The organism is Burkholderia sp. IT-111MI5, from assembly GCF_949752865.1.
Lineage (GTDB): Bacteria > Pseudomonadota > Gammaproteobacteria > Burkholderiales > Burkholderiaceae > Burkholderia > Burkholderia pyrrocinia_C.
Map to the genome: position 1 here is coordinate 1 of NZ_CATKIF010000072.1, position 328,175 is coordinate 328,175.

Here is a 328,175-nt window from a genome sequence, read left to right on the forward strand (position 1 = left end):
AGAAACGCCACGGACTTTCATCCGTGGCGTTTTTGTTTGCCGGGTACCGTCTGCGCGACGGCGCCCGCCGCGATCGCCAGGCCGGCGTGAAGGAGCCCGCAGCGGGTTGTGAATTATCGATCTGCCATATCGTTTCAGGTTTGCTGGAGAGGGTGCGGCTTCACGCACGTGGGCTTCAGGTGCGCGAAGCCGCACACCGCCGCGCGAACGCGATGAAGCAGGTCGAACCGATTCCGGGAAGTTGGCACCGCGCATCGAACCAACGATGTTCGATATCGAAAGCAAGCGATTTCATAAGGACGTGCTCGTTGCCGTGGGCGTCGTTTCCCGGGTCGATCGCGATCGCATCGTCGACGTCTGTCTTAAATGCAGGATTACCGATTATTTTATTTTCCGGAGAAAACGCGCATACGAACAGCGGCAGTGCTGACTCAGGATTTGCAGGACGCGTTCAGCGCGGCCTCGTCGGCGGACAGCATTTCGGGCACGCATTCGCGCAGGAAATCGACGAACGTGCGAATCTTCGCGTCGAGATACTGACGCGACGCGTACAGCGTGTAGACCGTCAGCTTCTGCAACCGGTATTCGGGCAGCACGCGCACCAGCGCACCGCTCGCGAGCGCGGGCAGTGCGGACGACATCGGCAACGAGCCGATCCCGAGGCCGGCGCGCAGTGCGGCACCCAGCGCATCGGCGATGTTTACCTGGAAATCGGGCAACGGCAAGTCGAACGTCTCGTGACCGTCCGGGCCGTCGAGATGCCAGCGATCGCGCGGGAACACCGAAGTGACCATCTGCAGGCACGCATGCCCTTCGAGCTCGCGCACCGTGCGCGGCGTGCCGCGCTCCTTCAGATACGCGGGCGACGCGCACAGCACGCTGTGTACGTCGCCGAGCCGCTGCGACACGAGCCCCGAATCGGGCAGCTCCGTCGTGCTCAACTGCAGCGACACGTCGTAGCCTTCGTCGATGATGTCGGGCACGTGCTGCGACAGCGTCAGCTCGACCGCGACCGACGGATAGCGCTGCCGGTAGCGCACGACCGCGGGCACCACATACGCCTGGCCGAAACTCGTCGTCGCGTGAACGTGCAGCCGTCCGGACGGCTTCGCCTGTGCGTCTGCCGCCTCGGCTTCCGCTTCGTCGATATAACCGAGGATGCGCTGGCAACGATCGAGATAGCGCTGCCCGGCGTCGGTCAGCGCGATGCGGCGCGTGCTGCGGTTGAGCAGACGCGTGCGCAGATGCGTTTCGAGCTGCGCGACCGAACGCGATGCGTATGCCGTCGTGATGTCCAGGCGCTGGGCCGCGCTCGTGAAGCTGCCCTCCTCCGCGACCCGGACGAAAATGCGCATCATCTGTAACGTGTCCATCGGCCTGTCCCCGGGATTGAGATCACGGCGCGCCGCCGCGCGGCCGTGATGCCGGCGGCTCCGGCGCGGGCCGGTCTGGCGCGAAGTGTGCGGAACAGTACAGCAGCGCTGCAGGCGTGTCCAGTTCGCCGTATGCGGCGTGATCCGGACGCCGAACCGTATCGCGGAGCCGCCCTTCGCGCCGCGTCCGGGCCGGGCGTGTACGCGATCGAACACGCCGGCACGCAAACTACATCGGGTCGGCAAAAACTACCCGGCAACCACGATGCCGATCCGCGATTTACGCCATCGACGGCACGTTACGCGGCGGCCGCCGCATCGAACGGATTACGCAACACGATCGTGTCGTCGCGCTCCGCACCGGTCGTGATCATCGATACCGTCGCGCCCGCGACCGCTTCGATGCGCGCGATGAAATCCTGCGCTGCGCGCGGCAGCGCCGTACGCTCGCGCACGCCCTTCACGGTGCCATGCCAGCCGTCGAATCGTTCGTAGACCGGCTTCGCGCGCGACTGCGCATCGAGGCTCGCAGGCAGATGGTCGACCCGCGCGCCGTCGAGTTCGTAGCCGACGCACAGCTCGATCGACTCGAAGCCGTCGAGCACGTCGAGCTTGGTGAGCGCCAGCGAATCGATGCCCGAGATCCTGACCGCCTGGCGCAACTGCGCGGCATCGAGCCATCCGCAGCGCCGCGGCCGGCCGGTGTTGACGCCGAATTCCTGCCCGCGTGCGCGCAGCGCTTCTCCCGTTGCGTCGATCAGCTCGGTGAGGAACGGGCCGCCGCCGACACGCGTCGCATACGCCTTGGTCACGCCCAGCACGTGGCCGAGCTTCGACGCGCCGAGGCCCGTGCCGGCCGCTGCCGCCGATGCGACGGTGCCCGACGACGTCACGAATGGATACGTGCCCCAGTCGATGTCCAGCATCACGGCCTGCGAACCCTCGAACAGGATGCGTTCGCCGCGATCGGTCGCGTCGTTGAGGTCGGCCCAGACGGGGCGCACGAACGGCAGGATCTTCGGCGCGAGATCGACGAGCGTCGCCAGCATCGCGTCGCGCGAACACTCGTCGAGTCCCAGGCCACGGAACCACGCGTTGTGATGGTCGACGAGCACGTCGAGCTTGTCGGCGAGCCGGCCGGGTTCCGCGAGATCGCCGATGCGCAGCCCGCGACGCCCGACCTTGTCCTCGTAGGCCGGCCCGATCCCGCGCAGCGTGGTACCGATCGGTTCGCGGCGCAGGCGCTCCTGTGCCTGGTCGATCGCGCGGTGAATCGGCAGCACCAGCGCCGCGTTCTCGGCGATCGACAGGTTGTCCGGCGTCACCGACAGCCCGAGCTCGGCCATCCGCGCGATCTCGGCGAGCAGCGCTTCCGGATCGAGCGCCACGCCGTTGCCGATCACGCCGCGCTTGCCGCGCACGATGCCGCTCGGCAGCAGCGCAAGCTTGTACGTCTTGCCGCCGACGACCAGCGTATGGCCCGCGTTGTGGCCGCCGTTGTAGCGTGCGACGAGGTCGGCCTGAGCCGCCAGCCAGTCCACGACGCGCCCCTTGCCCTCGTCGCCCCATTGGGCACCCACGACCACCACGTTCGGCATGCTCCGTACTCCATGTGAGAAATTCAGACACTCGTTCGGCCGAGCCGGCCGTTTGTGTGCCATATTGGCGGAGCTGGATCGCCCGATCAAACGATTAAACCTGAACTATCGCGTGAGTAAATTTCACGTGAAACGATGCAATGGCCCGACGTCTTCCTCCGTTGAATTCGCTACGCGCGTTCGAAGCGGCCGCCCGACTCGGCAGCTTCACGCTTGCCGCCGACGAGCTGTGCGTGACGCACGGCGCGATCAGCCGGCACGTGCAGCAACTGGAGGCGTGGCTCGGACGACCGCTATTCGAACGCCACAACCGGCGGGTCGAACTGACCGATGCCGGCCGCGCGTATCTCGCCGAGGTCGGTGCGTCGTTCGACCGGATCGCGCTCGCCACCGCGCAGCACTTCGGCCACGCGCAGCAGCGCGTGCTGCGCGTCAGCGCACCCGCGACGTTTTCGTTGCGCTGGCTCGTGCCGAAGCTGTCGTCGTTCCAGGTCGCCCATCCGACGATCGAGGTACGGCTGTCGACGTCGAACGAGCCGATCGAGAAACTGCGCGACAAGGTCGACCTGATCGTTCGAGGCGGCCCGCAGGCCATCGACGGTTACGTCGCGGAGGAATTCCTGTCCGAAGTCCGGCTGCCGGTGTGTGCGCCGAAGCTGCTGGAAGGCCGGCCGTTGCTTACGCCCGCCGATCTCGCCGGCTTCACGCTGCTGCACGCGGCGACCTATCCCGGCATGTGGCCCGAATGGCTCGCGGCGGCCGGACATCCGAATCTCGTGCCGCGACATTCGCTCACGCTCGAGCATTTCTACCTGACGCTGCAAGGCGCACTCGACGGACTCGGCGTCGCGATGGGGCCGATCGCGCTCGTCGCGGACGACATCGCCGAAGGCCGGCTCGTGCAGCCGTTCAGCGAACCGGCGCTGCCGCCGTGGCGCTACTTCACATACGTGGCATCCGCGCGCGCGGACGACGATGCGGTGCGTGCATTCAAGGACTGGCTGAAGGTGACGGGGAACGCAGCCGCATCGGACGCGGAGCACTGACCGTATCGACCATACCGGTCTTGCCCGCCATTCAATGCAGGATTCCGAATCAAATGGTGCGAACGTGCAGATCGGGTTTGCCGTCGTTCATGACGGGCATCCTGCTTTTGACGAGCATCGCGTGACCGCGATGCTCGCGGCAAGCCGCGGATCGTACCTTGGCTTGCTACCGAACGGCGCTTACTGGCTTGCGCCGGCGGCCTTCTTCTCCGCGTTCTGCAGGTTCTGCGGATAGTTCGGGTCGTTTGCCGCCGGCTTGTAACCGGCGTCTTCGAGTTTCTTCAGCTCGGCGTTGTTTTTCGCGCGCGCAGCCTTGCGCTCCGCTTTGCGTTGAGCCCTGGCCGCCTTGCGTGCCTGGCTCTTCGCCGCCTTGGCGTCCTGTGCAGCAGGCGCGCTGGCGGGATCGGTCTGGGCAAATGCAGGAACTGCCGAGCCGAACAGGAACGCGGCTGCGGTAGCAGCCAGCGTGAGTTTTCTGATCTGGATTCGCATCGCTGAACTCTCTTTTCTGATGATTATCACGGTTGGAAAGACCATCGAGATACCGCCCCTGTCCTGATCGGTCGTCATGTCGCGATCGGGACCTGTGCATCATAACCGCGTCGTGAAAAATGTGGCGCCAACGTGCAAACGGAGTTGGGGATACACGTATGGGAGAACACGTGGACGTTGCTCTACCGTCGCGCGGAAGAGGCAGGGACGGTACATTGCGTTTCGGCGCGCGTGAAGATCGCGCGGTCGAGGCAGCGGAAACGTCGGACGTACAGCACGCTTCGGTGATGAAGATCGATCACATGACGTGATGCGAGGCTGCGATTCCGATGACATTCGTATCGTCGTGTCTAGCTCGCATGCCGATTGCTGTTTCATAGGTGGTGTTGGCAGCACGCTCATGCTTGCCGTGATCTGCATCACACGAAGCGCAATCACCGCAATAGTTGTCGATCTGTGTGCAATGTTGCCGCTCGACGCGGCTCCAGCGACGAGTTCTCCCATAAACGACCACGATTCGGTTCGTCCGGTGATCGATGCGATCGTCTCGTGTTACCGCACCGGAAGGCGATGTGCATGGCTACCTTGGCCGGTGAAACTCATCGTCGTCTGGTGTGTATAGCGAAATGGGTAGACGCTCGGCGTAGGGTGAAGACGTTGACCAGCTCGCCCTCACGAATGCGCGAGGGTGAGCCGCACAAGCATTGCGATACTCCGTCAGGCACACGTTGCGCGTCGTGTTGAGCTGCGACAACACTGGTCAGTCGGCCCGATTCTGCTCATGAACACTTCAGGAAACGCGCGCGGGCCACAGATTTTTCATTCGACGACTTTGGCCGTCGAGTATCCCGTGCGGATGCCGCGGATACACAGCTTGCATATACCTGTGGGGCACGTCGCCGGTGAGCTTTTCCGGGATCAGGAAGTTTCTGACGGTGAGAATGTTCGGGATCGTCGTCCGAATTCGATTGCGGTGAGCTTCTTCAGCGGGCGCATCTTCACGTTGGCTCGTCACTCTCACGAGATCGGCCCAGGAGCTGGCGGCCTGTGCGGCTTGGGGGCGGGGAGGTGACTCTTGCTTCCGGGAGGCTGTGTTGGCCTCTCGTTGCCATCCTAGGGCACAGCGTTACTCTTCGGTCGATCCAAAGGTAGAAAGTTGCGGGACCTCGGGGCGGGGAAGCAAACCGCGTCTATTTCCTCCGTGCACGGTCCACAGGCTAAATGTGACGAGAAGCGTCGATAGACGACCGGCAAAAAACTTGTCCACAGACCGGGACGCATGAGTACAAAAAACCATTCGCGTGCCGTCCAGGATGATTTCGAACTGCTGTGGGTGAAACTGACGATGTCCGTGCGTTCGGTCGCTGATCCGATTTGCCCGTCGATCACAGGAGTGCGGGTCGTCGCGGCTCTGGCTTTTTCGGTCCCATAGATGGGAACCTGAATGCGGAAACCGATGATTTCTGCCCGATTTCCTCCCATAGGTTTCTACTTTTAAGTGTTGTGAGTGGGCACTCACCTCTCCGGGAAGCCTTGTTGGGCTTGAGGCCTTGCTGCATCAAGGCCTCAGACTCTGTCCAGCAGGCCCGAATCGAAGCAGCGGGATGCTTAACGGACCACAGACGGATCCCATGGGTAGCGGTTTATGGGGCTTGTCTTTCTGTGGCAGCACACGTGTGTTTACATCTTTGGTAAACCACGTTTACTTCTTTAACTACTTTTAGACGGCTCACAGCCTTATTCCACAAGGGTTTGACCGGTGTTCGGTACCCATTTATGGGAGGACAGGTGGAAGGGTCTGGGGTTTCAGGTCTGTGGATTTGGGGTTTTGGGTACCGCGTTGTGGGGAATCGGGGCTGTGGATATGGGGCAAGCGTACCCGGTTATGGGAAATCAGCCTGAAATCGAGTTGGGTAGTCGTCTATGGGAACGCTGGCAGGTAGCCTTTTATGGGGGCCTTTTTTTGATCCGTAAGTGCTTGCTCGCACAGCGATTTTTTTCGGGTAGCCGTTTATGGTACCTCTCGATGGTAACCATTTATGGGTGGTCAATCGGGCCGGTCGAGCGTGTTTCACCGAGACCCCTCTGCTGGCTGCTCCCATAGACAGGATCGATGTCGCGGACAGGTAACCTTTTATGGGATAACCAAATGGTTGCCATTTATGGGTGCTATTTCTTCCTTCGAGGTTGAAAGTAATGCCATCGTCCATGGCGAAGGCTGCCGACAGGTAGCCTTTCATGGGAGACGATGAAGGTAGCAAGTTATGGGAGAAAAACGGCCGCGTGTTGCAAGGCACCACGAATCCGGTCGTCGATCGCGATTCCGCTCGTTTGCCCCCATGGATGGGTACCTTCCCTGGGGCAAATCTCGTGCCGGGTTTCTGTAGCCGGACCCGAAAGGTAGCTTCTTTTGGGAGTTTTTTTGGCCTAAAGGTAGATGGATATGGGGCCCCGCGCAGATCGCATCATCACGAATTTCCCTTTTGCATCTGAAGGTTAGCCGTGATACTGCAAGTGATGCTGGAGCGAGGGCGTTGCTCTGCGGCGTGAGAAGGTATAAAGTCCGCTCTCAACAAGGTCACCTTATCCGGACATCACGATGCCGCGCAAGCCCGCAAGCAAAGGCTCAGACAAACAGGTTTCACTGTTTCAGACACCCGAGCCTCCCGACTTGCTGCGCAAGGCGGTTCAGGCGATTCATATCGCGCCCAAGTCGGGAAAGATCGGTCTGCAGCAGCGCAAGATGTTCAGCTCGCTGATCAAGAACGCGCTTCGGCAGGAGGCGTTCGAGCCAGGCCGGACGAGCTTCTCGATCTCGATCGCCTCGCTTTCGCACGAGAGCGGGTTGAACAGCAACAACACGAAGTACGTGAAGGACACGGTCAACTCGCTGATCAGTACCGTCGTCAACTGGGACTACCTGGCCGCGGACCGTTCGACGGTCTGGAAAGCGTCGGGCCTGCTCGCGGGCGCGGAGCTCGAGCAATCGGTGCTGAAGTACAGCTTCTCCGACCAGATTCGCAGCGAGCTGCTCAATCCGGAAATCTACGCGCTGATCGATATGCGGATCGCCCGCGAATTCCGGCGCTCGCACTCGCTCGCGCTGTGGGAAAACACGGTGCGCTACGAAGGGATCGGCATCACCGCGAAGATTCCGCTGCCGAAATTCCGCGACCTCATTCTTGGCCAGGACAAGGCGTCGCAGTCGTACAAGGAATACAAGCTGTTCAAGAGCAAGGTCCTGGTGCCGTGCATTCAGGAGGTGAACGAAGTATCGGATCACACGCTCGAGCTGATCGAACACAAGTCCGGCCGCAGCGTGGAGGCCGTTCAGTTCAAGGTGACGCGCAAGCAGAGTGCCGATACGGTCGAAGACGGCGACGTCAAGAACGAAGCGCTGGTCGAGGAGGTCGCGAAGTTCGGCATTCCGCGTTCGGAAGCCCGCCGGCTGATCACGCAATATGGCGTGCAGCGCATCAAGGCGGCGATCGCCTATACGCTCAATCGGACTACGAAGAAGAACGCGGCGCCGGTCGACAACGTAGCCGCGTATTTCCGCAAGGCGCTGACGCACGGCTACACGCTGGCCGACGGGCAGGGAACCGAAGCGGCCGCACCGGCGAAGGAATCCGCGCAGAGCAAGCAGGAGCAGATTCGCGACAAATATCTGGCGGCGAAGGTCGAGGAAGCCGGCGCGTATTTCCGCGAGCTGGAGATCGACGACCAGACCAAGCTGATCGATCGCTACAACGAGACGGTGGCGGGCTCGAAGGATCTCACGCTGTCGCCGAAGAAGAAGGCGAGCAAGCTCGCGCAGACCAGCTTTTTCCGATGGCTGGCGCTGGATACCTGGGGCGAACCGACCTCGGACGACCTGCTGGAATTCCTGCTCAAAAGCAGTCTCGCAAGCAACTGAACAAGGCCTCGCAACCGGGTGGGCGTCGTGCGCCGGACTTCATCGTCCGGTTTCGCGGCGCAACGCGGATGCGAGGCCTTTTGCTTTGGCGCGTTACTTTTGCATGGCGGCTGCCAGCTCGGCGACGTAGGCGTCGATGACGGTCTTGAGCCTGTCGGCGAGCGCTTCCTGGTGGGACGTGTCGACGCCCTTGAGCTGCAGGTCCAGACGCCCGTCCGGGTAGGTCTTCAACTGGCCGATTGCTTGCGATTCGAGCGCGAAGTCGTGACGAACGCTGTAGCGCGTGCGTCCCGCTTTCTTGTTGTCGTCACTCTGCGCACGCAGGAAATTCTCGAGATCGCGGACCGATTTCTTCCGGTCGATCACGGCCGTGAGCAGCCGGTCGGCCGTCGGTTCGCCCAGGCGCTCGAAGATCAGCTTCAGGAAGTACGCTGCCTGCAGGCCGACCACGTCGTTCGCGCTGGCCATCCGCTCCAGCAGCGTGTTGGGCAGTGCGTTGAGCGACAGCGTCTTGCTGATCGATGCCTTGTCCTTGCCGATCTTCTCCGCGAGCGTGTTCTGGTCCTGAAAGACCTTCTCGTCGAGGAGACGCTTCCATGCGACCGCATCGTCGAAGATCGTCTGGCGTTCGTGATCGTGGTTCGCCCGATACGCGATCGTATAGAGCTGCTCGGGCGTGTGGTCCGTGCGGAACGTGGCGTTGATGGTTTCATCGCCGTTGATGCTCGTCGCGCGCAGCCGGCGTTGCCCGTCGATCACGACGAGCTTGCCGGGAAACTCCGGGAGCCGCGTGACCTTGATCGGCTCGATCTGCCCTTCCCGTTTCAACGTCAGTGCGAGCTCGTGCAGGCTCGACTCCGAATAGAACACGCGCGGGTTGAACGGGTTCGGGATGCAGTCCTTGACCAGCACCTTCTGCGGCGCGCCAAGATCCGGTGTGCCGGCGGGTGCGGCCGCGGCCGGGGTCACGGCGGCGGGCGTCGCGTCGACGACGTTCGGTGCAGCCGGTGGCTCGGGCAAGCGGGTTTCCAGTGCAGCGTTTTCCTGCGCGAGCCCGCGCAACAGGCCGGCCGCGAGATGCAGGTTGCCGGTCGGCTTCTTGTCTTTCGATGTGTCCTTAGCCATGGGCGGCTCCGGTAGCGCGCGTCGACGCGATGTATTGGGCCATTTCCGTGACCAGCCTTTCGATTTCCGCGCGGGCTTCCTTCAGCCCCTTCAGGTACCGATTGTGATGATGGATCGTGGTGCCGAGTGCGAACGTCTGACGATAGACCTCGCGTTGCGCGATCTGGCTGTCGAGCAAATGCTCCCCTATTTCTTCAGCCCTTAGAATTTTTAAAATTTCTTCACGCATTTTAGTTTTTCCATTAACACTATTCAGCATTAATGCGGAAGAAAGATTCGGGTTGCGAACGGCTCGCATCGACTCGATCATGCGAATCATCGCGACGGTGCTGTACAGGTCCGCCGGCGATGGTGACAGCGGCACGAGGCAGAAGTCGGCGACTTCGAGCACGGACGCGATGCGCGGATCTTCGAGGTTGCCCGGACAGTCGACGACGATCACGTCGAAGTTTGCGTCCTGCTTCTTGATCTCGCCGCCGATGCCGCGACCAGCGGGGGCCAGCGAAAGGACCGTCATCGGCAAAGTGTTCTCACCGCTCGTCACCCACCGAACGGAAGTGCCTTGAGGGTCGGCATCGATCAACGCGACCTTGTTGCCACCGGCCTCGAACGCAGCCGCGATGTTGACGGAGATGGTTGTCTTTCCAGTACCACCTTTTTGATTACTGACGGCGATCTTGAAAGCCATTAAATTCCTCCAAGGAGTTTTGCGTAATATATTCAGTTGTTATCGAAATGTCCAGAAAAGTGTTCGGCTTGATGCATGTCTTGGAGATCGTTGTTGTTGTCACGTGACAAGTAGGTCAAACGGTTAACGAACCAATCGTGAATGGTGATCAAGTAAAAATAAAATTGTCGATTACGGTCACGAAGAATGCACAAAGGGTTGAAGAAAATTCGACTGTCATTGGCGTCGGCGATGAAGCTCGACCGCAGAGACTTGTGGGATGGCAATGCCTTCGGTGCTAACAGAATCCCTCGTGAATTTGATCGGCCGGTTCACGGATGTCGTCGAGGGGCGTAGTTGTCACGTGACAAGTCGCCAGGAATTGGTCGCGGCCGATGTTGCATGTCGACAGAAGAGCTTGATTCGATCGGGATGTGGATTTCGGTTATGTCAATCAACGCTCGATAGTAAGCGTAAGCCAGTGGCTGGTTCGATTGCTTGCCTGGGGGAGTTGTCACGTGACAAGCAACTAGGCGGTAACGCAGCGGCGTTGCTAATTTCTCGATAACAGTAACGATCGATCAAATTTAGATGCATTAAGCGGATCAAAGCGGATCGAATTTTTAGGTAGTTTCTGTCGCTGCGTTCAGTTGGTATGTGTTCTGTCCGAGAAGTTGTCACGTGACAACAAAGGCAGCCCGGGCATCATAGAAAACGGCAGGACGGCAGGACGGCAGGACGGCAGGACGGCAGGACGGCAGGACGGCAGGACGGCAGGACGGCAGGACGGCAGGACGGCAGGACGGCAGGACGGCAGGACGGCAGGACGGCAGGACGGCAGGACGGTCGTCGGAGGCAAGTGTCTTCGCCGATGATTGAGGCGGCATTTGTCCCGACCGTCAGGACCGACGGCGGCGATGCCCGACATTCTCGTGGTGGCTGAATGCCCTGATCGCTTGGTGAGTCGCCCTCAAGGGCAGGTGATTACTAGTGCGCCATGATGCGACCCTATTTAATAGCATGACCATCGCCTACGTGGTACGTGCATGGTCCGGCAGGGGAGGGGTGCGAGGTTTCCCTGTATCTTCTAGCGCTACAACCGGCGCAACGCCTTATCCCGCATTCCATATCTGTTAGCAGCCGTGACAACGGATGGCACAGGAATGAAGGCGGATCCCCATGCCAAAGGCCGCCTACCGGGACAACCAAGTCGAATCGTGAAACATTCTCAAAAAATGGGGCGTTGCCGGAAATCCTTATCCAGCAATGGCTTGCGCCATATTCTTCATGTTGTTTCACGCAAAATACACGCGATCTACCTTGGAATTAGGGGTGCATGAATTTTTCATGCGCAACTGACGTCATCCAGGAGTTGGGCAGTGAATTGTGTGGTGATTGATACGTAATTGGTGATTTTCAATACATCTCGCGCCGAGCGTTATCGTAGACAACGTCCAGTGGGTGTTGGTCCGGTGTGTGGCGATCGCTCGTCGAGTCATTGATCTGATGTCCCGCGCGCTAACATTCAACGCGAGTTGTCACGTGACAACGCTTTTCACCGATCGCGCGGTGCTACAAAGGATTGTGGAATTCTTGGAGCCGACCAACGGCTCATCGGCCTTTGCAAATCGGTTGAACAGCCAGGTCGCATCTATTCTTCTGCGGGCTCATATCGGTGAGCTGGTGGAAGTAATGATGGAAGATTGAGCCGCCTATCTAAACTTGCGTGCGAACCCATCGACTCGTCACGACCTGTCGAGCAGAAGGCGGTTGAACTGGTCGATATAAGGTCAGCGCACTCGAACTCCCCGATTCTTGCCCAGAACGACGCGGCCGAGGCCGTGGGCAATCATGCAGCCTATCGGGTGTGTAGGCGCTTTCCTTCGATGGAAACGTAGATTCGAAAAGGCAGTAGCTAGGCACTCAACGGTTTCAGCTGAATTTGCAGATGAGATCTGCCGGCGTTTGCCAAAGCCCTCTGGTTGGTCAACCGGTGCCCCGTATTGTTGAGTGAAGCTACCGGCCGGCGCCGGGTGCATCATTCCCGAATCAGATGATCGGACTGGAAGACAAGCCGCCAACGGACAGCTGCCCCGAAAACGCCATGGCAGGAAACGCGGCACCGCCGCGCTTCCGCACGAAGACGCAACGACAGGAGAACCTATTTCGTCGCTTGCGACGCGCAAAATTGCCACCTGCGCGATTTCGTTGCCGCCGGCGCGTTCGCGTGCTCGTCTACCGTGCGCCACCACCGCTCGCAGCGATGCGGCTCGTCGAGATCGAGGCGCTCACCCATCCTGGGCGTGGACAACTCGATGCCACGCACGATCGACAACGCCGTTACTCGCTCGAACGGCTCGTGCCAGCGATGCATCGCGAGATCGAACGTACCGTTGTGGATCGGGATCAGACAGCGTCCGCGCAAATCGATATGCGCCTGAACGGTTTCTTCCGGCTGCATGTGCACATACGGCCATTGCGCATCGTATGCGCCTGTTTCGATCAGCGTCACGTCGAACGGCCCGAGGCGCTCGCCGATCGTACGGAAACCGTCGAAGTAGCCCGTGTCGCCGCTGAAAAACATGCGCAGGTTGTCGTCGACGATGACCCACGACGCCCATAGCGTGCTGTTGCCGTCGAACAGACTGCGCCCCGAGAAGTGCTGCGCGGGTGTTGCGGTCAGCGTCAGGCCGGCCACGTCGACGCTCTGCCACCAGTCGAGCTGACGGACCTTCTTCGCGTCGATGCCCCATTCGATCAGGCGGTCGCCGACGCCCAGCGTTGTCACGAACACGCCGGTGGTGGCAGCGAGTGCGAGCACCGTGTCGCGGTCGAGGTGATCGTAGTGATCGTGCGACAGGATCACGCCGCGCAGCGGCGGAAGATCTTCGAGCGCTATCGGCGGCGCATGGAAGCGCTTGGGGCCAACACTCCGAAACGGCGATGCACGCTCGGCAAACACGGGATCGGTCAGCCAGAATTCGCCACGCAACTTGAGCAGCAGCGTCGAATGGCCAAGCCGGTACAGGCTGCGATCCGGTGCCGCGTCGAGCTGTGCACGGGTCAGCAAATCGACTGGCAGCGCGCCAGCCGGCACGGTATTGCGCGGCTTGTTGACCAGCATGTTCCATGCGATCCCGAGCGTCTTGCCGATACCTTCGGCAGGACGCGGCGCGACATTGCTGAAGCGCTCGCCATTGTGCTGCGGCGAACCGCCGGACAGCGCGCGGCCGCGCCTGGCGGCTGCAAAACCCAGAATGCGGTGAATCAAAACAAGAGGCGATGCCATGTCGGTTGGTCCGAGGATAAAAGTACACTGAGCAGTGTAGTTTATTTTCGGGGTAAGTAAACTGCCCGGTGTAAAATTTCCGTATGGATACCAGCACTCTCCCTCAACGCCTGACCGATCGAAAGCGTGCGGCCATTATCGACGCGGCGATCGAGGAATTTCTCGCTGCAGGCTACGATGCAACCAGCATGGATCGCATCGCTGCGCGCGCGGACGTGTCGAAGCGTACGGTCTACAACCACTTTCCCGGCAAGGAAACGTTGTTCGCCGCGATCCTGCACAAGCTGTGGGATGCGACCCAAACCGGCAGCTCACCGACTTATCGCACCGACGTGCCGCTGCGCGAGCAACTGCTCGCGTTGCTGGACCGCAAATTGCGCTTGCTGAACGACGATGCGTTTCTCGCACTTGCGCGCGTCGCGATCGGCGCGGCCATTCATTCGCCGGAGCGTGCGCGCGACATGGTCGAACGTCTCGGCGAGCGCGAGGAAGACCTGACAGTCTGGGTGCGTGCGGCAGCGGTGGCCGGGCGCCTTTCGATCACCGATCCGGTGTTTGCCGCGCATCAGTTGCATGGTGTCGTGAAGGCATTTGCATTCTGGCCGCAGGTGACGATGGGCCAGCCGCCGCTCACGGCGCCGGAGCAACAGAAAGTCGCGGAATCGGCCGCCGACATGTTTCTCGCGTACTACGCGCGTCCGGACGACGGCGACGCATTACGCGTCGCGCCGAATTGACCGCACATCAGGAAGATCATGCGCGAATCGAGGTCGATGTCATGTACGCGACCGATGCACGCTTGACATCGCTGAGCCGGCAAACCCGCTGATCCGCAAGAGCGAACACACAACCGCCCCCACACACGTGATGACTGGCCGTTCAACGGAAACCGGCGATACCCCGACCCACCTGAAGCCCGACGCGAGCGACTACGAATGAAGACGCTGTTGATCGTCTATCACACGATGACCGGAGGCACGCAACAGATGGCCGAAGCGGCGGCCGACGCGGCGCGGGAGCAACCCGGTGTCGACGTCAGGCTGCAGCGCGCGGACGCGACGAGCGCAGACGACGTGCTGGCCGCCGACGCATACCTGTTTGCGACGCCCGAGAATCTTGCGTCGATGTCCGGGCTGATGAAGGACTTTTTCGATCGCTGCTACTACGCGGCGCTCGATCGCGTGAACGGCCGTCCATACGCGGCAATGATTTGCGCGGGAAGCGACGGACAGAACGCGCTGCGCCAGATCGACCGGATCGCGACCGGATGGCGATTGAAGAACGTGGCGCCCGGCCTGATCGTCTGTACTCACGCGCAGACGCCTGAGCGCATCCTCGCGCCGAAGACGATCGACGCCGATGATCGTGCGCGCTGCGCCGAACTCGGCGCGGGCCTTGCCGCCGGACTCGCGCTGGGCGTCTTCTGATTTCGGACCGGCAGCATTGGCGCTGGTCCGCGCAGACAACGCACGCATCCATGTGCGTCACCGATCCTGCAGACGCCGAACCGGCCGAATGCCGGGACCTTAGCTTCCTTTTGCCGTCGGCACCGGCCGGTGGTATTCGGGCCAAAGACGTTTCACGAGATCGCGCGACGCGCCATACGCATGGCAACTGTCGATCTTGAGCGGCTTGCCTTCGCGGTCGCGGGCGTCGAGCGACGACCGCCGCACACCGACCATCGTTTGATAGGCCGTGGTTGCGATCGGGCCGAGCAATTCCTTCAGATGCGTGCACGTATCGCAGGACGGCAGACGCTTGCGGATCTCGCTGTTCCAGCCGGCACCGATGCTCAATCCGACGAGCGCCTGCAGCGAGTCGCCGCCGCCCGGGCACTGTGCATACGGATGCGACCGGATGAACGTGGATACGGCGCGGACGACCATGTCGGCGTCGAAGACCAGCGTCACGCCGAGGTCGTGGATCGGCGACAGCGCAGCGACCGTCCGCGTGCCGCCCGGTGGCGTGAAATCGCGGGTCTTGCGGTCCGCAAGGCAGGCCGTCACTTCGAACAGGCCGTCGCTGCGCCGATAGCCGCGCATGTCGATCTGCCGATGGTGAATCTCCTCGCGCGTGATGCCGTCGTGCGGGATGTCGTGTGGGAGAACCATGTATCCGCTCCGCTTCGTACAACCGGTTCTTTAGCAGGCAAGAGGGATGCCGCCGACCGGGGGCGCCGCAAAACGGGCCGAGGTACGTTGCCGACGACGTTGACCCGGCCATACTACGCATTTTCCGGCATCTTCGTACGCCACGCGATCGATGCGGACGCAACGAGTCGTGCATGGGTCCGGTGCAATCGATGGGCATATCGGGATGTCACGACAGGCTGTGTCGATCCATCGCCAAGTACGTCCCGTTGCCTCGGTCGCCGATTCGGATGCAGCCGTCGGCACCGTCCGCGATCCGCAATCGTCTCCGTGGCCGGCGATGCGCTCGCGCAGCACGATCGTTTTCGGCTCCGCAATGCGCAACACCACGCGTCGGGCGTCGATCAGCCGCCACCGGGCCGACCGTGCCACACGAGACTGGCCCGATTTCCGATGGGGGCCGTGAACGACGTGACTTCCGGAAACGTATCCATATAATGCGCAACACGGCCGCGCGGACGCATTTTCCGCCCCCCGGATCGGGCAAATGCAGACCGGCGAGTCAGCCAGCCGTCGCGCGTACCGGTATACTTCCCTCCTGCCTTGTCCGGCATCGTGGCCGGGTGCCTGAAAACAGAGTGGCGTGCGCGATGCGGCCCCGTAGTGTTCCGCATCGGCGGCAGACGGGTCGCACGCGTGGCGGCGAAGCTTTTTTGCGCCGCGCGGAATGGCCGCACGAACCACACCTTATATTCCTGGTGGATTGAATTTATGGGTTTTGAACAACTTGCCGAATTGCGGGCGCAGCTCGCAGCGAAGGCCAAGCAGGAGCGCAACGCGAAGCGACCTGCAGCGCCGACGGACGCCGGCGCGAAGCCGAAGTCCGGCGACCAGCCGGCCCGCGGGGCCAAACCGGGTGCTGGCGCCAAAGCGCAGCACCGCGCGAAGCCCGCTTCGGCGAAGCCGTCGGCGCCGGTCGATCCGGTCATCGTCGCGATCGGCAAACTGCAGCGGAAGTTTCCGCGCGCGTTCCCGAAGAATCCGGCCCCCAAAGTACCGCTCAAGGTCGGCATCTGGGACGACCTCGCACGCGAGGCCCAGGCCGTGGGCCTCAACGAAGCCGAACTGCGTGAAGCGATGTCGACGTGGTGCCGCGGCAACCGCTACTGGTCGTGCCTTGTCGAAGACGCGGTGCGGGTCGATCTGCAGGGCAACGAAGCAGGGCGCGTGACGCATGACGACGCCGCGCGGGCGCGTCGGCTGAAGGCACGCCGTCCCGGCAAGGGTGCGGCGCAATCGTCCAAGGGCGCGCAGCAGCAGCCGAAGGCCGAGCAGCAGGCCGAGGCCGCAGCACCAGCGCCGGAACCGGCGAACGCGGAAGCGCAGACCGACGCCGCGCCGCAGATCGAGCAGCAAACGGCCGGAAACGAGTAACGCGCGCTGCGCCGCCGTCGACTGCACGGCGCACCCGCATGCTCTCCGCATGCGGCGAATCACACGACAGACTGACCTGCCTCGAAAGGGGCAGGTCAGGACTGCCTCCACCGGCGGTTGACCCGCCGGCACTCTCCCTGCGACATCAGACCGGCAACGCAACCGGACGAACGGATTCCGTCAATCGGCGCTGCATCTGCGATGCTTCGACTTTGAAGTTTGCGCATGGATAGTACGCATGCCTGATTGCGATGGCGCTTCAATCAGATAATTCGGTTTCCTAAAATAGTGATATCGGGATCGTCGATCGGCATGTGAACGACCCCGCCCGGCCATCGTGACATGATGACGAGCGATAATCCCGGCTGGATCGTGATGCCACGCGCAGGTTGTTCGGCGCGATGCGGCTTGCATTTCGAAAGGTGCGGGAGGCTTGCACCGACACGAACCGACCCGAAGCCACGGCCACCGTTTTTTAACGTCAATTCAACCGGATCATGAACCCGAGACATTCCGCGATTCTCGTCGCGCTCGCCGCGGCCGCGCTGTTCGGCGCCGCGACACCACTCGCCAAGGCGCTGATCGGCGCAATGTCGCCGTTCATGGTCGCCGGCCTGTTCTATCTCGGCAGCGGCGTCGGGCTCGGCATCGGGATCCTGCTGCGCGGGTTGCGTAACCGCCGCGCACCGGCCGCGGATGCCGCGCCGCTGCAGCGCGCCGACCTGCCGTGGCTGGCCGGCGCGATCGCGGCGGGCGGCGTGGCCGGCCCGGCGTTGCTGATGCTCGGGCTGTCGAGCACGCCGGCTGCGACGAGCGCGCTGCTGCTCAATCTCGAAGGCGTGCTGACGGCCGTCATCGCGTGGGTCGTGTTTCGCGAGAACGTGGATGTGCAGGTGTTCCTCGGAATGGTCGCGATCGTCGCGGGCGGCGCGCTGCTGTCGTGGATACCGGGCCGTGCCGGCGTGCCGGTCGGCGCGCTGCTGATCGTCGGCGCATGCCTGTGCTGGGCGATCGACAACAACCTGACCCGCAAGGTCGCCGCGAACGACGCGATGGTCATCGCGTGCGTGAAAGGGCTGATCGCCGGGCCCGTGAACATCGGCATCGCGCTGGCGACCGGTGCAACGCTGCCCGCCGTGCCGGTCACGGCCGCCGCGATGCTGACGGGGCTCGGCGGCTACGGGATCAGCCTCGTGCTGTTCGTCGTCGCGCTGCGTCATCTCGGCAGCGCGCGTACGGGTGCGTATTTTTCAATCGCGCCGCTGTTCGGCGTGGTGCTGTCGCTGCTGATCTGGCCCGCGCTGCCGCCCGCGACGTTCTGGATCGCCGCCGCGCTGATGGCACTCGGCATCTGGCTGCATGTGCGCGAACGGCACGAACACACGCATGCGCACGAGCGGCTCGAGCATACGCACCGGCATCGGCACGACGAACATCACCAGCATACGCACGACTTTCCGTACGATGGCAACGAACCGCACACGCATCCGCATGTGCATCTGCCGATCACGCATAGTCACGCGCATTTCCCGGACATTCATCACCGGCATCGGCATTGACTGCGTCGTAAGCGGTGAACGGCCACGACGCATGCGATGCGCATCGCAAGGTGACCGTTTATGGGGCGTGCGTCGAATCGTGCGCCCGTGCATTTCCATTGCCGCTCGATCGCGGCAGCGACAGTGGGTGCGAGCCTAGTCTTCCGTCTGGATCAACCGGATCAGCGAACCGTCCGGATCGATCAGTGCGCCGACCGTGCCGCCCCACGCTTCGCGTGCCGGCCGGTGCGCTCGCGGCCAGCCGGTCCTTTGCTCCGGAATGCCGGCTGCGAGCATGTCGTCGAAGAAGGCGCCGACATCCACGAGCCGGAAACAGCAACTGAACCAGCTCGCGGCCGGATCGAGTTCGGGGTGCGGAAAGAATTCCAGCAACAGGTCGCCGCGTTTGAGGATCATCCAGCCGTCATCGCGCCACGTTTCGACGAACCCAGTTTTTCGTAGAAGCGGGACGTGGTTTCGAAATCGCGCGACGGCAGGTTGGGGCTGGCAATGTCGGTCAAGGCGGTTTCTCCGGTTGGCGATGCGACGAAACGCGCGGGCAGCGCAGCCGCCGCGGCGGCTATTGCGCGCGAGGAAAGCAGAAGCCGAAATCTTCGCAGCCCGGGCATCCGGGGGCGGGCCTCGGTGGTATGCCGAGCGATGCAGCCACTTCCTGCGCGAGGAATTTTTTCCAGCGCAGGTGAGTGACGTTGCGCGCGGCGAGCGCGGGGAAATAGCGATCGAGCATCGCCGATACCGCATCGCGTCCGTCGAGCCCGAGGTCGCGCCACAGATGGTCGGGGCGCAGGCACGCATGCGCGATGATCGACGCGAGGCAGTCGGCGTCGTCGCGGGTCGCGGCGGGGTTCGCGTCGTCCATCAGCCGCGCGTGCAGCGTCGTGACGAATGCCGCGTGGGCGAATGGCAGCAGCGCCATCGCAGCCGTCGACACGAGTGCGGCGGCATCGGCGGAAGGCAGGCGCGGAAACCGGCGGGCAAGCAGGCCAACCCACTGCGCATGCGACAGGCCGAGCAGCGCGAGTTCGTTGCGCCGTGCGCGTGCCGCAACGAGGGCGCCGAACAGGCGTGTGTCGGGCGTGTCGATGTTGGCCGCCGCGAGCAGCAGCGCCTGCAACGCCCGTTCATGAGAGGACGGTTCGGTGCGATCGTGTGCGGCGGTCATCGTGCGCACCCGCGTGACGGCCGGGCGACACGACCCGCGCGAATGCGCGGCGCAAACCGGATCACGATCGCGGCGCTCGTCACGCGTCACTCGACGCCGACGATCACGCTCGATGCCTTGAAGATCGCAGCCGCGACCGTGCCGCTCGCGAGGCCGAGACGATCGACGCTGTCGTTGGTCACGATCGCGACGATTTCGGCGCCGCCCGCGGCCTGGATCACGACTTCCGAATTGACCGCGCCCTTCGCGACCGACGATACGGTGCCCGCGACGCAGTTGCGGGCCGACACCTTGCTGCTGTCGACGTCGACCATCACGATGACCGACGATGCCTTGACGAGCGCGAACGCCTGCGTGCCGGCCGCGAGGCCCAGCGAAGCCGCGCTGCCGTGAGTGATCACGGCGACGATGTCGAGGCCGTCCTGCGTGCGGAGCGTGATTTCGTCGTTGACGGCACCGGGCTTGACGGCGCTGATCCGGCCGGCGAAATGGTTGCGGGCGCTGGTTCGCATGATGACTCTCCGAGGGGATGCCGCTGCCGGAGCGGCAGCGGAAGATGAATGGAAGTGCATCGGGCAGTTTACCGTCAACGCGGGCGTCCCGTCGTTCTCCGGATGCTATGGCGCGAATCAGGAAAACCCGTTTGCGCAAGGCGTTTCACGAAGCCGACGCCATATACCGAGGCCTATGACGCTTGGGCCATTACTCGTTCGCGGCGGGGGGCGACGCGGCAGGGGCGGCACGCGCGGTGGCGGGCCGGGCATCCCGTGCGGTCGCCGCGTTGTCGCTGTCCCATCCGCCGCCAAGCGCGAGGAACAGCCGCACCTGATCGGCGGCGACCTGCCCTTCGGCCGCCGCGACCTGCGCCTGCACGCTCGTCAGCGTGCGCGTCGCGTCGAGGTCGGAGAGGAACGACTCGCGGCCGGCCGCGTAGAGACGATGGGTTTCGTCGGCGGAATTGCGCGCCGATTCGTAGGCCGTGCGCAGTGCATCGGTGCGTTGCACGTTGGCGGCATAGGTCGCGAGGCTCGACTGCGTTTCGCGCAGCGCGTTCAGCACGACACCGTCGAAGTGCGCGAGCGCGCCGCCCGTCGCAGCCTCGGCTTCGCGTACACGCGCACGCTGGCCGTTGACGGGAAATGACCAGCTGATCAGTGGTCCGAACGACCAGCGATTGGTCGTGGACGAAAACAGGTCGGCGGCGAGGCCGACCGAGCCGGCCGACGCGCCGATGCTGACCGACGGGTACAGCGCGGCGGTTGCCACGCCGATTCGCGCGGTTGCAGCGGCAAGCTGCCGCTCGGCTTCGCGAACGTCGGGGCGGCGGCGCAGCAGCGCGGCGCCGTCGCCGATCGGAATCGGCTGGCGCAGCTTGGGCAGGCGTTTGCATTCGGCGACGGCCTTCGGCAGGTCGGCCGGCGAGCGCGCGAGCAGCGCGGCGAGCTGGTATTGCGCGACCTTGCGGCGGCCTTCGAAGCGCGGGATATCGGCGGCGAGCGTGCGCACCTGCGTCACGCCGCGCGTCACGTCGGTCTGGTTGCCGCGTCCGGCATCGCGCAACCGCTGCGACAGCGCGACGCGCTGCTTTTGCAGCGCGAGCGACTGCTTCGCGATCGCCAGCTCGTCGCCGGCCGAGCACGATTCGACGTACGCCCGCACGACGTCGGCGACGACCGTGATGCGCGCCAGGTCACCGGCCGCCCTGACGGCTTCGCTGTCCGCGCGCGCGGCTTCGACGCCGCGCCGCAGCTTGCCGAACAGGTCGATCTCGTACGACACGTTGAAACCGACCGCGCCTTCGTTGACGACCGGCAGCTTGTTTTCGAGCAGGTACTGTTCAGCCGATTCCTGTGCGCGTTGCACGGCCGCCTCCGCACCGCCCGAGAATCCGCCCTGTTCGTTCGCGACTTCCAGCGCCGCGCGCGAGCGCGCGAGGTTGGCAGCGGCGACGCGCAGGTCGGTGTTCGACTTCAGCGCGCTGCGCACGAGCTCGTCGAGCACGGGATCGTCGTATAGCTGCCACCAGTTACCGGGCACCGCATCACGCGATACGAGCATGCCGTTCGCGTCGTCGAGCGCATGGTTCGCCAGCGGCGCATTCACGTACGCCTGCTGCGGCAGCTTGTAATCGGGGCCGACGGACTTGCACGCGCCGAGTGCGAGCGCGAGCGGCGCGAGTGCCGCCGCGAGGCGCAGACCGTGCCGTTTCATCGCGATGCTCCCGCCGTGCTCGCGGCCGCACCGGAAGCCGCCGATACCGGCGCGACTGCCGACGTCGCGCTGGCGGCTGCCGGCTTCGCGTTGTCGCGGCGGCGCGTGTCGGCTTCGCGCATCGAAACCGTCGCGGTGCGGCCCGCGATCATCCGGAAGTCGTCGGGCACCTCGTCGAGCACGACGCGCACCGGCACGCGCTGCGCCAGCCGCACCCAGCTGAATGCCGGGTTCACGTTCGGCAGCAGGTTCGCACCCTGCGTGCGGTCGCGGTCCTCGATCGCAGCGACGATGCTCTGCACGTGGCCGCGCAGCGCATGCGGCTCGCCCATCACGACGATGTCGACCGGCTGGCCGATATGAATGCCGCGCAGCTTGGTTTCCTCGAAGTAGCCGTCGACGCGGAACGAATTGCGGTCGACGACCGACAGTACCGCGCGGCCGGCCGGCACGTATTCGCCGACGCGCGGCGCGCGGTCGTTCAGGTAGCCGTCGACGGGGCTCACGATCGTCGTGCGCTGCAGGTTCAGTTTCGCGGTGTCGAGCGACACCTGCGCATCGGCGACGGCGGCCTCGCCCTGTTCGACGCGCGTGCGGCTTTCCTCGACCTGCTCGCTCGCGACGAGGTTGCCGAGCTGCAGGTTGCGCGCGTATTCGCGCTTTGCCTGTGCGAGCGTCGCGCGGCGCTGCGCGAGCGTCGCTTCGGCGAGCCGCTCCGCGAGCGTGTAGCGGGCCTGGTCGATCACGAACAGCACCTGGCCGCGTTTGACCTCCTGGTTGTCGGCGACCTGTACCGACGTGATGAGGCCCGACACGTCCGGCGCGACCTGGATCACGTCGGCGCGCACGTGCCCGTCGCGCGTCCACGGCGAGAACATGTAGTAGTTGATGATCCGCCACAGCACGAGGCCGGCCACGACGACGACGATCAGGGTGAGCAGGATTTGCCCTGCCGAGAGCCAGGATTTTTTCACGTTAGGTAGCCGCGAGATGGTGGGAAACGATCACGACGGCGGCAAACACGAACACGTAGATGCCGAGGTCGAAGATCGAACGGTGCCAGACGAGGCGGTAGAAGCCGACGCGCTCGAGCACCGCGCGCACGACGATGTTGATCAGGTAGGCGATCAGCATCAGCACGAGCGGAGCCGGCACGAATACGCCGAAGATGTCGATTTCGCCGATCATGGTCGCGCTCGGAAAGACAGGTTGGAAAGCCGGATCATGCGCGTGCTCCGCCCGGTGCCTGCGGCGCTTGTGCGGCCGCGGCCGGATACAGCGACAGGCGCAGGCCGACGAGCGCGTGCAGCGTGTCGCGCAGCCGGCGGTGCGTGGCGGGCGTGGCCGGCGCCGTGCCGCCGTCGGCCGGTGCGGTGCCCGGCAGGTTACGGCCGGCCACGCGGTGCAGCGCATCGTCGATCGACGCGAGCAGCGCCGGCGGCGCGGGCTGGCGCGCGTTCGCGGCCGCGCAGCGCGCGTAGTGGTCGGTGACGCCGGCCAGCACGCGATCGATCGCGTCGGGCACGTCGCCCGACAGCCGGCGGCGCGAGCGGCGCAGGTCGAGCGCGTTCAGCGCGATGCGCAGGTCGCGGAAGCTTTCGATCGACGGGTGGCGGTGGTCGTCGGATGCGCCGAGACGCGGCAGCAGTTGCGTGACGCGATCGAGCATCCGCGATGCGTGGTTGCGCTGGTCGTCGAGCGGCTGTGTCGATGCGGAGCGCACGACGTCCTCCCAGCCCGAGCGCAGCAGGCGCCGCACCGCGAGTTCCGCGCCGAACGGCCGCGTCGCGCGTGTCCAAAGATACGCAAACAACAGCCCGGCAACGCCGGCGAGATTGCTGTTCAGGAACACGAAGAAGTCGGCTTCGTAGGCGCTCTGGATGCTGATGAAGGTGGCCGTATTCACCGCGACGAGCATCGTCACCATATTGAACTGCGGGCGCGGCAGCAGCGTGCCGATCAGGATGAACGGGCCCGCGAACATCAGCACGAGCATCGCGAAGTCGTGCACGTGCGGCAGCACGACGAACAGGTACAGGCCCGCGAACACGACGCTCGCGGCCGTCGACAGGAAAAACTTGAACACCAGCGGCGCGGGTTCGTCGAGCGCGGCGAAGAAGCTGCACGACACGGCCACGAGCGTGACGGCGGCCGCGCCGTCGTGCCAGCCGGACGAGATCCACAGCCAGCATGCGAACACGATCGCGAGCACGACGGTCAGCGTGGAGAACAGCATCATCCCGCGATCGAAGAAGCGCTCGGTGCCGCCGAGCCGCCAGTGCCGGTAGCGCGGCTGCCAGATGCCCGACTCGTTCGCGATCAGCGCGCGCAGCGAGCGGCAGTCCTGCCAGATGTCGATGACCTGGCGCAGCCGCCACAGCGCATTCGACAGCAGCGCGCCGTCCCAGCTCGTCAGCGCGCTGTCGGCGGGCTGCAGCGCGGCGATGCGCTCGCGCAGATCATCCGCGACCGGATCGTGGGCCATGTCGCCGTCGGTGCCGGATTTCACGGCCGGCAGCGGTGCGTCGAACCACTTCGCGGCGTCGGCCAGCAGCGCATCGAGCGCGGGTGGGCGCACGTGCAGGTCGCGCATCAGCGCGATCAGCGGATCGGCGAGCGACGACATCAGCGGCAAGAACAACTGCATCCGGCCCGCGAGCGCCTGCGCCCGCGCGAGGATGCTCGGATGCGCATGGTCGTAACCCAACTGGCTCAGCAGGAATTCGAGGCCGGTGATCGTCGTCGCGAGGCGCTGCCGGCACGCGGACAGCGCCTTGCCGGCGATATGCCCGGACAGCGTCTCGCGACCGTAGAACGCGGCGTCCTTGAACCATGCGTCGGTGCGCTCGATCAGCGTCGGCGCGAGCCGGTTCGGAAACACGGCGCTGCCGACCACGCTCGCGCACACGATGCCGAGCACGATTTCCTCGGTGCGCGCGATCGCGACGTCGAATACCGTGGACGGATCGGTCACGGTCGGCAGCGCGATCAACGGCATCGTATAACCGGCGAGCATGAACACGTAGCTGCGTGCGGTGCGGTCGGAGATCGCGAGGTAGAGCAGCGTGCCGCACCACGTCGCGACGATGATGCTGAACAGGATCGGCGTTTCGACGAACGGCGGCACGAAGAAGATCGCGGCGGCCGCGCCGAGCGCGGTGCCGAGCGCGCGATACAGCGCCTTCGAGCGCGTCGCGCCGACGAACGGGTTCGACACGATGTAGACGCTCGCCATCGCCCAGTACGGGCGCGGCAACTGGAAATACAGGCCAAGGTACAGCGCCAGCATCGACGCGGCGAACGTCTTGCCCGAGAACAGCCAGTCGCGAAGGCTCGGATAGGTCATGACGCGGAGTCGGCGGCGTGGGGCGGGTGCGGCGCGGGCTGCGCCGCGTCGGACGCGTTGAAGGCGTTCAGCACGCGCAGCGTCGTTTCGAGATCGGCGCGCGTGACGCCCTTGAGCACCTGTGCGCGCAGCACGCGCAGGTCTTCCTCCATCTTCGCGGTGACCGCGCGGCCGGCGGCCGTCAGCGAGATCGTTTTCGCGCGGCGGTCGTGCGGATCCTCGTCACGGCGCGCGAGGCCGGCCGCGCACAGCTGGTCGAGCAGGCGCACGAGCGACGGCCCTTCGATGCCGACGTGTTCGGCGAGCGTGCCCTGCCGTACGCTTTCGCCGAGGCGGCCGGCGATCAACAGCGGCGTCGCGCAGGCTTCGGACACGTTGTACGCGTTCAGCACGCCGTCGCTGGTACGGCGCCACTTGCGCGCGGACAGCACGAGCAGGCTGCTGACGGCGAGGCGGAGGTCGTGCAGATTGGTCATGGGCGAGATGATAGGGCAAAAACATTCGATAGCAAACTATCGGTTTGTTGTCACCCGCGTGTCATGTCGCATCAGGATGGCTGGCTGACGATGCAGGCTACTGCGACCGTTGCATAGCGCACGCTCTGCGTTCCCTCCATTCATCGGCGACGCTGTTGCCCGGGCGGACGAGATAGCGCACGGTGAGCCCGGGCGCGTTTGCGCTTACCGCACGTGCGGCTGCAACGCGCGCACCCAGTACGACACCGCAACGGCCCCCCCATCCGGCGTGCCGATCGCGCGCTCGCCGAGATAGCTCGCACGCCCCGCGCGCGGCGTCATGCGCGCCGTTTGCTGCGCACCGTGTTCGGCGGCCTCGACGGCCGCCGTCCAGGCGCTCGCGGGATCGCGATCGCCGTCGAGCGCGTGGTCGAATGCATCGGCGGCCGGCACCAGCGCATCGAGCATCGTCCGGTCGCCGGCGTGCGCGCCGCCGAGTTCGCTGATCGAATCCACCGCACCGCGGAACGCCGCGGCCCAGTCGCGCGCCGACGGCTCCGCGATATCGGCCAGCCGGCGCGACGCGCGCAGCAGCGCGGTCGCATAGAACGGTCCTGAACTGCCGGCAATGGCACGGCGCAACGCGGCGCCGAGCGCCGCGAGCGCACCGGCCGGCGTGCCGTACACGGCTTCGGGCAATTCGAGAATCGCCTGTGCGGCACGCAGCATGCTCGCGCCGAGATCGCCGTCGCCGGCCGCCGCATCGAGGTCGGTCAGCGTCTGCTCGTGATCGATCAGCGTCTGCGCGACCGCGTGCAGCGCCGGCTGCAGGCGCGCGGCCCACGCGCGGCCGGCCGCATCGAGCGGCGGCAGCGGCGCGTCGTGCGAGTCGGCCGCGGCCACGCGGATGTGCGCATTCACGGCGCCGCCGCCCGGCCATGCACGCGCCTGCGTCGGCGCGTCGAGCAGCGCCGCGCGTTCTTCGTTCAGCCGCAGCACCGAGATCGAGCAGCCGGGCATGTTCAGCGCCGACAGGAACGTGCCGGCCCACGCGCGCGCGACGACGATACCGCGCCGGCTCAGGTTGTCGTACGCGGCGCGAAGCACGATCGCGAGTTCCATGTCCGGCGTCGCGCCGAGACCGTTGACGAACAGCGCGACGCGCTCGCCGCCGTCGAGCACGAGATCGGCGACGATGCTCGACAGCAGCGTGTCGACCAGCGCGTCCGCGGGCATTGGCGCGCGGCGTTCGACGCCTTTCTCGCCGTGGATGCCGAGGCCGAGCTCGATCTCGTGATCGGCGAGGCTGAAGCCCGATTTGTCGGCGCCCGGGATCGTGCAGCCGTCGAGCGCGACGCCCATCGTGCCGAGCTCGGCCGCCGCTTCGCGCGCGATTCCCGCGACGCGGGCGAGCGGCAGCCCGCGCGCGGCGGCCGCGCCGGCGAGCTTGTGGATCAGCACGGTGCCGGCGATCCCGCGCCGCTGGCCGCGCTCGACACGGCTGCGCAGCGATACGTCGTCGGCGACGATGACGATCTCGACCGGAATGCCTTCCGCCCGCGCGAGCTCGGCGGCGAGCCCGAAATTGAGCCGGTCGCCCGTGTAGTTCTTCACGATCAGCAGCGCGCCGTTCGGGCCGGCGCTCGCGCGGATCGCGGCAAGCACGGCGTCGGTGGACGGCGACGTGAACACTTCGCCGCACACGGCCGCGCTCAGCATCCCTTCGCCGACGTAGCCGCCATGCGCGGGCTCGTGGCCGCTGCCGCCGCCGGAGAGGATCGCGACGGGCCGTTGCGCCGGCTCGGGCAGCGGCTGGCGGACGAGCACGAGCTCGTCGCCGAGGATCGCGAGATGCGGCGACTGCCGCGCGATGCCTTCCAGCATTTCTCGCACGACATCGGACGGGCGGTTCACAAGCTTCTTCATGGCGACGGTTCCTGACGGGTGAACGGGGCTCGGTCGGGCACGCGCGGGCGCCGGACGGCTTTCGTGCAGCGGATGATCGTGCGGGTGCCCTGTCGCAGGCAGGGTCGGCATCGCCGACCGGATGCGGCAACGGGCGCGCGCTTCGCGCCACGATACATCAGGTCGGGACGTCGCTGCACGGATCGCGGGCGCGATCGTGCCGTGCCGGGGCGAGCGATGGTCCGCCCGGGGGATGCTGCTACTTCGCCGCCGCGATCTCCTTCGCGCGAATCAGCCGCGCGCGCAGCACGTTGCGGCTGATGCCGAGCAGCCGCGCCGCCTGGATCTGGTTGCGGTGGCTGAACTCGAACGCGACGCGCATCACGGTGTCCTCGATGCGTTCGAACAGGTTGCCGTGCCCGTCGTCGAACAGGTCGCGCAGCGCGCGTTCGAGCGCGTCCTGCGCGGCGGCGGACGCATCCGGCGCGCGCGCGGCGGCCGCCGGCATGCACGGCGATGCAATGTGCAGGTCGGTGTCCTGCAGCGAATCGTGACGGCTTACGAGCAGCGCATGATGGATCACGTTCTCCAGTTCGCGGATATTGCCGGGCCAGCCGTGCGCCTCGAGCCTGCGCTCGGCGCGCGGATCGATGCTGCGCGGCCCGTAGCCGAGGCGGCTGCGGTAGTCGTCGAAGAAGTGGCGCGCGAGCGGCAGGATGTCGCCCGGTCGCTCGCGCAGCGTCGGCACCGCGAGCTGCACGACGTTGAGCCGGTAGAACAGGTCGCCGCGAAAATGCCCGGTCGCGACCGCCTGCTGCAGGTCGACGTTGGTTGCGGCGACCACGCGCACGTCGATCGGCATGCTCGTGCGCGAACCGAGCCGCACGACCTCGCGCTCCTGCAGCACGCGCAGCAGCTTGACCTGCATCGACAGCGGCAGGTCGCCGATCTCGTCGAGAAACAGCGTGCCGCCGTTCGCGGCTTCGAACCAGCCCGGTTTCGCGCTGAACGCGCCCGTAAACGCCCCTTTCTCGTGGCCGAACAGTTCGCTCTCGACCAGCGTTTCGGAGAACGCGCCGCAGTTCACGGCGACGAACGGCCCGTTGTTGCGGCGGCTGAGGCTGTGCACGTGGCGCGCGATCAGTTCCTTGCCGGTGCCCGTCTCGCCGACGATCAGCACGTTCGCGTCGCTCGGTGCGACGAGGCGAATCCGCTCGAGCAGCGCGACCGAACGCGGATCGACGAACACCTGCGCGCGGGCGCGGATCGACGTCGCGAGCGCAGGCCGGTCGGGCAGCGTGAGGACGGGCGCGAGGCGTTCGGCTGTTTGCCGGGCATCAGACGGGCCCGGCTCGTCGCGGGACGGCGTGACGACGCGCAGGTCGGCTGCGCGAGGCGATACGGAAAGGGATGTCATGGCTGTGTAGGCATCGGGTCGCTGCGCGGATCGGTCAGGTTCGCGATGAACGTTGCTGACCGGGTGCTGCGTGATCAGCAGAGTGTTCAACGTTTTGCGCAACGCGGGAAACATCGATTTCTGATAACCAATGCCGGATTGCTGCGCTGGACGCAGTTGCGTAACGCGATGTCGCCCGGTTAAGCGAAATGCGGCGTGCGGACGTTGATAAAGCATCGGTTTCGACACTGTCGCAGCGATGTGCCGCGTTGCGGCGACACACGATCGCTGCGAACGGGTGCCGCGTGCGTTCCGGATTCCACGCCGAAGCGGAAAGGCGCCTTCGGCAACCGCCGCTGCTGCTGATCAGGCAGCAGCCAATCAGCACGGCTGTCTCTCACAGTTCATCTCGCTGCGGAATATGGTTGTGATGCGATGGCTGGCCAGCTTATCAACATGCGGCGATCGGCGAATACGCCGCGACAGGCTGTCGATTGCGACGCATTTCGTCATGCAGACGATCGTTTTTCATGGCGATCGCAGCATTGGCACGCTCCTTGCGGAACCATGACGTGACGGGTGCGTTGGCGCCCGACTCGACAATGGGAATGCAACCAATGAGCAATGCGATCAATGTGGTCGCGATATCGGGCGGCCTGCAACGGCCGTCGCGCACGCTGGCGCTGACCGACGCGATCGTCGCGGCGCTTGGCGCCGCGCTGCCGATCGATACGCGGCTGATCGAACTCGGCGAGATCGGTGGCCGGCTGGCCGGTGCACTGACGCGCGCGCAGGTGCCGGCCGACCTCGAAGCGCTGATCCGCGCGATCGAGACGGCCGACGCGCTCGTCGTCGCGAGCCCCGTGTATCGCGCGTCGTACACGGGCCTCTTCAAGCACCTGTTCGACCTCGTGCGTCACGACGCGCTCGTCGATGTGCCCGTGCTGCTCGCCGCCACCGGCGGCAGCGAGCGCCATGCGCTCGTGATCGATCATCAATTGCGGCCGCTGTTCAGTTTCTTCCAGGCGCGCACGCTGCCGATCGGCGTGTACGCATCCGAAAGCGATTTCGACCGATACGAAATCGCGAACCCGGCGCTGCGCGCGCGCATCGCGCTCGCCGTCGATCGCGCGGTGCCGCAACTGCGCCCGCATGCGCTTTCCGCCGCGGCCGCGTAAGCCGCTTCCGTTTTCCCTTCGACCAGGACACCTTCATGAGCCTTACCGACCCTTCCGCCGACGGCGTCAAATTCGCGTACTGGGTGCCGAACGTCAGCGGCGGCCTCGTCGTCAGCACGATCGAGCAGCGCACCGACTGGAGCCTCGAATACAACCAGCAGCTCGCCCGCACGGCCGAAGCGGCCGGCTTCGACTACGCGCTGAGCCAGATCCGCTTCACGGCCGGCTACGGAGCCGAATACCAGCACGAGTCGGTGTCGTTCAGCCAGGCGCTGCTGCATGCGACGACGAAGCTCAAGGTGCTCGCCGCGATCCTGCCGGGGCCGTGGCATCCGGCGGTGGTTGCGAAGCAGCTCGCGACGATCGATCACATCTCGAACGGACGCATCGCGATCAACGTCGTGAGCGGCTGGTTCAAGGGCGAATTCACCGCGATCGGCGAACCGTGGCTCGAGCACGACGAACGCTATCGGCGCTCGAAGGAATTCATCCAGGCGCTGAAGGGCATCTGGACGCAGGACAACTTCACGTTCAAGGGCGATTTCTACCGCTTCAACGACTACACGCTGAGCCCGAAACCCGTGCAGAAACCGCATCCGGAGATCTTCCAGGGCGGCAGCTCGCGCGCGGCGCGCGACAACGCGGCGAGCGTGTCCGACTGGTATTTCACGAACGGCAATACGCCGGAGAACCTGAAGGCGCAGATCGACGACATCCGCGCGAAGGCAGCCGCGAACAACCATCGCGTTCGCATCGGCGTCAACGCGTTCGTGATCGCGCGCGATACCGAGGAAGAGGCGCGGGCCGTGCTCGACGACATCGTCCGGCACGCGCACGTCGAGGCCGTGCATGCGTTCGGCGATGCGGTGAAAGAGGCCGGCAAGGCGTCGCCGGAAGGCGAAGGCAACTGGGCGAAATCCACGTTCGAGGATCTCGTGCAGTACAACGACGGCTTCCGCACGAACCTGATCGGCACGCCGCAGCAGATTGCCGAACGGATCGTCGCGCTGAAGGCGATCGGCGTCGATCTCGTGCTGGCCGGATTCCTGCATTTCATCGAGGAAGTCGAGTACTTCGGCCAGCGCGTGCTGCCGCTCGTGCGCGAACTCGAGGCGCAGCGGCAGGCAGTCGCCGCGTGACGGATGCCGGCCGGCGCGCGGCTCGCGATTGCGTGAGCCCGCGCCGCGCCGGCGCGGCACTCACGCCACGCCCGCCATCTTCGATGCATCGACAACCATCTGCACGCCGAGGCTGCCGAGGATGAGGCCCATTGCCCAGCGCTGCGCGAGCAGCAGCGTCGGGCGCCCGTGCAGGAATTTCGCGATGCTGCTCGAACAGATCGCCACCAGCCCGTTTGCCGACGCGAACGCGGCGATCAGCAGTGAACCGAGAAACAGCGACTGGCCGAACACGCTGCCTTGCCGGTAGTCGATGAACTGCGGCAGCAGCGACACGAACAGCATCGCGAGCTTCGGATTCAGCACGCTGGTCGTCGCGCCCATCGCCAGCAGCCGCAGCGGCTGCTCGTTCGGCAGCGCCCGCACCTCGAACGGCGAACGCCCGCCGGGCCTGACCGCCTGCCATGCGAGGTACAGCAGGTAGGCCGCACCGACCGCACCCAGCACGCTGCCCGCATAAGGCACGCTCATGAACAGCGTCGTGATGCCGAACGCCGCGCCGAACATGTAGAACAGGTAGCCGATCATCACGCCGGCCAGCGAAATGAGCCCGGCCGCGCGCCCTTGTGCGATCGAGCGCGACATCACGTAGACCATGTTCGGCCCCGGCGTGACCGCGAGCATGCCGCCGATGACGAGAAATCCGTAAAGCGATCCGGACGTATGCATGTTTTCCGCTTCCTGCAACGAGTGCTGACGGGATTCATTGTCCGACCGTGGAGGCGAACAGTAAAACGGGATAAACTGAATCGATTGATCAGATTTTCTGAATAAAATGAAAAAGCTCGACCTCGATGTGCTGGCGATGGTGGTGGCTGTCGCGGAATCCGGATCGTTCGCGCACGGCGCGCAGGCCGTGCATCGTTCGCCGTCGGCGGTGAGCATGCAGATCAAGGCGCTGGAAGACGCGCTCGGCAAGCCGCTTTTCATCCGCGACACGCGCAACGTGACGGCTACCGACGACGGCAGGACGCTCGCCGAATACGGCCGCCGGATGCTGGCGATGCGCGACGAGGCGTGGGCATCTGTCGTGCGCCCGGAGATCCGCGGCCGCGTGACGATCGGCGTGCCCGACGACTACATTTCGTCGCTGCTGCCGCAGGTGCTCGGCAAATTCGCGGCGATGCACCCGCGCGTGGAAGTGCGCGTGATCGGCCAGCCGAGCAGCGCGCTCGTGCCGATGCTGAAGGACAACACGGTGGACCTCGCTTGCCTCACGCGGATCAAGGGCGTGACCGGCGAGCTGATCCGGCTCGAGCCGCTCGTGTGGGTCGGGTCGCCGAAACGCAACGTATGGGAGGAGCGGCCGCTGCCGGTGGCCTTCTTCACGCACGGCGGCAGCATGGCGCGCGATCACGCGGTCAAGGCGCTGAACCGGCGGAAGATCCCGTACCGGATGTCGTACGAAAGCCCGAGCCACCTGGGCCTTCTCAGCATGGTGGAGGCCGGGCTCGCGGTCGCGCCGCTGGCGCGCTGCTGCATTCCCGATCATCTCGTGCAGCTGTCGGAAAGCCACGGGCTGCCGCCGCTGGGCGAACTCGAGGTCGTGCTCGCGCGCAGCGCGCAGTCCGCGCGCCCGCCGTGCGACTACCTGGCCGAGCAGATTCTCGGCGAATGGCGCGCGTGACCGGTGATCGTCGGATCGCGGCGTTTCAACACGATTTCAGCAACCATTCGCGGAACGCGACGAGCGAAGGCAGCGTCTCGGTCCCCGGCGGATAGACGAGGTAGTAGCTGCGCTGGCTGGTGATCGCGTCGCCGATCGACACGAGCTCGTTGCGGCTCAACTCGTCTTCCACCAGCACCTTCGGCACCAGCCCGATTCCCATCCCGGCCCGCACGGCCTGGATCAGGTGCGACGTCAGTTCGAAGCTCGGGCCGACGCGCATCTGGCGATGATCGAGCCGATAGTGCGAGAACCACTCGGCCCACGCCTGCTGGTTGCTCGTCACGCCCAGCAGCGTCTGTTTCGCGGCCCAGGCCGGCGAGCGCGCGCCGGCCTTGCGGCTGCCCGCATCGGGGCTCGCGATCGCAATCAGGAACTCGTTGTACAGCCGATGCGCGTGCAGGCCGGGCCAGTCGTCCGCGCCGACGGTGATGGCCGCGTCGAGGTCGTCGTTGAGGAAATCGATCGCGCCGATCCGCGAATGAAGATGCACGGTCACGCCCGGATGCTCGGCGTAGAAGCCATGCAGGTGCGGCAGCAGCCATTTCGAGCCGAACGTCGGCAACGTCGCGAGCCGCAGCGTGCCGGCGCCTGCCTGGTGGGACATCGCCTGCAGCGTCGCGCCGCGGATGCGCCCCAGTGCGCCGCTCAGCTCGACGAAGTAGCGGCGCCCGACTTCGGTCAGCTTCACGGAGCGGCCCTCGCGCCGGAACAGCGGCACGCCGAGCTGATCCTCGAGCGTCTGGACCTGCCGGCTGATCGCGCTCTGGCTCAGCGACAGTTCCTCGGCTGCGCGCGTGTAGCTTTCGTGCCGCGCGGCTGCCTCGAACACGAGCAGCAGCGACATCGACGGGGTGAGGCGACGGTAATTCATGAGTTTTATGCAATATTCGCCGGGCGAGAATTCGTTTGTTTCTCGCGGAATTTACAAAGATACTGGAATTCCCGGTTGCATGGAAACTTGCTCAAAACTCATGTTTCGAAGCACGCGAGCACACCGGTTCACTCACCTTGCGCCTTTACCCCATGTCGATCGCCCCGTTGCCCCGTCCCGCCAGCCCGCCCGCGAACGCGTACCGTGACTTTCTCGCCGCGCTGCAGGCCGCCGGGTTCGCCGGGGAAATCCGCGCGGACCATGCGAACCGGACGGTGCAGGCCACCGACAACTCGATCTACCAGCGCCTGCCGCAAGCGGTGATCTGTCCAGCGCATGCGGACGACGTCCGGCTGGTGGCCCGGCTGCTCGCGGAACCCGCGCACCGCGACGTCGCGGTGGCCGCGCGCGGCGGCGGCACGGGCACCAACGGGCAGTCGCTGACCGACGGCGTGGTCGTCGACCTGTCGCGCAACATGAACCGGATCCTCGAAATCGACGTCGAGCAGCGCTGGGTGCGCGTGCAGGCGGGCGTCGTCAAGGATCAGCTCAATGCGGCGCTGAAGCCGCACGGGCTGTTTTTCGCGCCGGAGCTGTCGACGTCGAATCGCGCGACCGTCGGCGGGATGATCAACACCGACGCGAGCGGGCAGGGTAGCTGCACGTACGGCAAGACGCGCGACCACGTGCTCGAGCTGGACTTCGTGCTGATGGGCGGCGAGCAACTGCACAGCGACGCACTCGCTGACGACGAGCTGGAGCGCCGCTGTGCGCGGCAGGACCGCGTCGGCAAGGTCTACCGCACCGCGCGGCGCATCAGCGACGACAAGGCGGCGCTGATCGAAGCGAAGTTTCCGAAGCTCAATCGCTGCCTGACCGGCTATGACCTCGCGCACCTGCGCGAACCCGATGGCCGCTTCAACCTGAACAGCGTGCTGTGCGGCGCCGAAGGCTCGCTCGGCTTCGTCGTCGAGGCGAAGCTCAACGTGTTGCCGATCCCGAAGTATGCGGTGCTGGTCAACGTGCGCTACGCGGGCTTCATGGACGCGTTGCGCGATGCGCGCGCGCTGATCGAGCACCAGCCGCTGTCGATCGAGACGGTCGATTCGAAAGTGCTGATGCTCGCGATGAAGGACTTCGTGTGGAGCAGCGTGGCCGAATATTTTCCTCAGGACGACCAGCGGCCGACGCTCGGCATCAACCTGATCGAATTCAGCGGCGACGACGCGGACGACGTCGATGCGCGCGTGCGTGCGTTCGTCGACCACCTGCGCACCGATACGAGCGTGGAGCGCCTCGGCCATACGCTCGCGGCAGGCGACGATGCGGTTAAGCGCGTATATGCGATGCGCAAGCGCGCGGTCGGCCTGCTCGGCAACGTGCAGGGCGAGGCGCGTCCGCAGCCGTTCGTCGAGGACACCGCGGTGCCGCCCGAAAACCTCGCCGCGTATATCGCCGAATTCCGCGCGCTGCTCGACGGCCAAGGGTTGCAGTACGGAATGTTCGGCCATGTCGACGCGGGCGTGCTGCACGTGCGTCCGGCGCTCGACATGAAGGATCCGCGGCAGGCCGCGCTGGTGCGGCCCGTGTCGGATGCGGTGGCCGAGCTCACGCAGCGTCACGGCGGCCTGCTGTGGGGCGAGCACGGCAAGGGCGTGCGCTCCGAATATGCGCCGGCGTTTTTCGGCGAGCTGTATCCGTCGCTGCAGCAACTGAAGGCCGCGTTCGATCCGCACAACCAGTTCAACCCGGGCAAGATCGCGACGCCGCCGGAGAACACGATGCGGCTGCTGAAGATCGACGAAGTGCCGACGCGCGGCGACCACGACCGGCAGATCGACGAGCGCGTATGGCAGAGCTACGGCACCGCGATGCACTGCAACGGCAACGGCGCGTGCTACAACTTCGATCCGGACGACGCGATGTGCCCGTCGTGGAAGGCGACGCGCGAACGCGTGCATTCGCCGAAGGGGCGCGCGTCGCTGATGCGCGAATGGTTGCGCCTGCAAGGGCAGGCCGGTGTCGACGTCGTCGCGGCGGCGCGCGCGCGGCAGCCGTTCCTGCGCGGCGTTGCCGCCCGCTGGCGCAACAGCCGCGCCGCGCGCAGCGGCGCGGCCGACTTCTCGCACGAGGTGTACGACGCGATGGCCGGGTGCCTCGCCTGCAAGTCGTGTGCGGGACAGTGCCCGGTCAAGGTCAACGTGCCCGAATTCCGTTCGCGCTTTCTCGAGCTGTATCACCGTCGTTATCAGCGGCCGCTGCGCGACTACCTGATCGGCTCGCTCGAATTCACGATGCCGTGGATGGCGCGGGTGCCCGCGCTGTACAACGGGCTGATGCGTGCGGGGTGGGTGCGCACGCTGCTGGAGCGGCAGGTCGGCATGGTCGACAGCCCGCTGCTGAGCCGCTTCGATCTCGCGGCCGTGATCCGGCAATGGCGCGTGAAGCCGGCCGACCCGCACGCGCTCGCGGCGTTGAGCGATGCGCAGCGCGCGCGCAGCGTCGTCATCGTGCAGGACACGTTCACGCGTTATTTCGATACCGAGCAACTGGCGACGCTGATCGAGCTGGCGGCGCGCGTGGGTTTTCAGGTGTGGCTCGCGCCGCTCGCGCCGAACGGCAAGGCGCTGCATGTGCAGGGCTTTCTGCGGGCGTTCGAGAAGGCGGCGATCCGCAATGCCGCGCAGCTTGCGTCGCTCGCGCAGTCGGGCGTCGCGCTGGTCGGCCTCGATCCGGCGATGACGCTCACGTATCGGCAGGAATACCTGAAGGTGACGGGGCTCACCGATGTGCCGAAGGTCGCGCTGCCGCAGGAATGGCTGCTGCAGGCGCTGCCGGAAGCGGGCGCGGGCGGCGTGTCCGGTGCATACCGGCTGCTGCCGCACTGTACCGAGAAGACCAATGCGCCCGACAGCGGCAAGCAATGGGCGCAGGTATTCGCGCGGCGCGGCCTGCGTTTGCAGGTTCAGGCGACCGGGTGCTGCGGGATGTCCGGTACGTATGGGCACGAGGCGCGCAACCTGCAGACGTCGAAGACGATCTATTCGCAGTCGTGGGCCGCGCACGTCGATGCGCCGGAGGACCAAGGCGAAGCGCTGGCGACCGGGTATTCGTGCCGCAGCCAGGTGAAACGCATGTCGTCGACGCGGTTGCGTCATCCGTTGCAGGCGCTGCTCGATCACGTTCGTGCGTCGGGGTGACGATCGGGCGGCGCGCGCTGCGCTGCCCGTGTGACGGCATCGCGCATCGCGCGGCAATCTCAGTGCCGCCATCGACGCATGCGAAAGGGTCAGTCAGGAATCGGCTTTCGCGGTTTTCCGCGCACGCGGCTTGTCGGCCGCGGGAAACGCGCCGACGCCGCGCGGCCGTTTCGGTTCGATCCGCATTTGCCGGATCACGCGCCGGAAGTCGATCTCGTGCGCGGCCAGCGCGCCGATCAGCTTCGCGATGACCGCGAGGTGGGAGGGCACCGTGCCCTTGCTCGAATAGTTCGTGATCGAGCTTTCGTTCATCCGGATCAGACGCGCGAACTCGCGCGACGTCAGCTGCGCTTTTCTCAACTCCTGCTGAAATTCGGTATACGCCATTGCACACATGTTGCTTCGTCTCCGTGATTCAGAAATCGGCCCGCGCGGCGCCGGCGCCGACGGGTGGCGTTCCCGTCGTGCCGGCGCCAACGCGGCTTACATCTTGACCTGGTCGAGGAAGGTCTTCTTGCCGGTCTTGTAGCCGTAGATCGAGATGATCCCGTGCGTCAGGTCGCCCTTCGCGTCGAACGTCGTCGTGCCGATCACGCCGTCGTATTTCGTCGCCGGCATCGCCGCGAGGATCTTCGCCGGGTCCGTCGAGTTCGCGCGCTTCATCGCGTCGACGGCGATGTAGACCGCGTCGTACGCGAACGGCGCATCGAACTTGATGCCCTGGTTGAAGCGCTTCTCGTACTTGGCGACGAACGCAGCACCGCCCGGCATCTTCTCGAGCGCCGCGCCGGCTTGCGAGCACAGCACGTTGTCGGCTGCCGGGCCGGCCAGCTCGGCCAGCGAGTCGGTGCACACGCCGTCGCCGGACAGGATCTTCGCGCGCAGGCCGAGCTGCTTCGCCTGCTTCGCGAGCGGGCCGCCGGTGGCGTCCATGCCGCCGTACATGATCGCGTCGGGATTCTCGCCCTTGATCTTCGTGAGAATCGCGCGGAAGTCGACCGCCTTGTCGTTGGTCGCATCGTGCGACAGCACCTTCAGGCCAAGCGCCTTCGCCTTCTTCTCGAACTCGTTCGCGAGGCCCTGGCCGTAAGCGGTCGAATCGTCGATCACCGCCACGCTCTTCACGCCCTTCGACTGCGCGTAGCTCGCGAGCGCCGGACCCTGCTGCGCGTCGGTCGCGACGACGCGGTAGGTCGTCTTGAAGCCTTGCTGCGTGTAGGTCGGGTTCGTGGCCGACGGCGAGATCTGCACGATGCCCGCATCGCTGTAGATCTTCGAGGCCGGGATCGACGTGCCCGAGTTCAGGTGGCCGATGACGGCGACGACCTTGTCGTCGACGAGCTTCTGTGCGACCTGCGTCGCCTGCCGCGGGTCGGCCGCGTCATCCTGCGCGTCGAGCTGCAGCGTGACCTTCTTGCCGCCGATCATCAGCCCCTTCGCATTGATTTCCTCGACCGCGAGGCGCGCGCCGTTCTCGTTGTCCTTGCCGAGGTGCGAAATGCCGCCCGTCGTCGGTTCGACGCTGCCGATCTTCACGACCTGGTCGGCCATCGCGGTCGACGCTGCCGCGAACGCAGCGGCGGCCAGTGCAACGGTGATCAGGGGTTTGCAGCGCATGCCGACAATGCTTCGTTCCATCTGCCATCTCCGAATTGAATGTCTTTCTTGGACGTCTCGACCGGCCGGCTGCGGGCCGGGGCGATCGGACGAGTCTCCATACCCATCATGGGCTTCAGTTGCATCGCACCCGGCCGTGCGACGGGCCGCCCGGGCGAGCGGGCTGACTATCGGCCGGCGCGATGCAATTCGTATGAATATATCCGAAGCCGATTTTGCGCGCTGCAGCGAATCCCATGACGGGGCTGGCACGGCACGGTTCGGCGCCCGGATTTCGCGGATTCCGGATGCCGGAAATCGTGCGCCGTGGCGGGCCAGGCTGCGATTCGCTGTCGATGGCCTTACGGCCGCATCCATTATTCGGCCGGTTGCGGGGGCGAAGCCATGGACACTGATGGGCGGTCAGTCGGGAACTGTTCGGTCGATTTGTCTGCACAGTTTGGCCACTCGCAAGCGCGCAGCCGGGTTCTTGGAAATGCTTCATCGAGCGCGATATCTCTCACATGCAACTAACGGTCAAGTCCGGCGGCATCGACGAATTGGCGCAAGTCGACAGCCCGTACAATGCAATCGGCTTTGCACATGCCGGGGCTTGCCTGGACCGGCCGCTTCCAGACTGTCGGGCAGGTAATGCCATCCGATGCAACCGCGATCCTACGAACGTCCGCGCAATGCGACGAAGACCACGCCTGCAATCGCCAGCAGGCCGCCGCATAGCGTTTCGATGCCCGGCCGCTCGCCCGTCAGCATCATCGACAGGGCTGTCGCCACCGCTGGCGTAAGATAGAGAAAGTTGGCGGCGCGCGCCGCACCGAAGTAGCCGAGTGCGAAGGTCCAGGTCGCGTAACCGAGTGCCGCGGGAAATACCCCGAGGATCAATACCGCCAGCGTCGTGTCGTGCGACGCACCGCCGAGCGAGGCGAGCGCGCCGGGCAACCAGGGCGTGAGCAGCAGCGCACCGGCCAGCAGCGTGTACGCGGCACAGGGCAGCGCGCCGTACACGGGAATCAGCCGCCGTTGCAACACGAAGTAGCTGGCCGAACACAGCGCTGCGCCGAGAATCAGCGTGCTCCCCGAGCCGAGGACAAGCCCGCCCGGTTGACCATGCGCAATCACGCCAATACCGGCAAGACTGACCAGCGAACCGAGCCACCCCCGGAGATTGAATCGTTCGCCGAGAAACACGGCGGCAAGCAGCGCCGTGAAGATCGGCAGCGTGTTCACGATGAAACTCGCCGCGCCGGCCGACACGGTTTGCTCGCCGGTATTGAGCAGTGCGTTATAGAGCGCGATGCCGAGGAAACCGCAGGCCAGGAAACGCAACGCATCGCGTTTCGCGGGCCTCGGAGGCCGCCGCCACGCAAGCCACGCGATCACGAGCAACGCGGCGGTGGCAAAGCGCGCCGCCGCGAGTTGCAGTGGCGCCAGGCCGTGCAGGCCGATCCGGATGAACGGGAATGCGGAGGCCCACGACACGATCGTGAAAGCGACCGCGCCTGCCGCGACCAGCGGTTGTCGCGCGCCGCGCGACGACGGTGAGGAAAGGGTATTCATGCGGCAATGGTGCGATGTTGCGAGATGTTAAGCTAGCGCACAGATCAACATCCGGATATGACCATGGCTCACAGCTCGGTGCGGCGGCGAGCCGACAGTCCGGCGCGTGCGCGTCAGGTTGCGGATGCGCTGCCGGTTGCAGCGCCGGCGCCTGGCCCGCGGCCGCCGCTTGCCAGCCTGGAGACCGTGTGCACGGTGGCGCGTCAGGGTTCGTTCCTGGCGGCCGCCGACGTTTCCGGCGTGACGCACGGCGCGATCAGCCGGCGGGTGGCCGCCGTGGAAAACTGGCTGGGCATGGCGCTGTTCGAACGTCATGCACGCGGTGTGCGCCTGACGCCGGACGGGCAGCGCTTCGTCGGCCGGATCGAACAGGCGTTCGCGATCATCGACAGCGCGGCCGACCAGTGGCGCTCGCCGCGTACGCCGCGACTGGTCCGGATGAGCGTGGTGCCGGCATTTGCGCAGCTCTGGCTGTTCGAGCGGCAGCATGCGCTCGAGAGCGAGGCTCCCGCGCTGCGCATCGAACTCGGCATCGAGCTTCGCAACGTGGATATCGCCGGCGGCGAAGCGGATCTGTCGATCCGGTATGGGCGCGGCAACTGGCGTCAGCTCGAAACCCGCGCGTTCATGCCGGAGCGGCTTTATCCGGTCGCGCATCCGCGGCTCGCCGCGCAACTGGCGAAGGCGCGCCGCCGGCACGGCGACGCCGCGCTGCTCGAGATGCCGCTGCTGCACGATTCCGACGTGACCGGATGGCGCACCTGGTTCGACTCGCTCGGCATTCCGTTCAAGCCGCGTGCGCAGGATCGCCGCTTCGAGGATTACAACCTGGTGCTGGCGGCAGCCGAAGCCGGGCTCGGCGTGGCGCTGGCGCGGACGCCGCTCGCGGACGCGTATCTGAAGCGCAGCGAGCTCGTCCGGGTGAACCGCCACGAGGTCGATTCGCTGCTCACGTACCACTTCGTGCATGCGAAGGGGGAGAATCGGCCGGAGGTGCTCGCGTTGATGGAGCGGATGCGGGCGGCGTTGGCGCAGCAGGGTTAGGTGGTGGAGGCGTGGGGGCCTGCTTCGGCGGCGCGCTCGGGGCCTGTGCCTGTATACATGAAGATGGGCCGCGGGATCGTCGACATGCGACCGCGGAAAACGAAGAGGTTGGAGAGATGAACGCAAATCGAGAAATTTTGCAGCCGTACGGATGCACGGGAGGTACACGATGAACAGACCAGACAAGTCGTCGAAAGCGCGTGCGGCGCTCGATCAGTTGTTCTCGGGCATTGCGCCCGCGGACGCGAAGAGTGCGTCACGCCCGGGCAATCCGTTCGAAGCGGCGGGAGACGAGGTGTCCGTCGACGCCGACGGCCGCGTTGAAGTGACGCTATCGACCAGAATCCAGTTGCGCGGCTATCCGGGTGCGGACGCGTTCATGAAGCGCATGGCCGAAGCGTGGGGCCTCGAGTGGGGAACGTACGACAGCGTTCAGGCCATCGCGAAGCTGCCTGCCGGATGGCGATCGCGCCGGCTTCCGGAAGTCACGCAGATCGTCGACGGACACGATGTGCTGCGCGCGGAGAGCAGCCTGCAGGGCGGCGAGATGTCGTATCTGAAAGTGAACCCGCGGTACTACATCGACGCACGCAAGGGGTTCGGCTGGGGAAAGTCGTCGAAGGCGTCCGACGATCCGGATCTCGACGGCCCCGACTGGAACTGCTTCGTGATCGATCGGGAAAAGTCCATCGAAGTGCACGAATTGACGACCTCGTCGTTGAAAGCCGACATGGACAATGCCCGTGCGACATTGCTGAAATGGCTTGACGAACACTATCCCAAACATCGCGATCCGTTTGCGTACTGGACGGACTGCGAAGGGGCATCCTGATTTTTGCGTGGCCGCCCGGTTCGGTATCGCGGGCACACGCTGCCCGACCGGAATCGGAGCGGACGGGGCGCACGCCGCTTCGATGCATCGGCCGGTCGCGATGGGGACGCCAATTGAAACAAACCAGTCCAGTGCCGATTCTCTGCGCAGCGTTTGGCGCGGCTGTCGGGTCGACCGTCATCGAGCTGCTGCTCTGGTCGATCGCCGGCGATGACGCCATGCGGAACCTGTTTCGCGACGCGCGCCTGACGGCAGCCATCGTGATGGGGCGCGGCGTGCTCGACACGTCCGCCGGCTTCGATCCGATGGTCATGGGTGTCGCGACACTCGTGCACGCCGCTCTGTCGCTTGCCTATGCGGCCGTGCTGGCGAAGGTGGTCCGGAACATGTCGCTCGGGTCCGCGCTTCTCGCAGGCGGCGCGTTCGGGCTCATCCTGTATGGCGTCAACCTGCACGCCTTCACGGCGATCTTCCCGTGGTTCATCCCGGTTCGCGGCGCGATCACGCTGGTGGCCCATCTGGTATTCGGGGTCACGGCAGCGGCCACCTATCACGTCGTCAAACGCCCGGTTTGACGCTGGCCGCGGCAACGATTGCCGACGGCGCCCGCTTCCGTCATTCGCATCCCGACCCCTGGAATAACCGGGCGTGCTGCTTCGTTTAGCCGTCAGGAGACCCGATAGAAGCGGTGGCCCGTTACCGCCGCGCGATGAATCTTGCGCAAGCAATCCAGCGTGCCGGGCGCCGCCCGTGACGCCGGCGGTCAAATGGTCGGGGGCAACAATGCAGGAGCCGATCGTGGGCAACATGTTTCGATTCGGGATAGGCATCGTCTGTCTTGGCCTTTCCGCGCCCGTCCTTGCGCAAATGGATGACGAATTACCGGACTACGGCACAAACTGCCGCGCGGTCGTCGCGCAAGCGGACATCGACGGTACGGAGCAGCAAATCGTGGGGCGTGCGTGTCTGCAAAGCGATGGCACATGGCAGATCGTGCAAAGTGCCGACGGCAGCGTGCTGTGGTACCCGGCGGCGGCCTATCCGTATGCCGACCCGTGGTATTGGGGGCCGCCGCTTTTCATCGGCGCGGGCGTGAGCTTCGTCTTCGTCGATCGTTTCCACCATTTCCACCACTTCGATCACTTCAATCGGATGGATCATCGCCACTTCGGCGTGCCGATGGGTGCAGGCTTTCACCGCGGCCCGTTCCTCGGTGGCGGCGGGCATGGGTTCGGCGGCATGCATCGGTTCGGCGGCATGAGCGGGGCTGGCGGAATGCGACGCCATTAGGCCAGCATTTCGACGCAAGGCAACCGCGTTGCCCGGTTCTGACGATAAGTTAAGCTGAACGTTTTTAACGGGAACGCGGACAGTGTAAAAAACGGCGCAGGCGCGCACCATGCGTGCGCGCCTGCCTGGCTGTCGCGATGCGACGTCGCGATCAGAACTTGTGGCGAATCCCGACGATTGCGAGTTCCTGCGTATCGGTGCCGGAGTTCACGCCGTACGAGCCGACCGACGCGGCGGCCTTCACAGTCGCGCCGCTCGCGTTGAGCGTGTTGCCGCTTGCCTTCTGATAGCCGAACAGCGCGTACAGGTCGGTGCGTTTCGACAGCGCGTAATCCGCGCCGAGGTTCACCTGGTTGTAGTGCGCGGAAGCCGGGCCCGTCAGCGACGTGTAGTTGTAGCCGACGCCCGCGCGCAGCGCCGGCGAGAACTGCCAGTTGAAGAACGCCGAGCCGTTGTTGAACTTCGCGTTCTGGCTGAACGCCGACAGCGTGTCCGCGCCGTACTGCGTGTTCGAATACGCGAGGCCGAAGGTCGCCGGCCCGGCCACGTACTGGCCGGCCACGCGCACGATCTGGATCGACTTCGCGCTCGAGAAGCCTTGGTTGATCACGGTATTGAACAGCGTGTCCGAGCTGCTCGACCACGTGCGCACGCCATTGGCGACCGTCGAGCCGCCGTTCGCATAGAAATAGCCTGCGCCGAGCGACAGCGGGCCGTTCGCATAGCTCGCGCCGAAGCTGTACGTGCGGCCGTTACCGGTGGCGCCCGCAACGCCGCCGAAGCCGTACAGCGCCGCGAACTGGAAGCCCGAGATCAGCGGGCTCGTGTATTTCACCGAGTTGCTGACGCGCAGGCTGTTGTCGTAGTTGTCGAGGTCGCCCGGCGTCGAGAATACGCCGCCGAAGTAGTTGTCCTGCGTGAGGCCCTGCACGAGATCGACGACCGGATCGTACTGGCGGCCGAGCGTCACGGTGCCGTATGTGCTGCTCGCGAGGCCGACGACGGCCTTGCGGCCGAATTCGCGCTGGCCCTGGCCGAGCGCGCCGGTGCCGATGTTGAAGCCGTTCTCGAGCTGGAACAGCGCGGACAGCCCGCTGCCGAGATCCTCGATGCCGCGCAGCCCCCAGCGGCTGCCCGACAGGTTGCCGCTGCTGAACTTGACGAGGCTCGACGCGTTGCCGCCGCTCGCGTTCTGCGCGTTGTGCACGTAGGCGATGCCCGCGTCGGCGATGCCGTACAGCGTGACGCTGCTTTGCGCATGCGCGCCGGCGGCGCAGAGCGCGGCCGGCAGCGCGAGCAGTGCGAATGAGCGGATTCGTTTCATGGTTGGATTCCCCCGTTGGTCGATGTGTCTGACGAGTCGGTGAACGATACGGACAGCGCATCGTCAAGGGAACCAACAAATTTTCGAATCGTTATGAGGCGGCGCGACGGCGTCGCGATCGGTCGGCGCGTCGCTCGGTGTATCGTCGTATCGTTGTGTTGGCAACCGATTCGGCAGGGACACGCCGTTTCAGGTGTCCGCGCTGTTGGGCACGACGCCTGAAGTTTCGACACGGCGCCTACTGCTCCGCGCCCTCCGCCTCCGCCGTCTCCCCGAGGAACCCGCCGCTCTGGTGCGCCCACAGCGCCGCGTAGATGCCGCCCGCCTGCAGCAGTTGCTGGTGCGTACCTTCCTCGACGATGCGCCCTTCGTCGAGCACGATCAGCCGGTCCATCGCCGCGATCGTCGACAGCCGGTGCGCGATCGCGATCACCGTCTTGCCGCTCATCAGGGTATCGAGGCTGCGCTGGATCGCGACTTCGACTTCGGAATCGAGCGCGCTGGTCGCTTCGTCGAGCACCAGGATCGGTGCGTCCTTGAGCATCACGCGCGCGATCGCGACGCGCTGCCGTTGGCCACCCGACAGCTTCACGCCGCGCTCGCCGACCTCGACGTCGTAGCCGCTGCGCCCGTGGCGGTCGCGCAGCCGGTCGATGAACTCGGACGCCTCCGCGCGCACGGCCGCGTCCTGCATCTCGCGCTCGGTTGCATCGGGGCGACCGTACAGCAGGTTCTCGCGCATCGTCCGGTGCAGCAGCGACGTATCCTGCGTGACCATCCCGATCGCGCTGCGCAGGCTGTCCTGCGTCACGTGCGCGATGTCCTGCCCGTCGATCCGGATCGTGCCGCCGCCCACGTCGTAGAAACGCAGCAGCAGGTTCACGAGCGTCGACTTGCCGGCGCCCGAGCGGCCGATCAGGCCGATCCGCTCGCCCGGCCGGATCGTCAGGTTCAGCCCGTCGAACACCGCGCGGTCGTTGTCCTCGTGCGCGAACTGCACGTTGTCGAACACGATCCCGCCACGCAGCACCACGAGCGGCTTCGCATCGGGCGCGTCGACCACGCTGCGCACCTTCGTCAGCGTGTTGATGCCGTCCTGGATCGTGCCGACGTTCTCGAACAGCTCGGTCATCTCCCACATGATCCAGTGCGAATAGCTCGACAGGCGCAGCGCCATCGCGATCACGGCCGCGACGACGCCCGCGCTCGCTTCGCCATGCATCCACAGATACAACGCGAGGCCGGTCGAGCCGACCAGCAGCAGCGTCGACAGCAGGTGGTTGACGATCTCGAACGCGCTGACGAGCCGCATCTGCGCGTCGCCGGTCGCCTTGAACGCCTCCATCGCACGGCGTGCGTGGTCGGCTTCCCGCCGCGTATGCGAGAACAGCTTCACGGTCGTGATGTTCGAATACGCGTCGGTGATGCGGCCCGTCATCAGCGCGCGCGCGTCGGCCTGCCGGCTGCCGACGGCGCCGAGGCGCGGCACGAAAAACGCGCACGCCAAGCCGTAGCCGAGCGCCCACAGTGCGAGCGGAATCATCAGCCGCCAGTCGAAGCTCGCCGCGAGCGCGAGGATGCCGATCAGGTACGCGGCGACGCCGATCACGACGTCGACCGACATGAACAGCGCATCGCGCACGGCGAGCGCAGTCTGCATGATCTTGGTCGTCACGCGGCCGGCGAATTCGTTCGCATAGAACGACAGGCTCTGGTCGAGCATCAGCCGGTGGAACAGCCAGCGCAGCCGCATCGGGAAGTTGATCGCGAGCACCTGGTGCTTGACCATCGTATGCAGCGCGATCAGCAGCGCGCTGCCGACGAGGATCGCCGCGAAACCGGCAAGCGTGCCGAAGTGACGGCCGCCGAATTCCGCCGGCGTCGCCGCCGACGACAGCCAGTCGACCACGCGCCCCATCATCGCGAACAGCGCGGCTTCGTACGCGGCCAGCGCGGCCGACGTCAGCGCGATCAGCAGAATCCAGCTGCGTGCGCCTTTCGTACACGCCCAGACGAACGAGAAGAATCCCTTCGGCGGCGTGACGGGATCTTCGAGCGGGAAAGTCGGCAGGCGCCGTTCAAACCACGAGTACATCGACTGTTCTCCTTATACGGTCCGACGAAGCGGGCGGGCCGGTGATGCATGTGCCGGGCGCGACGCGATGTCGGGGCGCTGGCGCGCACATCCGACCGACGATTGCGTCGTGGTCGCTTCGCCTGGCTGCGAGTGTCGCATCGATTCGATCGGGCTGCAGGCCGGTTGTAAGCAGCCGCGGCCGTGCGGGGCGGCGTGTGCCCGTGCTTCCGGTTTTTCGAGGCTTTTCATGCCGCCCCCAAAAAAAAGCCCTTGACTGTCTATCTATGAGTAGATAAAGTTCGATCCATGGAAACGAAACCGACCGTCCGCGAACAGATTCTCGACCACGCGATCACGCTGATGATGCTGCGCGGTTACAACGGCTTCAGCTATCGAGACCTGTCCGACCTGGTGGGCGTGAAGACGTCGAGCATCCACTACTACTTCCCGTCGAAGGACGACCTCGTGCTGGAAGCGGTAGCGGCGTATAGCGACGAAGTCCTCGCGGCCATGCGGGCGATCGATCCGGCGTTGCCGGCTGACGTGAAGCTGAGCCTGTACACGAAGCTGTTCGGCCGGACGCTCGGCGACGGCAACCAGATCTGCCTGTGCGGGATGCTCGCGGCCGACATCGAATCGTTGCCGGAGAACGTGCGGCAGGCCGTGCAGGCATTCTTCAAGGCCAACGAGAACTGGCTGGCGGAATTGCTGGCGCAGGGCGCGAAGGAACGCACGCTGCAGTTCAGCGGCAAGCCCGAAACGGCGGCGCGCGCATTGTACGCGGCGTTCCAGGGCAGCGTGCTGGCCAGCCGGCTGTTTCACACACGGGCGCGTCTCGAGGATGTCGAGGCCGTCTGGAAAACCCGGTCCTGACGGACGGGGCAAGCGGTCAGGCGGTTCGCCGCCTTTTGTTGCGGTTTGTGGTCTATCTGTTGGTAGATAGATGATCGGAGCAGGTGGATCGACCGCCTGCATTTTTTAGGGATGTTTATCTATCTATGAGTAGATAAATAAACGTAACGTCGGCGGCAAGGCTTTCGGCGTGCGGTCCCGGGTTGGAAGGCTGTTTCACTCACTGATTGAAAAGGAGTCTGTCATGTCGATCGAAAAAGTGCTGTACCGCGCCCATGCAAAAGCCACCGGCGGCCGCGACGGCCGTGCCACGGTGCCCGAAAGCGGCCTGGACCTGAAGCTGACCACGCCGCGCGAACTCGGCGGCGCGGGCGGCGCAGGCGCGAACCCCGAGCAACTGTTCGCGGCCGGCTATAGCGCGTGCTTCATCGGCGCGATGAAGTTCGTCGCGGCCCGCGACAAGATCGCGATTCCCGCGGATGCCGCCATCGAAGGCAGCGTCGGCATCGGCGCGATCCCGAACGGCTTCGGCATCGAAGTCGAAATGAAGATCTCGCTGCCCGGCCTCGATCGCGACACCGCGCAAACATTGATCGACCGTGCACACATCGTCTGCCCGTACTCGAACGCGACGCGCGGCAACATCGACGTCACGTTGACGCTCGTCTGATCGCACGTACTACGAACCATTGATCGCCATTCACCGGTTAAGCCAAGGAGTTTCGTCATGAAGATCGTCAAGCCGCTGCTGATCGCCGCCGCCGTTGCAGCCGCGTTGTCCACCGCGTCCACCGCATTCGCCGCCGGCGCCGAAGCCGTCCGGCCCGATGCGGCGACGAGCGGGTTCCTCGCCGCGCTGAACGGCCAGAAGGGCCCCGGCCTCGAAACGTTGGGCCCCGCGAAAGCGCGCCAGGTGCTGGTCGACGCGCAGAACGGCGCGAAGGTCGACCTGTCGGGCATCGACGTGTCGAACCGCACGATCGAGCAGGACGGCTTGTCGGTGCCGATCACGATCGTTCGCCCGCAAGGCGCGACGGGCACGCTGCCGGTATTCATGTTCTTCCACGGCGGCGGCTGGATTCTCGGCGACTTCCCGACGCATGAACGCCTCGTGCGCGATCTCGTCATGCAGTCGGGCGCCGTCGCGGTGTTCGTGAATTACACGCCGTCGCCGGAAGCGCATTACCCGGTCGCGATCAACCAGGCGTATGCGGCGACGAAGTGGGTAGCCGCGCATGGTGCGGAGATCGGCGTCGACGGCAGCCGCCTCGCGGTGGTCGGCAACAGCGTCGGCGGGAACACGGCGGCCGTGGTGTCGCTGATGGCGAAGGACAAGGGCGGCCCCGCGATCCGCTTCCAGGGCCTGATGTGGCCCGTCACGGACCACAACTTCAACACGGGCTCGTATAACGCGTATCAGCAGGGCCACTTCCTGACGCGGCCGATGATGAAGTGGTTCTGGGATGCCTATACGAAGAACGAAGCGCAACGCAACGAGATCTACGCGTCGCCGCTGCGTGCGAGCACCGCGCAGTTGAAGGGCCTGCCGCCCGCGTTGATCCAGGTCGCGCAGTTCGACGTGCTGCGCGACGAAGGCGAAGCGTACGGCCGCAAGCTCGACGCGGCCGGTGTCGACGCGACGACCACGCGCTACGACGGCACGATCCATGATTTCGGTCTGCTGAACGCGCTGGCTGCGGATGCACCGACGAAGGCCGCGACGAAGGCGCTGGCGAATGAAATCGCGACGCGGCTGAAGTAACGCGGCGGGTGGCATTCGAATTCGAAAGAATGCATTCGAATGCGAACGACGAAGCGGCGGGCTCATGCCCGCCGTTTTTTGCTTGGGCGGACGACGGGCGCGGTGAAAGGCGCCACCACTCGCGTCCGGACCGTCGCGCTATCGCTCCTTCGTCTCGCCCGGTTCCGCCTGATCTCTTGATCCGACCGGATTGAAACGACCGAAGCGCGATCGTGCGATTGCGCCGTCGCGACCGCTCGCAGGCATTGTTGGTACGATCGCGCATATCGTTCACGCCGGCGCCGCAAGCCGCCGGCCCGGCGGCCGCGCGGACTCGCGGCCACCTTCTGGAGAAGCGGTTCATGCTGCAGGCGTTCGCGGTCTTGCTGGTCTTTCAGTGTCTAGGGGAAGGCGTGTCCTATCTGTTCGCCCTGCCGGTGCCGGGCCCGGTGATCGGCATGCTGCTGCTGTTCGGCTTCGTGATGCTGCGTCCGCAGGTGGCCGACGCGATCGAGCCGACCGCGCTCGAGCTGCTGCGCCACCTGTCGCTGCTGTTCGTGCCGGCCGGCGTCGGCATCATGGTGTCGGCCGACCGCGTGCGCGGCGATGCGGTGGCGGTCGTCGTCGCGCTGGCGGTGAGCACCACGCTCGCGATCGCCGTGACGGCGCTCGTCACGCGAGCGCTGCTGCGGCGCCAGCGCCGCGCGGACGGCACCGCGGAGCGCACGCAATGACGGCGTTCCCGAAACTCGGCGCGATCTGGGTCTATCTCGCGGCGACCCCGCTGCTGGGCCTGACCATCACGTTGATCGCCTATCTGTTCGCGCAGGCTGTTTATGCACGGGCGCGCTTCAACCCGCTCGCGAACCCCGTGCTGATCGCGGTCGCGCTGATCGTCGTGCTGCTGACGATCACGCATACGCCGTATCCGACCTATTTCGAAGGCGCGCAGTTCGTCCATTTCCTGCTCGGCCCGGCGACGGTCGCGCTTGCGCTGCCGCTGTACCGGCAGTGGTCGAAGCTGCGGCGCAGCGCGCTGCCGCTGCTCGTCGGCCTGCTCGCGGGCTCGCTGACCGCGATCGTGTCGGCGGTCGGCATCGCCGCGCTGTTCGGCGCATCGCACCAGACGATCGCGTCGCTCGCGCCGAAATCGGCGACGACGCCGATCGCGATGGCCGTCGCCGCGGAGATCGGCGGCATTCCGTCGCTGACCGCCGTGCTCGTGATCTCGACCGGGATCTTCGGTGCCGTGTGCGCACGCGGAATCCTCAACGCGCTGCGGATCGACGAGCCGGCCGTGCGCGGCTTCGCGCTCGGCGTCGCGTCGCACGGGATCGGCACCGCGCGCGCGTTCCAGGTCAGCGAGGAGGCCGGCGCGTTCGCCGGGCTCGGGATGGGGCTGAACGGTGTGCTGACTGCCTTCGTCGTGCCGATCCTGCTGCCGGTGCTGTCGCGCTGGGTCTGAACGCAGGGTGCCCCGGGTTATCGGTTTCCCTGACGGGCGCGGACGGCATGCCGACCCGACGGCGTGCCCGGCGCCCATGTATCGCTGTCGTTATCAGGAGAATTCAGGAACGCACGCGGACATTTGCGCAGCGATCGGCTAACGTTGCATCGGCGCCGTTGTCGCAAGCCGTCGCGTGCGCGCTGATATTCGACCCACACCCAACAATCGACAAGGAGATCCGGCCATGAAGAAGTCTCGCGTGGTTTCAGTGGCAGCAGCAGTAACGGCGTCGTTCGGTCTGCTGTTGACCGCCGCGCCGGCGGCATACGCGCAGGATCCGGCGTCCGCGCCGACGCAGAAGCAGCTCGACAAGGCGCAGAAGAAGGCGGCGCGCAAGGCGGCACGGGCACGCCACGCGTCGGACCTGAAGGCGATCGGCACCGGCAGCGGCTACCGGCTGACCAACGACCAGAGCAATTATCCGCAGAACGCCGTGCAGAAGGCGCCCGCGATGAAGGCGGCGCCCGCCGCGCCGGCTTCTGGGCAGTAACGGCCGGCAAACACGCACGAACGGACGGCGCCGGGTTGCCCCGGCGCCGTCCGTTCGTGTGCGGTTTTCCGGGATTGTCGGACCGTGTGCGGCCGGCGGATTCCCGGATGGCGCGACGCGTTACGACGCGAGCTTGCTCGCGAGTTCCGCGACGTGCTTGCCCTGGTAGCGCGCGATTTCGAGTTCGTTCGCGCTCGGCTGGCGGCTGCCGTCCGCACCTGCGAGCGTCGTCGCGCCATACGGCGTGCCGCCGGTGATTTCGTTCATGTTGACGAGCCCGCTGCATGCGTACGGCACGCCGACGATCACCATCCCCTGGTGCAGCAGCGTGGTGTGGAACGACGTGATCGTCGTTTCCTGGCCGCCGTGCTGCGTGCCGGTCGACGCGAACACGCTGCCGATCTTGCCGACGAGCGCGCCCTTCATCCACAGGCCGCCGGTCTGGTCGAGGAACGTGCGCATCTGGCCGGCCATGTTGCCGAAGCGGGTCGGCGTGCCGAAGATGATCGCGTCGTAATCGGCGAGTTCGTCCACCGTGGCGACCGGTGCGGCCTGGTCGACCTTCACGCCGATCGCCCTGGCCTGGTCGACGGGGATCGTTTCCGGCACGCGCTTGAGCGCGACCTCGACGCCGGGCACCGATTTCGCGCCTTCCGCGACGTGTTGCGCCATCGTTTCGACGTGCCCGTAGGACGAATAGTAAAGAACGAGTACCTTGGCCATGTTGCGAATCTCCGATTAAAAGGGCCCCGCGTTCAGCGGGGCCCGGTTTCCCGAACGGGCGTTATGCCCACTCGGCCGTCACTTCGACCGGGCGCAGGTCGAACACCAGCACTTCGGCATCGTTGCCGTCGGCGAGCGTCAGCGCCTGTTCGCCGCGGATGCGTGCGCCGTCGCCTTCGCCGAGCGTCACGCCGTTGACCGTCACGCTGCCGCGTGCAACGTGCACGTAAGCGAAGCGGTCCGGTGCCAGTTCCAGCGTCGCGCGCTCATCGCCGTCGAACAGGCCCGCGTAGATCCGCGTGTCCTGCCGGATCTTCAGCGAACCGGCGTCGCCGTTCGGCGACACGACCAGCGTGAGCTTGCCGCGCTTGTCCTCGGCCGCGACATTCGTCTGCTGATAACGCGGCTCGGCACCCTTTTCGGCGGGCCCGACCCAGATCTGCAGGAAGTGGACCCCGGCGTCCGGCGAGTGATTGAACTCGCTGTGGCGCACGCCCGTGCCCGCGCTCATCAACTGCACGTCGCCCGGCACGATCACCGACCCGGTGCCCATCGAGTCCTTGTGTTCCAGCGCGCCGTCGAGCACGTACGACAGGATTTCCATGTCGCGGTGCGGGTGCGTGCCGAAGCCGCGGCCCGGCGCGACGCGGTCGTCGTTGATCACGAGCAGGTCGGAGAAGCCGACCTGCTTCGGATCGTAGTAATTCGCGAACGAAAACGTATGACGGGAGCTGAGCCAGCCATGCTCCGCACGGCCACGTTGGTTTGCTGCACGGATTTCGATCATGATTCTTGTCCTTGAAGTCGCCGGACCTCGGAAGTGGGTCCGGCCGTTCGTTGAGATGAATCTTAGGTCAATCGATTTGACAAATAAATGGCTGTGGCGATAATGACTGTCGCTATGGAGTGGACAATATGGAACTCAACGATCTGAGGATCTTCGTCGCGACGGTCGATGCGGGCAGCTTCACGGCGGCGGCCGACCAGCTGATGCTGTCCAAGCAGTTCGTCAGCCGGCGCACGATGGCGCTGGAGGCGTCGCTCGGCGTGCGGCTTCTGCATCGCAACACGCGCAATCTCGCGGTGACCGAATCGGGGCAGGAGTTTTATGCGCGCGCGCAGCGGATCCTCGCGGAGATCGCCGACGCCGAGCAGGCGATGTCGGTGCGCAGCACCGAGCTGCACGGGTCACTGAAGATCAGCGCGCCGCTGTCGTTCGGGATCACGCACGTGTCGCCGCTGATCGCCGAATTCCTGTCCGCGCACCCGGCCGTGCGGTTGAACCTCGACCTGACCGACCGTCGCGTCGACCTGATCGGCGAGGGCTTCGATCTCGTGCTGCGGATCGGCTCGCTCGAGGATTCGACGCTGATCGCGCGCCCGCTCGGCGCGTGGCGGATGATCGCTTGCGCGAGCCCGGCCTATCTGAAGCGGCAGGGCACGCCCGAGACGCCGGCCAATCTCGCCGGCCACACGTGCCTGCTGTACGGGCGCGAGCGGCGCGTCGGCTGGGAATTCCGCGTCGACGGCGCGGCGCGCACGTTCGACGTGCAGGGGCCGCTCGTCGCGAACAACGGCGAAGTCGTGCGCGACGCGGCGATCGCGGGGCTCGGCATCGCGCTGCTGCCGCACTTCATCGTCGGCGCGGCGCTCGACAGCGGCGCGCTCGTGCCGGTGCTCGACGCATATGCGCCGCCGCCGATCACGCTCAATGCGGTGTTTCCGCAGCATCGCGAAGGGTTCGTCACGCTGCGCACGTTCATCGGGTTTCTCGCGGAGCGGCTCGGGGAGGCGGTGCCGGCGGCGAAGGGCGGGGCGGGCAGGCGGCGGTAGCGGGCGGCGTGCGGTGAATGGGGGAGTATTCTCCGCATAATTTGCGGAGAATACTGAGCCATGCGGCGAATCGATGGGATAATCTCCGCATCATGAGCGGAGATTACACCTTCATCTGGGAGTTGGCCGACTGGCCTGCGTGGCGCTTCGACCTCCCGGCACTTGCCACGTCACTCGCCGACGTCAGCCGTGCGCAAGGCATGCTGGCCGGGCGACTGGCGGATGTCGGCCTGGCGCTTCGCGACGAGGCGAGCCTGGTCGCGCTGACGGAGGACGTCGTCAAGACCAGCGCCATCGAGGGAGAAAACCTGAACGTCGCATCGGTCCGGTCGTCGATTGCGCGCCGGCTCGGGGTCGATATCGGTGCGCTTGCGCCGGTCGATCGCCACGTCGAGGGCGTGGTCGACATGGTGCTGGACGCGACGACCCATTCGGCGGCACCGGTCACCGAAAGCCGTTTGTTCGGATGGCATGCAGCCCTTTTCCCGACCGGCTATTCGGGGATGTCGCGGATCACGGTCGGCGCATGGCGTACGGATGCAAGCGGCCCGATGCAGGTGGTGTCCGGGCCGATCGGCCGGCAACGCGTGCATTTCGAAGCACCGCCGGCCACGCGCCTGACCAGCGAGGTCGCGCGCTTTCTCGCCTGGTTCAATGCCGCGCCGGTCGAGCCCTTGCTGATCCGGGCCGGCCTGGCCCATCTGTGGTTCGTCACGCTCCATCCGTTCGACGACGGCAACGGCCGTATCGCGCGAGCGCTCGGGGATCTCGTCCTCGCGCGCGCCGATCGGAGTCCGCAGCGCTTCTATAGCCTGTCGGCGCAAATCCAGCGTGAGCGTAACGCGTATTACGACGTGCTGGAGCGGACGCAGCGCGGTTCGCTCGATGTCACGGAATGGCTCGCGTGGTTCTTGAATGCACTCGGCAGGGCCATCGATCACGCGCACACGACGCTCGACGCGGTCCTGGTCAAGGCGCGCTTCTGGCAGCGATGTGCGGGCTTCGCGATGAACGAGCGTCAGGTCAAGGTCATGAATCGCCTGCTCGACGGCTTCGAAGGGAAGTTGACGACCACCAAGTGGGCGGCTCTCGCAAAGTGTTCGCAAGATACGGCGCTGCGCGACATCACGGAACTCGTCGAGCACGGTGTGCTGCGTCGCTCGTCGTCCGGCGGGCGGAGCACGAGTTACGAGGTTGTGCCGTTCGATGCCTAGCGTGGCGGCGTCGGCGCGGTAACTGCCGTTGATCGCTTAAGGCGAGCGGAGCGAGATGGTCACGATGCACGCGTCGGTCAGTCCGGATCAGGCCGCTGCGGTCACACCTACAAAAATCACATCGACCGTGATCGCGATGGAGAATAGCACTCCCAAGCAATGCCGGATACCCGGCATCCGCTTTCCCGGCAGGTGGGAAATAGATTCCTTTTTCCGCTCTGTGTAACCGCGAGCAGCGAATATACACTCGCCCGAAAGCGGGATATGGATATCAGCGACGACGGCAGCATGGCGACGTGGAGACGCGCAGACGTCACCCATTCGGGGTGACGTTGCCTCTCCAGCTTTCTCAAGCATTTTCCGGAAAGCGTCGCTGGAACGTACGATCCGACTACCGTATCTGGCAGATTAAATTCATATCCGATGTAATTCGGATTACTACGTTATTTGATTGGCGGAATGAAATTCTTCGACGTATTCCGGGTCGAGGGAGCGACTTGCTTGACGGAAGTAGACGAAAGTGATTTGCCGACGAGCAATGGAAACCAATTGCTCGCCAGATAAAAAGAGAAGTCCATATACAGGAGCGGAGACATGATGAAAAAGGTGTTGTTCGGGATAACGGCGGTGACGGCGGCGGTTTCAGCCAGCGCGCAGAGCAGCGTGACGCTCTATGGCATTGTCGACAATGGGCTTCAATACGAGACCGGGCAGCCGAAGGGGCATGTCTTCGGAGCGCAAAGCGGCGGGTGGGCGCAATCGCGATTCGGTCTCACGGGCGCGGAGGATCTCGGCGGCGGCACCCAGGCCATCTTCCAGCTGGAGTCGCGTCTGAATACGCAAAACGGCAGCCTGGCAAACGGTAGTTTCTTCGAAGGGCAGGCAACGGTCGGCCTGAAAAGCAATACCTGGGGGCAGCTGAAGCTGGGCAACATGGGCTCGGCGGAGATCAGCCAGTATTCCGGTGACGTCGATCCGCAGCAGACGAAGAAGTACGCGATCGGGACCCTGGTACGCGGCCGGATCTTTTCGCAGGCGGGCAACGGCATCGAATATCTGTCGCCGAAGATCGCCGGCTTCGTCCTCCAGGCGCAATACGATCTGACGAATTCACCGAAATGGAATGCCGGCAATCCCGGCAGCGCGCCCGGGCAGCTCGGCACTTCGACGGGCCTCGGCAGCGCGCAGGGGCGCACCGATGGCATCAAGCTGTCGTACCAGAACGGTGGGCTTTTCTGGCAGGCGACGTATGACGAAGTCCGCGACCAGAATGGAAAGTTCAGTAACGTGTATCTCGCGTCGCGCTCGATACTCACGGGCGCAACGTATGCGTTCGGGCCGGTCGTCGCGTATGTCGGATATCAGCACCTGAGCGCACCCGATGCGTCGAACGCAGGGTATTTCGGCAGCGCCGCACCGACCGCGCTGCCGGCCGGCACGTCGCTGCCCACCGCAGTCAACCATGAATGGATCGGCGCGATCTGGCAGAGCACGCCGGCGCTGGCTATTACCGGGGCGGTCTATCACGCCAACGCGAATCGGGGTAATGGCAATGCGACGCTGTTTACGCTGGGCGCGAACTATTCGTTGTCCAAACGTACACTCCTTTACACGGAGCTGGGCTACGTTCGCAACAGTTCGACGTCGAACCTCGGTCTCGATAGCGGGCTGTATGGCGCCAATTCCAATTTCGATCCGGCCAGCGCCAGCGCTTCCGCGACGAATCCGGATTACGGAAAAAGCCAGTTTGGCGTGATTGCGGGCATCGCTACGCGGTTTTAACGCGACGAGCGGCGACCCGGCCGCTCGAATGCCTGATTACTCGAGGGGCATTCGTGCGGCTAACCGCGAAAGCGAGCGGCGACGTGTTCGGGCACGTTCTCCGGTGTGATGACGACGACCGATGACGTATGCGAAATCGCCGATGCGGGCAGCATCTTGTGAAAACTCATCACGTGCTGACACGCCGCGCGCATGTCCTGTCGAAGGTCGTGGTAAAGGATGGCGTGAATCCTGCCTTCTCGCAGCAGTTCGATGTTGTCGCAGTCGAGGTCGTGGCCGATGAAGCACTTCGGTGTTTTTCCCAGTGCATCCAGGGCTCGCAGGATGGCGCGATTGCCGCCGCCCATCGAATAGACGGCGGCGATGTTGTCCTCGCGGCCGAGTGCCTGACTGACCAGCTTTTCAGTCGGGCCGTCGAGCCCATGCCCTCCGCTCGCATCAATGAGCGAAACGTGCGGGTGCCGGGTGCGCAATGCGCGTCGGAAGCTGATTTCGCGCTCCTCTTCGCCCCTGAAGCGTTCGTCGCTCATGGTGATGAGCACGTTGGCGGGCCGCTCGGGCAGCCATTGCGTGAGCAGGTAGGCGGCGGTCGCTCCCGCGACCCGATTGTCGAGGCCTGTATAAGCGATTCGATCGGAGAGCGGGATGTCGGTGAATGTCGTGACGACGGGAATGCCGGCGCGTTTGAGTTCGCCGATGGCGTTTGCGATCTCGGGCACGTCGCGCGCTTTCAGGAAAACCCCGTGGCTGCCGTGGTGGGCAATCGAACGAAGCGCATCGACGACCTCCCGCGTCTGCATCGTCTCCTGCATGAAATACCGCGGGCGGAATATCGCGGGTTGCAGAGTGGGCAGTTCCGCTTCCAGCGCGTCCTTGATTTCGGCCGCGAATCGGTTCGGTGCCTCAACGACCACGTCGACGCTGAGCTTTCTTCCGGCCGCGACCGAATAGAGCGCCTGTTTTTCCAGCTCCTTGATCGCTTGCTCCACACGTTTTCGCGTGTGCTCGCGCACGTTGCCGCGGTTGTTGACTACGCGATCGACCGTCGCGACGCCAACGCCCGCCTGAAGGGCGATCTCCTTGATCAGAAAACGGTGGGCCACGGCGTGCGTCTCCCGAATGATGTTTTTTTGATGGGACGATGATAGCTCAATCCGGCGCAGACCACCGTGGTCACGATGCCGTGCTCCCCGAGTATTCCGGTGCGTGCGCGGCTTCGCTTCTATTCATTCCGTCGAAAAACGGTGGGCCAGTAACCTCACGCAAGCTAGCCATGACGACGGCACAGCCAGTGTCGGGAAATCCCCACGTCTGATGTATTTTTGATGGATTTATGAAGTGATGTTGATGCGTGAGCTGTCGTATTCTTTCCACGCATGAAGGGTAGTGGCGTTCGTCCGGCGGTTGCATGTGGCACGCGGCACCGTCCGAGACATGCGAATCACCGGGATGAAACAGGGCGATGGATCAGTTCAAGGAAGTACAGCTGTTCGTGGAAGTGGCGGAGACCGGAAGCATCAGCCGGGCCGCCGAGGCGGTCGACCTGTCCATCTCCGCGGCGAGTCGCTACCTGATTTCGCTGGAGAGCCGTCTTGGCGTGCAACTCGTGCGCCGGACTACCCGAAATCTCTTTCTGACCGAGGCGGGCGCGGAGTTCCATCGGCGCTGCAAATCGATCCTTGCCGACCTCGGAGAGGCCGAGCTGGTCGTCAAGGATGCAACGGCGCGCCCGAGCGGGGTGCTCAAGGTGACGGCCTCGCTGTCGTTCTGCATGTTGCACATCGCGCCCATGCTGCCGGAATTTACCGCGCGCTATCCGGATATCACCGTTGATGTCGTGGCAGCCAATCGCTATTACGACATCATCGAAAACGGCATCGATGTCGCTGTCCGGACGAAGGTGCTGGAGGCCGACAGCAACATCACCGTGCGCCGGCTCGCGTCGACACGGCGCGTGCTTGCCGCCGCGCCGGGCTACCTGGCGGCGCATGGCACGCCGGGATTTCCCGCTGAGCTCGGCAAGCACAAGCTGCTCAACTACGGGCTCGCGGACAACCCGCGCGACCTCGCGTTCCAGCGCGACGGCGAATGCGTTCTCGTCAAGGTCAAGCCGTTGCTCGAATCGAACGACGGTCAGATCTTGAGAGTCGCCGCGCTCGACGGCATGGGCATCCTGGTTCAGCCCAAGTACATCGTCTACGACGACATCAAGGCCGGGCGGCTCATCCCCGTGCTGGACGAGTGGGACTTGCCGCGGCTCACGATGAATGTCGCGTTCCAGACGCGCTCGCACATGCCCGTGAAGGTTCGTCTGTTCATCGACGCGCTCGTCGAACGATTTCGCAGGAACGATTTCGAGCGGCTCTGGACCGAGTGATGGCGCATGCCATCGTGCAGGTCCCGAGCCGCGCGCAACTTTCCCGCGGTCAGGGAAATAGATTCCCTTTTTGGCTCTGTTTTGCCGGCAGGAGCAAATATAGACTGCCTTCAAAGCTGTACAAGACATTGAAGGAGACGCTTCATGCAACAGGTTGCATCCTCTGATTCGCCATCCCGTTCGCCGTATTTCGACGAGGAACATTCCGCCGACGTGGTGAACGCCCGCATGGGCGAACCGGCCGATCCGCGCCTCAAGCACGTGATGTCGGTGCTGGTCAGGCATCTTCACGCGGCCGTGAAGGAAATCGAGCCCACGCACGAAGAGTGGTTTGCAGCCATTCGCTTTCTGACCGAGACCGGCCAGATGTGCAACAAATGGCGACAGGAGACCATCCTGCTGTCGGACATTCTCGGTGTCTCGATGCTGGTCGACGCGATCAATCATCGCCGCCCGAATGGCGCGACGCCGAATACCATTCTCGGCCCGTTCTATGTCGCGAATGCGCCGGCGTACGAGAACGGCGCGAACATCTGCCTCGACGGCAAGGGCGAACCGCTCGTCGTGTCCGGACGCGTGACGAACATCGCGGGCGAGCCGGTTCCGGGCGCGAAGCTCGAAGTCTGGCAGACGAACGACGACGGCTTCTACGATGTGCAGCAGAAAGGCATCCAGCCCGATTCGAACCTGCGCGGCGTCTTCACGTCGGATCGCGACGGCGCTTATGCGTTCAGGTCGGTCAAGCCACGCCACTATCCGATTCCGTCCGACGGCCCTGTGGGCAAGCTGCTCGGTGCGATGGGGCGGCATCCGAACCGCGCCGCGCATTTGCACTTCATCGTGACCGCGCCCGGCTACGAGCCGGTGATCACGCACATCTTCACGCCCGACTGCCCGTATCTGCCGGAAGACGCCGTATTCGGCGTCAAGCGCGAACTGATCGCCGACTTTCGGAAGATCGACGACCGTGACGCCGCGCAAAAGGCCGGCCTCGACGCGCCGTTCTGGTCGGTGACGTGGGATTTCACGCTGGCGCCCGCCGGCGAGCGCCTGCCGCGCCACCCGTAATCGCACGGCGCGCACGGAAGCGCGCCGCTGAAAACACGCAACCATCCGATCCATTGGACTCCTGAGCATGAGCACGAAACGCAAAGAACTTCTGGCCGCCTACTGGACGCTTGCCGGCGATGTCTACCCCGGCGCCGCGACCGAAATCAGTCCGTATTCGTTGCGCGATCGCGCGGAGGCGGCGTCGCGCGCCGGCTGGCGCGGCGTGGGCCTCATCCTCGACGATCTGGAGCACAGCGTCGGGCAGTACGGGCTTTCGGGCGTGAAGAGGATTCTCGAGGATACGGGGATGAAGTACTTCGAGCTTGAAATCCTGATGGACTGGTATCTCGATGGAGAGCCGCGTGCGAGATCGGACCGCTTCCGCCACCGCGCGATCGAACTGGGCGCCGAACTGGGCATGCGTAACCTGAAGATCGGCGCGAGTCCTTTCGATGAAAGTCCGGCCGACTTCCCGCACATGACCGATGCGTTCGCGAAGCTCTGCGAGGACGTGGCTGCGGTCGGCGCAACGGTCGCGATCGAGTTCATGCCGTTTTCCGTGATCCGGAACATCGGCGATGCGCTGAAGATTGCGCAAGAGGCCAACCAGCCCAATGGCGGCCTGATGGTCGATCACTGGCACGTTGCCCGTTTCGGCAGCCCCTACAGCGAAGTCGCCAGTATTCCGGCGCGCTTTATCAAGGGCGTAGAGCTGGATGATGTCGGCGCGCAAATCCGGGGCACGCTGCTGGACGATTCGACGTTCAACCGCCAGCTGTGCGGCGAAGGGGCGGCCGATTGCCGCGCATTCGTCGATGCACTCGAGCAGGCGGGCTGCGACCTGCCGTATTACGGGGTCGAACTGATCTCGGAGCCGTTCCGCAAGCTGCCGCTCGCGCAGATGGCCCAACGCGCGTACGAAACGACCATCGCTCAGTTTTCCACGCCGGCCGACGCCGCGGCCTGACGTCCGGCACGCACTCGTGGCAAGCCTCGTGTCCAACACTTGAACCTGATTTTCTCCGGAGACAGAAATGATTCGAATCGCCGTACTCGGCGCCGGCCGCATCGGTCGCATCCATGCCGCCAATGCAGCCTCCATCCCGAACGCGAAGCTCGTCGTGGTCGCAGACCCGGTCGCCGCCGCAGGCGATTCGCTCGCCGAACGCCTGGGTTGCGAGGCGTCGACCGACTGCATGGCCGTGCTCCAGCGCGGCGATATCGACGCGGTGGTCATCGGCACCCCGACGGACACCCACATCTCGTTCATGCTGGAAGCCGTGGCGCGCGGCAAGGCCGTGCTCTGCGAAAAGCCCATCGATCTCGACATGGAGAAATCGCTCGCCGCGGCGCGCGAAGTCGAGCGTCTGAACGGGCGCGTGATGCTCGCCTTCAACCGCCGCTTCGACCCGACGTCCCAGGCGTTTCGTGCGGCGATCGACGCGGGCGACGTCGGCGAGGTTCGGCAGGTCATCATCTCGAGCCGCGATCCGGGCATGCCGCCGCGCGACTACGTGGAGCATTCGGGCGGCATTTTCCGCGACATGGTGATCCACGATCTCGACATGGCCCGCTGGCTCCTCGGCGAGGAGCCGGTCGAGGTGATGGCGATCGCGAGTCGTCTCGTGGATTCGTCGCTGTCGGAACTGGGCGACTTCGACACGGTCATGGTGCAGCTGCGCACCGCGTCCGGCAAGCAATGTCACATCAACTGCTGCCGCGAGGCCGTCTACGGCTACGACCAGCGCATGGAGGTATCGGGTTCCAAGGGCATGCTGCTGCAGGAGAACCTGCGCCCGTCGACCATCCGTCGATGGAGCAAGGAAGCGACTGACGTACGCGAACCGCTGCTCAACTTCTTTCTGGAGCGTTACGTCGACGCCTACAAGGGCGAACTGCAGGCTTTCGTCGACGCCTTGCACAACAACACGGCGCTGCCGACTTCGGTCGATGACGGCCTCAAGGCGCTGCGCCTCGCGGAGTGCGCGCTCGAGTCCGCGACGTCCGGCAAGGCCGTCACGGTCTAACCATTGATCGGGAGGAAACACGTCATGGTGCGAAAGATGGGTCCTGGAGAAACGGTTGGCGTTGCATGCCTCGGCATCACGCACCCGCACACGTCGGGGCGGGTCAAGGCGATCCGGCGCCGAACCGACGCAAGGATGCTCGGCGCGTGGGACACCGGCCCGCTGCTCACGCCGTTCGTCGATGCACTGGGGCTGGAAGCCCGCTCGAAAGAGGACATCCTCGCCGACGAGAACGTGCACGTGGTCCTTGTGCACTCGAAAAGCGACAGGATGGCGGATCTGACGATCGAGGCGCTCGAAGCCGGCAAGGCCGTGCTGTGCGAAAAGCCGGCGGGCCGCAGCTCCGAGGATGCGAAGCGGATCATGCAGGCCGTCGAGCGCACGGGAGGCCTCGTTCAGGTCGGTTACTGCTGGCGTTTCGCGCCGTCAGTGGACGCAATGCAGGCAGCGCTGAAGAGCGGGCGCCTCGGCAAGGTGGTACAGGTGCGCGCGCACGGCGGCTGCTCGCACGACGAAGCCGGGACGGCGCACATGACCCAGCCGGGCGATATCGGCGGCGCCGTGTTCGTGATCGGATGCCATCTGGTGGACCGCATTCTGCTTCACTTCGGCACGCCGCGGTCGGTCAATGCGCGCATCACGAAGTTCCTGGGCTTCCACGGCGACGAGTCGCGCGAAGACGCGGCGGGCGCGGTTCTCAATTACGAAGACAAGATCGTGACCATCGACTTCATGTCGTGGGACGTGTTGCCGTGGACGGAGAGCTGGGACATCACGGCCTACGGGACGGAAGGCATCATGTCGTCGCGATCGCTGCCGGCGAGCTACAAGATCTACGACGCCGGCAAGGGCGATTATCCGGAGGGCTGGACCGAGTGGCAGGAAACGAGCTTCCCGGAAATCTGGGCAACGAAGAAGACCGAGTACTCGCCGGACATCGCTGAAATCGGCAACCCGGTTTACTTCGACCGCGAATCGAACGCGTTCTTCGACGCGCTGCGCAACCGCACGCCGTCGGTCGTGCCGGCTACCCAGGCATACAACATCAGCCGCGTGATCGAGGCCATGTTCGCGTCGTCGAAAAAAGCGGGCGCCGAGGTCTTCATCGAGTAGGCGGGAACCGGCCTCGCACCGAGGCCGGATCATCGGATCACCCGATCTTCAAATAAATAGCAGTCCATATCAGGAGACAGAAATGAACATCGTCAAGCGCCTCGCGATTGCAGCGGGCATCAGCATCGGACTGGCCGCCATGTCGGCTTCGTCGTTCGCACAGGACAAGGGTGTCATCGGCATCTCGTTGCCGGACAAGACCGAGTCGCGGTGGCTCACCGACGGCAAGAGCATGGTCGATGCGCTGAAGGCGAAGGGCTATGCGGCCGATCTGCAGTATGCAAACTACGATGTCCCGACGCAGGTGAACCAGGTCGAGAACATGCTCGCCAAGGGCGTGAAGGCGCTGATCATCGCACCGATCGACGGCAAGACTTTTTCCGATGCGCTCGCGTACGCGCAGAAAAAACACATCAAGGTCATTTCATACGACCGCCTGATCAGCCAGACGAAGGACGTCGACTACTACGCCACGTTCGACAACTATGGCGTGGGCGTGCTGCAGGCGCAGAGCATCGTCGCCGCGTGGCAGAAGAAGGGTGGCAAGACACCGTTCAACATCGAGGTCTTCGGCGGCTCCTCGGACGACAACAACGCGCACATGGTCTACGCGGGCGGCATGTCGGTGCTCAAGCCCTACATCGACAGCGGCAAGTTCGTGATTCGCAGCAAGCAGGCCGCATTCGAGAAGATCGCGACCCGCAACTGGGATGGCGCGACGGCCCAGTCGCGCATGGACAACCTGTTGAGCGCGTTCTACGGCAAGGACCGTCTCGATGCGGTCTGGACACCGAACGACGCAATCGCCATTGGGGTGATTTCGTCGCTCAAGGGGGTGGGCTATGGCTCCGCGCAAGCGCCGATGCCGGTGGTGACGGGGCAGGACGCGGACATCCAGAACATCAAGGCGATCCTCCGAGGGGATCAGGCGACGACGGTGTTCAAGGATACGCGCAAGCTCGCGAGCGTCACGGCCGCGATGGTCGACGACGCGCTCGCCGGCAAGACGGTCGCGGTGAACGACACGAAGAGCTACAACAACGGCGCGAAGATCGTGCCGACGTATCTGGTGAAACCCGTTCTCGTGGACAAGGACAACGTTCAGGCGATGCTCGTCAACAGCGGCTATTACACGCAGGCGCAACTCAAGTAACCGCAGCGCGGTCGCGCGAGACGCAACCCGGCGTGCGAGAAACGAGGAGGATGAAGATGGACACCATTCTGGAGATGAACGGCATCCAGAAGGCATTCGGCCAGGTCAAGGCCCTGAATAACGTCAACCTGCGAGTCGGAAGGGGCGAGATTCATGCCATCTGCGGGGAGAACGGTGCCGGAAAATCGACGCTGATGAAGATTCTGAGCGGTGTCTACGCGCACGGGTCTTACGCCGGCACGGTCGTGTATGACGGCGAGGAGCGCAGGTTTTCGGATATCACCGACAGCGAGGCGGTGGGCATCATCATCATCCATCAGGAGCTCGCTCTGGTGCCCATGCTGTCGATCACCGAGAACATTTTCCTGGGCAACGAGCAGTCGCGCAGAGGCGTCATCGACTGGCACGGCTCGCGTGCGCGCGCGAAGGCGTTGCTTCAGAAGGTCGGTCTCGGCGATTCGCCGGATACGCCCGTCGGCACGCTGGGCATCGGCAAGCAGCAGCTGGTGGAAATTGCGAAGGCGTTGTCGAAGGAAGTGCGGTTACTGATTCTGGACGAGCCCACGGCCAGCCTGAACGAAAAGGATAGCGAAACGTTGCTCGATTTGCTGCTGGACCTGAAGCGGCGCGGGGTGACGTCCATCATCATCTCGCACAAGCTCAACGAAATCTCGCGTGTCGCCGACAGCATTACGGTGATCCGCGACGGTTCGACCGTCGACGAACTGGATTGCCGCGCGGAAAGCGTGAGCGAGGATCGCATCATCAAGGCGATGGTCGGCCGCGAAATGTCCGATCGGTATCCGAAGCGGGTTCCGAACATCGGCGACGTCATCTTCGAGGTCAAGGACTGGCGTGTCCGGCATCCCACGCAGCGGGATCGTGCGGTCATCAAGGGTGTCGACCTGGTGGCACGTGCCGGAGAAATCGTCGGCATCGCCGGCCTGATGGGATCGGGGCGCACCGAGCTGGCGATGAGCATATTCGGCGGCGCGTACGGCCAGGACATCAGCGGCTCGGTGCTGATCCATGGAAAGCCGGTCGATGTGTCGTCCGTGCGTAAAGCCATCGATGCCGGGCTTGCTTATGTCACCGAGGATAGAAAGGGCAACGGCCTGCTTCTGGACGACGATATCCGGACGAACATCTCGCTGGCCAATCTCGCGGGCGTGTCGAAATACGGCATCGTGAATGAACACGAGGAAGCCAGCGTTGCGTCGGACTTTCTGGCAAAGCTGCGCATCCGGGCGCAGGGTGTATCGCACGTCGTCGGCAACCTGTCGGGTGGCAATCAGCAGAAGGTCGTGTTGAGCAAGTGGCTGTTCTCCGGGCCGGACGTGCTCATTCTCGACGAGCCGACCCGTGGCATCGACGTGGGTGCGAAGTACGAGATCTACAGCATCATCAATCAAGCGGTTGCGGCGGGCAAGTGCGTCGTGATGATTTCCTCGGAGATGCCGGAGCTTCTTGGCATGTGCGACCGCGTCTATGTGATGAACGAAGGCCGGTTCGTCGGCGAGTTCACATCGGAAGAAGTCTCGCAGGAGAAGATCATGCGGGCAATCATGCGAAATGGAGGCATCTGAAATGCGCAAGGCTCTCTCGCCAACGGCTCCGCAAGAAGGCGAAGTCAGGAACAGCGACATCATGAGCGCGATCAAGCGTGGTTTGAGCGAATACGGTTTGCTGTTCTCGCTCATCGTGATCATGGTCTTCTTCCAGGTCGCGACCGGCGGCGTGCTCATGCAGCCGCTGAACCTGACGAATCTCGTGCTGCAGAACAGCTACATCGTCATCATGGCGCTCGGGATGCTGATGGTGATCGTTGCCGGTCACATCGACCTGTCGGTCGGCTCGACGGCAGGCCTCGTGGGCGCGCTTGCGGCCGTGCTGATGGTGCAGTTCAACGTCAACTACGTGCTGGCCACCGTCGTTTGCATTGCGACGGGCGCGCTCATCGGCGCGGTGCAGGGGTACTGGATTGCGTTCTGGCGGATGCCGTCGTTCATCGTCACGCTGGCCGGCATGCTGGTGTTTCGCGGGCTGACCAATCTGGTCCTGCAGGGCCAGTCGATCGGCCCGTTCCCCGACGCCTTCGCGGCGGTGAGTTCGGGTTTCATCCCCGACGTGTTCCGCGGCGAGGATCTTCATGTCACGTCGATCGTGCTCGGCGTCCTGGTGGGCGCGGCGTTCTTCGCGATCGAACTTCGCCATCGCGCGAGCGCGGCGAAGTACGGCATGGGCAACGGTTCATTCCCGATGATGGTCGCGAAGAACGCCGTGCTGACCGGATTGATCGTCTACTTCTGCTACCTCCTCGCGTCGTATCGGGGTTTGCCGACGGTGCTGGTCATCATGGGTGTGCTGATCGGGGTGTACACGTTCGTGATGAACCGTACGACGATCGGCCGTCGGGTCTACGCGGTCGGCGGTAACGCGAAAGCAGCACGGCTTTCCGGGGTCAGCGTGCCCGCGGTGAGTTTTCTCACGTTCGTCAACATGGGTGTGCTCGCCGCGCTGGCGGGAATCATCTTTGCGGCCCGGCTCAACAGCGGCACGCCCAAGGCGGGGACCGGATTCGAGCTCGACGTCATCGCCGCGTGCTTTATCGGCGGCGCATCGGCATCTGGCGGGGTGGGCAAGGTAGTGGGTGCCGTGGTCGGCGCATTCATCATGGGTGTGATGAACAACGGCATGTCCATCATGGGCATCGGTGTCGACTATCAGCAGGTCATCAAGGGTGTCGTGTTGCTCGCGGCCGTGTTCGTCGACGTGTACAACAAGAACAAGGCCTGATACACGCGGCGCCGATCGAGGGGAACCGGGAGGACTCGGTCCGTGTGAGTGATTTCACGCGAGCGAGCAATGCGACAGGCGTCATGATCCGGGTCCCCGACAGCGGCGACTCCGGGAAACGTGTCGCCGGTCTGAGAACAAGCATCAGTGACGGAAGCGACATGATCAAGCACATCGTGATGTGGGACGTTCGAGGCGAGACGCCCGAACAAAAGAGGGAAACTGCGCAATTCGTCAAAACGGCATTCGAGAGCCTCGAAGGAAAGATTCCCGGTCTGACGAAACTGGAAGTGGGTATGGACTTCAGCAAGGTCGACTATGCGTGCGACGTCGTGCTGTATACCGAGTTCGAGAGCGTCGAGCATCTCGCAGCATACGCTTCCCACCCCGAACATCTGAGAGTCAAGCAGGTGCTTGGCGACTGCCGGATTTCGCGGCATCAGGTCGACTACGTCTGATGTCTCCATCGGTCTGATACATAGCGAAAGGGCTTTTCATGTACGACTTTACGTATACGACGCATGCGTCGCGCGTGATTTTTGGCGCCGGCAGCATGAATCTGGTCCAGCAGGAGGTCGAGAGGCTGGGTGCGCGCCGCGCGATCGTTCTGTGTACGCCGCAGCAGAAAGCGCAGGCAGAATCGGTCGCCGCGTTGCTCGGGCCGGCGAGCGCGGGTGTGTTCGATGGCGCGCAGATGCATGTGCCCATCGAGAATGCCCGTCGCGCCCGCGCATACGCGAAGGAAGTCGGCGCCGACTGCGCGATCGCCATCGGCGGTGGATCGACGATCGGGCTCGGCAAGGCGATTGCGCTCGAGTCGTCGTTGCCCATCATCGCGATTCCGACCACCTATGCCGGTTCGGAGATGACGCCCATCTTCGGCATTACCGAGGACGGCTTGAAAAGGACCGGGCGCGACGCGAACGTGCTGCCCAGAACGGTGCTTTACGATCCGGAGCTATCGGTCGGGTTGCCCGCGCAGCTATCGTTTGTCAGCGGCTTGAACGCAATCGCGCATGCGGCGGAAGGGCTGTATGCGAAAGACGGCAATCCTGTCATGGCGTTGATGGCGGAAGAGGGTATCCGTTCGCTCGCAAAGGGGCTGCGGGGCATCAAGAAGCAGAACCGAGACATGGAGGCGCGCAGCGACGCGCTTTACGGTGCCTGGCTGTGCGGCATGGTGCTCGGGACGGTCGGCATGGCGCTGCACCACAAGCTGTGTCACACGCTGGGCGGCACGTTCAACCTCCCGCACGCCGAGACGCATGCGATCGTCCTGCCGCACGCGCTGGCGTACAACAGCCCGGTGGCGGAAGATGCGATGGCACGTATCGCGCGGGCACTCGATGCGCAGAGCGCCCCGGACGGGCTCTATGAACTGAATCGGGAACTGGGCGTGCCGGGCGGCCTGGGCGAAATCGGTATGCGCGAGCAGGACCTCGACCGCGCTTGCGAGGTGGCAATGTCCAACCCGTATTGGAACCCGCGCCCCGTTGAGGCAGTGCCGCTTCGCGATCTCCTTCAACGGGCGTGGGCGGGGAGCCGGCCACGTGCATGAAGTCGTTCGGAGTGCGGGTTGCAGGCTTCAGCCGTTTCAGGAACAGGTCGCCGCGCGGCGCGTCTGGTTCTCGTCGACGGAGGACGAAGGGGTGATGTGATTGCCTTCATCGGGATCATCGATACCGCTGCGGAAGCCGCATTGCGCGACGGCATCGTGCAACGCAGCGCGGCCACCGGGACGGTTGCACCGACATCGAACGTCGATTGATCGGCGTCGCGCATTCGGGTTACGCTTCGGCGGGCGACGGCATGCGTCGCATGTCGGGCCGGGCGTTTTTACCTTGAATGTCGCGTGCAGGTAGCTTCTACAGGCGCGCGACCCAGCGACGATCCAAGCCGATGACCATCCAGAACCGATCGAACGCGCGCGGGCAAACCGCGACTCCCGCAGGTGATGCGCGGTACATGCGCCTGCGATCCATCGCGGCGGCCGCGCTGCTGACGCTGTTGCCGATCGCCGCGCATGCGGCCGGCTTCGACTGTGCGAAGGCCGCTTCGCCGACCGAGAAGACGATCTGCGCCGACACTGCGCTGTCGAAGCTCGACGGCGACCTGGCGGCTGCGTGGAAGAAGGCACTCGCGAAAGGTGGCGATACGGCCGCGCTGAAGGCCGCGCAGTTGAAGTGGCTCAAGCAGCGCGACCAGTGCGGCAACGATGCACCGTGCCTCGGCGACCGCTATCGCGAACGGCTCGCGAGCCTGAACGGTACGCCGCTTGCCGCCGACCGCTGGCAGCAGACGTGGTACCTGACGAGCGACAACCCGTCGTTCGGCGGCGTGCTGACGTTGACCGGCACTGCACCTCGGCTGCATTTCGAATTGAGCGCCAACAACGGCGCGAATACCGGCGGGCTCGACGGCGACATCGTGCTGCACGGCGACAGCGGCACCTACCGCAAGGACAAATGCCGGCTCGATTTCGACCGGAAGGGCGGACGCATCCGCGTCACGCAACAGGGTGGGGATTTCGATTGCGGCGCCGGCGCGGGCGTCGTCTACGCGGGCGACTACGTGACCGCATCGCAGTTCCTGGCCAAGCCGCAGGCCGACCTGCTGAGCCTCAAGGTCGTGACCGACGCGACGCAGAACGCGACCGCGCACAAGCTGCTTGGCGCCGACTACCCGACGCTCGTCGACATGGTCAATTACAGCGCCGACGAAAAGGATCTCGACGGACTCAACGCGCGCGTGAAGTCGTACTGGGTGCGCGGCATCGCGACGACGAACGCGGCGATCGTGATGAGCCGCGGCACCGATCTGTGGATCGGGCTGCTCGTGTTCGATGCGCAGAACAAGGTCCGGATGCGCTATTACTCGAACGCGCAGGCGTGGAAGAAAACCGTGCCGAAGACCATCCAGGCGTGGCACGACACTCTCGACAAGACGCTGCCGATCGACGTGATGCAGTGAGCGCGCGGGGCGGCCGGAGCCGCTCGACGCGTCTTCATTCTTTGCGCGATGCGCTCGCCTGCGCCTGCTTCGGCGGCGCGGCCGATTCCCGTATCCGCAACTCCGGCATGACGGCTCGACCGGGCCCCGTTGCGCCGTTCTCGAGCGCGTCGAGCAACGCATGCGCGGCCTGCCGCCCGATCGCATCGGTGTCGACCCACATCGTCGTCAGCGGCGGCCGGATCTCGCGCGCGAGCGCGATGTCGTCGAACCCGGTGATCGACAATTGCGCGGGCACGTCGATGCCGAGCGCCTGCGCCTCGAGCAACGCGCCGAGCGCGAGCGCATCGTTGCCGCAAATCACGGCCGTCGGCCGCGTCGCCGCGTCGCTGTCGGCAATCGCGCGCAGGCTCGCCCGCCCGAACGCGATCGTGGCCGCGCCTTCGTGCTGATGCACGGGGCGCACCGCGAGCCCGTGCGCGGCAAGCGTGTCGTGAATGCCGCGCAGGCGAGCCTGCACACGGTCGTTGTCGGCCGACGGCTGCATGATGATCGCGAAATCGCGGTGGCCGAGGTCGAGCAGGTGCGTGGTGAGCCGCGCGAACGCCGCGCGGTTGTCGAAGCCGATGCAGCAGTGCGGGCTGTCGTCGCGATACGCGTACGTGACGACGTACGGCACGCCGTGCATCGCAAGCAGTTCGAACAATTCCGGCGGATACGCTTCACCGACCAGCGATACGGCTTCGACGCCGCGCGACAGCATCGCGCGCACCTGCGCCAGCGCCTGCGCGGGATCGTAGTTCGAGCAGCCGAGAAACAGCGTGATGCCGTGCTCGGCCATGACGGTCTGCATGCCCGCGACCTGCGACGCGAACACCTGGTCGTCGAGCGTCGGAATGATCGCGCCGGTGATGTGGGTGCGCGTGGACGCGAGCGCGCGGCCGGCCGCATTCGGAATCCAGTTCAGTGCGCGCGCCGCGTCGCGCACGCGCTGTTGCACGTCGGCCGACACCTTGCCGGGATCGTTGTAGACGCGCGAGACGGTCGCGGTCGACACGCCGGCCAGCTTCGCGACGTCACCGAGCACCGAGCGGCCGCTGCCGCGTCGCGCCCGCGTCGCGCCGCCGCGGGACGGGGGCGTGCTCATCGGCCGTCTCCCGGCGTGGCGGTGTTGCCGACGCCGCGCGCTGTCAAAAGCGTCATTGTTTACCCTCGATTCATGGTGGTCCCGCTTGCATCCCGATTCGATCTTGTGAGAATGTAAGCGCTATCTTGATGCTGTTCCGTATTATGTCAGACCCATACTTCATCCGCATTGCGGAATTTTCATCGACGACGGCCTTCCCGGCCGTTTTGTCCACCTCAAATGTAAGCGGTTACATCGAGAAATGAACAGCGCCCGTTCACCGCATATCGCTGTCGTCGGCAGCGTGAACATCGACCTCGTCACGCGTGCGCCGCGCCTGCCGGTGCCGGGCGAGACGCTGCTCGGCACTGAATTCCAGACCATTCACGGCGGCAAGGGGGCGAACCAGGCGGTTGCGGCCGCGCGCCTGGGTGCGTCGGTTGCGATGATCGGCTGCGTCGGCGACGACGCGTTCGGTGCGCGCCTGCACGGCGCGCTCGCGGCTGAACGGATCGACGTGACGCACCTGCATCGTATCGGCGGCACGTCGACCGGCGTTGCCGCGATCACGGTTGACGACGGCGGCGCGAACAGCATCGTCGTCGTGCCCGGCGCGAATGCGTGCCTCGATGCCGGCCGGATCGACGCGGCGCGCGAAACGATCGCCGGGGCGGCGCTGCTCGTATGCCAGCTCGAAGTGCCGATCGCGACGGTGGCGCACGCGATTGCCTGTGCAAGCGCGCACCACACGCCGGTGCTGCTCAATCCCGCGCCTGCGCAGCCGCTGTTCGACGCGTTGCTGGCGCGAGTCGACTACCTCGTCGTCAACGAAACCGAAGCCGAGTCGCTGACCGGCATCGCCGTCGGCGACGATGCGTCGGCCGTGCGCGCCGCCGATGCGCTGTGCGCGAAGGGCGTCGGCAACGTGCTGGTCACGCTCGGCGCGCGCGGCGTGTGCTGGCGCGGCAGCGCAGGGAACGGCCGCCATCGTGCGATGTCGGTGACGGCCGTCGATACGACCGCGGCCGGCGACACGTTCGTCGGCGGGTTCGCGGCCGCCCGCGCAGACGGCGCTTCGATGGACGACGCGATCGGCTTCGGTCAGCGTGCGGCCGCGATCAGCGTCACGCGTTACGGCGCGCAGACCTCGATCCCGACGCGCGAAGAAGTGACACGTATGGATACCTGAATTCCGCAAGCGACGGAATGGCCGGAACCGGCCGATACCCGAGACATGGAGACAAACGTAATGAGCGAAAACCAGACTGTTCCGCACGCGCCGCCGCGTATCCGGCGCGGGCAACGCATCGCGCTCGCGCTGTTGATGGCGAGCGGGATCGTCAATTATCTCGATCGAGGCACGCTGGCTGTCGCGAGCTCGGCGATCCGGGGCGATCTCGGCTTGTCGCTCTCGCAGATGGGGCTGCTGCTGTCGGCGTTCTCGTGGAGCTATGCGCTGTGCCAGTTTCCGGTCGGCGGGCTCGTCGACCGCATCGGTCCGCGCCGGCTGCTCGGCATCGGGCTGATCGTCTGGTCGATCGCACAGGCGGCCGGCGGCATCGTGTCCACCTTCGGCTGGTTCATCGTCGCGCGCATCGTGCTCGGCATCGGCGAGGCGCCGCAGTTCCCGTCGGCCGCGCGGGTGGTGAGCAACTGGTTCCCGCTGCGTGCGCGCGGCACGCCGACCGGGATCTTCAACGCCGCGTCGCCGCTCGGCACCGCGCTCGCGCCGTTGCTGCTGTCGATCCTCGTCGCATCGTTCGACTGGCGCTGGGCGTTCATTGCGACGGGCGCAGCGGGTCTCGTCGTCGCCGTCGTCTGGTTTGCGCTGTACCGCGATCCGGTGCGCGCGCAACTGACTGCGGAGGAGCGCGGTTATCTCGATGCCGATGCGCAAAGCGTCGTCGCGGCGCCGAAGCTGACCTTCGCCGAATGGCGCAGCCTGTTCTCGCACGGCACGACCTGGGGGATGCTGATCGGCTTTTTCGGTTCCGTGTACCTGAACTGGGTGTACCTGACCTGGCTGCCCGGGTACTTGACGATGGAGCGGCACATGAGCCTGATCCGCACCGGGTTTGCCGCGTCGGTGCCGTTCCTGTGCGGGTTCGTCGGCTCGCTGGTCGCCGGCTGGCTGTCGGACGTGGTTACGCGCCGCAGCCGTTCGCCGGTCGTGAGCCGGCGCAATGCGGTGGTGGTCGCGATGCTCGGGATGGTCGCGTTCACGATTCCGGCCGCGCTCGTGCAGAGCAATGCGGTTGCGCTCGCATGCATTTCGGTCGTGATATTTCTTGCCAACGCGGCGTCGGCCTCTTCGTGGGCGCTCGCGACGGCGGCCGCGCCGCCGAGCCGTGTCGCGTCACTCGGCGCGATCCAGAATTTCGGCGGTTTCATCGGCGGCGCGCTCGCGCCGATCCTGACGGGCATCATTGCGCAGAAGTGGTCGTTCGTGCCCGCGCTGCTGACCGCCGCAGCGATCGCGTTCGCCGGTGCGATGGCTTACCTGCTGCTGGTGCGCAAGCCGATTCCCGAGCAGGCGGCGAATGCCGCGCACGGACCGTTGCCGGCCTGAGCACGCAGCTTGTACACGCATTCACTGAAGGAAGGAGAAACAGATGCAACACCAGCAGCAAGCGAACGTGACCATCGAGGGGATCGTACCGGTGATGCTGACGCCGTTCGACGATGCCGGCGCGATCGACTACGCGGGGCTCGAGCGGCTCATCGAATGGTATCTGGCGCACGGCGCGGATGCGTTGTTCGCGGTCGCGCAATCGAGCGAGATGCAGTTCCTGAGTCTTGCCGAACGTGCGGAACTGGCGCGCTTCGTGGTCGAGCGGGTGGCCGGGCGCGTGCCCGTCGTCGCATCGGGGCACATCAGCGACGATCTCGACGCACAGGTCGCCGAGTTGTGCGCGGCGGCCGAATCGGGTGCGCAGGGCGTCGTGCTCGTGACCAACCGGCTCGATCCGCAGCGCAAGGGCAGCGCCGCGCTGCTCGACCATCTGCACAGGCTGCTCGCGCGACTGCCGTCGGATCTGCCGCTCGGCCTGTATGAGTGTCCGGCGCCTTACCGGCGGCTTCTTTCGGATGACGAACTGCGCGCGTGCATCGACACGGGCCGGTTCGTGATGCTCAAGGACGTGAGCTGCGACCTCGAGACGGTGAAGCGGCGGGTCGCGCTCGCCGCGGGATCGCCGCTGAAGATCCTGAACGCGAACGCCGCGATTGCGTGGGACGCGATGAAGGCGGGGTCCGCGGGCTTCAACGGCGTGTTCACCAACTTCCATCCGGATCTCTACCGATGGTTGCGCACGCAAGGAGACGCGAACCCGGCGCTGGCCGACGAACTGTCGACGTTCCTGGTCGTGTCGGCGGTGTCGGAAGCGCTGGGCTATCCGGCGATGGCGAAGATCTACCATCAGCGGATCGGCACCTTCGGGTCGATCAAATGCCGCGCGATCGATTACGACGTGCGCGAACGATTCTGGGCGCTCGATGCGGTACTCGACAAGATCGTGGCCGGTACCGAGCATTTCCGCCGGCGGATCGCCGCGCAATAGCGAATACGGCGCGCCGTGTGGAGCAGGCGGCGCGCGACGGGATGGCGTGCCGCGCAGTCGGCCGCTTTTGCACGCGTGCATCGAGACACGCTCGACAGCGCCGCATGCTTGCCGCAAGAAAAGTCGGCGTCTCGCGATGCATTGCGAATGCGTCGCGCCGTGCAGTGCTGACGGCGTACCTGCAACGTCCCGGATGGTATGTACCCGGCGCGCGTCCGTGTCGGGCGCGCAACGTAACCAAACCATCTGGATTCCCGAATACATCGGTGGCGGCAATGCCGCCTGCCGCGACCACACCCCCACGGTAGCCGGCCGGGACGGGCACGATGCCCGTTGTCACGAACGGCGGCCCACCGCAGACACGCCGTCCGGCCTTCATCCACCGCATCACAAAATCGAACCGCCCGCGCTCCACGAGCGCGGCGCCGACGCGCGTCCGACTACCGCGCTGCGTACTGCGCTTTGGTGGCGTCCGGTGACCTGTCCGGCATGCTCCGTCACCGCACGACAAAAGCATACAAATCTGCTCAATCCGTCTATCGGTTCTTGTAATGGTTCGTAATATTATGCCTCGGAGCGTTTTTTACCGATGAACCGTTGAATCCGTATTCGTTTCCGATGCAACCAGTGACGACGACTAGCCAGCCACCGATCCTGGCGGCGCCGGTGGATGCCATGCTGCATGCCGTGATCGACGAGGTCGTTCATCGGAGCGTATCGGAAGCGACGACGCGCAGCGGCTACATGCGGTGCGCCGACTACGCGATCGTCGGCGCGCAGGTGCTGACGCTGCTGACCGGCAAGGCTTACCGGCCGTTCGCGGGCGGCGAAGTGATGGATTTCGGCGGCGGCAACCTGTACGCGCTGTGCACGACGCGCGAGCGGCGCCGCACCGCGCGGCATCTGTCGCACCTCGCGCGGTATCACTGCTGGATCGAAGCGCGCCACGACGATGTCGGCGGTCGCGTGCGCAAGGAGATCGTCGACTTCACGCTGCGCCACGACGAGACCGTCGCGAACACTCTGGGGATGCCGTTCGCCCGCGCGTACCAGGCGTATTTCTGGGGCTGGGAGGACGAGCACGCGGTGCCGGCGGAGTTGCACGATCATCCCGTATTCGCGAAGCAGGGCCCGGTCTGGCGCTGGGCCGAGCGCGAATGCACGACGCTGCTGCGCGCATACGAGCGCGAACGGCCAGGCTATTTCGGGCGTCAGGTGTCGCGTGCAATCGATTTGTTCGCCGACCGCGTCGAGGGGCTCGGCTGACGGCTCGACCCGCTCGAACCATTGCGCGGGAACCGCCGAAGCGGTCACCGCGAAGCCCGGCCGTTCATCTTTTCGCCAGCGTGCCGCTGCTGTTTGCGCCGCCGAACAAACGCGTCAGGTACTGCGAGTTCGAGTTCATCCTGGCCATCAGCGTGTTGAGTGCCGTGAACTGCGCCTGGTACTGCCTGGTCAATTGCGCGGCGTAGTCGGACAGATCGGACTGCTGCTGCGTGATGCGCTTCAGATCGGCATTCAGTGCGGTCGTGCGCACGTCGATCATTCCGTTCTTCTTCGTAAATTGCGTGATCTGCTCGGTCAGGCGCGTGCCGATCCCGTGCGTCGGGTTGAACAGGCGCGCGACCGCCGTCGGGTTGGCGGACAGCGTGTCGCCGAGCTTCGCGCTGTCGACGCTCAGCGTGCCGTCCCGCTCGAGCTTGATGCCGATCGACAGCAGGTTCGCTTGCCCGCCGCCTTTCCCGGTGCCGCCGCTGTCGACGCCGCGCGCGACGCTCGATGCGAGCGAATTGCGGATCGTGTTCAACGTCGAATCGCCGATCAGCGCGCCTTGTGCGCTCGCGCCTTCCGTGTAGCTCGTCAGCGCGCCCATCGTCTTGACGACCGTGTTGTACAGGCTCACGAAATTCGTGATCGTCGCCGCTTGCGATTTCGTGTCGGTGCTGACCGTCAGCGTCTGCGTATCGGTCTCGCTGACCGCGGCTGCCGACAGGTTCAGCGTGATGCCCGTCAGCACACCCGACACCGCGTTGCTCGCGCTGGTCGACGCGATCCCGTTGATCGTGAACTTCGCATCCTGTGCCACCGCGCTTTGCCGCCACGCGGCCGCGCCGTTCGCCGATTCGATCTTCGACGCGCCGCCGGCCGTGTCGGCCGTCGACGTGACGCCGAGGCTCGACAGCCCGTTGTCGTTGGCCACGTTGCCGACCGCGACGCTGATCGCGTTCGCCGCGCCCGTCTTCGACGATGCGAGCACGAGGTGCGCGCCGTCGGTGCCGTTGATGACCGTCGCGCTGATCCCCGGGTTGTTCGACGCCGCGTTGATCGCGGCCGCGATGCCCGACAGCGTGTTGTTCGTGCTGCCGACCTCGACCTTGAACGACTGGCTGCCGAGCGACAGCGTCAGCGTGCCGGTGCCGAGTGCCTTGGTCCCGTTGAAACCCGCCGACGACAGCGCCTGCGCAGTCGCGATCTGCGTGACGCCGATCGTGTAGGTGCCGGCGACCGCACCCGCACCCGCCGTCGCGGTCAGGCCCTTGCCGCTCGCGACGGCGTTGAACGTCGACTGCAGCCCGCCGTTCGTCAGCGATGTCAGGCCCGCCTGGAGCGCGCCCAGCGCCGACGACAGTGCGCCGAATGCGGAAATCCGCGTGCTGCCGGTCGCTTGCGACGCGGCAAGCGTCGCGGCACGGCCGGCCGTCTTCGCGTTCACCAGCGTCTTGACCAGCGTGCCGACGTCCATCGACGGATTGCCGGTCGAGCCGTTGATGATCGATTGCGCCGCCTGTTGCATCAGGCTGTTCGCGTTCGCGCTGTTATTCACGGGCGTGTTCGTTGGCATGGGTGGGCTCCGGTTGAAAGGCGATCCTGCGACGAACGGCTGTCGAGTCCGCTCGCTATGATCCGGGCGGCCTCGTCGCGATTCGCCTGCATGCTGCCTCCCGCGCGACGCATTCCGGGGTTCACGGGAGGCGTCGGGGAAACGTAAGAACGAATCGGTGGGCCATCGTATATTTAAATCGGCGTTAATTCGTAATTTTTTGTAATGTTTGTTGGGGAAATTGTGGGTGGGCAGATGGATGTGAGATGGTGAATTGCGATTTTTTATCGCAAGCGCATGATTTAAATTGTATTTATTGGGGGATTTTTGTTGGAGTTAAAAACTTTCTGAAAGCGTGAATGTTTGATGAGGAGTTTTTCGTCCATGCCGCTAAACGTCAGGCGGAGCGGCTGCGTGGAGCAGGCGCCATGCTTGGTCGGTATCGAGCCGCAAACTTGTCAGGTAGGCGATATCACGCTACATGGGATATCGGGCCACGCGTACGTGAAACGTTTCCGGTTACCAATTTGCATTCCAGATCCGTGTGTCTTTGATCGAAAAAAGATCACTGGCTGACTGTAAAGACGATCGAATTGCGAAGCAGAATCAATGGCGAATGAACCACGCATAGAACGTGTCGCCGAATAACTGTTGAGACGAATTGTTGTGACCGGCATGTGTCAATTGGCGCCAACAATATCAATTGAATAAGGCGGCCAGGAAGAAGAGGAACAGTTCTCCTGATCTGGAAACACGAGAACGGAGCGATTTGCACGGGGCCGAAAATCGTTTGCGCTGCCCGTCATCCGCTGTGTAACGGCCTTGTTGCGTTCGATTGTCTACTTAAGTGAGACAGCGAATCGCTTTATGGGGGATTGATGATTCCTGATGAGACAGTAGACTGCACCCGTGCTTCGCCAGAACCGATCCGGAGCGCGCCAGAAACGGCGCAACCGGACGGATTCTTCGGCGGCGGGCCGTCCGGTCCGCTGTCCGATCGTGTGAGGAGTGGTCCGTTGCCGACCTGGCGTGCCGATTCGGCGCGCATCGGCGCCGGATGCATCAAACCGTCAATTCAAGGGTGATTGCTATGCGTTACGTTTCGCTGGAGTCGAAGAAGGACGAGCTGCTGCTGGCGGCTCGCGTGCTGTTGATGATCCTGTTCGTGCTGTTCGGCTGGCAGAAGCTGAACGGCTTCTCGGGCACGGTCGCGTACATGGCGTCGACGGGGAACCCGGCGCCGGAACTGGCGGCCGTGATCGCGGTGGCGGTCGAACTGGCCGGCGGCCTGCTGATCGCGATCGGCTTCTATACGCGTCCGCTCGCGCTGGTGTTCGCCGCCTATACGCTCGCGACCGCGCTGATCGGCCATCGCTACTGGGCGCTGCAGGGCATGGACCAGTACATGGCGATGATCAACTTCTACAAGAACGTCAGCATCATCGGCGGGTTGCTGTTGCTCGCGCTGACCGGGCCGGGACGGTATTCGCTCGACCGGAAGTAAAGCGGCGCGAAGTTTCAGTGCAGTGTGGCAGGCCCGGCGCGCGGAAGTGTGCCGGGCTTTGTCTTTCGGGTGGCGGGCGAATCGCCGATGGCTCCGGAGTAGCGTGCGCCGGGTGGCGATTCCGCATAGTACGGTTCGAGGGTCGTTTGTCGTTTGTCGTTGATCGGTTGCGCGCCTTTTCCGCTATCCTCCGGACGACCGCAGCGCGAACGCCGAACGCGACCTCGCGCCTCCCCACGTCACCCGAATCGCCGCCTATGCCAAGCCCAACTTCGTCGACCGAACTCCCGACCATCCTCGTCATCGGCGCCTCCGGCCTGCTCGGCCGCGCGGTTGCCGCGTCGCTGGCCCGCGAATCGTCGCTGACGCTGCTCGCGACCATCCGGAACCCGCAAAGCACAGGCGCAAAACTTCTCGCGCTGCCCCCGGAAAACGTCGCCCGACTCGACGCGCTCGACCAGCCGGCCCTCGAACACCTCTTCGAAACCAGCAAACCGGCCGCCGTCATCCTCTGCGCAGCCGAACGCCGTCCCGACGTGTGCGAACGCGACCCGGCCGCCGCGCGCGCCATCAACGTCACCGCGCCGGCCCGCATCGGCGCGCTCGCCGCGCGATATGGCGCATGGACGCTGGGCATCTCCACCGACTACGTATTCGACGGCAAGGCGGCCCCGTACCGTGAAGACGCCACGCCGAACCCGCTGAACATCTACGGCCGCACGAAGCTGGAAGGCGAAGCTGCGCTCCTCGCCGCATCGCCGCTGTCGTGCGTGCTGCGCCTGCCGTTGCTTTACGGCCCGGTCGCCGACTGGAGCGAATCGGCCGTCACGAGCCTCGTCCCCGCGATCGTCGCTTCCGCGCGCCCGGGTGCCGACGCGGTCGGCATGGATGCATGGGCGATCCGCTATCCGACCTACACGCCGGACGTCGCGCAAGTCATCCGCGACCTGACGCTGCGTCATCTCGCGGGCGCGTCCATCACGGGTATCCGTCATTGGTCGGGCGAGGAGCCGATGACGAAGTACGACATCGCGCAGCGGATCGCGGCAGCGCTCGGCATCGACGCATCGCTCGCGCCGATCGAGCAGCCGACCGATGCGACGCCGCGTCCGTATGACTGCCATCTGGACGCGTCGCGCGTGCGCGAACTCGGGATCGATTACGCGACGCCGTTCGATACCGCGTTGCGCACGGTGCTGCGCGATGCGCCGCAGGTGCCGTAGGATCGGGCGCCATCCGCGGCCTGCGGCGCACGCCCGACGCTGGCCTGCCGATTCGCCGCAAGTGCGAATCGCAAACACCGCGCGGCATCTCCCCGCGCACCCAGGCGCCAAGCCATGCAACTGAAATGGCTCGAAGATTTCGTCGAAGTCGCGCGCGCGGCTGCGGCGCGGGTCTGCCCGCCGGGTTTGACATCCCGTCGTCCCGGCCTTTAAAGTCCCGACGCGGGGCGGTGGGTCAAGCACACGCCCGGAACAGGCAGCCGATGTTCCAGGACTACGGGGCTACCCCGTGGATGAGATCGACACCCCGATGCGTCGCAAGGGGATCCGTTGCGCGTCGCGCAACGCAGCCCCTCGCAGTACCGGTCACGTTGACTCATCGTCCCGCCCATCTCTGGCTATGCACTCATTCCTGCGCGAAACCGTCCGCGTGATTGCCGAAGCGATGCTGGCCGGTTCGCCCGAACGCGGCGGCATCGTTGCGCGGATGGCGGCCGTGCTCGGCGATGCGCCGCCGTGGGCGCACGAAACCGCGGATGCCGCGCTCGCGCGCTTCGGCTCGAACTGGGCCGACGCCGACATCGATGCGCTTGCGGCGGACCTGGCCGATGCGCCCGGGTTCGTGCGCGCGTGGTACGGCGACGACCGGCCGGCAGTGATCCGCGTCGTGCGTCGGCCGCCGGTCCAGCAGCCGTTGCCGGCACCGCTTGCCGGCTGCGACGTGCCGCAATGGGCGACGCCCGGCGATCTCGCCGGCTGGCTCGGCGTGAGCGTGCCGGAACTCGACTGGCTGTCCGACCACTGGCGCGTCGACGCACGCGGCGGCACGACGCCGCTGCATCACTACACGTACGCTGCGATCGACAAGCGCAGCGGCGGGTGCCGCGTGGTCGAGATCCCGAAGGGACGGCTGCGCGAAGCGCAGCGCCGCATCCTGCACGGGCTGCTCGATCGCATTGCGCCGCACGGCGCGGTACACGGCTTTCGCAAGGGTCACGGGATCGTGTCGTTTGCGGCGCCGCATGCGGATCGCGACGTCGTCGTCCGCTTCGATCTCGCGGATTTCTTCGTGTCGGTGCGCGCCGCGCGGGTCCATGCGCTGTTCGTCGCGCTCGGGTATCCGGCCGAAGTCGCGCGCACGCTCACCGGGCTGTGCACCAACCGTGTGCCGTCGGCGCGGCTGCTCGCGCCGGACCTGCGCGAGCGGCTCGACTGGATCGCCCGGCAACGCTACCGCAACCGGCACCTGCCGCAGGGCGCGCCGACGTCGCCGGCGCTGGCGAACCTGGGCGCATTCCGGTTCGACATGCGGCTCGCCGCGCTCGCGCGTTCGCTCGATGCGACCTATACGCGCTATGCCGACGATCTCGCGTTTTCGGGCGGCGGCGCGCTCGCGCGCGAAGTCGAGCGGCTGCAGGTCAGGGTTGCCGCGATCGCGCTCGAGGAGGGCTTCGCGCTGCAACTGCGCAAGACCCGCGTAATGCGGCGCGGCACGCGGCAGCAGCTGGCCGGCGTGGTCGTCAATCGTCATCCGAATCTGGCGCGCGATGAGTTCGATCTCCTGAAGGCCATCCTGACCAACTGCATCCGGCGCGGACCGGCGTCGCAGAATCGCGACGCACACCCGGATTTCCGCGCGCATCTCGCCGGACGCGTCGCGCATGCGGCCGCGCTGAACGCGGCGCGCGGCGCGAAGCTGCGCGCGCTGTTCGACCGGATCGCGTGGGATGCTGACGGCGTCGGCCGGTAAGGCGTCCTGGCAGGCATCGGCTTCGGCCGGCAAACGGCACGTCGGGCACGTCGTTCAGGCTCCGGCCCGCAACTCGTGCAACACGACGACGCGCACTGCTATCATTCGCGCCATGCCGCGCCGGTGTCAGGTGCGGCGCATGACCTGCCGCAGCCGTTCGCCGTGCATTCGTACGCGGCGTGCCGCGCGCTGCCGGCCCGACCCGATCTGTTTTTGACGTGCGACGTCGTTTCGTGCGCGTCGCGCAAACCATGCCGGCTCGGCCAAACGATTCGCATATGTGACAGCACCGATCGGCGGAACTTCGTGGTAGGTTCGGCCATCGGAGTTTTTTGCAAAAACATGCCCAAAGAGGATGAATACATGACCCAGGCTCTGCAGGAACTCGAAGCACAACTTCGGGACCTGAACATCAAGCTGTCGGACGCAAAGCAGAAGGAGAAGCAGGCCGCGCTCGCGGCCTTCAAGGAACAGGTCGAGCTTCTGGGAATCACGCAGCAGGAAGTGCTGAGCGCGCTCGGCTACATCGTCCAGCGAAAACGCAAGGCGCCTGCCAAGTACTACGATCCGACGACCGGCCGCTCGTGGTCGGGCCGCGGCCCGCGGCCGAAATGGCTCGAAGGCAAGGATCTCGACACGCTCGTCGTCGATCGCGAGGCCAAGACCTGGTGGCCCGGGGACGATCAGGGCTGAAGCCCGCCGCGGCGCCGTCCGGTTCGCGCGCGCGGGCCGGCCGGCACCACCCGGCCAGCACAATGTCTTTCGTTCGGTGTCCGGCCTGATCGCGACATCGCCGGCCTTGCCGCCGACACCGGATCGCCGTTTTCCCGTTCATTGCCCGCCGATTCCCGCTCTCCGTCCCGGAAAGCGGGCGCGCGGCGCATCCTGACTCGTCGCCGACCATGCGGGCATGACGGACGGGAGCGGAGGGCGACGCGCGCCCGCATCGCCGCGCATCGGCACGTTCGCCGGCCCGTCATGCGCGGGCACAGGCCTTAGAATGTCGCCGGACTTTCGTGGCAGGACACCATGGCAGCAAACATCAAATCCCCGGCGCTCGACGGCTCGTCGGCCCCGCGCCCGGAGCAGGTCGGCCCCTACGCGTGGAAGGCGCTGGCCGGATCGGCGATCGGCTATGCGATGGACGGCTTCGACCTGCTGATCCTCGGCTTCATGCTGCCCGCGATCACGGCGGCGCTGCACCTGACGCCCGGGCAGGGCGGCGCGCTGGTCACGTGGACGCTGATCGGCGCGGTCGCGGGCGGCATCGTGTTCGGCGCGCTGAGCGACCGCTACGGGCGCGTGCGCGTGCTGACCTGGACGATCCTGCTGTTCGCGGTCTTTACCGGCCTGTGCGCGTTCGCGCGCGGCTTCTCGGATCTGCTCGTCTACCGCACCATCGCGGGCATCGGGCTGGGCGGCGAGTTCGGGATCGGCATGGCGCTCGCGGCCGAAGCATGGCCGGCGAGCAAGCGTGCCCGCGTGTCGTGCTACGTCGCGCTCGGCTGGCAGGCCGGCGTGCTGCTGGCCGCGCTGCTGACGCCGTTCCTGCTGCTCCACATCGGCTGGCGCGGCATGTTCGTGGTCGGCGTGCTGCCCGCGCTGCTCGCGTGGGTCATGCGCAACAAGCTGCACGAGCCGGAAGCGTTCGTGCAGCGCGCGGCGCAGCCGAAGGCCAACGCGTTCCGCATGCTTGTCGCCGACGGCCGCACCGCGCGCACGAGCGTCGGCATCGCGATCCTGTGTTCGGTCCAGAATTTCGGCTACTACGGGATCATGATCTGGCTGCCGACCTTCCTGTCGAAGCAGATGGGCTTCTCGCTGACGAAATCGGGGCTGTGGACGGCGGCAACCGTCATCGGGATGATGATCGGCGTCTGGGTGTTCGGGCAACTGGCCGACCGGATCGGGCGCAAGCCGACGTTCCTGCTGTACCAGCTCGGCGCGGTCGCGACGGTCATCGCGTATGCGCGGCTGTCGGACCCGACGGCGATGCTGTGGGCCGGCGCGCTGATGGGGATGTTCGTCAACGGGATGGTCGGCGGCTACGGGGCGCTGATGTCCGAAGGCTATCCGACGGCCGCGCGCGCGACCGCGCAGAACGTGCTGTGGAATATCGGCCGCGCGGTCGGCGGCTTCGGGCCGGTCGCGGTCGGCGCACTGGCCGCGCACTACTCGTTCCAGACGGCCATCGCGTTGCTCGCCGGCCTCTATGTGCTCGACATGGTCGCGACGCTGTTCCTGATCCCCGAGCTCAAGGGCGTCGAGCTCGAATGAGCGCGGCGGGTGTGGGCCCGCTTGCGGTCGGAACCCGATGCGATCGCACCCATCGCAACGACATCACCGGAAACCACGATGCAACCAAAGAATAAAACGATCGGCGTGATGGGCTCGGGCAAGGACCCGTGGCTCGCGTTTTCGGAACCGCTCGGCGCGTGGCTCGCGCAGGCCGGCTTCAACCTGCTGACGGGCGGCGGGCAGGGCGTGATGCTGGCGGTCGCGCGCGCGTTCGCCGGCGTGCCGGGGCGGGCCGGGCGATCGATCGGCATCCTGCCGACGCAGGCCGATCCGCTCGCGGGCTTCGTGCCGCTCGACGGTTATCCGCATCCGTTCGTCGACATCCCGATCCTCACGCCGCTGCCGCGCCGCGAGCCAGGCGCCGATCCGCGGACGATCAACCGCAACTACGTGAACGTGCTGAGCAGCGACCTGATCGTCGCGCTGCCGGGCGGGCACGGCACGGCCGAGGAGATTTCGCTCGCGCGGCGCTGGGGCAAGCCGCTCGTCTGCTTCGGGCCGGATGGCGCGTTTCGGGAGCTGGCTGCCGGTGCCGCATGCACGTCGTCGCTCGACGACGTGATCCGCTTCGTGGAAGACGCGTTTGCGCCGGAGCAGGCGCAGGTGGCGCACGCGCTGCGATAGTTCACGCGTTCGGCTTCGACGGCTTGCGACCTGCCCGCCGCGCGGCGACGAACCGGGCGCGAACGTGTCTGCGTGACCCTGCGTGGCCTCTACGCGACCCGAATCCCGAGATTCTCGATCAGCATCGCCGCCTGCTCATAGGAGACGGTCGCGCCGCGAAGGACGCCGGACGCGAGCAGTTTGGGCGTACCGCTGAGATCCACGTCGCGCAGGTCGGCACCATCAAACTTCACATCGTTCAGATGCGCGTTGCGCAGGCTGCCGCCTTCGAAAACGGCGTCGCGAAAGTCCGCACCGGCGAGATCGGCGTCCGAGAAGTCGAGTGCCACGAGGCGGGTCTTCCGGAATGAAAAGCGCCGCAGGTTTGCGCCGACCAGCAACGTATTCTCGAATTCGAGGCCGAGCGACTTGCATTCCTCGAAATCGGCCCCGGTCAGCCGGCATTCCTTGAAGCGGGCCGAGCTGAGCTTGCTGCGTCGCCAGCTCGTATTGTTGAGATCGCATGACTGGAACACGGCGTCCTCGAGATCCGACGATGCAAAGCTGGCCTGGCGGGCCCGGCACCGGATCCACACTGTCTGCGCCAGCGTGGCACCGACGAACGACGTTTCCGCGAGCGTGCATCGCTCGAATCGCGCGCCTCGCAAATCCAGGCGCGACAGGTCCGCGCCCTCGAGGTCGCAGTCCTCCAGATGGAGGGGGGCCGGCGAGCCTTCGACGAGATGCAGCAATTCGGCGCGATCCAGCGTGCGGCCGGTGATGGAGACTCCGCGGTTTGTCAGGTGATCCATGGTCATGTGAAGTGTTCGGGGCAAACAGTATCCGGATTTCGCGGTATCGCACGTTCGGTATCGCGCACCGCGAAATGTTGGTGCGCCGGGCGACGCCGTCGATCGACAGGCTGTCGATCCCGGTTGAACCTCAGCAACCGGCCGGCCCCGGCCGGCTGAAACGCTGCTCGACCACCTCGGTTCCCCATTGCGTGCCCGCGGACTCGCCGGTCAGCGTAAAGCCGAACGACTCGTACAGATGGCGCGCGGAATCGAGGCCCTTGAACGTCCACAGGCAGGTTTCGCGAAACCGCTGCTCGTCGACGAAGCGCATGGCTTGCGTCATCAGCTGGCGCCCGATGCCCGATCCGCGCAACGCGTCGTTCACGATGAACCATCGCAGATGCGCGACGCCGGTCGCCGGGTTGCCGTCGATCGCGAGCGACGCGAGTGTCCGCCCGTCCTCCTGGCAGAGCCAGAGCGCCTTGCCGTCGGCCGGCAGCGCGCCCGCGAACTCGGCAAGTTCGGTCGCCACGCGCTTTTCGAAAAAGGCGCCGAATCCCCAGTGCTCCGAATAGAAGCGCGCGTGCAGGCTCGCGATGTCGCCGATGCAGCCCGGCTGGTAGCCTTCGCGGATCTGCGGCGTGTCGGGTGCCGCGGCGGGCGACTTGGCGGCGTTGTCTTGCGCGAGCGCATCGGCGTACAGCGCGAGCGAGCGCAGCAGCGTCTGCTGGTCGGCCGGAACCATGCGGCGCAGCGCATTCGACACCTGGTCCGTCGCGAACTGGTCGATTCTTTTCCGGAGCTTTTTTCCTTCGGCGGTGAGGGTCAGCTCGGTCGCGCGCGCGTCCTCGCTCGACACGCGCCGCTCCACGATACCGGCGGCTTCGAGCCGCGCGAGTTGCCGGCTCGTGTTCGATTTGTCCAGGCGCAGGATGTTGCCGAGATCCCGGGCGTTGATGCCGGGCGCCATCCCGATCTCGAGGATCGCGTGAACGGCCGAAGGCGCCCAGTCGCTGTCGGCCAGCGTCGCGCGCATGAAGCCGAGCTCGCGAACCAGTTTGCGGGAGAAGTCGCGAAGCTCGAGGATGGTCGCTTCGCGAGGCTTGGCGGGAGCGTCGATGAGATCCATGGTCTGCCTGAAAAGGTTGCGTGTCGCAATCGATAATAGTTGCGGATCGCAACTTGATCAAGGTGGATTTTCGGTGAAGCGGTGGCCCGTTCGGTCGCCGTCGGGGGAGCGGCGTTGAAGTCGATCAAGGGGCCCGAACAAGCTGGCCGTTTGGGGTCGTGAATGGTATCGGCGCAGATGGCGGAGTGTCGTGACGTGGATGCATACTCGATGCATTTGGTCGACCTGCGGGCAGGGGGGCGACCGATCGTCGATCCGGTTGCGCAGCCGCGGGCCATCAACCGGACGGGATGCATCGTTGTCGATCCAGGTCCACGGACCACGGAGATCACCATGAACAAGCTGTTGCCGATGACGATTGCGTTGCTTGCCGGATCCGGCATCGGCGCCGGAACGCTCCACGCTGCCGGCAGCATGGATGCGCCGCCCTGCAGCGCGGCGCATGCGGCGGACCAGGGCGGGAACGCCGCGATGCCGGGCACGTCGGTCCGCAGCTTTTCGACCGCCGGTTGCTCGGGCGCGGTGCTGCAGGGCGAACGGGCCACCGCGACGGTCGACGGTGACCGGGTCGAACTGCGGGACGGCATCGTCTATGTGAACGGCCGGTCGTACGGCGCCGTCACTCCCGCGCAGACGGTCGAATACGAGGCCGCGCACGACAGGCGCATATTGAAGGTCGACGGGAAAGTCCGCACGCCGCAGCGCTGAGCACCGATTCCGGCTGTCGCCAACCGCGACGCGTCACGTCGTCTTCGGATAGCTGACTTCCATTCCCGCGTGCACGTCCTGCTGGATGCCGTACTGCGCGAACGGATCGCGCAGCCCGTTCCGCGACAGAGCGTCCATCCCCGCAATCGCCTGTTCCAGCGCATCCGGCGCCGGCCCCTTCAACACGCCGGCGGGCGGCATACCGCGCTTATTCGACCAGCGTCAGCCGGCCGTCGCTGAGCCGCACTTCGCGCCCGACCCACGCCGCGTCGACGCGCGGCAGCACGGCCGACGGCTTGCGCAGCTCGCGCAGCAGCGTCGCGCCGTGCGACAGCCGGCCGCCCATGCGCGCGATCACGGCGCGCGCGGCCTGGTACTGCGCGTGCCGGCCGGGGTCGAGCGTGTCTTCCAGCAGGATGTCGTGGCCGAGCACGCCCTGCGTGTGGCCGGGATAGATCATGAAGCCGGTCGCCTCGTCGGTGCCTTCGCTGCCGTCCTGCCAGAAGCTGCCGTTGCGTTCGCGGCGCTCGGGATGAGGCGCGAACCACGCGTCGCGATCGGCGGCCGGCATCGCATGATGCAGGCGGAAGAACACGCGCATCAGGTTGTCGCGATACCACTCGCGCACCTGCAGATACCAGCCGCGCATGCCCGGCGCGCCGAGCGTATGGAGCACGCGAACCGGCAGCGGCCAGTCGGGAAACGCCTGCAACGGCAGGTCGATGGCCGCCGGCCGCGCGGTGCCCGGATCGGTTTCCCACGGCAAGCGGTGCGGGCTGTCGTCGAGCTGGCCGTACACGGTCGGCGGGCGCCCCCACAGTGCGCCGCCGCTGCTGGCGAGCGATGCCGCGATGCACAGGTTGCCCTGCACGACGAACACGTAGAAGCGCGTGAACCAGTCGGCCAGTTGCCGGCCGTCGGCGCGCTGCTCGACGAGCGTCGCGAGTTCCCGGTCGAAGCGCCGCAAGCCGTGCTCGAGCGTCGGCAGGTGCGTGCGCGCGACGCGCAGCATGCGCCAGAACACCGGCAGCGATCGCAGCAGGCGCAGCGGTCGCCAGCGCAGCGGCGGCGTCGCGCCGCCGATCTCGCCGCTGTAGTTGCCGGCCGATACGCCCCAGTCGGCGAGGCGCGCCAGGAACAGGTCGTTGTTGATGTACGACGCGCCGCCATAGAGTGCGGTGAACGGTTCGTTGTCCCGCAGCACGCGTGCATCCCAGCGCGCCATGATGGCCGGGATGCTGCCGGCCGCGCGGCGTTGCGCATACTCGACCAGCCGGCTCGGCTGCGGCGGCAGGATCTCGGCGATGTTGGCCGAGGTCAGGTGCCGGTGCCAGCCGTAGCTGCTGATCGGGCGGTACTGCAGCAGCCACAGTTGCGTGCCGTCCCACGCCCATTCGACGTCGCCCGGAACGTAATGGAACGCGCGCAGCACGCGTTGCAGGAAGGTCCACAGTTGCGTCGCGGTCAACCCGTGCGCGGTCGGGAACGTGCCGCTCTGCCAAGGCTCGCCGAGCCGCGACAGGATCGCGCGCTGCGGGCTCGCCTGCCCGTCGGCGAGCGTTTCGAGGTGGCCCTGCACCCATTCGACTTCGACCGCGAGATGACGCACGAACGCGATGCCGGACAGCACGGGCGTGACGAAGCGCTGCACGACCGCTTCCTCGAGCCCGCCGTCGAGCAGCTCGGCCACGCGTGCGGCCGCCCGCGACGCCGGCACGCGCAGGAACGTCGTGTGCCGGCCGGCGTTGGCCGCATCGGCCTGGTCTTCGCCGTGACTCGACGAGCGGATCGCCCACTCGGCATCGGGCTGGCTCGCGAGAAAGCCGGGCAGGCGCGGGTCGTCGGCGCGGGTGAGCGACAGCGCGGGCGGCACCGGCAGCCCGGCCATCGCGGCCAGCGCCAGGCGTCCGCCTTTCGTGTGCGCGACGAAGCCCGCGTCGCCCGCTTCGAGCCACTGCGCGAAGGTTGCCGGCGCATCGATCCACGGATAGTGTCCCCAGCCGGCTTGCAGCGTGACGGTGAGGTCGGCGCGCGCGAGGATGGCCGACCACGCGGCGGCCTGGCGCACGCCGAGCACGTTGTCCTGGTCGCCCCACACGAGTTCGATGCGATCGGTGATCCATTCGAGCAGCGGCAGCGCGGTATCGGCGCGCACGAGATCCCAATGCGGCAGGAACGCGCGGCAGCGCGCATAACCGGCGCCCATGCGGCGGTACTGCGCAGGTGTCCAGGTCTGGTTCGAGAACTTGCGTGCGAACAGCGTCGGGTAGTGCGAGAGCAGCCAGTGGATCGCTTTGCGCAGCGGCTTCGGCGCCATCAGTTTCGGCAAACGCCGTTCCCACAGGAACGCACCGACGGGCGCGAGCAGCACGCTGCGGCTGAAGTGGCCGGGGTGCCGCTGCAACGCGTGCAGCACCAGCAGTGCATTCACGCCGACCGCCATGATCGCGTGGCCCGGTTCGGTCGCGTCCAGCAGCGCTTGCGCGTAGGCGGCGAGGTCTTCGCACGGCGGCGCGGGATTGTCGCCGAAGCCCGGCAGTTCCAGCGGCACGGGTTGGTAGCGGCGGAAGTGGGGCAGCGCATCGTCCCACCAGTCGGCCGCGCTGCCGTTGCCGGCGAGGAGGTACAGGATCGGTTTGCTCATGGTGGCTTCGTCGGTCGACGATCGTCGCGGTTGCGCTCGCCCGATTACGCGGCGGCGTCAGCGGATGCCAAGGGCCTCTTTCGCATTGCGTCGATGCGAGCGGAATCGGAGCGTGGCCGCGTTCGGATTGATTATTGCGGGCATTCTACGCGAGTCGATTCTTTGCGATTTTCATTCCGGGGTTCGGATTTTTCGGTGCGCGATCGATACGCGTTACCCGGTTGTCGATTGACCGGCATGTCGAGCACGATTCCATTCAGGCGCGGGTCATGGATTTACGTGCGCAAAGAATCCCGATGCCGGCAATGAAGCCGTAACCGGTGCTGCTCACGCGTCGACGTCCGACTCGGCGCGCGGCGTCTTGCCCGTCCAGCGCCGGTACGCATGACGGAAGCTGCGCGGCTCGCTGTAGCCGAGACGTTCCGCGATCGCCGCGACCGTCAGCGTGTGGTCGTCGAGCATTCGCACCGCTTCGTCGTGACGCACTTCGTCGAGCAGCGACTGAAACGTGATGCCGTCCTTGTCGAGCCGCCTGCGCAGCGTGCGTTCGGTCAGGTGCAGCGCATCCGCGAGCGACGTCATCGACTTGAAGCGCGACAGGTCGCGCGCCATCAGCTCCTTCGCGCGATCGGCGAAGCGCGTGCCGACCGACGCGGCCCACTGACGTTCGAGCGCTTCGCACTGGTAGTGCAGCGCGTTGAAGCTGACTTCGTTCGCGAGGCGCGGCGTTTCCGTGCCGTTCACGGACGTGAACACGAGACGGTTGTCGCCCGCATTGAACGCGACCTTGCAGCCGAAGTGGCGCGCATAGTCGGCCGCGTTGCGCGGCGTGCGGCGCGCGAGCTGCAACTGCTCGGGCCAGACCGGCTTGCCGACGAGATCGGACACGATCAGGCGCAGGCTGGACAGGCACATGTCGACCTGAAACACCTCGAGATCGGGCTCGCCGTTGTAGCGGCCGATCGTCACGCTCATGCCGTCCGCGTGCGCATCGATACGCACATCGAAATACAGCCCCATGAACAGCGGAAACTGGCTCATGCAGCGGAACGCCTGCATCACGGAGCCGCTGATCAGCATCGCGTAGCCGGCGAGGCCGAGCGTCGACACGTGCAGCCGCGCGCCGATCGACAGCCCGATCGACGGCACGCCGCTGCAGCGCAGCAGGTTGCGGAAACAGCGCTGCTCCTGGCCGCGATTCACGTGCAGGTTCGGCGACGCGACTTCGTCCGCGCCGAGCCCGGTGCCTTCGAGCAGCGCGGCGCCGTCGATGCGCCGCACGCGGCACTCGTCCAGCGCGACCGCGATCGCGTGGACGGTGGCGGGAATGTCTTCCTGGCGTCCGGCCGGACGCGCGAGGCCGAGCGACGAACGCAGGCTGCGCTCGGCCCTGCTCTGGTTTCGATGGAAGCGGCTGTCCATGGTGCGGATGCGGCGACGGGATCGCGTAGAACATAGCCGGAATGTCCGCAAAATGCCAGTGCGGCACAGCACCATTCATGACTGGCCGGCGCGACGCGCGGCGATGTGTCCGCAAATATCCCTCGATTACGTCCGCTTTTCTCATTCGTCGTCGATTTTTTGGCGCACCACACTCGTTTCCGAATCGTGCAATGCACGCGTTGCCGACGAAACGGGTGTTGACGTCATGAACGAAATCCACGTGAGGACAGCATGAACAACGACAGGCCAGGTCGATCCGCATCGGTCGCTTCGGCGAACGACTCGGAGCCGCACGCGCATCGATGCGACGCAACCGGACGACGCAACGCGCATCCGCTCGGACTGTTCACGCTGGTGATCTTCGGCCTCGCGTACATGCTGCCGATGACGGTGTTCACGACCTACGGGATCGTCACGAGCGAGACGAACGGGCATCTGACGGCCGCGTATGCGGTTACGCTGGTCGCGATGCTGTTCACCGCACGCAGCTACGGCCACATGGCGCGGCTGATGCCGAGCGCCGGGTCGGCCTATACGTTCGCGAGCCGCAACTTCGGCACGTCGGCCGGTTTCATGGTCGGCTGGGCGCTGCTGATGGACTACCTGTTCATCCCGATGATCAGCTACCTCGCGATCGGCATCTACATGAAGCAGCTATTCCCGGCCGTGCCGGCCAGCGTGTGGATCGTCGCGAGCATCGCGCTGGTCACCGGGCTGAACATCGTCGGCATCCGGCTCGTCAATCGCGTGAACCTGATCCTGATCGCGAGCCAGCTCGTGTTCATCGCGATCTTCGTCGTCGCATCGGCGCGGGTTGCGAGCGGCGAAGGGCTGTCGATGGCCGTCGCGTTGCCGTCGTCGGGCGATGCGCGTGCGATCTTCGCCGGGTCCGCGATCCTGTGCCTGTCGTTCCTCGGCTTCGATGCGGTCACCACGCTGTCCGAGGAAACGCGCGAGCCGCGCCGCACGGTCCCGCGCGCGATCCTGCTCTGCACACTGGCGAGCGGCCTGCTGTTCATGCTGATCGCTTACATCGGGCAAGTGGTGTTTCCCGACTGGCACGCGTTCAAGGATCTCGATTCGGCCAGCCTCGAACTGATGCGGCGCATCGGCGGCGGCACGCTGTCGGCGCTGTTCGTCGCGGTGTATGTGGCCGGCTGCTTCGCAAGCGCGATGGCCGGGCAGGCGAGCGTGACGCGCGTGCTGTTCGCGATGGGCCGCGACCGGGTGCTGCCCGAGCGCGTGTTCGGCCACCTGCATGCCCGGCTGCACACGCCGGTGCGCGCGACGCTCGCGGTCGGCGTCGTGTCGCTGTCCGCGCTGTTCGTCACGCTCGATCTCGCGTCGACGATGATCAGCTTCGGCGCGCTCGTCGCATTCGCGATCGTGAACCTGTGCGTGATGCGCAGCTATCTGTGCCGGCCCGAGCACCGCCATGCCGCGGGCTGGATCGCGTTCGGCGCGATGCCGGCGATCGGCTTTGCGATGAACGTGTGGCTCTGGGCGGGACTGTCGCGCCAGACGTTCTACGTCGGCATCGGCTGGCTCGTGCTCGGGCTCTGCCAGCTCGTGTGGCTGACGCGCGGCTTCACGCGCCCGGCGCCGACGCTGTCGATGAATTAACGACCGGTCGCTCAATGCCGGTTTTGAAACCCTGAAGGAGGAACGACCCATGAACGCCGTTGACGTCAATCTCGATGCGGACCTGCAGGCGCTCGGCAAGCGCCACCTGCTGATGCACTTCACGCATGCCGATGCGTATCGCGACAACGCGCTGACCGTGTTCGACCGCGGCGAAGGCTGCTGGCTCGTCGACCGCAACGGCAAGCGCTACTTCGATGCGCTGGCCGGGCTGTACTGCGTGCAGGTCGGCTACAGCCACGGCGCGGAGATCGGCGACGCGATCCGCGAGCAGATGGTGCGGCTGCCGTTCGCCACCAACTGGGGTTATGGCCACGAACCGGCGATCCGTCTCGCGCACAAGCTCGCGGCGCTCGCGCCGGACGGCCTGAACCGCGTGTTCTTCACGTCGAGCGGGTCGGAGTCGAACGAATCGGCGATCAAGCTGGTGCGCCAGTATCACCAGTCGCGCGGCGAGCCGCAGCGGCGCAAGTTCATCGCGCGGCGCGTCGCGTATCACGGCACGTCGTTCGGTGCGCTGGCACTGAACGGGATGACGAACTTCCGCAAGCATTTCGAGCCGCTGATGTCGGGCGTGCGGCATGTGGGCAACACGAAGCGCTACGGCCGTCCGGCGGGCGAGACGGAAGCGCAGTTCACGCGCCACCTGCTCGACGAGATCGAATCGCTGATCGTGCAGGAGGGACCCGACACGGTCGCCGCGATCGTCGTCGAGCCGCTGCAGAACGCGGGCGGCAGCCTGACGCCGCCGGCCGGCTACGCGACCGGGCTGCGCGACATCTGCGACCGGCACGGCGTGCTGCTCGTCGCGGATGAAGTGATCTGCGGGTTCGGGCGGCTCGGCGAATATTTCGGGTCGGCGCGCTACGGGCTGAAGCCGGACATCATCACGTTCGCGAAAGGCATCGCGTCGGGCTACGTGCCGCTCGGCGGCGTGATCGCGAGCGACGCGGTCGTCGACACCGTGCTCGACGGGCCGCAGCAGATGTTCCTGCACGGCGCGACGTACGGCGGCCATCCGGTCGCATGCACGGCCGCGCTCGCGAACCTCGCGATCATGGAGCGCGAAGGTGTACTTGCAAACGTCCGCGACAACGAAGCGGTGTTCCGCCGGACGCTCGACGGGCTGCTCGAACTGCCGTGCATCGGCGACGTGCGCGGCGACGGCTACCACTACTCGCTCGAACTCGTGACCGACAAGGTCGCGCGCCGCTGGTCGGCCGGCATCAGCGCGCAGGCGTTCGTGTCGACGCTGCTCGCGCCCGCGATCTTCGACGCGGGGCTGCTGTGCCGTGCGGGCGTCGATCATGAAGGCACGCCGATCCTGCAGTTCTCGCCGCCGCTCGTGATGTCGCGCGACGAGATCGTGTGGTTCGTCGCGCAAATCCGCGACATCCTCGTCGACACCTGTGCGCGTGCGATGCGCTGATCCGACATCCTCATAACAGGAGCATTCGATGCGAACGTCACAACAGTCCTATATCGGCGGCCAGTGGCTCGATCCGGCCGATGCACGGTCGATCGACGTGATCGACCCGGCCACCGCGCGGCCGTATGCGCAGCTCAGGATCGGCGGCGCGGCCGATGTCGACCGCGCGGTCGGTGCGGCGAGGCAGGCCTTCGACGCGTACTCGCGCTGGTCCGTGGACGAGCGCGTCGCGCTGCTGCAGCGCATGCTCGAGATCTATCGGCGCCGCTACGAAGAGGTCGCGCAAACGATCAGCCAGGAGATGGGCGCGCCGATCGCGTTCGCGCGCGCGATGCAGGCCGCGGTCGGCACCGCGCACCTCGAACAGACGATCCGCGCGCTGCAGTCGTTCCGCTTCAGCACGCAGACCGATTCGCTGCTGGTGTCGCACGAGCCGATCGGCGTGTGCGCGCTGATCACGCCGTGGAACTGGCCGATCAACCAGATCGTGTGCAAGGTCGCGCCGGCGCTCGCGGCCGGCTGCACGATGGTGCTCAAGCCGAGCGAGATCGCACCGTTCAGCGCGATCCTGTTTGCCGAAATCTTGCACGAAGCCGGCGTGCCGCCCGGCGTGTTCAACCTCGTGCACGGCTACGGGCATGAAGCGGGCGATGCGCTGTCGCGCCACCCGGATGTCGACATGGTGTCGTTCACGGGCTCGACGCGCGCGGGCGTCGAGGTCGCGAAGGCGGCCGCCGATACCGTGAAGCGCGTGCACCAGGAGCTCGGCAGCAAGAGCCCGAACCTGATCCTGCCCGACGCCGATATCGACGATGCGGTCACACGCGGCGTGCGCAGCTGCTTCAGCAACAGCGGCCAGTCGTGCAACGCGCCGACGCGCATGCTCGTGCATGCGGATCACCTGGCGCTGGCCGAGCAGGCCGCGCGCCGCGAGGCGGAACGCACCGTCGTCGGCGATCCGCGTGCGCCGGAGACGGGCATCGGGCCGGTGGTCAGCCGCACGCAGTTCGACCGCATCCAGCACTTCATCCGGCTCGGGATCGAAGAGGGCGCGACGCTCGTCGCCGGCGGCCCGGGGCGGCCGGACGGGCTCGGCGACGGCTTCTACGTGCGGCCGACGGTGTTCTCGAACGTCACGCCGGGCATGACGATTGCGAACGAGGAAATCTTCGGGCCGGTGCTGTCGATCGTGACCTACCGGACCGAGGACGAGGCCGTCGCGCTCGCGAACGATTCGGTGTACGGGCTCGCGGCCTACGTGCAGTCGAAGGATCTCGAACGCGCGCGCCGGATCGCGGCACGGCTGCGGGTCGGCAACGTCCACATCAACTATCCGGCGTGGAACCCGGCCGCGCCGTTCGGCGGCTACAAGCGCTCGGGCAACGGGCGCGAGTATGCGGAGTTCGGCCTCGTCGAGTATCTGGAGACGAAGGGCACGACGGGGTACACGGAAGGCGGCGCGCGATAAAGACGGCGTTTGCCGACGCTCAGCCCTCTTCGGGATCCGTTGCGGCCGCATCGGATCCCGCTACGTGAGCGGCGGCACGCCTGCGGATCTCGGAGTCGAGGATCAGACGCCCGCGCAGCTTGCCTTTCATCCGCTTCACATGCTTGGGCGCCTCGGTCATGTGCTCGACCATCAGCGCACGGACGCGCTCGGCATCGCGCTCGCGTGCGGCCTGCAGGATCGCCTTGTGGATCGATACGTTCGCTTCGCCGAAGCGCTTGTGTTCGACGAGTGGCGTATCGTTCCGGAACTCGATCAACTGCCGGATCATCTCGTTGATCAGCTCGCAGCTGAATCGCAGGAACGGGTTCGGGTTCGCGGCCGCGAGGATGTCGTGGAACGTCGTGTCCTCCTGTCGCTGGCGCAGCATGTGGCCGCGGTCGTGCACGCCCGACGCGCCGTCGCAACACGCGATGTTCGACTCCAGCGCCGCGAAGTCGCGCTCGCTCAGGTGCGGCACGGCGCCCGCCGCCAGCTCGGGTTCGAGCAGCTTTCGCACCGTATAGATGTCGTCGATCGTCACGTCCTTGAAGAACAGGTAGTTCTGCAGGAGCTGCAGCGTGCGGTCGAGCGGCACCTCGACGACCATCCCGCCGCCCGACGGCCCCGTCGTGACCTTGATGAGCCCCTGCACCTCGAGCGACTTCAGCGCCTCGCGGATCGTGCTCTTGCTCACTGCATAGAGCTGCTGCAGCTCGGCTTCGCGCGGCAGGCGGTCGCCCGGCTTCAGGTCCTTCTCGGTGATCAGCCGCTTGATCTCCTCGGCGACCAGGTCGGCCCGCTTCGGCTGCTTGATTTCGACCGCGAGGCCCGCCCTGGCTCGGTCCATGACCATCTTCACGACTCCTTTGTCTGACTGCGCGCCGCGTCATCGTCGACGATCCGTTCCGGCGCAGGGTACGGAATTTTGCCTGATTGACACCAATTTTGATCAACTCTAGCATCAGGTTCATTCTATTTATCATGATAAATAGGATCAACCGGCGGCGCGCATCCTGCAGGGCGTGGGCACGGTTTGGCAGTCGGTCGCATCGCGTGTGTCCCCCTTTATCAGGAGCGTCAACTTGAATCGCCGAGAACTGTTGAAACTGGCCGCACTGTCGGCCGTGCCGGGTGCGCTCGGCAGCATGTCGTTCCGTGCCGCGTTCGCGCAGGGTGCGACCATCCAGCTTGCATGCCCGGTGCCGATGTCGGGGCCGTTCGCCGCCAACGGCAAGTACGCCGATCTCGGCATGCAGCTCGCCGTCAAGCAATACGGCAAGGTGCTCGGCGCGCCGCTTGCCTATACGGCGCTCGACACCGAGGGCAAGCCCGCGACCGCCGTGCGGCGCGTGCAGGAGATCGCGCAGCAGAAGGGCGTGCGCTTCTTCGCGGGCGGCATCCTGTCGTCCGAATCGCTGGCGATGGGCAAGGAAGTCCAGAAGGCGGACGGCGTGTTCATCACCACGGCCGGCGCGGACGAAATCACCGGCAAGGATTGCAACGCCGCGACGTTCCGCTGGTCGGTGCCGACCTTCGGCGCGATCGAGCAGACGGTGCGCCCGTTGATCCAGATGCTGCCGAAGGCGAAGCGCTGGTACACGATCACGCCGCAATACGTGTTCGGCGACGGCCTGCTGTCGGCCGCGAAAGCGATCTTCAAGGAGAAGGGCATCGAGCATGTCGGCAACAGCTACCACTCGCTCGCCGAGAAGGAGTTCAGCGGCTACCTGACGAACGCGGCGGCCGCGCAGCCGGACGTGCTGCTGATCCTGAACTTCGGCTCGCAGTCGTCGGACACGCTGCGCCAGGCCGTCAGCTTCGGGATGAAGCGCAACTGCACGATCCTCCTCGCGTGGGCATCGGGCCTCGAGCAGTTCGAGGCGCTCGGTCCCGACATCTGCGACGGCGTGTATTTCGGCGCGCAGTACTGGCACGGCATCGATTCGCCGCTGAACCGCGACCTGGTGAAGCGCACGAACGCCGTGTTCAAGGCGAACCCGAACTACAGCCTCGCGGGTTCGTACATCTGCTCGAAGATCCTGCTCGACGCGATGGTGAAGGCCGGCAGCGCCGATCCGAAGAAGGTCGTCGCGGCGATGGAAGGCATGAAGTACGACGGCCTCACGGGCCCGGAGGAAATCCGCAAGGCCGACCACCAGGTGCTGAAGAACTACTACCTGCTGAAGGGCAAGCCGAAGGGCCGGATGAAGAGCGCGGACGACTATGCCGACATCGTCAGCTCGGGCCAGTCGTTCCTGCCGGTCGACAAGACGGGCTGCAAGCTCGCGTGACGCCGTGCATGCGTTCGCGGCCGTCGTGCGCCGCGGACGTCCGTTACCTTCCTTTCCGACACGGAAGCCATGAACGTCTATCTGCTGCAGATCGTCAACGGCATCGGCGTGGGCATGCTGTATTTCCTGCTCGCCGTCGGCCTGTCGATCGTGTTCGGCCTGCTGCGCTTCGTGAATTTCGCTCACGGCGCGTTCTACCTGCTCGGTGCGTATCTCTGCTACCAGGCGCTGCAATGGTCGGCGAATTTCTGGGTTGCGCTCGCGGTCGTGCCGCTCGTCGTCGGTGCGTTCGCATGGGGCGTCGAAAAACTCGTGCTGCGTCATGTGTACGCGCAGCAGCATGAATTCCACATCCTGGCGACGGTCGGGCTCGCGCTCGTGCTGCAGGAGTGCGCGATCCTCGCATGGGGCCCGCTCGGCGACAACGTGCCGCCGCCCGACGCGCTGAACGGCGTCGTGATCTGGGGCGGCTTCGTCTACCCGAAATACCGGCTGTTCGTGATCGCGTTCACGGCCGTGCTCGCCGCCTTGCTGTGGTGGGTGCTCGAAGGCACGCGGCTCGGCAGCACGGTGCGCGCGGGCAGCGAATCGACGGAGATGGTCTCGCTGCTCGGCATCAACGTGACGCGTGTGTTCAGCCTCGTGTTCGCGCTCGGCGCGGCGACGGCGGCACTCGCGGGCGTGCTCGCCGCGCCGATCCGCGGCGTCGATCCGTTCATGGGCATCGAGGCGCTCGGCGTTGCGTTCGTCGTGGTCGTCGTCGGCGGGATGGGGAATTTTCTCGGCGCGCTCGTCGGCGGGCTGCTGGTCGGCATCGTGCAGAGCCTGATGAGCACGCTGTGGCCGGAAGGCGCGCGATTGATGATCTACGTCGCGATGGCGGCCGTGCTGCTGCTGCGTCCGAACGGATTGCTGGGGAGGGCTGCATGATCGAATCGTCGAAACCGCTGCCGCCGGGGGCGGCGGCCTCGCAACGCGCGCAGCCGTGGCGCGGCGTGCTGCAGCGGCCGGAAGGCTGGCTTGCGGTGGCCGTCGTGTGCGTGCTGCCGGTCGTGCTGAGTTCGGGCTCGCTCGCCACCGAAGTGCTGGTGTTCGCGCTCGCCGCGCTCGGCTGCAACCTGCTGCTCGGCTATACGGGGCTGTTGTCGTTCGGGCAGGGCATCTTCTTCGGGCTCGGCAGCTACGCGGCGGGGCTCGTGCTGACGCGCGGCGTCGCGTCGGTGAGCGTCGCGCTGCTGTCGGCCGCCGCGCTCGGCGCCGTCGCGGCCGCGCTCGTCGGCTGGTTCTCGATCCGGCAGCGCGGCACCTATTTCGTGATGCTGACGCTCGCGTTCGGGCAGCTGTTCTACTTTCTCGCCTATACGACGCCGGACGTCACGGGCGGCGACAACGGGCTGCTCGACATCCCGCGCCCCGCGCTCGCCGCGTTCGGGCATCCGTTCGTTTCGCTCGATTCGCCGTGGCGCTACTACGGCTTCGTCGCGGTGCTGTTCGTCGCGGTGTTCTGGCTGCTGCTGCGTGTGTCGCGCTCGGTGTTCGGCCGTACGCTGCTCGCGATCCGCGACAACGAGGCGCGTGCGGCGGCGGCCGGCTACGACGTGAAGCGCTTCAAGCTCGCGGCGTTCGTGATCTCGGGCGCGGTCACGGGCCTCGCGGGTGCGCTGCACGCGTTGATGACGGGCATCGCGCCGCTGTCGAACATCGACTATCACACGAGCGAGATGATCCTCGTGATGACGGTGATCGGCGGCACGGGCAACCTGTTCGCGTCGGTGCTCGGCGCGGCGTTCTACGTGCTGTTCGCGGACTGGCTGTCGACGCTGTGGCCGCGCTGGCTGCTGCTGCTCGGCCTCGTGCTGATCGCGGTCAGCCTGTTCATGCAGCGCGGCTTGTGGGGGCTGGGCGAACGCGTCGCGGCGAAGCTGCGGCGCACCGAAGGCACGGCGGCTGATGCCAGGGAGCAGCAATGAGCGAAGCGATTCTCGAGGCGCGCGGCGTCGTCAAGCGCTACGGCAAGTTCACGGCGCTGGGCGGCGTCGACCTGCGGATCATGCCGCGCACCGTGCATTCGGTGATCGGCCCGAACGGTGCGGGCAAGACGACGCTGTTCCATACGCTGACGGGCACGCTGCCGATCACGTCGGGCTCGATCCTGTTCGACGGTCACGACGTGTCGCGCGAACCCGATCACAAGCGCGTGCGGCGCGGCATCGCACGCTCGTTCCAGGTGACGAGCCTGTTTCCGAACCTGAGCGTGCGCGAGAACCTGCGGGTTGCCGCACAGGGCGTCGAATCGCGGCGCGCGCTGAATCCGTGGACGCCGCCGCGCGGTGCGCTCGCGCACGGCGGCATCGTCGACGACGTGCTCGAGCGGCTCGGCCTGCAGCGCTTCGCCGACACGGCGGCCGGCGTGCTGTCGCACGGCCAGCAGCGCCGGCTCGAGGTCGGGATGGCGCTGGCGGCACGGCCGCGCGCGATCTTTCTCGACGAGCCGACGTCGGGCATGGGGATCGACGATCTCGACGACATGAAGGCGCTGATCCGCGGCCTGCGCGACGACTACACGGTCGTGCTGATCGAACACAACATGGGAATCGTGATGGACATCTCGGACACGATCACGGTGATGCAGCAGGGCCGCGTGCTGGTCGAAGGCAAACCCGACGCGATTCGCGGCGACGAGCGCGTGCGCAGTGCGTATCTCGGCAACATGATCACGGGAGGCCGCGCATGATGCTCGACGTGAAGGAGGTCCATGCGTGCTACGGCAAGAGCCACGTGCTGCAGGGCATTACGCTGAACGTGAACGAAGGCGAGACGGTGACGCTGCTCGGCCGCAACGGCGCGGGCAAGTCGACGACGCTCAAGACGATCGCGGGCGTCGTCGCGCCGACCGGCGGCACGCTGACGTTCGCGGGCCAACCGATCGCCGGGCAGCCCGCGCACCGGATCGCCGCGCGCGGCCTGTGCTTCGTGCCCGAGCATCGCGGGATTTTCCGGCTGCTGTCGGTCGAGGAAAACCTGCGGCTCGGCGCGCGCCGCGATTCGCCGTGGCAGCTCGACGACATCTACCGGATCTTTCCGCGCCTGAAGGAGCGCCGCGGCAACGGCGGCGCGCAGCTGTCGGGCGGCGAGCAGCAGATGCTCGCGATCGGCCGCGCGCTGATGAACCACCCGCGGCTGCTGATGCTCGACGAGCCGGTCGAGGGGCTCGCACCGGTGATCGTCGAGGAGATCGTCGAGCAGTTGAAGCGGATCAAGGCGGCCGGCGTCGCGATCCTGCTCGTCGAACAGAACCTCGAAGTGTGCACGCAGCTTGCGGACCGCCACTTCGTGATCGAACAGGGCGTGATCGTCTACGAAGGCAGCAACGCGGCGTTCGCCGCCGATCACGAGGTGAAGGACCGTTATCTGGGCGTCGGCGTCGCGTAAGCGCCGTGCCTTTTCATTGCGAGGAATTCCATCGATGCAAGTTCAGGATTCGACACCGGGCGTCGCGGCGTCCGGCTTGCGCGTCGACGGCGCGCGGCTGTGGGACAGCCTGATGCGTCTCGCGCGGATCGGCGCGACCGACAAAGGGGGCGTGTGCCGACTCGCGCTCACCGAACTCGATCGCGACGCGCGCAACCTGTTCGTCGCATGGGCGAAGGAAACCGGCTGCACGGTGCGGGTCGACGCGATCGGCAACATCTTCGCGCGGCGTGCGGGCGAACGCGACGACCTGCCGCCGGTGACGACGGGCAGCCATATCGACACGCAGCCGACCGGCGGCAAGTTCGACGGCAACTACGGCGTGCTCGCGGGCCTCGAGGTGCTGCGCACGCTCGACGATGCGGGCGTGCGCACGCGTGCGCCGCTCGAGGTCGCCGTCTGGACCAACGAGGAAGGCTCGCGCTTCGTGCCCGTGATGATGGGCTCCGGCGTATTCGCGGGCGCGTTCACGCTCGACCATGCGCTCGCGCAGTGCGATCGCGACGGCGTGTCGGTGCGCGATGCGCTCGTCGCGATCGGTTATGCGGGCGATGTGGACGATGCGGACGATGGGCGCCACGCGCATCCGGTCGGCGCGTATTTCGAAGCGCATATCGAGCAGGGGCCGGTGCTGGAGGCGCACGACACGACGATCGGCGTGGTCGAGGGCGCGCTCGGGCAGCGCTGGTATGACGTGACCGTGCACGGGATGGAGGCGCACGCCGGCCCGACGCCGATGGAGCTGCGGCGCGACGCGCTGCTGGTCGCGGCCGATCTCGTGCGCGCGGTGAACGGCATCGCGCGCGCGCATCCGCCTCACGGACGCGGCACGGTCGGCTGGGTCGACGTGTACCCGAATTCGCGCAACGTGATTCCTGGCCGCGTGACGCTGACCGTCGACCTGCGCGCGGCCGACGATGCGACGCTCGCGGCGATGGATGCGGCACTGCGCGCGACGTGCGCCGACCTGGGCGCATCGGCCGGCATGCGGATCGACGTCGAGCAGGTCGTGTACTTTCCGCCGCAGCCGTTCGACGCGACGCTGGTCGAGCGGGTTCGGGCCGGCGCGAGCGCGCTCGGGCTGTCGTCGATGAACGTGATCAGCGGCGCGGGCCACGACGCCGTGTATCTCGCACGCGTCGCCCCGACCGCGATGATCTTCGTGCCGTGCAAGGACGGGATCAGCCACAACGAGATCGAGGACGCCGATCCCGCGCATCTGGAAGCCGGCTGCAACGTGCTGCTGCAGGCGATGCTGGGCGCTGCCGGGATCGTGGAAGGTGACGCGCGATGAAGATCCTGATCGCCCGGATGAACCACGAGACCAACACGTTCTCGCCGGTGCCGACGCCGCTCGCCGCGTTCGGCCGCAACGGCCCCGACTGGGGCGACGACGCGTATCGCGCGAACCACGGGATGCGTACCGCGATGGCCGCGTTCATCGATGCGGCCGCGCGTGAAGGCGCTGAAATCGTGACGCCGGTGTCGGCGGCCGCGAACCCGAGCGGGCCGGTTGCGGCCGATGCGTATGCGGCGATCTGCGACGCGATCGTCGCGGCCGCGCCCGGCTGCGATGCGGTGATGCTCGACCTGCACGGCGCGATGGTCGCCGAGCAGAGCGCGGACGGCGAGGGCGACCTGCTCGCGCGCGTGCGCGCGGCGCTGCCCGACGCGCCGATCGCGGTCGCGCTCGACCTGCACGCGAACGTCACGCAGAAAATGATCGACCACGCGGACGTGATCGTCAGTTTCAAGACCTATCCGCATGTCGACATGTATGAGACGGGCGAGCACGCGGCGCGCGTGCTGCTCGACCGGCTTCATGGTCGCGCACGGCCGGTGCTTGCGTGGCGGCAACCGCCGCTGATGACGTCGACGCTGCGCAGCGCGAGCGCCGAAGGCGCGATGCGGCGCGCGGTGGAGGCCGCGCGCGCGGCCGAGGCCGAGGTCGGCGGCGTGCTCGCCGTGTCGGTGCTTTCGGGTTTCTCGCTCGCGGATATTCCCGCGCCTTGCATCAGCGTCGTCGTGGTCGGCGACGGTGACCGCGCGGCGGCCGATGCCGTCGCCGAACGTATCGCGCGGCAGATCTGGGACGCACGCGACGAATTCGTCTACCGCAGCGCGCCGCTCGCGGAATCGGTCGCGCAGGCCGCGGCGCTCGCGCGCGGCGCGGACCGCCCGGTGCTGATGCTCGATCACGGTGACAACTGCATGTCGGGCGGCCCGTGCGACACGATGGACCTGCTCGAAGAAGCGCTCGCGCAGGGGCTCGACGGCATCGTCAGCGGGCCGCTGTGCGACCCGCAAGCCGTCGCGGCACTGATCGATGCGGGTGTCGGCGCGACCGTCACGGTGCCGGTCGGCAACCGGCTGCCGTCGCACGGCGGCGTGCGGCGCGAGCCGTTTCGCGCGACCGGCGTCGTGCGCGCGATTACCGACGGCGAATACGTGATCACGGGGCCGACCTACACGGGCCAGCGCGCATACATGGGCCGCACGGCCGTGCTCGACATCGGCGCGGCGACGCTCGTCGTCACCGAGCGCACGCAGGAGCCGTGGGATCTCGGCGTGTTCGAGAGCGTCGGCGTCGACCCGCGCCGTGCGCGCTTCCTGCTGCTGAAATCGCGGATGTATTGCCGGCCGGTGTTCGTGCCGATCGCGGCTGCGCTGGTCGAATGCGACAGCCGCGGCGTGACGGGCTCGGACTACGGGCTGTTTCGCTACGAGCGGCTTGCGCGGCCCGTGTATCCGCTCGACAACGTCGATCGGTGGGGGCCGGGCGCGTCACCGGCGGCCTGACGGAGCGGGGCGCGAGACGCCGGATTTGCATGCTTTCGGGCATCATGCGATGGCAGCGGCCCGTCGAGCAGCAGGGTCGTGCAATCCATTGCGTCCGCAACCGATCCGGAGAATCGACCGCCATGCATTCGAATCCTTTCCGCCTGCGCAGCGCGCGCCTGCTCGCCGCGCTGACCCTCGCCACGACGGCCGTCGCCGTGCACGCCGCCGACTGGATCGTGTCCGGCAACGATGGCAAGTACCAGCGCGTCGAGGGCCGCGACACTTTCCTTGCGTCGCCGCCCGCCGACACGCTGACGCTGCTCGATGCCAGCACGTTCCCGCCGAAAGTCGCATTGCAGGTCGACGTCGAGAACGGCATCCAGGGGCCGCCGCAGGCCGTCGCGATCACGCCCGACGCGAAGCTCGCGCTCGTCGGTGCGCCGACGCGCTACGACGCGGCCGCGAAGCAGCTCGTGTTCGACACGTTCCTGCAGGTCGTGAATCTCGACGCGGCACCGCCCGCAATCACGCGCATCGAGCTCGGCACGCATCCGCAAGGGATCGCGATCGACCGGTCGGGCCGGCTCGCACTTGTCGCCAATGTCGACGGCAGCGTATCGATCCTGCGCATCGACGGCACGCACGTGATGCTCGACGGCAACCTGAAGATCGGCAAGAAGCGACTCGCGGGGATCAGCTTCACGCACGACGGCAAGCATGCGCTCGTGTCGCTGCGCGACGAGCAGGGCGTCGCGGTGCTGAACGTCGACGACGGCAAGGTGACCGACAGCGGCGCGCGTCTGAGCACGGGCGTCGCGCCTTACACGATCGACGTGTCGAGCGACAACCGCTGGGCGGTCGTCAGCAACGTCGGGCTCGCGGGGCTGCCAGGCTATACGGGCACGCTCGCGGGCGACGCCGATACGGTCGCGCTGATCGACGTGTCGCGCGTGCCGTTCCGGACGGTCCAGTACCTGACGGTGCCGTCGCTGCCGGAAGGCGTCGCGATTTCGCCGAACGGGAAATGGATCGCCGTGCAGGCGATGGACGGCTCGAACCTGACGCCCGACAATCCGGGCCGCCGCAAGCTCGGCAAGGTGCTGCTGTTCGAGATCCGCGACGGGCAGGCCGTGCAGACCAGCGAGTTGCCCGGCGGCGAAGCCGCGCAGGGCATCGTGTTTACCGCCGACAGTCGGCACGTGATCGTGCAGTTCAATGTCGAACGACAACTGGCGCTTTACGCGGTGGAAGGCGGCAAGCTGCGCGATACGGGCAAGCGTATCGCCTCGACCGGCGGGCCGTCTTCGTTGAGGACGTTGCCGCGCTGACGCGCGGGGCGCCTGTCGATGCGCGACCTGCTTCGACGTCGCTGCAACGCAGCAAGCGGCGGGTCGCACGATCGAAGACGACGTGCAGCTCCGGGGTGAACGAGCCGAATTCAAGCCCGTGATGTTGCGCGAGCAGCGTGCGCGCCGTCGTCGCGATGCGCGTTACGGCCGCAGCAGATCGAACCCGCCGAATACGACGACACCGCTGAGCGCAATCATCGCAACGGAATGCTGGCCGAAGTAGAGAATCGCGGCGGCAAGCCACGTCGTGATGCAGAAGGCGCCGATGCGGGCCATCGTGTGTTCCTCGAATGCGTAATGAAGTGAGTGCCGCACGGCGTTCGCCGCTCGACCGGCGAGCGGTGCACGAAGGCGGACGAAGAGGGCGACCCGCGAAGCCGCGACGGCGGCGCGGCACGCGCACGTGCCGCGCCCGGAAGGGCGGGAGTCGAACCCGGCGGCGTTGCGCGACCGTGCCCGCAGGCCGTCGACGCGCGGATCCGCCCGGCAAAGCGGCAATTTTACCAGCGTCGTTTTGCTGCCAATCTGGCCCTTTCGCGACTTGAGTGCTGCGATCTATCGAAGAATCCGTCCGACCCCGATGCTCAAGTTTCGTATGACGAATGCCGTAAACGAGTCGGAAGGCATTTCATGCCACCCCGTCACGATTTGTTTACCGACATACGGACCGACACGATGCAGATCGATTTTTCCACGACCGCGCGATCCCCGCTGGCGGACGGCAGCGTTACAGCAAACAGCCCGGGTGCATCGGCCGCGACGTCATCCGCCGACGGCTCAACGGATACCGCTGGCACCACCGGCACCACGAGCACCACCGGCGCGAGCGGCACGAAGGGGTCGACCGGCGGCACCGGCGAAACGCTCGGCGCATCGGGCGCGTCGTCGGAAAGCCCGGCAGTCAGCCAGTTGAAGGCGCTGATCGAGCGGTTGCAGAAGCAGCTCGCGACGCTCGAGCGGCAGATGGCGAGCGCGGCCCAGCGCGCGAAGGACGACCCGGCCGCGGCGGTCGAACAGCAGTCGCTGAGCGCGGAAGCCAGCGCGATCTCGGCGGCATTGGCGACGGCGATCTCGCAGCTCGCGGCGGCGATCGAGAAGTCGGGCGGCTCGTCGGCGGGCGGGCTGGTGTCGACGCAGGCCTGACGGTTTCCGGCTGCGCGCGGCCGTCAATGCCGCGTCGGCCGCGCGCATTACAATCGCAAGCTCGTCTCCCTCGAAAGGACGGCAGAACGATGCATGCGGAACTCGACGACGACGAACTCGTCCGCTTCGACGCGCACGGCGGCACGCCGCTGCCGGCGGCCGATGCCGAAGGATGGATCGAACACGACGGCGCGCGCATCTGGCACGCGTCGTTCGGACACGGCCCGCCGGTCGTGCTGCTGCACGGCGGCCTCGGCCACGGCGGCAACTGGGGCAACCAGGTGCCGGCGCTGCTCGCGGCCGGCTACCGCGCGATCCTGATCGACAGCCGCGGCCACGGCCGCAGCACGCGCGACGACCAACCGTATTCCTATGAACGCATGGCGTCGGACGGGCTTGCGGTCCTGGACGCGCTGCACGTCGACCGCGCGCGCTTCGTCGGCTGGAGCGACGGCGCATGCACCGCGCTCGTGCTGGCGGCCCGCGCGCCGGAGCGCGCGGCTGGCGTGTTCTTCTTCGCGTGCAACATGGACCCGGGCGGCACGAAGGAAATGGTGCCGAGCCCGCTGATCGACCGCTGCTTCGCGCGGCACCGGAAGGACTACGCGCAACTGTCCGCAACGCCGGACCAGTTCGACGCATTCGTTTCGGCCGTCAGCGAAATGATGCGTACGCAACCGAATTACAGCACGCAGGATCTCGCGTCGATCGCGGTGCCGGTGACGATCGTGCAGGGCGAGCACGACGAATTCATCCGGCCCGAGCATGCGGCGTATCTGGCGCGCACGATTCCGGGCGCGACGCTGACGATCCTGCCCGGCGTGAGCCACTTCGCGCCGCTGCAGCGGCCCGCACGATTCAACGCGGCGATGCTGGCCTTCCTCGACCGGCTGCCGGGCTGACCGCTCGTACGGCCCGCGCGCGCCGTCGATGGGCGCGCGCGTTGGTCGCCCGTGCTCAGACCATCGCGTTGTCGTTGCCGGGAATCTCGTGCGCCTTGATCTGCTTGCGGTGCAGCTTGTACAGCAGCTTGCCGAGCATCCCGTCCTCGTGACGCAGGCGCGTGATGTTGCGCACGTATTCGTCGTCCGGCGCGATCGCCTGGGCGCCCATGATCCAGCGCACGCTTTCGCGATAGTTGTAGAGCGACTTGTCGCGGCTGTCGGCCAGGATCGACGACAGCGCGGCCATTGCCGCCGGATGGCCGCCTTCCGCATGGCGGCGCAGTTCGTCGACGTAACGATGGCGCGACGGGAGATCGTCGACGTCGGCGATGAACATCAGCATCGTCTCGAGGCCCTCGGTATGCCCCATCTCGTGCGCCATGCGCGCGGCCTCGACGGCTTCGACCTGCATGCGCGCGCGTTCGGCTTCGTCCTTGCTGGCGCCCGCGATGTGATAGTACGCAAACCCGAGCTTGTACGCGGCCATGTTGCCGCCGTCGTCGACCGACTCGCGGAAGTAATGGGCGGCGCGGTACAGATCCTGCGCGACGTGCATGCCGTCTTCGTAGAAGCAGCCGAGCAGGTAGCCGCACGAATCGCCGCCCGCTTCATAGCCGAGCTCGCACAGCGCGACCGCATCGGCGGGCCGACGGCCTTCGTCGCGCATCGCCGACGCGAGCTGGTTCCATGCGAGCGAGCCCGGCTCGTTCACGCGCGCGGCTTCGAGCCACGCATCGCCGCGTGCGTCGTCCTGCGCGAAGCCGAACGTGCCGGTGCGATGGGCGTAGCCGCGCAGGATCATCGCCGACGTGCATGCGCGCGCATCCGATGCGCGCTCGATCGCGCCGGTCAGCCAGGTGCCCTGCGGATCGAGGTCGAGCGCGAGCCGTACGCCCATTGCCATCGCGTGGTTGTCGTCGATCGGCTGATCGCGCTCGGCTTCCTGCAGGCGCGCGTAAGCCTGCTCGTATTCGCTGCGCATGAAATGACTGTGCGCGAGCCAGTGCAGCGTTTCCCAGCGGTGATACGGATGCAGCGCGGCCTTGGCGCGCGCGAGCGTCGCGGCCATTGCGCGGCGTGCATCGTCGTCGTCGTCATTCGAATCGAGCGTATTGCCGATATGGTCGTCGCGCCAGATCTCGTGGCGCAGCCGGTCCTTCTCGACCGCGTCGAGGTGCGCGCACGCGTCGGAATCGACGAACGCGCGGACGTGGTCGTGCGAGCCGCCCCAGCGCGGCTGCATGTACCAGATGAAGGTGCGCATCGAGAAAAACTGGTGCGGGTGAATGTGCAGCGTCGCTTCCATCCAGTACCACTTGCCCTTGCGCAGCTTCCTGCCCTGGACGGGGCCGGGCAGCGTTTCCGGAAATTCCGCCGGGCAGGCGACGGGTACGTCGGGGTTCAGCCCCGAACGCGCGAGCATGCCCTGCAGTTCGGCGCGCGTGGCCTCGTCGTGGGCGCCGACGTTCAGGTGCAGCTCGGTCACGGGCCAGCGGCGCTGTTGCACGAGCTGCGTGAGCCACTCGGGTTCGTCGAACGACGACACGCTCGTGAAGATCACCTTCGGCGCGCTCCACATCGTCGGCGCGAGCACGAGCGCGCGCAGCGCGGCGACGATCGTCAACGTTGCGCACGCATGCGCGCAGATCCAGCCGGTTTCGGTCACCGTCCCGGCCCAGCCGGAGCCGCGATACTCGTACGCCCAGTGGTGCCAGTAATGCGCTTCGCACAGCCACGCGTGCGCGGATTGCGGGTTCGCGGCCTGCCAGGCGCGCAGGCGCGCGAGGCCTTCGGCGCCGGCTTCGATGCACGGCTGCAGGTCGGCCGGCAGCGCGTCGACGTACAGCGTCTCGGCCGTGCGGTCGGCGAAGCTGGCGGCGAGCGCGGCGTCGAGCTGCGTGTCGAGCGCGGCAAACTCGCCCGCGCGCAGCAGCGCGTCGACGTCGCAGATGAACCATCGGGACTTCGCGGGCGGAATCAGGGCGGCGGGAGCGGAGGACATGTCGGTGTCGGCGGTCATGACGAAACGGGTTGGGGATCGAAGATGCGGTAGCGCTTCCACGGCAGCGAAAGCCAGTTTCCGGACGGATTGCGCAGGTGCTCGCGCACTTCCTGCGTGGCGCGCGACGACGCGGGGCCGTCCTGGCCGCTGCCGCGCAACCAGTGCTGGCGCGCCCGCGCATACGCGAGCCCGAAGTCTTCCCAGCTGTCGAAGCTGTCCTGCGCGCGCTGCGCATTGAGCAGCAGCACCACCCACGCCTGCGGTTCGGACGCCCAGCCGAGCAGCGCGATGCAGCGCACGAGAAACGCGGTGCGCGCGCAATCGAACGCCAGCGCGTCGCGCACGCGCCCGACGGCCGCAAGCTGTTCGTAGAAGCCTTCGTGCGAGCGGCCGACGCCGCGTATCCAGCCCGCGAGGATCGGCGGAACGCGCTGCACGATCTGCCACTCGGGCAGGTCGGCCGGCAGGTCGAGTTCGCGCCGCAACTGGCGGGCGAGCTGTTCGCGCTGCGTGTCGGGCAGCGCGTACACGAGGTCGTCGCAATCGCAGCGCAGCCCGTTGCGGATCAGCAGGATGTCGGCGAGCGCGAGCGACCAGCGGCGGCGATTCGGCGGCGCCTGGTCGGCGAGCGTGCGGGCGAGCGAAACCGCGGCGGTCTGCCGGACCGGCACCGCGCGGTCGGTGCCCGCGGCCTGGTCGGCGTCGACTTCGCGCACCATCCGCGCGGCGATCCGCAACGAACGCCACACGTACCACACGAGCCACAGCGCGGCTGCACCGATCAGCAGTTTCAGCATGACGGGCTCCTGGCAGCCGTCGCTGGCAGCGCGAACGCCGCGCACAGCTCGGGATCGATCGGAATGCCCTCGATCGAGAAGGCGGCCGCGGCCCGAGGTGTATCCGGTTCGCGCGCGGCCGGCAGCGCATCGTCCGGCAACGCGTGGCGCGCGGCCGCCGCGACGGCCGGATCGATTTGCCGGAGCTGGCCGAGCGCGTACGGCGCGTTGCGCAGCAGCAGCCATTGCAGCACGGCCGGCGGCTGCGCGAAATGCTCGATCAGGTGGAAGTTCTCGCTCATCACGCTCAGCAGATGGTCGGGCGAGCGCACGTCGGTGACGAAGGTCCATTCGCCGGTGGCCGCGCCCGGCGTGTCCGGCTCGAACACGAGGCCCATGCCCTCGCAATCCGGATGACGCTCGCCGCGCGGCGCGAGCGTGCGCAGGAACTGGCGCACGTCGTCCGCGTAGCGGCGCACCGGATGGCGGTTCTGCTTGCCCTTGATCTGGTCGACGCGCAGGCCGTCGCCGGTCACCGACAGGCTGATCGTCACGTGCGGCTGGTTGCCCGCGCCGCGCAGCGTGAACAGGCGCAGCCGGCCGTCCTGTGCGGCTTGTGCGTACTGCTCGCCGTATCCGCCGCGCAGCCGGCGGCGATCCGCGAACTGGCCGAGACAGTGCTGCATGCAGTACGACTCGTAAGCCAGCTCCTCGCGCAGTGCCGCATGATCGCGGGCGAATTCGAAGACGATCCCGTTCGGCGTGCGCAGCACCTCGCGCAGCGCGAGGCCGCTGCTCGGCACCCAGCCCTTGTCGCGGCGCGCCTGCATCCGCTGGTGTTCGCGCTCCCACATGTCGAGCGCCATCGCGCACGTGATGCGCTGCAGTTTCTGCGCGAGCCGCGTGCCGGCGCGCGAGCGCAGGAATTCGACCAGCACGCGCTCGCGGTCGATCAGCAGCATGTGCTCGGGATCGATGAAGTAGAGCGGCTTCGGCTCGGCCGCCGCGCCGATGGCGCCGCCGGATGCCGGTTGCGCGCGGAACCGGCGCACGAGCCAGTCGGGCGCCGGCCGGTCGGCGCCGGCGAGCGCGCGGTAATCGGCGAGCGAATCGAGCGGCTGGGCCTGCTCGAACGCGCCGACGACCCAGCGGAAGAAATGGTTGCCGAGCCACGCGCGGATGTCGGCCGGATCGCCGCGCTCGGCGCTGCGGCGCGCGATGGCCGCCTTGATGTCGGGCGCGTTGACGACATCGCGCGGCCGATAGGCGGACGCGACGACGGTTTCGGTCACGGGGTCACTCTCCGGTCAGGCAGGGCGTCCGCGGGCGGCACCCTGGAGGTTTTTGGCTTGTGTGCTGGAGGGCATGCGGGCGCGATACGCGGCGGTATCGCGGGTGCCCGATGCAGGTCGGTCGACGCGTGAAGATCACGCGGCCGCGCAGCGGCCAACGACGCGGGAGCGGGCGATCGAGGAATGGCGATTCATGGTTTCTCTCAGGATGGATTTTATTTTTTGCTGCCGCGAGTTTACTGCGATCCGCGCGGGCGAATCAATCGCGCGGCGCGCCGGCGGTTGCCGATCTGACAAGACTTATCTCTTTTTCATCGATTTTCGATGCAGCGCCATTCGGCCGCCGGGTTGAATGCTGTTAAAACCGACAGGTTTTTACGGCAAGCCGGCGAACGGCTCGCGATTGCCGTGTTGCAATCCGACGCTCCACGTATCTCATAAGTTTTTCTTTAGGCTCGCGCAACATATCGTCGATTGTTCGCGGCCGGCCGGTAATGGATAGTCCTGCTTCGACAGGCCGGCCGCCGTGATTTCCGCGCGGCGCGGCCGAATCTGTTGTCCATGCAACCATCCGATATCGAAGGAACCGCAACCATGCGATTCAACGCGACACGCTTCGCCGCGACCCTGTTGGTCGCCGCGTGCGCCACCGCCGTGGCCGGCCGCGCGGCCGCATTCACGCAGAACGACATCCACGCAACCGTTACCCGCCACGTCGCGCCGCTGATGAAGCAGTACGCCATTCCCGGCATGGCGATCGGCATCGTCGCCGACGGCAAGCCCTACGTGTTCGACTACGGCGTGATGTCGACGCAAACCGGCAAGCCCGTCACCGGCGACACGCTGTTCGAGATCGGCTCCGTCAGCAAGACGCTGACTGCGACGCTCGCGTCCGACGCGCAGGAGGGCGGCGAGCTGTCGCTGTCGGACCCGGCGGCCAAGTACCTGCCCGCGATGCAGGGCAAGCCGTTCGGCGGCGTGACGTTGCTCGAGCTCGGTACGCACACGCCCGGCGGCATGCCGCTGCAGGTGCCCGACAGCATCCGCGACGATGCCGGCTTGATCCGCTATCTCGACGCGTGGCGGCCTGCGTATGCGCGGGGCACGCGCCGCACGTATTCGAACGTCGCGATCGGGATGCTCGGGTGGCTCACCGCGAAGGCGATGAACCGCGATTTCTCGGTGCTGATGGAGCAGCGGCTCTTTCCCGCGCTCGGGATGACGCACACGTATATCAACGTGCCCGATGCGCGCACGGCCGACTATGCGCAGGGCTACACGCAGGACGGCAAGCCGATCCGGATGACGGGCGGCATGCTGTGGCAGCCGGCGTACGGCGTCCGGACCACGGCGGCCGACCTGCTGCGTTTCGTGCAGGCGAACATGGGGCTGGTCGAAACGGCGCCGCGGCTGCAGCGCGCGATCGAGCGCACGCACACCGGCTATTTCCGCGCGGGGCCGCTGACGCAGGATCTGATCTGGGAGCAGTATCCGTATCCGGTCGCGCTGCCGACGCTGCTCGAAGGCAACGCGCCGAAGATGCTGTTCGATGCGACGCCGGCCAGCGCGATCAAGCCGCCGCTCGCGCCGAACCCGGACACATGGATCAACAAGACGGGCTCGACCAACGGCTTCAGCACGTATGTCGCGTTCGTCCCCGCGAAGCGGATCGCGATCGTGATGCTCGCGAACCGCAGCTTCCCGATCGAGGATCGCGTGAAGACGGCATACCGGATTCTCGGGTCGCTCGGCGACGGCCGGTAACGCTTCCAGCGACGGACGAAGCGCCGCCGCTTACTCGGGCGGTTGCTCGTCGTACGCGATGAAGATCTTGCGCGTGCGTTCGACGACTTCCCACGTGCCGCGAAAACCCGGCGGAATCACGAAACGATGGCCGGCACGCAGGGTCTTCCTGTTGCCCTCCAGGTCGGTGATCACGGACGTGCCTGCCAGGATCTCGCAGTATTCCGCTTCGGTGTAGGCGACATGCCAGCAACCCGGCGTGCTTTCCCAGATGCCGGTCGAGAAACGGCCGCACGGGCTCGCGAAGCCGGGCGTGAGCGTTTGCAGCGGATCGCCCGAAATCAGCTTCTCGGGCGACACGCGGTACTGCGTCGGCTCGCCGCTCGGGGTGAGTGCGTCGGTAATGGATGAAACGTCGATCATGATCGGCATGCTTCGTCGAGTTGGGTGGAGTGGAGCGCGCCGGCGCGGCGTCGCTCAGGCGACTGCCGTGTCGGTTGTTTCCACTGCCATCGTACCGCGCACGGTCGAGCCCGGCGATGACGCAGCGCCCGCAAGCCGCCGATAACGCGCAAGCGCCCACAGCGGGAAGTACGCGGTATAGCCGTGATACTTCAGATAGAAGATGCGCGGAAAGCCCGGCGCATTGTGCGAGCGGTGCCACCAGAAACCGTCGTCCTGCTGCACCGACAGCAGATACGCGATGCCGCGCTTCACCGAATCGGATTCGCAGTCGCCGAACGCCATCTGCGCGAGCAGCGCCCACGCGGTGCAGTTCGACGTGCTCTCGCCGGAATTGGTGCCGGCGAGCTTCGGGTCGATGTAGCTGTCGTTCGTCTCGCCCCAGCCGCCGTCCGCGTGCTGCCGTGCGCGCAGCCAGTCGAGCGCGCGGGCGATGTACGGCTGCGACTTGTCCTCGCCGGCGAGCGCGAGGCCGGCCAGCACGCTTCACGTGCCGTACAGGTAGTTCGTGCCCCAGCGGCCCCACCAGCTGCCGTCGGGCTGCTGCGTGCGCTTCACGTAGTCGATGCAGCGCGCGAGCGCCGCACGGTCGTCCGCGCGTTTCGTCACGCCGAAGCACAGCAGCACGCGGCCCGACACGTCTTCGGTCGGCGGATCGAGCAGCGCGCCGTGATCGGCGAACGGGATCGCGTTCAGGTACATGCGGTCGCAGTCGGCGTCGAAGGCCGCGAAGCCGCCGTTGCGCGATTGCAGCCCCCGCATCCAGTCGAGCGCGCGCACGACGCGCGGCGCATACGGGTTCGTGCCGTCCGCGTTGCGATGCGTGCGGCCGCGGCGATCGAGCATCGCGGTGACGAGCGCGCTGTCGTCGATGTCGGGGTAGTACGGGTTCGCGTACTGGAAGGCCCATCCGCCCGGCTCCGTATCGGCCGGCGCGTTCTCGATCCAGTCGCCGTGCAGGTCGTTTACCTGGCACCCGGCCAGCCAGTCGTACGCGCGCGCGATACGTTCGTCGAGTTCGCGCAGCGCGCCGGCCGGCTCGCCGCCTTCCGGCACTGCCACGCCGCGCGCCTGCTCGAGCGCCATCGTGCTCCATGCGGTGTCCCACACCGGCGACAGGCACGGCTGGCAATACACGCTGCCGTCGGGCCGCGTGACCAGCAGCTTTTCCAGCGCGTTTTCGCAATCGCGCCGCAGCGGATGATCGTCCGGGTAGCCGAGTACTTCCATCATCTGGTAGCTGTACACGATCGGCGGGAAGATGCCGCCGAGCCCGTCCTCGCCGTTCATGCGTTCCGCGCACCACGCTTCCGCGTGGCGGATCGCGCGCCGGCGCAGGCGCTTCGGCATCAGCGGCTCGAGATGGCGGACCGTGCGGTCGAGCGCGAGGAACAGCTTGCGCATGCCGCGCGCGGGCGGGAAGTAGTGACGCTCCTGGTCCGGCGGCGTGACGAACAGCTCGCGGATCGAAACGTTGCGCGGATTGCGGGCGCGCGCCTTCAGCGAGCACAGCACGAGCAGCGGCACCATCGTCGTACGCGCCCAGTACGCGACCTTGTACATCGAGATCGGTACCCACTTCGGGAACAGCACGAATTCGATCGGCATGAACGGCGCCGCGCGCCACGGCACCTGGCCGAACGTCGCGAGCAGGATGCGCGTGAACACGTTCGAGCGCGCCGCGCCGCCGAGCTTCAGGATCGCGTCGCGCGCGCGGACCATGTGCGGCGCGTGTTCGCTGTCGCCGGCCGCCTTCAGCGCGAAATATGCCTTCACGCTGCACGACACGTCCGGTGCACCGTCGACGTACAGATCCCATCCGCCATGCGTGTCGAGCCGCTGGTTCGCGCGCAGGTAGCGCGCCATCTTCTGCTGGCGGACGTCGTCGATCCTGTCCATGAAATGCATCATCAGGATGTATTCCGCGGTGATCGTCGCGTCGGATTCGAGTTCGAAGCACCAGCTGCCGTCGGGCTGCTGAAGACGCACGAGCGCGTCGCGTCCACGGGCGATGGCGGTGTCGAGCGCGGACCAGGGGGATGGGGCGGGTTTGTTCATGCGGCGGATCATACCATCCAGCCGGAATGTTTATATCGAGACCCTCGGGTGCTAACATCCGCACCATGAAAAAACGCCTTGAACCCGCGCCACACGATGTGTCCGCGCCTGTCGAACCGGCTGGAACGGCCGCTGCACGGGCATTCGAAGGATCATCTACTCCGGTGGCTGCCGCCGCTGCCGGCGTGCGGCGGAAAAAAGCGCCGGATCAGGTGCGCGCGCAATTGCTGGCGGCCGCATCCGAGATTGCGACGCATCACGGCGTGGCTGCATTGACGCTCGATGCGGTGGCCGAGCGTGCCGGCGTGACGAAAGGCGCGCTGCAATATCACTTCGCGAACAAGCAGGGGCTGCTGGATGCGCTGTTCGGGCAGGCGACCGAGCGGTTCGCCGCGCAAATGGCCGCGCGGACGGCGGCGGATCCCGGCGGCGACGGCGCGGCGGCGCGGGCTTATCTGCACGCGGTGCTCGACGCGGCCAATCCGGCGGCGAGTACCGACGTGCTGCGCGTGCTGGTCGCGTCGATGATTACCGAGCAGGAGACGCGCGCGCGATGGTCGGTGCCGATGCGGGAATGGACGCGGCCCGATCCCGTGCCGCTGGAGCGGGCGGCGACGCTGATGATCTGCCGGCTTGCGGCCGACGGGCTGTGGATTTCGGAATTGCTCGACAGCGTCGAGGTATCGGCCGAGTTGCGTTCGGAGATCGTCCGGCAACTGGATGCGATGAGCAAGGGGGTGTTTCCGAAGGAGAGTGGTGGGGCGGCGTGACGCGGACGCGTTGGAAGAATGGTGTGGTCGCGTTGTCGCGCGGCCTTGGCCTCAAACCCGCTTGCTCGCCTTTATCCGGGCGAGATTCTGTCGATCGACGACTATGTTCGATGTGCAACGCGCATCAAGAATGTGATCGCCGATCACGTCCGCGCCGTGTTGCAGGCCGGCGTCTCGGTGGTTCTCGATCTCCCGTTCAATACCGTCGCTGCGCGCGCATGGGGGCGCGCCGTTTCGCAGGCCGCCGGCGCTTCGCTCCGGCCGCCGCCGCGCAACTTCAAGCGTGCGCGAGAGACCAGACAAAATATGCGCCAAGTTGCAGGCGGCCTTCGTTAGAATCGGCTTTCATCGAGAAAAAAACGAATTTGCATCGGTGCAGCGGTACCCCGTCACGGATACGGCTCGCCCCGACGCCATTGTTCATCTTGTATCGGAGACGACCATGCCAGGCTTACTTCCCGATGTCGACCGCGACGGGCTCCTCGAATATTCCGTGGTCTATACCGACCGATCGATCAATCATATGTCGCAGCTCTTCCAGGGCGTCATGCACGACATTTCCGCTTCGCTGAAAAAGGTCTACAACGCGAAGTCGGTCGTCGTCGTCCCGGGCAGCGGCACGTTCGGCATGGAAGCCGTCGCCCGGCAGTTCGCGACGAACAAGAAGTGTGTGGTCATCCGCAACGGCTGGTTCAGTTTCCGCTGGTCGCAGATCTTCGACATGGGCAGCATTCCGTCCGAAACGACGGTGCTGAAGGCGCGCCCGGTCGAACAGGGAAGGCAGGCTGCCTATGCACCGGCCCCGATCGACGAAGTGGTCGCCGCGATCAGGGAGCACAAGCCGGATCTGGTCTTTGCGCCGCATGTCGAAACCGCATCCGGGATGATGTTGCCCGATACGTATTTGCGCGCGGTATCCGACGCCGTGCATGCCGTCGGCGGCATGTTCGTCCTGGATTGCATCGCGTCCGGTACGGTCTGGGTCGACATGCAGGCCAGCGGCGTCGATGTCCTGATCAGCGCGCCGCAAAAGGGCTGGAGTGCGCCACCCTGCTGCGCACTGGTCATGCTCAGCCCGCTCGCCCGCGAAAGAATCGATGCGACCACCAGCACCAGCTTCGCGTGCGATCTGCGCAAATGGCTGCAGATCATGGAAGCGTACGAGAACGGCGGGTTCGCGTACCACGCGACGATGCCCACGGACAGTCTCGCGACGCTGCGCGACGTGATCAAGGAAACCGACGCATACGGTTTCGACAAGGTGAGAGCGGAACAGCTCGAGCTCGGCAAGCGCATTCGTGCGCTGCTGGCCGACAAGGGTTTCAGGAGCGTGGCGGCTGAAGGTTTTCAGGCGCCGGGTGTCGTGGTCTGCTACACGGACGACGACGGCATTCGATCCGGCAAGAAATTTGCCGATGTCGGCTTGCAGATCGCGGCCGGCGTTCCGCTGCAATGCGACGAGCCTGAAGATTTCAAGACCTTCCGCATCGGATTGTTCGGCCTGGAAAAACTGCATGACGTCGAAGGTGCGGTTGCAAGGTTCGCCGACGCGCTGGAGCGCGTTCTTTAGGTCGACTTCCGATCGGCTCGAGTGATGTTTGGGCGCGCTTTGTCGAGCGCGCCCCGGTGCGTCAGATGCGTTGGGCGTCCGGCACTGGGGCGCTGCCTTCAACCGCGCGTGTCGACCCAGTTGCGTGCCCAGCGTGTCGAGTGCTGCAGCGCCTGCGCTTCGCTCGTGAAGTAATCGAGCGAATAGAACTGGTAGCGGCCTTCGGCGCGCGAGCTATCGGTGCGTTCGAGCAGCAGGTTGGATGAAAAACTACCGTCGGGCAAACGATGCGCCGAGGGTTGGACGGCATAGCCGTTGTATTGTTGAATTCGTTTGTTCTGCATTTTAATTTTAATAATGATGTGCGAATGCGCGCGTGCCGTGCGAAATATGCACGGGTGCGCCGATTCAAAGCCATTGCGAGCTGAATCTGAAGCAGTCGGAAAGCGAAAAAAGGGCCTTGCAGCCAGAGGGGAGAATGAAGTGCAACGAGGCGTGTGGCGCTTGGCAAGCTGCTGAATAAACAGATGCAGCTAAGAGCGATCGCGCCAACTTTGGGAGACAAAGGCTCCGCGAGGGTGTCGCTGCAACCCGGCGTCCGTTTCGGGAGGCCGGGTTCTTCAAACTTTACAGCGGCTGGATGTTGGCCGCTTGCAGACCCTTCGGGCCTTGCTTCGTTTCGAAGCTCACCTTCTGATTTTCAGCCAGCGTCTTGAAGCCGTCGGTCCGAATTTCGGAGAAGTGTGCGAACAGGTCGTCGCCGCCCTTGTCCGGAGTGATGAAGCCAAAGCCTTTGCTGTCGTTGAACCACTTGACGATACCGGTATCCATGAAGAATCCTTGAGAAAAAAATACGGAGATTTGCTCTGTTGAAGAGCGCATGAAGCATCAAGGAGGGAGAGGACAACGAATACCGCTGAGGAGCGAGCAATTGATGAACAGCAATCGAACTTCTTGAACTTCGATGCACACACTAACCGCCGGGTAGTGCCAGCGTCAATAATTATCTTGTAACTGTGTTGCCGGGCGGTCCGTTTTGCGGATGAAGCGATGTGGCCCTGCGTGGCTGCGCGCCATGCCTGGCATGGCGCGCAGGTTAGGAAGAGCCTAAGCCGGTCGGTGATTCCGAACGACCCTAAGCGGTAGTTCGCGATGCCGATCAAATGACGGCTTCCGTGTGAGAAGCGGCCACATTCGCCGGAGACGGCCTCGATCGGGCGCTCGCTGCGCACGATTTCAACGTCCGTTCGGCCGCGAAGTTGTTGCGAATCCTGGATACAGTGTGCCGTTATCCGTCGACCCGATGCGCGCCGAAGCCGCGCCGCGGCCTGCCAGCGGGGGCCGCAGACCGCCGGCCTGTTGCGAGGCTGGCGTGACTCATCCCAACGAATCAGGGTTGACGCTTGCCGCGGCCGCCAGCGGGTTTGCCAGCCGGCTTGCGTGAACCCGCAGCCGGTTTGCCGTCGGGTTTGCTGCGTGGCTTCTGCGCGCTGAATGGGTTGCCGCTGGACGAACCTGTACCTTTCCCCGCGGCTACAGCACGCTGCGCCGCCGGCTTGCGCTTGTTTTCGCCACCTTGCGGGCGCGGTTTTTTGCCGGGCGCCTGCATGGCGCCCGACGCAGCTTGCGGCACTTTGGGCTTCTTGGGCTTTTTGGGTTTCTTGATGATCTGCCCCGTTGCGCTGGTTTCCGGCACGCGGTGTTCGGCTTCGAAACCCGGCTCTTCTTCACGGGGCAGCGTTTGCCGGATCAGCGCTTCGATCGCGGCCAGTTGCGGCGCTTCATCGGCACACACCAGGGACACCGCCACGCCGCTGGCGCCCGCGCGGCCGGTACGGCCGATACGGTGCACATAGTCTTGCGCCACGATCGGCAGATCAACGTTGATCACCAGCGGCAGGTCGTCGATATCCAGCCCGCGCGCAGCCACATCGGTGGCGACCAGCATATTGACTTCGCCCGTCTTGAAGCGCTCCAGTGCACGCAGGCGCGCGGGTTGCGGTTTGTCGCCATGGATGGTGTCGATCGCATAACCCGCTTCATCCAGCATGGCCGCCAGGTAATCCACGCCTTTGCGGGTCTTGACGAACACCAGCGCGTGCTCCCAGTTGTTCTCGGCCACGAGGTGCATGAAGAGGTCGGGCTTGTTCCTTTTATCCACCGGCACCACCCATTGCTTGATCTTGCTGGCCGTGGCATTGGGCGGGCTGACGCTGATATTGACCGGGCTGCGCAGAATGCCCGCCGCCATCGTGCGGATTTCGTCCGAAAACGTGGCTGAGAACAGCAGCGTCTGGCGCTTGGCGGGCAACGCGGCAAAGACGGCGTCGAGTTCGCGCGCGAAGCCCAGATCCAGCATGCGGTCGGCTTCATCCAGCACCAGCGTCTGTACCTGATCGAACTGCACGGCGTTCTGGCGATTGAGATCCAGCAAACGGCCCGGCGTGGCAACGAGCACATCCACGCCTTTGCGCAACTTCATCATCTGCGGGTTGATACTCACACCGCCGTAGGCGGCCAGAAATCGCAGGTCGAGGCCTTTGCCGTAATCGACAAAGCTTTGCAGCACTTGTTCGGCCAGTTCGCGCGTGGGCACCAGCACCAGAACACGTGCGCGGTTGCTGGACACCGCCGGGCCGTGTTGCACCAGCCGTTGCAACAGCGGAAGCGCAAACCCCGCCGTCTTGCCGGTGCCGGTCTGTGCCGCGGCCATGACGTCCTTGCCACCGAGCACAGCAGGAATCGCCTTGGCCTGCACCGGCGTAGGTGTCTGGTAATTGAGGTCCTGCACATTACGCAGCAAGGGATCGATCAGGCCAAGCGAGGCAAAAGACATGGGCGTATTCCGGGCTAAAACCGCAATTCTAGCGGTTAGCGCGCCGATTGAACCGCGCACATCGATGGTCAACGAGATCGGTGTCGATTGCTACTGAAAAACGTAGCGGTGCCGGGCGCCGCGTGCCGCGCACCCGCATCGCCACCAACTGCCCGAAACGACGCTGGAGGCTCGCCGGGCCATCCGTGATCGAATCTGTCGCGGTAACGAGAATCAGGAGAAGTCGAGGCGGTACGAATAGGAATGCTTATTTCGCAAGATCGTGGAACCGACAGGCGACTGAACCATGCCGGTTGCCGACGAACGCAATCGGCCGTTGCCTCTCCCTTTGCAGACCTTCGGCGCCCGGAGGACAATACCCCGGGAAATCTCGTCGGAGGCAGCGCGACATGACCAAATTTCAGCCCGATGGATGGCATACCATCACGCCTCGAATCGTCGTCCGGGATCCGGAGAACCTGATCGAATTCATCCGGACGGTGTTTCGCGCACAGGGCGAATTCCGCGTCGGGCTGCCTGCCGAAATCCGGATCGGCGATTCCGTCGTGATGATCAGCGGCGGAGACGGCCTGCGCGATCCGATGCCGGCGTTTCTGTACGTCTATGTCGAGGATGCCGATTCGACCTATCGGCGAGCGATGGCAGCGAATGCGATCTCGCTCGAAGTTCCAGCCGACATGCCGTACGGCGACAGGCGCGCGATGGTGAAGGATCCGTGGGGAAACACATGGCAGATTGCCACGCACCAGCGCGACTTCCCGGTTGACGGGATTCGTTCAAGGCTGGCCAACGACGGATAGCCGATGGTAGCGGTGCAGCGCGCGCTCCGAGGGTTCCGCTTTCCGTCCGCAGTTGCCCGAATTCCGCTTACGGTGCCCGGCCAGCACCGCTTCGCTCGACAGCGAACGCACCGGCTGCACGCAGCTTCCGCGCCTCATTTGTCGCAATCGTCAAGATTCGCGTCGCGTGCAGATAAAACCTTCCCGCAGACCCCGCCGTTAACCCGTTCGTAGCCCACGCGCCGCGTGTTGCGATGCAGCGCTCGTCTTTCGTGATCCGGAATCCACATCCGCCGCTGGCCGCGCGTGGTCGGCGCAAGGGAACGTCATGCGAAAACAATTCACCATCCGTGGCGGACTCGTCGCGACCATCGCCGGCTATACCGTGCTGCTCGTGCTGGTGGTCGGCGCATGCATCGCCGGCCTCTACGTGAGCAATGGCTCGCTCGAGGCGATGTACCGCGACGATACCGCGTCGCTGCTGCACCTGAAGACCAGCTCCGAGCGGATGCTCGTGCTGCGCGAACGCATGAGCGACGTCGCGCAGATCATCAGCGCGGGCCAGCCGGCCAAGGCGGAAATCGCGCAACTGCATACGCTCCTCAAGCAGAGCAACGACGAACTGGACGCCTACACGCGCCTGCACGTGCGCGACGCCAACGAGCAGGCGCTGTTCGACACGCTGCAGAACCGCCGCCGCGCGCTGCTCGAGCGCGTGTTCCTGAAGGCGCTGTCGCAGCTCGACGGCGACGACGCGTTCAACTTCCTCGATACGCAGCGCACGGCGCCGCCGGCGCTGTTCGCTGCGTACCAGGATGCGATCGACGCGCTCGAATCGTTCCAGATCGCACGCGAAAAAGCCCGCTACGATGCGGCCGGCGTCAATTTCCACCGGATCGTGTGGGGGATGGCGGCGGTCGCGGTGCTTGCGCTCGTCGTCGGCTTCTTTGCGCAGCGCGTGCTCGCGAAGGCGATCATCGAGCCGATCAATCTCGCGGTCGATCAATTCGAAAAGATCTCGAAAGGCGACCTGACCGGAACGGTCGTCATTCCCGGCGCAAACGAAATGGCCTATCTGCTGAATGCACTGAAGCGGATGCAGGACGGCCTCGTCGACACCGTGAACCAGGTGCGCGCGAGCACCGAGACGATCGTCGGCGACGTCCGCACGATCGCAAGCGGCAACGTCGACCTGTCCGCGCGCACCGAGCAACAGGCCGTGTCGCTGCAGCAGGCGGCGGCGAGCGTCGAGCAACTGACGGCGGCCGTGCGCCAGAATGCGGACAACGCGCGCGATGCCCGCACTTACGTCGAGGGCGCGGCCGGCATCGCGTCGCGCGGCGGCGACGCGATGCGGCGCGTCGTCGAGACGATGTCCGAGATTTCGCACAGCTCCGCGCGGATCTCCGGCATCGTCGGCGTGATCGAGAGCATCGCGTTCCAGACGAACATCCTCGCGTTGAACGCTGCCGTCGAGGCCGCACGTGCGGGCGAGCAGGGGCGCGGTTTCGCGGTCGTCGCGACGGAAGTTCGCGGGCTGGCGCAGCGTTGCGCGTCGGCGGCGAAGGAAATCAAGGATCTGATCGGCAATTCCGCGCGACGGGTCGAAGACGGCAGCGGCCTCGTCACGCTGGCCGGCTCGGCGATGACCGAACTCGTCGCCGCGGTCGAACGCGTGAACGCGATCATGAGCGAAACGAGCAATGCATTCGAGGAACAGTCGTCGGGCATCGAGCAGGTGAACGCCGCGGTCATCCAGATGGAGCAGACGATGCAGCGCAACGCCGCGCTGGTCGAGGAAGCGGCGGCCGCGGCGCTGTCGCTCGACGAACAGGGTTCGCGGCTGAGCGCGGCGGTCGCGCAGTTCCGGTTGCGCGACGAGGTGGTCGCGTGACGTACTGATGTCCGCGACCGCAGCCGGGTTGTCGATGTCGATTGCTTTCGTGACGCGCTGATGAATGAGGCCGCTGCTTTCCGTACGGCGCGCGAGAGGCTGGAGCGCGTCATCGTCTAGCTGCACTCTTGATGTCGATTCACTGCGGCGATTCGGGCAACTCGTAGTCTAAGGTGTACGAATGCCGGCCGTTGTCGATGTTGATGATCATCGAGCCGGAGAGCCCCAGCAATTCTCCCGCTCCGGAATCGGGCACGACGGTGATCGATTGCTTCGGCTGCCCACGGGTCATGGTGGAGCTGTGCTGCAGGACAAAGCTGCCTTGGCGGCCACCCAGCGTGCCTTGCACGGTTTCCATCGCGACGTAGCCCGCGGAGCCCTGAACACTGCTTCGAAACGCGAGCATCTCGCCGTGGCTGACGGCTTCGAGGTCGCCGTGAAATTGCTTGTCGAGCGACATGCGGCCGAGCCCGGTGTTTTCCGCGACGCTACTCAGCGATTCCGGATTCAGCTTCACTTCAAACGGACCGTTGGCCTGCAGTTTCATTGCAAATCTCCTCGTCGAATGGGCACCCCGCACTATAAGCCAATCGGGTTCCGTCGGACGGAACGGTTTGCTTTATGCACTCGCATCGACCGCGGATCGTGTGCCGCGTCGCGCTTGCGGCGATAATCGGCATTCAGTCTTTCATCATCCGCACCCGTGACGACATCTGCGTTTGCCCCCTTTCAGGATTTGGCCGAGACCTTGCTGGCTCACTGGAACGACGCCAACGGCGACGGTTCCCATGACACTTCGCATCTGCAACGCGTGTGGAAGAACGCGGCGGCGATCCATGCCGACGAGGGCGGAGACGCCGAAGTGCTGTTTGCGGCAACGCTGCTGCACGATTGCGTCGCGGTAGAGAAAAACTCCCCGCTTCGGCCGCAGGCGTCGCGGCTGTCGGCGGAAAAGGCCAGGTTGGTGCTGAAGTCGCTGGATTGGCCGGACGCGAAGATCGATGCGGTCGCGCATGCGGTCGAAGCGCATAGTTTTTCGGCCGGTGTTACGCCGATGACGCTGGAAGCAAAAACGCTGCAGGATGCCGACCGGCTCGATGCGATCGGCATGCTGGGTGTCGCACGGTGCTTCTATGTCGCCGGCCGGATGGGCAGCGCGCTGTATGACCCGGCCGATCCGCACGCCTCGGCACGCGAGCTCGACGACACGCGATTCGCGATCGATCACTTTCGCACGAAACTGCTGAAGCTGGCGTCGGGTTTTCAGACTGCGACCGGTGCCCGGTTGGCGAACATCCGCCATGATCGCTTGCGCCGGTTTCTTGATGAGTTTGCCGACGAGATTTGATTGTGCCGACGGTGGCCTCAGATCCTGAACCTGCCGACGCCCTTGAAGGCCTTCGATGAACCCGGAAAGCAACGCTAACGGCACGGATGCTCGCGACACGCCCGCGCCGAAGGAACCGTCCATGACCCAGCCGACGCACGATCTCGTCGTATTTGGCGCCACCAGTTTCGTCGGGCAGATCCTGACCCGCTACCTGTCCGAATACCTGCCGGGCGCCGGCGAGACGCTGCGCTGGGCCATTGCCGGCCGTTCCGAAACGAAGCTCAGGCAGGTCAGGGATTCGCTCGGCGCGGCGGGACGGTCCGTGCCGATCATCGTCGCCGACGCGGCCGACGAAGCGCAATTGCGGGTGCTCTGTGCGCAAACGCGGGTGGTCGTATCGACTGTCGGACCCTACGCGCTTTACGGGGAGCCGCTGGTCAGGGTCTGCGCGGAAACCGGCACCGACTACTGCGACCTTACCGGCGAGACGCAGTGGATCAAGCGGATGATCGAAAAATACGAGCCCGCGGCCCGGCAATCGGGCGCGCGCATCGTTCATTGCTGCGGGTTCGATTCGGTTCCGTCGGACATGGGCGTGTTCTTCCTGCAGCAACAGGCAATGCAACGGTGGGGCGTGCCGGCCGGGCAGGTGAAGATGCGCGTCCGAACGCTGAAGGGCGGCGCGTCGGGCGGTACCGTGGCGAGCGTGATCAACGTCGTCCGGGAAGCTGCGGCCGATCCCGCGTTGCGCAGAGAACTGCTCGATCCTTATTCACTGTGCCCGAAAGGGCATGGCTTCACGGTGCGGCAGCATGCGGTTCGATCGGCTGAATTCGATCGCGACTGCGACGCGTGGATCGCGCCCTTCGTGATGGCGGCGATCAACGAGCGTGTCGTGCATCGCTCCAATGCGCTCGCGGGCAATGCGTACGGCAGCCGGTTCACCTATGACGAAGCCGTGATGACCGGTACGGGCCTCAAGGGCCGCCTGGCCGCGCTGACGATGGTGGCGGGCCTCGGCGCGTTCATGGTGGGCGTCGTCATCAAGCCGGTGCGCAGCCTGATGGAGCGCTTCCTGCTGCCGAAACCCGGTGAGGGCCCGAGCGCCGCGGCTCAACTGGCCGGCCGCTACGACTTGCGTTTCTTCGGCCGCACCGACGACGGGCGAACCTTGCGCGTAAAAGTCACCGGCGACCGCGATCCGGGTTACGGCTCCACCGGCAAGATGCTGGGCCAGGCCGCGATCAGTCTTGCGCTGGATTGCGGCAGGGACGGCATCAAGACCGGGCGCGGCGGCGGTTTCTGGACGCCCGCGACGATGTTCGACGAGCGCTTTGTCGAGCGTCTGGTTCGCCACGCGGGGTTGCGTTTCGACGCGATTTGAGCGCGATTCCTGTTGCCACCCGGCGTTATAGGGCACCTTCTTCGCGGCGCCGGCCTGTGCATCAGGCGCGAAGGAAGCTCGCTACGGCCGGTTGCGCTTGCCTGCCCCCGTGCGAACCGCCGCTTCATCTGAAATCGTCGCGGCGAATTCGACGGCGGCCGGCATCCGGACGTCATGCATCATCACGAATTCCGTGTCCGGCAGTTCCGGCAACCCTTCGGGCCCGGCCAGTTCGCGAAGCGTGTCGTCGATCGCACTGCGTGGCACCGGTGCGATCGCGATGCCGGCGCGCGCGAACGTCAGGATGCCGGTGACGCTCGGGCTTTCGCATGCGATCCGGTAGCGCATGCCGGCCAGCGCGAGCGCCTTGATGGCGGCACCTCGGTACGGACACGGATCGGGAAAGCATGCGAGCGGGACATCGCCTTCCGGCAGCGGCTCGTGGCGCGCAAATGCCCAGACGAGCGGTTCCTGCCACAACGTCGCGCCCTGGCCCGAGTGCGAACACCGGCTGCCGATCACGAGATCGAATTCGCCGTTGGCGTGCCGTCGAAACAAACTGTCGCCGATGTCGACCGTCAGATCGAGCCGCAAGCCGCGTCGCGCGGCGCTGTAGCGGCGCATCGCGTCGGGTAGCCAGCCTCCCGCGAAATCCTCCGATGCGCCGATACGCAGCTTGATCTCGACTGCGCCGTCGGGCCCCAGCCTGGACCGGGCTTCCTCGCTCAGGTTGAGCATCGCGCGAGCGTATCCGAGCAGCGTCGCGCCATGCGCGGTGAGCGTGACGCTGCGCGTATTGCGCACGAGCAGCGCACGGCCGACCTGTTCTTCAAGACGAACGACCTGGGCGCTGACCGCGGATTGGCTGAGATTCAGCCTGCGACCGGCGCCGGTAAAGCTCCGCATGTCGGCGACCGCCACAAACGTATGAAGCAGCGCCGTGTCGAGGGGATGGCTCATTGATCACCAGATCAGGTTAATTCAATCAATTAATAGCGTTTAAAAATTATAGGCCGATTCGATAATCTGCGAATCGTAGTGGGCGGCCGCGCATCCCGCGCGTCGCCGTCACTCTTGGCGAGGACAGGCTCCATGACACGCGTGCTCTATATCGAAGGTTCACCCAACAAGGCCTATTCGGCGTCCATCGAAGTGTGTCAGGCATTTCTCGATGCATACCGGCACGCACATCCCGATCACGAGATCCGGAAGCTCGACATCTGGGATCTGGCGATGCCCGAGTTCGACGCAGCCGCGCTGGCCGCGAAATACGCCGGATTGAGCGGAATCGCGTTGACGCCGGAACAGGCCGCGGCGTGGCAGCAGATCGAGCAGCTCGCGGCGCCGTTCCATGAAGCGGACAAGTTCCTGTTCGGTGTGCCGCTGTGGAATTTCAGTATTCCATACAAACTCAAGCACCTGATCGACGCGATCTCGCAGAAGGACGTGCTGTTCACGTTCGACGGTTCGGGTTTTGCCGGCAAGCTGGCCGGGAAAAAGGCGGCGGTCGTCTATGCGCGCGGGCTCAGCTACGAGTCGCCGGGTTCGTTTACGCCGGCCGCCGAGTTCGACCTTCAGCGCCCGTACATGGAAACCTGGCTGAAGTTCGTGGGCGTGAAAGACATCACCGGCATCGTGGTCGAGCGCACGTTGTTCGGTCCGGACGGAAAGGTCGATCGCAGCCGTGCGATCGACGAAGCCCGTGCGATTGCGCGCGCGTTCTGAATAAGGCAGCCGCGCTTCGCATCCGGCGCGTCAGCGGAACATGCCTGACGGCCGCCTGGAAGCGCGGACCGGACACGCGAATCAGCGGCCGCCACGCGCGATGGCGAGCGCGACGCCGAAGCCCACGAGCAAGCCTCCGAAGGTGCGGTCGATCCAGTGACGCAGCGACAGCAATCGCTCGCGGACTGCCGTGGCGGAGAAGCAGACGGCCACCAGACTGAACCAGCCCGCATGCGCGAACGCGATGAAGGCGCCGTAGCCGATCTGCACGATCAACGGCGTGTCGGGCCGGACTGCCTGCATGAACAGGCTGACGATGAATACCGTGGTTTTGGGATTCAGCACATTGGTCAAAAAACCGGTGCGCAGCGCCGCCAGATCGGACAGCGGCGCCACATTTACGGTGGGTTGCCCGGTGTCGGCCTTCGCCATGAGCATCTTTGCGCCGAGGTAGATCAGGTAGATCGCGCCGACGAGCTTGACGGCATTGAAGAGCCACAGCGATTGGCGGATCAGCAGGCCCACGCCCAGCAGCGTGTAGCTCACGTGGACCGTCACGCCGAGCCCGATGCCCAGCGCAGTGAGCAGGCCCGATCGGCGCGACAGCATCAGGCTGTTGCGCGTGACCATCGCGAAGTCCGGCCCGGGGCTGATGACGGCCAGCAGCGTAATGGTGACTACAACTATCAGTTCCGTCATCGCGTCGTCCTTTCGATTGATGTCGTCATGGCACAATCATAGGGACCGTATTCCATCCGGAAAAGCGATGATTTCTGACCAGAATGGTGAGATTGACTCACAACAAGTCCGTACAAACCTGCCGTCGCTGATGGCGTTGCGCTGTTTCGAGGCGGCGGCGCGTCACGAGAATTTCAGCCGTGCCGCCGACGAACTGTGCGTGACTCACGGCGCGGTCAGCCGTGCGGTGCGTCTGCTCGAAGACGACCTGGGTGTGGCGCTGTTCCAGCGGCGCAGCCGTCGTGTGTTCCTGACCGACGCGGGCCGCAAGCTGGCCCAGGCGGTGCATGACGGCCTGGGCCTGATGCGTCACGCCGCGCACGAATTGCGTACCGAGGCCGCCCGCGCGCGGCGTTGGGTTCTGTCGTGCGAGCCCACGCTGTTGATGCGTTGGCTGATCCCGCGCTGGCCGGATTTTCAGGCCCGATACGCGGGCGTCGATATCCACCTGGCCGCTGCGGGCGGGCCGTTTTCGTTCGACAGCGGCATCGACATGGCTATCCGCCGCAACGACTTTGCGTGGCCAGCTGGTTATCACGCCGAGCGTCTGTTCACCGAGAGGGTGGGGCCGGTTTGTCGGCCGGACAAAGTCGATGCGTGGTTTTCCAGTGGCCGCGATGGTTGTTTGTTGAAGCCGGATGCTCCGCAATTGCATACGCGGACCAGACCGGACGCGTGGAAGGAATGGGCGGTGGCCGCGAATCGGCCGGCGGGGAGCGGGCGGCGGCAGATGTTCGACCATTTCTATTTCAGTCTGCAGGCGGCCGTCGCGGGGCTGGGGGTTGCCATCGGCCCCTGGCATCTCGTTCGCGACGATCTGGAAAGCGGTGTGCTGGTCGCGCCGATGGGTTTCGTGGAAGACGGCTCGCACTACTGCTTGTTGACGCCGGAACCCGTGACGGCCGGAAGCGCGCAGTCGGATCTGCTTGCTTGGTTGAAGACGATGGTTTGACGGGTGCGGAAGGGTGCTCGAAGATGGTCGGCTAACGACGAACGAGATCGGCTGCTTCCGGCTGCAGATTCAATCGGTCGTGACCTCGGGCATCTGGCCGAAAGGCGAACTTCACGCTCGCACGTCCGGGCCGCTGGTAAACTCGGGCGGCCAAGACAACTTTTCCCGGTCACATGAGCACTCGACGCACCGACGCACCTGCCAACGTCACTTCAATGATGCGCAGGCCTTTGCGCCTTATGTGACGAGGCTGGAATCAGAAAGCTGCGCCGGAACCTACGCCAGCGAATTTCTGAAAGCCGTTGCTGTTTGTTCAGGAGCAGAAATTCGCCCGGAACGCGTCAGTCACGGACATCGAGCAAATCCCACTTCCCTATCCGCCATACTCCATATTGTTGACGGAATTTCTATGCCATTAACGGTTGGCATGCTTGCCCGACGTTGCGGCATTACCGTCCGCGCGTTGCACTACTACGATCAGACAGGTCTGCTGAAGCCGATCGGCCGCTCTACGTCAGGCTATCGGTTGTACGACGAAGCCAGCGTATCGACGATCAGGACGATCCAGGCGCTGCGTGGTCTGGGCCTGACACTGGATGCGATCGCGCAGATGCTGCGCAACCGGCAGCTCGCGCTGGCGGAAGTGATTGCCGAGAGCCGGCGCGCAATCGACGCTGAACTGACAAGGTTGAATGCGCTGAGCGAGCGGCTCGGGGTGCTGCAAGCGGCCTCCGATTCGGGCATGACCTGGCGCGATGCGGACTGGCCGGACACGCTCGCGTTGCTCGATCGGTATCGGGAACACTTCAACACGTCGGAAATTGCGACGATCCTTGCGCGTTGGAAGGACATGGAAGCGGCCTTGTCGACATTGTTTTCGGACGTGCGCGACGCAATGGATCGGCATGTCCCGCCGGACTCCCGCGAAGCGCAAAAGCTCGCGTATCGCTGGCTTGCCGCCGCGATGAAATGGATGGACGGCGACATCGGTATCACGCGGCGCTGGCGGCAGTTGCATGTCGGCGCGGCGCCGGCTCCCGACCATGCAGGGCTCGATCACACGCTGATCGCCTATATCGAACAGGCGACCCGTCTGCATCTGGCGGCCTGGCGGCGCCACCTGACGGACGACGAAATCCAGCGCCTCGACAAGACGCTGTCGGCCGAATGGATCACGCTCGGTGCAGACATCAGACGGGCGATCGCCTGCGGCGCCGACAATGGAGATTCCGCTTCGCTCGCGAGCCGCTGGCACTCGCTGCTCGAACGAACGGCGCGCGGCGACGTCGCGCTACGCCGCAAGCTGCAACAGGCACTGCGTGACGAGCCCATTCTGCAAGCCGGCCATCCGATCGATTCCGACGTACTCGCATGGCTGCAGCGTCAGGGAGCCGTCATTGCCGACGACGGCAACGATGAGTCTGGCGCTTGACCCTCACGTGGACGTCAGGGTTCATGCTGGCGTCTTTTCATCGGAGGAAGCGCATGGACCCCATACCGGACGAACTGAACGAGTTCCGGATCGGTGCTCGTCCCGTTCGAGCAATGCGGCTGGACGGCGGTATCCTGGCCGCGCAAGTGGGTAGCGGACCGCCAGCGGTCGTCGTACTGAATGGCGGACAAGCCTTCGTCTCGAAGGCGACCCCGCGTCGGCTGCGGCGCGACCTGCGCCGCGTTGCCGGCATCCTGCCGCCCGACACGCCGTTCGTACTGCTTGGATATCCCGACAAGCCCGGCGCGCAATACCGGATCACCGACATCGTTGCGCATATCGCGCGCGCGATCGCCACGCATTGGCAGTGCACGACGCTCATCGGCATCTCGTTCGGAGGCGTCGTCGCGGCGCGCCTTGCGGCTGCCCATCCGGAACTCGTCTCACGACTCGTGCTGGTCTCGAGTGCGCATCGCCTGGCTCCGGACGGCTGTCGACTGGTCGAGCAGCAAATCATTCACGCTACCCGCTCCGAGTTCGTACGCCTGCTCGATACGATGTCCGGATGCTTCCGCGCGGGCTGGCGCAACCTGCTCCTGCGCGCTGCGTTGCTCGGCCGACGCCGCAGCGTCGCGTCGTCGGTCAACGCCAGACACGTCATAGTCCGCACCCTGCGCGCGTTGCGTGACGACGCACACGACGGTTCGCCGTGGCCCCGCCAGATCCGCGCAGATACGCTGATCGTCGGCGGCACCGCCGACCCGATCTTCGCCGACGCGGCGCGCGAAACGTCCGCGTGGGTGCCGTCGGTCACTCATCATGCGCTGCTAGGCGAAGGGCATATGGTGATGATCGAGCGCCGGAGGCAGGTCGCCCGGCTCGTCCGGGACTGGCTCGATCCGCGATCCTGATCTTCGCGTTCACGGTACACGTCCGGGCTCGATCGTCTCGTTGATATCCACGAGGCCAGCCCACTGTCTTGGGGATCCGTGCGTCCCCGGATTGCCGTCGTCCCCTCATGGGATTTCTGAAACGGCTTTATAGACCATCTATTTCGTCAAAGAATCAAAATAATGTCCCAGATTTTCAGCCGCTATTGCATTCCGCTCGCCACGCTGACCTTTGCTGTCACCGCACATGCCGAGAACGAATATACGCTTTCGCTTGGCGGTGGCATCGCGCCGCGCTATCAAGGCAGCAATCAGTATCGAGGCGTCATCGGGCCGTCGTTTTCCGCCGTATTTTCCGACGGCTTTTTCATCAGCTCCACAGGCGGGGCAGGCTACCGCTATACATCGCCGCACGGCATGTTCGTGTCCGCATCGATCGGCTACGCGGGCGGGCGCAAGGATTCGAACCGTTTTAGCGGGGATGGTTCGGATTACCTGAAGGGCATGGGCAACGTGCCCGGTTCGGTGATCGCGCAGTGGCGGGCAGGCGTGCGCGACAAAGAGGGCGTCGAACTGTCGGTGACGATCGATGCCCCGATCACGCACACATCGCGCGGGTTCGCCGGACACATCGATCTGGCGGTGCCGCTGCTGCATGCGGGCAAGAATCAAATCGTCTTGACGGGAGCCGCACACGCGGCGACAGGCCGTTATATGCAGACATTTTATGGCGTGACGGATGCGCAGGCGGCGTCAAGCGGATTCCGGCCGTATTCATTGACCGGCGGATTTCATGGCGCGTCGATGTCGTTCGCGTGGACGCACGCCGTGTCGCAACATTGGTCGGTTGTTGCAACGGCCGGGACATCGCGAATCCTTGGCCGCTACGGCGACAGCCCCATCGTGCAGACGCGGAGCAATTACTATGGGGGCGCAGGCATCAATTTCCGATTCTGAAAGAGGCCGGGAAATTTCCCGGTTTTTACACTGCTGTCGAATGTCTCAAAGTGGCCGGCGGCCATCTGAAGTGTTTCAGAACGGGACTTTGGCTTGGTGATCCCGAATGGGTGCCGTGAACTTTCGCGTCCGCACTTGATGTTGCGGATTCGATCGTGCAGCTGAATGTTGGCGGGTCGATATGATGATCGAACCTGGAACGCGCGAATGGTGGGCCTACAAGCGGGATCCGTCGATCAAGCGATCGCGTGCCGAAATGGTGATGCGAACCGCCGACGATATCCCGTATCTGAATCCGCCCGCGGTACTGCTGTTCAAGGCCAGGGATAGGCGCCCCAAAGACCAACAGGATTTCGATAGGGCATTGCCGAAACTGCCGGTTGGCGAACGCGCCTGGCTAAAAGGCTGTCTCGACGCTCTTCACCCCGGTAATGAATGGGCGCAGGCGCTGTAACGGCCATTCGTCATCTTTTTGCGTGCATTCATCGACGCGTTTTTAAATAATGATGTCCGTTGGACTGCAGTGAACATTCCCGGCACCATTGAACCTGCTTTCTTCAAACGAAGGTCAACGACGAGGTCAAATCATGCAACTTCAAACCGGCAACCTGTTCAGCGTCGAAGGGCAGCGCGGCGGCGACGAGCGGATCGACATCCTCGTCACGGGGCAGCGCCTGAACGTCGAGCGGATCGTGTCGATGGGGCACGCGAGTCCCGACGGGTTCTGGTATGACGACTCGCGCGCCGAATGGGTCGTGCTGCTGTCGGGGGCGGCCGTGCTCGAGTTCGAAGAGGGTTCGACGCGGCACGACATGCGCCCCGGCGATTACGTGCTGATCGAGCCGCATTGCCGCCATCGCGTCGCGTGGACGCATGAAGACGAGCAAACCGTCTGGCTTGCGATCTATTACGAACGCTGAAGAAAGTATCGGCGCGCGACGCAATCTGGCGATGAGCCGGCGCGCCACGCGCTGAATGAGACAAATCGCCATCAACCCGGAGCGGTCTTTGAATACCGCCGGTACCGATGCCCAATATGCCGGACAGCGCGCTGAACCGCGCGCCGGTGCGCGTCGAGAACCTTATTCCTGAATCAGGAATCGATTGCGATTCTTCGCATCCTTGATCCATGCGGGCGCACGGCCACGGCCGGACCAGGTTGCCCCGGTCTTCGGGTCGCGATACTTGGCCTGCACGGGGGCGGCTGCTTGCTTGGCCGACCGGCCTCGACGTACGCCGAAAATGTCCTTCTCGGTAATGCCGAATTCCGCGACCTTGGCGCGGATGTCGTCGACGATCGACTGGAATTCCGCGGCGCGCGCTGCTTCGGCTTTCTCGGCCAAAGCTTCCATTTGAGCTTTCAGTTCCTTGTAAGTTGCCATATATCGCTCTTCGGGTTGTGTGCCCATATGATAGCGGTTTAAACCGGAAATGATGAGGAAATTCTCTCCGACTACGCGTTGCGCCGTCGATATGGCGCACAAGACTGCTTCGAACACCTGAAAAGTCCGTCGCTTCGGCGAACTCGCACTGGATTGCGCGGCAGCGCTGGACGATCCGGTCGCGTCCCTTTGGCCGTTCGCGGCCGACTTTCTCTTTCGGGACACGCTCGGGAGACTCGACTATTCTTTATCTTTTTTCGGAAGTATCGGGGAATTCACTGATGAACAGAGACGATAAGCTGATACAGGTCGCGGCCGAATTCGGATTCGATCCGGACGAGGAAATCAGGATCGGCGGAAAGTACACGCCGGTTCTGGTCGACGGGAGTACGGCCTATATTGCCGGCCAGATTCCGCGGGTGGGGGAAGTGGTGCACTTCGTCGGCGTCGTGGGCGAATCCGTTTCGCTGGACGACGGTCGCCGTGCGGCGGGAATATCGGCGCTGCGTGCGCTGTCGCTGATTCGCAAGCACTGCGGCACGCTCGATGCGATAGCGACGGTTCCGCGCATCACCGTGTACGTGCGAAGCGCACCCGGCTTCACGATGCAAAGTGAAGTGGCCGATGGCGCGTCCGACGTTTTGTATGCGGTGCTCGGCGATGCGGGCGTTCATACGCGTTCGTCGGTCGGCGTGCTGCAATTGCCGAAAGGTGCTTCGGTGGAAGCGGATTTCATTTTCGGGTTGCAGCGTAGCCATGCCGGTAGCTGATTCTTCGCGAGCCGGATTCCACATGCAGGCAGCATTGCGAAACATACAGACAACCGATGCATGATGCGTATTCCTGCGATGGCGGAGACTTGTAATGCCGAAAGCAAAAAAGAAGCTGCTACCGAAGGACTTCGAAACATTGCTCGACGAAGGCGACCTTGCGAAGCTTCAGGCGGTGTTCGACACCTGCGACGTGAATGCGCGCGGCGGGGTCGGCAAACGGACGGCGCTGTCGTTCGACCGTTGCCCCGATGACCTTGCGCGCTGGCTGGTTGCGCAGGGCGCGGATATCGGCGCGGTCGACGCATACGGCAACACCGCGCTGCACGTGCGCGCCCGCAGCCGCCGCGGCCGTTTCGACGTGCTGCTCGAACTCGGCGCGGACGTTCACGATGACGGTGCATCGATCGGCACCGCACTGCACGCGGCGGCCGATTCGCGCAATGCGCAGTCCGCCCGCGTGCTGCTCGACTACGGCGCTCGCGTCGACGCATTGAACCGCGACGGGCAGACGCCGCTCGAGCGTGCGCTGCGCACCTGCGGCAATGCGGATCTGGAACAGATGGTCGCGCTCGCCGAGGTGCTGCTCGGCGCCGGCGCGGCGAGGACGCCGCCCATGCAAACCAGCGTCACGGAGATCGGCGAGCGTTTCGAGTTCATGCGCGAGCGCTTCAACCCGGCGTCCGTCGATGCGGCCAGCGCCGCGCTGGAGCGGCTCTACGCGCTGTTCGACGTGCCGCCGGTGCCGCGCCGTCAACTGCACGACGCGCACTCGCCGATCGTCGTCGCGGCCGGCACGTGGCAGGAGCAGCATCAGGCTTTGTGGACGCAACTGGTGCCGTGGACAGGGCATGCAGCGACGGTGCAGGGCGAACTCATCCGGATCTCGGGCCGCATCGAGTATGAACTCGACCACAACGGCGGCTGCAACTGGGACGCGGACTTCCGGAAGATGGCCGATGCGTTCGCGGCATTCGTGCGCACCGGTACGCCGCTGCCGTCGGCCGATTTGTCTGACGTGGAAGCGCTCGTGCACGACGTCAAGCACCAGTCGGGCGACCCGGCGCAACTGTGCCGGTTCGCTGTCGCATGGGTGTGCCTGAACCCCGATCCGGTCAAACTCGAGCCGCCGCCTTATCGGAGGTAACCACGCTCCGTTGCGCACGGGGCGATATCTGTCCGTACACGCTGAAAATCCCCGTTTCCGACTCGCCCGACAACAGCGCACCGGCGGCAGGCCGTTCGAGTCGGGCGCGATCGCGCCGCAGCGCCGGCGAGCAGCCGCGTGCTCGCCGGCCATTCCGCTTCCCGTCATTTCCCGAAACCGCCGCTTCCCCGATTTCGGCCGGCATCCCCACTTTTGGGGATGCCGGCGCCGGACAGTCCGCCTACGATTGGCAGCAGGGCATCGGGGGATGGATGTAACCGGAACGCACGGGCAGGGTTGCCATTCCGTGTCGAACGCCGGGAATGCCCACGCAGTTGACTGACACAGGCCGGGCGTACGCTGACGGGCAACGTGTGCGGGGCATCGATGCCTCACTGCATCGCCGCACGATGGCGCGTTGATGACGGAAAGCCTGCTGTCGCATTTCGGGGAATTTCAATCAATATGCTGGCACGAGACTATGTAGAACGGGAGCTTTCTCACATCCAGAGAATGGTGGCTCTCCTGGACAGCGAGACGATCGCTGACGACGTGTCGATGTCGGGCGCCGGGCGCGTGAGGCACCCGAGTTACTGGCGAGGGCGGATCGAGGAACTGCTGTCGACGCCCGATGTGCCGCGTCACCTCAGAAAGCTCAGCGAAACGGTGCTCGCGAAGATCGACGAGATGGAATCGCGATACGTGGCGATGAAGTAAGCGCATCGTTGGTCATTGCGCCGACACGCACCGACACGCGCCGGCCGCCGCGATGGGCGACGTGGCCGGCACGGCGCACCCGAACGGGCGCGATCATCAAACGTCGCCTTCCATCGCGCCATCGACCGCATGGTCCGCTGCCGGTTCGTTCGCCGTCACCGCAAGCAACGCCGCACGAAACGCGGCCATCTCCGCCGCGGTGCCGATGGACACGCGCAGGTATTCCGGCGGGCCGGACTCGCGAATCAGGACGCCGTGGCGCAGGAGCCCGCTCCAGATCCGATGGCGATCGGCAAACTTGCCGAACATCACGAAGTTGGCGTCCGAATCGGCCACGGTGAAACCCTGGCTGCGCAGCCAGCAAACGATTGCGTCGCGCTCGGCCTTGATCGCGTCGACCTGCGACAGCATCTCGTCACGCGCGACCAGCGCCGCGCAGGCGGCCGCCTGCGTAAAGGCGGACAGGTGATAGGGCAGCCGAACCAGCTTCAGCGCTTCGACGATCGCAGGCACGCATGCGCAATACCCGACGCGGCCGCCCGCGAACTTGAACGCCTTGCTTAGCGTGCGGGTAACGATGAGCCGCGGATGGTCGGGCAGCAGCGTCACCGCGCTGCGCACGCCGTGGCGCCGGAACTCCGCATACGCTTCGTCGACGACCACCACGCCCGGCGCGATGTCGAGAATGGCGCGGATATCGTCGACGGGAAGCGCGGTGCCGGTCGGGTTGTTCGGCGACGTCAGCAGAATCACGCTCGGCCGATGCTCGCGGATGCTGTCGATCGCCTGATGCAGATCCAGCGCGAAATCCTCGGTACGCGGCAACGTATGCAGGCGCGTGAAGGTCGTGCGGCAGTATTCGTCGTACATCGGATACGCGGGCGTAAAGGCCAGCGCCGCTCGCCCCGGGCCGCCAAACGCCTGAAGAATCTGCTGGATCACTTCATTCGAACCGTTGGCCGCCCAGACGCTCGACGCGTCGATCGTCACGCCGGTGTCGTGCGTCAGATAGGCGGCCAGATGCGCTCGCAGCTCGGCAAAGTCGCGGTCGGGATAACGGTTCGCCTGCCGCGCCGCGTCGGCCACGGCAGTCGCGATGCGCTCGACCAGCGACGGCGACGGCGGATACGGATTCTCGTTGACGTTCAGGCAGACCGGCACGTCGAGCTGCGGCGCCCCGTATGCGTGCTGCAACCTGAGATCCTCCCTGAGCGGCAATTCCGACAAGGACACTTCTTTCCACGGTCGTTGCATTGAAAAACACTCCGTAAGTTATCGATTGATCGGCGCAGCAGGTTTTTAAGGCGGCAAAAAACAAAAAAGGCGCCGGAGGCGCCTTGGTCGTCGTCTTGATCGGGGCAGCGCCCGATGCAAGTGCTAGATGCGAAACGAACCACGGCGCAACAGAGGGCGTCCGTGGTGATGGTGCAGGTGGGTCGTCGCGTTTCGGATCTTCATGCGCTGCATCATGACATACGCCGATCCTGATGAATAGCCGGTGTCGTGATGAATTCCGCGGAATGCGCGCTGCAATCCCGATCGGCGTTGTCGAGCGCCAGGGTCCCGATCTTTGATGCGGAAAGGAACCGAAAGCTTGTTGAGAATGGCCATTACGTCTGACGATAAACGTTAACAAACGGGGTATTTCAAATTAAATGCGCACCGGTAATTTGAACAATGCCGCTGGTTGAGTAAGATTCGCGCAAGACGTTCGACAAAAACGCACGGCGCGGGGGTAGCCAGATGCAATGGAACGGATTGATTCCATCGGCATGGATCGATGACATCTACGCTGCGGCACTGGGCGATCAACGATGGGAAACGGCGCTGGACGGGCTGCGATCGACGGTCGGCGTGCGCATGGCCACGCTGCTGTCGTTCGACGACGCGGCGCGGGTGCCGGCGATCGAGCAGGCGGCCGGCGACGACGCGTCGTGGGTCGCCACCTGTTACCACACCTACAACACCGAGTTCTACCGGTACGACCCGGTCGTGCCGGTCGCCAGCAACTGGCCGGCGGGCCGCTGGTTCGAGGACGTCAAGCACCTGTCCCCGCGACAGCGCACACACGGCGTGTTCTATCAGGAATTCCTGCGTCCTTACGGGCTCGGCAGCATCTCGGGCCTGTACATCCATCGCGAAGCGGGGGCCGGCGCATTCCTCAGCGTACAGGGCGGCCCGGAATCGCAAGGGCTATCCGGCGATCAGCGCCGCACGATCGAAATCATGGGTACGCATATCAGCCGCGCGCTGCGGATCCACGCGCGCATCGGGGAACTCGAGGCGCGCGTGGCCGCCGCGGAATCGGCGCTCGATGCGATTCCGGTACCGGTGTTCCTGCTCGGCGAACATCGCGAACTGCGTTATACGAATCGCGCGGCCGATCAACTGATCGCGGCGGAACCGGCGATGCGGATCGTGAACGGGCGCTTCGCGCCGGAAGGCTGCGTCGACGATGCGCAATGGCGGCACGCGTTCGCGTGCGGCGGGTTGCTGCTGCGTCGTGCGACGGGCGAACCGTTGTCGCTTGCGCTGATGCCGATTCCCGAACAGTCGCGCCTTCTGCGTGAACGGCCCGGCGTCGCGGCACTGATGACGGCCGCCGACCTGCGTTCGCCGGCGGCCCGCGCGCAGCGGCTGCGCGTGTTCTACGGGCTGTCGTCGGCCGAAGCCGATCTCGCCGTGCTGCTGTGCTGCGACGGGCTGTCGCCGCAGGAATGCGCGGCGCTGCGCGGCGTGTCGATCGGCACGGTCCGCGCGCAGATCAAATCGATCTACGCGAAGACGGATGTGACGCGCGCGGCGCAACTGACGTCGCTGGTCATGCAGACGTGACGGCGCGGCGAGCGCCCGCGCCTGCACGGATTCCTCCCGAACCTTCGTCGTTCCGCCGCACACGATGCGTGTACCGGCGCGTGCTCTTGGCCACGCGCCGGCGTGCTTGTGTCGTGGTCAGTCATCCTATAACGAAGGTGACCGAAGCGAAGGATTGCTTTCCGGCGTCGGGAAACCAGCTGCGCGGGCACCCGATTCAAACGCGAATCCATTTCCGGAAAACGTTTCTCTGAAAATCGCCGGGGCAGAGAAGGCGATTCCCGGACTGATGCCTAAAACCCTTGGCTGCAGCGCTTATAGGGGTATGCACCAAGTGAGTTAAACGATTAACCGACGTACATTCGCGTCAACACATCATACGACGTATGACTCTGCGGCTCAGGGGAGAGCGCATCGCCGACGAACGCGCATGCCGACGGATCGCCGCACAACAACGAACGACCATCAAGGAGACTCACCATGAAGCATCGATTCACCGGTTCCCGTACCGCACTGGCCGTCGCGCTGCTGGCCGGCTTCGCGATGTCCGCGCAGGCGCGCGTGTTCCGCTCGGCGGACGTGCACGGCGACAACTTCCCGACCAACATGGCGGTGAAGTTCATGGGCGACGAGCTGTCGAAGCAGACGGGCGGCAAGGATTCGATCAAGGTGTTCGGCAACAGCGCGCTCGGCTCAGAAAAGGACACGGTCGACCAGGTCCGGATCGGCGCAATCGACATGGCGCGCGTGAACGGCGCGTCGTTCAACGAGATCGTGCCGGAATCGCTGATCCCGTCGTTCCCGTTCCTGTTCCGCGACGTCGATCATTTCCGCAAGGCGATGTACGGCCCGGCCGGCCAGAAGATCCTCGATGCGTTCACGGCGAAGGGGATGATCGCGCTGACCTTCTACGAGAGCGGCGCGCGCTCGATCTACGCGAAGCGCCCGGTGCGCACGCCGGCCGACATGAAGGGGCTGAAGGTGCGCGTGCAACCGTCCGACCTGATGGTCGACGAGATCAGGGCGATGGGCGGCACGCCGACGCCGATGCCGTTCGCCGAGGTGTACACGGGCCTGAAGACGGGCCTCGTCGACGCGGCGGAAAACAACCTGCCGTCGTACGAGGAAACCAAGCACTACGAAGTGGCGCCCGATTACTCGGAGACGCAGCACGCGATGACGCCGGAAGTGCTGGTGTTCTCGAAGAAGATCTGGGACACGCTGTCGCCGCAGGAGCAGGCGGCGATCAGGAAGGCGGCGGCCGATTCGGTGCCGTACTACCAGAAGCTGTGGACCGCGCGCGAGGCGTCCGCACAGCAGGCGGTGGCGAAGGGCGGCGCGAAGATCCTGCCGGCCGCGCAGATCGACCGCGCGGCGTTCGTGAAGGCGATGCAGCCGCTGTGGACGAAGTATGAAAAGACGCCGCAGATGAAGCAGATCGTCGACGAGATCGAGGCGACCAAGTGACGCGTCGCACTTCCCTGAACAGCGCGGTCGCCGCGGATTCGCCGGCCGCCGCCCCGGACGGCGCGGCGCCGGCGCGGCCGCACGCCGCGCCGTTGCTGCGCTGCGTGAACGACGTGCTGTTCCGCGTGCTGGCCGTGATCGCGTCGGCCTGTCTCGCGGTGCTCACGGTGCTGGTGTTCTACGCGGTCGTGATGCGCTACGTGTTCGAGAACGCACCGGATTTCGTCGAGCCGATCGCGCTGCTGCTGGTGATCGTGATCGCGATGTTCGGCGCGGCGATGAAGGTGCGCGACGGCGGCCATATCGGCCTCGATTCGCTCGTGCGCCGGCTGCCGCCGAACGCGCGCACCGTGGTCGTCGCGATCCAGCACCTGAGCCTGATCGCGTTCGCGATCGCGATCATGGTCGGCTGCGGCAGCATGGCCGCCGAGACGATGGGCGACCGCATTCCGATCATCGGGCTGCCCGAAGGCGTGCGCTACCTGATCACGATGCCCGCGGCGGTCGCGATCATCCTCTTCTCGCTCGAGCACCTGCTCGCGCTTCGTCGTTCTTCGTCGGGACAATAACGCCATGGAACTCGCGATCCTGTCCGTCAGTTTTCTGATTTTCCTCGTGCTCGGCGTGCCCGTGTCGTTCGCGCTCGGGATAGCCTGTGTGCTGACCTATATGGTCGAAGGCCTGCCGATCGCAACCGCGATGCAGGCGATGATCTCGGGGATGAATGCGTTCTCGTTCCTCGCGGTGCCGTTCTTCATTTTCTCCGGCGAGCTGATGCTGCACGGCGGCATCGCGGACCGGATCCTGCGCTTCGCGCAGGCGACCGTCGGCCATTTCCGCGGCGGCCTCGGGATGGCGAACGTCGTCGCGTGCACGCTGTTCGGCGGCGTGTCGGGCTCGCCGACCGCCGATACGTCGGCAATGGGCGGCGTGGTGATCCCGCTGATGAAGCGCGAAGGCTACAGCGCCGCGTACGCGGTCAACGTGACGACGCATGCGTCGCTCGCCGGCGCGCTGATGCCGACGTCGACCAACATGATCATCTACGCGTTCGCCGCGCAGGGGATCACGGGGATGCTGCACGGCCAGCCGGTGAGCGGCGTGTCGATCGGCGACCTGCTGTTCTCGGGGCTGCTGCCCGTGTTGTGGGTGATGGGCTTCGTGCTCGCGGCCGCGTACTGGCAGGCCGTGCGTCACGGTTATCCGCGCCGTCCGGACGGCTCCTCCGCGCTGCCCGTGTTTCCCGGCTGGTATGCGGTGCTGCGCAGCTTCGTCGGCGCGGTGCCCGGGCTGATGGTGATCGCGATCATCCTCGTGTGCGTCGCGAAGGGGATTGCGACCGCGACCGAAGCGGCCGCGATCGCCGTCGTGTACTCGCTCGTGCTGACCGCGATCGTCTACCGCACGCTGACGGTCGCGAAGCTGCGCCGCGCGCTGTCGCATGCGGCGCGTACGACGGGTGTCGTGCTGCTGCTGATCGCGGTATCCAACATGCTGCGTTTCCAGATGTCGTACCTGGAGATTCCGGATGCGATCGAAGGACTGCTGAAGCAGTCGACCGCGGCGCCTTGGCTGATGCTGCTGTACATCAACATCATCCAGGTGTTTCTCGGCACGTTCGTCGACATGGCCGCGCACATCCTGATCACGACGCCGCTGTTCCTGCCGATCGCGATGGCGTGCGGCGTCGGGCCGGTGCAGTTCGGGATCATGCTGCTGCTGAACTGCTCGCTCGGCCTCGTGCACCCGCCGATCGGCTCGGTGCAGTTCGTCGGCTGCGCGATCGGCAACGTGTCGATCGGCGAGACCACGAAGATGGCGTGGCCGTATTACCTCGCGATCTTCAGTGCGATCAACATCGTCACGTACATGCCGTTCTTCTCGACCTGGCTGCCGAGTGTCATCAGCGGGCACGCGGTGTTCTGATCGCGCGCTTCGCCTGTCTTCGCCCGTCGCGGCGCCGGACGACCGAGGTTGTCCGGCGCCGCGATCGCATGTGTCGTTCCCTTTCCTTCACCTGAAGACTCATGAACACGAAAACACTCCGGCGCGCCGTTGCGGCGGCCGCATTCGGGATGGTCGCGTCGCTCGCGCACGCGGCGACGTATGCGTACGTGTCGAACGGCGACAGCCGCGACATCTCGGTGTTCGGCGTCGACACGTCGAACGGCGCGCTGACCGCGATCGAAACCGTGCCGGTCGGCGGCACCGTGATGCCGATGACGCTGTCGCCCGATCATCATCGCCTCTATGCGGCGCTGCGCTCGACGCCGTACCGCGTCGTCAGCTTCGCGATCAACCCGCTCGACGGACGGCTGATCGAGCTCGGCCGCGCGCCGCTCGCGGACAGCATGGCTTATGTGTCGACGGATGCGTCGGGCCGCTATCTGTTTTCGGCGTCGTATGGCGGCAACCTGCTCGCAGTGAACCCGATCGGCGAGAACGGCGTCGCGGGCGACGTGCAGCAGACGGTGAAGACCGGCCCGATGGCGCACGCGATCCGCCAGTCGCCGGACGGCCGCCACGCGTTCGCGTCGGTGCTCGGCGCCGATGCGTGGCTGCGGTTGCCGTTCGATGCGTCGACGGGGACGCTGACCGACGTCGCGACGCCAGCGTACCGGCTGCCGGAGAAATCCGGCCCGCGCCATTTCGTGTTTTCGTCGAACGGGCGTTTTGCATACCTGATCGACGAACTCGACGGCAAGCTGCACGTGCTCGCGCTGTCGCACGGCGGCGCCGATGTACGGCCGATCCAGACCGTGTCGATCCTGCCGCCGGATTTTCATGGCGACAAGCCGTGGGGCGCCGACCTGCATCTGACGCCGGACGGACGATTCCTGTATGCGTCGGAGCGCACGTCGAGCACGCTCGCCGCGTATCGCGTCGACGCCGCGTCGGGCAAGCTCGCGCGGATCGGCACGTTCGCCACCGAGAAGCAGCCGCGCGGCTTCGGCATCGACCCGTCGGGCAACTATCTGCTCGCGGCCGGGCAACTGTCGCCGACGCTTGCCGTCTATCGGATCGACCGCGGCACGGGCCGCCTCGACGAGATCGGCAAATACCCGGTCGGCAAGGGCGCGAACTGGGTGGAGATCGTCACGTACGACGGGACGAACTGACTGGCGGCGTACGGTGCGGCGTTTTCGTCGCGGCGCGACATGCGGGTCGTCACACGCACGTCCGCTACCTGTGCGATGATGCGCCGCTTTGCGTTCGTCGCAGCACGCCGCGGATCGCGGCGCCCGCTTCCGGGCGGCTGCCGATCGGGTTGACATCCGGAGACGACATGCCCGCACACACCATTCATGGCAGTACGCTGCATTACCAGGACCACGGCACCGGATTTCCGGTGCTGCTCGGGCACAGCTATCTGTGGGACGCGGCGATGTGGGCGCCGCAGATCGACGCGCTGTCGCGCAAGTATCGCGTGATCGTGCCGGACCTGTGGGGGCATGGCGCATCGGGCGCAGTGCCGGAAGGCACGCAGACGCTCGACGATCTCGCCGCGCACGCGAGTGCGCTGCTCGACGCGCTGGAGATCGAACAGTGCGCGGTCGTCGGGCTCAGCGTCGGCGGCATGTGGGGCGCGCGGCTCGCGTTGCGCGAACCGCAGCGCGTGCGCTCGCTCGTGCTGATGGATGCGTCGCTGGAGGCCGAGCCCGACGCGACGCGCCTGCGCTACTTCGGCATGCTCGATGCGATCGCCGCCGCGGGCCGCATCGCGCCGCCGCTGCTCGATGCGATCGTGCCGCTGTTCTTCCGGCCGGACGTGAATCCGGCGGACCCGGTGCCGACCGCGTTTCGCGACGCGCTGGCGAACCTGCCCGCCGACCGGCTGCGGCAATCGATCGTCCCGCTCGGCCGGTTGATTTTCGGCCGGCCCGACACGCTGTCGGCGCTCGCCGGCCTGGACGCCGAGCGCACGCTGCTGATGTGCGGCGCGGGCGACATGGCGCGCCCGCCGTCGGAAACCGTGAAGATGGCGAGCGTGATCGGCTGCGCGCATGCGCTGGTGCCGGACGCCGGCCACATCTCGAATCTGGAAAATCCCGCGTTCGTCACGCGCGCGTTGCTCGACTGGCTCGAAGGGCAGCGGTTGTCGTCGAACTGAAGCACGCGTGGGCGACGCCGGCGGCACCTGCCGCGCGGCGCCGCATCACGCCGGACCGCGTCACGCGCGTTCGCTGACCGGCGTGAATTTCCTGCCTGGCACGCGGGCTTCTTCGGCACCGCCGCGAACGAGGCTCAGTGCTTCCGCGCGGCTCGACACGCACGGCCCGGAACCGGGCAGCGGCTGACGCGCGGTCTCGCGCAGCGCGAGCACCGACACGATGCCGATGAACGACGCGCCCATCAGGTAGTAAGCGGGCATCATCAGGTCGCCGGTGCGATCGACCAGCCACGCGGTGACGAGCGGCGTCGTGCCGCCGAACAGCGATACCGACACGTTGAAGCCGATCGCGAGCGCGCCGTAGCGGATCCGCGTCGGGAACAGCGCCGGCAGCGCCGACGGCATCACGCCGGTGAACGTCGACAGCAGCGTGCCATAGATCAGCATCCCGCCGAACACGGGCAGCATGCCGCAATCAATTTCCGGCCGACGCCGTCGCGATCGGCGTCGCGTCGTGATGCTGGGTCGCGTAAATCTGGCGATTTCGCGCGATCTCCGCGTGCGACGGCGGATAGTCGTTCCGGTTCGACGGCAGCAGGCCGTCGGCTTCGGCATCGATCAGTTGCTGGCGCACTTCGGCGCGCGTGAGCGGCGCCTGCGTGGACTGGGCGAAGGCCTGCGTGCCGAACGGCAGGCTCAGCGTGGCAACGACGAAAGCGGCGACGAGTTTCATGATGGCTCCTGGGCAGATGAATGAACGGGCGAGTGGGGATGGGCCCACGCTTCGAATTCTGGTCGCCGCGGCCGTCACCACCCTGACCCGCCGATTACAGTTTCGTAATCCGGCCGGGTCGCGCCCGCGCGATGCGGTCCGCCCGCCCGGTTTCCCGGTAACATCGGCGCATGTCACCACCGAATGCGATGGAGCCGATCATGCGCATCCTGATAGTCGAAGACGAACCGAAGACCGGCGCGTACCTGAAGAAAGGGCTCGAGGAATCCGGCTTCAGCGTCGATCTCGCGAAGGACGGCGGCGAGGGCCTGACGCTCGCGCAGGAAGAAAGCTACGACGTGATCGTGCTCGACGTGATGCTGCCCGTGCTCGACGGCTGGAGCGTGCTGAAGCGGCTGCGCGACACGCACGCGACGCCCGTGCTGTTCCTGACCGCGCGCGACGACGTGCAGGACCGCGTGCACGGGCTCGAACTCGGCGCCGACGACTACCTCGTGAAGCCGTTCGCGTTCGTCGAACTGCTCGCGCGCATCCGCACGCTCGCGCGCCGCGGGCCGCCGCGCGAGACGGAGCGCATTTCGGTGGGCGACCTGGAGATCGACGTCGTGCGCCGCCGCGTGAAGCGCGGCACCGTGCGGATCGACCTGACGCCGCGCGAATTCTCGCTGCTGCAACTGCTCGCGCGCAGGCAGGGCGAAGTGCTGAGCCGCACGCAGATCGCGTCGTACGTGTGGGACATGAATTTCGACAGCGATACCAACGTCGTCGAGGTCGCGATCCGGCGGCTGCGCGCGAAGATCGACGACGATTTCGCGATCAAGCTGATCCATACGGTGCGCGGCGTCGGTTACGTGCTCGAACCGAAGGACGCCGCATGACGCTCGGCCGCTCGCTCGGCGCGACGCTCGCGCTCGCGTTCGGCGCGACCATGCTCGCCGTCTTTGCGCTCGTCGGCGCGTACGTGTACACCGGCCTCGAGCGGCAGGTGAGCACGCAGGACGACCTCGACATCGTGCTCGCCGCGCGGCATACGCGCCGGCTGGCGGGCGAACTCGATTCGCTCGACGCGGTGCGCGCGCATGCGGACCGGCTGACGAGCCAGGTGCTCGGCAACGAGGCGCTGTCGATGGCCGTCGTCGACGGGCAGGGCAACGTGCTCGCGCGCCACAACGTCGAGCGGACCGAATTCGAGGATCTGCCCGGAACGGCCGCCGGTGCATCGTCGCCCGCGCTGCCTGCGCTGCGTACGTTACCCGACGCCGAACTGTTTCCGCCGCACGCGACGCCGGTGCCCGCGAACGAACGGATTACCGCCGACCGGATCGCGACGTGGACCGCCGACGGCGGCACGCCCGTGCGCGGCGTCGTCGCCGAGGCCGCGTTGCGCGACCGCACGAAGATCCGGATCGCGATCGCGCGCAACATGAGCGATCGCGCCGAACTGCTCGACGGCTACCGCGACAAGCTGAAGATCGCCGGCGGCCTGGGCGCGCTGTTCGCGATGCTGCTCAGCTACTGGCTGATCCGCAAGGCGCTCGCGCCGCTGCGCGAGATCGTCGCGAACACGGGCCGGATCACCGTCGACAAGCTCGATACGCGGCTCGATGCATCGCGCGCGCCGCGCGAGCTGACGGCGCTGGTCGACGCGCAGAACGCGATGCTCGGCCGTCTGCAGCAGGCGTTCGGGCACCTGTCGCAATTCAGCGCGGATCTCGCGCACGACCTGCGCACGCCGCTGAACAACATGCGCGGCGCGACCGAGGTGGCATTGGCGCGGCCGCGTTCCGCCGACGAATACCAGGCGCTGCTCGAATCGAATCTCGAGGAATACGACCGTCTCGCGCGGATGATCGAGAACGTGCTGTTTCTCGCGCGCGCCGAGCATCCCGGCTTTGTCACGCGGCAGCGCGCATTCGACGTGCACGACGAACTGGAGCGCATCGCCGGTTATTTCGAAGGGCTCGCCGACGAAGCCGGTTCGACGCTGCGCGTGGACGGGCACGGCCGGCTGACCGCCGATCTCGAACTGTTCCGCCGCGCGGTCAGCAACCTGCTCGCGAACGCGCTGCGCTATACGCCGGCGGGCGGCGTGATCGTGCTGCGCGTCGACGAAACGGCGGACGCGGTGTACGTGGTCGTGTCGAACCCGGGCGAACCGATCGATCCCGCGCTGCTGCCGCGCATCTTCGACCGCTTCGTGCGCGGCGACCCCGCGCGCAGCGGCGGCGTGCCGGGCGGCACGGCCGGGCTCGGCCTCGCGATCGTGCGTTCGGTGATGGAACTGCACGGCGGCACCGCACGCGTCGAGAGCGATGCGGCCGGCACGCGGTTCATCCTGACGTTCGTCAAGACGCCGACGGCGTAGCGGCCGTGTGCGCGGCGTCGGTTGCGTCCGCACCCGTATCTGCACCGGCATGCCAGCCGCCGCCCAGCGCGGTCAGCAACCCGACCGCGGTCTCCATCCGGCGCGCGGCGATCTGGTCGGCCAGGCGCCGGTTCGTCAGCGCGATCGTCTGCGCGGTCACGACGTCGAGGTAGCTGACGGCACCCGCGTTGAAGCGGTTGGTCGTCAGCCGCAGCGACAGGTCGGCCGCATCGGTCGCGCGCTGCTGGCTGCCGGCCTCCGACGCGAGCGCATCGAGCGTGGACAACTGATCCTCGACCTGCTGGAACGCAACCAGCACGGTTTGCCGGTAATCGGCGACCGTACTGTCGTATTGCGCTTGTGCGCCGCGCAGCGACGCGCTGCGGCGGCCGCCGTCGAACAGCGTGCCGGCGAGCTGCGAGCCGAGCGACCAGAACAGGCTCGGCGCGGTGAGCCACGGCGCGAAGAACCCGCTTTCGAGCCCCGCGCCCGCCGACAGCACGAGATCGGGAAAGAACGCGGCGCGGGCCTCGCCGATCTGCGCGTTCGCGGCCGCGACGCGGCGCTCGGCCGCCGCGATGTCGGGCCGCCGTTCGAGCAGTTGCGACGGCACGCCGGCCGGGATCGCCGGCACGTCGAACGATTGCACGCGCGGCGGCAGCGCGAACGTCGACGCGCTTTCGCCGACCAGCGTCGCGATCGCGTGCTGGAGCTGTGCACGCGACGCATCGATGTCGGTGTCCTGCGTGCGCGTCGCTTCCAGTTGCGTCTCGGCCTGCGCGACGGCCGACGCGTCGATCGCGCCGGCCGCGAGCTGCTGTTTCAGCAGCTTCAGCGCATCCGCATACGCATGCACCGTATCGTCGAGCAACTGCTTCTGCGTATCGAGCGAGCGCAGCGCGAAATAGTCGGTCGCGAGCGTGGCCGTGACCGACAGCTTCACGGCCTGCAGGTCGGCCGCGCTCGCGTCGGCGTTCGCCTGCGCACCCGTCACCGCGTCGCGCACGCGGCCGAACAGGTCGGGTTCCCAGCTCGCGGCCACGCCGGCCTGATAGTCGGGCGTCGTCTTGCCGGCGAGCGACGAGCCGAGCCTGTTCTGCGACAGGCGTGCTCGGCTCTGCGCAACGCCGGCCGTGACGGTCGGCAGGAACCCCGCATGCTGGTAGTCGACCATCGCGCGCGCCTGCTGGAGATCGGCGACGGCTTTCTTCACGGTCTGGTTCGAGATGTCGACCCGCGCTTCGAGCGTGTTCAGGTCGGCATCGTCGAAGACGGTCCACCACGCGCCGCGTGGCGCGGCATCAGCCGGCGCCGCGACGTTCCAGCCAGGCTGGGCGGTGGGTGCGTTCGCAGCCGGTACGCCCGCAGCCGGTATTCCCGCATAGTGCGCGGGCACCGCGACGGTGGGCGGCGAATAGGCGGGCAGTGTCGAGCACGCGGACAACGCGGCCAACGCGGCGGCGACGCCGAGCGCGACGACGCGGCGGGTGAACGGAAGCGGACGAACGAAGCGCATGACGGATATCTCGCGGGTTTTCATGGGCGGATCAACCTCGGGCGTGTGTAGAAGCTGCTGCTGGCATCGAAGCCGGTACCGCGACGGCGACGGGCGTCGACGCAGCCGCGCCGGGCGCTGCCGTCGCACCGGCTGCCGCGCCCATCTGCACCGCCGGTGCGGCCGACACGATCTTCACGGTCTCGCCCGCGGCAATCGAATCGCCCGGGTTGTCGATCACGCGATCGCTCGCGGCGAGCCCCGACACGATCTCGACGCGCGTGCCGAAATCGCGGCCGATCTGCACGGTCTTCAGCGCGGTGGTGCCGTTCGCGGCGACGGTCGCGACCGTCACGCCGTTCGGCCGGAACAGCAGTGCGCTGACCGGCAGCTCGAACGCCGGGGCCGCGCTCGGCACGAGCAGGTGCGCCTGCGCATACGCGCCGGGCAGCAGCGAGCCGTCGCCGTTGTCGACGTCGATCTCGACGCGCAGCGTGCGCGTGACCGGATCGATCGCGCCGGCACTGCGCGCGACGCGCGCGGCGAAGCGCCGCCCCGGATACTGCTGCGTGGTCAGGTAGACGGCGGTTCCGGTCGTCACGCCGGCCGCGCTGTCCTGCGGCACGTCGACGAACACGCGCAGCGTGCCGGTCTGCTCGAGATGGAACAGCTCGCCGGACAGACCGGGGCTGCCCGGCGTGCCGCCCGCGGTGACGAGCGTGCCGACGTCGACGTTGCGCGCGGTGATCACGCCGTCGAACGGCGCCGCGACCGATTCGTACGACACCAGCTCGGTCAGGTGCGCGACGTTCGCCTGCGCGGAGGCCAGCATCGCGCGCTTCGCGTTCATGTCGGCGACCTTCGTGTCGGTGTCCTGCTGCGATACCGATTGCGTCTTCAGCATGTCCTGCCAGCGCTGCGCGGTCGATTTCGCGTAGTCGTAGTTCGCCTGCGCGGTCGCCGCGTCGGCGCGCGCCTGCCGCAACTGCGCGTCGAGGTCGGGCGCCGTGATCTGCGCGAGCGTCTGCCCGGCTTTCACGTGCGCGCCGATGTCGGCGCTCCAGTGCGCGATATAACCGCTCGTGCGCGCATAGATCGATGCCTCCGCGTACGGCATCACCGCGCCCGGCAGCGTCAGCGTCTGGTCGGTGGGTGCGGCGCCCGGCAGGATCACCGACACCGGCAGCGCCTGCTGCGCGGCGACCTGCACGCGCTGCGCGGCGCGCGCGTCGACGCGCGGCACGATGCCGGCGGCCAGCAGCGCGGCAGCCGCCGCGATCGCGACGAGCGGGACGGCCAGCTTGCGGCCGCGACGGGGCGGCGAAGTGTCGGGCGCCGCGTTGCGCGCGGTTGACGGTGCCGTGTCCGCATCGGCGGCCGGCGGCGGGGCGAGAGGTTCGGTCGTGTCGTTCATGATGGTTCGAGGTCGGGCGAGTCGAAGGGAGTCGTTGTGAAGCCGCGATCAGCGCAATGCCGGCGTGTCCTGCGCGCGGCGCGCGGCAGCCGCGTCGCGGCGCCGGTCGAGCCATGCGTGGATGAAGCCGAACACGACGGGCACGAACAGCAGCGTCGACAGCGTGCCGAACGCCAGCCCGCCGATCACCGCGCGGCCGAGCGGCGCGTTCTGTTCGCCGCCGTCGCCGAGGCCGAGCGCCATCGGCAGCATGCCGATCAGCATTGCGAGCGCGGTCATCACGACCGGGCGGAAGCGGCTGAAGCCCGCGTCGAGCGCGGCCTGCCACGGCGGCGCGCCGCCCGCGATCAGCTCGCGTGCCGCGTTGACGACCAGGATGCTGTTCGCGGTCGCGATGCCGATGCACAGGATCGTGCCGGTCAGCGCGGGCACCGACAGCGTCGTGCGCGTGGCGAACAGCATCCATGCGATGCCGGCGAGCGACGCGGGCAGGCCGCCGACGATAGCGAGCGGGTCGAGCCACGACTGGAAGTTGACGACCATCAGCAGGTAGACGAGCGCGATCGCGAGCGCGAGGCCGCCGAGCAGCCCGGCAAACGATTCGCGCATCGCCTGCACCTGGCCGCGCAGCACGATCGACGAACCGGGCGGCAACTGCGCACGTGCGGCGTCGACGAGCTGGGTCACGTCGGCCGTGACGCCGCCGAGATCGCGCCCCTGCACCGACGCGAAGATGTCGAGTACCGGCTGCACGTTGTAGTGCGATACGACCGCCTGCTGCGTCGCGCGCGAGAAGCTGCCGAGCGAGCCGAGCAGGTTCTGCGCGGGCGCGCCGGCCGCCGGGCCGCCGGCCGGCGTCTGCGGCGAACGCGCGGTGCCCGCCGGCAGCGGCACGTTCGCGAGCGCCTGCAGCGAATCGACCGAATACTGCGGCGACTGCACCAGCAGCGGATAGCTGACGCCGTTGCGCGGGTCGAGCCAGAAGTTCGGCGTCGTCTGCGAGCTGCCGGACAGTGCGATCAGCAGGTTCTGCGCGACGTCGCGCTGTTCGAGGCCGGCCTGGATCGCCTTGGTGCGGTCCACGTTCACGTTGATCGCGGGCTCGTCGCCGGGCTGCTGGATGCGCGCGTCGACGAGGCCGCGCACGCCGCGCAGCTTCGCGAGCAGCGCGTTCGCGACCGCGCGGTTCTGGTCGAGCTTGTTGCCGACGATCTGGATGTCGATCGGCGCGGGCAGCCCGAAGTTGAGGATCTGGCTGACGATGTCGGCCGGCAGGAACGCGAACGTCACGCCGGGGAACGACTGCGCGAGCAGGTTGCGCAGCTTCGCGACGTACGCGGCGGTCGGCGCATGGTCCGGCTTCAGCGTGATCATCACGTCGGCATCCCCGGTGCCGATCGGGTCGGACGAGTCGTAGGTGAGGTTGATCCCGCTGACCGGCACGCCGATGTTGTCGAGCACGCTCGCGATGTCGTTCGCGGGAATCACGTCGTGGATGCGCGCTTCCACTTCGTCGGTCAGGCGCGCGGTTTCCTCGATCCGCGTGCCGGTCGGCGCGCGCAGGTGCAGGCGGATCTCGCCGGTGTCGATCGACGGGAAGAAATCCTGGCCGGCGAACGCGAACAGCGCGGTCGATACGGCGCACGCGAGCAGGAAGGCCGCCGCGAAACGGCGGCGGCGCGCGATCGCCGCCGACAGCAGCGCGCGATAGCGCAGCCGCACGGCCTCGAAACGATGCTCGAACGCGGCCTGGAAGCGTGCGATCCGAGCAAACACGCCGCGCGGCGGCCGGCCGTGCCCCTTCGCGCGCATCAGCGCCATCGCGAGCGTCGGCACCAGCGTGCGCGAGAAGAAATACGATGCGACCATCGCGAAGATCACCGCCTCGGCCATCGGCACGAACAGGTAGCGTGCGACGCCCGTCAGCAGGAACATCGGCACGAACACGATGCAGATCGACAGCGTCGACACGAAGGTCGGCACCGCGATCTCGCCCGCGCCGGTCAGGATCGCGTCTTCGAGCGGCGCGCCGCGTTCGAGGTGGTGCGTGATGTTCTCGATCGCGACGGTGGCATCGTCGACGAGGATCCCGACCGCGAGCGCGAGCCCGCCGAGCGTCATGATGTTGATCGTCTGGCTGAGCGCGGCGAGCGCGAGCAGCGACGTCAACACTGCGAGCGGAATCGACACCGCGATGATCAGCGTCGCGCGCCAGCTGCCGAGGAACAGCAGGATCATCAGCGCGGTGAGGCACGCGGCGATCAGCGCCTCGCGCACGACGCCCTGGATCGCCGCTTTCACGAACACCGACTGATCGCCGAGCGCCGAGATGTGCAGCGCCTTCGGCAGGCCGGCCGCGATCTTCGGCAGCATCGCCTTGACCTGGTCGATGATCGTCAGCGTCGACGCGCTGCCGGTTTTCTCGACGGTCAGCAGCGCCGCGCGCTTGCCGTCGGCGCGCACGATGTTGGTCTGCGGCGCGTAGCCGTCGCGAACGTGCGCGACGTCGCGCACATACACGACGCTGCCGCCGATCGTCTTCACCGGCAGGTTGTTCAGCGCGGCGACCGTCTGCGTGCTGCCGTTCATCTGCACGTTGTACTCGCGCGTGCCGATTTTCGCGGTGCCGCCGGGCAGGATCAGGTTCTGCGCGTTGATCGCGTTCACGACGTCGATCGGCGCGAGCCCTTTCGCCTGCAGCGCGCGCGTGTCGAGATCGACGACGATCTGGCGGATCTTGCCGCCGAACGGCAGCGGCACGGCCGCGCCCTGCACGGTCGCGAGCTGCGTGCGGATGAAGCTGTTGCCGAGGTCGTACAGCTGCTGCTCGGCGAGCGTGTCGCTCGACAGCCCGAGCTGCAGGATCGGCACCGTCGATGCGTTGTACGTAATGATGTTCGGCGGCAGCGTGCCGGGCGGCAGGATCCGCAGGATCGACGCGGAATTGCTCGCGGCTTCCGCGATCGCGCGATTGATGTCCGCGCCGGGGTGGAAGAAGATCTTCACGACCGACACGCCGTTCAGCGACTGCGATTCGATGTGCTCGATGTCGTCGACGTCGGACGTGAGCGCGCGCTCGTAGTTCGACGTGATGCGCTTGGCCATGTCCTCGGCGGAGAAGCCGTTGTAAGACCAGACGATGCTGACGACCGGGATGTCGATGTTCGGAAAGATGTCGGTCGGCGTGCGCAGGAGCGCGAGCGGTCCCGCGATGAAGATCAGCAGCGCGAGCACGACGAACGTATAGGGCCTGCGCAACGCCAGCCGGACGATCCACATGATGTTTTCCTCGAAGCAGGGCAGGGGTGCCGCATTCGATGCGACGAGCGTGCAGTCTGACGATGCCGCGTTGACCCGGCCCTGACTCGAAGATTACGAAGCTGTTATCTGCGTGCGGTGCGGCGGATTTCAGAATTGTCATCCGGCGGTCAGCGTCGCGCCGGCCGCGATCACCAGAATGAACGTGTCAGGCGGCGAATCGCATCCGCGGTCCCGCCGGCGGCGCATCGACGATGCGTCTTCATCGAACCGTTCTGGGGAGTTTCATCATGAATCGCAGACTGATCGCAGCCGCCGCGCTGCTCGCACTCGCAATCGGCACGCCGGTCGCCGCTTTCGCGCAGACTTCGTCGGGCCCGACCCGCGCCGACGTGATCGCCGATCTGGTGCAGGCGCAGCGCGACGGCACCGTGCCCACGTCGAACTGGGACTATCCGCCGAGCACGCGGACGATCGCGCGCAATCGCGAGCTGTATGCGATCGCACATGGCGAGCAGGGCACCGCGACCGCGTCGGCGTCCGTGCCGGCCGTCAGCGTGCAGTGAAACGGGAGTCGGGCGATGAAGGTTCTTTCCCGACTGGCGATCGCCGCGCTGCTCGCGGCGGCGGTCGCGCCGGCGTTTGCGCACGGGATGCCGCAACTGCCCGATGACGACGGCGGGCGCGCCAGCGTGCTGCGTGAATTGAACCCGACGCTGGCGAATGGTGATGCGCGGGCGCATGCCGCCGGCGTCGCGTCGAATTCGAACGGCGAGACTGACAGGAAGGCGGTGGTCCGCCGGAACTGAGTTTTGTCGAGCGCCGAGGCGACGGCCGTCATGGTTCCCGATTTCGGGGCGACGCGTCGTCCGCCGCTGCCTGTGTCGTCAACCCTTACGCGGCCGACGCATTGCCCGAATGCGCGGGCCTTCACGCCTTCAAAACGACTCGGCCGGCCCGACGCCGGCACCACGCCAGGCGCACCCGCGCGCTTAGGTGTTTATACGTATGCCGATTCCGATATCGCTTCAATCCAAGATTTCATTGGAAGGTTATCGGACTTGTTCCTAGACTGATCCGGGGCATGCATACCGGGCCGACCCGGCCGGACACGCTGCCCGGCACAGCCCTGAACCGCGCGCGCCAAGCAGAAACAGAACAGCGCCGCGGCATACAACGACATCATCGGAGACGGACCATGACATTCATCAGGAAGCTGGCGGCCGGTGCGATCGTCGCCGCGGCGACGGTACTCGCGCCCGGCGCATTCGCGCAGCAAAAGCCGATCACGCTCGGGTTCTCGCAGGTCGGCGCGGAAAGCGCGTGGCGCACCGCGAACACCGTGTCGGTGAAGGGCGCGGCGAAGGACGCCGGCATCAACCTGAAATTCTCGGACGCGCAGCAGAAGCAGGAGAACCAGATCCGCGCGATCCGCTCGTTCATCGCGCAGAAGGTCGACGTGATCGCGTTCTCGCCGGTCGTCGAATCGGGCTGGGAGCCGGTGCTGACCGAGGCGAAGGCCGCGCACATCCCGGTGATCCTGACCGACCGCGCGGTCGACGTGAAGGATCCGTCGCTGTACGTGACGATGATCGGCTCGGATTTCCTCGAGGAAGGGCGGCGCGCGGGCCACTGGATGGAAGAGCGCTACAAGAACGACGCGGGCCCGATCAACATCGTCGAGCTGCAGGGCACGGTCGGCTCGGCGCCGGCCAACGATCGCCGCGCCGGCCTGCTCGAAGTGATCAAGAGCAATCCGAAGTTCAAGGTGATCGCGTCGCAGAGCGGCGACTTCACGCTCGCCGGCGGCAAGCAGGTGATGGAAGCGTTCGCGAAGACCTACGGCAAGCAGATCAACGTCGTCTACGCGCACAACGACGACATGGCGCTCGGCGCGATCCAGGCGATGGAAGAGGCCGGGATCAAGCCCGGCAAGGACGTGGCCGTCGTGTCGTTCGATGCGACGAAGGGCGGCTTCCAGGCGATGATCGCCGGCAAGATCAACGTTGACGTCGAATGCAGCCCGCTGCTCGGCCCGCAGCTGATGAGCGCGGTGAAGGACGTCGTCGCCGGCAAGCCGCTGCCCAAGCGCATCGTGACGAACGAGACGGTGTTCCCGATGAGCGTCGCGGCGCAGGTGCTGCCGACCCGCAAATACTGACATGGTCCGCACGGGCGGCGGCGCGGCGGCCGCCGCCGGCGACCGCTTCGAGGGAGGGTTCATGACGAGTCCGCCGGTGGTCGAGATGATCGGCATCGACAAGTCGTTTCCGGGCGTGAGCGCGTTGCAGCGCGTGAATTTCCGGCTGTTTCCGGGCGAGATCCACGCGCTGATGGGCCAGAACGGCGCGGGCAAGTCGACGCTGATCAACGTGCTCACCGGCGTGCATGCGCACGATGCGGGCGAGATTCGCGTCGGCGGCGAGCCGGTGCGCTTCGCCGCGCCGCGCGAGGCCGAGGCGGCCGGGATCCAGACGCTCTATCAGGAAGTGAACCTGTGCGCGAACCTGTCGGTTGCCGAGAACATCTTCGCGGGCCGGCAGCCGATGCGGCGCGGCGCGATCGACTGGAACGCAATCCATGCACGGGCGCGCGCCGCGCTGGCGGAACTCGACCTGTCGCTCGACGTCACGCGCTCGCTCGACGCGTATCCGATCGCGGTGCAGCAGATGGTCGCGATCGCGCGCGCCGTTTCCGTCGATGCGCGCGTGCTGATACTCGACGAGCCGACGTCGAGCCTCGACGACGGCGAGGTCGCGCGGCTGTTCGACGTGCTGCGCCGGCTGAAGGCGTCGGGCATCGCGATCCTGTTCGTCACGCATTTCCTCGAGCAGACCTATGCGGTGTCCGACCGGATCACCGTGATGCGCAACGGCGAGCGCGAGGGCGAGTACCTGGCGCGCGACCTGCCGGTCGACGTGCTGGTCGCGAAGATGACCGGCCGCGAACGAATGTCCGACACGCTGCAGGCGGGCGCTGCCGCGGTCGAGCGCGCGGCCGGCGCGGCCGCGCCGTTCCTGTCGATGCGGCAGGTCGGCCGGCGCGGGATGATGAGCCCGCTCGATCTCGACGTGCGGCCCGGCGAAATCGTCGGGCTGGCCGGGCTGCTCGGCTCGGGGCGTACCGAAACCGCGCAGCTCGCGTTCGCCGCGGAGCGCACCGACACCGGCGCGATCGAGATCGACGGCGCGCGCAAGCGGCTGGCGTCGCCGCACGATGCGGTCCGGCACGGGATCGCGTATTGCCCCGAGGACCGCAAGAAGGAAGGCATCGTCGCCGCGCTGTCGATCCGCGAGAACGTCATCCTCGCGCTGCAGGCGCGGCGCGGCTGGTGGCGGCTGATCGGGCGCGCGCGCCAGCGCGAGATCGCCGAGTCGTATATCGCGCGGCTCGGCATCAAGGCGCGCGACGCGGAGCAGCCGATCGGGCTGCTGTCGGGCGGCAACCAGCAGAAGGTGCTGCTCGCGCGCTGGCTCGCGACGGACCCGAAGCTGCTGATCCTCGACGAGCCGACGCGCGGCATCGACGTCGCCGCGAAGTTCGACATCATGGAGCGCGTGCTCGCGCTGTGCGCGACCGGGCTCGCGATCCTGTTCATTTCGTCGGAGATCAGTGAAGTGGTGCGCGTGAGCCACCGGATCGCGGTGCTGCGCGACCGGCGCAAGGTCGCCGAACTGACCGGCGCCGACGCGTCCGAAGAGCAGGTTTACCGGCTGATCGCGGGAGGCCAGTCATGATGCGTGTACGCACGCTGTTTCGTCATCCGCTTGCGTGGCCGGTGCTGACGCTTGCGCTGCTGTTCGCGCTCGACGTCGCGCATCGTCCGGGCTTCCTGTCGATCGCGCTGCTCGACGGTCACCTGTTCGGCGCGCCGATCGACATCCTGAACCGTGCGGCGCCGCTCGTGATCGTGTCGCTCGGCATGACGCTCGTGATCGCGACGCGCGGGATCGACATTTCCGTCGGCGCGATCGTCGCGATCGCCGGCGCGGCCGCGGCGATCGTGCTCGAAGCCGATCCGTCGCGGGTCGGCACGGCGCTGGCCGCCGCGCTCGGCGTCGGGCTGCTCGCGGGCGCGTGGAACGGCCTGCTCGTCGCGTTCGTCGGGATGCAGCCGATCATCGCGACGCTGATCCTGATGGTGGCCGGCCGCGGCATCGCGCAACTGCTGACGGGCGGCCAGATCATTCCGATCGGCGCGCCCGGCTACCTCGCGCTCGGCGGCGGTTATCTGGCGACCGTGCCGTGCTCGGTGTGGATCGCGCTCGCGACGATCGCCGCGACCGCGCTGCTGGTGAACCGCACGGCGCTCGGGCTGTTCATCCGCGCGATCGGCGTGAACCCGGTCGCCACGCGGCTCGTCGGGCTGCGTTCGGGTGCGGTCGTGTTCGGCGTGTACCTGTGCTCCGGCGTGATGTCGGCGGTCGCCGGCATCCTCGCGAGTTCCAACGTGCGCAGCGCCGACGGCAACAACGCGGGGCTGCTGCTCGAACTCGACGCGATCCTCGCGGTGACGCTCGGCGGCACGTCGCTGCTCGGCGGCCGCTTCAGCCTCGCCGGCTCCGTGCTCGGCGCGCTGATCATCCAGACGCTGACCTACACGACCTACTCGATCGGCGTGCCGCCGGAGGCGACGCTGGTCGTCAAGGCGGTCGTCGTGATCGTCGTGACGCTGATCCAGTCGGACGCGGCGCGCGCGCTCGTGGTCCGCCACGCGTCGCGGCTGCTGCCTTCCGCGCGTTCGCGCGCCACCTCCGGAGCCACGCCCCGATGACCCGATTCCTTGGCCGGCTCGCCGACCCGCGCACGCTGCCGATCGTCGTGACGATCGTGCTGTTCGCCGCGCTGTTCGGCTTCGGATCCGTGATGTACGCGGGATTTTTCTCGATGCAGGTATTGACCGGCCTGCTCGTCGACAACGCGTTCCTGTTGATCGTCGCGATCGGCATGACGTTCGTGATCGTGTCGGGCGGCATCGACCTGTCGGTCGGCTCGGTCGTTGCGCTGACAACGATCTTCTGCGCGGTCGGCGCCGAGCGGCTGCACTGGCCCGTGTGGGTGATCGTGCCGCTGGTGCTCGCGTTCGGCGCGCTGTACGGCGCGGCGATGGGCGCGCTGATCCATTATTTCCGGCTGCAGCCGTTCATCGTCACGCTGGCCGGGATGTTTCTCGCGCGCGGCGCGTGCTTCCTGATCACGACGCAGTCGATCACGATCAACGAACCAACCTTTCATGCGATCGCGGGCATCAGCGTGCCGGTCGGCGGCGGCACGCTGAGCGCGGGCGCGCTGATCGCGCTCGCGACGCTGGCCGTCGCGATCTACGTCGCGCATTTCACGCGCTTCGGCCGCAACGTGTATGCGATCGGCGGCAACGAGCGTTCGGCGCTGCTGATGGGGCTGCCGGTCGCGCGCACGAAGATCGGCGTCTATGCGCTGAGCGGGCTGTGCTCGTCACTCGGCGGCGTGGTGTTCACGTTGTACGTGCTGTCGGGCTACGGGCTGCAGGCGCAAGGGATGGAGCTCGACGCGATCGCCGCGACCGTGATCGGCGGCACGCTGCTCACGGGCGGCGTGGGCTACGTGATCGGCTCGGTGTTCGGCGTCGGCATCCTCGGCACGATCCAGGTGCTGATCACGTTCGACGGCACGTTGAGTTCGTGGTGGACGCGGATCGTGATCGGCGCGCTGCTGTGCGTGTTCTGCGTGCTGCAGCGGGTCATCGAGCGGCATGCAACGCGGCGGCGCACGGGCGGCACGGGGCTCGGCGCGCAGCAGCCGAAGCGTGACACCGCACACGCGCGGCCGGCCGAGCCCGGCGAGGACGCGGCGCTGGTGTCGACGATGCGGCGCGTGTAGTGCGTGTAGTGGAGCGCACGGCGCGCGCCGCGCGGTGACGGGCAACGGGGCAACCGGGCAGCGGCACGCACGACGTACGTGGCCGATGCCTGGCCGCCGGTGCTTGTTGTCGAAGGCGGCCGGTGCGCGCGTTACGCGCGAACGGCCACCCGGTACAGGGTCGTTTGACGATAGACGGCGCCCGGATGAAGGATGACGTCGTCGCGCAGGTCGGCCATGTTGACCTGGTCCGGAAAGCCGCCGGCTTCGACGCACAGCGCGGCGTGTTGCGCGCAACGCGTGCCGCCCCTCACGCGCAAGCCGTCCAGATAGTTGCCGGTATAAAGCTGGAGGCCGCGCTGATCGGTCGACACGATCAATTCGCGGCCGCTTTCCGGATCGTAGATGCCGGCGACGGGCCTGACCGTGCGCGCGCCGTCGCGCAGCGCGAAGCAGTGATCGAAGCCGCGCGCCCTTGCAAGTTGCGCATGCGGCCAGTCGAGGCGCGCGCCGAGCGGCGCGCTGTGCCGGAAATCGAAAGCGGTGCCGGTCACGTCGGCGGTGCCGGTCGGGATCAGCGCGTCGTCGACTTCGAGGAACGCGTCGGCGTCGATGCTCAGCACGTGGCCGCGCACGTCGCTGCCCGCGCGGCCGCTGAGGTTGAAATAGCTGTGATTCGTGAGGTTGAGCGGCGTGGGCGCGTCGGTGACGCCGGTGTAGTCGATCGTCAGCGTGCCGTCGTCGTCGAGCGCGTAGCGAACCTGCACGCTCACGTTGCCCGGAAAACCCGCGTCGCCTTCCGGCGAATCGAGCCGCAGCGTCAGGCCGCCGCAGTCGTCGACGACTTCCCAGCGCTGCCGGTGAAAGCCGCTCGCGCCGCCGTGCAGCAGATTGCCGTTCTCGTTGCGATCGAGCAGGTAGTCGACCCCGTCGAGCGTGAAGCGCGCGCCGGCGATCCGGTTCGCCCAGCGGCCGACCGTCGCGCCGAGGTAGGCGCCCGATTCGACATACTCAGCGGGCGTGTCGTGCGCGAGCACGATATCGGCGAAGCGTCCGGTGCGGTCGGGCGCGAGCCACGACACGACGGTCGCGCCGAGGTCGCTGACGACGACGCGCATGCCGTGCGTGTTGCGCAGCGTATAGCGCCGCACCGTGTCGCCGTCGGGCAGCGTGCCCCACGGCTCGGAAGGCACGCGTGCGACGCCGGGCGTCAGATGGGAGGAATCGGTATCGATGTGCATAGGATGATTCGATGTGAACGGCGGGCTTCAGTGCGCGGCGATCGCGCGTTCCTGGTATTCGCGCGGCGTGCAGCCCAGCTCGCGCCGGAACACCGCGTACATGTACTGGAGCGACGTAAACCCGCAGCGGATCGCGACCTCGGCGCTCGACGCCTGCCTGCCGGCGAGCAGCGCCTGCGCCGCTTCGAGCTTGTGGCGCAGGATTTCCTGGTGCACGGTGCGCTGCAGTTCGCGACGGAAGTGCTCTTCGAGCAGCGAGCGCGACACGCCGACGTAGTCGGCGACCTGCTCGGTCTTGATGCCCTGGCACGCATACTGGCGAATGAAGTGACGGGCGCGCATCACGTGCGGGCTCGCGAGCGGCTGGTGGCGGGTCGATTCGAGCACGTTGATCCCGACGGGCGGCACGAGAATCCGCCGGTCGGGAAAACGTGCGCCGCGCAGCATCTGGTGCAGCAGGTGCGCGGCCGTGCGGCCCATTTCCTCGGTGCCCTGGATGACCGACGACAGCGGAATGCGCGTAAGCGTGCGCGTGAGCGGATCGTTGTCGATGCCGATGATCGCGACCTGTTCCGGCACCGCGAGGCCCGCGATCAGGCACGCCTGCAGCAGGTGCCGCGCGCGTGCGTCGGTCACCGCGATCACGCCGACGGGTTTCGGCAGTGCGTGCAGCCAGCCGATCAGCTGCTCGATCGCGTGGTTCCAGCCCGACGCGCTCGTCGACAGCCCGCGGTAGATCGGCGCATCGACGCCGTCCGCGCGCGCGAGGCCGTCGAACGCGAGCTCGCGCTGCTGCGCCCAGCGGTTCTGCTGCGCGACGGGCAGGCTGTACATCGCGAAGTGCGGCAGCCCGGCGCCGATCAGGTGCGTGTACGCGAGCGATACGAGTTTCGCGTTGTCGGTCGCGATATACGGCACGCCGTCCGGATACTGCGCCGGATCTTCGTACGACGAACCGAGCGCGACGATCGGCAGCGGCGAGCCCGCGAGCGCGTCGGCGACGGCCGGATCGTCGAAGTCCGCGATGATGCCGTCGCCGTCGAAGCGCTCGATGCCGGCGAGCCGGCAGCGGAAATCGTCCTCGAGGAACAGGTCCCATACCACGCGCGTCGAGCGCAGGTACTGGCCGATGCCGCTGATGATCTCGCGGTCGTAGACCTTGTTGGCGTTGAACAGCAGCGCGATGCGGTGCGGCGTTTGAGTGGAAGGGGCGCGGTTCATCTCGGTCTCGAAGCGCGCGCCGTCCGGGGCGTCGCGCCGTTGTCTCCGGGCGCGCGGGCAACGCCGCGCGGCTGTCTGATCTGTCTGGTGTCCGGCGATTGTAGGACGGAACGCGTGCCGTGCGCAGCGCGCTGGCAAGAAACGTTAAGCGTGCTGCGCAATTTCGCAATTGCGGGCGACGGGGCGCGCGGGCACGATCCAGCCAGATCGAATTCGGCCAGCATGCCAACGCGATGCACGCCGCACTGCAACAAGAAACCGGACGGAGACGCCATGTCGTATTTCGAACATATTCCCGCGATTCGCTACGAAGGTCCGCAGTCGGACAACCCGCTTGCATACCGCTATTACGACCGCACGAAGGTGGTGCTCGGCAAGACGCTCGAGGAGCACCTGCGGATCGCGGTGTGCTACTGGCACACGTTCGTGTGGCCGGGCCACGACATCTTCGGCCAGGGCGCGTTCCAGCGGCCCTGGCAGCAGCCGGGCGACCCGCTCGAGCGCGCGCGCCAGAAGGCGGATGCGGCATTCGAGTTCTTCACGAAGCTCGGCACGCCGTTTTATACGTTTCACGACACCGACGTATCGCCGGAAGGTGACAGCCTGCACGCGTACGTCGAGAACTTCGCGCGGATGACCGACTACCTGGCCGAGCGCCAGCAGGCGACGGGCGTCCGGCTGCTGTGGGGCACCGCGAACCTGTTCTCGCATCCGCGCTTCGCGGCGGGCGCGGCGACCAACCCGAACCCCGACGTGTTCGCGTGGGCGGCCACTCAGGTGCGCCATGCGCTCGACGCGACGCATCGGCTCGGCGGCGAGAACTACGTGCTGTGGGGCGGCCGCGAAGGGTACGAGACGCTGCTCAATACCGATCTCGTGCGCGAGCGCGAGCAGTTCGCCCGCTTCCTGTCGATGGTCGTCGAGCACAAGCACCGGATCGGCTTCAAAGGGGCGCTGCTGATCGAGCCCAAGCCGCAGGAGCCGACGAAGCACCAGTACGACTACGACGTCGCGACGGTGCACGGTTTCCTCACGCAATACGGATTGCAGAACGAAATCCGCGTGAACATCGAGGCGAACCATGCGACGCTCGCCGGCCACTCGTTCCATCACGAGATCGCGAACGCGTTCGCGCTCGGCGTGTTCGGCAGCGTCGACGCGAATCGCGGCGATGCGCAGAACGGCTGGGACACCGACCAGTTCCCGAACAGCGTGGAAGAACTGACGCTCGCGTTCTACGAGATCCTGCGCCACGGCGGCTTTACCACCGGCGGCATGAACTTCGACGCGAAGGTGCGGCGCCAGAGCGTCGATCCGGAAGACCTGTTCTACGGCCATGTCGGCGCGATCGACGTGCTTGCGCTCGCGCTCGAGCGCGCGGCCGTGCTGGTCGGCAACGACCGGCTCGACTCGCTGCGCCGCCAGCGCTACGCGCAGTGGGACAGCGCATTCGGCCGCGAGATCCTGTCGGGCGGCTACACGCTGGAGTCGCTCGCCGCCGACGCGCTCGCGCGCGGCGTGAACCCGAGGCATGCGAGCGGCGCGCAGGAACGGCTCGAGAACATCGTGAACCAGGCGATCTACGGGCTGCGCTGACGCCATGTACATCGGACTCGATCTTGGCACGTCGGGCGTGAAGGCCGTGCTGCTCGACCGCGACGGTGCGGTGCGGGCCAGCGCGAGCCGGCCGCTGTCGGTGAGCCGGCCGCGGCCGCGCTGGTCCGAACAGGCGCCGCTCGACTGGTGGGATGCGGCATGCGGCGCGCTGGCGGCGCTCGTCGCCGACGCGCGTGCGGCCGGCATCGATCCGCACGACATCGGCGCGCTCGGCCTGACCGGGCAGATGCACGGCGCGACGCTGCTCGATGCGCACGGCGACGTGCTGCGCCCCGCGATCCTGTGGAACGACGGCCGCGCCGATGCCGAGTGCGCGGAACTCGAGCGGCTGGCGCCCACGCTGCGCGCCGTCGCCGGCAACCTCGCGATGCCCGGCTTCACCGCGCCGAAGCTGCTGTGGGTGCGCCGTCACGAGCCGGACGTGTTCGCGCGGATCGCGCACGTGCTGTTGCCGAAGGATTATCTGCGCTACCGGCTGACCGGCGTGTTCGCGACCGATCCGTCGGATGCCGCCGGCACGCTGTGGCTCGATGTCGCGAAGCGCGACTACGACGACACGCTGCTCGCCGCGTGCGGGCTGTCGCGCGAACAGATGCCCGCGGTGTTCGAGGGCAACCGCATCACCGGCACGCTGCTGCCGGCCGTCGCGCGCACGCTGGGGCTGCGCGAGATCCCGGTCGTCGCGGGCGGCGGCGACAACGCGGCCGGCGCGGTGGGCGTCGGCATCGTGCGGCCCGGCGATGCGCTGCTGTCGCTCGGCACGTCGGGCGTTTATTTCGCGGTGTCGGACGGTTTCCGCGCGAATCCCGAATCGGCGGTCCACAGCTTCTGTCATGCATTGCCGCATACCTGGCACCTGATGTCGGTGATGCTGAATGCGGCCGGCTGCATCGATTTCACCGCGCAGCTGGCCGGCTACGACGGTGTTGCCGCGCTGCTCGCCGACGCCGAGGCGAACGCGCGCCGTGACCGCCCGTGGTTCCTGCCTTATCTGAGCGGCGAGCGCACGCCGCACAACGACGTGAATGCGAAGGGCGTGTTCTACGGGTTGACACCCGACACGCAGCGCGCGGATCTCGCGAACGCGACGCTCGAGGGTGTCGGCTTCGCGCTGCTCGACGGGATCGACGCGCTGCATGCGGCCGGGCTCGCGCCCGACGGCATCACGGTGATCGGCGGCGGCTCGCGCAGCGCGTACTGGACGCAGATGCTCGCCGACCTGAGCGGCCGCGCGCTGACGTTGCGCGCGGGCGGCGAAGTCGGCCCGGCGCTCGGCGCCGCGCGGCTCGCGCATCTCGCGCTCGAACCGGATGCGCCGCTCGACGCGGTGTGCCCGCAGCCGCCGGTGGTGGCCGTGCGCGAGCCCGACATGGCGCGCCACGCGTGGTATCGCGACGCGCGGCGGCCGACGTTTCGCGCGCTGTATCGCGCACTCGAACCGGTGTTTTCGGCAGGCGCGGGTCATACCGCATAACGCCGTGCCGTGTGGTGGCCAGACAAAGGGCGGCGCGTTTCGGCGGCCGCCCGGCGTTCATGGGGTTGTCCAATAAAGAGGAGTGGAGACATGAAATCCGTAACGCGTCGTACCGTATTGAGTGCGCTGGCAGGCGCCGCCGCGATGGCGGCTCTCACGCTTGGCGCGCCGCTCGCGCATGCGAGCAAGGACAAGCCGGAAATCGGCTTCTGCATCGACGACCTGCGCGTCGAGCGTTGGTCGCGCGACCGCGACTATTTCGTGGCCGCCGCCACGCAGCTCGGCGCGAAGGTGTCCGTGCAGTCCGCGGATGCGAGCGAGGCTCGGCAGATATCGCAGATCGAGAACCTGATCTCGCGCGGCGTGGACGTGATCGTGATCGTGCCGTTCAATTCGAAGACGCTCGGCAACGTCGTCGCCGAAGCGCGCAAGGCGGGCATCAAGGTGGTGTCGTACGACCGGCTGATTCTCGACGCCGACGTCGATGCGTACATCTCGTTCGACAACCAGAAGGTCGGCGAACTGCAGGCGCAGGGCGTCTACGACGCGAAGCCGAAGGGCAACTATTTCCTGCTCGGCGGCGCGCCGACCGACAACAACGCGAAGATGCTGCGCGAAGGACAGCTGAAGGTGCTGAAGCCGGCGATCGACCGCGGCGACATCAAGGTCGTCGGCCAGCAGTGGGTGCCGGAGTGGAGCGCGTCGACCGCGCTGCGGATCGTCGAGGATGCGCTGACCGCGAACAACAACAAGATCGATGCGATCGTCGCATCGAACGACGGCACCGCGGGCGGCGCGATCCAGGCGCTCGCCGCGCAGCATCTGGCCGGCAAGGTGCCGGTGTCCGGGCAGGATGCGGACCTCGCGGCGGTCAAGCGCGTGATCGCCGGCACGCAGACGATGACCGTCTACAAGCCGCTGAAGCTGATCGCGAGCGAAGCGGCGAAGCTTGCGGTGGATCTCGCGAAGGGCACGAAACCCGCGTTCAACGCGCAATACGACAACGGCAAGAAGAAGGTCGACACGGTGCTGCTGCAGCCGACGCTGTTGACCAAGCGCAACGTCGACATCGTCGTGAAGGACGGCTTCTATACCCAGGCGCAGCTGGCGAGCCAGTAACGGCGCGGCGCGCGGACGGCCCACCGGTGCGTCCGCGCGCATACTGCGAGGCATGAGCGAATGACCGAACCCTTGCTGACGATGCGCGGCATCGTCAAGGATTTCGACGGCGTGAAGGCGCTCGACGGCATCGACCTGACGGTGCGGCCGGGCGAGTGCGTGGGGCTGTGCGGCGAGAACGGCGCGGGAAAATCGACCTTGATGAAGGTGCTGTCGGGTGTTTATCCGCACGGCACGTGGGACGGCGAGATCCGCTGGGAAGGCGCGCCGCTCGTCGCGTCCGGCGTGCGCGACACCGAGCGCGCGGGCATCGTGATCATCCATCAGGAACTGATGCTCGTGCCCGAACTGTCGGTGGCCGAGAACATCTTCCTCGGCAACGAGATCACGCTGCCGGGCGGCCGCATGCACTACGCGGCGATGGTCCAGCGCGCCGAGGAGCTGCTGCACGAGCTGCGGATCGACTCGATCAACGTCGCGCAGCCGGTGATGAACTACGGCGGCGGCCACCAGCAGCTGATCGAGATCGCGAAGGCGCTGAACAAGCGCGCGAAGCTGCTGATTCTCGACGAGCCTTCGTCGTCGCTGAGCGCTTCCGAAACGCGCATCCTGCTCGACATCGTGCGCGACCTGAAGCGCCGCGGTGTCGCGTGCGTGTATATCTCGCACAAGCTCGTCGAGGTCGAGGCCGTGTGCGACACGGTGTCCGTGATCCGCGACGGCCGCCATGTCGCGACCGAGCCGATGCGCACGCTGACGACCGACCGGATCATTTCGATGATGGTCGGCCGCGAGATCCGCGACCTGTATCCGCGCGAGCCGCACGAGATCGGCGACGTCGTGCTGGAAGCGCGCCACGTGACCTGTCGCGACGTGACGAACACGCGCCGCAAGCGGGTCGACGACGTGTCGTTCAGCGTGAGGCGCGGCGAGATCCTCGGCGTCGCCGGGCTGGTCGGCGCGGGCCGCACCGAGCTGATGCAGGCGATCTTCGGCGCGTATCCGGGCGCGTGCACGGCGACCGTGCTGATGAACGGCCGGCCGCTCACGATCCGCTCGCCTGCCGACGCGATCCGCGCCGGCATCGCGATGGTGCCCGAGGATCGCAAGCGCCACGGCATCGTGCCGCAGCTCGGCGTCGGCCACAACATCACGCTGGCGGTGCTGCGGCGCTTCGCGGCGCGCGGGCGGATCGACGCGGCCGCCGAGCTGGACGCGATCCGCACCGAGATGCAGCGGCTGTCGGTGCGCGCCGCGCACCCGTTCCTGCCGATCTCGAGCCTGTCCGGCGGCAACCAGCAGAAGGCCGTGCTCGCCAAGATGCTGCTGGCCGAGCCGCAGGTGCTGATTCTCGACGAGCCGACGCGCGGCGTCGACGTGGGCGCGAAGGCCGAGATCTACCGGCTCGTGTTCGCGCTCGCGAAGCGCGGCGTCGCGTTGATCGTCGTGTCGTCGGAAATGCCGGAGGTGCTCGGGCTCGCCGACCGCGTGCTGGTGATCGGCGAAGGCGAGCTGCGCGGCGATTTCGTCAACGACGGCCTCACGCAGGAACAGATCCTCGGCGCCGCGCTGAAGCCCGCGCGGCGTCCGACCGAACCCACCGTATCGAGTGCGACATGAATTCCGAACTTTCTTCCTCTACTCCGGCGGCACCGGACGCCGACGCGCGCGGCCGTTCGACCGGCCGTCCAACCGGCCGTCCGCTTCGCCAGGTCTTCGTGCGCTACAAGATCCTCGCGCTGCTGTTCGCGGTCGTCGCGATCTGGGCGTTTTTCTCGGTGCTGACCGACGGCGCGTTCGTCACGCCGCGCAACGTGTCGAACCTGCTGCGGCAGATGTCGATCACCGGCATGCTCGCGTGCGGGATGGTGTTCGTGATCATCGCGGGCGAGATCGACCTGTCGGTCGGTTCGCTGCTCGGGCTGCTCGGCGGCGTCGCGGCGATCCTCGACGTGAACCGCCACTGGCCGGTCGCCGCGACGGTGCCGGCCGTGCTCGCGCTCGGCGTGCTGACCGGGCTCTTCAACGGCTGGTGGTCGACCTACCGGCGCGTGCCGTCGTTCATCGTCGGGCTGGGCGGGATGCTCGCGTTTCGCGGGATCCTGCTCGGCGTGACGGGCGGCTCGACGATCGCGCCGGTGTCGGACGGCTTCGTGTTCCTCGGGCAGGGCTATCTGCCGCGCGTGGCCGGCGACGGCCTCGCGCTGCTGCTGTTCGCGCTCGTCGTGCTGCTGGTCGTGCGGCAGCGCGGCACGCGGCGCCGCTACCGGCTCGCGGTCGCGCCGCTGTGGCAGGACGTCGTGAAGATCGCGGGCGCGGGCGCAGTGCTGCTCGCGTTCGTCGCGACGCTCGACCGCTACGGCGGCATTCCGGTGCCGGTGCTGCTGCTGCTCGCGCTGCTCGGCATCTTTTCGTGGATCGCGACGCAGACCGTGTTCGGCCGGCGCATCTACGCGGTCGGCTCGAATCTCGAGGCGACGCGGCTGTCGGGCGTCGATACGGATCGCGTGAAGCTCGCGATCTTCGCGCTGATGGGGCTGATGTGCGCGTTCGCCGGCATCGTGAACACCGCGCGGCTCGCGGCCGGCTCGCCGTCCGCGGGCTCGATGGGCGAACTCGACGCGATCGCCGCGTGCTTCATCGGCGGCACGTCGATGCGCGGCGGGTCGGGCACCGTCTACGGCGCGCTGATCGGCGCGCTCGTGATGGCGAGCCTCGACAACGGCATGTCGATGCTGGACGTCGACGCGTACTGGCAGATGATCGTCAAGGGCGCGGTGCTGGTGCTGGCGGTGTGGATCGACGTGGTGTCGCGCTCGAACCGGCGCTGACGCGGCGCCCGGCCGCCGGTCAACGAGAGGACGACATGAGACGGAACCCGGTTCCCATGCCCGGTGTCTCCGCGCTGGCGGCTGCGCCGCTCGCGAAGCCGGACGTCGAACACGACCACGCGCCGGTGCTCGGCCTGGGTGATCCGCGCGACCGCCGCGTCATCGCGGATGCGCTGCGCGCGCTGCTGCGCGAGCGCTCCGAAGCGCTCGCGTTCGCGATGCGCATCGCGGACGAGCGCAACCAGCCGAGGCCCGATCCGAACGATTTCGCGCTGACCGACATCATTCGGCTGGCGCGTGTCGTCGAGCGCGCGGAGCGATGCGGCGACGCCACGCGCGAGGTCGCGCCTGTCGCGGCGCGCTGACAAACCCCGCAAACGGTGATCGACGCGATACTCATCGGCGTCGACCTGGGCCCGAACCTGTCCGTCACCGGATCGCTCGCGACGATTCTGTGGCTCGCGGCGATCCGGCGCGAAGGGCAGCGGGTCGGCTTCGGCGAGTTTCTCGCGGTCGGCGCATGCGTGATGTTGCCGGCGTTGCTGCTCGCGCTGGCCGCGCGGCTCGCGCTCGGCGCCTGACGCGCGACCCTCGCCAGGCGACCGATTCGACTAGAACGAGTAGGAGAGCGACGCAAACAGGCTGCGCGGCGCACCCGGCGTGACCCACAGGCTGTTGTACGAGCTGACGTAGGTCGTGCGATTGAACAGGTTGTTCAGCACGACCGACGCGCGCAGGTGCTTGTCGACCTGCACATAGCCGTTCAGCTGCACGGTCGCATAGGCCGGCAGCTCGAAGCCGTCCTGCGTGTTCGCGGTGTTGCCGGCGCGGCGCCCGACATAGATCAAGCCCGTGCCGATGCCGGCCTTGTCCGCGAACGGCAGCGCGGTTTCGTACATGAGCAGCGCGCTGCCGCTCAGCTTCGGAATGTCGACGAGGCGCGCGCCGGGCGTCAGTACGGCATCGTGCGTGACCTCGGCATCGACGTACGCAAGGTTGACGATGCCGCGCAGGCCGTGGCCCAGGTCGCCGTTCCATTCGAATTCGACGCCGCGGCTGCGCACCTCGCCGGCCGCGCGCGAGAAGCCGGCGTTTGCCGGATCGGCGGTCAGCACGTTGCGCTTGTTGACGTAGAACGCCGCGACCGTCGCGAGCCAGCGCGTGCCGGCCCATTTCGCGCCGGCTTCGTAGCCGTGCCCCTTCTCCGGGTCGAACGCGCGGCCGTTGGCATCGGCGCCGTTGTTCGGCCGGAACGAATACGCGGTGTTCGCATACAGCGACAGCGCGGGGGTCATTTCGTACACGACGCCGAGGCGCGGACTCAACGCGGTCTGCAACTGGCTGCTCGTCACGCCCTTCAGGCGGTTCTCGACCGACTGGTGGAAGCGATCCCAGCGCAGCCCGGCGAGGATTTTCCAGTGCGGCCCGAACGCGAGCGTGTCCTGCGCGTAGGCGCCTTGCCCGTCGTCGCGCTCGAGCAGGTTGGTCGCGGTGCGCAGCGCGGGCGTCGGCTGGCCGTAGACCGGATCGAAGATGTCGATCGCATACGGCGCGGCGGCGCTCGGCGTCGAGCGCGCGACGAACTGGTCGTAGTTGAAGCGATACGCATCGACGCCCATCACGAGCGTGTGGCCGATGCCGCCGGTGCGGAACTTGCCGGTCGTTTCGAGGCGGCCTTGCAGGTCGTTCGAGTGAAACGCGACTTGCCGGTAGCGGCGCCACAGCGTGCGCCCGTCCGGCTGCAGCGCGAACGCTTCGGACGAGCGGCCGGACAGGTCGGTGTCGCGCTGCGCGAAGCCGGCATTGATCGACCAGTTCGCATCGACGCGATGCTCGAGCGTGAACTGGTGGCCCGTGTTGCGCACGTCGTAGTCGCCGTCGCGCGGCTCGCCGAGGAAGCGCGATGCCGGAATCGCGCCGAGCTGCCCGTTGACCGCCACCACGCCGCGATCGAGCGGCGCGCGCTGGCGCACGCTTTCGAACTCGTAGTGGAGCGTCGTGTCCGCGCCGATGTCCCACGTGAACGACGGTGCGAACAGGTAGCGTTTGCTCGACACCGTATCGCGGAAGCTGCCGTTGTTCTCGTTCATCGCGACGAAGCGGTACGCGAGCGATTTCGTGACGGGCCCGGTCGAATCGAGCGTCTGGCGCAACGCGCCGTAGCTGCCGGCCGATATGCCGATGGTGTTCGAGCGCGCGAACTGCGGCTGCTTCGTGGTGTAGCTGATGAGCCCGCCCGGATCGCCGCGGCCGTACAGCGCGGACGCAGGCCCCTTGAGCACTTCCATGCGCTCGAGGTTGGCGGTGTCGCGCGGCACGCTGATCCCGCGATTCCACGAGAAGCCGTTGACGAGGTAGTCGGTGCCGGACGTGTTGCCGTCGCCGGCAAACCCGCGCACCGCGTAGTTGTCCCACAGGCCGCCGAAGTTGTTCTGCCGCGCGACGCCGGCAACCCAGTCGTACAGGTCTTCGCCGCGCGTGGCGGCGACGGTCTGGGCCAGTTTCGCGTCGACGCTGCTGACCGCGAACGGGATTTCCATCACGTCCGTCTCGGTGCGCGTCGCGCTCGTCGATTCGGGCGCGCGAAACGGCGCGGTCGCGCGCTGCCCCGAGACCTCGATGGCGGGCAGCGACAACTCCTGCGCATCGGCGGCGCTCAGGCCGGCCGTGCCGACGACGATGGCCATCGGTGCGGCCGCCCAGTTCTTCCTGCTCATACCCCGTCCTTTGATGTGGTCTGCGTCCGGGCATGGCGGATGGCCTCGCGCCGACGTCGGTGTTCCAAACAGTACATTCGCGCCGAAATTTAATGCAAATGAGAGGCATTTGCAATCGTAAGTTGGTGGTGTTGCTGCGGGGGATGCGAAGCGCCCGGAAACGGGGCAGCGACCGTAGGCGCTTGTGCGGCCATTGGTGCTTGTAAATGCCGAATTGCGGGAATTTAGTTGGATCTGGGCGAGACGTGAAGCGCTGGGGCGGCGGCGTTTTGTGCCGGAAATGTGCGGCGAGAATCGGGTAAATGTGGATCGAATCGGCCGAATGGCGGCATTTTGGATGTTTGACAAATATCTCCCGGAAGCTGCCGTGCAGCCCGACCAGTCGTGCCGACGATCATATCCGGGAAAAAACGTCGGGTGACGTGTCGGCAAGACGCCGTTGCCCGGGGCGCGTCACCTGTAAACGTTGCGTCGCGGATAGCGACGGGTAAGCGCAAGGAAAATGATAAAAGCCCGAAATGCGTGACAGGCCGGAGAATGGATTGTGATGTTTCGCGGAATGACTTACTGAAATCCCTCTATAAAGGATTTGATTTAATGTCGGACCGGGGGTTTACACACGGTGCCGCGCGACGCGTTGCGCGAAGGGCGACAAGGGCGCGAAGGCGCCCGTATGCCGCTTAATCCGGGTCGGATTTCAGGCCACCGTCGATCCATCGCGCTTCGGACGCGCGAAGATGCGCGCGGATGGCCGTCTGGGCCGCAATCGGGTCGCCGGCCTGCAACGCGTGGAGTATGTCCTCGTGCTCCCGCACGGCGACGGTCCAGGTCTGAGGATTCTCCGCGTGGCCGCGCATGGCCGCGGCGATCGGGTCGTGGCGGCTGTCGAACAGCTCGCCGACGAAGCGGGTGAGCACCGAATTGCCGGCGGCTTCCGCGATCAGCATGTGGAACTGCCGGTCGGCTTCGACGGGCGATTTGCCGGCCTCCGCGAGCCGCTTCATGCGCTGCACCGTGCGGCGCAGGCGATCGAGCATCGCGGCCGTCATCCGCGCCGCGGCCAGCGCGGCGACGCTGCCTTCGATGGCCGCGCGCGCCTGCATCAGTTCCGACGGGCTGTCGCCGAGCGTGCCCATCGTGCCGACGTCGTCGGCCGCCGTGTCGCGCACATAAACGCCGGAGCCCATCCGGATCTCGATCTGGCCGCCGATTTCCAGCGCGATCAGCGCCTCGCGAAGCGACGGACGCGATACGCCGAGCGTCAGCGCCAGCTCGCGCTCGGGCGGCAGGCGTTCGCCGACCGCGAATTCGCCCTGACGAATCAACGCGACGATCTGGGCCGCGACCGATTGGTAAAGCCGCTTGGGTTCTGTCGATTTCATCCGATGGATCTTGGTCAATGCGCTTTCCGCGCAAGCGCGCGTCGCAAAGTCTATCACGCTCGCCGTGTCGCCCTGAACGGCAGCCCGTTCGTGCGGATGTGCGGGTTTTCACTATTGGTAAGAGCGGATTGAGATATATAAATTGGCTTGACCAAAAGTGGCTGGATTGCTGTAATTCATCGAAATTGGACTGACCAGACGAAAGCCAGGTCGGCCCTTCCCAAGGAGACGCAATGGCAATGCCTCGCAATCTGCCCGGTCAGGCCGCACAGCACGAAGCGGACCGGGAGATCCTGCGCCTGGAGGGGATTCGCAAGCGCTTCCCGGGCGTCCTCGCGCTCGACGGGATTCGCCTCGACCTGCGCCGCGGCGAGGTGCATGCGGTGTGCGGCGAAAACGGCGCGGGCAAGTCCACGCTGATGAAGATCATCAGCGGTCAGTACCTGCCCGACGAGGGCGTCGTCCACTATCGCGGCGCGCCGGTGCGGTTTCGTTCGGCCTCCGAAGCGCAGGCGGCCGGCATCGCGATCATCCACCAGGAACTCAATCTCGTGCCGCACCTGAGCGTGGCGGAGAACCTGTACCTCGCGCGCGAGCCGCGGCGCGGGCCGTTCGTCGACACGAAACGGCTCAATGCGGATGCGGCACGCTGCATCGCGCGGATCGGCCTGAACGTCGCACCGACGACGAAGGTCGGCGTGCTGTCCATCGCGCAGCAACAGATGGTCGAAATCGCGAAGGCGCTGTCGCACGACGCGCGCGTGCTGATCATGGACGAGCCCACGTCGTCGCTGACGGAGTCGGAAACGGTGCAGCTGTTTCGCATCATCGAGGAACTGCGTGCCGACGGCGTGGCGATCCTGTACATCTCGCACCGGCTCGACGAAATGGCGCAGATCGTCGATCGCGTGACCGTGCTGCGCGACGGGCGCCACATCTCGACCGACGATTTCGCCGACGTGAGCATCGACGAAATCGTCGCGCGCATGGTCGGGCGGACGCTCGACGACGCGTATCCGGCGCGGCAGTCGACGCCGACCGGCGAAGTGCTGCTCGACGTGCGGGAACTGCGCCGCGACGGCGTGTTCGGGCCGGTGTCGTTCATGCTTCGCAAGGGCGAGATCCTGGGCTTTGCCGGACTGATGGGCGCCGGGCGCACCGAAGTCGCGCGCGCGATCTTCGGCGCGGACCGCCCGGACGGCGGCACGATCGCGCTGCACGGCCGGCCCGTGACGATCCGCTCGCCGCGCGAGGCGATCCACCACGGCATCGCGTATCTGTCGGAGGACCGCAAGAAGGAGGGGCTCGCGCTGCCGATGCCCGTCGCGGCGAACCTCACGCTCGCGAACGTGCGCGGCATCGCGTCGCGCCTGGGCTTCCTGCGCTTCGACGACGAGCTCGACGTGGCGCGGCGCTACGTGCAGGACCTCGCGATTCGCACGCCGTCGGTGCAGCAGGTCGTGCGCAACCTGTCCGGCGGCAACCAGCAGAAGGTCGTCATCGGCAAATGGCTGTATCGCGGCTCGAAGATCCTGTTCTTCGACGAGCCGACGCGCGGCATCGACGTGGGCGCGAAATTCGCGATCTACGGGCTGATGGACCGGCTCGCCGCCGACGGCGTCGGCGTGGTGCTGATCAGTTCGGAACTGCCGGAGCTGCTCGGCATGACCGACCGGATCGCCGTTTTTCATGACGGTCGAGTGACCGCGTTTCTCGACACCCAACACACCAGTCAGGAGGAGATCATGCACTATGCGTCGGGGCGTCCCCATGCTTGAAATGACATCGGATCGAAGCCAGGCCGACGAACGGGCGGCGCGACAGCGGCGGCGCGACCTCATCCAGAAGTTCGCGGCGCTGGGCAGCCTGGTCGTGCTCGTGTTCGCGTTCTCCGTCTCGAGCGCGGCGTTCTTCTCGGTCGACAACCTGATGACCGTCGGCCTGCAGGTGACCTCCATTGCGTATCTCGGCGTGGCCGCCACCTGCGTGATCATCACCGGCGGCATCGACCTGTCGGTCGGCTCGGTACTCGCGCTGGCCGGCGTCTCGTCCGCGCTGCTGGTCAAGGCGGGCGTGCCGGTGCCGGCGGCCATGGCGGCCGGGATCCTGGTCGGCGCGCTGTGCGGGTTCGTCAACGGCATCTGCGTGACGCGCATGGGCCTGCCGCCGTTCATCGCGACGCTCGGCATGATGCTCGTCGCGCGCGGCATCGCGCTCCAGATCACGGGCGCTCGGCCGGTATCGGATCTCGGCGACGCGTTCGGCGCGCTGGGCAACGGTGCGCTGCTGCGCATCTCGCGCATCGGCGCGGACGGGTTCCCCGACACGACGTTCCCCGGCATTCCGTATCCGGTCGTGATCATGGTCGTGCTGTTCGTCGTGGTTTCCGTGCTGCTGTCGAGAACGTCGCTCGGCCGCCATATCTACGCGGTCGGGTCGAACGCGGAGGCGGCGCGGCTGTCGGGCGTGAACGTACAGGGCGTGAAGCTCTTCACCTACGTGCTGTCCGGCGCGCTCGCCGGCGTGACCGGCTGCGTGCTGATGTCGCGGCTCGTCACCGGGCAGCCGAACGAGGGCGTCATGTACGAGCTCGACGCCATCGCCAGCTCGGTCATCGGCGGCACGTCGCTGATGGGTGGCGTCGGCACGATTTCCGGCACGGCGATCGGCGCGTTCGTGATCGGCGTGCTGCGCAACGGCCTGAACATGAACGGCGTGTCGAGCTTCATCCAGCAAATCATCATCGGCGTCGTGATCCTGGGCACGGTCTGGATCGACCAGTTGCGCAATCGCCGGCACTGACCGGCAGCAGTTCCCACCAACGAGAAGCGGAGCGAGACATGAACAAATCCATCCTGCTGGCAGCATCGGCATGCCTGTTCGCGGCATGCAACAGCGGTGCGTACGCGGCGGGCGGCGAGATCGCCGTGATCGTCAAGACGGTCAACTCGAACTACTGGCAGAACGTGCAGAAAGGCGCGAAGGCAGCGCTCGACGGCGCCAAGGGCTACACGATGACGTTCCAGGGCCCCGCGGCCGAGTCCGACATCAGCGGGCAGGTCAACATGGTCGACAACGCGGTCACGCGCCATGTGGCGGGCATCGTGCTCGCGCCGTCCGATCCCGATGCGCTCGTGCCCGCGATCAAGAAGGCGTGGGAAGCGCACATTCCGGTCGTGCTGATCGACTCGGCGATCTCGGATGCCGGCAAGCCGTATTACCAGGCATTCCTGTCGACCGACAACGAGAAGGCGGGCGCGCTGTGCGCGAAGGCGCTGATCGACCGCGTCGGGCAGTCCGGCAAGATCGCGATCATGTCGTACGTGCCGGGCGCGGGTTCCGAAGTCAGCCGCGTCGGCGGGTTCCGCAAGTACATCGCGAGCCATTCGAAGCTGCAGATCGTCGGCCCGTACTACTCGCAGTCGCAAATGGCGAACGCGCTGAACCAGACGACCGACGTGCTGTCGGCGAACCCCGACCTGAAGGGCATCTTCGGCGCGAACGAGCCGACCGCGGTCGGGATGGGCCGCGCGCTGAAGCAGTCGGGCAAGGCGGGCAAGGTGGTGGCGATCGGGTTCGACGGCAACGAGGATCTGCAGGGCTTCGTGCGCGACGGCACGGTGCAGGCGATCGCCGTGCAGGGCTCGTGGCAGATGGGGAACCAGGGCGTGCGCACGGCGCTCGACGTCGTCGAACGCAAGCCGGCGCCGAAGCTGATCGATACCGGCGTCGTGATGGTCGACAAGCAGAACCTCGATTCGGAGGCGGCCAGGAACGTCCTGTACTGAGCGGCCGCGCAAGCCGCCCGCGCGCGGGCGGCGATTGCGCGCCGCGCCTCTTTCCCGCATCCAGTCACCACTCATGAACGCAAACGAAATGCGCGCATTGCCGCGCAGCGGGCTGACGGTGTCCGCGCTCGGCCTCGGCTGCTCGCAGCTCGGCGGCCTCTATCGCCCGATGTCGGCCGCCGATGCCGGCTCGCTCGTCGACGCCGCGTGGGCCGCCGGCCTGCGCTACTTCGACACCGCGCCGTATTACGGCTACACGCTGTCCGAGCGGCGCGTGGGCGCGGGGCTCGCCCCGCGCGAGCGCGGCGCGTTCACGCTCAGCACGAAGGTCGGGCGCCTGATGCGCGCCGACGCGAGCGTGCGCCCCGGCGACGACGGCTGGGCCGAGCCGTTGCCGTTCCGGCCCGTCTACGACTACAGCTACGACGGCATCATGCGGTCGCACGACGACAGCCGGCAGCGGCTCGGGCTCGCGCGGATCGACATCCTGTACGTGCACGACATCGGCGCTATGACGCACGGCGATCGTCACGCGCACTACTGGGAACAGCTGACCCGCGGCGGCGGGTTTCGCGCGCTGGACGCGCTGCGCGCGGGCGGCGAGATCGGCGGGTTTGGTCTCGGCGTGAACGAATGGGAAGTCGCCGCCGATGCGCTGAACGAAGCCGCGCTCGATGCCGTGCTGCTGGCCGGCCGCTACACGCTGCTCGAACAGACGGCGCTCGAACCGTTGCTCGACGCGTGCCGCCGCGCCGGGACGGGCATCGTGGTCGGCGGCGTGTTCAATTCCGGCGTGCTGGCCGGCAACGGCAAGTTCAACTATGCGGATGCAAGCGCCGACGTGATCGACAAGGCCGCGCGGCTCGGCGCGCTGTGCAAGCGCTTCGACGTCCCGCTGCCCGCTGCCGCGCTGCAGTTTCCGTTCGGCCATCCGGCGGTCGTGTCGTGCGTGGTCGGCGCGCGCAGCGTGGCCCAGCTGCAACAGAACCTCGAATGGTTCGAGCGCCCCGTGCCGGCCGAACTGTGGGCCGCGCTGCGCGACGAAGGGCTGATCGCGGCGCGCGCACCGGTGCCGGGAGCGCGCGCATGACGGCACGCATCGACGCCCATCAGCACTACTGGCGGATCGGCGCGCGGGCCGGCTGCTGGCCGCCGGCCGAACTCGACGCGATACACCGCGATTTCGGCCCCGCCGATCTGGCGCCGCTGCTCGACGCGGCGCGCATCGACCGCACCGTGCTCGTGCAATCGCTGCCGAGCGACGCCGACACGCGCTTCCTGCTCGATCTCGCGGACGACACCCCGACGGTCGGCGCGGTGGTCGGCTGGGTCGACCTGAAGGCCGCCGACGCGCCGGCGCGGATCGCGGCCTTTGCGGCGGCGCCGAAAGCGCGCGGGTTGCGCCCGATGCTGCAGGATCTGCCCGACGATGCGTGGATCGACGATCCGATGCTGGATCGCGCGGTCGCCGCGATGCTCGAGCATGCGCTGCGTTTCGATGCGCTGGTGATGCCGCGCCATCTCGATGCGCTGCATGCGTTCGCGCGGCGCCACCCGGATCTGCAGATCGTGATCGACCACGGCGCGAAGCCGTTCATCGAGCGCGGCGAGCTGCAGCCGTGGCTGTCGGCGATGTGCCGCCTCGCGAGCCTGCCGAACCTGCACTGCAAGCTGTCCGGCCTGTGGACCGAGGCCGGGCCGTCGGCCGGCGCGGACGCCGTGCGAGCGCGCACGCGGCCTTATGTACATGCACTGGCCGACCTGTTCGGGCCGGCGCGACTGATGTGGGGCAGCGACTGGCCGGTGCTGCGGGTCGCGTCGGCGTGCGGCGGCTACGGCGACTGGCTGGCCGCGTGCGAGGACGACTGCGCGCAGTTCCTCGGCTCCGCGGCGCTTGCCGACCTGTTCGGCGGCAACGCGCGCCGCTTCTACCGGATCGACGCCGCGCGCGGCGGTGCATGAACCCGATCGACAGGAATCCGCCATGCTCAGCGTGATTTGCGAATCCCCCGGCGTGCTGCACGTGCAGCATCGCGAACCGCCCGTGCGCGGCAGCGGCGAAGTGTTGTTGCGCGTGCAACGCGTCGGCATCTGCGGCACCGACCTGCACATCTTTACCGGCACCCAGCCGTATCTCGAGTATCCGCGCGTGATGGGCCATGAGCTGTCCGCCGTCGTGGCCGAAGCGGAACCCGAGTCGGGGCTCGGCGCCGGCGATGCGGTGTACGTGATGCCGTATCTGTCATGCGGGCACTGCGTGGCATGCCGTCACGGCAACACGAACTGCTGCGTGAACATCAAGGTGCTCGGCGTGCATCGCGACGGCGCGCTGGCCGAATATCTCAGCGTGCCCGCGCAGTTCGTTCACAAGGCCGACGGCATTTCGCTCGACCAGGCGGCGATGCTCGAATTCCTCGCGATCGGCGCGCATGCGGTGCGGCGCGCGGCGGTCCGCCCCGGGCAGCGGGCGCTGGTCGTCGGCGCCGGGCCGATCGGCATGGCCGCGATGATCTTCGCGAAGCTGCGCGGCGCCGACGTGACGTGCCTCGACACGCGGGCCGACCGCCTGGCGTTTTGCCGGCAGCACCTGGGTGTCGACGCGGCGGTGGAGGTCGGGCCGGACGACGCGGCGCGCCTCGCGGCGCTGACGGACGGCGAGTATTTCGATGCGGTATTCGACGCGACCGGCAACCTCGATGCGATGAATCGCGGTTTCGAATTTGTCGCGCACGGCGGCAAATACACGCTGATCTCGATCGTGCGCGGGCACGTCGCGTTCTCGGATCCCGAATTCCACAAGCGGGAAACTACCTTGCTCGCGAGCCGCAATGCGACGGCCGAGGATTTCGCGACCGTGCTCGACGCGATGCGCGCGGGGCGCATTCCCGACCGCGCGCTGAACACGCACCGGATGCGGCTCGAGGACGTGCCGGATGCGCTGCCGCGTCTGCTGGACGCGGGGCAGACCGTCGTGAAGGCGCTCGTCGAATGCTGATCCGCCGCCCGTCGGGCGAAGCCGGCATGCGCGACGAACGGCCTGCCTCCGGCCGTTTCGCTTGACCGGCGCCGCCACGGGCGGCGCCGGTCCACGGATCGATGCCTGTTGCCGGTTATGACGCCGACAGCGTGATCGACACGCCCGTCGCCGTATAGACCGGCGTCGCCTTGAAGCCGTCGACCGTCACCGTCGAGAACTTCGCGGCGCCTGCTGCCGCGTCGATCAGCGCGATGGTGTCGCCGGCTTTCGGCGCATAGCCGTTCACGAACTTCACGTGCAGCGTGCCGCCCGCGACGGTGAACGCGCCGCCCACGCGCAGGCGTCCGCCGCCGTTGCCGTCGATGTCGAGTTCGAGCGTCGTGTTGTCGAGCTGCGTGTAGCGGGTCGCGATCGTCACGGGTGCGCCGGCCGCGATCCGGATGCCGCCGCCGGAACCGACATACACGTCGCCGTTGCCGAACGCCATCGTGGAAGCGGCGGCGAGCGTGCCGCCGCTGACCTGCGTGCCGCCCGTATAGCTGTTGTTGCCCGCCAGCGTCAGCGTGCCGCTGCCTTGCAGCGTCAGCTTGCCGGCGCCCGCGATGTCGTTGCGCCACAGGTCGGCGGCGTTGAGGCCGCCCTTCGACGCGTCCATCGCGACGGTCACGTTGCCGTTGAATGCGCCGTAGCCGTCGGCGGCGGCGAACAGGTTCAGCCGGCCCCAGCCTTCCGCATCGTCCATCACCGGATAGCCGGACGGCAGTTCGGTGGTCTTCAGCACGACGCGCCGCTGGTCGGCGCCCAGGTACGGGAAGCGCGTCTGCAGCAGGATCTCCGCGCCCTTCGGCACGACCGGCGGCGCGCCGGTCGCGTCGATCGCGCCGAAGCCGTACGTCATGCGGCGCGTGAACGCCGCCTTGTTCGTCGCGTAGTCGGCGAACCGGTCGGTCGCCGTCGTGCCCGAGCGCGCGAATGCCGGGAAGGTCGCATCGGTGGTGCCGGTAAGCTGCTGCAGCGTCTGGTGTGCCTGGCCGTACGCGGCCTGCGCGTCGCTCGCGTACGCGGCGAGGTTGGCCGCGCTGACGGCCAGCGCGAGCATGCGGCCGCCGATCACGTCGAGCGGCGAGTGCATGCCGGCGAGGATCCGGTTCTCGCCGAGCTCGAGGCCGCGGCCGACCATTTCCTGGAAGCGCTCGGGCACGAGCCACGCCATCGTCACCGCATCGCGCATCGCTTCGGCCTGGTGGCCGCTGATGAAGCCGCCGTCGGTCGCCGGCGTCGTGCTTTCCGCGGGCACGAGCGTGGGCGCGACGACGACGCTCGAGCTCCAGCGATACGGCCGCGCATACTTGTAGAAGCGTTTCGCGGGTTCGGTCGACGCGTTGTTGCCCATTTCGTTGAGCAGGTCGACGACTTTCCCGAAACTCGCGTTGCCGCTGCTGCCGACGCCGACGTTGTTGCCGCTGTCGTTGTACAGCACGGTCGTGGCGTCGGCCGGCACGCTGGTGATGCTGGTCGTCTGCTGGGCCGCGGTGCGCCATGCCGCGGTGAGCGGCCCCATGCCGTCGGTCACGCTGTAGCCCTTGCCGCGCCGGTCGTCGTAATAGGCGGCGTCGGCTTGCTGCGGCGTGCGCGCGGTGGTCGCGTTGACCACGTATTGCACGTTCGCCGACAGCACCGCGTCGTTCAGGCTCGTGCCGCACGGCGTGCCGTTGCCGGGCAGCCCCGTGCAGGCGGAAGGCGAGATGGCCGGAAACGCACCGTTGGCCGGCGCGGTCACGCCCGCATCGACGAGCATCGTCGACGGCTGCCACAGGTCGAGGAAGCGGCTCACCACGCGCACGGCGGCGTTGGTCGACAGCGTTGCATAACGAGCGTCGCCGCGCTGGTTGGTCGCGACGTTGTCGACGAACGCGGGCACGCTCGGAACGGGCGCGCTGTCGACGAAGCCGGGGTCGGCCGGCGGTGCCGGGACCGCGGCGTTCGTCGAGCTCGTTGCGACGACATCGTCGCCGCCGCCGCAGGCGGCCAGTAGGATCGCGGTCGACAGCGCTGCGACGTGCAGCGGGAGACGGCTCGGTGACGCAAACATGCAAACTCCATCATGAGGGTAGAAGACGGAGCATTGTGGTGGCCGATCGTGACGCGACGGTTACGAAACCGCTTCACGTCATTCGGCGCGATCGAGAGCGTCCCGCTTTCGGCGGATGATGTTCAGTTTGTGTTCCTAAACGGGACGGATATCGAAAGCAATATGGATGCCGGTAGCGGTGCGACGCGGCTACGCGTGCGATGCGCTCGCCTCCAGCCGGAACAGGGATACCGACTCGGAAAGCTGATTTCCCTGTTCCTCGAGCGACTTCGATGCGGCGGCGGCCTCTTCGACGAGCGCCGCATTCTGTTGCGTGACTTCATCCATTTGCGTGATGGCCAGGTTGACCTGCTCGATGCCGCGGCTCTGCTCGCTCGATGCCGCCGCGATCTCGCCCATGATGTCGGTCACGCGCGCCACCGCCTGCGTCACCTGGTCCATGGTGTCGCCCGCATTGTGCGCGAGCCGCGAGCCGTCCTGGATCTTCTGGACCGATTGCGTGATCAGTTGCCGGATTTCCTTCGCGGCAGACGATGAACGTTGCGCGAGACTTCTCACCTCGCTGGCTACCACCGCGAAGCCGCGGCCTTGTTCGCCCGCGCGTGCCGCTTCCACGGCCGCGTTGAGCGCGAGGATGTTCGTCTGGAACGCGATCCCTTCGATCATCCCGGTGATCTCGGCGATTTTCGACGAGCTGTCGCTGATGTCCGTCATCGTTTCGACCACCAGTCCGACCGCGGTGCTGCCGCGCTGCGCGACTTCCGATGCGTTATTGGCCAGCGAGCTTGCCTGCTGCGCGTTGTCGGCGTTCAGTCGCACGGTGGACGTCAATTCTTCCATGCTGGATGCGGTTTCCTGCAGCGATGCGGCCTGCTGTTCCGTGCGCGACGACAGATCCTGGTTGCCGGACGCGATTTCGCTCGCGCCCGTCGCGACGTTGCCGGACGCGATGCGGACCTGCGAAATCAGCCGCACCAGATTGGCCTGCATTTCGCGCATGGAGGCCAGCACGCTGCCGCGCGGCGCGTCGACGGTGGCGGACCCGGCGGCGAGGTCGCCGCCGGCGATGCGCTGCGCGATGTCGCTGAGCGTGGCCGGCTCCGTGCCGAGCGAACGGGTCAGCCCTCGCACGATGATGACGCCCGCCGCCACCGCGCCCGCGACGGCGGCGAGGCAGATGATCATGAGCAGCATCCGCCGGGACGCATAACGGTCTTCCGAGTCTTTCACCATCTGCACGGAGCGTTCGCGCGTGTACAGCGCATAGGCCTGTGTTGCGTCGACCAGCTGCGCCAGAAGCGGTCGACATTGTTCGTTCATCATCGTGATGGCCTGATCGCGCCGGTTGTTCAGCGCGGCGTCGACGATCGCCCGCGCCACCGGGCCATACGTGGTTTCGATCTGGTTGATTTTCCGTACCAGCTCGCGCGCCTTGTCCGTCGCGTCGGTGCCTTCACCAACGGCGTTCCTGAGTTCGGCGAGCCGCGCGCTGACATCGCGGTCGGCCTGCAGTGCGGCTTCCTTCTCGATCTCCGTATCGCGTGGCGTTGTCACGAGCACCAGGTTGCGCGCCGCGATGGCGCGCCGATCGACGGCGACGCGTACTTTGTCCGTCAGGTCGGCGCGAGCGTTGAGGCCGTTGACGTAATTCGCGAATACCTCGTTCGCGTTGCTGAGCGATACGATGCCGAGGAACGAAACGAGCAGCACCACGCATGCCAGAAGGCCAAATGTAAGGGTGAGTTTCGTGCGAACCGTTAGCTGTTTGCTATGCATCTTTCGGGATCCGTTGCGTTGATGTTGGGTAGCGTTCCTTATTATCGGACTGGTTAAAAAAGTATTTAGGGTGCTTGAAAGGCGCAATCGTTTGCGGGGCGAGAAACTTCGAAATGGTCAAGAACGCACTGTTCGGAGCGTTCTCGCGAGAGGTTTTTACTTCAGACGTTATCGAGTGCGTGATTTCGGAAGCGACATGGTCATGAAACTGTCACTATCCGCCTGGATGACCATGAGATTGTCGATCGACGCGGGTTCGCCAGCCCGGAATGGAAGGCGTTTCACGTTCCGCGCGCGAAACCGCCGGATTGCCGGAACCGGCGAACGGCGGCAGCGGTACGATCGCGCGGCCGGCGAGCGGTACGCTGCATTACCGGGCGAGACGGAAGTCGAAAGGAAAAAGCGCCCGCAGTCGGCCGCAACGGCCGTCAAGCCGATTGCGCAAGCGATCCCGAGTCGCCGCGGCACACGCGGTTTCTACCGTGGCGCTTCGCCGTATACAACGCGAGGTCTGCCTGATGCGTGAGCGCGTCGATGGACGCCGGGCGTGCGCGATGCCCGGTCGCGTATCCGATGCTGACCGTGAAAGCCGGAACCGTCTCGGCGAATCCGGCGAGCCGGTTGCGTTCCACTTCCGCGCGAATGGCCTCGGCGACCTTCGCGGCGCCGCTTTCGTCCGTATCCGGCAGCACCGCGACGAACTCTTCGCCGCCGTAGCGCGCGGCGATGTCGGCGCGCCGCCGCGTGTGAGTCCGGATGCATTGGGCCAGGAACCTCAGTGCCGTGTCGCCCTGCGCATGCCCGTATCGGTCGTTGTACTGCTTGAAGTGGTCGGCATCGATGAACAGCACCGACAGGCTGCCTTCATTGCTGCGCTGGAGTCGCTTCCATTCGTCGGCCAGCGCGACGTCGAGCGCACGGCGGTTGTGCAGGCCCGTCAGCGGATCGGTGCGGGTGAGGTCGGTCAGCAGCGTCTGCTTGCGAAGATTGTCCCGCAATGCGAATGCGAGCAGCCAGACGACGGTGCAGAAGAGCGTGCAGATGAACGAGGCCGACACGCCGACCGACCATGACATGCGCGTGAAACCGGCCAGCACGTCGCGCTCGGCAGGGGCGACGACGGCAATCAGCGGGGTGCCGGGCACGCGCTGGAACGTATAGAGCCGCAAGGTTCCGTCGATGCGCGAGTAGGCCGCATAGAACCCCGAATCCTGGTTCAGCATGCGATCGAAGGTCTTCGACCGGCTCAGGCGAACCATCTGGTGTTCGCTCAGCGGCGGATTTCTGGCCAGGATGGTGCCGTCCGTGCGCAGGATCGCGCCGATGCCGTTCGGGCCGACGTTCAGTCGGGCAAGCAACTGATCGAAGTAGGCGATGTCGATGGCAACGATCGCGATCCCGTTGAACGCGTGGTCCGGACCTTCGACGCGCCGGGACAGCGCGATGGACTCCTTGCCGTTGCGCGAGCGCGCGCGATAGGCCTCGGATACGTAAAGGCCGACGTTCGCCGAGTCGCGATGGACCTTGAAGTAGTCGCGATCGCTGAAGTCCCAGTGGTGTGACGGGCCGCAGCACCCGTCTATCAGGAGGCCGTTTCGGTCCGTCACGCCCATGCCGGTCACGTATTGCGCGGCCGCGCGCTGGAACAGCAGATCGTGCCGCAGCCCGGCGTCCATATTCCGGACCTCCGGCTTGCCGAGATCGGATGCGAGTGCGATCAGCGCGTTGTTGGACGTTTCGACGGTCCGCGCGATCTCGCTGACCAGCACGGCGGCGACGTTGCGCGAAGTCTCGTGCGCGTGTTCGACGACGCCACTTCTCATGGCCCACAGCGTCATCGCGCTGATGCTCAGCGCGGCGAGCGACATCAGTGTGCCGAGCGCGCCGACGACAAGATGGTTTCGTCCCGCCCAGTCGGCGATTTTCTCGATGGAAGTGGATGCGGACATGCTCGCGCTCGTAGGGAATGCCCGGTGCGATGACCGTGGCGCGCTCAAATCCGGGTTAACGGCAGGTATGCGAGGAAATGGAGGCCTGCATGCGAAGCGAATCGGCGCGGCGTTGCCGCAAAAGTGTGCGGCAGCCGCGCCGGTTGCGCTGAAGCCGATCCGTCAGGCGGGCGCGCCGGATTCGTCGACGAGCCGCCCGAGCCGGACGACGGTGACGCCGGGCCGCAATTGCCGCAGCGACGGCATCACGAGCACGCAGTCGGGATAGGGCGTCACGACCGGGACCTCGTTCGACCAGCCGATCACGGTGCCGGCGTCCGGGAAATGTTCGAGCCCGGTGTAGTCGCCCGCGAAACGAAACACGCCGTTCGTCGCGACCACGGGCTCCGTCACCTGCACGACGCGCATCGTGTCCGGCAGCGGCAGGAACCAGTCGGCGGGCAGGTCGTCACGCTCGACCACGCCGGACGCGACCAGGAAGCGGGCCGTGGTGTCGCGGGCGACGTCCACCGCGCGTGCTTCCCAGTGCTGCCCGCATTCGACCAGCATCGCGCATTTCGGGCTGCCCGGTTCGCCGAATCCCGCGTAATCGCGCATCCGCGTGCCTTCCGGGTGGCCTTCGTCGCGGATCACGGTGGCCGGCGCGCCGACCCGGCGCGCGAGCGCGACACCCTTGTCGAGCGGCCCCGCGACGATCAGCGGCGCACTGCGCTCATGCATCGAATGCAGGTCGAGCAGCCAGTCGGCCGCGTCGACGAACGGGCGCAGCGCGCGGGCGCGATCGAGTTCGACCGAACGGGCCGACGGATCGTCGAGCACGGCGGGCGTCCACACGCGGTTGAAATCCTGGTCGACGAAGCGTGCCGCGTCCGGCTGTGCGGGATAAAAGCGCGCGTAGGCCGCGACGTTCGCGAACGACAGCGTGAGCGTGCCGCGGCGCGGCCGCACGCCGAGCGCCAGCAGCGCGTCGACGACGATCGCGCCGCAGACTTCGTTGCCATGCGTGAGCGCGTTGACCATCACGTTCGGGCCGGCCTCGCCGGATGCGAAGCGATAGACGTGCTCGACGCCGGTATTGCCCGCGCGGTGCGGCGCGAGGTCGGGAAACGAAACTTCGATCGGGTACGGAGTGAAAGCGGTCATGGCGGCGTACCGGGTAACGAAAACGTAAGGAAGGCGCGTGCGATCAGTCGAGCCCGCCCTGGCACAGGTACTTGATCGACAGGTAGTCGTCGAGGCCGTAGCGCGAACCTTCGCGGCCGTAGCCCGATTCCTTCACGCCGCCGAACGGCGCGGCCTCGCTCGCGAGCGCGCCCTCGTTGATGCCGACGATGCCCGTTTCGAGCCGCGCCGCGACGCGCGCGATCCGCCGGACGTCCTGCGTGTAGAAATACGCGGCGAGCCCGAACGGCGTGTCGTTCGCGGCGCCGACGGCTTCGTCCTCGGTATCGAACGGAAACAGCGCGGCGACCGGCCCGAACGTCTCCTCGCAACCGAGCTGCATGCCGGCGGCCGCATCGGCGAGCACGGTCGGCGCGTAATAGTTCGGCCCCAGTTCGGGCAGGCGCCTGCCGCCCGTCAGCACGCGGGCGCCGCGCTCGAGCGCATCGTCGACATGGCGCGCGATCTTGTCGACCGCGCGGGCGTTGATCATCGGGCCGATCTGCGCGGCGGGGTCGGTCGCGGGCGCGACTTTCAGCGCACTGACCCGCGCGGCGAGCTTCGCGGCGAAGGCGTCGTAGATGCGGGCCTGCACGTACACGCGGTTCGGCGACACGCAGGTCTGGCCGCCGTTGCGGAACTTCGCGGCCATCAGCCCGTCGACCGCGGCGTCGAGTTCCGCATCGTCGAACACGATGAACGGCGCATTGCCGCCGAGCTCGAGCGACAGCTTCTTGAGCGTCGCGGCCGATTCGCGTGCGAGCAGCTTGCCCACGGGCGTCGATCCCGTAAACGTGATCTTGCGCACGCGGCCGTCGGCGAGCCAGTCGGCCACCGCATCGATGCCGTGCTCGCGCGATGCGGCGATCACGTTCAGCACGCCGGGCGGCACGCCGGCTTCCTGCGCGAGGAACGCCAGCGCGAGCGCGGTGAGCGGCGTGTCCTCGGCCGGCTTCGCGACCACCGTGCAGCCGGCCGCGAGCGCGGGCGCGATCTTGCGCGCGATCATCGCGAGCGGGAAATTCCACGGCGTGATCGCGGCGACGACGCCGATCGGCTCCTTGACCGCAGTCAGCCGCTTGCCGCGCTGCTGTTGCGGAATCAGGTCGCCGTAGGTGCGGGTCGCTTCCTCGGCGAACCACAGCACGTACGACGCGCCATACGCGACTTCGCCGCGCGCTTCGGCGAGCGGCTTGCCCTGTTCGCGCGACATCAGTTTCGCGAGATCGTCGGTGTGCGCGACGATCGCCGCATGCCACGCGCGCAGGATCGCCGCGCGTTCGCGGGCCGGCGTCGCGCGCCACGCGGGCAGCGCGCGCACGGCTGCGTCGGTCGCGGCACGTGCGTCGGCGGCGCTGCTGTCGGGCAAGTCGGCCACGCGGTCGAGCGTCGCCGGATCGGTGACCGTGAAGCGACTGCCGTCGAGTGCGTCGCGCCACGCGCCATCGATCAGGTTTGCACTGCGAACGAGTTCGGTGCGGGAGAGGGTAAGCGGCATGGTTGGTCCTTGAATGATGTCGGCTCGACGGCGGCAGGCGGGCGCGTCGCGACGACGCACGTACGGCGCGGCGGCCGCCTGCCGCTCGTCAGTGCCGTTCGCCGAACAGCGATTCGAGCGGATAGTGCCGCTTGACGAACGGCGACTTGATGATCACGTAGCTGAAATACTTCTCGATGCCGATGTTCTGCTCGAGCAGCCCTTCGACGATCGTCTGGTAGTGGCTCACGCTGCGCGTGACGAACTTGAGCAGATAGTCGTAGCCGCCGCTCGCGAGATGGCACTCGACGATCTCGTCGACATCGCGGATCGCCGCGACGAACCGGTCGAAATCCTCGCGCCGGTGGTCGGCGAGCGTGACCTCGGTAAACACCACCTGCACGTCGCCGAGCTTCTCGAGCTGGATGTGCGCGCCGTACCCGGCGATGTAGCCGGCTTTCTCGAGCCGCTTCACGCGGATCAGGCACGGGCTCGGCGACAGTCCGACCGCATCGGCCAGTTCGACGTTGGTCATGCGCCCGCGCTTTTGCAACTGGGAAAGAATGCGCAGGTCGATCCGGTCTAGCTTGCTGTCCGTCATGTTCGCGTGAGAAGGCAGAAATGGAATGTCCGGTTACTTTAGAGTCGAACGGTAGCCGCCACAAGTCCGGCTTTCCCTCGCCCGCTTCATGGCTGACTCATGCCCGACTCACGCCGGCTGCGCATGGGCGGCGTCGAGCGCGCGCTGCACGCCCGCGTCGGCCAGCACGTCGTCGAGCGTCTTGCGCACGCGCTCGAACATCAGGTCGAACTCGCCGGCCGTGAAGCTCAGCGCCGGCGCGAAACCGAGCACGCCGTCGCCGAACGCGCGGAACACGATGCCGTTCGCGTACGCGGCCGCCGTGATCCGGTCGGGCAGGTTCAGCGCCGGGTCGAAGCGCGTCTTGCGCGCCTTGTCGGCCACCAGCTCGAGCGCGCCGAGCAGGCCCGCCGAACGCGCCTCGCCGACCAGCGGGTGGTCGCGCAGCGCGGCAAGGCCCGCCGCGAAGCGCGGCGCCATCGCCTGGCCGTTCGCGAGCAGCCCGCCTTCGTGATAGAGCCTCAGCACCTCGAGGCCGATCGCGGCGCTGACCGGATGCGCGGAATACGTGTGGCCGTGCCCGACCACCGCGGAATCGGTGCGGCTGCCCGCGATCCCTTCATAGATTTCGTCGGACATCAGGACCGCGCCCATCGGCGCATACCCGGCCGTCAGGCCCTTCGCGACGGTCATCAGGTCCGGCTCGACGCGTTCGGTCTCGCACGCGAACAGCGGGCCGGTGCGGCCGAAGCCGGTGATCACCTCGTCGGCCACGAACAGGATGCCGATGCGCCGGCATGCGTCGCGCATCGCCTTCAGCCAGCCTGCCGGCGGCACGATCACGCCGCCGGAGCCTTGCACCGGCTCGCAGAAGAACGCGGCGACGTTGTCCGCGCCGAGTTCCGCGACCTTCGCTTCGAGCGCGGCGACGGACGCGGCGATCAGCGCCTGCGGATCGTCGCCGAGCGGGTGGCGATACGGGTAGGGCGACGGAATGTGGTGCTGGTCGGCGCGCGGCAGGTCGAAATGGCGGTGGAACGCGGGCAACGCGGTGAGCCCGGCGCCGATCGACGACGAGCCGTGATAACCGCGCTCGAGCGCGATCATGTGCTTCTTCGTCGGGCGGCCGGTCGCGTTGAAATAGTGCGTGATGAAGCGCACCGCGGAATCGACGGCGTCCGAGCCGCCGAGCGTGAAGTACACGCGGTTCAGCGACGCGGGCGCGAGCGCCGCGAGCCGCTCGGCGAGCTCGATCGCGGGCTGCGACCCGAAATGGAAATAGCCGGTGGCATAGGGCAGCTTCGCCATCTGCTCGGCCGCCACCTTCACGATGCTGTCGCGGCCGTAGCCGACATTCACGCACCACAGGCCGGAAAACGCGTCGAGCAGCGTGTGGCCTTGCGCATCGCGCAGGAACACGCCGTCGGCGGAGTCGAGCACGGTGACGCCGCGCGCCTCGTGCGTGCGGTAATTGACGACCGGGTGGATCAGGTGTTGGCGATCGGCTTCGATCAGCGCGGAGTAGGTCATGGCAGGGCGGGACTCTCGTCGGGTGTCAGCGATGGAGTCATCCTAACGAGCGAGAAATGCGCGCGTGCCTTCAATTTGCCGGCTGAAACGTACGGGCGCGGCGTTTGCACGGCGCGCTTCGGCATTTTCTGCTGCGCCCGCGCGCCGGTGCGGATGAGCGGTCAGTAGCCGCGCGCGCGATCGACGACGCCGATCATCGGCTGGCCCGCGCGATGGCGCGCGAGGTTCGCCAGCACGGCGTCGACGGCGGTGTCGGGCCGCGTCGCGCTGGCGATGTGCGGCGTGATCCGGATGCGCGGATGGGTCCAGAACGGGTGTCCGGCCGGCAACGGTTCGGGGTCCGTCACGTCGAGGATCGCACTGTCGAGCCGGCCGCTGTCGAGCGCCGCGAGCAGCGCGGCCGCGTCGAGCTGCGGGCCGCGGCCGACCTGCACGAGCGACGCGCCGGCCGGCAGCGCGTCGAACACGCGCGCGCCGAGCAGCCCGCGCGTGCCGTCCGTCAGCGGCAGCAGGCAGATCAGGATGTCGGTGTGCGCGAGAAACGCGTCCAGCGCCGCCTCGCCCGCATGGCATTCGACGCCGTCGAGCGTGCGCGGCGTGCGGCTCCAGCCGGCGCACGGGAAGCCGAAGCGCCGCAGCATGTCGAGCACGGCCTGGCCGAGCGTGCCGAGCCCGAGCACGCCGATGCGGCGCGATGCGGCCGCGCGCACCGGCCGCTCGTGCCATACCTGCGCGCGTTGCTGCGCCGCGTAGTCGAACAGGTCGCGATGGATCGTCAGCACGGCCTGCGTCACATACTCGACCATGCCGTCGACGATGCCGGGCTCGATCATCCGCACGACCGGGATATGCGCGGGCACGCGCGACAGGTCGAACTGGTCGATGCCGGCGCCGACGGAGAACACGATCTCGAGGTTCGGCAGCAGCGCGACCGGATCGTCGGGCGGCTGCCACGCGGCGAGGTAGCGCACCGCGTGCGGATCGCCGATGTCCGGCCAGATCCGGAACGCGAGATCGGGTGCTTGCTGGGCGAAACGGTGCGCCCATTGCGCGCCGCGCACCGGATCGGCCTTGTAGAGGAAGCTCATCGGATGCGTGGCTCAGCCGAGCGCTTGATTCACGATCGCGAACGCGCGCAGCGCCGGGTCGCGCGCGGGCGCGTCCCCGCGCGCCATCGCGACGACCGTGTCGACGCGCGGCAGCCCGAGCCCCTGCAGCCAGTCGGACAGGCCGCTGTCGCCCGGCACGTCGAGCCGCACGAACATGCCCTCGTGCAGCGCGAGCCAGTGGCTGATGAGCGCCTGCGCGCGCAGCGCGTCCGGCGCGATCACCGGCCCGATCGCATGGCCGCGGCCGAACCGGCGGAACAGCGCGAAGCCGAGCAGTTCGCCGTCGCGGTCGAGCGCGATGCCGTTGGCGACGTCGAGCAGCGCGTCGGTCACCGCGTCGCGCGGATAGCCGGCCGCGCGCGATGCGAGCGCCGCGAGTCGCGGGCCGTCGTTCGTGCCGAGCGGCCGCAGCCGTTCGCCGGGCGGCAGCGAGATCAGCGGCGGCTGGAATACGGTGCCCTGGTGCTGGTCGATCGTGCCGATCGCGTGGAAGCCGAACTTCGCGTACAGCGGCTCGCCGGCCGGCGTCGCATGCAGGAACACCGTGCGCGGGCCGAAGCCGTCGACCAGCCGCGCGAGGAGTTCGCGGCCGATGCCGCGGCCCTGGTGCTCGGGCGACACGATCACCATGCCGAGCGACGCGTGCGACTCGCCGAAGCGCCAGCCGAGCGCGGTGCCGACGACGCCGGTTTCGTCTTCGGCGACGAAGCCGCTGCCGAGCTGCAGCACGAAGCGCCAGTCGTCGACCCGATGCGGCCAGTTGAATGCTTGCGACAGCCGATGCGCGGCGGGCAGGTCGCTTTCGGCGAACGGACGATAGGTAAGCGTGCGGGAAGGATTGAGGTCGGCCACGCCGGACTCCGGATTGGTAGGAATGACGCATCCACTCTGCCAGCGGCGGCACGGTGCGGATAGGACGATTCGCCTGTTTTTCGGCGATCGCGGCCCGTCGCGCGAAATCGACGCAAACCGGCTCGAACGGCACGGCGCAACGCGCGCTCCGTGCCGGCGCGGACGGTCAATCCGGCAACTTCTGCTGCGTGAACGCCCGTACGATTGAAGCAGCGCAGCGTGCTCGCCGCCCGCCGGGATCGCGCCGCAGATCGTGCCGTGCAGGCCCGGCAACACGCGGCGATCGTGCGTTTCGAGCGGTATCGAACGATGCGCGAAGGATTTATTGCCCTGATTCAATTGCATTCAACCCAGCCCGTCCCCGGCCCTGCCGGGGCTTCACACCGACAGGACGTCACCATGATCCAATTTGAACCGAAATTCATCACGTTCGACTGCTATGGCACGCTGACCCGCTTCCGGATGGGCGACATGGCGCGCGAGGTTTACGCCGACCGCCTGTCGCCGGTCGATCTCGAGGAATTCGTGCGCGTGTTCGCCGGCTATCGCCTCGACGAAGTGCTCGGCGCGTGGAAGCCGTATCGCGACGTCGTCGTCAACGCGATCCGCCGCACCTGCAACAGGCTCGGCGTGAAGTTCGACGAAGCCGAAGCCGAGCGCTTCTACTTCGCGGTCCCGACCTGGGGCCCGCATCCGGACGTGCCGGCCGGCCTGTCGCGGCTCGCGACGAAGTACAAGCTGGTGATCCTGTCGAACGCGTCGGACGACCAGATCATGAGCAACGTCGACAAGCTCGGCGCGCCGTTCCACGCGGTGTTCACCGCGCAGCAGGCGCAGTCGTACAAGCCGCGCATGCAGGGCTTCGAATACATGTTCGACAAGCTCGGCTGCCAGCCGCAGGACGTGCTGCACGTATCGTCGAGCCTGCGCTACGACCTGATGACGGCCGAGGATCTCGGGATCAAGCACAAGGCGTTCGTCAATCGCGGTCACGAGCCGGGCACGCCGTTCTACAACTACTACGAGGTATCCGACATCGGCCATCTCGCGACGCAGCTCGGCCTGTAAGCGGCGCATCGGCGGCGCGCGCACGGGTCGTGCGTCGCGCCGCCGCCCGGGCACGCCCGGGCGAATCCACGGAGCGGCCGGGCCGGCCGCTTCGTCGTGCGCGTACGATCAGTGCACGGATCGAGGGTAAATACCGATGCGATGACGTTCAAGGTGGGGCCGCCAGCGCCGATATATGTACCGAATGGTTAATATCGCGAGGCTCCCGCATGAAGTTGTCCACGAAACTGCTGATGCTCGTCGCGGCCGCGCTGCTCGGCGTCGTATTGCTCGCCGCGATGTCGCTGCAGACGCTGCGCGGCGCGCTGATCGACAGCCGTCGCGAAGAGATCGTCATTCTTTTGACGAAGGCCGAACATCTGGTCAATTCGTACCGCGCGTTGCAGGCGAGCGGTACGCTCACCGCGGATCAGGCCCAGCAGCAGGCAAAAGCCGCGCTGTCGGCGCTCAACGCGGATACGAAAAGCTACTACTGGGTCACGACTGCCGACGGCGTCAACCTGGTTCACCCGAACGCGAAGTTCGTCGGCACGCGGGCCAAGGGCAACCGCACGACCGGCGGCCTGACCGATAGCGAGGCTTACCGCGCCGGGATGGCGCAGGCCCATTTCGCGCTCGTCGACGTGCTGGTCAAGCGCAGCCCCGACGCGGATGCGGTGCCGAAACTGCAGGGCGTGGTCGCCATTCCGGACTGGAACTGGTGGATCGGCACGGGATTCTTTTACGACGATATCGACGCGGCCTTCACCCGGCTCGCGATGGTGCTGGGCGCCATCGCGCTCGTCATCGCCGCGACGCTGGCGGCAATCGCATGGGGCGTCCTGCGCAGCGTCAGGCGCACGCTGGGCGGCGAGCCGGCGCACGCGACGCACATCGCGGCGCGCATCGCCGCCGGCGAACTGGACGTCGAGTTCGATGCGGCCAAGGCCGCGCCGGGCAGCCTGCTCGCGGCGCTCGGCGAAATGAAGGCGCGCCTGACCGAGACGATCGCCGAAATCCAGACCACGACCCATTCGATCGCCGTCGGCACCGGCGAGATCGCACAAGGCAACCTGGACCTGTCGCAACGCACGGAGGAGCAGGCCGCGTCGCTGCAGGAGACGGCCGCCAGCATGGAACAGATCACGTCGACGGTCCGGCAGAATGCCGAGAATGCGCGTCAGGCCAATGCGCTCGTCACCACGGCCAAGGAAGCGACCGAACTCGGCGGTGCCGCCGTGCAGGAGGTCGTCGAAACGATGCGGCAGATTTCCGAAGAGTCGGTGCGGATCGCCGACATTACCGTCGTGATCGAAAGCATCGCGTTCCAGACCAACATCCTTGCGCTCAACGCCGCGGTCGAAGCGGCGCGAGCCGGCGAGGAAGGGCGCGGGTTCGCGGTCGTGGCCTCGGAGGTCCGCTCGCTCGCCCAGCGCAGCGCCGCGGCGGCGAAGGACATCAAGGGGCTGATCGAGGTGTCGGTCGAGAAGGTCGGCAGCGGCAGCCGGCTCGTCGAGGCGGCGGGGACGCGCATGACGGAGATCGTCCGGTCGATCGACCGGGTGGCCGACATCATGGGCGAGATCTCCACGGCCTCCGCCGAGCAAAGCACCGGCATCGAACAGGTCGGCAAGGCGGTGTCGCAAATGGATGAAGTCACGCAGCAGAACGCCGCGCTCGTGGAGCAGGCTGCCGCTGCCGCTTCGTCGCTGGACGAACAGGCGGCACGGTTGAGGTCCGCGGTAGCGGTGTTCCGGCTGGCCGGCTGAGCGGCCGCCCGGGCGAGCAACCGGGCGCGGCGCGCCCGCGTCAGAAGATCACATACATTTTGCGCATCGTCTCGCGCACGTCCCACAGCCTTTCGGTGATTGCGGCAAAGAACAGCGTGTCGCCCGCGCCGAACTCGATCGCTTCCTCGCCATCCGGCGCAAACGTGCCGGTGCCCGCGAGGAAATGCATCGCCTTCGCTTCCTTCACGCCGCGCCGGTAAGTGCCCGGCGTGCATTCGAACACGCCGGTGTCGAACGCCTCGCTGCCCGGGATCACGACCTGCCGGCCCGACACACGTGCGGGCTCGGTGCCGGGCAATCCGGCCGTGCCCCAGTCTTCGGGCAACGCGGTGTCGACTGAGCGGGAAATCTTCTGAACTTTCATGCGTGGGTGTCCTCGCGGTGACGGGAAATCGCCCCGGCGCAGCGGCTGCGAGGGCGGCGCACTGTCGCACGCGCGCGCGGCTGGCGACCAGGACATTTCGCTCGTTTCGATCTGCATCGGCCCACGCACGCGCAATCGACGCAAAACATGCGGTTTGGGGCCGCCGAACGCGTTTCGGATGCCGAACGGGCAATTTTGTCGGTGCAATCTGCGGCGGCCGCCGCTTTACGATTCTGTTTGTCACGCATCTGTCGCGAATGGATCAGGAAGGGGCGGCGGCACACGCGGGCGCGCAGCTGATCATGCTGCGCGGACGGCCCAAAACGGTCGAATCGTGTCGTGCAGGCGCCCCGAATCGCGACAACCGCCATTTTGGCGGTGCTTAAATGAACTCAATGCGTACGACGTTGCACTCGCTACCAGCAGGCGGGCGCGGCGGGAATCACGAACCACGCTGGACCCCAGGACCCACTTTCCACAGTCAGGAGCAGTTCGGATGAGCGACGATATCGACAACGGCGGAGATCACCGCGGCTTCACGCGCCGCGACATGATGCGGACCATGGCGGCGGCCGGCATGATGGCCACCGGCGCCGGCGGACTGCTGATGGGCGCGCAGCCGGCGTTCGCCGCGCCCGCGCCGAAGCGCGGCGGCAAGATCCGCGTGGCGAACGAATCCGGTTCGACGGCCGATACGCTCGACCCGGCCAAGGGCTCGACGGGCGCCGACTACATCCGCTTCTTCATGTTCTACAGCGGCCTCACGCAGTTGGATGCCAGCCTGACGCCGCAGATGAACCTGGCCGAATCGCTGCGGACGACCGACGCGAAGACCTGGGTCATCAAGCTGCGCAAGGGCGTCACGTTCCACGACGGCAAGACGGTCGGCCCGGCCGACGTCGTGTTCTCGCTGCTGCGCCACAAGAACGCGGCCACGGCTTCGAAGGTCAAGACGATCGCCGACCAGTTCACCGACGCGAAGGCGACCGGGCCCGACGAAGTCACGCTCACGCTCGCCAGCGCGAACGCGGACCTGCCGGTGATCCTCGCGACGCCGCAGTTCGTGATCGTCAAGGACGGCACGACCGACTTCACGACCGGCATCGGCTGCGGCCCGTACAAGCTGAAGACGTTCAAGCCGGGCGTGTCGACGGTCGGCGTGCGCAACGACAGCTACTTCAAGCCGGGAATGCCGTATCTCGACGAGATCGAGCTGATCGGCATCAGCGACAGCGCCGCGCGCCTGAACGCGCTGCTGTCGGGCGACGTGCACCTCGTGAATGCGATCGATCCGCGCTCGACGCAGCGCGTCGCGTCGACACCCGGTTATGCGCTCAGGGAAACCAAGTCGGGGCTCTATACCGACCTCATCATGCGCAGCGAAAGCCCGCTGACCGCGAACCCGGATTTCGTCGAGGGGATGAAGTACCTGTTCGACCGCGAGCAGATCCGCTCGGCGGTGTTCCGCGGCTACGCGGTGATCGGCAACGATCAGCCGATTCCGCCGGGCCATCGCTACTTCAACGCGTCGCTGCCGCAGCGGCCGCACGATCCGGACAAGGCGAAATTCCTGTTCCAGAAAGCGGGCGCGCTGGGCGTGACGCTGCCGCCGATCTACGCGACGTCGGACGCGAACGGCTCGATCGAGATGGCCGTGCTGCTGCAGCAGGCCGGCCAGAAGATCGGACTGAACCTGCAGGTGAACCGCGTGTCGGCCGACGGCTACTGGTCGAACCACTGGATGAAGCATCCGCTCGGCTTCGGCAACATCAACCCGCGCTCGAGCGCCGACGTGCTGTTCACGCAGTTCTTCAAGTCGGATGCGCCGTGGAACGAGTCGGGCTGGAAGAACGCGAAGTTCGATCAGCTGCTGCTGGCCGCGCGTTCCGAGACCGACGATGCGAAGCGCAAGCAGATGTACGGCGACATGCAGGCGATCGTCGCGCAGCAGGGCAGGGTCGGCATCCCGGCGTTCATCAGTTTCCTCGACGGCTACGACAAGCGCCTCGGCGGCCTTGGTTCGATCCCGACCGGCGGGATGATGGGCTTCATGTTCGCCGAGAACGTGTGGTGGAACGCGTGACGCCGTTGCCCGTCGCAGCCGCGTTGCCGGTGCGGGTTGCCGCGCCGGCAAAGCTCGAACTTTCCCTGAGGGCCGCGCCATGAACCGCATTCTGCTCGGACTGATCGGCCGCCGCATCGCGGTCACCGCGCTGACGCTGCTGATCGTGTCCGTGATCATCTTCGCGATCACGAACCTGCTGCCGGGCGATGCCGCGCAGGCCGCGCTCGGCCAGTCCGCGACGCCGGAAACGGTGGCCGCGCTGCGCCAGCAGTTCGGCCTCGACATGCCGGCCCACGTGCGCTATGTGCACTGGCTCGCGGGCCTGCTGCACGGCGACTTCGGCCGTTCGCTGTCGAGCGACATGCCGGTGTCCGACATGATCGGCGGGCGCCTGCCGAAGTCGCTGACGCTCGCGGCGATCACGACCTGCGTATCGGTGCCGATTGCACTGGTGCTCGGCATTCTCGCGGCGGTCAAGCGCGAGTCGGCGATCGACCGCGCGATCAGCCTCGGCACGCTGTCGCTCGTCGCGACGCCGGAATTCCTGATCGCGACGGTCGCCGTGCTCGTGCTGGCGGTGAAGCTGCACTGGCTCTCCGCGCTGTCGTACAGCGGCCCGATCGAAAGCGTCCACGATTTCCTGCGCGCGTATGCGATGCCGGTGCTGACGCTCTGCGCGGTCGTGATCGCGCAGATGGCACGGATGACGCGCGCCGCGGTCATCGAGCAACTGAGCGCGTCGTATGTCGAGATGGCCGTGCTCAAGGGCGCGAGCCCCGCGCGCGTGGTGCTGCGCCATGCGCTGCCGAACGCGATCGGGCCGATCGCCAATGCGATCGCACTGAGCCTGTCGTATCTGCTCGGCGGCGTGATCGTCGTCGAGACGATCTTCAACTATCCGGGCCTCGCCAGCCTGATGGTCGATGCGGTCGGCAACCGCGACTTCCCGCTGGTGCAGGCGTGCACGCTGATCTTCTGCGTGGCCTATCTGACGCTCGTGCTGTTCGCCGATCTCTGCTCGATCGTGTCGAACCCGAGACTGCGGACCTGACCGTCCCGTCCTTCTCCCGAGATGCCGAACATGCACCCGACCGAACCCGTACAACGCAGCAGCGCGCTGCCGCCGCCCGGCGATCCGCGCCCGTCGCGGGGCGACACGCCGCCTGCCGCACCTTCTCCCGAGCAGCCGCGCAAGCGCCGCGCGATGCGCCCGGCATTGACCACCGGCGGCTGGATCGGCCTGTCGATGGCCGGCCTGATGCTGTTCGTCGCGGTGTTCGCGCCGTTCCTCGCGCCGCACGAAGTCGGCACGATCGTGACGCCCGACGTGTTCGCGCCGTTCAGCGCGAAGCTGCCGTTCGGCTCGGACTTCCTCGGCCGCGACATGCTGAGCCGGATCCTGTACGGCACGCGGCTGACCGTGCTGCTGGCGCTCGCGGCGGTGCTGCTCGCCGCGCTGACCGGCACGACGCTCGGGCTGCTCGCGACGGTGTCGGGCCGCGTGGTCGACGAAACCATGAGCCGCGTGCTCGATGCGCTCACGTCGATCCCGTCGAAGATGTTCGCGCTGATGATCGTCGCCGCGTTCGGCTCGTCGCTGCCGCTGCTGATCGTGACGGCCGCGATCAGCTACATGCCGGGCTCGTACCGGATCGCGCGCGCGCTGGCGGTCAACATCAGCACGCTCGAATTCGTGCAGGTCGCACGAGCGCGCGGCGAGAGCGCGCTGTACATCGCGTGCGTCGAGATGCTGCCGAACATGATTCACCCGATGCTCGCCGACACGGGGCTGCGCTTCACGTTCGTCGTGCTGCTGCTGAGCGGCCTGAGCTTCCTCGGGCTCGGCGTGCAGCCGCCGTATGCGGACCTCGGCTCGCTCGTGCGCGAGAACATCGCCAGCCTCGGCGACGGCTCGGCCGTCGCGATCATGCCCGCGGTCGCGATCGCGATCCTGACGGTGGGCGTCAACCTGTTGATCGACGGCTTGCCGCATCGCGGCCGCCGCAAGGGTGCGGCGGGCGCCGCGGGAGCACACTGATGCGACACGAATCGAACCCGCTCGTCGAGGTGCGCGGGCTGCGCGTGGTCGGCGGCCGGCCGGGCGGTGCGGAAACGACGATCGTCGACGGCGTCGACTTCGACGTCCGGCGCGGCGAGGTGCTCGCGCTGATCGGCGAATCCGGCTCGGGCAAGACGACCATCGCGCTGTCGCTGATGGGCCATGCGCGCGCCGGCTGCCGGATCGCCGGCGGCTCGGTCAAGCTCGACGGGGCGGACGTCTGCGCGCTGTCCGCGCAGGCGCTGACCGCGCTGCGCGGCCGCCGGGTCGCGTACATCGCGCAGAGCGCGGCCGCCGCGTTCAACCCGTCGCGCACGATCCTCGACCAGGTGATCGAGAGCGCGCTGATCCACCGGACGCTGACGAAGCGCGACGCGCAGGCGAAGGCGGTCGAGCTGTTCCGCGCGCTTGCGCTGCCGGAGCCGGAGACGATCGGCAAGCGCTATCCGCACCAGGTGTCGGGCGGCCAGCTGCAGCGTCTGATGGCGGCGATGGCGCTGATCACCGATCCGGAGCTGGTGATTCTCGACGAGCCGACGACGGCGCTCGACGTGACCACGCAGATCGACGTGCTGCAGGCGTTCAAGAGCGTGATCCGGCGCTACGGCATGAGCGCGGTGTACGTGTCGCACGATCTGGCCGTCGTCGCGCAGATGGCCGACCGGATCATCGTGCTGAGCGACGGCGTGATCCGCGAGTCGGGCGACACCGAACAGATCCTGCATGCGCCCGTGCATCCGTACACGCAGAGCCTGATCGCGGCGGTCGCGCCGAGCGATGCCGAACCGGCGGAGAAATCCGCGCCCGCCGCGCCGGCGCCGCTGCTCGACGTGCGCGGCGCGATCGCCGGCTACGGCGGCCGCACCGCGAAAGGCTGGCCGGCCAAGGTGATCCTGCACGAAGTGGACCTGCACATCGGGCGCGGCCAGACGGTCGGCGTGATCGGCGAATCGGGCTCGGGCAAGACCACGCTCGCGAAGGTGATCGCGGGCCTGGTGCCGGCCACCGGCGGGCAGATCCTGCTCGACGGCGAGCCGCTCGCGCTCGATACGGCCAAGCGCACGAAGGAGCAGCACCGCCGCGTGCAGATCGTGTTCCAGAACGCGGATACCGCGCTCAATCCGGTGCATACCGTCGAGCGCACGCTCGCGCGACCGCTCGCGTTCTATCACGGGATCAAGGGCGCGCGCGCACGGCGGCGCGTCGCGGAACTGCTCGAGCTCGTGCGGCTGCCGCAGGCCGTCGCCGGGCGGCGCACGGGCGAATTGTCCGGCGGGCAGAAGCAGCGCGTGAACCTCGCGCGCGCGCTCGCGGCGGAGCCCGACCTGATCCTGTGCGACGAAGTGACGTCGGCGCTCGATACCGTGGTCGGCGCCGCGATCATGGATTTGCTGCGCGAACTGCAGGCGAAGCTCGGCGTGTCGTACGTGTTCATCACGCACGACATCGCCAAGGTGCGCGCGATCAGCGACGACATCGTCGTGCTGTACGCGGGCCGCCGCGTCGAGACGGGCAGCCGCGACGCGCTGTGCGCGCCGCCTTATCACCCGTATTCGCACCTGCTCGTGTCGTCGGCGCCGGAATTGCGCGCGGGCTGGCTCGACGATGCGGCCGAGCGTTGCCACCGGCCGCTGGTGCCGATCGGTGCGAGCGCGGACAACGCCGGGTTGTGCCCGTTCCTGTCGCGCTGCCCGATGCGGGTGGACGGCGTATGCAATCAAACGGCACCCGTGCTGCGCACCCTCGACAACGGTGCGCAGGTGCTGTGCCACCGCAGCGAGGCCGACCTGACGCGCTTCCAGGCGGAGCCGGCGGCGGTCGTCGCGCCGGTGCAGCCGGTGCGCCTGTAGTGGGCCGCACCATTGGTTCACCGCGCTCGCGCAGGCCGGCGATCGGCTTTCCGCACAGGCTGCTGCGGCAGTCGCGGAAAACGGTGGATTGTGCGTGCGCCGTGCGCGAATATGCCGCAACTGCGCTTCTTGACGGTGATTAAACCGATCGACACCGGCGCGACCGGCACGCCGATCGAGTCGTTCGCGATCGCGCGCTTCGTCGCGCCGGTAACGGCCGCGCAGGCGGCCGCATGAGGATGGCGAACATGGTCGCTCTGTTCCACGATTCGGTCGAAAGTGCGGCGCCCCGCGCTGCTGGCGTCGGGCGGCCCGTATCGCCGGCCATCGGCGACGTGCTGCGCACGATCGATGCGTCGTTCGCGCAGCCGCTGAATCTCGATACGCTCGCGGCGGTGGCCGGGTTGAGCGTGTCGCGTTTCACCGCGCGTTTTCGCAGCGAAATCGGGCTGTCGCCGCATCGGTATCTGTGTCTGGTGCGTGTTCGGCGTGCGCAGGACTTGCTGCGCGGCGGCGTGGCGCCGTCGGTCGTGGCGACCGAAGTCGGTTTCTTCGACCAGAGCCATCTGTGCCGGCATTTCCGGCGGGTGCTCGGGATTACGCCGCGCGATTACGTGAGCGCGCGGTCGGGCGGGGCGCAGGGGCGAACGTCGTCGCTGCGCACGCGCGATGAACGCCGCGGCGCGTCCTGCCAGGCCGCGTAGGCGAAAGCGGAGCGGGCGCGCGGCTGCGACCGGCCCTGGCTGCTCGGTGAAGCCGCCTGCCGGCCCGTGGCTTGCGCATTAAACCGTATTTAACGATCGATTTTCTGGAAGTTAATCAGTCGGGAAGGTCCGAGAAGCATAATTGCAGGCACGAACCATCAGCCGCGCGATTGAATTATTTCGCAACGAATACGCTTTATCCAACAGATCAATACTCCTGACGGTTTCCGGAAACGAAGTCGCGAGAACAACGATTTCCGGTACCGCCCGAGGACATTTCAACAAGATCGTCGCGCAATGCGCAGGAGCAGAAATGACCGTAGCATTCGTGTTGCACCGTGCCGACGGCACGCCTTTGTCAACCGTCTTCCGCAGGGAGTCATTCGGCGAGAACGACCCGTTCGGGCGACATCGGGAGATCGCATGGGAAGGCCCCGACTCGATGGCCGCGGGCCGTATCGGCTTCGTGGGCGAGCTCGACGTGCCGAGCTTTCCGCACATTGAAACCATCGTCGTCGTGGAAGGAGAGCTTACGCTCGAAGTGCCCGGAGCGGCGCCGTTGGTGCTCGGCCCGCAAGCCGGGGCGGTCATCGGCAGCGGCACAACGGTCCGCGTCAGTGCAGCATCGCCGGTGCTTTTCATGTTCTGCGCGGCGGCTTGCAGGAATCCGACGAAACGCGGCCTCTTTGCGCTGCGCGCCGATGCCGACTTCAAGCCGTCCGCATCGCTGCCGGCCGACGTGCTGCTCGGTCCTGCTCCGCAATGCCGCAGTGACAACGTCTTCACCGACGACGGCGCAGGTTACTGCGCGGGTACGTGGGATTCGACGCCGTACCATCGGATCGTTCGCCCGCATCGCGTGAACGAGTTCATGCAGTTGCTGGCCGGCAGCGTACGGTTCGCCGCGCCTGATGGCAGCGTGCTGTCGGTCGGCGCCGGCGATGCGCTTTTCGTCCCGCAGGGCGCATCGATCGGATGGGAAAGCAGCGATCGCGTGGCGAAGTTCTACGTCGTGCAAGACGTCCGGCCTTCAACCGGGCAACATTGATCATGTCGCCTCCACTGCAGCACATACAAACTTCGCCCACGCTGCCGGCCGCGGCTGACGTCGTCGTGATCGGAGGCGGGATCATCGGCGTCTTTACCGCCTACTACCTGGCCCTGCGCGGGGTTTCGGTCGCGCTGGTCGAGAAGGGCAGGATCGGCGCCGAGCAGTCGAGCCGCAACTGGGGCTGGTGCCGGCAGCAAAACCGCGACGCGCGCGAGTTGCCGATGGCAAGCAAGAGCCTCGATCTCTGGGAACGATTTGCCGCCGAATCCGGCGAAGACACGGGTTTTCATCGTTGCGGGCTGTTGTATCTGAGCAATGACGAAGCCGAGTTGTCGCGTTGGTCCCATTGGGGCGAGTTCGCAAAGACCGCGGGCGTGACGACGTACATGCTCGACAGCCGGCAAGCGAGCCAGCGCGGGCAGCCGACCGGTCGGCCCTGGAAGGGCGGCGTCTTCTCGCCGAGCGACGGCACCGCCGACCCGGCGAAGGCCGCGCCGGCCGTGGCCGCTGCACTGATGAAGCTCGGCGGCAGCGTCAACCAGCACTGCGCGGCCCGCGGCATCGAACTCGAGGGCGGGCGGGTTTCCGGCGTCGTGACGGAAGCCGGGGTGATCAAGACCAGAACGGCCGTGCTCGCCGGTGGCGCGTGGGCGTCGTCGTTCTGCCGCCAGCTCGGCATCCGTTTTCCCCAGGCCTCGATTCGTCAGTCGATCCTGAGCGTGTCGCCTGTCGAACAGCGCTTGCCGGATGCGCTGTACACCTCCGGCGTGTCCGTTACGCGTCGGAGCGACGGACGCTACGCACTGGCCATCAGCGGCCGCGCGCGCGTGGATGTGACGCCGCAGTTCCTGCGATTCGCGCCGCAGTTCGTGCCGATGTTCGCGAAGCGCTGGCGCAGCCTTCTTCCGGGAGGCCTCGAAGGCATGCGCGGCGGTCACGAATCGCTGAAGCGGTGGCGACTCGATGCGCCGACACCGATGGAGGCGGTGCGCATTCTCGATCCGAAGCCCGATATGCCGACGGTCAACGAAACGTATCGTCGTGCCGTCGAACTGCTGCCCGAACTTCGTGAAGCGACGATCACTCACGCCTGGGCCGGGTTCGTCGACAGCACGCCGGACGGCGTCCCGGGTATCGGCGAAGTGCCGGGCGTGCCGGGCTTGATCCTGGCGGCAGGCTTTTCCGGGCACGGCTTCGGCATCGGCCCGGGCGCGGGTCACTTGATCGCGGATCTCGCCACCGGTGTGCGGCCGATCGTCGACCCGCTACCGTATCGGCCCGGCCGATTCGGCGAATCCGCGTGGGGCAAGGTCGCTGACTTTTAGTTTGCGGCCGTCACGCGGAAGGCGGTGGCGGCGTTCGAATGATGCGCTTCGGTTCGGATCGTGCGCGACCAACCGGATCGGTGCGGCGAATGCCCGCCGGCTTTCCAGCCTGGTGCGCCAGCTTTGGAGTGTGTGATGCGTTTCAGTTCCTACTGGCTCGATACGTCCGAGCCATTCGTGAGCAGCTCGCCGGATCTGCCTGACGGAAGTTGCGACGTGGTCGTGGTGGGCGGCGGAATCACGGGTTCGGCGGCTGCACTGGCGCTGTCGAAAAAAGGCGCACGCGTCGTCGTCTGTGAAGCCGGCACCGTGGGGCAGGCGGCGTCGGGACGCAACGGCGGCATGTGCAACAACGGCTTCGCGCAGGATTACGCTGCACTGTCGCAGCGCATCGGCACGGAACTGGCCAACCGCTTGTATCGTGCGTTCGACGCGGGTGTCGACACGGTCGAGCGGCTGGTCAGGGAGGAGTCGATCGACTGCGATTTCGTGCGCTGCGGAAAGCTCAAGCTCGCGGCGAAGCCGGAGCACTACGACAAGCTCGTGCGAAGTCAGGCGCTGCTCGCCGCGAGCGTGGATCCGGACACGCGCGTGGTGACGAAGGCGGAACTGCGCGACGAGATCGGCTCGAACCGTTATCACGGCGGGTTGATCTTCGAGAAGAGTGCCGGGATGCACGTCGGCCGCTATGTGCGCGGCCTTGCGAACGCCGCGCAAGCGCGCGGTGCGCACATCCTGGAGCGCGCGCCGGTACTCGGGTTAAAGAGGGAGGCGGGTGGCGCATACGCGTTGCGAACGCCGCTCGGCGAGATCCGTACGCGCCAGGTTCTTCTGGCGAGCGGCATTTCGCAGGTGGGGCCGTTCGGCTGGATCCGACGCAGGATCGTGCCGGTCGGCGCTTTCATCATCGTCACCGAGCCTTTGCCGCGCGAACTTCTGGACCGGCTGCTGCCGACTCGCCGGATGGTCACCGACACGAAGAACTTCGTGAACTTCTTTCGCGTCACGCCCGACAACCGGATGCTGTTTGGCGGGCGTGCGCGTTTTGCGACGTCCAACCCCCGTTCAGACGAAAAGAGCGGGTTGATCCTGCGACAGCAGATGGCCGCCGTGTTTCCCGAACTGGCCAGCGTGCGCATCGACCATTGCTGGGGCGGCATGGTCGACATGACGGCCAACCGCCTGCCGCGCGCGGGCCAGCGACGAGGTGTTTATTACTCGATGGGCTATAGCGGCCACGGCACGCACATGGCCACGCTGATGGGCACGCTGATGGCAGAGATCATGGACGGGCGAGCCGATCTCAACCCGTGGAACAGTTTCGACTGGCCCGCTATTCCCGGCCACTTCGGCAAAGCATGGTTTTTGCCGTTCGTGGGCGCGTGGTACCGACTCAAGGACACCCTGCAATGAATTCACCTGTTCGTCACCTGATGCAAGCCGGAAGGCTGAATCGATTCTTCATCGACGGAGACTGGGTCATGCCCGACGGCGGCGATCGGTTTGCGGTCGTCTGCCCTTCCACTGAAGACACGCTGTGCGAAATTCCACTTGGGAACGCACGCGACGCCGACCGCGCAGTGCAGGCCGCGCGCGACGCTTTCGAACGCTGGGCCGCGACGTCGCCGCAGCAGCGCGCCGCGCTGCTCGACCGCGTTCATGCGCTGATACTCGAGCGTGCCGAACTGTTCGCCACGGCGCTCACGATGGAAATGGGCGCGCCCATCAGCTATGCGCGCGGTGCCCATGTGCCGCTTGCGGCCGAACATATCCGGGTCGCGCGCGACAATCTGGCCAGCTACCCGTTCCGGACCCGGCGGGGGACGACCGCGGTCGTGCGCGAGCCGATCGGCGTGTGCGCGCTGATCACGCCGTGGAACTGGCCGATCTATCAAATCACGGCGAAGGTCGGCCCGGCTCTCGCAGCGGGCTGTACCGTGGTCCTGAAACCTAGCGAGCTGTCGCCGCTCAGCGCGTTGCTGTTTGCGGAAGTGATCGCCGATGCGGGCGTGCCCGCGGGCGTATTCAATCTGGTGAGCGGCAGTGGAACGGAAGTGGGCGCGGCGCTCGCATCGCACCCGGAGGTCGACATGGTTTCGATCACGGGGTCGACGCGTGCGGGCGTACTGGTTGCGCAAGCGGCGGCTCCGACCGTCAAGCGCGTTGCGCAGGAACTCGGAGGCAAGTCGCCGAACATCGTGTTGCCCGATGCGGACCTGTCGCGCGCCGTCGCGCCGGGCGTTGCCGCCGCGTTCCGGAACATGGGGCAGTCGTGCAGCGCGCCGACCCGTATGATCGTACCGCGCAGCCTTCTCGATAGCGTCGAAGCGTTGGTCGTCGCGGCAACGGAACGGATGGTCGTCGGCGATCCGTTCGCCGAAGCGACGACGCATGGCCCGCTGGCCAATCGCGCGCAGTTCGATCGCGTCGGGCAGATGATCGACGCGGGCATCGACGAACGGGCGAAGCTCATCGCCGGTGGGCCCGGACGGCCCGCGGGTTTCGATCGAGGCCTTTATGCGCGGCCGACCGTCTTTTCCGATGTCCGCACCGACATGACGATCGCGCAGCAGGAGATCTTTGGTCCGGTCCTCGCGATCCTTCCTTACGACACCGTCGAAGAAGCCATCGCTATCGCGAACGATACGGTTTACGGGCTTGGCGCACATGTGCAGGGCACCGACAAGGAACGCGTGCGCGCGGTGGCTGCGCGCATCCGGTCGGGTCAGGTGCATCTGAACTACCCGGCATGGGACCCGCAGGCTCCGTTTGGCGGGTACAAGCAGTCGGGGAACGGTCGCGAGTACGGGATCGAAGGGATGGAAGAGTACATGGAGATCAAGTCGATCCTGGGTTTCCATGATTGAAGCAGCTGCTGCGCGCGATGCGGCGGCAGTACACATTTGAATCCGTTTGCTTGGTAAAGGTGCCGAGATTGGAAATCCCCGTCATCCCCGAGGCGTCGCTGAAAACGCATCACGCGCACTGGGCGGCATTGCGCCGCGATCTGCATGCGCATCCCGAGTTGCGATTCGAAGAGCACAGGACGGCCGACGTCGTCGCCCGTGAGCTTGAAGACCTTGGCTACGCGGTTTCACGTGGGATCGGAGGCACGGGAGTCGTCGCGAGCCTGCCCGGTGCGAATCCGGGCCGCGGCATCGTGCTCCGTGCCGATCTGGATGCGTTGCCGATCCAGGAAGCCAATGACTTTGCGCACGCGTCGTGCGCCCACGGGGTCATGCACGCGTGCGGGCATGACGGGCATACCGTCATGTTGCTCGGGGCCGCGCGAATCCTGAAGGAACTACGGCAGTTGCCGGGCACGGTTCATTTCGTGTTCCAGCCCGGAGAAGAGGGGGGCGCGGGCGCGCGGAAGATGATCGACGACGGGCTGTTCGAGCGATGTCCGACGGAGGCGGTATTCGGCATGCACAACTGGCCCGGTTTGCCTGCCGGGCATTTCGGGTTGCGTACCGGCCCGATCATGGCCGCGGGCTCCCGGTTCAGGATTACGGTAACGGGCAAGGGCGCGCATGCGGCGCAGCCGCATCTGGGCGTCGACCCCGTCCCCCTCGCGTGTTCGATGGTGCTGCAGTGTCAGACCATCGCTGCGCGGCACAAGGATCCCGTGGATCCCGCCGTCATTTCCGTCTGCATGTTCCATGCGGGAACGACGGACAATGTCATTCCGGACAGCGCCGAGTTGCGCGGGACGATTCGCACGCTATCGTCGGCATTGCAGCAGAAGCTGCAGCGCGATGTCCAGCTCATGTGCGAGGGGCTGGCCCGTGCGTATGGCGCGCAAGTCGAGGTCGCGTTCTTTCAGTACTACCCCGCGACGGTCAACACGCCGGCCGAGACGGCGCTCTGCGAAACGGTCATTCGCGAGACGTTCGGCGACGCACGCCTTTACCGCGACGTACCGCCGAACATGACGTCGGAAGACTTCGGCTTCATGCTGGAGGAGCGGCCCGGCGCTTATGTGCTGATCGGCAATGCGCCGGCCGGACCGGCCGCGCCGGCTCTGCATCACCCGAAATACGATTTCAACGACGACATCATTCCGGCCGGCGTCCGGTATTGGGTCGCCTTGGCGCAGCACTACTTCGGGACCGTTTGACGCGGCGGTTCGATCCATCGTTCCCGGGATCGATTCGTCGCGCGCACCCGGTTGCGGAACGGCGCCATTTGGAAGGCGTTTTATGCGCCGACGATCCTGACCGGCGTGACGACCCAGTCGCCTGCCGTGCGCGATGAAATCTTCGGGACGGTATCGACGGTGCGGACGTTCGACGACGAGGACGAAGCGCTCGCGCTCGCCGCGCACGACAAGTACGGGCTCGCGGCAGGCGTGCATACGGCCGACCTCGGCCGCTATGCGTACGAGGCGAATCCGCGTTTCAAGAGTGGGGGCGTGACGAATGGCGCCGGCGCGTTCCATGACCGGATCGGACGGCATTCGGCCGGTGCGCGCGGGCTGCCGCATGGTGTGCTGCCGCGGCCGCGCAAAACAGCGGATGATGCGTGCGCCGTGCGCGAATACGCGGCAACTGCGCTTTTTGTCGATGCTTAAATGGTATTCACCGGGCGGCCATCGCCCGGTCGCGAACCTGCGGCGACAGGCGGGCCGGCGCTCCGCGTGCGCGTCATGCGCAGCGCCCGATTGCTCACGAAGGATCCGATGAAATTCGAATCGTACTGGCTGGATACCCGCCCCGACTTTCGCGCCGGCAGCGAAGGGCCCGTCGAAGGGCGTGCCGACGTGGTCGTGATCGGCGGCGGTTTTACCGGGTTGTCGGCGGCGCTGGCGCTCGCGCAGCGCGGCGTGTCGGTCGTGGTGCTCGAAGCCGCACAGGTTGCGGCCGAGGCATCCGGCCGCAACGGCGGCCAATGCAATACCGGCGTCGCGCAGGACTACGCGTCGCTCGCCGAACGACTCGGCGCCGAGCAGGCGAAGCAGTTCTATCGCGCGTACGAGAGCGCGGTGCGAACCGTCGAAACGATCGTCGCCGAACACGCGATCGACTGCGATTTCCGGCGCGCCGGCAAGCTGAAGCTTGCCGCGAAGCCGCAGCATTTCGCGGGGCTCGCGAAGACCTTCGACGCATTGCGGCGCGACGTCGATCCGGACATCGAACTGATCGAGCCGTCGCGGATTCGCGACGAGGTCGGCTCCGACGGTTTCCACGGCGGCCTGCTGCAGCGCAACGGCGCGCAGATGCACATGGGCAAGTTCGGCGTCGGGCTCGCGCAAGCCGCGGCGCAGGCCGGCGCGCGCATCTACGAGCATGCGGCCGTCACGCAGCTCGAGCGGCTCGATGGCGAGCGCCACACGATCACCAGCACGCGCGGCACGATCGTGGCCGATCGCGTGCTGGTCGCGACCGGCGCATCGCAGCAGGGGCCGTTCGCGTGGTTCCGGCGGCGCATCGCGCCGGTCGGCAGTTTCATCGTCGTCACCGAGCCGCTTCCCGACGAGCAGCTGAACCGGCTGCTGCCGCACCGCCGCGCGTACGTGACGTCGCGCCATATCGGCAACTACTTCCGCGTGACGCCCGACAACCGGCTGCTGTTCGGCGGCCGCGCGCGCTTCGCGATGTCGAGCCCGCGCTCCGACGCGAAAAGCGGCGACATCCTGCGCGCCGGGATGGCCGAGTATTTCCCCGCGCTCGCGAACGTGCGGCTCGACTATTGCTGGGGCGGGCTCGTCGACATCACTGCCGACCGCCTGCCGCGCGCCGGCCAGCACGACGGTGTCTATTACTCGATGGGCTACAGCGGCCACGGCGTGCAGATGTCGGTGCACATGGGCCGCGTGATGGCCGACGTGATGTACGGCGCGGCCGCGTCGAATCCGTGGCGTGAGCTCGACTGGCCGGCGATGCCGGGCCATTTCGGGCATGCGTGGTTCCTGCCGTTCGTCGGCGCGTACTACCGGCTGCAGGACATCCTGCACTGAACGATGCAATCGATGAAAAGACGCCCGACGGGCCGGCCGGTGGGCGGCGCGCTCGCGCGACAGGAGGGTTGGATATGACAGGGCGATTCGTTCGTCTCGCCGAAACCGGGCGCCGTCCGGTCGCGTTCCGCGTCGACGGCCGCACGGTGAACGGGCTCGAAGGCGATACGCTGCTCGTCGCGATGCTGACGCAGGCCGGCCACGTGCGGCAGTCCGAGTTCGGCCCCGAGGCGCGGGCCGGTTTCTGCCTGATGGGCGCGTGCCAGGACTGCTGGGTCTGGACCGCCGACGGCGAGCGCCTGCGCGCGTGCACGACCGTCGTGCAGCCGGGCCTGGACATCGTCACCCGCCAACCGGAGGCGCAATGGTCGAGCCTCGCGTAATCGTCGTCGGCGCCGGGCCGGCCGGCGTGCGCTGCGCGCAGACGCTGGTGGAAGCCGGCGTGCGGCCGCTCGTGATCGACGAAGGCCGGCGCGACGGCGGCCAGATCTACCGGCGTCAGCCCGACACGTTCTCGCGCCCGTACGACAAGCTGTACGGCACCGAGGCCGCGCGCGCGAAAGACCTGCACGACACGTTCGAACGCCTGCGTGCTTCGCTGGACTACGCGCCCGACACGCTGGCCTGGAACGTGTCCGGCGGCGCGCTGTACACCGCGCACGACGGCGTGTCGGTGCGCCGCCCGTACGACGCGCTGGTGCTGTGCCCGGGCGCGACCGACCGGCTGATGCCCGTCAAGGGCTGGCAGTACGCGGGCACGTACAGCCTCGGCGCATCGCAGATCGCGCTGAAGGCGCAGGCGTGCGCGATCGGCGCGAACGTCGTGTTCATGGGCTCGGGCCCGCTGCTGTATCTCGTCGCGCACCAGTACGTGCAGGCCGGCGCGAAGGTCGCGGCGGTGCTCGACACGTCGCCCGCGGCGAACCGGCTGCGCGCGCTGCCGAAACTGCTCGCGCGGCCCGACGTGCTCGCGAAGGGCATCGCGCTCACGCGTGCGCTGAAGCGTGCCGGCGTGCGCATCGAGCACGGGATCGAGCCGCTCGAGATTCACGGCGATCCCGCGCAGGGCGTATCGGCCGTCCGCTTTCGCACCGCCGCCGGCACCGCGCTCATCGATTGCGACGCGGTCGCGCTCGGCTACCACCTGCGCGCCGAGACGCAGCTCGCCGATCTGGCCGGCTGCGCGTTCCGCTTCGACGGCGACACGCGGCAATGGCTGCCGCAGCTCGACGACATGGGGCGCAGTTCGGTCGCGGGCGTCTATCTGGCCGGCGACGGTGCGCGCGTGCTCGGCGCGGACGGCGCGGAAGCGGCGGGCCGCCTCGCGGCGCTCGCGCTGCTGACGGATCTCGGGCGGCCGGTCGACGCGCGCGCGGTCGCCGCGCTGCAGCGCGAACGCACGAAGATGGACCGTTTCCGCGCGGGGCTCGCGCAGGCGTTTCCGTGGCCCGCGCAACAGGCCGCGACGCTGTCCGACGACACGATCCTGTGCCGCTGCGAGGGCGTGAGCGTCGGCGAGCTGCGCCGTGTGATCCGCGACGAGGGCGCGTGCGACGCGAATCGCGCGAAGGCATTCAGCCGCGTCGGGATGGGGCGCTGCCAGGGCCGCTACTGCGGCCACGCGGGGGCCGAGGTGATCGCCGCCGCGGCCGGCGTGCCGCTCGAGGCGGTCGGTCGCCTGCGCGGGCAGGCGCCCGTGAAGCCGCTGCCGGTCGCGCTGCGTGCGGCGGCGGGCGAGCCTCCCGCGCCGCGTGACGAAGCCGTGACGATGAAGGGGGACGAGTGATGCGGGCCGATGCGGATGTCGTGATCGTGGGCGGCGGCTTCATGGGCGCCGCGGCCGCGTTTTTCCTGCGCCGGCGCGGCCGCTCGGTGATCCTGCTCGAACGCGGGCTGATCGGGCAGCAGGCAAGCGGCGTCAATTTCGGCAACGTGCGGCGCCAGGGCCGCTACCTGCCGCAACTGCCGCTCGCGAACCGTTCCCGCGAGATCTGGAGCCGAATGCCCGAGCTGATCGGGCACAGCGCCGAATTCCTGCAGGTCGGGCACGTTCGCGTGTGCTACCGGCAGGAGCAGGACGACTTGTTCGAGGCCTATGCGCGCGATGCCGCGCAATACGGGCTGAAGCTCGACCTGTATCGCGGCGCGGCGATGCGCGCGAAGTTTCCGTTTCTCGGCCCCGAGGTGCTGAGCGCGTCCCATTCGGCGCTGGACGGCCATGCGAACCCGCGCCTCGCCGCGCCGGCGTTCGGCCGCGCGGCGGCGCGCGCGGGTGCGCGGATCGAGGAGAACACCGCGATCGCGACCGTCGAGAAGGACGGCGACACGTTCCGCGCGACGAGCACCGACGGCCGCGTGTTCTGCGCGCCGAACCTGCTCGTGACGGCCGGCGCGTGGGGCAACCAGCTCAGCACGCAGTTCGGCGAGCCGGTGCCGATCGCGGTCAACGGGCCGCAGATGTGCGTGACGGAGCCCGTGCCGTATTCGATCCTGCCGTCCGTCGGCGTATCGTCGCCGCATATCGAGGAGGTCGTGTACTTCCGGCAGGTCGAGCGCGGCAACATCGTGATCGGCGGCTGCGCGCGCGCGCCGGCCTATCTCGACGAACGGCGCGCGAAGGTGCTGCCCGAGAGCACGCTGCTGCAGTTCACGCAGCTTGCGCGCGTCGCACCGGCGCTGACGCGGCTGAACATCATTCGCGTGTGGAGCGGTGTCGAGGGCTATATGCCGGACGACCGGCCGATCATGGGGCGCAGCGCGAAGGTCGACGGGCTGTATTACGCGTTCGGCTTCTGCGGGCACGGCTTCCAGCTCGGCCCGGGCGTCGGCGACACGATGGCGGAGCTGATCGACACGGGCGCGACGAGCACGCCGATCGAGCCGTTCGCCATCGGGCGCTTCGCGATGCCGGCCGACGCGACGCACGCGACGACCTGATGGAGCCTCGCATGGGAGACGTTTTTCATCACGCGATCGATCATGACGCGATTCGCCCGTTCGGCGTTGCGCAGCCCGTATCGCACGCCGTCGGCGGCGCGCTGCGCATCATCGAGACGTCGTACGCGCAGCCGTTGAGCATCGAGGCGCTCGCGGCGGTGGCCGGGCTGAGCGTGTCGCGTTTTGCCGCGCGCTTTCGCAGCGAGCTGGGCGTGTCGCCGCATCGCTATCTGTGCCTCGTGCGGGTGCGGCGCGCGCAGGACCTGCTGCGCGCGGGGCTGCCGCCGTCGGTCGTCGCGACCGAGGTCGGGTTCTTCGACCAGAGCCATCTGTGCCGCCATTTCAGGAGAGTGCTCGGGCGCACGCCGCGCGATTACGTCGACCGGCCGACCGCGGCGCGGCCGAGCGGCGCACCGGCTTCGGGGCGGCGCGCAGCACCGGCGCGCGAGCAGGGCGCGGGCAGCACGGCGGCTTCGGCCTGACGTATCGCGGGTATCGGGGCTTCGGCGCTGGTTCGGCAACGGCAGGTCGGCTTGGGAGGGCTCGGTCCACGCCGACAGATGAACTCAGCGCACCCCACCCAACTGCTCGTCGATCGTCCGTGTCAGCGGTGACTCGACGTCGCCGGTGTGCTTCGTCTGAACGGGTTCGATCGGGACGACCCAGCATTCGTCGTCGGCGACCGGATTGTGCAGCGCCCCTCGGCACCACGTGCATCGAACCAGCGGGCAGATCGACGACACGCCCGCCTTCATATTCGATCCTGAGGTGCCCGCGCACGACGAAGAACAGTTCGTCTTCGTGCGCATGGTCGTGCCGGACGAGCTGTCCGTGTACTTTTGCAACCTTTACGTATTGGACCTGTGCGACGACTTTCGGCGACCAGTATTCCGACACGTCGCCGAATGCACCTCATACGCCCGGATCGTTCCGAGGTCGGCTGGATCGTCCATGAATGGCCTCACGCATCGAGCAGGCCGCGTGCGGCCAGGTTGGCATACAGGGCACGCACGCCGAAAGTCCACGGCGAGATCGCCGTGGAAAGCCGCACGGTGTTGACGAGCGCGCCGAGCATGGGCGTGGAGATGGTGACGCGGTCGCCCAGGTGGTGAGTGAATCCGCCGCCGGGTGCGTCGCGATCCTGGATCGGCGAGAACATCGTGCCCAGGAACAGCATGAAACCGTCGGGATACTGGTGATGCGCGCCGCAGGTCTGCGCGACGAGGTCGGCCGGGTCGCGGCTGATCTCGCGCATGTGGCTGATGCCGTCGAGGACGAAGCCGTCCTCCGCGCCTTCGACGCGCAGCGACACGCTGGCCTGCCGCACGCTGTCCAGCGTGAAGCGGTCGTCGAACAGCCGCACGAACGGGCCGATCGCGCACGAGCCGTTGTTGTCCTTGCATTTGCCGAGGAGCAGCGCCGAGCGGCCTTCGATGTCGCGCAAGTTCACGTCATTGCCGAGCGTGGCGCCTACCGGCCTGCCGTCGCAGCTGACCGCCAGCACGATCTCCGGTTCCGGGTTGTTCCACACCGACACCGGCAGCAGGCCCACGTCCGCGCCGAAGCCCACTGCCGACATCGGCTGCGACTTGGAGAACACCTCGGCATCCGGGCCGATTCCGACTTCCATGTATTGCGACCACGCGCCGCGGCGCTCGAGTTCCGCCTTCAGGCGCATGGCGGCTTCGGAACCGGGAACGATCTTCGACAGGTCGGTGCCGATGGTCGCGGCCATGGTTTCGCGCACGTCCCTCGCTTTGGCGGGATCGCCGCCGGCCTGTTCTTCGATGACGCGTTCAATCAGGCTGACGGCAAAGGTGACGCCGCAAGCCTTGATGGCCTGCACATCGCATGGGGCGAGCAGGTGAGTGGCGCCGGGCGCGCCGTCCAGCGCCGCCTGCAGCAGCGGTTCGACGCGGCCGAGCGATTCGCCGGGGGCGGTGCACGCGATTGCGACTGCGTCGGGACGGTCGAACAGGTCCGCGGTGGTCGGCACGATATGCGTGATGTCGAACATCTCGCCGCCGCGCACGGCGACGACGCTCGGGCCCGCGTGGGCACCATCGTGCCGCCAGACGCGGCCGATCAGCAGGGCCTGCGCAAGGTCGTGCGGCAGGCAGTCGGAAACGGAAGGAGTACGCATGGTCAGCTCGGCAAGAGTCGTAGGCGGTTGAGTCAGTGCGAATGGCGCGGATTACCGCGCTGCTCGATTACCTTCAGGTACAGCGTGGCCGGTTCGAGGCAGCCGCCGGTGGACAACTGGCCCACGAACTGGCGATAGAGTTCCTGCCAGGGCGTTTGTGCCGGCGGCACGGCGAAGCTTGCAGTTTCGCGGCGGCGCGCGAGTTCGTCTTCATCGACGAGCACGTCGACGCTGCGGCGATTCAGGTCCACGCGGATGCGGTCGTTCGTGCGCAGCAGGGCCAGGCCGCCGCCGACCGCCGCTTCCGGTGACATGTTCAGGATCGACGGGCTGGCCGACGTGCCGCTCTGGCGTCCATCGCCCATGCATGGCAGCGACGTCACGCCACGCTTCACCAGGTCCGCGGGCGGTGCCATGTTGACGACTTCCGAGCTGCCCGGGTAACCGACCGTACCGCAGCCGCGGATCACCAGGATGCAGCGTTCGTCGATTTGCAGCCGAGGGTCGTTGATACGGGCGTGGTAGTCCTCGGGGCCATCGAAGACGATCGCGCGTGCCTCGAAGGTATTTTCCGCGCCCGGCTCGACAAGGTAGGTCTGGCGGAAGGCTTCGCCCACCACCGACATCTTCATGATGGCGCTGTCGAAGAAGTTGCCTGACAGCACCATGAAGCCGGCACCGTGCTTGAGCGGGTCTTCGGGTGTGCGGATCACGTCGCGGTCGGCGTCTTGCGCCGTGTCGGCGATCTCGCCGATCGCGCGACCGGACACGGTCAGGCAGTCGCGCTGCAGCAGGCCGGCCGCATCGAGTTGACGCAGCACCGCGGGCACGCCGCCGGCGCGGTGGAAGCTCTCCCCGAGGTATTCGCCGGCCGGCATGCAGTTGACGAGCAGCGGCACGGATTCACCCAGGCGCTGCCAGTCGTCCAGGCTCAGTTCCACGCCCATGTGGCGCGCAATGGCGATCAGGTGCGGCGGGCAGTTGGTCGACGCGCCGAGCGCGGAGGCGACGACGATGGCATTCTCGAACGCCGCGCGCGTCATGATCTTCGACGGGCGCATGTCTTCGCGAACGAGCTCGACAGCGCGCTTGCCGGTGGCGTAAGCCATCTGGCCGCGCTCGCGGTAGGCGGCCGGAATGCTCGCGCTGCCCGGCAGCGACATGCCCAGCGCCTCGGCCAGACTGTTCATCGACAGCGCCGTGCCCATGGTGTTGCAGTGTCCGATCGACGGCGACGATGCCGTGGTCAGCTTCATGAAGCCTTCGTAGTCGATATCGCCGGCAGCCAGCAGGTTGCGGGCGTGCCAGATCACCGTGCCCGAACCGACGCGCTTGCCCTCGTGCCAGCCGTCGAGCATCGGTCCACCCGACAGCACGATGGCGGGCATGTCCACGGTGGCCGCGGCCATCAGGCAGGCGGGGGTGGTCTTGTCGCAGCCGGTGGTCAGGACCACACCGTCCAGCGGAAAGCCATGCAACACCTCGACCAGCCCCAGGTAGGCCAGGTTTCGGTCGAGCGCGGCCGTGGGCCGGCGGCTCTGCTCGGCCAGCGGATGCACGGGGAATTCCATCGGAATGCCGCCCATGTCGCGGATACCCGCCTTGGTGCGCTCGGCCAGTTCGATGTGGTGGCGGTTGCACGGTGCCAGGTCGCTGCCCGTCTGCGCGATGCCGATGATGGGACGGCCCGACTGCAGCTCCTCACGCGTCAGCCCGTAGTTCATGAAGCGCTCGACATAGAGCGCGGTCATGTCCGCATGGGCAGGGTCGTCAAACCATTCCTGGCTGCGCAGGCGGCGAGGGGTGTGTGACATGGTGGGCTGTCTCCGAATGCTTCTTTGTCCAGTTCTGTTTGCCGGATAGTTACCGGTAACATTCGTGGGGATGTTAGCACGGAGATTTTGCGTTGCGAAAGGGGATTTTGCGTGCGAGCGGGGGCGGGATGAGGGCGCGAGCTTCTACGAAGTCGCGCATCGACGCGCGACCCTTCTCGTGAAGGGCGGCAAACCTGGCCTTCAGCCCGTCAGGCGCTTTCCCGCGCGACGATCGTGTAGTCGATGCGGACGCTTTGCGATTCGATCCGTTCGCCGTTTTCACGCGCTTGCAGCGCCGCCAGCAAGGCCTCGCCCGTGCGCAGGCCGATGCCGTAGGCGTCGACCGACACCGTGGTGATGGTCGGGTGGCAGCATGTCGCCACTTCGAAGTTCCCGAAGCCGGCCACGGCCATGTCTGCCGGCACGGACAGTCCGCGCCGGTGGCATTCCATGATCGCGCCGAACGCCGACATGTCGCTCACGCACATCACCGCGTCGGTGTCCGGCCACATCTCCAGCAGTGCTGCCATGGCGGGGCCGCCGTGGCTCATGGTGATCGGCGATTCACCGAGCCGCACGACGCGCGGCTCGCACAGTCCCAGTGCCTTGATCTCCGACTGATACCCCTTGAGCCGGTCCAGGCCGCGGCGGTCCAGCTCGCTGGCACCGCCGAGAAAGCCGATGCGCCGGTAACCTTGCCCGGCAAGGTGCCGCACCATCGCGCGCGCGGCGCGCACGTTGGAGAAGCCCACGGCGGTGTCGATAGGATGCGTGGGGAGGTCCCACATCTCGACCACGGGAATGGCCGAGCGCTGCAGCACCTTGCGCGTCGCATCGGTGTGCTGCGCACCCGTCAGCGCGATGCAGCGCGGCTGGTGACGCAGCATGGAGCGCACCAGCCGTTCTTCACGTTCGAGGTCGTAGTCGGTGTCGCCGAGCAGCAGTTGCAGGCCATGCGGTTCGAGCGCATCGGTCAGCCCGCGCACGGTGTCCGAGAAGTTGGAGCTCGACAGCGACGGCACCAGCACCGCGACAAATTCCGACCGCCCCGACGACAGCGCACCCGCGGCAGCATCGGCCACGTAGCCGAGCTGGTCGATGGCCTTGCAGACCCGTTCGCGCGTCTCGGCTGCCACGCTGTGGCCGGCAAGCACGCGCGACACGGTCATCTTCGATACGCCGGCCAGGCGGGCTACGTCGGACATGCGGGGCGGTCCGGCAGGCCGGACGGCGGTGGGACTGGGCATCGGAATCGCGATCGGGGAAACATGAAAGGCTACATCATACCGGCGCGGCGTACCGTGCAGGCCGTCCGCTGCGCGCCCATTGCATCGTAGGGAAACCACTTGTTCGTCGGGACTTGAACTCGCCTGTCGTTGCATGCTACCTTCAAATCTGTTACCGGTATCAGAGCGCCGGTTGCTCCCGTCGTCTTGTCGACGGTTTTTTTTATCACCGGATGGTATCGGTAACATCGGCGAGCCGGCGAGCTCGCCGGTACGAAGAAGACCTACACAATCAGGAGACAATCCGATGCCAACCATCACGCAGACCGCTGCCGCGCCGGCCGCGGCCGACTCGTCCGAAGACGCCCTCTACCGCAAGGTCATGCGGCGCATCCTGCCATTGCTGCTGCTCTGCTACGTCGTGGCCTACCTGGACCGCGTCAACGTGGGCTTCGCCAAGCTGCAGATGCTCGATGACCTGAGCCTGAGCGACAGCGTCTATGCGTTCGGCGCCAGCGTGTTCTTCTGGGGCTATTTCCTGTTCGAGATGCCCAGCAACCTGCTGCTGCACCGGTACGGCGCACGCTTCTGGATCGCGCGGATCATGATTACATGGGGCATCGTGTCGTCGTCGATGGCCTTCATCGTGCCGCTCGCGCAGTTCTTCCACGTGCAGACGCCCACCATGTTCTACACGCTGCGCTTCCTGTTGGGTTTGTGTGAAGCCGGCTTTTTCCCGGGCGTCATCCTGTACATGAACTACTGGTTTCCGGCGCGCCGCCAGAGCGTGGCCATGTCGGGCTTCCTGGTGGCGATCCCGCTGAGCCTGACGCTGGGCAGCGTGGTTTCCGGCTGGCTGATGGAGCAGACGCACGGCCTGTCAGGCATGAGCGGTTGGCAATGGATGCTGCTGCTCGAAGGGTTGCCGTCGATCGTGGTGGCGTTCATCGTGCTGGCTTGCCTCGGCGACGGCCCGCGGTCGGCGAAGTGGCTGTCCGACCAGGAAAAGGCGGTGCTGTCGCGCAATCTCGAATCCGAGGCCGCGCACAAGTCGCACAGCGTCGGTGCCGCGCTGCGCAGCCCGCGTGTCTGGCTGCTTACCTTCATCCTTCTCACGTTCAATACAGGCTTCTACGGGCTGGCCTTCTGGCTGCCGTCGATCATTCGCGCGTCCGGCGTGCGGAGTCCGCTGCATATCGGCCTGCTTACTGCCATTCCGTACCTGACGGCAATTTTCGCGATGGTGTGGAACGCATCGCACTCGCGCAAGACGGGCGAACGCCGCCTGCATGCAGCGATTCCCGCGCTGATCGGCGGCGTCGGCCTGATCATGAGCGCGGCATGCGCGCAGAACGTGGCGCTGTCGATCGTGTTCCTGACCATCGCCACCTGCGGCATCCTGGCGCTGATGCCGATCTACTGGACCTTCCCGGGCCAGATTCTGTCCGGCACGGCCGCGGCCGCCGGCATTGCGCTGATCAACTCGGTGGGCAACCTGTCCGGTTTCACGGGCTCGATGATCACCGGCATCGCAAAGGAAATGACCGGCAACATCAACAACGGTACTTATGCACTGGGCGCCTGCCTGCTGGTCAGCTGCGCGCTGATCGCGTTGATTCCGCGTAGCGTCCTGGTGCCCGCGGCCGAGCAGTAGGTCCTTGACAGTCGCTCGCGTCGTCGAGCGGGTCGATGGGCAGCGGCCGCGAATAGCGGTCGAGCGATGGGCCTCCGCGTGATCAGGCCTGCCCGGCCGCGTCCGTTTCGGCGTCGAACGACGCATCCGCGCTGCGCGCGCGTTTCAGCGAACCGGCGAGCTTCTCGATCGCGTGCAGATCGAGCGCGTCGAGGTGCTCGCGCATCGCCTGCACGAAGGCCGCATGCTCCGGCTCGTCCGCATGCTGGCCGAGCCACTCTTCGATATCGGTGAGCCGGCCGTCGCCGGCGAGCCGGATCAGTTCGTCGAGCGCATCGTCGGACGGGCCGTGCAGCAACGGCGCGGCGATCTCCGGTTCGGCATCGTCGGCCGGCTGAAACCGCCGGACGAGTTCCGACGCCGGCACGAGCGCGTGTCCGACGGCCGGCGCGACGATCGGGAACGAGAACGACGTGCCGACGCCCGGCCGGCTGGCGACGGCCAGTTCGCCGCCCATCGCGTCGACGATGCGTTGCGCGATGAACAGGCCGAGCCCGGTTCCGCCGTTCACGGCCTGCACCTGCTGGTACGCGCGGAAGATGTCGCGGGTTCCGCTGATGTCGATCCCGATCCCCGTATCGGCGACCTCGAACAAGAGGCGCCACGCATCGCCTTCCCGCGCCGCATGAACCGACAGCGTGACCGTGCCGTCGCGCGTGAATTTCGACGCGTTGGACAACAGGTTCAGCAGCACCTGCTGGAGCCGCATCCCGTCGATCGACACCATGCGCGGCAGCGGCGTGGCCGGCCGGTAGACGAACCGGTTGTCCTGCTGCGCGCACAGTGCGACCGCGTAGTGGCCGATGTCGTCCAGCAGGCCGGGCAGGTCGGTCGTATCCGGCGACACGCCGAGCGGCTGCAGTTCGGCCTTCGTGAACGCGAGCAGTTCGTCGATCAGTGCGAGCTGATAGCGGATGCTGCGATCGATCGACCGGATCAGCCGCGCCTGGCTGCGCGTCGCGCTTTGCAGCAGCAGCTTCGCGTAGCCGTTGATCGTGGACAGCGGCGCGCGCAGGTCGTGGCTGACGTAGCCGAGCGTCTCGATCTTCTGCTGCATGTGCGTCGTCACCTGCTGCAGCGCGTCGTTGAGTGCGACCGTGCGCCGCGCGACTTCGTCGCGCAGGCGATCCTGTTCGGTGAGCTGGAAATGCTCGAGCCGTTTTCTGGCCTCGGTGCGCTGACGGCCCACGTGGTGGATCCACGCGGCCAGCACCAGCAGGTGCGTGGCGAGCCCGATGATCGCGATGACGGGGTTCGGATAGATATCGGACTTGAGCCAGAACAGGAACGGCGGCAGCGCGTCCATGCCGTCGAGCGTGCGCAGCAGGATGTTGAAGCAGGCGAGCGTAATCGCGATCAGCATCACGCGGCCGGTCGGCGTCCGGCGGATCGCGAGCGTCAGCGCGATGCCGACGTTCACGATCCCCAGCACGGTGTTCAACCGCAGGCAGAACCACGTGAAGGTCAGCAGGTCGCCGAAGGCGGCGCCGGCCATTCCCGCGCATTCGAGGCCGAGGATCGTCATGTAGACGGCGCGCACCGGGAGCCGCGCCTTCTCGCGATGCGCGACCAGCAGAATGAACACGATGAAGAGCGAGACCGCCAGGTACGCGAAGATCACCTCGCCGCGCGCCGACCACTCGCGCGCGGCGGGCCACAGAGCCAACGCCGTGTAGCCGCGGTACGCCGCTTCGAACAGCGCCGTGCCCAGCGCCGTCGCGGCCAGTACGTAGAACATGCCGCTGCGCGAGAAGAACCCGATCAGCAGCGCGCACCACACGAGCGCGAGCAACCCGCCGAAGAAACCGAAGTCCCACATCGTGGCGCGCGACTCCTGCGCGTTCCATGCTTCGCGGGTGAACGCGGCCGGCGCGAGCCGCATTTCCTTGCGCGACGTGACGCGGATCAGCACCGGGATGCTTTCGCCGGCGCGCAGCGTGACGTCGAGTACCGGGTACCGCGATGGCTGCCGGTTTGCATCGCCGTCGGCATCGGCGGCGGGGAAGCGGTTGGCGAGTGTCCACTGGCCATCCCGGTGCAGATAGAAGTCGGCATGGTCGACGCGCGCGTCGCGCAATACCAGTACCAGCGGGCGTACCGTGCTGCCGCGGTTGGCCAGCGTCGCGCGGACCCACCATGCCGACCGGGAAAACTCGACGTTGAACGACGGCGTGGTTGCCGCGGATTTACCGCGTGACGGATCGGCGAGCCGGGCGTCGACCTGATCGGCGGTCATCGTCCTGCCGGCATCCTCGAACACCGACACGGCTTCCAGTTGCGCGGGACTGGGCGTCGACGCGGCCCTGGCCGTCGCGCAGGTGACGGCCATCGCCATCAGAAGCAGCAGCAACGCGCGACATCCGGCTGCCCATGTCGCGTATCGCCTACGCATCGTGATGGTGCTCCCCGGGCGCGGGCGGTGCATTGACCGCATGGCGCTGGCGGCGCCAGTCGGACGGCGTGATGCCGAAGCGTTCCCGGAACGCCGTCGCGAAATTGCCGGGCGTGGAAAAGCCGATTTCCTCGGCGATGTCGCCGATCCCCATCGACGTTTCCGCGAGAAAGTGCATCGCGGCGCGCAGGCGTGTGTCGCGCAGATACTCGAACACCGTCTGGCCGAGATGATCGCGGAACACGCGGGACAGGCGCTTCTCGTGCGTGCCGACCTGTTTGGCGAGATCCTCGAGCGCCGGCGGATGGCGCAGGTTGCGCAGCAGCACCTCGCTCGCCGCGCGCACGACGGCTGCGTCGGGGTTGTCGGGCAGTTCGGGCAGGTGCGCAAACGGCTGGCTGCGCCGCGCGCGCTTCAGATGATTGCGGATCCGCGCAATCACTTCGGCCGGTTCGAACGGCTTGACGATGTAGTCGATCGCGCCGGTTTCGAGCCCCGCGATGCGGTCCTCGAGATCGCCCGCGGCCGTCAGGATGATCACCGGAATGGACTGCGTCGACGGCGTCGACGCCAGCAGCCGGCACGCGGCGAACCCGTCCATGCGCGGCATGCGCACGTCCATCAGGATCAGGTCGGGAGAGATGGCCTGTGCACGGTGATAGGCCTGCAGCCCGTCGAACGCGACGCTGATCCGGCACCGCGCGGCTCGCAGGATCTCGGTCAGGAGCCGCAGGTCGTTCGGGCGATCGTCGACGACGAGAATATGTGCGTCAGCGAGATCCGGCGTGGAGCGAAGCGACGCCGGGCTGGACGAGCGGGATGACATGGTTGCGGACGGGTAGGGAGGTGGGCCTGACGGGCTGAAAGCATCGCTATGCGCGCGATTGTTGCGAAAAATTATATGCCGGCAACAGCACGATTGTGAGGATTCCGTGCGGCCTGTGTGGGCATATCCGGCGGGGTGTGACGCGTTTCCGGCAACGGCGTTCGGCGGAAAGCAAAAGAGGTGGAAAAACATGCCGAATTAACTTTTAATGTCGGTCTTTATTTCCGGTCTGGTGATTATCATTATTGGAATGGCCCGGTCGATGAATTCGGGTGTCTCGTGTCGAAATTTGGTGTCGTTCGACATAAATTGAAGGCGCTGATTCGAGGCTTGCCTGATTAAGGTTTTATTGGTGGCCGGTCAGAATTTCTTTCTCGGAGAAATCGGATTTCGTGCCGGATTGTATGAATGTAAATGTCATCCGCTCTGGAAAAGGGTTTGTCCGCTCGGGAAAAGGTTTGCGTGGACGAATCCCTGCACACTAGCCCCGGCGCGGCTGGAATCGGTTCTTCGAGGCAACCGGTTTTGCGCGGACTTCTTGCGCTGTCGCATCCGGAGTCATGCGATATTCAATGTGACATTGAATGATGGAATTCTCAGAGTTTGGGCGTTCTGCAGCGGGCGGATAACTGGCACGAGGGTAATGCAAACTTCATAATTCTCCGAATGTGTTGATATATAAGATAAATCGGAAGGCTGTGAAGTTTTTTGGGGTTGAAGCATCGAGCAAGAAAAAATCGTCAAGGAAATTCGATCGATTAATTCGATGCAGGGGTCGTTCGGCAAGCCATCGGTTCTTTTCCGGAAATCCGGAAAGTGCGTTTGGCGGCCGAACGGAAAGAGGCAGCGGCTTCGCGTTGGCGGCCCGGCGATTCGATTCGTCCGGGCACGGTCGCGCGAGGTGAGCTATCGAATCAGGCGGGCACGAAAAATATGAGCACGACAGGCACGGCAGGTCGACGCACCGGTTCGAGCGAACCGGCGGCGCATGCTTCAAACCCGGGGACTACGCAGCTCCATCCTCCTCCTGAATGAATCACGGCGGGCCGCCCCGGGGTCTGGGCCGGCATCCGTCCATCCGGCGTCTGAACGACGCTTTCCCATGAGATTCGAGGTCGCCGCAGGTTCGGTGCGACGGCGCACGCGCGCGGATTCGCGGTGCGCGGTATATCGCGTCGCCGCTTTTCCTGCGAGGTCGGCTTCCATGATTCGATAACCGGCGATCGTCGTCGCGCATCGTGCCGAAGCGCACGTGCGGCGTGCGTTCGCGCGATCGCGATGGCGATCGGGAATGTCGTGCAGCGTTGTTCGAGCATTTATTTAGCTATCCAAAGTGAAGAACGGAGCGTCGCAGGACGGGCGGGAACGCAGAGGGGTGCGTCGTCGCTTGTCGTTGCGTTCGCTGTTGCGTCATCCAGCACATGAGAACCGAGGGAAGACAAGATGAACAAGTCGTTCAAGTCGATCTGGAACGAAGCATTGGGGGCCTGGGTTGCGGCGTCGGAGCTTGACCGTGCGCGCGGCAAGCGCGTTGCGTCGTCGAGCAGCGCGGCGGAACGTACCGCGATCGGGGGTGCGGCGACACACGCGGGAATGCCTGCCGTTCCGTCGCTACGGCGGTTGGCCGTGCTGATGGCATCGGCGTATCTCGGCTTGTTCCATGTTGCTGCGCATGCGCAGTACTCGGCAGGTGGCGGGTCGGCAACCGGCGGCGCCAGTTCGATAGCGGTCGGCAACGGTTCGGCTGCGACGCAGGTGAATTCCACCGCATTCGGCAACCTGTCGACGGCAACGGGCGTTTCTGCCACCGCGCTGGGCCCGGGCGCACACGCAGTAGCCGACGGTTCGACGGCCATCGGCATCAACTCGCAGGCGACCGGCGTCAACAGCGCGGCGCTCGGCGTGCAGGCGATCGGTTCAGGCAGCTATTCGGTTGCCATCGGCAATCTCTCGAGCGCGACCCAAAGCGGAGCGGTGGCGATCGGCAGTGGCGCAGCCGCGACCGGCGTTGCCGCCATCGGGCTCGGCAACAATGCGCTGGCGTCCGGCCAGTATGCGGCCGCGCTCGGTCTCGGATCGAGCGCGGTGGGGGTTCAGAGCATTGCGCTCGGCTACGCGTCGCATGCCACCGATACGGGGACCGTCGCAATCGGCAACCAGTCGACGAGTTCAGGCGCGGCAGCCGTTGCGGTGGGCAGCGGCGCGCTGGCGTCCGGCAATTCCGGCGTCGCGATGGGCGTCAACAGCGGCGCGAAGGGCGGCTCGTCGATCGCGATCGGCTGGGGCGGCGTTGCCGGCGTGCCGGGATCGGGCACGCAGTCGCTCGGCACCAGCTCGATCGCGCTGGGTTCGAGCACGACGGCGGGCGCCGACCAGTCGATTGCGCTCGGCCTGAGCGCCAATGCGTCGGGCATCAGTTCGACCGCGATGGGCGTGCAGGCGACCGCGACGCAGCAGTTCGCCGTCGCGTTCGGCAATCTCGCGCGCGCGACCGGCATATCGGCGACCGCATTGGGCCCCGGTGCGACGGCGTCGGCCATCAATTCGACCGCAATCGGCATCAACAGCGTTGCGGCCGCGGGATCCACCATCGCGATCGGCGACACCAACTCGGTCGCCGCCGCCGCGGGCGCGGGCTCGATCGCCGGCGGCAACAACTCGAAGGTGCTGGCGGGTACCGGCGCCGTCGCGCTCGGCCAGGGCCAGACGGTCAGCGGCAACGGCGCGGTGGCGATCGGCGACCCGAGCACCGCGATCGGCACCGGCGCGGTCACGGCCGGTTCGAACAACACGGCGAACGGCGACGGCGCGGTGGCGATCGGCAATTCGAACAACGCGCAGGGTGTCGGCTCGCTCGCGCTCGGCAACACGTCGACGGCCGCGGCCGCGGGCGCGGTGGCGTTCGGCGCATCGGCCGTGGCGAACAACGCGGGCGATGTCGCGCTCGGCTCCGGTTCGACGACGGCTGCACCGCATCCGACGTCGAGCGCGACGATCGGCGGCGTCACGTATACCTTCCAGGGCACGACGCCGACCAGCGTCGTCAGCGTCGGCGCGTCGGGCAGCGAACGCCAGATCACCAACGTCGCGGCCGGGCGCATCAATTCGGCGAGTACGGACGCGATCAACGGGTCGCAGCTCGATGCGACGAATCAGGCGGTCACGTCGCTGTCGACGTCGACGGTGTCGAGCATTACGTCGTTGTCGACCTCCACGTCGACGGTGGTCGGCTCGCTGTCCACCGGCCTGAGTTCGACCAACAGCACGGTCACGTCGTTGTCGACCGCCACGTCGACAAGCATCGGCTCGTTGTCCACCGGCCTGTCGAGCGCGAACAGCTCGATCACGTCGCTGTCGACGTCGACCTCGACGATCGTCGGTTCGCTGTCCACCGGCGTCGCTTCGCTGTCGACCGGCCTGAGCACGACGAACAGCAGCGTGACGTCGCTGTCGACCGCGACGTCGACGAGCATCGGTTCGCTGTCCACCGGCCTCAGCTCGACGACGAGCTCGATCACGTCGCTGTCCACGTCGACCTCGACGATCGTCGGCTCGCTGTCCACCGGCCTGTCGAGCACGAACAGCAACCTGACGTCGCTGTCGACCGCGACGTCGACGGGCATCGGTTCGTTGTCGACCAGCCTCAGCTCGATCACGTCGAACAACACCAATCTCGGCAACAGCACGGCCGGCGCGATCGGCGGCGGGGCGACCTACGATCCGACGACCGGGACGATCTCGGCGCCGTCGTACGTGACGTACAACAGCGACGGCTCGACGACGATCAACAACAACGTCGGCTCGGCGATCGACAACATCAACGCGCACGGCACCAAGTATTTCCACGCGAACTCGACCGCGCCGGACAGCCAGGCGCTCGGCGTCGACAGCGTCGCGATCGGCCCGAACGCGGTCGCGAGGGTGGACGGCAGCATCGCGCTCGGCGCCGGCTCGGTGGTCGATCGTGCGACGGTGCCGGCTTCCGGCGTGATCCGCAACGGCAGCGCGTCGATCCCGTTCAACACGACCGACCAGACGCTGCTGGGCGCGGTATCGGTCGGCGACGCGGCGAGCAGGACGTATCGCCAGATCACCAACGTCGCGGACGGCACCGGCCAGCAGGATGCGGTGACCGTGCGGCAGCTGGCCGGCGCGCTGCAGTCGTTCGCGGTCACGAGCCAGAAGTATTTCCATGCGAACTCGACGGCCGTGGACTCGCTCGCGGTCGGTGCGGAGTCGATCGCGGTCGGCCCGACGACGGTCGTCAACGGCGATAACGGCGTGGGCATCGGCAACGGTGCGATCGTCGACGCCACCGCGCCGGGCGGCGTCGCGATCGGGCAGGCGGCGAGTTCCGCGCAGGCCGATGCGATCGCGCTCGGCAGCGGCGCGACGGCCACCGGCGCGCAGTCGGTCGCGCAGGGCGCCAATGCGGTCGCGGCCAGCGTCGGCAGCGTCGCGATCGGATCGGGCGCGCGCAGCAACGCGACCGACGCGCTCGCGCTCGGCGCCGGCGCGTCGGCGACGCTGGCGAACAGCGTCGCGCTCGGCGCGGGTTCGCTGACCATGGTCGGCGCGCAGACGAACTACATCGCGTACGGGTTGAGCAGCCCGCAGTCGTCGGCCGGCGAAGTGAACGTCGGCAACCGGCAGATCACCGGCCTCGCGGCCGGCAAGAGCGGCACCGACGCGGTGAACGTGTCGCAGCTCGATTCGGTCGCCAACCAGTTGACGACGCTGATCAGCCAGCGCACGTCCAACCTCGGCGGTTCGTACACGACGAATCCGAGCGGCACGAACGTGCCGCCGGGCTCGACCGGGTCGAACTCGTCCGCAGGCGGCTCGGGCGCGATCGCATCGGGCACGAACAGCACGGCGGTCGGCAACGGGTCGCTGGCGTCCGGCAACGGCTCGACCGCGATCGGGGTCGGATCGACTGCGTCGGGCAGGAATTCGGTCGCGTTCGGCACGGGCAGCAACGACGGCGGCCGCTCGGACGTCATCGCGGTCGGCTCGGCGGATTCGCCGCGCCAGGTCGTCAACGTCGCGGCCGGCACGCAGGGCACCGATGCGGTCAACGTGAACCAGCTCAACGCCAGCGTCGGCAACACGCTGTCGCAGGCGAACAGCTACACGGACGGCCAGGTCGCCGGCTTGCGCAACAGCCTCGACAGCTACCGTCGCGATGCGGACGGCGGCACGGCGACGGCGATGGCCGTGGCCGGCCTGCCGCAACCGTCCGGCCCGGGCAAGAGCATGGTCGCGCTGGCCGGCAGCGTGTATCGCGGCCAGTCCGGGCAGGCGCTCGGTATTTCGACGATTTCGGAGAACAACCACTGGATCTACAAGGCGGCCGTCTCGACCAACACGCGCGGCACGTATGGCGCGGTGGTCGGTGCCGGGTATCAGTGGTGAGCCGCGAACCGCGCCGTTTCCCTTTCATTCAGACGATGCCAAACATGAACGCACACATTGCTAAGTTCGCGGCCGCGGCACTGCTCGCCGTCGCCGGCCTGTCCGGATGCGCCACGCAGCAGGGCGATCCGCCGTTTCCGTCGGCCGATACGGCCACGCTGCCCGAAGGCACGTATCCGAATCTCGCGAATCTCGCGCAGGTTCAGCCGGGTGTTACGAAGAATCAGTTGTACGAGCTGCTCGGGCCGCCGCATTTCCACGAGTGGATTTTTCATGTGCGGACGTGGAATTACCTGTTCCAGTTCCGCGATTCCGGAAAGGTCGCGACCTGCCAGTATCAGGTTCAGTTCGATTCGGATAACCGCGTCGTGAAGACGCGGTGGAACAAGCCCGAGTGCGAAGCCTTCGGCGGGAAGGGGGCGGCGGGCAAGGAGGGCTGACGCCGCGTGACCTGTCTACCCGACAGCCTGGCGGGCGCCGATGGAGTTCGTGCATCGGCGCCCGGTTGCGACGGGCATCGTTCAACCCCGCGGTCGCTGTTCGCCCGGCCCGGGCACGATCGGGATCGTGCTTCGGCGAACGCCGAACCTTCGGAAAGATGCCCGTATCCGGTGGCCATGGTCGCCGCGTGTCGCGGCAGGACGTCGACGTGGCGATAAAACCGGGCCGTTTGACGAATCGCGCTCGACGCTCGTAAGCTTTTGCCTTCCGCACCCGCGCCGTTACGCCGGTCACCCGCAGGTCGATCCGGTTGTGGACCTCGAAGGCAAACATGGAAATCAAATGGATCGAGGATTTCATCGCCCTCGCTCAATACCAGAGCTTTTCCCGGGCGGCGGAGTTCCGCAACGTCACGCAATCGGGTTTCAGCCGCCGGATCCAGTCGCTCGAACAGTGGATCGGCGCCGAACTGATCGACCGCAGCAGCTTTCCGCCCGTGCTGACGCCGGCCGGACGACTGTTTCGCGAGACGGCGGAAGATGTGCTCGGCCGGTTGTTCGACACCCGGGCGATTATCCGCACCGAGCAGCGAATCGCCGGCAAGAGCCTGCAGATCGCAGCGGGTCACACGATCGCGCTGAGTTTCCTGCCGGCGTGGCTCAAGGCGCTTGCGCCGCATTTCGGCGAGGTGCGGGCACGCGTCATTCCCACGAACGTCCATGATTCGATCCTGATGCTCGTCAACGGAAACTGCGAGCTGATGTTTGCCTATCACCATCCCGAGCTTCCGCTCCATCTCGACCCGGTCAGGTACGAGCATCTGACCGTCGGCCTCGACACCTTGATGCCGGCCTGCAGGCCCAACCGCCGATCGGCGCCCGCATTTCGCCTTCCCGGCACGAAACAGCATCCGTTGCCGCTTATTTCATATACGGAAACCAGCTACTTCGGGCGGTGTCTCGCGTTGCTGCTCGGTCGCGCACCGGAGGCGCCGGCATTGCAGCTGCACTACGAGTCCGACATGGCCGAAGTGCTGAAAAAGCTCGTGATGGAAGGCGAGGGCGTGGCATGGCTGCCGAAGAGCGCAATCGCCGCCGAACTCGCGGCCGGCGAGCTCCTGCCGGCCGGGCCGGCTGCATGGAACCTCGAAGTCGAGCTGCGGGTATATCGCGACGCGTCCAATCGCAGCGAGTTCCTGGAGACGCTCTGGCAGCATCTGCGCGCCGCCGCTGCCCCGCCGGGCTAGGGTTTTCCCGCCTTATGCGGCGCTCGCATACCGCCATGATGGACCGGCATCACGGTTTTATTGACCCTCCCTACCATTCGTTCCAACGGCAAATGTGACGCGCGGCCTGCGTCGCCTGCGCTCATTCCAGCGCCCGACAGCCGCCTTCCGGCGGCCGGGCCGGGCGCCACCCAAGGACGGATGGACATGAAAAATCGCCTTACCCTAAGCATCGCAGTCGGCATGATCCTCGGCGTCGTCGCCGGCTATGCGTGTCACACGGGCATCTCGGACCCGGGCACGCTCAAGACGATTGCCGGCTATTTCTCGATCGTGACGGACATCTTCCTGCGACTGATCAAGATGATCATCGCGCCGCTGGTGTTCGTCACGCTCGTCTCCGGCCTCGCGGGAATGGACAGCGGCGAAGACGTCGGGCGCATCGGCCTTCGCTCGATCGGGTGGTTCGTCTGCGCATCGCTCATTTCGTTGAGCCTCGGCCTGGTCATGGCCAATGCGCTGCAGCCGGGAGCCGGCCTGAAGCTCACGGAGACCGCGGGCGAGGTCAATGTCGGCCTGAATACGGCCGCGCTGAACGCCAGGGACGTGATCACGCACGCGTTCCCGACCAGCCTGCTCGATGCGATGGCGCGCAACGACATCCTGCAGATTCTCGTTTTTTCCGTCTTTCTCGGCATCGCGCTGAGCGCACTGAAGAGCGACAAGCGTGTCGGCATCGTGATCCAGTCGATCGACGGCATGGTGCCCGTGATGCTGCGCCTGACGAACTACGTGATGCGCGCGGCGCCGCTCGGCGTCTTCGGTGCCATCGCTTCGTCGGTCACGCTGCGCGGGCTCGATGTGATCTACACGTACGGAAAGCTGATCGGCTCGTTCTATCTCGGGCTGCTCATCCTGTGGATGATCCTGATCGGCGCCGGTTATGCATTTCTCGGGCGGCGCGTCGGGGGCCTGCTGAAGGCCGTGCGCGAACCCGCGTTGATCGCGTTCTCGACCGCGAGCAGCGAGGCGGCCTATCCGCGCCTGACCGAGCAGCTGGAGAAGTTCGGCGTCGACAAGAAGGTGGTCGGCTTCACGCTTCCGTTGGGTTATGCATTCAACCTGGACGGTTCGATGATGTATCAGGCGTTTGCGGCGATCTTCATCGCGCAGGCGTTCGGCGTGAACATGCCGCTGTCGCAGCAGATAGCCATGTTGCTGATCCTCATGCTGAGCAGCAAGGGCATGGCAAGCGTGCCGCGCGGATCGGTGGTCGTCGTCGCTGCCGTCGCGCCGATGTTCCATCTGCCGGCCGCCGGCGTGGCCATGGTCCTGGCGATCGATCAGATTCTCGATATGGGCCGCACGATGACGAACGTCATCGGCAACAGCGTCGCGACGGCCGTGATCGCGAAGTGGGAAGGCGGGCGGGTGGCGAAGTCGAACCGTGCCGCGTTCGACCGGCCGGAGCTGAACGCATGAAGCGCGCTGAAATCGCGGATACGCGGCGGAAATTCGGTGTGGTCGGCGGTCTTGGGCCGCTCGGAAGCGCCGACGTTTTCTTCAAGCTGGTGAAGGCAACGCCCGCGTCGTCCGACGAAGAACACATCGACCTGATCTTCGAGCAATATCCGTTCAGGGGTTCGGGTTCGGGCAGCGCAGCGACGACCGAGCGCAAGCTCTATGTCTTCGACATGATCCGCGCGTTCGAGAAGCGCGGCGTGACGACGGTGGTGCTGCCGTGCTTTCTGAGCCACACCTTCATCGACGAACTGAAGGCGAATACGCGCCTGCCGATCGTGGATATCGTGGAAGCCGTCCGCAGCCACGTGCAGCGGAAGTACCCTGGCGCCACGCGTATCGGTGTGCTGGCTTCGGACCATGTGCGGGCCAACGGACTGTTCGACCGGTACTTCCCGTCGCCGCAGTTCGAGATCGTCCATCCGCGGCCGCGCGGCGATATCGATCTCGTCACCGAAGCGATCTACGGGCCGGACGGCATCAAGCGCGGCAATCTTCGCGGCAGGCCGATCGAACTGCTGCGCGACGCATGCGAGGATCTGGCGGATCAGGGGGCCCAGGTCATCGTTCCCGGGCTGACGGAGATCGCGCTCGTCGCCGACGAAATCGGCCCTCGGCGGATACCGCTGATCGACTCCAATCTGGCGTATGCGCAGTACGTCGTTTCGGCACGGTGCGACTCCCGTGCATCGACGTTCAAGATCGGTGTCGTCGGCGGCGTCGGGCCGGCCGCGACGGTGGACTTCCTGCACAAGATCGTTCGCAACACGCCGGCTTCGCGCGACCAGGATCACATCAAGCTGCTGGTCGAACAGAATCCGCAGATTCCCGATCGGACGGAGAACCTCGTCGATGCCGGTACGGATCCCACGATCTCCCTGTATGCGACGTGCAAGAAGCTCGAGGACGGCGATGCGGACATCATCGCGATCCCGTGCAATACCGCGCATGCTTTTGTCGAGCGGATTCAACCGTACCTCGGCATCCCGATCGTGAACATGCTGACCGTCACCGTCGCTCATCTGCGCGACGCGTATCCGCGGCTGCGCGATGTCGGCGTGCTGGCAACGTCGGGCACGATCGAAAGCGGCGTGTACAAAAAAGCGCTCGAATCGCACGGGCTCAGACAGGTTGCGCCGGCGCCGGCGTTGCAGGCGCGCGTGATGGAAGCGATCTACGGAAAGCATGGCGTCAAGGCCGGCTTCGCGACCGGGCAGTGCGAAGAAGATATCGGCGCCGCGGTCGACGCGCTGATCGCCGAGGGCGTCGACGTGATCGTCCTCGGATGCACGGAGCTGCCTATCCTTCTTCCGGGCGGCGAATACACCGCGCGGAACGGCGCGCGGGCAACGCTGATCGATCCGACCGAGGTTCTCGCGCGCCGATGCGTTGCGTATGCGACGGCTCCCGGCGATTGAAGCGGCTTCCTGTCGACCGCGCTTCAGCGCGCGCACCGCTTCTTTCGCCATGTTGTGCGGACCGTACCCCGCCAGCCCCATGACGCCGGCCATGGACCCGAAATTGATCACGCGTCCTTCGCCGCTCGCTTTCAGGTGCGGATAGGCCGCCTGCATCATCCTCAGGTATGCGATCGGCCCGAGTTCGAAGTTTCGCTGCAGTTGCCCGACCGGCAGATCGACGATCGACGAGAACGGCGCCGATGGATCGAAGACGTTGTTGACGAGGATGTCGATGCCGCCGCAGGTCGCGGCGATCGTTTCGACGGTTGCGTTGATCTGGTCCGCGTTGCCGAGATCGCAAGGCACGCCGAGCGCGTTGCTGCCGGCTGCCTCGATGTCGGGCAAGTGGAAACTGGAGATCATGTGGCTGCTCAACCAGCGCGTCTATCGCTTTGGAGAACTACGAAAGGCGATTCCGGGCATCACCCAGCACATGCTGACGGCGCAGCTGCGGGAGCTCGAGGCGGACGGCCTGATCACCCGCACGGTTTTCGCGGAAGTGCCGCCGCGCGTCGAATATGCGATCACCGCGAAGGCGCGCGGTCTCGGGCCGACGATGGAAGCGCTGACAGCGTGGTGGAACGAGTACGGGCGCAGCGTACCGGTCAGGCCGACGGCGCGCGGACGCAAGCCCGACGCGATCAAGCCGAAGCCGGAATGACCGGACGCGTTGCCGGGGTATCCGCGCCGGCCATGGAAAACTGTATGAATATACAGTATAGTAGCCGTCGAAATCGAGCCGCCCAGGTGCGACCCTGGGCGGCGCGTGCGCCGCGCCTGCGGGCATCCGCCGCAGCGTTCCGGCACCGTGAACTCTGGCTAACTCATTCAGACGGGCAGGCAAATTGTCATCCAGCAATCTGATCCGCATTCGCGGAGCACGTCAGCACAACCTCAAGAATATCGATCTCGACCTGCGCACCGGCGAAATGACGGTCGTCACCGGCCCGTCGGGCTCCGGCAAGTCGAGTCTCGTGTTCGACACGCTGTACGCGGAAGGCCAGAGGCGCTATGTCGAAACCTTCAGCGCGTACGCGCGGCAGTTCCTCGACCGGATGGACCGCCCGCAGGTCGATCGCGTCGACGGCGTGCCGCCCGCGATCGCGATCGACCAGACCAACCCGGTGCGCAGCTCGCGTTCGACCGTCGGCACGATGACCGAGCTGAACGACCACCTGAAGCTGCTGTACGCGCGCGCGGCCGAGCTGTTCGACCGCAAGACCGCGCGGCGGGTGCGGCACGACACGCCGGAGACGATCTACGCGGAGCTCGTCGCGCGCACGCAGGCGGACGATCCGCGCGTCGTCGTCACGTTTCCGGTCGAGCTGCCGGAAACGGTGACTGACGAAGAAGTCACGCAATGGCTGTCCGCGAGCGGCTATACGCGCGTGCAGGCGCAGCGCGAAGTCGCGTCGCCCACCGGGCCGCGCAAGGTGCTCGACGTGGTGGCCGACCGCTTCCGCGTGCAGCAGGCCGACAAGGTGCGTGTCGTCGAGGCGATCGAGGCGTCGCTGAAGCGCGGCGGCGGGCGCGTGAACGTCTACGTGCTCGCGGCGGAGCCGGAAACCGCTGGTGGCACGGCTGCGGAGCCGCAGGTGTGGCGTTTCTCCACCGGGCTCCATGATCCCGACAGCGACCTGCGCTATGCGGAGCCGCAGGCGGCGCTGTTCTCGTTCAACTCGGCCTACGGTGCGTGCGAAACCTGCCGCGGCTTCGGCCGCGTGATCGGTGTCGATCTCGGCCTCGTGATTCCCGACGCGCGCAAGACGCTGCGCGGCGGCGCGATCAAGCCGATGCAGACGCCCGCGTGGAAGGAGTGCCAGGACGACCTGATGCGCTACGCGGCGAAGGCCGACATCCGGCGCGATGTGCCGTGGGCCGAGCTGACGGACGCCGAGCGCGACTGGGTCGTCAACGGCTCGCCGGACTGGAACGGCAAGTGGCAGAGCCAGTGGTACGGCGTGAAGCGCTTCTTCGGCTACCTCGAATCGAAAGCGTACAAGATGCATATCCGCGTGCTGCTGTCGAAATACCGCAGCTACACGCCGTGCGACGTGTGCGGCGGCGCGCGCCTGAAGACGGAATCGCTGCAATGGCGGCTCGGCTCGAAAGAGAACGCCGACGGCGTGCTCGCGCCGGCCGGTCGTTTCATGCCGCGCGGCGTCGACTGGAGCCGCGCGCAGCTCGAAGCGCTGCCGGGCCTGACCGTGCACGACCTGATGCTGCTGCCGATCGAGCGCATCCGCCGTTTCTTCGACGACATCAACCTGCCGAGCGCGCTGCTCGACGACGCGCTGAAGCTGCTGCTGGCCGAAGTGCGCACGCGCCTGAAATACCTGTGCGACGTGGGGCTCGGCTACCTGACGCTCGACCGGCAGAGCCGCACGCTGTCGGGCGGCGAGGTGCAGCGGATCAACCTGACGACGGCGCTCGGCACGTCGCTCACGAAAACCCTGTTCGTGCTCGACGAACCGAGCATCGGGCTGCATCCGCGCGATCTCACGCGGATCGTCGAGGCGATGCAGCGGCTGCGCGACGCGGGCAATACGCTGGTCGTCGTCGAGCACGATCCGTCGGTGATGCTCGCGGCGGACCGGCTGATCGACATGGGTCCCGGCCCGGGCGAGCGCGGCGGCACGATCGTCTACGACGGCACGCCGGGCGACATCCGTTCGGCGCACACGCTGACGGGCGAATACCTCGGTGGCCGCAAGCATGTCGCGCATGCGTCGAACTGGGCGCGCCGGCTGGTCGACGCGGATACGCCGCGCATCGTGCTCGACGGCGCGAGCGAACACAACCTGCGCGACGTGACGGTCGAGATTCCGCTGCAGCGGCTCGTGTGCGTGACCGGCGTGTCGGGTTCCGGCAAATCCACGCTGCTGCAGGACGTGCTCTATCCGGCGATGGCGCGGCACCACGGCAAGGCGACCGAGTCGCCGGGCGCGTACCGCAGCCTGACGGGCGCCGACCAAGTGGGCGACGTCGTGTTCGTCGACCAGTCGCCGATCGGCAAGACCACGCGTTCGAACCCGGCGAGTTATGTCGGCGCGTTCGACGAGATCCGCAAGCTGTTCGCAAAGGCGCCGCTTGCGCTGCAGCGCGGCTACGGTGCCGGCACGTTCAGCTTCAACTCGGGCGACGGCCGTTGCCCGACCTGCGGCGGCTCGGGCTTCGAGCACATCGAGATGCAGTTCCTGAGCGACGTGTATCTGCGTTGCCCGGATTGCGACGGCAGCCGCTACCGCGCCGAGATTCTCGAAGTGCGCATCGAGCGCGACGGCCGCGCGCTGAACATCGCCGACGTGCTCGACCTGACCGTCAGCGAAGCGGCCGCGTTTTTTGCGACCGACGCCGAGGTGCTGCGCGTGCTGCAGCCGATCGTCGACGTCGGGCTCGAATACGTGAAGCTCGGCCAGCCGGTGCCGACGCTGTCGGGCGGCGAGGCGCAGCGCCTGAAGCTGGCCGGCTTCCTTGCCGAATCCGCGGCGGCGGTCAACGGCCGCCGGGTCGTCACGGAAGAAGCACGTGTCGCGCGTGTGAAGTTGTTCATGTTCGACGAGCCGACCACCGGGCTGCACTTCGACGACATCGCGAAGCTGATGCAGGCGTTCGGCAAGCTGCTCGCGGCCGGCCATTCGCTGATCGTGATCGAACACAACCTCGACGTGATCCGCGCGGCCGACTGGCTGATCGATCTCGGCCCGGAAGGCGGCGACGGCGGCGGCCTCGTGCTGTGCGCGGGCACGCCCGACGACGTGAAGGCCTGCGCCGAATCGCATACCGGCGTGGCGTTGCTGCAATACGATCGCGCGATGGATGCCGAAGCGCCGCTCGGCGACGAAGGCGTGCCGCTGCAGGCCGTGCTGAACGCCGCGCGCGAGCGCCGTGCGATCGAAGGCGAGGATGTCGTGCGGATCGTCAACGCGCGCGAACACAACCTGAAGTCGCTCGACGTCGATATCCCGCACGGCAAGTTCAACGTGATCACCGGCGTGTCGGGTTCCGGCAAGTCGACGCTCGCGTTCGACATCCTGTTCCACGAAGGCCAGCGTCGTTACCTCGAATCGCTGAACGCGTATGCGCGCTCGATCGTGCAGCCGGCCGGACGCCCCGAAGTCGACGCGGTGTACGGTATTCCGCCGACCGTCGCGATCGAGCAGCGGCTGTCGCGCGGCGGCCGCAAGAGCACGGTCGCGACGACGTCCGAAGTCTGGCACTTCCTGCGGCTGCTGTATGTGAAGCTCGGCCTGCAGCATTGCATCCACGACGGCACGCCGGTCACGTCGCAGTCCGTCGAATCGATCGCCGCGCAGTTGCTGCGCGATCATCGCGGCGAGCACGTCGGGCTGCTCGCACCGCTCGTCGTCAACCGCAAGGGCGTGTACACGGATCTCGCGAAGTGGGCGAAGGCGCGCGGCAGCACGCATCTGCGCGTCGACGGCGAGTTCGTGCCGGTCGATCCGTGGCCGAAGCTCGACCGCTTCCGCGAGCACACGATCGAGCTGCCGGTCGCCGATATCGTCGTATCGCCGGACAACGAGGCCGAGTTGCGGCGCGTGCTCGACGAGACGCTCGAACTCGGCAAGGGCGTGATGCATCTGCTCGCGCCGCTCGACGGGCTGCACGATGCGATGCAGAACGATCGTTCGACCGCGCGCGTCGGTGCGGTGAAGGTGCTGTCGGTCAAGCGTGCGTGCCCGGTGTGCGGCACGAGCTACCCGGAGCTGGACCCGCGGATGTTCTCGTACAACAGCAAGCACGGCTGGTGCACGACCTGCGTCGGCACCGGCGTCACGCTCACGCGCGAACAGCGCGCCGCGTACGACGACACGGTGCTCGCCGAGGACGGCCGCGGCCGCGAGCAGACGCTGCCGTCGGACGAGCAGGAACCGGAAGGCGTCGGCAACGAGCCGTGCCCGGATTGCGGCGGCACGCGGCTGAACCCGTCCGCGCGCGCGGTGACGTTCGACGCGCATCCGATCGTCGAGGTCGCGCAGTGGACGGTGTCGGACACGCGGCGCTGGATCGACGGGCTGGAACTCACCGGGCGCGACGCGCAGATCGCGCGCGACATCGTCAGCGAGATCGGCAGCCGCCTCGCGTTTCTCGAGGAAGTCGGGCTCGGCTACCTGAGCCTCGACCGTGCGGCGCCGAGCCTGTCGGGCGGCGAAGCGCAGCGCATCCGTCTCGCCGCGCAGCTCGGCAGCAACCTGCAAGGCGTCTGCTACGTGCTCGACGAGCCGACGATCGGCCTGCATCCGCGCGACAACCAGATCCTGCTGGACGCGCTGCGCAAGCTCGGCGACAAGGGCAATACGCTGGTCGTCGTCGAGCATGACGAGGACACGATCCGCCGCGCCGATCACATCATCGACGTCGGCCCGGGCGCCGGCAAGCGCGGCGGCACGCTGGTCGCGCAGGGCGCGGTCGCGGATCTCGCCGCGCAGTCCGATTCGGTGACGGGGCGCCTGCTCGCGCATCCGATGACGCATCCGCTGCAAACGCGCCGCGGCGTGAGCCTGCCGGGCAAGAAGGGCGGGCAGGCGGCGCCGGAAGCCTGGCTGACCGTGCATGGTGCACGGCTGCACAACCTGCGCGACGTCACGGTCGGCATTCCGCTCGCGCGGCTCGTCGCGGTGACGGGCGTCAGCGGGTCGGGCAAGTCGACGCTCGCGCGCGACGTGCTGATGACGAACCTGCTCGACGCGGTCGGCCGCTCGGTGCTGTCGTCGCCGGCCACGCGGCGCGCGCGCAAGGCCGCGCAGCAGGACGCGCCGGCGGCCAACCGCCGTTCGAGCGTGCTCGCGCGCCGCGCGCCGCGGCCGTCGCTGAACGTCACGCATGCGTGGCAGGGCTGCGAGTCGCTGAGCGGCTGGGAGCAGATCGATCGCGTGCTCGAGGTCGATCAAACGCCGATCGGCAAGACGCCGCGTTCGTGCCCGGCCACCTATATCGGCGTGTGGGACACGATCCGCAAGCTGTTCGCGGATACGCTCGAAGCGCGTGCGCGCGGTTATACGGCGTCGCGTTTCTCGTTCAATACCGGCGACGGGCGCTGCCCTGCGTGCGAAGGGCAGGGCGTGCGCACGATCGGCATGAGCTTCCTGCCCGACGTGAAGGTGCCGTGCGACGTATGCCACGGGCAGCGCTTCAACCCGGAGACGCTTGCCGTCACGTGGCGCGGCCGGAACATCGGCGACGTGCTGACGATGGAGATCGACGAGGCGGTGGAATTTTTTGCGCCGATCTCGAACATCGCGCATCCGCTGCAGTTGATGAAGGATGTCGGGCTCGGCTACCTGACGCTCGGCCAGCCGTCGCCGACGCTGTCCGGCGGCGAGGCGCAGCGCATCAAGCTCGTCACCGAGCTGACGAAGGTGCGCGACGACATCACGCGGCGCGGCCAGAAGGCGCCGCACACGCTGTACGTGCTCGACGAGCCGACGGTCGGCCTGCACATGGCGGACGTCGCGAAGCTGATTCGCGTGCTGCATCGGCTGGTCGACGCGGGGCATAGCGTCGTCGTGATCGAGCATGACCTCGACGTGATCGCGGAAGCCGACTGGATCATCGATCTCGGGCCGGAAGGCGGCGTGGGCGGCGGCACGATCGTCGCGGCGGCGGCGCCGGAAGCGCTCGTGAAGGTGAGCGCGAGCCATACGGGGCAGGCGCTGAAGCCGGTGCTCGCGCGCACGGCGGCGAATGAGGGTGAAGCCGAGCGGCAGGGAGAAGCGCGGGTCGGTTGAATGCGGCGCGTCGAATGAACGGCTCCGGTGTCCGGCGAGATACCGGAGCCGTTTTTACGTCACGACGACATCTATGGATGCGCGCGGGGATGCTGCCGCCGGCCGGGCATATCGAGCGGTCGAGGCCGCCCGACGCGAAGGCCGCGTTCGGCTGTACGTAATCGGGGAATTCGACGATACGGATCTCTAGGCCGCTCTTCACCGCTTTACCCCAGCCTGCCCGCTTACCGTCACGAAGATGCCAATCGCCTGAAAGCGGGCCGGCCAATAGGTTTGGGCTATGGCCGGCAGAGTCAATCGATAGTTGTCGACGTACGGGATTCCGCGTGTAATGCCTTGCGACACTGGACGATGCCGACGAATCGATTAAGGAATGACGCGTGAAGATCGTGGTAGCCGTTAAAAGAGTGGTTCAGCGTGGCCGACTACGGCCTCGTCGACGATCTGTTCGCGCTCGTGCCCGAGCTGCATGAAGCCCTGCAGTGATCTGCGAATCAGCCTCCTGTCCGTTTCTTTTACAGAAGATTGCCATGTCATCCGAAGCTGCCTTCTCCGCACAGTCTTATCTGTTTGTTCCCGGTAATCGGCCGGAACGTTTTGCGAGTGCACTGGCGAGTGGCGCCGATGCGGTCATCATCGACCTCGAGGATGCCGTGGAGCCCGCGGCCAAGGTCGATGCCCGGGAAACCGTGAGGACATGGATGTCCCGCGATCGACCGGTGCTCGTGCGGATCAACGGACGCGGTACGCCGTGGTTCGACGAGGATGCGAAACTCGTTGCGCTCGACGGCATCGCGGGCGTCGTCATTCCCAAAACGGAAAGCCTCGACGACATTGTCGAAGTCGTATCGGCGGCAAAACGCAAGGTTCCGGTTTTTCCGCTCATCGAAACGGCGCGAGGGATGTGGTCGGCGATGGATATCGCGAAAGCGCCTTATGTGAAGCGCCTGATGTTCGGTACGCTGGATTTCATCGCGGAGATGGGAACCGACGACGATCGCGAGGCGTTGAATCCGTACCGGGCCCAGCTTGCGCTGATTTCGCGTGTCGCAGGGATCGAACCACCGGTCGACGGCGTCACGCCCGATATCCACGACACCGATCGGCTCGTGGCCGATACGCGGAACGGCAAGCGTCATGGCTTCGGCGCGAAGCTGTGCATCCATCCCGCGCAGATCGCGGCGGTGCATGAGTGCTACAGCCCGAGCGCCCGCGATGTGGAGTGGGCGATGCGCGTGGTCGACGCGGTGTCGCGTGCGGACGGCGCCGCAACGACGGTCGATGGAAAGATGGTCGACCGCCCGGTTTTGTTGCGTGCGCAACAGATCATTGCTTCCGCGGCGCGCCGCAATGTGGTGCCGGCCGCCTGACGGCCGGCTTTCTGGCAGTCGCGGCGGTACGCCGAAGGATTCGAAAAGACGACAGGCAACTTCGACGAAAACGCCGGCCGCGAGCATGATTCGCGGCCGGCGTTCTTTTCGTGCGACCTGCCACGCGGGCACGCGCCGACTCGTTGCCGACGCTCGAACGCAAATGTCGAAGCGTCGTCGCGGCCGGTACGTCGGCAATCAGGCTTGCGTGACACCCGGGTTGACCGCCGCACCTTCTGCGTCGTTCGTGCCCGGCGCGACCTCTTCCAGTGCCTGTCGTCCGGTTTCCACGCGCAGCAGCCCGATCGCGACGCACAGTACGCCGAGCGTCGCGCTGACCATCGCGATCACGCCCGATACGCCGAATTGCTGGTACAGCGCCAGTGCCAGCGCCGGCGTGCCGATCGACGACATCCGGCCGCACATGCCGGCGACACCCGTGCCGCGCAGGCGTACTTCGGTCGGAAACAGTTCGGGAATGTAGCCGAACAGCCCGAGCGTGGTGATCGTGTAGATCGCGCTGACCAGGCAGAATCCGACCACGATGATCGCCGTCGTATCGCGCAGCGACACATAGAGCCAGCCGAGCGCGATGCTGAGAATCGATGCAATGACGATTCCCTTCGCACGGCCGAGACGGTCTGCGATCAGGTAGCCGATCAGGCCGCCCACCGGCGATCCGATCGACATCAGGAACACGAACCCGAGCGATTTGACGACGGACAGCCCCTCCGCGACGAAAAACGTCGGCAACCACGCAATGAAGCCATAGAGGCCCACGTTGACGCCGATGGCGGTCAGCGCGGCGACCGCGGTGCGTCCGCGCATCCCCCGGGAAAAGAGCACACCGAGCGGCACCTTGCCCACGTGGAGATCGATCGTGCGCCGCACCGGCGGCAGCGTGCCGACCTGTTTGCCGACCTCGAGCTCGATGGCCGACAGCGTCGCTTCGGCTTCGTCGAGCCGGCCGACGGATTCGAGCCAGCGCGGCGATTCCGGCATCCGCTTGCGCATGAACCAGACCACCAGCGCACCCGCGCCGGCCAGCGCGAACATGTAGCGCCAGCCGAGATGCGGAATGACCCAGTACCCTGCCGCCAGCGCGGCGAAGAGTCCGCTGTTGGTGATGATCGCGAGCAGCGAGACCCATTTGCCGCGCGTCTCGGGCGGCACGAATTCCGCCAGCGTGCCGGCCGCGACCACCAGTTCCGCGCCGAGACCGATACCCATGATGAAGCGCAGGGCGATCAGCCACTCGATGTCGGGTGCGAAGCATGCGGCGATCGACGCGAGCCCGAACACCGCAAGATTGAGCTGGTACGAGTATCGGCGGCCGAGCCGGTCGCCGACGTAACCGGCAACGAACGCGCCGATCATCATGCCGACGAACGTCGACGACACGAACATCGCGCCATGCCGCAGATCGGTGAATCCTTCCTTGACCATGGCCGCGACCGAGCCATTGGCGAGGTAGATGTCGAACGCGTCGAGGAAGGCGCCGCCCGCGATCAGTCCCAGTATCTTCCAGTGGAACCTTGAAATCGGCAGCCGATCGAGCCGGCCGGCGGCATTGACGGTATGGGCCATGATGTCTCCAGTTGTGGGCGCTCTCGCGTCGATGGGCCGACGCGGAGACGCTTCGATTCGTGGGTGGCGGGCGCGCTTCGATCAGCGCGGAAGGGGCCGGTCAGACGGCACCGGAGGCGTGCAACGTGTGAATCTGTTCGTCGGTATGCCCGAGTTCGCGCAGGACGGCATCGGTATGCTGGCCGAGCGCCGGCACCGGATCCATGCGCGGGTGGTCCGCTGGTCCGACACCCGGCGGCAAAAGGGCGGGAATCTCGCCGGCAGGCGTCTCGATCCGGGTCCATCGATGGCGGGCGGCGAGTTGCTCATGCTTCCAGACGGCATGCATGTCGTTCATCCGCGCGTTCGCGATACCGGCTTCCTCCAGCCGGTCGATCACGTCGGCGGCGGTCAGGGTCGAGAACGCGCGAGTGATGACGGCAGCGAGTTCGTCGCGATTCGCGACGCGGCGGCTGTTCGAGCCGAAGCGTTCGTCGGTTGCCAGTCCGGGCAGGCCGATCACGGTAGCGCAGAAGCTTTTCCATTCGCGCTCGTTCTGCAGGCCCAGCATCACGGTGTTGCCGTCGCCCGCCTTGAACGGGCCGTACGGAAAGATCGTCGCGTGCGACGCGCCGGCTTGCCGGGGCGGCGACTGGCCGTCGATCGCGTAATAGAGCGGATAGCTCATCCACTCGACCATGCTTTCGAGCATCGACACGTCGATGTGCCGGCCTCGCCCGGTGCGCCCGCGTTCGATCAGCGCGGCGAGGATGTTCGTATAGCCGTACATGCCTGCCGCGATGTCGGCGATCGAACAGCCTGCCTTGGCCGGCTCGCCGTCGGCGCCGGTGATGCTCAGGAATCCTGATTCGCTCTGGATCAGCAGGTCGTACGCCTTCTTGTCGCGGAACGGGCCATCGAGCCCGTAACCCGAGATATCGCAGACGATCAGCCGCGGATAGCGTTCGCGCAGCGTGTCGTAGTCGAGCCCCAGGCGCCGCGTCGCGCCGGGTGCGAGGTTCTGCACGAACACGTCGGCATCCGCCAGCAGTTCGTGCACGATCTCGAGCGCCGCGGGCTGCTTGACGTCGAGCGTAATGCTTTCCTTCGAACGGTTGGTCCACACGAAGTGGGAGGCCAGCCCCGCGACTCGTTCGTCGTAGTTCCGCGCGAAATCGCCGACTCCCGGACGTTCGATCTTGATCACGCGCGCGCCGAGATCCGCGAGCTGGCGTGTGCAGAACGGCGCGGCGATCGCGTGCTCGAACGTGACGACCTTGATGCCTTCAAGTGGGCGCATGTCGGGCACTCCCGGTCAGAACGAACGCGGCAGGCCGAGGATATGCTCGGCGACGTACGACAGGATCAGGTTCGTCGAGATCGGCGCGACCTGGTACAGGCGCGTCTCGCGGAACTTGCGCTCGACGTCGTATTCGCATGCGAAGCCGAAGCCGCCGTGGAACTGCAGGCATGCATTCGCCGCTTCCCACGACGCATCGGCCGCGAGCAGCTTCGCCATGTTCGCCTGCGCGCCGCACGGCGCGTGCGCGTCGAACCGGCGCGCGGCGTCGAAACGCATCAGGCTCGCGGCCTCGACGTTGACGAACGCGCGGGCGATCGGAAACTGCACGCCCTGGTTCTGGCCGATCGGGCGGCCGAACACGACGCGATCCTTCACGTACTGCGACACCTTGTCGATGAACCAGTAGCCGTCGCCGATGCATTCGGCCGCGATCAGCGTGCGTTCGGCGTTCAGCCCGTCGAGGATGTAGCGGAAGCCCTGGCCTTCCTCGCCGATCAGGTTCTCCGCGGGGATTTCGAGGTTGTCGAAGAACAGCTCGTTCGTCTCGTGATTGACCATGTTCGGGATCGGCCGGACCGTCATCCCGTTGCCGATCGCGTGATGAAGGTCGACGAGGAAGATCGACATGCCTTCCGACTTCTTCTTCACGTCCGACAACGGCGTCGTGCGGGCGAGCAGGATCATCAGATCGGAGTGCTGAACGCGCGAGATCCAGACCTTCTGGCCGTTGATCACGTAGCGGTCGCCCTTGCGTACCGCCGTCGTCTTGATCTTCGTCGTATCGGTGCCGGTGGTCGGTTCGGTCACGCCCATCGACTGCAGGCGCAGCGCGCCGCTCGCGATCTTCGGCAGATACCGCTGCTTCTGCTCGGCCGAACCGTGGCGCAGCAGCGTGCCCATGTTGTACATCTGGCCGTGACATGCGCCGGAGTTGCCGCCCGCGCGGTTGATTTCCTCCATGATGATCGACGCTTCGATCAGACCGAGGCCGGAGCCGCCGTATTCCTGCGGAATCAGCGCGGCGAGCCAGCCGGCTTTTGTCAGTGCGTCGACGAACGCTTCGGGGTAGCCGCGTTGTTCGTCGATCTTGCGGAAGTATTCCGCGGAAAATTCGCCGCACAGGTCGCGAACGGCTTCACGGATGTCTTGGTAAGCGTCGGGTTGGTTCATCACGGGTATCGGGATAATCGTCGGGAAGGGTCACGCGAGGGTCGCGCGAGCGGACATGGTCAGCCAGCCTTCGTGGTCCTTCGCCCAGAGTTCGATGGTCGTGCCGTCGTCGGCGACGCGGCCGCATACGCTGAACGTGTTGCCCAGGAACGTCGGCCGCACCGCGCGGTATGCGTATTCGCGAACGGTCGCGCCGGGCAGCGAGCGCGCCACGAGGTCGAGCAGCAGCGTCGAGATCAGCGGGCCGTGCACGACGAGGTCCGGATAGCCTTCGACGTCGCGCGCGTAGGTCCGGTCGTAGTGAATGCGATGGCCGTTGAACGTCAGCGCGGAGTAGCGAAACAGCAGCACCTCGTCCGGCGTGATGTCGCGCTGCCATTGCGCATGATCGGGCGCGGCCTGCGGCGCGGGCGCGGCGGCGCCGGGTGCGGCCGCGCCGCGATAGACGATGTCGTGTTCTTCGCGGATCGCGAGCGCGCCGGCGGACTCGATCACGTGTTCGACCGTGACGAAGCCGAGCGGGCCGCTGCGTCCTGCCTTGCGTTCGATCGACAGCACGCGCGACGTGCGCGTCGCGGTCTCGCCGATCGTCAGCGGGCGTTCGAACACCAGGCGGCCGCCGGCCCACATCCGCCGCGGCAGCCCGAGATCGGGCAGGAAGCCGCCCTTGCGCGGATGGCCGTCCGGGCCGAGTTCGGATTGCTGCGCGACCGACCAGAAATACAGCCAGTGCCACGGCGGCGGCAACGCATCGCCGGCCGCGGGACGGACCGGGTGGTCGAGTGTCGCCGCGAATGCCGCGGCACGGTCGGCGCCGATCAGATCGGTCGAGACTTGTTCGACATCGTCGCTGGCATGCGACCGGGGAGCGTTCACTGTCACCTCCAGCGCCGGGTGGGCCGGCTGTTTGGACCAGGATTGAGGCGACTGTATGTGAAGCGGCAGCGCAGCGGAAATACCGTTTGGATGTGCCGGTCATAGGGGTATCCTATGGCTTTCGTGTTGCCCGAACCGCCATGGACGTCCGCCAGCTCCGCTATTTCGTCAGCATCGTCGAATACGGGAGCCTCGGGAAGGCTGCCGAAAAACTGTTCGTCGCGCAGCCGTCGCTGAGCCAGCAGATCGCGAAGCTCGAGGACGATCTCGGCGTCGTGCTGCTGGTGCGCAGCCCGCAGGGCGTCAAGCCGACCGCGGCGGGGCAGGCGCTCTACCGGCATGCGCGGCTCGTGCTCCATCAGATGGAGCAGCTGCGCCAGGAGGTGCGGGAAGGCGCGGGCAGCGAGTCGGGCACCGTCGCGGTGGGTTTTCCGACGACGATGACGTCGATTCTCGCGGTTCCGTTGTTCGAGCGGGTGAGGGTGCGTTATCCGGGTATCCGGTTGCAGTACGTCGAAAGCATGAGCGGCTTCATCAACGAGTTGCTGGCGAACGGGCGGCTCGATCTCGCGATCCTGTTCCGCGAGTCGAACACGACGGGGATTACCGCGATGCCGCTGTTCGACGAAGTGCTGTATCTGCTCGGCGAGCCGGGCGGCGCGGTGGCGCCGCGCGCACGCACCTGCAGCCTGGCATCTCTCGCCGGCGTGCCGCTGGTCGCGCCCGGCGTGCGGAACGGGCTGCGCTTGCTGCTCGAGCGCACGTTCGCGCGCGAGGAGGTGCCGCTCAACATCATTGCCGATGTCGATTCGCTGCCGACGCTGATATCGCTCGCGCAGTCGGGCATGGCGTGCACGATCCTGCCCGCGTCGGCGATGGCGCTGCGCGACCCGTCGAACCGGCCGAAAATGCGCCGGATCGTCGATCCGGAGATCCGGCGGCCCGCGAGCCTGTGCTGGTCGAACACGTCGCCCGTGAATTCCGCCGCGCTGGCCGTGCGGCAAACGATCGTCGAGTTGATCGGCGAATTGGCCGCGAGCGGAACGTGGACCGGCATCACGCTGCGCGCGAACGATTCCTCGCCGTCGTGACGCGCGGCACGCGCCGGGTTATTCGGCGAGCCGGTGCGCGGACGGCCGGTCGCCGCGTTCGACCGACGCGCGCATCGCATCGACGAGTCGCGCGGTGACGGCCCGAGCGGCCGCCGCGATCCTGCGCGTAGAAGGCGACGCGATGGCTGCCGTTACGGTGCAACCGACGCGCCGGTGATGCTGTGCCGCCGCAGCGAATCCGCGACGAAGCCCGACGCCTTCATGTCCTCGACGAATTCGTTCAGCGCCGCCGCGGCAGCCTCGCCGCGGCTCTTCGGCACGCCCATCGCCTGCCGGATCACCATGAACCGCTCGTCGAGCAGGCGCAGGCCCGTTGTCTTCGCGGCGTCGGCTTCGAGTTGCTGCTTCACGCCGGCCGCTACTTCCAGTTGCTGTTCGACGAACGTCTGCACGACGGCCTGCGACGTCGGCGCGCGCACGATCTGCGCGGCCTTCAGTTCGCGGGTGAGGAACAGGTCGTATGCGCTGCCTTTGCCGACGGTCACGCGGTTGTGCGGCTGGTCGACGTCCTCGTTCGTGCGGATCGGCGAAGCGTCGCGCACGAGATAGAAACCCTCGATCAGCACGTACGGCGCCGTGAACGCGACCGTTTCGCCGCGCAGCGGATCGACCGCGAAGAAGCCGAAATCGGCGCGCTCTTCGGTCAGTGCCTGCACCGATTTCCCGGCAGCGTCGAACACGACGAGTTCCAGTTCGGCCGACAGGTGTTCCGCGAACGCGCGCGCCAGGTCGATCGACACGCCGAACGGTTCGCCGGTGGCCGGATCGCGGTTCGCGAGGATCGGGTTGCCGAGATTGATCGACGCGCGCAGCTTGCCGGTTGGGGTGAAGGCGGAGAGGATGGCAGGGGCGAGGGGCATGAGGGGGCTCGTTTTGGGGGCGGATGGGCGCTCAGGGGTCGAGGAAATGCATCGACGTCGAGCTTATCACCGGGCCGTGGGGAGCAGCGTGTCGCGGTGATGGAGGATTAGTGTCTGCACATGTCCTGCACTACAATTCTTCATTTGGGGTGCTGGACGCCGTCCGGGCTTCGTCCGTGGCGACATTCGCAAGCTTCGTGCCGGAGGGATGCCATGCCTACTTACCAATACCGTTGCGAGAAGTGTGGCGAGACGTTCGAACATGTCGAACATCTCGCGGAGCATGAAACCGCTCACCCGCAATGCCCGAAATGTGGAAGCGAACAGGTTCAACATGCGCCAACGCCATTTGTAGCAAAGACGTCGAGCAAGAGCTGAGCCCGGTCCGCCAGCATCAATTCACTTTTTTGTGCGGCGATCCTTGCCAAAGCGACGGACGCCTGCCCGGCGGATTAATGGCGGCGTATAAAACTTGTTCGCTGGCTGAGTTCGGCCACTAGCTGACATTTGGCGTCTGAAGTCGAAATGGTGGCTTCTCGGCTATCTTCGGCCGCTCCTGATATGAGACCCTCCCGGACAAGCGCACGTCTGCTGCCGAGCAAGCGAGCAGACTATTTCCCCACCGACAGATCCGGGAGAGACAGGAAACGAGGGCATTCGCCTCCAAGGAAGAGGCCGACTATCAAACTCAAGCTCGACTACGTTAGCGCGTCGTTGCGAATACCCATCACGTAACGAGCATTGCGCGCCACGGACGGGTCTGGATCGGCGGCCAGCCGGGCAAGCAGGGCCGACGCCGTGCCATTGAATTCGGCGAGCGCCTGACAAATACGTACACGGGTCTGGACATCGGCTGGGCCGTCTGAGATCGCTGCTTCAAAGCGCTCCACAATTTGCTTTGCGATCGCGGGGTCTTCCGCCAAATCGGCTAACGCATCGGCCGCCTCGACATCGTGAGTCCCGCCAAGAACCTGCTCGATCAGCAGGGGAATGGCGTCGCGTATCCCCCATCCGCCAAGCACCCGCGCAGCGCGATACCGCACGCGCTCCGCGGGGTCGAGGAGCGAGCCACGCAAGGTCTCCACAGCATCGGAACCTCCGAGTTTCGCCAGCGCGAGCACGGCCCGTTCGCGTACTGCCGGATCGGGCTGTTGAAGCGCCGCGCCAAGTACGCTGGCGCCGCTGCCTACGGTTCTTCCCAGCGCCCAGTGCAGCGCACCTGCGACATTCGGCTCTTGTTCCTGGAGCAGTGCGTGGGCGATGAGTGCTGCAAGCGGGGCATCGCTGGACGCGGCGTCAAACGCAGCACGCTGTCTCTCAGGCGCATGCGTCGAGTCCAGTCCTTTCAACAGATGCACGACCTCAAGCACTGCTGACCAATCCTCGGGGGAGGTGGCGGACACAGCAGTCAGCCGGCAAAGCAACGCTTGCTCTGCGGCCAGCCGCTCGCGGCTGCGAGCCATCAGCGCATCAATGAGCACATCGGGGTGAGGCGCTTGTTGGCTGAGCGCCTGACGCACCTCGGCCAGCCCAAGGCCCAGCGAACGCAGGCTCTCCACTTGGAACAGGCGCAAGGCATCGGCTTGCGAATACTCGCGGTATCCCGCTTCCGTACGTCCCGATGGGCTGACCAGTCCGATCGCGTCGTAGTGCCGCAGCATGCGCGCGCTGACGCCGGAACGATTGGCCAACTCGCTGATGCGCATCACTTGTCTCCGGTGTCATCTGGTTCACGCCGCCTCGTGTCTGGGCCTTCGCTCCAATCGAGCCTCGAAAATTCTAACAGACCGCCAACGGCTTCCATCATCTCGGCCAACACGTGGCACATCACATCGATCGCCGTAAACCCGCCTATTCATCGGCGTAGGGCAACGGTGCACCTGCGCGCCACGCATCGGCTGGATCGAGCACAAACGCACTCTCCGGGTCGGCGATGAGCCTGAGGCTCGCGCAGGCATGAACGCGAACCGCCGGGTCCGTTTGTCGGGCCGCCGCCGCATCGAGCGGGGCCATGGCGTCGTCTCCAAGCATGAGTAATGCCCGGCTCAGACTCCGCTTGAGGTCCTTGTCGCCGCGGCCTAGCTCGCGAACCAGTTCGCGTGCCAAGGCGGCTCGTTGCCAGGTCGGCACCAGCCCCGCTGCGGTGCGCCACGCAGTTCGTGCCACCTCCGGATCGGGGTCATGTAGATGCCCGCTTGTGATCGCTGACCAGGTTGCGGGGTCGCCGATCTTTGAGAGCGTATGTAGCGCCTGGCTACGCGCTTGCGCCAACGGCGAGCGCAGCTCGTCAAGCAGCAATGGCAATGTCAGATCCCGCGCATGCCGGGTGAGCGCCCAGGTGAGCATGTCGCGAACGAAGAAATCCGGTTCGACACCGCAACGCTTCACCAGTAGCGTAATCTGGCTTGGATCGGGAGCCGTGCCGGCACCAAGCGCAGCCGCAAGACGGAGCGAAGCATCTGGATGCTCGAGTGCCGTGGTCAGTGCGTGACGGGAAGTCGGGGGATAGTGACGGGTCATGAACGCCTCCTGGCCCGACAGTGGACGCCTTGTCACTGTGACAAGGTCAAGTGTTTTCGGGCGAGGGGCGAATTGCACGCCGAAGCAGCCGTTCGTGGGGCCGACCACCGCCTCCTCCGCAGGTGACGGGTTGAATCCGCGCCGATCAGCGGACCTTCGAACGTGGCCATCCTCTCGGTGATCTGCCGCCGTCGAACGTTTCCTCGATGCAGCTGACTGTATAAGCTTGTCAACTGCCGTGTAACCGGCTGCCGGGTAGCCGGTTACCGTTCGCGCCGCCCGTGCGGTCGTGTCGAACTCAGCGATAACTCTCGCACGTCATAGGGATCTGCGATTTATCGCGGTTTTTATCGCTTGCTCAAACATTCCCGGGAGCGATGTATGCGGTTTTCACGGTCGTATAGAACTCGCGCGCATAGGCGCCTTGTTCGCGGGGACCCAGGCTCGAACCTTTGCGCCCGCCGAACGGGACGTGGTAATCGACGCCCGCTGTCGGCGTATTGATCATTACCATACCGGCCTGTACGTGACGCTTGAAATGGCTCGCATGAGCCAGCGACATGGTGCAGATGCCAGCGGAAAGGCCGAATGGCGAGTCGTTGGCTACGGCAAGCGCTTCCTCGAAATCCGCGACCTTGATGACGGAAGCGACAGGACCAAACACTTCCTCCCTGTTGATCGTCATCGCCGAGGTCGTGTTGGTCACGAGAGCCGGTGCCAGGAAAAATCCTTCGGTTGCCGAGGTAACACGTTCACCGCCAAACACGGAACCACCTTCGGTGCGTGCGAGTTCGATATAACGCTCGTCCTGTTCTAGCTGTTTGGCATCGACAACAGGACCGATCTGCGTCGACGCATCCAGCGCGTTACCAATCTTGAGACTGCGCATGCGCGCCTGCATGGCCTCGACAAAACGGTCGTGGATGCCGCTCGTCACGATCAGGCGGCTAGAGGCGGTACAACGCTGGCCGGTGGAGTAGAAGGCGCCGTTGATGCACGCCTCGACCGCGACGTCCAGATCGGCATCGTCGAGCACGACCATCGGGTTCTTGCCGCCCATCTCGAGCTGGAACTTCTTCCCGGTGGCGACGCATTTCGCGGCGATCGCCTGGCCGGTCCCAACCGAGCCAGTGAAGCTGATGGCATCGACGTCAGCTGATGTAACGATTGTTTCGCCGACGATCGAACCCGTACCCATGACGAGATTGATTACGCCCGCCGGCGCACCGCCTTCGGCGATGATCTTGACGAGTTCCCATACGCTGCCTGGCACGAGTTCCGCCGGCTTGATGACGACGCAGTTTCCATACGCGAGCGCAGGCGCGATCTTCCAGGCGGGAATAGCGATCGGGAAGTTCCACGGCGTGATCAGACCGATGACGCCCAGCGGTTCGCGTGTGACTTCGACCGTCAGTCCCGGGCGAACAGACGGCACAATCTCGCCGCCGACCCGCAGTGCCTCGCCCGCGAAGAACTTGAAAATCTGTCCGGCGCGTCCCACTTCGCCGACTGCTTCGGCGAGCGTTTTCCCTTCCTCGCGTGCCAGGAGTTTACCGAGTTCGTTTTTGCGCGCAAGGATGGTGCTGCCGACCTCGTCGAGCAGGTCAAAGCGCTGTTGCGGGGTGCTGAGCGACCATGTGCGAAAGGCTGAGCGTGCAGACGCGATTGCTTTCTGTGTCTGATCTGCGCTGGCCCGTGCGAAATGGCCGATCACATCGCTCGTGTCCGAAGGGTTCACATTAGGAGCGGAGTCGTTGCCATCGACCCATTCGCCGCCAATGAAGTTCTTGAATTGCGTCATCGTAAATCCCTCAATGAGTAAATACTTGCTTGATCAGCCGCGGTTCAGCAGCGAGCGCTCGGCGAGGTTGGCGTACAGCGCACGCACGCCGAATGTCCACGGAGCGATTTCGGTCGACAGCCGCACGGTGTTGACGAGTGCGCCAAGCGGACGGGCGCTGATCGTCACGCGGTCGCCGAGATGATGCGTAAAGCCGCCACCCGGCGCATCGCGATCCTCGATCGGAGAGAACATCGTGCCGAGGAACAACATGAAGCCATCGGGATACTGATGGTGCTTGCCCCAGGTCTGGCTCACCAGGTCAAGAGGGTCACGGCTGATCTCCCGCATATGACTGATGCCTTCGAGCAGGAAGCCGTCGTCGCTACCTTCGACACGCAACGAAACACTCGTTTCTCGAATCGTGTCCAGCGAGAACCGTTCGTCGAACAGCCGGATAAACGGACCGATCGCGCATGAGCCGTTGTTGTCCTTGCATTTTCCCAACAGCAGCGCGGAGCGGCCTTCGATGTCGCGCAGATTGACGTCGTTACCCAGTGTGGCGCCGACCACCTCGCCCTTGCTGTTGACTGCGAGGACGATCTCCGGCTCAGGGTTGTTCCACTTCGAAGCAGGCAGCAAGCCGATATCGGCGCCGAGCCCGACTGAAGACATAGGCTGCGACTTCGAAAATACCTCTGCATCGGGGCCGATTCCGACTTCCATGTACTGCGACCATGCACCGCGTCGCTGGAGTTCTTCCTTGAGCTTGACTGCAGCTTCCGAGCCGGGCTTGATCTTCGACAGATCGGTGCCGATCAGACGCGTGATCGCAGCGCGTACTTCCTCCGCCTTCGCAGGTTCGCCGCCTGCCTGCTCTTCAATGACGCGTTCAAGGAGGCTAACGGCGAACGTCACGCCACAGGCTTTGATGGCTTGCAGATCGCAGGGAGCCAGGAGGTAGGGTTGATCCTCTTGCCGTTGTGCGGCGACGGTGGCTTCGATCAGATTGCCGACATGACCCAGAGATTCGCCGGAAGCCTGCCGGACGAGTTCGACCAGATCCTGGCGATCGAAAAGGTCGGACACTGTTGGTGCGATGCAGGAGATATCGAATACTTCCCCGCCGCGAACAGCAACGACGCACGGTCCCGCGCCGTTTTTCGTTTGGCGCCACACGCGGCCAACGAGCAGGGCACCGTCGAGATCGTCAGGCAGATAGCTGGAATATGAGGTCATGAACGGATCCAATGTGCATTGAAAGTGCTGGCAATCGTAGCCACGATAAGGATGAAACTCTGGTGATGCTAGAAGCGGTGGACGATACCCGTGCTGCGGCGATTGACGATGATCGCTCGGCGCATGTATGTCGGCTGTCTCGCATTTTTCCTACGCTACAGATTTCCGACTAGGAAACGGGATCCAGTTCAATAGACACTCCGCCCTGTTGGGCCGAGGCGTAGGCTGCGTCCATGACTTGCATCATCAGCTCCGCATCCCGCAACGATGCGATCGGCTTTGCGCCGGTCTGACTTTCGGCGAGCACACGCTTGACGAACAAGGGGTAATAGACGTCGGTCTCAAGCTGGAGCCGGCGGCTTCGCGTGCCTGCCGAAAGATGATTCCTGTCGCGGAACTCGATTCTGTCCGGGCCGGACTTCGCGTACATACGGTCCGAAGAAAGAGTGAAAGAAAATTCGCGCTGCTCGTCGATGGTACTGGGAAAGCTGTATCCCGTCTCCACCAAGCCGATCACGCCGTCTTCGGTTTGCAGGGTCACCAGCGAATAGTCTTCTATGGCACCTCGATGCGTCCTTGAGTTCATGACGGCGGAGACACGCGCAACCTCCTTGCCTGTGAGCAACCTGAACAAGTCGATGAAGTGTGTTGCCAAGTTGATTGTTGATCCGCCGCCGGAATATACGGGATCGATTGCCCAACCGGAGCCTGCGGCTTCGTATCGACTGGGCGGCCCGGCAACGAAGCGAAACGACATGTAGTTAAAGTCCGATGGTATGCGCCCCTCCGCTTCTTCAAGTGAGCCGAGCAACTCGCTCATCCGGAAGATTAACGGCACCGCGCAGTAAAGATTCGCTTTCTCGGCCAGTGTGCGAAGCCGGCTGACTTGGGACATGTTGACGCCGCACGGCTTCTCTAACGCGAACGGAATGTTCCGCGCGATTACGGCCTCGGCGAGCGCCGGCATTTCGGAATGGCGCCCGAACACAAACGCGAAATCGACCTCCTCGTGCTCAAGCAACTCGTAGGCCGATGAGTACAACTTGCTTCCGAATCGTGCCGCAATCGCCTCGCCCTTCACTCGCTCCGCGTCTGACAGGGCAACCACCTCAATCCCGGGCGCGTCGAGCGCATCAAGATACAGCGGGACATGCCAATGGCTGGCCTCCAACAAGGCAACTTTCATACATGTTCTCCTTCGCAATTTCCCACGAATTTTTCAATCCGGATTCGCAGGTAACAACTGGTCGCTTCGGGCATATTTCGCAATTCCGCATCGCGACCGTCGGCTTTTGCCTCGCTGTTCATTTCAGGCTCTCGTCCCTTGTTGAGCGGCCATCGGGGCAATAGTCGAACCCGAGGAAGCGCAGCGCGTACAAAGCCTGTCCTTGATGCATTGGACCGCCGTCCTGGGTACGGCATCCACGTGCCTGCGCGGCTCGGAGGAGCGGCGTCGGCTCGGGCGCATTAATGATGTCTACGACGATGGTGCCGGGTGCGAGCCGCTGCGGATCAACCGGCATGGCATCGTTCGCTTTCATGCCGAGCGGGGTGGCATTGATCACAACCTCGAAACCATGCGGATCTGATGGTCCTGAACGTGCAGTACAGCCCGTTCCTGCGGCAACAGCCGCCGCAAGATCCCTGGCGCGGTGCTCATCGACATCGGAGATGGTCAGCTTGCCAGCGCCTGCGGAAGCGACGGCAAATGCGATCGCTCTACCGGCGCCTCCTGCGCCGACGAGAAGCACCGACTTATTCGCCGGATGGTTGCCTTCCCACTGCATCCCGAGAACGCAGCCGACGCCATCGGATATCGCGCCGACCCAGCGTCCATCCGTGTCGCAGCGGATGACGTTGAGCGCGCCGACCTGACGAGCGGTCGAATCCAGCTCGTCGACAAATGCGAGCATCCGTTGCTTATAAGGCATTGTGACCAGCATGCCGGACAGATTGCCCATCGCTCGTGCACCGCTGACGAAGGCCAACAGGTTATCTTCCTTGACCCAGAAAGGAACGCAAACCGCGTCGGCTCGCTGTTCGACAAACAGCCGGTTCAACAGTTGTGGCGACTTCGCCGCGCTCAGCGGGTCGCCTACCAATCCATAGAGTCGCGTTGTGCCCGAGATATGTGGTTGCATTGCGGCTTGATGTTCAATGTAAAACGACGGTCAATTCGAGCACATTCGTTACGGCGTACGCGTCGGAAGTGCACGTTTGCGTGGGATGTCCAACTTGCGTTGCGCCCACGCAGTGGTAACGCCGTGCAAGCGACTGGCGGCGGCTTAAGAGCGCGCGCTATTGGCAAACTCGGGCTCATGGGTGGCCTTGCTCGTCGCGGACATGGCTTCACTGCGCAGGCGTTCATACTCTGCCTTCGGTACAGGAGTCGCGTTGCGGTCTCCCAGATCGGCAAGGCGAATACGGTACGTTTCCCGAGTGGTGAATGCGGCAATCGCAGCAACCAAACAGATGCCGAATGTGAGAACACCGATCTTCAACGGGATGTTGGTGGCCCCCGGAGGCGCGACTGCTACGAAAAGCGACGGCAGCAACGCACACAAGGTCGTCCCTACGTTTTGTCCGATCGCCATGCCGGAGACACGCACGCGCGTGCGGAACAGTTCGGGGAAGAGGCTCGGGAACACGCCGTTGAAGCCTTGATACGCGACGCCCCACATGAGCACTGAAAAGACCAGCGAGAGCCAAATACTGTGGATGCTGATGGCGTACAGGTAGCCGAAGGAGAGGATCCCGGAGCTGACAACGCCGACCAGAACCGGCGGCCTGCGACCAATCTTGTCCGAGAGGTTGCCGACGAGGGGGATCAGTATTACGGAGCAAAGGTTGCCGAGGACCGGCACCCACAGATAGACGGCAGCAGGAAAGCCAATACCGTACGCCGGCTGGACTGCATAGGTCGCGCCGAAAACAGTCGCCAGGAGCGCGGTGACCGCGGCAAGTGCCATGCCGACAACGCGCAAGACATCGCCCCAACTCTCGCGCAGGACCTCGATGACCGGAGAGGAAGAAACTTCTCCGTGTGCCTGTTCTTCAGAAAAAGCAGGGGTCTCATCGACCTGGCGGCGAATGATGTAACCCGCGATGATCACGACGATACTCAGCAGGAACGGAATGCGCCAACCCCAGGAAGCAAACTGATCCTTCGGCATGAAGTGGGCGAGCGGCAAGAAGACGCCTGCCGCGAGGAGTTGCCCTGCCTGAACTCCTTGGAGGGTAAAGCTTGCAAAGTATCCACGCCGTCCGAACGGCGCATGTTCAAGAATCATGGAGCTGGCACCGGACATCTCTCCCGCGACCGCGAATCCCTGGATGAGCCGCAGGATGACCAGCAGCACCGGCGCCCAGATGCCGATCTGCTGGTAGGTGGGCAAAAGGCCCACACACATCGTTGCGACCCCCATTAATAGCATGCAGAAGATCAGCACCGTCTTGCGGCCGTGGCGGTCGCCGAGGTGGCCAAGCACCATGGCTCCTATCGGTCGGGCGACATAGCCGACACCGAAGGTCGCCAGCGATGCGACGATGCCTACCGTTGGATTGTGAGACGGAAAGAAGAGTTGCGGGAATAACAACGACGCTGCGGTCGCGTAGATGAAAAAGTCGTAGTACTCGAGCGCTGAGCCGATCCAACCACTGGCTGCTGCGATCTTCGACTGGCGCTTGCCGTGGGGCTTAGCCGGTGCTTGTGCGTTCATGCCTGTCTCCATGGTGATTGACTTTCCGGTGCTGTCGGTCTATTGTTGTAACACCGTTCCAATAGGAAGGATGTTACTCACATTATGAGAGTTGTCAAGGGAGCAGTTGACCGATCGCTTCAGGCGATCGAGTTGCTCGCACGTGAGGCGCGCTGGATGCGTATGTCCGATATCGCCGCTGAACTCGAGCTTGAGAAAGGACCGGCCCATCGAGTACTTGCGCAGTTGTGCGAGCAGGGCTGGGCTGAACAGGACGAACACACTTCGCAATACCGTCTGACTTTGAAGCTTTCCTTGCTTGGTCAGCGGTACTTGCATGGGCTTGGCTTACCGGGCCTGGTGCAGCCGATCCTCGATGACGTCGCGGCTCAGTGCCGCGAACTGGTCAGGCTGACGGTCGTCAGCGAGGGAACACTCGCGTGGCTGGCGTCCTCCCAAGGCGCGGCGCCGGGTCTCATGTATTCGCCGTCCATGGATAGCCCGATTACGTTGCATGCAACGGCGAACGGGAAGGTGTGGCTAGCGTCGATGACAAACGACCAGGCGGTCGAATGTGCATTGCGTGGCGGACTCGGAAAAGCTGCCGCCAGCACATGCGGGCCGAAGGCAATCACCAGCATCGAGCAGTTGATTCCTGCATTGGAATTGACGAGGCAGCGCGGCTACGGGCTTGTCGTAGAAGAAGCAGAACCGGGCGTTGCTGCTTTGGCGGTGCCTGTGAGGTCGCTGACCGACGGTACGGTGGTCGGCACGATGAGCATTGCTGGACCGGTAATGCGAGTTCAGCCCGAGCGTTACGACGACTTCTATGCGCTGTTGAAAGAAGCGGCTTCGAAGCTAGGTGCAGTATGGCCGCGTCAAAGCGTTGGTGCCAACGTAATCGAGGCAGCATGAGCGTGCCAGCCGCAACACAGGCTGCCGAGGCTATCGCCGGCCCACGTGAACAGGCAGCACGCATTCTTGTGACAGCGCGCCGCAAAGGTGAGCTCGTCGAGCGGCTGCCTGTCGAATTGCTGCCTGCGAGTCTGGACGACGGTTTTGCAATCCAGCAAGAGGTCAGCCATCAGCTAGGCGGGCGGATCGGCGCATGGAAATGCGCGCTTCCGCAGCCGGGCAAAGTCATCGCCGCGCCGATCTATGACGCTGATATTCATCGAGGCGATGTATGTCGCTTGAGTGGACCTCCGCTTGCCGCTGTGAGGGCGGAACCGGAGCTGGCCTGTCTGCTGAACCGCGACCTGCCCCCACGGCGCGAAGCCTATAGCGAAGCTGAAGTGCTCGACGCAATTGGGCACACGCACCTCGCGCTCGAATTGCTAGGCAGTCGTTATTCGCATCCCGAAACGCTGACGTTCGCTGAACTACTGGCAGACGGCCTCTTCAATTCCGGTCTTGTCATTGGACCCCAGGTTAATTCGATCGAAGGCGCGACGTTGGCCGATCTCCCCGTCGAATTCGACGTCAGTCTAGCCAGCGTCGGGCAAGAAGCAATCACGTTCGCTGGTCGCCACCCTGATTGCAGCATGCTGGCGCCGATTGTGTGGCTCACCAATTTTCTTCGTGTCCGCGGCCTCGGACTGCACGCGGGCCAGGCTGTGATCACCGGGTCTTACGCAGGTGTGCTGGAATTGCCAGTCGGCTGCGAGCTACGTGTGGGCTTCGGTAACCTCGGCACACTACCGATTACATTTTTCTCTTGATAGGAGTACTAGATGCGTCTCGTCCGTTTCGGCCAGCCTGGCCAAGAGCACCCCGGTATTATCGATTCGAGCGGCGCGATCCGCGATCTGACCGGCATCGTGGATGACATTGATGGAACGACTATCTCCCCAGTCGCGCTTGCAAAGCTGAGCGAACTCGATTTAGGTCGTCTGCCCGTCGTTGAAGCAGACACGCGTCTCGGCGCGTGCATCGGCAATGTCCGTAATCTCGTGTGCATTGGTCTGAACTACTCCGATCATGCTGCTGAAACGGACACGCCGATCCCACGGGAACCTGTGGTGTTCAACAAGCATACCGGCTCCATCAGCGGCCCGAACGACCCGGTCATCTTGCCCGCAGACGCGCAAAAGCTGGATTGGGAGGTCGAACTCGGCGTAGTGATCGGCAAACCCGCGTGGCAGATCGACGAAGCCGATGCGCTGGAGCATGTGGCGGGTTACTGCCTTGCGAATGATGTTTCCGAACGCGCGTATCAACTCGAACGCGAAGGCCAGTGGACCAAGGGTAAAAGCGGATTCTCGTTCGCTCCGCTCGGACCGTGGCTTGTCACGCGTGATGAAATTCCCGACCCGCAGGTGCTTGACCTGTGGCTCGACGTCAACGGCACCCGTCGTCAGACCGGCAACACACGCACGATGATCTTCAACGTCGCCCATATCGTGGCGTATCTCAGCCGCTTCATGCCGTTGATGGCGGGCGACGTCATCATTACGGGCACGCCTCCCGGCGTGGGCCTCGGTCAGAAGCCGCCTGTCTTTCTAAAAGCAGGCGACACGATGACGCTCGGCGGCAGCGGACTCGGCGCGCAGACGCAAAAGGTTGTGCCGTATGCGGGCACCCTCGGAGCAGCATGGGGCCTCGGCGAGTATCCATTGGCACTGTAAGTCGATTCGATTTGACATAGGAGGAGATATGAGCCTTGCTGGAACGGGCGTCGTCGCAATCTGGCATGACCTGCTGCCGGAAGCGAAGGATGAATTCTACGAGTGGCACAACCGCGAGCACATGCCCGAACGCGCTGGGATTCCAGGGTTCAGGCGCGGTCGGCGCTTCATAGCACTGGATGCAGGTCCCGAGTATTTCAACCTTTACGAGGCCGACACGGTCGAAGTCCTGGGCGCGCAAGATTACCTTTCTCGGCTGAATACGCCGACGCCTTGGACCAAACAGGTAGTCGCCTCATTCCGGAGCGTCGCACGCTCAATCTGTCACGTGGCCTATTCGGACGGTGTTGGGCAGGGTGCCAATCTCATGACTGTGAGATTTGACGTGCCATCGGCTGCGCGGGCACAAGTCGTGAAGGCTTTGCGTCAGCGCGTCCTACCGCCCCTCGTCGACCTACCCGGTATCACGGGCGTGCACCTGTGCCTTGCAGACGAAGCGATCAGCAAGGTGGAAACGGCGGAGAAAAAGGCGCGTTCAGAAGGCACCCAGGTACCGACATGGATCGTGTTGGTCGAAGGGTGCCGGGCAGATTATGTCCGTTCAGCGGCTGACCGTTTCGTTTCGGGACTTGCGGCATCGCCCGAAGCGGGCGCGACAGCGCCAGATACGACTCTCTATCAACTCGAGTACACGCGCTGCAAGACGCCTTGGAGCGCTGGCTAAGCGGTCAAGCGCCGTCTGATCACTGCTTCACGGCCCCGTCGCGCGAGTCCCACATGGCTAAGCGCGACCGGCCATTACACTGAGAAACGTAGGAGTACTGCCATGTCGTTGAATATCGCCGACACGTCCGCTCGAACCACCGCGTCAATGTCGGCTCGTGTCATACGACTCAATCCTGCCGACGATGTCGTTATCGCACTTGAACAGCTTGTGTCCGGTACGGTGATCGACAGGGAATCGGTGACAGTCTCGGGACTGATTCCGCCCGGGCACAAAGTGGCGACACGTGACATCGGTCAGGGTGAGGCAGTGCACCGCTACGGCCAGGTAATCGGCTTTGCAAGTCAGCCGATTCGCGCGGGGCAGCACGTACACACCCACAATCTCGCGATGGGTGACTTTGCGCGGGACTACGCATTTGGTCAGGCCGCGCGCCCGACTGTACGGTCGAATGAGGCCGCAACATTCCAGGGCATTGTCCGCGCAGACGGGCAAGTCGCCACACGGAACTATATCGGGATCCTTACCTCGGTGAACTGCTCGGCCACGGTTGCACGAGCCATTGCTGATCAGTTCCGCCGCGACATCCATCCCGAAGAACTGGCCGCGTTCCCGAATGTCGATGGCGTCGTGGCACTCACACACGGTTCCGGTTGCGCTATCGACTCTGAAGGCGATGGCCTGGCGATCTTGCAGCGCACGATTGGCGGCTATGCATGCCATCCGAACTTTGCAAGCGTGCTGGTCATCGGTCTTGGGTGTGAAACGAACCAGATCCCGCGACTTCTCGAGACACAGGGACTCCGGGAACACGACCGCTTGCGAACGTTCACGATCCAGGATAGCGGCGGTACCACTCTGACGATCGCGAAGGGTATTGAACTGGTTCGGCGCATGTTGCCCGAAGCGAACAACGTGAGGCGAGAGGCTGTCAGTGCAAGTCATCTCACGGTCGGTCTTCAGTGTGGAGGGTCGGACGGGTATTCCGGCATCACCGCCAATCCGGTGCTGGGTGCAGCCGTTGATCTGCTCGTGCAACACGGCGGCACCGCGATTCTCTCGGAAACGCCCGAAATCTATGGCGCGGAGCACTTACTGACGCGCCGCGCCGAAACGCCCGAGGTGGGTCGGAAGCTGATTGATCGCATCAAGTGGTGGGAAGCCTATGCGCATCGGCAAGGGGCGCAAATGAACAACAATCCGTCTGCGGGCAACAAGGCGGGTGGCTTGACGACCGTCCTTGAAAAATCGCTGGGAGGCATTGCGAAAGCCGGCTCTACCAATCTGACCGAGGTGTACGAATATGCTCAGCCGGTCACGGCGCGCGGCCTGGTGTTTATGGACACGCCCGGCTACGACCCGGTGTCGGCTACGGGCCAGGTGGCCGGCGGTGCGAACCTGATCTGCTTCACGACGGGACGTGGTTCGGCTTACGGCTGCGCGCCCGCGCCATCCGTCAAACTTGCGACGAACACAGCACTATGGCAACGCCAGGCCGACGATATGGACCTAAACTGCGGAGAAGTGTTGGAAGGGAGAACGACGATCGAGCAATTGGGCAGAGTGCTTTTCGAATTGCTGCTAGATGTCGCCTCGGGAACCCGTTCTCGCAGTGAGCGGCACGGCTACGGACAGAACGAATTCGTACCTTGGCAAATTAGCGCGATCATGTGAGCGCACATTAGTACTTCTCGAGCCTCCCAATGCTGCTGCGCAGACAGTGACTTCCCCGCGCTGACTTTCCTAGGCAGCGGGTGTAAGCAAGTAAGCGCGACTGAAAGGTTGCTCCGCATCGCACATTTGCCGCTGGGTACCCGGCGGCTGTTCAGCGTTGCAAAAAACTTCTGGGCTTCCGGATTTGCGTCCAAAGCCACCTGTAGGTCGTCCGGCACAATCGAGTTGCTGGCCGACGTATAAGCAGCCTTCCAGCGGCCGTCGTTCCTGGCCTTCTCGATTTCGCGCATACCGGGCGGGCGCATTCTGCCTGCGGCGATCAGCGCTTCAGCCCTGTCTTTGTTGAGTTTGGACCAGATGCTTTTTGCGGAGCGAGGGGTGAAGCGTTGTAGCCAGTATTGCTCGCTCTCAGCCTGCTTTTGACCATCGATCCAGCCATAGCAGAGGGCGCTTTCCAACGCCTGTTCGTAGGTTACGGTTCGCTGCTCGGTGCCTTTTTTCGCCAGACGCAACCTCGCTCCGCTCGAAGTGCTGCCGTTTTGCGCCAACCAGCTTTCCCATTCGGTCTGACTGGTAAACGTTAGAGCGCATTCGGTCATGTCACCATCCAGAATGGTCGAGTACATGTGCGGGGAAGGCGTCCGCAGTCTAACCGCGTTTATACGGACATCGACGTGCGTGGCGCAACCAAAGCCCGGTCGCTCGGTAGCCACTGGCCCGTCGGCTGGTTTGGGTCGCGAGCGCCCAGCCGCGACCCGCCGCCAGCGCGGCGACGGTCCTCCTCGAAATGTCGCGTCAGCGCGAAGCCCTGCCGTCGCGGGGCGATGATTCTCGGCAGTCGACGGGGTTCAGGCTGCTGCCGCCTTATGAATCGAGTCCTGCTGATCGCCACCCAGGATATCGACGAGACTGGTCAGCATCCGCCCCAATTCACCCGTCATCAGCGTGAAATCCGAGTCGAAGCGTTCATCGTCGTTCTGCGCGGTGGGATCCGTCGCCTCCTTGATCACGTCGAGCGGCGTGACACGCTTGATCGTCAGCGACGGTGTCAGCACGAAGGAGATCCGGTCATCCCAGGTCATCGCGAGGCGCATGCATTGTTTGCCGGCCTCGATGTGCCGGCGCATGTCGTTCGCTTCCAGCGCGTGGCCGACGTATCGCACCGTGGCGCCGCCTTCGCCGCTCGAGCGCAACTCGGCGTCCTGGTCCACGGTGAATCCGCCCGGCGCCTCGCCGGACAGCAGCCAATCCGTCATCGCGGCGACCGGCGAAAGCGCCACTTGAACGCCGGCGAGCGGCAACTGATCGATCGATTTGACGAGCAGGCCGCGAACATCGTCGGCAAGCGCCTGTGCAGCCGCATCGATGACGAGCCAGCCGTTCGCCGTATCGATCCACACGCGGGTATCGCGGCGAATGGTGAACGCGCGCGGCAGCAGTTCGTCGGTAACCTGCTCCTTGAGTTCGCGCAGCTGTTTTCGCCCCACCTTGAAGCCCTGCTGCTCCTCGACTTCAAGCGCCCGGGCCTTGGTCACCTGATTGACGACCGACGCCGGGAGCAGCTTCTTTTCGGCACGAAACAGCAGCAGCATCTGCCGGTTGATCGAATACACAAGCGCGCCGTCGTCACGCGGCGACGCCCATCCGAAGCGCTGCATCTCGACGCTGCTGCCCGGCTGAAACGCGTGGGGCGCCAGCCATTTTTCCATCTGATCGGGGGTAACGGCCCAAGGTGCCGGAAGACGATGAAGCTGAAGATTCTTGAACCACATAGGAGGTCGGGCAAAGCCCACCATTCTATATGACGGTGACGCTTCCCGGCCATGAAGCACCATTCATCCAGGCCGCCGCGTGGATATTCGTGCGACCGTTCCGCCCCCGTTAACCGCCGTTCGACCGCGAACGACGTGCGTTGCGTCGTCGGCCATGACGGACGTTCGGCTGTCGCCGCGCGCGACGCTCTCGTGCTTTGCCCGCAATCTCGGAGCACGGTGGCAGCCAGGCAGCCCGTCGATCCGTCCCCACCCCAATGCCTTCAGCCCGATAACGCATCGCGTCCAGCACGAACAAGAATGCCTTGACAATGGAAGCATATGCTCCTATCTTGGCTACAAGAGAGCATATGCTCTTATTTCCAAATGGAGCCAAGCCATGAACCAAGCCGAAATACTTGTGAGCGGTGCAACCGGACGGACCGGAGGTATTGCTATCGACGAATTGCTCAAGATGGGCAGGCGCGTGCGCGCGTATGTGCGCACCGACGACGATCGGGCAGCCGCCCTGAGGCAGCGCGGAGTCGATATCGCCGTCGGAGACTTCACCGACATCAATGACATCCGCGCAGCCATGGAAGGAATCCGGTCGGCCTATTTTCTCCATCCGATCGCGCCAGGAATCATCGGGGCTGCTGCTTATTTCGCGCAGGCCGCAAAGGAGGCGGACGTCAAGGCGATCGTCAACATGTCGCAGATTTCCGCGCGCCGGGAGTCGAAAAGCCACGCGGCCCAGGATCACTGGGTTTCCGAGCGGGTCTTCGATTGGTCGGGCGTTCCGACTACCCATCTCCGCCCCACGTTTTTTGCCGATTGGCTCGTCTATCCGCATTTTGCGAAGGAGATCTGGGCCCGGAAAAAGATTGAATTTCCCTTTGGCGATGGCCGTCACGCACCCATCGCCACTGATGATCAGGGGCGGGTGATCGCCCATGTCCTGGCCAACCCCGAAGGCCACGAGGGCAAGATCTATGCGCTCCATGGTCCCGTCGAGATGAACCATACCGAGATCGCCGAGGCGATGAGTGAAGCGCTCGGAGCCCGGATCGAATACGAGCCGAGTTCCATCGAGGAGTTTCGGATCAAGATGGAAAATCTCTACAAATTTCCGCCGTTCCTCACGCAGCATCTGGTCGAGGTTGCTCAGAACTACCGCGACGGCGTCTTCGCAGGTACCAACGATGTCATCGAGAAAATTACCGGAAAGCCGCCACTCTCGGTCCAGCAGTTCGTCACTCTGAATCGCGCCGTATTCGCGTGAGCATGACCCCAAACGAGTCGAGGTTTGAAAATGGCACACACTCAAGACGAGCGTCACCCGTTTCTGGACGATCTGACAACCGATGCAGAGTTGGTCAGCTCAGTGTTGCGCGGCCCCGTATCTGGGCGCGACGAAATCCGGCTGGCAGTCAACGCCGTCGGAACGTTCTACGCGTCGCAGACGCCCACATTTGCTCAGACTGTCGGTTCGCGGCTCTTTCTCGAGTACGAGGCCGTTCTGACGAGCGGCGAGAACCTGAGTGCGGTCGTCGTCGTCGACCACAACTCCGACGGATCAGTGCCGCGCGTCAGCGTACGGATGAGCCCGCTTGACGCTGTGCTGACTCTCGCTGGCCATCTGCGGGAGGCACTTTCAAAGCAGCTTCCGGAAAACCTTTTTCTTTGAACCAGGCGCCCGCAGGCCAGAGGAGCAGGATGCATCTCCCCGGAGCCTGCGGCTTCAACAAAGGAGCTTGTCATGGAAATCAAGAACGCCACCGTTTTTATCACCGGCGCCAATCGCGGCCTGGGCCTGGCTTTTGCACGAGAGGCACGTCGCCGCGGGGCGACGAAAGTGTACGCGGGCATGCGCAACACGAATGGCTTTGAAGAGCCGGGCATTGTGCCGGTCAAGATCGATGTTACGGATACGGCGTCGATCGCTGCGGCTGCGAAACAGGCGGCGGATACGACGCTGCTGATCAACAACGCGGGCATAGCTGCTCTGATCGACGGGCCTATGGCGGCCGACGTCGAAGCGCAATCCACTCGCATGTTCGATACCAACTACTACGGCGTAGTGCGCGTCACGCAGGCCTTCGAGCAGATATTGGCGGCCAAGCGGCATGCGGCGATCATCAACGTGCTTTCCGACATCGTGTGGCTTCCGCGGCCGTATCTGACGCCGTATGCGGCGTCAAAGGCAGCAGCATGGAGTTATACGAACCAGCTTCGCTTTCATCTGCATGAGCGTGGCATCCAGGTTCTCGGCCTGCACGTCGGATTCGTGGATACCGACCTGACCAATGGTATTGACGTGCCTAAAGCCAGCCCCGAGGATGTTGTGCGGCAGACCTATGACGCTCTCGCCGCCGGCAAGAGCGAGGTCATGGCCGACGAGGGTACGGCGGTGCTAAAGAGTACGCTAGCGGCTGAGGTGCCGGGCTATATTATTCCGCCGGAAGGGCTTTAAACGCCGCAGATGACGAGAGTCGGCTACCGGGGCGAGACTTGAGGCGCGCAGATTACCGGGGCGCCAGCGTTTTCGGTGTCGACTTTCATCGAAAGATACCGCCGTACCTTCGCGCGTGCGCGTAGCGTTCCGGCAATCAAAAGAAATGAGGAGTGGAACCAGATGTTGCCGTTCGACCAGCCGCTTGGAATCGATCAATGCAACTGCTTCGCAGTGAGGAAGGCGAGCAGGCAGATATCCCGCCTCTACGATAGCCATCTCGAGCCGGTGGGCCTGCGCATTACGCAATTCCTAACCCTGGCCGCACTGGACGAGGTGGGAAGTGCCGCGGTCAACGCCCTTGCCGAACGGCTCGATATCGAACGGACGGCGATGGGGAAGATGGTCGGCTTCCTTGAGCGCGACGGCTTCGTCGCGATCAAGCCCTCGCCCACGGACGGTCGAAGCCGCCTTGTTGAGCTCACCGAAGAAGGACGACGCCTGCACAAAAAAGCGGCCCCGCTATGGCGAGAAGCGCAGCGGGAGTTCGAGCAGCTGAACGGCGTAGAGAATGTCGCGGCGCTACGGGAGGGGCTTAGAGGAGTGGTCGTCGGCGATGTGACGGCACGCCCACCCGGGGACTGACTGACGGTCCACAAGAATTGCCGCAAACGCACGAGACTGCCGCTGCCCGGGACGACAGGAAGTGACGAGGCGTCGACAAACACGATGCGGCATGGATGGATTGAGTCCGCACTTGCTTGCAGCCGCTGATTTCGTACAGGGTCGAGAGTCCGGAGTGGGGCGGAGGTCGCCGCTCGCAGACTGATTCGCTCCATCGGCGCAGAGCGGGTAAAACAAAGGCCCGCGATGTGCGGGCCTCATATCAGCAATTGCCTTTCTTCGCTTGTCCGGGCGGGCAGAACCCGTTCCCCGGACCGCCTTGCGGCGCGACCACTACCGGCGGACCGGGAACGTAAGCCACGCATCCGCTGAGTGCACCGATCATGCTCGCCGCAGCAAGCAACGCGATAACCCCTGTTTTCACTTCGTTCTCCCGTTGAGGGGAAAGGGCCGTTCGGCCCTTTCCGTTATGCCGTTGAACCGTCAGAAATTGAAATTGACGTTCGTCTGGCTAGTCGTTGCATTGACATTCGTCGATTGCGTTGCGCCCGACGCTGCGTCCGCTTCGATCGTATATTGGCCTGCCGACGCCGGCGAGGAAGCCAGCGTGACCGGCAGCGAACCCGAGTACGTGCCGACGATCGGCGCGGCCGTCGGCACCGACAGCGCGTACGCGCCCGTATCCAGGTTTGCGTTGATCGACGTGATCTCGTATGCGTTTGCATCGATCGTCTGCAGTGCGCGCACCAGCGCGTTCGCGCTTGCCGTCACCGTGCCGCTGACCGTGCTCATCGTCGAGGCAGGCAGCGTGATCGGCAGGTTCGACGTCGATACGGCCGTGCTCGTGTTCACGACAACCGGCACCGAGCGGACGACACCCGACGAGACGTTGTTCTGCACGATCACGACGTCGTAATTGCCCTGCGTCGAGCTCTGGATCAGCGGCGACAGCACGAACTTGCCGCTGCTGTCGGCCACCGTGCCGCGCACGACCTTGCCATGCTGCTCGGCATAGACGGTTGCACCCGCTTCGGCCTGCGCGACGTAGCCGGAAATCGCGCCGCTCACGACCGTCGGCGTTGCCGTCACGACCGGCTTGAGCGCAAAGGTGCCGTTGCCGCGCTGCACGATCGACTTGCACGCATTGAAATCGAGCACGAGGTCGACGAGCGTGTTCGGCTGGACCGTGAACGGCGAGATGATCTTGTAGCCGCTTTGCGTCGCACTCGGCGTCGCTAGCGCCTGCTCGCTGCCGCCTGTCGGCACGACCGAGTTCGCGAGCGTGTTGCCCTGGTTCTGCGCGAGCACGAGGCGAACCTGCTGGTACTGGCCGGCCGGCAGCGCGGTCTGGCCGAGATCGGCGAGTGCGCCGTTGGTCAGCGACAGCAGGTCGATCTTCTGCGGCGTCGGCAGCGTGATCGTCGACCAGCCTCCGTCGTTGTCGCCCGCGTTCGAACTGGCGTTTACGCGCACCTGCGACACGGTGACGAACACATGATCGAAGCCGCACGACGGGGCGTCGGTCATCGCGACATGCAGCGTGCCGTTCTGCACGCTGCCGCCGTCGTCTCCGCCGCCGCAGCCGGCAAGAACGAACGGCACGATTGCAGCGCAAAGGGCACTTTTAAAGAGCTTATTCATTGTCACCCCCCATGGGTGTTATTGTGGGTAACGAAAGAATAGCGTCGCTTCAGCCTGCTATTTTGGGCATCTTTGCAACGAACGGTAACTTTTGGTTCTATCGGTAAATCGCCCGCGAGATTGATGCCGCGTCAAGGGGGAGTGAAGCGGAACAGGGCGGAGATTATCGGGGAGAAGTGCGCAATGTAGGCGGCACGGGACAAAGCGATTGCGACGCGGAAGTAGTTAGTACCACGGTGCTTGAATCAACGATTGTCCGCACGCCACTGACGAGGTGTGACACCGGTCAGGCGCAAGAATGTCCTCGTGAAGTGACTCTGGTCCGCAAAGCCACACAAATCCGAGATCATGTTCAGAGGCATGGGGGACGTGCGCATGTACTTCTTTGCCAGCTCTACGCGTTGATTGATCAGCCAGCGATGCGGGGGCAGTCCTGTAGTCTGATGAAAGGCCTTGACGAAATGACTGCGAGACAGGCCGCAGGCCTTCGCCACATCGACAAGCGGAATTTTTCCGTTGAGGTGTTCGAACAGGAGTCCTTTTGCCTGACGCTCCTGCCACGGCGTGAGTTTGCCGGTCTGCCTTTCCCGCTGCTCGCCGATGCCGCCGTACTGTTGTGCGATATGAGTCTGGAAAGCGAGCGCGACCTGGTCGATGAAGAGTTGCGACGCATGCTCGGGCTGCGCCAACGCGGGCAGCAGCGATTGTCCGAGGTGATGGACGATCGGGTCGGTTGCACTCAAGTGCGGCGGCAAATAAAGCTGCGGCCGTCGCCGGCCACCGATTTCATCGGCCGTTTCCTCCAGCGTGCGGCGAGGCAGATGGAAGTGGAGGCAGTCGAACGCCCCCTTCAGATCCGCCACCCACCTGCGGTCGAGGTCGTGAATCGTCACGGTCCCTGCGCTGTAGGGGACGAAACGGGCAGCACGTCCGTCAAGCCACAATTCCTGTTCGCCGAAAGCGCGCAATTGCAGCACGATGAGATCGGCGTCTTCGAGGTCATAGGGCGCAGTCCGGCCCATATTTCTTCGCGCCGATTTCAGCCGACTGATGCCGATCTGCGCGGACGGCAATGTTTGGGTGACGACGGTTTGCCTCACGTCGGCCGGAATGAATTCGGAAGAGGCGTTGTCCGACGGTGCAGTAGCCATAAAACCGGCGAGAAGGTCAATGATCGAACGCTGCAGTCTACCAAATCGAAATTGAGGTTGCCGACCAGCTCGGCGGTGGTAGCACGAAGAAGTGCTTGAGGCGATGCAGCAAAGGCTGGACCGCCGGTTCGACGTCGTGACGATACGACGCCGTACCGTCGAACGTGTGTTCGGCAAATCAGGCACTGGATGGGTTCGACCCCTTTCCAGATTCGCGCGTTTGTCGCGACGCAGGTCGTGGCGACCGGACAACCTTGGCGCCCGGTTTCCGCGGCGGTTTGGACGTAGTTCAAGGGCAGCGCAGGGGCGGCGGTGGGTATTTGAACTTGCGATATCCTTCAATTGCCGAGGTTCGCGATGATCCGCAATTCTGCGTGTCGTCCGTTTCTGGGCGAAGCGTAGCGGCAATACCGACACAACCGAAAAGGCCTGGCTCAAACACTGATATAACCATTCCAACAAAGGCAAAACAATGATGACTTCCAGCGACGGCCTGACCAGTCCAGCACGGCTCCTGCGACTCGCCTCGTGGGTGATTGCGATCGTCTTCGCCGTCTTTCTGAACATGCTCGGAAGTCTCGTGATCCGCGACATGGCGTTCGCCCCGAGGGGCGGGCCGCCCGTCATCGAGCAATTCGCGGATGCTCCGGCGAAAGCGCGGCTGGACGCAGCGCGGCGCAATCTGCAGACGCAGCACGACACGCTCGCCGAGAAGGCCGACACAATGGAGGTGGCGCGCGGACGCGCCGCGAAGGAGTACGCGGCCGAGAAAGAAAGTTTCCGCAACTGGCTGGCAACCCGCTCGGTGACGGGAGACAGTGCGAGAGACCCGGACATTCTTGCGAGAACCCGCAAGCTGGATACGCTCCAGGCAGTGGTCATCAACTGGCAGCATCAGATCGATGCGATTCGCGACCAGCAACGGGCACTGGCATCGCAGCAGACTCAAGTGGACGCGCAAATCGCCGAAGCGGACGCAGCAGCCGAACGGCGCTTCGACAAGGCGACCCGGCATTACGAGTTGCAGGTGTTCGGAATGCGGCTTGCATTGACATTACCGATACTGCTGGCTGCGATCTGGCTGTTCATACGCTACCGCAAGGCGCGCTACTGGGCTTTCGTATATGGTTTTGGCCTGTTTGCACTGAGCGCGTTTTTCATCGAACTGGTCCCGTACTTGCCGAATTTCGGCGGCTATGTCCGGGTTCTGGTCGGCATTGCGCTCACGGTATTCGCCGGCCTTTACATGATGAAGGCCTTTCAGCGCTATGCCGAACGTAAGCGGCTCGAATTGCAGCAGGATCAGGGAGAGCGCGCACGCACGATCGGATACGAAAAGGCCGTTCGCTCGCTCGAAAAGAAGCGCTGCCCGTCATGCGACAAGCAATGGAATCTCGGTGGCGACGACTCCACGTTCTGCGTGCATTGCGGATTGCGGCTCTTCAATGTATGCGAATGCGGTGGCCGGAATTTCTTCTTCTTCCCGCATTGCCATCAATGCGGTGCTGCGCAGGGAAATGAGTTGCCAGCGTCATCCGATTGACGGTCCGTCCACCGATCATGCGGCGCGCATCGCAGTGAGTGCGGCGGCCAGTGCGTCGTGCGTGGAGGTCGGAAACGGCTCCGGCTCGTCCTGGCCCATCCTGACCGGAGACGAGGACAGAGGCCGCGTCTTGAGCGCCGTAACGATTCGCTCGCTCGCATGACCGTCGCCATAGGGGTTCGCCGCATGCGCCATCGTTTCGTATTCCGCGCGATCGTCGAGCAGCGTCTCGACCTGCTCGACAATGCGACTGCGATTGGTTCCTACGAGGCGTGCCGTGCCCGCCTCCAATGCCTCGGGCCTTTCGGTCGTATCGCGCGTCACGAGCACCGGCTTGCCGAGCGCCGGCGCTTCTTCCTGTATGCCGCCGGAATCGGTGACGATCAGATATGCCTTCGACATCAGGTACACGAACGGCAGATACTCTTGCGGTCCGATCAGATTGACGTTGCGCAGATTGCCCAGAATCGAGCGGACGGGGCCGCTCACGTTCGGATTCAGATGCATCGGATAGACCAGTTCGATGTCGTCGCGCCTGAGCGCGAGTTCTCGAAGCGCATGGCATACGTGCTCGAGCGGTTCGCCGAAACTCTCGCGTCGATGGCCTGTCACGAGAATCAATCGGCGTGCCGGGTCCAGGAACGGAAATCTCGCCGCAGCCTGGGCGGCGAGTGTCGGATTCGTCTTCAGTCGTCCCCATGTCTGCTGCAGCGCGTCGATCACCGTGTTCCCGGTCAGAATCACCTGGCTCGGCGGTACGCCTTCGCTGTACAGGTTCTGCCGCGCGCGTTCGGTTGGCGCGAAATGCCATGAGGACACGGCGTCCGTCATGCGCCGGTTCAGTTCCTCGGGCCATGGCGACCAGACGTTACCGGTGCGAAGCCCGGCCTCCACGTGACCGATCGGTATGTAGCGGTAGAACGCCGCAAGGCTCGTCGCCAGGGTCGTGGTCGTGTCGCCGTGGACGAGCACGATGTCCGGTTTGGCGGCATCGAAAACCCGGCCGATGCGGTTCAGGATGTTCGCTGTCAGATCCGACAGCGACTGATTTTCACGCATCAGGTTCAGATCGAAATCCGGTGTGATGTCGAAGAGCGACAGTACCTGATCGAGCATCTGTCGATGCTGCGCGGTGACGCACACCGTGACGTCGAATGCAGGATGGCGTTTCAGCTCGTGCACGAGCGGAGCCATCTTGATCGCCTCGGGGCGCGTGCCGAATACCGTCAGAACTCGTTGCATCTTGATTTTCCCGTGTATGAATGTCTTGCTTTCCGGCCAGCCTGTGTCGAATCTAGAGCCACAATGCCGCCCGGACCACCAGTCCCTTTGCCCGATCGGCGTTGGTCAAACGAACGCGATACTGGACATTCAGGTCGATCCAGCTCGCCGGCGCCCGATAGGCGCTTTCGCGAAACCAGTAACGCACGCCGATGCCGGGTCCGACTCCGAGCGCCAACCTTTGCGGTGCGCGGCTGTCGTAATCGCCGGCGATCGCGGCATGCGGAAACATCACGAGGTGGTCGCTGATCGAATCCAGTCGCCACGAATGGCCGTAACGCAGTTCGACCGGTTGGACGAGCCGTTCCTGTCTCGCGAAGTAGGCGCTTTCCGTATAGAACTGCCAGGTTGTCCAGTCCGGTTTGACGGGATGCAAATCGATGCCGTCGTCGATCGAATAGCCGACGCGGAAGAGCCAGTCGTCATAGGCGTAACGCCCGCCCTTCATCAATTTTTCGACGGTGAACACCAGGTTTTGCGACGAGAAGGGCTTGTAGCGGGCACCGACTGACCACTGCAAGGTCGGTAACCCGGTGATGCCGCCGCTGTGGTCGTACAGCGTTGCGTACTGACGTGCGAAGAGCTGGAAAATGCGCCCGTTGTCGTAACCGATCTTTGGCGGCTGCCAGTAGACTTCGGTGCCGCCCTGGAGAATGCCGATGGTTTCCTGCGGCCCGAACCCGCCGGATTGATACGCGATGCTGACGATGGCGCCGACGCGCCGTTCGGCGTCGTCGATTGCGCGGCGATAACCGTAAGCCTGTTCAGCGTCGTATTGAGGTGCCTGCACGTTCGCGTCGATGCTGTCGCGGAAGAACTGATCGGCGAGTTCGTTTTTGCCGAGGCCGCGCGCCGTATAGGCGGCGTCTGCATACTCAAGCGCCGAGTCGGGGTGCTGGGCGAAGCTTGCTTCGAAGAACTGGAGCGCTTGTTTTTCGTAGGCAGGGTCGCTCTCGCCGAGACGGCGCGCCGTGTAGGCGGCATCGACGTATTGAAGCGCGGTGCCCGGTTGCAGGGCGAAGCTCGCTTCGAAGAATCGGAGCGCTTGTTTTTCGTAGGCCGGGTCGCTCTCACCGAGACGGCGCGCCGTATAGGCGGCATCGACGTATTCAAGCGCGGTGCCCGGTTGCAGGGCGAAGCTCGCTTCGAAGAATCGGAGCGCTTGCTTGTCGTAGGCAGGGTCGCTCTCGCCGAGATGGCGTGCCGTGTAGGCGGCATCGACGTACTGACGCGCGGTGCCCGGTTGCAGGGCGAAGCTCGCTTCGAAGAATCGGAGCGCTTGTTTTTCGTAGGCCGGGTCGCTCTCACCGAGACGGCGCGCCGTGTAGGCGGCATCGACGTATTCAAGCGCGGTGCCCGGTTGCAGGGCGAAGCTCGCTTCGAAGAATCCGAGCGCTTGTTTTTCGTAGGCAGGGTCGCTCTCTCCGAGACGGCGCGCCGTATAGGCGGCATCGACGTATTGAAGCGCGGTGCCCGGTTGCAGGGAGAAGCTCGCTTCGAAGAACCGGAACGCTTGTTTTTCGTAGGCAGGGTCGCTCTCGCCGAGACGGCGCGCCGTATAGGCGGCATCGACATACTGACGCGCGGTCGCCCGGTGATGGGCAAAGCTCGTTTCGAACAACTGCAGCGCGTCCCTATCGTCACCGGCGCGGATGTGCGCATAGCCGCTCTCGAGCAATCGGTTGGTCTCGCTTTGCGCGCAGGCGCTACCGGCCGCGATACCGAGTGCGATCGCGATGCAAGTCGGTCGTGTCTTGAACTTCATGTCAGGCCACCTTCGACAGAGCAGGGCGCGCACCCGTTCCGGATTGCAGCTCTTCGAGCGCGGCAACGATGTCGGGCTCGGACGCGATGAAGCATTGCACCTCCGCACCCGCGGCCGCACGCAACTGCGCAAGGGCGGTTTCTGAAAGCGGCGCTGCGACAGCAACATTGAGCGCCGACGCTTCGCCGATGCCGAACGGAATCGCCCGGTGGCGGACTTCGACGTAATTCGGCAGTCGGGCCGCGAATGGCCGCCAGTCTCGGCCCCCCAGCTCCACGCGCGGCAATCCGGCCTGCCAGGCGACGGCATCCGCGAGCGTTTCGGTGTCGAGTCCGGCACTCTCGATCAGCAATTCGCCCAGGCGTGTTCCGGTGTCGATGCGTTGCATCTCGAGTGCGTCGTCAAGCTGCTTCTGGCTGATCGCATGCCATGACAACAGCAGTTCGCCCAGGCGACGGTGGACCAGTTGAAGATCCTCGCGCGACGGGTACGAGTGCTTCGTCTTGTCCCAGCCGATCGGCTGTCCAGTTACGGCAGAGGCGATGAACAGCCGCCACGCACGGCACACCGCGAAGAAGTTGATGAAGTTGTTGACGACGAGCCGTGGAATCGACAACAGGCCCTGCCCAAGACCGTTGAGCCGCGTGACGAAGTACACGCGCTGGAATACGCGGTTTCCCAGCATTGCCGTGTTGACAAGCATCATGTCTGCGAGCCAATCCGGTGAAGCTTCGAGCAGCGTCTGCCCGTGTGGAAGCCAACCGTGCGCGATGGCGAAACGTTGGAACACGTGATTGGCGAGGAGGACGTAGGCAAGAATGGTGATAAGCGACGTGACCGTTCCCTTGCGGTCCCTCAGGTACATGTACTTGGTTGCGATCGAGCCACGCCAGCCAAGACGCTGTGCGCCCTGGAACGCGATTCCGATGATCCAGCGGGCGCGCTGCCGGTATGCGGTGCGAAACGTGCCCGGAAAGAGTTCACGGGTCGCGATGACGCTTCGCGCATCGATCTCGCGACGCTGGCCGCCGAACAGGTGGCGACGGGTTGTCTTGTATTCGAGCGGCAGCCAGACGAACGCCATCCGTGCGCCGATGCGTTTCATCTGGAAGCTCGTGTCGTAATCTTCAGTCAAGCTGTCGGTACAGAACGGCTGATTGTCGGTCCCTTCGAGCAACCGCTCGATGATGCGCCGGCTGTAGCACGATGCGACGCCCGCTCCCGGTACGCAGCCGGTCAGGCTCTCGCGCACGACGAGATCCTTGGAGTGCCATTCGCTGAAGTCGTCGAGATAGGTGCCGCCCACCCAGTCGTTCCAGTTTCGTTCGAGCGACAGCACGGGCAACTGCAGAAAATCCTTCCGCTCGATCAAGTGGTTGAAGAGCTTCAGTTCCAGCGGATGAATGATGTCCTCGCAGTCATGCATCGCGATGCCGGCAAAGCGCATTGCGTGCTCCTCCTCATGGACGAGGATGGATTGGATGATCCAGTTCAGACAGTCGGCCTTGCAGGTGGGCCCGTCATGAATCACGGTCGCGCGGCGTACGATGTTCGGGTAGCGCCGCGCCATGCGATCGGCTTCTATCGTCGTATCGGGGTCGTTCTGATAGGTGCCGACGAAGATGACGAACTTGCGGTACTCGAGGGCCGCGATGGTGTGCTCGATCATTTGGGCGAGCACCGCATACTCCTTCCAGGCAGGCACCATGATCGCAAACCAGCGCTCGTCCTCGTCGCGCAATGCTTGTGCCGTGAGCCTCGGATACCGGCGACGTATCACGATTGACCGGTATGCAGCCCGCACCCAGTAGTGAGCGTCGATGTACAGATCGTCGAGCGAGGAAGCGAGGATGACCACACATGCGATCACGACGAGCGCATTGAATACGTGGAAATACTCCGCCTGCAGCGGCGAGAGCGTCGGAGCGAACGTCATCGCGCTACCTCGCAACTGCCGGATCAAGACAACGTGCGGTTCGCATCGTCGAACCGCACCCGCTGGCTGTCCTGGTCTGCCCGGCTTCGGCCGCGCGGACTGCGTCGTTCGTATCCACAACTGTTCCCCGTGCAAAGCGAATGCTGCGGCGCTGTGGTCTTCGCATGATTTCGCGCCGCTTCTTGGAAGACGAGAATCTATGGGTGTGGAGCCCGAAGGACTTGATGCCGATCAACGTCGGTCGAAGCAACCGTTTGCGAAGCATCCGAAGCGTTGTTGAATCGGCGTTCGCCGCAACATGGAGAACCCGAATCCATCAACGTTGCTGTGGAAGAGAACAATGCGTCAGCTGTTCGTTGCATCCCGATATTCACGTCGCCGTGAAAATACCGATGCGCCAAGCGGCACAACATTTTGAAATATCGATATGCAGCGTGCGATCCGACTGGCATATTGGTGTGACGATTGTGATTCTTCGGAGGCTTCATGGACAGCGATTCGCTTGTCTGGGCAGGAGTGCCGCACAACAGCGATGGAGTGGTCTTTCAGGTTCGCGTGCGGCGCGGGCTTCAGCGCTTTCATATTGCGCGGACGGTTCTCGAGAGGGCGCTCGATCTCGAGCGACTGGCGTCCGATGCACGACAGCTCGAGTGTTTTTATGAACACCTGGGGCCGATCCTGGGCGCCGCCCGGAAGACGCGCTCGAGTGCCAAGGCGGATACCGTCCCTCTGAGCATTTCCGATTTCGCCCGAGCGGGCAAGACCTGGACCGGGCAGGATTCCCGGGCGGTGACACGATGAGCACCGTAGCGAGGTTGACGAGCCTCGAGGCCTGACGACCGGGCGCAGCGAACCCGGCGCATGCGCGTTACGACTTTCGGTGATGGGGCGGCCCGATTGACCGATCGGACGCCGCCCCCGATTGCGCATCAGAGGCCGAGTTTTCGTTCGCTCATCCACTTCACGATCGCCGGATCGCGATGGGAGAAGAAGCTGCTCGTGCCGGTCTCCAGCGTGGCGATGGCCTGCATGTTTTCCTCGGACAATTCGAAGTCGAAGACGGCCAGGTTTTCCAGCATCCGTTCCTTTCGCACGGACTTCGCCAGCGCGACGACGCCACGCTGTACCACCCAGCGCAGCACGACCTGTCCCACGGTCTTGCCGTGATGCTGCGCAATCTCGACGAGTTGTGCGTTGTCGAACAGGTTGTTGCGCCCTTCGGCGAAAGGTGCCCAGGCCTCAGGCTGAACGCCGAGCCCGCGCATGAAATCGACACTTTCGTCCTGCTGGTGAAAGGGATTGACTTCGATCTGGTTGACCGCTGGCGTCACCTCGTTGAAACACGCGATGTCCATCAGGCGATCCGGCTGGAAGTTGCTCACGCCGATCGCACGCAGCTTGCCGGCGCGATGCGCTTCCTCCATCGCTCTCCACGCGCCGTGAACGTCCGAGAACGGCTGATGGATCAGGAACAGATCGAGGTAGTCGAGGCCCAGACGCTTCAGCGACTTGTCGATGGCCACCCGAGCCCGTTCATAGCCGGCGTCCTCAACCCACAGCTTGCTGGTGACGAACAGCTGGTCGCGCGGTACCCCGCAACGTTTGAGGCCGCGCCCGACAGCTTCCTCGTTCTTGTAGGACGCAGCGGTGTCGATCAGCCGGTAGCCTGCCTGTACCGCATCGACGACGCAGCGTTCGCATTCCGCCTCGTCGGCAATCTGAAAGACGCCGTAGCCGACGATCGGCATCTTCACCCCGTTGTTCAGTGTCACATCCTGCATGGTCGGTCCTTTGCGCTGAAAGTCGAGGGCGGCATCAGGCCGGCTCGGAACGAGCCGGATACCTCGCCCAAAGCGCTACTTTAGAAGGTGCAGTTTCAAGTGAATAGTCGAATTAATATTGCGTTAGTATCAACTTGAGATTGATACTGATGCAACGCAGACCCGACACCCGAAACCCGACCTTTCGTGCTCCAACGCAAGCATCGACCATGCCCAGCAACGACTTCAAGGCCATCGCAACCTTCGCCAAAGCCGTGGAACTCGGCAGCATCCGACAGGCTGCGCTTGCCCAGGGCGTCACGCCTCAGGCAGCGAGTCAAAGCATCGCGCAACTGGAGCAGCGCCTCGGCGTCCGGCTGTTGCATCGAACCACCCGCAGCCTCGCGCTGACCGAGGAAGGGCAGCGCTTCCTGGAGAACACGCAACCCGCACTGGAGGCGCTGGACCGGGCGCTTGTCCTGGCGCGGGAGTCCAAAGACGAGATCGCCGGGCCGTTGCGTATCGTCGGACCGAAATCGTCGTTCGCCGCCATTCTCATGCCGCTGCTCGACGAGTTCTGTCGCGAGCACCCCGGTATTCAGCCGGATGTCCAGCTCGATGATGGAATCGGCAACTGGGTGCTGGATCGCGTCGATGTCGGTTTCAGGATCGGCGCGTCGGCCAGCGAGGGCGTCATCGGTCGGCAACTCTTCCCGATCCAGATGATCGTGTGCGCGGCGCCCGAATATCTCGAAGCACACGGCACGCCATCGACTCTGGACGACCTGGCGGCGCACCGCTGTGGCGTGTTCCGGCATCCTGCCACGGGCAAGGTGGCACCCTGGTATTTGAGCGTCGACGGCAAGCTCGAACATCGTCAGATGTCGCCTGCGTTTTCGACGAACGATTCGGAGCTCGAAGTGCAGGCCGTGCTCGCCGGGCAAGTGCTGGGGCAGCTCGCGGGGTTCTCGGCCGTGCCCCATATCCGGGCGGGGCGACTGGTGCCGGTTCTCGTGCAGCATATGAGCGCGCACATCGGTTTGCACATTTATTACGGAAGCCGAACTGCTCTGCCAAAGCGAGTGCGGGCATTCCTGGATCTTTCCTTCGAGCGCCTGCATGACTGCAACGATTACGTGCTCGCCGACAAGGAGCTTGAGCGGTTCAAGTCGCGGTCGAGGCGATCCGTCCGCGTGCGGTAGATCGATCGGTTCATCGGATATGGATCGCTACCCGGCCATCTATGGCCATCGACCCGCACTTTCGGATTGCCATTCAAACGCCGCTTCCGCCCGGACCGGGGACTTTCGTGTGCGGATTTCGTCAGTCATGTAGTCGGCCGTTGATTACATCCCTGCTTCATTCCCGGCCGCAGACGGCACTTGCGGCACGCCGTGCGGGCGACGCACGCGGAACGCCGTGAATTTCGATGCGTTACCGCGAATTCATTGCACGCGACCTATACTTTCAAAATCATTTCGTCCGCGACAAGGAGGCGCAATCGTGCCTATGTGCTTCGCGCGGCATCCCGCGCGGTCATCCACGCAAGACCCATGACTACTGTCGTATGAGGAAGGACATCATGACGCGCAAATACATCGATTGCCGGGAATTCCCGAGCGAAATGAATTGTTCCGTTGCGCTATCCGCGGATTCCGAAAACGAGTTGCTCGAGGCGGCCGTACAGCATGCGGTCGCGGTTCACAAGCATGCCGATTCGCCGGAGCTGCGTTCACAGCTGAAAACGCTCTTTCACGACGGCACGCCACCCGTTGAAACACCGCGTCAAGCGTAACGCCGGCGCGACGGATCGAAGCGCAGCGACCACCTCACGACGGCCATCTGCCATCCACGTATTCGCGTTGACCGTAGCTGTGCATCTTGCCGAAATCTTCTTCTGCATGCGGTCCAGTGGGGCGGCTATCGGAGTTCGGCTGGCGTGCGAATACCTCGCTGCGCGGCCGAACTCGTACTTCCGCGTTCGGCCATTTTCTGCCGCGTTGAGCCGCTACACCTGAGGGTCAATCGAAATACGGCTCCAATACCCCCTCGATCCAATCCATGAAAGCCCGGACGCGTGGCGACAGGTTGCGCCGATGGGCCACGACGAGCGACGCGGCGAGGGGCTCGGGACGCAAGTCGGGCAGAACCTCCACCAGCGCGCCGCTTTCGATGTGATGCGCGAGCGCCGAATATCCCGCCTGGATCAACCCGATGCCCGCAAGCCCGGCGGCATGATAGGTCTGCACGCTGTTGACCTGCATCGCGCTCGGCAACGGAAGCGACGCGTAACCGTCGCCGTCCGGGTATTCCCATCCGGCATGCCGGGCGCCGAGTGTCAGCGAGTAGTGAACCATCCGGTGCCCCTGGCTGCGCAGATCGTCGAGCGTCTGCGGTATACCGTACCGTGCCAGATAGCTCGGGCTCGCCGCATTCGTCATGCGCAGCTTGCCCAGCGGTCGGGCAATCAGCGTCTCGTCGACGATCGGACCCAGACGGATCACGCAATCGAACCCTTCCTGGACGAGATCGACACGCCGATCGGTGCTGGAAAGTTCCAGTTCCAACTCCGGATGTGCCGCCATCAGTTGCGGCAGGGCGGGAACCACGACGCTTCGTGCCAATTCGGTGGGCATGTCGACGCGCAACCTTCCCCGCAGCGGTGCCCCATGACCCGAGAACATCGATTGCAACTCCTGTACTTCGGCCAGCAGGTCCCGTGCGCGTAGATAAAAGGCGCGTCCGTCTTCAGTGAGCTGCACGCTCCGCGTGGTCCGATGCAACAGCGCCACGCCGACATCCCGCTCGAGTCCGCGGATCACCATCGACACGCGTCCCTTCTGAATTCCGAGGCTTTCGGCCGCACGCGTGAAGCTCGTCATTTCGGCGACACGGGCAAAGATCAAAAGCGCGTCAAGGTTTTGCATTGTTCACCCAGGGAGTAACGGAACGTTCAATTTGTCGTCATTTATAACTCAGTTGCGACTCAGTAGAGTGGCTTCCCGTGTCGTCCACGGAGGACAACTTGAACGAAAGGGAGCAACCATGACACAGCACACCTCTGCGATCAAAACGGTCGTCGTCTACCACTCCGGCTATGGGCATACCGAGCGTATGGCAACAGCCGTCGCCGAAGGCGCCGGCGCCGTACTCGTCGCAATCGACACCGACGGAAACCTTGCCGAGGATGCGTGGGATACGCTGGCCGGCGCGGATGCGATCCTGTTCGGCTCGCCGACCTACATGGGCGGCCCCAGCTGGCAGTTCAAGAAATTCGCGGACGCATCCTCGAAAGCCTGGTTCGAAGGCGGGTGGCAAAACAAGATCTTCGGCGGCTTTACCAACAGCGCGAGCATCAACGGCGACAAGCTCAATACGCTCGAATACTTCTTTCTGCTCGCCGGGCAGCACGGCGGCATCTGGGTCAGCATGGATATCAAGCCGGCGAACGTGAAAGCCTCGATGCGTGACGACCTGAATCGCATGGGCTCCTATATCGCGCCGATGGCGCAGACGCCTGCCGATGCATCGCCTGACGAGATGTCGCCAGGGGATCTCGAGACGGCGCGCCGCTACGGCGCACGCGTTGCAACGATCGCCGGACAGTTCCGGTCCGGACAGTCTCAACGCAACTGAACTCCCGGCGTGCGCGACGCGACGGAACGGACGCCGCCACCTGTTATCCAGCCACTCTTTAAGGAAATGGCCTTGAAATACAAACAACTCGGCCGCACCGGCCTGTATGTCTCGGAGCTGTGCCTCGGCACGATGACGCTGGGTGGCAATGCCGACGCGGGCATGTGGAAGGCGATCGGCGCAGTCGGTCAGGACGATGCGAACCGGTTGATCGCCCGCGCGCTTGCCGCGGGAATCAATTTCATCGACACCGCCGACATTTATTCCTTTGGCCAGTCCGAACGACTCGTCGGACAGGCACTGAAAGACATCGGCGTACCACGCAACCAAATCGTGCTGGCGACGAAGACAGCCGGCGCGATGGGCCCGAAACCCAACGATCAGGGGGCGTCGCGCGGTCACATAATGGATTCGGTGCAGAGAAGCCTGGAACGGCTCCAGGTCGACCATATCGACCTTTACCAGATACATGCCAGCGATTCTGTCACGCCGATCGAAGAAACGCTGCGGGCCCTGGACGACCTTACGCGGCAGGGGCTGGTTCGTTATGTCGGCGTGTCGAATTGGCGCGCAGGAAAGATCGGTAAAGCACTCGGACTGAGTGCCGCGCTTCACGCCACGCGCTTCGAAACGCTGCAGGCCTACTATTCGATCGCCGGACGCGACGTGGAGCGCGAACTGGTGCCGCTCGTGATCGACGAGCAGATGGGGCTGCTTGTCTGGTCGCCCCTCGCGGGTGGATTGCTTTCCGGGAAGTTTGGCCCCGGAGCACCGACCGAAGAAGGTTCGCGGCGCAGCCATTTCGATTTCCCGCCGGTCGATCTTGACCGGGCGTGGCCGTGCGTTGCGGAGATGCGCGCCATCGCCGATGCGCGCGGTATCTCGGTCGCCCGGATAGCGCTCGCCTGGTTGCTCGCCAGGCCGCATGTCACGAGCGTCATTATCGGCGCCAAACGGGTCGAACAGCTCGAAGACAATCTCGGCGCGGTCGATGTCGTTCTCACCGAGGACGAGCTTGCGCGTCTTGAAGCCGTGAGTGCGCTGCCTAGTTGTTATCCCGGCTGGATGATCGATCGTCAGGACGCGAGCAGGCGTCCGTTGCCGTTCAGGCCCATTGCGTCGAATTAGAACCGGCTACCGCACACCCATACCGTCGACCTGGGCGGTTGTCCAAATGCGCCCACTGAAAGAGAGAGAGATAGATAGACATGCCAAAGGGTTATCTGATCGCACACGTCAGCGTCTCGGATGCAACTGCTTACGCTGCGTACGCAAAAGCCGCAGGCGATGCAATGACAAAATTCGGCCCCAAGGTCATCGCTGGTTGGGGGCGGTATGAAAACCTCGAAGGCGAGGCCCACGAGCGGCATGTGGTCCTCGAGTTCGATTCGTTGGCCGAGGCCAGGCGTTTCTATGAAAGCCCCGAATATCAGGCGGCCAAGGCGCTTCGCGCCGGGGCCGCGACCGGGACCTTCGTCATCCTCGAAGGGACTTCATGATTCCGACTGCGAAGCGCTCGAACGCCCGCAGGCTGTCGAACTTCTCCGACGCGGCGAATCACCTGCACGCCCGGTTTCGCCGAACCATCGCGAGATGGCATGAGCGACTTCTTCATGGTCGGGAGCGGCTTCGCATGCCCACGCGACGATCCCGTCGGGACGCACCAATATAGCTCGCATACCTAACCGATCCTTGGCGTCGGCTGCGACATAGGCGAGGCGCTCGCGCCAACGGTTCGCAAGCGCCTGAATCGAAGTCCAGCAGGAGTCCCCGCCCGTCGCGCAACAGGCGGCCTGCCTTCGTTCCGTCGACCAGTTCGATATCGGGTACGCTGCGGCCCACCAGCGGATGAGGGCTGCCAAGATCGTAGCGAAGCGACACACCCCAGACGCGCTCCGCGAAATACGTTGCGCCATCCCGGGTCTCGATGAGATCGCGAACGATCGCTTCCAGCGCGCGCGTGCCGGGGGTAGGTCGCATAAGTGCGACTTGCGCACGCGACCAATCGAGAACGCGTGCCCCTATCGGATGCCGCTCTTGTTGGTAGCTGTCGAGCAGACCGGCCGGCGCATCGCCACGGATGGTGGCTGCCAGCTTCCAGCCGAGGTTCATCGCGTCTCCGAGTCCAAGATTGAGCCCTTGACCGCCCAAAGGAGAGTGGATGTGCGCGGCATCGCCCGCGAGCAGCACGCGTCCGTTCCGATAGGTCGTTGCCTGGAAGGCGCGATCCGTCCACGTGGTAGCCAGCCTGAGCCTGGTCAGCGTGATTTCGGTGCCGGACACGCGGCGCAGCACCGCCTGCACATGCTCCAGTGTGACGGGGTGAAGGCGGTGAAACGCTCCGCCGTCGAATTCCACCATCGCAATCGTGCCGGGCCGCGCATAGGTGTACATGCCCTTCGATGTGTAGTGTCGGCCGGGGGGAAGCGCGTCCGGCTCAGCCATGTCGACCTCGACGGAGTAGCCGGTGAACTCCGGATCAGTACCGACGAAATCAAAGCAGCCGGCTTTGCGGATCGCACTGCGGCCGCCGTCACAGCCGACGAGCCAGCGCCCGCGAAAAGTGTTCCCGCCCGCATGAACGGTCACCGCTCCATCCGACTCGTGGAATGCGTCGGCGCTCAGGCCTCGCCGGATCTCGCACCCCGTCGCGCCGGCTCGACGAGCCAGGACCGTTTCGAGTGTCTCCACTGCGACTGCCATGCTGGTGTCGGCCGAGCCTGACAGGCGATACGGCCACTTCGAGGTATCGATGTCGTCGTGATGGAACTCAATGCCGGCGAAATGACCGGCGGGCCGGCGCGGCTGCTGCATCCAGTGCGGGATCGTCGCAGTCTTGTCAGCGATAGGGTCGGCACGCGCGGCCTCGATTACTTCGTCCAGCAGCCCGCGCCTGTCAAGCGTTTCGAGGGTGGGGGCCGAAAGGCCGCGCATGCCGAACGGCAGGCGCTTCAACGGAGCGTGCGGTGTTTCGGCGCGCTCGAGCACGAGGACCGAGAGCTTGAACAGGCGAAGCTCGGAGGCGAGAAACAGACCGACGGGGCCAGCCCCGGCAATCACGACGTCGTAGATATCCTGATGGTGCTCGTGCATGAATCACTCCTGTGTCGATGTTCGACCGGAGCGTTTCTCAGGTTGAGCGCCACACGGACGAACGTTTGGACGCCTGGTCGGCGTCGGATGTTCGTCGTGGGGATCTCATGCACGGGGCAAAGACCAGAGCTTTCGCTAACGAAAGGACTTGGGCTTACCAAACCAAGTCTGCCTTTTCCGACACCGCGTTATAGCACCGCAGCGAAGACGCGTAAACAGCGGCGACGGTCCGCTCACCGCGGTGCGACGGCGCGCCGGCGTGTTACGTCGACCATGCGCGAAACGCATGGTTGGCAAGAACCGGAATGGGTCTCGACGGCAGTTGCGCAACCGACTCATGTTTTTGACGTTCTTCATTCGCGTTCATGAAAGGACGTATTAGCGTTTCCCCCGATATAGGAAAACGCCGTACAAGCCGATGTTGCAGAGAGATACGGTGTGAATAATCGATCCGAGGCCAATTATGACGACATCTGCAACAAACGGGCCGAACGGGGCATTGCCTGAAACGCCCGAGGCGGCAACGGCATCCGACGACGCGTGCCGCGCACCGTCGATCCTGCTGGTCGACGACGAGCCGAACGTGCTGTCGGCGCTCAAGCGCGTGTTCCGGCCCGCGGGCTACGACATCCTGACCGCCGACAGCGGCGAGGCCGCGCTCGAGATACTGGCGTCGACCGAGGTCGACCTGATCGTGTCCGACATGCGGATGCCGCGCATGAGCGGTGCGGAATTTCTGGCCCGCGCGCGGGCGCTGTACCCGGACACGATGCGTATCCTGCTGACCGGCTATGCGGATATCGCATCGGTCGTGCAGGCCGTCAACGAAGGCAGCGTGTATCGCTACCTGAACAAGCCGTGGGACGATCACGATCTGCTGATGACCATCGAACAGGCGCTGGAGCAGCGGCGCTTGCGCCGCGAAGCGGCCCGGCTGACCGCGCTGACGGAAGCGCAGAACGACGCGCTGCGCCGTTTCAATACGGAACTCGAAACGCAGGTGCGCGCGCGCACCGAGGAACTCGGCCAGACCGTGATGTTCCTCGAAGCGGCGCAACGCGACCTGAAAAGCAGTTTCACGGCGATGGTCCAGGTCTGCGCGAGCATGATCGAGCTGCGTTGCGGGACCGCCGGCGGACACGCGATGCGCGTCGGCGAGATCGCGCGACGGCTCGCGCTGGCGTCGGGGATGAGCGAGCTGCACGCGCAGGACGTCTATTTCGCGGGGTTGCTGCACGGCATCGGCAAGTTGTCGCTGCCCGACGAATTGCTGCACAAGCCGCTCGCGCGGATGACGACGGACGAACACCGGCTGTTCCAGCAGCATCCGCTGCGCGCGCAGATGGTGCTGACGCCGGTCGCGCAATTGCACAAGGTCGCGTCGATCGTGCTGCACCAGTACGAGCGCTTCAACGGACGCGGCACGCCGGACGGGCTGACCGGCGACGCGATTCCGCTCGGCTCGCGGATCGTTGCGATCGCACGCGATTTCGAAGGGCTGCGCAACGGCGAAATCGGTGTGCCGCATTCGGTCGAACAGGCGCTCGATGCGTTGCGCTCGCAGGCCAGCGTGCGATACGACCCGCAGATCGTCGAGCGTTGCATCGAGCTGATGCGTGACCCGGCGAGTCTCGGTATCGCGGCGTCCGTCGCGGAGATCAAGTCCGCGCAGCTGCGCGAAGGGATGCAGCTCGCCGACGATCTGCGCACGCATCGCGGCGTGCTGCTGATGACGAAGGGCAGCGTGATGTCGGCGCACCAGATCGAGCTCGTGCGCCGTTTCGAGACGCGGGAAGGGACGCCGTTCGACATTCTCGTCCTGGCCGGCGCGGCCGCATCGATGCAGGCGCACAACGCAGGCGCGCCGCCCGGCTGACGCAGGACACCTGGCCTGATGGACGCCGCGTGCGCCCGGCCGCACGGCGGCAACGCCTTCACACCGATTCGGTCGCTCGATCATGCACGGCACCTATGACCTCCCGCTCGTCCTGCTGTCGCTTGCGATCGCGACCCTGGCCTCCTATACGACGCTCGACCTGGCCGCGTTCATCTCGCTGCTCGACAACCCGAAGCTCAAGCGTGCGTGGCTGGGCGGCGGCGCGGCCGCGATGGGAACCGGGATCTGGTCGATGCATTTCGTCGGCATGCTCGCGTTTTCGCTGCCGATCCCGCTCGGTTATGCACTGCCGGATACCGGCGCGTCGCTGGCGATCGCCGTGCTCGTGTCGTATTTCGCGCTGAACGTCGTCACGCGCGCGCGGCTGGGCTGGCGGCGGCTGTTCGCGGGCGGTGCGCTGATGGGCGGCGGGATTGCCGGCATGCATTACACGGGGATGGCCGCGATGCACATGCAGCCCGGCATTCGCTACGATCCCGCGCTGTTCGCCGCATCGATCGGCATCGCGGTGATCGCGTCGACTGCCGCGCTGTGGATCGCGCAGGCGCTGCGCGTGCGGCAGGCGCGTCATGCGACCGCGCAACGCGTCGGCGCGGCCTTCATCATGGGCATCGCCATTACCGGCATGCACTACACGGGGATGGCGGCGGCCCATTTCGCGCCGGACGCGCGATGCGGCACCGCGAACGGGATCGACGCGCCGTGGCTCGCGACGACCGTCGCGCTGTTTACGATGGCGACGCTGATCGTCACGCTGCTGCTCAGCCGCTTCGATGCGCGCACAACCTTTCTGCGCGGGATGGCCGACACGCTCGAGCGGCTCGTGAAAATGCGCACCGCGGAACTCGAACGTGCGTTGCACCGCTACGAGCAGACGACGGAGATGCTGCAGCGCACGCGCGAGAACATGGCGACCGAGATCGACGAGCGCAAGGCCGCGCAGGCACGGCTCGAACAGGAGAAGGACGAGCAGCGGCGCCTTCTGCACGTGCTCGAGGCAACCCACGTGCAGTTGCTGCAGTCGGAAAAGCTCGCGTCGATCGGCCAGCTCGCGGCGGGCGTCGCGCACGAGATCAACAATCCGATCGGCTTCGTCAGTGCGAACCTCAATACGTTGAAGACCTGGGTGCGAAGCCTGCTCGATGTGGTCGCGGCGCATGAAGCGGCGCTGCCGCAGCTCGACCCGGCCGCGCGCGATGCGCTGACGGCGATGGGCCGCGCCGCGGATCTGGACTACGTCCGCGACGAGATCGTGACGCTGATAGACGAATCGATCGATGGTGCGGTGCGGGTGCGGCGCATCGTGCAGGACCTGCGCGATTTCTCGCGCCCGGGCAGCGACGAGTGGAGCGTGGTCGATCTCCACGCGGGCCTCGAGAGCACGCTCAACGTCGTCCATAACGAACTGAAGTACAAGGCCGACATCGTGCGCGATTACGGCGACCTGCCGCAGGTCGAATGCCTGCCGTCGCAGTTGAACCAGGTGTTCATGAACCTGCTGGTCAACGCGGCGCAGGCGATTCCCGAGCGTGGCGTGATCACGATCCGTACGTCGAGCGATGGCGAGCAGGTGTCGATCGCGATCAGCGACACCGGAACGGGCATGACGCCCGATGTCGTCCGGCGGATCTTCGATCCGTTCTTCACGACGAAGCCGGTCGGGCAGGGAACCGGGCTTGGCTTGTCGGTATCGCACGGCATCGTCGAGCGCCATCGCGGCACGATCGACGTGACGAGCGAACCCGGGCGCGGCACGACGTTCTGCGTGCGGCTGCCGGTCCGGCGGGCCCGCGACGACGCGAACGCGGCGGAGCTGGAGCAGCGGGCATGAGGATGCGATCGTGACTGCCGTGCGCGCGCGGGAAGCGCGTACGCGATTCAGCGTGAATTCGATGCTCGCGTACCAGGTGTCGCTGCGCGGCGCCGCTCAGGTGATCTGCCACTGAAGAATGACGATCCCGTCGTTGTAGTCGCGGTCGGCGCCGAGCCAGCCGAGCCACACTTGATCGCCCGCGGACAGCGGCGCGACGCGCGCGTCGGTCGCGGACTTCCTGCCGTTGGCCGATGCGTCGATCCGGATCTTGCCGCCTTTCGAGCTCAGCGTGAACTGCCTGACGCCGTCGTTGCCGTTGCCGACGAACGACGCGGCCGGTTCGCGCGCATCGTCGATGAACAGCTTCAGGTCCTGCCGGTCGGCGGCATTCGCGTGGAAGATCGCCTTGAAGGCGGTGTTCGGCGGCAGGTTGAAATTGCCGTCGCGGTTCGACGACGGCTGGAAACCGGGCTAACCGGGCTGTTTCGTATCCGGCCGGCTGCCGGCGATCTCGATCGTCGTTTCCCAGCGGAAATAGCCTAATACCGCACCGTCGCGATCGAGCACGGCGAAGTCGGCCGTGCACGTGGTAGTGCCCGCGGCGAGCACGTCGCTGTGCCAGTAATGGTCTTTCATCGGCTGGCACGCCGGATGAAGCAGGTCGTCGGCATCCGGCACCGGCGTCGTGGCGTCGCGCACTTCCGGTTCGATCGGCGCGACGATGCCGGCGTCCTTCAATGCGAACCGGATGAACAGCACGCTCAGCTCGGCGCGCAGCGCCAGCGTGGTTTCGCGCAGGCGAAGCTGGTCGCCCGGCGCCAGGCCGGCAAAGAGCCGGCTGTCGTTGTGGCCGAGCTGCCCGGTGTCGCCGGGGCTCAACACGTAGATGTGCCGGCCGTCGATCACGGTCGGCGCGTCGGCGTCCCGGCTCGCATCGGGGTAGGCCGACAGCAGCGTGACGGCGTCGACGATCGCGAGCACATCGCAACGAAGACCAGACATGAGCGCTTCCTCCGCAACAAGGGAATGACGCGGGCGCCCGCCGCGCGGCCGCCCGCCCGCCGCGATCAGTTGTGGATCGTGATGAACGGATCCCATGAGAAGCAACCCTGGCTCTGGCAGTTGCGATCGATGATCTGGAACTGGAAGTGGTAGGTCACGCGGCCGACCTTCAGGCATTCCGATGACCAGTAGTAGTTCGCGACCTTCTGGCATGTCGGCACCTCGGGCTTGCTGGTGTTCGGCACCGGGATCGACGCTTCCGCGACCCGCGGCGTCGGCGTCGAGATCAAGTCGTTGCCGACGTTGCCGACGAATTTGTAGAACACGACCTGGTTCTCGAAGCCCAGCGACAAGCTCGTTTCGCGCCAGCGGATCAGGTCGCCGACCTGCGCCTTCAGGTCGAGCTCGCCGCCCGCCTGCCCGGAGATTACGTTGTCCTGGTTGGTCACCATATAGACATAATGCCAGTCGATCAGCGTCGGGGCGGCCGGATTCTTGCTGGGATTCGGATACTTTTTGAGAATGGTTTCGGTATCGAATGAAACGAGCACATCGGTAAAGTGTGACATGGAAGCTCCCGTTTTAAGTAATGGGACTTATCGTTTCGAGAACTGCTTCGTGCGGCCGCCATCTCCTTGTCCTGCAAGGCTCCGTGCGATGTGTGGCACGTACAGGCGCGACGGCGTATGCAGGTTATCCCGTTCGGTTAATTATGGAAGCTGTAAGAGTAAACAGGGTTATAAAAATGATTATCGTATATTAAGTTGAAAATCGGATTCAATCGGATCGATGCGTTACATAAATAGAAGAAAATTGAATCTGTTAATCGATTTGTCGATTATTTTCGATCGGAGAAAGGGGCGGATGGCCGGCGCGATCTCGAGCGCTCGTCGCCATGGCGGCACGACGATTCGGGAGCGGGAAGGGGGCGTGATTCGCTACAGGTAGCCGGCCGCGGGGCGGCAGGCGATCGCGCGCTTACCGGTAGGTCCAGAGCCGATGCAGCACGAACGTCGTCGGCGGGATCAGCAGCGCGATCGCGACGATGCTCATCGCGCGCGACATGTCGAGCATTTCGGCGGCACGCGCGAGCAGCAGCGTTTCGACGAAGCCGGCCAGCGTGACGACGAGAAAACGCAGCGCGTTGCGCGTATGCACCGTCGACGAGAAGCTCCACAGCGTATTCGCGAGATACGAGAACGCCGTCGCGCACAGGAATGCGACCGCGTTCGCGGCGACCAGCGTCGCATCGAACAGCGCGAACAGCGCGGACGCGACCAGCGTATGGAGCGCGGTCGAACAAAGCCCGGACAAGCCGAAGCGCACGAGCCGCGTGCGCTCGGCATGGAGCAGGTCGATCATGGCCGTCTGCGCGCGTTCAGCGTACGTCGATCCGCGCACGGTTCGGCTGCACGCGCCGGCGTGCGATCTGGCGGCGCGCATCGCGCGCGACCGGAAGTTCGATCACCTTGCCGTGCGCCTGGTAGCGGCGGCGGATCAGGTAGACGGGCCGTTGCTTCGACTCGTCGTAGATCCGCCCGATGTATTCGCCGACGACACCGATCCCGATCAGTTCGATGCCGCCGATGAACAGCGTGACCGAGATCAGCGACGCGTAGCCGAGCACCGGATTGCCGAACAGCAGCGTGCGGAAGATGATGAACGAGCCGTACAGGAACGCGAGCGCGGCGATGCCGACGCCGATATAGGTCCAGCTGCGCAGCGGCACCGTGCTGAAGCTGGTGATCCCTTCCAGCGCGAAATTCCACAGCTTCCAGCCGGAGAACTTCGAGTGCCCGGCGCTGCGCGGGTCGCGCTGGTATTCGACGATCACGGTCTTGAAGCCGACCCACGCGAACAGCCCCTTCATGAAGCGGTGCCGCTCGGGCAGGTTGCGCAGCGCGTTCACGACCTTGCGGTCCATCAGCCGGAAATCGCCGACGTTCTCCGGCAGCTTCACGTCCGACAGCAGGTTGTGCACGCGGTAGTAGATCGCGGCCGCGGTGCGCTTCGCGAACGAATCGCATGCGCGGTTGCTGCGCTTCGCCGCCACGACTTCCGCGCCGTTGCGCCAGTGTTCGATCATCACCGGAATCAGGCTCGGCGGATCCTGCAGGTCGGCGTCGAGCGGGATCACCGCGTCGCCGGCGGCTTCGTCGAGGCCGGCCGTCAGCGCCGCTTCCTTGCCGAAGTTGCGGGTGAGATCGATCACGCGCACGCGCCGCTCGCCGGTGCTGATCCGGATCAGGCGTTCGAGCGTGTCGTCGCGGCTGCCGTCGTTCACGCAGACGATCTCGAAGCGGATCGCGTCGATGGCCGTCAGCAACGGAATCACGACGTCGAAGAAGCGCTCGACGGCCTCGCCTTCGTTATAGAACGGCACGACCAGCGAAACGAGCGGCGTGTAGAGTGGTTCCCGCATGATGATTCCCCTTGTGATGTCGCTTCACCGGCCGGCGCCGAGCGTCGGGCGGCCGGTGCGGCGCATTCCGTGCGCCGATCGGTGGTGCTGTCGGACCGGATGTGCGAAGCCGGTCTCGGTCGAGTCGTCGCGTGCGTCGGGCATCGACGGCACGTCGTGTCTTTCCTGCGCGATCCGGCTGACGAGCAGCGCGAGCGACGCGAGCGTCACGAGCGGCATGAACTGGAACGACAGATGCGAGACGACCGCGAGGCCCGCGAGCGGCATCGGCCACAGCAGCATCAGCCATTCGCGGTCGAAGCGCCGCCAGCCGTGCGTCCACGCATAACGCGCGTACCACGCGATCACGATGCCATACCAGGTCAGGTCGTAGTCGTACAGATAGGGGCTGACGAGCAGGCATGCGCATGCAAGGGTCGCGGCGCGCAGCGCGTAGGAACACGCGCCGCGCCACGCGTAGACGACGGCGATCGCGGCGGCCGCGGCCGACAGCAGCTGAAGGCCGCGCGCGACGATCGCGGGCCAGCCGGCCATCGTCGCGAGTGCGAACACGGTCGGCATGCGGGCGAGCTTGGCGTGACCGGTGCCGACGATCGTATAGGCGTTGCCGATCACATGCGCGAACGTGACCCACGGGCCGACACCGAACGCGAGCGTCGCGAGCGCGACGCAGCCGGCGATCGTCGCGGCCCACGCGGCCAGCGCGCGCCACTGGCCCGCGCACAGCAGCGCGAGCGGGAACAGCACCGCGAGCTGCGGCTTCATCGTCAGCAAGCCGAAGCAGATCCCCGCGCATACCGGGCGGCGGTTCAGCGCGAGCAGGCCGATCCCGGCGAGCATCGCGGTAAAGAGGCTGGTCTGACCGACGATCACGGTGAGAAACGCGCCGGGGAACGCGAGCGCGCACAGCCACGCGGCATCGCGCTGCACGGTCGCGCGGATCGTCGCGGCGAACAGCACATACGTGACGCCGAGCCACAGCACGAGTGCCAGCATGTACGGCAGCCAGCCGAGCGGCAGCACGAGCAGCAGCATCGTCGGCGGATAGAGCCACGGCAGCGCGCCGTCCGTGAGCGTCATCGTCGGGACTGCCAGCTTCTGGACCGCGAACAGCGTGGGGAAATGCCATGCGTCGGCACCGTGCCCGTGCGCAGCGAGCCGCGCGGCGCTCCAGATCGGCGAGAAATCCTGCGACAGCGGCTCTAGCGCACCGTTGTGCGACAGGAACACGCGGATCACGTAGATGACGATGAACAGCAGTTCCGTCAGCAGCACGGCGGCCGCATAGAGGCGCACGCGATCGCGATTGAGCCAGTGCGGATAGCGGCGCGGGCCCGCGATCGGGAGTTCCGGATGCAGATCGACGGCGGAATGCGCATGGCGGGCGAACGAAGGCGTTTTCATTGCGCGCTCCGTGACGCGAGTGCCGTGCGGCGCACGACGACGAACAGCACCGCGAGCAGCACGACCGGCCCGATCTGCGGCAGCTTCATCAGCCGGTTGAACATCTCGAAGATCGGCAGCAACCACGCGAGCACGAGGATGCCCTGGTCGCCGGGCAGCCAGCCTTCGTCGAGACCGTGTGCGATCAGGCAGAAGATCGCGATGCCGAGCCAGGTCAGTTCGTAGTTCCACAGATAGGGCGTCGTCAGCAGCGTGGCGACGGCCAGCACCGCGGCGCGCAGGCGCATGTCGCGCGTGCGGCGCCACACGTCGACGGCCGCGGCGATCGCCAGCAGCGCGACCGCCGCTTGCACGGCCAGCGCGGCCGCCACCGGCGCACCCGCGAGCCGCAGCGCGGCGAACGGCGTCGGCGACGCGAGCCAGTACGACGCGAGCATGAAATGCTGGTCGCGTACCGTCGACATGGCGTGGCTCAAGCCGTGCAGCGCGCCGGGCCCGGCCAGCGCGATGCCGGCCGCCGCGAACAGCGTCGCGCTGAGCGCCGCCGCCGCGAACGTGCGCCACGCCCGCGTCGCGATCAGCACGAACGGAAACACGACGGCGAGTTGCGGCTTGATCGCGAGCAGCCCGATCAGCACGCCGGCCGCGACCGGACGCTTGCCGAGCAGATGCAGCGCGAGCGCGGCGAGGCCGGCGGTCAGGATGCTGTTCTGGCCGAACAGCGCGGACATGCACACCGCCGAATACGCGACCACGACGAGCGCCGCGGCGCGCGGGTGCGGAAGATGCGCGCGCAATCCCGACAACCGCGAGACGGCGAACGCGTAGCATAAAAGACTGCCCGCGAAAAAGAGGAAATATGCGGGCAGGAAAGGCACGAGGGCAACCGGCGCGATGAACAGCAACATCGTCGGCGGATAGAGCCAGGGAAGCGGCCGGTGCTGCAGATACGCACCGAAGTGCGCGAACTCGGCCTGCAGGAATAACGAAGAGTCGTAGGCCGCTGCGGCGTGGCCTTGCAACACGAGGTTCGATGCGGTCCAGAAGACCGAGAAGTCGGTGCCCGGGCGGGCGGTGGCATTCGACGTGAAGCCGTCCGTCACGACGCCCCAGATGGCCAGCAGCGCGGCGAAGAGCATCAGCATGATGCAGCTGTACGGAACGATCCGGTCCGCCGTCAGCCATTGAGCCCGGCATATGGCGCGATCGCGCGTTCCACGATTGGCTGTGTACATGATGCCCCGTATGTAGTGGAGGCTGCCTGGTCTGTCGCAGCCGTTTCATGTTGTCGTGCCGCCGGATCGAATCGCTCTGAATGGCGTTGTCCGGTGAATTCATTGTTGAAGAAAAAATCGCGTGATGCAAACCGCGCACTGGAAGCCGTGATCCCGATCAATCGGTGACAGGCGCGAAAACCGCGTTTTCAGGTATGAGAAAACGACCCGGCCGGATTTCATGTTTCTGGCTTGAAACATTCCGTGTTTTCGAGCGGTGTCGCGTCCCGCCGATCCCGTGAAATGCAACCGGCTGCCCGCGTTCGGGAAAGTCCCGAGAAAAAATTTTGGATCCTTTGTGCAGCGCGGCGGCGAGCGTTCCGGCGTACCTCGCTCGCGGGAATGCATATATCAAAGTTGAAACATTTCGTTCGTCGCACCATTGACGCGGGAACCCGGAGATCGCCGGAACCCTTGATACGCCTGGATTTCGCTCGAGGTGGCCTGCTCTTTGCGTCAGCGTTGGCACGGCAGTCGACGACGTGACGACCGGGCGGTTCCGGGAACAGACGGAACCAGCTCCGGAATCACCTGCGGAGAAGAGGGCCGGAGCGCGTCGGGGAAAACACGCAGCTCCAGGTCGATGAACCGCGAGAACCTTCGTCGATCGGCCAACGAGACCCGGGATCGTCAGGGCAAAAAGAAATCGGCATCGCAGCAGACGGGGAATAAAAATGAAACAGCAAAGCACATCGCGGCCGGCGAGCCGCGACAAAAGCGATTTTCAGCATCGCCGGGAGTTTTGCTCCCGTTCAATCGAACTCCGTGCGTCGAACGGCAGTCACGCCGTTCAGGTCGATCGTCCAGCCCGGTTTATCCGGCTCGTCGAATCGGACGCGCATCTCTCGCGTTCCCTCTCACAGAAATCCGTTCTCACGGACAGGTGTGCGCATCCCTGTCCTCGCAGCTGAGCGTCGCGTTTCGATTTTCTTGTAGTGCCGGTGGTGCCCGTCCCCGACGTCATGACAGACGAAGGGTATTTCATAGCAGTCCGAAAGGAGAATGCTCATGTCAAGAATCATCGAAAAGATCGCCTGGTTCATTCGGGATCAGCGCGGCGTGACGGCCATTGAATACGGCCTGATCGCCGCACTGATCGCGATCGGCATCGTCGCCGCGTTGGCGACGGTCGGTACGGATCTGAAGACCGTGTTCAGCACGATCGCCGCAGATCTGGACTCGGCGGTAGCAGGACTCTGATGGACGGTGCGGCGGGCGGCTCGTCCGAATCGTTCGCCGGCACCACACGGCATTAACAACTTTCCTCGACGTATCGATGCCAGATCGATCGATCCAGCCGGTACACGAGGGCTTTGAAAGTCATCACGCAAGGAGATAACCATGTCCAAGTTCATTCAACAAGCCAGCCGTTTCGTCCGCGATGAAGACGGCGTGACCGCCATCGAATACGGCCTGATCGCCGCACTGATCGCGGTAGGCATCATCCTCGCGCTGTCGACGATCGGGAAGGACCTCAAGACCGTGTTCAGCACGATCGCGGCCGACCTGGATTCGGCGGTGGCAGGCATCTGATGGACCGTACCGCGGACGGCTCGGCTGGTGCAGTGCTCGAGCCGTCCCCGGTCATCTGATCAACCGGAACCGGAGACCATCATGCAAGCCAGGGTGCGTGCCGTATGTCGCCGCTGGATCGGCGACGAGCAGGGTGTGACGTCGATCGAATATGCGTTGCTCGGGGCGATGTTCGCCGTCGCGGTGCTGGGCAGCGTCGTCACGCTGAGAGGCTCGCTGGCCGATACGTACGAGGTGATCGCAACAGCCTTGACGGCTGCCGTGACCACCGCGCTTGCAATGGTTTCCTGATCCATCGATTCGCTCCGCGAGGTTCGCCATGTTACTCGTCGCGCCGCCGTACCCGGTTCCGTTGTGCGTGACGCTGCTCGCGGTCGCCGCGGCCAGCACGGACATCGCGGCCCGCCGCATTCCGAACCGCCTCGTCGCGGCCGGACTCGTCGGCGCGCTGGTCGCCCAGTGCATGCTGCACGGCGTCCTGGCAGGCGCACTCGGATGGCTCGCGGGAGCAGCGACCGGCTTCGGCCTGCTGCTGCCGTTCTACCTGTTGCGCGGGATGGCGGCCGGCGACGTGAAGCTGATGCTCGCGATCGGTGCATGGGTCGGCGCGGAAATGACGTTTTACATCGTGCTGGCCACCTTCGTGGCCGGCGGGATCGGTGCCATCGCGTTCGCGCTGCTGCGCGGGCGGATGCGCCGGATGTGGGCGAACGTCCGCGTGCTGATCGCGCGCCGTTCGCAAGGGGCGCGCGCAGGGGCAGCCGACGGCCCAGCGGAAATCGCGTCGGTCGGCACGCTGCCGTACGGCGTCGCGATCGCGGCCGGCACGCTGGGCATGCTGTTCGCGTCGTGCGCGTAGCGCGACGAGCCCGCAACGAGGATGGAACGACCATGAACACGAATCACACCGAACCGAGACGCGACGCGCAGGTATCCAAACTGCCCGATCCGTTGCCGTCGCGGGAGGCCAATACGAAGCTGGGCGCGCAGCTGCCGGCGGCGCCGCGCTCGCTCGGCGAAACCGGGCTGAGCATGACGTTCGTCGCCGGGCTCGTGCTGAAGTCGACGCTGATGCTCGGCCGCCCTTCGTACGGCGACCTGGTCGAGCGGCACTGCCTGCCGCTCGCGGTGCTCGACGACGTCTTCGCGTTCCTGGTGCGCGAGCATCTCGTCGAGCTCACCCATCGCGGCGCGACCGATCTCGACGTGACGTTCCGCCTGACCGACGCGGGCCGCGTGCTCGCGCTCGAGGAACGCGCGCGCAGCGGTTACAGCGGCCCCGCGCCGGTCACGCTCGAAGCGTATCTCGAATGCGTGAGCGCGCATTCGGTGCGCAAGCTGCACATCGACCAGGGCGACGTGTGGGCCGCGTTCGAAGGCATCGTGATCGACACGTCGGTCATCGATGCGGCGGCCGCGGCGCTGAACGCGGGCCGTCCGCTGCTGATCTACGGTCCGGCCGGCAGCGGCAAGACCTTCCTCGCCGAGCGGCTCGGCGCGCTGATGCACGGCCGCGTGCCGGTGCCGCACGCGATCTGCGCGGCCGGTGAAGTGATCCAGATCTACGACCCGCTCGTGCATGTCGACGCGGAACCGCAATCCGGCGGCCAGTCGCTCGATCGCCGCTGGCGCCTGTGCAAGCGGCCGGTCGTGCTGTCCGGCGGCGAACTGACGCTCGACGAGCTCGACCTGCGCCGCGATGAAGCTGCCGGCTTCTACCAGGCGCCACCGCACATGAAGGCGAACATGGGCATGTACATCGTCGACGATCTCGGCCGCCAGCGCGTCGAGCCGCGCGACCTGCTCAATCGCTGGCTGCGCCCGCTCGATCGCGGCGTCGATTTCCTGACGCTCGAATCCGGCAACCGCTTCGTGCTGCCGTTCGACGTGTGGCCGGTGTTCTCGAGCAACCTCGCGCCGGAACAGTTCTGCGACGACGCGTTCCTGCGCCGCCTCGGCTCGAAGCTTCACGTCGGTCCGCTGTCGATCGACCACTACCGCGCGGTGTACGACGCGGCCTGCACATCGCTCGGTCTCGTCTCGGCGAGCGATGCATTCGAGTTCCTGCTGCATCGGCTGCATCTGCCGACCGGCAAGGCGTTTCTCGCGTGCTTTCCGGCGGATCTGCTGCGCCTTGTCGCCGCCGGCGCACGTTACCGCGGCGATCCGCCCGAGGTGACGCACGACGCGCTGTACGACGCGTGGGCGAGCTATTTCGGCGCAGCGCCCGAACGGGACGGCAACCATACGCCGCCCGTTGAGCGAGGCGGACGTACGTACATCACCGGTTGAGCCGTTTTTTTTACGAATCGTCGAGGAGCATTGCCATGAAAAACAGTCGAGCGCTCATGATGCTGGCCGTCGCGATGGTCGCGGGTCTTGCCGCGGTCGTGTTCGCGTCCCACTGGCTGGTGCAGACATCCACGAACTCGGTCACGCCCGTCGCGGTGGCGGCCGCGGACCTGAACCTGGGCGAGCCGCTCGGGGCGAACCAGATCCACATGGTGAGCTGGCCGTCGGGCAGCGTGCCGACCGGCGCGTTCACCGATACGAAAACCCTCGAAGGGCGCGTCGTGCGCACCAGCCTGGCGCGCGGCGAGCCGGTGATCGAGTCGAAGCTCGCACCGCTCGGCACGAAGGGCGGGCTGTCCGCGGTGATCGCCGACGGCAGCCGCGCGATCACGGTGCGCGTGAACGACGTGGTCGGCGTCGCGGGCTTCGCGCTGCCGGGCACCTACGTCGACGTGATCGTCAACACGCAGGAGCAGCAGGGCAAGACCGACGGGCAGAGCATCTCCAAGATCGTGCTCGAGCACATCCTCGTGCTCGCCGTCGCACAGCAGGTCAGCCGCGACGACACCGCACCGAAGGTCGTCAACGCGGTCACGCTGGAAGTCACGCCCGACCAGGCCGAACGGCTCGACCTCGCGCGCAGCGTCGGCACGCTGTCGCTCGTGCTGCGCAATCAGGTCGACCAGAAGACGCTGAACACGGGTGGCGCGACCAAGATGACGCTGCTCGGCAAGCCGCCCGTACCCGATTTGCCGCCGCTTCCCGTTCCCGCACAGGTGCGGACGGTGCGCGTGCACGTCGCGTCGCACGCGGCGCCGGCAGCGCGGCGCGACTGCGTCGGCGTGCTGGCCGGCGTGAAGGGCAGCGTCGAATGTTTCTGAAGCAGATCAACACAGCCAGATAAACAAATCGGCCGCCGGCAGGGTACGGCGGCCTCGGAAGTCGACAACCGGCACGGCGCCGGTCTCTCGGGGGATCAAACAAAATGAAGCTCAAATCGCAACGTACAGGTACCGGCCCACTGCGGACTCGCGTCGCACGGGGCACGATGATGGCCGCGATCCTCTGTTCAGGATGGCTGACCGTTTATGGCGCACTGGCCCAGGAAGGCATCGAGGCGGGCGTGCTGACGAAGGGCGGCGCCAGCGCGCCGGCCGCGGTCGGCAAGGGGCCCGTGCAGATGACGATCAGCATGGCGCCGGCGCCGGTCGCCGCGGCCGCCGCTGCGGCGGGGCCGCTGCGCGGGCCGAACTGCGTCGGTGCCGTGCGCGAGTCGAGCAGCGTCAGCGTGCCGCTCGGCAAGTCGCTGCTGGTGCCGATGCCGGAGCCGGTCCGCAATCGGACGATCGGCAACCCGGCCGTCGCGCAGGCGACGATGGTGTCGCCGCAGACGCTGTACATCCTCGGGCTGTCGGTCGGCACGACCAACATGATCGTGCAGGGCAAGAGCGGCGCATGCCGCGTGATCGACGTCGCGGTCGGCGCGGACGCCGGCGGCCTGCAGGCATCGCTGCTGCAACTGCTGCCGGGAGAACGCGACATCCACGTGTCGACCGCGGCCGGCACGATCGTGCTGGCCGGCACGGTGTCGAGCTCGCAGGCCGCGCAGCAGGCCGTGCAGATCGCACGTGCGTACGGCGACAGCGCGGGTGATGCCGGCGGGGGCGGCAAGCAGGGCGCCGGCGTGCTGAACATGCTGAGCGTCACGTCGCCGCAGCAGGTGATGCTCGAGGTGAAGGTGGCCGAGGTGTCGAAGACGCTGATCAACCAGATGGGCAGCGCGTTCAACATCCAGGGCGGGTTCGGTTCGTGGAGCGGCGCGCTGGTCAGCAACCTGCTCGCGGGCGTCGCGAGCGGGGCCATCTTCAACAAGGCGAACAACAAGCCGTTCAGCATCTCGGCCGACGCACAGAACACCGACAACCTCGTCAAGATCCTCGCGGAGCCGAATCTCGTGACGATCAGCGGCCAGGAAGCGACGTTCCTCGCCGGCGGCAAGATCTTCATCCCGATCCCGCAGAGCAGCGGCAACGGCACGTCGTCGATCACGCTGCAGGAAGAGGAGTTCGGCGTCGCGCTGAAGTTCACGCCGACGGTGCTGGCGAACGGCCGGATCAGCCTGAAGGTCGCACCGGAAGTGTCGGAGCTGTCGCAGACGGGCGTCACGCTGAGCGCGACCAACATCGGCGGCACGTCGATCCTGCCGCTGATCACGACGCGGCGTGCTTCGACGACGGTCCAGATGAGCGACGGCGAATCGTTCGCGATCGGCGGGCTGATCAAGGACAACGCGAGCGGCGCGCTGAAGGCGATCCCGGGTGTGGGCGAAGTGCCGGTGCTCGGCGCGCTGTTCCGCAGCACGTCGTTCCAGCAGGACCGCACCGAGCTGATCTTCCTGATCACGCCGCACCTCGTGAAGCCGATGCAGACCGCGGACGTGCAGTTGCCGACCGACAGCTTCTCGAAGCCGCACGAAATCGACGTGTACGCGACGGGCAACATGGAAGGCCGCCGCGGGGTCCGCAAGGCGGGCGCGCAACCCGCGAACGGCGCGGCGGCTGCACCGCAGGAGGCACCGGCCCAGGCTCCGGCCCAGGGTCCGGCACCTGCACCGCAATCGGAAGCACCCGCCGCTGCGGCCGCCGCACTGCCCGCGCCGCGCGCGCCGCAGGGCACGGACGCACAGCCGCCGGTGCCGGCCGAGCCGCAGAAGACGCCTGCGCCGGTAGCGGCCACCGCGCCGCAGCCAGACGCGGCAAACGCGGCCCGCGTCGCACGTATCGAAGCCGCCGCCGCGCGCCTCGCGGCGGCCGGCCCCGACACGCCGGCCCAGCCGGCGGCGCGACCGAAGCAACGGGTGCCCGCGGGTGCCCGGGCGCAGGTCGCGCGCTCGGAACCCAAGTCCACCGATCGTTGAAGCCATCCAAGGGGAAGCTCCATGAAATCCGCCTACCTCGTATTCGTGCGCCGCGCGGCGCTCGCCGCACCGCTCGCGTTCGCGCTTGCCGGCTGCATGTCGTCGACCCCGGTGTGGGACAGCCGCTTCGGCGACTCGGTCCGCTCCGTGATGCAGGCCCAGATCATCGACCCGCATGCCGCCGAACACGCGGCATCGGCGTCGGCGTCGGGCATCGACGGCGGCGCGGCCGCGGCCGCGCTCGACAACTACGACAAGTCGTTCAAGCAGATCCAGCCGCCTGCCAATGCGTTCGTGATCGGCATCGGCAAGGCGACTCAATAACGACGGCACGCTCAGGGAGAACGCCATGTCCAGCGCAGCTCGCTATCCGAAAGTCACGCGTCGCGGCCTCCATCGCCAGCGCGGCGCCGTCGCGATCATCGTCGGTCTCGCACTGGCGGTGATGATCGGGTTCGTCGGTCTCGCGCTGGACCTCGGCAAGCTGTACGTCACGCGCAGCGAACTGCAGAACAGCGCCGATGCGTGCGCGCTGTCGGCTGCACGCGACCTGACTTCGGCCATCAGCCTGTCGGTCGCCGAGGCGAACGGCATCGCCGCCGGCCACCTGAATTTCGTGTTCTTCCAGAACAAGTCGGTGCAGATGCTGACGAATTCGAACATCACGTTCAGCGACTCGCTGTCCAATCCGTTCCTGACGAAGAACTCGGTCGCGACGCCGGCGAACATCAAGTACGTGAAGTGCGTCGCGTCGCTGAGCAACATCGCACACTGGTTCATCGAGGTGCTGAACGTGCTGCCGGGCACGAAGCTCGCGAACGCGGCCGAAGTGTCGGCGAGCGCGATCGCGACGGTCGGCGGCGGGCAGACCACCTGCGCGATCCCGGTGTTCGTGTGCCGCGCGACGGGCGCGCCGCCCTACAACGTCGGCGACTGGATCACGTCGCCGTCCGGTTCGACCTACGGGCCCGGCAACTTCGGCTGGGCGGCGCTCGACGGCTCGACGAACGAAACGACCATCGCGAACGAGCTGTCGGGCAACACCTGCAATATCAAGAGCCCGCCCGACCTCGGCAGCACCGGCCTGAAGTCGGCGGCGCTGCGCGCCTGGAATACGCGCTTCGGCATCTATACGAGCGGCGCGAACGGGTCCAGCGGCCAGCCCGACTTCACCGGCTACGCGTATGTCGGCCCGAACTACGGGCCGCCCGGGACGCCGGGCATCAAGGGCGACGCATACACGCAGTTCGTGACCGACCGCACGACCTACAAGACCTACCAGGGCGACGGTGCGCCGCCGGCGGGCAGCGGGATATCCACCAACGGCACCGCGACGGCGAGCAATTACCAGACCTTTGGCGGCGACCGCCGTGTCGCGCTCGCGCCGGAAGGCGACTGCTCGGCGCTGAGCGGCAGCAGCGGCAAGGTGCACATCACGCAATGGGACTGCGTGCTGATGCTCGATCCGTTGCCGTTCAGCCCCGGCAAAGGCGGTGTCATAGCCCACCTCGAATACCTCGGCTCGTCCGTATCCGGCAACAATCCGTGCGCGACGCACGGGTTGCCCGGCGACGGCAGCGCATCCGGGGTCCAGGTGCCGATGCTCGTTCAATAGGGAGAGGCGATCATGAAAAGGCCCCCGTTTCGCCGTTCGCGCACCCGTGGCGTGGCCGCCGTCGAGTTCGCGCTCGTACTGATGCCGATGATCATGCTCGCGACCGGCGTGGCCGAGTTCGGCCGCGCGATCTACCAGTACGAGACGCTGACCAAGGCGACGCGCGACGCGGCGCGCTACCTGTCGATCTGGCTGCCGAGCGACAGCGCGTATCCGGTGGCGGCGGCGCAGTGTCTCGTCGTATACGGCAGCACGACCTGCGGCTCGGCAGGCACCGAGCTGGTGCCGGGGCTCACCACGTCGATGGTGACCATCTGCGATGCGTCGCATACGACCGGCTGCGGCGATGCGTCCGACCCGGCGCAGTTCTCGAACCTGCCGACCTACGACGCGGACAACAACGCGGCAAGCGGCACGGCGACGGGCAGCATCAACGTCGTCGAAGTGAAGATCAAGGGCTACCAGTACCAACCGATCCCCGCGTACCCGGGGCTGACGTCGATCACCTTCGGCAACATCGTCACCGTGATGAGGCAAGTGTCATGAACGCGCGCCATTTTCCGCTGTCGCGCCGGCGCGGCGAGCGCGGCTCGACGATCGTCGAGTTCGGGCTCATCGCGTCGGTGCTGATCATGCTGCTGATCGGCATCTTCGAATTCGGCCGCGTGCTGTTTTACTGGAACACCGCGAGCGAGGCCGTACGCCTCGGCGCGCGCACGGCGGTGGTCTGCGACGTGGATGCCGCCGGCGTCGCGAAGCGCGTGACGGCGCTGCTGCCGCTGCTGTCGAGCGCGAACGTGTCGGTGGACTACTCGCCGGCGAGCTGCGACGTGAACACCTGCTCGTTCGTGACCGTGAGCGTCAAGAACGTCACGGTCAAGACGATGATTCCGTTCGTGAACGTGACGATCAAGATGCCGCCGTTCACGACAACGCTGCCGCGCGAAAGCCTGACTTCCGCGACCGGCGGCACCGCCTGCAATTAACTGAACAGACGAGGCACACGACATGATCAATATCCTCGTAGCTTCCGACGATACCGCGCGGCTCACGCAGATCGCGCGCCTCGTGGCCGACTGCGGACGCTATCGCGCGACGCGCGCGACCGGACGGCCGTCGCAGATCGAGCACCGCACCGACGGGCTCGACGCGTTCGACATCCTGCTGATCGACGGCACGTCGACCGATCCGTCGGAGCTGTCGGCGATCGAGCGGATCTGCCGCGCGCACGCGGGCCTGACCTGCATCCTCGTGACGGCGGATGCGTCGCCGCACGTGCTGCTGGACGCGATGCGCGCGGGCGCGCGCGACGTGCTGCAGTGGCCGCTCGACCGGCAGGCGCTCGGCAACGCGCTCGAGCGTGCCGCCGCGCAAAGCACGCGAAGCGACACCGACGATACGCGGATCGTGTCGTTCATGTCGTGCAAGGGCGGGGCCGGCACGAGCTTCGTCGCCAGCAACGTCGCGTTCGAGATCGCCGAGGGCTTCAAGCGCCGCGTGCTGCTGATCGACCTGAACCAGCAGTTCGCCGACGCGGCGTTCCTGGTCAGCGACGAAACCCCGCCGTCGACGCTGCCGCAGCTCTGCGCGCAGATCGAGCGGCTCGACAGCGCGTTTCTCGACGCGAGCGTCGCGCACGTGACCGAGAACTTCCACGTGCTCGCGGGCGCTGGCGATCCGGTCAAGGCCGCCGAGATGCGCGAGGACGCGCTCGAATGGATCCTCGGCGTCGCCGCGCCGCGCTACGACTTCGTGATCTTCGACATCGGCGTCTGCATCAATCCGCTGTCGATGGTCGCGCTCGATCGCAGCGACCAGATCCAGCTCGTGCTGCAGCCCGCGATGCCGCACGTGCGCGCCGGCCGCCGGCTGCTGGAAATCCTCGTGTCGCTCGGCTACTCGACCGACCAGATGCGACTGGTCGTGAACCGCGCGACGCGCGCGAGCGACCGGACCCGCACCGCGCTCGAGGAAGTGCTCGGCCTGCAGGCCGCCTGCATGATTCCCGACGACGCCGACACCGTGCTCGAAGCGATCAACCAGGGCCATCCGGTGTCGCGGCTCGCGCGCGGCACCGCAGTCGCGCGTGCATTGCAGGGCTGTGCGAAGCAACTCGTCGACGGCGAAGTGCGCGCCGGACGCAGCGCGACGCGCAGCGAACCGCTGATGTCCCGGCTGTTCGGCCGCAAGGCCACGCCGAAGCTCAAGTCCATGTAAATCTCTCGGGGAACCGTCATGTCATTGCGCGAACAGATGTCCTTGCACCGGGCCCAGCCGCTGGCGGCGGGCAGCGAGCCGGCCGGCCCGGCGCATTCGTCGGTACGCGACGCATACCAGAAGCTGCGCCGCGAAATTCACCAGACCGTGCTCGATCGCGTCGAGCTGGAGCGCCTGTCGCGGCTGCCGCAGGAGCAGGTCCGCCAGGAAATCTCCTCGCTGATCTCGCGCATCCTCGACGACGAGCGGACGCCCGCGAACGACATCGAGCGGCGGCAGCTCGCGATCGACGTGTACGACGAGATGTTCGGCTTCGGCCCGCTCGAAGCGCTGCTGCGCGACCCGAGCATCTCCGACATCCTCGTGAACACGTACCGGCAGGTCTATGTCGAACGCGGCGGCCAGCTCGAATTGACCGACGTGACGTTCTACGACGACGCGCACCTGATGAAGGTGATCGAGAAGATCGTGTCGCGCGTCGGGCGCCGCATCGACGAATCGAGCCCGATGGTCGATGCGCGGCTGCCGGACGGCTCGCGCGTGAACGCGATCATCCCGCCGTCGGCGATCGACGGGCCGCTGATGTCGATCCGGCGTTTCGCGGTCAACCCGCTGAAGATGGACGACCTGGTGCGCTACCACAGCCTGACGCCGCCGATGGCGGAGCTGCTCGATGCGCTGTCGCACGCGAAGGTGAACGTGCTCGTGTCTGGCGGCACCGGCAGCGGCAAGACGACGCTGCTCAACATCCTGTCCGGCTTCATCCCGCGCAACGAGCGGATCGTGACGATCGAGGACGCCGCCGAGCTGCAGCTCCAGCAGCCGCACGTGCTGCGGCTCGAGACGCGCCCGCCGAACATCGAGGGCAAGGGCGAGATCACGCAGCGCACGCTGGTGCGCAACGCGCTGCGGATGCGGCCGGACCGGATCATCCTCGGCGAAGTGCGCGGCGCCGAAGCGCTCGACATGCTCAACGCGATGAACACCGGCCACGAAGGCTCGCTCGCGACGATCCACGCGAACACGCCGCGCGATGCGCTGACGCGGCTCGAGAACATGATCAGCGTCTCCGGCCTGTCGCTGCCGCCGAAGACGATGCGCCAGCAGATCGCGTCGGCGATCTCGGTGGTCGTGCAGGCGGCGCGGCTGACGGACGGCAAGCGCAAGATCGTCAGCATCCAGGAGCTGACCGGGATGGAAGGCGACATCATCAACATGCAGGAGATCTTCACGTTCAAGCGTACCGGCGTGGATCGCGACGGCACGGTACGCGGCCACTTCTGCGCGACCGGCGTGCGGCCGAAGTTCGTCGAGCGGCTGCAGGCGTTCGGCATCAACCTGCCGGATTCGCTGTACGACCCGTCCCAGCGTTACGAGACGGACTGACGACATGGCGCCGTTTGCTGCCGGGGAGGCTTCATGAACACGATCTTTTACGGTTTTGTGATTCTCACCTTCGTCGCGGTCGTGCTCGCGATCGAAGGCGTCTATCAATGGTGGAACGCGCGGCACGGCGCCGCTGCGCGCCGGATCGAATCGCGCATTCGCGCGATGTCGGCCGGCGGCAACGTGCAGCAGGAGCGGCTGTCGATCCTGAAGAAGCGGATGCTCGACGATTCGAAGCCGTTCGACCGGCTGCTGTTGCGCTTGCCGCGCGTGCACTCGCTCGATCTCGTGATCCAGCAATCGGGCCTCGACTGGACGCTTCCGAAGCTGATCGTGCTCAGCGTGGTGTTCGCGGTGTTCACATGGCTCGCGCTGAGCCTCGCCACGCTGCCGCAACTGGCCGCACTGCCGGGCGCGCTGTTTGCCGGGTGCCTGCCGACGATGTACGTGATGCGCCGCCGTGCGCGCCGGATGCTCAAGCTCGAGCGGCAGCTGCCGGACATCTGCGACATGATCGCGCGCGCGCTGCGTTCCGGTCATTCGTTCACGGGCACGCTCGGGATGGTCGGCGACGAGTTTCCCGATCCGATGGGCGGCGAGTTCCGGATCACGTTCGACGAAGTCAACTACGGCGTGTCGCTGCACGACGCGCTGATGAACCTCGCGACGCGCGTGCCGGTGCAGGATCTGCGCTACTTCGTGATCGCGGTGCTGATCCAGCGCGAGACGGGCGGCAACCTGGCCGAGCTGCTCGACAGCATCGCGGCGCTGATCCGCGAGCGCTTCAAGCTGTTCGACAAGGTGCGCGTGCTGTCGGCGGAAGGGCGGCTGTCGGCGTGGATTCTCGGGCTGCTGCCGTTCGGCACCGCCGCGGTGATGGCGCTGCTGAACCGCGAGTTCCTGTCCGTGCTCTGGGAGGATCCGGCAGGGATCAAGATGGTCGGCGGGATGCTGGTGTCGATGCTCTTCGGCCTGTTCTGGATCCGCCGGATTGTCCGGATTCGCGTCTGACGTGCGAGTCGAATAACGAACCGTTTGCGAGGCTGTCATGCAAAATCTGAACGTGGTCCAGGCCGTGATGCTGGGCGGCTTGTTCATCTTCGTGGCCGGCGGGGTGCTCGTCGCGATGCTGCTGTTCGCGCCGCGCAGCATCCAGCGCCGGCTCCAGCAGGCCGGCGGGGCCGGTGCGGGCGCGGGTGCCGTCGCGGGCCCGGGCGACGGCGACGATCTGGCGTCGCGCTGGGTCGCGAAGCTGGTCGATCTGTCCACCCCGATCTCGAAGCTGTCGGTGCCGAAGGAGGGCTGGGAGAATTCGCCGCTGCGCGTCCGGCTGATGAATGCCGGATGGCGCAACCAGAGCGCGGCCGCGCTGTATTTCACCGCGAAGACGGTGCTCGCGCTCGCGTTGCCGTGCATGGCGCTGCTGGGGCTGGTCACGACCAAGCTCGGCGACGAGCGCGCGCTGTTGTCGGCCATCCTCGTGGCGCTCGCCGGCATCGGCTACTACATCCCGAACATCGTGCTGTCGCAGCGGGTCAAGGTGCGCCAGCAGACGATCTTCGAGGATTTTCCGGACGCGCTAGACCTGCTGACGGTGTGCGTCGAAGCGGGGCTCGGGCTCGACGCGGCGCTGATGCGGGTGAGCGAGGAGCTGCGGTTTCGCAGCGAGGTGGTCGCAGGCGAACTCGACCTGCTGCTGCTCGAGATGCGCTCCGGCTTCACGAAGGAGACGGCGCTGCGCAATTTCGCGCTGCGCACCGGCGTCGAGGACATCGAGTCGTTCTGCGCGATGCTGATCCAGGCCGATCGCTTCGGCACGAGCATCAGCGAATCGCTGCGCGTGCTGTCGGACATGCTGCGCACGCGGCGGCGGATGCGCGCGGAAGAGCGGGCGGCGAAGATCGCGCTGAAGCTGCTGTTCCCGCTGATCTTCTGCATCTTTCCCGCGCTGATGCTGGTGCTGCTCGGGCCGGCGATGATTCACGTCTATCGCGTGCTGCTGCCGACGTTCGTCAGCATCGCGCCGTGAGCGGCGGACACGCGCGGCTTCGAGCGCAGCGCCAGAGGTTTTGCGTGCCGGCCCCGACACACGCGCCGGCCGGCACGGCAACAGGCTTCATGGAGGCTCCCTCCCCAGGCGGCGCCGCGAGACAGGTCGACCATAGCGGCGTCAATGCAACCTGGACCCATGGTCGGCCATGGAGCAAGCCGTAGTCCACCGCCCTCATCGGCTGCCCCCTACTGCTAACCCTGAAGGCCCCGTTGCCGGCATTGCGCCGGCGCGGTTAAAAGCGACGGAAAACGCTGAACACCCGCAGACGAATTAATCCAATTCAATAATGCGCGGGATTGTTCATCGAGTTGTTGATTGCGATTGCTTTCCGTTCGTTATTTACGCACCCGCGGGAAAACGACGGTTGACGAAACGCCAGATTCATTGAAGGCAATTTGTAATCTCTGTCGCGCGCCCCGTCCCGCCAGCAGGCAGCCAGAACGGCACGGTTCGGCGCTTCACGCGCACCGGCGCCATGCACGCTATCCGAAAATCTCCTTGAAATCTCCGGTGCCAATTTCTAGCATTATTCAAAATCGAACTCGTATGACGGTACGAACACGAAAAACGTCACGCATACCGGAAAGACCGAACAAAAACACTTGAAAATCAAGAGACTGCCCGACAATACGGAAAACAGGCCAGTTACGCACGATCAAGGCCGGGGGAATCATGAACGAGCAATCAGCGACAAGCACGCAGCCTGACGCTTCATCGAGCCGGCGTCCACGGGCCTCGAACGGCCCCGCGAATCCGCCGCGCATCCTTCCCGGTCCGCTTCCTCCCGATTCCTGACCGCCGGCGCGTACCACCGCGCCCGCAAGACCGTTTCCGCACCGACTCCAGCACCGCGAAGCGCACGCGCAGCGGCCCGCGCACGGCCGGCGCGGCGGCGCGCGTCGCGCATCGACGGTGCCCCAGCCATGACAAATCGAACGAGGGACGCAGCATGGCCATCGATGTGCCTGTGACACGCCGGACGTTTCTGAAGCTGGCCGGGAGCGGCGCTGTCGTCGCGATCTCGATCACCCATTTGCCGGCGCTGGCGCTCGACGCCGGCGAGCAGGCCGATACCGGCGCGAGCGGGCCGAGCTGGGCGCCGGTGCCCGGCAAGGCGCGGTGGCGCATCGACGGGATGCCGAAGGTCACCGGCCAGAAAATCTACGCGCGCGATTTCAAGTCGCGCGACTTCGTCGGCTGGCCGCAGCAGGAGAACTGGCTCTATGCGTTGCGGTGCGGCCGCGTCGACGCCGTGTACGAAGGCTACGACCTCGGCGTGCTGCCGGCCGAGCTGCGGCCGATCGCCGTCGTCGACAACGCGCTGCTGAGCGCGTGGCGGATTCCGCTTGCGCCGGTCCCCGACCCGATCGCGAACCAGGACATCTACTGGCTCGCACGGCCCGGCCATCCGGCGGACTGCTACGGGCAACCGGCCGCGCTGCTGATCTTCGAGAACTTCGATGTCTATCGTCGCGCGAGGAAGCTGCTCGATTTCAACGACAGCGTGATCCGCTACGGCGCGGCGGTCGACCGCTCGGCAGCCGCACAGCCCGTGCCGTATACGCCGGTGACCATCTACGTGCGCGACGACGAACGCGGTTTCAACTACGTGAACAACTACCGGACCGACAGCAGCGGCAAGCCGACCGCGCAATACCTGAAGGAACGCGAGGAGGCGGTCGTCAACATCGACGCGACGATTGCGCGCAACGCGGCCTCCGGTGCGTGGATCGGCGTGCGCGCGACCGGCAACGACGGCTTCGAGACGCCGGCGATGGACCCGATGTTCATGGAGCCCGAAGCGGGGCTCGCATGGTACGACGCATCCGCCGCGAAAATGGGCCTCGTCCTCGGCACGCAATCGGCGAACGACGATGCGACCGGCGCCTGCGCGCTGTTCGACGGCAGCGCCATTTCGGTGAAGGAGGCGCATGTGATCGCGTGCTATCCGGGCGGCGGTTTCGGCGGGCGCGACAAGTCCTACTTCCCGCTGTATCTGGCGCTCGCCGCGCCGTTTGCGAAGGGCGCGCTGCGCTGGCAGCAGTCGCGCTACGAACAGTTCCAGGTCGGCCTGAAGCGCTGCGAGACCCAATTCTCCGAATCGCTGTGGTTCAACCGCCGCGGCAAGCTCGAAGCGATCACGTGCGACTTCCTGATGAACGGCGGCGGCAAGAAGAACCTGTCGCCGTACGTCGCGCAGCTCGCCGCGTTGAGCGCGATGAGCTGCTACGAGATTCCGCGCGCACGCGCGCAGGCAGCGTCGACCTACACGCGCGAAGTGTTCGGCGGATCGCAGCGCGGCTTCGGCGGGCCGCAGGCGTTCATGGCGATCGAGACGCTGATGGACGAGGCCGCGCGCCGGCTCGGGCTTTCGCCGTTCGCGATCCGCCGCGCCAACTTTCTCGGCAACGCACCCCGTCTCGGCAAGGGGCGTGCGATCACGGGCGCGCCGATCCTGTTCGACCTGCAGCTCGACGCGCTGCTCGACCGGCTCGAGCGGCATCCGTTGTGGCGCGACCACGAGCGCACGCGTGCGGAGCGCGGCGCGCGCAACCTCCGGTACGGCGTCGGCCTCGCGATGGCGAACGAGGCATACGGAACGTCCGGGGACGGGATGTTCGGGATGGTGCAGATCCTGCCCGACAGCAGGCTGCGCGTGGTCACGCCGTATACCGACATGGGCAACGGCGCGGCCACGACGCTCGGTCTCGCACCGGCCGAATTTCTCGGGCAGAACGCGCAAACGATTGCGATGAGCGAGATCGGACCGTTCAACGCGCTCGGGCTCACGCGTTCGAGCAATCCGGCGGCCAACCCGAAGACGGTGCGCTACACGTACGGCTCGTCGAGCGCCTGTCTCGGCGCATTCCATCAGTACCACGCGGTGAAGGGGGCCGCGCAGGCGCTGTTCCTGCAAAGCGTGCTGCCGGCTGCACGCGCATGGTGGGGCGTGCCGGTGCGGGCCGAGGACGTGCGCTGGGTCGATCGCGCGCTCGTCGCGAACGGCCTCGCGCCGATTCCGTGGCCGGCGCTGCTCGGCACGATCGCGAAGCTGGGCCTGCAGACGGTTGCCGCCGTGCATGCGAGTTATGCCGGGTACTTCTGGAAGGGCACGTATCCGTTCGCGTCCGGCAGTGCGCAAGTCGACTACGACTATGTGGCGGTCGGCCTCGATCCGTATTACCTGACGCCGCTGTCGCGCACGCTGCAGGCGCCGCCGGTCGACACGACCCTCTACGGGCGCACGACCTATGCGCCGTCGGCGGCGCTCGTCGCCGCGTCCGTCGATCCGGCGACCGGGCGCGTGAAGGTCGAACGCGTGGTGACGGCCGTGAGCGTCGGCCGGCAGCTTGCGCCGGAGCTCGTCGAAGGGCAGTCGCAGGGCGCGGTGGCGATGGGGATCGGCAACGTGCTGACCGAGACGTGCCCGCTAGGTCCGGACGGGCCGGGCGGCGGCAGATGGAACCTCGACCGCTACGAGGTGACGCGTCTGCCGGACATTCCCGCGCAGGAACTGATCGCGCTGCCGCCGCCCGGCGGCGATCCCGCGAATGCGCGCGGCATCGCGGAAGCGGTGATGTGCCCGATCGCGCCGGCGCTGCTCAATGCGCTGGCGATGGCGACGGGGCGGCGGTTCCGGGTGACGCCGGTGACGCCGGACAAGATTCGGGAGGCACTGCGATGAGCGATCCGGTCCGCATGCATGTGAACGGCAAACCCGTCGAAGCGGCCGCCGCCGACGGCGACATGAACCTCATCGATTTCCTGCACGAGCGACAGGACCTGACGGGCACGAAGCTGTGCTGCGGCATCGGCGTGTGCCGCGCGTGCACGGTCGGCGTGCGCAACACGCCCGATGCGCCGATGGAAAAGACGCTGTCGTGCTCGACTCCGGTCAGCGCGATGGCCGGCATGCACGTGTACACGATCGAAGGGCTCGCGCAGGGCGGCACGCTGTCGCCGCTGCAGCAGAGCTTTCTCGAATCGTTCGCGTTCCAGTGCGGCTATTGTGCGTCGGGATTCCTGATGGCCGCGACCGCGATGCTCGATCACCTGCGCGTGCAGCCGGTGCACGCCGGCGAACTGGACGCGATGATCGAGACGTGGGTGGGCGGCAACGTATGCCGCTGCACCGGCTACGTCAAATATATCGAGGCGATTCGCAAGGTGGCGATGCGCTACACGAAGGGGGCGGCATGACGATCCGAACCTGCGTCGTCGCGCTGGCGATGCTGCTGGCCGCGCCTGCCCCATTCGCCGCGGAAGGCGGCGATGCGTCGCTGCTCGAATACGCGCAGCAGTGCACCGACGAAATCGGCGAGATTCCCGCGTTCGACTGCAACAGCGGCACCGACGTGCCGATCACCGTCAATGGCCGCGTGCCCGCGCGGTATGCGGCGCACATGACCTGCGATCGCCCGGCGCTGTTGCCGTATGAAGCGCCGACGTCCGGGCAATGCACGCCTTATTCGAAGATTCTCGATCTTTCGCACGGCGACACGCAGATATCGGCGTTTTGCCGCCGCAAGCAGATCCGCGCGAACCGGAGCCCGTATTACGACGAAGTCGATATCGTGCTGCACCATGCGGGCAACGGCAAGACCTGCTGGTTTCATGCGGAACGGGGCGGCACGGCCGGCATGAACGCGGCGCGCGTGCCGCCGCCGAACGAGAAGACGCCGCCGCCAGGCCATCCGTCGGCGGTGGAGTTCTGGTGGAAGCCCGCCGCGACCGCGACGAAGCGCTGCGCGGCGTGCCACGACGCGAGCCCGGTCATGTACAGCCCGTGGATCGGGCAGGTGTGGAACAAGGTGCCGACCGATCCGTGGGGCAAGTACATCAATCTCGGTGCCGATTTCGCATCGTTTACATCGCATGCGATCAGCACGCCGGGTAATACCTGCATCGGCTGTCACCGGATCGGCAACCGGAACAGTTGCGAGATCTACGTGCCGCTCGCCGCCGGGAGGCTGCCGCCGCCGAAAGGCAGCAACGAGCTCGCGAGCAGTTATCCGCTGACGCACTGGATGCCGATCGACAACAACCGCAGCCTCGCCGAATGGAATGCGGCCAACGCGAAGTCGGTGAGCGACTTGCTCGAGTGCTGCTCGGCGCGGGGCAAGAACGATCCGAAGTGCACGTTCACGCCGGCGGCGCAGGCGGCGAAGTAGTTCGTTTTCCTTGACGATGGATTTTCAGGCTGCGGCGGGCGGGGCGAACGAATCGCGCCGTTCGTGCCACCCGGTTTGCATACCCGCCGCTTCGCCGCTTCGTCGCGTTACTGGAAGTGATGCACATAGCGCAGCACCATCCGCGTCCCCTGCGGCCGGTTGCGCGCCTGGAACTCGAAGTACGTATTGAACAGCAGGTGATCGTGCGGCGAGAAGCTGACCATGGCGCCCGGGCCGATCGCCAGCACGGCCTCGCGCGTACCGGGCACGTCCTGCCCGTTTTCCTTCATGTCGGTGGTCTGGCGCAGCCAGTAGCCGTTGAGCCCCAGTCGCAGGCCCGGGCGCACTTCATATTCGGTCGCGAAGTTCGCATGGATCGCCTGGCCGGCCCGGGTCGACGTCACGTCGGGGCCGAGCGACGTGGCCGGCTGATGGTTGGTCGCGTTCCACAGATAGTGCAGGCGCCACGACACGGTCCATTTCGGCGTCAGCCACAGCGTCGCTGCCCAGTACGGGTCGAACGACCAGAAATGGCTGCCCGGGTTGATCGCGCGCGACGGATCGTACGCGCCGGTCGGCGCGATGAACTGGAATTCCACGCGCTGCGCGAAGCGCGGCCCCTGCGCGCCCATCACCGGGTCGAACTGGATGAATGGGCCGATCAGCAGATCGCCGAAACCGGCCCGCGAATTCAGCGCGACGTTGCCGATGCCGTCGTCGGTACGTGCTGACGCGATCCACGGCAGGATCACGTCGAGGCCCGGATGCATGCCGGCGAACGTCAGCGGCGACTGATAGACGAGCTGGCTCAGGCCCGCGAACAGGTCGATGTCCTGCTTCGGCAGGCCGACCTTGTTGCCGGCATTGTCGTTGACGCGGCCGGCCGTGTAGTACTGCAGGTACTGCGTGCCGTACCAGCCGGAGCTGGCCGGCGGCATCCCGTCGAGGAAGCTGGTCATGCCGAGGTTGACCGGCGGCAGGTCGGCCGCGTTGGCCGACGCGTGACCGGCCATGCCGGCGATCGCGAGGCCTGCGGCGACGAGCAGGCGAGAGCCGAGTTTCATGTTCACCACCTCCTGGATATTTATTTGTATAACTAATCAAACGGCGCGTGAAAGATCGGGGTGATCGGCAATCGCGCGATACTGGCCGGCATGGAACACCAGCGGTGCCTTGCCGAACGCGTCGAACTGCTCGATCTGGCCGATGAAGAGCAGGTGATCGCCGCCTTCGTAATGGCCGACGTTGCGGCACACGAAGCGCGCGCTCGCACCGTCGAGGCAGGGCACGCCGCCGCTGTCCGAATCCACGTGCAGCACGCCGTCGAACTTGTCGGCACTGGGCGTCGCGAAGCGGCGCGACAGGTCGATCTGGTCGTGCGCGAGGATGTTGATCGCGAAGTGGGTGGCCGCGACGAAATCGGGCCGGCTCGGCGCGACCTTGCGAAGGCTCCACAGCACGAGCGGCGGATCCAGCGACAGCGACGAGAACGAGTTGGCGGTGAGGCCCACCTTGCGTCCGTCGGCCGCGCACGTGGTGATCACGGTGACGCCGGTCGGGAACTGCCCGAACGCGGCACGCAATTGCATCGGGTCGACGGTTGGGCTGCAGGTAACGGTCGTTTCCATGTCGGTTACTCCGAACGGGTACTGTGTTCGCGGATCAGCGCCGCGCACGCCGACGGCTCGAACCACCACGGCGAGAACCGGCGCGGATCGTCGAAGCCGTCGACGATCGCCGCGGCGAGCGACGGCAACTGGCCGGCCGCGCCGAGCAGTTCGAGAATGTGCGGCGGCGGCGGCGTGAGCAGCGAGTTGGTCCAGCGCACGACATGCTGTGCGTAGGCCCAGTAGCCTTCGAACGTCTGCTGCATCCAGTCCTCGCCGAACGGCGCGGCATCGCGCGCGACGATCGCGTCGAAATAGGCGTTCGCGCATTTCGCGGCGTTGTTCGATCCCTGGCCCGTGATCGGATCGTTGACCACCACCGCATCGGCCATCCCGAACACGGTTCGGCCCGACGGCAGCCGGAAGAACGGCTTGCGCACCGTCGGCGTAAAGCGCCCGGACAGCGTGCCGTTCGGATCGGTCAGCTCGACGTCGCGGCAGCGCTCGAATTCCCACGGCACATACTGCTGCAGGAACGACAGGCTTCGATCGAGGTGCTGCTCGGGTGTCTTCACGTCGGCCCAGCAGTCGAGCGGGCCGCCAGGAATGCCTTCGAACACCATGATCTCGCACGGGCCCGTCGTGGTCAGCGCGGGAAATACGAAGTACTCGCCGATGCCGGGCAGCAGGTTGAAGCGCACGCGCGAATACGGCTGGCTCGGCGTCATCCCTTTCACGTAGGTGAGGGCGAGCGCGCGTTGCGGGCGGTCGAACGTGCTGCGTGCGTCGTCGCGGCCGAGCAGGTTGACGATCTCGCCCTTGCCGGCCGCGAGCAGCACGAGATCGTGGCTGCGCGCCAGTTCCTCGAGTTCGGGCACGCCGACGTCGCAGATGCGGACTTCCGCGCCGCGGCGCCGAATGCCGTCGAGCCAGTCGGCCATCTTCACGCGCTGGTCGACGGACTGCGCATAGCGGGTCAGCCGCGACGACCACTCGATCGCCTTGCGGCCGTTGCCGTTCGGGTGCGGCACCGCGATGCCGATGCCTTCGACGGACGGGCACGCTTCCTCCCAGGCGTTCAGGCCGAGATCGCGCTCGATCTGCAGCGCGGTATGGAACATGCACTGGCTCGACATGACCTTGCCGGTGCGGATCTGCTCGGCGTCGCGATTGGTCGCGAGCGTGACGTGATAGCCCTGGTCGAGCAGGGCGAAGGCGAGTTGCAGGCCGGACTGGCCGGCGCCGACGATAGCGATGCGTCTCATGAGAATGTCCTCGGGTGGCCGGATGCCGGCCGGAATGATTGCGGGGAGCGGCGGCGGGCAGCGGTCATTCCGCCAGGCGCGGAATGGCCGGCACCGCCTGCTCGGGGCCCATCGCGGAATAACCGCCGTCCACCGCGTAGTCGGCGCCCGTCACGAAGCTCGCCGCGTCGCTGCACAGGAACGTCACGACCTGCGCGACCTCCGACGGATCGCCGACCCGGCCGAGCAGGTGAAACGGCGCAGCGACGCGGTCGGTCTTCGCGCGGTCGCCACGCGTCATCTCGTCCATCACGCGCGACCACGTCCACCCCGGCGATACCGAGTTGACGCGAATGCGGTCGGGCGCGAGATCCATCGCCATGCTGCGCGTGAGCTGGCGGATCGCCGCCTTGGACGTCGGATACAGCCAGCGGCCGGTTTGCGCGCACTGGGCCGAGATCGAGCTGAAGTTCACGATCGCGCCGCCGCCGCGCCGGACCATGTGCGGATGAACGGCCTTCGCCAGCATCGCCGCCGACACGACGTTCACGTCCATCGCGGCGAGCCAGTCGTTGCGGGTCGCCTGGATGCCGTTGTCGACGTAGCTGCACGCGAGGTTGACGAGCACGTCGATCGCGCCGAACCGCTCGGCGATGGCCGACACCGCGCGCTCGATCGCGCGGTCGTCGGTGATGTCGATCGCGACGAACATCGCGCGTTCGCCGAGCGAATCGGCGACGCGCGCGCCGTTCTCGGTATCGAGATCGAGTATCGCGACGCACGCGCCGGCGCGGGTCAGGTCCTGCGCGACCGCGGCGCCGATCAGCGTGGCGCCGCCGGTGACGATCGCGACTTTGCCTGCAAGGGCAGTCATGGGGTATCTCCCGGAATCGATGGGTGGGGGAAGGGCCGCGTCAATGTGCGCCCGTCGGCGGTTCGCTGTCCTGCCAGCGGCGCATCAGGCCGTTCGACGGCACGGTCTCGTCGAGCAGCTTGCGCGCCGTTTCGACGCCCGCGACCGGCAGGCCGGCCGGATCGAGCAGGCCAACCTGCACGAGCACGCTCGCCTGATCCCAATAGATGTGTTCGTGATAGAGCTTGTCGCCGCGAAATTTCACGATCGCGACGAGCGGGATCTCGACGCGCTTGCCGGTCGGCGCGACGCCCGGCAGCATCCAGTCGATCTCGGTGGTGTGCGTGAAGCAGAACAGCAGTTCGTCGACGATCTGGCTCGCGCCGATCGTGCGCGAGATCGGCGTGATCGTGGTGTCGGGCGGATTCGCATGCACGAAGTGATGCGTGTAGAAACGCTTGAGCTCGTCGTAGCCGACGCCGCCCGTCAGCGTCGGAATATGGTTGACGTACGGCTCGGCCACCATCGTGGCCATCGTCGCGTCGACGTTGCGCGTGTCGAATTCGTGCAGCAGATGCGCTTCCCACAGCGCGGAGAGGTCGTAGTGCGGGCCGAGCGCGGCGCGGAACGCGGCGATCGAGCGCTGATGCGCCATGGCCGCGGCGGCCTTGTCGAAATGATCGCCGCCGATGCGGGCGAACGCGTGATCGACGCCCGGATACACATACACCTCGACGCCGTCGCGCCCGGACAGCGCTTCGGTAATGCGCTGCTGCGCGTCGGGCGGGCAGAAGCGGTCCTGCGCCGCGATCTGCAGCACGAGCCGCCCGCGCAGCTGCACGGCCTCGTCCAGCGCATGCTCGATGCCGACGCCGTAATAGCTGACCGCGGCGGCCACGCCCGGCAGCCGGCAGGCGGCGAGATACGCGAGCTTGCCGCCGAGGCAGTAGCCGAGCACGCCGGCTTCGCCCGTGCATTCCGGCCGTTGCGTGAGCACGCGCAGCGCGGCGCCGATGTCCTCGACGCCCTTGTTCTCGTCGTACTCGCGGTAAAGCGCCATCGCGCGCTCGAAATCGGCAGCGGAATCGCCGAGTTCGATCCCCGGAGACTGGCGCCAGAACAGGTCGGGCACGAGCACCGCGTAGCCTTCCTCCGCGTAGTAGTCGGCGGTTGCCCGCATGGTCGCGTTCGCGCCGAAGATCTCGTGACACAGCACGATGCCCGGCCCGCTGCCGCCGGCCGGCGTGCTCAGGTAGCCGCGAAACGTTCCGCCGTCCGGCGACGGAATCTCGATGTGACGTCCTTTCATGTGTCCCTCCATGCTGTTTGTTTCCGTGACGGGCTCAGTATTGGTGGCCGAAACGCGCGCTTCTATCCGCTTTCTTCGGCCGGTATCCGCGAACTCCGGAAACCTGACGACCCGACCGCCACGCCCGGGCGGGCGCGCGGCTGAACGGCGGGTGTGTGCGGGTATGTGCGGATACGGAAGCCCCGCACAGTTTTCTACGATGCGCGAACGGTCCGGTTCTTGCGTTGGTTGCGCGGGACTTGCGGGTTCGGATGGCCGGACTGTCCGGATATTCCGGGCGCTATCCGGATCGTGCAGCGGGATTCCCCAATACCGGGAACGCATGCACGGCGCGAGTGCGATCGAGCATGACGGGAGAACTTCGATGGCGCAAATTTCAGAAACCGGCTGGCTTGCCGACGCCGCCTGTTTCAATCACGACAACCTGATGCTGCAGTCGGACGATGTCGACGAGGTGCGCGCACGCGTCGCCGATGTGTTCAAGCCGCACCGGCTCACGCCGATCGGCGAATCGCGCGCGTTGCACAGCTGCATGCACCATGCGCGCTGGGGCAACCTGTCGCTGAACCTGCTCGATTACGGCGGCGGCGTCAGCATCGAGCCGGGGCCGCTCGAGCATTTCTTCCTGTTGCAGATTCCGCTGCGCGGCGACGCGGAGATCGAGTGCGGCTCGACGCGCTTCGTGTCGTCGCCGGGCACCGCGTCGCTGATCTCGCCGACGCTGCCGCTCAAGATGCGGTGGGGCGACGCGTGCCCGCAAGTCATCCTGCGCATCGAGCGCGAGGTGATGGAGCGCCACGCGCAGCGGCATTTCGGCGACGACCGGCGCGCGCCGGTCGAATTCGAACCTGAATTCGGCCTGTCGTCACCGCAGGGGACGTGTCTGGCCCAGATGCTGCCGATCCTCGCCGGCGCGATCGCGACGGATGCGCATCCGCTGCGTCACCCGCTCGCGTTCGAGCAGCTCGAATCGACGTTGCTCAACCTGCTGCTGCACGGCCAGCCGAACAGCGCGCGCGACGGCACGCGGCACCTGCCGATGGCGCTCGCGCCGTTCTATGTGCGGCGCGTCGAGGAATACATCCGTGCGCATCTCGACGAGCCGCTGACGATCGAACGGCTCGCCGAGCTCGCCGGCGTCAGCCCGAGCACGCTGTTCGCCGGCTTCCGCAATCGCCACGGGATTACGCCGATGGGCTTCGTGCGGCAGTTGCGGCTGCAACATGTGCGCGAGGAACTGCTGGCCGACGATACGCCGGGGCTCGCGTCGGTCACCGACGTCGCGCTGAAATGGGGATTCGCGCACCTCGGGCGCTTCGCGATCGAATACAAGCGGGCGTTCGGGGAGTCGCCGTCGGCGACGCTCAGGTTGCGGCGGGTGCGGGGGTGATGGAGGAAACGACGGGCTCGCATGCGGCGCGCCCGTCCGTCGATCATCGGGCCGGTGCCGTACCGGTCGACTCGCGCACGACGAGCTCCGGCGTACCGATCGTATGCACGGCCGCGGTCGGCTCGATGCCGTCGATCATGTCGAGCGTCAGCGCGATCGCGCGCGCGGCAATCAATGATGTCGGGAATCGGACCGTCGTCAGCGCGGGGCGGAACTGGTGGGCGAGCTGGATATCGGTCATGCCGACGATCGAAAGGTCGGCCGGCACGCGCCGGCCAAGATCGGCCGCCGCCTGCATCGCGCCGATCGCCATCAGGTCGTTGGTCGCGAACAGCGCGGTGAGGCCGGGCTTCGCGCGCAGCAGCGCGGCGGCCGCCTCGTAGCCACCCTCGATCGAATCGTGCGCGGACACGGTCGTCACCGCGTCCGGCGCATGGCCGCGAGCCGCGAGTTCATCGGTGAAGCCGCGCAGCCGCATCGACTGCGGGCCGCCCGAACCCTTGCCGACGAGTGCGCCGAATGCGCGATGCCGCAGCCCGGACAGGTGCGCGGCAGCCAACGCGCCCGCCGCCGCGAAATCGACGGTCACGCAGGGCAGCGTGCGCGACGCGTGCACATGCTCCCACATGCACAGCACGATCGCCGCGCCATGGCGCGCGATGTCGGCAAGTTCGGCCTCGGCGAGGTCGGTGTTCATCACGATCGCGCCGGCCGCAAGCGTGCCGGCGATCCGCTCGAGGTAGTTGCGCGTGATCGCCGGGTCGTCGTCGGTGTTGGACACCAGCAGATAATGGCCGCGCTTGCGCGCCTCGCGCTCGGCGGCGAGCACGAACTCCGGATAGAACGGGTTCGTGATGTTCGACAGCATCAGCGCGAGCGTCGACGTGCGGCCTTCGGCGAGCGCACGCGCGGTGAGATTCGGTCGATAGCCGAGTTCGCGAATCGCCGCCATCACGCGTTCGACGGTCGCCGGCTTCACTTTCTGAGGATTCCGTAACACGTTCGAGACCGTCGCCGCGGTCACGTTCGCGCGTCGCGCGACTTCCGCGAGCGTCACCATGCGCGGCCCCCGGCCGGTCGGGAAGCGTCGTGCGGGAACGGGGAAGCGTGAGTGTGTTTGCTCATATTCTGGGAGTGCGTCCCACAAGTTGCACAGGGACAGGCGATACGCTAATTTCTCGACACATCACATGAAGGAGACAACATGGTACGGCGAACCGGGCCAATCGCGCCATCAAAATTTAAGCGTTTAAATTTTCCGATTCGACGCGCGTGATTCAGCAGAGGAGGGCGCGATGACCGCCATTTCATTGAAGGACGTCTCGAAGCGCTACGGCGACCATGCGCCGGTGCTGCGCAACGTGAACCTCGAGATTGAGTCGCATGAGTTCTGCGTGTTTCTCGGCCCGTCGGGCTGCGGCAAATCCACGCTGCTGCGGATGATCGCGGGGCTCGAGGACGTGACCGAAGGCGAGCTGCGGATCGGCGGCGCGCGCATGAACGACACGCCGCCCGCCGAGCGCGGCGTCGCGATGGTGTTCCAGAGCTATGCGCTGTTTCCGCACATGACCGTGTTCGACAACATCGGCTTCGGGTTGCGCATCGCCGGCGTGCCGAAGGACGAGATCCGCCGCCGCGTGACCGAGGCCGCGCGCGTGCTGCAGCTCGACGCGCTGCTGGAGCGCAAGCCGAAGGCGCTGTCGGGCGGCCAGCGGCAGCGCGTCGCGATCGGCCGCGCGATCGTGCGCGAGCCGCGCGTGTTCCTGTTCGACGAGCCGCTGTCGAATCTCGACGCGACGCTGCGCGGGCAGACGCGTGTCGAGATCGCGCGCCTGCATGCACGCTTCTCGCAGTCGAGCTCCGTGTATGTGACGCACGATCAGATCGAGGCGATGACGCTGGCCGACCGGATCGTGCTGCTGCACGCGGGCGACGACGTCGCGCGCTTCGGCAGCATCGCGCAGGCCGGTGCGCCGCTCGAGCTGTATCACCGGCCGGCCAACCGCTTCGTTGCAGGCTTCATCGGCTCGCCGCGAATGAACTTCCTGCCGGCGGCCGTCGTATCGAGCGATGCGCACGGATGCCGCCTGCGCGTCGACGGCACGGACGAGGTGTTGACGCTGCACGACCGTCCGTTGCCGTCCGGCATCGGCCCCGGCGCGCGCATCACGCTCGGCATCCGTCCCGAGCATCTGTCCGTCGGCCCGGCCGGCGACGCCGGGCTGCCCGCGATCGTGCGCGATGTCGCGCTGGTCGAGCAACTGGGCGAGGCCGCCTACGTGCATCTCGATCACCCTGGCGGCGTGCCGCTGCTCGCGAAGCTGCCGGGGCAGGCCGCGCTGCGGCGCGGCGAGCGTCATGCGTTCAGCGTGCCGCCGTCGTGCTGCCACCTGTTCGACGAGGCCGGCATCGCGGTGCCGGCCGTTCGTGCCGAGGCGGAATTCGCATAGCGGCGCGGCGCCGATCCGCCGCGCGCGACGCGGCATCCATCACACCAATACCAGGAGACAACGATGAGACTTCGTGCGAGCCAACTGCTGCTTGCCCTGACGACCGCCGCCGCACTGGCGGCAGGGGCCGCCGACGCGGGTACGCTCAAGGTGAACGTAGCCTCGCGTGGCAACCAGCGCGCGACGTGGCAAGCGGTGTTCGACCAGTTCCGCAAAGCGAATCCGGACATCGACCTGAAGGTCAGCTACGTCGCCGAGGAGGCGTACAAGGTGCAGATGTCCGGCTGGCTCGCGACCGATCCGCCCGACGTGCTGAGCTGGAACAACGGCGAGCGGCTCGCTTATTTCGCGAAGCGCGGGCTGATCGAGGATCTGAGTCAGGACTGGCAGAAGAACGGCTGGAACGATACGTATGCGGCCGTGAAGCAGTCGTCGACTTACGGCGGCAAGCTCTACAGTTTGCCGCTCGGTTACGACGCCTATGGCCTGTTCTACCGCAAGGACCTGTTCGAGAAGGCCGGCATTCACGGCGAGCCGGCCGACTGGCCGCAGTTTCTCGACGCATGCCGCAAGCTGAAGGCGGCGGGCATTGCGCCGATCGCGGTGGCCGCGCGCGATGCGTGGACGCTTGCCGCATGGTTCGACTACCTCGACCTGCGGATCAACGGCTACGCGTTCCACCAGAAGCTGATGGCGGGCGATGTCGCTTATACCGATCCGCGCGTGCGTGCGGTGTACGCGGCATGGAAGAAGCTGATCGACGACAAGTATTTCATCGACAACGCGCTGTCCTACGACGTCGATGCGCTGAGCCCGCTGATCGTCAACGGCCAGGCCGCGATGACGCTGATGGGCACCTGGTATTCGGCGGGCCTGCTGAGCGCGGCGCGCAACCCGATCGGCTTCTTCCGCTTCCCGGCGATCGACGCGTCGGTGCCGCTTGCGGAGGACGGTCCGGTCAACGTGATGGTCGTCCCGGCGAAGGCGCACAACAAGGCGGATGCACGCCGCCTGCTTGCGTTCATGGGGCAGCCTGCGATCAACGGCGAGTTCGCGAAGGGCATGGGCCAGTTGCCGTCGAACAACCAGGCGCCCGAGCCGCAGGACCCGATCTCGAAGATCGGCTTCCGCACGCTGGCCGCGACGCAGGGCGGCATCGCGCAGTTCTACGACCGCGACATGACGAAGGAAATGGCGGACGAGGGGATGAAGGCGATGCAGCAGTTCCTGTCCGATCCGGCGCAACTCGACGCGATCCTGCAGCGCCTCGAGCAGACCCGCAAGCGCATCTACCGGAAGTAGCGTGCGGACCGGATCGGCCCCGGCCGGTCCGGCGCTACGTTGTCGTCGTCATGTTCGTTTCGTCGAAGGTCACCTCATGTCAACCAGCCTGTCCGAAGGCGCCGTGCGTCGCGACGCCGGCCCGCAGCGGCATGCGCGCGCGTCGCTCGCGCGCCGGCGCAACCGTGCCGCACTGCTGTTCGTGCTGCCGGGTTTCGCGCTCTTCACCGTGTTCGTGCTGTATCCGATCGTCAGCAGCATCTGGCTGAGCTTCCATCACTGGGACGGGATGACGCCGATGACGTATGCAGGGCTCGACAATTATCGCGAGCTGCTGCAGTCCGACACGTTCTACGTCGCGCTGAAGAACAACGTGCTGTGGCTCGCGCTGTTCCTCGCCGCACCGCCGCTCGGTCTCGCGCTCGCGCTGTACCTGAACCAGAACGTGTTCGGGATCCGGCTCGTGAAGTCGCTGTTCTTCGCGCCGTTCGTGCTGCCGGGCGTCGTCGTCGGCCTGGTGTTCTCGTGGTTCTACGATCCGACTTTCGGGCTGCTGAAGCTGCTCGTCGGGCACGGCATCCCGGTGCTCGGCGATCCGCACTATGCGACCTACGGTGTGATCGTCGCGGCGCTGTGGCCGCAGATCCCGTTCTGCATGATCCTCTACCTGACCGGGCTTACCGGCATCAACGGCGAGATCGTCGAGGCCGCACGGATGGAAGGCGCGCGCGGCTTCACGCTGCTGTGGCACGTGATCCTGCCGCAGCTGCGCCCGGCCACCTTCATGGCGGTGGTGCTGACCGTGATCGGCGCGCTGCGCAGCTTCGACCTGATCTCCGTGATGACGGGCGGCGGCCCGTTCGACAGCTCGACCGTGCTCGCGTACTTCATGGTCGACCAGGCGATCAAGTACTACCGCGAAGGCTATTCGGCCGCGATCGCGGTGGTGCTGTTCGCGATCATGCTCGTCTATCTCGTGTGGCAGCTGCGCAAGCTGGTGCGCGTCGAATCTTAGGGTCTGTTTACATATGGAACGCACATGCGAATGCCCGAAATCGCGCGTAGGGCAAGAAGTGAGGAGCGCCGTTTGGCCGAGCCAAACAAGCGACGAGCGACGCCGCCATACGCGCGATTTCGGGCATTCCCGTGACATGAATTTTCTAATTTGGGGTTGCCACGAGAACGGCCGCTCGCCGCGTTGCGCGCCGTGCGAATAAG

The 328,175-nt window shown here is 65.9% G+C and carries 277 protein-coding genes and 10 pseudogenes; 175 read left to right on the forward strand and 112 right to left on the reverse strand.

All coding sequences use genetic code 11. From position 1 onward, the window contains the following. Positions 1–431: 431 nt before the first annotated feature. Positions 432–1,373: a LysR family transcriptional regulator gene (locus ACM6JT_RS33060; protein ID WP_034182559.1), complete on the reverse strand. Its 942-nt coding sequence runs from the start codon at positions 1,371–1,373 to the stop codon at positions 432–434. A gap of 299 nt (positions 1,374–1,672) precedes the next feature. After that, on the reverse strand, positions 1,673–2,971 hold the full coding sequence (locus tag ACM6JT_RS33065) for an adenylosuccinate synthase (protein WP_414858025.1): 1,299 nt from the start codon (positions 2,969–2,971) through the stop codon (positions 1,673–1,675). Positions 2,972–3,111: 140 nt separating this feature from the next. Between ACM6JT_RS33065 and gcvA the strand changes: the two genes are divergently transcribed. After that, entirely contained in the window at positions 3,112–4,017 is a 906-nt protein-coding gene (gene gcvA / locus ACM6JT_RS33070; protein WP_105393175.1) for a transcriptional regulator GcvA, read from the forward strand. Positions 4,018–4,197: 180 nt separating this feature from the next. Here the strand turns inward: gcvA and ACM6JT_RS33075 are convergent, their stop codons facing one another. Together ACM6JT_RS33075 and ACM6JT_RS33080 are read right to left on the reverse strand one after the other, a co-directional pair. Continuing rightward, positions 4,198–4,509 (reverse strand): hypothetical protein, encoded by a 312-nt coding sequence (locus tag ACM6JT_RS33075; RefSeq protein WP_034182556.1) that lies wholly within the window; start codon positions 4,507–4,509, stop codon positions 4,198–4,200. A 790-nt stretch (positions 4,510–5,299) separates the two neighbouring features. Beyond that, positions 5,300–5,524 (reverse strand): hypothetical protein, encoded by a 225-nt coding sequence (locus ACM6JT_RS33080; protein WP_131949419.1) that lies wholly within the window; start codon positions 5,522–5,524, stop codon positions 5,300–5,302. 1,584 nt (positions 5,525–7,108) lie between these two features. Here ACM6JT_RS33080 and ACM6JT_RS33085 point away from each other — a divergent pair. Beyond that, positions 7,109–8,425 carry a replication initiation protein gene (locus ACM6JT_RS33085; RefSeq protein ID WP_072440344.1) on the forward strand — a complete coding sequence of 439 codons (1,317 nt, stop codon included), beginning with the start codon at positions 7,109–7,111 and terminating at the stop codon, positions 8,423–8,425. 93 nt (positions 8,426–8,518) lie between these two features. Here ACM6JT_RS33085 and ACM6JT_RS33090 read toward each other — a convergent pair whose 3' ends face one another. After that, a complete protein-coding gene (locus tag ACM6JT_RS33090) occupies positions 8,519–9,550 on the reverse strand; it encodes a ParB/RepB/Spo0J family partition protein (RefSeq protein WP_414858026.1) in 1,032 nt (343 codons plus the stop codon). Then, positions 9,543–10,238, reverse strand: coding sequence for a ParA family protein (locus ACM6JT_RS33095; protein WP_006759638.1), 696 nt, complete (start codon positions 10,236–10,238; stop codon positions 9,543–9,545). Before ACM6JT_RS33095 ends, ACM6JT_RS33090 begins: the two co-directional genes overlap by 8 nt. Positions 10,239–11,759: 1,521 nt before the next feature. Here ACM6JT_RS33095 and ACM6JT_RS33100 point away from each other — a divergent pair. Next, positions 11,760–11,924, forward strand: a complete 165-nt coding sequence (locus ACM6JT_RS33100; RefSeq protein ID WP_161785068.1) for a hypothetical protein — start codon at positions 11,760–11,762, stop codon at positions 11,922–11,924. A 454-nt stretch (positions 11,925–12,378) separates the two neighbouring features. Here the strand turns inward: ACM6JT_RS33100 and ACM6JT_RS33105 are convergent, their stop codons facing one another. Then, positions 12,379–13,506, reverse strand: a complete 1,128-nt coding sequence (locus tag ACM6JT_RS33105) for an MBL fold metallo-hydrolase (protein ID WP_414858027.1) — start codon at positions 13,504–13,506, stop codon at positions 12,379–12,381. 83 nt (positions 13,507–13,589) lie between these two features. Here ACM6JT_RS33105 and ACM6JT_RS33110 point away from each other — a divergent pair, with 83 nt between their 5' ends. Further along, positions 13,590–14,243, forward strand: a complete 654-nt coding sequence (locus tag ACM6JT_RS33110; RefSeq protein WP_407973016.1) for a TetR/AcrR family transcriptional regulator — start codon at positions 13,590–13,592, stop codon at positions 14,241–14,243. Between the two features lie 198 nt (positions 14,244–14,441). Continuing rightward, the gene (locus ACM6JT_RS33115; RefSeq protein WP_175945059.1) at positions 14,442–14,933 is read left to right on the forward strand and encodes a flavodoxin family protein; all 492 of its coding nucleotides are present in this window, start codon (positions 14,442–14,444) and stop codon (positions 14,931–14,933) included. Positions 14,934–15,032: 99 nt separating this feature from the next. Here ACM6JT_RS33115 and ACM6JT_RS33120 read toward each other — a convergent pair whose 3' ends face one another. Beyond that, positions 15,033–15,617, reverse strand: coding sequence for a DUF2889 domain-containing protein (locus tag ACM6JT_RS33120; RefSeq protein ID WP_131949414.1), 585 nt, complete (start codon positions 15,615–15,617; stop codon positions 15,033–15,035). A gap of 750 nt (positions 15,618–16,367) precedes the next feature. On the opposite strand from ACM6JT_RS33120, the gene ACM6JT_RS33125 reads away from it, so the two are divergent. Next, positions 16,368–17,030: a ProQ/FinO family protein gene (locus ACM6JT_RS33125; protein ID WP_034182547.1), complete on the forward strand. Its 663-nt coding sequence runs from the start codon at positions 16,368–16,370 to the stop codon at positions 17,028–17,030. Between the two features lie 263 nt (positions 17,031–17,293). Here ACM6JT_RS33125 and ACM6JT_RS33130 read toward each other — a convergent pair whose 3' ends face one another. Beyond that, on the reverse strand, positions 17,294–17,542 hold the full coding sequence (locus ACM6JT_RS33130) for a hypothetical protein (protein ID WP_175749283.1): 249 nt from the start codon (positions 17,540–17,542) through the stop codon (positions 17,294–17,296). Here ACM6JT_RS33130 and ACM6JT_RS33135 point away from each other — a divergent pair. Next, on the forward strand, positions 17,528–18,589 hold the full coding sequence (locus ACM6JT_RS33135; RefSeq protein ID WP_034182546.1) for a DMT family transporter: 1,062 nt from the start codon (positions 17,528–17,530) through the stop codon (positions 18,587–18,589). The genes ACM6JT_RS33130 and ACM6JT_RS33135 overlap by 15 nt on opposite strands. 135 nt (positions 18,590–18,724) lie before the next feature. Here ACM6JT_RS33135 and ACM6JT_RS33140 read toward each other — a convergent pair. The 10 genes and pseudogenes from ACM6JT_RS33140 to ACM6JT_RS33185 form a co-directional block, all read right to left on the reverse strand. Next, positions 18,725–19,089: pseudogene (locus tag ACM6JT_RS33140) on the reverse strand (bleomycin resistance protein). Positions 19,090–19,148: 59 nt separating this feature from the next. Then, entirely contained in the window at positions 19,149–19,751 is a 603-nt protein-coding gene (locus tag ACM6JT_RS33145) for a nitrogen fixation protein NifQ (RefSeq protein ID WP_414858028.1), read from the reverse strand. 86 nt (positions 19,752–19,837) lie between these two features. Next, complete coding sequence (locus ACM6JT_RS33150; protein ID WP_034182544.1) at positions 19,838–20,263, reverse strand: TOBE domain-containing protein; 426 nt, start codon at positions 20,261–20,263, stop codon at positions 19,838–19,840. Between the two features lie 190 nt (positions 20,264–20,453). Further along, a complete protein-coding gene (locus tag ACM6JT_RS33155; protein WP_414858029.1) occupies positions 20,454–21,962 on the reverse strand; it encodes an efflux transporter outer membrane subunit in 1,509 nt (502 codons plus the stop codon). Then, the gene (locus tag ACM6JT_RS33160) at positions 21,959–22,936 is read right to left on the reverse strand and encodes an efflux RND transporter periplasmic adaptor subunit (protein ID WP_414858030.1); all 978 of its coding nucleotides are present in this window, start codon (positions 22,934–22,936) and stop codon (positions 21,959–21,961) included. The genes ACM6JT_RS33155 and ACM6JT_RS33160 overlap by 4 nt, the downstream gene beginning before the upstream one ends. A 1-nt stretch (position 22,937) precedes the next feature. Further along, positions 22,938–23,150, reverse strand: a complete 213-nt coding sequence (locus ACM6JT_RS33165; protein WP_034182541.1) for a DUF1656 domain-containing protein — start codon at positions 23,148–23,150, stop codon at positions 22,938–22,940. A gap of 34 nt (positions 23,151–23,184) precedes the next feature. Continuing rightward, entirely contained in the window at positions 23,185–25,308 is a 2,124-nt protein-coding gene (locus ACM6JT_RS33170) for an FUSC family protein (RefSeq protein WP_414858031.1), read from the reverse strand. Further along, on the reverse strand, positions 25,305–25,784 hold the full coding sequence (locus tag ACM6JT_RS33175) for a MarR family winged helix-turn-helix transcriptional regulator (RefSeq protein ID WP_111020852.1): 480 nt from the start codon (positions 25,782–25,784) through the stop codon (positions 25,305–25,307). The genes ACM6JT_RS33170 and ACM6JT_RS33175 overlap by 4 nt, the downstream gene beginning before the upstream one ends. Before the next feature lie 204 nt (positions 25,785–25,988). After that, a complete protein-coding gene (locus tag ACM6JT_RS33180) occupies positions 25,989–27,689 on the reverse strand; it encodes a dihydroxyacetone kinase family protein (RefSeq protein ID WP_414858032.1) in 1,701 nt (566 codons plus the stop codon). Between the two features lie 238 nt (positions 27,690–27,927). Beyond that, complete coding sequence (locus ACM6JT_RS33185) at positions 27,928–29,085, reverse strand: sigma-54 interaction domain-containing protein (protein ID WP_414858033.1); 1,158 nt, start codon at positions 29,083–29,085, stop codon at positions 27,928–27,930. A 596-nt stretch (positions 29,086–29,681) separates the two neighbouring features. Between ACM6JT_RS33185 and msuE the strand changes: the two genes are divergently transcribed. Both msuE and sfnG read left to right on the forward strand, forming a co-directional pair. Next, a complete protein-coding gene (msuE, locus tag ACM6JT_RS33190; protein WP_034182537.1) occupies positions 29,682–30,242 on the forward strand; it encodes an FMN reductase in 561 nt (186 codons plus the stop codon). A 35-nt stretch (positions 30,243–30,277) separates the two neighbouring features. Beyond that, positions 30,278–31,381: a dimethylsulfone monooxygenase SfnG gene (gene sfnG / locus ACM6JT_RS33195; protein WP_034182536.1), complete on the forward strand. Its 1,104-nt coding sequence runs from the start codon at positions 30,278–30,280 to the stop codon at positions 31,379–31,381. 60 nt (positions 31,382–31,441) lie between these two features. On the opposite strand, the gene ACM6JT_RS33200 is transcribed toward sfnG, so the two are convergent. After that, a complete protein-coding gene (locus ACM6JT_RS33200) occupies positions 31,442–32,089 on the reverse strand; it encodes a LysE family translocator (RefSeq protein WP_105392027.1) in 648 nt (215 codons plus the stop codon). A gap of 106 nt (positions 32,090–32,195) precedes the next feature. Between ACM6JT_RS33200 and ACM6JT_RS33205 the strand changes: the two genes are divergently transcribed. Further along, a complete protein-coding gene (locus ACM6JT_RS33205) occupies positions 32,196–33,047 on the forward strand; it encodes a LysR substrate-binding domain-containing protein (RefSeq protein WP_105391967.1) in 852 nt (283 codons plus the stop codon). Positions 33,048–33,072: 25 nt separating this feature from the next. Here the strand turns inward: ACM6JT_RS33205 and ACM6JT_RS33210 are convergent, their stop codons facing one another. Next, positions 33,073–33,960, reverse strand: a complete 888-nt coding sequence (locus tag ACM6JT_RS33210) for a LysR substrate-binding domain-containing protein (RefSeq protein WP_414858034.1) — start codon at positions 33,958–33,960, stop codon at positions 33,073–33,075. Between the two features lie 152 nt (positions 33,961–34,112). Between ACM6JT_RS33210 and ACM6JT_RS33215 the strand changes: the two genes are divergently transcribed. After that, positions 34,113–37,160 carry an FAD-binding and (Fe-S)-binding domain-containing protein gene (locus ACM6JT_RS33215; protein WP_414858035.1) on the forward strand — a complete coding sequence of 1,016 codons (3,048 nt, stop codon included), beginning with the start codon at positions 34,113–34,115 and terminating at the stop codon, positions 37,158–37,160. 93 nt (positions 37,161–37,253) lie between these two features. Here ACM6JT_RS33215 and ACM6JT_RS33220 read toward each other — a convergent pair whose 3' ends face one another. The 3 genes from ACM6JT_RS33220 to ACM6JT_RS33230 all read right to left on the reverse strand — a co-directional run bounded on the left by ACM6JT_RS33220 (position 37,254) and on the right by ACM6JT_RS33230 (position 40,331). Continuing rightward, positions 37,254–37,556 carry a hypothetical protein gene (locus ACM6JT_RS33220; RefSeq protein ID WP_034182532.1) on the reverse strand — a complete coding sequence of 101 codons (303 nt, stop codon included), beginning with the start codon at positions 37,554–37,556 and terminating at the stop codon, positions 37,254–37,256. Positions 37,557–37,643: 87 nt separating this feature from the next. Continuing rightward, positions 37,644–38,798: a branched-chain amino acid ABC transporter substrate-binding protein gene (locus ACM6JT_RS33225; RefSeq protein WP_414858036.1), complete on the reverse strand. Its 1,155-nt coding sequence runs from the start codon at positions 38,796–38,798 to the stop codon at positions 37,644–37,646. 633 nt (positions 38,799–39,431) lie between these two features. After that, positions 39,432–40,331, reverse strand: coding sequence for a DMT family transporter (locus tag ACM6JT_RS33230; RefSeq protein ID WP_034182530.1), 900 nt, complete (start codon positions 40,329–40,331; stop codon positions 39,432–39,434). Between the two features lie 57 nt (positions 40,332–40,388). On the opposite strand from ACM6JT_RS33230, the gene ACM6JT_RS33235 reads away from it, so the two are divergent. The 4 genes from ACM6JT_RS33235 (at position 40,389) to ACM6JT_RS33250 (ending at position 43,497) form a co-directional block, all read left to right on the forward strand. Then, positions 40,389–41,375: a LysR substrate-binding domain-containing protein gene (locus ACM6JT_RS33235; RefSeq protein ID WP_131949401.1), complete on the forward strand. Its 987-nt coding sequence runs from the start codon at positions 40,389–40,391 to the stop codon at positions 41,373–41,375. Positions 41,376–41,544: 169 nt separating this feature from the next. Continuing rightward, complete coding sequence (locus ACM6JT_RS33240) at positions 41,545–42,207, forward strand: nitroreductase (protein WP_105392028.1); 663 nt, start codon at positions 41,545–41,547, stop codon at positions 42,205–42,207. A 113-nt stretch (positions 42,208–42,320) separates the two neighbouring features. Beyond that, positions 42,321–42,782: a sodium:proline symporter gene (locus tag ACM6JT_RS33245; protein WP_217590483.1), complete on the forward strand. Its 462-nt coding sequence runs from the start codon at positions 42,321–42,323 to the stop codon at positions 42,780–42,782. A 223-nt stretch (positions 42,783–43,005) separates the two neighbouring features. Next, positions 43,006–43,497 (forward strand): hypothetical protein, encoded by a 492-nt coding sequence (locus ACM6JT_RS33250; protein WP_217590484.1) that lies wholly within the window; start codon positions 43,006–43,008, stop codon positions 43,495–43,497. A 151-nt stretch (positions 43,498–43,648) separates the two neighbouring features. On the opposite strand, the gene ACM6JT_RS33255 is transcribed toward ACM6JT_RS33250, so the two are convergent. Beyond that, positions 43,649–44,821: a porin gene (locus ACM6JT_RS33255; protein ID WP_105391974.1), complete on the reverse strand. Its 1,173-nt coding sequence runs from the start codon at positions 44,819–44,821 to the stop codon at positions 43,649–43,651. Between the two features lie 238 nt (positions 44,822–45,059). Continuing rightward, a complete protein-coding gene (locus ACM6JT_RS33260) occupies positions 45,060–46,916 on the reverse strand; it encodes an ABC transporter ATP-binding protein (RefSeq protein ID WP_217590485.1) in 1,857 nt (618 codons plus the stop codon). 288 nt (positions 46,917–47,204) lie between these two features. Here ACM6JT_RS33260 and ACM6JT_RS33265 point away from each other — a divergent pair, with 288 nt between their 5' ends. The 6 genes from ACM6JT_RS33265 (at position 47,205) to ACM6JT_RS33290 (ending at position 51,488) form a co-directional block, all read left to right on the forward strand. Continuing rightward, positions 47,205–47,771, forward strand: coding sequence for a TetR/AcrR family transcriptional regulator (locus tag ACM6JT_RS33265; protein WP_034182524.1), 567 nt, complete (start codon positions 47,205–47,207; stop codon positions 47,769–47,771). Positions 47,772–47,994: 223 nt separating this feature from the next. Beyond that, entirely contained in the window at positions 47,995–48,420 is a 426-nt protein-coding gene (locus ACM6JT_RS33270) for an organic hydroperoxide resistance protein (protein ID WP_414858037.1), read from the forward strand. A 57-nt stretch (positions 48,421–48,477) separates the two neighbouring features. Further along, a complete protein-coding gene (locus tag ACM6JT_RS33275) occupies positions 48,478–49,512 on the forward strand; it encodes an alpha/beta hydrolase (RefSeq protein ID WP_414858038.1) in 1,035 nt (344 codons plus the stop codon). 341 nt (positions 49,513–49,853) lie between these two features. Continuing rightward, entirely contained in the window at positions 49,854–50,225 is a 372-nt protein-coding gene (locus ACM6JT_RS33280) for a CidA/LrgA family protein (RefSeq protein WP_034182620.1), read from the forward strand. Continuing rightward, positions 50,222–50,956 carry an LrgB family protein gene (locus ACM6JT_RS33285; protein ID WP_034182521.1) on the forward strand — a complete coding sequence of 245 codons (735 nt, stop codon included), beginning with the start codon at positions 50,222–50,224 and terminating at the stop codon, positions 50,954–50,956. Before ACM6JT_RS33280 ends, ACM6JT_RS33285 begins: the two co-directional genes overlap by 4 nt. Positions 50,957–51,182: 226 nt before the next feature. Beyond that, complete coding sequence (locus ACM6JT_RS33290; RefSeq protein WP_131949396.1) at positions 51,183–51,488, forward strand: hypothetical protein; 306 nt, start codon at positions 51,183–51,185, stop codon at positions 51,486–51,488. A 120-nt stretch (positions 51,489–51,608) separates the two neighbouring features. Here the strand turns inward: ACM6JT_RS33290 and wrbA are convergent, their stop codons facing one another. Both wrbA and ACM6JT_RS33300 read right to left on the reverse strand, forming a co-directional pair. Then, on the reverse strand, positions 51,609–52,211 hold the full coding sequence (gene wrbA, locus ACM6JT_RS33295; protein ID WP_034182519.1) for an NAD(P)H:quinone oxidoreductase: 603 nt from the start codon (positions 52,209–52,211) through the stop codon (positions 51,609–51,611). Between the two features lie 61 nt (positions 52,212–52,272). Continuing rightward, entirely contained in the window at positions 52,273–52,998 is a 726-nt protein-coding gene (locus ACM6JT_RS33300; protein ID WP_414858039.1) for a pirin family protein, read from the reverse strand. 128 nt (positions 52,999–53,126) lie between these two features. Here ACM6JT_RS33300 and ACM6JT_RS33305 point away from each other — a divergent pair, with 128 nt between their 5' ends. The 3 genes from ACM6JT_RS33305 (at position 53,127) to ACM6JT_RS33315 (ending at position 57,040) form a co-directional block, all read left to right on the forward strand. Further along, entirely contained in the window at positions 53,127–54,044 is a 918-nt protein-coding gene (locus ACM6JT_RS33305; protein WP_414858040.1) for a LysR substrate-binding domain-containing protein, read from the forward strand. A gap of 92 nt (positions 54,045–54,136) precedes the next feature. Continuing rightward, positions 54,137–55,258, forward strand: coding sequence for a Fic family protein (locus ACM6JT_RS33310; protein ID WP_414858135.1), 1,122 nt, complete (start codon positions 54,137–54,139; stop codon positions 55,256–55,258). 594 nt (positions 55,259–55,852) lie between these two features. Further along, complete coding sequence (locus ACM6JT_RS33315) at positions 55,853–57,040, forward strand: porin (RefSeq protein ID WP_414858041.1); 1,188 nt, start codon at positions 55,853–55,855, stop codon at positions 57,038–57,040. Positions 57,041–57,099: 59 nt separating this feature from the next. Here the strand turns inward: ACM6JT_RS33315 and ACM6JT_RS33320 are convergent, their stop codons facing one another. Beyond that, positions 57,100–58,143: a LacI family DNA-binding transcriptional regulator gene (locus tag ACM6JT_RS33320; protein ID WP_243567199.1), complete on the reverse strand. Its 1,044-nt coding sequence runs from the start codon at positions 58,141–58,143 to the stop codon at positions 57,100–57,102. 359 nt (positions 58,144–58,502) lie between these two features. Here ACM6JT_RS33320 and ACM6JT_RS33325 point away from each other — a divergent pair, with 359 nt between their 5' ends. From ACM6JT_RS33325 to ACM6JT_RS33380, 12 genes are all read left to right on the forward strand, one after another. Then, the gene (locus ACM6JT_RS33325) at positions 58,503–59,417 is read left to right on the forward strand and encodes a LysR family transcriptional regulator (protein WP_243567201.1); all 915 of its coding nucleotides are present in this window, start codon (positions 58,503–58,505) and stop codon (positions 59,415–59,417) included. A 144-nt stretch (positions 59,418–59,561) separates the two neighbouring features. Further along, positions 59,562–60,485, forward strand: a complete 924-nt coding sequence (locus tag ACM6JT_RS33330) for an intradiol ring-cleavage dioxygenase (RefSeq protein ID WP_414858042.1) — start codon at positions 59,562–59,564, stop codon at positions 60,483–60,485. 67 nt (positions 60,486–60,552) lie between these two features. Further along, positions 60,553–61,434 carry a sugar phosphate isomerase/epimerase family protein gene (locus ACM6JT_RS33335; protein ID WP_414858043.1) on the forward strand — a complete coding sequence of 294 codons (882 nt, stop codon included), beginning with the start codon at positions 60,553–60,555 and terminating at the stop codon, positions 61,432–61,434. Positions 61,435–61,501: 67 nt separating this feature from the next. Beyond that, the gene (gene iolG / locus ACM6JT_RS33340; protein WP_414858044.1) at positions 61,502–62,494 is read left to right on the forward strand and encodes an inositol 2-dehydrogenase; all 993 of its coding nucleotides are present in this window, start codon (positions 61,502–61,504) and stop codon (positions 62,492–62,494) included. Positions 62,495–62,518: 24 nt separating this feature from the next. Next, the gene (locus ACM6JT_RS33345; RefSeq protein ID WP_414858045.1) at positions 62,519–63,607 is read left to right on the forward strand and encodes a Gfo/Idh/MocA family protein; all 1,089 of its coding nucleotides are present in this window, start codon (positions 62,519–62,521) and stop codon (positions 63,605–63,607) included. An 82-nt stretch (positions 63,608–63,689) separates the two neighbouring features. After that, positions 63,690–64,760 carry a multiple monosaccharide ABC transporter substrate-binding protein gene (chvE, locus tag ACM6JT_RS33350; protein ID WP_414858046.1) on the forward strand — a complete coding sequence of 357 codons (1,071 nt, stop codon included), beginning with the start codon at positions 63,690–63,692 and terminating at the stop codon, positions 64,758–64,760. Between the two features lie 56 nt (positions 64,761–64,816). Further along, positions 64,817–66,346 carry a multiple monosaccharide ABC transporter ATP-binding protein gene (gene mmsA / locus ACM6JT_RS33355; protein WP_414858047.1) on the forward strand — a complete coding sequence of 510 codons (1,530 nt, stop codon included), beginning with the start codon at positions 64,817–64,819 and terminating at the stop codon, positions 66,344–66,346. 61 nt (positions 66,347–66,407) lie between these two features. Beyond that, positions 66,408–67,556, forward strand: coding sequence for a multiple monosaccharide ABC transporter permease (gene mmsB / locus ACM6JT_RS33360; RefSeq protein ID WP_243567208.1), 1,149 nt, complete (start codon positions 66,408–66,410; stop codon positions 67,554–67,556). Between the two features lie 161 nt (positions 67,557–67,717). After that, positions 67,718–68,014, forward strand: coding sequence for a Dabb family protein (locus ACM6JT_RS33365; protein WP_243567209.1), 297 nt, complete (start codon positions 67,718–67,720; stop codon positions 68,012–68,014). 38 nt (positions 68,015–68,052) lie between these two features. Then, a complete protein-coding gene (locus tag ACM6JT_RS33370; RefSeq protein WP_243567210.1) occupies positions 68,053–69,114 on the forward strand; it encodes a maleylacetate reductase in 1,062 nt (353 codons plus the stop codon). Positions 69,115–69,132: 18 nt separating this feature from the next. Continuing rightward, positions 69,133–69,324, forward strand: coding sequence for a hypothetical protein (locus tag ACM6JT_RS33375; RefSeq protein WP_243567212.1), 192 nt, complete (start codon positions 69,133–69,135; stop codon positions 69,322–69,324). A gap of 131 nt (positions 69,325–69,455) precedes the next feature. Beyond that, positions 69,456–70,526, forward strand: coding sequence for a lysozyme inhibitor LprI family protein (locus ACM6JT_RS33380; RefSeq protein ID WP_414858048.1), 1,071 nt, complete (start codon positions 69,456–69,458; stop codon positions 70,524–70,526). A gap of 34 nt (positions 70,527–70,560) precedes the next feature. On the opposite strand, the gene ACM6JT_RS33385 is transcribed toward ACM6JT_RS33380, so the two are convergent. Beyond that, complete coding sequence (locus ACM6JT_RS33385) at positions 70,561–71,652, reverse strand: LacI family DNA-binding transcriptional regulator (RefSeq protein ID WP_414858049.1); 1,092 nt, start codon at positions 71,650–71,652, stop codon at positions 70,561–70,563. A 241-nt stretch (positions 71,653–71,893) separates the two neighbouring features. Here ACM6JT_RS33385 and rbsK point away from each other — a divergent pair, with 241 nt between their 5' ends. From rbsK to ACM6JT_RS33405, 4 genes are all read left to right on the forward strand, one after another. Further along, positions 71,894–72,820: a ribokinase gene (gene rbsK / locus ACM6JT_RS33390; protein ID WP_105391982.1), complete on the forward strand. Its 927-nt coding sequence runs from the start codon at positions 71,894–71,896 to the stop codon at positions 72,818–72,820. A 60-nt stretch (positions 72,821–72,880) separates the two neighbouring features. After that, entirely contained in the window at positions 72,881–74,200 is a 1,320-nt protein-coding gene (locus ACM6JT_RS33395) for an MFS transporter (protein WP_243567217.1), read from the forward strand. A gap of 43 nt (positions 74,201–74,243) precedes the next feature. Beyond that, on the forward strand, positions 74,244–75,191 hold the full coding sequence (locus ACM6JT_RS33400; protein WP_243567218.1) for a dihydrodipicolinate synthase family protein: 948 nt from the start codon (positions 74,244–74,246) through the stop codon (positions 75,189–75,191). A 618-nt stretch (positions 75,192–75,809) separates the two neighbouring features. Beyond that, a complete protein-coding gene (locus tag ACM6JT_RS33405) occupies positions 75,810–76,457 on the forward strand; it encodes a hypothetical protein (RefSeq protein WP_034182617.1) in 648 nt (215 codons plus the stop codon). 64 nt (positions 76,458–76,521) lie between these two features. On the opposite strand, the gene fliD is transcribed toward ACM6JT_RS33405, so the two are convergent. Next, positions 76,522–78,033 (reverse strand): flagellar filament capping protein FliD, encoded by a 1,512-nt coding sequence (gene fliD / locus ACM6JT_RS33410; protein ID WP_414858050.1) that lies wholly within the window; start codon positions 78,031–78,033, stop codon positions 76,522–76,524. A 1,069-nt stretch (positions 78,034–79,102) separates the two neighbouring features. On the opposite strand from fliD, the gene ACM6JT_RS33415 reads away from it, so the two are divergent. From ACM6JT_RS33415 to ACM6JT_RS33440, 6 genes are all read left to right on the forward strand, one after another. Further along, a complete protein-coding gene (locus ACM6JT_RS33415) occupies positions 79,103–79,516 on the forward strand; it encodes a DoxX family protein (protein ID WP_034182511.1) in 414 nt (137 codons plus the stop codon). Positions 79,517–79,773: 257 nt separating this feature from the next. Beyond that, positions 79,774–80,739 carry a dTDP-4-dehydrorhamnose reductase family protein gene (locus ACM6JT_RS33420; RefSeq protein ID WP_414858051.1) on the forward strand — a complete coding sequence of 322 codons (966 nt, stop codon included), beginning with the start codon at positions 79,774–79,776 and terminating at the stop codon, positions 80,737–80,739. 400 nt (positions 80,740–81,139) lie between these two features. Continuing rightward, complete coding sequence (locus tag ACM6JT_RS33425) at positions 81,140–82,489, forward strand: reverse transcriptase family protein (protein ID WP_414858052.1); 1,350 nt, start codon at positions 81,140–81,142, stop codon at positions 82,487–82,489. 363 nt (positions 82,490–82,852) lie between these two features. Then, on the forward strand, positions 82,853–83,182 hold the full coding sequence (locus ACM6JT_RS33430) for an H-NS family nucleoid-associated regulatory protein (protein WP_034182616.1): 330 nt from the start codon (positions 82,853–82,855) through the stop codon (positions 83,180–83,182). Positions 83,183–83,518: 336 nt separating this feature from the next. After that, positions 83,519–84,766, forward strand: a complete 1,248-nt coding sequence (locus tag ACM6JT_RS33435; protein WP_414858053.1) for an MFS transporter — start codon at positions 83,519–83,521, stop codon at positions 84,764–84,766. A gap of 78 nt (positions 84,767–84,844) precedes the next feature. Beyond that, entirely contained in the window at positions 84,845–85,411 is a 567-nt protein-coding gene (locus ACM6JT_RS33440) for a DNA-binding protein (protein ID WP_105392031.1), read from the forward strand. 89 nt (positions 85,412–85,500) lie between these two features. Here ACM6JT_RS33440 and ACM6JT_RS33445 read toward each other — a convergent pair whose 3' ends face one another. Together ACM6JT_RS33445 and ACM6JT_RS33450 are read right to left on the reverse strand one after the other, a co-directional pair. Further along, positions 85,501–86,202, reverse strand: a complete 702-nt coding sequence (locus ACM6JT_RS33445; RefSeq protein WP_414858136.1) for a pentapeptide repeat-containing protein — start codon at positions 86,200–86,202, stop codon at positions 85,501–85,503. Positions 86,203–86,332: 130 nt separating this feature from the next. Further along, on the reverse strand, positions 86,333–87,313 hold the full coding sequence (locus tag ACM6JT_RS33450; RefSeq protein WP_175749252.1) for a helix-turn-helix domain-containing GNAT family N-acetyltransferase: 981 nt from the start codon (positions 87,311–87,313) through the stop codon (positions 86,333–86,335). Positions 87,314–87,523: 210 nt separating this feature from the next. On the opposite strand from ACM6JT_RS33450, the gene ACM6JT_RS33455 reads away from it, so the two are divergent. After that, positions 87,524–88,021, forward strand: a complete 498-nt coding sequence (locus ACM6JT_RS33455) for a sugar ABC transporter ATPase (RefSeq protein ID WP_407972992.1) — start codon at positions 87,524–87,526, stop codon at positions 88,019–88,021. 208 nt (positions 88,022–88,229) lie between these two features. On the opposite strand, the gene ACM6JT_RS33460 is transcribed toward ACM6JT_RS33455, so the two are convergent. After that, positions 88,230–90,665, reverse strand: coding sequence for a PEP-utilizing enzyme (locus ACM6JT_RS33460; RefSeq protein WP_414858054.1), 2,436 nt, complete (start codon positions 90,663–90,665; stop codon positions 88,230–88,232). Between the two features lie 327 nt (positions 90,666–90,992). Then, positions 90,993–92,087, reverse strand: coding sequence for an AraC family transcriptional regulator (locus ACM6JT_RS33465; RefSeq protein WP_414858055.1), 1,095 nt, complete (start codon positions 92,085–92,087; stop codon positions 90,993–90,995). Between the two features lie 252 nt (positions 92,088–92,339). Here ACM6JT_RS33465 and ACM6JT_RS33470 point away from each other — a divergent pair, with 252 nt between their 5' ends. Genes ACM6JT_RS33470 through ACM6JT_RS33480 form a run of 3 tightly spaced genes read left to right on the forward strand, consistent with a single transcriptional unit; the run spans position 92,340 to position 96,646 of the window. Beyond that, complete coding sequence (locus tag ACM6JT_RS33470; RefSeq protein WP_105391991.1) at positions 92,340–93,731, forward strand: APC family permease; 1,392 nt, start codon at positions 92,340–92,342, stop codon at positions 93,729–93,731. Positions 93,732–93,780: 49 nt separating this feature from the next. Continuing rightward, on the forward strand, positions 93,781–95,178 hold the full coding sequence (locus tag ACM6JT_RS33475; protein WP_414858056.1) for an aspartate aminotransferase family protein: 1,398 nt from the start codon (positions 93,781–93,783) through the stop codon (positions 95,176–95,178). 28 nt (positions 95,179–95,206) lie between these two features. Beyond that, positions 95,207–96,646: an aldehyde dehydrogenase family protein gene (locus ACM6JT_RS33480; protein WP_414858057.1), complete on the forward strand. Its 1,440-nt coding sequence runs from the start codon at positions 95,207–95,209 to the stop codon at positions 96,644–96,646. A gap of 19 nt (positions 96,647–96,665) precedes the next feature. Here ACM6JT_RS33480 and ACM6JT_RS33485 read toward each other — a convergent pair whose 3' ends face one another. Further along, entirely contained in the window at positions 96,666–97,520 is an 855-nt protein-coding gene (locus ACM6JT_RS33485) for a FadR/GntR family transcriptional regulator (protein WP_414858058.1), read from the reverse strand. A 229-nt stretch (positions 97,521–97,749) separates the two neighbouring features. Between ACM6JT_RS33485 and ACM6JT_RS33490 the strand changes: the two genes are divergently transcribed. From ACM6JT_RS33490 to ACM6JT_RS33525, 8 genes are all read left to right on the forward strand, one after another. After that, entirely contained in the window at positions 97,750–98,958 is a 1,209-nt protein-coding gene (locus tag ACM6JT_RS33490; protein WP_414858059.1) for an ABC transporter substrate-binding protein, read from the forward strand. A gap of 69 nt (positions 98,959–99,027) precedes the next feature. Further along, positions 99,028–99,888: a branched-chain amino acid ABC transporter permease gene (locus ACM6JT_RS33495; RefSeq protein WP_072440443.1), complete on the forward strand. Its 861-nt coding sequence runs from the start codon at positions 99,028–99,030 to the stop codon at positions 99,886–99,888. Then, positions 99,885–100,928, forward strand: a complete 1,044-nt coding sequence (locus ACM6JT_RS33500) for a branched-chain amino acid ABC transporter permease (RefSeq protein ID WP_175749248.1) — start codon at positions 99,885–99,887, stop codon at positions 100,926–100,928. Before ACM6JT_RS33495 ends, ACM6JT_RS33500 begins: the two co-directional genes overlap by 4 nt. Next, positions 100,925–101,692: an ABC transporter ATP-binding protein gene (locus ACM6JT_RS33505; protein WP_034182495.1), complete on the forward strand. Its 768-nt coding sequence runs from the start codon at positions 100,925–100,927 to the stop codon at positions 101,690–101,692. The genes ACM6JT_RS33500 and ACM6JT_RS33505 overlap by 4 nt, the downstream gene beginning before the upstream one ends. Continuing rightward, positions 101,689–102,390: an ABC transporter ATP-binding protein gene (locus ACM6JT_RS33510; RefSeq protein ID WP_217590501.1), complete on the forward strand. Its 702-nt coding sequence runs from the start codon at positions 101,689–101,691 to the stop codon at positions 102,388–102,390. Before ACM6JT_RS33505 ends, ACM6JT_RS33510 begins: the two co-directional genes overlap by 4 nt. Before the next feature lie 34 nt (positions 102,391–102,424). Next, on the forward strand, positions 102,425–103,723 hold the full coding sequence (locus ACM6JT_RS33515) for a Zn-dependent hydrolase (RefSeq protein WP_414858060.1): 1,299 nt from the start codon (positions 102,425–102,427) through the stop codon (positions 103,721–103,723). Next, complete coding sequence (locus ACM6JT_RS33520; protein WP_175749246.1) at positions 103,720–105,228, forward strand: M81 family metallopeptidase; 1,509 nt, start codon at positions 103,720–103,722, stop codon at positions 105,226–105,228. Before ACM6JT_RS33515 ends, ACM6JT_RS33520 begins: the two co-directional genes overlap by 4 nt. A 122-nt stretch (positions 105,229–105,350) precedes the next feature. Then, positions 105,351–106,538: a lactonase gene (locus ACM6JT_RS33525; protein ID WP_034182491.1), complete on the forward strand. Its 1,188-nt coding sequence runs from the start codon at positions 105,351–105,353 to the stop codon at positions 106,536–106,538. A gap of 162 nt (positions 106,539–106,700) precedes the next feature. On the opposite strand, the gene ACM6JT_RS33530 is transcribed toward ACM6JT_RS33525, so the two are convergent. Then, entirely contained in the window at positions 106,701–106,835 is a 135-nt protein-coding gene (locus ACM6JT_RS33530) for a hypothetical protein (RefSeq protein WP_006405345.1), read from the reverse strand. 399 nt (positions 106,836–107,234) lie between these two features. On the opposite strand from ACM6JT_RS33530, the gene ACM6JT_RS33535 reads away from it, so the two are divergent. Together ACM6JT_RS33535 and ACM6JT_RS33540 are read left to right on the forward strand one after the other, a co-directional pair. Further along, on the forward strand, positions 107,235–107,702 hold the full coding sequence (locus ACM6JT_RS33535; RefSeq protein WP_034182490.1) for a hypothetical protein: 468 nt from the start codon (positions 107,235–107,237) through the stop codon (positions 107,700–107,702). Positions 107,703–107,791: 89 nt separating this feature from the next. Further along, positions 107,792–108,604 carry an alpha/beta fold hydrolase gene (locus ACM6JT_RS33540; protein WP_414858061.1) on the forward strand — a complete coding sequence of 271 codons (813 nt, stop codon included), beginning with the start codon at positions 107,792–107,794 and terminating at the stop codon, positions 108,602–108,604. A gap of 55 nt (positions 108,605–108,659) precedes the next feature. Here ACM6JT_RS33540 and ACM6JT_RS33545 read toward each other — a convergent pair whose 3' ends face one another. Genes ACM6JT_RS33545 through ACM6JT_RS33555 form a run of 3 tightly spaced genes read right to left on the reverse strand, consistent with a single transcriptional unit; the run spans position 108,660 to position 112,716 of the window. After that, positions 108,660–110,648 (reverse strand): DUF4034 domain-containing protein, encoded by a 1,989-nt coding sequence (locus ACM6JT_RS33545; protein WP_414858062.1) that lies wholly within the window; start codon positions 110,646–110,648, stop codon positions 108,660–108,662. A gap of 14 nt (positions 110,649–110,662) precedes the next feature. Next, entirely contained in the window at positions 110,663–111,445 is a 783-nt protein-coding gene (locus tag ACM6JT_RS33550; protein ID WP_034182487.1) for a DUF1266 domain-containing protein, read from the reverse strand. Next, on the reverse strand, positions 111,439–112,716 hold the full coding sequence (locus ACM6JT_RS33555; protein ID WP_414858063.1) for a hypothetical protein: 1,278 nt from the start codon (positions 112,714–112,716) through the stop codon (positions 111,439–111,441). Before ACM6JT_RS33555 ends, ACM6JT_RS33550 begins: the two co-directional genes overlap by 7 nt. A gap of 594 nt (positions 112,717–113,310) precedes the next feature. Between ACM6JT_RS33555 and ampC the strand changes: the two genes are divergently transcribed. After that, a complete protein-coding gene (ampC, locus tag ACM6JT_RS33560; RefSeq protein ID WP_414858064.1) occupies positions 113,311–114,480 on the forward strand; it encodes a class C beta-lactamase in 1,170 nt (389 codons plus the stop codon). 30 nt (positions 114,481–114,510) lie between these two features. Here the strand turns inward: ampC and ACM6JT_RS33565 are convergent, their stop codons facing one another. Further along, entirely contained in the window at positions 114,511–114,882 is a 372-nt protein-coding gene (locus tag ACM6JT_RS33565; protein ID WP_414858065.1) for a cupin domain-containing protein, read from the reverse strand. Between the two features lie 54 nt (positions 114,883–114,936). Beyond that, positions 114,937–116,991 (reverse strand): annotated as a pseudogene (gene shc, locus ACM6JT_RS33570) (squalene--hopene cyclase). A 53-nt stretch (positions 116,992–117,044) separates the two neighbouring features. Here shc and ACM6JT_RS33575 point away from each other — a divergent pair. The 3 genes from ACM6JT_RS33575 (at position 117,045) to ACM6JT_RS33585 (ending at position 119,319) form a co-directional block, all read left to right on the forward strand. Then, complete coding sequence (locus ACM6JT_RS33575; RefSeq protein ID WP_175749317.1) at positions 117,045–117,749, forward strand: TetR/AcrR family transcriptional regulator; 705 nt, start codon at positions 117,045–117,047, stop codon at positions 117,747–117,749. 45 nt (positions 117,750–117,794) lie between these two features. Then, positions 117,795–118,085 (forward strand): AAA family ATPase, encoded by a 291-nt coding sequence (locus tag ACM6JT_RS33580; protein WP_175749238.1) that lies wholly within the window; start codon positions 117,795–117,797, stop codon positions 118,083–118,085. Positions 118,086–118,191: 106 nt separating this feature from the next. Next, positions 118,192–119,319 (forward strand): aminotransferase class V-fold PLP-dependent enzyme, encoded by a 1,128-nt coding sequence (locus tag ACM6JT_RS33585; RefSeq protein ID WP_131949429.1) that lies wholly within the window; start codon positions 118,192–118,194, stop codon positions 119,317–119,319. A gap of 98 nt (positions 119,320–119,417) precedes the next feature. Here ACM6JT_RS33585 and ACM6JT_RS33590 read toward each other — a convergent pair whose 3' ends face one another. From ACM6JT_RS33590 to ACM6JT_RS33600, 3 genes are all read right to left on the reverse strand, one after another. Then, positions 119,418–119,642, reverse strand: coding sequence for a hypothetical protein (locus ACM6JT_RS33590; RefSeq protein ID WP_034182480.1), 225 nt, complete (start codon positions 119,640–119,642; stop codon positions 119,418–119,420). A gap of 283 nt (positions 119,643–119,925) precedes the next feature. Further along, positions 119,926–120,129 carry a cold-shock protein gene (locus ACM6JT_RS33595; protein ID WP_027780910.1) on the reverse strand — a complete coding sequence of 68 codons (204 nt, stop codon included), beginning with the start codon at positions 120,127–120,129 and terminating at the stop codon, positions 119,926–119,928. Positions 120,130–120,688: 559 nt separating this feature from the next. Then, positions 120,689–122,134, reverse strand: a complete 1,446-nt coding sequence (locus tag ACM6JT_RS33600; protein WP_414858066.1) for a DEAD/DEAH box helicase — start codon at positions 122,132–122,134, stop codon at positions 120,689–120,691. 80 nt (positions 122,135–122,214) lie between these two features. Between ACM6JT_RS33600 and ACM6JT_RS33605 the strand changes: the two genes are divergently transcribed. Next, the gene (locus ACM6JT_RS33605) at positions 122,215–122,934 is read left to right on the forward strand and encodes a VOC family protein (RefSeq protein WP_235212528.1); all 720 of its coding nucleotides are present in this window, start codon (positions 122,215–122,217) and stop codon (positions 122,932–122,934) included. 307 nt (positions 122,935–123,241) lie between these two features. Next, entirely contained in the window at positions 123,242–124,807 is a 1,566-nt protein-coding gene (locus ACM6JT_RS33610; protein ID WP_414858067.1) for a methyl-accepting chemotaxis protein, read from the forward strand. A gap of 139 nt (positions 124,808–124,946) precedes the next feature. Here the strand turns inward: ACM6JT_RS33610 and ACM6JT_RS33615 are convergent, their stop codons facing one another. After that, complete coding sequence (locus ACM6JT_RS33615) at positions 124,947–125,354, reverse strand: DUF3224 domain-containing protein (RefSeq protein WP_034182476.1); 408 nt, start codon at positions 125,352–125,354, stop codon at positions 124,947–124,949. 156 nt (positions 125,355–125,510) lie between these two features. On the opposite strand from ACM6JT_RS33615, the gene ACM6JT_RS33620 reads away from it, so the two are divergent. Together ACM6JT_RS33620 and ACM6JT_RS33625 are read left to right on the forward strand one after the other, a co-directional pair. Then, a complete protein-coding gene (locus ACM6JT_RS33620; protein ID WP_175749234.1) occupies positions 125,511–126,155 on the forward strand; it encodes an HD domain-containing protein in 645 nt (214 codons plus the stop codon). 121 nt (positions 126,156–126,276) lie between these two features. After that, positions 126,277–127,521, forward strand: a complete 1,245-nt coding sequence (locus ACM6JT_RS33625; RefSeq protein ID WP_407972975.1) for a saccharopine dehydrogenase family protein — start codon at positions 126,277–126,279, stop codon at positions 127,519–127,521. An 81-nt stretch (positions 127,522–127,602) separates the two neighbouring features. On the opposite strand, the gene ACM6JT_RS33630 is transcribed toward ACM6JT_RS33625, so the two are convergent. After that, positions 127,603–128,481, reverse strand: a complete 879-nt coding sequence (locus ACM6JT_RS33630) for a LysR substrate-binding domain-containing protein (protein WP_407972974.1) — start codon at positions 128,479–128,481, stop codon at positions 127,603–127,605. A 132-nt stretch (positions 128,482–128,613) separates the two neighbouring features. Between ACM6JT_RS33630 and ACM6JT_RS33635 the strand changes: the two genes are divergently transcribed. Further along, on the forward strand, positions 128,614–129,246 hold the full coding sequence (locus tag ACM6JT_RS33635; RefSeq protein ID WP_407972973.1) for an FMN-dependent NADH-azoreductase: 633 nt from the start codon (positions 128,614–128,616) through the stop codon (positions 129,244–129,246). A gap of 81 nt (positions 129,247–129,327) precedes the next feature. Here the strand turns inward: ACM6JT_RS33635 and ACM6JT_RS33640 are convergent, their stop codons facing one another. Next, positions 129,328–129,945, reverse strand: coding sequence for a LysE family translocator (locus tag ACM6JT_RS33640; RefSeq protein ID WP_105392014.1), 618 nt, complete (start codon positions 129,943–129,945; stop codon positions 129,328–129,330). A 67-nt stretch (positions 129,946–130,012) separates the two neighbouring features. On the opposite strand from ACM6JT_RS33640, the gene ACM6JT_RS33645 reads away from it, so the two are divergent. The 6 genes from ACM6JT_RS33645 to ACM6JT_RS33670 all read left to right on the forward strand — a co-directional run bounded on the left by ACM6JT_RS33645 (position 130,013) and on the right by ACM6JT_RS33670 (position 135,135). After that, entirely contained in the window at positions 130,013–130,936 is a 924-nt protein-coding gene (locus ACM6JT_RS33645; protein WP_414858068.1) for a LysR family transcriptional regulator, read from the forward strand. Positions 130,937–130,949: 13 nt separating this feature from the next. After that, positions 130,950–132,368 (forward strand): MerR family transcriptional regulator, encoded by a 1,419-nt coding sequence (locus ACM6JT_RS33650; protein WP_414858069.1) that lies wholly within the window; start codon positions 130,950–130,952, stop codon positions 132,366–132,368. A gap of 53 nt (positions 132,369–132,421) precedes the next feature. Further along, on the forward strand, positions 132,422–133,279 hold the full coding sequence (locus tag ACM6JT_RS33655) for an alpha/beta fold hydrolase (RefSeq protein WP_414858070.1): 858 nt from the start codon (positions 132,422–132,424) through the stop codon (positions 133,277–133,279). A 189-nt stretch (positions 133,280–133,468) separates the two neighbouring features. Further along, positions 133,469–134,215 carry a MipA/OmpV family protein gene (locus tag ACM6JT_RS33660; protein WP_165948170.1) on the forward strand — a complete coding sequence of 249 codons (747 nt, stop codon included), beginning with the start codon at positions 133,469–133,471 and terminating at the stop codon, positions 134,213–134,215. A 181-nt stretch (positions 134,216–134,396) separates the two neighbouring features. Beyond that, positions 134,397–134,669 (forward strand): hypothetical protein, encoded by a 273-nt coding sequence (locus tag ACM6JT_RS33665; RefSeq protein WP_207921151.1) that lies wholly within the window; start codon positions 134,397–134,399, stop codon positions 134,667–134,669. Between the two features lie 133 nt (positions 134,670–134,802). Further along, entirely contained in the window at positions 134,803–135,135 is a 333-nt protein-coding gene (locus tag ACM6JT_RS33670) for a cupin domain-containing protein (protein WP_258285223.1), read from the forward strand. Positions 135,136–135,297: 162 nt separating this feature from the next. Here ACM6JT_RS33670 and ACM6JT_RS33675 read toward each other — a convergent pair whose 3' ends face one another. After that, positions 135,298–135,597 (reverse strand): H-NS family nucleoid-associated regulatory protein, encoded by a 300-nt coding sequence (locus ACM6JT_RS33675; protein WP_034182467.1) that lies wholly within the window; start codon positions 135,595–135,597, stop codon positions 135,298–135,300. A 281-nt stretch (positions 135,598–135,878) separates the two neighbouring features. On the opposite strand from ACM6JT_RS33675, the gene ACM6JT_RS33680 reads away from it, so the two are divergent. The 3 genes from ACM6JT_RS33680 (at position 135,879) to ACM6JT_RS33690 (ending at position 138,231) form a co-directional block, all read left to right on the forward strand. Further along, positions 135,879–136,367, forward strand: coding sequence for a RidA family protein (locus tag ACM6JT_RS33680; protein ID WP_414858071.1), 489 nt, complete (start codon positions 135,879–135,881; stop codon positions 136,365–136,367). Positions 136,368–136,461: 94 nt separating this feature from the next. After that, positions 136,462–137,514: an ankyrin repeat domain-containing protein gene (locus tag ACM6JT_RS33685; RefSeq protein ID WP_414858072.1), complete on the forward strand. Its 1,053-nt coding sequence runs from the start codon at positions 136,462–136,464 to the stop codon at positions 137,512–137,514. A 465-nt stretch (positions 137,515–137,979) separates the two neighbouring features. Beyond that, complete coding sequence (locus ACM6JT_RS33690; RefSeq protein ID WP_034182455.1) at positions 137,980–138,231, forward strand: hypothetical protein; 252 nt, start codon at positions 137,980–137,982, stop codon at positions 138,229–138,231. 96 nt (positions 138,232–138,327) lie between these two features. On the opposite strand, the gene ACM6JT_RS33695 is transcribed toward ACM6JT_RS33690, so the two are convergent. Then, entirely contained in the window at positions 138,328–139,485 is a 1,158-nt protein-coding gene (locus tag ACM6JT_RS33695) for a histidinol-phosphate transaminase (protein ID WP_414858073.1), read from the reverse strand. Between the two features lie 489 nt (positions 139,486–139,974). On the opposite strand from ACM6JT_RS33695, the gene ACM6JT_RS33700 reads away from it, so the two are divergent. From ACM6JT_RS33700 to ACM6JT_RS33725, 6 genes are all read left to right on the forward strand, one after another. Then, positions 139,975–141,066, forward strand: a complete 1,092-nt coding sequence (locus ACM6JT_RS33700) for a helix-turn-helix transcriptional regulator (protein ID WP_217590531.1) — start codon at positions 139,975–139,977, stop codon at positions 141,064–141,066. A 459-nt stretch (positions 141,067–141,525) separates the two neighbouring features. Next, positions 141,526–142,512, forward strand: coding sequence for a TRAP transporter substrate-binding protein (locus ACM6JT_RS33705; RefSeq protein ID WP_175963414.1), 987 nt, complete (start codon positions 141,526–141,528; stop codon positions 142,510–142,512). Beyond that, positions 142,509–143,081: a TRAP transporter small permease gene (locus ACM6JT_RS33710; protein ID WP_407972962.1), complete on the forward strand. Its 573-nt coding sequence runs from the start codon at positions 142,509–142,511 to the stop codon at positions 143,079–143,081. The genes ACM6JT_RS33705 and ACM6JT_RS33710 overlap by 4 nt, the downstream gene beginning before the upstream one ends. A gap of 4 nt (positions 143,082–143,085) precedes the next feature. Then, positions 143,086–144,438 (forward strand): TRAP transporter large permease, encoded by a 1,353-nt coding sequence (locus tag ACM6JT_RS33715; protein WP_105393286.1) that lies wholly within the window; start codon positions 143,086–143,088, stop codon positions 144,436–144,438. 101 nt (positions 144,439–144,539) lie between these two features. Beyond that, a complete protein-coding gene (locus tag ACM6JT_RS33720; protein WP_414858074.1) occupies positions 144,540–145,631 on the forward strand; it encodes a lactonase family protein in 1,092 nt (363 codons plus the stop codon). A gap of 167 nt (positions 145,632–145,798) precedes the next feature. Then, complete coding sequence (locus ACM6JT_RS33725) at positions 145,799–146,623, forward strand: alpha/beta fold hydrolase (protein WP_414858075.1); 825 nt, start codon at positions 145,799–145,801, stop codon at positions 146,621–146,623. 60 nt (positions 146,624–146,683) lie between these two features. Here ACM6JT_RS33725 and ACM6JT_RS33730 read toward each other — a convergent pair. Then, a pseudogene (locus ACM6JT_RS33730) lies at positions 146,684–147,091 on the reverse strand (MFS transporter); the annotation flags it as partial. Between the two features lie 7 nt (positions 147,092–147,098). Further along, entirely contained in the window at positions 147,099–147,356 is a 258-nt protein-coding gene (locus ACM6JT_RS33735) for a DUF4148 domain-containing protein (protein ID WP_131949348.1), read from the reverse strand. 200 nt (positions 147,357–147,556) lie between these two features. Between ACM6JT_RS33735 and ACM6JT_RS33740 the strand changes: the two genes are divergently transcribed. Together ACM6JT_RS33740 and ACM6JT_RS33745 are read left to right on the forward strand one after the other, a co-directional pair. Further along, positions 147,557–148,234 carry a heavy metal response regulator transcription factor gene (locus tag ACM6JT_RS33740; protein ID WP_034182609.1) on the forward strand — a complete coding sequence of 226 codons (678 nt, stop codon included), beginning with the start codon at positions 147,557–147,559 and terminating at the stop codon, positions 148,232–148,234. Continuing rightward, positions 148,231–149,721 carry a heavy metal sensor histidine kinase gene (locus ACM6JT_RS33745; RefSeq protein ID WP_034182446.1) on the forward strand — a complete coding sequence of 497 codons (1,491 nt, stop codon included), beginning with the start codon at positions 148,231–148,233 and terminating at the stop codon, positions 149,719–149,721. Before ACM6JT_RS33740 ends, ACM6JT_RS33745 begins: the two co-directional genes overlap by 4 nt. Here the strand turns inward: ACM6JT_RS33745 and ACM6JT_RS33750 are convergent. From ACM6JT_RS33750 to ACM6JT_RS33760, 3 genes are read right to left on the reverse strand one after another with little or no spacing between them, the layout of a single operon-like run. Continuing rightward, on the reverse strand, positions 149,702–151,237 hold the full coding sequence (locus tag ACM6JT_RS33750) for an efflux transporter outer membrane subunit (RefSeq protein WP_414858076.1): 1,536 nt from the start codon (positions 151,235–151,237) through the stop codon (positions 149,702–149,704). The genes ACM6JT_RS33745 and ACM6JT_RS33750 overlap by 20 nt on opposite strands. Before the next feature lie 31 nt (positions 151,238–151,268). Beyond that, positions 151,269–152,630 carry an efflux RND transporter periplasmic adaptor subunit gene (locus tag ACM6JT_RS33755; RefSeq protein ID WP_414858077.1) on the reverse strand — a complete coding sequence of 454 codons (1,362 nt, stop codon included), beginning with the start codon at positions 152,628–152,630 and terminating at the stop codon, positions 151,269–151,271. A 48-nt stretch (positions 152,631–152,678) separates the two neighbouring features. After that, a complete protein-coding gene (locus ACM6JT_RS33760; RefSeq protein WP_414858078.1) occupies positions 152,679–155,909 on the reverse strand; it encodes an efflux RND transporter permease subunit in 3,231 nt (1,076 codons plus the stop codon). Positions 155,910–156,178: 269 nt separating this feature from the next. Here ACM6JT_RS33760 and ACM6JT_RS33765 point away from each other — a divergent pair, with 269 nt between their 5' ends. The 6 genes from ACM6JT_RS33765 (at position 156,179) to yjfF (ending at position 161,747) form a co-directional block, all read left to right on the forward strand. Next, complete coding sequence (locus tag ACM6JT_RS33765) at positions 156,179–156,454, forward strand: DUF4148 domain-containing protein (RefSeq protein ID WP_175749218.1); 276 nt, start codon at positions 156,179–156,181, stop codon at positions 156,452–156,454. A 15-nt stretch (positions 156,455–156,469) separates the two neighbouring features. Then, entirely contained in the window at positions 156,470–156,697 is a 228-nt protein-coding gene (locus ACM6JT_RS33770; protein WP_407972956.1) for a hypothetical protein, read from the forward strand. A gap of 389 nt (positions 156,698–157,086) precedes the next feature. Then, on the forward strand, positions 157,087–158,049 hold the full coding sequence (locus ACM6JT_RS33775; protein WP_131949039.1) for an ABC transporter substrate-binding protein: 963 nt from the start codon (positions 157,087–157,089) through the stop codon (positions 158,047–158,049). 61 nt (positions 158,050–158,110) lie between these two features. Next, positions 158,111–159,625 carry a sugar ABC transporter ATP-binding protein gene (locus tag ACM6JT_RS33780; protein WP_414858079.1) on the forward strand — a complete coding sequence of 505 codons (1,515 nt, stop codon included), beginning with the start codon at positions 158,111–158,113 and terminating at the stop codon, positions 159,623–159,625. Next, the gene (locus tag ACM6JT_RS33785) at positions 159,622–160,662 is read left to right on the forward strand and encodes an ABC transporter permease (protein ID WP_105393297.1); all 1,041 of its coding nucleotides are present in this window, start codon (positions 159,622–159,624) and stop codon (positions 160,660–160,662) included. Before ACM6JT_RS33780 ends, ACM6JT_RS33785 begins: the two co-directional genes overlap by 4 nt. Further along, positions 160,659–161,747, forward strand: coding sequence for a galactofuranose ABC transporter, permease protein YjfF (gene yjfF, locus ACM6JT_RS33790; RefSeq protein WP_414858080.1), 1,089 nt, complete (start codon positions 160,659–160,661; stop codon positions 161,745–161,747). Before ACM6JT_RS33785 ends, yjfF begins: the two co-directional genes overlap by 4 nt. 131 nt (positions 161,748–161,878) lie before the next feature. Here yjfF and ACM6JT_RS33795 read toward each other — a convergent pair whose 3' ends face one another. Then, positions 161,879–162,967 (reverse strand): aldose epimerase family protein, encoded by a 1,089-nt coding sequence (locus ACM6JT_RS33795; RefSeq protein WP_034182437.1) that lies wholly within the window; start codon positions 162,965–162,967, stop codon positions 161,879–161,881. Positions 162,968–162,994: 27 nt separating this feature from the next. Next, complete coding sequence (locus tag ACM6JT_RS33800) at positions 162,995–164,188, reverse strand: XylR family transcriptional regulator (RefSeq protein ID WP_034182436.1); 1,194 nt, start codon at positions 164,186–164,188, stop codon at positions 162,995–162,997. Positions 164,189–164,461: 273 nt separating this feature from the next. On the opposite strand from ACM6JT_RS33800, the gene xylA reads away from it, so the two are divergent. The 7 genes and pseudogenes from xylA to ACM6JT_RS33835 all read left to right on the forward strand — a co-directional run. After that, on the forward strand, positions 164,462–165,784 hold the full coding sequence (gene xylA, locus ACM6JT_RS33805; RefSeq protein ID WP_034182607.1) for a xylose isomerase: 1,323 nt from the start codon (positions 164,462–164,464) through the stop codon (positions 165,782–165,784). 4 nt (positions 165,785–165,788) lie between these two features. Continuing rightward, positions 165,789–167,279 carry a xylulokinase gene (xylB, locus tag ACM6JT_RS33810; RefSeq protein WP_243567286.1) on the forward strand — a complete coding sequence of 497 codons (1,491 nt, stop codon included), beginning with the start codon at positions 165,789–165,791 and terminating at the stop codon, positions 167,277–167,279. 90 nt (positions 167,280–167,369) lie between these two features. Beyond that, the gene (xylF, locus tag ACM6JT_RS33815; RefSeq protein ID WP_414858081.1) at positions 167,370–168,398 is read left to right on the forward strand and encodes a D-xylose ABC transporter substrate-binding protein; all 1,029 of its coding nucleotides are present in this window, start codon (positions 167,370–167,372) and stop codon (positions 168,396–168,398) included. A gap of 60 nt (positions 168,399–168,458) precedes the next feature. Continuing rightward, on the forward strand, positions 168,459–170,018 hold the full coding sequence (xylG, locus tag ACM6JT_RS33820; RefSeq protein ID WP_414858082.1) for a D-xylose ABC transporter ATP-binding protein: 1,560 nt from the start codon (positions 168,459–168,461) through the stop codon (positions 170,016–170,018). Continuing rightward, entirely contained in the window at positions 170,015–171,229 is a 1,215-nt protein-coding gene (locus ACM6JT_RS33825) for a sugar ABC transporter permease (RefSeq protein WP_414858083.1), read from the forward strand. Before xylG ends, ACM6JT_RS33825 begins: the two co-directional genes overlap by 4 nt. A 56-nt stretch (positions 171,230–171,285) precedes the next feature. Continuing rightward, positions 171,286–171,594: a hypothetical protein gene (locus tag ACM6JT_RS33830; protein ID WP_152603968.1), complete on the forward strand. Its 309-nt coding sequence runs from the start codon at positions 171,286–171,288 to the stop codon at positions 171,592–171,594. A 3-nt stretch (positions 171,595–171,597) separates the two neighbouring features. Next, positions 171,598–171,810 (forward strand): annotated as a pseudogene (locus ACM6JT_RS33835) (ArsB/NhaD family transporter); the annotation flags it as partial. A gap of 30 nt (positions 171,811–171,840) precedes the next feature. Here ACM6JT_RS33835 and ACM6JT_RS33840 read toward each other — a convergent pair. Both ACM6JT_RS33840 and ACM6JT_RS33845 read right to left on the reverse strand, forming a co-directional pair. Continuing rightward, positions 171,841–173,946 (reverse strand): TonB-dependent siderophore receptor, encoded by a 2,106-nt coding sequence (locus ACM6JT_RS33840; RefSeq protein ID WP_414858084.1) that lies wholly within the window; start codon positions 173,944–173,946, stop codon positions 171,841–171,843. Between the two features lie 680 nt (positions 173,947–174,626). Further along, positions 174,627–175,328: a FadR/GntR family transcriptional regulator gene (locus ACM6JT_RS33845; protein ID WP_034182412.1), complete on the reverse strand. Its 702-nt coding sequence runs from the start codon at positions 175,326–175,328 to the stop codon at positions 174,627–174,629. A gap of 233 nt (positions 175,329–175,561) precedes the next feature. Here ACM6JT_RS33845 and ACM6JT_RS33850 point away from each other — a divergent pair, with 233 nt between their 5' ends. The 6 genes from ACM6JT_RS33850 (at position 175,562) to ACM6JT_RS33875 (ending at position 182,111) form a co-directional block, all read left to right on the forward strand. Next, positions 175,562–177,106, forward strand: a complete 1,545-nt coding sequence (locus ACM6JT_RS33850) for a sugar ABC transporter ATP-binding protein (RefSeq protein WP_414858085.1) — start codon at positions 175,562–175,564, stop codon at positions 177,104–177,106. Further along, positions 177,099–178,130 carry an ABC transporter permease gene (locus ACM6JT_RS33855; RefSeq protein WP_034182410.1) on the forward strand — a complete coding sequence of 344 codons (1,032 nt, stop codon included), beginning with the start codon at positions 177,099–177,101 and terminating at the stop codon, positions 178,128–178,130. Before ACM6JT_RS33850 ends, ACM6JT_RS33855 begins: the two co-directional genes overlap by 8 nt. A gap of 38 nt (positions 178,131–178,168) precedes the next feature. Then, positions 178,169–179,116 carry an ABC transporter substrate-binding protein gene (locus ACM6JT_RS33860; protein WP_175749198.1) on the forward strand — a complete coding sequence of 316 codons (948 nt, stop codon included), beginning with the start codon at positions 178,169–178,171 and terminating at the stop codon, positions 179,114–179,116. 73 nt (positions 179,117–179,189) lie between these two features. Then, positions 179,190–180,206, forward strand: coding sequence for an aldo/keto reductase (locus tag ACM6JT_RS33865; RefSeq protein WP_105392564.1), 1,017 nt, complete (start codon positions 179,190–179,192; stop codon positions 180,204–180,206). After that, positions 180,203–181,078: an amidohydrolase family protein gene (locus tag ACM6JT_RS33870; RefSeq protein WP_414858086.1), complete on the forward strand. Its 876-nt coding sequence runs from the start codon at positions 180,203–180,205 to the stop codon at positions 181,076–181,078. The genes ACM6JT_RS33865 and ACM6JT_RS33870 overlap by 4 nt, the downstream gene beginning before the upstream one ends. A 22-nt stretch (positions 181,079–181,100) precedes the next feature. Further along, on the forward strand, positions 181,101–182,111 hold the full coding sequence (locus ACM6JT_RS33875; protein ID WP_414858087.1) for a zinc-binding alcohol dehydrogenase family protein: 1,011 nt from the start codon (positions 181,101–181,103) through the stop codon (positions 182,109–182,111). 115 nt (positions 182,112–182,226) lie between these two features. On the opposite strand, the gene ACM6JT_RS33880 is transcribed toward ACM6JT_RS33875, so the two are convergent. The 9 genes from ACM6JT_RS33880 to ACM6JT_RS33920 all read right to left on the reverse strand — a co-directional run bounded on the left by ACM6JT_RS33880 (position 182,227) and on the right by ACM6JT_RS33920 (position 194,619). After that, the gene (locus ACM6JT_RS33880; RefSeq protein ID WP_414858088.1) at positions 182,227–184,185 is read right to left on the reverse strand and encodes a phosphatase PAP2 family protein; all 1,959 of its coding nucleotides are present in this window, start codon (positions 184,183–184,185) and stop codon (positions 182,227–182,229) included. A 189-nt stretch (positions 184,186–184,374) separates the two neighbouring features. Then, positions 184,375–185,961 (reverse strand): methyl-accepting chemotaxis protein, encoded by a 1,587-nt coding sequence (locus ACM6JT_RS33885; RefSeq protein WP_243567296.1) that lies wholly within the window; start codon positions 185,959–185,961, stop codon positions 184,375–184,377. Between the two features lie 428 nt (positions 185,962–186,389). Continuing rightward, complete coding sequence (locus tag ACM6JT_RS33890; protein ID WP_414858089.1) at positions 186,390–187,910, reverse strand: diguanylate cyclase; 1,521 nt, start codon at positions 187,908–187,910, stop codon at positions 186,390–186,392. A gap of 162 nt (positions 187,911–188,072) precedes the next feature. Next, positions 188,073–189,053, reverse strand: coding sequence for a M14 family metallopeptidase (locus tag ACM6JT_RS33895; RefSeq protein ID WP_414858090.1), 981 nt, complete (start codon positions 189,051–189,053; stop codon positions 188,073–188,075). A gap of 43 nt (positions 189,054–189,096) precedes the next feature. Beyond that, a complete protein-coding gene (locus ACM6JT_RS33900) occupies positions 189,097–190,569 on the reverse strand; it encodes an NAD-dependent succinate-semialdehyde dehydrogenase (RefSeq protein WP_407972943.1) in 1,473 nt (490 codons plus the stop codon). Positions 190,570–190,657: 88 nt separating this feature from the next. Continuing rightward, positions 190,658–191,149 (reverse strand): Lrp/AsnC family transcriptional regulator, encoded by a 492-nt coding sequence (locus ACM6JT_RS33905; protein ID WP_034182400.1) that lies wholly within the window; start codon positions 191,147–191,149, stop codon positions 190,658–190,660. A gap of 108 nt (positions 191,150–191,257) precedes the next feature. Beyond that, complete coding sequence (locus ACM6JT_RS33910) at positions 191,258–192,658, reverse strand: aspartate aminotransferase family protein (RefSeq protein WP_414858091.1); 1,401 nt, start codon at positions 192,656–192,658, stop codon at positions 191,258–191,260. A 161-nt stretch (positions 192,659–192,819) separates the two neighbouring features. Continuing rightward, the gene (locus ACM6JT_RS33915) at positions 192,820–193,746 is read right to left on the reverse strand and encodes a 2-hydroxyacid dehydrogenase (protein WP_414858092.1); all 927 of its coding nucleotides are present in this window, start codon (positions 193,744–193,746) and stop codon (positions 192,820–192,822) included. A 12-nt stretch (positions 193,747–193,758) separates the two neighbouring features. Beyond that, the gene (locus tag ACM6JT_RS33920) at positions 193,759–194,619 is read right to left on the reverse strand and encodes a GNAT family N-acetyltransferase (RefSeq protein ID WP_034182397.1); all 861 of its coding nucleotides are present in this window, start codon (positions 194,617–194,619) and stop codon (positions 193,759–193,761) included. Between the two features lie 399 nt (positions 194,620–195,018). Between ACM6JT_RS33920 and ACM6JT_RS33925 the strand changes: the two genes are divergently transcribed. Continuing rightward, positions 195,019–195,687, forward strand: a complete 669-nt coding sequence (locus ACM6JT_RS33925; RefSeq protein ID WP_034182395.1) for a haloacid dehalogenase type II — start codon at positions 195,019–195,021, stop codon at positions 195,685–195,687. 209 nt (positions 195,688–195,896) lie between these two features. After that, positions 195,897–197,435, forward strand: coding sequence for a methyl-accepting chemotaxis protein (locus ACM6JT_RS33930; protein WP_217590586.1), 1,539 nt, complete (start codon positions 195,897–195,899; stop codon positions 197,433–197,435). A gap of 40 nt (positions 197,436–197,475) precedes the next feature. Here ACM6JT_RS33930 and ACM6JT_RS33935 read toward each other — a convergent pair whose 3' ends face one another. Beyond that, entirely contained in the window at positions 197,476–197,820 is a 345-nt protein-coding gene (locus ACM6JT_RS33935) for a cupin domain-containing protein (protein WP_414858093.1), read from the reverse strand. 496 nt (positions 197,821–198,316) lie between these two features. Between ACM6JT_RS33935 and ACM6JT_RS33940 the strand changes: the two genes are divergently transcribed. The 16 genes and pseudogenes from ACM6JT_RS33940 to ACM6JT_RS34015 all read left to right on the forward strand — a co-directional run bounded on the left by ACM6JT_RS33940 (position 198,317) and on the right by ACM6JT_RS34015 (position 216,252). Next, entirely contained in the window at positions 198,317–199,903 is a 1,587-nt protein-coding gene (locus ACM6JT_RS33940; RefSeq protein ID WP_414858094.1) for an ABC transporter substrate-binding protein, read from the forward strand. Between the two features lie 79 nt (positions 199,904–199,982). Further along, positions 199,983–200,936 (forward strand): ABC transporter permease, encoded by a 954-nt coding sequence (locus tag ACM6JT_RS33945; protein WP_034182392.1) that lies wholly within the window; start codon positions 199,983–199,985, stop codon positions 200,934–200,936. 30 nt (positions 200,937–200,966) lie between these two features. Continuing rightward, on the forward strand, positions 200,967–201,923 hold the full coding sequence (locus ACM6JT_RS33950) for an ABC transporter permease (RefSeq protein ID WP_034182604.1): 957 nt from the start codon (positions 200,967–200,969) through the stop codon (positions 201,921–201,923). Continuing rightward, positions 201,923–203,794 (forward strand): ABC transporter ATP-binding protein, encoded by a 1,872-nt coding sequence (locus tag ACM6JT_RS33955; protein WP_414858095.1) that lies wholly within the window; start codon positions 201,923–201,925, stop codon positions 203,792–203,794. The genes ACM6JT_RS33950 and ACM6JT_RS33955 overlap by 1 nt, the downstream gene beginning before the upstream one ends. Positions 203,795–204,042: 248 nt before the next feature. Continuing rightward, complete coding sequence (locus ACM6JT_RS33960; protein ID WP_414858096.1) at positions 204,043–204,498, forward strand: helix-turn-helix domain-containing protein; 456 nt, start codon at positions 204,043–204,045, stop codon at positions 204,496–204,498. A gap of 313 nt (positions 204,499–204,811) precedes the next feature. Beyond that, a complete protein-coding gene (locus ACM6JT_RS33965; RefSeq protein ID WP_407973032.1) occupies positions 204,812–205,546 on the forward strand; it encodes a cupin domain-containing protein in 735 nt (244 codons plus the stop codon). 2 nt (positions 205,547–205,548) lie between these two features. Beyond that, complete coding sequence (locus ACM6JT_RS33970) at positions 205,549–206,874, forward strand: NAD(P)/FAD-dependent oxidoreductase (protein WP_034182389.1); 1,326 nt, start codon at positions 205,549–205,551, stop codon at positions 206,872–206,874. A gap of 135 nt (positions 206,875–207,009) precedes the next feature. Continuing rightward, complete coding sequence (locus ACM6JT_RS33975) at positions 207,010–208,287, forward strand: NAD(P)/FAD-dependent oxidoreductase (protein ID WP_034182388.1); 1,278 nt, start codon at positions 207,010–207,012, stop codon at positions 208,285–208,287. After that, positions 208,284–209,741 (forward strand): aldehyde dehydrogenase family protein, encoded by a 1,458-nt coding sequence (locus tag ACM6JT_RS33980; RefSeq protein WP_414858137.1) that lies wholly within the window; start codon positions 208,284–208,286, stop codon positions 209,739–209,741. Before ACM6JT_RS33975 ends, ACM6JT_RS33980 begins: the two co-directional genes overlap by 4 nt. 68 nt (positions 209,742–209,809) lie before the next feature. Next, the gene (locus ACM6JT_RS33985) at positions 209,810–210,994 is read left to right on the forward strand and encodes a M20 aminoacylase family protein (protein WP_034182386.1); all 1,185 of its coding nucleotides are present in this window, start codon (positions 209,810–209,812) and stop codon (positions 210,992–210,994) included. 75 nt (positions 210,995–211,069) lie between these two features. After that, positions 211,070–211,447: pseudogene (locus ACM6JT_RS33990) on the forward strand (aldehyde dehydrogenase family protein); the annotation flags it as partial. A gap of 108 nt (positions 211,448–211,555) precedes the next feature. Next, positions 211,556–212,833, forward strand: a complete 1,278-nt coding sequence (locus tag ACM6JT_RS33995) for an NAD(P)/FAD-dependent oxidoreductase (RefSeq protein WP_034182602.1) — start codon at positions 211,556–211,558, stop codon at positions 212,831–212,833. Between the two features lie 74 nt (positions 212,834–212,907). Then, positions 212,908–213,216 (forward strand): (2Fe-2S)-binding protein, encoded by a 309-nt coding sequence (locus ACM6JT_RS34000; RefSeq protein ID WP_034182384.1) that lies wholly within the window; start codon positions 212,908–212,910, stop codon positions 213,214–213,216. After that, complete coding sequence (locus tag ACM6JT_RS34005; protein ID WP_034182383.1) at positions 213,198–214,619, forward strand: NAD(P)/FAD-dependent oxidoreductase; 1,422 nt, start codon at positions 213,198–213,200, stop codon at positions 214,617–214,619. Before ACM6JT_RS34000 ends, ACM6JT_RS34005 begins: the two co-directional genes overlap by 19 nt. Next, positions 214,619–215,770 (forward strand): NAD(P)/FAD-dependent oxidoreductase, encoded by a 1,152-nt coding sequence (locus ACM6JT_RS34010; RefSeq protein ID WP_414858097.1) that lies wholly within the window; start codon positions 214,619–214,621, stop codon positions 215,768–215,770. The genes ACM6JT_RS34005 and ACM6JT_RS34010 overlap by 1 nt, the downstream gene beginning before the upstream one ends. A gap of 11 nt (positions 215,771–215,781) precedes the next feature. Then, on the forward strand, positions 215,782–216,252 hold the full coding sequence (locus ACM6JT_RS34015) for a helix-turn-helix domain-containing protein (RefSeq protein WP_051983772.1): 471 nt from the start codon (positions 215,782–215,784) through the stop codon (positions 216,250–216,252). An 84-nt stretch (positions 216,253–216,336) separates the two neighbouring features. Here the strand turns inward: ACM6JT_RS34015 and ACM6JT_RS34020 are convergent. From ACM6JT_RS34020 to ACM6JT_RS34035, 4 genes and pseudogenes are all read right to left on the reverse strand, one after another. Then, positions 216,337–216,667 (reverse strand): annotated as a pseudogene (locus ACM6JT_RS34020) (cupin domain-containing protein). Between the two features lie 64 nt (positions 216,668–216,731). Next, positions 216,732–217,913, reverse strand: coding sequence for a fumarylacetoacetate hydrolase family protein (locus ACM6JT_RS34025; protein ID WP_414858098.1), 1,182 nt, complete (start codon positions 217,911–217,913; stop codon positions 216,732–216,734). A gap of 32 nt (positions 217,914–217,945) precedes the next feature. Beyond that, entirely contained in the window at positions 217,946–219,727 is a 1,782-nt protein-coding gene (locus tag ACM6JT_RS34030) for an IlvD/Edd family dehydratase (RefSeq protein ID WP_414858099.1), read from the reverse strand. Between the two features lie 209 nt (positions 219,728–219,936). Continuing rightward, complete coding sequence (locus ACM6JT_RS34035; protein WP_181152277.1) at positions 219,937–220,974, reverse strand: LacI family DNA-binding transcriptional regulator; 1,038 nt, start codon at positions 220,972–220,974, stop codon at positions 219,937–219,939. A gap of 286 nt (positions 220,975–221,260) precedes the next feature. On the opposite strand from ACM6JT_RS34035, the gene ACM6JT_RS34040 reads away from it, so the two are divergent. After that, positions 221,261–222,607, forward strand: coding sequence for an MFS transporter (locus ACM6JT_RS34040; protein WP_175749176.1), 1,347 nt, complete (start codon positions 221,261–221,263; stop codon positions 222,605–222,607). Between the two features lie 82 nt (positions 222,608–222,689). Here the strand turns inward: ACM6JT_RS34040 and ACM6JT_RS34045 are convergent, their stop codons facing one another. Both ACM6JT_RS34045 and ACM6JT_RS34050 read right to left on the reverse strand, forming a co-directional pair. Then, positions 222,690–225,038 (reverse strand): ATP-binding protein, encoded by a 2,349-nt coding sequence (locus ACM6JT_RS34045; protein WP_414858100.1) that lies wholly within the window; start codon positions 225,036–225,038, stop codon positions 222,690–222,692. Beyond that, entirely contained in the window at positions 225,031–225,864 is an 834-nt protein-coding gene (locus tag ACM6JT_RS34050; protein ID WP_034182376.1) for a response regulator, read from the reverse strand. The genes ACM6JT_RS34045 and ACM6JT_RS34050 overlap by 8 nt, the downstream gene beginning before the upstream one ends. A 1,443-nt stretch (positions 225,865–227,307) precedes the next feature. On the opposite strand from ACM6JT_RS34050, the gene ACM6JT_RS34055 reads away from it, so the two are divergent. The 5 genes from ACM6JT_RS34055 to ACM6JT_RS34075 all read left to right on the forward strand — a co-directional run bounded on the left by ACM6JT_RS34055 (position 227,308) and on the right by ACM6JT_RS34075 (position 235,884). Then, positions 227,308–231,279, forward strand: a complete 3,972-nt coding sequence (locus tag ACM6JT_RS34055) for a YadA-like family protein (RefSeq protein WP_034182375.1) — start codon at positions 227,308–227,310, stop codon at positions 231,277–231,279. Between the two features lie 44 nt (positions 231,280–231,323). Next, complete coding sequence (locus ACM6JT_RS34060; protein ID WP_131949011.1) at positions 231,324–231,719, forward strand: outer membrane protein assembly factor BamE; 396 nt, start codon at positions 231,324–231,326, stop codon at positions 231,717–231,719. A gap of 332 nt (positions 231,720–232,051) precedes the next feature. Beyond that, the gene (locus tag ACM6JT_RS34065) at positions 232,052–232,966 is read left to right on the forward strand and encodes a LysR substrate-binding domain-containing protein (RefSeq protein WP_105392538.1); all 915 of its coding nucleotides are present in this window, start codon (positions 232,052–232,054) and stop codon (positions 232,964–232,966) included. Positions 232,967–233,152: 186 nt separating this feature from the next. Further along, positions 233,153–234,427, forward strand: coding sequence for a dicarboxylate/amino acid:cation symporter (locus ACM6JT_RS34070; protein ID WP_414858101.1), 1,275 nt, complete (start codon positions 233,153–233,155; stop codon positions 234,425–234,427). Next, complete coding sequence (locus ACM6JT_RS34075) at positions 234,424–235,884, forward strand: aspartate/glutamate racemase family protein (RefSeq protein ID WP_414858138.1); 1,461 nt, start codon at positions 234,424–234,426, stop codon at positions 235,882–235,884. The genes ACM6JT_RS34070 and ACM6JT_RS34075 overlap by 4 nt, the downstream gene beginning before the upstream one ends. Before the next feature lie 75 nt (positions 235,885–235,959). Here the strand turns inward: ACM6JT_RS34075 and ACM6JT_RS34080 are convergent. After that, positions 235,960–236,289 (reverse strand): annotated as a pseudogene (locus ACM6JT_RS34080) (SDR family NAD(P)-dependent oxidoreductase); the annotation flags it as partial. On the opposite strand from ACM6JT_RS34080, the gene ACM6JT_RS34085 reads away from it, so the two are divergent. Both ACM6JT_RS34085 and uvrA read left to right on the forward strand, forming a co-directional pair. After that, the gene (locus tag ACM6JT_RS34085; protein WP_414858102.1) at positions 236,288–236,587 is read left to right on the forward strand and encodes a winged helix-turn-helix transcriptional regulator; all 300 of its coding nucleotides are present in this window, start codon (positions 236,288–236,290) and stop codon (positions 236,585–236,587) included. The pseudogene ACM6JT_RS34080 and the gene ACM6JT_RS34085 sit on opposite strands and share 2 nt — an antisense overlap. Positions 236,588–236,771: 184 nt before the next feature. Next, positions 236,772–242,675 carry an excinuclease ABC subunit UvrA gene (gene uvrA, locus ACM6JT_RS34090; protein ID WP_414858103.1) on the forward strand — a complete coding sequence of 1,968 codons (5,904 nt, stop codon included), beginning with the start codon at positions 236,772–236,774 and terminating at the stop codon, positions 242,673–242,675. A gap of 118 nt (positions 242,676–242,793) precedes the next feature. Here uvrA and ACM6JT_RS34095 read toward each other — a convergent pair. Continuing rightward, positions 242,794–242,880, reverse strand: a pseudogene (locus ACM6JT_RS34095) (metal ABC transporter substrate-binding protein); the annotation flags it as partial. A 325-nt stretch (positions 242,881–243,205) separates the two neighbouring features. Between ACM6JT_RS34095 and ACM6JT_RS34100 the strand changes: the two are divergent. Further along, positions 243,206–244,045, forward strand: coding sequence for an HpcH/HpaI aldolase/citrate lyase family protein (locus tag ACM6JT_RS34100; protein WP_414858104.1), 840 nt, complete (start codon positions 243,206–243,208; stop codon positions 244,043–244,045). Positions 244,046–244,243: 198 nt separating this feature from the next. Here the strand turns inward: ACM6JT_RS34100 and ACM6JT_RS34105 are convergent, their stop codons facing one another. From ACM6JT_RS34105 to ACM6JT_RS34120, 4 genes are all read right to left on the reverse strand, one after another. After that, positions 244,244–245,632 (reverse strand): MFS transporter, encoded by a 1,389-nt coding sequence (locus ACM6JT_RS34105; protein ID WP_414858105.1) that lies wholly within the window; start codon positions 245,630–245,632, stop codon positions 244,244–244,246. A gap of 100 nt (positions 245,633–245,732) precedes the next feature. Then, positions 245,733–246,911, reverse strand: coding sequence for a CaiB/BaiF CoA transferase family protein (locus tag ACM6JT_RS34110; protein WP_414858106.1), 1,179 nt, complete (start codon positions 246,909–246,911; stop codon positions 245,733–245,735). Positions 246,912–246,926: 15 nt separating this feature from the next. Then, positions 246,927–248,084, reverse strand: a complete 1,158-nt coding sequence (locus tag ACM6JT_RS34115) for an acyl-CoA dehydrogenase family protein (RefSeq protein ID WP_414858107.1) — start codon at positions 248,082–248,084, stop codon at positions 246,927–246,929. 30 nt (positions 248,085–248,114) lie between these two features. Then, a complete protein-coding gene (locus ACM6JT_RS34120; protein ID WP_414858108.1) occupies positions 248,115–248,960 on the reverse strand; it encodes a MaoC family dehydratase N-terminal domain-containing protein in 846 nt (281 codons plus the stop codon). Positions 248,961–249,100: 140 nt separating this feature from the next. Here ACM6JT_RS34120 and ACM6JT_RS34125 point away from each other — a divergent pair, with 140 nt between their 5' ends. Then, positions 249,101–250,051 (forward strand): LysR substrate-binding domain-containing protein, encoded by a 951-nt coding sequence (locus tag ACM6JT_RS34125; RefSeq protein ID WP_105392528.1) that lies wholly within the window; start codon positions 249,101–249,103, stop codon positions 250,049–250,051. Positions 250,052–250,203: 152 nt separating this feature from the next. Here ACM6JT_RS34125 and ACM6JT_RS34130 read toward each other — a convergent pair whose 3' ends face one another. Beyond that, the gene (locus tag ACM6JT_RS34130) at positions 250,204–250,932 is read right to left on the reverse strand and encodes an ABC transporter substrate-binding protein (protein WP_414858109.1); all 729 of its coding nucleotides are present in this window, start codon (positions 250,930–250,932) and stop codon (positions 250,204–250,206) included. Between the two features lie 213 nt (positions 250,933–251,145). Here ACM6JT_RS34130 and ACM6JT_RS34135 point away from each other — a divergent pair, with 213 nt between their 5' ends. Beyond that, entirely contained in the window at positions 251,146–251,310 is a 165-nt protein-coding gene (locus ACM6JT_RS34135) for an FmdB family zinc ribbon protein (protein ID WP_034182361.1), read from the forward strand. A gap of 320 nt (positions 251,311–251,630) precedes the next feature. Here the strand turns inward: ACM6JT_RS34135 and ACM6JT_RS34140 are convergent, their stop codons facing one another. From ACM6JT_RS34140 to ACM6JT_RS34170, 7 genes are all read right to left on the reverse strand, one after another. After that, positions 251,631–252,638, reverse strand: coding sequence for a HEAT repeat domain-containing protein (locus tag ACM6JT_RS34140; RefSeq protein ID WP_414858110.1), 1,008 nt, complete (start codon positions 252,636–252,638; stop codon positions 251,631–251,633). A 145-nt stretch (positions 252,639–252,783) separates the two neighbouring features. Further along, on the reverse strand, positions 252,784–253,452 hold the full coding sequence (locus tag ACM6JT_RS34145) for a HEAT repeat domain-containing protein (protein WP_414858111.1): 669 nt from the start codon (positions 253,450–253,452) through the stop codon (positions 252,784–252,786). Between the two features lie 358 nt (positions 253,453–253,810). Beyond that, positions 253,811–255,253, reverse strand: coding sequence for an aldehyde dehydrogenase family protein (locus ACM6JT_RS34150; RefSeq protein WP_414858112.1), 1,443 nt, complete (start codon positions 255,251–255,253; stop codon positions 253,811–253,813). A gap of 33 nt (positions 255,254–255,286) precedes the next feature. Continuing rightward, positions 255,287–256,471, reverse strand: coding sequence for a fumarylacetoacetate hydrolase family protein (locus tag ACM6JT_RS34155; protein WP_034182596.1), 1,185 nt, complete (start codon positions 256,469–256,471; stop codon positions 255,287–255,289). Positions 256,472–256,640: 169 nt separating this feature from the next. Further along, the gene (locus ACM6JT_RS34160) at positions 256,641–257,657 is read right to left on the reverse strand and encodes a Gfo/Idh/MocA family protein (RefSeq protein WP_414858113.1); all 1,017 of its coding nucleotides are present in this window, start codon (positions 257,655–257,657) and stop codon (positions 256,641–256,643) included. Positions 257,658–257,775: 118 nt separating this feature from the next. After that, the gene (locus ACM6JT_RS34165) at positions 257,776–258,612 is read right to left on the reverse strand and encodes a shikimate dehydrogenase family protein (RefSeq protein ID WP_034182357.1); all 837 of its coding nucleotides are present in this window, start codon (positions 258,610–258,612) and stop codon (positions 257,776–257,778) included. Between the two features lie 144 nt (positions 258,613–258,756). After that, the gene (locus ACM6JT_RS34170; RefSeq protein WP_034182595.1) at positions 258,757–260,190 is read right to left on the reverse strand and encodes an MFS transporter; all 1,434 of its coding nucleotides are present in this window, start codon (positions 260,188–260,190) and stop codon (positions 258,757–258,759) included. 84 nt (positions 260,191–260,274) lie between these two features. Here ACM6JT_RS34170 and ACM6JT_RS34175 point away from each other — a divergent pair, with 84 nt between their 5' ends. The 5 genes from ACM6JT_RS34175 (at position 260,275) to ACM6JT_RS34195 (ending at position 265,194) form a co-directional block, all read left to right on the forward strand. Further along, positions 260,275–261,084, forward strand: a complete 810-nt coding sequence (locus ACM6JT_RS34175; RefSeq protein WP_034182356.1) for an IclR family transcriptional regulator — start codon at positions 260,275–260,277, stop codon at positions 261,082–261,084. Next, positions 261,081–261,890: a 2-keto-4-pentenoate hydratase gene (locus ACM6JT_RS34180; RefSeq protein ID WP_034182355.1), complete on the forward strand. Its 810-nt coding sequence runs from the start codon at positions 261,081–261,083 to the stop codon at positions 261,888–261,890. The genes ACM6JT_RS34175 and ACM6JT_RS34180 overlap by 4 nt, the downstream gene beginning before the upstream one ends. A gap of 12 nt (positions 261,891–261,902) precedes the next feature. Further along, positions 261,903–262,796 carry a fumarylacetoacetate hydrolase family protein gene (locus ACM6JT_RS34185; RefSeq protein WP_034182354.1) on the forward strand — a complete coding sequence of 298 codons (894 nt, stop codon included), beginning with the start codon at positions 261,903–261,905 and terminating at the stop codon, positions 262,794–262,796. Positions 262,797–262,824: 28 nt separating this feature from the next. After that, a complete protein-coding gene (locus ACM6JT_RS34190) occupies positions 262,825–263,520 on the forward strand; it encodes a hypothetical protein (protein WP_034182353.1) in 696 nt (231 codons plus the stop codon). 102 nt (positions 263,521–263,622) lie between these two features. Next, positions 263,623–265,194, forward strand: coding sequence for a UxaA family hydrolase (locus ACM6JT_RS34195; protein WP_407972917.1), 1,572 nt, complete (start codon positions 263,623–263,625; stop codon positions 265,192–265,194). On the opposite strand, the gene ACM6JT_RS34200 is transcribed toward ACM6JT_RS34195, so the two are convergent. Together ACM6JT_RS34200 and ACM6JT_RS34205 are read right to left on the reverse strand one after the other, a co-directional pair. Beyond that, positions 265,146–265,793, reverse strand: a complete 648-nt coding sequence (locus ACM6JT_RS34200) for a YdeI/OmpD-associated family protein (RefSeq protein ID WP_306795608.1) — start codon at positions 265,791–265,793, stop codon at positions 265,146–265,148. The two genes, ACM6JT_RS34195 and ACM6JT_RS34200, sit on opposite strands and share 49 nt — an antisense overlap. Before the next feature lie 249 nt (positions 265,794–266,042). Next, the gene (locus ACM6JT_RS34205; protein ID WP_414858114.1) at positions 266,043–266,966 is read right to left on the reverse strand and encodes a recombination-associated protein RdgC; all 924 of its coding nucleotides are present in this window, start codon (positions 266,964–266,966) and stop codon (positions 266,043–266,045) included. 379 nt (positions 266,967–267,345) lie between these two features. Here ACM6JT_RS34205 and ACM6JT_RS34210 point away from each other — a divergent pair, with 379 nt between their 5' ends. From ACM6JT_RS34210 to ACM6JT_RS34225, 4 genes are all read left to right on the forward strand, one after another. Then, entirely contained in the window at positions 267,346–268,227 is an 882-nt protein-coding gene (locus ACM6JT_RS34210; RefSeq protein WP_105393735.1) for an NmrA family NAD(P)-binding protein, read from the forward strand. Positions 268,228–268,257: 30 nt separating this feature from the next. Then, positions 268,258–268,632 (forward strand): hypothetical protein, encoded by a 375-nt coding sequence (locus ACM6JT_RS34215; protein ID WP_034182349.1) that lies wholly within the window; start codon positions 268,258–268,260, stop codon positions 268,630–268,632. 72 nt (positions 268,633–268,704) lie between these two features. Next, entirely contained in the window at positions 268,705–269,418 is a 714-nt protein-coding gene (locus ACM6JT_RS34220; RefSeq protein ID WP_034182348.1) for an SDR family oxidoreductase, read from the forward strand. Positions 269,419–269,580: 162 nt separating this feature from the next. Next, a complete protein-coding gene (locus tag ACM6JT_RS34225; protein WP_034182347.1) occupies positions 269,581–270,042 on the forward strand; it encodes a MarR family winged helix-turn-helix transcriptional regulator in 462 nt (153 codons plus the stop codon). 462 nt (positions 270,043–270,504) lie between these two features. On the opposite strand, the gene ACM6JT_RS34230 is transcribed toward ACM6JT_RS34225, so the two are convergent. Continuing rightward, entirely contained in the window at positions 270,505–271,662 is a 1,158-nt protein-coding gene (locus ACM6JT_RS34230) for a DUF4382 domain-containing protein (protein WP_131945959.1), read from the reverse strand. Positions 271,663–271,907: 245 nt separating this feature from the next. Next, a complete protein-coding gene (locus ACM6JT_RS34235; protein WP_131945962.1) occupies positions 271,908–272,813 on the reverse strand; it encodes a helix-turn-helix transcriptional regulator in 906 nt (301 codons plus the stop codon). An 82-nt stretch (positions 272,814–272,895) separates the two neighbouring features. Here ACM6JT_RS34235 and ACM6JT_RS34240 point away from each other — a divergent pair. Further along, positions 272,896–273,050, forward strand: a pseudogene (locus ACM6JT_RS34240) (IS5/IS1182 family transposase); the annotation flags it as partial. Positions 273,051–273,288: 238 nt separating this feature from the next. After that, positions 273,289–274,356 (forward strand): hypothetical protein, encoded by a 1,068-nt coding sequence (locus tag ACM6JT_RS34245; RefSeq protein WP_414858139.1) that lies wholly within the window; start codon positions 273,289–273,291, stop codon positions 274,354–274,356. Between the two features lie 15 nt (positions 274,357–274,371). Here ACM6JT_RS34245 and wecB read toward each other — a convergent pair whose 3' ends face one another. From wecB to ACM6JT_RS34260, 3 genes are read right to left on the reverse strand one after another with little or no spacing between them, the layout of a single operon-like run. Then, positions 274,372–275,598 carry a non-hydrolyzing UDP-N-acetylglucosamine 2-epimerase gene (gene wecB, locus ACM6JT_RS34250; protein ID WP_414858115.1) on the reverse strand — a complete coding sequence of 409 codons (1,227 nt, stop codon included), beginning with the start codon at positions 275,596–275,598 and terminating at the stop codon, positions 274,372–274,374. A 52-nt stretch (positions 275,599–275,650) separates the two neighbouring features. After that, the gene (locus ACM6JT_RS34255; protein ID WP_414858116.1) at positions 275,651–277,402 is read right to left on the reverse strand and encodes an NfrA family protein; all 1,752 of its coding nucleotides are present in this window, start codon (positions 277,400–277,402) and stop codon (positions 275,651–275,653) included. Between the two features lies 1 nt (position 277,403). Further along, complete coding sequence (locus ACM6JT_RS34260) at positions 277,404–279,338, reverse strand: glycosyl transferase family protein (protein ID WP_414858117.1); 1,935 nt, start codon at positions 279,336–279,338, stop codon at positions 277,404–277,406. A gap of 486 nt (positions 279,339–279,824) precedes the next feature. Here ACM6JT_RS34260 and ACM6JT_RS34265 point away from each other — a divergent pair, with 486 nt between their 5' ends. Further along, the gene (locus ACM6JT_RS34265; RefSeq protein ID WP_414858118.1) at positions 279,825–280,139 is read left to right on the forward strand and encodes a hypothetical protein; all 315 of its coding nucleotides are present in this window, start codon (positions 279,825–279,827) and stop codon (positions 280,137–280,139) included. Positions 280,140–280,267: 128 nt separating this feature from the next. Here ACM6JT_RS34265 and ACM6JT_RS34270 read toward each other — a convergent pair whose 3' ends face one another. Beyond that, positions 280,268–281,119 carry an aldo/keto reductase gene (locus ACM6JT_RS34270; RefSeq protein WP_414858119.1) on the reverse strand — a complete coding sequence of 284 codons (852 nt, stop codon included), beginning with the start codon at positions 281,117–281,119 and terminating at the stop codon, positions 280,268–280,270. A 209-nt stretch (positions 281,120–281,328) separates the two neighbouring features. Between ACM6JT_RS34270 and ACM6JT_RS34275 the strand changes: the two genes are divergently transcribed. Together ACM6JT_RS34275 and ACM6JT_RS34280 are read left to right on the forward strand one after the other, a co-directional pair. Continuing rightward, the gene (locus ACM6JT_RS34275) at positions 281,329–282,300 is read left to right on the forward strand and encodes a LysR family transcriptional regulator (protein ID WP_414858120.1); all 972 of its coding nucleotides are present in this window, start codon (positions 281,329–281,331) and stop codon (positions 282,298–282,300) included. A 380-nt stretch (positions 282,301–282,680) separates the two neighbouring features. Then, entirely contained in the window at positions 282,681–282,893 is a 213-nt protein-coding gene (locus ACM6JT_RS34280; RefSeq protein ID WP_034182593.1) for a DUF1059 domain-containing protein, read from the forward strand. A gap of 226 nt (positions 282,894–283,119) precedes the next feature. Here ACM6JT_RS34280 and ACM6JT_RS34285 read toward each other — a convergent pair whose 3' ends face one another. Further along, entirely contained in the window at positions 283,120–284,025 is a 906-nt protein-coding gene (locus tag ACM6JT_RS34285; protein ID WP_414858121.1) for a LysR family transcriptional regulator, read from the reverse strand. Between the two features lie 118 nt (positions 284,026–284,143). Here ACM6JT_RS34285 and ACM6JT_RS34290 point away from each other — a divergent pair, with 118 nt between their 5' ends. The 3 genes from ACM6JT_RS34290 (at position 284,144) to ACM6JT_RS34300 (ending at position 286,233) form a co-directional block, all read left to right on the forward strand. After that, positions 284,144–284,734: a flavodoxin family protein gene (locus ACM6JT_RS34290; protein WP_034182343.1), complete on the forward strand. Its 591-nt coding sequence runs from the start codon at positions 284,144–284,146 to the stop codon at positions 284,732–284,734. 72 nt (positions 284,735–284,806) lie between these two features. Then, on the forward strand, positions 284,807–285,862 hold the full coding sequence (locus tag ACM6JT_RS34295; protein WP_414858122.1) for an aldo/keto reductase: 1,056 nt from the start codon (positions 284,807–284,809) through the stop codon (positions 285,860–285,862). Positions 285,863–285,942: 80 nt separating this feature from the next. Next, positions 285,943–286,233 carry a DUF1330 domain-containing protein gene (locus ACM6JT_RS34300; protein WP_034182342.1) on the forward strand — a complete coding sequence of 97 codons (291 nt, stop codon included), beginning with the start codon at positions 285,943–285,945 and terminating at the stop codon, positions 286,231–286,233. On the opposite strand, the pseudogene ACM6JT_RS34305 reads toward ACM6JT_RS34300, so the two are convergent. Further along, positions 286,228–287,827, reverse strand: a pseudogene (locus tag ACM6JT_RS34305) (FAD-dependent monooxygenase). The gene ACM6JT_RS34300 and the pseudogene ACM6JT_RS34305 sit on opposite strands and share 6 nt — an antisense overlap. A gap of 463 nt (positions 287,828–288,290) precedes the next feature. Between ACM6JT_RS34305 and ACM6JT_RS34310 the strand changes: the two are divergent. After that, a complete protein-coding gene (locus tag ACM6JT_RS34310) occupies positions 288,291–289,703 on the forward strand; it encodes an HD domain-containing phosphohydrolase (RefSeq protein WP_414858123.1) in 1,413 nt (470 codons plus the stop codon). 82 nt (positions 289,704–289,785) lie between these two features. Continuing rightward, on the forward strand, positions 289,786–291,555 hold the full coding sequence (locus ACM6JT_RS34315) for a histidine kinase (RefSeq protein ID WP_034182340.1): 1,770 nt from the start codon (positions 289,786–289,788) through the stop codon (positions 291,553–291,555). A 96-nt stretch (positions 291,556–291,651) separates the two neighbouring features. On the opposite strand, the gene ACM6JT_RS34320 is transcribed toward ACM6JT_RS34315, so the two are convergent. The 7 genes from ACM6JT_RS34320 to ACM6JT_RS34350 form a co-directional block, all read right to left on the reverse strand. After that, positions 291,652–291,966, reverse strand: coding sequence for a fucose-binding lectin II (locus ACM6JT_RS34320; RefSeq protein ID WP_414858140.1), 315 nt, complete (start codon positions 291,964–291,966; stop codon positions 291,652–291,654). Between the two features lie 42 nt (positions 291,967–292,008). Next, entirely contained in the window at positions 292,009–292,539 is a 531-nt protein-coding gene (locus ACM6JT_RS34325; RefSeq protein WP_105390950.1) for an AidA/PixA family protein, read from the reverse strand. 65 nt (positions 292,540–292,604) lie between these two features. Beyond that, positions 292,605–293,108: an inclusion body family protein gene (locus ACM6JT_RS34330; RefSeq protein ID WP_034182337.1), complete on the reverse strand. Its 504-nt coding sequence runs from the start codon at positions 293,106–293,108 to the stop codon at positions 292,605–292,607. Positions 293,109–293,517: 409 nt separating this feature from the next. Beyond that, positions 293,518–293,901 carry a GtrA family protein gene (locus ACM6JT_RS34335; RefSeq protein ID WP_243567347.1) on the reverse strand — a complete coding sequence of 128 codons (384 nt, stop codon included), beginning with the start codon at positions 293,899–293,901 and terminating at the stop codon, positions 293,518–293,520. 16 nt (positions 293,902–293,917) lie between these two features. Then, positions 293,918–294,961: a glycosyltransferase family 2 protein gene (locus tag ACM6JT_RS34340; RefSeq protein WP_407972907.1), complete on the reverse strand. Its 1,044-nt coding sequence runs from the start codon at positions 294,959–294,961 to the stop codon at positions 293,918–293,920. Positions 294,962–294,985: 24 nt separating this feature from the next. Continuing rightward, positions 294,986–296,365 (reverse strand): glycosyltransferase family 87 protein, encoded by a 1,380-nt coding sequence (locus ACM6JT_RS34345; RefSeq protein ID WP_414858124.1) that lies wholly within the window; start codon positions 296,363–296,365, stop codon positions 294,986–294,988. Beyond that, positions 296,362–297,600 (reverse strand): glycosyltransferase family 87 protein, encoded by a 1,239-nt coding sequence (locus ACM6JT_RS34350; protein ID WP_414858125.1) that lies wholly within the window; start codon positions 297,598–297,600, stop codon positions 296,362–296,364. The genes ACM6JT_RS34345 and ACM6JT_RS34350 overlap by 4 nt, the downstream gene beginning before the upstream one ends. A 1,047-nt stretch (positions 297,601–298,647) precedes the next feature. Here ACM6JT_RS34350 and ACM6JT_RS34355 point away from each other — a divergent pair. From ACM6JT_RS34355 to ACM6JT_RS34440, 18 genes are all read left to right on the forward strand, one after another. Beyond that, positions 298,648–298,839 carry a Flp family type IVb pilin gene (locus tag ACM6JT_RS34355; protein WP_034182591.1) on the forward strand — a complete coding sequence of 64 codons (192 nt, stop codon included), beginning with the start codon at positions 298,648–298,650 and terminating at the stop codon, positions 298,837–298,839. Positions 298,840–298,980: 141 nt separating this feature from the next. After that, a complete protein-coding gene (locus tag ACM6JT_RS34360; protein WP_011349893.1) occupies positions 298,981–299,172 on the forward strand; it encodes a Flp family type IVb pilin in 192 nt (63 codons plus the stop codon). An 81-nt stretch (positions 299,173–299,253) separates the two neighbouring features. Continuing rightward, complete coding sequence (locus ACM6JT_RS34365) at positions 299,254–299,463, forward strand: Flp family type IVb pilin (protein ID WP_034182332.1); 210 nt, start codon at positions 299,254–299,256, stop codon at positions 299,461–299,463. 28 nt (positions 299,464–299,491) lie between these two features. Further along, positions 299,492–300,031 (forward strand): prepilin peptidase, encoded by a 540-nt coding sequence (locus ACM6JT_RS34370; RefSeq protein WP_034182331.1) that lies wholly within the window; start codon positions 299,492–299,494, stop codon positions 300,029–300,031. Between the two features lie 32 nt (positions 300,032–300,063). Beyond that, on the forward strand, positions 300,064–301,464 hold the full coding sequence (locus ACM6JT_RS34375) for an ATP-binding protein (RefSeq protein WP_243567352.1): 1,401 nt from the start codon (positions 300,064–300,066) through the stop codon (positions 301,462–301,464). A 35-nt stretch (positions 301,465–301,499) separates the two neighbouring features. Next, positions 301,500–302,345, forward strand: coding sequence for a Flp pilus assembly protein CpaB (cpaB, locus tag ACM6JT_RS34380; protein ID WP_034182329.1), 846 nt, complete (start codon positions 301,500–301,502; stop codon positions 302,343–302,345). Positions 302,346–302,449: 104 nt separating this feature from the next. Continuing rightward, positions 302,450–304,381 carry a type II and III secretion system protein family protein gene (locus tag ACM6JT_RS34385; protein WP_034182328.1) on the forward strand — a complete coding sequence of 644 codons (1,932 nt, stop codon included), beginning with the start codon at positions 302,450–302,452 and terminating at the stop codon, positions 304,379–304,381. 21 nt (positions 304,382–304,402) lie between these two features. Next, entirely contained in the window at positions 304,403–304,705 is a 303-nt protein-coding gene (locus ACM6JT_RS34390) for a hypothetical protein (RefSeq protein ID WP_034182327.1), read from the forward strand. A gap of 25 nt (positions 304,706–304,730) precedes the next feature. Beyond that, a complete protein-coding gene (locus ACM6JT_RS34395) occupies positions 304,731–305,996 on the forward strand; it encodes a pilus assembly protein TadG-related protein (RefSeq protein ID WP_414858126.1) in 1,266 nt (421 codons plus the stop codon). A 12-nt stretch (positions 305,997–306,008) separates the two neighbouring features. After that, positions 306,009–306,542: a TadE/TadG family type IV pilus assembly protein gene (locus tag ACM6JT_RS34400; RefSeq protein ID WP_034182325.1), complete on the forward strand. Its 534-nt coding sequence runs from the start codon at positions 306,009–306,011 to the stop codon at positions 306,540–306,542. After that, on the forward strand, positions 306,539–306,982 hold the full coding sequence (locus ACM6JT_RS34405; protein WP_034182324.1) for a TadE/TadG family type IV pilus assembly protein: 444 nt from the start codon (positions 306,539–306,541) through the stop codon (positions 306,980–306,982). Before ACM6JT_RS34400 ends, ACM6JT_RS34405 begins: the two co-directional genes overlap by 4 nt. A 22-nt stretch (positions 306,983–307,004) precedes the next feature. Beyond that, positions 307,005–308,213, forward strand: coding sequence for an AAA family ATPase (locus ACM6JT_RS34410; RefSeq protein WP_414858127.1), 1,209 nt, complete (start codon positions 307,005–307,007; stop codon positions 308,211–308,213). An 18-nt stretch (positions 308,214–308,231) separates the two neighbouring features. After that, on the forward strand, positions 308,232–309,599 hold the full coding sequence (locus ACM6JT_RS34415) for a CpaF family protein (protein WP_034182322.1): 1,368 nt from the start codon (positions 308,232–308,234) through the stop codon (positions 309,597–309,599). A 33-nt stretch (positions 309,600–309,632) separates the two neighbouring features. Next, positions 309,633–310,610, forward strand: coding sequence for a type II secretion system F family protein (locus ACM6JT_RS34420; protein WP_034182321.1), 978 nt, complete (start codon positions 309,633–309,635; stop codon positions 310,608–310,610). A gap of 37 nt (positions 310,611–310,647) precedes the next feature. Beyond that, positions 310,648–311,628 (forward strand): type II secretion system F family protein, encoded by a 981-nt coding sequence (locus tag ACM6JT_RS34425; protein WP_034182320.1) that lies wholly within the window; start codon positions 310,648–310,650, stop codon positions 311,626–311,628. Between the two features lie 973 nt (positions 311,629–312,601). Beyond that, the gene (locus ACM6JT_RS34430; protein WP_414858128.1) at positions 312,602–315,337 is read left to right on the forward strand and encodes a xanthine dehydrogenase family protein molybdopterin-binding subunit; all 2,736 of its coding nucleotides are present in this window, start codon (positions 312,602–312,604) and stop codon (positions 315,335–315,337) included. After that, positions 315,334–315,852 carry a (2Fe-2S)-binding protein gene (locus ACM6JT_RS34435; RefSeq protein ID WP_034182318.1) on the forward strand — a complete coding sequence of 173 codons (519 nt, stop codon included), beginning with the start codon at positions 315,334–315,336 and terminating at the stop codon, positions 315,850–315,852. Before ACM6JT_RS34430 ends, ACM6JT_RS34435 begins: the two co-directional genes overlap by 4 nt. Beyond that, positions 315,849–316,823 carry a hypothetical protein gene (locus ACM6JT_RS34440; protein WP_414858129.1) on the forward strand — a complete coding sequence of 325 codons (975 nt, stop codon included), beginning with the start codon at positions 315,849–315,851 and terminating at the stop codon, positions 316,821–316,823. The genes ACM6JT_RS34435 and ACM6JT_RS34440 overlap by 4 nt, the downstream gene beginning before the upstream one ends. A 107-nt stretch (positions 316,824–316,930) precedes the next feature. Here ACM6JT_RS34440 and ACM6JT_RS34445 read toward each other — a convergent pair whose 3' ends face one another. The 5 genes from ACM6JT_RS34445 to ACM6JT_RS34465 all read right to left on the reverse strand — a co-directional run bounded on the left by ACM6JT_RS34445 (position 316,931) and on the right by ACM6JT_RS34465 (position 321,836). Beyond that, positions 316,931–317,887 carry a transporter gene (locus ACM6JT_RS34445; RefSeq protein WP_414858130.1) on the reverse strand — a complete coding sequence of 319 codons (957 nt, stop codon included), beginning with the start codon at positions 317,885–317,887 and terminating at the stop codon, positions 316,931–316,933. 36 nt (positions 317,888–317,923) lie between these two features. Further along, positions 317,924–318,451, reverse strand: a complete 528-nt coding sequence (locus tag ACM6JT_RS34450; RefSeq protein ID WP_105390933.1) for a flavin reductase family protein — start codon at positions 318,449–318,451, stop codon at positions 317,924–317,926. A gap of 5 nt (positions 318,452–318,456) precedes the next feature. Then, positions 318,457–319,695, reverse strand: a complete 1,239-nt coding sequence (locus ACM6JT_RS34455) for a styrene monooxygenase/indole monooxygenase family protein (RefSeq protein ID WP_034182315.1) — start codon at positions 319,693–319,695, stop codon at positions 318,457–318,459. Between the two features lie 64 nt (positions 319,696–319,759). Beyond that, positions 319,760–320,548, reverse strand: a complete 789-nt coding sequence (locus tag ACM6JT_RS34460; protein WP_414858131.1) for an SDR family oxidoreductase — start codon at positions 320,546–320,548, stop codon at positions 319,760–319,762. 40 nt (positions 320,549–320,588) lie between these two features. Further along, entirely contained in the window at positions 320,589–321,836 is a 1,248-nt protein-coding gene (locus ACM6JT_RS34465) for a dienelactone hydrolase family protein (RefSeq protein ID WP_414858132.1), read from the reverse strand. A gap of 364 nt (positions 321,837–322,200) precedes the next feature. Here ACM6JT_RS34465 and ACM6JT_RS34470 point away from each other — a divergent pair, with 364 nt between their 5' ends. Then, a complete protein-coding gene (locus ACM6JT_RS34470; protein WP_217591124.1) occupies positions 322,201–323,226 on the forward strand; it encodes an AraC family transcriptional regulator in 1,026 nt (341 codons plus the stop codon). A gap of 43 nt (positions 323,227–323,269) precedes the next feature. Here the strand turns inward: ACM6JT_RS34470 and ACM6JT_RS34475 are convergent, their stop codons facing one another. Next, positions 323,270–324,286, reverse strand: coding sequence for a LacI family DNA-binding transcriptional regulator (locus ACM6JT_RS34475; protein WP_131946496.1), 1,017 nt, complete (start codon positions 324,284–324,286; stop codon positions 323,270–323,272). 235 nt (positions 324,287–324,521) lie between these two features. Between ACM6JT_RS34475 and ACM6JT_RS34480 the strand changes: the two genes are divergently transcribed. From ACM6JT_RS34480 to ACM6JT_RS34490, 3 genes are all read left to right on the forward strand, one after another. Beyond that, positions 324,522–325,676, forward strand: a complete 1,155-nt coding sequence (locus tag ACM6JT_RS34480) for an ABC transporter ATP-binding protein (protein WP_414858133.1) — start codon at positions 324,522–324,524, stop codon at positions 325,674–325,676. Positions 325,677–325,739: 63 nt separating this feature from the next. Then, positions 325,740–326,978 carry an ABC transporter substrate-binding protein gene (locus tag ACM6JT_RS34485; RefSeq protein WP_414858134.1) on the forward strand — a complete coding sequence of 413 codons (1,239 nt, stop codon included), beginning with the start codon at positions 325,740–325,742 and terminating at the stop codon, positions 326,976–326,978. A gap of 76 nt (positions 326,979–327,054) precedes the next feature. Next, the gene (locus ACM6JT_RS34490; protein WP_217591123.1) at positions 327,055–327,972 is read left to right on the forward strand and encodes a carbohydrate ABC transporter permease; all 918 of its coding nucleotides are present in this window, start codon (positions 327,055–327,057) and stop codon (positions 327,970–327,972) included. Positions 327,973–328,175 lie beyond the last annotated feature (203 nt).

What these genes read in the sequence shown, in the direction of transcription:
- ACM6JT_RS33060 (WP_034182559.1), bottom strand. Translation starts at nt 1,373, where the DNA reads ATGGACACGTTACAGATGATGCGCATTTTCGTCCGGGTCGCGGAGGAG.
- ACM6JT_RS33065 (WP_414858025.1), bottom strand. Translation starts at nt 2,971, where the DNA reads ATGCCGAACGTGGTGGTCGTGGGTGCCCAATGGGGCGACGAGGGCAAG.
- gcvA (WP_105393175.1), top strand. Translation starts at nt 3,112, where the DNA reads ATGGCCCGACGTCTTCCTCCGTTGAATTCGCTACGCGCGTTCGAAGCG.
- ACM6JT_RS33075 (WP_034182556.1), bottom strand. Translation starts at nt 4,509, where the DNA reads ATGCGAATCCAGATCAGAAAACTCACGCTGGCTGCTACCGCAGCCGCG.
- ACM6JT_RS33085 (WP_072440344.1), top strand. Translation starts at nt 7,109, where the DNA reads ATGCCGCGCAAGCCCGCAAGCAAAGGCTCAGACAAACAGGTTTCACTG.
- ACM6JT_RS33090 (WP_414858026.1), bottom strand. Translation starts at nt 9,550, where the DNA reads ATGGCTAAGGACACATCGAAAGACAAGAAGCCGACCGGCAACCTGCAT.
- ACM6JT_RS33095 (WP_006759638.1), bottom strand. Translation starts at nt 10,238, where the DNA reads ATGGCTTTCAAGATCGCCGTCAGTAATCAAAAAGGTGGTACTGGAAAG.
- ACM6JT_RS33105 (WP_414858027.1), bottom strand. Translation starts at nt 13,506, where the DNA reads ATGGCATCGCCTCTTGTTTTGATTCACCGCATTCTGGGTTTTGCAGCC.
- ACM6JT_RS33110 (WP_407973016.1), top strand. Translation starts at nt 13,590, where the DNA reads ATGGATACCAGCACTCTCCCTCAACGCCTGACCGATCGAAAGCGTGCG.
- ACM6JT_RS33115 (WP_175945059.1), top strand. Translation starts at nt 14,442, where the DNA reads ATGAAGACGCTGTTGATCGTCTATCACACGATGACCGGAGGCACGCAA.
- ACM6JT_RS33120 (WP_131949414.1), bottom strand. Translation starts at nt 15,617, where the DNA reads ATGGTTCTCCCACACGACATCCCGCACGACGGCATCACGCGCGAGGAG.
- ACM6JT_RS33125 (WP_034182547.1), top strand. Translation starts at nt 16,368, where the DNA reads ATGGGTTTTGAACAACTTGCCGAATTGCGGGCGCAGCTCGCAGCGAAG.
- ACM6JT_RS33135 (WP_034182546.1), top strand. Translation starts at nt 17,528, where the DNA reads ATGAACCCGAGACATTCCGCGATTCTCGTCGCGCTCGCCGCGGCCGCG.
- ACM6JT_RS33130 (WP_175749283.1), bottom strand. Translation starts at nt 17,542, where the DNA reads ATGTCTCGGGTTCATGATCCGGTTGAATTGACGTTAAAAAACGGTGGC.
- ACM6JT_RS33145 (WP_414858028.1), bottom strand. Translation starts at nt 19,751, where the DNA reads ATGACCGCCGCACACGATCGCACCGAACCGTCCTCTCATGAACGGGCG.
- ACM6JT_RS33150 (WP_034182544.1), bottom strand. Translation starts at nt 20,263, where the DNA reads ATGCGAACCAGCGCCCGCAACCATTTCGCCGGCCGGATCAGCGCCGTC.
- ACM6JT_RS33155 (WP_414858029.1), bottom strand. Translation starts at nt 21,962, where the DNA reads ATGAAACGGCACGGTCTGCGCCTCGCGGCGGCACTCGCGCCGCTCGCG.
- ACM6JT_RS33165 (WP_034182541.1), bottom strand. Translation starts at nt 23,150, where the DNA reads ATGATCGGCGAAATCGACATCTTCGGCGTATTCGTGCCGGCTCCGCTC.
- ACM6JT_RS33170 (WP_414858031.1), bottom strand. Translation starts at nt 25,308, where the DNA reads ATGACCTATCCGAGCCTTCGCGACTGGCTGTTCTCGGGCAAGACGTTC.
- ACM6JT_RS33175 (WP_111020852.1), bottom strand. Translation starts at nt 25,784, where the DNA reads ATGACCAATCTGCACGACCTCCGCCTCGCCGTCAGCAGCCTGCTCGTG.
- ACM6JT_RS33180 (WP_414858032.1), bottom strand. Translation starts at nt 27,689, where the DNA reads ATGAAGAAGCTTGTGAACCGCCCGTCCGATGTCGTGCGAGAAATGCTG.
- ACM6JT_RS33185 (WP_414858033.1), bottom strand. Translation starts at nt 29,085, where the DNA reads ATGACATCCCTTTCCGTATCGCCTCGCGCAGCCGACCTGCGCGTCGTC.
- msuE (WP_034182537.1), top strand. Translation starts at nt 29,682, where the DNA reads ATGAGCAATGCGATCAATGTGGTCGCGATATCGGGCGGCCTGCAACGG.
- sfnG (WP_034182536.1), top strand. Translation starts at nt 30,278, where the DNA reads ATGAGCCTTACCGACCCTTCCGCCGACGGCGTCAAATTCGCGTACTGG.
- ACM6JT_RS33200 (WP_105392027.1), bottom strand. Translation starts at nt 32,089, where the DNA reads ATGCATACGTCCGGATCGCTTTACGGATTTCTCGTCATCGGCGGCATG.
- ACM6JT_RS33205 (WP_105391967.1), top strand. Translation starts at nt 32,196, where the DNA reads ATGAAAAAGCTCGACCTCGATGTGCTGGCGATGGTGGTGGCTGTCGCG.
- ACM6JT_RS33210 (WP_414858034.1), bottom strand. Translation starts at nt 33,960, where the DNA reads ATGAATTACCGTCGCCTCACCCCGTCGATGTCGCTGCTGCTCGTGTTC.
- ACM6JT_RS33215 (WP_414858035.1), top strand. Translation starts at nt 34,113, where the DNA reads ATGTCGATCGCCCCGTTGCCCCGTCCCGCCAGCCCGCCCGCGAACGCG.
- ACM6JT_RS33220 (WP_034182532.1), bottom strand. Translation starts at nt 37,556, where the DNA reads ATGTGTGCAATGGCGTATACCGAATTTCAGCAGGAGTTGAGAAAAGCG.
- ACM6JT_RS33225 (WP_414858036.1), bottom strand. Translation starts at nt 38,798, where the DNA reads ATGGAACGAAGCATTGTCGGCATGCGCTGCAAACCCCTGATCACCGTT.
- ACM6JT_RS33230 (WP_034182530.1), bottom strand. Translation starts at nt 40,331, where the DNA reads ATGAATACCCTTTCCTCACCGTCGTCGCGCGGCGCGCGACAACCGCTG.
- ACM6JT_RS33235 (WP_131949401.1), top strand. Translation starts at nt 40,389, where the DNA reads ATGACCATGGCTCACAGCTCGGTGCGGCGGCGAGCCGACAGTCCGGCG.
- ACM6JT_RS33240 (WP_105392028.1), top strand. Translation starts at nt 41,545, where the DNA reads ATGAACAGACCAGACAAGTCGTCGAAAGCGCGTGCGGCGCTCGATCAG.
- ACM6JT_RS33255 (WP_105391974.1), bottom strand. Translation starts at nt 44,821, where the DNA reads ATGAAACGAATCCGCTCATTCGCACTGCTCGCGCTGCCGGCCGCGCTC.
- ACM6JT_RS33260 (WP_217590485.1), bottom strand. Translation starts at nt 46,916, where the DNA reads ATGTACTCGTGGTTTGAACGGCGCCTGCCGACTTTCCCGCTCGAAGAT.
- ACM6JT_RS33265 (WP_034182524.1), top strand. Translation starts at nt 47,205, where the DNA reads ATGGAAACGAAACCGACCGTCCGCGAACAGATTCTCGACCACGCGATC.
- ACM6JT_RS33270 (WP_414858037.1), top strand. Translation starts at nt 47,995, where the DNA reads ATGTCGATCGAAAAAGTGCTGTACCGCGCCCATGCAAAAGCCACCGGC.
- ACM6JT_RS33275 (WP_414858038.1), top strand. Translation starts at nt 48,478, where the DNA reads ATGAAGATCGTCAAGCCGCTGCTGATCGCCGCCGCCGTTGCAGCCGCG.
- ACM6JT_RS33280 (WP_034182620.1), top strand. Translation starts at nt 49,854, where the DNA reads ATGCTGCAGGCGTTCGCGGTCTTGCTGGTCTTTCAGTGTCTAGGGGAA.
- ACM6JT_RS33285 (WP_034182521.1), top strand. Translation starts at nt 50,222, where the DNA reads ATGACGGCGTTCCCGAAACTCGGCGCGATCTGGGTCTATCTCGCGGCG.
- ACM6JT_RS33290 (WP_131949396.1), top strand. Translation starts at nt 51,183, where the DNA reads ATGAAGAAGTCTCGCGTGGTTTCAGTGGCAGCAGCAGTAACGGCGTCG.
- wrbA (WP_034182519.1), bottom strand. Translation starts at nt 52,211, where the DNA reads ATGGCCAAGGTACTCGTTCTTTACTATTCGTCCTACGGGCACGTCGAA.
- ACM6JT_RS33300 (WP_414858039.1), bottom strand. Translation starts at nt 52,998, where the DNA reads ATGATCGAAATCCGTGCAGCAAACCAACGTGGCCGTGCGGAGCATGGC.
- ACM6JT_RS33305 (WP_414858040.1), top strand. Translation starts at nt 53,127, where the DNA reads ATGGAACTCAACGATCTGAGGATCTTCGTCGCGACGGTCGATGCGGGC.
- ACM6JT_RS33310 (WP_414858135.1), top strand. Translation starts at nt 54,137, where the DNA reads ATGAGCGGAGATTACACCTTCATCTGGGAGTTGGCCGACTGGCCTGCG.
- ACM6JT_RS33315 (WP_414858041.1), top strand. Translation starts at nt 55,853, where the DNA reads ATGATGAAAAAGGTGTTGTTCGGGATAACGGCGGTGACGGCGGCGGTT.
- ACM6JT_RS33325 (WP_243567201.1), top strand. Translation starts at nt 58,503, where the DNA reads ATGGATCAGTTCAAGGAAGTACAGCTGTTCGTGGAAGTGGCGGAGACC.
- ACM6JT_RS33330 (WP_414858042.1), top strand. Translation starts at nt 59,562, where the DNA reads ATGCAACAGGTTGCATCCTCTGATTCGCCATCCCGTTCGCCGTATTTC.
- ACM6JT_RS33335 (WP_414858043.1), top strand. Translation starts at nt 60,553, where the DNA reads ATGAGCACGAAACGCAAAGAACTTCTGGCCGCCTACTGGACGCTTGCC.
- iolG (WP_414858044.1), top strand. Translation starts at nt 61,502, where the DNA reads ATGATTCGAATCGCCGTACTCGGCGCCGGCCGCATCGGTCGCATCCAT.
- ACM6JT_RS33345 (WP_414858045.1), top strand. Translation starts at nt 62,519, where the DNA reads ATGGTGCGAAAGATGGGTCCTGGAGAAACGGTTGGCGTTGCATGCCTC.
- chvE (WP_414858046.1), top strand. Translation starts at nt 63,690, where the DNA reads ATGAACATCGTCAAGCGCCTCGCGATTGCAGCGGGCATCAGCATCGGA.
- mmsA (WP_414858047.1), top strand. Translation starts at nt 64,817, where the DNA reads ATGGACACCATTCTGGAGATGAACGGCATCCAGAAGGCATTCGGCCAG.
- mmsB (WP_243567208.1), top strand. Translation starts at nt 66,408, where the DNA reads ATGAGCGCGATCAAGCGTGGTTTGAGCGAATACGGTTTGCTGTTCTCG.
- ACM6JT_RS33365 (WP_243567209.1), top strand. Translation starts at nt 67,718, where the DNA reads ATGATCAAGCACATCGTGATGTGGGACGTTCGAGGCGAGACGCCCGAA.
- ACM6JT_RS33370 (WP_243567210.1), top strand. Translation starts at nt 68,053, where the DNA reads ATGTACGACTTTACGTATACGACGCATGCGTCGCGCGTGATTTTTGGC.
- ACM6JT_RS33380 (WP_414858048.1), top strand. Translation starts at nt 69,456, where the DNA reads ATGACCATCCAGAACCGATCGAACGCGCGCGGGCAAACCGCGACTCCC.
- ACM6JT_RS33385 (WP_414858049.1), bottom strand. Translation starts at nt 71,652, where the DNA reads ATGAGCACGCCCCCGTCCCGCGGCGGCGCGACGCGGGCGCGACGCGGC.
- rbsK (WP_105391982.1), top strand. Translation starts at nt 71,894, where the DNA reads ATGAACAGCGCCCGTTCACCGCATATCGCTGTCGTCGGCAGCGTGAAC.
- ACM6JT_RS33395 (WP_243567217.1), top strand. Translation starts at nt 72,881, where the DNA reads ATGAGCGAAAACCAGACTGTTCCGCACGCGCCGCCGCGTATCCGGCGC.
- ACM6JT_RS33400 (WP_243567218.1), top strand. Translation starts at nt 74,244, where the DNA reads ATGCAACACCAGCAGCAAGCGAACGTGACCATCGAGGGGATCGTACCG.
- ACM6JT_RS33405 (WP_034182617.1), top strand. Translation starts at nt 75,810, where the DNA reads ATGCAACCAGTGACGACGACTAGCCAGCCACCGATCCTGGCGGCGCCG.
- fliD (WP_414858050.1), bottom strand. Translation starts at nt 78,033, where the DNA reads ATGCCAACGAACACGCCCGTGAATAACAGCGCGAACGCGAACAGCCTG.
- ACM6JT_RS33415 (WP_034182511.1), top strand. Translation starts at nt 79,103, where the DNA reads ATGCGTTACGTTTCGCTGGAGTCGAAGAAGGACGAGCTGCTGCTGGCG.
- ACM6JT_RS33420 (WP_414858051.1), top strand. Translation starts at nt 79,774, where the DNA reads ATGCCAAGCCCAACTTCGTCGACCGAACTCCCGACCATCCTCGTCATC.
- ACM6JT_RS33425 (WP_414858052.1), top strand. Translation starts at nt 81,140, where the DNA reads ATGCACTCATTCCTGCGCGAAACCGTCCGCGTGATTGCCGAAGCGATG.
- ACM6JT_RS33430 (WP_034182616.1), top strand. Translation starts at nt 82,853, where the DNA reads ATGACCCAGGCTCTGCAGGAACTCGAAGCACAACTTCGGGACCTGAAC.
- ACM6JT_RS33435 (WP_414858053.1), top strand. Translation starts at nt 83,519, where the DNA reads ATGGCAGCAAACATCAAATCCCCGGCGCTCGACGGCTCGTCGGCCCCG.
- ACM6JT_RS33440 (WP_105392031.1), top strand. Translation starts at nt 84,845, where the DNA reads ATGCAACCAAAGAATAAAACGATCGGCGTGATGGGCTCGGGCAAGGAC.
- ACM6JT_RS33445 (WP_414858136.1), bottom strand. Translation starts at nt 86,202, where the DNA reads ATGGATCACCTGACAAACCGCGGAGTCTCCATCACCGGCCGCACGCTG.
- ACM6JT_RS33450 (WP_175749252.1), bottom strand. Translation starts at nt 87,313, where the DNA reads ATGGATCTCATCGACGCTCCCGCCAAGCCTCGCGAAGCGACCATCCTC.
- ACM6JT_RS33455 (WP_407972992.1), top strand. Translation starts at nt 87,524, where the DNA reads ATGCATTTGGTCGACCTGCGGGCAGGGGGGCGACCGATCGTCGATCCG.
- ACM6JT_RS33460 (WP_414858054.1), bottom strand. Translation starts at nt 90,665, where the DNA reads ATGAGCAAACCGATCCTGTACCTCCTCGCCGGCAACGGCAGCGCGGCC.
- ACM6JT_RS33465 (WP_414858055.1), bottom strand. Translation starts at nt 92,087, where the DNA reads ATGGACAGCCGCTTCCATCGAAACCAGAGCAGGGCCGAGCGCAGCCTG.
- ACM6JT_RS33470 (WP_105391991.1), top strand. Translation starts at nt 92,340, where the DNA reads ATGAACAACGACAGGCCAGGTCGATCCGCATCGGTCGCTTCGGCGAAC.
- ACM6JT_RS33475 (WP_414858056.1), top strand. Translation starts at nt 93,781, where the DNA reads ATGAACGCCGTTGACGTCAATCTCGATGCGGACCTGCAGGCGCTCGGC.
- ACM6JT_RS33480 (WP_414858057.1), top strand. Translation starts at nt 95,207, where the DNA reads ATGCGAACGTCACAACAGTCCTATATCGGCGGCCAGTGGCTCGATCCG.
- ACM6JT_RS33485 (WP_414858058.1), bottom strand. Translation starts at nt 97,520, where the DNA reads ATGGTCATGGACCGAGCCAGGGCGGGCCTCGCGGTCGAAATCAAGCAG.
- ACM6JT_RS33495 (WP_072440443.1), top strand. Translation starts at nt 99,028, where the DNA reads ATGAACGTCTATCTGCTGCAGATCGTCAACGGCATCGGCGTGGGCATG.
- ACM6JT_RS33500 (WP_175749248.1), top strand. Translation starts at nt 99,885, where the DNA reads ATGATCGAATCGTCGAAACCGCTGCCGCCGGGGGCGGCGGCCTCGCAA.
- ACM6JT_RS33505 (WP_034182495.1), top strand. Translation starts at nt 100,925, where the DNA reads ATGAGCGAAGCGATTCTCGAGGCGCGCGGCGTCGTCAAGCGCTACGGC.
- ACM6JT_RS33510 (WP_217590501.1), top strand. Translation starts at nt 101,689, where the DNA reads ATGATGCTCGACGTGAAGGAGGTCCATGCGTGCTACGGCAAGAGCCAC.
- ACM6JT_RS33515 (WP_414858060.1), top strand. Translation starts at nt 102,425, where the DNA reads ATGCAAGTTCAGGATTCGACACCGGGCGTCGCGGCGTCCGGCTTGCGC.
- ACM6JT_RS33520 (WP_175749246.1), top strand. Translation starts at nt 103,720, where the DNA reads ATGAAGATCCTGATCGCCCGGATGAACCACGAGACCAACACGTTCTCG.
- ACM6JT_RS33525 (WP_034182491.1), top strand. Translation starts at nt 105,351, where the DNA reads ATGCATTCGAATCCTTTCCGCCTGCGCAGCGCGCGCCTGCTCGCCGCG.
- ACM6JT_RS33530 (WP_006405345.1), bottom strand. Translation starts at nt 106,835, where the DNA reads ATGGCCCGCATCGGCGCCTTCTGCATCACGACGTGGCTTGCCGCCGCG.
- ACM6JT_RS33535 (WP_034182490.1), top strand. Translation starts at nt 107,235, where the DNA reads ATGCAGATCGATTTTTCCACGACCGCGCGATCCCCGCTGGCGGACGGC.
- ACM6JT_RS33540 (WP_414858061.1), top strand. Translation starts at nt 107,792, where the DNA reads ATGCATGCGGAACTCGACGACGACGAACTCGTCCGCTTCGACGCGCAC.
- ACM6JT_RS33545 (WP_414858062.1), bottom strand. Translation starts at nt 110,648, where the DNA reads ATGTCCTCCGCTCCCGCCGCCCTGATTCCGCCCGCGAAGTCCCGATGG.
- ACM6JT_RS33550 (WP_034182487.1), bottom strand. Translation starts at nt 111,445, where the DNA reads ATGCTGAAACTGCTGATCGGTGCAGCCGCGCTGTGGCTCGTGTGGTAC.
- ampC (WP_414858064.1), top strand. Translation starts at nt 113,311, where the DNA reads ATGCGATTCAACGCGACACGCTTCGCCGCGACCCTGTTGGTCGCCGCG.
- ACM6JT_RS33565 (WP_414858065.1), bottom strand. Translation starts at nt 114,882, where the DNA reads ATGATCGACGTTTCATCCATTACCGACGCACTCACCCCGAGCGGCGAG.
- ACM6JT_RS33575 (WP_175749317.1), top strand. Translation starts at nt 117,045, where the DNA reads ATGAAAAAACGCCTTGAACCCGCGCCACACGATGTGTCCGCGCCTGTC.
- ACM6JT_RS33585 (WP_131949429.1), top strand. Translation starts at nt 118,192, where the DNA reads ATGCCAGGCTTACTTCCCGATGTCGACCGCGACGGGCTCCTCGAATAT.
- ACM6JT_RS33590 (WP_034182480.1), bottom strand. Translation starts at nt 119,642, where the DNA reads ATGCAGAACAAACGAATTCAACAATACAACGGCTATGCCGTCCAACCC.
- ACM6JT_RS33595 (WP_027780910.1), bottom strand. Translation starts at nt 120,129, where the DNA reads ATGGATACCGGTATCGTCAAGTGGTTCAACGACAGCAAAGGCTTTGGC.
- ACM6JT_RS33600 (WP_414858066.1), bottom strand. Translation starts at nt 122,134, where the DNA reads ATGTCTTTTGCCTCGCTTGGCCTGATCGATCCCTTGCTGCGTAATGTG.
- ACM6JT_RS33610 (WP_414858067.1), top strand. Translation starts at nt 123,242, where the DNA reads ATGCGAAAACAATTCACCATCCGTGGCGGACTCGTCGCGACCATCGCC.
- ACM6JT_RS33615 (WP_034182476.1), bottom strand. Translation starts at nt 125,354, where the DNA reads ATGAAACTGCAGGCCAACGGTCCGTTTGAAGTGAAGCTGAATCCGGAA.
- ACM6JT_RS33625 (WP_407972975.1), top strand. Translation starts at nt 126,277, where the DNA reads ATGACCCAGCCGACGCACGATCTCGTCGTATTTGGCGCCACCAGTTTC.
- ACM6JT_RS33630 (WP_407972974.1), bottom strand. Translation starts at nt 128,481, where the DNA reads ATGAGCCATCCCCTCGACACGGCGCTGCTTCATACGTTTGTGGCGGTC.
- ACM6JT_RS33635 (WP_407972973.1), top strand. Translation starts at nt 128,614, where the DNA reads ATGACACGCGTGCTCTATATCGAAGGTTCACCCAACAAGGCCTATTCG.
- ACM6JT_RS33640 (WP_105392014.1), bottom strand. Translation starts at nt 129,945, where the DNA reads ATGACGGAACTGATAGTTGTAGTCACCATTACGCTGCTGGCCGTCATC.
- ACM6JT_RS33645 (WP_414858068.1), top strand. Translation starts at nt 130,013, where the DNA reads ATGATTTCTGACCAGAATGGTGAGATTGACTCACAACAAGTCCGTACA.
- ACM6JT_RS33655 (WP_414858070.1), top strand. Translation starts at nt 132,422, where the DNA reads ATGGACCCCATACCGGACGAACTGAACGAGTTCCGGATCGGTGCTCGT.
- ACM6JT_RS33665 (WP_207921151.1), top strand. Translation starts at nt 134,397, where the DNA reads ATGATGATCGAACCTGGAACGCGCGAATGGTGGGCCTACAAGCGGGAT.
- ACM6JT_RS33670 (WP_258285223.1), top strand. Translation starts at nt 134,803, where the DNA reads ATGCAACTTCAAACCGGCAACCTGTTCAGCGTCGAAGGGCAGCGCGGC.
- ACM6JT_RS33675 (WP_034182467.1), bottom strand. Translation starts at nt 135,597, where the DNA reads ATGGCAACTTACAAGGAACTGAAAGCTCAAATGGAAGCTTTGGCCGAG.
- ACM6JT_RS33680 (WP_414858071.1), top strand. Translation starts at nt 135,879, where the DNA reads ATGAACAGAGACGATAAGCTGATACAGGTCGCGGCCGAATTCGGATTC.
- ACM6JT_RS33685 (WP_414858072.1), top strand. Translation starts at nt 136,462, where the DNA reads ATGCCGAAAGCAAAAAAGAAGCTGCTACCGAAGGACTTCGAAACATTG.
- ACM6JT_RS33690 (WP_034182455.1), top strand. Translation starts at nt 137,980, where the DNA reads ATGCTGGCACGAGACTATGTAGAACGGGAGCTTTCTCACATCCAGAGA.
- ACM6JT_RS33695 (WP_414858073.1), bottom strand. Translation starts at nt 139,485, where the DNA reads ATGCAACGACCGTGGAAAGAAGTGTCCTTGTCGGAATTGCCGCTCAGG.
- ACM6JT_RS33700 (WP_217590531.1), top strand. Translation starts at nt 139,975, where the DNA reads ATGCAATGGAACGGATTGATTCCATCGGCATGGATCGATGACATCTAC.
- ACM6JT_RS33705 (WP_175963414.1), top strand. Translation starts at nt 141,526, where the DNA reads ATGAAGCATCGATTCACCGGTTCCCGTACCGCACTGGCCGTCGCGCTG.
- ACM6JT_RS33715 (WP_105393286.1), top strand. Translation starts at nt 143,086, where the DNA reads ATGGAACTCGCGATCCTGTCCGTCAGTTTTCTGATTTTCCTCGTGCTC.
- ACM6JT_RS33720 (WP_414858074.1), top strand. Translation starts at nt 144,540, where the DNA reads ATGAACACGAAAACACTCCGGCGCGCCGTTGCGGCGGCCGCATTCGGG.
- ACM6JT_RS33725 (WP_414858075.1), top strand. Translation starts at nt 145,799, where the DNA reads ATGCCCGCACACACCATTCATGGCAGTACGCTGCATTACCAGGACCAC.
- ACM6JT_RS33735 (WP_131949348.1), bottom strand. Translation starts at nt 147,356, where the DNA reads ATGAAACTCGTCGCCGCTTTCGTCGTTGCCACGCTGAGCCTGCCGTTC.
- ACM6JT_RS33740 (WP_034182609.1), top strand. Translation starts at nt 147,557, where the DNA reads ATGCGCATCCTGATAGTCGAAGACGAACCGAAGACCGGCGCGTACCTG.
- ACM6JT_RS33745 (WP_034182446.1), top strand. Translation starts at nt 148,231, where the DNA reads ATGACGCTCGGCCGCTCGCTCGGCGCGACGCTCGCGCTCGCGTTCGGC.
- ACM6JT_RS33750 (WP_414858076.1), bottom strand. Translation starts at nt 151,237, where the DNA reads ATGCGCTTCGTTCGTCCGCTTCCGTTCACCCGCCGCGTCGTCGCGCTC.
- ACM6JT_RS33755 (WP_414858077.1), bottom strand. Translation starts at nt 152,630, where the DNA reads ATGAACGACACGACCGAACCTCTCGCCCCGCCGCCGGCCGCCGATGCG.
- ACM6JT_RS33760 (WP_414858078.1), bottom strand. Translation starts at nt 155,909, where the DNA reads ATGTGGATCGTCCGGCTGGCGTTGCGCAGGCCCTATACGTTCGTCGTG.
- ACM6JT_RS33765 (WP_175749218.1), top strand. Translation starts at nt 156,179, where the DNA reads ATGAATCGCAGACTGATCGCAGCCGCCGCGCTGCTCGCACTCGCAATC.
- ACM6JT_RS33770 (WP_407972956.1), top strand. Translation starts at nt 156,470, where the DNA reads ATGAAGGTTCTTTCCCGACTGGCGATCGCCGCGCTGCTCGCGGCGGCG.
- ACM6JT_RS33775 (WP_131949039.1), top strand. Translation starts at nt 157,087, where the DNA reads ATGACATTCATCAGGAAGCTGGCGGCCGGTGCGATCGTCGCCGCGGCG.
- ACM6JT_RS33780 (WP_414858079.1), top strand. Translation starts at nt 158,111, where the DNA reads ATGACGAGTCCGCCGGTGGTCGAGATGATCGGCATCGACAAGTCGTTT.
- ACM6JT_RS33785 (WP_105393297.1), top strand. Translation starts at nt 159,622, where the DNA reads ATGATGCGTGTACGCACGCTGTTTCGTCATCCGCTTGCGTGGCCGGTG.
- yjfF (WP_414858080.1), top strand. Translation starts at nt 160,659, where the DNA reads ATGACCCGATTCCTTGGCCGGCTCGCCGACCCGCGCACGCTGCCGATC.
- ACM6JT_RS33795 (WP_034182437.1), bottom strand. Translation starts at nt 162,967, where the DNA reads ATGCACATCGATACCGATTCCTCCCATCTGACGCCCGGCGTCGCACGC.
- ACM6JT_RS33800 (WP_034182436.1), bottom strand. Translation starts at nt 164,188, where the DNA reads ATGAACCGCGCCCCTTCCACTCAAACGCCGCACCGCATCGCGCTGCTG.
- xylA (WP_034182607.1), top strand. Translation starts at nt 164,462, where the DNA reads ATGTCGTATTTCGAACATATTCCCGCGATTCGCTACGAAGGTCCGCAG.
- xylB (WP_243567286.1), top strand. Translation starts at nt 165,789, where the DNA reads ATGTACATCGGACTCGATCTTGGCACGTCGGGCGTGAAGGCCGTGCTG.
- xylF (WP_414858081.1), top strand. Translation starts at nt 167,370, where the DNA reads ATGAAATCCGTAACGCGTCGTACCGTATTGAGTGCGCTGGCAGGCGCC.
- xylG (WP_414858082.1), top strand. Translation starts at nt 168,459, where the DNA reads ATGACCGAACCCTTGCTGACGATGCGCGGCATCGTCAAGGATTTCGAC.
- ACM6JT_RS33825 (WP_414858083.1), top strand. Translation starts at nt 170,015, where the DNA reads ATGAATTCCGAACTTTCTTCCTCTACTCCGGCGGCACCGGACGCCGAC.
- ACM6JT_RS33830 (WP_152603968.1), top strand. Translation starts at nt 171,286, where the DNA reads ATGCCCGGTGTCTCCGCGCTGGCGGCTGCGCCGCTCGCGAAGCCGGAC.
- ACM6JT_RS33840 (WP_414858084.1), bottom strand. Translation starts at nt 173,946, where the DNA reads ATGAGCAGGAAGAACTGGGCGGCCGCACCGATGGCCATCGTCGTCGGC.
- ACM6JT_RS33845 (WP_034182412.1), bottom strand. Translation starts at nt 175,328, where the DNA reads ATGAAATCGACAGAACCCAAGCGGCTTTACCAATCGGTCGCGGCCCAG.
- ACM6JT_RS33850 (WP_414858085.1), top strand. Translation starts at nt 175,562, where the DNA reads ATGGCAATGCCTCGCAATCTGCCCGGTCAGGCCGCACAGCACGAAGCG.
- ACM6JT_RS33855 (WP_034182410.1), top strand. Translation starts at nt 177,099, where the DNA reads ATGCTTGAAATGACATCGGATCGAAGCCAGGCCGACGAACGGGCGGCG.
- ACM6JT_RS33860 (WP_175749198.1), top strand. Translation starts at nt 178,169, where the DNA reads ATGAACAAATCCATCCTGCTGGCAGCATCGGCATGCCTGTTCGCGGCA.
- ACM6JT_RS33865 (WP_105392564.1), top strand. Translation starts at nt 179,190, where the DNA reads ATGAACGCAAACGAAATGCGCGCATTGCCGCGCAGCGGGCTGACGGTG.
- ACM6JT_RS33870 (WP_414858086.1), top strand. Translation starts at nt 180,203, where the DNA reads ATGACGGCACGCATCGACGCCCATCAGCACTACTGGCGGATCGGCGCG.
- ACM6JT_RS33875 (WP_414858087.1), top strand. Translation starts at nt 181,101, where the DNA reads ATGCTCAGCGTGATTTGCGAATCCCCCGGCGTGCTGCACGTGCAGCAT.
- ACM6JT_RS33880 (WP_414858088.1), bottom strand. Translation starts at nt 184,185, where the DNA reads ATGTTTGCGTCACCGAGCCGTCTCCCGCTGCACGTCGCAGCGCTGTCG.
- ACM6JT_RS33885 (WP_243567296.1), bottom strand. Translation starts at nt 185,961, where the DNA reads ATGCATAGCAAACAGCTAACGGTTCGCACGAAACTCACCCTTACATTT.
- ACM6JT_RS33890 (WP_414858089.1), bottom strand. Translation starts at nt 187,910, where the DNA reads ATGTCCGCATCCACTTCCATCGAGAAAATCGCCGACTGGGCGGGACGA.
- ACM6JT_RS33895 (WP_414858090.1), bottom strand. Translation starts at nt 189,053, where the DNA reads ATGACCGCTTTCACTCCGTACCCGATCGAAGTTTCGTTTCCCGACCTC.
- ACM6JT_RS33900 (WP_407972943.1), bottom strand. Translation starts at nt 190,569, where the DNA reads ATGCCGCTTACCCTCTCCCGCACCGAACTCGTTCGCAGTGCAAACCTG.
- ACM6JT_RS33905 (WP_034182400.1), bottom strand. Translation starts at nt 191,149, where the DNA reads ATGACGGACAGCAAGCTAGACCGGATCGACCTGCGCATTCTTTCCCAG.
- ACM6JT_RS33910 (WP_414858091.1), bottom strand. Translation starts at nt 192,658, where the DNA reads ATGACCTACTCCGCGCTGATCGAAGCCGATCGCCAACACCTGATCCAC.
- ACM6JT_RS33915 (WP_414858092.1), bottom strand. Translation starts at nt 193,746, where the DNA reads ATGAGCTTCCTCTACAAGGCCGATCCGGTGCGCGGCGCGCAATGGGCG.
- ACM6JT_RS33925 (WP_034182395.1), top strand. Translation starts at nt 195,019, where the DNA reads ATGATCCAATTTGAACCGAAATTCATCACGTTCGACTGCTATGGCACG.
- ACM6JT_RS33930 (WP_217590586.1), top strand. Translation starts at nt 195,897, where the DNA reads ATGAAGTTGTCCACGAAACTGCTGATGCTCGTCGCGGCCGCGCTGCTC.
- ACM6JT_RS33935 (WP_414858093.1), bottom strand. Translation starts at nt 197,820, where the DNA reads ATGAAAGTTCAGAAGATTTCCCGCTCAGTCGACACCGCGTTGCCCGAA.
- ACM6JT_RS33940 (WP_414858094.1), top strand. Translation starts at nt 198,317, where the DNA reads ATGAGCGACGATATCGACAACGGCGGAGATCACCGCGGCTTCACGCGC.
- ACM6JT_RS33945 (WP_034182392.1), top strand. Translation starts at nt 199,983, where the DNA reads ATGAACCGCATTCTGCTCGGACTGATCGGCCGCCGCATCGCGGTCACC.
- ACM6JT_RS33950 (WP_034182604.1), top strand. Translation starts at nt 200,967, where the DNA reads ATGCACCCGACCGAACCCGTACAACGCAGCAGCGCGCTGCCGCCGCCC.
- ACM6JT_RS33955 (WP_414858095.1), top strand. Translation starts at nt 201,923, where the DNA reads ATGCGACACGAATCGAACCCGCTCGTCGAGGTGCGCGGGCTGCGCGTG.
- ACM6JT_RS33960 (WP_414858096.1), top strand. Translation starts at nt 204,043, where the DNA reads ATGGTCGCTCTGTTCCACGATTCGGTCGAAAGTGCGGCGCCCCGCGCT.
- ACM6JT_RS33965 (WP_407973032.1), top strand. Translation starts at nt 204,812, where the DNA reads ATGACCGTAGCATTCGTGTTGCACCGTGCCGACGGCACGCCTTTGTCA.
- ACM6JT_RS33970 (WP_034182389.1), top strand. Translation starts at nt 205,549, where the DNA reads ATGTCGCCTCCACTGCAGCACATACAAACTTCGCCCACGCTGCCGGCC.
- ACM6JT_RS33975 (WP_034182388.1), top strand. Translation starts at nt 207,010, where the DNA reads ATGCGTTTCAGTTCCTACTGGCTCGATACGTCCGAGCCATTCGTGAGC.
- ACM6JT_RS33980 (WP_414858137.1), top strand. Translation starts at nt 208,284, where the DNA reads ATGAATTCACCTGTTCGTCACCTGATGCAAGCCGGAAGGCTGAATCGA.
- ACM6JT_RS33995 (WP_034182602.1), top strand. Translation starts at nt 211,556, where the DNA reads ATGAAATTCGAATCGTACTGGCTGGATACCCGCCCCGACTTTCGCGCC.
- ACM6JT_RS34000 (WP_034182384.1), top strand. Translation starts at nt 212,908, where the DNA reads ATGACAGGGCGATTCGTTCGTCTCGCCGAAACCGGGCGCCGTCCGGTC.
- ACM6JT_RS34005 (WP_034182383.1), top strand. Translation starts at nt 213,198, where the DNA reads ATGGTCGAGCCTCGCGTAATCGTCGTCGGCGCCGGGCCGGCCGGCGTG.
- ACM6JT_RS34010 (WP_414858097.1), top strand. Translation starts at nt 214,619, where the DNA reads ATGCGGGCCGATGCGGATGTCGTGATCGTGGGCGGCGGCTTCATGGGC.
- ACM6JT_RS34015 (WP_051983772.1), top strand. Translation starts at nt 215,782, where the DNA reads ATGGGAGACGTTTTTCATCACGCGATCGATCATGACGCGATTCGCCCG.
- ACM6JT_RS34025 (WP_414858098.1), bottom strand. Translation starts at nt 217,913, where the DNA reads ATGCGTACTCCTTCCGTTTCCGACTGCCTGCCGCACGACCTTGCGCAG.
- ACM6JT_RS34030 (WP_414858099.1), bottom strand. Translation starts at nt 219,727, where the DNA reads ATGTCACACACCCCTCGCCGCCTGCGCAGCCAGGAATGGTTTGACGAC.
- ACM6JT_RS34035 (WP_181152277.1), bottom strand. Translation starts at nt 220,974, where the DNA reads ATGCCCAGTCCCACCGCCGTCCGGCCTGCCGGACCGCCCCGCATGTCC.
- ACM6JT_RS34040 (WP_175749176.1), top strand. Translation starts at nt 221,261, where the DNA reads ATGCCAACCATCACGCAGACCGCTGCCGCGCCGGCCGCGGCCGACTCG.
- ACM6JT_RS34045 (WP_414858100.1), bottom strand. Translation starts at nt 225,038, where the DNA reads ATGCGTAGGCGATACGCGACATGGGCAGCCGGATGTCGCGCGTTGCTG.
- ACM6JT_RS34050 (WP_034182376.1), bottom strand. Translation starts at nt 225,864, where the DNA reads ATGTCATCCCGCTCGTCCAGCCCGGCGTCGCTTCGCTCCACGCCGGAT.
- ACM6JT_RS34055 (WP_034182375.1), top strand. Translation starts at nt 227,308, where the DNA reads ATGAACAAGTCGTTCAAGTCGATCTGGAACGAAGCATTGGGGGCCTGG.
- ACM6JT_RS34060 (WP_131949011.1), top strand. Translation starts at nt 231,324, where the DNA reads ATGAACGCACACATTGCTAAGTTCGCGGCCGCGGCACTGCTCGCCGTC.
- ACM6JT_RS34065 (WP_105392538.1), top strand. Translation starts at nt 232,052, where the DNA reads ATGGAAATCAAATGGATCGAGGATTTCATCGCCCTCGCTCAATACCAG.
- ACM6JT_RS34070 (WP_414858101.1), top strand. Translation starts at nt 233,153, where the DNA reads ATGAAAAATCGCCTTACCCTAAGCATCGCAGTCGGCATGATCCTCGGC.
- ACM6JT_RS34075 (WP_414858138.1), top strand. Translation starts at nt 234,424, where the DNA reads ATGAAGCGCGCTGAAATCGCGGATACGCGGCGGAAATTCGGTGTGGTC.
- ACM6JT_RS34085 (WP_414858102.1), top strand. Translation starts at nt 236,288, where the DNA reads ATGTGGCTGCTCAACCAGCGCGTCTATCGCTTTGGAGAACTACGAAAG.
- ACM6JT_RS34100 (WP_414858104.1), top strand. Translation starts at nt 243,206, where the DNA reads ATGTCATCCGAAGCTGCCTTCTCCGCACAGTCTTATCTGTTTGTTCCC.
- ACM6JT_RS34105 (WP_414858105.1), bottom strand. Translation starts at nt 245,632, where the DNA reads ATGGCCCATACCGTCAATGCCGCCGGCCGGCTCGATCGGCTGCCGATT.
- ACM6JT_RS34110 (WP_414858106.1), bottom strand. Translation starts at nt 246,911, where the DNA reads ATGCGCCCACTTGAAGGCATCAAGGTCGTCACGTTCGAGCACGCGATC.
- ACM6JT_RS34115 (WP_414858107.1), bottom strand. Translation starts at nt 248,084, where the DNA reads ATGAACCAACCCGACGCTTACCAAGACATCCGTGAAGCCGTTCGCGAC.
- ACM6JT_RS34125 (WP_105392528.1), top strand. Translation starts at nt 249,101, where the DNA reads ATGGACGTCCGCCAGCTCCGCTATTTCGTCAGCATCGTCGAATACGGG.
- ACM6JT_RS34130 (WP_414858109.1), bottom strand. Translation starts at nt 250,932, where the DNA reads ATGCCCCTCGCCCCTGCCATCCTCTCCGCCTTCACCCCAACCGGCAAG.
- ACM6JT_RS34135 (WP_034182361.1), top strand. Translation starts at nt 251,146, where the DNA reads ATGCCTACTTACCAATACCGTTGCGAGAAGTGTGGCGAGACGTTCGAA.
- ACM6JT_RS34140 (WP_414858110.1), bottom strand. Translation starts at nt 252,638, where the DNA reads ATGCGCATCAGCGAGTTGGCCAATCGTTCCGGCGTCAGCGCGCGCATG.
- ACM6JT_RS34145 (WP_414858111.1), bottom strand. Translation starts at nt 253,452, where the DNA reads ATGACCCGTCACTATCCCCCGACTTCCCGTCACGCACTGACCACGGCA.
- ACM6JT_RS34150 (WP_414858112.1), bottom strand. Translation starts at nt 255,253, where the DNA reads ATGACGCAATTCAAGAACTTCATTGGCGGCGAATGGGTCGATGGCAAC.
- ACM6JT_RS34155 (WP_034182596.1), bottom strand. Translation starts at nt 256,471, where the DNA reads ATGACCTCATATTCCAGCTATCTGCCTGACGATCTCGACGGTGCCCTG.
- ACM6JT_RS34160 (WP_414858113.1), bottom strand. Translation starts at nt 257,657, where the DNA reads ATGAAAGTTGCCTTGTTGGAGGCCAGCCATTGGCATGTCCCGCTGTAT.
- ACM6JT_RS34165 (WP_034182357.1), bottom strand. Translation starts at nt 258,612, where the DNA reads ATGCAACCACATATCTCGGGCACAACGCGACTCTATGGATTGGTAGGC.
- ACM6JT_RS34170 (WP_034182595.1), bottom strand. Translation starts at nt 260,190, where the DNA reads ATGAACGCACAAGCACCGGCTAAGCCCCACGGCAAGCGCCAGTCGAAG.
- ACM6JT_RS34175 (WP_034182356.1), top strand. Translation starts at nt 260,275, where the DNA reads ATGAGAGTTGTCAAGGGAGCAGTTGACCGATCGCTTCAGGCGATCGAG.
- ACM6JT_RS34180 (WP_034182355.1), top strand. Translation starts at nt 261,081, where the DNA reads ATGAGCGTGCCAGCCGCAACACAGGCTGCCGAGGCTATCGCCGGCCCA.
- ACM6JT_RS34185 (WP_034182354.1), top strand. Translation starts at nt 261,903, where the DNA reads ATGCGTCTCGTCCGTTTCGGCCAGCCTGGCCAAGAGCACCCCGGTATT.
- ACM6JT_RS34190 (WP_034182353.1), top strand. Translation starts at nt 262,825, where the DNA reads ATGAGCCTTGCTGGAACGGGCGTCGTCGCAATCTGGCATGACCTGCTG.
- ACM6JT_RS34195 (WP_407972917.1), top strand. Translation starts at nt 263,623, where the DNA reads ATGTCGTTGAATATCGCCGACACGTCCGCTCGAACCACCGCGTCAATG.
- ACM6JT_RS34200 (WP_306795608.1), bottom strand. Translation starts at nt 265,793, where the DNA reads ATGACCGAATGCGCTCTAACGTTTACCAGTCAGACCGAATGGGAAAGC.
- ACM6JT_RS34205 (WP_414858114.1), bottom strand. Translation starts at nt 266,966, where the DNA reads ATGTGGTTCAAGAATCTTCAGCTTCATCGTCTTCCGGCACCTTGGGCC.
- ACM6JT_RS34210 (WP_105393735.1), top strand. Translation starts at nt 267,346, where the DNA reads ATGAACCAAGCCGAAATACTTGTGAGCGGTGCAACCGGACGGACCGGA.
- ACM6JT_RS34215 (WP_034182349.1), top strand. Translation starts at nt 268,258, where the DNA reads ATGGCACACACTCAAGACGAGCGTCACCCGTTTCTGGACGATCTGACA.
- ACM6JT_RS34220 (WP_034182348.1), top strand. Translation starts at nt 268,705, where the DNA reads ATGGAAATCAAGAACGCCACCGTTTTTATCACCGGCGCCAATCGCGGC.
- ACM6JT_RS34225 (WP_034182347.1), top strand. Translation starts at nt 269,581, where the DNA reads ATGTTGCCGTTCGACCAGCCGCTTGGAATCGATCAATGCAACTGCTTC.
- ACM6JT_RS34230 (WP_131945959.1), bottom strand. Translation starts at nt 271,662, where the DNA reads ATGAATAAGCTCTTTAAAAGTGCCCTTTGCGCTGCAATCGTGCCGTTC.
- ACM6JT_RS34235 (WP_131945962.1), bottom strand. Translation starts at nt 272,813, where the DNA reads ATGGCTACTGCACCGTCGGACAACGCCTCTTCCGAATTCATTCCGGCC.
- ACM6JT_RS34245 (WP_414858139.1), top strand. Translation starts at nt 273,289, where the DNA reads ATGACTTCCAGCGACGGCCTGACCAGTCCAGCACGGCTCCTGCGACTC.
- wecB (WP_414858115.1), bottom strand. Translation starts at nt 275,598, where the DNA reads ATGCAACGAGTTCTGACGGTATTCGGCACGCGCCCCGAGGCGATCAAG.
- ACM6JT_RS34255 (WP_414858116.1), bottom strand. Translation starts at nt 277,402, where the DNA reads ATGAAGTTCAAGACACGACCGACTTGCATCGCGATCGCACTCGGTATC.
- ACM6JT_RS34260 (WP_414858117.1), bottom strand. Translation starts at nt 279,338, where the DNA reads ATGACGTTCGCTCCGACGCTCTCGCCGCTGCAGGCGGAGTATTTCCAC.
- ACM6JT_RS34265 (WP_414858118.1), top strand. Translation starts at nt 279,825, where the DNA reads ATGGACAGCGATTCGCTTGTCTGGGCAGGAGTGCCGCACAACAGCGAT.
- ACM6JT_RS34270 (WP_414858119.1), bottom strand. Translation starts at nt 281,119, where the DNA reads ATGCAGGATGTGACACTGAACAACGGGGTGAAGATGCCGATCGTCGGC.
- ACM6JT_RS34275 (WP_414858120.1), top strand. Translation starts at nt 281,329, where the DNA reads ATGCCCAGCAACGACTTCAAGGCCATCGCAACCTTCGCCAAAGCCGTG.
- ACM6JT_RS34280 (WP_034182593.1), top strand. Translation starts at nt 282,681, where the DNA reads ATGACGCGCAAATACATCGATTGCCGGGAATTCCCGAGCGAAATGAAT.
- ACM6JT_RS34285 (WP_414858121.1), bottom strand. Translation starts at nt 284,025, where the DNA reads ATGCAAAACCTTGACGCGCTTTTGATCTTTGCCCGTGTCGCCGAAATG.
- ACM6JT_RS34290 (WP_034182343.1), top strand. Translation starts at nt 284,144, where the DNA reads ATGACACAGCACACCTCTGCGATCAAAACGGTCGTCGTCTACCACTCC.
- ACM6JT_RS34300 (WP_034182342.1), top strand. Translation starts at nt 285,943, where the DNA reads ATGCCAAAGGGTTATCTGATCGCACACGTCAGCGTCTCGGATGCAACT.
- ACM6JT_RS34310 (WP_414858123.1), top strand. Translation starts at nt 288,291, where the DNA reads ATGACGACATCTGCAACAAACGGGCCGAACGGGGCATTGCCTGAAACG.
- ACM6JT_RS34315 (WP_034182340.1), top strand. Translation starts at nt 289,786, where the DNA reads ATGCACGGCACCTATGACCTCCCGCTCGTCCTGCTGTCGCTTGCGATC.
- ACM6JT_RS34325 (WP_105390950.1), bottom strand. Translation starts at nt 292,539, where the DNA reads ATGTCTGGTCTTCGTTGCGATGTGCTCGCGATCGTCGACGCCGTCACG.
- ACM6JT_RS34330 (WP_034182337.1), bottom strand. Translation starts at nt 293,108, where the DNA reads ATGTCACACTTTACCGATGTGCTCGTTTCATTCGATACCGAAACCATT.
- ACM6JT_RS34335 (WP_243567347.1), bottom strand. Translation starts at nt 293,901, where the DNA reads ATGATCGACCTGCTCCATGCCGAGCGCACGCGGCTCGTGCGCTTCGGC.
- ACM6JT_RS34340 (WP_407972907.1), bottom strand. Translation starts at nt 294,961, where the DNA reads ATGCGGGAACCACTCTACACGCCGCTCGTTTCGCTGGTCGTGCCGTTC.
- ACM6JT_RS34345 (WP_414858124.1), bottom strand. Translation starts at nt 296,365, where the DNA reads ATGAAAACGCCTTCGTTCGCCCGCCATGCGCATTCCGCCGTCGATCTG.
- ACM6JT_RS34350 (WP_414858125.1), bottom strand. Translation starts at nt 297,600, where the DNA reads ATGTACACAGCCAATCGTGGAACGCGCGATCGCGCCATATGCCGGGCT.
- ACM6JT_RS34355 (WP_034182591.1), top strand. Translation starts at nt 298,648, where the DNA reads ATGTCAAGAATCATCGAAAAGATCGCCTGGTTCATTCGGGATCAGCGC.
- ACM6JT_RS34360 (WP_011349893.1), top strand. Translation starts at nt 298,981, where the DNA reads ATGTCCAAGTTCATTCAACAAGCCAGCCGTTTCGTCCGCGATGAAGAC.
- ACM6JT_RS34365 (WP_034182332.1), top strand. Translation starts at nt 299,254, where the DNA reads ATGCAAGCCAGGGTGCGTGCCGTATGTCGCCGCTGGATCGGCGACGAG.
- ACM6JT_RS34370 (WP_034182331.1), top strand. Translation starts at nt 299,492, where the DNA reads ATGTTACTCGTCGCGCCGCCGTACCCGGTTCCGTTGTGCGTGACGCTG.
- ACM6JT_RS34375 (WP_243567352.1), top strand. Translation starts at nt 300,064, where the DNA reads ATGAACACGAATCACACCGAACCGAGACGCGACGCGCAGGTATCCAAA.
- cpaB (WP_034182329.1), top strand. Translation starts at nt 301,500, where the DNA reads ATGAAAAACAGTCGAGCGCTCATGATGCTGGCCGTCGCGATGGTCGCG.
- ACM6JT_RS34385 (WP_034182328.1), top strand. Translation starts at nt 302,450, where the DNA reads ATGAAGCTCAAATCGCAACGTACAGGTACCGGCCCACTGCGGACTCGC.
- ACM6JT_RS34390 (WP_034182327.1), top strand. Translation starts at nt 304,403, where the DNA reads ATGAAATCCGCCTACCTCGTATTCGTGCGCCGCGCGGCGCTCGCCGCA.
- ACM6JT_RS34395 (WP_414858126.1), top strand. Translation starts at nt 304,731, where the DNA reads ATGTCCAGCGCAGCTCGCTATCCGAAAGTCACGCGTCGCGGCCTCCAT.
- ACM6JT_RS34400 (WP_034182325.1), top strand. Translation starts at nt 306,009, where the DNA reads ATGAAAAGGCCCCCGTTTCGCCGTTCGCGCACCCGTGGCGTGGCCGCC.
- ACM6JT_RS34405 (WP_034182324.1), top strand. Translation starts at nt 306,539, where the DNA reads ATGAACGCGCGCCATTTTCCGCTGTCGCGCCGGCGCGGCGAGCGCGGC.
- ACM6JT_RS34410 (WP_414858127.1), top strand. Translation starts at nt 307,005, where the DNA reads ATGATCAATATCCTCGTAGCTTCCGACGATACCGCGCGGCTCACGCAG.
- ACM6JT_RS34415 (WP_034182322.1), top strand. Translation starts at nt 308,232, where the DNA reads ATGTCATTGCGCGAACAGATGTCCTTGCACCGGGCCCAGCCGCTGGCG.
- ACM6JT_RS34420 (WP_034182321.1), top strand. Translation starts at nt 309,633, where the DNA reads ATGAACACGATCTTTTACGGTTTTGTGATTCTCACCTTCGTCGCGGTC.
- ACM6JT_RS34425 (WP_034182320.1), top strand. Translation starts at nt 310,648, where the DNA reads ATGCAAAATCTGAACGTGGTCCAGGCCGTGATGCTGGGCGGCTTGTTC.
- ACM6JT_RS34430 (WP_414858128.1), top strand. Translation starts at nt 312,602, where the DNA reads ATGGCCATCGATGTGCCTGTGACACGCCGGACGTTTCTGAAGCTGGCC.
- ACM6JT_RS34435 (WP_034182318.1), top strand. Translation starts at nt 315,334, where the DNA reads ATGAGCGATCCGGTCCGCATGCATGTGAACGGCAAACCCGTCGAAGCG.
- ACM6JT_RS34440 (WP_414858129.1), top strand. Translation starts at nt 315,849, where the DNA reads ATGACGATCCGAACCTGCGTCGTCGCGCTGGCGATGCTGCTGGCCGCG.
- ACM6JT_RS34445 (WP_414858130.1), bottom strand. Translation starts at nt 317,887, where the DNA reads ATGAAACTCGGCTCTCGCCTGCTCGTCGCCGCAGGCCTCGCGATCGCC.
- ACM6JT_RS34450 (WP_105390933.1), bottom strand. Translation starts at nt 318,451, where the DNA reads ATGGAAACGACCGTTACCTGCAGCCCAACCGTCGACCCGATGCAATTG.
- ACM6JT_RS34455 (WP_034182315.1), bottom strand. Translation starts at nt 319,695, where the DNA reads ATGAGACGCATCGCTATCGTCGGCGCCGGCCAGTCCGGCCTGCAACTC.
- ACM6JT_RS34460 (WP_414858131.1), bottom strand. Translation starts at nt 320,548, where the DNA reads ATGACTGCCCTTGCAGGCAAAGTCGCGATCGTCACCGGCGGCGCCACG.
- ACM6JT_RS34465 (WP_414858132.1), bottom strand. Translation starts at nt 321,836, where the DNA reads ATGAAAGGACGTCACATCGAGATTCCGTCGCCGGACGGCGGAACGTTT.
- ACM6JT_RS34470 (WP_217591124.1), top strand. Translation starts at nt 322,201, where the DNA reads ATGGCGCAAATTTCAGAAACCGGCTGGCTTGCCGACGCCGCCTGTTTC.
- ACM6JT_RS34475 (WP_131946496.1), bottom strand. Translation starts at nt 324,286, where the DNA reads ATGGTGACGCTCGCGGAAGTCGCGCGACGCGCGAACGTGACCGCGGCG.
- ACM6JT_RS34480 (WP_414858133.1), top strand. Translation starts at nt 324,522, where the DNA reads ATGACCGCCATTTCATTGAAGGACGTCTCGAAGCGCTACGGCGACCAT.
- ACM6JT_RS34485 (WP_414858134.1), top strand. Translation starts at nt 325,740, where the DNA reads ATGAGACTTCGTGCGAGCCAACTGCTGCTTGCCCTGACGACCGCCGCC.
- ACM6JT_RS34490 (WP_217591123.1), top strand. Translation starts at nt 327,055, where the DNA reads ATGTCAACCAGCCTGTCCGAAGGCGCCGTGCGTCGCGACGCCGGCCCG.